Consider the following 461,373-nt stretch of genomic DNA (forward strand, 5'->3'; position numbering starts at 1 on the left):
AAGGAAACGCTGGACCTGACCACCAACACCCAGCCTGTGATGCTGACGGCGGGCATCGCCTGCTGGCGTGCCTGGCAGGCCGAAACGGGCCTGAGCCCTGTGGCGGTGGCGGGTCACTCCCTGGGTGAGTACTCGGCCCTGGTGGCTGCGGGTGTCCTGACCCTGAAAGATGCTTTGCCCCTGGTGCGCTTCCGTGCCCAGGCCATGCAGGATGCCGTGCCCGTGGGCACCGGTGGCATGGCCGCCATCCTGGGCATGGACGCCGAAGGCGTGAAGGCCGGTTGCGCCCAGGCCGCTGCGGCATGTGGCGAAGCCGTGGAGGCCGTGAACTTCAATGACCCCAAGCAGACCGTGATCGCCGGCACCAAGGCCGCCGTGGAAAAGGCCTGCGAGGTGTTGAAGGCCGCTGGCGCCAAGCGTGCGCTGCCGCTGCCTGTGTCGGCCCCGTTCCACTCCAGCTTGATGAAGCCGGCTGCCGAGCGCCTGAAGGAAAAACTGGCCGCCACGGCCTTTGCCTCGCCGCTGATCCCCGTCATCAACAACATCGACGTGGCCGTGGTGTCTGACGCCGATGCCATCCGCGATGCGCTGTATCGTCAGGCTTTTGGCCCAGTGCGTTGGGTGGAAACCATTGCCGCCCTCAAAGCGCGGGGTGTGACACACGTGATCGAGTGCGGGCCGGGTAAAGTGCTGGCCGGCATGGTCAAGCGCATCGACGCCGACCTGATTGCAACCACGATTTTTGATCCGGCTTCACTTGCTGAAGCCAAGGGGCTGCTGGCATGAGCACGGAATTCAAAGGGCAGATTGCGCTGGTCACCGGCGCCAGCCGCGGCATCGGTCGCGCCATTGCGCTGGGCCTGGCGCAGCGGGGCCTGAAGGTCATCGGCACCGCCACGACCGAATCCGGTGCCCAGGGCATCAGCGAGGCGCTGGCAGGCTTTGAGGGCAGCAAGGGCATCGTGCTGAACGTGACCGACGCCGCTGCCGTGGACGCGGCACTGGATGCCATCCTCAAGGAGCACGGTGCGCTGCATGTGCTGGTCAACAACGCGGGCATCACCCGCGACACCCTGGCCATGCGCATGAAAGACGACGACTGGGATGCCGTGATCGATACCAACCTCAAGGCGGTGTTCCGCCTGAGCCGCGCCGTCATGCGCCCCATGATGAAGCAGCGCCACGGCCGCATCATCAACATCACCTCGGTCGTGGGTGCCAGTGGCAACCCCGGTCAGGCCAACTACGCCGCGGCCAAAGCCGGCGTGGCCGGCATGACCCGTGCACTGGCCCGCGAGCTGGGTAGCCGTAACATCACCGTCAATTGCGTGGCGCCGGGTTTCATTGACACCGACATGACCCGCGCCCTGACAGAAGAGCAACATACCGCCCTGAAGGCGCAAATCCCGCTGGGCCGTCTGGGCCAGCCCGAAGACATAGCCGATGCGGTGGCCTTTCTGGCCTCGCCGCAAGCGGCCTACATCACGGGTGTGGAATTGCACGTCAACGGCGGCATGTACATGAATTGATTTTGAGATGGTTCAGGGAATCTCAATTTCCTTTTTCGAGCCGCCGGCGTTATAGACACGCCGTACCGGTAAAATCCCTGGTTTGTTTGCACCACCTCCTGGAGGAGTCATGAGCGATATCGAAGCACGCGTCAAGAAGATCATTGCAGAGCAACTTGGTGTTGCCGAGTCTGAAGTCAGCCCTGAGAAGGCTTTCGTTGCCGACCTGGGTGCCGATTCTCTGGACACCGTTGAACTGGTGATGGCCCTCGAAGACGAGTTCGGCATCGAGATCCCGGACGAAGAGGCTGAAAAGATCACGACAGTGCAACTGGCGATCGATTACGCCAAGTCGCACGTCAAGGCCTGAGCCGATTGAGTCAGACCAAGGCCCCTGGTCCGCATCAGGGGCCTTGTTCACATCGAATCAACTTATCAGCAGATCAAGCATGACCCGTCGTCGCGTCGTCGTCACAGGCCTGGGCCTGGTTACCCCCGTGGGCAACAACGTTCAGGAATCCTGGTCGAATCTGGTTGCAGGGCAATCCGGCATCCAAACCATCACCAAATTCGACGCCTCGGCGTTCGCCTGCCAGTTCGCGGGCGAGGTCAAGGGCTTCAACATCGAGGATTACATCCCCGCCAAAGAAGCCCGTCACATGGACACCTTCATCCATTACGGCCTGGCTGCTTCCATGCAGGCAGTACGTGATGCGGGCCTGCCCACGGGCGAGGCCCTCACGCCCGAGCTGGCAGAACGCATTGGCGTGATGGTCGGTTCCGGCATTGGTGGTCTGCCCATGATCGAGCAGACCCACAAGGAATACAGCGAACGCGGCCCCCGCCGCATTTCGCCTTTCTTCGTGCCCGCCTCCATCATCAACATGATCTCGGGCCACGTCTCCATTCAGTACGGCTTCAAGGGCCCCAACATTGGCGTGGTCACGGCCTGTACAACGGGCTTGCACGCCATCGGCCTGGCGGCCCGCATGATCGAGTACGGTGACGCGGATGTCATGGTCGCCGGCGGTGCCGAAGCCACCGTGTCGCCCTTGGGCATTGGTGGCTTTGCCGCCGCCCGCGCCCTGTCGACCCGCAACGATGACCCCAAGACGGCCTCGCGCCCCTGGGACAAGGACCGCGACGGCTTCGTGCTGGGCGAGGGCGCCGGCGTGATGGTGCTCGAAGAGTACGAAAGCGCCAAGGCGCGCGGCGCCAAGATCTACGCTGAACTGATCGGCTTCGGCATGACCGGTGACGCCTATCACATGACCGCTCCGGATGTGGACGGCCCCAAGCGCTCGATGCTGTCGGCGCTGCGCAACGCGGGCGTCAACCCCGATCAGGTTCACTATCTGAATGCGCACGGCACCTCCACCCCGCTGGGTGACGCCAACGAAACCAACGCCATCAAGGCGGCCTTCGGCGACCACGCGAAGAATCTGGTCGTGAACTCGACCAAGTCCATGACCGGCCACCTGCTGGGTGGTGCTGGTGGCATCGAATCCGTGTTCACGGCGCTGGCGCTGCACCATCAGGTGTCGCCCCCCACCATCAACATCTTCAACCAGGACCCCGAGTGCGACCTGGACTACTGCGCCAACACCGCGCGCGAGATGAGGATCGACGTGGCCGTCAAGAACAACTTCGGCTTCGGCGGCACCAACGGCTCGCTGGTGTTCAAGCGCGTCTGACCAGCGGCTGAGCCAGGCTCTCTTGTATTGATCAAGTCAGCATGGCCATGCATCCTTTGATGAAACCCGCCTCGTGGGCGATCTGGTCCGGCTCCGGTGGCATCCCCACCGTGCACCGGGCTGCCGCGGCATTCTGGCTGGCCGGTGCGGCCATGCTCGCTGCCTGGGTCGCCGGTTTGTTGCGTGAGGCGGCGATCTGGGGCTCGTCACCGCTCTTGCTGATCTCCGGGCTGTCGGTGGCCGTGGTGTGGTGCTGGCTGGCCTGGTCCACGTGGTCGGCCTGGCGTGCGGACCGCGCGCTGCTGACCCTGATCTGGACGGGGCCCATTCGCGAGAACCCCGATGATCCTGATGATGCCTCCGCCCGGCTTGGCGGCTTTCGCCTGGCGCAATGGGATGCGCCGGTGAAAGTCGAGGCCGTGCTGGACCTGCAGCGCTGGATGTTGTTGCGCGTGACGGCAACAGGCGGGGTGCCAAGGCAGTCCTGGTTGTGGCTGGAAACCACGCCCCGCAGCCCCCTGCATCAGCTGCGCACCTTGGTTTATCTGCCGGCTCGCCTGACGGTGGCAGCTGGCAGGATGGCCCCCCATGATGGAGGGGCAGGCTGGCGGCTGTTCCATGCAATGGCATCATGGGCGCACTCATTCAAATCAGGATCCAAGTTGCGTTCATCTGTCATCCCGTCGCGCACTGTGCAAGGCGCCAGTTCGCTGTCCTTGCCCTCGGAGTCCGCCTTCCCTTCCACGCTGGTCATGCGTGAAGAGGACGCGCTTGATCCTTGCGTCGCCGCCCGTGCCGGAGAACGCGCGTGACGCCTCGTGAGCCTCATGATCCAGGCGCCGACGACTCTCGCAAACTGCCTGATCAGATCCTGTCGGAGCCCGGCATCCGCGTAGCTGCCGTCACGGACGCGGCCGAGCACAAGGAACTGGTCGAGCCCATTGTGGATGTCGATGCCGCCTTGGTCGAACGCGTTCAGCGTGGCGATCAGAAGGCCTTCGAAATGCTGGTGGTGAAATACCAGCGCCGCATTGAGCGCCTGATTGCACGCATGGTGCGTGACGTCGATCTGGTCGAAGACATCGCCCAGGAAACCTTCATCCGGGCCTATCGGGCCTTGCCCAATTTCCGTGGTGAAAGCGCCTTCTACACCTGGCTCTACCGCATCGCCGTCAACACCGCCAAGAAGGCCATGATCGGCCTCAAGCGTGATCCTGTTCTCACCGAATCGGCCATGGCGTCAGCGGATGATGAGGAAGAAGGTGGCTCCCGCGTTGAAAACGAGTTGAGCGATGGCGAAACCCCGGAGTCCGTCCTGGCCAGCCGCCAGATTGCGGAGACCGTGAATGCCGCGATCGAATCCCTCTCCGAGGATCTGCGCCAGGCAATCACCTTGCGCGAAATCGAAGGCATGAGCTATGAGGAAATCTCCGAACTCATGAACTGCCCCATCGGGACGGTCCGCTCCCGGATCTTTCGGGCACGCGAGGCGATTGCGACCCGCCTGAGGCCTTTGCTCGACACCCGGCAGGGCGAGCGCTGGTAATTGTAAAACTCAGTGAACTTTTTTCCCTGCCCCTGGTCTGTTCAACATGTGGATGACGTTTGACGCGTCATCTGTGGTGCGAATCTGGAGCAAACCCTCATGTCTGACCGTTTCAGTGACCGTGATGCAGAACGTGAAGCGCTGTCGGCCCTGGCCGATGGCGAGGCGCAGTCCCAGGAAGTGGCCCGAGCTTGCGCCGCTTGGCGCGATCACGCTGATGCGCGGGCCAACTGGCATGCCTACCAGTTGATTGGTGACGTGATGCGATCCGAGGATCTGGCTCAGGCCAGTTCCGGCGAGGCGTTCCTGAAGAACTTCCGTGAGCGCCTGGCCCAGGAGCCCGTGGTGCTGGCGCCCAGTGCCGCGCAGGCTCAACGCGCTGTGCAAGAGCAGGCCGCACGCCAACAACTCAAGCCACTGAAGCGTCGTACCTGGGCTGGCCCTGTGGGCGTGGCAGCCGGCTTTGTGCTGGTGGTGGGGGCGATGTTGTCCTCGCAGATTTTGCCAACGGGCCCGCAAGGCGGTGACGCCACCCTGGCGCAGTCCGGTGCTGTGCGTGGCGGTGCGCTGTCACTGGCCAATACCGGGCAATGGTCTGCGAGTGGCTTTGTGCCTGATGGGGCGCATGCCGCGACCCTCACGCTGGGTGGTGCGTCATTCCAGCAACCGGGTGAGGTGGTGCTGATCCGCAATCCTCAACTGGATCAGGCGCTGGCCTTGCAGCGCGCCAATCAGTCGGGTGATGTGTCGTTCGAGGGGCAGGGTGCCCTGACACGCCAGGTGGTGTTTGACGGCCGCTGAAGCAGCTGTTTTCTCCATCATTCAGGCCGCGTTCAGCTTTCGAGCTGATTGCGGCCTTTGACGTTTAGCATCGGCTTTACGAGACTTCACGTGCCCACGGTGAACTGTCAGCCATAAGTCGGTCTCCTACGTTGTAGTTTCTGTCCTTCCGTTTTTTTGTCAAACGAGGTTTTGCAAATGACGTCTTCTCTGCAGTCTGGTTCTTCGACCCACTCTGTTGTTCGCCGTACCCTGGTTGTCGGCGCGGTGGTCTCGGCCGTCGGCCTGGTGCTGAGCTCCAGCTTGTTCCCGCATGAGTCCCAGGCGCAACAACCTGCGCCGACCTTCAGTGTGCCGGCCCCTCAGGCCGCGCAGCCACCGGTGATCGTCAAGGGCTTGCCTGATTTCACCGAACTGGTTGAGCGTGTGGGCCCCTCGGTGGTCAGCATCCGCACGACACAGCGTGTGGTGGAAGACGCCGATGAGGGTGACGAAGAAACCGATGCCCAGATGCGCGAGTTCTTCAAGCGCTTTTTTGGTACGCCCATGCCCGGCCAGACACCCCGCAAGAGCACACCCAAGAAGGGCGGTGACCAGGGTGAAGAGCGCCCTCGCGGCGTGGGCTCGGGCTTCATCCTGAGTACTGATGGTTATGTGATGACCAACGCCCACGTGGTGGACGGTGCCGACGAGGTGTACGTCAACCTGACCGACAAGCGTGAGTTCAAGGCCAAGGTCGTTGGTGTGGACAAGCGCACTGACGTGGCCGTGCTCAAGATCCAGGCCAGCAAGCTGCCTGCCGTGTCCATTGGCGACGTCAGCAAGCTGAAGGTCGGCGAGTGGGTGATGGCCATTGGCACGCCCTTTGGCCTGGACAACACAGTGACCGCCGGCATCGTCAGTGCCAAGGCGCGCGACACGGGTGAAGAGATTCGCTTCATCCAGACCGACGTGGCCGTGAACCCCGGCAACTCTGGTGGGCCCTTGATCAATATGCGCGGCGAGGTGGTTGGCATCAACTCCCAGATCCTCAGCCGCTCCGGTGGTTTCATGGGGATCTCGCTGTCGATCCCGATTGATGACGCCATGAAGGTGGCCGAGCAACTGCGCGCGGGCGGCAAGGTGATCCGTGGCCGCATTGGCGTGGCCATCGCGCCGGTGACCAAGGATGTGGCCGAGTCCATTGGCCTGGGCAAGCCGGTTGGCGCCTTGGTGCAAAGTGTCGAAGCCGGCACGCCCTCCGAGAAGGCTGGCCTGGAAGCGGGTGACATCATCACCAAGTTCGCAGGCCAGACCATCGACAAGGCGCAGGATCTGCCTCGCCTGGTGGGCGCGACCAAGCCGGGCACCAAGACCTCCATCCAGGTCTTCCGTCGCGGCAGCTACAAGGACCTGAGCATCACTGTGGCCGAGCTTGAGGCGACCAAGGCCAAGGATGACAAGGCCGATGCCCCCAAGGCCGATGCCAAGCTCGCGGCCTCTGCGCTGGGCTTGAAGATCGTTGACCTCAACGCCGAGCAAAAGCGCGAGCTCAAGCAAAGCGGTGGTGTGTTGGTCGAAGGTGTGGATGGGCCCGCAGCGCGTGCAGGACTGCGCCCGGGTGATCTCGTGCTGGCCGTGGCCAATGTGCAAATCAGTGGCGTCAAGGAGTTCGAGGCCGTGCTGGCCAAACTCGACAGGTCCCGCCCGGTGAGCGTGCTGGTGCGTCGCGGTGAATGGGCTCAGTACGCGGTGATTCGTCCCAACGCGAAGTGAGGCCTGTCTCGCCTGAAAGGCAGCCCTGATCGGTACCCGAGGCCCGATCAGGGTTTTTTATGGCGAAAAAGTCGTTGAAAACTTGACCAGTTTCATGGGTTGTTGGCTGGCCTCTACACCCCGTTTTGCTGTTGATAACTGAGCGGTAGCAGTTGGGAATGCCCGTACAATCCCCGGGCTGACGAGGCTCCCTTCAAGAAGCAAGAAAAATCGCCAAAGTTACCCACATTCGCCTGTTGATAACTTGTGGATAACGTTTTTTGGGGGGCTTGCGCCATCCCTGTCTACGGCTGTGACGCGGCCTTTTCAGCGGGGCTTTTCGATACAATGAAAGCCCAACAAGCAGTTGCCATACGTTTTTGTTGGAAGGCGCGTCACACCTTTGGACGTGCCTTTTTTTTATGAATCACATCCGTAATTTTTCGATCATTGCCCACATCGACCACGGCAAGTCCACGCTGGCCGATCGCATCATCCAGCGCTGCGGGGGCTTGAGCGACCGTGAGATGGAAGCACAGGTTCTCGACTCGATGGACATCGAGCGCGAGCGTGGCATCACCATCAAGGCGCAGACCGCTGCGCTGCAATACAAGGCCAAGGACGGCCAGGTCTACAACCTCAACCTGATCGATACCCCGGGCCATGTGGACTTCTCTTATGAAGTAAGCCGCTCGCTGTCCGCGTGTGAAGGCGCCTTGCTGGTGGTGGATGCCAGCCAGGGTGTGGAAGCCCAGACCGTGGCCAACTGCTACACCGCACTCGATCTGGGTGTGGAGGTCGTGCCTGTCCTCAACAAGATGGACTTGCCTCAGGCTGACCCTGAGCGCGCCAAGGCAGAGATCGAAGACGTCATCGGCATCGATGCCACCGACGGCATCCCTTGCTCGGCCAAGACCGGCATGGGTGTGGACGAAATCCTGGAGGCCGTGGTCGCGCGCATCCCGCCGCCCCAGGGCAATCCTGATGGCCCGCTGCGCGCCATGATCATCGACTCCTGGTTCGACAACTACGTGGGCGTGGTGATGCTCGTGCGCGTGGTGGATGGCCAGTTGCGCAAGGGTGAGCGCATCCGCATGATGGCGTCCAATGCCGTCTACCCGGCCGAGCACCTGGGCGTGTTCTCGCCCAAGTCGGAAAACCGCGATGCGCTCAAGGCAGGCGAGGTGGGTTTCATCATCGCCGGCATCAAGGAGTTGCAGGCGGCCAAGGTGGGTGACACCGTCACCGTTGAAAAGAAGCTGCCCAATAACGCAGGCCCCGCAACCGAGGCGCTGCCTGGCTTCAAGGAGATCCAGCCTCAGGTGTTCGCCGGCTTGTATCCCACCGAGGCCAGCGAGTACGACCAACTGCGTGACGCACTGGAGAAGCTCAAGCTCAACGATTCGTCGCTGCGCTATGAACCTGAAGTCTCTCAGGCCTTGGGCTTTGGTTTCCGCTGTGGTTTCCTGGGCCTGCTGCACATGGAGATCGTGCAGGAGCGTCTGGAGCGCGAGTTCGATCAGGACCTGATCACGACGGCGCCCAGCGTGGTCTACCAGGTCGAGTTGAACGATGGCGAGGTCATCGAGGTGGAGAACCCCTCGAAGATGCCCGAGGTGGCCCGGATCAAGGAAATCCGCGAGCCCATCGTCACCGTGCACCTGTACATGCCGCAAGATTATGTCGGCCCGGTGATGACGCTGGCCAACCTCAAGCGCGGTGTGCAGCTCAATATGGCCTACCACGGCCGCCAGGTCATGTTGACTTATGAGATGCCGCTGGCCGAGATCGTGCTGGACTTCTTTGACAAGCTCAAGAGCGTGTCGCGTGGTTATGCCTCCATGGACTACGAGTTCAAGGAGTACCGTGCCTCCGACGTGGTCAAGGTGGACCTGCTGATCAACGGTGACCGTGTGGACGCCTTGTCGCTGATCGTGCACCGCGCGCAGAGTGCCTACCGTGGTCGCGCCGTGGCGGCCAAAATGCGCGAGCAGATTCCCCGTCAGATGTATGACGTGGCCATCCAGGCGGCCATTGGCGGCAACATCATTGCGCGTGAAAACATCAAGGCCTTGCGCAAGAACGTGCTGGCAAAATGTTATGGCGGTGACATCACCCGCAAGAAGAAACTGCTCGAAAAACAAAAGGCCGGTAAAAAGCGCATGAAGCAGGTGGGCTCCGTCGAGGTGCCGCAAGAAGCTTTCCTGGCCATCCTTCAAGTGGACGATTGATGAGTTTGATCACAGGTGTGTTGTACGCTGCCCTGGTGGCGTACTTGGGGGGCTGGTACGTCGGCCAATGGCAGGGCAATTTTTCCCTGCTGTTGTTCGTGCTGACACTGGTCACGCTGGTCTATTGGCTGGCCGAGCGCTACAAGTTCCAGCCGGAGCGTGAAGCCGCGGCGGCCAGGCTGCTGGTTGAAGACGAGGCCCGTCGCAAGCAGCTCGCCAGCCAGGGCATCGCGCAGGTGGACGGCAATGTCGGCCAGGCGCGTGACAAGCTGCTGATGCAGCCCTGGTGGCTGGACTGGACTGCAGGGCTGTTCCCGGTCATCTGTGCCGTGTTCCTGATGCGCTCCTTCCTGTTCGAGCCATTCAAGATCCCTTCCGGGTCGATGATCCCCACCCTGCTGGTGGGCGACCTCATCCTGGTCAACAAATTCCACTACGGTATTCGCCTGCCGGTGATCAACAAGAAGATCATCGCCAACCACGAACCGCAACGTGGCGACGTGATGGTGTTCCGCTACCCCGTGAACCCCAGCCTGGATTACATCAAGCGCGTGGTGGGCCTGCCGGGTGACGAGATCGCCTACATCAACAAGCGCCTGACCATCAACGGCACGCCGATCGAGCAGACACCGCTGGCCGAGTTCTACGACGAGGACAGCCTGAAGTATTCGCTGCAGTACTCGGAGAACCTGATGGGTGCAAGCCACCGCATCCTGGTGGACAAGGACCGTCCGCCGTTCGTGCCACCTCAGGCGATCGAAGACTTCCCCAACAAGGAAAACTGCCGCTACAGTGGTGAGGGTGTGGTCTGCAAGGTGCCGCCGGGTCACTATTTCATGATGGGTGACAACCGCGACAACTCGCAGGACTCTCGTTTCTGGGGCTTTGTGCCCGATGAAAACATCGTGGGCAAGGCATTCGTGATCTGGATGAACTTCAGCGATTTCAAGCGCATCGGTTCTTTCCACTAAGCCAAGACAGACATGATGAACCTGACGTCTCGTCCTTTTCTCGCCCGCCATTCCCAATCGGGCATCACGCTGGTCGGCCTGCTGTTTTGGGCCGTCATGGTTTCCGCCTTTGCCTTGGTCTTGATGAAGGTCTTCCCTGCGGTGACCGAGTATCGGACCATCCAGTCCATGGTCAACAAGGCCGCTCATGACGGTGGGGGCACGGTATCGGACATCCGCACCGCATTTGATCGTGCCGCCTCTGTCGAGTACGGCGTGACCTCGATTGCCGGGCGTGATCTGGAAATCACCAAGGAAGAAGACAAGGTGGTAATCAAGTTTGCCTATGACAGGGAGATTGAATTGATTCCGCCCGTCTACTTGCTGATCAAGTTCCAGGGGCAGTCCAAGTGAGGCTGGCCAGGTGATGCCGGCTTTGTGGCAAATGACACTCGACGGGCCTGAGTTCAGGCCCGCTTTGTTTTGATGGCGACCTCCTCTACAAGCAAAAAGGGTGGCTCGGCAGGTGCCGTGCCGCTTGCGCCTCATTTGCAAGCGTTGCAGCAGCGGCTGGGGCATGTGTTTGCCGATGGCGGCTTGCTGGCCCGAGCGGTCACGCACAAGAGCTTTGGGGCAGATCACTACGAGCGCCTGGAGTTCCTGGGGGACGCGGTGTTGAGTCTGGGTGTGTCGGCCTTGCTGTACCGCCGGTATGACCGCAGCGATGAAGGTGACCTGACACGCGTGCGTGCCCATCTGGTGCGCCAGGACATGCTGTTCAAGCTGGCTCAGCAACTGGGCCTGCCGGACGTGATGCGCCTGAGCGAGGGCGAGGCCAAGGGGGGCGGTGCACAGCGGCCTTCCATCCTGGCCGACGCCCTGGAGGCCATCATCGGCGCGGTCTACCTGGATGCCGGTTTTGATGCTGCCCGTGATCTGGTGCTGCGCCTGTTCGAGCCCCTGGTGGCCGAGTCCACGATGGAGGGCTGGAGCAAGGACGCCAAGACAGCCTTGCAGGAATGGCTGCAAGGGCGCAAGCTGGCCGTGCCGGTCTATCGCATTGAAGAAACGCGTGGCAAGGCGCATGAGCAGACTTTCGTCGTCGCCTGTGAATTGCCCGTGCAGGGCCTTGTTGTGACCGGCGAAGGCCTGTCGCGTCGCGCGGCCGAGCAGGCTGCGGCGCAGGCTGCGCTCACGCGTGTGCAAGCCCTGTCATCCAAAGAGTTGCCCAAAGCCGCGGCCAAGCCGGCCGTGGTGGTCAAGAAAAAGCGCGTCTGACGCATCGCCCGAACCCAACTGATTGATTGCCATGCCGAAGAAGCCCAGCACACCGACCGCCTCCGCCAAGCCTGCCACGCCCGGAAAGACTGCCAAGCCGGTCAATGCGAGCAAATCAGGGCCTGCTGCCAAGTCAGGCAAGCCTGCGCCTGCAGCCAAGTCCGCCAAGTCCGCCAAGCCAGCCAAGACGCCCAAGCCTGCCTCGGACAAGGTCAACCCCGATCTGGACGCCATGCTGGCCAATCTGTCGATGGCCAAGAAGAACGGTGGCGATTCGGCTGCGCCAGCTCAGCAGCAGCGCTGTGGCCTGATCGCCATCATCGGTCGGCCCAATGTGGGCAAGTCCACCTTGCTCAATGCGCTGGTGGGGCAGAAGGTGTCCATCACCTCGCGCAAGGCGCAGACCACGCGCCACCGCATCACCGGCATCCGCACGGACGGCGACACGCAGTTCGTGTTCGTGGACACGCCCGGCTTCCAGACCCGCCACACAGTGCGTGGCACGGCCGCGCTCAACCGCAACCTGAACAAGACCGTGCAGGCGACGCTGTCGGACGTGGACGTGGTGCTGTTCCTGGTCGAGGCCGGCAAGTTCGGTCCGGATGATGCCAAGGTGGTGGCCTTGCTGCCCAAGGACAAGCCCGTGATCCTGGTGGCCAACAAGCTGGATCTGGTGCACCGCCGCGAAGACCTCTTCCCCTGGTTGCAGGGCATGCAGGAACACCATTCCTTTACCCAGTTCATTCCCCTTTCTGCCCAGAAAGAGGACGACACCAAGCGGCTCATGGCCGTGGTCAAGCCCTATCTGCCCGAGCAGGCCTGGTGGTACGACGCCGAGGCCCTGACTGACCGCACGGACCGCTTCCTGGCCAGCGAGATCATCCGGGAAAAGCTGTTCCGCCTGACGGGGGACGAGCTGCCCTACACCTCGACCGTGGTGATCGACCTGTACAACGAAGAGCCGCCCCCTCCGGGCAAGCCCAAGGCCACGGGCCTGGTGCGGATTGCGGCGACCATCATTGTCGAGCGCGAACAGCACAAGGGCATGGTCATTGGTGACAAGGGCGATCGCCTCAAGCGCATTGGCACCGAGGCGCGCACCGAACTTGAGCGCCTCATGGGCGTCAAGGTCTTCCTGGAAATCTGGGTGAAGGTGCGCTCGGGTTGGGCCGATGACGAAGCCCGTCTGCGTACTTACGGCTACGAGTGATCGCGGCCGCAAAAGGGCAGGTGGCACGTGGCGCGCGCGTCTCAACGTCCTGGGGTGACAGCGTATGTGCTGCACAGCCACGACTGGAGTGAGTCCAGTCTGATCCTGGACCTGTTCACGCGTGAGCATGGGCGCGTGGTGGCTGTGGCCAAAGGGGCCAAGCGGCCTTACTCGCAGTTGCGCCCGGTGTTGATGCCGTTTCAGCGTCTGTCGCTGGTTTTCGGCGTCAAGCGCTCTGAAGACGCCGAAGTCTGGCTGTTGCGTCAGGCCGAATGGGCCGGTGGCCCGGCGTGGCCGGGTGGTGCCGCCTTGCTGCCAGGCTTTTACCTCAATGAGCTGCTGATGCGCCTGATGGTGCGTCACGACCCGCATCCCGCTCTGTTTGACGCCTATGCGCAGACCTTGCACGCCATGGGTGACCCGGCACTGCTGCAGGCCGCGTTGCGGGCCTTCGAGCTGACCTTGCTGCGGCACCTGGGCCATCTGCCGCAGCTTTCGGTGCAGACCGTCGACAACCGGGCTGTGGTGGAGGGCAAGCCTTATGAACTGCACCCTGACCTGGGGGTGCGCGAGGCCTTGTGGCTGGGCGAGCCGGGAGCCGGCCCGGTGGTGCTGGATGGGCAGGTGCTGATGTCGATCGAACACGCCTTGTCGCTTTCGGATGGCATTCCCACGCTGATGGCGGCCTGCATGCCTGCATTGAGTGAGCTCAAAGCCCTGTTGCGCACCTTGATTCACTATCATCTCGGTTCCCAGACGCTGCGCACGCGCCAGCTCATGATGGAGCTTCAACAACCATGACCTACTCTGGCTCTCAACTGACCGCCGTGGATGCACCTTTGCTGGGTGTCAACATCGACCACATCGCCACGGTGCGCAACGCGCGTGGCGGGCGCTTTCCCGACCCCGTTGCCGCCGCCTTGCTGGCGGTCGAGGCTGGTGCCGACATCATCACCTTTCACCTGCGCGAAGACCGTCGCCACATCCGTGATGAAGACGTGCAGCGCCTGAAGGCCCACGTGCCCGTGCCCCTGAACTTCGAGGCGGCCGTGACTGACGAGATGCTGGACATCATCGAGCGCACGGCGCCCGAGCATGTCTGCCTGGTGCCCGAGCGCCGTCAGGAGATCACCACGGAAGGCGGGCTGGACGTGCTGGGGCAGCGCAGCCGCATGCAGGACGCCTGCCAGCGTCTGGCCAGGGCGGGTTGCCGCGTCTCGCTGTTCATCGGTGCTGACCCCGCTCAGATCCAGGCCGCAGCCGAAGTGGGGGCACCCTGCGTCGAGTTGCACACGGGGGCCTTGGCCAATGCCTGGTGGGACGGTGATGCCGCCTTGCTGGCCCACGAGCTGGGCCGCCTCAAAGCCGGCCTGAAGCTGGGCCGCAGCCTGGGCTTGCGCACACACGCAGGCCACGGTCTGGCCTTGACGCAGAACCTGCCTGTGGGTGACGAGCTGGTCAAGCCTGGTCAGGCCAGCAGCACGGCCCTGGTGGCCGCCTTGCCGGACGTCAGCGAGTTGCACATTGGCCATGCGCTGATGGGGCATGCGCTCTTCGTGGGCCTGCGTGAGGCCATCGCCGACTTCAAGGCCGAGGCCGTGATTGCCCGCCGCCAGGCATCTTCCAACTGATTCAAACTTAGCTATCTCATGAGCAACAAAAGCAAAAACAGCCAGGCCAAGTCAAGCGCGCCAGCGCCGGAAGCCATCGCCCACGCGCCGGTGGTGCTGGACATCGCGGGCCTGAGCCTCAATGACGACGACCGCAGGCGCCTGACCCACCCGCTCACAGGCGGCCTGATCCTGTTTGCGCGCAACTGGGCCAACCGTGCGCAACTGACGGCACTGTGTACCGAGATCAAGTCCATTCGCCCGGACGTGCTGATCTGCGTGGACCACGAAGGTGGCCGCGTGCAGCGCTTTCGCACCGATGGCTTCACCCATGTGCCCACCATGCGCAGCCTGGGCGAGATGTGGATGAGCGATGGCAAGGGCGGTGAGGGCGCTGGTGCCATGGTGGCGACCGATGCGGCCACGGCCTGCGGCTACGTGCTGGCCAGTGAGTTGCGCGCCTGTGGCGTCGACCTGACGTTCACCCCGGTGCTGGACCTGGATTGGGGCGAAAGCGGTGTCATCGGTGACCGGGCCTTCCACCGTGATCCGCGCGTGGTGTCGGTGCTGGCCAAGAGCGTCATGCATGGCCTGCTGCTGGCCGGCATGGCCAACTGTGGCAAGCACTTCCCGGGGCATGGTTTCGTGAAGGCCGACTCGCATGTGGATGTGCCTGTTGACAAGCGCAGCCTCAAAGCCATCCTGGCGGACGATGCCAAGCCCTATGAGTGGCTGAGCACCTCGCTGACCAGCGTGATGCCGGCCCACGTGATCTACCCGAAGGTGGACACGGCGCCGGCCGGCTTTTCGCGCAAGTGGCTGCAGGACATCCTGCGCGCGCAGATGGGCTTCACCGGCGCGATCTTCAGCGATGACCTCAGCATGGAAGGCGCCAGCGTGGCCGGCAACCATACCCAGGGGGCGATCGCGGCGCTCAATGCGGGTTGCGACATGGTGCTGCTGTGCAACCAGTCGCTCAACGGTGGTGAACCTGTCGACGAGCTGCTGGATGGCCTGAGCGGTTCGCTGGCCCGTGGTGAATGGTTGGCCAGCCCCGACAGCGAGGCACGCCGCCTGGATCTGCTGCCCCAGACCGCGCCGTTGACCTGGGACGAGTTGATGCACGCGCCGATGTACCACCATGCCTTGTCCAGGCTGCCTCGCTAAGGCTTTATGAGGGCCTCACCAAGGCCTCACCAAGCAGCCTGCGTCAGCCAGTTTGATCGGGTGTGCTCGATTCAGTTCGCGTAAAGCGACTGGATCAAGGCGTGCTGGCGCTCCAGCACCACTTTGCGTTTGACCTTGAGCGTGGGCGTGAGCTCGCCGCCCTCGATGCTGAAGGGCTGGGTCAAGACCGCGAACTTGCGGATCTGCGCCACGCGCGCCTGCTGTTCGTTGACGTGGTCCACTGCGTGTTGCAGCGCCTCTTGTACCTTGGGGTGCTGGTGCAGGTCGGGCCCCTGGGTGAGGCCGTGGGCCTTGGCAAAGTCGGCCAGGCCTTGCGCTTCCAGCGTCAGCAGGGCCGTCAGGTAGTTGCGGCCGTCCCCGCACACTACGGCGTATTCGATCAGGTGGCTGTCCATCAAGGCGGCCTCAATGTTGGCGGGCGAAATGTTCTTGCCCCCTGAGGTGATGATCAGGTCCTTCTTGCGCCCGGTGATGTAGACGTAACCATCGGCGTCCAACCGCCCCAGGTCACCTGTCAGCAGCCAGCCATCCACGATGGTTTCGGCGGTGGCCGTGGGTTGCCCCATATAGCCCTTGAAAATGTGCGGGCCCCGGATCAGCAGTTCACCGTCTTCGGCCACGCGCACATCGGTGCCGGGCAAGGGCTTGCCCACCGTGCCAACGCGCGTGGAGCCCGGCAGGCTCAGGGTGGATGGGCCGCAGGCTTCGGACTGCCCATACAGCTCCCGCACCAGGATGTTGAGCCCATGGAAGAACTTCAGGCTCTCTGGCGCGATAGGGGCCGCACCCGTGCTGAGCATGCGGGCCTGATCAAAGCCCAGCGCCTCCTGGACCTTCCGGTAGATCAGCTTGTGGGCCAGCGACTTCTGCAGATCCAGCCAGAGCCCGGGGCGTTGGCCGGCCATGTCCAGCTCGTTCCAGCGTTGCCCCACCGCCATGGCCCAGGTGGCCAGTTTGGCCTTCACGCCCGTGGCCTGCTGCAGCTTGGCCTCGATGGCGGCCTGCATCTTTTCCCACACACGGGGCACACCGAAGAACACGGTGGGCTTGACCTCCTTGAGGTGCTCGCCCAGTTGCTCGATGCTCTTGGCAAAGTACACGGCAAAGCCCGCGTACACCTGGTTGTGCATGGTGCCCATTTGCTCGGCGATGTGGGCCAGCGGCAGGTAGGACAGCATGCGGTCGTCCTCATCTGCATGGAAGAGCTTGCCCAGCGAATCGGCCACCCACCAGAGGTTGCCATGGCTGAGCACGACCGCCTTGGACGGGCCCGTGGTCCCGGACGTGTAGATGAGCGTGGCGGTGTCCTCGGCCTGGATGGCCGACAACCGCTTGTTGATGACCAGATCCTGCTCTGACGCCTGCGCAGACAGGCCCTGCAGCATGAAGTCCTGCCAGGGCAGGGTCTGGCAGGTGGACATGGCTTGCGGCGTGCCATCGAGCTGCACGACCGTGCGCAGGTGCGTCAGGTTCAGCGCGCAGGCCTGAAGCCGCGCGAAGCGGTCGGCGTCTTCGATCACCAGCACAGGGGCCTTGCAGTGATTGAGGATGTATTCGATGTCGGCGGTGGAGCTGGTCCAGTAGATGCCCACCGGAATGGCCCCGATGCTCATGGCGGCATACGCCGTGATCGCCCATTGCGGCCGATTGAAGCTGAGGATGGCGACGGCATCGCCGCGCTCGACACCCAGCGACAGCAAGGCACGGGCAGCTTGCTTGACCTGCTGTGCGTAGTCCTGCCAACTGGTGGCCTGCCAGCTGTGCTCGCCCCTGACCCAGTAGGCCGGCCTGCCAGCCAGATTGGCGGCTGTTTCAAACAGCTTGACGGGTGGGGCAATGAAGTCTGCGAATGTCGTGTCCACGTCGGTCTGCTCGCTGGTGGATGGGGTCTGTGAGGGCCAGGAGCGTGCGTGCGTCGCTGAGGAAAGGGTAGGCATGCCGATCTCCAAGATAGTCCGAAGATTAGATGGCATGCTTGACGTATGCGTCAACACATTGGCGTTAAGGTGAAACCCTCATGGATTTCCTGCGGGCATGAAAAAACCCGGCGCGAGGCCGGGTTTTTTGGGGGGTAGCCTGATCAGGCTGCGTTTTCAAAGGGCAACGTGATCTGGTTGAGGTCCTTGCGGGTCTCGACCAGGATCAGCGGGCCTTCGTCCAGCACCACGGCGGGCTTGCGCTCGCGGGGCACATGCACGGGCTTGGGTTCGCTGGCGATGGCTTCCTGCACGATGCGGATCTTCTCCGCGTCGGAGTTCACCCATTCCAGGCCAGCCGATTGGGCAATGGACTGCAACTCGCCCATGGGCAGCACGAAGGGAGCGGGCGCAGGCTTGGCTTCCTGTGCGGCCACCACCGGGGCTGCAGCCGCCTGGGCAACAACCACAGGCGCGGCTGCCGGTGTCTCGACAGGGGCTTCAGACGCTGGTGCGAGGCTGAATGTGCCAGTATCTGCCACGACCGGGGTCGGCAAGGGCATCGACAGCGCAGAAGCGGCTTCGGCGTTGGGCAGCGTGTCTGCAAATGCCGTTTCGCTTGGCTGGCCGGCGTTGTCTGCGTTCTCGCCACCTTCGCTGCGGTCACGGCGGACGCGGTCACGGCCGCGACGACGACGGGCACCTTCCTGGCCTTCACCTTCGACGCCAGTTTCGTCGCCTTGGGCCGCGGCGTTGTCGGCGGGCTTGGCATTGGCGGCTTCGGCATCAGCCTGGGCTGTGCTTTCCGCACCGTCCGTGCCTTCCACCAGGTTCTGGCCTTCTTCGCGTTCACCGCGACCACGGCCACCACGACGACGACGACGGCCGCCCTCGCGCTGTTCGCCTTCGGCTGCGGGTGTGTTGCCAGCAACTTCCACGTCCTGGGCGCCGGCAGCGGTGGCCTGGCCAATGGCTGCGGCTTCAGCGGCAATCGCTTCCCGGTTGATCACCGGACGTTCACCGTTGCGCTCGCCACCTCGACCACCACGACCACGGCGGCCTTCGCCACGGTTGCCGCCTTCTTCGGTGCGGGCTTCCGCACCTTCAGCCAGTTGGGGGCGCTCTTCACGTTCCTTGCGACGGCCACGGCCGCCTTCGCGGTTCTCGCTGCGCTCGCCCTTGTCGGCGCGGTCACCTCGCTCGCGGCGCTCACCATTGCGCTCGCCACCACGTTCTCCACGTTCACTGCGTTCGCCACGGCGTTGTCCGTCACGACGGCCACGGCCTTGGCCCTTGCCGCCTTCCTTGGACTCTTCCTGTGCGGGGGCCACGGGTGCGGCCACAGGCGCGGGGGCAAGCACCGGTGCAGGTGCCTCGCCGCCGAACAGGCGCTTGATCCAGCCAAAGAAACCGCCAGACGATGCGGGGGCAATCGGGGCAGGGGCAGGCGGTGCAGCCATCGGTGCGGCCGCCACGGCGGGCACATCGTGCTCGGGCTTGGGCGGTGCCACGGGCGCGGGCTGATCGGGCAGCACGCCCTTGATCACCGGCTCCTGCTTGGGCTTGGCCTTTTCGCGGCGGGTGATGCCCACTTCGTCGTCCGGCTCCTCGATCATCGAGTAGCTGGCCTGGATGTTTTCCAGGCGCGGATCGTCGTGGCGCAGGCGTTCCAGCTTGTAGTTCGGCGTGTCGAGGTGCTTGTTGGGCACCAGCAGCACGGTCACGCGCTGCTTGAGTTCGATCTTGGTGATCTCGGTGCGCTTCTCGTTGAGCAGGAAGGAGGTCACTTCCACCGGCACTTGAACGTGCACGGCAGCCGTGTTGTCCTTCATGGACTCTTCCTGGATGATGCGCAGGATCTGCAGCGCCGAGGATTCGGTGTCGCGGATGTGGCCGGTGCCGTTGCAGCGCGGGCAGGTGATGTGGCTGCCTTCGCTCAGTGCGGGGCGCAGGCGTTGACGCGACATCTCCAGCAGGCCGAACTTGCTGATCGAGCTGAACTGCACACGGGCGCGGTCAAAGCGCAGGGCGTCACGCAGACGTTGCTCGACCTCGCGGCGGTTCTTGGACTCCTCCATGTCGATGAAGTCCATGACGATCAGGCCACCCAGGTCGCGCAGGCGCATCTGGCGGGCGATTTCGTCGGCCGCTTCCAGGTTGGTGCGGAAGGCGGTTTCCTCGATGTCGCTGCCACGGGTGGCGCGCGCCGAGTTCACGTCCACCGCCACCAGTGCCTCGGTGTGGTCGATCACGATGGCGCCGCCGGAAGGCAGGTTCACTGTGCGGCTGAAGGCCGTTTCGATCTGGTGCTCGATCTGGAAGCGCGAGAACAGGGCTGCATCGTCGCGATAGCGTTTGACGCGATTGGCCTGGTCCGGCATCACGTGCAGCATGAACTGGTTCGCCTGCTCGTAGATGTCGTCCGTGTCGATCAGGATCTCGCCGATGTCGGAGGTGAAGTAATCGCGGATGGCGCGGATCACCAGCGACGATTCCTGATAGATCAGGTAGGCGCCCTTGCCGGCGGTGGATGCCTCGTCAATGGCCGTCCACAGCTTGAGCATGTAGTTCAGGTCCCACTGCAGCTCGGCAGCGGTGCGGCCGATACCAGCCGTGCGGGCGATCAGGCTCATACCCTTGGGGTACTCGAGCTGATCCATGGCCTCTTTCAGCTCCTCACGCTCATCACCCTCGATGCGACGGCTCACGCCACCGCCACGGGGGTTGTTGGGCATCAGGACCAGATAACGGCCAGCCAGAGAGACGAAGGTGGTCAGGGCGGCGCCCTTGTTGCCGCGCTCTTCCTTTTCGACCTGGACGAGCAGTTCCTGCCCTTCCTTGATCACGTCCTGGATGCGGGCGGAACGGACTTCAACGCCTTCCTTGAAATACTGGCGCGAGATTTCCTTGAACGGCAAAAAGCCGTGACGCTCTTCGCCGTAATCGACGAAGCAGGCTTCCAGGGAGGGCTCGACTCGGGTAACGACGGCCTTGTAGATATTGCCCTTGCGCTGTTCGCGCCCTTCGATTTCGGTTTCGAAGTCGAGCAGTTTCTGTCCGTCAACAATGGCCAGGCGCCGTTCTTCCGGCTGCGTGGCGTTGATCAGCATGCGCTTCATGTGGTCTCCACAGATCGTATCGAGGCCCCGCCGGGATGGCGCCGGAAAAGCCTCCACTCACCACCTCCCTTGCGGGCGGTGGCAGCATTCATGCACGAGCAACGATGTGGAACCTTAAAGGAATTGCCGTGGCTGTCAGTGACGCGAGAGGCGTTCTTTCAGCAGGGGCGCGCGCGCCGAGACTTGGACACGGGCCTGCCGCCACCCCACACCGGCACAACGATGCGCATCTGGCGCAATCAGCCGGGTCAATGAGGCGGGGGAAGGGGCGCCATCAAATCGCAGCCCCGACACGGCACAGCGCAGACTGCCGGCTTCCCATGCACGTTGTGGCATGCGGGAGGCGGCCTGCTGACGGGCGGCTCGGGTGGAGGATCTGATGAGGCGGGACACGTGGGCAGTCACTCGACACAGATACCAGCGGAATGCAGATCGGTTTGCAACCATGCGCTGCGCTGGAATCCAATAAACCTTGAATCGTGGTTCTTTCAACGTTGGCTCTGACACATGCAGACCACTGGCAAAACCACACCTTGGGTGGTTTTCTCCGGTGGGCAGCACGTGCTGCATCACCATCAAAGTGGCGGGACACCCCGCCGGGCCTTGTCATGCAGCGCCGCCAAACCCGCTCAAAAGGTAAAATGGAATCTGGCTTTGCCTATTTGTTGCTGTTGACACAAGCACAAGCCATATCAACAAACAAACATTTCACAACGTGGCTCAGCCCATTATAGGTGCGAAATCCGCACCCCGCCGCTCCAAAATAGCCGCGAAAACACAGCTGACCAGCAAGGTCAAGCCCCCAACAGGGGTGTCTGTCGCCCGAACATCCCCTGCGCAGCCGGTCGCGCCAGCGGCGAGCCCGCTTGCCCCTGTAGCGCAAGTGCAGCACATCGTGGTGGACGAAGGCGGAGCAGGGCAGCGCCTGGACAACTTCCTCATCAAGGTGCTCAAAGGCGCGCCCAAGACCCTGGTCTACCGCATCATCCGCAGTGGCGAGGTGCGGGTGAACAAGGGCAGGGCGGGGGCCGACACCAAGCTGGCGATGGGTGACAACGTGCGCGTGCCACCGCTGCGCCTGGCTGAAAAAGACGAGGCCAAGGCCGCAGCCGTGCCGGCGCGCGAATTCCCGGTGCTGTTCGAGGACGACTACCTGCTGGCCATCAACAAACCGGCCGGCGTGGCCGTGCACGGTGGCAGCGGGGTAAGCTTTGGCGTGATCGAACAATTGCGCCGCGCCAGGCCGCAGGCCAAGTTCCTGGAGTTGGTGCACCGGCTGGACAAGGAAACCTCGGGCATCTTGCTGATCGCCAAGAAGCGCAGCGCCCTGGTCACCCTGCAGGATTTCTTCCGCCACCGTCAGGCCCACAAAACCTATGCCGCCCTGGTGATCGGTGACTGGCCGGATCGCAAGAAGGTCATTGACGTGGCCTTGCACAAATTCCTGACCGCCGAGGGCGAGCGCCGGGTCAAGGCCGTCAAGGGTGACGACGATGAAGGTCGCCGCTCGATCACGCTGGTCAAGGTGATGCAGCGTTTCGAGGGCTTCAGCCTGCTGGACGTGACCATCAAGACGGGCCGCACCCACCAGATCCGCGTGCACCTGTCGCACGAAGGGCATGCCATCGTCGGCGATGACAAATACGGTGACTTCACGCTCAACAAGGCGCTGGCCCGAGGGGCAGGGGACCAGTCCATTCCGGGCGTGGACCGGCGCAAGCTGGATGACGGCCGTTTCGAGCGCATGTTCCTGCACGCACGCTACCTGCGCCTGCCGCATCCGCACACCGGCGAAGACATCGTGCTGGAGGCGCCTTTGCCGCCTGAATGCGACACGCTGCTGTCCGCACTGAGTGCGGTGTCATCGCGCGCCCAGTAAAGTGGATGCTTGGCTACACAGGAGCTTGCTTGAACCCCACCGACAACGGACTGCGTCCACGTGCCTATGACCTCGTCGTGTTCGACTGGGACGGCACCTTGTATGACTCGACCGCGCTGATCGTGCGCTGCATCCAGTCCGCCTGCGAGGACCTGGGCTTGCCCGTGCCGGCGCGCTCCGAGGCGGCCTACGTGATCGGCCTGGGCTTGCACGACGCCCTGGCCCATGTGGCGCCCACCTTGCCGCCAGAGCGCGTGCCTGAACTGGGCCTGCGTTACCGCCACCATTACTTCCAGCGTCAACATGAGTTGAGCCTCTTTGAAGGCGTGTTGCCTTTGCTGGCCACGCTGAAGGCGCGCAACCACTGGCTGGCCGTGGCCACCGGCAAGACACGTCAGGGGCTGGACGAGGCCCTGGCCCACGTCGAGCTCAGCGGCCTGTTCGACAGCTCCCGCACGGCAGACGAGACGTTTTCCAAGCCGCACCCGCGCATGCTGCAGGAACTCATCGCCGAATTTGGTGTCGACCCAGCCCGCACACTGATGATTGGCGACACCACGCATGACTTGCAACTGGCCGTCAATGCCGGCACACACAGCGTGGCCGTCAGCTTCGGGGCGCACGAACCTGCCGCTTTTGCCGATTACCCCACCCGCTTTGTGGCTCACTCGATGACCGAACTGCACGACTGGTTAAGCCAACATGCCTGAGTTGAATCTGGAGCCGCAGTATTTGTGCGACTCCGCCGCGCTGCAGGAATGCGGTGATGCCGTGACTTTTGAGGTGTCCGAGTGGGGCGAGACCGCCCCGGCCTTTGCGGTTCGCTTCGACAATGTGGCCGTGGCCTACCTGAACCGCTGCGCGCACATTCCCGCCGAGATGGACTGGCAGCCTGGCAAGTTCTGGGACATTGACAAGCGCTTCATCATCTGTTCCGTGCACGGCGCCCTGTATGACCCACCCAATGGCTTGTGCGTCAGCGGGCCTTGCCATGGCGCCCATCTGGCGGCCATCGAAGTGCGCGAAGAGAACGGCCAGGTCTATTGGTATCCTTCCGAACGCTTTCAGCCCTTGTTCTGATCGCATCAGCCTGATTCAGCCCCGCCCCATTCAATCAACCGAGCCCTTTCATGAGCGCTGTCGACCCCTCCTCGTCGGACAACCTGTCCGCGACCAGCAATGCCCTGCTGAACCAGTTTGCGCAGGCCTATCTGGACCAGCAGCGGCGTGAGAAGCGTTGGCGCTGGTTCTGGCGCATCGTCTGGATCGGCGTGGCGTTCAGCATGATCTGGGCCACGCTGCAGAACGTGCCCTCGGCCAAGTCCCAGTCTTCGCCCCACACGGCACTGGTTGAAATCCGGGGCGAGATCGCCGCGGATACCGAAGCCAATGCCGACAACCTGCTGGCCGCGCTGCGCAGTGCCTTCGAGGATGCGGGTGCGCAAGCAGTCGTGTTGCGGATCAACTCGCCGGGGGGGAGCCCTGTGCAGGCAGGTCTCGTCAACGACGAGGTGCGGCGCCTGAAGGCCCTGCACAAGAAGAAGGTCTACGCCGTGTGCGAGGAAATGTGCGCTTCTGCGGCCTACTACATTGCCGTGTCGGCCGACCAGATCTTCGTGGACAAGGCCTCGATGGTGGGGTCGATTGGCGTGCTGATGGATGGTTTTGGCTTCACCGGCATCATGGACAAGGTGGGGGTGGAGCGCCGCCTGATGACCGCTGGCACGAACAAGGGCATGCTGGACCCCTTCTCTCCGCGCAACCCACGCCATGAGGAGTTCGCCCAAGCCATGCTGGACCAGATCCATCAGCAATTTATCGGTGTGGTGCGCGAAGGGCGCGGCAAGCGCCTGAAGGAGTCGCCAGAGACATTCTCAGGCCTGTTCTGGAATGGTCAGAAGGCGGTGGAGCTGGGCCTGGCCGACAAACTGGGCAGCCTGGACGAAATCGCGCGTGACGTGGTCAAGGCCGAAGACATCATCGACTACACCCAGAAGGAAAACCTGGCCGAACGTCTGGCCAAGCGTTTCGGTGCGGCTTTTGGTGCCGGTGCCGTTCAGTCCATGCGCTCATCGGTCAGCATCCACTGACCCTGGTGTCAACTGTCCATGCCGACCAGCAGACGGTAGGCTGATTCATTGGACAGGTTGAGCAGCTTGGCCACGTCGGCCACGTCGTCGGGCATGGCGGCCTGCGCATGCGGGTCGTCCCAGCCATACTGCGTGTGGCGGGCAATGCGCACACCCAGCATCACGCTGCGGATCTTGGGGTCGGTGGCATTGCGGTCATCCGTACAGCGGATCAGCAGATAAGGCAGTTGCCAAAGCCGCATCAGATCCTGGGACAAGTCCGCCAGGTGAATGCCCAGCACCTCTTGCTGAACATCGGCCGAGCGCATGGTGTAGTCAGCCTTGAGACGGTTGGCAATCTCCAGCGCCAGCTTCGGTGCGTGACACCAGAGCATCATTTCGGCAAAGTCGTGCAGCAGCGCCGCCTCCTGGATCACCGCGGCGTCCTCGTCCTGGCGGCGCAAGGCAAAGCCCATGGCAAAGTGCGCGGCCCGTCGCGAGCGGGTGATGACCTTGATCAGGCCACTCAAGGCCTCGGGCTGTTCGCGCAGCCATTCCAGGATGGTGGGCACCTGCTCGAAGGCTTTGAAGAAGGGCGTGATCCCCTGCATCACGATGGCGCCCACCATGGTCTCTGGGGGCTCGACGCTCAGGCGGGTGCAGTAGCGGGAGACATGAACCAGCACCTTGAGCGTCATCAGCGGATCGCTGGACAGGCTTTCGGCCAGGGTGTGCGCATCCACCGTGCCCTTGGTCTCCTCGATGACGCGCAGTTGGCTCAACTCGGCAACGGAGCCAGGCAACACCGGGATCTCGATGCTGCTCATGGCATCGACCCACGCGCGCAAAGAAGGCAGGGCAGATTCGATCATGGTCGGGTTAACCCAGTACTCATGATCCCCTTATCGACACATTGTCTGGATTTGGCAAGCCGGGCTTGCCCGCGAACATGCCGATTACGTCACATCGGTCGCGTAACAATTACTTACTTTGAGCCGATCAGGGCTTCCTTGAGGTCGGAGTCCACCGGGGAGTTACCCAGCCAGATGCGCAGCAGGGCGGCATAAAAATCGTCACCGGCCATGTCGGGGCCCTTCTGGACACCGTCGACCAGCACACGCGTGCCCGCCCCGGGGGTGTTGTCGATGTGGATCGACGTGCCTTTCTTGACCTGGCCAAAACCCATCATCAGCGTGCGGATTTCATCCAGCTTGGCCTGGTACTTCGCGACGTCTGCATCGCTGTTGTTCTTCTTGAAGCCCTTGACCATGGCGTCGGCGAAATCCTCGCCCGTCAGGTCACGCAGCAGCACGATCTGCATGCTTTTGGGGCCTGGCTGGCTGATGAGCGCGGCGGCGTTGTGCTCCTTGTGGGGGACGTACAGCCCCGCCGCGTAGACGTCGACCACGATCTTCACGCGCACGCCCGCACCATTGAGTTGCAAGGCCTGGTTGGCGAGCTGGTAGGTGTCGCTGAACTTGGCGCCCTTGATCTCGATGGCAGCCCACGCGGGCAAGGTCGCGGCCAGGGCGACGGACAAAACCAGTTTGCGTGTGATGGACTTCATGGCGTTCTCCAATGCTTCGAACAGGGCAATCTTGTGACGCGCAAGCCATCCAGGTTCGGTGGCTGCCGCGTTTTGGATCGCACAATATCTGAACTGACCGCTGACTTGTCCCCCCTCAATAGGTAATTGTTTCGCCGTCGTGGCTTTATTGCTGCACTGCGGCAACGGCGGTGGCCGCGTATTGCAGCGACAATGCCTACCCATCAAAGGCCGGGGTGTTCCTCGCGAACGAGATTGCGCATGTCTTTTTTGGTCATCGATATTGGTAACACCCGCCTGAAATGGGGCCTGTATGCTCATCCGGCCCCTGGCGCCGAGTTGCTGGCGCACGGTGCGGTGGTCCTGGAAGACATCGACTACCTCTGGGAGCTGCACTGGAAGAACCTGATGCACAAGCCCCAAGGCATGCTCGGTTGTGTGGTGGCCGGTGAGGCCATCAAGAAGCGTGTCGAAGAGCAGCTGATCGAAGGCTGGGGCCTGGCGCCCCACTGGCTGTCCTCCAGTGCCCGTGCGGCTGGCGTGGTGAACGGTTACGAGCATCCCCAGCGTCTGGGCTCCGACCGTTGGGCGGCCATCATTGGTGCCCGCCAGCGTGCCTTGCAGCAAGACCCTGCCGATCCGCCCCCGGTGCTGGCCGTCATGGTGGGCACGGCTGTGACGGTTGATGCCGTCGATCAGGCCGGCCGTTTCCTGGGTGGCTTGATCCTGCCCGGCTTTGGCCTGATGTACCGCGCGCTGGAAAGCGGCACCGCGGGCCTGAAAGTGCCCACGGGTGAGGTGAGAGACTTCCCCACCAATACCAGCGATGCGCTGATGAGCGGTGGCACCGATGCCATTGCCGGCGCCATTGAGCGCAGCCTGCGTCGTTTGCGTGTCCAGTGCGGCCGTGAGCCGCTGCTGATCATGTCCGGCGGGGCGGTGACCCGCCTGTCCCATGTGGATGAGTTGCCGATCCGCGTGGTCGAGAACCTCATCTTCGAGGGGCTGTTGACGCTGGCGGCGAACGCGTCGACACCGCCAGCGCAACCCTGAGGCCGTCAGCGCGGCTTCACAGGATGAAGCGCGACAGATCCTCGTTGCGAGCGAGTTCGCCCAGGCGGCGGTCCACCTCGTCCGCGTCCACCGTGTGCGCCTGCCCCTGCATGTCGGGCGCGTTGAAGGACAACTCGTCCAGCAGGCGCTCCATCACGGTCGACAGGCGGCGTGCACCAATGTTCTCGGTGCGCTCATTGACCTCGAAGGCGATCTGCGCGAGCCGGCGGATGGCGTCGGGCGTGAAGTCCAGCGCCACGCCTTCTGCAGACAGCAGAGCTTGATACTGCTTGATCAGGCTGGCTGTGGGCTGCGTGAGGATGGCCTCGAAGTCGTCCACCGACAGCGACGACAGCTCCACGCGGATGGGAAAGCGTCCTTGGAGTTCGGGGATGAGGTCGCTTGGGCGGCTCAGGTGAAACGCGCCGGACGCGATGAACAGGATGTGGTCGGTCTTGACCATGCCATATTTGGTGTTGACGGTGGTGCCCTCCACCAGTGGCAGCAGATCGCGCTGCACCCCCTGGCGGGAGACCTCCGCGCCTTGTCCCTCGGCGCGGCTGGCGACCTTGTCGATCTCGTCGATGAACACGATGCCGTTCTGCTCTGCGCGCTCCAATGCGCGGGACTTGATGTCCTCGTCGTTGAGCAGCTTGACGGCTTCTTCCTCGATCAGCTGTGCGCGTGCTTCAGCTACCGTCACCTTGCAGGCTTTGCGCTTGTTCTGCCCCAGTTGGGAGAACATGCCGCGCAATTGCTCGGCCATGTCTTCCATGCCGGCAGGGCTCATGATCTCGACCGTCGGTGTTTTGGTTTCTGACAGCTCGATCTCGATGTCCCGGTCGTCCAGCGTGCCTTCGCGCAGGCGTTTGCGCATGACCTGGCGCGCGGTGTTGTCGGCCGGGGGCGTCTGGGTGATGCCGAACTCCGAGCGAGGCGGGGGCACCAGCACATCCAGCAGGCGCTCTTCTGCAGCCTCTTCAGCCTTGACGCGCTGAGTCTGCATCTGGTGCGCGCGCTCCTGCTTGACGGCGGTCTCGACCAGGTCCCGGATGATGGTGTCGACATCCTTGCCCACATAGCCCACTTCGGTGAACTTGGTGGCTTCGACCTTGATGAAGGGGGCATCGGCCAGTTTGGCCAGGCGGCGCGCGATCTCGGTTTTGCCCACGCCTGTGGGGCCGATCATCAGGATGTTCTTGGGTGTGATCTCGCTGCGCAGTTTCTCGTCGACCTGCTGGCGACGCCAGCGGTTGCGCAAGGCAATGGCCACGGCACGTTTGGCGTCGCGCTGGCCGACGATGTGGCGGTCCAGTTCGGTGACGATGTCTTGTGGGGTCATGCTCATGGTGGTTCAGTCCAGCGATACGATGGTGTGGTTCTGGTTCGTGTAGATGCACAGGTCGCCCGCGATCTCCAGCGACTTCTTGACCATGTCTGTGGCGGGCAGATCGGTGTTGGCGGCCAGGGCGCGCGCGGCGGCCTGGGCATAGGCGCCACCCGACCCGATGGCGATGATGCCGTGTTCGGGCTCCAGCACGTCGCCATTGCCGGTGATGATCAGGGAGGTTTCGCGATCGGCCACGGCCAGCATGGCTTCCAGTTTGCGCAGCACGCGGTCGGTGCGCCAGTCGCGCGTCAACTCGACGGCGGCGCGTGTCAGGTTGCCCTGGTGCTTTTCCAGCTTGGCCTCGAAGCGCTCGAACAGGGTGAAGGCGTCGGCTGTGGCGCCCGCAAAGCCTGCCAGCACCTGATCCCGGTAGAGTTTGCGTACCTTGCGGGCCGAGGCTTTGACGACGATGTGGCCCAGGGTAACCTGGCCGTCGCCGCCCATGGCAACCTGCCAGCCATTCGGTGTCTGGCGGCGGACGCTGACGATGGTGGTGCCGTGATAGGAGTCCATGACGCTACGTGAGAAGTGCATAGGCACGAAGTAGCGGCAGTTTGGGGCAAGGCCACCGGTTTCAAGGGGTCGAATGTGCCAGCGCAGACGGCGCCAGCGTCAGACTGTCTGCAGTTTGACTTTGGCGTGCTCGTTGATGCCCATGGCACCAAAGAACAAGGCGATGAGCCGGTGAGGGTTGAGGAACACCACCTGGCGGTCTTCCGCACGGCGGGCCAGCACCCAGTTCAACAGGTCGCCTGCAGCGATGAAGTCCACGCGCAACAGGTGTTCGCAGTCGATTTCCAGGGTCACGCTGGCGCTGAGTTGGTCGTCCAGTTGGCTCAAGGTCTGGCCGATGTCGCCCACGAGCTGGCCGGACAGGTTCAGCGCGGCAACCTGAATGAACTCGATCTCATCGTCCTGCAGTTGGGATTCGACGAAACTGGTTGTGATCTCACTAACATGTGAGAGCGGGCGGGTGTGTGCCTGGACGGCATCGGTCTGCTCGCGCACGCGACAGACGGCGTGTTCCCATGAGGGCGGAGACAGTTCGTAGGTGACGCAGTAATCAATGGCCACTTCGTCGAACTGAACGGGCAGGTTGCACAGGCGGAGGATCTCCAGCCTCAGCATCCAGTAAGCAGGGTCGGCGTCCTTGACGCCCGAGGGCGAGGCCTCACCCAGCACATCCAGCAGGTGGGAGGCGCCAATCCAGATCAGCTCCTGGCTCTCGCGAGCCCACAGGCGCATCAGTTGCACCAATTGCCCGGCGCCCTCCGGGGTCACGGTTTCCACCTGCGTCCAGTCCATGATCCAGGGGCGCGGCATCTGCAGCACCTCGATGCGCAAACGGGCCGTGGCTTCGGAGTCGATCAGGTCGGGCGCAACCCAGCCCTCAAGGCGGGCGGAGGGGAGGGCGTCCAGCGGCAGGGGTTCGGTGTTGACGTGGGCTTCAGCAGCGGCAAGCTGCAGGTCTTCTGCCGGCGTCGGCTTGGCTTTTTCCCGGCGAGCCAGGAAGGCCGCCACTTTTTGCGGCAGCGAATACCACTGAGGGGCCGATACACCGAACTTCTGCGCAAAGGACACGGCCAGGTTGTCGAATTTCTGCTGCAGATCCAGCGTGCGGTAGAGATCGAACAGGACCAGCCATGTTTCGGGTTGGTCATGCCGCTGCGCGCCGGGCTGAACCAGGTCAAGCAGGCAGCGCTCGCACTGGTCGAAATCGGCGTTGGCAAAAGCGATGACGGCCTCATCAAGCTCCGGATCGTGCGCGACTTCAACAACGTGCACATCCAGGTTGCCGTGCAGGCCACCGTTGACCGAGGCGGGGGCGGCCGCCGACATGCGCGGCGCAGAAGACCGCGCCATGTCCAGCACCTCTTGGGAAATTTGCGGGGGCTCTTCGTCGTCGTCGTAGCGCAAAGCGGCAGGCACCGTCAGGGTGTTGGGTGCCGTGGTGGCCGGGTCGATCAAGCGTCCGGGCATGGACGGTTGCGCAGCTGGCTGCAGCACGGGCGGCCGGCCTGAGCCGCCCACCATCTGCAATTCGATTTCGTCGATCTTGGCCTTGACGGCCGCATCAGAGCGGGTGCTGCTGCTCTGGGGGCGCGAGTCCGGGTCCATGTTGGACGGGCTGCTCAAGGCCAGCGCGTTATCCGGGCTGAGACCCTCGCGGCGGATCTTGCGCAGCATGTCAAGTTCGCGCTTGCGCACGAAGTCGTTGCGCCGCTTGCGCTCGATCATCGCCTTGATTTCGGTCTTGGCGTATTCGCTTTCGCCGCTTCCGGCGCTGGGCGCGTCAAGCTCCGTCCAATCCGTGGTCGGATTGGCAACGAAGCGCGCAACCTTGCGCAGGAAACCGCCCGATTCCTTGCTCATGAATCAGTCGCCAAACATTTTTTGCTTGAGTTCACGACGCTGCTGCGCTTCGAGCGACAGCGTGGCAGTGGGGCGGGCCAGCAGGCGGCCCAGACCGATGGGCTCGCCCGTTTCGTCGCAGAAACCGTATTCGCCGGAATCGATGCGGACCAGGGCCTGAGAGATCTTCTTGAGCAGCTTGCGTTCGCGGTCGCGGGTGCGCAATTCCAGTGCGTGCTCTTCCTCGATGGTGGCGCGGTCGGCCGGATCGGGCACGATGGAGGTGTCTTCGCGCAGGTGCTCGGTCGTCTCGCCAGCGTTGGACAGCAGGTCTTCCTTCTGGGCTTCCAGGCAGGCGCGGAAGAAGTCCAGTTGCTTGTCGCTCATGTACTCCGCTTCGGGCATGGCGAGCAGTTCTGCTTCGGTCAGATCTTTGCCGGCTTTGGTTTTCCAGGCGTTGGCGAGTTTGGTGTCAACCTTGGTGGCAGGGGTGGGCATGTTGTCTGGGGTACTGATTTTTGACGACGATCGTCCGGTAGCCACGGATTTGGCTGATACGACAGCTTCGGCAGGCTTTGCCTCGGCTTGAGTAGGGGTTTTGACGGGTTTGCTCTCGGCTGGCGCCTTGGTGGCGGCGCTGGTCTTCTTGGCGGCGGGCTTGGCTGGTGTTTTGGCGGAAGGGGGGCTCGCCTTGGCCGTTTTCGCCGAGGTGGTTGCTGCCGATTTGCTCGCAGAGGCGGATGTTTTCGTCACAGGATCCTCCTTCCCAAAATGCGTGATCCACAGACTGATGTCTTGATTCGGTAACGCGTGGCCAGGTACTGCTCCATCGCCAGAATGCTCAAACGAGGGCCCCGTTCTGGCTGTCGCCAGCACGGGAAGCGCGCGGATTGTAGCCACGCTTGTCATCAGTTTTCACCAGACTATCCCTCAAGGTGTTCATTTCGGTTACTTCGGCCTCAGGACAGGCACTGGTCCAGGCCGGCCTTGAACAGATCCTGGGGCAGGTCGATGCCAATGAACACCATCTTGCTGATTTTGGTCTCGCCGGGCGCCCATTTGGGCCCCACGTCGCTGCCCATCAGCTGGTGCACGCCCTGGAAAACCACCTTCTTGTCCATGCCGGTGACGTGCAGCACCCCTTTGTAGCGCAGCATGCGCGGGCCGTAGATCTGGACCATGGAGCCCAGGAAATCTTCCAGCTTGGTGGGGTTGAATGGGCGCGTGGCCTTGTAGACGAAGGACTTGACGTCGTCGTCGTGCGCGTGGTGGTGCGGGTGGTTGCAGTGCTCGCCATGCTCATGATCGTGGTCATGATGATGGTGGTGATCGTGCCCGTGGCCGTCTTCCTTCAGGAAGTCGGGGTCGATGTCGAGCTTGGCATTGAGGTTGAAGCCCTTGATGTCGAAGACTTCCTTGAGCGGCACGTCCCCGAAATGCACACGCTTTTGCGGCGCACGCGGGTTCATGTGCTTGATTCGGTGGGACAGGGCGTCGGCCTCTTCCTGGCTGACCAGATCGGTCTTGCTCATGAAGATCTGGTCGGCGAACCCGACCTGGCGGCGCGCTTCCTGGCGCTCATCCAGCTGCTTGTCGCCGTGCTTGGCATCCACCAGGGTGACGATGGCGTCGAGCAGGTACAACTCGGCGATCTCGTCGTCCATGAAGAAGGTCTGGGCGACCGGGCCCGGGTCGGCCACACCGGTGGTCTCGATCACCACGCGGTCGAAAGTCAGGGTGCCGGCGCGCTTTTGCTTGGCCAGGTCGGCCAGGGTTTCGCGCAGGTCTTCGCGGATCGTGCAGCAGATGCAACCGTTGTTCATCTGGATGATCTGCTCTTCGGTATCGGCAACCAGGATCTCGTTGTCGATGTTTTCTTCGCCGAACTCGTTTTCGATGACAGCAATGCGCTGCCCGTGGGCTTCGGTGAGGACGCGCTTGAGCAGGGTGGTTTTACCGCTGCCCAGGAAACCGGTGAGGATGGTGACAGGAATCAGGCTCATAGCACAAGTGTAGCCCTGTGTTGCGCGCCCTGAGCGGAGGCTGTGACTGAATTGACGCGACCATAGGGTATTCTTGCGGCATCCCAACCACGACACCCCCGCCGTGTCCGAACCTTCCCATAGTCGGCCCTCCAAGGGCGACAAAAATCATGCGCATCCCCACAAGCGGGAGCGTGATCAACGCAGCCTGTTTGTTCGCCTGGTGGAATTCCTCTCACCAGGGCCGGACTCCACGGCAGAACTGATCGCAACGCTGGCTGATGCCGAGCACCGTGAGCTGATCGAGCCCGAATCCCGTGTGATGCTGGAGGGCGTGATCCGCATGGCCAGCATGACGGCGGGTGACGTGATGGTCGCCGTCAAGCGCATGGACCTGCTGGACATCGACTCGCCCTACGACGAATTGCTGGGCCAGGTGATTTCAACTGGTCATTCCCGTTTCCCCGTGTTCGATGGCTCGCGCGACAACATCATCGGCATGCTGATGGCCAAGGACCTGCTCAAGCTGCAGCGGGCGCCCGAGCTGAACCTGCGTACCTTGCTGCGCGCGCCGGTGTTTGTGCCGGAGTCCAAGGGGCTCAACGAGTTGTTGCGCGAGTTCCGCTCCAACCGCAGCCACATGGCCATCGTGATCGACGAGTTCGGCAAGGCAGCCGGCCTCATCACCATCGAAGATGTGCTGGAGGAGATCGTCGGGGAAATCGAAGACGAGTTCGATGAGGAGGACATCCAGTCGAGCATCTTCACCCTGGCAGATGGCAGCCAGCGTGTGGCAGGGGACACGGCGATCGTGTCCGTGAATGAAATGTTCGAGACGAACCTGCCCGAAGAGGACTTCGACACCATTGGTGGCCTGGTCGCCCACGAACTGGGGCGCGTGCCTCGTCGGGGTGAGCATGTGGACATCGGTGGCTTGCGGTTTGCCGTCATGCTGGCGCGAGGCGGGGCCGTGCGCTGGTTCAAGGTGACACGCGCGCCCGACGTGACCGAAACCGCTGAACAGTGAGGCGCCTTACATGACGCAGTCTGCGCCGTGGTGGCGCCATCGTGCGCTGGCCTGGGCCATTGGGGCTGGGGCGTTCCATGCGTTTTCGTTGTCGCCCTGGTGTCAGGGCTGGCATGAGGCTGCGCCCGCGTTGCTTCAGACGCTGGCGCTGGGCCTGCTGCTGTGGGTGCTCTGGCGTGAGGACCTGAAGCCGGGCAAGGCTGCGGCCACCGTCTGGGCGTACGGCACGGTCTGGCTCGTCGGTGCCACAGGCTGGATGTATGTGAGCCTGCACCGTTATGGCGAGTTGCCTGGCTGGCTGGCGGCCACGGCTGTGGTGGGCTTGTGTGCGGCCTTGTCCTTGTACATGGCGCTGGTTGGCTGGGGCTGGGCACGTTGGCGCTGCCACGTCTGGTGGGCCGACGCCTTGCTGTTCGCGGGCTTGTGGCTGCTGGCCGAGATGGCGCGCGCCGTGATCTTCACGGGCTTCCCGTGGGGCGCAAGCGGTTACGGCATGTTGGCCGTGCCCCTGGTCAAGCTGGCGCCCTGGCTGGGGGTGTATGGCCTTGGCTGCGTCTGGGCTTTGGCTGTGGCCCTGCTGGTGTGGTCCGTGCTGGGTGGCGCGGTCGCCCTGGTGCGGGTGGGGGTGCCCATGTTGCTCGGGTTGGGTGTGGCGGTGTTGGCGTTCATGCCCACGCAGGTGTTCACGCAAGCCCATGGCCGGCCCTTGAGCGTTTCGCTGCTGCAAGGCAATGTGCCGCAGGACGAGAAGTTCGTGTCCGAACGGCAGGTGCCCATGTTGATCTGGCATGGCCGGCAGATCCTGACTGCCCAGGGGCAGTTGGTGGTTGCGCCAGAGACGGCCATTCCGCTGCTGCCCATGCAGCTGCCCGAGGGCTATTGGGATCAGATCAAAAGCGCCTTTGGCCCGGCAAGCCATCGGTTTGCCCTCATTGGTGTGCCGCTGGGCGACTTCGAGCAGGGCTACACCAACTCGGTGGCGGGCCTGTCTGCCGATTCGATGGCAACACCGCAGGGCATGTACCGCTACAACAAGCACCATCTGGTGCCCTTTGGCGAGTTCATCCCCTTGGGCTTTCACTGGTTCGTGCAGATGATGAACATGCCGCTGGGGGACTTCAGCCGCGGGCCGCTGAATGCGCCGCCTTTTGCCGTGCTGGACCAGCGCGTGGCGCCCAATATCTGCTACGAAGACTTGTATGGCGAGGAGATCGCCGCGCGCTTCAAGGATGAGGCCGTGGCGCCCACGATCCTGGTCAACGTGAGCAACCTGGCCTGGTTTGGCGAGCGCGTGGCCATTGCGCAGCACTTGCAGATCGCCCGCATGCGTTCGCTGGAGTTCCAGTTGCCCACGCTGCGCGCCACCAACACAGGGGCGACGGTGGTGATTGACCATACCGGGCACGTGACGCATGCCTTGCCTACCAATACACGCGGCGTGCTGGAGGCCTCTGTGCAGGGGCGATCGGGCGTGACGCCCTTTGCCTGGTGGGCCTCGCGATGGGCCTTGTGGCCCCTGTTCGGGCTGGCCATGGTGCTGATTGCCGCCGGGTGCGCGGGCGTGCGAAACCGCACGCCTGAGCCTCCTGGCGGGAACAGCCCCGTCATTCACTAGAATCGAGCTTTTGCACTCGGGTCTGGCGCGCTTGTTTTGCGCCCCCGCTGTGTGAGACAGAACAACACACATCCACCGATCAAGGGCGCGCCTTGCAGCGTCCTGTATCACACAAGGCAACACCATGCTGACCTTCCAGCAACTGATCCTGCGTTTGCAAAGCTACTGGGACGCCCAGGGCTGCACGCTGCTGCAACCCTACGACATGGAAGTGGGCGCAGGCACCAGCCATACCGCCACCTTCTTGCGCGCCCTGGGCCCGGAGCCCTGGAAGGCTGCTTATGTGCAACCGAGCCGCCGCCCCAAGGATGGCCGTTATGGCGAGAACCCCAACCGCCTGCAGCACTACTACCAGTACCAGGTCGTGCTCAAGCCTGCACCCAGCAACATCCTGGAGCTGTACCTGGGCTCGCTGGAGGCGCTGGGCTTTGACCTGAAGAAGAACGACATCCGCTTCGTGGAAGACGACTGGGAGAACCCCACGCTGGGTGCCTGGGGTCTGGGGTGGGAAGTCTGGCTCAACGGCATGGAGGTGACACAGTTCACTTACTTCCAGCAAGTGGGCGGCATTGACTGCAAGCCCATCACCGGTGAGATCACGTATGGTCTGGAACGCCTGGCCATGTACCTGCAAGGCGTGGAGAGCGTGTACGACCTGGTCTATTCGCCCGGTGTCAAGTATGGCGATGTGTTCCACCAGAACGAGGTCGAGCAATCCACCTACAACTTCGAGCACAGCAACGTCGACTTCTTGCTGGACGCGTTCACCAATTACGAGACCCAGGCCAAGTACCTGATGGATCAGCAACTGGCCCTGCCGGCTTACGAGCAAGTGCTCAAGGCTGCGCACACCTTCAACTTGCTGGATGCCCGTGGTGCCATCTCGGTGACCGAGCGTGCTGCCTACATCGGCCGCATCCGCAATCTGGCGCGCGCCGTGGCGGCCAGCTACCTGGACAGCCGCGCGCGTCTGGGCTTCCCGATGGCCCCCAAGGCCTGGGCAGATGAAGTGATCGAACAACTCCAAAACAAGAAGGCTGCCTGAGCATGACGTCCTCCAACCACAAGGCCAACCTCCTCGTCGAACTGTTTGTCGAAGAGCTGCCGCCCAAGGCGCTCAAGAAGCTGGGTGAGTCTTTTGCCCAGGTGCTGGCCGACAGCCTCAAGGCCCAAGGCCTGGCCACGGCCGATGCCGTGGTGACGGCTTTCGCTTCGCCGCGCCGTTTGGCCGTGCATGTCAGCCATGTGGCTGCCAAGGCGGCCGATCAGGCCGTGCAGCAAAAGCTGATGCCCGTGGCCGTAGGCCTGGACGCGGCTGGCCAGGCCACGCCTGCCTTGCTCAAGAAACTCGCCGCCCTGGGCGCAGGCCCTGAAGTCGTGCCTGGCCTCAAGCGTGCCCTTGATGGCAAGGCCGAGGCCCTGTTCTTTGACAGCATCAAACCTGGCGCATCCTTGGCCGAGGGGCTGCAAAAGGCGCTGGACGAGAGCATCGCCAAGCTGCCCATCCCCAAGGTCATGACCTACCAGCTGGAGCAAGGCGAGGGCGCCCACTTCCAGCCAGGCTGGACCAGCGTGAACTTCGTGCGTCCGGCGCATGGTCTGGTCGCCTTGCATGGTGACCAGGAAGTGGCCGTGGCCGCGCTTGGCCTGAAGGCCGGCCGTAGCACGCGTGGCCACCGCTTTGAAGCCCGTGTCGACAAGATCATTTTGCTGACGGCCGACACCTATGCCGAGCAGTTGCTGCACGAGGGTGCCGTGATCGCCAGCTTTGCCGAGCGCCGCGCCGAGATCGAGCGCCAGTTGGCTGCAGCTGCGGCCAAGGCGGGTACCAACCTCAAGCCTATCGAAGACGATGCCTTGCTGGACGAGGTGACGGCCCTGGTCGAGCGCCCCAATGTGTTGACTGGTCGCTTTGAAGAGGCCTTCCTGGCCGTACCCCAGGAGTGCCTGATCCTCACGATGAAGGCCAACCAGAAGTATTTCCCGCTGCTGGACACCTCGGGCAAGCTGACCAACCAGTTCCTGATCGTCAGCAACATCAAGCCTGACGATGCCAGCGCCGTGGTGGGTGGCAACGAGCGCGTTGTGCGCCCCCGTCTGGCCGACGCCAAGTTCTTCTTCGATCAGGATCGCAAGAAGACCCTGGAGTCCCGTGTGGATGGGCTGGCCAAGGTGGTGTACCACGGCAAGCTGGGCACCCAGGGTGACCGCGCCGAGCGCGTGCGCGCCATCGGCCACGAGATCGTCAAGCAGATGAGCCTGGCCACGCTGCCGTTCACCGTGGATGCGCAAGATCACTTCGCCGTGCTCGACAGCAAGGTGCAACAGGCCGCGCGCCTGGCCAAGACCGACCTGTTGACCGACATGGTTGGCGAGTTCCCCGAGCTGCAAGGCATCATGGGTGGCTATTACGCCCGCCATGAGGGGCTGCGTGACGGCGTGGCCATCGCCATTGAAGACCACTACAAGCCCCGCTTTGCCGGTGACGCGCTGCCGCGCAACCACACGGGCACCGTCGTGGCCCTGGCCGACAAGCTGGAAACCCTGGTCGGCCTGTTCGGCATCGGCCAGTTGCCCACCGGTGACAAGGACCCGTTCGCGCTGCGTCGCCATGCGTTGGGCGTGATCCGCATCCTGGTCGAAAACAACCTGCCGCTGGCCTTGCCTGAACTGGTGGCTGCTGCGATTCCCGTGTTTGGCGAGCTGATCAGCAACCCGGCCGAGCACCTGCTGGTGTTCTTCTCGGATCGCCTGGCGGTGTCCTTGCGTGAACAAGGCTACAGCGCCCAGGAAGTGGACGCCGTGCTGGCCTTGCAGCCTGAGCGCCTGGGTGATGTGCCTCGTCGCCTGGCGGCGGTGCGTGCTTTTGCTGCGCTGCCCGAGGCCGCCTCGCTGGCTGCGGCCAACAAGCGCGTGGGCAACATCCTCAAGAAGACTGAAACCCATGTCGAAGCCAAGGTTGACGAGGCCCTGCTGAAGGAATCCGCCGAGCGCGCCCTGTATGACGCATTGCAGGCGGCTGCGCCAAAAGCACGCGCATCCTTCGAAGAAGGTGACTACACTGCAAGTTTGCAGGCGTTGGCGGTGCTCAAGGCGCCGGTTGATGCCTTCTTTGACGGCGTCATGGTCAATGCCGATGACGCCGCCCTGAAGGCGAACCGTCTGGGCTTGCTGGCCACCTTGCACAAGGCCATGAACCAGGTGGCGGACATCTCCAGACTGGCGGCCTGAGCAGGTGTCTGGACGCATCCACCCCGGAGAGGGCATGAAACTGGTCATCCTCGATCGCGACGGCACGATCAACCACGAACGCGAGGACTACATCAAGTCCAGCGACGAGTGGGTGCCGCTGCCTGGCGCACTGGAGGCCATTGCCCGCCTGAACCACGCCGGCTGGCATGTGGTGGTGGCGACCAACCAGTCGGGCATAGGCCGAGGCCTGTTCGACATGGTGGCGCTCAATGCCATGCATGCCAAGATGAACCAGATGCTGGCGCGCGTGGGTGGTCGTGTCGAGGCCGTGTTTTTCTGCCCGCACACCCCCGAAGACCAGTGCACCTGCCGCAAGCCCTTGCCGGGGCTGTTCCAGATGATCGGGCAGCGCTTCGGGCGCAGCCTGGATGGTGTGCCCATGGTGGGCGACTTGCCGCGTGACGTGCTGGCCGCGCAATCCGTGGGGTGCGAGCCTCACCTGGTGCGCACAGGCCAGGCGGCCACGATGAGCGAGTCCGATCTTTATGATCTGCGCCAGCGTGTGCCTGACCTCACCATTCACCCTGATCTGTCTGCGTTTGCAGACTTTCTCATCCTGCGGGATCGCAAGGCCCATGGCGAAGACAGCCCGGTCGCGACCCATATGGGAGAGTTGACTTGAGACTCTCCGAGCCGATGCAACTGGGTCTGTGGGGAGACGGTGATCTCTGCGCTGATCCGGCGTCGGCTGTATCTGCCGTTTCACATTCCTTGCCTCCTTTGACTGCTGCTGTATCGCCGCTCGCGGCTCCCCCTTTGTCCTCTTCTTCTCTGGCCGCTGACCCCGCTGTTCGGGGCGATGGTGTGCCCAGCCCTGACGACGCCCCGGCGTCGAAGACATCTGCCCTGCGCGTGCCCCATCATGCGCACGACGAATGTCATCCCGTGAGTGGTCTGCCCTGGTTCCGCCACCCTCAAGGTGAGCATGAAATCCGCCTGGGCAAGGCCATGGTGTCCTACGAAATCAAGCGTGCACGCCGCCGCAGCATCGGCATGGTGGTCGGTGTGGAAGGCCTGAGTGTGCGTGCGCCGCGCTGGGTGTCGTCCGTCGACATCGAGACCGCTTTGCGCGCCAAGGAGCGCTGGATCTGCAACAAGCTGGTCGAGCAGCGTGAGCGTGCCCAAAAGCAGCTGTCTGCGCGCATCGACTGGCGTGAAGGCGCGACCGTGCCCTATATGGGCGAGTCGGTGGTGCTGGTGCTCGATCCGCGTGTGGACGGGGCGGCGCTGCAAGCGCCTTTCCAGCAAGCCGAGCAAGGCCTGCCCGGGGTGGCGCAACGGGCGCTGCATCTGGGCTTGCCGCAGAACGCTTCTGCCGAGCAGATTCGCGACGCCGTACAGGCCTGGCTGCAGCGGGAGGCCATGCAGGTCTTCCTGGCGCGTGTGCCGGTCTATGCGGATCAGTTGGGTGTATCGGTGCGCAAGGTCAGCCTGTCATCGGCCAAGACCCGTTGGGGCAGTGCCAGCGCCGATGGGTCGATCCGGCTGCACTGGCGTCTGGTCCACTTCAGCATCAGCGTGATCGATTACGTGGTGGCGCATGAGTTGGCGCACCTGCGTGAGATGAACCACAGCCCGCGTTTCTGGGATGTGGTGCGCTCCATCATGCCGGAATTCGACGGCCCGCGTGACCAGTTGCGCCACGCGATCATCCCGGACTGATCAGGCCTTCTCGAACAACAGGGTGCCTTGCGCATCCTGGTGGCGATGAAGCTGGCCCCGGTGCCACAGGTAGTTCAGGTGGGCGATGGCTTCGCCCATGGCGAAGGTCGTCTGGTGCAGATCCAGCTGGCGCTTGAACAGCACGGGGAGCATGTCTGCAGCGGTGGACGGCTTGAGCGCGCACGCATCAAGCACATCGCGCAGGCGATCGTCGTGGTGGGCCTTCAGTTGCTGGATGCGGGCATGGATGCCGGTGAAAGGCAGGCCATGCGAGGGCAGGGCCAGGGTGTCGCCAGGCAGCGATGCCATCTTGTCCAGTGAGCTCAGAAACAGGCCGAGCGCGTCCCCTTCGGGCTCCATGTCCACCACGCTGACATTGGTGGAGATGCTGGGCAACAGCATGTCCCCGGAGATGAGCAGGCCGTCGCGTTCGTTGAACAGCGCGATGTGCTCGGGGCTGTGGCCGTAACCAGCTATGCAGCGCCAGTCGCGCTCGCCGATGCGCAGCACCATGCCGTCCATGAGGCGGCGGTAGTTGTAGGGCACGGCAGGCACCAGCGATTTGAAATAGTTGCTGCGCCCCCGAATCTTCTCGACGTCTTCGGGCTTGTTCAGACCGTGTTGCAGGAAGAAGTCCGCCGCACGGGCGCCGCCAAAACCGGTGGTCGACTCGCATGCAAGCTGGGCTGCGAAGTGGTCGGTGGCGCTCATCCACAGGCGTGCCGGCTGGCCTGGTGCGCTGAAGTGCTCGATCAGCCATTGCGCATTGCCGACATGGTCGGGGTGCATGTGGGTCACCAGCATGCGCGTCAAGGGCTTGTCGGCCAGTTCGCCTGCCCACAGGGCCTGCCAGGCTTCGCGGATGGGTTCGGTGGCCACGCCGGCATCCACGATGGTCCAGCCAGCCTGACCGTTCTGTTCATCGTCCAGCGCCCACAGATTGATGTGGTTGAGCGCGAAGGGCATGGGCATGCGCAGCCAATGCAGGCCGGGCCTGATGTTCATCAGTTGGCCCGGTTGCGGTTGGGCCTTGTCCAGCGGGTAGTGCAAGGCTGGGTGGGGCGGCTGCGTGGGCAAATCGGGCTTGGCGGCGTCAGAGGAGGCGGGCATGGGGCACAGCGAGATGGAGGCAAGTCATTGTGCCTTGCTGCATGCCGATCCGCTGGAGGGGGAAAAAGAACCCGGGCCAACCCGACCCGGGCGAGAAGCATCAGCCGAACCGGCGACGCTCATCTGAAAGAGGAGACGGTGGGATTGTTATGTGCAACAACAATTTCGTCATCATGGCAAATACCGAGATGGAGTCGGTTCTTTTGTCCTGCCTTTCCCGGATCGGGGGCATCCCTTACTACACTGTCTGTCATGAAACTTGATCACCTGTTTGACAACAACCGTGCTTGGGCACGAGACATTGAACAACGCACCCCTGGTTTCTTTTCCAGGCTCCAGAAGCAGCAGTCTCCGGAGTACCTGTGGATCGGATGTTCGGACAGCCGCGTGCCCGCCAACGAAATCTGCGGGCTTTTGCCTGGCGAAATGTTCGTGCATCGCAATGTGGCCAACGTCGTGGTGCACTCGGATCTGAACTGCCTGTCCGTGGTGGAGTTCGCCATCGACATGCTCAAGGTCAAGCACATCATGGTGGTGGGGCACTACGGGTGCGGCGGCGTGCGTGCGGCCATGGATGACATGCGCATCGGGATCGTCGACAACTGGATCCGCCACGTCAAGGACGTGCGCAACCAGCATCTGGATTGGCTGATGACCGTGCCAGAGGGCGATCATCGATACAACGCGCTGTGTGAGCTCAATGTCTTGCAGCAGGCGTACAACATCTGCCAGACGACGATGGTCCATGAGGCCTGGGCGAGAGGTCAGGAGGTTGTGGTGCACGGCTGGGTCTACGGCATCCATAATGGCCTGATCAATGACTTGCGCATGTCGGTTGCAGCACCAGAAGGCCTGGCTCAGGCTTACGCCGACGCCATCGACAAGCTCAAGCAGCGTTACGCCGACGAGGCTTGATTTATTCCAGGGCACACGATGTTTCCACAGCAGCTGACCGACTCCCGGGTCTTTGAGATCGCCAAGGCTTTGCTGGACGGTTTTGACCGCCACTACAAGATCTTCAGCGAAACCAGTGCGCAGTCCAAGAAGCGCTTTGAACAGGCAGACTGGCACGGTCAGCAGACGGCACAGCGTGTGCGTATCGAGTTCTACGACCTGCGCGTGGAAGAGGCGGTCGAGCGTCTGGAAACCGACTATCAGGCCAGCACCTTGCCCATGGAGGTCTGGCATCAGATCAAGTTGTTCTACATCGGCTTGTTGACCGGGCACAAGCAGCCGGAATGTGCCGAGACCTTCTTCAACTCGGTCACCATCAAGATCCTTCATCGCAAGTACTACCGCAACGATTTCATCTTCGTGCGCCCCGCGGTGTCGACCGAGTACATCGACGACGAAGAAGGCGAGGGCAACGCCACCTTCCGGGCCTACTACCCGACGCGCGACAACCTGCGCGAGATGCTCAAGACCCTGGTCTTGAACTACGAGCTGGCCATCCCTTTTGATGATCTGGATCGCGACATCGGCTTTGTTTACGACGCGCTGCTGGAGCAGATCGGCAACGTCCGCCTGCGCACCAACTTCCAGATCCAGGTCCTGTCGTCCCTGTTCTTCCGCAACAAGGGGGCCTACATCGTCGGCAAGGTGGTCAACGGCTTCCGAAGCTTGCCGTTTGCCATCCCCATCCTGCACAACTCGAAGAACCGGCTCTACATCGACGCGGCCTTGTTTGGCGAGGACGACCTGCTGGCCTTGTTCAGTTTTGCGCGCGCCTACTTCATGGTGAACATGCCGGTGCCATCAGCCTATGTGCAGTTCCTGCGCACACTGATGCCCCGCAAGCCACGGGGTGAGCTCTACAGCGCGATCGGTCTGCAAAAGCACGGCAAGAACCTGTTCTACCGGGACTTCCTCTTTCACCTGAAGCATTCCAGCGACAAGTTCCGCATCGCGCCCGGTATCAAGGGCATGGTCATGCTGGTGTTCGACCTGCCGTCCTACCCGTTCGTGTTCAAGGTCATCAAGGACTACTTCCCGCCGCAGAAGGAAACCACGCGTGACATGATCATGGGCAAGTACCAGCTCGTGAAGCAGCACGACCGCGTGGGCCGCATGGCCGACTCGCTGGAGTTCACCAACGTGGCCTTTCCTCGCCACCGCTTCGATGAAGAGCTGATCGCGGAGCTCAAGAAGTTCGCGCCCAGCGTGATGGAAGAAGACGAGGATGGCCAGGTGCTGATCCTCAAGCACCTCTACATCGAGCGCCGCATGGTGCCGCTCAACATCTACATCCAGGAGGCGACGGGCGAGTCGCTGGAGCATGCCGTGATCGAGTACGGCAACGCGCTCAAGGATCTGGTGGCGGCCAACATCTTCCCGGGCGACATGCTGTGGAAGAACTTTGGCGTGACGCGCAACGGCAAAGTCGTGTTCTACGACTATGACGAGATCGAGTACGTCACCGACTGCAACTTCCGCAAGGTGCCCGAGCCTCGCACCGAGGAAGACGAGATGTCAGGCGAGATCTGGTACAACGTCGGCCCGCACGATGTGTTCCCCGAAACCTTCGGGCCTTTCCTGCTGGGCGACCCGCGCGTGCGCAAGATCTTCATGGAACATCACGCCGATCTGCTGGAAGCCGACTTCTGGCAGCAGCACAAGGAGCGCATCAAGGCGGGCTATGTGCATGATGTGTTCCCGTATGACCGGGCGCGCCGCTTCATCCACAAAATCCACCTGGAGCAGGTTCAGGCCGAACCTTCGGATGAGGTCGCACCGACTGAAGAGCCGGTGGATGTGCGGCCTCTCGGCCGCGAAGTGCATGATCAGGGGACGCTCTCCGGCTTCACAACCGGTGGCGCGGCCAGCGGGGACTAAAGCCCTATGCCGGTGGCCGCTGGGGCCCCTGCATCACCAGAGTTGCCACCAGGGCTTCTTGACCGGGGTGGGGCGCTCGGTGACAGCCTGGTCACCCAGGTAGCCGCTGTTGGGGAAGCTCTGCTTGAGCACGCGTTGCGCGTCATCACGCAATTGCGTCAGGCCCAGCTTGTCGTAGCTCTGGACCATGATGTAGAGCGCCTCTTCGATGGCGGGCGACTGGCGGTAGTCCTTGACAGCTTGCTGGGCGCGGTTGGCCGCAGCCAGGTAGGCCCCGCGACGCAGGTAGTAGCGCGCCACATGCACTTCGCCGGCAGCCAGCGAGTTGACGATGTGGTTCATGCGCAGGCGCGCGTCGGGCGTGTACTTCGAGGCGGGGAAGCGCTCGCTCAGCAGCCGGAAGGATTCGTAGGCGTCGCGCGAGGCCTGTTGGTCTCGCTCTGACAGGTCCTGGCTGGCCAGGCGGCCGAACAAGCCCAGGTCATCGTTGAAGTTGATCAGGCCTTGCAGGTAGTAGGCGTAGTCCAGCGCAGGGCTGGTCGGGTGCAGGCGGATGAAGCGTTCCAGCTTGGCCAGGGCCTGCGCTTTTTCGCCTGTCTTGTAGTACGAGTAAGCCAGGTCGATCTGCGCCTGTTGTGCCAGGATCGTGCCGGAGGCGCGTGCCTCGACCTTTTCCAGGCGCTTGATGGCGTTCTCGTAATTGCCGTCAGCCGCTTCTTCCTTGGCGTCTGCGTACAATTTGTCCGGGCTGATGTTGGCAAACTCGTCTTGAGGAGCCGATCCGCATGCCGCCATCAGGGCGCTCACAGCCAGTGCCAGCAGGCCGGCACGTTGACCGGTCCAGGTGCTCCAAGAGGTGTTCTTCAGCAGTTTCACGTGTGTATGTTGCGGATCGCTCCGCTTGCAGTTCCGCCTTGCAGCGCCAGAACCCGCAGTATAGAAGCCCTCTGCCTTTTCTTTTTTCCGCTTACCAGGTTTGTTTGCCACATGGCCCGTCGCACCCCCGTTGAATCTCCGTCGCCCACCACAGGCGTTTCCCCCGAAGTGGTCGATCTCGATCTCGCGGACGACGAATGGCTGGAGCCATCCGATGTCATGCCGGTGGCCCCGCCCAAGGAGCCCGAGCGCCGGGTGTGGGACGTGAGCGAAGCCGCGCATGGCCAGCGTCTGGATGTGTTTCTGGTTTCCGGCGCCTCCGAGTTTTCTCGCAATCACCTCAAGCACCTGGTCGAGGAGGGTTGCGTCGAGGTCGATGGCAAGGTGGCGAACTCGGCCTCGCGCAAGGTACTGGCCGGGCAGCGCGTGGCGGTGTTGCTCAAGCCCACGGCGCAAAGCCAGGCCTTTGTGCCCGAGCCCATGGACCTGCCCATCGTTTTTGAAGACGAGCACCTGCTGGTGGTCAACAAGCCCGCGGGATGGGTTGTGCACCCAGCGGCAGGCAACTGGACGGGGACGCTCATGAACGGCCTGCTGGCGCACCATGCGGGCGCCGTGAACCTGCCTCGCGCCGGGATCGTGCACCGGCTGGACAAGGACACCAGCGGCCTGATGGTGGTGGGCAAGACCCTGGCAGCGGTCACGGCCTTGACGCGTGCCATTGCCGCACGCGAGGTCAGCCGGCAGTACCTCGCGCTGGTGCATGGCATGCCCCCCGAGTCGTTCACGGTCGAGTCCTCCATCGGCCGCGACCCCGTCACCCGGATCAAGATGGCCGTGGTGCCTTCGGGCAAACCTGCGCGCACGGATGTGCAGCGTCTGCTGGTGGGTGAGTGGGCTCCGGCGTCGCCAGCGGGCAAGGGTGAGCGCGCGGCGCCGCGCAGCTTCAGCGGGGTGTTGTGCACCTTGCACACCGGGCGGACGCACCAGATCCGTGTGCATCTCAGCAGCCGGCGTTACCCGCTGGTGGCCGATGCGCTCTATGGCGGCGCGCAGGCACTGGGCATGACCCGCCAGGCGCTGCATGCCGCCCGCCTGTCCTTCCTGCATCCGATCAAGGGCGAATTGCTGAAATTCGAGGCGCCGCTGCCAGAGGACATGGCCCAGGCCTGGGCACTTTTGTCTGACGCTGGCGGGGCGGTTTGATGATCTGTGCCATGGCAAGGCGCAACTGGTGCATAATGCATCGACAAACAACGGGCGCAGAGCCCGGATACAGGCGGCTTTTCAAAAAGCCGAGCAAGGGTTGAAGCGCCTCCTGGCGCTCCCCGGCCTGATCACCTCACAGAGGTTCCTTTTTACAAGCCGGGCGGAAAACGCCTCGTGTAACCCGACTCGCGGACTCGCCACGTGACAACAAGCGTGTCCGCCTGCTTTGAATGTCGTCCGCAAGCCCTGCAAGGCAGCCCGACCCTATTCGATTGAAGAGATGGAAGTCCTCAATCCTCAGGATGCCCAGTGCATTCTTGAAGCGGCGCTGATGTGCGCCGATCGGCCCATGACGGTGCGCGAGATGCGCCAGTTGTTCGACGACACGATGTCGGCGGATTCCGTGCTCGCCTTGCTGGCGGAATTGAGCGCGCGCTGGGATGGGCGAGGGGTCGAGTTGCGTCAGGTGGCCCACGGGTGGCGCTTCCAGACGCGTGCCGGGGTGCAGGCCCATCTGGATCGCCTCAATCCAGAGAAGCCGCCCAAGTACTCGCGGGCGACGCTGGAGACGCTGGCCATCATTGCCTACAAGCAGCCCGTGACCCGCGGCGACATTGAAGACATCCGTGGTGTGACAGTCAGCGCCAACATCGTCAAGCAACTGGAAGACCGGGGCTGGATCGAGGTGATTGGCCACCGCGATGGGCCTGGCAGGCCAAGCCTGTTCGCCACCACCAGGCAGTTCCTGGATGACCTGGGGCTGGCCTCGCTCAACCAGTTGCCGACACTGGATGGCTTGCCGGTCAGCCAGGCCTTGCTGCCAGGTCTTGAAGAGGCTGATACCGATGAGGCGCCGGCCGATGAGGCAGGCCCGACGCAAGACCAGGCCTCCTTGCTGGAGGCGCCTGCTGGCGAGACCCTGATTCAGGCTGAGCCCGCGCTCCAAGAGGAAGCCGCGCTGCAGTCACCCGATACCGAACCGAACACAGAATTTCCTGCTCCATGACCACAGACAACGTGCCCATGCAAGATCCCAATGAACAGCCTTTGGTCACCGAAGAGGTGGTCAAGCCCAAGCGAGCCCGCCGCCCGAAGGTGACTGAGGACGCAGCGCCGCAAGCCGAGGCCGTGGCCTCTACCGAGGAGGCCGCGGTGCCCGCCAAGAAAGTCGCGCCGCGCCGCAAGAAGGTCGTTGAGGCTGAGGTGCCTGCGGCGGCAGAAGTCGCTGCAGCGGCCGAGTCCGGTGGCGACGACCTTGCGCCGGCCAAGCCCAAGCGCGCGCCTCGCAAGAAGGCTGCGGAAGTGGTCGAGGCCGCATCTGCCGATGAGGTGCAGGATGCCCCCCGCGAAGCGGCACCCCAGGCACCTGCCGCACCGGTGCAGGCTGAATTGGCGCTGCAAGGCGACGTGACCGAGCAGGTGTCTGATGCACCTGCCCAGGCCGGTGAGCAGCGCCCCGAAGGGCGTGGCAACCGCCGTGAGCGTGATCGGGATCGCCAGCGCGGCCCGCGTGGCGATCGCCCACCTCGTCAGGATCAGGTCATGGCTGCGGCTGATGGTGAAGAGCGCGCCGTGCAAGACGGCGAAGGCCTTGAAGGTGCCGGTGAGCCGGGCGAGCAGCGTCCCTCGCGCCGTGCCGCCATCGCCGCTGAGCAGGCCACCGAGGTGTATGCCGAGTTGCTGTCGGGTGATTTCGACAAGCAGCGCGAAGAAGAGGCCGCCGAGGCGGCTGCGGCAGAAGAAAGCGGCCCTTACAAGCGCGTTCTGCGCCCCGAACCTGACGCACCCAAGCTGCAGAAGGTGCTGGCGCAAGCCGGCGTCGGGTCGCGTCGCGACATCGAGCAGATGATCGAAGACGGCCGCATCGAGGTCAACGACCAGGTTGCCCACATCGGTCAGCGCATTTCCTTTGGTGACCGCATCAAGGTGGCCGGCCGCCCGATCCGGGTCCGCATTGCGCCGCCGCCCGCGCGCATCCTGGCCTATCACAAGCCGACCGGCGAAGTGGTCACGCACGACGATCCCCAAGGTCGTCCGACGGTGTTCCAGCGCCTGCCACGCCTGCAAAACGGCAAGTGGATGTCGGTTGGCCGTCTGGACCTCAATACCGAAGGCCTGCTGCTGTTCACGAACTCGGGCGAGCTGGCCAATCAGCTGATGCATCCCCGCTTCGGCGTGGAGCGTGAGTACGCTGTTCGCGTGCTGGGTACCCTGGATGAGGTCGCCCGCAACAAGCTCCTGTCTGGTGTCGAAATCGAAGGTCAATCGGCCTCTTTCGTGTCCATCAGCAAGGGCGAAGGTGAGGGCGTGAACCAGTGGTATCGCGTGGTCATCACCGAAGGCCGCAACCGCGAAGTTCGCAAGCTGTTTGACGCTGTGGGCCTGACGGTCAATCGCCTGATCCGCGTGCGTTACGGCGCCATCGTGCTGCCGCGTGGTCTCAAGCGTGGCATCTGGGTCGAGCTGGGCGAGTCGGACGTGCGTGCCGTGAAGTCGCTGGCAGGCATGGACCGGCAGGAGTTTGGGCAGGGCCAAGGTCAAGGCCAGGGGCAAGGTCGTGGCGGCAAGGGCCAAGGTCAAGGCCAAGGCCAGCAAAAGAGCCAGCAGGGCTTCAAGGGCAAGCCGCAGCAAGGTCGTGGTGGCCAGCAGGGTCAGCAGGACCAGCGCGGTGGCCGTCCGCAAAATGGCGGTCAAGGCGGCGGCCAAGGTGGTGGTCAGGGCGGCTTTGGCAACAAGCAGCAACGTGGCCCCATGCAGGATCGCCCCCAGGCGCCTCGCCACGACATGGACGACGATCTGGACCACATCGGGCCGATCCCCAACCCCCTGGAGCAGACCTTCGACAAGCGTTTTGTGAAGGGTTCCAAGCGCATTACTGCCGGATTTGGTCGTCCTGACCAGAACCACGGGCAAGACCAGGGCGGTCAGAAGAAGGGCCAGGGCCCTCGTCAACCCGATCCGCTGCAGACCTCTGTGGGCTACATCGGCGCCGATGCCTACTTCGGCAAGACCGGTGGTGGTGGCCGTCGCGGCGGTGGCGGCGGCGGTGGTGGCCGCGGTCGCCGTTGATTTCATCAAGTGACATGACAGCGCTCAGGGAAACCCGCGTTGACAAGTCACCGTTTCAATCTTGTATTGCATTGCACTGACACCTTCGCACAGTACAATGCTGGGTTTTGTCAAATCTGCCGACTCAGGAGAACTAAATGGCTATCGAACGCACCCTCTCGATCATCAAACCCGACGCCGTTGCCAAGAACGTCATCGGTCAAATCATCAGCCGCTTTGAAGGCGCTGGCCTGAAGGTCGCCGCTGCCAAGCTGGTGCAACTGTCGCAAGCCGAAGCCGAAGCCTTCTACGCTGTGCACGCTGCCCGTCCTTTCTTCAAGGACCTGGTGAGTTTCATGATCTCCGGCCCCGTGTTCGTGCAAGTGCTCGAAGGCGAAGGCGCCATCCTGAAGAACCGCGACCTGATGGGCGCCACCGACCCCAAGAAGGCCGAAAAGGGCACCATCCGCGCTGACTTCGCTGACAGCATCGACGCCAACGCCGTGCACGGCTCTGACGCCGCTGAAACCGCTGCCGTTGAAATCGCTTTCTTCTTCCCCGCTCTGAACGTCTACGCCCGCTGATTGGCGACAAGCGTTGTTGTTGAAGAAGTATGGACGCCGTCAACCTGCTGGACTATGACCTCGACGGGTTGACCGCGTTTTGCGAGCAACTGGGTGAAAAGCGTTTCCGCGCCACCCAGTTGTTCCGCTGGATCCATCAAAAAGGTGCGACCGATTTCGACCAGATGTCGGATCTCGCCAAGTCGCTGCGCGGCAAGCTCCAGGGTGTGGCCACCCTCAAACGTTTGCCCGTGATCAGTGAGCACGTTTCGTCCGACGGCACCATCAAGTGGCTGTTTGACGTGGGCGGCGGCAACGCCGTTGAAAGTGTCTACATCCCCGAAGACGATCGCGCCACGCTGTGCATTTCATCGCAGGCAGGTTGCGCCGTGGGCTGCCGTTTCTGCTCCACCGGCCATCAGGGTTTCAGTCGCAATCTCACCACGGGTGAGATCCTGGCCCAGTTGTGGCATGCCGAACACACGCTGCGTCAGCGTCTGGGCACTTCCGAGCGCATCGTCAGCAATGTCGTGATGATGGGGATGGGTGAGCCGCTGCAAAACTACAACGCGCTGGTGCCGGCCCTGAAGGTCATGCTCGATGACCACGGCTACGGCCTGTCGCGTCGGCGCGTCACCGTGTCGACCTCGGGCGTGGTGCCCATGATCGAGCGCCTGAAGCACGACTGCCCGGTCGCGCTGGCCGTGTCGCTGCATGCACCCAACGATGCCTTGCGTGACGAGCTGGTGCCGATCAACAAGAAGTACCCGATCCACGAATTGCTCGATGCCTGTCGCGATTACCTGACAGCCGCGCCGCGTGATTTCATCACTTTCGAATACTGCATGCTCGATGGCGTCAATGACACCGACGAGCATGCCCGCGAGTTGATTGCCCTGGTCAAGGGACGCATCAACTGCAAATTCAACCTGATTCCTTTCAATCCCTTCCCGCAATCGGGACTGCACCGTTCGCAAGCCGAACGCGTTCAGGCCTTTGCACGGATGCTGGCTGACGCGGGCATCATCACCACGGTGCGCAAGACGCGGGGTGATGACATCGACGCGGCCTGTGGCCAGTTGGCCGGCGAAGTGCAGGATCGCACCAATGCGCGCGACCGCATGTTGCGCCAACCTGTCGAGGCCAAAGTGGCCGCCCCCAAGCCCGGGGAACGCAATCGCCACGCCCATTGAGGCGCAGTGAGGGGCGCTGGAGCCTCTACACTGGATCCCTTTCTTAGGAGACTGCTGCATGAGGATGCTTCGCTCGGTGGTGTTGACAGCTTGCTGGCTGGGTGCCTGCCTCATGGCGCTGGGGCAACTGGGTGGCTGCGCCGGTGGTCCGATGACCAGGGCGTCGTCGTCATCCGGCGACATCACCACCGCTTCGGATGAAGGTGATGTCCGCCGTCGTGCCCGGCTGCGCATGGAGCTGGCCTCCACGTATTACGCGCAAGGGCAATACAACACCGCACTGGACGAACTCAAGCAGGCTGTGGCCATTGATCCCTCCTTGCCCGATGCATATGAAATGCGTGCGCTGATCTATGACGCCATGGGCGAGACCGAGCGAGCCGAGTCGAACTACAAGCAGGCGCTGTCGCTGGATGAGCGCAACGGCAGCGTGTTGCACAACTATGGCTGGTACCTGTGTCGCAAGCGCCAGTATGCCGAGGCCGATGCCTTGTTCGAGCGCGCCGCTGCCTTGCCGCAGACCGTGGCCACCAGCAAGACCTTGCTGGTTCGTGGCGTCTGCCAGATCAATGCCGGCCTGTTCCCCGAGGCTGAAAAAACGCTGGCGCACTCCTATGAAATGGACCCGTCCAACCCCGCCACGGCTTACAACCTCGCATCGGTGCTTTACCGTCGCGGTGAGCTGGAGCGCGCGCGCTTTTACATCCGCCGTGTGAACAATGTGCCCAACCAGGTGACGGCCGAGTCCCTGTGGCTGGCGATCCGCATCGAGCACCGCCTGGGCAACATCAATGGCCGCGACGAACTCGGCGCCCAACTGCGCAGCAAGTACCCGACAGCCCGCGAGGCCAACGCACTGGAGATGGGGAAGTTCGATGACTGAGCCGACGCCCATCATCCTGTCCTCGCCGGACGCGGGCAACCGTGGTGCGGGCGAGATCCTGCGCCGTGCACGCGAAGCCCAGAACATGACGCTGGAAGGTCTGGCAGCGACCATCAAGGTCACACCAGCCAAGCTGGAGGCGCTGGAGCTGGGTCAATTCGATCGTCTTCCGGATGCCAATTTCACGCGAGCCCTGGCGATGACGGTCTGCCGCGCACTCAAGGTGGACCCGTCTGAGGTGCTGGCAACCTTGCCAGCCGCCAAGCCCACGGCACTGGCCGAAGGCAAGCCCCCCTTGAACCAACCCTTCAAGGACGTGCGCGGCGGGTCGCCCTTGTTCGATCATCACTGGGACTGGTCGAATTTGCTCAGCTTCAAATGGCTTGCGCCCATGTTGCTGTTGCTGGGGGCCCTGGGGATTTACGTTTTGCCTGATTCGGTGGATGTGCCTGCCTGGTTCCACCAGGTCCTGCAGATGGCGCCGCGTCCTGCCGAGGTGGCCAAGGCCGAGCAAGCAGCCTCTGCGACCCAGTTGGAGCCGCCTGTGGCCGCTTCAGCACCAGATCTGGCGGCGCTCCCAGCCGTGTCCGCGGAGTCCGCGGCCTCTGTGCCAGGCGTGGCCCTGCCGGTGTCGCCTGCTGCGTCTGGGGGCGTGTCCTCCTTGGTGCTGGACAGAACAGATGCAACCGCAGCCGCGCCAGCACCGGTTGCGGGGCAGGACCCCCGTCTGGTTCAGGCAGCGTCCGTGGCAGCGCCGGCCAGCGCGTCGTCTGGTGGCTCGTTGGTGTTGTCGGTGCGCGATCCCTCCTGGATCGAAGTGCGTGACGCCAAGGGTGGCAAGTTGCTGTCGCGCAATGTGCTGGCTGGTGAAACCGTGGCCCTGGATGGCCTGGCGCCACTGAGCCTTCGCATCGGCAATGCGCCTGGTGTGCAGTTGAGCTACAAGGGCCAGCCTGTTGATCTGACCGCTGCGACACGCAACAACGTGGCGCGCCTGGAATTGAAATGACCCTGGAAAACCTCAGCCTCATTGACGTCGCCCGACCTGCTGCGCGGCGTTCGCGCCAGGCCCGCGTCGTGTGGGGCGCGCGGGTGGTCACCATCGGTGGCGATGCGCCGGTGCGTGTGCAGTCCATGACCAACACCGATACCGTGGATGTCATCGGCACGGCCATCCAGGTCAAGGAGCTGGCCTTGGCTGGCTCGGAGCTGGTGCGCATCACCGTCAATACGCCTGAGGCCGCGCAAGCCGTGCCTCATGTGCGCGATCAACTCGATCGCATGGGCATCGACGTGCCGCTGGTGGGTGATTTTCACTACAACGGCCACCGCCTGTTGACCGAGTACCCGGCGTGTGCTGAGGCCCTGTCCAAGTACCGCATCAACCCCGGCAACGTCGGCAAGGGTGACAAGCGCGATCGCCAGTTCGGGCAGATGATCGAAGTCGCCATGCGCTACAACAAGGTCGTGCGCATCGGCGTGAACTGGGGCAGCCTGGATCAGGAGTTGCTCGCGTCCATGATGGACGAGAACGCCCGCAGCGCCGACCCATGGGATGCCCAGCAGGTGATGTACCAGGCGCTCGTCAGCTCGGCCCTGCAGTCGGCCCAGGCCGCACAGGATCTGGGCATGTCACCCGAGCAGATCATCCTGTCCTGCAAGGTCAGCGGCGTGCAGGATCTGATCAGCGTCTACCGCGGTCTGGCTGCACGTTGTGATTACCCCTTGCACTTGGGCTTGACCGAGGCCGGCATGGGCACCAAGGGCACGGTGGCCTCCGCCACGGCCTTGTCCATCCTGCTGCAGGAAGGCATTGGTGACACCATCCGTGTTTCGCTGACGCCGCAGCCCGGCGAGGCCCGCACGCAAGAAGTCGTGGTGGCGCTTGAGATCCTGCAGGCGCTGGGCTTGCGCACCTTCGTGCCCAGCGTCACGGCATGCCCGGGATGTGGCCGTACCACCAGCACGACCTTCCAGGAGCTGGCCAAGCAGATCGACGATTTCCTGCGCGCCCAGATGCCCATCTGGCGCAACCAATATCCCGGCGTCGAAACGATGAAAGTGGCCGTCATGGGCTGCATCGTCAATGGCCCGGGTGAGAGCAAGCACGCCGACATCGGCATCAGTCTGCCGGGTACCGGTGAGGCTCCCGCAGCGCCGGTGTTCATCGACGGCGAGAAGGCCTTGACCCTGCGTGGCGAGCGCATCGCCGAAGAGTTCCAGCAGCTGGTGCAGACCTACATCGAACGCCGCTTTGGCGGGGCCTCCGAGACCGGACAGGCCTGAGAACCCATACCAACAAGAAGACAGACATGGCCGAGATCCTGAAAGCCATCAAAGGCATGAACGACATCCTGCCGCCGGAATCGGCGCGCTGGGAGTGGCTGGAAGACGTGGTGCGCAAGGTGATGCGCCGCTATGGCTACCAGAACATGCGCACCCCCATCGTCGAACCCACGGCCCTGTTCGTGCGCGGCCTGGGCGAGGTGACCGACATCGTCGAAAAGGAGATGTACTCCTTTGAAGACAGCCTCAACGGCGACAAGCTCACGCTGCGCCCTGAAGGCACGGCCGGGTCCGTTCGCGCCATCATCGAGCACAATTTTCTGTACGAGGGCGGCAAGCGCCTGTACTACATCGGCCCGATGTTCCGTCATGAGCGCCCACAGAAGGGACGCTATCGCCAGTTCCATCAGGTGGGTGCCGAGGTGCTGGGCTTCGCCGGCCCCGATGTCGATGCCGAGTTGATCCTGATGACGGCTGCCCTGTGGCGCGATCTGGGCTTGAAGGTCGGGCACGACGTCGTGCTGCAGATCAACAGCCTGGGGCAGCCGGATGAGCGCAAGGCGCACCGTGCCGCCCTGATCACCTACCTTGAATCCCACGCCGAACTGCTGGACGAGGACGCCCGTCGTCGCCTGCACACCAACCCGCTGCGGATTCTGGACACCAAGAACCCCGCCATGCAGGCGATGGTTGAAGGTGCCCCCAAGCTGATCGATTTCCTGGGCGAAGCCTCGCTGTCGCATTTCGCGGCCGTCAAGCAGGTGCTGGACGCAGCCGGCGTGCCCTATCAGGTCAACACGCGCCTGGTGCGTGGCATGGACTACTACAACCTGACCGTGTTCGAGTGGGTGACCGACAAGCTTGGCGCCCAGGGGACGGTTTGCGGTGGTGGCCGCTACGACGGCCTGATCGAGCAACTGGGCGGCAAGCCCGCGCCTGCCGTGGGCTGGGGCCTGGGCATGGAGCGCCTGTTGCTGCTCTTGCAGGAAGTGGGTGTCGAGGCCCCCACCAATGCGCCGGATGCCTTTGCGGTCGTGTTCAATGGCGCGCCGCTGAGCACCGTCCTGACCACCATCGAGGCCCTGCGTGCCAAGGGCGTGCAGGTGGTGCTCAACCCGGCAGGCAAGGATGGCCCGGCCAGCCCCAAGTCGCAGTTCAAGAAGGCGGACGCCAGCGGCGCCCGATATGCCTTGATCTTCGGGCCCGACGAGGTCGCGCAAGGGCAGGTGTCCATCAAGCCACTGCGGGATGGCGGTGAGCAGGTTTCGCGTCCCCTGGCTGGTACTGGGGATTGGGCGGAGACCTTGCTGCCTGCAGCCCAGTCATAATCCACGGCTTTTACATACATACAAAACGGGAACCGTCATGGCGACCTACGATCTTGAACAACAGGAACAACTTGACCAGGTCAAGCACTTCTGGAAGCAGTACGGCAACCTGATCACCTGGGTGCTGGTGTTGGTGCTGGGCGCTTACGCGGCCTGGACGGGTTATCTGTACTGGCAACAGCAGCGCGCCGTGGGCGCCGGTGGTCTGTACGAGGAGCTGGACCGCGCAGCCGGCGCCGGCAATACCGACAAGGCCATCCAGGCTTTTGCCGACCTCAAGAGCAAGTACGCTGGCACCACCTTCGCCGAGCAAGGCGCCTTGATGGTGGCCAAGGTGGCCGTCGAGCACCAGAAGGCGGACCAGGGCAAGGCTGCCCTGCAGTGGCTGGTTGACAGTGGCAAGAACGCGAACCTGGTGGCCATTGCCCGTCTGCGTCTGGCCGGGATCCAGATGGATGCCAAGCAGTACGACGAGGCCCTGAAGACTTTGTCGGCGGACACGCCTGCGGAGTTTGCGGCCCTGGTTCAGGACCGCCGCGGTGACGTCCTCCTGGCCCAAGGCAAGAAGGATGAGGCTGCCAAGGCCTATGGCGAAGCCTGGAAGGGCATGGACCCCACCGTGGAATACCGCCGCTTCGTTGAAGGCAAGTTGACGGCGCTGGGCCAGCCGCCTGCAGCGGCTCCGAACAAGGTGGCGCCGACAAACTGAAGCGGGCCTGCGGGCTTGCTATCGTTTCGGTCTGATCGAATACTCTGGACGCTTTCTTAGGCAGCACACATGACCCTGACCCGCGCCAAACTGGTGAACCTGACTCCCTCGGCCTCGCGTCTCGTGAAGCTGGCTGCCGCCTGCGCTGTCCTTGCTGTGCTGGCAGCTTGCGGGTCCAGCAAGCCTTCGCCGGCATCGCTGGAGTCGCTTGGCGCGCCGGGCGTGCGCCTGACCACCGCCTGGTCGCAGCGCATTGGCTCGGTTGAGGGCCAGTTGAACCTGGCCGTTGGCAATGGTGTGGTCACCACGGCCAGCACCGACGGCGACATCGTCTCGTTTGACATCGCCTCCGGCAAGGAGCGCTGGCGCGCCCAGGCGCATGCTGATCTGTCTGCCATCGTTGGCAGTGATGGGCGTTATGCGGCGGTGGTCACGCAGGCCAATGAACTGCTGGCCTTTGACCAAGGCAAGCTCCTGTGGCGTGAGCGCCTGCCGGGGCGTGTCATCACGGCGCCGCTGGTGGCTGGCGAGCGCGTGTTTGTGCAGGCTGTGGACCGCAGCGTGCGCGCCTATGACGTGCTGGATGGCCGCTGGCTGTGGCAGTACCAGCGCCCCGGTGGCGAGCCCCTGGCGCTGGCCACCTCCGGCGTGATCACGGCTTTCCGCGACACCTTGCTCGTGGGGCAGGGCGCCCGCCTGGTGGGGCTGGACCCGCTCAAGGGCACGGTGCGCTTTGACGTGAACGTGGGCACCCCCCGCGGCACCAATGAGGTCGAGCGTCTTGGCGACCTCGTGGGGCCCCTGGCCCGTGCTGATGACGAGGCCTGCGTGCGTGCCTTCCAGCTGTCGGTCGCCTGCATGGAACTGAACCGCGGTTCGCTGCGCTGGACGCGCCCGCAGGCGGGTCGTCAGGCCGTGGCGGCGACCGAGCGCATGGTGGTCGGCAGCGACGGTGCTGACCGACTGAGTGCCTGGAAAGCCGAAAACGGCGACCTGCTGTGGCGTGTGGACCGATTCACTTACCGCAGCCTCAGCGCCCCGGCGATCTGGGGCAATCGTGTTGTCGTAGGTGACTACGATGGCTACCTCCATGTGCTGGCGTCCGACGACGGCCGTACCCTGGCTCGCACCGAGCTGGACAGCGCACTGGTGGCCGCTCCCGTCGTGGTGGACCAGACCCTGCTGGTCGTCACGCGCAAAGGCACGCTGTATGCGTTGCGTGCCAACTGATCTGTTAGCTGAAATTTCATGAAACCAGTTATTGCCTTGGTCGGACGACCCAACGTCGGCAAATCGACGTTGTTCAACCGGATGACCAAGAGCCGCGATGCCATCGTGGCCGACTTTGCCGGCCTGACCCGCGACCGTCACTACGGCGAGGGCAAGTTGGGCCCGCACGAGTTCATCGTCATTGACACCGGCGGCTTCGAGCCCGAGTGCACCTCCGGCATCTTCAAGGAGATGGCCAAGCAGACCCGTCAGGCCGTGGCCGAAGCCGATGCGGTGATCTTTGTCGTGGATGCCCGCAACGGCTTGTCCGCACAAGACCACGACATCGCCAAGTACCTGCGTACCGCCAACAAGAAGGTGCTGCTGGCCGCCAACAAGGCCGAGGGCATGCAGACCGGGCCGCAACTGGCCGAGTTCTATGAGCTGGGCATAGGCGAGCCGATTCCCGTCTCTGCCGCGCACGGGCAGGGTATTCGCAGCCTCGTGGACATGTCGCTGGAAGGCTTCTTCCCTGAAGAGGACGAAGAAGACGAATTGCCCGAAGGCCGCGACTGGCGCGAGATGGACCTGGACAAGCCCATCCGCCTGGCGGTGGCAGGGCGCCCCAATGTGGGCAAGTCCACGCTGATCAACACCTGGCTGGGTGAAGAGCGCCTGGTGGCATTCGACATGCCCGGCACCACGCGTGACGCCATCAGCGTGCCCTTTGAACGCGAAGGCAAGCGCTTTGAGTTGATCGACACGGCTGGTCTGCGCCGCAAAGGCAAGGTCTTCGAGGCCATCGAGAAGTTCTCGGTCGTCAAGACCCTGCAAGCGATCTCTGATGCCAACGTCGTGCTGCTGCTGGTGGACGCCACACAGGGCGTGACCGAGCAGGATGCGCACATCGCCGGTTTCGTGCTGGAGTCCGGCCGCGCGGTGGTGATCGCCGTCAACAAATGGGATGCCATCGACAGCTACCAGCGCGAGATGCTGCAGCGCTCGATCGAGCAGCGCCTGGCCTTCCTGAAGTTCGCGCCCGTGCTGCACATCTCGGCCATCAAGCGCCAGGGCCTGGGGCCCTTGTGGAAGGCGATCACGGCTGCCTGGGTGTCTGCCACCAAGAAGCTGCCCACGCCTGTGCTCACGCGCCTGCTGCAGGAAGCCGTGCAGTTCCAGCAACCCAAGCTGGCAGGGGCCTATCGCCCCAAACTGCGTTATGCCCACCAGGGTGGCCAGAACCCGCCCATCATCGTCATCCATGGCAACTCGCTGGAGCACATCAGCGCGGCCTACCAACGTTACCTGGAAGGGCGTTTCCGCGAGCATTTCAAGCTCACTGGCACGCCCTTGCGCATCGAGTTCAAGTCGTCGCAGAATCCGTTTGCCGACAAGGACCAGTAACCCTTGCTGCTCTGGATGACGCCGAAAGGGGCAATTAACCCCAGTCAGCGTCAACCATCACATAACCTGAGCCGGATAGGCGACGGGGACTGTGTTAAGGTGGCAAATCCGAAACTTTTCAACACGGAGCATATCGTGAGCAACAAAGGGCAACTTTTACAAGACCCGTTCCTGAACCTTTTGCGCAGAGAACATGTGCCGGTGTCCATTTACCTGGTCAACGGCATCAAACTTCAGGGCCACATCGAATCGTTTGACCAGTACGTCGTGTTGCTCCGCAATACGGTGACACAGATGGTCTACAAGCACGCCATCTCCACGGTTGTGCCTGGGCGTGCAGTCAATTTCCACGCCAGCGAAACGACCGAGGACTGATCAGCATTGCTGAGCAGTCCTACCCAACCAGCCGACCCCAGACCTGACTGACGCCTTGACGACTTCTTCAACGTCTGTGCTGAACGCATCTCAGGATCCCAGGGTCGTGCTGGTAGGGGTTGATTTGGGCCCCGGCTCATCTTTCGATCCCACGCTTGACGAATTGGCGCTGCTGGCCGAGTCGGCAGGCGACATGCCGGTTGCCAAAGTGACAGCCAAACGCAAGGCACCCGATGCCCGTTTGTTTGTCGGCTCAGGCAAGGCCGATGAGATCAAATCGATCGTGGACCTTTACCAGGCTCACGGCGTGATCTTCGATCAGGCACTCTCTCCCGCCCAGCAACGCAACCTGGAGCGCCATCTTGGCGTCGAGGTGCTGGACCGCACGGGCCTGATTCTCGAAATTTTTGGCGCACGCGCCCGCAGCCACGAAGGCAAGCTGCAGGTCGAGTTGGCGCGCCTGCAATACCTGTCCACCCGGCTCGTGCGCCGCTGGTCCCACCTGGAACGCCAGCGCGGCGGCGTGGGGCACCGCGGTGGCCCCGGCGAAACCCAGCTTGAGCTGGACCGCCGGATGATCGAGTCCAAGATCAAGTCGCTCAAAGAGAGCCTGGTCAAGGTCAAACGGCAGCGCAACACCCAGCGCCGGTCCCGTGAGCGCACGGGCACCTTCCGTGTCTCGCTGGTGGGTTACACCAACGCGGGCAAGTCCACCTTGTTCAATGCCTTGACCAAGGCCGGCACCTATGCCGCCAACCAACTTTTTGCCACGCTGGACACCACCACACGGCAGTTGTTCCTGGCCGAGGCGCAACGCAGCGTGACGCTGTCCGACACGGTTGGTTTCATCCGCGACCTGCCTCACTCGCTGGTGGAGTCCTTCGAGGCCACCTTGCAAGAGGCGGCCGAGGCGGATTTGCTGCTGCACGTGGTCGACGCGGCCAGCCCGGTGCTGCACGAGCAGGTCGACGAGGTGCTGCGTGTGCTCGACAGCATCGGAGCCGGGCAACTGCCCCAGGTGTTGGTGTTCAACAAGAGCGATTGTCTGCCCGAGCATCAGCAACCCCGTCACGAGCGCGACCTTTACGAGTTGCCGTCCGGCCGCCGCTGCGTGCGCGTCTTCGTCAGCGCCCTCAAGGGTGAGGGCCTGGATGTGTTGCGCGCGGTACTCGCCGAGGCGGCCTTGCACGGTCTTGGTGATGCTCCCAATGAGAATCTGCCGTCGGATCCCCGTTTCGGCATGCACAATCCCATCGATGCAGAGGCGCCCAGCCCGGAGCGCCCTGACTTTCCGACAGTCCGAACATGAACATGCAATCCCTGGAAACAGGCGTTCAGCCTGAACAAGGTCGTACCTGGGTGATGAGTGCCGTGCCTCAGGCAGCCTGGCTCGTGGCTGGTTGTGCCCTGGGCATGGCCCGTCGGGCTGGCTGGTTGGCGGCGCAGGCTGTGCGTCAGGCCATGCCCGGGCTTGCCAAACCGCAAGGCATGATGAGCGAGCGCAATGACGGCCCGCCCGATCTGGACGAGCTGTGGCGCGACCTCAACCGCAAGCTCAGCAACATTTTTGCTGGCCGCAACGGCGGTGGCGACAATGGCCCGGGCGGCAGCATGACACCCGACCCGACCGGCGCGGGCATCGGCATCGGCCTGGTGCTGGGGCTGGTGGCCGTGATCTGGCTGGGCAGTGGCTTCTTCATCGTCCAGGAAGGCCAGCAGGCCGTGATCATGACCTTTGGTAGCTACAGCCATAAGGTCGATGCCGGTTTCCAGTGGCGTGCCCCTTTCCCCATCCAGAGCCATGAAGTGGTCAACCTGACCCAGTTGCGCTCCATCGATGTGGGCAGCAATTCGGTGATGCAGGCAACGGGGCTGCGTGACTCGTCCATGCTGACGCGCGACGAGAACATCGTCGACATCCGCTTCACGGTGCAATACCGTCTGTCCGACGCCCGTCAGTACCTGTTCGAGAACCGCAATTCCGACGAAGCCGTGCTGCAGGCCGCCGAGTCGGCCGTGCGCGAAATCGTTGGTAACAGCACCATGGATTCCGTGCTCTACGAGCAGCGCGACGCCATCGCCGCCGAGCTGGTCAAATCGATCCAGAACCAGGTCAACAAGCTCAAGGCCGGTGTCACCGTCGTCACCGTCAACGTGCAAAGCGTGCAGGCGCCCGAGCAGGTGCAGACCGCGTTTGACGATGCCTTCAAGGCCGGTGCGGATCGCGAGCGCCTCAAGAACGAAGGCCAGGCCTACGCCAACGACGTGATCCCCAAGGCGCAGGGCACGGCGGCACGTCTGCGTGAGGAAGCCGCTGGTTATGCGGCCCGCGTGGTGGCTCAGGCAGAGGGTGATGCCCAACGCTTCAAGTCCGTGCTGGCCGAGTACCAGAAGGCCCCCGGCGTGACCCGCGATCGCCTCTACATCGACACCATGCAGCAGGTCTACAGCAACGTCACCAAGGTGATGGTGGACTCCCGTCAGGGCTCCAACCTGCTGTATCTGCCGCTGGACAAGATCATGCAATTGTCTTCCCCGGGTGGGGCTGTGCCTGTGACCCCGGTGCCTGCAGCCACGCAAGGCAATAGCAGCGCCGGTGCCGACGCACCTGCATCGTCTAGCGCCGCTGCGGTCAATCAGGACGTCCGCTCGCGGGACGGCCTGCGCAGCCGTGACCGTGACGCTCGTTGAGCCGCGCAGCAAGGACAGGCAAGGAATCTGACAATGAACCGATTTGGCATCATCCTTGGCGGCTTCGTGCTGGCCATCATCATCGCGGCATCGACCCTGTTCGTGGTCGATCAGCGGCAGTTTGCGGTTGTTTACGCGCTGGGCGAAATCAAGGCAGTGATCAGTGAGCCTGGGCTCAAGATGAAGCTGCCGGCGCCTTTGCAAAACGTGGTTTTCCTGGATCGCCGGATCCAGACCCTGGACAGCACCGAGTCGCGCCCCATTTTCACGGCCGAGAAAAAGAGCCTGGTCATTGACTGGCTGGTCAAGTGGCGCATCGTCGAGCCCAAGCAGTTCATCCGCAACAACGGCGTGGACCTGCGTAACGCCGAGAACCGCCTGTCGCCCATCGTGCAGGCCGCCCTCAACGAAGAGGTGACCAAGCGCACCGTGGCCAACATGCTCTCGTCCGAGCGCGAGAAGGTCATGCAGGCCGTGGTCAAGCGCCTGGCCGATGATGCCAAGTCTTTCGGCATTGAGGTGGTGGACGTGCGCATCAAGCGCGTGGACTTCGCCGCCAACATCACCGATTCGGTTTACCGCCGGATGGAGTCCGAGCGCAAGCGTGTTGCCAACGAGTTGCGCTCGACCGGTGGTGCCGAGGGTGAAAAGATCCGTGCTGACGCCGATCGCCAGCGCGAAATCATCGTGGCCGAGGCTTACCGCGATGCGCAAAAGATCAAGGGTGATGGTGACGCCAAGGCTTCTGCCATCTATGCCGATGCTTTCGGCAAGGACCCGCAATTTGCGCAGTTCTACCGCAGCCTGGAGGCTTATCGCTCGACTTTCCGCAGCAAGACGGATGTGATGGTGTTGGACCCCAGCAGCGATTTCTTCAAGGCCATGCGCGGCAGCGGCACCGCAGGCGCAGCGCCTGCCCGCAAGTAAGCAGCCCGATCGCCGAGCGCGCTCATGTCCGATGCGATCTGGATCGCGCTGGCCTTGCTGCTGGTGCTGGAGGGCCTGATGCCGGCGATCAACCCAGATGGTTGGCGGCGCATGTTCGAGCAATTGCTGCGTCTGAGTGACCAGCAGGTGCGGACCATCGGGCTGATCAGCATGGTGGCCGGGCTGATCATGCTCTGGCTCATCCAGATGGGTGATTGAGCCCTTTTGCCGGGCTCTGCGAGCCTTGGTTCACGGGGAAGATCCCTCCGGTTTGTGAAACCGACGTCTTCCCCCTGTAGAATCTCGTTTTTAACCCCCACACGTTTTCTTATGTCGTCTGCTTGGCTGTTGCCAGAGCACATTGCTGACGTTTTGCCTGCGCAGGCGCGTCGCGTGGAAGAGTTGCGCCGCGTCTGGCTGGATGCGGCTCGCAGCTACGGCTATGAGCTGGTCATGCCGCCGTTGCTCGAGCACATCGAGTCACTGCTGTCTGGCACCGGCCATGCCCTGGACCTCAAAACCTTCAAGCTGGTTGACCAACTCAGTGGCCGGACCCTGGGTGTGCGCGCCGATGCCACGCCCCAGGTCGCCCGCATTGACGCGCATCTGCTCAACCGCGACGGCGTGACCCGGCTGTGCTATTGCGGCCCCGTGCTGCACACGCGCCCGGCCAGCCCTCATGCCAGCCGCGAGCCCCTGCAACTGGGCGCCGAGATCTATGGCCATGCCGGCCTGGAAGCCGACCTGGAAGCCACCGAACTGGCGCTGGAAGGCTTGCAGGCGACGGGCCTGGCTGGCCTGGTGATCGACCTGGCTGATGTGCGTCTGGTCAATGGCGTGCTGGCAGGGCTGGGTGTGCCCGCGCTGGATGCCGCCACGCACAACGTGCTGATCGCCGCCCTGACGACCAAGGACGTCGGCACGCTGCGTGAACTGGCTGCCCAGGGGGCGCTGGCGACCGTGCCATCGGCCGGCGACGTGCTGGTGCGTCTGACCAGCCTGTTTGGCAGCGAAGATGTGCTCACCGAGGCGCGCAAGGTGCTGCCCAGTCATGCGCTCGTTGATGCGGCGCTGAACGATCTGGCCTGGCTGGCCACGCAATTGCGTCAAGCCCAGCCGAATGTGACCGTGGGCTTTGACCTGTCTGATCTGAGCGGGTACGCCTATTACAGCGGCACCCGTTTTGCCATCTACGCCAAGGGGCATGCCGATGCCTTGGTGCGTGGTGGTCGCTACGACGAGGTGGGGGCGGTCTTCGGCCGTCGCCGTCCCGCCGTGGGCTTCAGTCTTGACCTGAAGATCCTGGCTGATCTGCTGGCTGGCCTCAAGGGGCTGGCTGTGCGTTCGGCCGTGCGTGCACCATGGGGTGAAGACCCAGCCTTGCGCGAGGCCGTGCGCGCACTGAGAGGGCAGGGCCACACTGTGGTGTGCGTGCTGCCCGGACATGAACACGACGTCCAGGAATTCGACTGCGATCGCGAACTCGCGCTGGTCGATGGACGCTGGTCGGTGCGCGCGCTTTAAGCGCGCCCCGACCTTTTTCTGCGAAACAGGAATCCGCCATGCAAAGCACTTCCGCGTCGGCTCGTCCCGGCACCGCTTCCGCTCGTAACGTCGTGGTCGTCGGCACCCAATGGGGTGACGAGGGCAAAGGCAAAGTCGTCGACTGGCTGACTGACCACGCTGCGGCGGTGGTTCGCTTCCAGGGTGGGCACAACGCCGGCCACACGCTGGTCATCAACGGCAAGAAAACCGCCTTGCAACTGATCCCCTCGGGCATCATGCGCGACGGTGTGGCCTGCTACATCGGCAACGGTGTGGTGGTGGACCCCACCCACCTGCTGTCCGAGATTGAGCGCCTGGAGGCCGCTGGCCTGAACGTGCGTTCGCGCCTGTTCATCAGCGAATCCTGCCCCTTGATCCTGCCTTTCCACGTGCAGGTCGACAAGGCCCGCGAAGCGCTGCGTGAAACCAGCGGCAGCGGCAAGATCGGCACCACGGGCAAGGGCATTGGCCCGGCTTATGAAGACAAGGTGGCGCGCCGTGCACTGCGCGTGCAGGACCTCAAGCACCCCGAGCGCTTTGCAGCCAAGCTCAAGGAGTTGCTGGAGTTGCACAACTTCGCGCTCCAGGGCTACCTCAAGTCCGAAGCGCTGGCGTTCCAGCCCATCTACGACGAGGCCATGAAGGCTGCCAAGCAGATCCTGCCCATGCTGGCTGATGTCGGTGTGCGCATCCATGCCCACAACGTAGCTGGCGGCAGCGTGCTATTTGAGGGCGCACAAGGCACGCTGCTGGACATCGACCACGGCACATATCCTTACGTGACCTCCAGCAACTGTGTGGCCGGCAACGCCGCCGCCGGTTCGGGCGTCGGCCCTGACAAGCTGCACTACATCCTGGGCATCACCAAGGCCTACACCACACGTGTTGGCAGCGGCCCCTTCCCGACCGAGCTGGATTGGGAGACGCCCGACACGGTGGGCTACCACCTGTCCACCGTTGGGCAAGAACGTGGCACTGTGACTGGCCGCGCCCGTCGCTGCGGCTGGCTGGACGCTGCAGCGCTCAAGCGCTCGGTGCTGATCAACGGCATCTCGGGCCTGTGCATCACCAAGCTGGACGTGCTGGACGGCCTCAAGGAAATCAACGTCTGCACGGGCTACATGCTCAATGGCCAGCGCGTGGACATCCTGCCGCTGGACGCGGACGAGATCGTGGCCTGTGAACCGATCTATGAAACCTTCCCGGGCTGGGAAGGCACCACCTTCGGCATCACCGAGTGGGACAAGCTGCCAGCCAATGCGCGCGCCTATCTGGAGCGCGTGCAGGCCTTCATCGGCGCGCCCATCGACATGGTGTCCACCGGCCCTGATCGTGATCACACGATCTTGCTGCGTCACCCTTACAAAGGTTGATTCAGTTGACGCCGGCAGGTCTTACGCTCAAACCATCGCAATCCAGCAAGAAGGAAGTTCTCATGCTCACTGACGACGGCAAGCATCTGTATGTCTCCTGGGAGGAGTACCACCAGTTGACGGAGCGTCTGGCCTTGAAGGTGCACACCTCGGGTTGGCAGTTCGATCAGATCCTGTGTCTGGCTCGCGGCGGGATGCGCCCTGGTGATGTGCTGTCGCGCATCTTTGATCGCCCGCTGGGCATCATGTCGACCAGTTCCTACCGTGACGATGGCGGCACACTGCAAGGCCGCCTGGACATGGCCAAGTACATCACCATGCCCAAGGGCGAGTTGGCTGGCCGTGTGCTGCTGGTGGATGACCTGGCTGACTCGGGTGTGACCTTGCGCGCCGTGGTGGATCGCCTGCGCAGCATGCCAGCCATCACCGAGTTGCGTTCGGCGGTGATCTGGGTGAAGGGGGTGTCCAGCTACACGCCTGATTACTACGTCGAGACCTTGCCGACCAGCCCCTGGATTCATCAGCCCTTTGAAGACTACGATACCCTGCGGCCTGAAGCGCTGATGAAGCGCTACAAGGTCTGAGTTGGCCGCATTGCCAGCCAAGCATTGAAGCAGCCTGCGGGCTGCTTTTTTCATGCCTGTTTCTCAGGCTTGATATGGCGGGTGAGCTTGGGGCAGTTTGGTTTGTGCAAATGAAAAAGCCGCTTCGATACAGAATCGAAGCGGCTTTTCAATTGGTGCCCAGGAGAGGACTCGAACCTCCACGGAGTTACCCGCTAGTACCTGAAACTAGTGCGTCTACCAATTCCGCCACCTGGGCAGGTACTTTTTTGAATCAGCGTTGTTGCCAGCGCGTCATCGAGACCACGACTATAGCATGACTTTTTCTGTTTTCAGGATTTGTGGCTCGATCGCATCAAAAAGCCGGGCTCAGATGCTTTGCCGACTTCATTGGCGCGTTGAGCCCGTGTGCTTATCTTCGTTGTGGTGTGCGACAAGTGCCACACGCCGTGTTGCAGCCGGAGAAACGGTGTACGCTGGCTTGGCATTTGCAGATTTGATGATTACCAGCTTTTTAATTTCATGGCATGCGCCAGATACGTGGCGCAATCGCGGCGGCCCAACGCTTTGGAAGCGAGGTGCTGTATGGGCGACATGCGAGATTGAAGTCATGGCTGGAACCTCGCGTCGCACCCCGCTCTGCATCAGGCAAAGAAAAAGCCGCTTCGATGCAGAGATCGAAGCGGCTTTTCAATTGGTGCCCAGGAGAGGACTCGAACCTCCACGGAGTTACCCGCTAGTACCTGAAACTAGTGCGTCTACCAATTCCGCCACCTGGGCAGGTACTTTTTTAGCTTCTGACTGTTTGCACACTTTGAAATATGTGCCTCAGTCATCAGCGAAGAATTCAATTCTAGCATCAAAATGATGACTATGACAACACCCTCTCAAAATTTTGTGAACCTCATGAGCGAAGTCATTGGCACCGTACAGGGCCACCGTGATGGACACGGCTTCGTTCAACCTGATGAAGGTGATGCGAGCATCTACCTTTCGCCTCAGGAAATGCGCTCGGTCATGCACCGCGATCGGGTCAAGGTTCGCGTCGTGCGCTTTGACCGCAAAGGGCGCCCCGAGGGCTTGGTCCTTGAAATCGTCGAGCGCCGCAAGACGCCGATCATTGGCCGCTTGCTGAACGAAGGCGGGGCCTGGCTGGTGGCGCCTGAAGACAGGCGTTTTGGCCGCGACATCCTGATCCCTGCCAAGGCCACGGCCAATGCCGAGCCGGGGCAGGTGGTGGCCGTCGAGCTAACAGAGGCGCCATCGCTCAATGCGCAGCCTGTGGGCCGTGTCACCGAGGTGCTGGGCGGCATTGACGATCCCGGCATGGAAATCGAGATCGCGGTGCGCAAATACGAAGTGCCGCATCGCTTCAACGACGACACGCTGGCACAGGCTGCCAAGCTACCCGAGAAGCTGCGTGCGGCCGACAAGAAAGGGCGCATTGACCTGAGTGATGTGCCGCTGGTCACCATTGACGGTGAAGATGCGCGCGACTTTGACGACGCGGTGTACTGTCAGCCCGCCACGATCGGGCGGTCCAAGTCGCCCAATGGGTGGCGCTTGCTGGTGGCCATTGCCGATGTGAGCCACTACGTGAAGCCGGGTGATCCGCTGGACCGCGATGCCTACGAGCGCGCGACCTCGGTGTACTTTCCTCGTCGCGTCATCCCGATGCTGCCGGAGAAGCTCTCCAATGGCTTGTGCTCGCTGAACCCTGAGGTTGAGCGCCTGTCGATGGTGTGCGACATGCTGGTCACGCAGGAAGGCGAGGTACATGCCTACCAGTTCTATCCCGCGGTGATCAATTCGCATGCGCGCTTCACCTATACCGAAGTGGCGGCGATCCTGGGCAACACGCGTGGCCCCGAGGCGCAAAAGCGTGGCGAGCTGGTGCCGCATCTGTTGCACTTGTACGAGGTATACCGTGCGCTGCTGAAGTCGCGCTCCAGCCGTGGTGCGGTGGATTTCGACACCACTGAAACGCAGATCGTGTGCGACGACAATGGCCGCATTGCCAAGATCGTGCCGCGTGTGCGCACCGAGGCCCACCGCCTGATCGAAGAGGCCATGCTCGCGGCCAATGTGTGCTCGGCGGATTTCATTTCGCGCGCCAAGCATCCGTCCTTGTTCCGTGTACACGAAGGGCCAACACCCGAAAAGCGCGCCTTGCTCAAGAACTACCTGAAGGCGCTGGGCCTGGGCTTGAGCCTGGGTGAGGAGCCCACGCCGGGTGATTTCCAGGCGATTGCGCAAGCCACCAAGGACCGCCCGGACGCCACGCAAATCCACACCATGCTGTTGCGCTCTATGCAGCAGGCCATGTACACGCCGGTCAACAGCGGCCACTTCGGTCTGGCTTATGAGGCCTACACGCACTTCACCAGCCCGATCCGTCGTTATCCGGACTTGCTGGTGCACCGCGTGATCAAGGCCTTGCTGGGCAGTGGTCGTTATGGCTTGAAGGTGCCGCCCGGCGTGGTGTCGTCGGTTGGCAACGTGAAGCGCAAGCCTGGTGGCAAGCCAGGGGCGCCCGCCAAGGGCTTGCCCGCCGCGCCCACCAAGGCAGCGGCTCGCATCAAGCTGCCGCCCGAGGAGTTGGTGGCCTGGGAGACCGTGGGCATCCATTGCAGTGCCAACGAGCGCCGCGCGGACGAGGCTTCACGCGACGTGGAAGCGTGGCTCAAGTGCATGTTCATGCGCGAGCGCCTGGGCGAGGAGTACGGTGGCACGGTGACAGCTGCCACCAGTTTCGGCCTGTTTGTGCAGCTCGACGGCCTTTATGTCGAGGGGCTGATCCACATCACCGAGCTGGGTGGCGAGTATTACCGGTTTGACGAAGCGCGCCAGGAGCTGCGCGGCGAGCGCACAGGTGTGCGCTACAGCATCGGGGCCCGTGTGCGTGTGCAGGTGAGTCGTGTCGACCTGGATACCCGCAAGATCGATTTCCGCATGGTGAGGGAGGGGGCCGAGTTGCGCCCTGTCAGTGCGCCGGCCAACGCGCGCCGCAGGGGGCGTGGCGGGGATGCGCCCTGGGCTGGTGATGTGTCCGCGCAGGATGAGCTGGCTGACATTCAGGAGGCCGACCGCGAAACCAAGCGGGCCGGTAAATCGGCAGGCAAGGGCGGCAAGGCGGCGGTCAAGGGCAGGGCGCACGGCCCTCAGCCCGAGGCGCCGGCGCCTCGCTCTGGTGGTTCGGGGCGTGCGGCCAAGACGGCGGGCAAGAAAGCGGTCAGCCGAAAGAGCGGCAAGGGCAAGCGCTGAGTTTCATGCTAGAATGCCAGAGTTTGCCCGAAATGGTTTGGGCAAATTACTCGCGAAGCCGTCAATTCCCAAGGTGTCGCAGCGGGGTTCAAGGTCAGTTTCTGGCCTGTACCACCCCCTGAGATCGCTGGCGGCTTCTAGAACCAACCTCTGGAGCATTCCATGTCCGTATCCATGCGCGAAATGCTGGAAGCCGGTGTCCACTTCGGTCACCAAACCCGCTTCTGGAACCCCAAGATGGCCCCGTATATCTTCGGCCATCGCAACAAAATCCACATCATCAACCTCGAGAAGACGCAGCCTGCGTTCGAGGATGCACTGAAGTTCATCAAGCAGCTGTCGGCTCGCCGCGGCACCGTGATGATGATCGGCACGAAGCGTCAAGCCCGTGACACCATCGCTCTGGAAGCTGAGCGCGCTGGCGTGCCTTTCGTGAACCAGCGCTGGCTGGGCGGCATGCTGACCAACTTCAAGACCGTCAAGGGTTCGCTGAAGAAGCTCAAGGACATGCAGGTTCAAGTCGAAGCCGGCCTGGACAACCTGAAGAAGAAGGAAGGCTTGCTGTTCCAACGCGAACTGGCCAAGCTGGAAAAGGACATCGGCGGCATTCAGGACATGAACGCGTTGCCTGACGCCCTGTTCGTGATCGACGTCGGTTACCACAAGATCGCCATCGCCGAAGCCAAGAAGCTGGGCATCCCCGTGATCGGCGTGGTTGACACCAACCACTCGCCCGAAGGCATCGACTACGTCATCCCCGGTAACGACGACTCCTCCAAGGCTGTGGCGCTGTACGCCAAGGCCGTGGCTGACGCCGTGCTGGAAGGCAAGGCCAACGCCGTGAACGAAGTGGTTGCCGCTGCCGCTGGTGGCGACGACGAGTTCGTGGAAGTCAACGAAGCTGCTTAAGCTGCCTTGACTCAACAAGAAGGGGCTGACGATCAGCCCCTTTTTTTCAAACAGATTTCCTTGTGATGCGGTGATGACACCGCACCTGAATCAAACGGAGAAAGCAAATGGCTGCTATTACCGCCAGCATGGTCGCCGAACTGCGCGCCAAGACCGACGCTCCCATGATGGAGTGCAAGAAGGCTCTGACCGAGGCCGATGGCGACTTCGCCAAGGCTGAAGAGATCCTGCGCGTCAAGCTGGGCAGCAAGGCCTCCAAGGCCGCCGCTCGCGTGACCGCTGAAGGCATTGTGTCGTCCTACATCGATGGCTCGACCGGCGCCCTGGTCGAAATCAACTGCGAAACCGACTTCGTCTCGAAGAACGACGACTTCCTGGGCTTCGGCAAGGCTGTGGCCGAGCTGATCGCCAAGAAGAACCCCGCCGACGTGGCTGCCCTGTCGGCACTGGATCTGAACGGCTCGACCGTGGAAGCCACCCGTTCCGCGCTGATCGGCAAGATCGGCGAGAACATGACCATCCGTCGCTTCAAGCGTTTCAGCGGTGACAACCAGCTGGCCGCTTACCTGCACGGTTCGCGCATCGGCGTGGTCGTCGAGTTCACTGGTAGCGACGTGGCTGCCAAGGACGTGGCCATGCACATCGCTGCCATGAAGCCTGTGTCGCTGTCGTCGTCGGACGTGCCTGCCGCGCTGATCGACATCGAACGCAGCGTGGCCACGGCCAAGGCTGCCGAGTCCGGCAAGCCCGCTGACATCGCTGCCAAGATGATCGAAGGCGCTGTTCAGAAGTACCTCAAGGAAGTCTCCCTGTTCAACCAGGTCTTCGTGAAGGCTGCTGACGGCAAGCAAACCGTCGAGGCTTACCTGAAGTCGGCCAACACCGTCGTCAAGGGCTTCACGATGTTCACCGTGGGTGAAGGCATCGAGAAGAAGCAGGAAGATTTTGCTGCTGAAGTGGCGGCCACGCTGGCCGCTGCCAAGGGTCAGTAACCCGACGCAAAACAAGGGGGCTTCTGGCCCCCTTGTGCTATGCGGCTTTGCCTGCCCCATGCGGCAGAGGCTTTACAAAACAAAGGTCGCCGGTTGGTGGAACCATCGCGCGATCAGTCTTTCAAAGACCTCAGGTCTGGGTGAGTTCAAAGTTGCGATAACCTTTGAACTTGCCGCAAGTCATCAAACAAGGACGTCCGAATGCCCGCCTACAAGCGCATCCTCTTGAAACTTTCTGGTGAAGCCCTCATGGGTGATGATGCCTATGGCATCAACCGCGCGACCATCGTCCGCATGGTCAAGGAAATCCAAGAGGTCACCGCCCTGGGCACCCAGGTGGCGGTGGTGATCGGCGGCGGCAACATCTTCCGCGGCGTGGCGGGTGGTTCTGTCGGCATGGACCGCGCCACGGCTGACTACATGGGCATGCTGGCCACCGTGATGAACTCGCTGGCGCTGGCGGACACCATGCGCCAGGAAGGCATGACGGCGCGCGTCATGTCGGCCATCAGCATCGACCAGGTCGTCGAGCCTTATGTGCGCCCCAAGGCCTTGCAGTACCTCGAAGAGGGCAAGGTCGTGGTGTTTGCGGCCGGTACCGGCAACCCCTTCTTCACCACCGACACGGCCGCCGCCCTGCGTGGTGCCGAGATCGGCGCGGAGATCATGCTCAAGGCCACCAAGGTCGATGGCGTGTACTCTGCTGACCCCAAGAAGGATCCCCTGGCCACGCGTTATGGCAGCATCACGTTTGATGAGGCCTTGATCAAGAATTTGCAGGTGCTGGATGCGACCGCCTTTGCGCTGTGCCGCGATCAGAATCTGCCCCTGAAGGTGTTCTCGATCTTCAAGCCCGGTGCGCTCAAGCGCGTGGTGCTGGGTGAAGACGAAGGCACTTTGGTTCACGTTTGACAGGGTCGTCGCCCGTCGTTTTATTGTTCAGTTATCCCTCTCACGCGTTTGTCGGGTTGTAAAACATTCGCACGGAGTTTCTTTATGAGCATCGCAGATATCAAGAAAAGCGCTGAGCAGAAAATGCTCAAGTCCATCGAGTCGTTCAAGAGCGAGCTGGCCAAGATCCGTACCGGTCGTGCTCACCCAGGCATTCTGGATCAGGTGCAGGTCGATTACTACGGCTCGCCCGTGCCCATCAGCCAGGTGGCCAACGTGTCCTTGCTGGACGCCCGCACCATCAGCGTTCAGCCTTGGGAAAAGGGCATGGGCGCCAAGATTGAAAAGGCGATCCGCGAATCGGATCTGGGTCTGAACCCCTCCACGCAAGGTGACCTGATCCGCGTGCCGATGCCGCCGCTGACCGAAGAGCGACGCAAGGAGTTGACCAAAGTGGTCAAGAACGCCGGCGAAGATGCCAAGGTCTCGGTTCGCAATGTGCGTCGCGATGCCAATGAGCAAGCCAAGCGGATGCTCAAGGACAAGGAAATCACCGAAGACGAAGACCGCCGTTCGCAAGACGACGTTCAGAAGCTCACCGACAAGACGATCTCCGAGATCGACAAGCTGGTGGCAGGCAAAGAAGCCGAAGTGCTGGCCGTTTAAGCCTTTCGCTTTGTCATAATCGCGACGCAGTCTGAGGCGGCTTTGCCGCCTCGCTGTGTTTCTGGCGCGCCTTGTTGTGGGCGCGGTGCACCCTCTCACCTTTGTTGCGCTGATGGCCAAGTCTCCCGCTGTTGATCCGGTTCCTCGTCACGTTGCCATCGTCATGGACGGCAATGGGCGTTGGGCGCGCAAACGCTTCATGCCGCGTGGTGTGGGCCACAAGGCCGGGGTGGACGCGCTGCTCAAGGTGGTGCAGGCGGCGGCTGACCGTCACATCGGGTTCCTGACGGTGTTTGCTTTCTCTTCAGAGAACTGGAAGCGCCCGGAAGAAGAGGTCTCGGGTTTGATGAGTCTGTTGCTGGTCGCGCTGTCCAAGCACCTGCTCAAGCTTAAGGCAGACGGCGTGCGCCTTCGCGTCGTGGGCGACCTGGCCAATGTTTCCGAGAAAGTGCGCAATGCCTTGCTGGAAGCCCAGGCCTCGACGGTGGACAACAGCCGCCTGATCCTGACGGTGGCCTTCAACTACGGTGGCCGTTGGGACATCGTCCAGGCTACCCGCCAGGCGATGCGTGCAGGCGTGTCGGCCGATCAGATGGATGAAGCCACGTTGTCGCGCTACATGGCCATGAATTACGCGCCGGACCCGGATCTGTTCGTCCGCACCGGCGGTGAGGTGCGCCTGTCCAACTTCCTGCTGTGGCAGAGTGCGTACGCCGAGCTGTATTTCACCGACTGCCTGTGGCCCGACTTCGACGCGAAGGAGCTGGACAAGGCCATCGCCAGCTATGTCCAGCGCGAACGTCGTTTCGGTGACGTGGGTGCGTCTGGCGAAGGCGAGGGGGCGATCGGTAGTGGCGGCTCTGGTGACGGCGAAGCCGACGCCTTCGCTTGAAGGAGCCTGGCGGATGCTCAAGCAACGTGTCATCACGGCCCTGATTCTGGTGGCCATCCTGTTGCCGACATTGGCAGCGCAGGCGGCCTGGCCATTCGCCATCCTGACCTTGGTGTTCATCTCCGCCGCGGGCTGGGAGTGGTCGCGTCTGAACGAGGCGCCTGGCGCGCGCGCGGTGATCATGGGCGCGGCTGTGGCGGGCTCTTGTCTTTTCGTAGCCCGGTATCTGGGCTTGTCCGTGTGGGGCGCGTCGCAGGCCCCCGTGTCTGACTCCCTGGGGCATGTGCACGGCTGGGGGCACCCGCTGGTGGGTTTTGCCACGCCGGCCATCATCTGGCTGGCGGCTTTGCTGATCTGGGTGCTGGGCGGTGCCGCCGTGTTGCGCTTTGGTACGGCGCACTGGAAGCAATCCCCCCAACTCCTGCGCAGATTGCTTGGCCTGGCCCTGCTGGTCCTGGCCTGGTTGGCCCTGGTTGAAAGCAAGGCTCAGGGCCTGAACTACCTGCTGTCGGTGTTCTGCCTGGTCTGGGCTGCAGACATCGGCGCCTACTTTGGTGGCCGTACTTTCGGCAAAAACAAGCTGGCGCCGTCCATCAGCCCTGGCAAGAGCTGGGAGGGCGTCTGGTCAGGCATGCTGGCCGTTGCGCTCCTGTCGGCCATCTGGATCTGGATTGACCGCAATGTCGGGGTGGATTCCCCCAGTCTTTACAGCCGCTTGTTGATGGGGCTGGGCCCCGTCGGTATGCTGGCGGCGCTGGCCTTCCTGGCTGCCATGAGCGTGGTGGGGGATTTGTTCGAGTCCCTGATCAAGCGCCAGGCCGGTGCCAAGGACAGCAGCCAGTTGCTGCCTGGCCATGGCGGGGTGCTCGATCGCATCGACGCCTTGCTGCCGGTGCTGCCTTTGTCGCTGGCTTTGATGACCTTGTGCCATGGTTGACCACACTTCTACCCGCCCTCAACGCCTGTGCATCCTCGGTGCCACAGGCTCCATCGGGACCAACACGCTCGATGTGGCCGCGCGCCACCCTGAGCGTTTCGAGGTCTGGGCGCTGAGCGGCGCGTCTCGCGTGGACGAGTTGCTGGCACAGTGTGCCCAGCATCAGCCGAAGTTTGCGGTGATGCCGTCCGAGGCCGTGGCGGCGCAGTTGCGGGACAAGGTGCGTGCTGCCGGTCTGCGCACCGAGGTGCTCAGTGGCGAGCAGGCGCTGTGCGACATCGCCTCGCATCCCGATGTGGATGTGGTGATGGGCGCGATCGTGGGGGCGGCCGGGCTGGCGCCCTGTCTGGCTGCGGCCCGCGCGGGCAAGCGCCTCTTGCTGGCCAACAAGGAAGCCCTGGTGGTGGGCGGTGGCCTGTTCATGCAGGCCGTCAAGGATGGTGGCGCCACGCTGCTGCCGATCGACAGCGAGCATTCGGCCATTTTCCAGTGCCTGCCTGAAGACCCGGCTAGCTGGGCTTCACGCATTGACCACATCGTGCTGACCGCATCGGGCGGGCCCTTCCGTCAGCGTGATCCAGCCACGTTTGCAGACATCACGCCGGATCAAGCCTGTGCGCACCCGAACTGGGTCATGGGCCGCAAGATTTCGGTGGATTCGGCGACCATGATGAACAAGGCGCTGGAAGTGATTGAAGCGCGCTGGCTGTTCAACCTGACGCCTGATCAGATCCGCGTGGTGCTGCACCCGCAGAGCATCATCCACTCCATGGTGGTGTGCCGCGATCGCTCGGTGCTGGCCCAACTGGGCACGCCTGACATGCGTGTGCCCATCGCCTATGGCCTGTCGTGGCCGCAGCGCATCGAGTCTGGTGCCGAGATGCTGGATTTCAGCCAGCTTGGTGCCCTGACTTTCGAGCAGCCGGACGCCGCCCGCTACCCCGGGCTGCAACTGGCCTGGCAGACCTTGCGTGCGGCGCCTGGCAGCACCTGCGTGCTCAATGCGGCCAACGAGGTGGCGGTGGATGCCTTCCTGAATCGCCGCATCCGTTTCGATCAGATTCACCACGTGAATGTGCAGGCCTTGTCTGATTGTGTCGTGCCATCTGGCGCGGTCGAGTCGGTTGAAGGCTTGTTGTCACTGGATGGGCAGGCTCGCCGTGTGGCAGAGTCGGTGGTGACGGGCCTGGCACGCTGATCGTGCAGCGGCCCACCACATCGGGTGCCTCAAAGGCCGTGTTCCAAGGAGTAGGGCGATGCTGATCACCGTGCTGGCGTTCATCTTGACCATCGGGGTACTGGTGGTCATCCATGAGTATGGGCATTACCGGGCCGCCGTGGCGTGCGATGTCAAGGTGTTGCGTTTCTCGGTGGGCTTTGGCCGCGTGCTGTGGTCGCGCGTGCGTGGTGAAACCGAGTTCGTGGTGTCGGCCTTGCCGCTGGGTGGCTACGTCAAGATGCTCGACGAGCGCGAAGGTGCCGTTGATCCCGCCGAGCTGCATCGCGCGTTCAATCGCAAGCCTTTGCCGCAGCGTGCGTTCGTGGTGGCCGCGGGCCCGCTGGCCAACCTCGCGCTGGCGGTGCTGCTGTATGCCTGCGTGAACTGGGCGGGTGTGTCCGAGTTGCGCCCCTGGTTTGCGCAGCCCAAGGCTGACAGCCTGGCCGCGCAAGCCGGCCTGCAGTCGCGCGACGAAATCATCGCCTTGAAACCCGACGGCGCCGATGGGGGCGATGCCACCGAGTGGTACGCCGTGCGCTCCATGAATGATCTGCAATGGCGCCTGACCCAGCATGCGCTCAAGGGGCAGGATCTGGTCTTGCGCGTGCAGTCGAAGGTGAAGGCTGATGAGCCTGCCGGTGGCGAACGCCTCTTGCATCTCAAGCTGAGCCAGATCAGCGCCTCGGAGGTCGACGGCGAACTGATGAGCCGCATCGGCCTGACAGGCCCTTATGGCGAGCCCATCATCCGCACCGTGCTCGATGGCGGTGCCGCCCAGAAGGCGGGGCTGCGCAATGGTGACCGCGTGCTGGACGTCAACGGCCAGGCACCCACCGACGTCTCGCATCTGCTGCGCATCATCCGTCAGAGCCAGGACAAGGGGCAGGCCTTGCCCATGGACATGCGCATCGAGCGTAGCGGTCAGGTGTTGCAGCTGCACGTGCTGCCGGTGATGAAGCAGGTAGAGGGGCAGATGCTGCCCCGCATCGACGCTGCGCTGGGTGGGCCGGCCGCCACGGTGACAGTGCGCTATGGCCTGCTCGATGGCATGCAGCGCGCCCTGGTCAAGACCTGGGATGTGTCGGTGCTGAGCCTGAACATGCTGGGCAAGATGCTGGTGGGGCAGGCTTCCCTGAAGAATCTGAGCGGGCCGCTGACCATTGCCGACTACGCAGGGCAGTCCGTGCGCCTGGGGTGGGCTTACTACGTGGGCTTCCTTGCGCTGGTCAGCGTCAGCCTGGGGGTGCTCAATTTGCTGCCGCTGCCGGTCCTCGATGGCGGACACCTCATGTATTATCTTTTCGAAGGTGTCACGGGCCGGCCCGTCTCTGAACGTTGGCTGGAGCGCCTACAACGTGGTGGCGTCGCCATCATGCTGGTGATGATGTCACTGGCCCTTTACAACGACCTGGCGCGCCTGATGGGCGCGCACTGAGTTATTTCCGCATGCAAATTCCTTCCATGACTGCTGTCCGGTTCAAGCCGACCCTGCTCGCTGCCTTGCTGGCATCTTCCTTGTTCCAGGCTGCATGGGCTGTCGAGCCCTTCGTGCTCAAGGACATCCGTGTTGAAGGCCTTCAGCGTGCCGATGCCGGTACCGTGTTTGCCTCCCTGCCTTTCCGGGTGGGTGACACCTATACAGACGACAAGGGCGCTGCCGGTTTGCGCTCCCTGTTTGCCACCGGCCTGTTCAAGGACGTGCGCATCCAGATCGATGGCAACATCGTGGTGGTGGTCGTGGAAGAGCGCCCCGTGATCTCCCGCGTGGAGTTCGTGGGCACCAAGGAGTTCGACAAGGACAACCTGGTCAAGGCGCTGAAGGACGTCGGCATTGGCGAAGGTCAGCCTTTCGACCGTGCGCTGGCCGACCGCGCCGAGCAGGAGCTCAAGCGCCAGTACCTCACGCGCAGCCTGTACGGCGTCGAAGTGGTCACCACGATCACGCCCGCCGAGCGCAACCGCGTGAACGTGACCTTCACCGTGACCGAAGGCGAAGTCACCAAGATCAAGAGCATCCGCATCACGGGCAACCAGGCTTTCTCGGAAGGCACCTTGCTGTCGCAGATGGACCTGACCACGGGCGGCTACCTGACCTGGTACACCAAGTCCGACCAATACGCCCGCTCCAAGCTCAATGCCGACCTGGAGTCCATCAAGGCCTACTACCTCAACCGTGGTTACCTTGAATTCAAGATCGAGTCCACCCAGGTGGCGATCTCGCCTGACAAGCAGGACATCTCGATTGCGATCAACGTGACCGAAGGGCCGCGCTACGTGATCACGGGCGTCAAGCTCGATGGCGATTACCTGGGCAAGGAAGAGACCTTCCGCAAGCTGATCACGATCAAGCCGGGCGAGGCCTACCGCGCCGAGGACGTGGCCTCGACCATCAAGGCCTTCACAGACCGCTTTGCCGCATTCGGCTATGCCTTTGCCAAGGTGGACTTCCGCCCCGAGCTGGACCGCGAAAAGGGCCAGGCCGTGGCCGTGCTGGTGGCGCAGCCGCAGCGTCGTGTCTACGTGCGCCGCGTCAATGTGGCCGGCAACTCCCGCACACGTGACGAAGTGATCCGCCGCGAGTTCCGCCAGTTCGAAGCGGCCTGGTACGACGGCCAGAAAATCAAGCTGTCGCGCGACCGCGTGGACCGTCTGGGCTACTTCAAGCAGGTCAACATCGAAACCACCGAGGTGCCCGGTACGGCCGACCAGGTTGACCTGACCCTCACGGTGGAAGAAAAGCCCACCGGCAACCTGATGCTGGGCGCGGGCTTCTCCAGCGCCGAGAAGTTCACGCTGACCGCATCGGTCAAGCAGGACAATGTGTTTGGTACCGGCAACTACCTGGGGGTGGAGCTCAACACCAGCAAGTACAACCGCACCATCGTGGTCAGCACGGTGGACCCGTACTTCACGGACAACGGCATCTCGCGTTCCTACGACGTGTTCTACCGCACCTCGCGCCCCTTGAGCACGCAAGGTGGTGACTACGAGATCGTGACCCCGGGTGCCGCGGTGCGTTTTGGTGTGCCTTACACCGAGTTCGACACGGTGTTCTTCGGCGCCGGTGCCGAGCAGACCGCGATCCATGGCACCACGGGCTTGCCCGTGAGCTACCAGCTGCACCGCGAGATCTTTGGCGAGCGCAGCCTGTCCGTGCCCCTGACCGTGGGCTGGGCGCGTGACGCCCGTGACAGCACCATTGCCCCCACCAGCGGCCGCTACCAGCGCGTCAACCTGGAGTGGGGCGTGGCGGGTGATACGCGCTACCTGCGCAGTGACTACCAGTTCCAGCAATACCTGCCGCTGACCAACCGCTACACGCTGGGTTTCAACAGCGAGTTCGGCTACGGCACGGGCCTTTCTGGTAAACCCTATCCCGTGTTCAAGAACTTCACCGGTGGCGGTCTGGGTACGGTGCGTGGCTTCGAGCAAGGCTCGCTGGGCCCCGTGGACATCGAAGGCGCCTACGTGGGCGGCAACAAGCGCATCAACCTCAATACCGAACTTTACGTGCCCTTCCCCGGCGCGGGCAATGACCGCACGCTGCGCTTGTTCGGTTATGTGGATGCAGGTAACGTCTGGGGTGAAAACGAAGCGGTGCGCTGGAAGGACTTCCGGGCATCGGCTGGTGTTGGTATCAGCTGGGTGTCGCCGGTCGGCCCGCTCAAGCTGAGCTACGGCAAGCCCTTCCGCTACCTCGATCAAGATAAAATCCAGAAACTCCAGTTCCAGATCGGCACGGCATTCTGATCATGAAATCGATTCTCAAGACACTGCTCGCCAGCGCCATGCTCATGGGCGCGGTGGCTGTTCACAGTCAGGAACTCAAGATCGGTTTTGTGAACCTGGATCGCGTCTTGCGTGACGCGGTGCCGGCCAAAGCCGCGCAGACCAAGCTCGAGGCGGAGTTCAACCGCCGCGAGAAGGAGTTGGGTGAGACCGAGTCCCGTCTCAAGAGCGCGTCCGATCGCTTCGAAAAGGATGCCCCGACGCTGGGTGAAGGCGAGCGCGTTCGCCGCCAGCGTGACCTGGTGGACCAGGACCGCGAACTGCAGCGCAAGCGCCGCGAGTTCCAGGAAGACCTCAACCAGCGCAAGAACGAAGAGCTGTCCAGCGTGCTGGACCGCGCCAACCGCGTGGTCAAGCAGATTTTCGACCAGGAAAAGTTCGACCTGATCCTTCAGGAAGCCGTGTTTGCCGGCCCGCGCGTGGACATCACTGACAAGGTCATCAAGGCCTTGAATGGCGGATCGAGCAAGTGAGCGGCTCCTCGTCAGCGCCTGACACGATTTCTTCTGCTGACCGTGCCGCGCCCCGCCTGACCACCACGCTGGGGCAGCTCGTGGATGCGCTGGGCGGCGAGTTGCACGGTGACCGCGAGACGGTCATCCAGAACATCGGCCCGCTTGACACGGACCGTGGCGCTGCGATTTCCTTCCTCTCCAACCCGAAGTACCGCAGCCAGTTGCTGACGACGAAGGCGGCGTGCGTCATCGTGAGCGCCGCAGCGCAGGACGAGGCCGTGGCCCGTGGCGCGGCGATCGTCACGGACGACCCCTATCTGTACTTTGCGCGCCTGACGCAGTGGTGGGCGCAACGTGTGCGGCCTCGCCCGGCGGCCGGCGTGCACCCCTCGGCGGTGGTGGACCCCAGCGCCGTACTGGGGCAGGGCGTGAGCATTGGCCCTCTGGCAATCATCGAGGCCGGTGCCGTGATCGGTGATGAGGTGATCATCGGCCCGCATTGCGTGGTCGGCGAGCGCGCCCGCGTGGGTGCACAGACGCGCCTGGCGGCCCATGTCACGCTGGGTTTTGACTGCGTGGTCGGCCAGCGCTGCATCTTCCACAGCGGCGTGGTCATTGGCGCAGATGGTTTTGGTTTCGCCCCCAACAAGGGCACCTGGGAAAAGATCGAGCAGCTCGGTGCCGTGCGCATTGGCGACGACGTCGAACTGGGCGCCAATACCTGCGTGGACCGTGGCGCCATCGAGGACACTGTCATCGAAAAGGGCGTCAAGCTCGACAACCTGGTCCAGATCGCGCACAACGTCCACATCGGCGAGCATTCGGCCATGGCCGGCTGCGTGGGTGTGGCCGGCAGCGCGCACATCGGTGCACATTGCACGGTGGGTGGCGCTGGCATGATCCTGGGGCACCTGACCCTGGCGGACAATGTGCACGTGTCCTCCGGCACGCTGATTTCGCGCTCCATCAACAAGCCCGGCGTCTACAGCGGGGTCTTCCCATTCGACGAGAACGCATCCTGGGAGAAGAACGCGGCCACGCTGCGCCAGCTCCATGCCCTGCGTGATCGCATCCGTACCCTAGAGAAACAGATCAAATCGTGATGGACATCCACAAGATCCTCGACAAGCTCCCGCACCGTTATCCCTTCCTGATGGTGGACCGTGTGCTGGAAATCGAAAAGAACGTGCGGATCCGCGCCTTGAAGAACGTGACCATCAACGAGCCGTTCTTCCAGGGCCATTTCCCCACGCGCCCGGTGATGCCGGGTGTGCTGATGCTCGAAGCCCTGGCGCAGGCCGCTGCCTTGCTGGCTTTTGATGCGATGGGCGAGGGCGCCGATGAAAACTCGGTGTACTACTTCGTCGGCATCGATGGTGCGCGTTTCAAGCGCCCCGTGGAGCCCGGTGACCAGCTGATCCTGGACGTGCAGATGGACCGCAACAAGGCCGGCATCTACAAGTTCAACGCCCAGGCCTTCGTGGGTGAGGAGCTCGCCGTGTCTGCGCAGATCATGTGCACTGTGCGCAAGGTGGCCTGATTCCGTCATGGCAAGCATCCATCCAACGGCCCTTGTTGACCCGCAGGCCAAGCTGGCCGATTCCGTGTCGGTGGGCCCTTACGCCCTCATTGGGCCCCATGTCAGCATCGGTGAAGGCAGCACGGTTGGCGCGCATTGCGTGATCGAGGGCCACACCACGATCGGGCGCGACAACCGCATCTTCCAGTTCGCCTCACTGGGGGCCGCCCCGCAGGACAAGAAGTACGCGGGCGAACCCACCCAACTGATCATCGGCGACCGCAACACCATCCGCGAGTTCACGACCTTCAACACCGGCACAGTGCAGGACAAGGGCGTCACGCAGATTGGCGACGACAACTGGATCATGGCTTATGTGCATGTGGCGCATGACTGCGTCATCGGCAACGACAACGTGATCGCCAACTCCGTGCAGTTTGCCGGCCACGTGACCGTGGGCAACCACACCCTGATCGGTGGCATCAGCGGCGTGCACCAGTTCGTGCGCATCGGTGATTTCGCCATGGTGGGCTTCCAGACCCGCCTGTCGCAAGACCTGCCGCCCTTCGTGCAAGCAGCCGGCAACCCGGCTCAGGCTCAGAACGTGCACCAGGAAGGCCCTCGCCGCCGCGGTTATTCGGCTGAGCGTCTGAGCACGCTCAAGCAGATGTACAAGCTGCTGTACCGCAAGGGCCTGACCCTGGAGGCCTCCAAGGCCGAGATTGCAGCCTTGCGTGGCCAAGTGCCTGAGGCGGACGCCGACATCGACATGATGTTGGGCTTCCTGGCTGACGCTTCGCGCGGCATCGTGCGTTGAGCGGCATGACGACCGGTCCGCGTGTGGCCATGGTGGCCGGCGAAACCTCCGGCGACCTGCTGGCGGGCTTGCTGCTGGGTGGCATGCGCGCACGCTGGCCTGATCTGACGGCCTCCGGCATCGGCGGCCCGAAGATGGCGGCACACGGCTTCCAGGCCCATTGGCCCTACGAGAAGCTGGCCGTGCACGGCTTCAACCTGGAAGTGCTGAGGCGCTTTCGCGAGATCTGGGGCATCCGTGAGCAACTGGCGGCGCGCCTGTTGCAGGAGCGTCCAGACGTGTTCATTGGTGTGGACGCGCCTGACTTCAACCTCGGGCTGGAAGCGCGGCTGAAAGCCCAGGGCGTCAAGACCGTGCACTTCGTCAGCCCCTCCATCTGGGCATGGCGAGGCGGGCGCATCAACAAGATCCACCGTTCGGTGGACCACATGCTGTGCCTGTTCCCCTTCGAGCCCAAGCTCTATCAGGACAAGGGCATTGCGGCCACTTATGTGGGGCACCCGCTGGCCGATACCATCCCGCTGGAGGTGCCGCGTGAAGCGGCCCGTGCCAAGCTGGCGCTGGGGGCCGATGTCCAGGTGGTGGCTGTGCTGCCCGGCAGCCGTGGTGGCGAGATCCGCCACATCGCGCCGACCTTCCTGCAAACGGTGGCCCGCCTGAGCCAGCAGCGGCCTGATCTGCGCTTCCTGCTGCCCATCGTGCCCGGCATGCGCGCCCTGGTCGAGCCCATGGTGGCCGAACATGCGCCCAAGGCCGCCTTGACCTTGCTGGACGGGCAGTCACACGAGGCGTTGGCCGCTTGCGACGTCACCCTCATTGCCAGTGGCACGGCCACGCTCGAGGCGGCCCTGTTCAAGCGGCCCATGGTGATCGCATACAAGATCAGTGCGCTAAGCTGGCCCATCATGAAGCGCATGGCCTACCTGCCCTGGGTGGGGCTGCCCAATATCCTGTTGTCTGACTTCGTCGTCCCCGAGCGCCTGCAACATGAGGCCAACCCCGAGCAACTGGCTTCGGATGTCCTGGCCTGGCTGGACCAGCCCGCTCGTGCCCAGTCGGTGCAGCAACGTTTCCTCGAACTCCATCACACCCTGAGGCGAGACACCGCCCGGGCCGCCAGCGATGCCATCGCCCAAGTCCTCGAAAGCCGTTAAGGCGACCAAGGCCGCGTCCTCGCGCGGTGAACCCCTGCTGCCACAACAGCTTGACCTGTTGTGGCCAGCCGACTCGGCGGGTTTGCTCGCCGGTGTGGACGAAGCCGGTCGCGGCCCTCTGGCAGGCCCCGTGGTGGCCGCCGCCGTGATCCTGGACGACGAGCAGCCCATCACCGGCCTGGCGGACTCCAAGAAGCTCACCGCACGCCAGCGCGAGCGCCTGTACGACGAAATCCGGGCCAAGGCACTGTGCTGCTGCATCGCCGAGGCCACGGTCGAGGAAATCGATGCCATCAACATCCTGCAGGCCACGATGCTGGCCATGCGCAGGGCCGTGGAGGGTTTGCGCCTCAAGCCCGCGATGGTGCAGGTAGACGGCAACCGGGTGCCGGTGCTCAATGTGCCGGCACAGGCCATTGTCAAGGGCGACTCGAAAGTGCAGGCGATTTCTGCGGCATCCATCCTGGCCAAGGTGCACCGTGACCGCTTGTGCGTACAGTTGCACGAGGCCTACCCGCACTACGGTTTTGACGCCCACAAGGGCTACCCGACGGCAGACCACGTGGCCGCGCTGCGCCTGCATGGCGCGACCCCGGCGCACCGCCGCAGCTTCGGGCCCGTGAAGGTGGCCCTGGGGCTGGCACCTGACCCTTCCCTGATTCAGCCTCGCTGACCCCTGCGCCACTTCGATGGCCTGATTTTGATGAGCACCACCCAACTGATCACCTCGCGCGACAACCCGCTGGTGCAGCGTCTGCGCAAGCACGCGCAAGATCCGTCTGCCTACCGCAAGCTGGGCGAAGTCTGGCTGGAAGGCGATCACCTGTGCTCGGCCTGTCTGGCCCGTGGCGTGCCCGTGGCGCTGGCGGTGATCGCCGACACGGCCTGGCTGGGCGAGCACGGCATGGCCGCTGGTCACGACGAACTGGCACGCAAGCTGAGCGAGCTGGCCCGCCGGGCCGACAAGGTCGTGGTGGTGCCGCAAGCACTGTGGAAGGTCTTCAGCGGCCTGGAGTCGCATGCGCACCTGGGTTTCCTGCTGTCCCGCCCCGAGGGGGATGCGGCGGGCTCGGGCATCCGTTCCGGTTTGCGTTCGGTGGTGCTGGACCGTGTTCAGGACGCAGGCAATGTCGGCAGCATCCTGCGCAGCGCGTCGGCCATGGGGTTCGAGCAAGTGGTGGCGCTCAAGGGCACGGCCGCCCTGTGGTCGCCCAAGGTCTTGCGCGCCGGCATGGGGGCGCACTTTGCGCTGCATCTGGTGGAGCAGGTGGTGGCGGACGATCTGGCCGCGCTGGCTGTGCCGATGGTGGCCACCAGCTCGCATACCGATCAACTGCTGCCCACGGCGCCGCTGCCCGATCCTTGTGCCTGGGTGCTGGGGCACGAAGGGCAGGGCGTGGCCGAAGCCGTCATGGCCCGCTGTGCGCTGAAGGTGGCCATTCCGCAGCCGGGTGGGGAAGAGTCGCTCAACGTGGCAGCCGCCGCAGCGGTGTGCCTGTATGAGTCCCTGCGCCGTCGTCAGCCGGCCTGAGCCTGGCGGAACTTTGCTCGTTTTCACAGGCTGAAATTGCAGTTGAAAAGACCCTGGCTCGCCCGCAGATAAGGGGCAAGGCGCTTGGGGTTGACATAAGCCGCCTACAATCACCGCGGAACCTCAGCCCCATTGGCTGGCCCCAAGGAGGGGCAGTCTGGCCTGACTCCTTTTGCGTTTTCCGGAGGAAACATGGAACGTTCGTTGAAGCCCCTTGATGTTGTGTATGGCTCTTCGCTGGGCGTGGACCGTCAGCGGGTGCTGCGCAATACCTATGCCTTGCTGGCTTTGTCGATGCTGCCCACGGTGCTGGGCGCCTGGCTGGGTGTGGCAACTGGTTTCAGCTTTTTCGCTGGCAGCCCCCTTATCAGCTTCGTCGTGTTCATGGCTGTGGCCTTTGGCTTCTTCTTCGCCATTGAGAAGTTCAAGAACTCTGGCCTGGGCGTGCTGCTCCTGCTGGGTTTCACCTTCTTCATGGGCCTGATGTTGTCCCGTCTGGTTGGTTTTGCTTTGGGCATGTCCAATGGCGCCAGCCTGGTGGCCACCGCGTTTGGTGGTACGGCCGTGGTCTTCACGGGCATGGCCGCCATGGCCAGCACCATGAAGCGCGACGTGTCCAGCCTGGGCAAGTGGCTGTTCATGGGCATGATCGTGATCCTGGTGGCGGGCGTGGCCAATATCTGGCTGCAACTGCCGGCGCTGCATCTGGCCATCTCGGCCATGGCCGTGGCGGTCTTCTCTGCTTTCATCCTTTATGACATCAAGCGCGTGCTGGATGGCGGCGAGACCAACTACGTGACGGCAACCCTGGCCATCTACCTGGACGTCTACAACGTGTTCTCGTCTCTGCTGCAATTGCTGATGGCACTGGGCGGCAGCGACGACTGATCTCGCGCCTCTTGAATTGGCGTGAGTTGATACGACATGGGGTATAGCTCTCTCGGAGAACCCCATGTCTGCTTCTTTTGAACTGGTTTGCCCACACTGTCAGGCGATCAACCGCGTGCCGGCTGATCGCGTCCAAGACAAGCCCCAGTGCGGCAAATGCGCACAGGCTGTGCTGCCTGGCCAGCCTGTCAACCTGAACACCCAGCATTTCGAGCGCTTCATCACGCGCAACCAGTTGCCTGTGCTGGTCGATTTCTGGGCGCCTTGGTGTGGCCCCTGCAAGATGTTTGCGCCCGTGTTTGCGCAGATGGCCGGTAGCTACAACGGCCGTGTGCTGTTTGCCAAGGTTGACACCGAGGCCGAGCAGCAACTCGCCGGCCGCTACAACATCCGCAGCATCCCGACGCTGGCCCTGTTTGCCAATGGCCGCGAGATCGATCGCGTGTCGGGTGCCTTGCAGCCAGCGCAGTTGAAGGCCTGGCTGGCTCGCCACGGCCTTTGATCGGCCGCCCTTCGGCCTGCTCAGAACTCAGTACTGATCGCCTTCGCCGATGTAGCTGCCAGGCGCCAGGTTTTCGAAGCGCGTGTTCGACTTCAGGAAGGCCAGGTGCAAGCTGCCCACCGGGCCGTTACGCTGCTTGCCGATGATGATTTCGGCCACACCCGGAATCTTCGATTCCTTGTTGTAGTACTCGTCGCGGTAGATGAACATGATCACGTCGGCATCCTGCTCGATGGCACCCGATTCGCGAAGGTCGGACATCATGGGGCGCTTGTCAGGGCGGGTTTCGACAGAACGGTTCAGCTGCGACAGGGCGATCACCGGGCACTGCAGTTCTTTGGCCAGCGCCTTGAGGCCCCGCGAGATCTCACCGATCACGGTGGCGCGGTTTTCCTCGTTGCCACCGGAGCCGCTCATCAGCTGCAGGTAGTCGATGATGATCAGGCCCAGGGTGCCGCCGAACTGGCGGGCCAGGCGGCGTGCGCGGGCGCGCAATTCATTGGGTGACAGGCCGGGCGTTTCGTCAATGAAGACGTTGGCCGTGCGCAGCTTCTCGACGGTTTCGCTCAGGCGGCCCCATTCGTCATCGCTCAGACGGCCGGTACGCAGGTTCTGCTGGTTGATGCGGCCAATGGAGCCGACCATGCGCAGCGCCAGTTGGGACGCGCCCATTTCCATGGAGAACACGGCCACAGGCAGGCCTTCGTTGACCGCCACGTTTTCGCCAATGTTCAGCGCGAAAGCGGTCTTACCCATGGAGGGGCGGGCGGCCAGGATGATCAGGTCGCCCTTTTGCAGGCCGGCTGTCATCTTGTCCATCTCGGTGAAGCCGGTGCGCACACCGGTCACGTCTTCGGAGCCGTTGTCGGCCAGTTCCTGCACGCGGTCCAGCAGGTCCACCACCAGGCCGTCCATGGAGTGGAAGCCTTGTTTGCCCTTGTTGCCTTCCTCGCCGATCTTCATGATCTTGGCTTCGGCCTCGTCGAGTTGGTCGGCCACGGACTTGCCGTTGGGGCTGAAGGCGTTGGTGGCGATTTCATCGCTGACCGACACCAGCTTGCGCAGCACCGCGCGCTCACGCACGATTTCGGCGTAGCGGCGCATGTTGGCGGCGCTGGGCACCGACTGGGCCAGGGCATTCAGGTACATCAAGCCGCCAGGAACATCCGCGGTCTTGCCCTGCATCTGCAATTGCTCGAAGACCGTGATCACGTCAGCGGGCTTGGAGCCATTGATCAGTTGCTGGATGGCCGTGAAGATGAGCTGGTGTTCGTGGCGGTAGAAGTCGCTGTCGGTCAGGAGGTCCGAGGCGCGGTCCCAGGCGCTGTTGTCCAGCAGCAAGCCGCCCAGCACGCTCTGCTCGGCTTCGATGGAGTGCGGCGGCACCCGCAGCTTGGCGATTTCATCGGCGCCAATCGAGGCACTCAGGCCTGATGGGGAGAAGGGTGTCGGGAGAACTGCGGCCATGGTCGTCAATCATAAGGTTGTCAGCGTCTTGCGCATGTGGATAATGCTGTGGACATGTGTGCAAGTCTGTGGGCAACCTTGGGATAGCTTGGGGATTGGCGTGGATAAGTGGCGTGCCCAATGAGAAAGCCGGCTCAAGGCCGGCTTCCTGGGGGCTGGATCCGGTGCGAACACCGGACTCTGCTTGGTCTGGTATGACCCGGTACTTAGGCGGCTTCGCCAACCACAGCGACGGTGATCTCGGCGACCACGTCGGTGTGCAGCGACAGCGACACAGGGTGCTCGCCCACGGTCTTCAGCGGACCGTTAGGCAGGCGGATCTGGTGCTTGGCCACTTCGAAGCCGGCAGCCTTGAGGCCTTCAGCGATGTCGAAGTTGGTGACCGAACCGAACAGGCGGCCGTCCACGCCAGCCTTCTGGCTGACGGTGATGGTCTTGCTGGCGAGCTTGTCGCCCAGGGCTTGAGCGGCGGCCAGCTTTTCGGCTTGAACCTTTTCCAGTTCAGCGCGACGGGCTTCGAATTCGGCGACAGCCTTTTCGGTGGCGCGACGAGCTTGGCCAGTGGGGATCAGGAAGTTACGAGCGTAACCGTCCTTCACGCGGACCACATCACCCAGGTTGCCCAGGTTGGCGACTTTTTCGAGGAGGATGATTTGCATGACAGAGAACTCCTTAGACGCGGTGCTGGTCGCTGTAAGGCAGCAGGGCCAGGAAGCGAGCGCGCTTGATGGCGGTGGTCAGCTGACGCTGGTAGATCGCGCGGGTGCCGGTCAGGCGTGCGGGGATGATCTTGCCGTTTTCAGCGATGAAGTCGCGCAGGGTGTCAACGTCCTTGTAGTCGATCTGTTCGACGTTGGCGACGGTGAAGCGGTAGAAGCGCTTGCGACGGAACAGCAGGGATTGCGTGTTGCGCTTGCCCTTGCGGTCTTTGGAGAACTTGCCGTTCTTGGAGCGGGGAGCAGCCATGATGACCTCTCAGTATCCGAATGGATGTGTTAAACGATGTCGTTGAGTTCGGTGATGTGGAGCAGCACGCCACGTCCGTTGCGCGGAGCACCCAGGAAGCCGGCAATGCTCAATGGCACGCCAACCGGCTTTCGGTTCAATTGCTCTGCAATCGGACCAATTGCCACGGCCTTGATGTCCAGCTTGACCTTGCGGGGAAGCAGGGCCTCGGTCACTTCGGATTCGTGCTGAAGCACGACGTCGAGTGCGGGCAGGCCGGCGGGGGTGTATCTCAATACGCTGCGTTCAATGATCTGGGCTGAAATCAGCACACGGTTCATGAACGTGGACGCAACGCCTGTCGATGCCTTGCGGCATCAATCAGGCAGCGGCTTGCTCCTGCTGGGCCTTGCGGGCCTCTTCACGCTCAACTTGCTTCATCATCACGGAAGGAGCGGTTTCAGCCTTGTCCTTCAGCACGGTGAGGTGACGCAGCACGGCGTCGTTGAACTTGAAGCCGGTTTCGAGTTCAGCCAGGGTTTCCTTGCTGGTCTCGATGTTCAGGCACAGGTAGTGAGCCTTGGCCAGCTTGTTGATCTGGTATGCCAGCTGACGACGGCCCCAGTCTTCAAGACGGTGAACCTGGCCGCCGGTGGAGGCGATCAGGGCCTTGTAGCGTTCCAGCATGGCGGGAACTTGCTCGCTTTGATCCGGGTGGATCAGCACGACGATTTCATAGTGACGCATGGATACTCCTTGTGGATTCCAGTTGATGGAAGCCGCCACGAAGCGTCAAACCCGTAGACGGCAAGGGCTGCTCAAGAAATGAGCAACTGGCGGAAAAGCCTGCGATTGTAGCAGTGAAAACGCCACCCGAAGGTGGCGTGTGAGGTTCGCTCAGCTGGATTTGACAACGAAATCCGGCTGTTTTGTCCGAAAACCTTATTTGGCAGCCAGGCGCTGCCAGGTTTCGACCACGGTGTCGGGGTTCAGCGAGATCGACACAATACCCTCGGCGGCCAGCCACTCGGCGAAATCCGGGTGGTCGGATGGGCCCTGGCCGCAAATGCCGATGTACTTGCCGTGGGCACGGCAGGCGGCAATCGCGCGCGAGATCATGGCCTTGACGGCTGGATCGCGTTCATCGAAATCGTGGGCCAGCAGCTCCAGGCCGGAGTCGCGGTCCAGGCCCAGGGTGAGCTGGGTCAGGTCGTTCGAGCCGATGGACATGCCGTCGAAGAACTCCAGGAACTGCTCGGCCAGGATGGCGTTGGACGGCACCTCGCACATCATGATGATACGCAGGCCGTCGTGGCCACCCTTGGAGGCGCGCACCAGGCCGTGATCGGCCAGCATGTTGGTCACGCGCTCGGCCTGCTTCAAGGTGCGCACAAAGGGCACCATGATCTCGATGTTGCTCAGGCCCATGTCGTTGCGCACGCGCTTGAGGGCTTCGCATTCCATGGCAAAGGCCTCGCCGAACTCGGCGCTGATGTAGCGCGAGGCGCCGCGGAAACCCAGCATGGGGTTCTCTTCCTCGGGCTCGTAGCGCGAACCGCCGATCAGCTTCTTGTACTCGTTGGACTTGAAGTCCGACAGGCGCACGATGACGGGCTTGGGCCAGAAGGCAGCAGCGATGGTCGCGATACCTTCAGCGAGCTTGTCCACGTAGAAAGCGCGGGGCGAAGCGTGACCACGGGCTACCGACTCGACGGCCTTTTTCAGGTCGCTGTCGATGTTGGGGTAGTCCAGGATCGCCTTGGGGTGGACGCCGATGTTGTTGTTGATGATGAACTCGAGGCGGGCCAGGCCCACGCCGTTGTTGGGCATCTGGGCGAAGTCGAACGCCAGTTGGGGGTTGCCCACGTTCATCATGATCTTCAGGCCGATGTGGGGCATCTCACCGCGCTTGACCTCGGTGACCTCGGTTTCCAGCAGGCCTTCGTAGATGTAGCCGGTGTCGCCTTCGGAGCAGGCCACGGTCACCAGGGTGCCGTCGGTCAGGCGCTCGGTGGCGTTGCCACAACCCACCACGGCAGGGATGCCCAGTTCACGCGCGATGATGGCGGCGTGGCAGGTACGGCCGCCACGGTTCGTGACGATGGCGCTGGCGCGCTTCATCACGGGCTCCCAGTTGGGGTCGGTCATGTCGGTGACGAGCACGTCGCCGGGCTTGACGGTGTCCATCTCGGAGATGTTGTGCACGATGCGCACGGGGCCGGTGCCGATCTTCTGGCCAATGGCACGGCCTTCAGCCAGGATGGTGCCGGTGCTCTTGAGTTTGTAGCGTTGCTCGACCTTGCCTTGCATCTGGCTCTTGACCGTCTCAGGACGCGCCTGGAGGATGTAGAGCTTGCCGTCGGTGCCGTCCTTGCCCCATTCGATGTCCATCGGGCGGCCATAGTGCTGCTCGATGACCAGCGCGTAGCGGGCCAGCTCGGTCACGTCCTCGTTGCTCAGGCTGTAGCGGTTACGGGCCTCGACGGTGGTGTCCACGGTCTTGACCAGCTTGCCGGTGGCGGCCTTTTCTTCCGGCGTGGCGAACTCCATCTTGAGCAGCTTGGAGCCCAGGTTGCGGCGGATCACGGCCTGCTTGCCAGCCTTCAGGGCGGGCTTGTGCACGTAGAACTCGTCGGGGTTGACGGCGCCTTGCACCACGGTCTCACCCAGGCCATAGCTGGAGGTGATGAAGACCACGTCCTGGAAGCCCGATTCGGTGTCAATGGTGAACATCACACCGGCGGCGCCCAGGTCGGAGCGCACCATGCGTTGAACGCCGGCCGACAGGGCGACGACGTCATGGGCGAAGCCCTTGTGCACGCGGTAGGAGATGGCGCGGTCGTTGTAGAGAGAGGCGAACACCTCCTTCATCTTGTGCAGCACGTCTTCGATGCCGACCACGTTCAGGAAGGTCTCTTGCTGACCGGCAAACGAGGCGTCAGGCAGGTCTTCTGCGGTGGCGGACGAACGCACGGCGAACGAGGCCTGCAGGTTGTCGCCAGCCAGCTTGGCGAAGGCGCCGCGGATAGCCTTTTCCAGGTCGGCAGGGAAGGGCTGGGCTTCAACCCAGCCACGGATTTCGGCGCCGGCCTCGGCCAGGGCGCGCACGTCCTCGGTGTTCAGCGCTGCCAGGCGCTTGCTGATGCGGTCGGCCAGGCCGTCGTGCTTGAGGAATTCGCGGAAGGCGTGGGCCGTGGTGGCAAAGCCCGTTGGCACGCGCACGCCATCGGGCAGTTGCGAGATCATCTCGCCGAGGCTGGCGTTCTTGCCGCCGACGACCTCGACGTCGGACATGCGCAGTTGCTCGAAGGGCACGACCAGATCGGTCGGCTCAAAGCGGTTGGTCATAAAAGCTCCAGGATGGTGAAAAAAATGGGTTGGCATCCACGGGTGGGCGCAGGTCTGTTGGTGTTGTTCGGGACCTTTGCCGCACATCTGACAACAGCTGTGGACACGAGATGGACTGATTGTAGGGTCAGGCCTATGATCGTGGGCTCAACAAGATCAATTCCTCTGGTCCACGAACGGGTGTTTGCGTGCAAAGCTGGCACGTCCGATTGAGGGGCCTTCTTCCTTTTTGTCTGCTTATGTCTGATCGCAGCGTGTTTTTCGTGTCCGATGGCACAGGTATCACGGCCGAGACCATGGGTAACTCCATCCTGGCCCAGTTCGCCATCAAGCCCCGGCACGTGCGTCGGCCCTTCATCGACACCGTGGACAAGGCGCATCAGGTGGTGCGCGAGATCAACGCGGCGGGGCAGCGCGAAGGCAAGCGGCCCATCGTGTTCACGACGCTGGCCAACGACGATGTGCTGGCCATCTTGCGGGGGTGCGAGGCCAAGGTCTTCGATGTGATCAAGACCTTCGTCGAACCGCTCGAAGAAGAGTTCAGCATGAAGTCCAACCATCGGGTGGGCCGCTTCAGCGACGCCAGCGTGGACCAGGAATACAACGACCGCATCGAGGCCATCAACTTCGCGCTGGAGCACGACGATGGGCAGTCTTCGCGCAGCCTGGAGCTGGCGGATGTGGTGCTGGTGGGTGTGAGCCGTTGCGGCAAGACGCCCACATCGCTGTACCTGGCGATGCAGCATGGCATCAAGGCCGCCAATGTGCCATTGATCCCCGAGGATTTCGATCGTGGTTTCCTGCCCTCGATGCTCAAGCCCTACAAGAAGAAGTGCTTTGGCCTGACGATCGAGCCCAATCGCTTGAGCCAGATCCGCAACGAGCGCCGCCCGGGCAGCAAGTACGCCAGCCTGGACAACTGCCGCCTGGAGGTGGCGCAGGCCGAATCCATGATGCGCCGCGAGGGCATCGACTGGCTGTCGTCCACGCACAAGTCGATTGAAGAGATCGCCACCACCATCTTGCGTGACATCAGGCCCGATCGCCTGATCTACTGATCTGCCGATTATTGAGGTTGCGCACTTTGGCGCTTGTTGGCCTGATGGTGCGTGGCCATTTCGATGAAGTGGCTCAGGCGTTTTGACAAGGCCTCGGCCGTGTGCAGGGTGTCGCTGTCAGCATGCCGCGCCTGTTCCTGAGTCTGCACTGCAAGCCGGGCCAGTTCAGGTGTATGCAGGTTGAGGGCGGTGCCCTTGATGTTGTGGGCGATCTTGGCCAGTTGTTCCAGGTTCTGGGTCTGGATGGCGCGCTCAAGTTCCTGCTGGATCTCGCTGAGGGTGTCACCCAGCATGGCGATCAGGCGGTCAAGGAGTTGAGGCTGCGCCTGGTAGTACTGCTGCATGGCCTGCCAGTCGGTGATGTCCTGCTGCATGTTGGGCTCGGTGCTTGTCGTTGCTTGGGCTGCCATGTCGTTTGCCTGCGGTACATCCCCGGGGCGCCAACGTGCAAAGCGGCGTATTTCGTCAACCAGAGTATCCAGCATATAGGGTTTGGTGACGTAGCCCACCATGCCGGCCCTTCTGGCCTGTTGCTTGGCGGTGTCGAACGCGTGCGCGGTCAGCCCGATGACAGGGAGCGAGGGCGCGATGTGGCCGAGCGCCTGGGCGGCCTGGTAGCCGTCCATGACCGGCATCTGGATGTCGCACAACACCACGTCGAAGCTCGATGGCCCATGCACGCGAACCTGCTCCAGCGCATGGGCGCCATCGAACGCGAAAGTGACGATGGCGCCTTCTTGTTCCAGCATCTGTTGCAGCACCAGGCGATTGACGGGGTTGTCTTCGGCGGCGAGCACACGGATGTGCGCCAGCCGCTGTGTGCTGCTCACGGCCGTTCGGTTCAGCTTGGTCTTGATGGCGTTGAGCAGGCGCAGGGGGCTCAAGGGGCCGGCAACCACAGGCAGGTCGTTGTGCAGGGCTGGCGGCAATTCCACCACCATGCTGGCGGGCGCATTGACCAGCACCGTGTGGCCGAGGGCGACGTTGCGGCGAATCTCGTCGGCGGCGCATTGGGCCAAGGCGTCGGATGACAGGATGATCACGTCAGGTTGGCAATCTGGTGGCAGAGGAAGGGCGGGGGTGTTGGTCACCTTCAGTGCTCGATCGCAAAGCGATTCGGTCAAGGCGATGGACGCCGGCGTGGGTGCGCCCACCATGGCCACGTGGCGGATGTTGCGCACGTCGCCGGCTTCAGGGTGCAGCACCGGGAGCTTGACCGTGAAGGTGGTGCCCTGGCCCGGCTGGCTGTGGACCTGGATATGGCCTCGCATCATCTCCACCAGCCGCTTGCAGATGGCCAGGCCCAGGCCCGTGCCACCAGCCTGTGCGGGGTGGTGGCCATGCACTTGCACAAAGGGCTTGAACAGTTGCTGGAGCTTGTCCTCGGACATGCCGATCCCCGTGTCGGTGACCTCCATGATGAGATCGGGGGCGATGTAGTCCAGGCGGATGGCAACCTGCCCGGCGTCGGTGAACTTGATCGCGTTGGAGAGCAGGTTCAGCAGGATCTGGGACAGACGGGTGGCGTCACCATGGAAGTACTGCGGCACATCGGCCGACTCATGGATGATCAGCGGCAGGCCTTTGGCCTGAGCCAGGATCGCCTTGAGCGTGAGCACGTGTTCCAGCACCTGGCCGAGGTTGATGCGTTCATAGTGCAGATTGAGCTTGCCCGACTCTATCCGGGAGAAGTCCAGCACGTCATTGACCAGCGTGAGCAAATGTTGGGCGGAGTCGAGCATCTGCTCGAAGGTTCTGGCCTGAGGTGTGCCGACCGCCTGGCGCGCGCCCACCTGGGCCAGGCCGAACATCGCGTTCAAGGGTGTGCGCACCTCATGGCTGATGTTGGCCAGGAACTCGCTCTTGGCCTGGTTGGCAGCTTCGGCGGCCAGTTCGGCCTGCTTGATCTGGCTGATGTCGAACACGATGACCAGAAAGCCTTGCACGACGCCGTTGACGATGTCGGGCAGGTAGTGGGCTTCGCTGTGGCGGTGTCGTCCGGGCTGCCGCGGGATGGGGATCAGTGTTTCAAAGCGCTGGGGCAGCCCATTGAGCACGGCTTCGATGTAAGGCCAGTTCTGGGCGAAGAGTTCCGGCCCCAACACCTCCTTGATGTGCAGGTTGCGCAATTGGTCGGCGGACATGCCGAACCACTCGACGTAGGCCTTGTTGGCAAAGCGGTTGCGCAGGTCTTTGGTCCAGTAGCCGATCAGGCCGGGCACGCCGTCCAGGATGTTTTGCAGCAGGCGTTCGTGCTCGCTGAGTGCGGCTGTGCGCTCCTTGACGCGCTCTTCGAGGGATTCGGTGAGCTTGAGCACGGCATGCTCGGCCTTCTTGCGGGCCGTGATGTCCATGACGATGCCGGTGTAGGTGGGCTGGCCGTCCTGCCTGGGTTGGCCGGGCTGGCCGCGTGACAGGATCCACCTGACAGGGCCGCTGCTCGGGTTGGTGCGCCACTCGATTTCGAATGGGACGCGGCATTGGCTGGCGGCAAAGACCGTCTGCCTGGCATACGTGCGATCTTCCGGGTGGATGCTGGCGAGCCAGGCGTCCTGACTGGCTTGCACGTCAGGCGAGAGGCCAAACAGGGCCCAGACCTCTTGAGACCAGGTGTTGAGGTTGGTGTCAAGCTGCCATTCCCACAGGCCTGCCTGGGCGGCGGACAGCGCCATCCTCAGCCCGTCATCCGTCGGCATGAACCGAAGGGGGGGCGTGTCGATCTCCGTCAGGACCTGCATATGCCTCCTTGTGCGGGAGCTTGAGGTGCGCTGCGTCGGGCTTGCGGCCGCTGCGCTTGACTGATGGGGCTCAGGAAATCGGGTACAGCAACCTGTCCGATGAACCCGGATCGGATGGGCAACATTAACGTTTATGCGCCTGCTTGGCAATGTGCCAACCTGAAATCTGCACGGTGTTGGCGGCTGGAAACAGTCTGGCCCGCCTGGGACGGGTGTCCTGGGCGGGCCAGTTGTGCAGGGGACGGGCGGATCAGTCGCCGTCTGGCCGGATCAGCTCTGGTAGTCGCTCACCGGCACGCAGGAGCAGAACAGGTTGCGGTCGCCATGGACGTTGTCCACGCGGCCCACCGGCGACCAGTACTTCTGCTTGCGCAGGCTGGCCACGGGGTAGGCGGCCAGCTCGCGACTGTAGGCGTGCGGCCACTCGGCCTTGAGCAGGCTGGCGGCGGTGTGCGGCGCGTTTTTCAGCGGGTTGTCGTCTTGCGGCAGCTTGCCTTGTTCCACCAGGCGAATTTCCTCGCGGATGGCGATCATGGCGTCACAGAAGCGGTCCAGTTCGGCCTTGGATTCGCTCTCGGTGGGCTCGACCATGAGCGTGCCGGCCACGGGGAAGCTCAAGGTGGGGGCGTGGAAGCCGTAGTCGATCAGGCGCTTGGCCACGTCTTCGGCGCCGACGCCGCTGGTTTCCTTCAGGGGGCGCAGGTCCAGGATGCACTCGTGGGCCACACCGCCACCCTTGATGGTCTGGCTACCACCGCTGAAGTGGATGTCGTAGTGGTCGGCCAGGCGGGCGGCCACGTAGTTGGCGTTGAGGATGGCCACTTCGGTGGCCGCCTTCAGGCCGTCGGCACCCATCATGCGGATGTACATCCAGCTGATGGGCAGCACGGCGGCATTGCCCAGCGGGGCGGCCGACACGGCGCCGACCTGCACCTCCGAGCCGATGCCGGCCGAGCGGTGGGCAGGCAGATAGGGGGCCAGGTCTTCGACCACACAGACGGGGCCGACACCGGGGCCGCCACCGCCGTGGGGGATGCAGAAGGTCTTGTGCAGGTTCAGGTGGCTGACGTCGCCGCCGAACTGGCCAGGGGCGGCCAGGCCGACCAGGGCGTTCATGTTGGCGCCGTCCACGTAGACGCGACCGCCATGCTGGTGGACCAACTTGCACAACTCGGTCACGCGGGTTTCGAACACGCCGTAGGTCGAGGGGTAGGTGATCATCACGGCGGCCAGGTTGGCGCTGTGCTGCTCGCACTTGGCCTTGAGGTCGTCCAGATCGACGTTGCCGTCGGCATCGCACTTGGTGACCACGACCTTCATGCCGACCATGTGGGCGCTGGCGGGGTTGGTGCCGTGTGCCGATTCGGGGATCAGGCAGATGTCACGGTGGCCCTGGCCCTTGGCCTCGTGGTAGGCCTTGATGATCAGCAGGCCGGCGTATTCGCCTTGCGAGCCGGCATTGGGTTGCAGGCTGATGCCGGCGTAACCCGTGGCCTGACTCAGCCAGGCGCACAGCTCTTCATTGAGCAACTCGTAGCCCTTGAGCTGGTCGCGGGGAGCGAAGGGGTGGATGTGCGCGAACTCGGGCCAGGTGATGGGGATCATCTCGCTGGTGGCGTTGAGCTTCATGGTGCACGAGCCCAGCGGGATCATGGTGCGGTCCAGCGCCAGGTCCTTGTCGGCCAGGCCGCGCAGGTAGCGCAGCATTTCCGTTTCGCTGTGGTGGGTATTGAACACCGGGTGCGTCAGGAAGGCGCTTTCGCGGCGCAGGTTGGCCGGCAGGCCCAGGGCCACGCCGTTCTCAAACGCGGCGAAGGAGGGCAGTGGCTTGCCGCCAGAGAACACCGTCCACAGGTCGATGATGTCGTTGCGGATGGAGGTTTCGTCCAGCGAGATGGTCACGCTGTCGTTGCTGGCATCGCGCAGGTTGATGCCCAGTTTGACGGCGGCGGCCAGCACGGCTTCACGGTCTTCGGTCAACACCTGGATGGTGTCGAACCAGGTGGTGTGCACGACCTTGCGGCCCATGGCCTTGAGGCCTTCGGCCAGGATGGAGGCGTAGCTGGCCACGCGCAGGGCGATGCGCTTGAGGCCTTCGGGGCCGTGGTAGACCGCGTACATGCTGGCCACGACGGCAGGCAGCACCTGGGCCGTGCAGATGTTGGATGTGGCCTTTTCGCGGCGGATGTGTTGCTCGCGGGTTTGAAGGGCCAGGCGGTAGGCGGGGTCACCATGGCTGTCGACGCTCACGCCGACCAGGCGGCCCGGCATGGAGCGCTTGAACTCGTCCTTGGTGGCCAGGTAGGCGGCGTGCGGGCCACCATTGCCCATGGGCATGCCAAAGCGCTGGGTGTTGCCCAGGGCGATGTCGGCGCCCAGCTCGCCCGGCGGCGTCAGCAGGGTGAGGGCCAGCAGGTCGGCGGCGACGATGGCCAGTGCACCCTTGGCGTGCAGGGCATCGACCAGGGGGCGAAGGTCACGCACCTGGCCGTTGACGCCGGGGTACTGCATCAAGGCCGCGAAGCAGTCGTTGTTTTGCAGGTGCTCGGCCAGTTGCGCGGCGTGCACCAGGTCGACGGTGATGCCCAGCGGCTTGGCGCGGGTCTGGATCACTTCCAGGGTTTGCGGGAAGACGTCATGGCAGACCACAAAGCGGGTGGACTTGCTCTTGCCACCCCGTGCAGCCAGGGTCATGGCTTCGGCGGCTGCGGTGGCCTCGTCCAGCATGGAGGCGTTGGCGATCGCCATGCCGGTCAGGTCGGTGACCATGGTCTGGAAGTTGATCAGCGCTTCCATGCGGCCTTGCGAGATCTCGGCCTGGTAGGGCGTGTAGGCGGTGTACCAGGCGGGGTTCTCGAGGATGTTGCGCAGGATGACGCCGGGCGTCAGGGTGCCGTAGTAGCCCTGGCCGATGAAGTTGCGCATCAGCTTGTTCTGCTGGGCGATGGCCTTGAGTTCGGCCAGTGCCTGGGCCTCGGTCAGCGGCGCGGGCAACTCCATGGGGTTCTCGCGCTTGATGGTGGCCGGCACGATGCCGTCGATCAGGGCCTGACGCGTGGCCACGCCAATGGCGCTGAGCATGTGTTGCTGCTCTTCGTCCCAGGGGCCGAGGTGGCGGGCCTGGAATTCGGTCGCGTTTTCGAGTTCAGCGAGGGTGGGCAGGTGGGTGTTCAGCATGGCGTTCGGCGTCGGGCGGGATCAGGCAGGCGGGCAGACAGGCTCAGGGGGCAAGGCACAAGGCGCCACCACGTGGCGGCGCCTCGGGGATCACTTCAAGGGTGATCAGGCGTTCTTGAGCAGGTCGTCGTAGGCGGTCTTGTCCAGCAAGGCATCGAGCTCGGCCGGGTTGGCCAGCTTGACCTTGAAGAACCAGCCGGCACCTGTGGGGTCGCTGTTGGCCAGCGAGGGGTCGTCGCGCAGGGCTTCGTTGACTTCGGTGATCTCGCCGGTCACGGGCATGTAGACGTCGGCAGCAGCCTTGACGGACTCGACCACGCCGGCCACGTCCTTGGGGTTGAAGGTGGTGCCCACGGCGGGCAGGTCGACGAAAACCACGTCGCCCAGCGCATCTTGCGCGTGGTGGGTGATGCCGACGATGGCGGTGCCGTCAGCTTCGATTTGCAGCCATTCGTGGTCGGGCGTGTACTTGATGGTCATGGTGGACGTCCTGGAAAAAATGGATAGATGGAGGTGCTTGTTTGCCGAACGGGCGAGAGTATCGCCCAGGGTTCAGCCGCGGTAGTAGCGGTTGGGCACGAAGGGCAGGGTGGTCACGGTCATGGCGACGCGCTTGTCGCGCACGATGGCGAACACCGGGGTGCCCACAGCAGCTTGAGGCGTGGCCACGTAGGCCAGTGCGATGGGCTGGCCGAGGCTGGGGCTGGGGGAGCCGCTGGTGACCACGCCGATCTCTTGTCCGTCTGCGTTGACAACCTTGGCGCCTTCACGCACGGGCATGCGCTCCGTGCTGATCAGGCCCACGCGCTTGCGGGCCGCACCGTTGGCCAGTTGGCCGTCGATCACGCTGGCGCCGGGGTAGCCGCCGGCACGAGCACCACCGGCGCGGCGCACCTTCTGGATGGCCCAGGTGATGCTGCCTTCAACGGGCGTGGTGGTGGTGTCGATGTCGTGGCCGTACAGGCACAGGCCGGCTTCCAGGCGCAGGGTGTCGCGGGCGCCCAGGCCGATGGGTTTGACTTCGGGTTGGGCCAGCAGGGCGCGGGCCAGTTGCTCGGCCTTGTTGGCAGGCACGGAGATCTCAAAGCCGTCTTCGCCGGTGTAGCCAGAGCGGGTCAGGAAGCAGTCGATCCCGTCCAGCACGAAGTGGCCGCCAGTCATGAAAGTGAGTTTTTGCACATCGGCGTTCAGGCGGGCCAGTGCGGTCACGGCTTGCGGGCCTTGCAGGGCCAGCAGGGCCTGGTCGGGCAGGGGCTGCACGGTGCAACGGCTGCCGATGTGCTGCTGCATGTGGGCGATGTCCTGCGTCTTGCAGGCGGCGTTCACGACCACGAACAGGTCGTTTTCGCGGCGGGTGACCATCAGGTCGTCCAGGATGCCGCCTTGCTCGTTCGTGAACAGGGCATAGCGCTGCTTGAACTGAGGCAGGTCGACGATGTCCACGGGCACCAGGGATTCGAGTGCGGCGTCGGCGCCTTCGCCCTTGAGCAGGACCTGGCCCATGTGCGAGACGTCAAACAGGCCGGCAGCGGCGCGGGTGTGTTTGTGCTCGGTGAGGATGCCGGTGGCGTACTGCACGGGCATGTCGTAGCCACCAAAGGGGACCATCTTGGCGCCCAGTTCGATGTGCAGGGCGTGCAGAGGCGTCTTCAACAAGGTGTCGGGTGTGTCAGCGGACATGGCAGTAGCTGGCTGCGAGGCCAGCGGGAGGGCAATCTGAGTGGATCCAGACCCGTTTCGCGACCCGGTCAGTGACCTTGTCGAAACCCGAATCCAGTGCTGCCCTCTCTGTCCGCTTTACCTGAGAGATTGACCCCTCGCTGCAACCTGGTCGCGGCGTTATGGGCTTGCCCCTTCGGTGGCCGGGCTCACCTTGCTTGAAACAAGGTCACCAGGCTCTCTCCAGTGAGGATCATGGTGGCTGTAACCCCGCCATGTTTGCCAGTCCTTTTGCCTGAGCGTTCGGGCGGCCAACTCACGTTGGGTGGCCCTGCGCCTTCGGCGGCCTCGGCACAGTGGCGTCGGCTCTCTCCTGACAAGCCGCGAGTGTATCAGCCAGTGCCGGCTTCGCGTGTGAAAAAAGCCGCGCCAGCGGGGTGCGGGCACGGCTTTGAGGGGGGAGGGGCTGGGTTGCCTATTGCATCAGCAGGTGGGGAAGCCACAGCGAGAGGCCCGGCCAGTAGGTCACCAGGCCCAGGAAGGCCAGCATGGTCAGCAGCCAGGGCCAGACGGCCACGGTCAGCTCGGTGATGCCCATCTTGGTGATGCCCGAGGCCACATACAGGTTCAGGCCCACCGGCGGGTGGCACATGCCCACTTCCATGTTGACCACGATCAGGATGCCGAAGTGGATGGGGTCGATACCCAGCTTGACGGCCACAGGGAACAGGATGGGCGCCATGATCAGCACGATCGAGGAGGGCTCCATGAAGTTGCCCGCCACCAGCAGCAGGATGTTGACGACCAGCAGGAAGGCGATCTGGCCCAGCCCCATGCCAACCAGCCAGTCGGCCAGCTGTTGCGGGATGTTCTCGTTGGCCAGCACGAAACTGAACAGCACCGCGTTGGTGATGATGTAGAGCAGCATCGCGCTCATGTTGGCCGAGTTCAGCAGCACGCGGGGCACGTCTTTCAGACCCATGTCCTTGTAGACGAACACGGCGATGATGAAGGCGTAGACGGCGGCCATGGCGGCCGCTTCAGTGGGAGTGAAGATGCCGGTGTAGATCCCGCCCATCACGACCACGATCAGCAGCAGGCCCCAGAAGGAGTCCTTCAAAGCCTTGACGCGCTGTGCGAAAGAGGCCTTGGGCTGACGCGGGTAACCAAACTTGCGCGCCCGCCACCAGGTGGTGAAGCCCAGCATCGAGGCCAGCACGATGCCGGGGATGACGCCCGCCAGAAACAGCGCCCCCACCGAGGTGTTGGTGGACACCGAGTACATCACCATCACGATGGAGGGCGGGATCAGGATGCCTAAAGCGCCCGAAGTGGTGATGACGCCCGCGCCGAACTTGTTGGGAAAGCCTGCCTTGGTCATGGCCGGCAGCAGGATCGAGCCAATGGCCACCACCGTGGCCGGTGAGGAACCAGAGACCGCCGCAAACAGGGCACAGGCCAGCACCCCCGCCAGCGCCAGGCCGCCATGCCAGTGCCCCACCATGCTGGTGGCAAAGTTGATCATGCGCCTGGCCACGCCGCCGTGCGTCAGGAAGTTGCCGGCCAGGATGAAGAAGGGGATCGCCATGATCTCGAACTTCTCGATGCCGGTGAACAGCTTGAGTGCGACGGATTCCAGCGGCACTTGCGTGAAGCCGAAGATGAACGTGAGAACCGTGAGGCCCAGCGAGATGCTCACGGGCATGCCCGTGAGCATCAGTGCCAGCAGCACAGCGAAAATGATGATGCCGTTCATGTGCTGCTCCTTCAGGCCTTGGCGACTTCTTCATCAAGGCCATCCACATGGCCATGATCGTGGTGAGGCAATTCGCCCGTGCGGGTGAAGTTCCACGCGACCTGCAGGAAGCGGAAACACATCAGGGAAGAGCCCAGCGGGATCGCCATGTAGATGATCCAGGTCGGCCACTCCAGGTCAGGCGTGGTCGGGCCTTCGATCAAGTCAGTCATGTCCAGGTGGAAGGCGTTGTAGAACGCGTAGTGCGCGCCGTTGTGCCACACGAAGCTGGCGCCCATGGTGGCGATGGTGCCGGTGAACAGTGCGCCCGCCAGCAAGCCAAACAGCACGAAGAACTTGCGCTTGGGCGGAGACAGCTGGTTGATGAGCACGTCCACCCCGACGTGGATGCCGGTGCGCACGCCGTAGGCCGCGCCGAACTTGGCCATCCAGACGAACAGGTAGATGGTGGCCTCTTGTGCCCAGGCGAAGTTCAGCGTGAGCAGCCAGTCCTGCATGGGGCTGTTGAAGCCGACCATGTAGCGGTGCAGCACGGACACAAAAATGATCAGCGTGGCGGCGCCCATGAAGGACGCGATCAGCCACTCTTCCAGATGGTCAAGCCATTTCATGATGGGCTCTCCTCGGTATGAAAAAGCCCACGGCTTGGCGTGGGCTGGGTCGCAGTGTCATCCCACGTCGATCACATCTTGCTGGGATCGAAGCTGGTTTCCTTGTAGATGGACTGGATGACGTCTTCCCCGATGCGAGAAGCCATTTGCTTGTGGACCGGCATCAGCGCCTTCTTGAGCAAGAAGCGCTCGCCGATCGTGGGCTTGTAGACCACGGTCTTGCCAGAGGCTTGCACCTTGGCCAGGGCCTCCTGGTTGTCCTGGAAGGCCACGTCGTTGGCGACCTGGGTGGATTCAGCCATGGCCTTGGACAGCGCCAGGCGGACGTCAGCGGGCAGGCCGTCCCAGAACTTCTTGTTCACCACCACTGCGTAACCGAGGTAGCCATGGTTGGTGACGCTGACGTGCTTTTGCACTTCATGCATCTTCTGGGTGTAGAGGTTGGAGGGAGGGTTCTCGGTGCCATCGACCACGCCAGTCTGCAGGGCCTGGTAGGTCTCGGAGAAGGCCAGCACCTGGGGCAGGGCGCCCAGCGCGCGCATTTCGGCGTCCAGCACCTTGGAGGACTGGATGCGCATCTTCAGGCCCTTGTAGTCTTCAACGGCCTTGAGCGGCTTGTTGGCTGACATGACCTTGAACCCGTTGTCCCAGTAGGCCAGGCCGTGGATGCCGCGTGACTCCAGCTTGCGCAGCAGGCCTTGCCCGATCGGGCCATTCGTGACCTTGTGCAGGGAGGGGTAGTCGTCAAAGATGAAGGGCAGGTCGAAGACCTCGAATTCCTTCACGCCCAAGGGCGCAAACTTGGACAGCGAGGGCGCCAGCATCTGGACGGAGCCCAGCTGCAAGGCTTCCATCTCTTCCTTGTCCTTGTAGAGCTGGCTGTTGGGGTAGACCTCGACCTTGACGCGGCCTTTGGTCAACTCGGCTGCACGCTTGGCAAAGAACTCGGCGGCCTTGCCCTTGGGTGTGTCCACGGCCACCACATGGCTGAACTTGATGATGATGGGTGACTGGGCGAATGCCGTGGGCAAGAGCGCCATCGATGCGGCCAGGGTGAGCATGCTGCGGCGCAGCGTGTAGGCGGATTTCAGCTTGAACATGGCGGCGTCTCCGGATCGTTTTGGATGGCCCATTGTTCCGTTTCGGCTGCCTGCGGCAAATTGTGGAGATCCACATTCGTGCATCACCCTAGGGTTGCACCGGGTGCAGGCCATCTAGACTGCTTGCATGACCAATACGGACAAGGCCCGCAACAGCGCACCAGGCATCCGCGTGCCTGAGCGGCCCGCTCTGGCTGTGCCGCCACGCCCCAGATTGCACCTGCTGGGCTCGCGTTTTGCCCTGATGCCCTCGCTCTGGGCCTGGCCGCTGGTGTTGTCCGTGCTGCTGGTGGCGGGGGTCATGGTCTGGCTGCAGGCCAAGGAGGGGGCTGACCGCGAAGCCCAGCGTGCCGACATGATCTCTGACGCCCTGTCGCTGGAGGCGCAGATCACCAACCGGCTGGACGAAGAAACGAACAAGCTGCGGGCGCTGGCCGATGTCATCCAGTCCAGGCCCCTGAGCCAGGATGCCTTTGCGCGGCATGCGCTGGTGCTTGACGGTCTGCGGCGCTTCTGGGTCAGCGTGACCTGGCTTGGGGATGATGGGCGCATCATGGCCCATGTGCCTGACGACGCGATGCCGGCACACGATGCGGCACGCAACATCGGGGACGAAGTGGGCATGGCAGGGCACCTGTCGGTGTCGCTGGCCGGGCACGAGGAGCATCTGGGCGGCATGTTGGTGGCGCGCTACTCGGCCGGCGCGCTGTTGCGGCAAAAAGTGCCCTGGTGGCTGGCCAGCAAGTACGACATCCGGCTGGTGGACGAGTCTGACGAGGTGATTGCCGCCACGGTGGATGGGCCCCGGCACCCCGCGCAGGCCTGGTACCGGGTGTCGATGACGCCCTCCTTGCCCAATGCCTGGCTGGAGCTGGCCTCGCGCGAGCGCATCACGCCCTGGTGGCGCACCATGCCCATGGCCCTGATGGGTGGCTTCGTGGTGCTGCTGGGCATTGCCAGCGTCATGCTCAGAAAACAGATGCACAGCGTGTCCAGGGCCGAAGAGGCCTGGCGCACGGAGGCCGCCTGGCGGTCGGCCATGGAGGACTCGCTGGCCGTGGGCATCCGCGCCCGGGACATGCAGGGGCGCCTTGTTTACGTGAACAAGACCATGGCCGACATGGTGGGCTACCAGCCTGACGAGCTGATCGGTTTGATGCCACCCATGCCTTACTGGGTGCCACACGAGCTGGAGCAAAGCATGAGCCGGCACTTGCGCAACATGGCCGGCAAGGCGCCGCGGGAAGGCTATGAGTCGCGCTGGCAGCACCGGGATGGGACGGAGGTGGATGTCATGGTGTTTGAAGCCCCGCTGGTGGACGCCAAGGGCATGCAGATCGGCTGGATGGCCTCCGTGCTCAACATCACCGAGCGCAAACACATGGAAGAGCGCGAGCGCAAACAGATGGAGACCATGGCGCACAACGCGCGCCTGACCATGCTGGGCGAGGTGGCCTCCACGCTGGCGCACGAGCTCAATCAGCCGCTCTCGGCCATCGCCAGCTACAACGCAGGGCTGCTCAATGCGCTGGGTGCGCGAGACGACATGGACCCGCCCATCATGAAAGCCTTGCAGCGCATGGGCGAGCAGGCCGCTCATGCCGGGCGCATCGTCAAGCGCATCCGCGAGTTCCTCACGCGGCGCGAGCCCCGGCGCGAGCCCTGCAGCATCATGGGTGTGATCGAGTCCGGGGTGTCACTCCTCAAGCGGGACCTGTCACGCCATGATGTGCGCGTGCACATTCAAGGCGACGCGCATTTGCCCGATGTGGTGGCCGACCCTGTGTTGATCGAGCAGGTCGTGGTCAACCTGGTGCGCAATGCCAGCGATGCCTTGTCCACGCAGGCGGGCGAGCGCCACATCCATGTGTCGGCGGCCCAAGCAGGCCGCTTCGTGCGCGTGTCCGTGGCCGACAATGGCCCCGGCCTTCAAGGGGTGCGTGGTGACCGCCTGTTCGCCCCGTTCTATTCAACCAAGGCCGATGGCATGGGCATGGGGCTGGCCATTTGCCGCTCCATCATCGAGTTGCACTATGGGGTGCTGGACGCAGAAGAGGCGCCAGAGAGGGGGGCGGTGTTTTCCTTCAGCCTGCCCATCGACGTGGCAGACCCTGGTGCCGATCCTGCCGATCCCGCTGATTCAACCGAGGAGGATGCATGATCTCTGCGCCAATGAAAGACAAGGGTGTGGTCTACCTCGTCGACGACGAGGCCGTGGTGCGTGACGCGCTGGTGTTTCTGCTGGGCTCGCGCGGCCTGGTGGTGCATGCCTTCGACGGCGGGCCGGCCTTGCTGGATTTCCTGGGCAAGTCCAGCCTGCCCATGCCCGGTGTGTTCGTGCTGGATGTGCGCATGGAACCCATGTCCGGCCTGATGCTGCACGAGTCCTTGCTGTCCATGGGGCTGCGCAACCCCGTGCTCTTCCTGAGCGGGCATGGCGACATCCCCATGGTGGTGGAAGCCTTGAAGAAGGGCGCTTTCGACTTCCTTGAAAAGCCCTACAGCGACAACACCCTGGTGGACCGCATCGAGCAGGCATTGGCCGTGGAGGCCGCCTCACGGGCGCACAACGCGCAGGCGCAGGAGCGCCAGGCCCGCCTGGCCAGCCTCAGCGAGCGCGAGCAGGAGGTGATGCACCGCGTGGCAGCCGGCAAGCTCAACAAGGTGATTGCCGATGAATTGCACATCGCGGTCAGAACGGTGGAGGTGCACCGGGCACGGGTGTTTTCCAAGCTGGGTGTGCGCTCTGCCGCCGAGTTGGCCGGCTGGTTGGCCAGCGGATGAATTGACGACGCCTTGGGGGCTGTGGACGTCAACTTGCGGGGGCGACAGGTGAAACCCCTTGCTGGTGTGCATGGGGCGTTTGGTAGATTGACTTACCCAATATTCACATGTGGACGAGTCGATGCTGCCTGCAACCCTTTCGCGTTTCCGCCCTGCAACATGGCTGGCCCTGGGCCTGATCGGTCTGGCCAGTGCGCCGGCCTGGTCCGCCCAGACGGCTTGTGTCTTCGACATCATCGGGACCACGGGGCCGGCCTATTCCGCCGCAAAGGATTTCGTGCTGGCCATGCAGAAGCTCAACATGGGCGTTGACATCGAGCTCAAGGCCTACACCGATGAGCGCGTGGCCGCAGAAGACTTCCGCAGTGGCCAGTGCGATGCCATGGCCGTGACCTCGTTCCGCAGCAAGCCCTACAACCTGGTGGCCGCCACGGTGGATGCCATTGGCGCCACCACCATGGAGCGTAATGGCAAGATCGACATGGAGGCCAGCTACGAGATCCTGCGCAAGGCCATCGAGGTGTTTGCCTCGCCGGGCGCCAGCAAGCTGATGGTGCAGGACAAGTACGAAGTGGCCGGCATCGTGCCCATGGGTGCGGCCTATCCCATCGTCAATGACCGCAAGATCAACAGCGTGGAAGCCGCCGCCGGCAAGCGCATTGCGGCCTTCGACGTGGACAAGGTGCAGAACATGGCCATCACGCGCATCGGCGCGCAGCCCATCCCTGCCGACATCACCAACTTCGCCAGCAAGTTCAACAATGGCCTGGTGGATGTGATCTTCGCGCCGGCCCTGGCCTACAAGCCGCTGGAGCTCTACAAGGGCATTGGCACCAAGGGCGCGATCTCGCGCATGCCCATCACCTTCCTGACCTACCAGATCATCATCAACAAGAACAAGTTCCCGGCGGGCACGGGCTTGAAGGCGCGCCAGTACTGGCTGGGCCAGTTCGAGACGACCATGGGCATGATCCGCAAGGCCGAGGCCGAGTTGCCTGCCAAGGTGTGGATGGAGATCCCTTCGGCCGACCTGGTTCGCTACATCCAGATGCTGCGCGATGGCCGCGTGGAGATCGCCGAAGTGGGCCTGTACGACAAGCGCGCCCTGAAGGTGCTCAAGCGCATCCGTTGCGACATGAAGCCCAACGATTCGGAGTGCACCAGCTCGGCTGAAATTGAATGGCCGGACAAGCCCAAGGCTGCTCCGGCCATCAACTGAGCTGAGGTGATTGCCGTCGCCTTTACTTGAGCGACTGGATGTAGGCGATGACGTCGGCACGCGCTGCGGCGTCATCCAGCCCGTCGTACTTCATCTTGCCACCGGGGACCAGTTTCTTGGGGTGAGTGATGTACAGGTCGATCTTGTCGGGTGACCAGGTGATGCCACTTTGTTTCATGGCCTCCGAGTAGTTGAAGTCGGCCACCGTGCCGGCTTTGCGTCCGATGACGCCAAACAGCGGGGGGCCCTTTTTGGCCTTGCCTTCCTTGGGGCTGTGGCAGTCACCGCATTCGCCCGCAAAGACATCTGCGCCTTTCTTGGCATCGCCTGCCGCCGCGGCATGGCCAGCCATGGTCAGCGTGCACAGTGCCATCAACAGGGCGTGCATGGGCTTCATGTTCTTCATCGTTTGATCTTTCGAAATCGGTTGCTCAACCGGGTTGTTTGTGCGTGGCTTCGTCCAGCACGTCCTGAGGCTCCACGCCGCCTTCAGGCTCCTTGTGCGCGATGCCGTAATGGCAATCGATGCAGGTCTTGCTGCCATTGAGCAGTTTCTTGTGCTGTGTCTGGGCGGTCTTGCCCTGCATGTCGGGGTCCATGGCCTTGACGTCATGGCAGTTGCGGCACTCCTTGGAGTCCGTCTGCTTCATGCGCAGCCAGACCTTCTTGGCCATGTCCAGGCGGTGAGCCTCGAACTTTTCCTTGGTGTCGATGGTGCCCAGCATGTGCTGCAGCACGTCGTTGGAGGCCCGCGCCTTGCGGATCACCGTGTCGACGAACTCATGCGGCACATGGCAGTCCGAGCAGATGGCTTTCACACCCGTGCGGTTTTTCGCATGGATGGTGTGGCTGTACTCGGTGTAGTTGTTGTCCTTCATCTCGTGACACGAGACGCAGAATTCGAGCGTGTTGGTGTGGTCAACCGAGGCCTTGCCGCCAACCGCCAGGGCGGCGCCCATCATCATCAGGAAGATGGCCTGAATTTCGAGGACCTTGGCCCAGGGCTTTTGTTGCTTGATGCGCTGCCAGAGGGACGTCATTGCGTGCTCCACAAGCGCCTTGCTGCACGAGCTTGTGCAGGCAAGGCGCCATTTGTCTTCAGGCTCAGAACGAGGTCCAGGCGAACAGGCGCAGGCTGTTCATGTCGCCAGGCTTGCCCAGCACCGTGCTGGTGTCGGTGTCCTCGTCATACGTCACGAAGCGCTTGAACGCGATGTATTGCAGGCCCACGCGCAAATTGGCCCAAGGTGCGGCCCACGAGGACTCCTTGCCCCATGGGGTCCAGTCCACCTGGTAGAGGAAGCCACGGTTGCCTGCGTGCTGGTCTTCGCTGGTGGCCTTGAAATAGCCCAGCGTGGCGCCGTAGGTGTTCTGGAAGTGGTAGGACGCGGCCAGCTTGGTGTTCTTGACCGTGTTGCTGGCTTCACCGGTGTCCGTGGCGGCCGTGGTGCGCTCACGGATATAGCTGCCATTGACCGTCACCACGTGCTCGCGTGTGCCCAGGAACTGGTAGCTGCCGTCGATGCCGAAGTCCTTGAACTTGACCAAGTCGGTTGATGCGCGGTCTTCCAGCTTGCCGTTGAAGGCCAGCAGCCCCACGTTCCAGGCCTGTGTGCGCAGGTCCTTCATGTAGGCCAGGCGCACATAGGGCGCATTGCTCATGCTGGCAAACTCTGCGCCATCGGGGTAGCGGCCGACGCCCAGGCGAGACTGCAGCGCGGGTGAAATGCTGTTGTACAGCCCCAGCTCCGCGTAGATGTTGTCGTCGATGAGGCTGTAGGCGTTGACACCGATAACGCGCTGTTCAACCGAGGCGGAGGCCATGTCCACCCCGGGGTTGGTGACGCGGTCAGACGCGGTGTACGGGAAGCTCCACACGGACAGGGTGTTGAACGGGTCCTGCACGGTAGGGTTGTTGTTGACGGACAGGCCCACCAGAGCTTCCTTGCCGCCGCCGATGTTCATCGTGGTGGCGTAGCGCAGGTCGGCCTGGTCAATGCCGGTGGTGTGGTCCACGCCGCTGTTGGTGACCTGCACGAAGCTGCCGATGTTGTCGCTCAGCTTGCCGGCCAGGAACACGGAGGACTCGGCCAGGCCCAGCTTGGAGGATGTGACGTTGTTGCCGTTGGCATCCGGCTCCTTGAAGCGGGCGTATTCGGCGATCACCATGGCCGACAGCGGGATCTTGCCGGCTTTGCCGTCAGAGTCCACATAGCCACCCAGCTTGAACTTGATGCCAAAGGGCGTCAGTTGGGGGCCATAGGCGCCGATGTGGCAGGCCGCGCAATCCTGGCCAGTCTGGCGCGCGAAACTGGGAACGGCTTGTGCCTGGCCGGCCAGGAAGGCCAAGGCAAGGGGCAGGCTAGCCCACAGCGCTTTGCGCGCCAATGAAAAACGGTTACTCATGCTTGATCCTCTATCTCCGTGTTGTGGTGCGCGGCGTGCATTCAGGCGCAGCCGCACTGGAATCCCTGGGGCTTGTCGTTTTCGTTGTCGTGAACGCGACACCAGAGATCGGAGGGGATCTTATAAATGTGCATTCATCCCATTAGTCTAGGTTTGGCTTTGGCGCAACCTGGGCGAAATGGCTGGGATGAACGTAAAGTTCTGTGAATCAAGGGGGTTTAACGGACTCCGGTCGAGAATGATTCTCGATAGGGCTTGGGGTATTTACCCGGCAGCCTGGCCAGCCCTTTTGGCCTGGCGCTCCAGCACGCGTTCGATCACATCCACCAGCACCTGCGTCTGCTGCTCGACCTCGATGTTGAGCCGGTCACCCACTTTGTACTGGAACAGCCCCGTCACGCGGATGGTCTCGGGGATCAGGTTGACGCGGCAATAGCCACGCTCCGAATCGGCCTCAGCCAGGGTCAGGCTGCAACCGTTGATCGACAGGAAGCCGCGAGGGAACAGGTAGTTGCGCCACGGTGCGCGTACATGCAACTCCACATGCGCGCGGGGGCCATCCAGCACGATGGAGCTGATGCGGGCCGTGTCCGACACGTGGCCATACATGGCATGGCCACCGTTTTCATCACCCTGACGGGCCGAGCGCTCGATGTTGACCACGTCGCCCACCAGCCGGTCGCCCAGGTTCGTGCGCTCCAGTGTGGCGTTGATGGCGTCGAACGACACCAGCTCGCCATCGATCGTGACCACGCTCAGGCACACGCCGTCTACCGACACGCTTGCACCGATCTGCAGATCGTGGAGCAGCACCTGGGGGATGCGCAGGGTGAGGTGCAAGCCGCTGATGGTCGGGGTGAGGGTCACGACGCGACCGAGGCCCTGGACGATGCCGGTGTACATGATCGAAAAATCCTGTGGTTCAAGCCAAGCCGCCATTATCGTTGCGCTGCAACAAGCCTGGCTTGAGAGGGGCGTCGGGGCGATAGCGTGAAATAGGGCCGATGCGGGGTTTTACAAGGCCTGAACAAGCGCCGTTTCCCTCCGTGAAAGCGATAGACCATGCGGGGGTATGCAGGCCTACACTGAGTCTGTATCCAGGTTTCCTGCTGCGCGGCGAGCCTGTCGATCGTGATCAGGCATGACGCGGTGCAGCAGACCTCAGGAGGTCGTGATGAACGCACCGCTGCCGGCAGATGTGCTCAAGGCCCTGGCGACCCTGTCGCTGGACGACAAGTACGCGCTTGATCGAGGCCAGGCCTTCATGAGCGGGATCCAGGCGCTGGTTCGCCTGCCCATCCTGCAACACACCCGAGACGCCATGGTGGGCCTGAACACCGCTGGTTTCATCAGCGGCTATCGAGGCTCGCCACTGGGTGGGTATGACCAGGCCTTGTGGCAGGCCAAGCCCCACCTGCAGAAGCACCACATCGTCTTCCAGCCTGGCGTCAACGAAGAGCTGGGCGCCACAGCGGTATGGGGCACGCAGCAGCTGGCGCTGACACCGGGGCCGCAACGGTTCGATGGTGTCTTTGGCATGTGGTACGGCAAGGGGCCCGGCGTGGACCGTTGCTCGGACGTGTTCAAGCACGCCAACATGGCTGGCACATCACAGTACGGTGGCGTGGTGGCCGTGGCGGGTGATGACCACACCGCCAAGAGTTCTTCCGTGGCACACCAGAGCGACCACATCTTCAAGGCCTGTGGCCTGCCGGTCTTCTTCCCCAGCACGGTGCAGGAGATCCTGGACCTGGGCCTGCACGCCTTTGCCATGAGCCGCTTTTCGGGGCTGTGGTCCAGCCTGAAGGCCATTCAGGAGGTGGTGGAGTCATCCAGCACGGTGTCGGTGGACCCGGACCGTGTGCGCATCGTCCTGCCCGATGATTTCGTGATGCCCGAAGGCGGCCTGCACATCCGCTGGCCTGACGCCCCCTTGGCGCAGGAAGCGCGCCTGATGGACTACAAGTGGTACGCAGCCCTGGCTTACATCCGCGCCAACCGCCTCAACCACACGGTACTTGACAGCGATAACCCCAAGCTGGGCCTGATTGCCAGCGGCAAGGCCTACAACGACCTGCGCCAGGCCCTGCATGATCTGGGGCTGGACGATGACACCTGCCGGCGCATCGGCTTGCGCATCCACAAGGTGTCGGTGGTGTGGCCGCTGGAGGCCAGCAGCACGCGCGAGTTCGCCACCGGGCTGCGCGAGATCCTGGTCATCGAAGAAAAGCGCCAGATGATCGAGTACCAGCTCAAGGAAGAGCTGTACAACTGGCGCGAAGACGTGCGCCCCAATGTGCTGGGCAAGTTCAGCGAGCCCGATGGCGATTTCACCGGTGGCGAGTGGTCCATGCCCAACCCGGCTTCGCGCTGGTTGTTGCGTGCCAAGGCCGACCTGAACCCGGCCATCATCGCCAAGGCCGTGGCGCAACGCATCGAGAAGCTCGGCCTCCTGCGCGACATGGAGCCTGCCTTGCGCGAGCGGATCGCCGAGCGCCTGCGCGTGATCGAGGCCAAGGAGCAGGCCCTGGCGCACCAGGGCGCCAGCGTCGAGCGCGCACCCTGGTTCTGCAGCGGCTGCCCGCACAACACTTCCACGCGTGTGCCTGAAGGCTCTCGGGCCATGGCGGGCATCGGTTGCCACTACATGGCCATGTGGATGGACCGCAGCACGGGCACCTTCACGCAAATGGGCGGCGAGGGCGTGAGCTGGGTCGGCCAGGCGCCGTTCACCGATGAAAAGCACGTGTTCGTCAACCTGGGTGACGGCACCTACTTCCACTCGGGCTTGCTGGCGGTGCGCCAGGCCATTGCGGCCAAGGTCAACATCACCTACAAGATCCTGTTCAACGACGCCGTGGCCATGACCGGCGGCCAGCCCATAGACGGCACCTTGTCCGTGCCGGCGATGACGCGTGAGCTGCATGCCGAAGGCGCACGCCGCGTCGTGGTGGTCAGCGATGACCCGGACAAGTACCTGTCCATCGATGACCTGGCGCCTGGCGTGCAGGTGTTCCACCGTGACGACCTGGATCAGGTTCAAAAGGAGTTGCGCGAGGTCGAGGGCTGCACGGCCATCATCTACGAGCAGACTTGCGCCACCGAGAAGCGCCGCCGTCGCAAGCGCGGCACCATGCCCAAGTTGGCCAAGCGGGTGGTCATCAACGAGTTGGTGTGCGAAGGTTGTGGCGACTGCGCTGTGCAGTCCAACTGCCTGAGCGTCGAACCGGTTGAAACCGAGTTCGGGCGCAAGCGCAAGATCAACCAGAGCTCGTGCAACCAGGACTTCTCGTGCGTGAAGGGCTTCTGCCCCAGCCTGGTCACCGTTGAAGGAGGTCAACTGAAAGCGCCCAAGGCCAAGGAAGGTGCGCCTGACCTGAGCAAGCTGCCCCCGATCCCCGAGCCTGATCTGCCCGCGGCCACATCGGCCTACGGCATCGTGGTGGCCGGCATTGGCGGCACAGGCGTCATCACCATTGGCCAGTTGCTGGGCATGGCGGCGCACCTGGAAGGCAAGGGCGCGGTGACGCAGGAGTCAGCCGGCCTGGCCCAGAAGGGCGGGGCCACATGGAGCCACATCCAGATTGCCGATACGCAGGACGCCATCTTCACCACCAAGGTGGGCATGGCCGAGGCTGATTTGGTCATCGGTTGCGACCCCATCGTGGCGGCCCATGCGACCACGGTGTCGGTGATGCGCAAAGGCCGCACGCGTGTGGCGCTCAATACGCATCACACGCCAACGGCCGCGCTGATGCAGGATGCCAGTTGGCAGTTCCCGGCCGGCCACTGCGACCAGGTTCTGGCCGACGAAGTGAGCGTGCAGGCAATCAAACGGCTGGATGCCGTGGCCCTGTCTACCCGCCTGCTGGGCGATGCCATCTACGCCAACCCCCTGATGCTGGGCTACGCCTGGCAGATGGGCTGGGTGCCCTTGAACCTGGCCTCCTTGACCCGGGCCATCGAGCTCAACGCCGTGCAGGTGGAGCGCAATCTGGCGGCCTTCGAGTGGGGGCGCCGTGCCGCGCATGACCCGGTCTTTGTGGCCCGCATGAGCATGCCCGCGCAACCGGTGCAATGGGCTGCGCGCCCGCTGCGTTATGGCAAGGAGGACCTTGACACGCTGGTGCAGCGCCGCATGGGTTACCTGGCCGAGTACCAGGACGAGGCCTATGCAGAACGCTACCGCGCGCTGGTCGGGCGCGTGCGCCAGGCCGAGTCCACCTTGAGCAGCACACGGCTGACCGAGGCTGTGGCGCGCCAGCTGTTCCGCCTGATGGCCTACAAGGATGAATACGAGGTGGCTCGCTTGCTGACGTCCAAGGCCTTCAAGGCCCAGCTGGACGAGCAGTTCGAGGGTGACTGGCGCATGGTGTTGCACCTGGCGCCGCCATGGTTGGGTGGGGCCAAGAGCCCGGCTGATCGCCCACGCAAACACGATTTCGGGCCCCTGTGGCAGTTGGGCATGCGTGGCCTGGCGACGTTACGCAGGCTGCGCGGCACCTGGCTGGATCCGATGGGCTACAGCCATGATCGCCGTGAAGACCGGGCCGTGCTGGCGCAGTACGTGGGCATGCTGGAAACCATCTTGCGCACGCTGAATGCTGAGAACCTGGATACCGCTTGCAAAGTGGCCGAACTCGCCGACAAGATCAAAGGCTATGGCCCTGTGCGTCACGCGAACCTGGTCCCGGTACAGGGTGAGTGGGCCAGGTTGATGACGGCTTTCGGCAAGGCGTGATCAAGGCCTCGCAGGTGCGCGATCGGCGCGATCAGCGTGAGCAGTCCAGCCCGTAGCGCTTCTTCAACTCCTTGATGTCCGACTCGGGCGCGTGCGAGAGTTGGGCGCAGGTGGTGAAGTTGCCGCGCATGATGCGGGTGTCGGCCTCGGTGTACATCCAGTCCACCACATCAGCGCGCTTGAAGGGCACCTGCTGTGAGAACTGGTACTTCTTGACGATGGTCGGGATGGCGCTGATCGTGCCCTTGTAGCCGCCCTTGTCCAGGATGGTGAAGGGTGCCAGCCAGACGTATTCGAGCTTCTTGCCATCTCGCAGCGCCACGCGCACGGAGATGTTGCCGATATTGGGGTTGCGCACCGACACCGTCTTGATGAAGTCGTCGAAGGTGGCTTGCGCCTTCTTCACGGCGGCTTTCATGGCCGGGTCTTCGGTGTCGATCTCGACCACTTCATCGGGTTTGGCGGCCGCTTTTTGCGCGGCCTTCTGGTCCGACTTCTGGTCGGCTTTCGGGGGCACCTTGTCAGCCAGCGCCTGTTGCGCAGTCAGCAAGAGCAGGGACGCCAGGGCGAAACTGTGGAATCGGTTCATGTTGTGAGAGCGGCAGGGTAATGCGTTGCCCCGCAGTCTACCCATCTCGGGTGATGCCGACCTAGCTGAAACCCCTGAGCTTGCGCCGGGAGAATCGCGTGCTACCCGGTGCCGTGCATCAAAGTGGGCTAAGGTGCCGGGCATGACGAACAGGGCCAGCACTGAAGATTTTCATCGCCATCAACGCATGCAGGGCCTGATTTTCGCGGTGGTCGGTGCGGTCGCGTTCTCTGGCAAGGCCGTGGTGGCCAAGCTGATGTACCGCATGGGGGCGGACCCGTTTTCGGTGGTTGGCCTGCGCATGGCCATGGCCTTCCCGATGTTTCTGGCCATGGCCTGGTGGGCAGGGCGCCAGCAGCAGGCTTCGGGTGAGGGCGCCCGTCTCACGCGGGGGCAGTGGTGGCAAATCGTGGGTTTGGGCTTTTGCGGCTACTACCTGGCCAGCACCCTGGATTTCATGGGCTTGCAGTACATCAGCGCCAGCCTGGAGCGCGCCATCCTGTACCTGAACCCGACCATCGTGCTGCTCCTGTCGGCGATCTGGCTGGGGCAGGTCGTGCGCTGGCCGCAGGTGTTCGCCATGTTGTTGTCGTATGTCGGCGTGGTCATCGTGTGGTTGCACGATTGGGATGCGGCGGCGCTGGTGGCCGCGGGTGCCCATGGGCTGCAGGCTCACCATGCAATCACCCTGGGCTCGGTGCTGGTGTTCCTCAGTGCCGTGTCTTATGCCATTTACCTGATGGGCAGCGGCCAGTTGGTGCAGAAGCTGGGCTCCCTGCGCCTGGTTGGGCTGGCGTCGTGTGCGGCTTGCGGCATGGCGCTTTTGCAATGGTGGGTGGTCACTTGCTTGAGCGATGGGCAACAGGGGCAGGTGGCCCACTTGCCTTGGCAGGCGTGGGCTTTGTCGGCCGTGAACGCCACTTGCTGCACGGTGCTGCCTGTCTGGCTGGTGATGCGTGGGGTGCAGCTGGTGGGGGCGTCCATGGCGTCCCAGGCTGGCATGGTGGGGCCTTTGTCGACCATCTGGATGGCGGCCTGGTGGCTGGGTGAGCCAGTGACCTGGCGCCTGATGGTTGGCACCGCCATGGTGTTGGCGGGGATCGTGATCCTGGCCAGGGCCAGCCGGCCTGGCAACGCTCAGACCGTAGCAGCTTCTGTCACGCGGGCCAAGGCCTGAACCAGCGCCTGGGCCTGCGATTGAATGGCGGGGGGCAGGGGCTGTGCGCCTTCCCGCACCTGGGCGATGTACTGCGCCGTATCGGCTGCAGCGTGGCTGACGGGTAGATCGGGCAAGGTCGTCAGCACGCCCTCTACGGGTGACAGGCTGCGCGCCTCGTCGTGCTCGCCACCAATGAAAACGTCGCACTTGGGCTGGCGGCGGGCATCGGCCACGGGCTCGCCTTCCGTGCCGCGCATCAGCATGGCGTTGGCGCGGGCATGCTGCAGATAGGCGCGCAAGGAGTGGGCGTATTCCGGGTGCGTGTGGTTGACCACGCGCACGCTGGGCACGTGGCCGTGCGAGAGCGTGAACGGGTCCAGCAACTTGGCAACCGAGTGGCCGGGGTTGCGCAGGCCGATGGTCCAGCGCACGGCCAGCAGCTTGTCCATGGCGGGGCACAGGTCGGCGATGTCCATGAAGGCCGGCAGGCCAGCCTGCCAGGCCGCGGCCAGCTCGGTGGCGCTTTGCACGACGGGCAGGCCCGCTGCCGTAAAGACCTGGGCGGTGGTCACGCGGGTGGGGTCGATGGACGGGCCGTGAACCAGCACGCCCACGCCTTGCCGCGCCAGTTCCAGCGCCAGCAGGGCTGTCAGATTGGGCAGCTTGCGCGCTCCGTTGTAAGAGGGCAGCACGACGATGCCTTTGGGCGCCACCCCGATCGCCTCGGACAGGTCAATGCAGCGCGCATGGGTGGCCTGCACAAAACCATCAAGCTCCTCGACGGATTCACCCTTGATGCGCATGGCCAGGCAGAAGGCGCCGATCTCCAGGTCGGTGACCTTGGCGTCCAGCACCTGCTCGAACAGGTCGCGTGCCTCGTCCACGCCCAGCGAGCGGGCGCCGTCTTTACCGCGGCCGATGATCTTGATGTAGGCAGCAATGCTCATATGGTGTGTCCCCGTCTTGGCGGGCCATTATCCCGCCGGACGTGGACAAACGCTGGCTTTGATCAAGTGGCCGACGCCACAGCCGGGTGGAGCTTGACGAGTTGCCGCAAGGCAGGGATGCAGGAGCCGCAGTTGGTGCCGCACTTCAAGGCGCCTTGCAACTGAGCCAGCCGCGCATCGGTGTCACCCTGGCAGGTGGCCAGCGTGTCGATGATGGCCGGCTCCGTCACATTGAAGCAGGTGCAGATCTGCTTGCCCTTGGAGACGACCGCCACCGGCGGCGTGGCACCGGGCGAGAGCAGGGCGCGGCCATAGGCATCGGCCAGCAACTCGTCTTGCAGCAGCGGCTTGATCCAGGCTTCTGCGCTGATGTCGCCGGCCAGCACGAAGGCGTCCAGCGTCAGGCCCTCGGCGGTGCGTTCCATGCGCATGGCACGGCGCTGGCCCCGGAACTTGTCTTCGTAGCGCAACACATCCACGCCCTCGATGCCCAGGATGGCTTCGATGCGGCTGATGAGTTCGCTGCTGGCGGCCTCCATGGCGGCGGCACGGAACAACACGCCCACCTTGCCCTTTTCATGCGGCTCACGGCCAAAGGGCACGCAACTGGTGAAGGCAAAGGCTGCCATCAAGGGCTTGAGCGCCTCACGCGCGGCCAGGGCTTCGGTTTCAGGCATCCAGGCCACGGCCAGCAAGCGCCAGGGCAGGCGGGTGGCCGTGATCTTGATGGCAGCGTGTTTGAGCTCTGGCTGCTTGGATTTGGGGCAGAAGGTGGGCACGGTCAGCGCGTTGACGCCGCTCATGGCCTGGCCCTGGTTGTCCAGGCCGCTGATGTACTCCTCGCCCCAGTGCATGGCCATGAAGGACTGCATGGGCGAGATGGCGTCGCTCGGCTGAGCCGGCACGATGATCTGGCCGCGCCGTGAGGCCACCTGCACCAGGTCGCCGGCCTGCAGGCCCATGCGGGCCATGTCGCCGGGGTTGAGGTCGATGCTGGGCTCGCTGACGTGGCCAAAGAGCCTGCCCAGCGTACCGGTGCGGCTCATGCCGTGCCACTGGTCGCGCAGGCGGCCGGTGTTGAGGCTGAAGGGGTAGCGCTGGTCACGCGGCTCGCTCACCGGCTCGTAGCGCATGGCCGAGAACCTGGCCTTGCCGTCTTCGGTCGGGAAACGGCCGTCGGCATACAGGCGGGCCAGACCAGCCGTGGCGCCCTCGGGCATGGGCCATTGCTGCGGGCCGATGTTGTCGAGGATGGCGTAGCTCAAGCCCGTGATGTCCAGGTCACGGCCGCGCGTGGATTCGCGGTGCTCGTTCCAGACGGACTCCGGCGAGTCGTAGGGGAAGAGCGTCTGGGTGCCGGCGCGGTAGTGCGCCGTGCGCTGCGTGAGGCGCTGTTCCAGACGGCGGCCGAAGTCGCTGAGGATGGCCCAGTCGTGGCGGGCTTCGCCGGATGGGGGCACAGCGGCGTTCACACGGCTGATGCGGCGTTCGCTGTTGGTGACCGTGCCATCTTTTTCACCCCATGTGGTGGCGGGCAGCAGCAAGTCGGCAAACGCGCAGGTGGCCGTGGTGGCAAAGGCTTCTTGCACGACCACGAACTCGGCCTTCTCCAGCGCCTTGCGCACGGTGGCCTGATCGGGCAGGGACTGGGCAGGGTTGGTGCACGCAATCCACAGTGCCTTGATCTCGCCTCGGGCCGCGGCCTCGAACATCTCGACAGCGGTCTTGCCCGGCTGCGCGGGGACCTCGTCCACGCCCCACAGGGCGGCCACCTCAGCACGGTGCGCCGGGTTGGCCAGGTCTCGGTGGGCGCTCAGCAGGTTGGCCATGCCACCCACCTCGCGGCCGCCCATGGCGTTGGGCTGGCCGGTCAGCGAGAAGGGGCCGGCCCCGGGGATGCCGATCTGGCCTGTGGCCAGGTGCAGGTTGATCAGTGCGGCGTTCTTGTCCGTGCCGCTGCTGCTCTGGTTCAAGCCCTGGCAGTAAAGCGACAAGGTGGGCGTCTGCGCGCCAAACCAGCGTGCAGCCTGGACCAGATCGGCCACGGGGATGCCGCAGGTGCTGGCCACGACTTCGGGGGTGAAGTCGTGCACGATGGCCTGCAAGGCCTCGAAGCCTTGTGTGTGGCGGTTCACATAGGCCATGTCGATCAGGCCATCGGCGATCAGCACGTGCAGCATGCCGTGGAACAAGGCCACGTCCGTGCCCGGCAGGATGGGCAGGAAGAGGTCGGCCATGTCCGCCGTTTCGGTGCGGCGCGGGTCGGCCACGATCAGCTTCATGGCCGGGTTGGCGCGCCGCGCGTCTTCAATGCGGCGGAACAGGATGGGGTGCGCATAAGCCGTGTTGGCACCCACGATGAACAGGGTCTGCGCGTGCTTGAAGTCGTCGTAGCAGGCGGGTGGGGCGTCGCTGCCCAACGTGGCCTTGTAGCCAGCCACGGCGCTGCTCATGCACAGGCGCGAATTGGTGTCGACGTTGTTGGTGCCGATCAGGCCCTTCACCAGCTTGTTGAGGACGTAGTAGTCCTCGGTCAGCAACTGGCCGGAGCCATAAAAGCCCACGGCGTCCGGGCCGTGCTGGCGGATGATGGCCGCGAACTTGTCGGCGGCTTCTTCAAGGGCGGTGTCCCAGGCGATGGGCGCTGGCGCTTCACCACGTTGGTCGCGCCGCATGGGGGCCAGCAGCCGCGTCTGCTGGGTGACCGCTGGCGATGCGGTGAGGTGCAGGGTGCTGCCCTTGGTGCACAGGCGGCCGAAGTTGGCCGGGTGCTGCGGGTCACCCTGGACCTGGATGATGCGGCCCTGGCGTGATTCGATCAATACACCGCAACCGGTGCCGCAATAGGGGCAGGTGGCGCGGGTGGTCTGGGTGCCGGCGGCAGGGGCGAGTTCGGGCGCGCCCAGTGTGGCGCTGATGTTGTTGCTCACGGTGCTTACTCCGCCGCCTTGACGGTTTCGAGTGCGAGGCTGTTCAACTCATCCAGGTCCAGATAGACCTGGCCAGCCTCGACCTTGACGGAGAACTTCGGCGTGCAGCCTTCATCGGGGGCTTTCGCGCAGCCGTTGTCCAGCCCGATGGTCCAGTTGTGCAGCGGGCAGGCCACGCTGTGGCCGAAGACGATGCCCTGGGAAAGCGGGCCGCCCTTGTGGGGGCAGCGGTCCAGCAGGGCGAAAACCTGGTCATCTGCCGCGCGGAAAACGGCCACTTCGCCACCCTGCTTGCGCTGCACGCGGCGTGCACCCAGTTTGGGGATGTCTTCAACGTTGCAGATGGGCTTCCATTGGCTCATGGCAATTCTCGGTTTCGTTGTGCTTCTCAGCGGGTGGTGGCGACGGGTGTTCGCCAACCTTCAATTGTTGGTCCAAAGAACGATGCGGTCAGGCCGCGGGTTCAGCAGGGCGCGCGACCGCCCCACCTCACCTGATTCACGCCAGCTTGCTGTACAGGCCGGTCACCTTGTCCATCACCTGCAGGATGTTTTCACTGCTGGTGAAGACCTCGGTGGCATGGTGCAAGCTGCCAGTGTTGTCCCCGATGCGGGCAAGGGCGTTGTCAAAAAAGATCCATTGCTGCCTGGCCAGCTCCAGCTCCTGCTTGATCGCGGGCGTGGCCTGTGGCGCACTGCTCAGCATGGTCAGGGCTTGCGCAAATTCCTGGCGCGCCACGTTGAGCTCCTTCACCTGCTCCGGCACCGCTGCGCCCCAGCTTTGGCTGAGGTAGAACTTGGCCGTGCGTTGCGACAACATGCGCTGGCGGCCCGCCACGTTCACGAGCTTGCCGGTTGCCTTGCCCGAGTATTGCTCCAATTGCGCCGTGCACTGGTGGGTCAGCTTCAAGACCTTGGCGTCCAGGCCCAACAGAATGGGTGCTGCGCTGCGATCAGGTGCCGAGCCCACCAGGGCCGATTTGTAGTCGCTCCACACAGGCTCCAGCGCCTTGTAGCTGGCCTCGATTTCAGGTGTCGGCGCATAGGCTTTCAACTCCACGAACTGGCGGTCGAACCAGGCCATGGAGTCAAACAGGATCTTTTCGGCCCGCTTCACATCCACACCCTGGCCCAATGCCAACCAGGCCTTGGCCATGCGCTGAGACAGCATGCGCTGGCGACCAGCCTTGTTGATGGCCTCGTTCAGACTCGAAATCTGCGCCGAGGCGGGGGCGATCCATGAAGCGCCTGCGGCCAGGGCCAGGCTCTGCTTCAACCATATACGACGACTTTCGCGGCGACTTTCAATCAACTGCATGCTGCCCCCCGACAGGGGTCTCCAGATAAAACAATCTCGGCGCTGGCTCAGACAGACAGGGGCTCGAACTGACGGACATCGACATTGGCCTTGTCGAACTCGAACCAGGGGTCGGGCTCGCCGTCCAGCGAGAACTGCAACTTGGCCCACAGCGCCTTGCGGTGGGCGTGGTCTTCCAGGATCTTGCCCTTGACGTAGTCCAGGCCCACGCGGCTCACGTAGTGGCAGGTGCGCTCCAGGTACCAGCCTTCTTCGCGGTAGAGCTGCAGGAAGGCGCCCGAGTACTCCAGCACTTCTTCGGCTGTCTTGACCTTCGCGAAGAAGTGGGCGACCTCGGTCTTGATGCCACCGTTGCCGGCCACATACAGCTCCCAACCCGAGTCCACACCGATCACGCCGACGTCCTTGATGCCGGCTTCGGCGCAATTGCGCGGGCAGCCCGACACAGCGATCTTCACCTTGTGCGGGGCGTACATGCGCCACAGGGCCTTCTCCAGGTCCTTGCCCATCTGTGTGCTGTCCTGTGTGCCGAAGCGACACCATTCGCTGCCCACGCAGGTCTTCACGGTGCGCAGCGCCTTGGCATAAGCGTGACCACAAGGCATGCCAATGTCCTTCCAGACATTGACCAGGTCTTCCTTCTTCACGCCCAACAAGTCGATGCGCTGGCCACCCGTGACCTTGACCGTGGGGATCTTGTACTTGTCTACCGCGTCGGCAATGCGGCGCAGCTCGTCTGCCGTGGTCTCGCCACCCCACATGCGTGGCACGACGGAGTAGGTGCCGTCCTTCTGGATGTTGGCGTGGCTGCGCTCGTTGATCAGGCGGCTTTGCGGGTCATCCACGGCCTCCTTGGGCCAGGAGCTGATCAGGTAATAGTTGATGGCCGGGCGGCAGGTCGCGCAACCATTGGGTGTGCGCCAGCCCTTGACCTTGTAGACGCCGTCGATGGACAGCAGCTTCTCGTCGCGGATGGCATCGCGCAGATCCTGATGGCTCAGGTCCGTGCAGCCACAGATGGCCTTCTTCTTGGGTGTGGCCGAGTAGTCGCCGCCCGCCGTGAACATGATCAGCTGCTCGACCAGCCCGGTGCACGAACCACAGGAAGCACTGGCCTTGGTGTGCTTGCGCACTTCGTCCAGCGTGAACAAGCCCTTGTCCTTGATGGCCTTGCACACGGCACCCTTGGTCACACCGTTGCAGCCGCAGACCTCGTCGGTATCGGCCATGGCCGCGGCCTTGCTGTGGCCCTCGTGGCCGGTGTCGCCAATGTTGGACTCGCCGAACATCAGCTTGTCACGTTTGTCGTTGACGCACGTGCCTTCTCGGATCAGCTTGAAGTAATAGCTGCCATCGACCGTGTCACCGTACAGGCACGCGCCGACCAGCTTGTTGCCCCTGAGCACCAGCTTCTTGTAGACACCACCAAAAGGGTCGGACAGCACGATCTCTTCCGTGCCTTCGCCGCCCATGAAATCACCTGCCGAGAACAGGTCGATGCCCGTCACCTTCAGCTTGGTCGACACCTGTGAGCCTGTGTAGCGGCCGATGCCATACAGCGCCAGGTGGTTCGCACAGACCTTGCCCTGCTCAAACAGCGGGGCCACCAGGCCGTAAGCAATGCCGCGGTGCGCAGCGCACTCACCCACCGAGTACACGCGCGGGTCGGTGACCGTCTGCATGGTGTCGGTGACGACGATGCCTCGGTTGCAATGGATGCCGATCTTCTCGGCCAGCTCGGTGTTGGGGCGGATGCCCGCGGCCATCACGACCAGATCGGCCGCCACCTCGGTGCCATCCTTGAACTTGACCGCCTTGACCCGGCCATCTTCGCCACCCACGAGTTCCTGCGTCTGGGCACCAATGCGGAACTTCAGCCCGCGCTCTTCCAGCGAACGCTGCAGCAGCTTGGCGGACACATCATCCAGCTGGCGCTCCATCAGCCACGGGGCGATGTGCACCACGGTCACTTCCATGCCGCGCAGCATCAGGCCATTGGCCGCTTCCAGGCCCAGCAAGCCGCCACCGATCACGACCGCATGCTTGTGCGTCTTGGCCGTTTCGATCATGTAGTTGGTGTCGGCGATGTCGCGGTAGGCGATCACACCTTTCAGATCCTTGCCCGGCACAGGCAGGATGAAGGGGTTGGAGCCCGTGGCCAGCAGCAGGCGGTCGTACTCGGCCTCGGTGCCATCCTCAGCCACCACCACACGGCGGGTGCGGTCGATGCTGACCACCTTCTTGTTGAGGTGCAGCTTGATGCCGTTTTCCTCATACCAGGCCAAAGGATTGAGGATGATTTCGTCCACCGTCTGCTCGCCGGCCAGCACGGGCGACAGCAAAATCCGGTTGTAGTTGGGATGAGGCTCGGCGCCAAAGACGGTGATCTCGTACAGATCAGGCGCGACCTTCAACAGCTCTTCAAGTGTGCGGACCCCGGCCATGCCGTTGCCCACCATCACCAGCTTCATCTTCTTCATGCGAATGCTCCGTCAGCGGGAATCGAAATAGTTGTGCCTTTCACTCAGCAATAAGCGGGCCAGCACGGTTTCGGGGCGCACCAAATTGAGCATGTCCATCCAGCTGGGAGGAGGTCACGATTCACGCCCTCGGCTTGCACCGATAGCGGGCGCAGAACTTGCGTCGCCCTGGGTTGAGAAAATGACGCACACAAACAGTGCAGTCACCCAGACAACACGCTGAAGGACACGAATGAGTTTCGACCTGGATGTGGGCTACGCCAGCCAGCGCGGCCCCCGATCGGTGCTGGAAGATCACGCTGGCGTGGGGCAGCCCGCGCCCCATGAAGAGGCCTGGGGGGTGATCGCCGCGCTGGCCGATGGCGTCTCCACGGGGGGCTTGGGGGGCGAGGCCGCGCAGACCACCGTCGAGACCCTGCTGCGCGATTACTACGCCACGCCCGCTACCTGGGACACCACCGTGGCACTGGACCGCCTGATCGGCGCGCAGAACGCCTGGCTGGCCGATCACAACCGGCGGCGCCAGGGTGTGCGCAACCTGGAGGGCCTGGGCGTGGCCGGCATGACCACGCTGACGGCCATGGTGCTGCGTGGCCACGGCTACACGCTGGCCCACGTCGGTGACACGCGCGCCTATCTGCTTCGGGCTGGCGAGTGCACGCAGCTCACGCAAGACCACACCCTCGGGCCGCTTGAATTTCAGGGCGGTTTGACGCGGGCCGTCGGGCTGGACGACGGCCTGCGCGTGGACTACCTGGAGGGGGATCTGCAGATCGGCGACACCTTTGTGCTGACCAGCGATGGGGTGCATGGGGTGCTCAAGCCCAAGCTCCTCAAGGAGCTGGCAGAGCAGGGTGGTGCACAAGAGGCCAGCGAGGCGCTGGTGGCCAAGGCCCTGGCCTCCAACGGCCGCGACAACGCGACCGCACTGGTCATCCGCGTGAAGGGCCTGGCAGCGGCCCGGCTTGAGGATGCGGAACGGCGAGGCCGCCAGTTGCCCATTCCATCGCGCTTGCAGCCCGGCGACGTGATCGACGGCATGCTGGTCGAGGCCAGTGTGTTTGCCAACGGCGTGCACCGGCTCTATCAGGTCAGGCATCAGCAGACCGGTGAGTTGCTGGCGCTCAAGACCTTGCACGAGGCGCGCGCCAACGACCCTGAAGAGCGGGCCATGCTGGCTCATGAAGCCTGGTTGGGTGCCCGCGTGACCGAGCGCAACGCCAAGGGCCTCGTGCGTGTCCACGAACCCAGGGAGGCCTCCAGCTTCTACGCCTTGTTCGATTGGCACAGTGGCCAGACGCTGGGCGAGTTGCTCGACGCCAAGAAGCGCTTCACCGTCACCGAGATCGTGGAGGCCGCTGCCAATGTGGTGCGCGCCTTGGGGCGGCTGCACCAGTTTGGCGTCATCCATCGGGACATCAAGCCCGATAACGTGCACCTGGGTGACGATGGCCAGTGGCGCTTGCTGGACCTGGGCGTGGCCTTGTCGGGCAAGGAGCCCGAGAGCTTGCGTGTGCTCCATGCCGGCACGCCCAGCTACATGAACCCCGAGCAATGGAGCGACGACCCCGAAGCGGCACGCGTCAGCGCGCAAAGCGACCTGTTTGCCTTTGGGGTGACGCTGTACCAGTGGCTGACGGGGCGCCTGCCCTATGGCGAGATCGAGCCCTATCAGGTCGGACGCTATCGCCGGGACCCGACGCCCCCATCCAGGCTGCGCCCCGACGTGCCCATCTGGCTGGATCACCTGGTCTTGAAGGCCGTGGCACGTGACCCCCGCCAGCGCTTCGAGACCGCCGAGGAGTTGCTGCTGGCGCTGGAGCGCGGCGCCTCCAGGCCGCTGTCTGCGCCCTTGTCAACGCCTTTGCTGGCGCGTGACCCGATGGCCATCTGGAAGATCGCGCTGTTCGTGTCGGTGCTGCTCAATGTGCTGATGGCCTATTGGCTGCTGTTCCTGCCTCATTGAGACGCAAAAAAGCCCTGGAAGGACGAGAGACCTCCAGGGCGACTGACCAGGGGTGTCGGTCAGGTCAATACCGCCCTTATGGGGCGGCTTTTGATTGAAACGGGTGTGTTGGGCGTGTCAGCGGCTGACGGCTTGCTTGCCGTAGGCGCCGGCTGGTGCAGCCGGGGTGGTGCGGGCGCGGCCACCCTTCTCGGCCCAGGTGCGGGTCCAGCGCACTTGCATGACGCGCATCATGCCCAGCGAGATGACCGCCAGCACGGCAATGGTCACGAAGCCCCAGAGGTAGGTGCCAGCGTACTGCTTGGACATGCCCATGGCGTTGGGCACCAGGCCGCCGCCGAGTGCGCCGATCTCGCCGATCATCGAGCCCGCCACAGCGGTGCTCAAAGGCCAGCGCAGCGGCACCAGTTGGAACACCGCACCATTGCCGGCGCCCAAGGCAGCGAAGCACAGCATCAGCAAGAGCGTGGTGGCAGTCAGTGACTCGCTGCTCAGGCCGCACAGCACCAGCGAGATCGCCACGGTCACGATCACGACCGTCAAGGTGTTGACGCCGCCCCAGCGGTCAGAAATCCAGCCCCCGAAGATGCGCAGCGCCGCGCCCATGAAGGCTGCCAGCATGGTCAGCTGACCGGCTTGCACCTTGCTCACGTGGAACTGGTCGTAGTAGTAGCTGGGCAGAAAGGAAGTCAGACCGATGAAGCCACCGAAGGTGACGCCATAGATGATGCTGAAAGCCCAGCCATCCTTCTCGAACAGGCAGGCGATGTGCTCGCGGAAGCTGGCGTGCGCATCGCGGTCTGGCGGCTCTTTGGCGAACACGATCATCACGATCATGGGGATGCAGATGGCGATGGCGGCAAAGCCGTACACCGTCTGCCAGCCGTAGGCCTGGGCCAGCGGCGGTGCCACCAGCACGGACACGGCCGTGCCGACGTTGCCGGCGCCCACCAGTCCCATGGCCAGGCCCTTGTAGCGCGGCGGGAACCAGCCCGAGCCGAGCGACAGCGCCACGCCGAAGCTGGCGCCGGCGATCCCCAGCAGGGTGCCCATGGCCAGCAGGTCATTGAAGGTGTGGACGAAGAAGTAGCCGAACAGCATCGCGACGGCAATCAGCCCCATCTCCACCAAGGTGGCGGGCTTGCGGCCGATGTATTGCGCCAGCAGCCCCAAGGGGAAGCGCATGAAGGCGCCTGCAAAAATCGGGATGGACAGCATCAAGCCCTTCTGGGCGGCCGTCAGCTGCAGGTCATCGGTGATGAACGGGGCCATGGCGCCGTTCAATACCCAGATGCAGCAGGAAAACGCGAAATACAAAAAAGATGCGAACAAGGTCGGGCTATGGCCTGCCTTGAGGAAGGTCTTGAAGGAATCCATGTTTAAGCCTCAGCGATTGATCGACGTCTTGATTCGCGTCGATTCTGCAAACGGTCAAGCCAGAATCGTGCCAACTCTGCCGACGCACGAAGCCGGTGCAAATGGCTTGACGTGGTGCAAGCTGGTGCACGATTTGGCGCTGCCGTGCCCTGTGAGTAGGGGGCGTGACAAGGGGGGCGCTGCGGCGATGGTTCTGGCTTGAAGCACAATCACGCCTGTCAAAAGGAGCATTCATGAGCATCAAGTCAGACCGCTGGATCCGCCGGATGGCCCAAGAGCACGGCATGATCGAACCCTTCGAGCCTGGTCAGGTTCGGGCGGCGGCCGATGGCCAGAAGATCGTGAGTTACGGCACGAGCAGTTACGGCTACGACATCCGTTGTGCGCCGGAGTTCAAGGTCTTCACCAACATCCACTCCACCGTGGTGGACCCCAAGAACTTCGACGAAAAGAGCTTTGTGGACATCAACGCCGATGTCTGCATCATCCCGCCCAACAGCTTCGCGCTGGCACGCACCGTCGAGTACTTCCGCATCCCCCGCAATGTGCTGACCATCTGCCTGGGCAAGAGCACCTATGCACGCTGCGGCATCATCGTCAACGTGACACCGTTCGAGCCCGAGTGGGAAGGCTATGTCACGCTGGAGTTCAGCAACACCACGCCATTGCCCGCCAAGATCTACGCAGGCGAGGGCTGTGCCCAGGTACTGTTCTTCGAAAGTGACGAAGTCTGCGAAACGAGTTACCGTGATCGAGGTGGCAAATACCAGGGGCAAACTGGTGTGACGCTGCCTAAGACCTGAGCCGTATTGGCCGATAAACCGCTGTATCCACCCTTATGAGGGTACGGCGGTTCATTACGGTCTGTTACAATCGGTTCAGAGCATCGAGCGCAATCCAAACGCCAGTCACGGCGGTGCGCCTGGTACGTGATCCCACTGAAACGGGCATGTCGAAGGACAGTCGTCTCTTGCAAGAAGTAAAAAAGCAGAAGGTGGTCATGAAAAAGGGCTGTGCATTCACACAGAGGTCTTGAGAAGGCTTCAGGGAGGGGGTGTCGAGTGCGCATTGATGTCGTTTTGAATCTTTTTTGGGCCTACCCCCATGCGCCGACCGCTACAGTCCCCTGCGTTGATCAACGCGTTTTATGACAGCCTTCGCCCTGAGCAGCGTGATACCGCTCAGGCCATGCACAAAGCCATCCTGGCCGCCGCGCCCCACCTTCGTCCTGAAGTGAAATGGGGCAATCTGTGTTTCATGAACGATGGCGACAACGTCATGGCCATCGTGCTGCACAAGATGCATGCCCACCTCCAGGTGTTCAACGGCGTGTTGCTGGTGGGCGAGTTTCCTGAACTGGACGGCGCCGGCAAAGGCATGCGCCACATCAAGGTGCGTTACCGCCAGCCCGTCAATGAACAACTGGTGCGCGAACTCACGCTGGCTTGCCTGCAAGCCTGGGGCGCGTCGCAATCGCGTTCAACTCCCCGGTGGGGTTAATCCCCGCAAGCCAGCCAGTCCGCTGGCGGCTTGATAGCATTCGATCATGCATTTGATGAACGCCGTGATGAACGCTGATTTGCACTGCCACTCCAACGTGTCGGACGGCACCTTGTCGCCAGAAGATGTCGCCGAGCGTGCCAGCCGGAACGGTGTCGAGTTGTGGTCGCTCACCGATCACGACGAGGTGGGTGGTCAGCATCGGGCGCACGCCGCGGCGGCGGCCTTGGGCATGGCCTATCTACCTGGGGTCGAGGTCTCGGTCAGCTTTGCCAACAAGACGGTGCACATCGTCGGCCTGGGCTTTGACCCTGATGACCCTGCCATCCTGCAAGGCCTGGCCGACACGCGTGGCGGCAGAGAGCGTCGTGCGCGCGACATGGCGGCAGACCTGGCGCGCGTGGGCATCCCCAATGCGTTCGAAGGCGCACTGAAATACGTGGGCAACCCCGATCTGATCTCCCGGACGCACTTTGCGCGTTACCTGGTCGAGATCGGCGTGTGTGGCGATCCCCACGAGGTGTTCAAACGCTACCTCACCGAGGGCAAGCCAGGTTTTGTCGAGCACCGCTGGGCCAACCTGTCTGATGCCGTGAAGTGGATCGTGGGGGCGGGTGGCGTGGCCGTGGTTGCGCACCCGGGCCGGTATGACTTCACCCCCAACGAGGAATACGCCTTGTTCTCCGAGTTCAAGGGGCATGGCGGGCAGGGTGTGGAGGTGGTCACGGGCAGCCACACGGTGGCCGAGTACAGCAAGTACGCGGACCTGGCCTGCGAGTTCGATTTGCTGGCCTCGCGTGGCTCCGATTTCCATGACCCGTCCGAGAGCCACACGGACCTGGGCACCTTGCCCAATCTGCCGGGCAGGGTCACCCCCGTCTGGGAAGCGCTGGCGCCCCGGGTGTTGCATCCTTGAAGAAAACGCCGGCAAGGTTCATTCAGGCAGGCCCTTGCAGGCCTTAGGCTAGAGGGCTATGGCCCAATACTTCGAAGTCCATCCTGAGCACCCCCAGCCCCGCTTGCTCAAGCAGGCGGTGGACATCCTGCAGCGTGGCGGCTTGGTGGCCTTGCCCACCGACTCCAGCTACGCGCTGGTCTGCCATCTGGACGACAAGTCGGCGGTAGACCAGTTGCGCCGTGTTCGCGGGATTGACGAGCGGCAGCATCTGAGCCTGCTGTGCCGGGACCTGTCCGAGCTGGCCAATTACGCCCGTGTGGACAACAGCCAGTATCGGCTTTTGAAGCTGGGCACGCCGGGCCCCTACACCTTCATCCTCGAAGCCACCAAAGAGGTGCCCCGTCGCGTGTCGCACCCATCGCGCCGCACCATTGGCTTGCGTGTGCCTGATCACAAGGTCACACAGGCGGTGCTGGAGTTGATGGGCCAGCCTTTGATTGCGACCACATTGATCCTGCCTGGCCAGACCGAAGCACTCAACGACGCAGGTGAAATCCGCGATGCGCTGCAAAAGCTCATTCAGGGTGTGGTGGATGCCGGGGCCTGCCATCAGGAGCCCACCACCGTGATCGACCTCAGCCAGGGTGGCGCCGAGGTGATCCGTCAGGGGCGCGGCGATGTGGCTGCGTTGGGATTGGGCTGAGCCTGTGCGGCAGCTTGATCCGATGTCTTGAGGGCTTGCGCAAGCCAGACCGGGTCAAAGCCCAGGTGCCAGCGCGTGCCAACGCGTACCAATGGTGTGCCCGGCGCGCCATGCGCATCGAAGGTGGCGCGGCAACTGCCATCCTGCTCGACATCGCACTCGTCCCAGGGGATGTCATGCTGTTTGAGCCAGGCCCGGGCTTTGGCGCAGTAAAAACAACTCACTGTGCTGTACATCGTGATGCGCTGCCCGGGGAGGTGCGCCTTGATCTGATCGACCGCCTGCTTGTCACGCCACCACGACAAGCCTTGCGTGACGCCCACAACCAGCAGCACGACCAGCGCCAGGCTGGCGAGTGAGCCGCGTCTGTTGCGGGGGTGGGTTCTCATATGGGATCAGGAGCGCGTGTGAACGGGCTCACTGCCCGGTGGGCGGTGCGGCTTTTTGCCCCAGCTTGCTTTCCTGCCCGGCCAGCAGCTTGCGGATATTGGCTTCGTGGCGCCAGATCAGCAGGGCGCTCATCACGGCCACGCCGATCGTCATGGCGCTGAAACCCCAACCCTGGAACTGGATGAGGGGGGCGGCGATCGAGGCCGTCAGCGCGGCCAGCGAGGAGTAGCGGAACACGACGGCCATGGCCAGCCACACCAGCAGCACCAGGCCACCCAGGGCAGGGGCAAAGCCCAGCAGCACGCCGGCCGCCGTGGCCACACCCTTGCCGCCTTCAAACTTGAAGAACACCGGCCACAGGTGGCCAAGGAAAGCACCCAGGCCCACGGCCGTGACGGCGACGGTGTCCAGCCCCAGGTGCTGCGCCATCGCTACCGGGATGTAGCCCTTGAGCGCGTCGAACAACAGGGTCAGGATGGCCGCGGCCTTGTTGCCCGAGCGCAGCACATTGGTCGCGCCCGGGTTGCCCGAGCCATAGCTGCGCGGATCGGCCAGGCCGAACACGCGGCTGACGATCACGGCAAACGACAGGGAGCCGATCAGGTAAGCGACAGCAGCGCCGATGACGGCAAGCAGTTTGGGGTCCAGGCTGGAGAGGTTCATGCGAGAAAAGCGTGTACTTTGTAAACGGGCGTGTCCGTGACAGGGCGCAAGTGTAGTGGCTTCGGTACGGTGTCCGGCTCGCCGGGGTTTGTCCCATGCTGAGGCGCGCTATCCTGTGCGGACAATCCCGGGATCTTGTTTGCGTCCCGTTAATTGCTGGCAGGTAATGTGTCCATGATCTCATACGAAAACCCCAAGCTCTGGCAGCGCACATGGGTTCTGGCCATGGCGCTGGGCGGTGGCGTGGGTGTGGCCGCATGGTGGTGGCAGACGCATGCGCCGGCGCAACTCGATGAGCCTGTCGTCACCAGCAAGGGGGCATCCGCAGCCACGACGGATGCGGCTAAAACGGCCCCGAAGATCGATTCTGCATTGCTGGTCACGCCCAAGGTGATGGAAGACGGCCGCCCCTCTGATTTCACCCCCGAAGACTGGGCCGCGCTGAAAGAAGCCATGTCCAAGACGGCCAACCCGCGCAGCGAGCTGGAGCGTGTCGTCAAGTACCTGCGCTTTCAAAAGGGCTTCGAGCAATGGCAGAGCCTGCAGGACAGCCCGGACGTGACCACCCGGCATCAGCTCGCGCGGCGCTTGCTGGAGCAGATCCCGGATCGCCTCAAGCAGGCCGAGTTGACCATGGGCGAGGCCCTGATGCTGGAGTCTGCCCTGTGGGCAGACCTGGAGCCCAACGAGGACATACGCAAGCAGAAGCTGGAGCAGGCTCAGGCGGCGCTGAATGGCGCGGCACCTCAGCCGGAGGCCGAGCAACAGGCTCGGGAGGCCTCGCTTCAAAAGGAATACAAGCGCCGCGAGGCCGCCATCCTGGCCGATTTCCAGGCCAAGCCCGAAAACCAGCGCGATCAGGTCAAACTCGAGCAAGCGCTGGAGTCAGCGCGCGTGTCGGTATACGGCCGCAAGAATTGATCGGCTTTGTGACGTCCAGGAGACGGGGAGGTCGATAAAATCCCCCCGTTCATGACCCAAGCGATCGATCACCCCCTCAAACCCATCTGGAGCCTGCTGGCCGCCGTCGCCCTTGTTGGCGTGCTGTGGTGGCATGCTGCCGTGCTGGCTCCTTTCGTGATCAGCCTGGTGCTGGCGTACGCGCTGCATCCTGCTGTTGACAAGCTGGTGGCCTGGCGCTGGCCCAGGTCACTGGCCGTATCGGCCTGTTTGCTGTTGCTGGCATTGATTGTGGCGACCTTGCTGGTGCTGCTGGTGCCCATCGTGTCGCAACTGGTGCCGGCCTTGCGTGATCAGCTGCCCGATCTGCTGTCCGCCATCTGGGGCAAGTTGACGCCCTGGTTGTCGCAGTGGGGTGTCAAGCTGCCCACCACGGTGGACGCGCTCAAGGGCGAGTTGGTCAAGCTGCTTCAAAGTCACGCGGCCCAATGGGGCGGCACGGTGTGGACTTCACTGCTGATTGGTGGCAGCAGCATCATGACCCTGGTCGGGTTGGTTGTGCTGTTGCCCATGCTGGCCTTTTACTGGTTGCTGGACTGGCAGCCCCTGACGGGCCACTTCCGATCCCTGCTGCCCGCCAGATGGCGCCCTCTGGCACATGACGTCATGGCCGAGTGTGATGACCTCCTGGGCCAGTACCTGCGTGGCCAGGCGCTGGTCATGCTGATCCTGGCTGTTTACTACAGCGTGGGCTTGAGCCTGTTTGGCTTCAATCTGGCCTTGCCCATCGGCGTGTTCACCGGGCTGGCCATCTGCATACCGTATCTGGGGTATGGCGTGGGGCTGGTGCTGGCCATCCTGGCTGGCTTGCTGCAATTCGGCGTGGCCACGCCGCAGGCCACCTCGCCTTTGCTGGCGGTGGCCGTTGTGTACGGTTTTGGCCAGGTCATCGAAAGCTTCTTCCTCACGCCCCGCCTGGTCGGTGAGCGCATCGGGCTGCACCCCTTGGGCGTGATCCTCGCGCTGATGCTCTTTGGCAAGTGGATGGGCTTTTGGGGGGTGGTCATCGCCTTGCCCATGGCGGCTTTCCTGACCTTGCTGGGACGGCGGCTGTTGCAGGCCTACCAGGCCAGCCGGTTTTTCCAGGCGCAGTAGGTGGTGATGTGACGACTCTGGAAGCCGTGGTCGAACGCCCGGAACAACGTGCCGCTCCCATGCGCCAGATCCCGCTGGATCTGGGCCCCGCCGTGATGCAGGGGCTGGATGATTTCATCGTCGGCGGGAACGAGCCGCTGCTGAACTGGCTGCGTACCTGGCCGCATGTCGAGGGCACGCTGTCGCCGGCCTACATCTGGGGTGCGGCGGGCGCGGGCAAGACGCATCTCTTGCGCGCCATGGTCGAGCGCGCCTTGTCCATGGGCTTTGGCGCGATCTGGCTCAACGCCCAGACCTGCCAGATGTGGGATGCAGAAGACCCGATGATGCCCACCCTGGCCGTGATCGACGAGTGCGACAGCCTGGGGGAAGACCACCAGCATCTGGCCTTCACGCTGTTCATCGAATCGGCCAGTTCGCTGGCGGCGCAAGCCAGCGGGCAACTCGACGAGCGGGGCGCCGGCCCCCTGTTCATCCTGGCTGCCGGCGCCATGCCGGCGGTGGACTTGCCCGTGCGCGATGACCTGCGTACCCGCCTGGGCTGGGGGCTGACCTTCGCGCTGACCCCGCTGGACGAAGCCGGTTTGCGCGCCGCCCTGCAGCACGAGGCCGCCCGCCGGGGCATTGCGCTGGGCGAGGGTGTGGTGAGCTACCTGCTGACCCGCTACAGCCGTGACCTGGGCTTCCTGATGGGCTTGCTTGACCGGCTGGACCGCTTTGCCCTGGCCGAACACCGCGAGGTCACCGTGCCCTTGTTGAAACAAATGCTGGCCCTGGAGACCGCATGAACCTTTGTCTGTTTGATCTGGACCACACCTTGCTGCCGCTGGACTCCGATCACGAGTTCGGTGAATTCCTGATCCGCCAGGGCCTGGCCGACGCGGTCGAGTACCGCCAGCGCAACGACGGCTTCTACCAGCAGTACTGCAACGGCACCCTGGTGCTGGGCGAGTACATCCAGTTCACCACCAGCATCTGGCGCCAGCTCGATCCTGCGGGCCAGCAGGCGCTGCAACAGGCCTTCATGGACGACGTGATCTTCCCGGCCATGCAACCCCAGGCCATCGAGCTGGTGGAGCAGCACCGCGCCCAGGGCGACCTGATGGCCATCGTCACGGCCACCAACGAGTTCGTCACCCGGCCCATCGCCGATGCGTTCAATGTGCCCGACTTGCTCGCCGTCAGACTGGCCAGGGATGGGCAGGGTCGTGTCACGGGCGACATCGATGGCGTGCCGTCCTTCCGAGAGGGCAAAATCACACGTGTGGAACAATGGCTGGCCGATCAAGGTCGGCAGTTGAGCGATTTCGATCGCATCAGCTTCTACAGCGACTCTCCCAACGACCTGCCCCTGCTGGAACGCGCCAACGACCCGGTGGCCACCAACCCCAGCCCTGCGCTGGAAGCCGTAGCCCAAGAGCGTGGCTGGCGCATTCTTCGACTGTTTGCATGATCAAAAGCCTGATAGACAAGATCCTGGGCAAGACCCCGGCCAAAAAGCGCACGAGCACCGCAGGCGGGCGTTCGGCCAAGACGCCGCGCATCCCGACCGGCAAGCGGGTGGACGTGCCCGCCAGCGAACACGGCATCGACGTGTCACTGGTGGACGACCGCGCCCGCAAGGTGGTTGAAACCCTGCAGGAGGCCGGCTACGAGGCCTACATCGTGGGTGGTGCGGTTCGCGACCTGATCCTGGGACACCGCCCCAAGGACTTCGACGTGGCCACCAACGCCACGCCAGAGCAGGTCAAAGGCCTGTTCCGCCGCGCCTTCATCATCGGCCGGCGCTTTCGCATCGTCCATGTGGTGTACGGCCGTGGTCGTGAACACGAGGTGATCGAGGTCTCGACCTTCCGCGCCTACCTGGATGCCAATGCCGCCGAGCAGGTGGCCGGCAACGAAAAGACCTCCCGCAAGGACCTGGCCGACAAGACCCACGTCGTGGACGCCAGCGGCCGTGTGCTGCGCGACAACGTCTGGGGCCCTCAGGACCAGGACGCCGCCCGCCGCGACTTCACCGTCAACGCCATGTACTACGACCCGCACACCGGCGTGGTCGTGGACTACCACGGCGGCATCAAGGACGCCAAAAAGCGTGTCCTGCGCATGATCGGCGACCCGGAAACCCGCTACCGCGAAGACCCGGTGCGCATCATCCGCGTGGTGCGTTTCGCGGCCAAGCTGGGCTTTGACATCGAGCCCAAGACGCGCGAACCCCTGCAAAACATGGCCGAACTGCTGGCCAATGTGCCGCAGTCGCGTTTGTTCGATGAAATGATCAAGCTGCTGCAGACCGGCCACGCGCAAGCCTCGCTGGACCAGTTGCGCAAGCAGGGCCTGGACCGCGGCGTGTTCCCGATCCTGGATGCGGTGTTTGACGAAGCCCGTCGCCACCCCGGGCGTGACCAGTTCGTGCAACTGGCCCTGGCCGACACCGATCGCCGTGTGTCTGAAGGCAAGCCCGTGGCGCCCAGCTTCCTGCTGGCCTGCCTGCTGTGGCATGACGTGCTGGAGCACTGGAAGCGCAACCAGGCCCAGGGCGAGCCGCCGTTCCCGGCGCTGCAATCTGCTACGGATGCCGTGTTCGATGCCCGCATTGGCGACATCTCCGGCCGAGGCAAGCTGGCCGCCGACATGCGCGAGATCTGGACCATGCAGCCGCGTTTCGACCGCCGCTCCGGCAATGGCCCGTTGACGCTGGTTGAGCAACCGCGCTTCCGTGCCGGCTTTGACTTCCTGCGCTTGCGCGCTGCAGCCAACGAGGCCGACCCCGAGTTGGCCAAGTGGTGGGAAGACTTCTCGCTGGCTGACCACAACGAGCGCCGCGACCTCATGGACGTGGCCCGCCAGCAGGATCTGGCCAAGCGCCAGGCCCGCGTGGCCTCGGGTGACACCGAATCTGCAGGTGCCGGTGCCGGTGATGCGCCTGCCAAAAAGCGCCGTCGTCGCCGCCGCAAGCCAGCGGGTGAGGGCGGTGGTGCACCTGTCTCTGCCGGTGGCGATGCCGGCGGGGATGCGGATTGACCATGAGCCCCAGCCTGCCCGAGGCCTTGTCGGCGGTGCCCAGGCACCGAGCCTTCATCGGCCTGGGCGGCAATCTGGGCGATGTGCAGGCGCGTTTTCGCGCTGCGCTGGCGGGGCTGCATGGCCTCCCTGGCACCCGTGTCGAGGCGGTGTCTTCGCTGTACAGCACACGCCCGGTCGAATCATCGGGGCCGGATTACCTCAATGCCGTGGCCGCGCTGCAGTCCGCCTTGGGCCCGCGCGAATTGCTGCATGCCTTGCAGGCGCTCGAGCTGGCCCACGATCGCGAGCGCCCTTACCAGAATGCACCCCGCACGCTGGATCTGGACCTGCTCAGCTACGGCGGCTACCGCTGCCACAGCGCCGAGCTGACCCTGCCGCATCCGCGCATGATGGCGCGCGCCTTCGTGCTGGCGCCTTTGGCAGAGGTCATGAGTAGTCTGGGTGCCCCGAGTGACGTGGATGCCGCGGTGGGCCAGGCTTTGCCCGACGCCGCCTCACGCCTGGCCCTGGCCCAAAGCCAGGGCATTGAGCGCCTGGGCCCGCTGGATTGGGCTGCCTGACGGCGTCAATTCCCGCTCTGACGGGCGCCATTGAAACCAATCCGGGTGGATTTCCAGCGCGAAATAGCCAGCGCACTGGAATATTGATCAAAATCGGGGTAGAATCTCAGGCTTTGTTGGTGGGGCTTCGTTGCGTGTTTGCAAAGAAGTCCACCGGTGGTGAAACTTTTGGGTTTCAGCCAGCGAGCGTTTTGAGCAGCGCCGTGCACACCGAGACCGGTCAACCCGTTTTCGTCCGCGAATTCCGGACGTGGAACACGGGAGCGGGCCCAGACCCTGGTGGCTACGAGCAAACCCATTGGGTTTTGTGCAGCAAACTTGAAGCAATCAACCGGTGGCCATGTGGCAGCCCTGTGAATGCATTCAATCTGAAAGCGAATCTGTAATGACGACCATCCGTGTCAAGGAAAACGAGCCGTTCGACGTGGCCCTGCGCCGCTTCAAGCGCACCATTGAAAAGCTGGGCTTGCTGACCGAACTGCGCGCCCGCGAGTTCTACGAAAAGCCCACCGCTGAGCGCAAGCGCAAGAAGGCTGCGGCCGTCAAGCGCCACTACAAGCGCGTGCGCAGCATGCAGCTGCCCAAGAAGCTGTACTGATTCGCTTCTTGCTGTCTCACCCGCACCATGCGCTGATCGCGCTGTAGCCGGGTCGGCACCAAAGCCCGCGCGGGGACGCCCATGCGGGCTTTTGCTTTTTTCTTCCTGACACTTTTTGACCGAGCTGATCACCATGAGCCTCAAAGAACGCATCACCGAAGACATGAAGAACGCCATGCGCGCCAAGGATGCCGAGCGCCTGGGCACCATCCGCATGCTGCTGGCTGCCATGAAGCAAAAGGAAGTCGATGAGCGTGTGGAGCTGGACGACACCATGGTCGTGGCCATCGTCGACAAGCTGATCAAGCAGCGCAAGGACGCGGCCCAGCAGTACGAAGCCGGGGGCCGTCAGGATCTGGCCGACAAGGAAAAGTCCGAGATCGTGGTGCTGGAAGCCTACCTGCCCAAGCGCCTGAGCGCCGATGAGGTCACGGCGGCCGTCAAGGCCATCGTGGTCGAGATGGGCGCCTCCGGCCCTGGCGACATGGGCAAGGTCATGGGCGCGGTCAAGCAGCGTCTGGCAGGACAGGCTGACATGGGCCTGGTGTCGGCTGCCGTGAAGGCGGCGCTGGCCGGCTGATTCCAGCCCATCACGACGTTTGCGTGATACTTCCTCATCCATCAAACAGGGTCCACCATGAGCAATTCCGTGTCGCTGCAGCCCATTGCTGAAGATGTTTACGCCGCACCCCAACTGACGCCCGAAGCCATGGCTTCGGCAGCTGAAGCCGGGTTCAAGGCCGTGATGAACAACCGCCCCGACATGGAAGGTGGCCCTGATCAACCTACCAGCGCTGCCATTGAGGCTGCCGCCAAGGCCGCAGGCCTGGCCTATGCCCACTTGCCGGTGCAGGGGGGTTACCAGTCTCCCGAAGAAATCGCCCAGTGCGCGGCCTTGCTCAAGAGCCTGCCCCGCCCGCTGCTGATGTTCTGCCGCAGCGGCGCGCGCTCGACCAGGCTGTACATGCAGGCTGTGGCCCTCGACGAATAAGGGCGCGCCTCGATGCAAAGCTACATCCGCTTGATGGATGCGGTGTCGCGCTGGTGTGGCGTGCTCGCATCCTGGGCCTTGCTGGCCGCCTGCCTGATCAGCGCTGGCAACGCGTCGCTGCGTTATGCCTTCAACATCGGCTCCAACGCCTGGCTGGAGGTGCAGTGGTACCTCTTTGGCATGGCGGTGTTTGCCGGCGCGCCCATGCTGCTTCGGCTCAACGAGCACGTGCGCGTGGACGTGATCTACGGTGGGCTCAAGCCCCGCACCAAGGCCTGGGTTGACCTGCTGGGCATCGCGCTGGTCCTGCTGCCCATGTGCGCCATCGTCGTGCACCTGGCCTGGCCTTTTGTGGTGGAAGCGTATGCCGAGCACGAGACCTCGCCCAGTGCCGGTGGCCTGATCCGCTGGCCCATCAAGCTGGCGATCCCGTTGGGCTTTGCGCTGGTCGGCCTTCAAGGGCTGGCAGAACTGTTCAAACGCATCGGATTCCTGCGCGGCACGTCCAACCTCGATCTGCATTACGAGAGGCCGCTGCAATGATCGAGATGCAACATCTGGCGCCGATCATGTTCGGCTCCTTGATCGTGGTCATGCTGATCGGCTTCCCTGTGGCGTTCACGCTGGGTGGCCTGGGTCTGGCTTTTGGCTACTTCGCGGTATCGCAAGGCTTCTTCCCCGAAGCCTTCATGGCCAATCTGCCCTTGCGCTTGTTTGGCATCGTGTCCAACGAGTTGCTGCTGTCGATCCCCTTCTTCACCTTCATGGGCGCCATCCTGGAGCGCTGTGGCCTGGCGGAAGACCTGCTGGAGGGCACAGGGCAGCTGTTTGGCAGCAAGCCTGGTGGGCTGGGCTTTGCCGTGATCATCGTGGGCGCCATCCTGGGTGCCATCACCGGTACGGTGGCGGCCAGCGTGATCGCCATGGGCGTCATCTCGCTGCCGGTGATGATGCGCAACGGCTACAACATGCGCTATGCCACCGGCGTGATCGCCGCGTCCGGCACGATCACGCAACTCATCCCGCCGTCACTGGTGCTGGTGGTGCTGGCAGACCAGCTGGGCCGCTCCGTGGGCGACATGTACCGCGGTGCCATCGGCCCGTCCATCATGCAAACGGGCATCTTCCTGCTCTATACCCTGGGCGTGGCGATCCTCAAGCCGCAATGGGTGCCGCCTCTGCCTGAAGAAGCGCGCACGGCGCGCGGCTGGGCCCTGATCCGGCGCGTGATGTGGGGCATGCTGCCCTCGATCGTGCTGATCTTCCTGGTGCTGGGCACCCTGTTCATGGGGCTGGCCACGCCAACCGAGGCGGGCGCGCTGGGGGCGATCGGTGCGATGGTGTTGGCCGCGCTGCACAAGCGCCTGACCCCGTCGCTGATCTGGCAGGCCATGGATTCGACCATGCGTGTCACGTCCATGGTGATCTTCATCCTCCTGGGCTCCAGCGTCTTCTCGCTGGTGTTCCAGGGCGTGGACGGCAGCAAGTGGATCGAGCACATGCTCACCAGCCTGCCAGGCGGCCCGGTGGGCTTCCTCATCGTGGTCAACATCTTTGTCTTCTTCCTGGCCTTCTTCCTGGACTTCTTCGAGATCGCCTTCATCATCGTGCCGCTGCTGGCACCGGTGGCCGACAAGCTGGGCATCAACCTGGTGTGGTTCGGCGTGCTGTTGTGCGTGAACATGCAGACCAGCTTCATGCACCCGCCGTTCGGCTTTGCGTTGTTCTACCTGCGCGGCATTGCAGACCAGATCTTCAAGAACGGCGCGATCCCCCGGCCCATCCTGTCCAAGGACATCTACCTGGGTGCCATTCCCTGGGTGTTGATGCAATTGGCCCTGGTTGCCGTGGTGATTTTCTGGCCCGAGTCGGTCACCTACTGGCTCGACAAGGAGCAGAAGGTCAATGTGGATGACGTCAAGATCGAGATGAAGATCGAAGACACGGCCGCGCCTGATGACGCTGCGTCTGCCGCCAGCGCGGTGGATGGCGCTGCCGCCTCCGATGCGACGCAGGCGGTGCCCATGCCGGAAGTCCCTGCTGACGAGGACCCGACCAAGGCCGTCAAGGACGCCGTGGGTGCGGTCAGCACGCATTGATCATGCTGCCGCTGTCGGTCGGTTAGCCATCCAGTGGCCCATCGCAGCCTGCAATGAAAAGGCCTCCCGGTGCGGAGGCCTTTTTCACATCTGGGGCGTGGTGTCGGGTGCCTGCGCGGGCAGGTGGTGGCGGCCTCGGTGCATCCACCAGCGCCAGGGCGCACCGATGAGCGGATGAGCCGCCAGCCGGGCGCCCAGCGTCGGGTTGCTCTTGAAATGCGCCCAGATGCTGGCCAGCATGAACAGCACGGCGGGCAGGCGCGCCACGAAGGCATTGCCAAAACTCAACACCAGGCAGATCACGCTGACGGTGCGCCAGGTGCGTTGCAGGGCGTGCTCACCCCAGTCGTGATGTGCATGCAGTGCCCGCAGGGGCAGGATGCCGTGGTGCCGCCGGTGATCCGGGCTGTGGCGAGTGGAGAGAGGGGCAAAACTCATGGAGGCTGTCCTGACGCGGGGATAGGCTACCCCGGGTAAATCGACCGGTTCAATGCCCTACTTGAGCATGCGCCGTGCCTGCAACCATTGTCTAAGGACAAGCCCCATATAAAAAGGGCCCGCAGGCCCTTTTTTGGTGATGGATTACCCGCGGATCACAGCTTGGCAGCTTGCATGTAGCGGTCAAACGTGGCCTCGGTGAAGCGGAACCACAGGTTCTGGTCGCCGCGGAACTTGGCGTAATCGGCGTAAACCTTGCGCCAGTTGGGGTTCTTCTCGCTCAGCTCGCTGTAGATGTCCATCGAGGCCTTGAACGAGGCGTCCATGACGGCCTTGGGGAATTGCACCAGCTGGGTCTTGGCGGCCACCAGTTGCTTGAGCGCCAGCGGGTTGCGGGCATCATAGCGCGCCTGCATCTCGATGTGCGCCTGGGAGGCGGCCGTTTCAACCATGGCTTTGTACTCGGCGCTCAGGCCGTCGTAGGCCTTCTGGTTGATGAAGAAGTCCAGCTGCGGGCCGCCTTCCCACCAGCCGGGGAAGTGGTAGTAGGGCGCGACTTTATGGAAGCCCAGCTTCTGGTCGTCGTAGGGGCCAACCCATTCGGCGGCATCGATGGTGCCTTTTTCCAGTGCCTGGTAGATCTCGCCGCCAGGGATGTTCTGGGGCACGGCACCCAGGCGCTCGATGACCTTGCCGGCAAAGCCGCCAATGCGCATCTTCAGGCCCTTCATGTCGTCAATCGACTTGATGGGCTTGCGGAACCAGCCGCCCATCTGGGCGCCGGTGTTGCCACCGGGGAAGCTGATGATGTTGTACTTGGCGTAGAACTCGCGCATCAGCTTGAGGCCGTTGCCTTCGTACATCCAGGCCGTCATCTGACGAGAATTCAGGCCGAAGGGGATGGCGCAGCCAATGGCGAAGGTTTCGTCCTTGCCCACGAAGTAGTAGGGCGCTGTGTGGGCCATTTCGACCGTGCCGTTCTGCACGCCGTCGACCACGCCAAAGGCCGGCATCAACTCGCCACCCGCGTGCACGGAGATCTGGAACTTGCCGCCCGACATCTCGCCGATCTTCTTGGCGAAGACGTCTGCCGCGCCAAAGATGGTGTCCAGGGACTTGGGGAAGCTGGAGGCCAGGCGCCAGCGGATGGTGGTTTGCGCGTGGACGATGGCCGGGGCTGCACCGGCAGCCAGTACACCGGCCAGGCCTGCGTGGTTGATGAAGGAACGACGTTGCATGTAAGGCTCCTGAGCGTCTGCTGGGGTGGACGGCAGGATTCTAGGAGTGCAGGACCACGTGAAAACGGCCGCCAACGCAGGGCTTACCCGGTTGCGGCCGTCTTAGGGGGGGAGAAGCGGGGCGAACGTGGTGTCCCCCCAACGTGCGAGGCTGGGTGAAAGGCTCAGTGCCCGGCGATTTTCATCTTCTCGATCAGCACCGAGCCGATGGTTTTGCTGCCATAGGTGTAGGCATCGGCGCCCACGGCCACGATCTGCTTGAACATCTCGCCCAGGTGGCCGGCGATGGTGATCTCGTGCACGGGGTACTGGATGACGCCTTTTTCAACCCAGTAGCCGGCCGCGCCGCGTGAGTAGTCGCCCGTCACGTAGTTCACGCCCTGGCCCATCAGCTCGGTCACGAACAGGCCGGTGCCCAGCTTCTTGAGCATGGCCTTGAGGTTGTCCTTCGGGTCGGTCAGGCGGCTGTGCAGCACGAGGTTTTGCGAGCCACCGGCGTGGCCGGTCGTGCGCATGCCCAGCTTGCGTGCCGAGTAGCTGGAGAGGAAGTAGCCCTGCACCACACCGTTCTTGACCACATTGCGCTTGCGCGTGAGCACGCCTTCGTCGTCAAACGGGGCGCTGCCCTTGGCCTTGAGGATGTGCGGGTCTTCGGTGATGCTGATGTGCTTGGGGAAGACGGGCTTGCCCAGGCTGTCGACCAGGAAGGTGGCCTTGCGGTACAGGCTGCCACCACTGGTGGCTTGCACGTAGGCCCCCAGCAAGCCTGCAGCCAGGGTGTTCTCGAACAGCACAGGCACTTCGCAGGTGGCGATCTTGCGTGACTTCAGGCGCGCCAGCGCGCGCTCGGCGGCATAGCGGCCCACGGCTTCGGGGCGCGCCATGTCGCGGGCATCGCGCTCGGACGTGTACCAGAAGTCGCGCTGCATGTCGTTGCCGCGGCCGGCGATGGGCGAGACCGACAGCGAGTGGCGCGAGCTGGCATAACCGCCACGAAAGCCTCGGCTGTTGCCGGCCCAGAAATGGGATTGCTGCGCCGACACGCCGCCACCTTCAGAGTTGGTGATGCGCGGGTCGACGACCAGGGCGGCGTCTTCGCAGCGGCGCGCCAACTCGGCGGCGGCTTCGGCGTCGATGGCCCAGGGGTGGAAGAGGTCCAGATCGCGTTTGGCGGCGCGGCCCAGGGCCAGGTCTTCCGCATCGGGCAGGCCGGCAGCGGGGTCTTCCGCCGTGTAGCGGGCGATGTCGTAAGCGGCGCGCACAGTCTGCTCCAGCGCCTGGGGCGAGAAGTCGGACGTGCTGGCGTTGCCACGGCGCTGGCCCACGTAGACGGACACGCCGATGCTCTTGTCGCGGTTGCGCTCGACGTTTTCGAGCTTGCCTTTGCGCACGGAGACCGACAGGCCGGCGCCTTCGGACACTTCGGCTGCTGAATCGGTGGCGCCCAGTTTTTTGGCGATGGCCAGGGTGTCTTCGATCAGCTGCTGGAATTGCTCGCGGGTGTAGGCAAAGCCGGTGTCTTTTTCAGATGACGATTTGCCTGCGGTGGATTTGGGAGCGAGCTTGGGTGTTTTGGCGGCCATTTTGTGGATGCAGTGAGAGTGCCCCCGTATCATAGCGAGGACATGAATCCGAACCATATTGATCAAGACTCGGGGTTTGACCCTGAAGGCGACGCGCCACACGGTGCCGAGTACGGCTACACCAAGCCCAGCAAGAGCATGCTCAAGCGCGAAAGCGCTGATCTGCAGGCGCTGGGCAAACAGTTGCTGGAACTGCCCGACAGCCGTCTGAAAGACCTCGACATGCCCGAGCGGCTGCGCGATGCGCTGGACGCCTGGAAGAAAACCAAATCTTTCGAAGGCAAGCGCCGTCAACTGCAGTTCATCGGCAAAGTCATGCGCGGCGTGGATGCAGAACCCCTGCGTGAGGCCGTTGCCGCCTTCCAGTTGGGCCATGCCCGCAACGCCCTGGCTTTGCACCAGGCCGAGCGTTGGCGTGCCGAACTGTTGGCTGAGAACGACAAGGACGCCTTGAATCGCTGGGTCGACACCTATCCAGGTACCGATCTGCAGCAGTTGCGCACCCTGATCCGCAATGCCCGCAAGGACGCCGCCCTGGAGCCGGAAAAGCGCAGCGGCCGTGCCTACCGCGAGATATTCCAGTACATCAAGCAGGTGATGGAGACCCAGGCGGCCGTACCGGTCACGCGCACCCACACCGACGATGACGACGACATGGAAGACTGACATGGGCCAGCCGAACAACGCGTTCGAAGCCGTCCGCATCGGCGTGGTGTCCATCAGCGACCGCGCCAGCACCGGTGTCTACGAAGACAAGGGTCTGCCTGCCTTGCAGGACTGGCTGGGCAGGGCGGTGCGCAACCCGGTGACCTGGGTGCCGCGCCTGATCGCCGATGAGCGCGAGCTGATCGCCCGGACCTTGCGCGAGCTGGTGGACGAGGAAGGCTGCCACCTGGTGCTGACCACGGGCGGCACGGGCCCTGCGCTGCGCGACGTGACCCCCGAAGCCACGCTGGACGTGGCCGACAAGGAAATGCCGGGCTTTGGCGAGCAGATGCGCCAGATCAGCTTGCGCTTTGTGCCCACGGCCATCCTGTCGCGCCAGACGGCGGTGATCCGCAAGCAGGCCCTGATCCTGAACTTGCCGGGGCAGCCCAAGTCCATTGCAGAAACACTCGAAGGCCTGCGTGACGAAGAAGGCAAGTCCATCGTACCGGGCATTTTTGCGGCGGTGCCGTATTGCATCGACCTGATCGGCGGGCCTTACATCGAGACCAACGCCGCAGTGTGTGAAGCTTTCAGGCCGAAGTCCGCACGGCGGCCAATTCCAGCTTGACTGCCTCGATGACCCGCTGACGGAACCACAGGTTGGTCGGGTCGTCGTCCAGCGAGGCGTTCCAGTACAGGTGGGCGTCCAGTTGCGCCGCTGACAGCGGGAAGCTGTGCAGGGCGTTGTCGAAATGCTGGTTGGCCACCCGGGCGTACTGCTCGGGCATGGTCAGCAGCATGTCCGTCTGGCTGACCACGCGGCAGCCGGCGAAGTAGTGGCGGCAACGCAGGCCGATCTGCCGCCTCAAGCCCTGACGGCTCAGTTCGTAATCCTCCAGCCCCAGGCCCTGGCGACGGGCAGACACGAGCACGTGCGAGGCGTCCAGGTAGGTGTCCAGGCGCAAAGGGCCTTTGCCGATGATGGGGTGATCGGCCCGCGCCACCACCACCAGCTTGTCCAGCACCAACCGGGTGTGGTTGACCTCGGCCGAAACGGGCAGGGCGATGTCGACCGCCGCATCCACACGCCCTTGTCGCAGCGCGTCGGCAATATCGTGCCGCTCTACCTGGATGCTGTTGACGCTGATGCCCGGTGCATGCAGCCGGATGTGCGCCATCAAGCCGGGCAGGGTGAGTGACTCCAGGATGTCGCGCATGCCGATGGTGAAGACGCGGTCCGATCGGTTTGGTTCAAAGCCTTGTTGCGCGCCCTTGATGCCGGTTTGCAAGGTGCTCAAAGCCTGCCTCACCGACATCGTCAGGCCTTGCGCATAGGGTGTGGGCAGCATGCGCCGGCCTTGCCGGATGAACAAGGGGTCACCCAGGGCCTCACGCAGGCGGGCCAGGGCGTGGCTCACCGCTGGTTGGCTCAGGTGCAGTTCACGCGCGGCGGCGGTGAGCGAGCCGGTCTGCACGATGGCGTCGAACACCAGGAACAGGTTCAGGTCGATCTTGCTCAAATTCATTTCATGAATGTATCTGAATTCACATAATTCATTTGATTCATCCTTGGTGGGTTTCTACACTGGCGCGCACCAGCGAAACAGTCAGAAAGAGAGCAGCCCATGGACTTCGGATACTCACCCCGTGCGAAGGAATACATCGAGCGCGTCAAGAGCTTCATGCGTGATCACGTGATCCCGGCTGAAGAGGCGTACCACGCGCAGATGAGCGGCTCGGCCGACTGGCGGCAATGGCGTCAACCGGCCCTGATGGAAGACCTCAAGGCCAAGGCCAAGGCCGCCGGCCTGTGGAACCTGTTTCTGCCGGACCCGCACCACGGCGCGGGCTTGAAGGTGGCTGAATACGCGGCCCTGGCCGAGTTGATGGGCTACAACACCATGGCCGCCGAGGTGTTCAACTGCAATGCGCCGGACACCGGCAACATGGAAGTGCTGCACATGTACGGCTCGCCCGCGCAGCAGGACCGCTGGTTGACGCCGCTGCTGGCCGGCCAGATTCGCTCGGCCTTTTGCATGACCGAGCCCGATGTGGCTTCGTCGGACGCGACCAATATGGAAGCCACGGCCGTGCCCGAGGGCGATGAGGTGGTGGTCAATGGCCGCAAGTGGTTCAGCTCCGGCATCGGCCACCCCAACTGCAAGATCCTGATTTTCATGGGCCTGACAGACCCGACGGCCGAGCGCCACAAGCGCCACTCCATGATCCTGGTGCCGCTGGACACCCCGGGTGTGAAAATCGAGCGCATGCTGCCGGCCTTTGGCGTGTACGACGAGCCCTTCGGCCACGGTGAGGTCACCTTCGACAACGTGCGCGTGCCCAAGGAAAACATCATTGCCGGCCTGGGCCGCGGTTTCGAGATCGCGCAAGGCCGCCTGGGCCCAGGGCGCATCCACCACTGCATGCGCGCCATCGGTGGCGCCGAGCGCGCATTGGCCCTGATGTGTGAACGTGGTGACAAGCGCGTCGCGTTTGGCAAGACGCTCAACCAGCTGGGCGGCAATGTGGACGTGATCGCCAACGCGCGCATGGCCATCGAACAGGCCCGCCTGCTGACGCTCAAGGCCGCGTGGATGATGGACACGGTGGGCGTGAAGGCGGCCATGAGCGAGATTTCGCAGATCAAGGTGGTTGCACCTAATATGGCGCAGGTGGTGCTGGACGCGGCCATCCAGATGCACGGTGCACTGGGTGTCACGCTGGACACGCCTTTGAGCACGCTGGCGGCCTATGTGCGCACCGTGCGCCTGGCCGATGGCCCCGACGAGGTGCACCGCAAGGTGGTGGCCAAGTTCGAGCTGGCCCGGCAACGCGCGGCGCGTGGCGAGGCCTGAGCCCCTGAAGAGACCAACAAGGAGACAAGCAAGATGAGCGAGAAGTTGATCGACGCCGCAGGCAAGGTGCGCGCCGGTGAAGAAGTGGACCTGGCCCGTGTGAGTGCCTACCTGCGCGCAGCCGGCCTGGAGCTGCAAGGCGAGCCGCAGCTCAAGCAGTTCCCGGGCGGGGCGTCGAACCTGACTTATCTGCTGAGCTATGACAACCGCGACCTGATCCTGCGTCGCCCGCCGTTTGGCCACATCGCCAAGTCGGCCCACGACGTGGTGCGCGAGGCCCGCATCATGCAGATGCTCAAGCCCGTGTACCCGGCCGTGCCCCATGTGTACGCCATCTGCGAGGACGCGGAGGTGATCGGCGCGCCGTTCTATGTGATGGAGCGCCTGGTGGGTGTGATCCCGCGCCAGAACTTGCCTGAAGAGCTGGGCCTGGATGCGCCCAAGACGCGCCAGCTGTGCCTGAACGTGCTGGACAAGTTGATCGATCTGCACATGCTCGATACCAAGGCCACCGGCCTGGACACCCTGGGCAAGGGCGAGGGCTATGTGGCACGCCAGATCGAAGGCTGGAGCAAGCGATTCCGCGCCGCGCGCACGGATGACGTGTCCGACTTTGAATCGGTGATGCAATGGCTGGCCGAGAAGCAGCCCAAGCAGGAGGTGGCGATCTGCCTGATCCACAACGACTTCCGCTTCGACAACGTGGTGCTGGACATCGCCGACCCGATGAAGGTGATTGGCGTGCTGGACTGGGAAATGGCCACCATGGGCGACCCGTTGATGGACCTGGGCAGCTCGCTGGCTTACTGGGTGCAGGCCGACGACGATCCCTTCATGCTGGGCTCGCGCCGTCAGCCCACCAATGCGCCGGGCATGCTGACGCGCAAGGAAGTCATTGACTATTACGCGCAGCGCACGGGCTGGAGCGTGGCCAACTTCGATTTCTACGAGGTGTATGGCCTGTTCCGCCTGGCCGGCATCGTCCAGCAGATCTACAAGCGCTTCAAGGAAGGCAACGCCCGCAACCCGGTGTTCGCCACCTTCGGGCCGTTTGCGAACTACCTGGGCCAGCGTTGCGAACGCATCATTGCCCAATCGTCTTTGTGAAGTGCAGGAACCCCTCTCAACATGAGCATCCCCAACACCTTTGATCTGAGCGGCAAGGTTGCCCTCGTCACCGGCGCCAGCCGCGGCATCGGCGAAGCCATCGCGCGCTTGCTGGCTGCCCACGGTGCACACGTCATCGTCTCCAGCCGCAAGGCCGAGCCTTGTGAGACTGTGGCGCAATCCATCCGCGACGCGGGCGGCAAGGCTTCCGTCATCGCCTGTCATGTGGGCGAAATGGTCCAGATCGACAGCACCTTTGCGGCCATCGAGCAGCAGTTTGGCCGCCTCGACATCCTGGTCAACAACGCCGCGACCAATCCCTATTTCGGGCACATCAGCGACACCGATCTGGGCGCTTTCCAGAAGACCGTGGACGTGAACATCCGCGGCTATTTCTTCATGTGCGCCAAGGGCTCGAAGTTGATGGCCAAAAACGGTGGTGGGTCCATCATCAACATCGCGTCGGTCAATGGCGTGATCCCGGGCATGGCGCAAGGCATCTATTCGATCACCAAGGCCGCCGTGATCTCGATGACGCATGCCTTCGCCAAGGAGTGCGCGCCGATGAAGGTGCGTGTCAACGCCATCCTGCCGGGGGCGACAGATACCAAGTTCGCCTCGGCGCTGACCACGAATGACGCCATCCTCAAGGTGGTGATGGCGCACACGCCGCTCAACCGTGTGTCCGACCCCAAGGAGATGGCCGGTGCCGCCTTGTACCTGGCCAGCGATGCCGCCAGCTACACCACAGGCGCCTGCCTCAATGTGGACGGCGGCTACCTGACGGCTTGATTCAGGGCGACAGGCCTGGAGGGCTTACCGCATGGCCTGCACATTGGCCTCTGGCAAGGTGTCGGCAAAATCGGCTTGCATCGCCGGCTGAGTGGGCGGTGGTGCTGCCGGGCGTCGCGTTGCGGCCTGCCGTGTCTGGCTGTGGATCTTGCGTGCAGCTTGCATGGGCAACCACAAGGCCGCTGTCCAGTAGCTAGAGCGGATCAACTCTGCCAGCAAGAGGCTCAGGCTCACGCTGGTCAACCAGCTCAGCGTCGCGATCAGCCAGGGATCTGCATCTTGCAGCACCCATGTCCAGGCATGGCGCCCCAAGGTCTGCAAAGGCCAGTGGAACAGCAGGATGAAAAGGCTCTCGCGGCCGCACCGGCTCAGGGTGGTGCTGGCAAGGGGAACGCGCGACAAGCCATTGGCCACGGCCATCACCAGGGTGATGCCTGCCAGTGAGCTGACCATGTACGAGATGACGTACTCGGCCGATGATGGGTCAACCGAGCCCGATTGCAGCAGATACTGCGCTGTCAACAGAGCCCCCAGCGTCGCGACGACGAGTGGCCACGACATCCGCCAGGATGTCCATATGGACCGTGTCATGCGACCCAGCATGAAGAACGCCAGGTTTTTGGGGATCGCTTCCAGCTTGAAGGGCGCGCCAGGTACCAGGCCGGTCATCCATATCCCCACATAGAGCGCCAGGGTGATGGCCACGATCTTCGTGCCGGGATGCCAGTTATCGAATCGGCCCTTGCTCAGCAGCACGTGGCCGCTCATGAAGACCAACCAGAGGTGCGGCAGGTACCAGAGGTAATAGATCCAAGGCAGATAGTGGCCGCCACCAGCAAGGATGCCCATCACCAGCGAGGCCGGGTCGGTTTCGCCGATCGCCATTCTGGCTGGGGCCTGCAATAGGGCCATCACCACAAAGGGTTTGAGCAGGGCGTCGGCTTTTTGATGCGCCAGTTGCCAGAAGCCTTGTTTGAGGCTGATGAAGGACCCAGCCACAAAGAACATCATGGGCATGCGGATGGACCACAGCGCATGGTTGATCACGGTGTCGGTGAATTGGGCGTTATGTCCCCATACAACCAGGATGATGCACAACCCACGAGCGATGTCCACGGATTGAATCCGCATGTGTCCACTCCTGCTTTGTCTTGTTTGGCAGGAGTGTGCGGCTAGGGGCAGTGTTACCCCTTTGCCTTGTTGTAAGCATTGCTACGGCAGGCTACGCCTGGCCCTGCAATGGTGTCAGGGCTTACAACTGTGTCGCGCAGAACGTGAACTCAAACCAGGCGGTTGAGTCCTTCGGCGTCGAAATGCTCGGTGGTCTGCGCGTCTGTGGGCAGGCAGGTGCGTGCGTCTTCGGTCTGGGCTTCCTTGGCCAGTTTGCCGATGGCTTCCCACAGCAAGGTGATCTGGTGCTCGTGGCCTGAGGCGTGGTCGATCAGGCCGCGCAGTGCTTGCGACAGCGGGTCATCGCCCTCGGTCACACCATAAGCAGAAAAGCCCATTCGGGCCGCCAGGGCCTCGCGTTCGGCCTGCTTTTCATCCAGCACAGTGGCCTTGGCGACGATGATGCGAGCGGGGTTGCCCACCGCTGTGGCGCCGGGCGGCACAGGCTTGGTCACCACGGCATTGGAGCCCACGCGGGCGCCGTCACCGACCGTGAAGCCGCCCAGCACCTGCGCGTTCGCGCCGATGATGACGCCCTGGCCCAGCGTGGGGTGTCGCTTGGCGCCCTTGCTCAATGAGGTGCCGCCCAGGGTCACGCCCTGGTAGATGGTGCAGCCGTCACCGATCTCGGCGGTTTCGCCCACGACCACGCCCATGCCGTGGTCGATGAAGACGCGCCGGCCCACCTTGGCGCCAGGGTGGATCTCGATGCCGGTGAAGAAGCGGCCCCAATGCGAGATCCAGCGGCCCAGCCACTTGAGGTCGTGCGTCCAGCACCAATGCGCGAGGCGGTGCATGGCCAGGGCGTGCAGACCGGGGTAACAGGTCAGCACTTCCCAGGCGGTGCGGGCCGCGGGGTCGCGTTCAAGGATGCAGGCGATGTCTTCTCGCAGTCGGGCGAAGAGCATGAATGTGCTTATGCGGTTTTCAGATGCAGGAGGTCGAGTTTACCGGGGCGTTCAATAACCGGACAGACATGAGGTGTCGGGCTCAACGTGGTAAGGGCAAGGTGCCAGGCGCATGCGCCGCGAATCAGGACTTGTCGATGATGGCCTTGGCAATGCCCCGCAGGATGTGGATCTCTTCCTGGCGCAACTCGGCCCGGTTGACCAGTTGGTTGAGGCGGGGCATGAGCTTTTTGGGCGCGGCCGGGTCCAGGAAGCCCAGCTTGATCAAGGCCTTCTCCCAGTGTGCCAGCGCGCCTTGCACCGCGCTGCCGCTGGCCAGGTCGATATCCGGCGTGCGGGCTTGCACGGCAAAGGCACCCAGCGCCTGGCGCCATTCGTAGGCCAGCACCTGCACGGCCTGCGACAGGTTGAGCGAGCCGTAATCCGGGTTGGTGGGGATGCTGATGACCGCGTTGCAGCGGTACACGTCTTCATTGGCCATGCCGTAGCGCTCGCTGCCGAACACGAAACCAACGCGGTGCATGGGCGTGCTCGTTGCCAGTTTGGCCAGGCCTTCACGCGGGGTGATGGTGGGCGGGCCGAAGTCGCGTGGCGTCATGGCCGTGCCGATGGCATAGGTGATGCCATCCAGCGCTTCGGCCAGGGTGTCCACGACGCGTGCACGCACCAGGATGTCGGCGGCGCCGCTGGCCAGGGCCACGGTTTCCTCCTGGATCAGCACATCGTCAAAGCGGGGGCGCACCAGCACCAGGTCGGAAAAGCCCATCACCTTCATGGCACGGGCGGTGGCGCCCACATTGCCAGGGTGGCTGGTGCCGATCAGGATGAAACGTGTGGGATCGCGCTGGCCCGAATGCCCGGGTGGCGCGTGAGGAGATGAGGCTTGCATGGCGTGGGAAATCTTCATGAGATATCGCACAAACATGCGATAAGCCCTTGATTCTCATCGAAATCGCTGAAAAAGGGGGTGCAAAAACAAATGGGCTTCTATACAATGCTCGATTCTCGCTCGTTCTTTGATCACCGCTGCGCCCCCATCTCCCTGCCTCGACGCTGTCTGGCTGGTGCTGTTCACCGTTCCGCGCTGTTGCCGCCCTTCGCTGTTGAAGGCGGCCCGTGCGTTCTGACCGTGTAGCCCATGCCTTGTCGTGGTGGTTTTTCTGGTTTCCAAGGTCCACCCATGTCTCAAGCCCTGCATCCCATGCTCAACATCGCCATCAAAGCTGCTCGCGCAGCCGGGGCGATCATCAACCGGGCCTCGCTCGACATCGAGCGGCTGACAGTGATCGCCAAGTCGCACAACGACTTCGTGACCGAAGTGGACAAGGCAGCAGAAGACGTGATCATCGCCACAATCCTGGAGGCCTACCCTGGCCACGGCATCCTGGCTGAAGAATCGGGGCGTGAACACGGCGCCAAGCACAGCGACTACGTCTGGATCATCGATCCGCTCGACGGCACCACCAACTTCATCCACGGCTTCCCCGTGTACGCGGTCTCCATTGCGCTGGCCTTCCGTGGCCAGGTGCAGCAGGCCGTGGTGTATGACCCCTGCCGCAACGACCTGTTCTACGCGTCCAAGGGCAAGGGCGCCTACATGAATGACCGCCGCATCCGCGTGTCCAAGCGCACGCGCATGCTCGAATCCCTGATCGGCACGGGCTTCCCCTTCCGCAAGGGCGACAACTTCCAGCGCTACATGAAGATGTTCGAAGAGGTGATGGTGCAGTGCGCTGGCGTGCGCCGCCCGGGCGCCGCTGCGCTGGACCTGTGCTACGTGGCTGCCGGTTTTTATGATGCCTTCTTTGAAACCGGCCTGAGCCCCTGGGACGTGGCCGCAGGCTCGCTGATGATCACCGAGGCTGGTGGCCTGGTGGGCAACTTCACGGGCGAGCCCGACTTCCTGTACCAGCGCGAGATCCTGGCCGGCACGCCCCGCATCTATGGCCAGATGGTCAAGATCCTGGCGCCGTACACCCGCGTGATCGCCGATGCTGGTGCGCAAGCTGAAGGCGCCGAGGGCGGTGAAGACGAGGGCGAATCCGATCCCGAAGACGATGCGCTGATCCAGTCGCTGCAGGCGGCCGAAGACGCGGCCCAAGCGGCCAAGGCAGCAGAGCCCGCAGCCCCCAAGCGCACGCGCATCACGGCTGCAGCCAAGGCTGCCGAGGTTCGCCAGGACAAGGGCGACGCGCCGTTCTGATCTTGCAACTCGCGGGCGGCGTCGGGATGGCGTCACCCGTGAGTGACTCACGCGCAACTCACGCGTTATGCTGGCGCCTCTTCACTGACGCCTGCCTCATCAATCACCTCTGTCCCAGTCATGGACTTCAGCGCGCACACGCCCATGATGCAGTAGGGTCTGCTGAGGCAAATTTGCGAGGTCACCTTAAAACCTATACTAAAACCTATACCTAGGAGGGGCTGCTTGTGCAGCTTGGTGGTGAACCGGCCTAGAGTCGGTTTTTTCATTTTGCGCCCTGCGTGAACTCTCTGCCGCTGGTGCAAGACCCGCCGTAACCTGGTCCCAGCGAACGACGCGAAGCGCATCGATGTTAGCGAGCGATTTTGGGGCCGCCAGCACAGTAGCTTGATCTCATGAAGTTCATCTACGGCTGATGCCCGCTATTCGGTTGGCTGCGAATTCCAGTTGAAAGCGCAATCCATTCCGATTCAAAGCTACCAGTTAGACCAGTACTCGCAAGGCCAGCAGTTTGACAACGACTGGTCATCCGCGGTCATCGACATCTCTGCTGTGAAGGTCCAGTCTAGGCTGTGAGCGGTCAGCCACGAACGACTGCTTTGAGTCAGCTCTTCAGTACCTCGAACGATAGCCATGCTGGCCGAGTAGCCGAAGTGCCCAAGGGGCTGAGTGCAGCCCGGCGCCGAGCCGAGCAAATGCGTGAAGATCATGGTGGTGGCCACATCGGCGTGCCCCAACAGATCCTGCACCGCACGAATGTCACAGCCATCCTGCGGCCGTTGCTTGGCGAACGAATGTCCCAGCCCATGCAGCGTTGTCGGTTTGCCGCTATCTGCGGAAAAGAGTCAGACTAATTGCCAACTTGGCACGCAGGAGCCTCACGCCCCATTTTTTGCCGATACGCTGGCCGAGGTGGCTCCCGATGTAGCAGCAAGAACGAACAGAGATCATGGCCTTCGAATTCCAGACCCATGCCAAGCGGCACTTTGAACACTACGCCCCGACGTCGCGGGATGCCGCATCGGGAGTCCCTCTCATAGCGCAGAGCATGCGAACCGGCCGGTTGGAGTGGCGGCAAATTCAGAATTCCCCCTGCGTCGCACTGCTCGGCGAACCCAACATTGGCAAGAGCCGCGAGTTCGAGCATCAGCACAAGCTCCTGAAGGACCAAGGAACCCGCTCGATCATTACCAGGCTGAAGGACTGGCTCCCTGCCGAGAACATCCTGGAGACCGAAGCGGAGCTCAGGGCGGCGCTGGACAGCGGCGAAGAGTTCCACTGGTTCGTCGATGCCCTCGATGAGGGTCGGCTGCAGTGGCCAGAGCTTTTCGCGGGCCTGTTCCGGCTGCTGCGAGACCTGCAGAAGGAGGGCAGGCTGGGCCGCATGAGGCTACGCCTGTCGTGCCGCGCGAGAGAGTGGAAGCAGCATGAGCAGGAACGCCTAGCAACGCTGTTCGAGGACAACATGCACGAGCATCCAGGCATGGTCGTGGTGCGCATGTTGCCGATCGACGAGGCCTCGGCCCGCGAGCTGATCGCGGAAAAGCTCGGGGCCGACATTCAGGTTCAGCACTTTCTGGATACTTGCCAGTCCAACAACGTGCTGGGCCTGGTGGGCTTCCCACTTTTGCTGGCGTCCAACCTCCTGTGCTCGGTGGCTGCCGGCGACTACGCGGATCGACTGAAGTCAGGCGTCGCGCTATCGCCGAAGAATGATCCCGAAGACGAGATCGCGGGTGCGCTGCTCACCGGGCTGTATCCCGAGCACATGTCCGTCGACGAGGCGCTGGCGCTGTTCCATGTGCCGCGATCGGCCATGCAAGGGAAGCGTTTCAAGGACTTCTGGAGCAAGGCGTTCTGGGCGGACCACCTCGACGCGGACCAGCGGCAGCACGCCCTCCAGGCCTTCGCCGATGCGTTCCAGCAGTTCGACAATCTGGCCGCCGGCGCGCCGGAAGCGGACCATCAGCGGATCTTGGGCGGGATGACGCGCGGCGTACGGAGTGTGTTCGAAGCGTTCTGCGAGCAACTCAAGGCAGAGGCCGAGGCGCCAGGGAGGGACCTCAACATCCTGGGGCCCTGGTTGCTGACCGCGTCAAACTGGAGTCGGCGTTACATGTTGCTGGCACCGCAGCCACTGAGCGCAGCGTCGGATGCCGGCCAACTGCGCGCTGAAGTGCTGCGCTGGGCCGCGGCGGCTGCACCGAAGGACCGAGACCTTCGGCCAGCATCGGACATTCCGTACTTCCGGGACGCGTTCGGCATCGCCGACCTTGATCTCCTCATAGATCTCATCCGCGACCACGTCAAACAGCCGAGGATCAGCGTGCCAATGTTTTCCGCGGTGCTGGGGCTGTGGATGTCGTCGGCCAGCAAGGAAAACAGGCAAGACTTGGGTCTCGTGGCTGGACTGTCGCCTGAACTCTTGGCGGCTGCCGAGCAGTTCAAACGGGCCAGGCTCCAGAGCGAGGAAGAAAAGCTGGCCTACGCCGAAATGCTTGAGGCGGAGGCGACCGACCAAGGCGAATCGCCGCATCGTCCTCTGGACAGCGCCGAGATCGAGGCTATCAAAGCCGGCAGCGTAGACAGCCTGTTGGAGCAGCTCATACATTCCAACACCGATATCGCATCGCAAGAGTTCTCGCAACGCCTGGAGAACCTGCCCGTTGCCACGAAGGATGCAGCCAAAAAGGGTGCGCTGGCCGCATGGACCGCCTTCTCTGATTCATCGGTGCTGTGGTCGCGAAATCACGTTCAGAACACGTTTAGCGTCTCGCCGGGTGTGCTGTCGGCCGTCGTGGGGTTCTGGCTTTACTGCAAGACCCTGGACAGCGATGACGATCTGCAGCTGACGCCATCTCAGGCAGAACTGGTGATCTGGATGGCTCGAGAATCCTACACCGAGTTTGAGCGCTTACTCGGCGCGGTGTGGGCACGCTCGAACGCCGTGGCACGGTCGCGGCTTCAGGCGTTGCTTGAGGTCGAAGACCAGCAGAGTCCAGCCGTCGGCCAGACCCTCTGGGACCGGCTCAGGGACCGCGTCAATCTACCGCCCGACCTCGTTGATTTTGTGAAGGCCTTCGCGTTCGGACACCTCGAGGCGAAGAGTACCAAGGTGCGGGGACTGGTTTTCGCGTTTCTCCGCCGACACGCCAATGCGGCGCAACTACTAGGCCTGGTCCCTTCACTGGAAGCGGCCGGCCTGGCCTGGGTGGCGGACCGCTTCGACGGGCCGGCAGAAGAGCCGGCCCTTCGATCGCTCGCTATGGCGTGGCTGATCGATGGCGAGGCCATCGGCAGGTTCGGGTCCCGCGTATTCTCGGGGCCCAACCACCTGAGGCGCGCGCATGCGTTCACCAGCGCGATCAGCGATATCACCCAGCCCGGTCGCATCCCGTTGGGCTGGGCGGAGCCGATCGACGTGGAATCTCTGGGCGGCCTGGTACCGCACTTGTACTTCAAGGACGAGAAGGCCCAGGCAGCGACCATGTCTGGCATGAGCATGTTGGGGCGGGACCATGTCTTCCGCCGGATGCTCGAAGCCAAGGACGATGGACCGCAGGTTCTCCGACTCTTAGCGAAGTGGAAGAACGATGAGCGTTTTGGGGATTGGCGCTCGTACCTCACCGACGAACACGCCAAGTTGCAGCGACGCCTGTCAGAGGAGGCATGGAGCCCGATGGACCGGGACGCTGCGGCCGCCCTGCTGCGCTGGCAGGGCAACGTGGTCAGGGGCGCGCGCGACGTCGTGTACTTCATGGATGAGCTGATCGAGACGAAGTTGGCGCCCTCGTTCCGCACGGACCACTCCCTGACGCCGCTGCTCTGGGGCAAGAAGGACGAGAACGACCCCCGCGACGAGAAGGATGTGCCTGCGGACTATGGTGAAGGCCTGTATGGCGAGAACGGCTTGATGCGGGGTGTGGTGGTCTTCGTCCCCTTTGACGAGCGCGGCGTCAGCAAAGGCAAGCCACTCGAGAAATTGGGGCAACGCCCACTTCCTCAAGGGGAAATCTTCTTTGATGAGGTGCACGTTCCGCGTCGCTATGTGTTGGGAGATGAGGGGGCCTTCCAGGGGCAGTTTTTCGGGGCGTTCACCTTGGCCAACATGGAAATGGCGTGCGTGTTTTCAGGTCTCGCAAGAGCTGCATTTGAGCAGGCATTGGCCTATGTCCATGAGCGTAGGCAAGGTGGGGCCTTGCTCATTGAGCATCAGCCTTGAGCAACAATCTCGGCAAGCCGCTTCGCAGCGCAAGGAGTCTGTCGTCACCAGCAGGTGTATGGGGGGTATCGGCCGTCAAGCAGCCGCTCCGCTGAACAGTTCGACACGAGCTGACGCCCCACTGGCGCGACCTTCCCAGGCTTCCGAGGTTGCGAGGGACTGTGCTTGCGGCAGACTATGTCGTCACCAAGCAGGAGAAGCGTCTTCGTGGCATCGGCGCCAGGAGGTGCGCTCTGAGAGTGCCAAGCCGCCCGTAGTCGAACTTCACACAAGCTGCGTGCCAAATGCGACCGAGATTCGTCCAGGCAATGAGGCTTGCTGGCAACTCGTCCCCCGACCGTGAACTCACTTGCTTGCCCTTGCCGTTATCGCGGCGGAAGTCCGCAATGGTCTTGAAGTCGGGGGCCAGCCTACCGATCAGCCACATCAACTCTACGTTGCGCTGGCACTCACGCTCCAGCCGGCGACTGGACTGGATGCGGTTCAGATAGCCATACAGCTTCAGCATCACCGACGGGTGATAAGAGGGCCGCCCGGTTGCCGCCGGGCTTGCGCCGTCGAAGCCCAAGGCCACCAAGTCCAACTCACCGATAAAGACATCTACGATTCGTACCGTGTTGTCTTCTGCAATGAAGTCGTCCAGGCACTCAGGCATCAAGGTAACTTGGTGCCTGTCTTGTCCCTCGATGAATCTGGGCATACGTGACCTCCATGTAGTCACGTGCATGCAAACCCGGGGCCAAGTTCCAGCGAATCAGCGAGTTTTCACACAGCCTCAGCCTATTGCTGACATCAAAGAGCTAGACGTCCAGTTTGCAGCGGTTGCGGCTCGTCACCTCAAGCGGTTCGACTCACGCCTCCTGATCTGTCACATTGTGAATTGTTGCGAAAACAGCGGTTGCACGATACGTTTTCTGCAAGGCCGGTGCTGTTGTTGGCCAGCGATGCGGAGCGATCGATGGTAGTCCAGATAAAAATCGAACCAGCGTGCTTGGAGCTGAACGATGCGGCCGCATACGTAGGCTTGGGGAGTTCTACCTGGCAGGAGTTGGTCAAGAGGTCCCTCGCTCCGCCACCCCGCGAACTCTCCGCAAAGAGGGTAGGGTGGTTGCGAAAAGAACTCGATCAATGGCTTGATTCCAGGCCCAAATCGACGCAGCTCCCGCCACCCAACACAGGCGCCAAAAAGCCTAAGAAGCAGCAACAAGCTCTTCCCATCGCTGAGCAATCCGCGTGAGCCAAATGCGACGCTCTTGATCGTAGGAGTGCAGGTCATAAACACCAACAACCCCTGGGGCCATGTGCCCAAGCACAGCTTCAGCAACGGGCGCAGGACAGTTCATCGCAGACAGTGCGGTGCGCACGGTTCGCCTCAAATCGTGTGGTGCCCAGTGGGTGACCGTGAGGCGAGGGCGCACGTCGGTTGGGCGCGTTTTTGAGTACGGCTGATGGTAGAAGACTGCCGTTTGGATGGTTTTCTGCTGCGTGTAGCCCTCTTTGGTTGTGGATGGGAATAGATACCCAGACGGGAACAACTCCCGGCGCCTATTGACGATGCTCGCAGCACGACCGATCAGCGGGACGCGCAGATCCCCAGCTTTTTCATGCCTTGCATTCTTGGTCTTATGCTTTGGTATGGTCCACCACAGGCCATCAGCTTCCTCGCTGATCTCGCTGGCGTGCATCGAGACGATCTCGCCACCGCGGCAGCCGGTCCACAGGTAAATGGTGAGCACGTCCTCGACGACACGCGAGAAATTGGGTAGCCATTTCACGAGCGCGCCAACCTCGGCGTTTTTCAGAACTCGCTTGCTCTGGCCAACGTTTTCTCCAAGGATCTTCTTGCCCTTGGATTTCAAGTCCCCCTTGAGGATACGTTTCCACCAGTTCGGTGCATCCTCCGGGATGAGGGCGGAGTCAGCAGCCTTTTCCCAGGCTGCAGCGAGTTCCGCTTTGAGCTTCATCGCCTGGACCGGCGCATGGCTCCACCTTGAGATGAGGGCGTGCGCCTGCTTTCGTGTGTACGTCTCCACCTCGGCTGAGGCGTCGTCCCCCAACATTTTCTGAAACATGCGCGTGAGCTCTTTGCGCCCCTTTTCGGCGCGATTCACGGCGACGTGTTTTGTCAAATAGTCAGCTGCCACGTCACCAACGGTCACGCGTCCACCAGCCTTCTTCTTTTGAGCTTCCTGGGTGGCGACCTTCCTGGCGGCCTTCTTTTCCAGCGCAGGATCCAGGCCAGCATCACGCTTGTCGCGAGCAAGCTCCCACGCTGCCTCAGCCTTGCGGATAGTCATCGCCGGGAAGTTCCCTAGCTTGATTTGCCTCAGCTTTCCATCTGCCGGGCTGCGGTAGCGGTAGATCCATGTGCGCCCACTCGCTGTCGCTTGGACACGAAGGCCGGGGCATTCTTCGGTGGTAATGTGCTCGCCTGGCGCAAGCTTCTGGATGTCTCTGGCGTCAAACATGTTGGTGTAGGTTTTCTCGGCTGCTCACTGGTGTGGTGTAGGTTTTTGTGAGAGGGCTCTAAAACCCATACTGTATCGCCAAGTGAGGCCGGGTGCAGATGGGCGTGGCTGGTATTAAGCGAAAGAGCGGCTGATGCTGCAAGTTGTTGATTTAAATAGAGAAAATGGATAAAAAGCAGCAAAATCAATCACTTGCAAGCGGCGAGTTTTCCTCTCACACGCCCATGATGCAGCAGTATCTGCGCATCAAGGCCGAACATCCCGACACCCTCGTGTTCTACCGCATGGGGGATTTCTACGAGCTCTTCTTTGACGATGCGCGCAAGGCCAACCGCCTGATCGACATCACCTTGACGGTGCGAGGCCAGTCTGCTGGCGAGCCCGTGGTGATGGCGGGGGTGCCCGTTCATGCGGTGGAAACCTATCTTGCCAAGCTGATCAGGCTGGGCGAGTCGGTGGCCATTGCCGAGCAGGTGGGCGAGGTGGGCCTCAACAAAGGGCCGGTGGAGCGCAAGGTGGTGCGCGTGGTCACGCCCGGCACGCTGACCGACACCGAGTTGCTCAACGAGCGCGCCGATGCGCTCTTGCTGGCCGTGGTCATGGACAAGCGCGGGCGCCATGCCGAGCACGCCGTGCCTTGTGCGCTGGCCTGGCTGGGCTTGTCCAGCGGCAAGCTGGGCCTGACCGAATGCACCGAGCGCGATCTGGCCGGCTGGCTGGCGCGCCTGCAGCCTGCTGAAATCCTGTTTGACCGCGAACGCATCCCGCCCACGTTGCAGCCTTTGTTGACGCAAGGCGGCAAGAGCGTGGCCATGACCAGCCGCCCGACCTGGCAGTTCGATTCGGGCCTGGGCCTGCGCAAGCTGTGCGAGCAGCTGCAGGTGAGTTCCTTGCAGGGCTACGGCGCGCAGGACCTGAGCCTGGCGCACTCGGCGGCGGCCGCGCTGCTGAGCTTTGCCGAGCACACGCAGGGCAGGGCCTTGTCGCACGTGGCTTCGCTTGATGTGCCGCGCACCAGTGAACTGCTGGACCTGCCGCCCGCCACGCTGCGCAATCTGGAGTTGACCCAGACGCTGCGCGGCGAGGACGCCCCCACGCTCCTGTCCCTGCTGGACACCTGCCGCACCGGCATGGGCAGCCGCGCTTTGCGCCAATGGTTGACCCAGCCTTTGCGTGACCGCGCTACGGCCCGCGCCCGGCATGACGCCATCGCCTGCCTGTTGGCGCCACCGGCCATGGACCAGGGCCACGAATCACTGCGTGAGGCCTTGCGCCAGATGAGTGACGTGGAGCGCATCACGGCGCGCGTGGCCCTGCGCCAGGTGCGCCCGCGCGAGCTGGCCGGCCTGCGCGACACCTTGCTGACCCTGCCCGCGTTGCGCCAGCGCGTGCCCGATGCGGCTCCCTTGCTGGCCCAGCTGCACACTGCCTTGCAGCCTGATGCGGCCATTGCCCAGCAACTGCAGGCCATGCTGATGGAGACGCCCGCGGTGCTGCTGCGCGATGGCGGCGTCATCGCCACGGGTTTCGATGCCGATCTGGACGAGTTGCGCGCCATCTCGCAAAACTGCGACGCCTTCCTGCTGGAGCTGGAGGCCCGCGAGCGTGCGCGCACCGGCATCAGCAACCTGCGCGTGCAGTACAACAAGGTGCATGGCTTTTACATCGAGGTCACGCAGAGCCAGGCCGACAAGGTGCCGCTGGACTACCAGCGCCGCCAGACACTCAAGAACGCCGAGCGCTTCATCACGCCCGAGCTCAAGGCTTTTGAAGACAAGGCCTTGTCTGCGCAGGACCGCGCCCTGGCCCGCGAGAAGTTGCTGTTCGATCAGCTGATCGACTTCCTGCAATCGCATATTGCGGTGCTGGGTGCCCTGGCGCGTGCCTTGTCCTCGCTGGACGCGCTGGCCGCTCTGGCCGAGCGTGCCGCCACATTGGGCTGGACGCGCCCTGATTTCAGCCCGCATCCCTGCATCGAGATCGAGAAGGGGCGCCACCCCGTGGTCGAGGCACGCCTGATGGAAACCAGCGGCGCGGCCTTCATCCCCAATGATTGCCGCTTCGACGCCAACCGCCGCATGATGATCGTCACCGGCCCGAACATGGGCGGTAAGTCGACCTTCATGCGCCAGGTCGCGCTGATCGTGCTGCTGGCCGCCATGGGTTCCTACGTGCCGGCTGCATCCTGCCGCCTGGGGCCCATCGACGCCATCCACACCCGCATCGGTGCCGCGGATGACCTGGCCAACGCCCAGTCCACCTTCATGCTGGAGATGACCGAGGCCGCGGCCATTGTGCACAGCGCCACCGAGCATTCTCTGGTGCTGATGGACGAAATCGGGCGGGGCACCTCCACCTTTGATGGCCTGGCCCTGGCCGGCGCCATCGCCAGCCATTTGCACGACAAGAACAAGTCCTTCACGCTGTTTGCCACCCACTACTTCGAGCTGACCGCGTTGCCCGAGAAGCACCCCCGTGCGCTGAACGTGCACGTGGGCGTGGCCGAGTCGGGCGACGACATCATCTTCCTGCACGAGTTGCAGCACGGCCCCGCCAGCCGCAGCTACGGCGTGCAGGTGGCTCGCCTGGCCGGCATGCCGCACTCGCTGATCCGGCAGGCACGTGCCACGCTGGAATCGCTAGAGGCGCAGCAGCGCCATGCCGATGACCAGATCGACTTGTTCGCTCAGGTAGGCGCGCCAGGTGGCATCGACCTGGACGAGCTGGCCGCCAATGCCATGGCCAAGGGTGGCGCAGTCCTTGCTGATGCTCAGGGCGAGACCCTGACGCCAGCCGAAGCACAGACATTGAGCTTGCTGGCCAGCATCGACCCGGATACCCTGACACCTCGTGAGGCGCTGGATGCGCTGTACAAACTCAAATCGGTGATCTCATCATGACCTACTGCGTGGCCATGCGCCTCAATGCCGGGCTTGTCTTCCTGTCGGATTCGCGCACCAACGCGGGCATGGACCAGATCAGCACCTTCCGCAAGATGACGGTGTACGAGAAGACGGGTGAGCGCGTGCTGGTGTTGCTGTCGGCGGGCAACCTGGCCATCACCCAGGCTGTCAAGCAGCTGCTGGGCAGCGAAACGATAGAGGGCTCTGACGGCGAGCCTTGCACGATCTGGACGGCCAAAAGCCTGTTCGACGTGGCACGCATTGTGGGCAGTGCGGTGCGCAAGGTGCATGCACGCGACGCCGAGGCGCTCAAGAAGCACGGCATCGATTTCAACTGCAGCCTGATCATCGGCGGGCAGATCAAGGGCGAGACCATGCGCTTGTTCAATGTCTACGCCGCTGGCAACTTCGTCGAGGCGGGCATTGATGGTGTGTGCTACTTCCAGATCGGCGAGTCCAAATACGGCAAGCCCGTGATCGACCGCGTGGTCACACCGCTGACGCCCCTGCAGGAGGCCGCCAAATGCGCCTTGATCTCGATGGACTCGACGCTCAAGTCCAACCTGTCGGTGGGCTTGCCGCTGGACCTGATGGTCTATGAAGGTGATTCGCTGGAAGTGGACAAGCTCATCAACATCGATGACACCAATACCTACTTCCGCATGATCCGCACCAGTTGGGGGCAGCGCCTGCGCCAGGTGTTCGACTCCATCCCCGACCCGACCTGGCATGGCGAGCAGCCTGATCTGGCCAGCAACGGCGTGCCGTCTCAGGCGCAGGCCATGAACCCGCTGAGCAAGATCACGGCGCCCAACGGCTGAGGCGCCTGACCTGCTTGCTGGCCAGCCTGCTCGGCCTCAACCCCAGGCTTGCGCAATGCGTTCGTTGGTCGGGTGGCGATCCAGCCACCAGACCACGAAGAGGCAGCCCGCCACAGCCAGCCCGGTGGCCAGCAGGAAGGTGGGGCCGTAGCCCAGCCTGTCACCCAGCACGCCGCCCGTCAGGCTGCCCAGGCTGCTGACGGCCACGACCACGCTGGCCAGCAGGGTGTAGTCGGTGCCCGCATGATCCGGGTCGCAGGCGTCCATCATCAAGGTGAACAACACGACCGTGGCCATGGTGCCCACGATGCCTTCCAGCACCGTGGCCGCCCATAGCAGCTCGACACCGCCAAGCCCGAACGCCACGGCCACGTACAGGCCGAAGCCCGCTGCCTGCGACAGGCCTGCGAACAGCGTGGCTTTGCGGCGCCCCATCTTGTAGGTCAGCCAGCCGCCGATGCTGGCGCCCAGCAGGCTGGTGCCGGAGCCGACAGCACCCTTCATCACCGCGATCGTGCTTTTGCTCACCCCGTGGTCCAGCAGGAAGGGGGGCAGCAGCGAGTTCAGGATCTGGTCGCCAAAGCGGAAGCAGAAGATCAGGCCGAAGAAGGTGAGCATGCCGGGCGCCAAAGCCCGATGCAGCCAGCCGAGCACCAGCGCCATGCCTGCAGGGCGCTGAGGCGCATCCACCCGCCGTGCTGGCTCCTTGAGCGGCAGCACAGGCAGGATGGTGAGGCCCAGCAAGGCGGCCATGCACAAGAACATCACCTGCCAGCCCGTCTGCGCAAAGAGCCACAGCAGCAGGCCGCCACCCAGGATCATGCCCAGGCGGTAGGCGCCGACCTGAATCGCGTTGGCCAGGCCGCGTTCCTTGGTGCCCAGCAGCCGCACGGCCAGGCCGTCGGTGACGATGTCCTGCGAGGCGGCAATCAGGTTGATCAGGAAGACGGCGGCAAACAGCACGATGCTGCCGGTCTGCATTGGCAGCTGGGACAAGGCCAGCGCCATCAGGCAGGCGCTGCACTGAAAGAACATCAGCCAGCCCCGGCGCGAGCCGTGGTGATCCAGCGCGGGTGCCCACAGGAACTTGATGCCCCAAGGCAGCGCAAGGAACTGCAGGAAGCCAATGGCTGTCAGCGACCAGCCGGCATCACGCATCAGCACCGGCAGCGCCAGTGTGAAGAAGCCGAAGGGGATGCCTTGTGCCGTGTACAGGCCACTCAGCAGGGCAATGCGTTGCGCCTGGCTGTTCTGGGCTGGCCCACTCATGCCTTGTGGGACGTGGTGCCTGCTTCGCGATCCAGCTCGTCGATGCAGGCCTTCATCTGCGCATGGCACTTGGCCATCAAGGCGGGCATGTCATCCAGCGTCAGGCCGGCTGTGGGGATGGGGGCCAGGGCGCGCATCGCGACCGTGCTGCTGCGCCAACGATTGAGGCTCATGCCGCGCACATAGTTGTTGGCGCACAGCGGGATGATGGGCACCCCGGCATTGATGGCCATCTGGAAGGCACCCTTCTTGAATGGCGCCAGCCCCTTGCCGTGACCACGGGTGCCTTCGGCAAACACCCAGATGGTCATGTCCTTGTGCTGCAGGGTGTCCGTGGTGGTCAACATGGCCTTCTTGGCCTGGATGGCATTGCCGCGGTCGATCAGCACGTTGCCAGCCAGCCAGTAGAGCTGCCCGAAGAACGGGATCCATTTCAGGCTGGTCTTGCCCAGTGTGACCGTGCGGTGCGGCACGGCGTGCCCGAACACGAACAGGTCGTAGTTGGACAGGTGGTTGGCCACGATCACCGCGGGGCGCTGGTGTTTGAGCACGCCGTCGAGCTCAAGGCGCATGCGCAGGCCCAGGATGTACTGGGCCGGTACCGCATAGAAGCGGGCCGCGATGCGGCTGTTGTCGGGGTTGAAAGGGCGGCAGATGCTGACCAGCAGACCCAGCAGGCTGGCCAGTACGAAGTGCACGCATAACAACAGCATGCGCAAGGGCAGAAGCATGACTAAACCTTGAAGTGCGTCAATCGGCGCCCGCAAGCGCCATCAGGCGTCGAGCACCAATTTGTTCGACGCGGGGAAAGCGGTGCAAAGATACACCGCATTGCCCAACATATTGCCGACGACGTCACCTTCTCGAAGAATCAACTTGCAAGTGCCACACATGCCTTGTCTGCAACCGGTCTCGACGGGCACGCCGTGCCGCTCTGCGATCTGCATCAGGCTCAAGCCCTGATCGGCCTCCGTCAGCTGCACGCGGCGGTCCAGGTGGCGGAAGTAGATCTCGGCTTGCGCGGCCTTGAAGTCCGCCGGCGTCAGCGGTTTGATTTCATGGGCCACGAAGCGCTCGCTGTCGAGCTTGCCCAGGTCGTAGCCCATTTCCTTGAGGATGTTGACGACCTTGTCCATGAAGCCTTGCGGGCCGCACAGGTAGATATCGCGCTCGCGGAAGTCCGGGAACAGGGCTTCGATGTTGCTGACGTCCAGCGTGGGCGCGAACTGCCCCGAGGCCTTGTCTTGCGCGCTGGGGCGGCTGAGTGCCTCGACCAGCGACAGGCCTTCGCTGCGCCAGCGTTGCAAGGTGTCCTTGAAGATCACGTCTTGCGCGGCACCGAACTGGGCGTACATGGCCATGTCCGGGCGGATGTGGTAGCCCAGCAAGGACTTGAGCATCGAGTAGCATGGCGTGATGCCTGCGCCGGCACAGATGAACAGGATCTTCGACTGCTGGCGATAGCAGAAGTGGCCTTGTGGCTGGCCGATGCTGAGCACCATGCCGGGCTTGAGCTCGGTGTGCACCCAGTTCGAGAGCTTGCCGCCCTTCACGCGTTTGACGGTGATGGTGAAGCAGTCGTCCTCCATCGGCGACAGACTGTAGTAGCGGCTCACCGCCTCGCCATTGACCTTGGCGTTCAGTGCGATGTACTGGCCGGGCTCCATGCCTTTCCACAACTGGTTGGGCATCAGGGTGATGGTCTTGACGTCCGGGGCCTCGTCCTTGATGCCCACCACAATGGCCTGCAGATCGTAGGTCCAGATGAAGTCGTTCCAGCGACGGTTGAAGTCCGTCATGGTGTTGCTGGCGACATAGTCCAGCCAGTCGCGGCCAATGTGCTTGAGGGCCCAGCGGTTCAGGCGGGACAGCATCGCCTCAAGCATGGCCGGTTCCTGCGGGGTGCTGCTGCGTCTGCGCGGCGGGTGGGAAGGAGTGCTTCCACATCACCGACACGTAGTTTCGGATGGCACGGCCCCAGGTCGGGTTGCACTTGTAGTCGACACCGTACTTGGCGCACACGGCTTTGACTTCCTTGGCCATGTCCGGGTAGTGGTGCGAGGGGATGTCCGGGAACAGGTGGTGCTCGATCTGGTAGTTCAGGTGGCCCCACAGGATGCTCATGCGGCGGCTGCCCTTGAAGTTCACCGACGACTCCAGTTGCGACAGGTACCAGTGGCCCTTGTGCTTGAGCGCGTCGGCAGATTGAAGCGGCTCGGTGAAGTGCGTGGCCTGGATCGTCATGCTGATCCAGTAGTTGTTGATGGCATCGGCCAGCATGTTGCCCAGCAGCACCTTCAGCCCCGAAAAGCCGGTCGCGGCAGCCAGCAGGGGGAACACGATGTATTCCTTGGTCAGCACGCGCCAGATCGAGCGGCTGTTGCGCTTGTTGAGTTGCTCGTCGCTTTGGCCGGCGGTGTCCACGGGGGCGTAACCCTTGTTGCCCTCCGGGAAGGCGCGCTCGCGGAACTTCTGGCCAAAGCCCAGGTTCTGCGAGTTGAACTGGTAGAGCATGGTCGGGTAGGCCGCCAGCAGGTACATGGGCACCTGAAAGAGGTGCCGCTTGTTCCAGGGCGTCAGGTCATTGGTGCGCAAGATGCCGTGGTTGAGGTCCGGGTCCATCTCGAACACATTGGTGTGCACGTGGTGCAGGCCGTTGTGCTCGCGGCGCCAGCCTTCTTCGTCCACGGGCGCCTTCCACTTGAAGTTGTGCGCGTGGAACTGCGGGATCTCGGGAAAGTAGTCATACTGCCCGTGCAGCACGTTGTGCCCGATCTCGATTGACTCGATGTTGCGGTGCAGCCAGGTGAAGAACACCCCCAGCGAGAAGGTGATCGGCTCTGGGCTGACCCACAACAAACCGCGGCCAATGGCTTCGAAAATGCGAGAATTGCGCCGAAGTCCCTTGATATAGGCAACATCCTTGGGGCCAAGCTTCGCGCGATAGCGTTGCTTGATGTCGTCGATTTCCTTCTCGATCTGGTCAAACAGGGCGGGATCGACGTTGAGGAGCGCCGAGGGGCGTCCCGTGAAGATGTTGTGGGTCATGAAGGCCGGGTCCGGTGTGATGGCGGCGCGGTGCGCAAACTGCCTGGGCGCAAAAGCCGCGCAGTATAGAAGACTGCTATGGGTTAACCGGGCCCCAGTATCGAGGGGCTTGATGTGGCGCAATCCGCGGTTCAAGGCCCCGACAAACCCCTATAATGCCGCTTTACCACCGCAGCGCCCGCCTCATTCGCGGGCGCTTTTGCGCAATGACCAAGTTTGTCTTCGTCACGGGCGGTGTGGTGTCCTCGCTAGGCAAGGGCATCGCCGCCGCGTCACTGGCCGCCATTCTCGAATCTCGTGGCCTCAAAGTTACCCTGATCAAGCTCGATCCGTACATCAACGTCGATCCGGGCACGATGTCGCCTTTCCAGCACGGCGAGGTCTTCGTGACCGACGACGGCGCTGAAACCGACCTCGACCTGGGCCACTACGAGCGCTTCATCACCACGCGGATGAAGAAGGCCAATAACTTCACCACCGGCCAGATCTACAAGAGCGTTCTGGAAAAGGAACGCCGTGGTGATTACCTGGGCAAGACCGTGCAGGTCATCCCCCACATCACCAACGAAATCCAGGACTACGTGCGCCGTGGCGCGGGTGTGGGGACGGCCGATGCCGTGGACGTGGCCATCGTTGAAATCGGTGGCACCGTGGGCGATATCGAGTCCTTGCCCTTCATGGAGGCTGCCCGTCAGCTGTGCCTGAAGGCCGGCCCGACCAATGCCGCTTTCGTGCACCTGACCTACGTGCCCTTCATCGCGGCTGCCGGCGAGCTCAAGACCAAGCCGACCCAGCACACCGTGCAGAAGCTGCGCGAAATCGGTATCCAGCCCGATGCGCTGCTGTGCCGTGCCGACCGTGCCATCCCCGCTGATGAGCGCGAAAAGATCTCGCTGTTCACCAACGTGCCCGAGTCCGGCGTGATCTCGGTGTGGGATGCCGACACCATCTATAAGGTGCCCCGCATGCTGCACGAGCAGCATCTGGACGACCTGATCTGCAACAAGCTGCAGCTGCAGACCAAGCCCGCCGACCTGTCGCGCTGGGACAACCTGGTCTACGAGGTCGAGAACCCCAAGAAGGCCGTCACCATCGCCATGTGCGGCAAGTACACCGACCTGTCGGATTCGTACAAGTCGCTCAACGAAGCGCTGCGCCACGCCGGCATCCACAACCACGCTCGCGTCAACATCGAGTACGTGGATTCTGAAACGCTGACGCCTGAAACCGTCTCGCAACTCAAGCAGTTCGACGCCATCCTGGTGCCCGGCGGCTTCGGCAAGCGCGGTGTGGAAGGCAAGATCTGCGCGGCCCAGTTCGCCCGTGAAAACGGCATTCCCTACCTGGGCATCTGTCTGGGCATGCAGGTCGCCACGATCGAATACGCACGCCACAAGGCTGGCCTGACCGACGCCAACTCCACCGAGTTCGAGCCCAACACGCCGCACCCCGTGATCGCCTTGATCGACGAGTGGCTGGACGCCGACGGCACCGTGCAAAAGCGCGATGCCTCGTCTGACCTGGGTGGCACCATGCGCCTGGGCGCGCAGTCTTCCGACGTGAAGCCCGGCACCATTGCGCACGAGATCTACGGCCCGGTCGTGACCGAGCGCCATCGCCACCGCTACGAAGCCAACGAGCGTTACCTCGATCGCCTGCAACAGGCTGGTCTGGTGATCTCGGCCATCACGCAGCGCGAAAAGCTCACCGAAATGGTCGAGCTGCCCAAGGCGGTTCACCCCTGGTACGTGGGCGTGCAATTCCACCCCGAGTTCAAGTCGACACCGTGGGGCGGCCACCCGCTGTTCACCGGCTACATCAAGGCCGCCCTGGAGCACCAGGCCGCCACCCAGAAAGCCTGAAGGACCTCACCATGAAGCTCTGCGGATTTGACGTCGGCCTGAACCATCCCTTCTTCCTGATCGCCGGCCCCTGTGTCGTCGAATCCGAGCAGTTGCAGATGGACACGGCAGGTACGCTCAAGGAGATCACCTCTGCCTTGGGCATCCCCTTCATCTTCAAGTCCAGCTACGACAAGGCCAACCGCTCCAGCGGCACCTCCTTCCGTGGCCCGGGCATGGAAAAGGGCCTGGAGATCCTGGCCAAGGTCAAGCGTGAGCTGAACGTGCCCATCCTCACCGATGTGCACACCGAAGCCGAGATCCCCGTGGTGGCCTCGGTGGTGGACGTGCTGCAGACGCCGGCCTTCCTGTGCCGCCAGACCGACTTCATCCATGCTGTTGCCCAGTGCGGCAAGCCGGTGAACATCAAGAAGGGCCAGTTTCTGGCGCCTGGTGACATGAAGAACGTGATCGACAAGGCCCGTGCCGCTGCGCGCGAAAAGGGCCTGAACGACGACAACTTCATGGCCTGCGAGCGTGGCGTGAGCTTCGGCTACAACAACCTCGTGTCCGACATGCGCTCGCTGGCCATCATGCGTGAGACCAATGCACCTGTCGTGTTCGACGCCACCCACTCGGTGCAACTGCCGGGCGGGCAGGGCACGTCTTCGGGCGGCCAGCGCGAGTTCGTGCCCGTGCTGTCGCGTGCGGCCGTGGCCGTGGGCATCTCGGGCCTGTTCATGGAGACCCACCCGGATCCCTCCAAGGCCATGTCCGACGGTCCCAACGCCGTGCCGCTCAAGCACATGAAGGCCTTGCTCGAAACCCTGGTCGAGCTCGATCGCATCACCAAGAAAAACGGCTTCCTGGAGTCGAACTTCTCCTGATGCCGCGGGTCCGACGCGGGCCGCACAATCTTTCGCTTCCGTTTTTGTTTTTGTTTTTTCTTATCTTCTAATTTTCTTCCTGAGGAAACCCAGATGAGTGCCATCGTTGACATCATCGGCCGCGAGATCATCGACAGCCGAGGCAACCCCACCGTTGAATGCGACGTTCTGCTGGAGATCGGCGTCATGGGCCGTGCTGCCGTGCCGTCTGGCGCGTCCACCGGTTCGCGCGAAGCCATCGAGCTGCGCGATGGCGACAAGTCGCGTTACCTGGGCAAGGGCGTTCTGAAGGCCGTTGAGCACATCAACACCGAAATCGCCGAAGCCGTTCTGGGCCTGGATGCCTCCGAGCAAGCTTTCCTGGACAAGACCCTGATCGACCTCGACGGTACCGACAACAAGGGCCGCCTGGGTGCCAACGCCATGCTGGCCGTGTCGATGGCCGTGGCCCGCGCCGCTGCTGAAGAAGCCGGCCTGCCCCTGTACCGCTACTTCGGTGGCATGGGTGCCGTGCAGTTGCCCGTCCCGATGATGAACGTCATCAACGGCGGCGCACACGCCAACAACAACCTGGACATCCAGGAGTTCATGATCCTGCCCGTGGGCGCGCCCACCTTCCGTGAAGCCCTGCGTTACGGCGCCGAAGTCTTCCACGCGCTCAAGAAGATCCTGCACGACAAGCACATCAGCACCGCTGTGGGCGACGAAGGCGGTTTCGCGCCTTCCGTGGCCAGCCACGAAGAAGCCATCCAGCTGATCCTGCAGGCCATCGAAGCCGCCGGCTACACCGCTGGCGAGCAGATCATGCTGGGCCTGGACTGCGCCGCTTCCGAGTTCTTCAAGGACGGCAAGTACCACCTCGAAGGCGAAGGCCTGAGCCTGACCGCCGAGCAGTGGACCGACATGCTGGCCACCTGGTGCGACAAGTACCCCATCATCTCGATCGAAGATGCCATGGCCGAAGGCGACTGGGCTGGCTGGAAGCACCTGACCGAGCGTCTGGGCAAGAAGGTCCAACTGGTGGGTGACGACCTGTTCGTGACCAACACCAAGATCCTGAAGGAAGGCATCGAGAAGGACATCGCCAACTCGATCCTCATCAAGATCAACCAGATCGGCACCCTGACCGAAACGTTTGCCGCCATCGAGATGGCCAAGCGCGCCGGCTACACCGCCGTGATCTCGCACCGCTCTGGCGAAACCGAAGACAACACGATCTCCGACATCGCCGTGGGCCTGAACGCTGGCCAGATCAAGACCGGTTCGATGAGCCGCTCCGACCGCATGAGCAAGTACAACCAGCTTCTGCGCATCGAAGAAGACCTGGGCAACGTGGCCGTGTACCCCGGCCGCAGCGCCTTCTACAACCTGCGCTGATCCCCATTCAGGGTTAGCAAGCCGCAAGACGGGGCCTGAGCCAGACTCAAGGCCCCGTTTTTCATTCGGCCTCTCGTGGATAATGTGAGCATGCGTTTCGCCGCCATCATCCTCCTGGCACTACTTGCAGTGGTTCAGGCCGAACTCTGGTTCGGCAAAGGTGGTGTGCCGCGCGTGATGGCCTTGCGTGCGCAGGTGCAAACCCAGCAGCGCGCCAATGCAGAGGCCCAGGCCCGCAACGAGCAGTTGTCTGCCGAAGTGCGCGACCTGCAGGAAGGCCTGGAGATGGTCGAGGAAAAAGCCCGCACCGAGCTGGGCATGGTCAAGCCCGACGAAATCTACGTCCAGCTGACCACCAAGCTGCCTCAGGTCACGCCCGCCCCCTCGGCGCCATCGGCGCCTTGAACATGGCCTTCGGTCCGGATGGCCTGGCAGCCTCCCTGGTGTGGCTGGACCCTTGGTTGGCCCCCAGTTTCACCGCATGGGGTGTCCCGGTCAGCCAGCTGGAGTGCTGGGCATTCGTGCTGTCCTTGTTGATGGTGGGCTTGAACCTCAAGGTCAACGACCTGGCCTGGCCACTGGCCATCATCAGCTCGGTGCTCTACGGCCTGCTGTTCGCGCGCAGCAAACTGTATGGCGAAGCCAGCCTGCAGCTGCTGTTCGTGATCATTTCTTGCTGGGGGTGGTGGCAATGGGTGCGTGGCGTGGGCCGTGATCAACGCCCTTTGAGTGTCCGCACCTTGAGCCCATCCGGCCGCTGGCTGGCGCTGTGCGTGAGCCTGCTGCTGTGGCCAGCGCTGGGCTACCTGCTGCACCACATCACCGATTCAGACGTGCCCTATATGGATGCCTTGCCCACGGCCGGCAGCGTGGTGGGCCAATGGTTGCTGGCGCGCAAATGGGTGGACAACTGGCCTTGCTGGTTGCTGGTCAACCTGATCAGCATGGGCTTGTTTGCTTACAAGCAACTGTGGCTGACCGTGCTGCTTTACGGGCTGTTTGCGATCTTGTCCGTGGTGGGCTGGCGCGCATGGCTTCGCATGAGCCAGCAAGCCCCAAGCTCGGCGGCGGGGGGCTGAGATGCCAGGGCAGGTCATCGCCTTGTTGGGCGCCGAGAGCACCGGCAAGACCACGCTCGCGCGGGAGTTGACGCGTGTTTTGACCGCGCGTAGCCTGGACGCCGTGATGGTGCCCGAGCTACTGCGGCTGTTTTGCGACCAGCAGGGGCGCACGCCCTTGCAGCATGAGCAAGCCATGATCGCCGCAGAGCAGACGCGTCAGATCGAGCTGGCCCGGCAAGCGCACCGCATCGTGCTGGCCGACACCACGGCGCTGATGACGGCCGTGTACAGCGAGCACATCTTCCATGACCCCAGCTTGTATGCCCAGGCCTTGGTGGACCACGCACAGGTCCAGTCCACGCTGCTGATGTCGCTGGACCTGGCCTGGACGGCGGACGGCTTGCAGCGCGATGGCGCCCATGTGCGCGAACCGGTTGATGGTCTGATCCGCTCGGCCTTGCAGGGTGCGGGGCAAGGCTACGCGGTGGTGGCGGGGCATGGCACGGCGCGCGTGGACCATGCCTTGTCCGTGATCGAGCACCTGCTTGACGAGCCCGCCAGGCAACAGCGCAGCGTGGGCGCGCCCCGCTGGCGCTGGTTCTGCGACAACTGCGACGATGGCGAGTGCGAGCAGCACTGGCTCGCGCCCAAACGCTGAGTCAGCGCTGAGCCAACCATGAGTAACGACACCGCGCCCCTGACCATCTTGTGGCAGGACGAGGACATGGTGGCCGTGCACAAGCCCGCCGGCTGGCTGGTGCACCGCACCGGTCTGGATGCGCACGAAACCCGCTTTGTCATGCAGACCTTGCGGGATCAATTGGGGCGCCATGTGTTTCCCGTGCACAGGCTGGACAAGGGCACGTCCGGCGTGCTGCTGATGGCCTTGCACGCGGATGCGGCACGGGCCCTGTGTGCGGTGTTCGAGCAGCACCAGATTCACAAGCGCTACATCGCGATGGTGCGGGGCTGGCCGCTTGCTGCGCAGACCGTGGACCATGCGCTGCGCCCCGAAGATGCCCCGCCCGAGGCACCGGCGCAGCCCGCTTGCACCACCTTCCGGCGCCTGGCCACCTTGCAACTGGAGGTGCCGGTTGACCGCTACCCCAGCACGCGCGTGGCCCTGGTGGAGGCGCAACCCCTGACAGGCCGGCGCCATCAGATCCGGCGCCACCTCAAGCACATCGCACATCCCATCATCGGCGATGCCACGCATGGCAAGGGGGCGCACAACCGCTGGTGGGCGCAAGAGCTGGGGCAGCAGAGACTGTGGTTGCATGCGCTGTCGCTGCAACTGGTTCAGCCCCTGTCCGGGCAGCGCCTGAGCCTCGTGTCTCCGATACCCTCGGGTGCAGATGATGCGCTGGCGCTCAATCAGGACTGGGCGCATCTGCTGCGCCACCATTCCTGGCAGGTCGAGTACCCCATAGACCCGGGCGCCTGAGCCCAGCCCTTCTTCACGCGTTCATCACGCCTTATTGCAGCCGGGACGAGCTGGGCGGTGTGTCTGCGCCATCGCTGAACAACTCGGTGGCATCCACCGGGTCGAATACATAGTGCTGCCCACAGAAGTCGCAGCCGATCTCGACCTGGCCTTGCTCGGCCACGATGGAGTCGATTTCTGCCTGACCCAGGCTGCGCAGCATGTTGCCCACGCGCTCACGCGAGCAGGTGCAGGCAAAACGCGGGCCATCGGCGCCTTGCTGTGGCTCGAAGTAACGCACGTCCTCTTCCCAGAACAGGCGCCGCAGGATGGTGGGCGCATCCAGTGTCAGCAACTCTTCTTGCGTCAGCGTGGACGCCAGGTGCGCGATGCGGTTGTAGTGCTCGGCCATCTCGATCGGGTCGGCTTCATGTGCTGCAGCGCCCTCCAGGTTGCCTTTGCCCTCTACCGGCAGGCGCTGGATCAGCAGGCCGGCGGCAACCTCGTCGTTGGCAGCCAGGATCAGCTTGGTTTCCAGCTGCTCCGACTTGCGCATGTACTGCTCCAGCACCGCGCTGATGTCATGCAAGGGGGCGCCGTCCTCGCCATTGAGGGGCACCACGCCTTGATACGGCTGTTGGCCGGGCAGGCGGTCCTTCGGGTCCAGCGTGATCGCGCAACGCCCTTGTCCATTCACATTGACCATGGCTTCAAGAGGCAGGCGGCCGTTGTCGGTGGCGGGCAACTCACCCACCACCTTGGCCGTGGAGCGAAAGCTCAGATCCGGCTGGACTTCGGTCACGGCCAGCTTGACCGGGCCATCGCCAAATATCTGCATCACCACCGCGCCATTGAACTTGATGTTGGACTGCATCAGCACGCCCGCGGCGCTCATCTCGCCCAGCAGGCGGCGCAGCGGCGCATCGAAGGCGCCAGCCGACTCCCGGCGGCGCAGGGCCTCCTGCCAGCCATCGGTCAGGCGGACCAGCATGCCCCGCACGGGCAGGCCTTCAAACAGAAACTTGTGCAATTCACTCATGGGGTTCTTTACTTCGCGGGCACGTCAATGCGCACCATGTCTGTCTTGTATTGGGCCGATTTGGCCACATACAAGGCCGTGCCGATGTGCATGCGGGCCAGATCGCCTTCGCTGAGCGGGCGCACGGCCTTGGCTGGCGAGCCCATGATCAGCATGCCGTCTTCGAACACCTTGCCCTCGGTGACCAGCGCGCCGGCCGCCACGAGGCAGTTCTTGCCGATCACCGCGCCATTGAGCACCACGGCCTGGATGCCGATCAGCGAACCATCGCCAATGGTGCAGCCGTGCAGCATGGCCTGATGGCCCACCGTCACGTCCTGACCAATTGTGAGCGCATAGCCGATGTCGGTGTGCAGCACGGACGATTCCTGCACATTGGAGCGCTCGCCGATCACGATGGGTTCGTTGTCGCCCCGCAGGGTCACGTGCGACCACACGCTGGCGCCTTCCGACAAGGTCACGTCGCCGATCACATCGGCCGACTCGGCCACGTAAGCGCTGGGGTGAACCTGGGGGGCCTTGTCGTTGATGCGGTAGAGCGCCATATGAAATGGCCGGGCAAAAGCCTCGGCGCGGCAGTAGAGGGGATCTGCGATTTTAAGAGTGTTGCGCAAGTCCTGCTTGATGCCCTCTGACACCCCTGGCTGGAATCTATGATGAGAAAATAAGCCATCTCAACCCGACACAGCATGGGTACAAGCATGAAAACCGTTGGCGACAAACTGGAACATTTCAAGGTCGTGGGCGTCAAGCCTGGCTTCAATCAGCCCGAAGAGCATGGGCAGTCGGCTTTTGAAGACATCACGGAGCAGAGCTTTCCGGGCAAGTGGAAGGTGATTTACTTCTACCCGAAGGACTTCACGGCTGTGTGCGGCAGCGAGGTGGCGGCGTTCGACAAGCTGGCCAAGGCGTTTTCAGACCTCAACGCCGTGCTGCTGGGCGGCTCGACCGACAACGAGTTCTCCAAGCTGGGCTGGCGCCGTGAGGCCGCCGAGTTGGACAAGCTGGGCCACTACAACTTTGCCGATGAAACCGGCTCCCTGGTTGACCAACTGGGTGTACGTGACAAGCAAGCCGGCGTGGCCTTGCGCGCCACCTTCATCGTGGACGCCGACAACGTCATCCAGCACGTGTCGGTCAACACCCTCAAGGTCGGCCGCAATCCCGAGGAAATCCTGCGTGTTCTGGATGCCCTGCAAACTGACGCCTTCTGCCCTTGCAACCGTGAGCCAGGTGGCGCCACGCTCTGATCGTCATGCTGATTTTGCTGTCCCCCGCCAAGAGTCTGGACTATGACTCCGCTCCCACAACCGACAAGCACACCTTGCCGCAATTTGCCAAGGACGCCGCGGCCCTGATCGAGGTGCTGCGGCCCTATACGCCTGCGCAGATCGCGTCGCTGATGGACCTCAGCGATGCCTTGTCCACGCTCAATGTGGCGCGCTACGCAGCCTGGAGCCCGAAGTTCACGGCGAAGAACAGCAAGCAGGCCATCCTGGCCTTCAATGGCGACGTGTACGAAGGCCTGGACGCCGCCAGCCTGAAACAGGCGGATCTGGACTGGGCGCAGGAGCACGTGGGGCTGCTCAGCGGCCTGTATGGCATCTTGCGCCCGCTGGACTGGATGCAGCCTTACCGCCTGGAAATGGGCACCCGGCTGCCCAACCCCAGGGGCAAGGACCTGTATGCCTGGTGGGGCGACACCCTGGCCAAGCACCTCGATGCCAAGCTGGCAGAGCAAGGTGATGACGTCATCATCAACCTGGCCTCCCAGGAGTATTTCAAGTCGGTCAAGCGCAAGGCGCTCCAGGCGCGCGTGGTCGAGTGTGTGTTCGAGGACTGGAAGGGTACAGGCTGGAAGGTCATCAGCTTCCACGCCAAGCGTGCACGCGGCATGATGGCGCGTCACGCCATCGTTCGCCGTGCCCGCAAGCCGGCGGACCTGCTGGATTTCAGCGCCGAAGGCTACGCCTACGACAAAACGGCTTCAGAGCCTGATCGCCTGGTCTTCAGGCGGCGGTTGAACAATTGAATTGAACAGGAGCGCGCATGACGGGGCAACTGATCACGCCGGAGCTTCGCCGCTGGATCATTGAGCAGGCTGAAGCCGGGCACGCCGCCGACACCGTGCTGGCCGCCATGATGGCCAGTGGCTGGGAGGAGGGTGTGGCGCTGTCTGCCCTGGAAGAGGTCATGGTTGAACGCGCCACCCAGGCTCAGGCCGGCATGGGGCGGGTGCCCGATGTCTCAGCCGAGGGGGTGTCGGAAGTGTGGGCCCATGACAAGTCGGTGAAGATCCTGGTGCAGATGAAAAATCCGCGCGTGGTGGTCTTTGGCGATTTTCTCTCGCTGCAGGAGTGCCAGGACCTGATTGACCTGGCCACGCCTCGCATGATGCGCTCACAGACCGTGGTCAATGCAACCGGGGGCAGCGAGGTCAACGAGGCGCGGACCAGCCAGGGTATGTTCTTTACGCGCGGTGAAAATGAACTCTGCGCCCGTATCGAAGCGCGCATCGCGGCCTTGGTGAACTGGCCGGTTGAGAATGGGGAAGGCATCCAGATACTCCGGTATGCACCGGGCGCCGAATACAAACCCCATTTTGATTATTTCGACCCGACCCAACCTGGATCCGCCGCCATCTTGAAGCGCGGGGGGCAACGGGTCGGCACGGTGGTGATGTACCTCAATACCCCTGAGGCGGGTGGCGCCACCATATTTCCGGACGCGGGGGTTGATGTCCATGCCGTGGCCGGGCAGGCGGTGTTTTTTGCATATGGCATGCCGCATCCCTCCACCAAGACCCTGCACGGCGGCGCGCCGGTCAAAGAGGGGGAGAAATGGGTGGCCACCAAATGGCTGCGTGAGCGCGCTTTTGAATGAGTGAAAATTTTTTGTGCAGTGTGTCAACCGAATCGAAAGCCCCCTCGTTTTGTGTCTACAGGTTCGGCTGTGACCGGGTCTGACAAGCAACCACATACCTCTTTGGAGTTTTCTCATGAAAAAGCTGATCGCCGCTCTGATCGCCTCGATGTTCGCTATTGGCGCTTTCGCCGCTGAAGCCGCCTCTGCTCCTGCTGCTGACGCTGCTGCCTCTGCTCCTGCCAAGAAGGCCAAGAAGGCTCACAAGGCCAAGGCTGCCAAGAAGGCTGCTGCCGCTTCCGAAGCTGCTTCGAAGTAATTCAGGCGGTCCGGTCAATCTGACCGGGCAGGCAAGAAAAAACCCGGCCTGGCCGGGTTTTTTCATTTCAGGCCAGGAAGACTGGCTTCGGTGTCAGGCCTGTCAGCCCCGTACGCGCCGTGGGGCGGGTGTGGATGCGACGGGCTCGTTGTTGGCAGCATCCGAGCGGCGGCGCATGTCCTGGGCTTGCGCTGGCTTGTAAGCCCCTGCAGCCTGGCGTTGGCCACCCTGGTTGTTGCCAGAGAAATTGCTGGATTTGCCTTTGGGGGCCTGTTGCCCGCCACGGTTGTTGCCTGAGCCAGCACGCCCGTTTCCGCCGCCGCCACCACCACCGCCAGAGCGTGAGCCCGGCGCACCATGCAGCACGCGTCGGCCCAGTTGGATGGGCTCGGCGCGGGCGTGGGGGTCAGGCTCGAAGCCGGGCACGACCTCACGCGGAATGCTGCGTTTGATGAGCTTTTCGATGTCGGCCAGAAAGCCTTCTTCGTCGATGCAGACCAGCGAAACAGCTTCGCCCTCGGCGCCAGCGCGACCGGTGCGCCCGATGCGGTGCACATAGTCCTCGGGCACGTTGGGCAACTCGAAGTTGACCACGTGGGGCAGTTGATCAATGTCGATGCCCCGTGCGGCGATGTCCGTGGCCACCAGCACCTGCAATTCACCGGACTTGAAATCGGCCAGTGCACGCGTGCGTGCGCTTTGGCTCTTGTTGCCGTGAATGGCCATGGCGGTCACATCTTGCTTGAGCAGATATTCGACCAGGCGATTGGCGCCATGTTTCATTCGTGTGAAAACAAGTACCTGATGCCAATTATTGGTTTTGATCAAGTGCGTGAGTAATTCGCGCTTGTGATCGCGGTCAACAGGATGAACCTTTTGGGCGATGGTTTCGGCGGTGGCATTTCTGCGTGCAACCTCAATCACCTTGGGTGCATTCAGCAAACGCTCGGCCAGTGCCTTGATCTCGTCGGAGAAAGTCGCGGAGAAAAGCAGGCTCTGCTTTTTGGGTGGGAGGACGGCCAGCACGCGGCGGATATCGTGGATAAACCCCATATCCAGCATGCGGTCAGCTTCATCCAGCACGAAATATTCGACGTGACTGAGATCCAGCGTGCCTTGCTGAAGGTGATCCAGCAGGCGCCCAGGTGTGGCCACCAGCACGTCAAGGCCCCGTCGCAGCGCTTCGATCTGGGGGTTCATGCCCACGCCGCCGAACATCACGGCCGAGCGTATCGGCAGGTATTTGCTGTAAATGCGCACCGATTCTTCGACCTGCGCCGCCAATTCGCGCGTCGGGGTCAGGATCAAGGCGCGAATATGTCGTCGCCCGCCCGCCTGAGGCGCACTGGGTGACGTCATCAGTTTGTGCAGCAATGGCAAAGTGAAACCGGCAGTTTTACCTGTACCGGTTTGCGCGCCTGCCAATAAATCACCGCCTGCCAGCACGGCGGGAATCGCCTGAGCCTGGATCGGGGTGGGGGTTGAATAGCCCGCTTCGAGAACGGCTTTCAACAGGGGTTCAATTAACCCCAAATTTTCAAACGACATACAACGGCCCACTTCTGGTGAAACGGCGACTGCACTCACCTGGTCCGGGCCTGGAAAAGATGAGTCAACCGATTAGTGGCAGGAGTGCAGGAAAACCCGCAAACTACGACGCGACGTATTTAATCGCGATTGATCAAATTGTAGGGCGGCGCGTGCATCTTTCATAGCTTCAAACGAGTGTTTGGTGCCGACTTTGTGAGTAAACCTGTTTCCAGATGTATCCGTTGCGCAGCGCGAAAGTCTGCCGGGGGGCGTTGGCGTCTCGCGGGCGCCCTAGAATCGCTGGATGAGTTCAATGGTCCTCGCACGCAAATACCGCCCCAAAGGCTTCGACAGCATGGTCGGGCAGGGGCATGTTGTTCAGGCGCTGAGCAATGCCTTGTCGCAGCAGCGACTGCATCACGCCTATCTGTTCACCGGCACACGGGGGGTTGGCAAGACCACGGTGTCGCGCATCCTGGCCAAGTCGCTCAACTGCGTCGGCCCGGACGGCCAAGGCACCATCACCGCCTCACCCTGCGGGCAGTGCCAGCCCTGTCGCGACATCGACGCGGGGCGCTTTGTGGACTACGTCGAGCTGGACGCAGCCTCCAACCGTGGCGTGGAAGAGATATCGCAGCTGCTGGAGCAGGCGGTGTACAAGCCGGTGGTCGGGCGCTTCAAGGTCTACATGATCGACGAAGTGCACATGCTGTCGAACACGGCCTTCAACGCCATGCTCAAGACGCTGGAGGAGCCGCCGGATTACCTGAAGTTCGTGCTGGCGACGACCGACCCCCAAAAGGTGCCGGTCACGGTGCTCTCGCGTTGCCTGCAGTTCAATCTGCGCCCGATGGCCGCGCAGACGGTGCACGAGCACCTGGCCAGTGTGCTGGCGGTAGAGGGCATTGCCTTTGAGCCGGAAGCGCTGCGCTTGCTGGCACGGGCAGCACGTGGCTCGATGCGCGACGCGATGTCCTTGAGTGACCAGGCCATTGCGTTCGGTGGTGGGCAGCTGCAGGAATCGACCGTGCGGCAGATGCTGGGCGCGGTGGATCGCCAGCACGTGCAGCGCCTGATCGAAGCCGTGGCCGCCTGTGATGGCAAGGCCATCGTGGCGGCTGTGGACACCTTGCGTCAACTGGGCTTGTCTGCTTCGGGCACGCTGGAAGAGTTGGCCACCGCCTTGCAGCGCATGGCGGTGATCCAGGCCGTGCCTGGCCTGGAAGATTCAGATGATCCGGATGAGTTGGTCTGGCGTGGCCTTGCGCCCTTGCTGGCACCGGATGAAACGCAGCTTTTCTACAGCCTGTGTCTGCAAGGCCGGGCTGAATTGGCGCTGGCGCCTGATGAGTACAGCGGTCTGCTGATGCTGATGCTGCGCTTGCTGGCGTTCAAGCCTGGCAGTGGCTTGGGGCAGGGGGGATCTTCTCGCCCAAAAGCTGAAGGCTCGGTCAGGCAGCAGCCCAGGACCGAGCCGGTTGGCAGCACGGTTGCAGCAGCCCCCGCCCCGACATCGGCACAGGCCTCGGCATCTACCGCTGCAATTTCGCCGCGTCCAGGCCCAGCCCCGGCGCTCGCGCCTGCGCCTGCGCCCACCCTGGTGCCCGCGGTGCGCCCAGAGCAGACGGTGCCAAACGCGGTCGCTTCGGGTGGCGGTGCGAGCTCGCCTACGCGGCCTGCGCCCACCAAACCTGTCGAGTCTCAAAGTGGTGGTCAATCGGTGCCGCCTTGGGAGGCGCTGCCGCCCGAGGCCGATGCCGCCTTGATGGAGGGCGAGCCCTCGTCCATCGGCATGCCACCCGATGAGCCTTTTGCGCAGGAGCCCGCGTCGGCGTCGGTGCGCAGGCCTCAGCCAGAGGTGGCGCGGGTTGCCGAGCGGGTGGCCGAGCGCGAGCTTGGGCGTGAAGGCGGGCGTACGGTCGAGCGCATCGCCGAGCCTGTGTCACCCAGCGAGCGGACGGTGTCCATCGAGCTGCCGCCTGTTGGGGCCGAGCCCTTGTCGGATCGGTGGGCAGATGTTGTCGCCCAGTTGAATGCCAAGGGCGCCATCACGGCGCTGGTGCGCGAGCTGGCCATGCAGGCCCAGTGCGTGGCACAGCACGATGAAGGCGGGCAGAGCATGTGGCGTTTGCGGGTGGACCGCGAAAGCCTGTGCAGCGAGACCAACCGCGAGCGCCTGGCCCAGGCCTTGAGCCAGGTCGTGAGCGGGCAGGTCATGCTGGAGCTTGAAAAGGGCTCGGCTCACAATACGCCTGCCCAGCGCGATCAGGTGGCGCGCGAGCGTCGTCAGCATCAGGCTGAACATTTGATAGAGAGCGATCCTCTGGTGCGCAGCCTCCTGGCGCAGTACCCAGGGGCACGCATCGTGCCGGGATCGATCCGGCCATTGTGAGCTGCAGGCATTGACTGCGGCGACAATCACGTTTTGCGCAAGAAAGGATGATGAGCCATGCTCAAAGGACAACTCGCCGGCTTGATGAAACAAGCCCAGCAAATGCAGGACAACCTCAAGAAGGCCCAGGATGAACTGGCGCTGGTCGAGGTGGAAGGCCAGTCGGGCGCAGGCCTGGTCAAGGTCTTGATGACCTGCAAGAACGATGTCAAGCGCGTCACGATCGACCCCAGCCTGCTGGCCGATGACAAGGACATGCTGGAAGACCTGGTGGCCGCCGCGTTCAACGATGCGGTGCGCCGCGCAGAGGCCACCAGCGCCGAGAAGATGGGCAAACTGACCGCTGGCATGCCCATGCCGCCTGGCATGAAGTTCCCGTTCTGATGCGCAGCGTGCGCTGACTGCATCAGATGGCCGACCCCGCACTGGAAGGGTTGATCGAGGCTTTGCGCTGCCTGCCTGGCGTGGGCCAGAAGTCGGCGCAGCGCATGGCGTATCACCTGTTGCAGCATGATCGCCCTGGCGCGGTCAAGCTGGCGCGTTCGCTGGATCTGGCTGTCTCGGAAATCGGGCACTGCCAGCGTTGCCACACCTTCAGCAGGGCGCCTGTGTGTGACGTCTGTCTGGACGAGGCGCGAGACCGGCAGCTGCTATGTGTGGTCGAGACACCGGCCGATCAGGCCGCGCTGGAGCGCACGGGCAGCTACAAGGGGCAGTACTTTGTCTTGCTCGGGCGACTGAGCCCGCTGGATGGCTTGGGCGCGCGCGACATCGGGCTGGCAGCCTTGCTGGAGCGCGCATCCGATGGGGTGGTCAGCGAGGTGATCCTGGCCACGAGCTTCACGGCGGAAGGTGAGGCGACCGCCCATGTGCTGAGCGAGCAGCTGCGCGCGCGCGGGCTGAAGGTCACGCGCCTGGCCCGCGGTGTGCCCGTGGGCAGTGAGCTTGAATATGTGGACCTGGGCACGATAGCCCACGCCTTCATGGACCGGCGCTGAGGCACCCGCCCGCGCTGGATGAGCGCGGGGTCAGGGGCAGAGGTCAGGCGCTGTGGTTCATCAACGTGCGCTGGCCACGCGAACGCGCGCATTGCGGTTTACGGTGGGCTTGGCTTTCACATTGTTGCGCGCAGGCGTGCGGGCCGCACTGGCCAGCACACGAGCTGGGGCGCGGTTCTTGGCTGTGACCACTGTGCTGGTCGAGCGCCGGGCGCTGGCCACATTGCGCACGGCAGCCTTGTTGGGCACGAACACCACGATGGTCTGGCCACGCGAGAACGTGGCAGAGGCCGAGGTGCGGTTCCATTGCGCGACCTGCTGCGGTGAGGTGCGATAACGCTTGGCGATGCCGGCCACCGTGTCACGCTTGCCTGCCTTGAAGCTCATGCGGCGCATGGGGGGCAGGTCTGGTGCCAGTGCCATCATGGCGTTGTCGGCCACGGACTCGGACACATCCTGTTCACGCTGGACAGAGCGCGGCACCAGCAGCGCCGAGCCGGCCTTGACCAGCATCTTGGGTGGGATGTGGTTGATGTCACGCAGGTTGGCTTCGCTCATGCCGACCTGGCGAGCTGCATCGGCGGGGCGCATGGTGCGCGGCACGACCCAGGCGGTCCAGCTGGCCAGCGGGCCCTTGTGGTTGCTCAGGTTGTGCACGAACAGGCTCGCGTTGTCATAAGGCAGCAGCACCTGCGGGGTGCCTGCGGCCAGGATGACGGGCTTGTTCAGTGAGGGGTTCAGGGCCTTGAACTCGTCCAGCGGCAGGCCGGCCAGGCGGGCTGCCAGCGGGGCGTCCATGTCACGCTGGATGGGCACACTGACGAAGTAGGGGTGGTTCTCGATCGGTGTGAGCGTCAGGCCGAAGGTTTCAGGGTGCCAGATGATGTTCTTGACCGCATGCAGCTTGGGCACATAGTTGCGTGTCTCGGGCGGCATGTTGAGGCTGGCGTAATCCGTGGGCAGGCCCATGCGCGCATTGCGGTTGATGGCCTTTTGCACATTGCCTTCGCCCCAGTTGTAGGCGGCCAGGGCCAGGTGCCAGTCACCGAACTGCTTGTTCAGGCGCTGCAGGTAATCCAGCGCGGCGCGGGTGGAGGCCAGTACGTCGCGGCGGTCATCGCGGAACAGGTTCTGCTTGAGCTCGAAATCCTTGCCTGTGGCGGGCATGAACTGCCAGATGCCCGAGGCGCGGGCCGAGGACAAGGCCTGCGGGTTGAACGCGCTTTCGATGAAAGGCAGCAGGGCCAGCTCGGTCGGCATCTGGCGACGCTCGATTTCGTCGACCACATGGAACAGGTAGCGGCTGGCCCGCTCGGTCATGCGCTGTACGTATTCGGGGCGGCTGGTGTACCAGCGCTCGTGCTCCAGCACCAGTTGGCTCTCGAGCGGTGGCAGGCCGAAGCCTTTGCGCACACGGCCCCACAGGTCCTGGTTGGCCGTGGTGTCGGTCAGGTCGAGCGCGGCTTCCGGGCGCAGCGGGTCGGTTGGCGCGCCGATGGCTTCCTTGCCTTCCTGCTCGTCTGCGGCGGCGGCTGCCGAGTCGCTTGATGGGGCAGCCAGCGCGGTGGTGCTGGCTGTTGCAGTGCTTGTTGCCGTTGCCGCTGTTGCAACAGCAGGCGTTGCCTCTGCGCCGTTGATCGTGGCCGCGCCAATGTCAACGCGCAGGCCTGATGTCGGGTCTTGCTTGACGGCGCCGCGCAGGAACTTGCCTTCATTGCCGGCCAGTGCATTGCCTGCACCCGGCGGGGCGCTTTGCAACAGCTTGTCCATGTCGAACTGCTGGCGGCTTTGTGGGCCGTAGACCGAGCCGCATGCCGTCATCAACAGGCATCCCAGCATCGTGGCACTCAAGGTGAAGGAGCGATGGAGCAAGCGTGTTGTCTTCATCTTCAGAATGTGTTTTTCCATAGACGCAGGGCGGCAAAGACAGCCTCGGGGCTGGCATCCTTTGCGCCGTGCTGCAGGGCGCTGGAGACCACTTCGGGTTCAGTGCAACGCAAGAAGGGGTTGACCGCCTTCTCGGTGCGCATGGTGCTGGGCAGTGTCGGCAGCGCGTTGGCCCTCAAGGCCTCGCAATGCAACTGGTAAGCGCCAAGGTCAAGGTTATTTGGCTCAACAGCCTTCGCAAAGCGCAGGTTGCTGAGGGTGTATTCGTGTGCTGCACAGACGCGGGTGGCATCTGGCAACTGCTTCAGGCGGGTGAGGCTCGCGAACAACTGGTTCATGCTGCCATCAAAAAGACGACCGCAACCCGCAGAGAAGAGTGTATCTCCAACAAAGGCGATCGGATCGAACCCCGCTTGACTTGGCGCATGCTCGATCAGGTAAGCAATGTGTCCGGCCGTGTGACCTGGGACATCCATCACACGGATGGTGATGCCCGCCCATTGGAGTGCGTCGCCTTCGCCCAGGACCTGGGTGATGCCGTCGATGGCCTCGTGTCGTGGCCCGTAGACAGGAATGTGGCCAGATTGCAGAGACCGCAGGCCACCCGTGTGATCCGGGTGGTGATGGGTCACTAGAATGGCGGTCAGCGTCAATCCGCGTTGCTGCAGTGCTTCAAGCACGGGCGAGGCCTCACCTGGATCGACCACGAGGGCTTGTTGCCCGTTGTGCAGCATCCAGATGTAGTTGTCGGTGAAGGCGGGTAGAGCTAGTAATTCCATGACCAGAGTCGATCCAATTATAGAGTTGCACCCCTGGTTGGCTTTGCCGCCGGGTCAGGCCCTGCTCGAATGGGAGCAGGCCCAGATGGACCGACTGGTGGCCGATATCTTTGGCTTTCATGCGCTGCAGCTGGGCTTGCCCGAGCTGGATGGCTTGCGCACGAACCGCATGCCGCACCGCTGGCTGGCGCTGGACGCAGCATACGCGCATTGGGCGCCGCCTTCGGGCATGTCGCCGCTGGTGCATGAGCCATTGGTGGATGGTGGCGAGCTGCTCAATGGCGCACCGTTCAGCTTGCGTTGCGATTTCGAGGCCCTGCCTTTCCCGAGCAACAGCCTGGACTTGGTGGTGTTGCCGCATGCCTTGGAATTGGCGCGTGATCCGCACGACACCTTGCGTGAGGTCGAGCGTGTGCTGGTGCCTGAGGGGCGTGTGGTGATTGCGGGCTTCAACCCGGCCAGCCTGTGGGGCATGTGGCAGCGCATGGGGCGCTGGGGTGTGCAGTCGGCACTGGTGCTGCCGCAAGGCGAGTTCATCGCCTACTGGCGCTTGCGCGACTGGCTGCGCTTGCTGGACCTGGAGGTCGAGGCGGGCTGCTTTGGTTGTTATCGGCCGATGGTGCGCAGTGAGCAGTCGTGGTCGAGGCTGCGCTGGATGGAGCATGCCGGCGACCGCTGGTGGCCCGTGCTCGGTGCTGTGTATTTTGTGGTGGCCGTCAAGCGGGCGCGTGGCATGCGCCTGGTCGGCAAGATCAGGAAGGCCCGTGTCGCACCGTCTGCGGCACCGGCCGTTGTGGCCCAACGCCATCAGCGTGATGGCCACCTTTAACAGGATGTGAATGGATGACTGAATCAGCAACGCCTGCCGTCGTGATGTACACCGATGGCGCGTGCAAGGGCAACCCTGGCCGTGGTGGCTGGGGCGTATGGATGGTCAGCGGCCCGCATGAAAAGGAAATGTGGGGCGGTGAGTTGATGACCACCAACAACCGCATGGAGCTCACCGCCGTGATCGAGGCGCTGAAGGTGCTCAAGCGGCCGTGCCAGGTTGTGATCTACACGGACAGTGAATACGTGCGCAAGGGCATCACCGAGTGGATCACGGGCTGGAAGCGTCGCGGCTGGAAGACGGCCGACAACAAGCCCGTCAAGAACGATGACCTGTGGCGCAAGCTGGAGGACATGGCCGCGCAGCACCAGGTGGACTGGCGCTGGGTGAAGGGGCACGCGGGTGACCCGGGCAACGAGCGGGCCGACGGCCTGGCCAACCGAGGTGCGGCCGAAGCGCGTTGAGGTGTGCTTCGGTGTCTGAGGCAGGCCTCAGAGGATGAGGACCATGGTCAGCTTGTCGAAATAGCGGACCTGCCCGGGGGCATCGACCAGCTTGATGGCATGCGGCAGCACGCCGCAGGCCTGGAAGCCGGCGCGCTCATACAGACGGATGGCAGACTCGCTGGAGGTGCTCACGCGCAGCATGATCTGCTCCAGGCCGATCGAGCGGCGAGCCTCGGTGATGGCGGTGTTGACCAACATGAGGCCGATGCCTTTGCCTGTGTGCCTGGGGCTCACCATCATGCTGTTGAGTTCGGCGCTGTGGCGCAGCTTCTGCAGTGACTGGCGCTCCAGGCCGATCATGCCCACGAGTTCTTTCTCGACCCAGGCGCCCAGCAGAAAGCTGCCACCCAGGGTTTCGCTCAAGCCCAGTCGGCCCAGGTAGCTCTCGGGAGGGCGCGCGCGCTCGCTTTCGATGTCGGCATCAAAAGCGTCAGGGTGCAATTGCAGGCCTTCATCACGAAGCTTTTTGTATGCGCTCAACTCGGCAGGCGCAATGCGTGCAATGCGTACGGAAGAATCAATCCCGACCACGCAGTGTCTCCAGGCTATTCATGTTGGCAAAAGCGCTCGTGTCGTTAAAGGATACGCTGGACCAGGATTGGCTACGGACCCAATGGCCAACTTTACGTTCACCATTCACGAACTGATGGAGAGTGTCAGGGCAAACCCGCTTGCGAATCAATCCACAGACCCAATGGTGATGGGGCTCCGGGGTGCCCGATTCCGTGCAAGGAATCACGATGTCCGCGTTTGTTTGCACGGCTTGCTGCATCAGGCGCGCCACGAGGTCGTGCGGCAGATGGGGCATGTCGCACGGTGCCACCATCAGCCATTCGGTGTCGGTGTGGCGCATGGCGGTGATGAGGCCGGCCAGTGGGCCACTTCGGGGCTCGAGGTCGGGGTCATCGGGGACGACGGCATTTTGCGGCGCATCAAGGTGCCCGCCGCTCGCTTGAAGCAGCAGCTGTGCGTAGCGATCCAGATTGCGGTTGGCGCTGATGCGCAGCGTCTGGCATTGCGGCGCCAGGCTGCTCAGCACCCATGCAGCCAGCGGCCGGCCCTGATAGTCGACCAGACCTTTGTCCTGGCCTTGCATGCGCCGGCCTTCGCCGCCTGCCAGCAACCAGCCCGTGACGTCCGCTGATGCCGCTTCAGCCACCGATGTAGCTCATTTCAACGCGTGGTGCAGGCGTGTCGCCCGATGACTGCTGAGGCAGCCCCCGCAGTTGCGAGTAGCGGTCCTGGCGTTGCGACCACAGGCCAGCCAGGCGTGCCGCGATCTGTTCGTCGGGCAGAGGCTGGTCGCTGCGCAGCAGGCTGCGCAGGTCATGGCCCTGACTGGCAAACAGGCAGGTGTAGAGCCGGCCATCGGTGGACAGCCGCAGGCGGGTGCAATCGCCGCAGAAAGCTTGCGTCACGCTGGAGATGAAACCGACGTGGCCGCCGCCATCTGCGTAGGCCCAGCGTTGGGCGGTGGCGCCATGCAGTGCTTGTTCTGCGGGGCGCAGCACGAAGGCCTCGTGGATACGCGCGCGGACCTCGTTGGATGGCAGCACATGCGCCATCTGCCACTGGTTGGTCTGGCCCACATCCATGAACTCGATGAAGCGCAATTCGATGCCGCTGTGCCTGAAGTGGCGCGCCAGCGGCAGGATCTCCTGATCGTTGACGCCCTTTTGCACCACCATATTGACCTTGATGGGCTGCAAGCCCACAGCCTGTGCGGCCTCGATGCCGGCCAGCACGTCAGAGACCGACAGGTTCGAGTCGCTCATGCGCTGGAAGGTGGCCTCATCCAACGCGTCCAGGCTGACCGTGACGCGCTGCAAGCCGGCGTCCTTCAAGGCCTGGGCCTTGCGCTTGAGCAGGCTGCCATTGGTCGTCAGCGTGAGTTCGGGTGGCTGGCCATCCAGGGTGCGCAAGCTCGCCAATTGGCCGATCAGCTTGTCGATGTCCTTGCGCAGCAGGGGCTCGCCACCGGTCAGGCGCAGCTTGGTTACGCCCAGAGACAGGGCGATGCGGGCTGCACGGGTGATTTCCTCAAAGCTGAGCAGCTCCGCTTGCGGCAGGAAGGGGTGGTCTGAGCCAAAGACGGTGCGCGGCATGCAATAGCCGCAGCGGAAGTTGCAGCGGTCGGTGACCGAGATGCGCATGTCGCGCAAGGGGCGCCCGAGCGTGTCAGTCGGCTGGCCGCCCGCAGCGACTTGGCCGGCGGTGGGCAAGGGCAGGGCGTCGGGTGAAGACGTCCGGATCGGGATGATGCGTCCGGTTTGCTGCGCGGGTAACTGACTCATGGCCCCGCATTGTGCGGCAAGTTCGGCTGGCTTGCCGTGGCCCTGCTGGCGACTCAGTTGTTGGGCGGGGGCGTTTGCTGATGCGCGCTCATGGCGGGTGCCCGTCGAGCACCGTCAAAACGCTGCTGCCAGTAGGCCTGGCGCATGTCCTCGACGCGAACCTGTCCACCCGCACGGGGCGAGTGGATGAACTTGTCGTCACCGATGTAGATGCCGACGTGGGAGAAAGTATGGCGAAGCGTGTTGAAGAACACCAGGTCGCCCGGCTTCAACTCGGCTTTCTGGATCGGGATCAGGTCGGGCGAGTTGGCCTGCTCGATGGCGCGGCGGGGCAGGATCAGGCCCACGCTGTTTTCAAATACATGGCGGGTGAAGCCGCTGCAGTCAAAGCCGCTTTGGGCAGACGAGCCGCCCCGGCGGTAGGGCACGCCCAGAAAGTTCATGGCCGACAGGACCAGCTCGGAGGCCATGTCCGTGGCTTTGTCGCGAACCTGCTGGGCCAACTCGACCACGGGTTTGGTATTGGGCAGCAGGCCTTTGTCGGCCAGGAAGCGGGAAACGGGGTCGGTATTGTCTGTGGCCGCAACTGGTGTGGCGTTGGCGGCAGGCGCGGGGGCGGCGCTGCCTTGTGTCGTGGTGATGTTTGCTGTGCCGGGTTGCGTGGCCGTGCTCACGGCTTGAGCCGAGGCGGAAGAGGCCGCGCCCAGCATCAGGCCGCAAGCCAGCAGGCCGGCAGCAAACGATGTGTGGACACCAGAAGGGATCCCGGGGGCAGGGTCGCCCAAAACTTGGGCTGGGCCTTGACGGCGGATCGTGAAAACCATGGGTTGCAAGCGTAGGCGCTCAATAGCAGCGCGTCAACCTCGGTAGGCTGGGGAAAACCTGAGATTAGCACCGAATTTCCGGGTTTTATCCCGAACTTCGCGCCCTGAACGCTTGCAGACCGCGTCAATCAGACCAGATTGAGGGTGACCTGGATGTTGCCTCGGGTGGCGTTGGAGTAGGGGCACACCTGGTGGGCGGCATCGATCAGTGCCTGCGCTTCACCCCGGTCCATACCAGGAAGGCTGACGTTGAGGGTCACTTCGATGCCGAAGCCTGCAGGAATGGGGCCGATGCCGACTTCTGACGCGATCTGGGTGCCGGCAGGCAGGAACTTCTTGGATTGCGCTGCGACGTGACCCATGGCGCCGATGAAACAGGCGGCGTAGCCCGCGGCAAAGAGTTGCTCGGGGTTGGTGCCTTCGCCATTGCCGCCCAGTTCCTTGGGGCGAGCGAGGGCAACGGAGAGCTTGTTGTCCGAACTCACGGCACGGCCGTCGCGGCCCCCGGTGGCGGTTGCGTGAGCGGTGTAGAGAACTTTGTCGAGCGCCATGATCTTGCCTTTCCAGATTCATTGAATGAACAATTGAATTGTGTGCAATTTAAAAAGCGCCTGCCAGCGCTGTAGAAAAAGTCCTGGCGACGCCGGGGTTAATGGGGCGGCGCGTCCGGCATCAGGCGCGCACGCAGAGCGTGCAGTTGCACGCGCAGTGCGGCAATCTCCTGGCCGTCCAGTTGCAACTGGCAGGCCATGTTCACGGGCACGGCAGACGCGCGCTGCTTGAGTTCGCTGCCAGCCAGGCTCAATGTCACACGCACGCGCCGTTCATCGAGCGTGTCCCGATGTCGTGTCAGCAGGCCCTGGGTTTCCAGCCGCTTGAGCAGGGGTGTCAAGGTGCCCGAATCCAGATGCAGCGCATGCCCGAGTTCATTGACGGTGCGGTCGTCTTGCTCCCATAGCAGCAGCATCACCAGGTATTGCGGGTAGGTCAGGCCCAGCGGTGCCAGCATGGGCTTGTAGACCTTGGTCATGGCCAGCGATGCCGAGTACAGCGCAAAACACAACTGCTGGTCCAGCCTGAGCAGGTCGTCAGGGCTGGTGGCGGGCTTGGTCGGGCAGCCGTCAGTGGCGAGTGAGGACGGGGATGACATGGCGCAATGTTAGCCCGGTGCGCGCCAATTGGCTGGCGTGGCTTGACATGCCGCAAGGCGGGCGCCGGGTTTGCTGACTATTCTCAAAAAAAGAACCGACCCGGAGAATCAGATGCCAAGCAATCAAGCGCCCGTGTTGGCGTTGGCGCCCGAACTGACTGATGAGCAAGTGGCGCGCTTCAAGTCCAGACTGCAGGAGCAGGCGCTCGCCTTGAGCGAGCAGGATGGTGAATTGCGTGCACGCCTGGCGGCAGAGGAGTCCGTGACGGCCAATACCTTTGTCGCGGGCATCGAAGGTGCCATGGCTGCGGAAGCCGACGACGAGGTCATCGCCTTGTTGCACCACGAGCAGACCGAACTGGCCGCCACCAGGCAAGCGCTTGAGCGCATTGAAAACGGCGAATACGGCTTCTGCACCGAGTGCGGGGACCCCATCGGGGCGGCCCGTCTGGAGGTGCTGCCGCAAGCCCACTTGTGCGTGGGTTGCCAGGACATGCTGGAGCACCGCCAGGGGCGTTGATCAGGCTTCGAGTTGCTCGATCTGATCGGTCAAGGCCAGCCAGCGGGCCTCGAGGGCTTCGACCTCGTCGCCCAATGCCTTGAGGCGTTTGCCTTGCTCTGCGCGTTCTGTGCCTGACAAGCTGGGGTTGGCCAGGCTGCCGGTCAAGGTGGCCTGTTCCTCATGGGCCTTGGCCAGGCGTTGGTCCAGTTGCTTGAGCTCGGCCTTCAGTGGCTTGGTTAGATCGGCCACGCGCTGGCGTGCCTGGGCTTGGGCCTTGCGGTCTTCCTTGCCCTTTGCTGGCACTTCTGCGGGTGCGCTGGGTGTGGCGACTGGTTCTACAGCCGCAGGCTTGGCTTGGGTTTTGCCGTTGCGGTCTGCGTCACGCGCGGCGCGGGCGGCTTGGGCCACTTCTCGGGCTTGCTCCTGCAGCCACTTCTGGTAGTCGTCCAGGTCGCCATCAAAGGTGCTGACGCTGCCTTTGGCCACCAGCCAGAACTCGTCGCACACCTCGCGCAAGAGCGCGCGGTCGTGGCTGACCAGCATGACGGTGCCCTCGAACTCGTTGAGCGCCATGCTCAAGGCTTCGCGGGTGGTGAGGTCCAGGTGGTTGGTGGGTTCGTCCAGCAGCAGCAGGTTGGGGCGTTGCCACACGACCAGGGCCAGCACCAGGCGGGCTTTTTCGCCACCGCTGAACTGGCTGACAGGCTGGTTGACCATGTCGCCAGAGAACTGGAAACGGCCCAGGAAGTCGCGCAGCTCTTGCTCGCGTGCATTGGGGCCCACATCGCGCGCCAGCCGGATCATGTGCTGCATGGGGCCTTCGTCCATGCGCAGCACGTCCAGCTCCTGCTGGGCGAAGTAGCCGATGCTCAGGCCTTTGCCTTCGGTGATCTCGCCGCTGATCAGCTTGTTCATGTGGGCCAGGGTCTTGACCACGGTGGACTTGCCCTGCCCGTTGGCGCCCAGGATGCCGATGCGTTGGCCTGGCAGCACCGAGCGGTTGATGCCCGAGACGATGGTCAGGGGCGCCTGGCCTTCGCGGTGGTAGCCGCAGGCCAGGTCTTTGAGGGCCAGCATGGGGTTGGGCAGGCTGGCAGGCTCAGGGAAGGTGAACTGGAAGTCGCTGGCCGTAAGCACGGGCGCGAGCTTTTCCATGCGCTCCAGCGCCTTGACGCGGCTTTGCGCCTGTTTGGCCTTGCTGGCCTGGGCCTTGAAGCGCGCGATGAACTTGGACAGGTGGGCGATCTTGTCCTGCTGCTTGCTGAACGCGGCTTGCTGCTGGCTCATGCGTTCGGCGCGCATGGATTCAAACGCGGTGTAGCCACCCGTGTAGCGGGTGAGCTTGCCGTCATCCAGATGCAGGGTGACCTTGGTGATGGCGTCGAGAAATTCGCGGTCGTGGCTGATGATCAGCAGCGTGCCTTCATAGCGTTGCAGCCAGGCTTCCAGCCAGACGAGGGCGTCCAGGTCCAAGTGGTTGGTGGGTTCGTCAAGCAGCAGCAGTTTGGCCGGGCACATCAGGGCGCGGGCCAGTTGCAGGCGCATGCGCCAGCCGCCCGAGAAGCTGTTGACGGGGGCCTGGGTCTGGTCGAGCGTGAAGCCCAGGCCGAGCAGCAGGGCTTGCGCGCGAGCCGGTGCGTCGAAGTAGCCGACCTCGGCCAGGGTAGCGTGGGCCTCGCCGATGGCGTTGCCGTCGTCGGCTTCTTCTGCGGCAGCCAGGTCAGCCAGTGCCTTCATCAAGCGGGTGTCGCCTTGCAGCACGTACTCGGTGGCGGGGTCGTCCGTCTCTGGCATGTTCTGCGCGACTTCGGCCATGCCGCCGGGCAGCAACCAGCTAGGCGGGATCTCGACATCGCCGGCGTCGGGCTGCAGCCGCCCGGCCAGCAGCGAGAACAGCGAGGACTTGCCCGCACCGTTGCGCCCGATCAGGCCAACTTTCTCGCCGGGGTGCAAGGTGGCGCTGGCCTGGTTCAGGACGGGCTTGGTGCCGCGCAGCAGCGAGACATTCTTGAGAACGATCATGGGGGCAATCAGTAAAGCGGATGGGCCCGGCTGTGGGCGCCGAGCGTGCGCAGTCTAAGGCAAGGCCTCAGGCCAGCAGCGCTTCTCGGGTGATGAGCAGCACCTGGTCGTCACCCGATGAGGTGGGCAACCAGAACACAGGCAGCTCAGGGAAGGCGCGTTCGAAGTGTTCGCGTTCGTTGCCGATTTCCAGCACGAGCACGGCATCGGGTGTCATGTAGCGGTCAGGCTGGGCGCGCAGGTCGGCGATCAGCTGGCGCGTGAAGTCCATGCCGTCTTCGCCGGACGCCAGGGCCAGCTCTGGCTCGGCCCGGTATTCGGCCGGCAGGGCTTTCATGGACTGCGCATTGACGTAGGGCGGGTTGCACAGGATCAGGTCATAAGGGCCCTGGACCGATTGCAGGCCATTGCTTTGCAGCAGCGTGATGCGATCGGCCAGCTCATGCTGGTCCACATTGATGCGGGCCACGGCCAGGGCGTCGGGGCTGATGTCGGCGCCATCAACCGTGACTTCGGGGTAGGCCATGGCGGCCAGCACGGCCAGGCTGCCGTTGCCGGTGCACAGGTCCAGCACGCGCTGGGTCTTGTCGCTCAACCAGTCGTCGATGGTGCCTTCGGCCAGCAGCTCGGCAATGAAGGAGCGCGGCACGATGGCGCGTTCGTCCACATAGAAGGGCACGCCTTGCAGCCAGGCTTGCCTGGTCAGGTAGGCGGCCGGCTTGCGGGTGGTGATGCGCTCTTCGATGAGTTGCCTGACCTGCTCGGCTTGCTGGGGCGACACGGCTTGATCGGCCGCAGCGTCCAGGTCGTCAATGGGCAGGCCCAGGCGCCACATCACCAGCCAGGCCGCTTCATCGAAGGCGTTGGTGGTGCCATGGCCATAGCCCACATGGGCTTGCTCCAGTCGGTCTGCGCTGTGCTCGATCAACTGGATGACGGTCATCGCGGTGCTCGTCGTGGTGCCCGTCACGCCAGCAACCTTTCCAGGGTCTGCTTGTAGATGTCCTTGAGGGGCTCGATGTCGGCCAGGGCCACGTGTTCGTCGATCTTGTGGATGCTGGCGTTGACCGGGCCGAACTCGACGACCTGCGGGCAGATCTGGGCGATGAAGCGCCCGTCGGATGTGCCGCCGGTGGTGGACAGTTCGGTGTCGATGCCGGTCACGCTCTTGATGGCATGGGCCATGGCGTCTACCAGCGGGCCGCGGCGCGTCAGGAAGGGGCGGCCGCCGAGCGTCCAGTCGATGTGGAAGTCCAGGCCATGGCGCTGGAGCAAGGCTTGCACGCGGGCCTGCAGGTCTTCTGGCGTGGACTCGGTCGAGAAGCGGAAGTTGAAGTCGATGACCAGCTCGCCAGGGATGACGTTGTTGGCGCCGGTGCCCGCATGGATGTTGGACATCTGCCAGCTGGTGGGCGGGAAGTGGTCGTTGCCCTGATCCCAGACGATGGTGGTGAGCTCGGCCAGGGCCGGCGCCGCCAGGTGGATGGGGTTTTTGGCCAGATGCGGGTAGGCGATGTGGCCTTGCACCCCCTTGATGCGCAACTTGCCCGAGAGCGAGCCGCGGCGGCCGTTCTTGATCATGTCACCCACCTGCTTGACCGAGGTGGGTTCGCCCACGATGCAGGCGTCCAGGCGCTCGCCGCGTTCTTGCAGCCATTCGCAGACCTTGACGGTGCCGTCCACCGAGGGGCCTTCTTCGTCGCTGGTGATCAGGAAGGCGATGCTGCCTTGATGCTGCGGGTGCTCAGCCACGAACTCTTCACTGGCCACGACCATGGCTGCCAACGAGGTCTTCATGTCGGCGGCGCCGCGGCCATACAGCAGGCCATCGCGGTAGCTGGGCACGAAGGGCGGGCTGGTCCATTGGTCCAGCGGGCCGGTGGGGACCACGTCGGTGTGGCCGGCAAACACCAGGGTGGGGGCGCCTGCGGCATGGCCACTGCCGCGCTTGATGGCCCACAGGTTGGTGACCGGGGCGGCCTGCGGCCCGTAGACCAGGGTCTGGCATTCAAAGCCGATGGCGCGCAGACGCTCGGCCATCAAGTCCTGGCAACCGTGGTCTTCAGGGGTGACGGATTGGCGTGCAATCAGCGCCTCGGTGAGGCGCACGGTAGCGGTCATGAGGTGGTATCAGAAACGGGTGGACGAGAAGCTCTGGCCATCGTCGTTGTTGTTGACGTCCAGCGTGATCTCGGTGAACGATGGGCCGTCGTCCTGCTCTTCGGCCTTGGGCGCGAGCTTGGTCTTGTTGCCCATGTCGTTTTGCAGGCGCCACATGAGGTTGGTGGGCGAGTCGGCATGGATCAGGCCTTCGTCGCGGGTGACCATGCCTTCGTTGATCAGGCGGGCAATGTCCTGCTCGTAGCTCTGCGAGCCTTCTGCCATGGACTTCTCCAGCGCTTCTTTCACGCCGGTGAAGTCGCCCTTGACGATCATCTCGGACACCAGTTGCGTGTTGAGCAGCACTTCCACGGCCGGCACGCGCCCGCCTGTGGTGGATTTGAGCAGACGCTGCGACACGATGGCCTTGAGGCCCGAGGCCAGGTCACTCAGCAACGCGGGGCGGGCTTCTGGCGTGTAGAAGGACAGGATACGGCCCAGGGCGTGGTAGCTGTTGTTGGCGTGCAGGGTGGACAGCACCAGGTGGCCTGACAACGCGTACGAGATCGCGGCCGTCATGGTTTCGCGGTCGCGGATTTCGCCGATCAGGATGCAGTCAGGCGCTTGGCGCAGGGCGTTCTTCAGGCCGACCTGCAGTGATTGCGTGTCGCGCCCGACCTCACGCTGGTTCACGATGGACTTCTTGTTGGTGAACAGGAATTCCAGCGGGTCTTCAATGGTCAGGATGTGGCCCGTCATGCGCTGGTTGCGGTGCTCCAGCATGGCGGCCAGCGTGGTGCTTTTACCGGCGCCGGTGGCACCAGCCAGCAGGATCAGTCCACGCTTTTCCAGGATCAGGTTGCCCAGCACATCGGGCACGTTGAGCGAGTCCAGCGCGGGGATGTCGGAGGGGATGTAGCGAAACACCGCTGCCACCGAACCCCGTTGCTTGAAGGCGCTCAAGCGGAAGATGGCCACACCGGGGATGGTGATGCCCAGGTTCAATTCGCCGGTCTCGTCCAGCTCTTCCATCTGCGTCGAAGAGATCATCTCCGACAGCAACTGGCGAGGCTGGGACGGGCTCAGCACCTGATCTGTCAACTGCATGATCTGGCCATGGAGCTTGATGAGGATGGGCGTGCGGGCGGACAGGAAGACGTCGGACGCCTTCTTCTCTGCCATCAGACGCAAGACCCTTTCGAGATTGCCACCACTCATCGATGTGCTCCTGGTTGAATCGGATGCTGTCAGGGGATCAGGTTGGCGCGCGCTCAGGCGCCGCGCAGCAGGTCGTTGATGCTGGTCTTGGAGCGCGTCTGGGCGTCCACGCGCTTGACGATCACGGCGCAGTACAGCGAGTACTTGCCATCGGCCGAGGGCAGGTTGCCCGACACGACCACGGAGCCGGCGGGGATGCGGCCGTAGCTGACTTCGCCGGTGGCGCGGTCATAGATCTTGGTCGATTGGCCGATGTACACGCCCATCGAGATCACCGAGTTCTCTTCCACGATCACGCCTTCGACCACTTCGGAGCGGGCGCCGATGAAGCAGTTGTCTTCGATGATGGTGGGGTTGGCCTGCAGGGGTTCCAGCACGCCGCCGATGCCCACGCCGCCCGACAGGTGGACGTTCTTGCCGATCTGGGCGCACGAACCAACGGTGGCCCAGGTGTCGACCATGGTGCCTTCGTCAACGTAGGCGCCGATGTTCACGTAGGAGGGCATCAGGATCACGTTCTTGGCCTGGAAGCTGCCACGGCGGGCCACGGCGGGCGGCACCACGCGCACGCCAGAGGCGCGCAGCTGTTCTTCGCTCCAGCCCGCGTACTTCGTTGGGACCTTGTCGTAGAACTGCAGGGGGCCGTCGCCCATGGGCACGTTGTCGTTAAGGCGGAAGCTCAGCAGCACGGCCTTCTTGATCCACTGGTGGGTCAGCCATTCACCATCGATCTTCTCGGCCACGCGCAGCTTGCCGCCGTCCAGCGCGTCAATGATGTGGTTGACGGCGTCGCGGATTTCAGCGGGGGCGCTGGCAGCGGACAGCGAGGTGCGCTGTTCCCAGGCGTTGTCGATGACGGTTTGCAGAGCTTGGGTCATGTTGTTCTCTCAGATTCAGACGGATTGGGATGGGATGAAGGCCTGGATGAAGGCTTTGATGCGTTCGGCAGCTTCGACGCATTCGTCGACACCGGCGACCAGCGCCATGCGGATTCGGCCTTGGCCCGGGTTCATGCCATTGGCCTCGCGGGCCAGATAGCTGCCGGGCAAAACGGCCACATTGTATTGAGCCAGCAGCTCGCGGGTGAATGTTTCGTCACTGCCGTTGCAGATGTGGCTGGGCACTTTGGCCCACAGGTAGAAGCTGGCGTCCGGCAGGGCCACGTCCATGACCGAGGCCAGGATGGGCGTGACACGCTCGAACTTCTGGCGGTAGAGCGCGCGGTTTTCCACCACATGGGTTTCGTCGTTCCAGGCGGCCACGCTGGCGCGCTGTACGGCCGGGCTCATGGCGCTGCCATGGTAGGTGCGGTAGAGCAGGAAGGCCTTCAGGATGGCCGCATCACCCATGACGAAGCCAGAGCGCAGGCCGGGCACGTTGGAGCGTTTGGACAGGCTGGTCAGCGCGATCAGGTTCTTGAAGTCGTGGCGGCCCAGCTTGGCGGCCGCTTCCAGGCCACCCAGGGGGGCTGCATCCGCGCCCTCACGGAAGTAGATCTCGGAGTAGCACTCGTCCGACGCGATCACGAAGCCGAAGCGGTCGCTCAATTCAAACAGGCGCTGCCATTCGGCCAGCGGCATCACGGCGCCGGTGGGGTTGCCAGGCGAGCACACATACAACAGCTGCGTCGTGGCCCAGACCGATTCAGGGATGCTGGACCAGTCGGCTGCGAAGTTGCGCGACGGGTCGGAGTTGGCAAACACGACGCGGGCACCAGCCAGCAGGGCCGCGCCTTCGTAGATCTGATAGAAGGGATTGGGGCAGACCACGGTGGGGCCGCCGGCGCCCAGGTGCTGGCTGGGGTCGATCACAGTCTGGGCCAGGGCGAACAAGGCCTCGCGCGAGCCGTTGACGGGCAGGATCTGGGTGGCGACATCCAGCTTGAGGCCGTAGCGGCGCTCAACCCAGGCGGCACAAGCTTCACGCAGGGCAGGTTCGCCGGCCGTGGCCGGGTAGCTGGCCAGGCCATCCAGGGCGGCGGTCAAGGCCTCTTTGATGAAGGCCGGGGTAGGGTGCTTGGGCTCACCAATCCCCAGGCTGATGGGGCGGTAGGCGGGGTTGGGTGTGACACCAGCCGTGAGGCCGCGCAGGCGCTCGAACGGATAGGGCTGGAGTTTCTTCAGCAATGGGTTCATCCCGCGATTATCCCAGTCCTGTGCGGGGCGCCATGGCGGCAGGGGCAAGTCACGCGTCAGGGCTTATCCGGGGGCGCGGTCACGTTGCGGTCACGGCCTTCGCTTTTGGCCTGGTACAGGGCCTTGTCTGCGCGCTCCAGCGTGTGGTTCAGGCCTGTCACGGTTTCATGTACTGCCAGGCCGGCCGAGAACTTCACGCGCAGATTGGGCACGGTGTCGGTCACGGTGCAGTTGGCCAGGGTCTGGCGCAGCCGCTCCAGCGCGATCAGGGCTTTTTCCGCGTTGGTGTTGGGCAGCAGGAAGATGAACTCTTCGCCACCCCAACGGGCGATGATGTCGGTTTCACGCAGCACGATGCCGGCGGCGTTGGCAAAGGCCATCAGGGCCTGGTCACCCACCTTGTGGCCGTACTGGTCGTTGACGCGCTTGAAGTGGTCCAGGTCCACCAGCACCACCGTGAAACGCTCGCCATAGCGGTCAAAGCGCTTGACGGCGTCTTCCAGTTTGTCCTGCATGAAGCGGCGGTTGTACAGGCCCGTGAGCACATCATGCGTGGCCATTTGCTGGACTTGCTCCAGCGCGACACGCAGGTCCCGGCGCTGAGCGGCCAGGCGGTTGCGCCATGAAGAGATCTGGTAGGCCGAGAAGATCAGGGTGGGTACGGTCCCCAGCAGCAACTCGAAGCGCAACAACTCCAGGTCTGGCGGGTAGTAAGCAGGGTCGATGTGGGCCAGGATGCCCATGCTCAGTCCCAGCAGCAACATGGCCAGTACCCCGATCTGGACGGACTGCTTGGGGGTGTGCGTGTACATGCCGAACACCATGACCAGCGCGATCAGCACCAGCACCACGCCCCGGTCGTGCGGGGCAATGGCCGTGTAGGCAAACGCGATGGCCAGCAGCGCGAACACGTTCTGCGGCAGCATCAGCGTCGGGTCCTTGAGGTGCTTGGTCTTGCCAAAGCGCACCAGGGAATAGAACAGCACGTAGGCGGGCATGCTCGTGGCCCACAGCAGCTTGGGGGCAAACGGCCGCATGAGGTTGATTTCGGCGGCGTAGTACGCGGCGCTGCAGCAGATGGCGTACATGATGGCGCACAGCAGGATGGCCGCAGTGCGTGCGCGGGTGGCGCGGTCAGGGCCAAAGACCAGGTTGACCATCCGGCCAACGGCTTCGACGATCGGGTCGTGGGCCGGTGCAGGCGGCGAGAACTGTGTCATGACAGGACCTCCCCCGATACGGCCTGGGGTGCAGCCAGGGGCTTGAGTTCGGCGCCAGCGAGCAGGCAGCGGTTGCGGCCCTGGTGCTTGGCGTCATACAGCGCCTGGTCGGCCCGCTCGATGAGGTGTTCCAGCGTTTCGCCTGGCAGGGCTTGCGCCAGGCCGGCCGAGAAGGTGATCCGAAGCTGCGGGTAGCCGGGGAAGTTCAGCGTCTCGACCGATTGGCGCAGCCGCTCGATGGCGATCATGGCTTCGGCCGATGCGATGGTGGGCAGCATGATCAGGAACTCTTCGCCGCCCCAGCGCGAGAACTTGTCGACCTGCCTGATCTGGCCCTGGGTGTGCTGTGCCACACCCCGCAGGACGGCGTCGCCAGCATGGTGGCCAAAGTGGTCGTTGACGTGCTTGAAATGGTCGATATCGATCAGTGCCACGCACAGCGGTGCCCCGGTGCGCTCGATCAAGCGCAGCTCGGTCTCGGCCAGGTCGGTCATCATGCGGCGGTTCAGGGCGCCGGTGAGCATGTCGGTGGTGGCCATCTGCTTGACGGTGTCCACGGCCTCTTGCAGCTCACGGGCCTGGCGGCCGATGCGCACGCGGATGTCGCTCACCCATTTGCCGATCAGCGACAGCGTCAGCAAGGTGGAGCCGCCGACCACGAAATGCGTCCAGGCTGACGAGCCATTGCCGCCCAAGGTGTTGGTCATCGTCATGGCGACGATGCTGATCCCCAGCGACACGATCGTGAACACGCCCAGCATCAGCACCTGCATGGGCCGCAACCGGAACATGGCCAGCACGATGGTCTGGGCGATGAGGATCATCACATTGCCGCGGTTTTCGCCGAGCTGAACGTAGGCCGCGATGCACAAGGCGATGGACACCAGCGCGTGCGGGAAGGTCAGGACCGGGTCGCCAAAGCGCTGTGACCAGCCGGAGCGCACCAGCGCAAACACGACCAGGAAGGTGATCACGCTGGCTGCCGTCAGCTCCTGCGCCGTGCGCATGTCCAGCAGGCCCAGGTGAACCGAGTGCATGATCACCCCGAGGTTCACGATGTAGGGCTGCAGGGTCAATACGACGAGCAGGACGTGGCGACGCCGGTGCGGTTCAACGCCCAGCAAAAGGTTCGACAACACTTGCAGCCAGAGAGGTTTGTTCATCAAAGCTCGACAGGTTTGACGGTCTATCGGCATTGTGTGGAAAAGCTTGACCCTTGGGTCGGCTCAGTGTCAGGGGGCGGGCGCCAGAAAGTGCGTGGGGATTTCCCGCTATCCAAAATCTTCAAGGGCGCCCAGCCGATGGGGGCAGGTAGCGCTGGTCTGAATAGGTCAGCATCCATTCAGGCTTGAAAGCCACGAAGATGGCGGTGAGCATGCCCGTGCTGATGGCCTCGCCCCAGCCCAGCAGCCAGTGCGCGAGCATCCATTCTTCGAAGTCGATGGTGTCGGGCTTGTGCTGGGCGAAGGTGGCCAGGTAGCCCGTGGCCGTGACGGCCAGCGCCGTGGCCATGAAGCCCCGGCCAAGGATGTAGACAAACAGGTGTTTGGGGAGCCAGCGGCGCACGGCCAGGCCCAGCAACAAGGCCAGGGTGGCGGGGATCACGCCCAGCCAGACAATGTGGGTGACCAGGGCGTCCGGATCCGGCCAGGCACGGGTTTGAATGAGCTTGGCTGCCAGCCCGATCGGCAGGAGGCTCCACATGGCCAGTGGCCAGCCGAACATCAGGACCAGCAGGCAGGCGCCGCTGACATGCAAGGCCAGGCCGTTGGGCAGGAGGTGCTCGGTCCACCAGACCCAGGGCAGCAGCACCATGGCGCCGATCCAGGGGTTTTGCAGCGGCGCATGCCGCAATGGCAGCCAGGGCTTGAAGAGCAGGGCCAGGCCAAGGGCCGTCAACAGCACGGCCCAGTCCAGCCATGCCGGCAGGTTAGCCATGGGCCTGTTCCGCTCGCAGGCGATCAGCCCAGCAGGCCCGTTTCGGCGTTGTGCTGAGGCAGGTCTACCTTCGGGGCGGGCTTCCAGCCCTTTTTGCGGTGCTCGACCACGACGTTCGTGTAGATGCCGCCGCGCACATACCACTTGGCCGTGATGCGTACATAACGTGGGTTGATGGCTTTGACGATGTCCGTGAGGATGTCGTTGGTGACCTTTTCGTGGAAGGCGCCGTCATTGCGGTAGCTCCACATGTACATCTTCAGGCTCTTGAGCTCGATGCACAGCTTGTCGGCGATGCAGTCGATGGTGAAGTGCGCGAAGTCGGGTTGGCCGGTCAGGGGGCAGAAGCAGGTGAACTCGGGCACCTGGAACTGGATGACATAGTCGCGCTGGGGCGCTGGGTTGGGGAAGACGTCCAGCGTGCGCGAGGGGGCCGAAGGGGGTGTCGCGGGCTTGGCGCGTTCGCCGATGGCCAGGGCGCCAGCCTTGGCTGCAGTCTTGTTTTTTGCGCTGACGTTGGCGCTGACCAGGGTGTCGGCAGCGGAGGCAGCAGGGGCTTTCTTGGCCATGGCGGACTACTTATCGGTAAGGGGGAAATCGGCAAAAGTGCAATGTTATCATCTTTGGTTGATCCTGGCCTGTTTTGGTGCGGGTTTTGTCAAACAAATCAATGACTTAGCGGATTTTTGGGGGCGCGAGTCCCGGGCCGACATCAAGCATGCGACTGAATTCGATCAAGCTGTCTGGCTTCAAGTCATTCGCCGAACCGACCCATTTCCAGCTGCCTGGGCAGCTGGTGGGCGTGGTGGGGCCCAATGGTTGCGGCAAATCCAACATCATGGACGCGGTGCGCTGGGTGCTGGGCGAGTCCAAGGCCTCCGAATTGCGTGGCGAGTCCATGCAGGACGTGATCTTCAACGGCTCGGGCAACCGCAAGCCGGCCAGTCGCTCCAGCGTGGAACTGGTGTTCAGCAATGAAGACGCCCGTGCGGGCGGCCAATGGAACCAGTTTGCCGAGATCGCCGTCAAGCGCGTGCTGACCCGCGACGGCAACTCCAGCTACTTCATCAACAACCAGCCAGTGCGCCGCCGCGACGTGCAGGACGTGTTCCTGTGCACCGGCCTGGGCCCGCGTGCCTACGCGATCATCGGCCAGGGCACCATCAGCCGGATCATCGAATCCAAGCCTGAAGAGCTGCGCCTGTTCCTGGAAGAAGCCGCTGGCGTCTCCAAGTACAAGGAGCGCCGCCGCGAGACCGAGAACCGCCTCAAGGACACTCGCGAAAACCTCACGCGTGTCGAAGACATCCTGCGCGAGCTCAACAACAACCTAGACAAGCTCGAAAAGCAGGCCGAGGTGGCCACGCGCTATCACGGCCTGCAAGAGCAGGGCACCCTGAAGCTGCACCAGTTGTGGTTCCTCAAGCACCGCGATGCCGCGACGGAAGAAACGCGCATCAAGCAGGCCGTGCTGGAGGCCACCAATGCGCTGGAAGGGCGCATGGCCGAGTTGCGCGCGGTGGAGGCCGAGCTGGAGCATGTGCGCCAGGACCACTACGCCGTCAGCGATGAATTGCACACCGCGCAAGGCGTGCTGGCCGAAGCCAATCTGGAGGTCAGCCGCCTGGAAGAGCGCATCCGCTATGTGGTGGAAGGCCGCCAGCGTGTCGAGCAGCGCCTGGCCGAGCTGAAAGGCCAGAACGACCAGTGGGCCGAGCGCAAGGCGGCAGCCGAGTTCGAGCTGGAAGAGCTGGCCGAGAAAATGATGGCCACCGAAGAGCAGGCCGAGATCCTGGCCGCTCAGGCCGAGGAGCTGGCGGGCAACATCCCGACCTTCGAGGACGCCGTTCGCGCTGCCACCACCCGCGCCAACGAGCAGCGTGGCGTGGCCGGGCAGGTGCAGCAGCAGATCCAGTTGCTGGCCGCCGAGTCACGCAACATCGATGACCAGTCCCGCCAGTTGAACCTGCGCCGCGAGCGCCTGGCCACCGAGCGCCAGGGCCTGGCTGCCAGCGACGATGCCCGCCTGATCGACCTGCGTCGCCAACTGGCTTCGGGCCAGGAAGAGCTGGCGGTGTTCGAGGCCCAGCTTGGCGAGTTGACCGAGACCGTGCCCGAGCTGGATGAGGCCCGCAAAGCCGCGCACAACGACAGCAGCGCCCAATCTGCCAAGCAGTCCGAACTGGCCGCCAAGCTGGAGGCCCTGCGTGCCTTGCAGGAAAAGGTGCAAACCGAAGGCAAGCTCAAGCCCTGGCTGGCCAAGCATGGCCTGGACAGCCTGCAGGGCCTGTGGACGCGGGTGCACATCGAGACGGGTTGGGAAAACGCGCTGGAGTCGGCCCTGCGCGAGCGCCTGTCTGCCCTGGAAGTCGGCCGTGTCGAGACGGTGCGCGCCTTCGAGAACGACGCGCCACCTGCCAAGCTGGCCTTCTACAGCCTGCCGCAGGCCGGCATCCAGAACACGCACCACACGCTGCCCCGCCTGTCGGATCTGCTGCGCCTGAATGACCAGGGCCTCAAGGCCTTGATGAACGACTGGCTGGAGGGCGTCTACACGGCGGCCAATCTGGAAGAGGCGCTGGCCAACCGTGGCAAGCTCACCCATGGCGAGGTCATCATGACCAAGGGCGGCCACGCGGTCAGCCAGTTCGCCGTGAGCTTTTATGCACCTGATTCCGAGCAAGCCGGCATGCTGGCGCGCGCCCAGGAAATCGAGAACCTCGAAAAGCAGTTGCGCGCGCAGTCACTGATTGCCGAGGATGCACGCGCGGCCATGATTCGCGCCGAAGCCGCTTACACCGATGGTGCCCAGCGCCTGGCCACCTCCCGCCGGGACACCAGCGAGATCCAGCAGCGCACACACCAGTTGCAGGTCGAGGTGCTTCGCCTCACGCAACAAGCCGAGCAGACCAATGCCCGGCGCGGCCAGATCGAAGAAGAACTGGCCGAGATCGACGCCCAACTGGGTGACTTGCAAGAGCGCCGCGCCACCGGTGAGGCTCGCTTTGAAGAGCTGGACATCAGCCTGGGTGAAGCCCAGGAAAAGCACGCCCTGCTCGAAGAAGGCGTGATCGAGGCCGAGCGCAAGCTCAACCAGGCTCGCGAGCAATCACGCGCCCTGGAGCGCCAGGCCCAGGAGGCCCAGTTCAGCGCACGCACCATGGCCGCACGCCGGGGCGAGTTGCAGCGCGGCATCGAAACCGCCGCCCAGCAGATCCAGGCCAACGAGGCGTCTGCCGCGCAATTGCAGGAAGAGCACGCCCGCCTGAGCGACACCACCTCGCAGACCGGCCTGGACGACGCCCTGGCCGTCAAGCTGGAAAAGGAAGGCTTGCTGCTGCAGACACGCAACCGTTACGAGGACCTGTCGGCCCAGTTGCGCCGTGCGGACGAGCAACGCATGGCCTTCGAGCGCAGCCTGCAGCCCCTGCGTGACGAGATCACCAAGCTGCAACTGGAGCAACAGGCCGCCACGCTGGGTGGTGCCCAGTTCATGGAGCAACTGACCGCTGCCGAGGTCGACCTGGAGGCCCTGGCCGCCGGCATCGAACGCGATGGCGTCAAGCTCTACGGCCTGCAAACCGAGATCGACCGCATCCAGCGCGAGATCAATGCCTTGGGCGCCGTCAACCTGGCCGCCCTGGACGAACTCACCGCTGCCCGCGAGCGCAAGACCTTCCTGGACTCTCAAATGGCCGATCTGATGGACGCCATCAACACCCTGGAAGACGCCATCCACAAGATCGACCTGGAAACACGCGATCTGCTGGGTGCCACCTTCAACACCGTCAACGAGCACTTTGGCCGCATGTTCCCCAGCCTGTTTGGTGGGGGCGCGGCCAAGCTGGTCATGACGGGCGACGAAATCCTGGACGCTGGCGTGCAGGTCATGGCCCATCCACCCGGCAAGAAGAACAGCACGATCCATTTGCTGTCCGGCGGTGAAAAAGCCCTGACTGCGATCGCGCTGGTGTTCGCCATCTTCCAACTCAACCCCGCCCCGTTCTGCCTGCTCGACGAAGTGGATGCACCGCTGGACGACGCCAACACCGAGCGCTACGCCCGACTGGTCAAGAGCATGTCCAGCGGCACCCAGTTCCTGTTCATCTCCCACAACAAGATTGCCATGGAGATGGCCGAGCAACTGATCGGTGTGACCATGCAGGAACAAGGCGTGTCCCGCATCGTGGCGGTGGACATGGAAGCCGCGTTGGGCATGGCCCACGCTGCTTGAGGATCAAATCAACATGAACAATTCATTGACCCTGTACCTGGCCATCCTGGGGGGTGGCGTGCTGGCCGCCGTGGTGGCACACGGTGCCTGGACGGCCCGCAAGGCCGCCGCCCGGCAACCCAAGCGTGCGACGCTGGAGCCGATGGATGGCAGCGCCCGCCCTGGTGATGCCTCGTCCCGCAGCGCGATGGACGACATCCCCACCCAGCCCATGGACGAGGTGCCTGGCGCGGCAAGCAAGCCCAGCATGCCACCTGTGAGGCGCACGGGCCCCAGGCTGGATGCCCTGGTCGACGCCATCGTCACGATCAGCATCGACGCCCCCATGAGTGGCGACCACATTTTGTTGCATGTGCCCACCACGCGCCGCGCCGGCAGCAAGCCCATGCTGATCGAAGCCCTGCGCACCGATTGCGGTGAGTGGGAGCAGCCTCAAGCCGGTGTGACCTACAGCGAGTTGCAGGCCGGCGTGCTGCTGGCCAACCGCACCGGTGGCCTCAACGAAATCGAGTATTCCGAGTTCGTGCAGAAGATCCAGACGATGGCCGATGCCCTGGGTGCGTCGCTGGAGGCCCCTGACATGCTGGACGTCGTGGCCCGTGCCAAGGAACTGGATGCCTTCGCGGGTGCCCATGATGCGCAACTGGCCCTGCGCCTGCATGCACGTGGCAGCGCCTGGTCCTTGGGCTATGTGACCCAGCAGGCCTCGCGCCATGGCTTCCTGCCTGGTGCCTTGCCTGGCCGCCTGGTGCTGCCTTCGCCCGAGGAAGGCGCTCCGCCCATCCTGACCTTGGTCTTTGACGCCCAAGCCGCGTTTGCCGAAGACCAGGAGCAGGCCACCTTGCGCGAGCTGGTGCTGTCTTTCGACGTGCCCCAAACGGCCGTAGAACAGCAACCCTTCAAGGCCTGGTGTGCCGCCGGCGAGGCGCTGGCCATGGCCATGGACGCCACCATGGCGGATGATCAGGGCCACCCGTTCACCACGGCGGCCTTCGCCTCGATCGAGGGCGAGCTGGGCAAGCTCTACGAAGCCTTGGCCGCACGTGATCTGGCTGCTGGCGCACCATCCACGCGCCGCCTGTTCAGCTGAAGCGGAGCCCGGCATGAGCCAGTCTGATCTGTTTGGTGCGCCGCCCAGCGGCACACCAGCCGAGCTGTCGCCCGCGCAACAGGCGGCCAGCCTGCGCGAGCAGCTGCATGTCCATGCGCACCGCTATTACGTGCTGGATGATCCGCAGATCCCGGATGCCGAGTACGACCGCCTGTTCCAGGCCTTGCAGGCACTGGAAGAAGCGCATCCCGAACTGCGTACCCCGGACTCGCCCACCCAGCGTGTGCTGGGCAAGGTGCTCGATGGCTTCACGCCCGTCAGGCACGCGGTGCCCATGCTGTCGATCCGGACCGAGACGGACACGCAAGCCAGCGGCGCAGAGGCCTTTGATGCCCGCGTGCGGCGCGAACTGGGCCTGACCGAAGAAGCTCCACCGGTGGAATACGCCGCCGAGCTGAAGTTTGATGGCCTGGCCATCAACCTGCGCTATGAACACGGTGTGCTGGTGCAAGCCGCCACGCGCGGTGATGGCGAGCAAGGCGAAGACGTCACGCAGAACATCCGCACCATTGGCCAGATCCCTCTCAAGCTCAAAGGCGTGGTCAACGGCGCTGCACCCGAGGTGCTGGAAGTGCGTGGCGAGGTCTACATGCGCCGCGACGATTTCGAAGCGCTCAACGAGCGTCAGCGCCAGCAAGGTGACAAGACCTTCGTGAACCCGCGCAACGCCGCGGCCGGTGCCGTGCGCCAGCTTGATCCGGCCATTGCCGCCAAGCGCCCTTTGAGCTTCTTTGCCTATGGCCTGGGCGAGGTCAAAGGCTGGGATGTGCCACCCACGCACAGCGGCCTGCTGGATGCCTTGGCCGAGATGGGCATGCCCGTCTGCGCCGAGCGCACCGTGGCACAAGGTGCATCCGGGCCGCATGGCCTGGTGGCCTTCCATCAAGCCATTGGCCAGCGCCGCGACCAGCTGCCCTTTGACATCGACGGCGTGGTCTACAAGGTCAACAGCCGCGAGCTGCAGGAGCGCCTGGGCTTCGTGACCCGCGAGCCCCGTTGGGCCGTGGCGCACAAGTACCCCGCTCAAGAGCAGCTCACCCAGGTCGAGGGCATCGACATCCAGGTTGGCCGCACCGGCAAGCTCACACCCGTGGCCCGCCTCAAGCCCGTGTTCGTGGGCGGGGTCACCGTCACCAACGCGACCTTGCACAACCTGTTCGAGTTGCGCCGCAAGCGCGTCAGGGTAGGGGACACGGTCATCGTGCGCCGCGCCGGTGATGTGATCCCCGAAGTGGTCGGTGTGGTGGGCGAGGCCCGCGCCAGTTACGTGCCCAACTTCCGCATGCCCGGCAACTGCCCGGTCTGTGGCAGCACCGTGGTGCGCGAGCCCGGCGAGGTGGACCACCGTTGCACCGGCGGCCTGTTCTGCGCCGCGCAACGCAAGCAGGCGCTGCTGCACTTCGCACAGCGCCGTGCCGTGGAGATCGAAGGCCTGGGCGACAAGCTGGTTGACCAACTCGTGGACAGTGGCCTGGTGCGCACCTTGCCTGAACTCTACAAGCTGGGCTTGCTCAAGCTGGCCGCGCTGGACCGCATGGCCGACAAGAGCGCGCAAAACATCGTCAATGCGCTGGAGAAGAGCAAGACCACGACCTTGCCGCGCTTCCTGTTTGGCCTGGGCATCCGGCACGTGGGTGAGGCCACTGCCAAGGACCTGGCACGCCACTTCGGTGGCATCGACCGCGTCATGGACGCCAGCGTCGAGCAACTGCTGGCCGTGCGCGATGTGGGCCCGGTGGTGGCCAAGAGCATCCGCACTTTTTTTGACCAGCCTCACAACCGCGAGGTGGTGGAGCAGTTGCGCGCAGCCGGTGTCACCTGGCCCGAGCACGAGCCCTCGGCCGAGGCCGATGCGGCGTCCTTGCCGCTGTCCGGCAAGACGCTGGTGTTGACGGGCACCTTGCCTACCTTGTCTCGCGATGAGGCCAAGGCCATGATCGAGGCGGCGGGCGGCAAGGTGGCGGGGTCCGTGTCCAAGAAGACGCACTACGTCATCGCGGGTGAAGAAGCCGGCAGCAAGCTGGAAAAAGCCCAAAGCCTGGGCGTGCCCGTGCTGGATGAGGCTGGCCTGTTGGCTTTGCTGGCGCAGATGGCAGGTGATGCACCTCAGGCAGATCACGGTACAACAAGCTGAAGGGCGGAGGAGCCATGGCCATTTGCGAGATCCTGAAGATGGGCGACCCCAGGCTGCTCAAGGTGGCCAGCCAGGTTGAGGCCTTCGACACCTCCGATTTGCACGACCTGATTGCCGACCTCAAGGACACGATGGCTGCCGCGCAAGGGGCAGGCCTGGCCGCACCGCAGATCGGTGTGGACCTGGCCGTGGTGGTTTTTGGTTTTGGCCGCAGCCAGCGCTACCCGGACGCGCCGCCCGTGCCCGAGACGGTGCTGATCAACCCGGTCATCACACCCTTGTCCGACGAGGAAGAAAACGGCTGGGAGGGCTGCCTCTCCGTGCCGGGTTTGCGCGGTGTGGTGCCGCGTTTTGCGCGCATCCGCTACACGGGCTTCGATCAGTACGGCCAGCGCATCGACCGGGAGGCGGAGGGCTTTCATGCCCGTGTGGTGCAACACGAATGCGATCACCTGATCGGCAAGCTCTACCCCATGCGCGTGCGCGACTTCAGGCTGTTCGGCTACACGTCCGTGTTGTTTCCTGAACTGGACGCCCAGGCCGACGACTGATGCCCGGTGGCGCTATCGTCGATATCATGCATTGTTGGGCCTGACGGGCTGGTAGGCGCAAGCCTGCAGCACCTCCAGCGGCACCACTTCCAGCGCCTTTTCGTGCGTGCAGTCCAGCACCACGGGCGGCGCGACGCCAGCGTTCCAGGCCTGCAGCCATCGCGTCGCACAGACACACCAGCGGTCGCCAGGCTTCAGCCCAGGGAAGCGCCATTCGGGGCGGGGGGTGACAAGGTCGTTGCCCTGGCTCAGCGCGTAGCTCAAAAACTCCTGGGTAACACGGGCGCAGATCACGTGCAGGCCTTCGTCCTCACCCCGGGTGCGGCAGCAGCCGTCACGGAAGAAACCGGTCAGCGGGGCGAACGAGCAGGCCCGTAAAGGCCCCCCCAGTACATTGCGTCCGGAGGTCAGTTCGATGCTCATGGTACGGCCAGGGTCTTTGATGGGCTCAGATGGGCTCAAGCACGAGATAGCAACTCTCGATGGCGCGAATGCGGTGCACGCCCGTCTGCGGTACATGGGGGCCATGATGACGCGCCAGCCAGGCGCTGCCCCGGTAAAGCACTTCGGCTGTGCCATCAGGCGCCCAGCCGACCACGCTGACTTCCTCACCGACATCCAGGTGGCCCAGCCCCGTCGTGGTGTAGCCCTCGGTGTCAATGGGCCCCCGCTTGAGCAGGTGCCGGTGCCAGGCCATCACACCGCCACCACCAATGGCCGCTGCAACCAGCAATTGCACATCCTGAGGCAGGTGTGCCCAGGCGCACAAGGCCGCGGCGGCGGCGCCAAAAGCCAGAATCAGAAGGTAAAGCGAACTCGTCAGCATTTCCAAGCTGACAAAGAACCCTGCAACGATCCACCAAAGAGTCGACTCGCTCATTCCGCGTTCACTCCTTTCGGGAGGTGAGTTTAAGTCCTGAAACTGCCCCTTGAACATCCCTGCCGGGTTTCCCCCGAAAACTTGTTCGCCAGATCAAACAAACGGGCCTCCGAAACCCCTAAACTTCGCGGACTTTTTTGATTTCCGCCATTTCCGAGTCCGCCTCGCACCTCAAGGGTTTCTGGCCATGCTGCGTTTCCGTTTTCCCATCGTCATCATTGATGAAGATTTCCGCTCCGAAAACACCTCCGGACTTGGCATCCGGGCGCTGGCCGAGGCCATCGAAAAAGAGGGTTTTGAAGTCCTTGGCGTGACCAGTTACGGGGACCTGGCCCAGTTCGCCCAGCAGCAAAGCCGTGCCTCCGCCTTCATCCTGTCGATCGACGACGAGGAGTTCACCCCCGGGCCCGAGCTGGATCCGGCCGTGCTGAACCTGCGCAAGTTCATCGAGCAGATCCGCTTCAAGAACGCCGACATCCCGATTTACCTGTACGGCGAGACGCGCACCTCCGAGCACATCCCCAACGACATCCTGCGCGAACTGCATGGCTTCATCCACATGTTCGAGGACACGCCCGAGTTCGTGGCGCGTCACATCATCCGCGAAGCCAAGAGCTACCTCGATGGCCTGGCCCCGCCTTTCTTCAAGGCGCTGATGGACTATGCGCAGGATGGCTCCTACTCCTGGCACTGCCCGGGGCACTCTGGCGGTGTCGCGTTCCTCAAGAGCCCCGTGGGGCAGATGTTCCACCAGTTCTATGGCGAGAACATGCTGCGCGCCGACGTGTGCAACGCCGTGGAAGAACTCGGCCAGTTGCTGGACCACACCGGCCCGGTCTACGAGTCCGAGAAGAACGCCGCGCGCATCTTCAATGCCGACCACTGCTTCTTTGTCACCAACGGCACATCCACGTCCAACAAGATGGTGTGGCACCACACTGTGGCACCCGGCGACATCGTCGTGGTGGACCGCAACTGCCACAAGTCCATCCTGCACAGCATCATCATGACCGGGGCCATCCCCGTGTTCATGACGCCCACGCGCAACCACTACGGCATCATCGGTCCGATCCCCAAGAGCGAGTTCGAGCCGGCCACCATCCGCAAGAAGATCGCTGCCAACCCTTTGCTCAAGGGCGTGGACCCCAAGAAGGCCAAGCCGCGCATCATGACGCTCACGCAGAGCACCTATGACGGCGTGCTCTACAACACCGAGGCCATCAAGGCCACGCTGGACGGCTGGATCGACAACCTGCACTTCGATGAAGCCTGGCTGCCGCACGCCGCCTTCCACAAGTTCTATGGCATGTACCACGCCATGGGCAAGGGCCGTGCGCGCCCCAAGGAGGCGGTGGTGTACTCCACCCAATCCATCCACAAGCTGTTGGCCGGCATCTCGCAGGCCTCGCATGTGCTGGTGCAGGATTCGCAGAACGTCAAGCTGGACCGCAACCTCTTCAACGAGGCCTACCTGATGCACACCTCCACCTCGCCACAGTACGCGATCATCGCGTCGTGCGATGTGGCGGCGGCCATGATGGAAGAGCCTGGCGGTACCGCCCTGGTCGAAGAGAGCATCAAGGAGGCGCTGGACTTCCGCCGCGCCATGCGCAAGGTCGACAAGGAGTACGGCAAGGACTGGTGGTTCAAGGTCTGGGGCCCGGACAAGATCGCCGCCGACGACATCGGCAAACCCGAGGACTGGGTGCTCAAGGCCAATGAGAAGTGGCACGGCTTCGGTAACCTGGCTGAAGGCTTCAACATGCTGGACCCGATCAAGTCCACCATCATCACGCCGGGCCTGGATGTGTCGGGCAAGTTTGCCAAGACCGGTATCCCTGCGTCCATCGTCACCAAGTACCTGGCCGAGCACGGCGTGGTGGTCGAGAAGACGGGCCTGTACTCCTTCTTCATCATGTTCACCATCGGCATCACCAAGGGCCGCTGGAACACGATGTTGACGGCGCTGCAGCAGTTCAAGGATGACTACGACCGCAACCAGCCGCTGTGGCGCGTGGTGCCCGAGTTCTGCAAGAAGTACCCGCGCTACGAGCGCATGGGCCTCAAGGACCTGTGCCAGAGCGTGCATGAGGCCTATGCCAAGGGTGACATCGCCCGACTGACGACCGAGGTCTACCTGTCGGGCCTGGAGCCTGCGATGAAGCCTTCGGATGCCTACGCATGCATCGCCCGCCGCCAGACCGAGCGTGTGGACATCGAGAAGCTGGAAGGCCGCATCACCACGGCCTTGCTGACGCCTTACCCGCCTGGCATCCCGCTGCTGATCCCTGGTGAGCGCTTCAACAAGAAGATCGTGGACTTCCTGAAGTTCGCGCGTGACTTCAACGCAGCCTTCCCGGGCTTCGCCACGGACGTTCATGGCCTGGTGGCCGAAGAGCTGCCAGGTGGCGGCGTGCGCTACTACGTGGATTGCGTGGCCGCAGACTGATCGGGCCCGTGCCGCTCAACTTCGCAGGTTGAGCGCACCAGCCTGGCGGCCGGTGTTCGCGCCCAGTTGGACCTGGGCACTGCCACGGCAGAACTTGCTGCGCATGTCCTGCACCATTTCAGTCAGGATGGGTGCGTCCTTGGTCTGGTCGCGGTAGCGTGTGAGCATCATGTCGGCCAGGTCCAGCAGCTTGGCGTTCAGCGTCTTGGTGCCATGCACCAGCAGGGTCTTGACGCCATCACCGGGTGCGTTGTTTCTGGCTTGCTCCATGGCTCTTTCCGCATGGTCCACGATGGCCTTGTAGGCCACGTGCACGATGTCGTCGTACGGCTTGTAGCGGGCCACGGACATGGCCAGCAGGTCCGTCGAGGGCTTGGAGATGCAAAAGCGTGATGCGAGCCGTTGAACCCAGAGCTCGGCATCCGGCAGCTCCAGCTCGTTGTTGCGCAAGCGGGTGAGCAGGCCCAGCATGTTGCCCGCGGCCTCGAAATCGAAGTCGGGCATCTCGAAGTCGGCCACCATCTCCTTGACCAGGCGCACCACCTCGGCCACCTGGCGCTGCAGCATCAAGGCCAGCACGGTGACCAGGCTGGTCATGCGGCGCAGGCGCCCGCTGTTGGCCTGCTTTTCATAGGCGTGCTGCAAGTTGACCAGGCAGCGCTGCACGCCTTTGTAATCCTTCTGCTCGAAACGGATCTGAGCCAGCATGACCAGGCTCTGGAAGTCGAACATCTTGGATGACACGCCCAGGCTGGTGGCGCGCTCCAGGCTGCGGGCCGCCTCGTCGTTGCGGCCCAGGTAGTAGGCGAGCATGCCGACCTTCTGCAAGCGGCTGATCGACGAGGGGGTGATCTCGGCCGCGTGCTGGTAGGTCTCATAGGCATCGTCAAACGAGCCTGCCTGCAACTGGGCGCGGCCCATCACGTCATAGGCATCGGCAAAGGTGGGGTTCTCTGACAGCAGGCTCTCCAGCGTGCGGCGGGCAGGCTGGGCGTGGCCGCCGTCGAGCTGGGCGCGGGCAATGCCCAGCCGAGCCCAGGGCAAGGCCTTGGTCTGGTCGATTGCCTGAAACAGCTTGCGGGCTTCTTCGTGCCGACCCAGGCGCAGCAGCAGCTCGCCCCCGATGCGCGCGGCGTAGACCCAGTACTCGTCGCGATGGGCAAAGCGCTGCAGACACAGCTCTGCGGCAATGCCGAACTCTTCCCGCTCGATGGCCTCGAAGATGCTGCCCAGCACCACCTTGCGGTGACGTGCCATGTGCAGGCGCTGGGCCAGCGTGTTGGAGTTGTGCGGCTTGAGCAGGTAGCTGTCCAGTGCGGACTCGGCCGCTTCTGCCACCTTCACGTAAGAGGCCTCGCCCGTGATCATCACGAACACGGTGGAGTAGGGCAGGAGCTGGGCCCGGCGCAGGTCGTCCAGCAGGTCGGAGCCGGTCATCTTGCTGTCGTCGAAGTGGTAGTCGCACAGCACGACGTCGTAGGCCTGTGTCTCCAGTGCCCGCCTGGCATCGCTGATCTTGGCAGCCTGGGTGATGGTATGTAGCCCCAGATCGGCCAGCATCGCGCGCAGGATGCTGCGCGAGGTCTGGTTCGTGTCGATGATCAAGGCGCGGCACGTGCTCAGGTCGCCCACCGGCATACCAGCGGGCTGCTTGATTTGCGAGACGAAGGCAGGGAGGCTCATGATGTGCCCGACTTTCCCACTTTATCGTCGGGGGTATCCGCGAAAAAGTGAGACCATGACATCATAAATGTCAGGGTAGCCAGAGTTCAAAGCGCGCGCCACCCTCAGGGCGGTTGCGCAACGCGATGCGCCCCTGGCGGTCGCCAGAGCGGTGCGCCTGGGCCACGGCCTTGCACAGATCCGTGCCCAATCCTGTTGACGCGGACGAAGGGTCGGTGGCGCCCAGGCCTGGGCCGTCATCGTCAATGGTGAAGACGAGGAAGCCGTCCTCCTGGCGCAAGCTGAGGGTGACTTCCTCGCGCGCGAAGCGGCTGGCATTGTGCAGCGCCGCGTCCAGCGCCATGTGTACCAGGCGTTGGTCAAAGTACCAGTAAGGCGGGGCGTTCTCGGCCACCTGCATGGCCACGCGCGGCGCCTTGGGCAGACTCAGTCTGCGGATCTGCCCTGCGCGATACAGCTGCTCCAGCAAGTCCTTGGGGGACTCGTCCTCGCAGTGCGTGTGCATGCCGTCCGCTGCACCATAGACCGTCAGGAACTGCACGAACTGGCGGCGCAACTCGGTGCAGCGCATGTAGGCGCTGTGTGCCATGGCGGGGGAGGGGTCATCGATCAGCGCCTCCAGCTCACCCTCCAGCGACCCCAAGGCGTTCTTGAGGTCGTGGGCGATCAGGGCAAAGGAGGCGGCTTCCATGGTGGCTTCAGATCTGGGCGGGCTGGGTTTGCAGCGCACCCATGGTTTCGCGGAAGTAGCGGCGCATCATGACCACCCGGTCGTTGGCTGGCATCAGCTTTTCCAGGCGGGTGAGGTAGAGCTGCACACGGTCGATCATCTCGTCGTTGTGCTCCTTCTTGAGGCGCAGGGCCATGCAGTTGAGCTGGGCTGCCTGCAGCAAGACACCGGTGTTTTCAGGGTAGGCCTGCACGGCATTCTCGATGGCACGCACCGCATCGTCAATCTTGCTGTCTCTGAACAGCTTGCGCGCATCCTGGACCTTGCTCTCCAGCAGGGCAGAGCCGCCTTCCACGATGTCGCCGACTTTGTCTTCGTGGCCGGTCTCGCGCAAGGTGTTGGCCACCATCTGCTTGATGCGTGGGTTTTCGTGGTCGGCGCTGACGGTGCTGCTCAGCAAGGCAAGCCCAGCCTCCACATTGCCGCTCATCAGCTCGGCCTTGGCCAGGGCGACGGAGGCGAAGTCTGCTCGGCCTTTCTGCATGGTTGCGCGGGCTTTTTCCAGCAGTTTCTGGGCTTCATCGGGCCGGCCGGCTTTGGACTCGGCCTGGGCCTGGATGGCCAAAGCCACGTTGCCGAAAGCCGGGTTGGTCTGGTTGGCCGGTGCGGCGTCTTTCAGCACCTTGATGGCATCGGCCGATTCGCCAAGGTCCACCATGGCCTGGGCCAGCATGAGCGTGTCCTGCACCTGGGCCACGACCGAGCCTCGGGTGGCCTTGGTGGCTTTCTGGAGCATGGTTTTGGCGGTGTCCAGGTCACCGTTGCGGTAGGCGCTCTCGCCCGCGACGCGCTGCCTGCGCGCCGATGGGACGATGCTGGCCGCATCACGCAGGACCCACATGGCGGCCTGCGGGTCGCCTTGCGCCTCCAGGGCTTCGGCCACCACGTCATAGGCGGCCACGTTCTTTTCGCCCTCGCGAGACTGGATGATCTGTTGCGCGAGTTTCTTGGCCTCCTCGAACTGGCCGGCAGCTTTATGGGCGCGGGCCAGGCCGAGTTGAGCCCACACCAGCTCAGGGCGCTTTTCCAGCGCCGACAGGTAGATGTTCTTGGCCTCGTCGTTCTTGCCCAGCTTGAGCAAGGTCTGGCCTTTGATCTGCAGGGCCTGCATGAACCAGCGGTTTTGCTGGGCCAGCAACTTGTCGCATTCAAGCAGGACACCAGGTAGATCGTCCTTGCTTTGCTTTTGCGAGATCGGTAGCAGTGCCGCGCGCTTTTCAAGCTGGACCTGAAGGCGGTTGCCAATGTCCGATGCGGTGGTGGGCTTGAGCAGGTAGGCGTCGGGGTGATGCTCTGTTGCGGAGGCCACGGAGGCGTAGCTGCTCTCGGCCGTGATCATGAAGAACAGGCAGTCGGCTGGCAGCAAGCTGTTGTCGCGCAGGAATTCAAGCAGTTGCTGGCCGTCGGTCTTCTGGTTGAGGTTGAAGTCGCACAGGATCAGGTTGTAGCGGCGCTGCTTGATGAGCCTGGTTGCGTCCTCGGCGTTGCTGGCAATGTCCACCTTGGAGATGCCCAGCATGGTCAGGTGGCCACGCAGCGTGGACTGCTGAACCGGCATGTCGTCCACGATCAGGGCCTGGATATTGGAAAAGTCGGTGGTCTGAATGGCCATGGCGTTCTACTCGGCATGCGTCAACCCTGATCCTTTGTGGACCAGCACATTTCGCATTTCGGCACGACTTTGCACAAACTTGAGGCAGATGACCGAAAACCCATGGCCGGAAATGGAAAAGGCACCCGAAGGTGCCTTTGAATGCTGCCCATACCGGTGCGGCTGGAGCGGGCTTATTTGAAGATGTTCTTCACGCGGTCCGTCCAGCTTTTGGAGTTGGGCGAGTGTTTCTCGCCCCCTTTGCGGAAGGATTCATCCAGCTCCTTGAGCAGCTTGCGCTGGTGCTCGGTGAGCTTGACCGGCGTCTCCACCGAGATGTGGCAGTACAGGTCGCCCGGGTAGCTGGAGCGGATGCCCTTGATGCCCTTGCCACGCAGGCGGAAGGTCTTGCCGTGCTGCGTGCCTTCGGGAATCTCGATTTCCGCCTTGCCGCCCAGGGTGGGCACCTCAATGTTGCCACCCAGCGCGGCCGAGGTCAGCGGGACCGGCACCGAGCAGTGCAGGTCGTCGCCGTCACGCTCGAAGATGTCGTGCTGCTTGATGCGGATCTCGATGTACAGGTCGCCAGGAGGGCCGCCATTGGTGCCCGGCTCGCCGTTGCCAGCCGAGCGGATGCGCATGCCCTCGTTGATGCCTGCCGGGATCTTGACCTCCAGCGTCTTGGTCTTCTTGACCCGGCCCTGGCCATTGCAGGCCGTGCAGGGATCGGGGATGACCTTGCCGGTGCCCTGGCAGTGCGGGCAGGATTGCTGCACGCTGAAGAAGCCCTGGCGCATGTGGACGGTGCCCGAGCCATTGCAGGTCGGGCAGGTCTTGGCGCTGGTGCCGGGTTTGGCGCCAGAACCGTGGCAGATGCCGCATTCGTCCCAGGCGGGGATGCGGATCTGGGTGTCCTTGCCGGCGGCGGCTTCTTCCAGCGTGATTTCCATCGCGTAGGAGAGGTCGCTGCCGCGGTAGACCTGAGGGCCACCACCGCCACCACCACGGCGGCCACCGCCGCCCTGGCCGAAGATGTCGCCAAAGATGTCACCGAAGGCATCGGCGAAACCGCCAAAGCCTTCAGGGCCACCACGGCCGCCGCCCATGTTCGGGTCGACGCCGGCGTGGCCGTACTGGTCGTAGGCCGCCTTCTTCTTGGGGTCCGAGAGCATCTCGTAGGCCTCTTTGACCTCCTTGAACTTCTCTTCGGCTTCCTTGGCCTTGTCCCCCTGATTGCGGTCAGGGTGGAACTTCATGGCCAGCTTGCGGTAGGCCTTCTTGATGTCTTCGTCGGACGCACCCTTGGTGAGCCCGAGGACTTCGTAAAAATCGCGTTTTGCCATGATCTTGATGTCCAGATCCGACAAAGGCACAGGGCGTGAGCGCGCGGCTCACACGACCTGTGCCCTGTCGGCTTACGGGTGAACCCGATTAGTCCTTCTTGACTTCCTTGAACTCGGCGTCGACCACATTGTCGTCGGCGGGCTTGGCCTGTTCGGCGCCAGCGGCACCTTCGGCACCGGGTGCACCGGCAGCGCCTTGGGCAGCCTGCATGTCGGCGTACATCTTCTCGCCCAGCTTCTGGCTGGCGGTCATCAGGGCATTGGTCTTGGCCTCGATGTCGTCCTTGTCCTCACCCTTGAGGGCTTCTTCGACTTCCTTGATCGCGGCTTCGATCTTTTCCTTCTCGGCCGCATCCAGCTTGTCGCCGTACTCGGTCAGGGACTTGCGCACGCTGTGGACCAGGCCGTCGCCCTGGTTCTTGGCCTGAACCAGCTCGAGCTTCTTCTTGTCTTCGGCGGCGTTGAGCTCGGCATCCTTGACCATCTTCTGGATCTCGTCTTCCGACAGACCCGAGTTGGCCTTGATGGTGATCTTGTTTTCCTTGCCGGTGCCCTTGTCCTTGGCGCTCACGTGCAGGATGCCGTTGGCGTCGATGTCGAAGGCCACTTCGATCTGGGGCACGCCACGCGGTGCGGGCGGGATGCCTTCGAGGTTGAACTCGCCCAGCATCTTGTTGCCCGAGGCCATTTCACGCTCGCCCTGGAAGACCTTGATGGTCACGGCAGGCTGGCTGTCGTCGGCGGTCGAGAAGGTCTGTGCGAACTTCGTCGGGATCGTCGTGTTCTTGGTGATCATCTTGGTCATGACACCGCCCAGGGTTTCGATACCCAGGGACAGCGGGGTCACGTCCAGCAGCAGCACGTCGGTACGGTCACCGGCCAGCACCTGGCCTTGCACGGCAGCGCCCACGGCCACGGCTTCGTCAGGGTTCACGTCCTTACGGGGCTCCTTGCCGAAGAATTCCTTGACCTTCTCCTGCACCTTGGGCATGCGGGTCATGCCGCCGACCAGGATGATGTCCTGGATGTCGCCCACGGACACGCCAGCGTCCTTGATGGCCATGCGGCAAGGCGCGATGGTGCGCTCGATCAGCTCTTCAACCAGGCTTTCCAGCTTGGCGCGGGTCAGCTTGACGTTCAGGTGCTTGGGGCCGGTGGCGTCTGCCGTGATGTAGGGCAGGTTGATATCGGTCTGGGCGCTGCTGGAAAGCTCGATCTTGGCCTTTTCAGCGGCTTCCTTCAGGCGTTGCAGGGCCAGCACGTCCTTGGACAGGTCAACGCCTTGTTCCTTCTTGAACTCGGAGATGATGAAGTCGATGATGCGCTGGTCGAAGTCTTCGCCGCCCAGGAAGGTGTCGCCGTTGGTCGACAGCACTTCGAACTGCTTTTCGCCGTCCACGTCGGCGATTTCGATGATGGACACGTCGAACGTGCCGCCACCCAGGTCATACACGGCGATCTTGCGGTCACCGGCGCCATGCTTGTCCAGGCCGAAGGCCAGTGCGGCAGCGGTGGGTTCGTTGATGATGCGCTTGACTTCCAGGCCGGCGATGCGACCAGCGTCCTTGGTAGCTTGACGTTGTGCGTCGTTGAAGTAAGCCGGCACGGTGATGACGGCCTCGGTGACTTCTTCACCCAGGTAGTCTTCGGCGGTCTTCTTCATCTTGCGCAGCACTTCGGCCGACACTTGGGGTGGCGCCAGCTTCTTGCCGCGCACTTCAACCCAGGCGTCGCCGTTGTCGGCAGCCGCGATGGTGTAGGGCATCAGGTCGATGTCCTTTTGCACTTCTTTTTCGGTGAACTTGCGACCGATCAGGCGCTTGACCGCGTACAGCGTGTTCTTGGGGTTGGTCACAGCCTGGCGTTTGGCCGAGGCGCCAACCAGCACTTCACCATCTTCCTGATAGGCGATGATCGACGGCGTGGTGCGTGCACCTTCGCTGTTCTCGATCACCTTGGTGGTGTTGCCTTCCATGATGGCCACGCACGAGTTGGTGGTGCCCAGGTCGATACCAATGATCTTGCCCATTTAGATAGCTCCTATCGAATTTGCTTTGGAAGCCCGCTTGATTGAAGTCGGCTCCCGCTTGTTGTCTGATATGTGAACGACCGTACGCTTTTCAAGTCCCTGTTCGGACAAAACAGGGCGGTATGGGTCGATTTCCAGTTTATTTATTTGGGTGCAGCCACGGTGACCAGGGCAGGGCGCAGCACGCGATCGGCAATGGAGTAACCCTTTTGCAGCACGCCCACCACGGTATTGGCCTCCTGGTCGGCAGGCACCATGCTGATGGCCTGGTGGATATTGGGGTCGAACTTCGTGCCGGCGGGCGGGTTGATCTCCAGCACCTTGTTGCGCTCCAGGGCCGAAGCCAGTTGGCGCAACGTGGCCTGCACGCCTTCCATCACGGTTTCGACGGGGGTATCAGGCTTGGCGGCGTGGGTGGCCAGGGCAGCTTCCAGGCTGTCGCGCACGGGCAGCAGGCTGTCGGCGAAGGACTCGACCGCGAACTTGCGGGCCTTGCTGATCTCTTCTTCCGAACGGCGGCGGATGTTTTCACCTTCGGCCTTGGCGCGCAGGTAGGCGTCGGACACCTCGGCATGCTTGGCGATCAGTTCGGCCAGTTGCTGCTCGACGGGAACGTAGCCGACTTCTTCAGGCGCGCCGGGGGTGCCGGGTTCTGCTTGGTGCTCAGGGGTGGCAGACGTGTCGCTCATCTCGCTTCTTCTCGAAATTAAGGTTTGTTGATTGCGAAAACCATGCGCATGTCAGGGCAGGGGCGCCCATTTCAAGCCTGGGATTCCAATAAATTTGTAACAAGGCCAAGCGTGGGATTGTCGCAGGCCTTTGGTCCGCCGAGCTTGATCTGGCTGCGGATTTTTCGGACGGGCCAGTTTGCGCCTGTTCGTCGCTGTTTGTCGCTACTCGTCGATGCTGGCGGACCAGCGTTGCCAGTCGGCGAGTTGGCGGCGGTCGCGCTTGGTGGGGCGGCCTTGCTCGATGCTCTCTGCCGGCTCGCCGGCCAGTTTGCGCTGCTCGGTGAACAGCGCCTTGCGGGCGATGCTTTCTGCGGTTTCTTCGTAGAGTTGCTGGGCTTGCGGGGCGGGGCCACGCACGGTGCTCAAGGCCCGGATGACGACGGTGCGGGTCAGGGCACCCTGGCGGATGTCAACGCGGTCGCCTGTTTTCAACTCGCGCGAGGGCTTGGCCACCTGGCCATTGACCTGGATGCGGCCCTTGTCGATGTCTTCGGCGGCCAGGCTGCGGGTCTTGTAAAACCGAGCGGCCCACAACCATTTGTCCAGTCGCAGGCGTTCGGCCAATCCAGGCAGGGAGCGGGTGTCTTCTTTCATCGTCAGGTGTGACTTTACTGCGCGTTGCCGCCTCGTGTCATCCGGCGCACCAGGAAGCGGGCTGGGTCGAGCGCATCACGCAGGTCCACCTCCACGGGGCAGGGGGAGCCGGTCACCCAATGGGCGAGCAGTTCGGCGGCCAGGCAACTCCAGGTGATGCCGCGTGAGCCCAGGCCGGTCAAGGCATACAGCCCACCACGTTCCCCGCGCTGGCGTGGGATCAGGCGGACCTGGTCCAGCCGGCGGTGCTTTTGGGCCGATGTGGTTGGTGATGCCAGGCGGGCCTGGCTCCAGGGCAGGGCGCCAACCAGGGGCAGGCGATCAGGTGTGGTGGCACGCCAGGCCGTCCGGCCTTGCAGGTGCCCGGGCAAGGCGGCAGATTCGGGCCACTCGGGTGCGGCACCCAGTCGTGCGGCCTGACGCAGGTTGTGACGGTGGTCGGCTTCGCGCACGGCAGGGTCGTCATCGTGGTGCTGGGTGGTGGCGCCGCACAACAAGGTGTCATCGGGCAGGGCCAGCACGTAGCCACTGCCAGCCACCGGCAGCAAGGGGCGCTTGAAGCCGGCCGGTGAGTTCAGCGGCATGTTGGAGATCTGGCCTCGTACCGCACTCAAAGGCAAAGGGTGCACGGCATGCTCGGCAGGCAGGCTGCCCAGCAAGGCGGAGGACTGCGTGGCGCTGCAGATCACCAGCGTGGGGGCTGACGCCAGCGCTGCGCCTCGATGCAGTGCCTGCCAGTCACCCTGCTCAGTCTGCCGGATGGCGCTGACCTGCTGGCCCCACAGGCACTGCAACAAGGGTTGACCGGCGCGTTGGAGCGCCTGAGCGGACTTCAACATCAAGCGGGCCATGCCTGCGGGATGCAGCCAGCCGCCTTGATGAAACAGCCAGCCGCCGCTGTCCACGGGCAGGCCCGAAAGGGCTTGCGCCTGGGCCTGATCCAGCCATTGAACGTGATCGGGCGGCAGGGTTTGCCGCGTGAGCCAGTCGCGTGCCTGCTCGGGTGTGGTCTTGGCGTCCAGCCTGAGCAGGCCGTCAGCCTGTCCTGCCAGGAGGCCTTCGTCGATCCACGCTGCTGCCTGGCGCCAGGTGGCCATGGCTGCGGCACGGTGAGCTCGTGCGTGGATGCCATCTTCTGCATGCAGCACGCTGTGGAACATGCCGCCCGGGTTGCCTGAGCCTTCTTCTGCAGGGCCCTCGTGCTGGTCAATCAGGGTCACACGCCAGCCCTCCAGGCACAGGGCGCGAGCTGCCGCGCACCCCGCCAGGCCCGCACCGATGACGATGGCGTGGCGGTCTTCATCTCGATCGGGCGGTGGGTGCCAGCCTCCTGCTTGCAAGGGCGGCGTGAAGCGAGGCTTGTAGACCGCGTGCAGCATGTGGGGCTTGTAGGCAAAGCCCTGGATGCGCTCGACCTCGAAGCCCGCTCTGGTCAATGCGTCGCGAACTGGCCGCGCGCAGGACCAGGTGGCGGCTGTGCTCCCGGGAGCTGCCAGGCGGTTCAGGCGAGACAGCAGGCCCTCGTCCCACATCTGTGGGTTCTTGGCCGGCGCGAAACCGTCCAGGTAGAAGGCATCCACACTGGCGACAAGGCGGGGCAGCAGGTCGGCCACATCGCCCAATCCCAGGATCAGGCTCACGCGCTGCCCGGATGATTGCTCAAGCGGGTTGGCGCCCTGATCGGCCCGATCAAAGTGCAAACAGTGCATGCCCGGTGTGAGTGCGGGCCAGGCGTTGACCAGTTGCTGCGCCAGTTCGAGGCGTGCCGCGCGGTCGGCCGCGCTCATCTTGTTCAGGTCGACCACGGAATCGTGAGCCGCCTCATGCGTGCCTTCACCCGTGTCGGGGCTCGGCAGGCCGTGCACCTGAGCCAGGTCTTCTCGGCGCAGGGGGTGCTTCTCGATCGACATGAACACCAGGTGATCGCAGCGCTGCGGGTCGGCGCGCCATGCGGCCCAGGTCGCCAGGAAGTTGTTGCCCAGGCCAAAGCCGGTTTCCAGGATCACGAAGCGGGTACGCCCTTGCCATCGTCCAGGCAGACCATTGCCGGCCATGAAGACGTGCTGGGCCTGTGCCCATGCACCCACAGCGGGGTGATACAGATCGTCATACAGCGGCGAGTAGGGCACACCCGCCGCATAGCCCTCGGAGACTTCCCCGAGGGCTGCAGGCAACACGGTCATCGCTTACTGGGCCACCCAGCCACCATCTACGTTCCACGCCACGCCACGCACGTTGTCCGCACCTGGCGAGCACATGAACACGGCCAGATCCCCGAGTTGCTCGGGCGTGACGAACTGCAGCGAGGGTTGCTTCTCGCCCAGCAGGTCCTTCTTTGCTTCGTCGATGGTGATGCCGCCCTTGGCTGCACGGTCGTCGATCTGCTTTTGCACCAGCGGGGTGAGCACCCAACCGGGGCAGATGGCATTGACCGTGACGCCGGTGGTGGCGGTCTCCAGTGCCACCGACTTGGTCAGGCCGATCAAGCCATGTTTGGCCGCCACGTAGGCTGACTTGCCAGCAGAGGCCACCAGGCCGTGGGCCGAGGCCAGGTTGATGATCCGGCCCCAGTTCTTGGCGCGCATGCCAGGCACGGCCAGGCGCATGGTGTGAAAGGCCGAACTCAGGTTGATGGCGATGATGGCATCCCATTTCTCGATGGGGAAGTTCTCGACATTGGCCACGAACTGGATGCCGGCGTTGTTGACCAGGATGTCCACGCCGCCAAACTCGGCCTGGGCATAGGTGAACAGCGCTTCGATCTCGGCGGGCTTGGACATGTCTGCCCCGTTGTAGCCCACCTTGATGCCATGGGCCTGGCCCGCGGCCATGACAGAAGCCTTGGGCGCCTCGACGTCGCCAAATCCGTTCAGAATGATGTTGGCGCCCTGCGCAGCCAGCTTTTCAGCGATCCCCAGACCGATCCCACTGGTGGAACCTGTCACGAGGGCGGTTTTTCCTTTCAACATCTCGGGCCTCCTGTCGGCAAGAAGAAACACAATGTGGACTGGCCCATTATCTGACGACACACCCAAGCGTATTGCCATGACCAGCACTCAAATCGACACATCACCTGCACCCACCATCGAGCCGGTCCTCAAATATGTGACCTGCCCTGGTGCGAGCAAGACCGATGCCCAGACGCACCGCATGGCTTACTGGCAGTGGGGTGACGAGTCCAATCCGCGCATCCTCATCTGTGTGCATGGCCTGAGTCGTCAGGGCAGGGACTTTGACAGCGTGGCGCGCAGCCTGTGCGACCAGTATCAGGTGATCTGCCCGGATGTGGTGGGGCGTGGTCATTCGGACTGGCTGGCCGACCCCAAGGGCTACCAGGTGTTCTCGTATGTGTCCGACATGGTTGCCTTGATGCAACAGTTGCGCGCGCAGGTCAAGGCCACGGAGCCCCTGGACATCGACTGGCTCGGCACCTCCATGGGTGGCCTGATCGGGCTGGGCTTCTCGACCCTGCCGCCTGAAGTCAGCGGCGTGAAGTTGCGTAAATTCGTGCTCAACGACGTGGGCCCCAAACTGCGCTACGAAGCCATGTTGCGCATTGGCGAGTACCTGGGCCAGCCCATGCGCTTTGACAGCGAGCAGCAAGCAGCCGACTACCTGTGGAGCATCTCCACGGGCTTTGGCCCCCACACCCCCGAGCAATGGCTGGCCTTGTCTCGCCCCTTGCTGCGCCCGGCGCCCGATGGCCAGGGCCTGGTGCTGCACTACGACCCGGCGTTGGCCGAGCCCTTCAAGACCATCACCGAGGAGAGTGCGGTCAGTGGTGAAGCCATGCTGTGGCAGGTGTACGACGCCCTGACTTGCCCGGTCATGCTGCTGCGTGGCAAGAACTCCGACTTGCTCGACCACGACACCGCCACGTCCATGACCCAGCGCGGCCCCAAGGCCCAACTCATCGAGTTTGACGGGGTTGGTCATGCCCCGATGTTGAACAACCCGACTCAACTTGATCCCCTGAAGAAGTTTTTGCTTGCATGAAAACTGGTCTCCTGAACCCGGTCACGTCGAACACCGATGCCCATGCTCACGCGCCCATCGTGGAGTTGGCAGAGATGGCGCCTGGCGTCGAGTCGGGTGCGCAGCAGCCGGGCGGCTCGCTGCCAGATCAGCTGCTGGGCAGGGCGCGTGCGTTTGCCGAGCCCCTGCTGACTGGTCAGCGCTTTGACACCGGTGAAGATGCCCTGGCCCATGCCGATGGGGTGAGCTTCATCCTGCAAGGCATTGGTGCGCCGCCGTCCTTGAGGGCGGCCGCTTACCTGGTGTATGCCAGCGTCTATCTCAATCAGCCCGAGGATGTGATCGCGCGTGCGTTCGGGCCGGATGCCGCAGGCCTGGTGGCCCACACGCGCAAGCTGGTGCAGATCCAGCGCAATGCCCGCGACGCCATGGGCGATGAGTCCGAGGGTCCTTTGCCTGCCGAGCAGGTGGAGCGCATCCGCAAGATGCTGCTGGCTTTCTCGCGGGACCTGCGCGTGGTGCTGCTGCGCCTGGCCTCGCGCCTGCAAACGCTGCGCCACTATGCGCAAAGCAAGCTGCCTTGCCCGCGTGCCTTGGCGCGCGAGTCCATGCAGGTGTTCGCGCCGCTGGCCAACCGTCTGGGCATCTGGCAGATCAAGTGGGAGCTGGAGGACCTGTCCTTCCGCTTCCTGATGCCCGATGCTTACAAGGACATCGCCAAGTCATTGCACGAAAAGCGGCTTGAGCGCGAGCACCACATCGAGCAGGTGCGCGATCAGCTGGCGCAGGCCATGCACGATGCGGGCATCCATGCGCAGGTGCAGGGGCGCCCCAAGCACCTCTACAGCATCTGGAAGAAGATGCAGGGCAAGGGCTTGTCCATCGACAAGGTGTTCGACATCCGGGCCCTGCGCGTGATCGTGGATGATGTGCCCGCGTGTTACGCCGCGCTCAGCCGTGTCCACGAGGTCTGGCACCCTGTGGCCGACGAGTTCTCGGACTACATCGCCCGGCCCAAGCCCAATGGCTACCAGTCCTTGCACACCATCGTGAAGGACGAGCAGGGCCGCTTCATCGAGGTGCAGATCCGCACCCAGGCCATGCACGACCACGCTGAAAGCGGCGTGGCGGCGCACTGGGCCTACAAGGAGGCGGGCACCAAGGGCTATGCAGGCGTGCAGGCCGCGGGCGATTTTGAGAGCCGTGTGGCCGAGGCGCGCAAGACGGTGCTGCGCCAGCTGCTGGCCTGGGAGCGAGACCTGGCTGCGGCAGATGGCGAGCAACAAGGCTCGGCGGGCAGCGGCCTGTTCGAGGACCGCATCTACGTGTTCACGCCAGGCGGGGAGATCATCGACCTGCCGGCCGGCGCCACCCCGATCGACTTTGCCTACACCCTGCACACCAATCTGGGCCATCGTTGCCGTGGCGCCAAGATCGACGGTGCCATGGTGCCCTTGAACACCGCCTTGCAAAGCGGGCAGACCATCGAGATCGTCTCCGTCAAGGATGGCGGCCCTTCCATGGACTGGCTCAACGCCGACCTGGGCTACCTGCGCAGCCACCGTGCGCGCTCCAAGGTGCGGGCCTGGTTCAATGCGCTGGCGCAGCAAGCTTGCATCGCGCGTGGCCGGGAAGCCGTTGAAAAGCTGCTGCAACGCGAGGGCAAGACCGCGACCAAACTTGAAGATCTGGCCGCGAGCCTGGGCTTTCGCAATGCCGATGCCTTGTTCGATGTGGTGGGCAAGGACGAATACTCGCTGCGCAACATCGAGCAGCATCTGCGCCCGGCCGAGCCCGAGCCTGATCCCGATGAGTTCCTGGCCCATCGCCTCTCAAAGGGTGATGCAAAGCTGGGTGGTGGGGAAGGCCGTGGTGTGCTGGTGGTCGGTATGGACTCGCTGCTCACGCAGCTGGCGCGTTGCTGCAAACCCGCACCGCCTGACGCCATTGGCGGCTTCGTCACCCGCGGCAAGGGCGTGGCTGTGCACCGGCTCGATTGCAGCAACTTCAGGCAGATGGCGGGGCGCCACGCCGAGCGCATCATCCCGGTGACCTGGGGGCGCCAGGCCACAGCGGCTTCCGCGCAGTACGCGGTGGACCTGATGGTGGAAGGGCATGACCGTACCGGCCTCTTGCGTGACGTGTGCGACGTGCTCGCACAGGGCAAGATCCACGTGCTGTCCCTGCACAGCCAGGTGGTGCGCGAACGCATCACCATCACCTTGACCGTGCAGACGGCCGACACCGCCAGACTGGGTGCGATGTTGGCAAAAGTGTCACAAATCAACGGCGTCTTGCGCGCACGCAGAAAATGATGCTATAGTCATGGTCTTGCAGGCGCTTAGCTCAGTTGGTTAGAGCACCACCTTGACATGGTGGGGGTCGTTGGTTCGAATCCAATAGCGCCTACCATCACCTTCAGTGATGGGACCAAATTGTCGTTGCCAGATACCCCTCTACCGGCCTCCCTACCAAGGGCTTAGCTGGCAAAACCGAAAACCGCTCACAAGGCGGTTTTTTTATTTCCGGCGTTTGTCTCCAGTGTTGTGCCAGATGTCGTGCACATGGTCGTGTCACGTGCTCGGGCGAGAATGCGCTTTTCTCAAGACGAACACGGAGGGGCCATGCGGAAGTGGCTGGTGCGTGGCCTCATGCTGGGGCTGACGCTGTTGATGGCGCTCGGAGGCGCCTGGTTCATCATGGCGCACGCCGCCAATGCCGATGCAGAGCCTGTTCCGCCGGAGCTCGCCCGCGAAGCATTCAAGCGCAGCGTGGTCTGGATGAGCGCGCATGAGCAAAAGGTGCTGGGCGATGGCAATGCGGCCTTGTGGTGGATGGTCAGCACGGCGGCAGAGCGCTCGGGTGACCCCAGATTGCAGTCGCTGGTCAAGCGCTCTATTGAGCTGTCTTACGGTGGGGCGAACGCCACATCACCGTGGCGCAGGCTGGTCGAGCCGGGTGCCAGCATCGAGTTGCGCGACCGCATGATCGAGGGGTTGCAACCCTATCAGCGCTTTTATTACTACTCGGCCACCTGTCGGCCAGTCGAGGCGGACCAGAGCGGCTTGGGCTCCGAGCAGTTCATCGAAGGCAATGTGTGCCAGCCGATGTGGCGCAAGGTGCTGCTGAGCGACAACGTGTGTACAACGCACCAGTTGCTGGGCATTCGCATGGCCAGGCGTTCGGGTTGCCCGTTGAGCCCCCAAGTCGCTGCACTGGAGTCGGAACTGATTGACGACATTGCCCTGCAGTTGCGGCTTGATCCGGTCTTTCGGGACGCCTACATCCAGCGCGTGCTGACCATGCAATGGGTGGCGGGCCCGCAACATGTGAAACCCATCTGGCTCAGGCGCGTGCTTCAGGCCCAGCGTGCCGACGGCGGCTGGAGTGGTGACCGCTTTCTGCTCGGCCTGCCTGGCTGGTTGCAGCCGGCTGCATTCAGACAATGGATGAGCGCGATCATGCCCAGCCGCTTCCCAGCCGGGGAGCCCGAGTCCGAGTTCCATGCAACGGCACAGGGGCTGCTGCTCATGGCGCTGGCCATGAGCCCGCCATCTGCAAGCGTGTCGGATCGGTAACGGCTGCGAGGCAAGATGGCGCCGATCACGGCCGCAGGCGCCATTACGCTCCTACAATGCACTCAACCTAAAGGAGACGGTCATGAGCGCAGCCCCGAAAAGTCGCCGCACGAACGCCGAAGACGGCGACGCGTTGCCGCCGGAAGGTGAGGCAGCGGCCGAGGCGCCTGTCGGAGTGCGTGCGATCAAGAAGTACCCGAACCGTCGCCTCTACGACACCCAGACCAGCAGCTACATCACCTTGTCTGACGTCAAGGACATGGTCATGGCCTGCGAGCACTTTGTGGTGGTCGATGCCAAAAGCGGTGAAGACATCACCCGCAGCATCTTGCTGCAGATCATCCTGGAGGAGGAAACGGCCGGCGTGCCGATGTTCTCGACCCAGGCGCTGGCCCAGATCATCCGCTTCTATGGCCACACCATGCAGGGGCTGATGGGCAACTATCTGGAACAGAACATCCAGTCCTTCATCGACCTGCAATCGCGCCTGACTGAAAACTCGGTGATCAACCTGCAGAACCCGCTGATGCAGAACTTCATGGGCGGCTACATCGAGCAGTCCCGCCAGATGTTCACGCAGATGCAGGAGCAGATGAGCAAGCAGGCTGAAACCTTGATGGGCAATCTGGGCGCTGGCCTGACGCCCAAGAAATAAGCCCCAGGCCTCTCCTGGCTGTGCGTCAGAGCAGAGGCGCAAGGACGGCCCACACCTGATCCAGCATGATCGGGTGTCCCTTGGGCAGCGGATGAATGCCGTCAGCCTGGAACCAGTCACGCGCATCGGGCCTGTCGGCAATGCCTTTGAGCAGGAAGGGCACCAGGGCGGTGTGCCTGTCCTTCGCCAACTGCGTGAACATGGCTGAAAAGTCTTCCGTGTAGCGCTTGCCGTAATTGGGCGGCACCATCATGCCCACCAGCACGACCTGCGCGCCAGCTTGCTGGCTGGACTGGATCATGGCCAGCAGGTTCTCCCGGCTGCTCTTGAGCGACAGGCCTCGCAGTGCATCGTTCGCGCCCAACTCAATCACCACATGCGTGGGCTTGTGTTGCTGCAACAGCGGCCCCAGGCGTGTTCGCCCACCCGATGTGGTCTCGCCGCTGATGCTGACGTTGACGACCTCGCTGGCCATACCTTTGTCTTTCAAGCGGGCCTGCAGCAGGTTGACCCAGCCTTTGCCGCGGGGCAGGCCATACTCGGCAGACAGGCTGTCGCCCATGACCAGAATCGTGTTGGTGCGCGCCTTGGCTTGCGCCATGCCCATTGCGGTCAACAACCCCGTGGCAGCCAGGATCAGCGCGCGTCGCTTAAAGTCGGTCTTGATCTGATTCATCTTTCGAGCCGAAGGCTTTCCAACGTTCGAGCACATGACGTCCATTGCATCCAGCCAGACCCCATCGCCCGCGCCAGCCATCGTTGTGCACGACCTCAACAAGGTGGTCGAGGACTCCAGTGGCCCCTTGACCATTTTGCACAATATCTCGCTGACGGTGCCGGCTGGCGAGTCGCTGGCCATTGTGGGGGCATCAGGTTCGGGCAAAAGCACGTTGTTGTCACTGCTGGCCGGGCTGGACACCCCCACCAGTGGCCAGGTGATGATGTGCGGGCACAGCTTGTTCGACATGAGCGAAGACGAGCGTGCCGCGCACCGCGCCAGTCATGTGGGTTTCGTTTTCCAGAGCTTTCAACTCATCGCCCACCTCAGCGCGCTTGAAAACGTCATGCTGCCGCTGGAGCTGCGCGGCGACCGCGAGGCCCGGCGCAAGGCGACCGCCATGCTGGAGCGCGTGGGGTTGGGCGCCCGGCTGCGCCACAGGCCTGCGCTGCTGTCAGGCGGTGAGCAGCAACGCGTGGCCCTGGCTCGGGCCTTTGTCATGCACCCAGCCATCCTGATGGCCGACGAGCCCACCGGCAGCCTGGACCACGCCACGGGGCAGTCGATCATGGACCTGATGTTCGAGCTCAACCGCGAAAACGGCACCACCCTGATCCTGGTGACGCACGACGTCCACATCGCCCAGCGCTGCCACAGCCAGATCCGGATCAGCGCGGGGCAGATCATCCACGACATCAGCGGTTAGGATGCCGGCATGAGTCTCAAACTGCTATTTGGCTTCCATGCCGTGTCGGTGCGCCTGAAGGTTGCACCCAAGTCCATCCGCGAGTTGCACGTTGACGCCACCCGGCGCGATCAACGCATGAAACAGTTTCTGGCCAAGGCCGAAGAGGCGGGCCTGCGTGTCATCGACAGCGATGACGACAAGCTGCAGAAGCTGGCGGGCACGCACCGCCACCAGGGCGTGGTGGCGCGGGTCGAGGCCATCCAGCAGAGCAATTCACTGGACGACCTGCTGGACTCGCTGACCGAGCCCGCACTCTTGCTGGTGCTCGACGGCGTGACCGACCCGCACAACCTGGGCGCCTGCCTGCGCGTGGCCGATGGCGCCGGCGCGCACGCCGTGATCGCTCCCAAGGACCATGCGGTGGGCATTAATGCCACGGTGGCCAAGGTGGCCAGCGGTGCGGCCGAAACCGTGCCGTACTTCATGGTGACCAATCTGGCGCGCACGCTGACCGAGCTCAAGGAGCGTGACATCTGGATCATCGGCACCTCTGACGATGCGCCCCACAGTCTGTACGAAGGCCGTGACTTCAAGGGGCCTGTGGCCTTGGTGCTGGGCGCCGAAGGCGCGGGCATGCGCCAACTGACGCGCAAGCACTGTGATGAGCTGGTCAGCATCCCGATGTTGGGCGGCGTCTCCAGCCTGAACGTGTCCGTCGCCAGTGGCGTGTGCCTGTACGAGGCGCGCCGCCAGCGCTTGGCTTGATCTCATCCAGCAGACGCCGCGGATCCGGCTACGCCGGTCCGCTGGCGTGCCTTGCAGGCCGCGCCAAGACTGAAGCCTTGGCCCTTCGCCAAGCAGGGAACGTCCGCAGGACCTTCCCTGTCTAGGCTCAGCCCCCTTGAGGGGGAGGGACGAAGGCGCTTCGGGGGTGGGTCATCTTCTGAGCCCACCAGCTCAAAGCCCAGGCCACGATCATCAAGGCCAGGCCCAGCCAGTGCAGCTTGCCATAGCCATGCTGGGTCAACACCCAGCCACCGCCCGAAGCTCCCACCGCATGGCCCAGGTAAATGGCCGATGTGTTCAAGGCCATCAGGGCAGGCGCCAGCCGCGGTGACAAACCGCCCAACCGCGCCTGTTGGCCCGAGTTGGTGGCAAAGCCGCTCAGGGCCCATGGCACCAATACCAGGGCGAGCAAGGGCAGGGTATGGCCAAGCGGCCAAGCCAGCAGGCTGAGCACCATCATGCTCAAGGTGATGGTCACGGCGGGTGCCGCCCCCATGCTGTCCACCACGCGGTTGAGCACCAGGTTGCCTGCCAGGGCCAGGCAGCCGAACCAGGCAAACATCAGGCTGATCTGCTCCGGGCCGGCGCCAAACTCATATTTGTAAAGCGGGGCTGCGTAGGCCAGCACCGTGAACTGCCCGGCACTCTGGCATGCGGTCACCAGCACCACGGCCATGAGCAAGGGTGAGCGAAACACCTTGCGCCAGGCGCGCATCGACAAGGCTGGGGGCCGAATGCCGGCAGGCAGGCTTTTGTGCACCATCCAGGCCGCCAGCAGGCCACCGGCTGCCACCAGCATCATGGCCAGTCGCCAGCCCATGCGCTCGCCGATCCATGCAGCCATCGGCATGCCCGCCACCGACGCAATGGACCAGCCCATGAACACAAAAGTGATGTGGCGCCCACGGTGGGCCGGCGTGCTCATGAAGCCCATGGTCGCAGCTGCCTGTGGCGTGAAGATGGCGGCCGACAGCACGGTCAAGGCGCGCAGGGGCCAGAGCCACTCGTAGTCGGGGGCCAGTGCGCACAAGGCATGGCCCAGCGCGTACCAGACCATGGTCCAGGTCAGCAGCTTGCGGCGGTCCATGTGGGCCACGGCCGCGGCCAGCAAGGGTGCGCCCACACCCATCATCACCGCGGCAATGGCAATCAGGTGGCCGCCTTGGGTCACGCTGATGCCCAGTGAGCGTGTCAGGTCATTGAGCGTGCCGCCCACGACCATCACGCCGCAGCCGATCACGAAATTGCCTGCCAGCAGCGCCCAGCGCGCTGCGTTCATGCTCTGACGGGAGAGGGCGCGTTCGAGCTCCAAGTCAGGCGGGCCTCAGTGGTGAACCTTCAGGGCCTCAGGATTGACGATGTTCGTCGGGGTGCCGGCGATGAAATTCAGCAGGTTGTCGAACGCCGTGCTGAACAGCTGCTCGTAGTTGTCTTGTTCAACGAAGCCGATGTGCGGCGTGCACACGGCGTTTTCCAGGCGCAGCAAGGGGTGGCCTTGCAGGATGGGCTCGCTTTCAAACACATCCACCGCGGCCAGGCCGGGGCGGCCGCGATTGAGCGCAGCCACCAGGGCGCCGTCCTGCAGCAGTTCGGCGCGCGAAGTGTTCACCAGCAGGGCAGTGGGCTTCATGCGGCTGAGGTCATCCAGCGTGACCAGGCCCCGCGTGCTGTCAGACAGGCGCAGGTGCAGGCTCAACACATCGCTGGCTTCGAAGAAGGCTTCGCGCGTCGGTGCCGGGATGTAGCCGTCGGCCTTGGCCTTGGCCCGCGAGGCCTCGCTGCCCCACACGGTGACGTGCATGCCAAAGGCCTTGCCATAACCGGCGACGAGCTGGCCAACACGCCCATAGCCCCACACGCCCAGTGTCCTGCCCTTGAGCGACAGGCCCAGCCCGAAGTTCACCGGCATGGACGCCGATTTGAGGCCGGATTGCTGCCAGGCACCATGCTTGAGGTTGCCGATGTACTGCGGCAGGCGGCGCATGGCCGCCATCACCAGCGCCCAGGTCAGCTCAGCTGGCGCATACGGCGAGCCCAGCCCTTCAGCTACGGCAATGCCGCGCTGCGTGCAGGCTTGCAGGTCGATGTGGCTGCCCACGGGGCCTGTCTGGCAGATCAGCCGCAACTTGGGCAGCTTTTCCAGCAGGGATTGGGGGAAGTGCGTGCGTTCACGGATCAACACCAGCGCTTCGGCATCACGCAGGCGCACGGCCAGTTGCCCGGTGCCTTTGACCGTGTTGGTGAAGACCTTGGCAGCCAGTCCGTCAAGCTTGTTGGCGCACTGCAGCTTGCGGACGGCGTCCTGGTAGTCGTCGAGGATGATGATGTTCATGGGGCTGTCGGCAGTCCAGCCCGTCATTTTGCTACGGCTGACAACAAACCTGCCCGATAGGGGCAAGATTTGTCTTCACCAGGACGTGACTTTGCCGTGGCGCTGCTCTTCACGGCTCGAAGAGCGGACCGGGAAATGGCTGTCCAGCGCATCCAGGCGCAATTGGGCCTCGATCTGGCCACGGTGGACCGAGATCACGCGGAACACATCGGCACGCAGGTGCCACAGTTCGCGCAAGGAGCGGGCTTGTTCAACCAGGCTGCGGACCTGATTGGCGCGCAGGGATTGCAGATCCCACATCGCGGAGTTGAACTCTGATTTCACTTTGCGCAAGCCCGTGGCGGGTGCGGGTGTGCGAGGCAGCTCATCCATGTCCCACAGCCAGCACCAGAAGCCGGAGGCCCAGGCCTTCCAGAGCGGCCGGCTGCGTGAGAAGAGGGAAGGGGGCACCACTTGCGCCCGACGATGACCCAGGCCAGAAGGCGTGCCCTCGCTGTGAACAAAGGCGTCGTCCGCAGAGGCCGGGCCGCATTTGACCGAAGTCAGCGCGGGGCGGGCTGCAGCCGCTTGTTGTTCAACGGGTGCTGCTGCGTCGTCGTTCGAGAAGAAGAATGAAGCCATGTCGCCCTCAAGGATTGCGCTTTACCCAGCGGTTCGTCCTTGGTATCGGCTGCTTGGGGCGCGGGCTTGAGGGTGCTTGAGGCCCGGAACACGTCTCAAAATGGCGTGGTTCTCACACCTTGAAACGTTTGACGATGAACTTGCTCAAGGCGTGAATTTGTCTCAGGCGAGCACAAGCGGGATGGTGCGTGCGGCCTGGCGGGTGGCTTCCTCGGCGCAGGCGGCGGCCAAGGTCTCGCGTGCGCAGCTTTCGCAACGGCCGCAGCAGGTGGCGGCGCCCGTCTCCATCTGCAATTCCTCGAAGGAGTCGCAGCCAGCCACGGCCAGGCGCTTGATGTCGCGGTCAGACACGCGGTTGCAGACACACACAATCATGATCACCACCTGGCAAGAGATGCAATGCGTTCATTCTAAATGAGAATGATTCGTATGCAATCACTTGATCAGGCGGTTTGTAGGGGCATTGTTCAGCTGCTCACGTCGCCCATCATGGACTGCAGGTAGTTGGGCAAGCCCACCTTGTCGACCAGATCGATCTGGGTCTCCAGGAAATCGATGTGCTCTTCGGTGTCGTCCAGGATCGCTTGCAGCAGATCGCGGGACACGTAATCGCGCACCGACTCGCAGTACGCGATGCCATCCTTGATCGTGTCTTGCGCGCCGCTCTCCAGCTTGAGGTCGCACGCCAGGAGCTCGGGCACGTCCTCGCCGATCATGATCTTGCCCAGGTCCTGCAGATTGGGCAGGCCATCGAGCGTGAAGATGCGCTCCATCAGCTTGTCAGCGTGCTTCATCTCGCCGATGGATTCTTCGTATTCCTTCTTGGCCAGCTTGTCGAAGCCCCAGTGTTTCAGCATCCGGTAGTGCAGGAAGTACTGGTTGGTGGCCGTCAGCTCATTCTTCAGTTGAGCATTGAGGTGCTCGATGACTTTGGGGTCGCCTTTCATGGAATCCTCACTGATGCAGACGCGTGGCTGCGGGGGTTGATGACTTGTCGGTGACAGGATCGGTTATACTCCTAAGGTTTACCCGCAACCACCCCCCGCCTAGCGAAACCCCCTCGTTTCCTTTACTGGACTCGAACTTGTCACGTCCGTACGACGCGCGTACAGATGTCAAGGGCAGAGCTGGGCGCGCACAACAAACGGAGAATGAACCCGTGCTGCCCGTACTGCCCCAAGCTCTTCTGGCCCTCGCAGACGGCACGGTCTTTCTAGGCACTTCGATCGGCGCTGCCGGTCAGACAGTCGGCGAAGTGGTGTTCAACACCTCGCTCACCGGCTACCAGGAAATCCTCACCGACCCGAGCTATTGCCGCCAGATCGTCACCTTGACGTATCCGCACATCGGCAACTACGGTGTCAACGGTGAAGACGTCGAAGCCTCGAAAGTCCATGCCGCTGGTCTGATCATCAAGGATCTGCCCATCCGCACTTCCAATTTCCGTCAGACCCAGACCCTGTCGCAGTACCTGCAAGCTCAAGGCACGGTCGGCATCGCCAACATCGACACCCGCAAGCTGACCCGCCTGCTGCGCACCAAGGGTGCCCAAAATGGCGCCATCATCGCCTTGCCGGTCGGCCAGGCCGTGACCGATGCGCTGATCGCCGAGGCCATCGCCAAGGCCAAGGCCGCCCCCAGCATGGCTGGTCTGGACCTGGCTCAAGTCGTGTCGCGCACGGAAGTCGAAAGCTGGACCGAAACCGAGTGGAAGCTGGCCAACCCCGAGCTGGATGGCAAGCCAGGCTTTGGCAAGCAGACGGCGCCCAGGTTCCACGTGGTGGCCTATGACTTCGGTGTCAAGCGCAACATCCTGCGCATGCTGGCCGAGCGCGGCTGCAAGGTCACTGTGGTGCCCGCCAAGACGCCTGCTGCCGATGTGCTGAAGTACAAGCCCGATGGCATCTTCCTGTCCAATGGCCCTGGGGACCCCGAGCCTTGCGACTACGCCATCGCCGCCACCAAGGAACTGATCGAAACCGGCATCCCGACTTTTGGCATCTGCCTGGGTCACCAGATCATGGCCCTGGCCTCTGGCGCCAAGACCTTCAAGATGAAGTTCGGCCACCACGGCGGCAACCACCCCGTGAAGGACCTGGACACCGGCCGCGTCAGCATCACCAGCCAGAACCACGGTTTCGCTGTTGACGAGAAGACGCTGCCGGCCAACCTGCGCGCCACGCACGTCTCTTTGTTCGACGGCACGCTGCAAGGCCTGGCCCGCACCGACAAACCCGCTTTCTGCTTCCAGGGTCACCCGGAAGCCTCGCCCGGACCGCATGACATCAGCTATCTGTTTGATCGTTTTGTTGCGCTGATGGAGAAGAACTGACATGGCAAAGCGCACCGATCTCAAGAGCATCCTCATCATTGGCGCCGGCCCGATCATCATTGGTCAGGCCTGTGAATTCGACTACTCCGGCGCACAGGCTTGCAAGGCCCTGCGTGAAGAGGGTTACAAGGTCATCCTGGTCAACAGCAACCCTGCGACCATCATGACGGACCCGAACACGGCCGACGTCACCTACATCGAGCCCATCACCTGGCAGGTGGTCGAGCGCATCATCGCCAAGGAGCGCCCTGACGCGATCCTGCCGACCATGGGTGGCCAGACCGCGCTGAACTGCGCGCTCGATCTGCACAAGCACGGCGTGCTGGACAAGTACAAGGTCGAGATGATCGGTGCCAACGAGCACGCGATCGAAAAGGCCGAAGACCGCCAGAAGTTCAAGGAAGCCATGACCAGCATTGGTCTGGACTCCGCCAAGTCGGGCATCGCCCACTCGCTGGAAGAAGCCTGGGCTGTGCAAAAGCGCATCCAGGCCGACATCGGTGGCGCTGGCTTCCCGATGGTGATCCGCCCCAGCTTCACGCTGGGTGGCACGGGTGGTGGCATTGCCTACAACCCTGAAGAATTCGAGGAGATCTGCAAGCGTGGTCTGGACCTGTCCCCGACCAAGGAGCTGCTGATCGAAGAGTCCCTCATCGGCTGGAAAGAGTACGAGATGGAAGTGGTTCGCGACAAGGCGGACAACTGCATCATCGTGTGCTCGATCGAGAACCTGGACCCGATGGGCATCCACACCGGTGACTCCATCACCGTGGCCCCGGCTCAGACCCTGACCGACCGCGAATACCAGTTGCTGCGCAACGCCTCGCTGGCCATCCTGCGCGAAATCGGCGTGGAAACCGGCGGCTCGAACGTGCAGTTCTCGATCAACCCGGACAACGGCCGGATGATCGTGATCGAAATGAACCCCCGCGTGTCGCGCTCGTCTGCGCTGGCATCCAAGGCCACCGGCTTCCCGATCGCCAAGATCGCCGCCAAGCTGGCCATCGGCTACACGCTCGATGAGCTCAAGAACGACATCACCGGTGGCGCGACACCGGCTTCGTTCGAGCCTTCGATCGACTATGTGGTCACCAAGATCCCGCGTTTCGCTTTCGAGAAGTTCCCGCAGGCCGACAGCCGCCTGACCACGCAGATGAAGTCTGTGGGCGAAGTGATGGCCATGGGCCGCACCTTCCAGGAATCCTTCCAGAAGGCCCTGCGCGGCCTGGAAACCGGCATCGATGGCCTGACCGAGATCAGCAACGACCGCGAAGAGATCCTGCAGGAAATCGGCGAAGCCGGTCCCGAGCGCATCCGCTTCCTGGGTGACGCCTTCCGCATTGGCCTGAGCCTGGATGAAATCTTCGAAGAAACCAAGGTCGACCCCTGGTTCCTGGCTCAGATCGAAGACATCATCAAGACCGAGGCCGAGGTCAAGGCGCGCAAGCTGGAAACGCTGAGCGCCGCCGAGATGCGTTACCTGAAGCAAAAGGGCTTCTCGGATCGCCGCCTGGCCAAGCTGATGGGCACCAACCAGCATGACGTGCGTCGCGCTCGCCACGCCCTGAACGTGCGCCCGGTCTACAAGCGCGTGGACACCTGCGCTGCCGAGTTCGCCACGCAAACCGCCTACATGTACTCGTGCTACGAGACCGAAGGCGGCGAGTGCGAAGCCGAACCCACCGACAAGAAGAAGATCATGGTGCTGGGCGGTGGCCCGAACCGCATTGGTCAAGGTATCGAGTTCGACTACTGCTGCGTGCACGCCGCGCTGGCCATGCGCGAAGACGGCTATGAGACCATCATGGTCAACTGCAACCCCGAGACCGTCTCGACCGACTACGACACCTCCGATCGCCTGTACTTCGAGCCCGTGACGCTGGAAGACGTGCTGGAAATCGTCGAAAAGGAAAAGCCGGTTGGCGTGATCGTGCAGTACGGTGGCCAGACGCCTTTGAAGCTGGCGCTGGACCTCGAAGCCAACGGCGTGCCCATCATCGGCACCTCGCCTGACAGCATCGACATCGCCGAAGACCGCGAGCGTTTCCAGGCCTTGCTGCACAAGCTGGGCTTGAAGCAGCCGCCCAACCGCACTGCCCGTACCGAAGAAGCCGCCCTGGCCCTGGCGCAAGAGATCGGCTACCCGCTGGTCGTGCGCCCGAGCTATGTGCTGGGTGGCCGCGCGATGGAAATCGTGCACGGCGACAAGGACCTGGAGCGCTACATGCGCGAAGCCGTCCGCGTCTCTGACAAGTCGCCCGTGCTGCTGGACCGCTTCCTGAACGACGCTGTCGAGGTCGACGTGGACTGCATCAGCGATGGTGCCGACGTCATGATCGGCGGCATCATGGAGCACATCGAGCAAGCTGGCGTGCACTCCGGTGACTCGGCCTGTTCGCTGCCTCCCTACACGCTGTCGCAAGCGCTGCAGGAAGAGCTGCGTCGCCAGACGGCCTTGATGGCCAAGGCCCTGAATGTGGTCGGCCTGATGAACGTGCAGTTCGCCATCCAGGGTGACGTGACCAAGGGCCTGAATGACGCCACGGTCTATGTGCTGGAAGTGAATCCCCGCGCTTCACGTACCGTGCCTTACGTGTCCAAGGCGACCGGCCAGCCGCTGGCCAAGATCGCCGCGCGCTGCATGGCTGGCCAGAAGCTGAGCACACAGAAGTCGCCGGACGGCAAGGCCCCGCGCGAAGTCGTGCCGCCTTACTTCACCGTCAAGGAAGCCGTCTTTCCGTTCAACAAGTTCCCGGGTGTGGACCCCGTCCTCGGCCCTGAAATGCGTTCGACCGGTGAAGTCATGGGCGTGGGTGTCACCTTCGGCGAAGCCATGCTCAAGAGCCAGCTGGGTGCCGGTTCGCGCCTGCCTGAAAAGGGCACGGTCTGCATCTCGGTGAAGGATGGTGACAAGGCTCGCGCCGTGGTCGTCGCCAAGGATCTGGTGGCGCTGGGCTTCAGCGTGGTGGCCACCAAGGGCACGGCTGCAGCGATTGCCGCTGCAGGTGTGCCGGTCAAGCCGGTGAACAAGGTCAAGGATGGCCGCCCGCACATCAGCGATGCCATCAAGGCAGGCGAAATCCAGCTGGTCTTCACGACCGTGGATGAAACCCGCACCGCCATCGCCGACTCGCGCAGCATCCGGCAGGCCGCTCTGGCCAACCGGATCACCTACTACACCACCATGGCTGGCTGCGAAGCCGCTGTGGAGGCCATGAAGCACCAGGACGATCTGGTGGTGTATTCGCTGCAAGAGTTGCACGCCAAACTGCACTAAACTGCGAGTTCTGCCTGGGGCATCCGTGCTCCGGGCAGGGATCCAGACAAGCATCCAGTCAAACAGAAGGGCCGCGCCCGGCACCGTCAAAAGATGGTCAAGGTCGCGGCTCCGTTCTTTTGTGTAGCCCTGATCGCGTGTGTGAAGCGCAGGGCACCGATTCGATTCAAGAGAGACGCGCACTATGTCGACCATTCCCCTTACCAAGCTCGGCGCTGAAAAGCTCAAGGAAGAGCTGCATCGCCTCAAGCACGTCGAACGTCCTGCCGTGGTGCTGGCCATCGCCGAAGCGCGCGCCCAGGGTGACCTCTCTGAAAACGCCGAGTACGACGCCGCCAAGGACAAGCAAGGCTTCATCGAGGGCCGCATTCAGGAAATCGAAGGCAAGCTGTCTGCTGCGCAGATCATCGACCCGTCGTCGCTGGACGCCGGTGGGCGCGTGGTGTTTGGCGCCACCGTTGAAATGGAAATCGAAGCCACAGGTGATGTGGTGACCTACCAGATCGTCGGCGACGATGAGGCCGACCTCAAGGAAGGCAAGATATCCATCGGTTCGCCCATCGCGCGCGCCCTGATCGGCAAGGAAGCCGGCGACGTCGCCACGGTGCAGGCCCCCGGTGGTGCCCGTGACTACGAGATCATCGAAGTCCGCTACGAGTGATCAGCCAGCGCTGTAAGCCATGAAGCTCTTGCGTTTCCAGGCCTGGCTGGCCGCTCTATGGGTTGGCGTGATGGTAGGCGTGGGCGGCGTGGCTGCCCCGAGTGTGTTCATGGTGCTGGAGCGCGAGCTGGCCGGCAAGGCCGCTGGCCGCATGTTCACGCTGGAAGCCAAGCTCGCGCTGGGGCTGGCCATCGTGTCTTTCATGATTGAGCGCCGCCGCGTGCGTGATCTGGCTGAATCCGGCCAGACCACCACGGTGATGACTGGCAATCTGCTGCTCATCCTGGGCGCGCTGTTCCTGGCGATCTTTGGTGAGTTTGTGCTGCACCCCATGATCGAGGCGGCCAAGGCCGGGCAGCCGGTGGCTTTGTCCTTTGGGGCCTTGCACGGGGTGTCGTCGGCGCTGTACTGGGTGCGCGCCGTCATGGTTGGCTGCCTGGCCTGGCGGCTGACAGCCAACCGCGCCTGACTCAGGCGGGCTTTTTGCTCGTCACGCGCTTCTTGGCGCGCTTGATGAGGCCGCCAGCGGTCACGCGCTGGTTGCCCATGACTTGAACCTTCTTGACCTCAGGGCGGCGCAGGCCACTCTTGGAGAACTTCAGAATCTTGACTTCGCGTGGGCCAGCCCCGCGGTCTTCCCTGGCCTCGGCCTGGGCTTTTTCTGGGATCGGGCGCCACAGCACCAGCAATTTGCCGATATGCTGGATCGGTGCGGCGTCCAGTTGGTCGCACATCTGGGCGTAGATTTCTTCGCGGGCGGCGCGGTCGTCACCCAGCACGCGCACCTTGATCAGGCCGTGAGCCTTCAAAGCGGCATCGGCTTCCTTCAGCACGGCGGGGGTAAGCCCATCTCCGCCGATCATCACGACGGGGTCCAGGTGGTGCGCATCAGCCCGATAGGCTTTGCGCTCGGCAGTTGTCAATTGAATAGCAGGCATCCCTCTATTATCGAGCCATGAAAGTCCAAACGAAAAGCAAAAAAGTGAACAAAGCATGGTTACATGACCATGTCCATGACACTTACGTCAAATTGGCAGGAAAAGAGGGCTATCGTTCGCGCGCTGCCTACAAGCTCAAGGAAATCGACGAGGCCCTTCACCTGATCAAGCCCGGTCAGCTGGTGGTGGACCTGGGGGCATCGCCTGGTGCGTGGAGCCAGTACGTGCGCCGCAAGTTCGCGCCCAAGGATGCCGGTACGGGGGGCGCGGCCACCGGTCAGCTCAACGGCACCATCATCGCGCTGGACCTGCTGGATTTCGAGCCGGTTGACGGCGTGCAGTTCATCCAGGGCGATTTCCGCGAAGACGAGGTGCTGGCGCAACTGCGCGAGGCCGTCGGCGAGCGCCCGGTTGACGTTGTCGTTTCTGATATGGCGCCCAATTTGAGCGGCATTGAAGTCTCAGATAGCGCGCGTATTGCGCATTTGGTCGAACTTGCCGTCGATTTCGCGCAAAACAACCTCAAAAAGGATGGTGCGCTCGTCTGCAAGGTTTTCCATGGCAGCGGCTACAGCCAGTTGGTCGAGCTGTTTCGTGAGCATTTCCGCGTGGTCAAGCCCATCAAGCCCAAAGCGTCCCGAGACAAGTCGGCCGAGACCTTTCTCGTGGGCATCGGGCTCAAATCCCGGTGAATTTTGTTGAAGGCCGTCTTTTAAGTGCCGAAAACAGGTGTTTCACAGGGGCTTGATTTCTGCAGGGTCTCTCTTGACTGTTCTAGAATCGTCCCCATGTACCGCGAAGATTGCGTTTGGCTTATTCAGTCTGATGGGTTTGAGCGTGATTTTTGAAACCTGCCGCGGTGGGTTGATGCATACAGCGTCAGCCGGGGCAGGTGTGAATGGGATGAAGGAGCCGCGGTGAACAATCAATGGTTCTCGAAGATTGCAGTCTGGCTGGTAGTGGCGCTGGTGTTGTTCACCGTGTTCAAGCAGTTCGACCGCGCCAGCACGGGTGGTAGCCAGATCGGCTACTCTGACTTCCTCGAAGAAGTCCGTGCCAAACGCATCAAGAGCGTCACGCTGCAGGAAGGCGGCGGCGGCACCGAGATCATCGCCACCACCACGGACGACAAACGCATCCGCAGCACGGCCACTTACCTGGACCGCGGTCTGGTGGGCGACCTGATCAACAACGGCGTCAAGTTCGACGTCAAGCCTCGCGAAGAGCCCTCGCTCCTCATGAGCTTGCTGGTGTCCTGGGGCCCCATGCTGCTACTGGTCGGCGTGTGGATCTACTTCATGCGACAGATGCAGGGCGGCGGCAAAGGCGGGGCGTTCAGCTTCGGCAAGAGCAAGGCGCGCATGCTGGACGAGAGCAACAACAACGTCACCTTTGCTGATGTGGCTGGTTGCGATGAGGCCAAGGAAGAGGTCAAGGAGTTGGTTGACTTCTTGCGTGACCCTCAGAAGTTCCAGAAGCTGGGTGGCCGCATTCCGCGCGGCGTGCTGATGGTCGGCCCTCCTGGTACCGGCAAGACACTGCTGGCCAAGTCCATTGCGGGCGAAGCCAAGGTGCCGTTCTTCACCATTTCCGGCTCCGACTTCGTTGAAATGTTCGTGGGTGTGGGCGCGGCCCGCGTCCGTGACATGTTCGAGCAAGCCAAGAAGAATGCACCGTGCATCATCTTCGTGGACGAAATCGACGCCGTGGGCCGCCATCGTGGCGCTGGCCTGGGTGGTGGCAACGACGAACGCGAGCAGACCCTCAACCAGATGCTGGTCGAGATGGACGGCTTCGACACCAATGCAGGCGTGATCGTGATCGCCGCAACCAACCGCCCGGACATCCTGGACCCGGCCCTGCTGCGCCCCGGTCGTTTCGACCGTCAGGTGTACGTGACCCTGCCTGATGTGCGTGGTCGCGAGCAGATCCTCAACGTGCACGTTCGCAAGGTGCCCGTGGGGCAAGATGTGCGTGCCGACATCCTGGCGCGTGGTACGCCTGGCTTCTCTGGTGCCGATCTGGCCAACCTGGTCAATGAGGCTGCCTTGTTCGCTGCGCGCCGCAATGGCCGCGTGGTCGAAATGCAGGACTTCGAGAAGGCCAAGGACAAGATCATGATGGGCCCCGAGCGCAAGTCCATGATCATGCCTGAGGAAGAGCGCAAGAACACGGCTTACCACGAGGCAGGCCACGCGCTGGTGGCCCGTCTGCTGCCCAAAACCGATCCGGTCCACAAGGTCACCATCATCCCGCGCGGTCGTGCGCTGGGTGTGACCATGCAGTTGCCCGAAGGCGACCGTTACAGCATGGACAAGACCCGCATGCTGGACACGATTTCGGTGCTGTTTGGTGGCCGTATCGCCGAAGAAGTCTTCATGGATCAGATGACCACCGGTGCGAGCAACGATTTCGAGCGCGCCACGGCCATTGCCCGTGACATGGTGACCCGTTACGGCATGACCAATGAGCTGGGCCCCATGGTCTACGCGGACAACGAAGGCGAAGTGTTCCTGGGGCGTTCGATCACCAAGACCAACAACATGTCTGAAGAGACCATGCAGAAGGTCGACAAGCAGATCCGCAAGATCATCGACGAGCAGTACGCCACCGCGCGCAAGCTCATCGAAGACAACAAGGACAAGATGCATGCCATGGCCAAGGCCTTGCTGGAATGGGAAACCATCGACGCAGACCAGATCAATGACATCATGGAAGGCCGTGAGCCGCGTCCTCCCAAGGACTGGACGCCTCCCAGCAACCGTCCCAGCGGTGGCAACAAGCCCCCGATGAGCACGGATGGTGCGCCGGCTGCTGTCTGACCACTGGTCCGGCATCCAACCACACGGGGCTTCGGCCCCGTTTTTCATGGGGCCACGCGCTGGGCCCGACATCGAACATGACCATCTGGCAAACCACCCGATTTGACATCGACCTGAGTCGCCCCAGGATCATGGGCATCGTCAATGTCACCCCTGACTCCTTCTCCGACGGTGGGCAGTACCTCGGTGCCAAAGACGCCTTGCAGCAGTGCGAGCGTCTGGTGCAGGAGGGGGTGGACATCCTGGACATCGGTGGCGAGTCCAGTCGCCCCGGGGCGCCCACGCTCAGCCCTGATGAAGAATGGGCGCGCCTGGCAGAAGTGCTGAAGGCGGCGGTGTCACTGGGGGTGCCGGTGTCCGTGGACACCTGCAAGCGCGAGGTCATGCATCGGGCACTTGATGCGGGCGTGGACATCATCAATGACATCCGCGCGCTGGAGGCCCCAGGTGCCGAGGCGGTGGTGGCTTCGCATGCGCGCTGTGGCATCTGCCTGATGCACATGCAGGGCGACCCGGCCAGCATGCAGAACCGGCCGACCTATCCCGATGTGGTGGCCGAGGTGAAAGGCTATTTGAAGCAGCGGCTGGACGCGATGCTCGCCCTGGGCGTTCATCCTTCTCGCATCACCCTTGATCCGGGTATCGGTTTCGGCAAGACGCCAGCGCACAATATCGAGTTGTTACAACGTCAGGAAACGCTGCTGGATCTGGGGCGCCCGTTGTTGCTTGGGTGGTCGCGCAAATCGACGCTGGGGCACATCACGGGGCGGCCCGTCGAGCAGCGTCTGGTGGCCAGCGTGGCCGCCGCACTGGCGTCGATCAGCAGGGGGGCTCGCATAGTGCGGGTGCACGACGTCGCGGCCACAGCCGATGCCTTGAAGGTCTGGGCTGCCGCGAATTTGTCAGACTGAAACAGGGCTGCCGGGCGCACAATGCGCCTTCGGGTACAGCGCTATCAAATTTTTAGAACAACATGGCTCGTCAATATTTTGGAACCGATGGCATCCGTGGCACGGTGGGGCAAGCCCCGATCACGCCAGATTTTGTCCTGCGTCTGGGGCATGCCGTGGGCCAGGTGCTGCGTCGCACCGAGAAGCGTCCTACCGTTCTGATCGGCAAGGACACGCGCATTTCCGGCTACATGCTGGAGTCAGCCCTGGAGGCGGGTTTCGCCTCGGCTGGTGTGGATGTGCTGTTGACCGGGCCGCTGCCCACGCCCGGTGTGGCCTACCTGACCCGGGCCTTGCGCCTGAATCTGGGTGTGGTCATCAGTGCATCGCACAACCCTTTTGCGGACAACGGCATCAAGTTCTTCTCGGCCAAAGGCGAAAAGCTGCCCGATGAGTGGGAGCTGGCCGTGGAGGCGGCGCTCAACGATGCCCCCAACTGGGTCGATTCGCCCAACCTCGGCAAGGCCCGGCGCCTGAACGATGCGCGCGGCCGCTACATCGAGTTCTGCAAGAGCACGTTTTCGTCCAACCTGTCACTCAAGGGCCTGAAGCTGGTGATTGACGCCGCCCATGGTGCGGGCTACCAGGTGGCGCCGGAGGTGTTCCACGAACTGGGCGCCGAGGTGATTCCCATCGGCTGCTCGCCCACTGGGGTGAACATCAATGAGGGGGTTGGCGCCACGCACCCCGAGGCCTTGATCAAGGCAGTGGCCGAGCACGGCGCGCATTACGGCATCGCACTGGATGGTGACGCTGACCGCCTGCAACTGGTGGATGCGCAGGGGCGCCTCTACAACGGCGATGAGTTGCTGTATGTCATGGTGGCTGATCGCATCGACCAGGGCGAAGCCGTTCCCGGTGCCGTTGGCACGCTCATGACCAATATGGCGGTCGAGCTGGCGCTGCAAAACCGTGGTGTTGATTTCGTGCGCGCCAAGGTCGGTGACCGTTACGTGCTGGAAGAGTTGGTTTGCCGCGGCTGGCAACTCGGTGGCGAAGGGTCCGGGCACCTGATCGCACTGGACCGGCACACTACCGGTGACGGCATCGTGAGTGCCCTGCAGGTGCTGCAGGCGGTGGCGCGCAGTGGCAAGCGCCTGGATCAGTGGTTGGCGGGCGTGAACCTGTTCCCGCAGCGGCTGATCAATGTGCGGCTGGCACCTGGCCAGGACTGGCGCTCCAGCGGCGCCCTGGCTGATGCGCAGAAAACGGTGCTGGCGCAACTCAATGGTCGGGGGCGCGTGTTGATCCGCCCATCGGGCACCGAGCCACTGCTGCGCGTGATGGTCGAGGCCGAAGACCAGAATCTGGCCGATCAGTGCGCGCAAGCGCTGGCGGACGCGGTCAAGGCCTGAGCACCTCGGCGCATGCTCGCCAAAGAAAAAGCCGGCACGTGTGGCCGGCTTTTTTCATGCCCCGAGCAGGTTCGGTTTATTTCTTGGGCGGTGTCAGCACGCGGTCGATCACGTGGATGACGCCGTTGCTGGCAGGCAGGTCGGCCTTGGTGACCAGGCCATCGTCCACGGTCACGAAATCACCGGCCTTGGCCACGTTCATCTTGGCGCCGGTGGAGGTGGTCAGCGGCTGGCTGCTGTCGATGTCGCCCGATTTCACCAGGCCAGGCACCACGTGGTAGCCCAGAACGGCCTTGAGCTGGGCAGGATCCTTGGCCAGTTTGTCCAGGGTGGCGGCGGGCAGGGCCTTGAACGCTTCATCAGACGGGGCGAACACGGTGACAGGGCCGTTGCCTTGCAATGTGTCCTGCAGGCCAGCTTGCTGGATCAGTTTGCTGAATGTGCTCAGTTCAGGGTTGGCGTTGGCAGCCACGACGACGTTGGCCGGCGTTGCAGCCACGTTGGTGCTGGCGCAACCTGCAAAAGACAGGGTGAGGGCGAGCAGGCTGCTCAGCAGCAGAAGGTGAGGGCGGCGAGTGGTCATAGATAAGGGTCTCCGTACGAGGTGATGGCTCCACCAGAATCCGAGGAGCATGCCGGCACGATAGATTTGTCACATGACGATTGCGTGACGAAAACATGACGCGACTGTCATGAAAATGGTGCGCCGTACGGCCTGTCTTTTTGTGACAAGGCTGAAAATTGCTGTCACATACGCGTCACAATCGCGCTCTAAAGTCCGCCCCATAGAAATCTGTCTGTCACATGACAAGAAAGGCGTAGACATGAGCTTCAAGATGATTCGCACCGCCGCGGCTGTTGCCCTGGCTCTGGTTTCCGGCGCTGCTTTTGCCGAAGACGTCACGGGTGCTGGTGCGACTTTCCCTGCGCCGCTGTACGCCAAGTGGGCCTCGGCGTTCAACACCGCCACCAATGTGCGCATCAACTACCAGTCCGTCGGTTCCGGCGCTGGTATCAAGCAGATCAAAGCCAAGACCGTTGACTTTGGCGCTTCCGACATGCCCCTGAAGGACGATGAGCTGGCCAAGGAAGGCCTGGTTCAGTTCCCCACCGTCATCGGCGGCGTGGTTCCCGTTGTGAACATCAAGGGCATCACGCCCGGCCAGTTGAAGATGACCGGCGAAGTGCTGGGCAACATCTACCTGGGCAAGATCACCAAGTGGAACGACCCCGCTCTGGTGGCACTCAACCCTGGCGTGCCGCTGCCTGACGCCGCCATCGCCCCGGTTCGCCGTGCGGACGGCTCTGGCACCAGCTTCATCTTCACGAACTACCTGTCCAAGGTGAACGCCGAGTGGAAGGCCAAGGTTGGTGAAGGCACCGCCGTGAACTGGCCGACCGGCGCAGGTGGCAAGGGCAATGAAGGCGTGTCGGCTTTCGTGCAGCGCCTGCCCAACTCGATCGGCTATGTGGAATACGCCTACGCCAAGCAGAACAAGATGTCGCACGTGGCCTTGAAGAATGCTGCTGGCAACTTCGTGGAACCTGATGACGCCACGTTCAAGGCCGCAGCCGCTTCCGCCGAGTGGAACAAGTCCTTCTACCAGGTGCTGACCAACCAGGCTGACAAGAACGCCTGGCCCCTGAGCGGTGCCACCTTCATCCTGATGCACAAGTCGCAAGACAAGCCTGCTCAGGCTGGCAGCACCCTGAAGTTCTTTGAATGGGCTTATGTCAACGGCGACAAGACGGCTTCCGAGCTGGAATACGTGCCGCTGCCCGCATCGGTCAAGGATCTGGTCCGCAAGCAGTGGGCTGGCATTGCCGACACGGCTGGCAAGGCCGTTTCGTACAAGTGATTGCCTTGAGTTGATGTTCTCTTGACGCCGGGCACTTGTTCAATAGGTGTCCGGCCTTGTTGTTTCAGCTGATCCCGTAGTACATGACCCGGATGATCCTCGCCGACGGAGGCTTTCGATGACTGCCATTCTTCCTGCTGACATTGATGACGCCGATGTTCCGCCTTCCCGTGGTGTCAAGGGCCGACCTATGACCAATCCTCCCTCTCGACGCGTGATGGCCCCCTGGGCCGATGCGGTGTTCGCGACCCTGGCACGCGCTGCAGCCATCCTGACGCTGGCTTTGCTGGTGGGCATCATCGGCTCGCTGGTCGTGGGTGCATGGCCCGCCATCAAGGCCTATGGCATCAGCTTCTTGTGGCGCACGGAATGGGATCCTGTTCAGGAGCAGTTCGGCGGCCTGGTGATGATCTATGGCACCTTGATGACCTCGTTCATCGCGCTGTTGATTGCCGTGCCGGTGAGCTTTGGCATTGCCATGTTTCTGACCGAGTTGTCGCCTTCGTGGTTGAAGCGCCCGCTTGGCATCGCCGTCGAGTTGCTGGCCGCCGTGCCCTCCATCGTGTATGGCATGTGGGGCCTGCTGGTGTTTGGCCCGCTGCTGGCGACCTATGTGCAGCAGCCTTTGCAAAGCGTCACGCAAGGCGTGCCTTACATCGGCGCGCTGTTCAGCGGCCCTCCTGTGGGCATCGGCATCCTGTCGGCAGGCATCATCCTGGCGATCATGATCATTCCCTTCATCGCCTCGGTGATGCGCGATGTGTTCGAGGTGACGCCTCCGCTGCTCAAGGAGTCTGCTTACGGCCTGGGCTCGACCACCTGGGAGGTGGTCTGGAAGGTGGTGCTGCCTTACACCAAGACCGGTGTGGTGGGCGGCATCATGCTGGGCTTGGGGCGCGCGCTGGGCGAGACCATGGCCGTGACCTTCGTGATCGGCAACATGAACCAGCTCAACTCGCTGTCGGTCTTCGAGGCCGCCAACAGCATCACCTCGGCGCTGGCCAATGAGTTTGCCGAAGCGGGTGAGGGCCTGCACCAGGCCTCGCTGGTCTACCTGGGCCTGATCCTGTTCTTCATCACCTTCGTGGTGCTGGCCTTCTCGAAGGTCTTGCTGGCTCGTTTGAAGAAGTCTGAAGGAGCGCGAGCATGAGCGCCGAACTGCAAGCACTGCGCGCCCGCCGTCATGCGGGGCGCAAACGCACCAATTTCATTGCGCTGGCGCTGTCCTTGATGGCCATGGCGTTTGGCCTGGTCTGGCTGGTCTGGATCCTGGTCGAGACGGTGCGCCTGGGTATCGATGGCCTGACGCTGGCCACCTTCACCCAGATGACGCCGCCGCCTCAAGAGGCAGGCGGTCTGGCCAACGCGATCATGGGTTCGCTGATGATGGTGGGCCTGGCCACGGCCATTGGTACGCCGGTGGGCATCATGGCTGGCATCTACCTGGCCGAGTATGGCCAGAAGGGCTGGCTGGGCAGTGTCACGCGTTTCATCAACGACATCCTGCTGTCTGCGCCGTCTATCGTGGTGGGCCTGTTCATCTACTCGATGGTGGTGGCGCGCATGCATTCGTTCTCGGGCTGGGCGGGTGTGCTGGCGCTGGCCTTGATCGTGGTGCCGGTGGTGATCCGCACCACCGAGAACATGCTGTCGCTGGTGCCCAATGCCCTGCGCGAAGCGGCTTATGCCCTGGGTACACCCAAGTGGCGCGTGATCCTGACGATCACCTTGAAGTCAGCCCGTGCGGGTGTGATCACCGGCATCTTGCTGGCCGTGGCCCGCATCTCCGGCGAGACGGCGCCTTTGCTGTTCACGGCCTTGTCGAACCAGTTCTGGTCGGCTGACCTGAGCAGCCCGATGGCCAGCCTGCCCGTGACGATTTTCAAGTTCGCGATGAGCCCGTATGAAAACTGGCAGAAGCTGGCCTGGGCAGGTGTGTTCCTGATCACCGCCGGTGTGCTGGTGCTCAACATCATCGCCCGCACGATGTTCCGTCAGCGCTGATCGGCGCGGCCTCACAAGATTCACGAAAGACCCTGCACCATGGATGCCAAGGTTCAAACCCAGACCCCCAACAAGGCCAAGCTGGCCGTGCGCAACCTGAACTTCTACTACGGGAAGTTCCATGCGCTCAAGAACGTGAACATGGAGTTGCCCGAGCACAAGGTGACGGCCTTCATCGGCCCGTCCGGTTGTGGCAAGTCCACGTTGCTGCGCACCTTCAACCGCATGTTCGAGCTCTACCCCGAGCAGCGTGCCGAAGGCCAGATCCTGCTGGATGGCCAGGACATCCTGACCACCAAGGAAGACGTGTCCCTGATCCGTGCCCGCGTCGGCATGGTGTTCCAGAAGCCCACGCCTTTCCCGATGTCGATCTACGAGAACATCGCCTTTGGTGTGCGCCTGTTCGAGAACCTGTCGCGCGTCGAGATGGACGAGCGCGTGGAGTGGGCCTTGAAGAAGGCCGCGCTGTGGAACGAAGTCAAGGACAAACTCAACCAGAGTGGCTCCGGCTTGTCAGGTGGTCAGCAGCAGCGTCTGTGCATTGCGCGCGGCATTGCCATCAAGCCAGAAGTGCTGTTGCTGGACGAGCCTTGCTCAGCGCTGGACCCGATCTCGACCGGCAAGATCGAAGAGCTGATCCATGAGCTCAAGAACGACTACACCGTGCTGATCGTGACCCACAACATGCAGCAGGCTGCGCGTTGCTCGGACTTCACGGCCTATATGTACCTGGGTGAGCTGATCGAGTTCGGTGCCACCACCGACATCTTCATGAAGCCCAAGCGTACGGAAACCGAGGATTACATCACCGGCCGTTTCGGTTGATGCAGCCCACTCCAATCAATAGCAAAAACAGGTTTTCGAAGGAGTTTTTCCATGTCCGAGAAGCATTTGTCCAGCCAGTTTGATGTCGAGCTCAGCGGCATTTCCACGCGCGTGCTGGAGATGGGTGGCCTTGTTGAATCCCAGGTGGCGCAGGCCATCTACGCCTTGACGCACTTCAGCGGCGAAACCGCCAGCCAGGTGCTGGAAGGCGAAGAGCGGGTCAACCAGATGGAGATGGACATCGACGCGGACTTGTCGACCATCATCGCGCGCCGCCAGCCTACTGCGCGTGACCTGCGTTTGCTGATCGCCATCTCCAAGACCATCGGCAACCTGGAGCGCGTGGGCGACGAGGCTGCGCGCATTGCCCGCACGGTGCAGCGCCTGATCAACACGGGTGTGTCGAGCCGCCTGCGCCTGCCGGTGAGCGACGTGTCGTTCGAGGCTTCGCTGGCCACGGCTTCGCTGCGCCGCGCGCTGGATGCCTTTGCGCGCCTGGACACGCAGACCGCACTGGAAGTGATCAAGAGTGACAACGAGATTGATGCCGAATTCGACGGCCTGATGCGCAAGCTCATCACCTACATGATGGAAGACCCGCGCACCATTTCAGCTTCGATCGACCTGGTGTTCGTTGCCAAGGCCATCGAGCGCGTGGGCGACCATGCCAAGAACCTGGCCGAGCAGGTCATCTACATCGTCAAGGGTACCGATGTTCGCCACAACACGCCCGAGGCGGTTGAGTCGATCATCAAGTAAGACACCAAACTAACGTACAAGCACGGAGAACACCTCATGAGTCGTGTGCTGGTTGTTGAAGATGAAATGGCGATTGCCGAGTTGATCGCCTTGAACCTGCGTCACTCGGGTTTTGATGTGGTGGTTGCCCACAATGCGGACGATGCGCAAAGCGAGATCGACAAGGTCTTGCCGGATCTGGTCCTGCTGGACTGGATGCTGCCAGGCCAGTCAGGGCTGGCTTTGGCCAAGCGCTGGCGCAGCGCGTCTCGCACGCGTGATCTGCCCATCATCATGCTCACGGCGCGTGCCGAAGAGGTGGACAAGGTCGCTGGCCTGGATGCCGGCGCCGACGATTACCTGACCAAGCCTTTCTCGACACACGAGTTGATGGCGCGTGTGCGTGCGGTGCTGCGTCGCAAGGCGCCTCAGGCACTGGATGCAGCGGTGGAGGTGGCGGGCTTGCGTCTGGACCCGGCCACGCGCCGTGTGTGCCGTGGCGACCAGGAAATCAAGATCGGCCCGACCGAGTTCAAGCTGCTGCATTTTTTCATGACCCACCCGGAGCGCGTGCACAGCCGTGCGCAGCTGCTGGATCGGGTCTGGGGTGATCATGTCTTCATCGAAGAGCGCACGGTGGACGTGCATGTGAAGCGTCTGCGCGAAGCCTTGTCGCCTGTGCAGCGCTCGCAATTGATCGAGACGGTGCGTGGGGCTGGTTACCGCCTGACGCAGCAGGTGGCTGACGTCGCCGCCTGAAGATCCCTCTTTTTGAAGAGTCATCGTGGATTCAAGCAATTCGTGGCTGTTGTCACGTGTCGGCGCACGCCTGTTGACGGCGTCGACCGGCGGGCTCGCGGGGTGGTGGGTTGGCAGCCAGATTGGTTATCCCGTCACACTGTGCATGGGGGCTGCCGCATCGGCGGTGCTCCTCCTGTCCGTGACCGACACGCTCAAGGGGCACCGTCTGCTGGACTGGTTGCGAACGCCAGAGGCCGTGCCGCCTGATCTGCCTGGCTTGTGGGGCGAGGTTGCGCATCGTGTGCAGCGCGTCATCCATGTCAAGGATGAGCACATTGCGCAGGAGCAGGCTCGCCTGCAGGAGTTCCTGTCGGCCATCGAGGCTTCGCCCAATGGCGTGTTGCTGCTCGATGCACGTGAGCACATCACCTGGATCAGCGCGGCCGCTGCCGATCATTTCGGCTTGAACCCGCAGCGCGACCTGCAGCAGCGCGTGACCAACCTGGTTCGCCAGCCCGCTTTTGTTCAATACCTGGCGGCAGGTGACTACCGCGACGTGGTCAAGTGCCAGATGAGCCATGGCACGCAAACGGTGTTGCAGATCCAGGTGCGCGTTTACGGTGAGGGGCTCAAGCTGGTGCTGTCTCAAGACATCACCGAGCGTGAGCGAGCCGACACCATGCGCCGTGATTTCGTGGCCAACGTGTCCCATGAGATTCGCACGCCGCTGACGGTGCTCAATGGCTTCATCGAAACCATGGGGGCCTTGCCGCTGACCGAGGTGGAGCGCAAGCGCGTCATCGCACTGATGACCCAGCAATCCGAGCGCATGCAAAGCCTGGTGAGCGACCTGCTGACGCTGGCGCAGATCGAGGGCAGCCCCAGGCCAGCGTCGGACCGCTGGATCAAGGTGGACAGCCTCTTGCAGCGTATTGAGACTGACGGCCTGGCCTTGTCTCGTGAGCGGCATCCGATGTCGTTTGTGCAGGAGCCTGCAGACAAGCCCTGTGAGATCGCCGGCATTGAAAGCGAGTGGCTCAGCGCCATGGGCAACCTGGTGTCGAATGCCGTGCGCTACACGCCTGAAGGCAAGGGTATCGATGTGCGTTGGACTTTGCTGGCCGGTGGTGGCGCGGAGTTCAGCGTGAAGGACGGCGGCATTGGCATCGCGCCTGAACACATCCCGCGCCTGACCGAGCGCTTTTATCGGGTTGATGGCAGCCGATCACGCGAGACGGGTGGCACAGGCCTGGGCTTGTCCATCGTCAAGCATGTGGTGCAGCGCCATGGCGGCGAGTTGCGCATCACCAGCGAGCCTGGCAAGGGCTCCACGTTCACTTTGACGGTGCCCGCGGCGCGTGTGCGCCGGATCTGACGGCGCGCTCAGTCAGGCTGCGTCTGCGTGGGGGCAAGGCGCCGGTAGATGACGACCTGCTCGGAGTTGTGGGTCCGTTGGTTGTACTGCGCAACCCTGGCCCACCCAGGTGCATGTGGCGCCTTGGTATGAGCGGGTGTGCGCAGCACCAGCCACTTGCAAGTGCTGGAGGCAGGGTTGGTGGAGGTGCTCAAGCCATTGACACGATAGTGCCCGAAGTACTCCATGGCTGTCAGCAGGCCCACGGGGGCATCGGGCGCGCAGATCTGTTCGCCGTCAGGTATGTGAGGGGCCATGCGGGCCATCACGAGGCGGTAGCTTTTGGCCTGATCCAGCAAGGGCAGCCACAAGGTCATGAACAGCAGCCAGCACAGGGCCACACCACCGGCCGGGAGCACCAGGCTCTTCCAGAGCGCGTGGGCCTGACGCGCGGTGCGCCAGCGCACCAGGCCTAACCAGAGCACGGTGCCGATGATGGCTGGGATCAAAGCCAGCCAGGAATAGTGCGCCACGTAGCCCGGCACGAGCTTGGCCACATTGGCGGCCACCTTGGCGGGGGCGCCCGTGTGCATGGCCACGTAAATCACCCAGATGGCGCCGGCGCAGGCCGTGAAGAAACACACCGAGAACCAGTCGATGGCGGAGCCGAGGCTGCGCTGGAGGATGGGCAGGGCGAAGGCCGCCAGCACGGCCAGCGGCGGCAGTGCGGCGAGCAAGGCGCGTTCGTTGGCACCCATGGCGATGCAAGCCACGAAGCCCACCGCTGCGGCAAGCAGGGGAACGGCGATGTGGCGGCGCCAGATTTGCCTGCGCCAGTGCCAGATGGTCAGTGCGGCCAGCGGCAGCGTGGGCCAGGTGAACCAGCTGATCAGCTGGATCGCTTCCTTGGGGTTGAGGTCCTGGTCAATGCGCCAGGCCCAGCCAGAAAGCCCTGAGGTGGTCAGGGCCGTGGCCAGGCCCAATGCCAGGGCCAGGGCGGCCAGGATCCAGCCCAGGTGGGCTTTCATCTCTGCCTGGCGAGAGCGCAGGCAGACGATGACGCCAACAAGCCCCAGCATGGCGGCCACCGCCGGGCTGCCGCTGGCGGCCATCACCGGCAAGGCGAGCAGGGCGGCAACGCGCGCCTGAACAGGCTGTCGCTGGACCGCGGCGAGGCTGAACAAGAACAAGGTGCTACCTGCCAGTTGGAGCAGCTCGGGCGTGGTTTCATGCCCCAGCTGGAGCAGGCCCAGGCTGGCGATCAGGGCCAGCAGGCCACCGTCGGCCACGGCCCGGGCGTAATCCCGTGGCTTGGCTTCGCCGCCAAACGCCAGCGGCAAAGGCTGGGCGGCATCTGTCAGGGCGAGCTGGTAGGTGCTGTACCAGGTCAGCGTCAGGATGGCTGACAGCAACAGGGCAAAGGGGACGCGTGCGGCGAGCGCCGGGTCTACCCAGGGGCTCAAGGCGGAAATGAAGGCCCCGCCCAGCCAGTAAGGCAACACGCCACCGGAGGTGGGCAACACGCCGCCCACATTGGGGTGCAGCCAAGAGGCCTGGCCCAGTGCCAGGCTCCACATGTGACCGAAAGACGCGATGTCTTCGTTCTTCCAGGGGTCTCGTCCGAGCAGCCCGGGGATCACGTAAGCGGCGCAAAACAGCAGCAGCGCCCAGCGCGGCAGGCGTTGCACGGCCTTCTGGGTGACCAGGGCAGGGGAGATGACCGGGGCCTGTGAACGGGCGTTCATGTCTGTGGGATCAGCCTGGGCAGTTCAGTGTGAGGCAGAAATGCAAAAGGGCAGCCAGAGCTACCCTTTCGATGTGAATCAGGAAATCGGGCGTTGCGAAACAGCGCCCGATCGGCCCGATTACTTGCGGAACTGAGCGAACTTGGTGCGGAACTTTTCCACGCGACCACCCAGAGAGTCAACAGACTTCTGAGTGCCAGTGTAGAAAGCGTGCGACTCGGACGAGGTTTCCAGCTTGAACAGGGGCAGTTCACGGCCGTCTTCCAGCTTGATCGTTTCCTTGGTAGGAGCGCAGGAACGGGTCACGAACTTGAAACCGTTGGATTGGTCCACGAAAACGACTTCGCGGTAGTTGGGGTGGATACCTTGTTTGGGCATGTCAAAAACCTCTTGCTGTTTGCATCATCGGGAGCCACCAGGCACCACGCCTGGCACTTTCCGACAGCCGGAAAACCCGAAATTCTAGCATGAGAACCCGGGGTTGGCGAAAAACTGGTGAAGAAACTTGGCCTCCTCCAGCGACCACCGCGGAGCCGGCTTCGCCGGTCCGCCAGTGGTGCCCCCTTTCAAAGGGGGCGCGCGCAGCGCGTAGGGGGTTAGCCCCCTCTACGCATCATGTCGAAGAAATCGTGGTTGTTCTTCGTCGAGCGCATTTTGTCCAGAACGAACTCCATCGCCTCGATTTCGTCCATCGGGTAGAGCAATTTGCGCAAGATCCAGCTCTTTTGCAGGATTTCGGCCTTCAGGAGCAACTCTTCGCGGCGGGTGCCGGACTTGTTGATCAGGATGGACGGGTACACGCGCTTTTCGGCCATGCGGCGATCCAGGTGGATTTCGCAGTTGCCGGTGCCCTTGAATTCTTCGTAGATCACTTCGTCCATGCGGCTGCCGGTGTCGATCAGGGCGGTGCCGATGATGGTCAGCGAGCCGCCTTCTTCGATGTTGCGGGCCGCGCCGAAGAAGCGCTTGGGGCGTTGCAGGGCGTTGGAGTCCACACCACCAGACAGCACCTTGCCCGATGAAGGCAGGACGTTGTTGTAGGCGCGGGCCAGACGGGTGATCGAGTCCAGCAGGATCACGACATCCATCTTGAGTTCAACCAGGCGCTTGGCGCGCTCGATCACCATTTCGGCAACCTGCACGTGGCGCTGGGCCGGCTCGTCGAAGGTGGAGCTGATGACTTCGCCGCGCACGGTGCGCTGCATTTCGGTTACTTCCTCGGGGCGCTCGTCCACCAGCAGCATGATCAGATGCACTTCGGGGTGGTTGGCGACCAGGGCGTGGGCCAGGTTCTTCATCATCACCGTCTTGCCGCTCTTGGGAGGGGCGACCAGCAAGGCGCGCTGGCCTTTGCCGATGGGGGCGATCAGGTCGATGATGCGGCTGGTGACGTTGTCATCGGCCTTGGAGCCGGTGGCAGCCGTCTCGCGCTCAAGCTTGAACTGCTCGTCGGGGAACAGCGGCGTGAGGTTTTCGAACATCAACTTGTTCTTGTTCACCTCGGGTGACAAGCCGTTGACCGTGTCCACCTTCACGAGGGCGAAGTAACGTTCACCATCCTTGGGGACGCGCACTTCGCCTTCGATCATGTCGCCGGTGTGCAGGTTGAAGCGGCGGACCTGGCTGGGCGACAGGTAGATGTCGTCGGTGCTGGCCAGGAAGCTGGTGTCCAGCGAGCGCAGGAAGCCGAAGCCGTCAGGCAGCACTTCGAGCACGCCATCGCCGAAGACCTGTTCGCCGGCCTTGGCACGCTTCTTCATGATGGCGAACATCAACTCCTGCTTGCGCATGCGAGAGACGTTCTCGATTTCGAGACCCTCTGCCATCTCCACCAATTTGGAGATGTGCAGTGCCTTCAGTTCTGAAAGATGCATGGATTGAGACCCTGAACGAAACCGGCTGTCAGTGAGTCGTCAACGGTGACGCTACGCCAAGCAGGTGGACAAATCGTGGGTGGATGGGGTGGGCAGACAAATGGCCGGGAAACAACTGAAACCAGGCCGAAGGTTTGTCGTGGTGCGTTTTAGAGAATATCGCCAGACTGCGATCAGGCTGTTGCTTCTCTGCACCGGCCGTCTGAGTATCAGACTGGCCCGACGAACACCGGCTGAAGTCTATCAGCCGGTGGACGCATTATAGGGACGAAATAAAGAGAAAAATCACAGGTTGCCGTCGATGAAGGCCGTCAATTGAGCCTTCGAGAGCGCGCCGACCTTGGTGGCAGCCAGTTGGCCGCCCTTGAAGATCATCAGCGTGGGGATGCCACGGATGCCGAACTTGGCAGGCACTTCACGGTTCTGGTCGACGTTCATCTTGGCCACATTCAGGCGACCCGAGTAGCTCGTGGCGACTTCGTCCAGAATCGGGGCGATCATCTTGCAGGGGCCGCACCATTCGGCCCAATAATCCACCAGCACGGGCTGGGCAGATTGCAGGACGTCGGCATCGAAAGAGGCGTCGGAAATGTGTTTGATCAGGTCGCTGCTCATTTAACTATCCTTCAGTTTGCTGGCGCGATGGCGGCACCCATAGGTGTTTTCCCAGCAGGAGTGCGAAGATTCTGACACAGAAGATGTGATCGATCGGTCGCATTCCAAGAGACCTTCTTCAATGACCGCGATAGCCAGATTCTTTGACACCCGCAGCATGACGATCCAGCCCAGCCCCTGGTTTTGGGCGCCGCAGTCGAGCGCCCAGACGTGCTGGCAGGACTGGGCCGCCGAGACGTCCGCGTGGCTCAAAGCGCAGCAGGCCGACGTGCGCGACGCGCTGATCGTGCTGCCCGTGGGGGCGGTGTTGTCGCAGGCCCGCCAGGCGTGGGCAGCGGCCGTGGGTGGATGGGTGCCGAGGATCGACACCATTGCCGCCGTGTCCGAGAGCCTGGCCTGGTCCTGGGCGCCTGAGCCGATGCAAAGCGAGGCGGGTTTGCCGCCGGTCACCCTGGATGCGGTGCTCGATCGCTTGCAGGCGGCGCGCAGCCTGGGCAGCGAGGCCTGGGGCAAGCAGTGGGCGCAGCGGGATCGGCGTGGCTTCGAGTTTGCGTTGGACCAGGTGGTGGAGGCTGCGCAGACCTGGGTCAGACGCATGCAGTCCATGGCGCCGGCGCAGCGCCCGGCCTACCTGGACCATGCCCGGGAAGTGCTGGGTGTCGGGGTGCCGCAGGGCCCGGGTGGGCGGGAGCGTTTGCTGCTGGCCTGGGCGCTGGAGTGGGCGGGCGCAACCGCCGTGGCCGGCCTGCCCGGTGACCCCCTGTTCGGCTTGCGGCCTTCTGCCCTGGTGGTGGTGACGGCGGGTGAGGCGGTGTCTCCGGGCACGGAGATCCACCTCACGCTGGGTGTGATGAGCCATCTGGCCGAGCAGGGCGTGCCCGTGTTGTGGCGTTCGGCCTCGGGGGGCGCTTTGACGCCGGGCCTGCCGCGTGAGCGTGCCCCACTTGCCCGGCCATGTGGCAATCCAGAAGACGAGGCCCAGGAGGCTGCGGCTCAGGTGCTGGCTGCGGTCAACGACGGGCGCACACAGGGGGCCGAGGCACCTGTGGCCTTGATCGCGCTGGACCGCAGCCTGATCCGGCGCGTGCGGGCCATGCTGGAAGGCGCTGGCGCCCTGATCGCCGATGAAACGGGTTGGCTCTTGTCCACCACGCGGGCGGCTGCCGTGCTGACGCGCCTGCTGCAGGCCTCGCACCCACGTGCGTCGACCGATGACTTGCTGGACTGGCTGAAGTCGGGCTGGCTGGATTGGCCACAGGACGGTGGTGCGCATGCGCGCCCCGACGGCGTGAACCTGGACCAGGCGACCGGCGACCTGGAGGGCTGGTGCCGCCGTCATGGCATGTTGGGTGCCTGGGGGCTGCAGGTGGCGGCCAAGGTGCCCAGCGAGCAGGTGGACGACGCGCTGCCCGCCCAACTGGTGCCAAGTGGGCGCCAGGCCATGCCCGGCCCAGCCGCGTGCTTGTGGCATTGGGCGGTGCAGGTGGTCGAGCCTTTGCAGGTGCTGTGGTCGGGCAAGCGGCCCTCCTTGCGCGACTGGTTGCAAGGCTTGCAGACGGCGCTGGCGCGAGCGGGTGCCTTGCAGGCCTTGATGGCTGATGCAGCGGGCGAGCTGGCTTTGCAGTCCTTGCGCTTCGAGACCCTGGATGCCGCCGAGCCAGGCGGGGGCATGTGGGCGGGCTTGTCCAGCCAGACGCGGCTGGACGGCCCGGCGTTTCTGCGTTGGGTGGGGACCGTGCTGGAGGCCACCACGTTTCGCCCGGCTGCGCCGGAGCAAGCGGCCGATGTGGTGATCACACCGATGGCGCGTGCGGCCCTGCGCCCCTTTCACGCCATCGTGCTGCCGGGTGCCGATGAGCGCCAGTTGGGCGCGATGGGCAGCCAGTCGGGCTGGATGAGCACCAAGTTGCGTGAAGCACTGGACCTGGCCACGCCGGCAAGCCAGCGCGCCGCGCAGTGGGATGCCTTCAGCCTGCTGATGAGCCGCCCGGGTGTGATCTGCCTGCACCGTCATGCGCAAGGCAGCGAGCCTTTGGAGCCCAGCGCCTGGCTGGAGCGTTGGTCGGCCCAGGCTGGTGTGGCCATAGGGCAGGCGCTGGACGTGCGCTTGCCGGTATCGGTCAAGCCCAGCCCGGTTCCGCCGCCTTTGCCCAGCCTGCGCGAGGCCCTCTGGGCCTTGCCTGCGCAAGTCACGGCCACGTCTTACGAGGCTTTGCGGCAGTGCCCTTATCGCTTCTTTGCCACCAGCGTGCTGGGCCTGCGTGAGCAAGATGAGCTGGAAGAAGGCCTGGACCGTTCCGACTTCGGCATCTGGCTGCATGAGGTGCTGCGCAGCTTCCACGATCAACGGCAAGGCCAGTTGGCCATCAGCACCGAGGCCGAAGACGTGCAGGCCTGGCTGGATGCCGCGCAGCGCGTGATCAAGGAAACGGGGCTGGACCGGGACAGCCAGCGCCCGTATTTCCTGCCTTTCCAGGCTGATCTGGATCGGTTGGCTCGCGCCTACGTGAAGTGGCTGCGGGGCCACGAGGAAGGCGGCTGGGCCCTGCAGGATGCCGAGCGCATCGAGCAGCGTGAACTGCAGGTCAGCGATGAGCTGTCGGTCAGGCTCTATGGGCAGATCGACCGCATTGATGCACGGCATCACGATGGCGGCAAGCAGCATCTGGTGCTCGATTACAAGACGGGCAGCCTGGAAGGGCTCAAACGCAAGGTGGCCGCGCCGCTGGAGGATACGCAACTGGCTTTCTATGCGGCTTTGTCGGACCCGCAATGGGCGGTCTCTGCAGCCTATCTGCACCTGGATGTGCAGGATGTGAAGCAGCTGCATCACCCCGATGTCGAGCGCAGTGCACAGGTGCTGCTGGAAGGGCTGGCCCGGGACTGGACGCGCCTGCATGCTGGCGCCGCGATGCCAGCGCTGGGTGAAGGCAGTGCGTGCACGTATTGCCAGGCTCGCGGCTTGTGCCGCAAGGACCATTGGACCCTGCAGGAGGTGTCGGCATGAGCCAGGCCGCATACGAAGTCAACGGCGAGATCGTGCCCAGCGACCTGTTCTACCAGGTGGCTTGTGATCCTCACCGCAGCGTGGTGGTGGAGGCCTGCGCGGGCGCGGGCAAGACCTGGATGCTGGTGTCGCGTATCTTGCGGGCCCTGCTCGATGGCGTGCCGCCCAATCAGATCCTGGCCATCACCTTCACGAAGAAGGCAGCCGGCGAGATGCGCGAGCGTTTGCACGGTTGGTTGCGTGACTTTGCGCAAGCCAGTGATGCGCAGCGCGAGTTGGAGCTGCGCATCCGTGGCGTGGCGCCTGACAAGATCGCCGAGATGGCGCCCCGGTTGCAGCAACTGTATGCGCGCTGGCTGGACGAAGGGCGGGGCGTTGACATTCATACCATCCACGGGTGGTTCTCGCGGCTGGTGAAGGCGGCACCGCTGGACATCCTCAACGAGCTGAACCTGCCGCCTGAGCTCAACCTGGTCGAAGACACAAGCGAGCATTGGCCCGAGGTGTGGGGGCGCATGCTGCGCCGCCTTGATGCACAGGCGCCATCCCGCAAGAACGGTGATGAGGCGGGGCCTGACTACCTGGCCTTCATGGCCATCGTGCGTGAGGTCGGCCGCTTCAATGCCGAGGCCTGGCTGCACACGGCGCTGAACAACCGACTGGAGCTGACACTGGCCGATCAGGCCGGGCGCCTGGCCGGTGGTGTGGCCTGCGCGGCAGACTGGTCGGCGCAGTGGTCCGGGCTGGCCCACCCGTGCGAGGCACTGGCACGCCAGAGTGTGCAGGATCAACTCTGGTCCCTGGCGCGGCAATTGGCCACCGCCAAGGGCGCCAAGGCGCAGAAGGCCGGTGTGGCCATTGAACAGGCCCTGGGCCTGGCTGATGTGCAGTCTCGGGCGCAGGCCTTGTTCAAGGCGCTGTTGACCGACAAGGGTGAGCCGCGCAAGCAACTGGGGGACATGGCCGATCTGGCGTGGGCCCAGTCCTGGCTGATGGATTTGCAGCAGGCCATGGTGCAGCAAGAGGCGCATGTGTTGCACGAACACATGGTGGGCTTGTCGCGCTTGCTGTTTGACGAGTACGCGCGTTTCAAATCCGAGCGTGGCCTGGCCGACATGGTGGACCTGGAGTTGGCAGCCGCCAGGCTCCTGGGTGATCCCATCTTGTCGGGCTGGATCCAGGAGCGGCTGGACAGCCAGGTCAGGCAGTTGCTGATGGACGAGTTCCAGGACACCAGCCCGCTGCAATGGCAGACCCTGAAGTCCTGGCTGTCGGCCTATGCCGGTGCGGGCGGTGGGCAAAGCGGGCGGCAGCCCATCAGCGTCTTCCTGGTGGGCGACCCCAAGCAAAGCATCTACCGCTTCCGCCGTGCCGACCCTCGCGTCTTCAGTGCCGCCAAGACCTTTGTGCTGGAGGCGCTGGACGGTGATCTGCTGGCCTGCGACCACACGCGGCGCAATGCGCCAGGCATCATCGATGCGCTCAACCTGGTCATGGGGCAGGCTTGTGCGCAAGGCCGCTTTCCGGGCTTTCGGGCGCACACCACGGCGTCGGAAGACGGTGCCAGCATCCGGGTCCTGCCCTCGGTCATGCGCACAACGGCTGAGAAGGCCGAGCCCGATGAGGCCTGGCGCGACAGCCTGCTGACGCCGCGCGAGCAGGCTCACACGACGATCAAGGAGATCGAAGCCGAGCAGGTGGCGCAGGCGATCACGGCGATGGTGCGGCAAGAGGGCCTGGCGCCATCGGACATCTACGTGCTGGGCCGCAAGCGGGCCACGCTGGCCATGGTGGCGCAGGCGCTGGACGAGCATGGCGTGCCGCACATCGCGCCCGAGGACACGCGGTTGATCGACACGCCCGAGGTGCGGGACCTGGTGGCCGTGCTGGATGTGCTGGTGTCGCCGCACCATGACCTGGCACTGGCCCATGCCTTGAAGTGCCCGCTGTTTGGCGTCACTGACGGGGAGTTGCTGCAACTGGCCTCTGTCGTGAAGCAGGCACGCGTGAAAACCTCGTGGTGGGACAGCTTGCTGCGGATGGCCGCGCAGGCTGACAGCCCACCCACCCTGGTGCGGGCGGCGGCCTTGCTGCAGGCCTGGGCCGCGCTGGCGCGTGTGGCCCCCCCGCATGACCTGCTGGAGCGCATCGTGACGGATGGCGACTACCGCGCGCGCTTGCTGGCCTGTGTGCCCGCCAGCCGCCGTGTGCAGGCGCTGTTCCATGTGGACGCGTTGTTGTCGCAAAGCCTGGAGATGGACGCGGGCCGCGATGCCACGCCTTACCGCTGGGTGCGTGCGCTCAAGCGCCTGCCCTTGAACCTGCCGCCACGCTCGCAGGCCGATGCCGTGCAGTTGCTGACCATCCACGGTGCCAAGGGCCTGGAGGCCAAGGTGGTCTTCATGGTGGACACCGACCCGGAGCCCGCCCGCAAGGACAGCTATGCCTTGATGGTGGATTGGCCCGAGAGTGACGAGCGGCCCCGGTTTTGCGCCTTCATCCGCTCGCAGAGCAGCCCGCCGCCCAGCCTGGCCGCCAGCCTGGATGAAGACCGCGAGGCCGACCAGCGTGAGGAGTTGAATGCCTTGTATGTGGCGCTCACGCGGGCCCGGGAGCAACTGGTGTTCAGCCGCACGCAGCCCAGAGGTCAGGCTTCGGACAGCTGGTGGCAGCGGCTGGCCAGCAGTGGGGCCATCGATCCGGAACAGGTCTGGCACGTGACCCTGCCTGAAGCAGCGCCCGAGGATGGTGGCGCGGCGGCCGACGAACCCGTGTCCTGGTCAACCTTGCCTGTGGTGCCTGCGCGGGCGGGGGCAGGCCAGGCCCAGCCGGCGCTGGCAGAAAAGAGCAGCACCCAGCAGTTGCTGGGGCAGGTGGTGCACCGGGTGCTGGAGTGGCTCACGCCCTTGCCGGTGGGCCAGCGCACCCCGGAGCGCATCGAACGTGCCGTGGTGGCCGCGGGCAAGGCCTTGCTGCTGGAAGCCGAACACCATGGCGCCGCCCGGCACCTGGTCAACACGATCTTGACGGCACCGGCGCTGCAACCCTGGCTGGACCCGGCCAAGCTGGCCTGGGCAGGCAACGAGGTGGCCTTGCATGACCAGGGTCAGGTGCTGCGCATAGACAGGCTGGTGGCCGTTGACACGGACGGTGGCAGGCAATGGTGGGTGCTGGACTACAAGCTGCAGCACCGGCCGCAGGCCCTGGAGGCCTACCGGGCCCAGATGGCGCGCTACGTGGCGGCCGTCGCCGCCCTGCAGGCCCCGGAGCCTGTGCGGGCCGCGTTCATCACAGGAGCGGGCGAGTGGGTGCCCCTGGCCTGAGGGGCCAACACGCTGGCGGGCGCGGTCTTTGTGAAAAAGCACCGCGATTACCTCCCTAGACGGGGTTTTGCAGATGCCCGGCCTGTAGTGCAATCAAAGTGTTTACATGGGGATACATTCATCCCCGGAGATCCACAGTCCTGCACACCACGATGCCCGCTGTCTTGCCTCCTACGACCACGGCGCCCCGGTACTTCGGGCGATTCGAGCTGCGGCAGTTGCTCGGGCGCAGCCATGCCTCGGGCACCTGGCTGGCGGTCGACCCGCGTCTGCAGCAAGAGGTCTTGCTGTGTGTGCCGCGCGCACAACCGCAGAACGATGCCGAGCGGGATGCCTGGATGCAGGAAGTGCTGTCAGGCGCCCGGCTCAAGCACCCGCAGCTGGTGGATGTGCTGGAAGTCTCTTCCCACGACGGCTGGCCCTTTGTGAGCTATGCACGCGGGCAGAGCGTGACGCTGGTCGAGCGCCTGTCTTCGGGGGCACCTCCCGTGCCACTTGAGGTGGTGACCATGGTGTGCGACATCCTCGAGGGGCTGGCCTATGCCCACGAAGCTGGTGTGGCGCACCAGGATCTGGCTTTGCACAACCTGCTGGTCGACAAGGCCGGGCATGCCCGTGTGGCGGGCTTGAGTTGCGGCCTGGCGCCGCTGGCGCAAGGTGAGCTGGTCAGGCCACCTTATGGACGTCAGCAGATGCGTCTAGCAGCCGAGCGCGATGTCCTCATGGTTGGTTTGCTCATGTACCGCTTGCTGGTCAACAGCCCAGCGCTGGATGACCCCGATCTGGGCCACGCGGCCAGCCGGATCGGCACCGAGATCGTGCGTTTGCCCTGGACGACGCCGCACCCGGTGCCCGAGACCTTGCGGGCGATCGTCAACCGGGCCACCGACCGGCAACATCGCCAGCGTTACCTGAACGCCCGCACGCTGCTCAGTGCCTTGCAGGGCTGGGTCAAGACCAACGCCGAGGACACTGGCGGCCCGCTGGCCTTGCTGCTGGATCGACTCAATGCGGTGGGCACCTTGCCTGGCCGCCCCCATACCGAGCGTGCCTTGATCGCGACCTTGTCGCAAGAGACGCTGCGTGTGGATGACTTCGTCGACATCATCGTCAAGAACCCCGCCTTGTGCTGGGAGATGCTGCGGTCGGTCAACGTGGCCTCTTACCGCTCCCAGACGGTGGACGACGGCGTGACGACCCTGTCGCGCGCCGTCATGTTGCTGGGGCAGCAAGGCTTGCGCAAAGTCGCCGGTGGCGTGCGCGCCTGGCCAGGGGCAATGGGTGCGCAAACGAGCCTGTCCGGCGAGGATGGGCAGCAGGCCATTGCCGACCTGGACAAGGAGTTGCGCCTGACCTGCCTGGCCGGGCACATCGCCCGCTTGATGGCACCTTTTTCCATCAGCGACGAAGAGGCGTCCATCACGGCCATGTCCCAGCGTCTGGGGTGGCTGCTGGTCCTTTATCACTTCCCAGACGAGGCGGCGCAGATCAAGCGGCTGATGCAGCCTGGCCCACCTGCGGAAGAAGATAGCACCACGCCCACACCGGGCATGAGCATGGATGCCGCTGCAGGCGCCGTGCTGGGTGTGAACCTGGATGACCTGTCCATTTCGGTGCTGAAGCACTGGGGCATGCACGAGCGTTTGCTGCATGCCTGCAGGCCGCTGAGCCGCAGCACGCCGGTGCGCACGCCCACAACGCCGGAAGACACCTTGCGCGTGGTGGCCAGCCTGGCCAATGAAATGATCCAGACCTTGTCACTGGAGCCGCAGAAATCGGCCCAGTCCCTGCACCAGGTCTATCTTCGGTATGCCCGCGCACTGGGCCTGACGGCCAAGGAGTGCAACCTCACGCTGGAACACGCCATGCGTCTGGTGGACGGGCCGGCCTCCAAGGCCGCGAAGGTGGTCAGCCCCGCTTGAGCGCCTGGGCGCATTCCTTGACGAGTGCGGGGCCCTTGTAGATCAGGCCGGTGTAGATCTGGACCAGATCGGCGCCTGCATCGCGTTTGGAGCGGGCATCGGCCGCGCTCATCACGCCGCCCACACCGATGATGGGGTAGCGCGGGCCCAGGGCCGCACGCAACTGACGGATCACCTGGTTGCTGGCTTCCAGCACCGGTGCACCACTCAAACCACCGGTTTCTTCGGCGTGCTTCAAGCCCTTGACGGCCTCGCGCGAGATCGTGGTGTTGGTGGCGATCACGCCGTCGATGCCGTTCTTCTGCAGCGTGGCGGCAATCACGCCCACTTGCGTTTCGTCCAGATCGGGGGCGATCTTCACGAACATGGGCACGGTGCGGCCGTGGCGCTTGACCAGGTCCTGGCGGCGCGCTTGCAACTGGCCCAGCAGCGCGTCCAGCGCTTCGTCGCTTTGCAGGGCGCGCAGGTTCTTGGTGTTGGGCGACGAGATGTTGACCGTGACGTAGTCGGCGTGCGGGTAGACGCCCTCCAGGCAGATCAGGTAGTCGTCCACCGCGTTCTCAATCGGCGTGAGGGCGTTCTTGCCGATGTTCAGGCCCAGGATGCCGCCTTTGCTGCGGAACTGCGCGCGCTTGACATTGGCCAGGAAGCTGTCGAGGCCTTCGTTGTTGAAGCCCAGGCGGTTGATCAGGGCATTGGCCTCAGGCAGGCGGAACATGCGGGGCTTGGGGTTGCCAGGCTGCGCCTTCGGCGTCACGGTGCCCACTTCCACAAAGCCGAAGCCCATGGCGCCCAGGCCATCGATCACGCGGCCATTCTTGTCCAGGCCGGCGGCCATGCCGATGCGGTTGGGGAAGGTGATGCCTGCCACTTCAACCGGGTCCTGTACGCGGTCGGCTCCCCACAGGCAGGCCAGTGGCGTGTTCTGCAAGCGCGCCAGGCCGGCCATGGTCAGGTCGTGCGCGGCCTCCGGGTCCAGGTTGAACAACACGGATTTCGGCAGGGAGTAGGGAAGCAGGGCCATGGGTGGCAGAGGTGATCGGGTGAACGGTTGAGGCGCATATTGTCCCCGATCTGCCTGCGGTTTTTCCGGTGGCGGGCGGCAGCGTCCGCGGTGTCATCCGGACAGGGGGCTGTTTCCGGGGCTATTTCACTGCTTGGCCTCAAAGCGATTGGCTAACCTGCCTGTTACCGCAAAAGCCCCGTGTCTGTCAGCGAAGTTTGCTTGTGCAGGGTTGATTTTGATCACGCTACCCCTTGGAGTCCGTTCATGACTGCCCTTCAAACTGCTCGCCCTCGCTGGTTGCAAACCTTCTTCAGGCCCGGTGCCGATCTGGATGCGCTGCAAGCGCAACGTGAGGTCGCCAATGACCACGCCGCCCAGATTGCCGCGATCAGCCGCGCTCAGGCCGTGATCGAGTTCAACCTCGACGGCACGGTGCTGACGGCCAACGACAATTTCTGCAAAGTAATGGGCTACCGCCTGGACGAAATCCAGGGACGCCATCACAGCATGTTTGCTGCGCCGGGGTACGCGGATACCTCGGCATACCGCCAGTTCTGGGCCAAGCTCAACAACGGCGAGTACGACGCAGGCGAATACAAACGCGTTGGCAAGGGCGGGAAGGAAGTCTGGATCCAGGCCTCCTACAGCCCCATCATCGGCCCCAACGGGCGGCCCGTCAAAGTGGTGAAGTACGCCACCGACATCACCGCACAGAAGCTGCGTAATGCCGATTTCGAAGGCCAGCTTGCCGCCATCAGCAAGGCGCAGGCCATCATCGAGTTTGGCCTGGATGGCCGCGTGCAGTGGGCCAACGACAACTTTCTTTCGGTGATGGGCTACACGCTGGCCGAGATCAAAGCTCAGCATCACGCGATGTTCGTGGACCCCGCTTACCGGGACAGCCCGGATTACAAGCGCTTCTGGGAAAAGCTGGGCCAGGGCGAGTACGACGCCGGGCAATACAAGCGGTATGGCAAGAACCGCAAGGAAATCTGGATACAGGCGTCCTACAACCCGATCATGGACATGAACGGCAAGCCCTTCAAGATCGTCAAGTACGCCACCGACGTGACGGCAGAGGTCAAGGCCAGCAACATGCTGCGCGAGGCCGTGGAACAAGCCCAGCAGGTGACAGCCGCCGCCCAGAACGGCGACCTGTCCAAGCGCATCTCGCTGGACGGCAAGACCGGGCCGATTGCGGCCCTGTGCGCAGGCGTCAACGCCTTGATGGAAACGAATGCCGAAATCTTCTTCGACATTGGCCGCATCTTCAGCGGCTTGGCTGCCGGTGACCTGCGCCAGCGCATCACGCGCGAAGCCCAGGGTGTCTTCAACCAGGTCAAGCAGGACGCCAATGCCAGTTGCGACAAGCTCTCAGGTGTCCTCAGCCAGGTCCACGCGGCCTCGCTGGCCTTGACGAGCGCCGCCAACCAGGTTAGCAGCACCGCGCAGTCCTTGTCGATCTCGGCCAGCGAGCAGGCGACGTCGGTGGATGCGGTGTCGTCCTCCATCGGCTCCATGGCGAGCTCGATTGCCCAGAACCGGGACAACGCCACGATCACCGACGGCATTGCCGCCAAGGCCAGCAAGGAAGCCGTTGACGGCGGCCAGGCCGTGGGCAAGACCGTTCAGGCCATGAAGCAGATTGCGCAGAAGATCGGCATCATCGATGACATTGCCTACCAGACCAATCTGCTGGCGCTGAACGCCGCGATTGAAGCCGCCCGTGCCGGCGAGCACGGCAAGGGCTTTGCGGTGGTGGCGGCCGAGGTGCGCAAGCTGGCCGAGCGCAGCCAGGAGGCTGCCAGGGAAATTGGCGACCTGGCCTCCACCAGTGTGTCGACGGCGGAGCGCGCGGGCAAGTTGCTCGATGAAATCGTGCCGTCCATCCAGAAAACCAGCGGGCTGGTGCAGGAAATCTCGGTGGCCTCGCAGGACCAGAACCAGTCTGTCGGCCAGATTGACCGGGTGATGGCCCAACTGAGCCAGGCCACGCAGCAGAACGCCGCGGCCTCGGAAGAGCTGGCCGCCACGTCGGAAGAGCTCTCCGGGCAGGCCATCGAGTTGCAGCAGGCGGTGTCCTTCTTCTCACTGTGAGTTGCCTGCCCCGGCGTGGGCATATGGCAAACTGCGCCCCCTCAACCACTGAGTCTCGTTTGAGAGGGCCTTCTTTTGGACAAGATCCTGATGCAATTGGCGGCCGAGCTGAAAGTTCGCCCCGCCCAAGTCAATGCCGCTGTTCAACTGCTGGACGGTGGTGCCACGGTGCCTTTCATCGCCCGTTACCGCAAAGAAGCCACGGACGGCCTGGACGACACGCAACTGCGTGACCTGGAAGCGCGCCTTGGCTACCTGCGTGAGCTGGAAGACCGCCGCGCAGCCGTGCTCAAGAGCATCGACGAGCAAGGCAAGCTGACACCTGAGTTGCGTGCGGCCATCGAGACCGTGCCCACCAAGCAGGAGCTGGAAGACCTGTACCTGCCTTACAAGCAAAAGCGGCGCACCAAGGGCATGATCGCCCGCGAGGCCGGCCTGGAGCCCTTGGCCGACAAGCTGTTTGCCGACCCGACGCTGGACCCGCAGGCCGAAGCTGCAGCCTTCATCAATGCCGATGGGGGTTTTGCCGATGCTTTGGCCGTGCTGGACGGTGTGCGCGACATCCTCTCCGAGCGCTGGGCTGAAGACGCCACCCTGATCGGCAAGATGCGCGACTGGCTGTGGTCCGAAGGCCTGTTCAAATCCAAGCTGATGGCCGGCAAGGACGAGAACAACCCCGATGTGGCCAAGTTCCGCGACTACTTCGATTACGACGAGCCCATCCGCACGGTACCCTCGCACCGCGCCTTGGCCGTGTTCCGCGGCCGCACGCAAGAGATCCTGGACGCCAAGCTGGGGCTGGACGAGGAAGTGGTGCCCGGCAAGCCGACCATGGCCGAGGGCCGCATCGCCATCCACCTGGGCTGGAGCCATGCCAAGCGCCCATCCGATGACCTGATCCGCAAATGCATTGCCTGGACGTGGAAGGTCAAGCTCTCGCTGAGCCTGGAGCGCGACCTGTTCACCCGCTTGCGCGAATCGGCTGAAGCCACCGCCATCAAGGTCTTTGCGGAAAACCTGCGCGACCTGTTGCTGGCCGCACCGGCCGGCAAGCGCGTGGTGATGGGCCTGGACCCCGGCATCCGCACAGGCGTGAAGGTGGCCGTGGTCAGTGACACCGGCAAGGTGCTGGACACGAGCACGGTGTACCCGCATGAACCGCGCAAGGACTGGGAAGGCTCCATCCACACGCTGGGCCGTTTGTGTGCGGCGCATGGCGTCAACCTGATCGCCATTGGCAACGGCACGGCCAGCCGGGAGACCGACAAGCTGGCGGCCGATCTGATCAAGCGCATTCAGCAGATGGCGCCCGGCACGCCCATTGAAAAGGTGGTCGTGTCCGAAGCGGGCGCATCGGTGTATTCGGCCTCCGAGTTCGCCAGCAAGGAACTGCCTGAGCTGGATGTGAGCCTGCGTGGTGCCGTGTCCATTGCCCGCCGCCTGCAGGACCCGCTGGCCGAGCTGGTCAAGATCGACCCCAAGAGCATCGGCGTGGGCCAGTACCAGCACGATGTCAACCAGAGCGAGCTGGCGCGCACCCTGGACACCGTGGTCGAAGACTGCGTGAACTCGGTGGGTGTGGACTTGAACACGGCATCGGCGCCGCTGCTGTCGCGCGTGTCGGGGTTGAGCTCGGCCGTGGCCAACAGCATTGTGCGCTGGCGTGATGCCAACGGCGCCTTCAAGAACCGCAAGCAGCTGATGGACGTGGCCGGCCTGGGTGCCAAGACCTTCGAGCAGTCGGCCGGCTTTCTGCGCATCCGTGGTGGCGACAACCCGCTGGACATCTCGGGCGTGCACCCTGAGACCTATCCCGTGGTCGAGAAGATGCTGGCCTCCACGGGCAAGAGCGCGGGCGAGTTGATCGGCAAAAGCGATGTGCTGCGCACGCTCAAGCCCGAGCTGTTTGCCGATGACAAGTTCGGCGTCATCACGGTCAAGGACATCATCAGCGAGCTGGAAAAGCCCGGCCGTGACCCCCGCCCCGATTTCAAGGTGGCCCGCTTCAACGACGGCGTGGAAGACATCAAGGACCTCCAGGAGGGCATGGTCCTGGAGGGCACGGTCAGCAACGTGGCGCAGTTCGGCGCCTTTGTGGACCTGGGCGTGCACCAGGACGGCCTTGTGCACGTGAGCCAGCTGGCCAACAAGTTCGTGAGCGATGCCCGCGAAGTGGTCAAGACAGGCGACATCGTCAAGGTCAAGGTGATCGAGGTGGACCTGGCTCGCCAGCGCATCTCGCTGACCATGAAGCTTGATGCCCCCACGGGCCAGAAGGCGGCAGGTGGCTCGCGTGACAACAGCTTCAAGCCGGCTGCGCGCAACGAGCGCAGCAGTGGCGGTGGGGCAGGGCGCGGCGCACCTCAACCTCAAGGGCAATCTGCCATGGCGGCGGCCTTTGCCAAATTGCAGCCCAAACGATGAGCTGAGCCGGCAGGCTTGAAGCGATCGCCATAACGAACCTGAAAAAGCGCCCGGTTATCGCCGGGCGTTTTGCCGTTCAGACCCTGGCGCGCAACAGCCTCAGCCCATTGAACACCACCAGCAGGCTGGCCCCCATGTCGGCAAACACTGCCATCCACAAGGTGGCCTGACCGGCTAGTGCCAAGGCCAGGAACACGGCCTTGATGCCCAGTGCCAGCGCGATGTTCTGCTTGAGCACGCGGCTGGTGGCCTGGCTCAGGCGGATGAACTGGGCCACCTTGATCGGGTCGTCGTCCATGATGGCGACGTCGGCTGTTTCAAGCGCGGTGGCCGTGCCTGCGGCCCCCATGGCGATGCCCACTGTGGCGCGTGCGAGGGCAGGGGCATCGTTGACACCGTCACCGACCATGCCCACGGCGCCGTGTTCTGCCACCAGCTTCTCGATGGCGGTGAGCTTGTCGCCAGGCAAGAGGTTGCCGCGGACATCTTCAATGCCGAGCTGTTGCGCGATGTGCTGGGCCGTGGCCTGGTTGTCACCCGTGAGCATCACGGCGCGCACGCCCAGTTGCTTGAGTGCGTCTATGGCCTGGCGGCTTTCAGGGCGGGCAGTGTCAGCCATGGCCAGCACGGCCACCGGGCCTTGGCTGTCCATCAGCACGAACGCAGTCTTGCCTTGCAACTCCAGCGTCTCCAGCCTGGCCTCCAGTTCGGGCGAGCACAGGCCCAGGCCTTCCACCAGGCGGTGGTTGCCCAGTTGCCATTCCTGATCCTGAAGCCGCCCTTTGATGCCCAGCCCGGGCAGCACATCAAACTGTTCGACGGGCCACAAGGCGCCATGCGGGTCACTCTCGCGCCAGGCCTCGACCAGCGCCTGTGCGATGGGGTGGCTGCTGCGCTGCTCCAGGCTGGCGGCCAGGCGCAGTGCATGCTGCGCATTGACGCGCTGAAGCGGCACCACATCGGTCAGGACGGGGCGGCCTTTGGTCAAGGTGCCGGTCTTGTCCAGCGCCACGGCCTTGATCAAGCGGCCTTGCTCCAGGTGCACACCCCCTTTAATGAGGATGCCTTGGCGGGCCGCATGGGCCAGGCCGCTGACCACGGTGACCGGCGTGGACACCACCAGCGCGCAGGGGCAGGCAATGACCAGCAGCACCAGGGCCTGGTAGACCCAGTGCGAGGTGCTGCCCCCGATCAGCCAGGGCCCCAGCAGCGCGACCAGCAGGGCCAGCACGACCACGGCAGGCGTGTAATAGCGGGCGAACTGGTCCACGAAACGCTGCGTGGGCGCGCGCTGAGCCTGTGCTTCTTGAATGGCCGCCGCGATGCGGGCCAGCGTGCTGTGGCCGGCGGTGGCCGTGACCTGAGCCTCGATGACACCGTCTGACACGATGGTGCCGGCGTACACCGAGTCACCGGGTTGTTTGTCCACCGGCATGCTTTCGCCGGTGATGGGTGCCTGGTTGACTGCTGCCTGGCCTTTGAGCACGCGTGCATCCAGCGCGATGCGCTCGCCAGCGCGGACCATGATGGTGTCGCCTTCGGCGATGTGCGCTACCTCGCTGCTTTGCCATTGCGCCTGGCGCCACACCATGGCCGTGTCTGGTGCCAATGCGCTCAAAGACTGCACGGCCTTGCGTGCCCGCTCCAGCGACACCGCCTCGATGGCTTCGGCGATGGCGAACAGCACGATCACCATGGCCGCCTCGGACCAGTTGCCGATCAGCACCGCGCCGGTCACGGCCAGGGTCATCAGGAAGTAGATGTTGAGCGTGAAGTGCCGCAGCGCGATCCAGCCCTTCTTGAGGGTGGGGCCACCAGCCATGGCCACGGCCAGGCCGGCCATCAAGGCCACGCCCCAGGTTTGCTCCTCACCCATCTGCCAGTGCAGGGCTTCTGCGCCCAGTGCCGCCAGGCCCGCGGCAGCCAGCTGCAGCTTGTCGTGCAAGGGCAGGGCCTCAGGCAATGGGGCGGCGCGCTGGCCGGCTTCCAGCAGGCGCGGCGCCATGTCCAGTTCGGTCAGGGCGGCTTCCAGCACCAGCGTGCTTTCCAGTTGGTGAAAGACGGTCAGCTCGCGCGCCAGCAGGTTGAAGTCCAGCCGCACCACGCCGGTCATGGGCTCCAGCCGGTTGCGGATGAGCCGCTCTTCGGTCGGGCAGTCCATCTTGTCGATGCGAAACCGGACCTTGCTGGTGCCGTCCGGCGCTGGCTGGGGCGCAGCTTGAGGCGCGGTCAACAAGCCGCCAGGGGCACAGCAATCGTCATCATGGGCGCAGCACGCATCGTCACTGTGCTGGTGGCCCTCGTGATCAGGCTCGTGCTGGACCACCGGTACAACGCGGATGGGGATGTTGATCGGGCGACGGGTCGAATTGCTCATGTGACGGGCGCTCAGGGCCTGGATGGCCTGCTTGACACCCGATTCTGGCATGTGCCCCTCGCAGCCGCGAGCCTCTTCTCTAAAGCCCGCTTTCAGCGCCCCAGCATCGTGCCGCACTCGTTGAAGCGTGCGTGCCAGGCCAGCGCTTCCCTCAGGATGTGGGGCGTGTGCCCCCCCAGGCGGCAGGCGGTCTCGAAGTAGTCTTGCAGCGCGCCGCGGTAGGCTGGGTCCGCGCAGTGGCGGATGATCTCCACCGCCCGTTCGCGAGGGGCCAGGCCACGCAGGTCAGCCAGGCCGTGCTCGGTCACGAGGATGTCCACATCGTGCTCGGTGTGGTCCACGTGGGACACCATGGGCACCACGCTGGAGATGGCGCCGCCCTTGGCAATCGACTTGGTCACGAACACCGAAAGATGGGCATTGCGTGCGAAGTCCCCGGAGCCGCCGATGCCGTTCATCATGTGCGTGCCCCCCACGTGCGTGGAGTTCACATTGCCGTAGATGTCGAACTCCAGCGCCGTGTTGATGGTGATCAGGCCCAGGCGGCGGATCACCTCGGGGTGGTTGCTGATTTCCTGCGGGCGCAGCACCAGCCGCGGCTTGTAGTCATTGATGTGGTTGAGCACGCGCTCGTAAGTCGCCTTGGACAAGGTGATGGACGAGGCCGAGGCAAAGGTCATGCGCCCGCTGTCGAGCAGCTCGATGGCGCTGTCTTGCAGCACCTCGGAGTACATGCGGATGTCCTTGAAAGGCGAGTCGATCAAGCCGTGCAGCACCGCGTTGGAGATGGTGCCGATGCCCGACTGCAAGGGCTGCAGCGAGGCAGACAGGCGCCCGACACGCACCTCGTTGCGCAAGAATTCGTCGAGGTGCCCGGCAATGGCCTGCGTCTCGGCATCAGGTGGCAGCACATTGGAGGGGCTGTCCGCCTTTTCGGTGATCACAATGGCGGCGATCTTGGCCGGGTCGATCGCGATATAGGGCACACCGATGCGCTGCTCCGGCGAGATCAGCGGGATGGGCTGGCGATGGGGGCGGTAGGTCGGGATGAAGATGTCATGCAGGCCTTCCAGCTGCGTCGGCATCTTCAGGTTGATCTCGACGATCACCTTCCTGGCCAGGATGGCAAAGCTGGCCGAGTTGCCCACCGAGGTGGTCGGCACAATGGCCCCGCTTTCCGTGATGGCGGTGGCTTCGATCACCGCGATGTCCACGCCGGGCAACTGCTTGCTGCGCAACTGCTCCACCGTCTCGGACAAATGCTGGTCAATGAACATCACCTCGCCCGCGTTGATCTTCTGGCGCAGCGTGGCGTCTACCTGGAAGGGTAGGCGGCGCGAGATGGCATTGGCCTCGGTCAGGATCTTGTCGGTGTCATTGCCCAGCGAGGCGCCTGTCATCAAGGTGATCTGCAGGTGCTCCTGGCGGGCACGGTCAGCCAGGGCGAGCGGCACGGCCTTGCAGTCGCCAGCACGGGTGAAGCCGCTCATGCCCACCGTCATGCCGTTCTCGAACAGCTCGGCCGCATCGTGGGCGGACATCACCTTGTTGCGCAAACTGGCCAGGCGGATTCGGTCTTCGTACATGCGGTCTCCACGAGCTGCGGTAGCGGTCGATGTGCGCGGCTACCTGTTTGAGGGGCGTTATTCGCGGACAAGTATAGAAATCGGCATGCATTCCTGCTGCGACTTATATTCATGCCTGGCATTCGCAAAATTCATGCATGAAAGAGCCCAACCATGGACCTCAGAGCCTTGCGCTACTTCGTGGAAACCGCCCGCCAGCGCAGTTTCACCACGGCCGCGGCACACCTGTACGTCACGCAATCCACGGTAAGCAAGATGGTTCGTCAGCTGGAGGATGAAGTCGGGCAGGCGCTGCTGATACGCGAGGGGCGATCGGTACGCCTGACCGACGCCGGGCAGATCGTGTTCGACCGCGCGCAAGAGGCGCTGGCCGTGGTGCAGCGCCTGAACCGGGACGTGGCCGATCTGTCGGATCTCGCACGCGGCGAGCTGACGATTGGCATCCCGCCCATGGTGAACCTCTTCTTCCCGCCGCTCATCCAGCGCTACAAGGCGCGCTACCCGCAGGTGAAGCTCACCATCGTCGAGGCAGGTGGCCAGGTGATCGAGCAAAGGGTGCGCCAGGGCGAGCTGGAGCTGGGCGTCACCGTGTTGCCCACCGAGCCCGGTGCCGAGCTGGCCGCGCATGAAATGGGGCGCTACCCCATCTGCCTGGTGGGCACGCCGGACGCCCCCTGGGCCCGGCTCAAGCGCCCCGGCCTGGCTGCACTGCACCAGCAGCCCGTGGTCATGCTGGGCGAAGACTATGCCTTGACCCGCCGCCTGCACGAGGCCTTTGACGCCGCTGGCGTGCAGCCCGAGGTCATCGCCCAAAGCGGCCAGTGGGACTTCCTGCTGTCCATGGCCATGGCAGGCATGGGCACGGCCTTGTTGCCCGAGCCCTTGCTGGCGCGACTGCAATTGCCTGCATCGGTGGTGGTTCGGCCTTTGCACGTGCGTGACCTGGCCTGGCGTGTGGGGCACATCTGGGTGCCCGATCGCTATATGTCGCATGCAGCGCGTGCCTGGCTGGATGTGTGTGCCAAGTGAGGCCCCGCGTGCATTCAGGCGCATGCAGGCTGGGCTATTCTCTGTGTCCATGAAGGCACTGCACATCCATGTCGGCGAACGCGCGCGCCGGCACATCGAGGCCCACGGCCTGAGCCCGCAAGACGTGCGTCTGGTCCCCGCGGCGGCCGGTGGCCCCAAGGGGCTGATCCTCAACCACCTTGATCAGCATCTTTTCGGTCAATGGCTGCCGCAAGGTGGGCACACCGTGCACCTGGTGGGGGCCTCCATTGGCGCCTGGCGCATGGCCACCGCTGCGATGGCCGACCCCGTGCAGGCCTTCAAGGATCTGGCCTACGGCTACATCCAGCAGAACATCGAGCCCGAGGTCGGCCGCAAGATGCCGTCTGCGCAGCGCATCACCGCAGGCTTCACCGACACGCTCAAGTCCTTCTTTGGTGACAGCGTGGAGGGCATGCTGCAGCACCCGCGCTACCAGTTGCACATCCTGACCTCTCGGGGCAGGCAGGTCTTGCGCCGTGGGTCCCCCGCGCGGACGGCGCTCGGTTTCACCGGCCTGGCGCTGGGCAACGCTCTGACTAGAAAGGCCGTGGGCCTGTTTCTGGAGCGCACCGTTTTTTCAACCCGTGGCGAAGCCTTGCCGGTGCCCTTGAGTGACTTACCCACCGGCCGGGTCGAGCTGGATCGGGCCAACTTCATGCCCGCCATGCTGGCCTCGTGCAGCATCCCCTTCATGCTCGAAGCGGTCAATGACATCCCGGGCGCGCTGCATGGCTCCCACTGGGACGGCGGCATCGTGGATTACCACTTCCATTGGCACTACTCGGCCATGGACAAGGGCCTGGTGCTGTACCCGCACTTCCAGCGCCAGGTGGTGCCGGGCTGGCTGGACAAGGCGCTCAAATGGCGTCACCGCGCCAGCCCCTGGCTGGACAACATGGTGCTGCTGGCGCCCAACCCACAATGGGTCGCCACGCTGCCCGGTGGCAAGCTGCCTGATCGCAATGACTTCAAGCGCCTGAACTACGCGCAGCGCGTCCAGGTCTGGACCGATGCCGTGGCCCGTTCCGCCGTGCTCGCCGACGAGTGGCAAGCCTGGCTGCAACAAGGCTGCCCCGCCGACCAACTCAAGCCCCTGTGAGCCACCTCGCTACACTGTGCTCATGGACCCGATCGCCAGCCTCCTGCTGATTGCCGGCTTGATAGCCGCCAGCGCTTTCTTCTCGATCTCCGAGCTTGCTGTGGCAGCCGCGCGCCGCCTGCGCCTGCGCCAGATGGCCGACCTGGGTGATGCACGCGCCCAACGTGTGCTGAACGTGCAGGAAGAGCCGGGCGATTTCTTCACTGCCATCCAGATCGGCATGAACACCGTGGCCATCCTCGGTGGTGTGGTGGGCGAGGGCGCTTTTGCCCCTTTGATCCTGCCTTGGTTGTTGCGCCTGCAGTTGCCCGTCTCCCACGCCGAGACTTTGAGCGCGGTCGCTTCGTTTGTGCTGGTTACCAGCCTGTTCATCTTGCTGGCCGACCTCTTCCCCAAGCGCCTGGGCATGAGCGCCCCCGAGCAGGTGGCCGTGCGCGTGGTGGGCCCCATGCACGCCGTGCTGACCTTGCTCAGGCCGGTGGTGTGGCTGTTCAAGCGCCTGACCGATGGCCTGTTCAAGCTGCTGGGCCTGCCGGACCGGCGCGACGACGCCGTCACCCCGGATGACATCCTGGCCATGGCCCAAGCCGGCGCCGATGCAGGCGTGCTGGCCGGCGCCGAGCACCGCGTGATCGAGAACGTGATCGAGCTGGACACCCGCCTGGTCACCAGCTCCATGACCGCCCGCGACAGCATCATCCACTTCCTGCTGGACGACAGCGAGGCCCTGATCCGTGCCCGCATTGACCAGTACCCGCACTCCACCTACCTGGTCTGCGATGGCGACATCGACCACGTGGTCGGTTATGTGGACTCCAAGGACTTGCTCAACCGTGTGCTGAACAACCAGTCCATTGCGCTCAATGCCGAAGGTCTGATCAAGAAGGTACTGATGGTGCCTGACCGGCTCACGCTGTCGGAGATGCTGGCCCAGTTCCGCCAGGCCTTCGAGGACTTCGCCGTCATCGTCAACGAGTACAGCCTCGTGGTGGGCATCATCACCATCAACGACGTGATGAGCACGGTGATGGGCAGCCTGATGGCCCCGCCGGACGAAGAGCAGATCGTGCAGCGCGATGCCAACTCATGGCTGATCGATGGCGTGACCCCCATCGAGGATGTGCTGCAAGCCCTGAGCCTGGACAGCCTGCCGCATCAGGAGGACTACGAGACCCTGGCCGGCTTCCTGATGGTGATGCTGCGGCGCATCCCCAGGCGCACGGACACGGTGTCCTGGGGTGGTTTCCGCTTCGAGGTGCTGGACGTGGACAGCTACAAGATTGACCAGGTCATGGTGACCCGTTTGCAGCCGGTTGAATCAACGCCCGGCGGTGCCGATCCCGCCCATCAAAGCCATCACATCGAGGCCGACAACAAGTCCATGTAATCGTCCGCCGTGGCGATGCGCGGGTTGGTCTTGTGGCAGTGGTCGGCCAGTGCGCCGGTCACGATCTTCTCGAACCATTCACGTTGCACGCCCAACTCGGCCAGGCCCTTGGGCAGGCCCAGGCGCGCATTCATGTCACGGATGGCTTCGGGGATGTCGGCCGCCCCCTTCAGGCCCATGGCGTGCGCCATGCGTTCCAAGCGGCGCTCTTTCTGGATGGACTCCGCGGCGGCGTTGAACTTGATGACCTCGGGCAGGAACATGGCATTGAGCGTGCCGTGGTGCAGTTTGGGGTTCACGCCGCCCAGGCTGTGGCTCAGGCTGTGCACGGCGCCCAGGCCTTTCTGGAAAGCCATGGCGCCTTGCATGGAGGCGCTCATCATGTTCAGGCGCGCCTCGCGGTCGCTGCCGTCTTTCGTGGCGCGCTCGATGTGGTGCCAGGCGCGCTCCAGGCCATCCAGGGCAATGCCATCAGCGGGCGGGTTGAAAGCCGGCGCCATGAAGGTTTCCATGCAGTGCGCGATGGCGTCCATGCCGGTGGCGGCGGTCAGCGAGGGCGGCAGGCCCAGTGTCAACTCGGGGTCGCAAATGGCGGCTTTGGGCATCAGGTTCCAGGAGTGAAAGCCCAGCTTGCGGCCGTCGTCCACGATCACGATGGCGCCACGCGCCACTTCGCTGCCGGTGCCCGCCGTGGTTGGCACGGCGATCAGCGGGGCGGCCTGCGCTGTGATCTTGGGCGAGCCGCCTTCGATGGTGGCGTAGGTCTTCAAGGGGCCCGGGTGCGTCGCCATGATGGCCAGGCCCTTGGCCAGGTCGATGCTGGAGCCACCGCCCACGGCGATCAGGCCGTCGCACTGGTTGGCCTGCCAGACTTCATGCGCCGCGCGCACGGCCGCTTCGGTGGGGTTGGGCGGCGTCTGGTCGAACACGGTCACCGGCAAGTCCTTGACCGCGTCCAGCGCCTTTTGCAGGACGCCCGCGGCGCGCACGCCTGCGTCGGTCACGATCATGGGGCGGCGCATGCCAACGCGCTCGCATTCGGATGCCAGCAGCTTGATGGCGCCGAATTCAAACTGGATCTGGGTGAGGTACAGGATGGTGGCCATGGGGAGGTGTCTCTCTCGCTGTTCGTTTAACTCAGACGGGTGAGACTTTAGCGCGTTTAGACTCCCGGCCATGCCAAGTACATGCCATTCCCCTGACGCGCAAAGCTCCCCTGTATCGGAGGCGGGCTGGGACCGCCCGCGGCTGGTGTCCGTGGGGGTCTTTTTGCTCGTTGCGGCCTGGGTGGCGCTGTCAGCGCACCTGCACACCGCCTTGCACCATGACATGGCCGAGCAATTCGTCTGGGCCCATTCCTGGCAACTGGGCTACCCCAAGCACCCGCCGCTGCCTACCTGGCTGTTCATGCTGGCGCAAACCGTGTTGCCGGCCAAACCTGCCACGCTCTACGGTTTGTCTGCCGTGTGCATCGGGCTGACCGGCGTCTTCACCTACCTGGCTGCCCGCGAGCTGATGCCCCCGACCCTGGCCCTGTGCGTTGCTGGTCTTTGGGGCTTGCAGCAACCCTTTGGCTGGCGCGCGTGGATCTACAACCACAACACCGTGCTCGTGATGACGGTGGCGATGGCGGTGTACTTTGCCGCGCGTGCGGCACGGCGCAACGAGCAGGGGAGTTGGGCAGCGGCCGGCCTGGCAGCGGGCTTGGCCATGTCCACCAAATTGCAGGCCGTGGTGCCGCTGGTGGGGGTGTTGTGGGCCTTGTGGCGCAGTGGCGGCCTGGAGTCGCTCGCGTCGCGCAAAGGGGTGGCCATGGCCATCGTGCTGGGCGCCTTGGTGTGCACGCCGCCGCTGTGGTGGATGGCAACGGGCCACACCAATGCGCTGGCGTACGCCACGCACCAGTTGGGCAGCGGCGCAGGCGAGGGTGATTCCGTGCGCATGGGGCAGTTCGTGGTGTCCGAGCTGCGCATGCTGGCGCCGGCGCTGGTGGTCTTGCTGATCTGGGTGGTGCGCGCTTACGGGCAACGGGGCACCGAGGGTGTGGCCAATGCACCTGTTGCCAGCCGCGCGCCACTGCGCGCCTGGGTCGAGGGCTTGCTGTTCGTGCCTCTGGCCTTTGTGCTGGCCATGGGCATCTTTGGGGGCTCCAAATTGCATGCGCAGTGGGGTGTGCAGACTTTCCAGTTCGCGTCCCTGGCGCTGGTGGCCTGGTTTGGCACCTATTTCGACAGGGCGCCTGTGCGCGGCCTGGTGCTGACGGTGGCACTCGTTCAGGGCATCTCCTTCCTGGTGGCCGCATCGCCCGCCGGTGCGCGGCTGCATGCGCCCGGTGCGGTGCAAGGCTACCCCTCGCGTGAACTCGCTGACCGTGTTGAGGCAGATTGGCAACATGCTGCGCCTGGTTGCGCCTTGCGTTACCTGGATGCCCCGTTTTTCGAGGGCGGGCAGGTGTCGGCGTTCGGACACGGCTTCCCGGCTGTCCTGCAAGACGGCCGTCGCCGCGACAGCCCCTGGATCAATGAGGCGGACATGCAAGCCAAGGGCAGCGTGATCATGCGCTACCTGGCCCAGGACCTGCCGCCGGATGTCATTCACACACCCGACATGGTCCTGATCCCGCCAAGCCGGGTCAAAGGCGTGGTGCCCGTGGTCTGGGGCATCCGCTTACCCAAGGGTGAATGCCTGTCCGCGAGGGGCGGCAGGTGACAGACTGAGGAATTGTTCACGACATGGCTGTGGTCGCTCCCCCGGATATTGGGGGAATCGGCAATTTTCTGAGGGCCTTTGTGTTGCAAAGGCGTCGGTCTGGCATACCATACGCACCCAACGATAAAACGGACGTTTGAAACGTTCGTACTGTGTGTACCTTGGAGACCCGTTGACCATGCCTCAGGCCTCGACACGTCTGTCGCCTGCCGATACAAAGACGCGCATTCTGGACGCGGCCGAAACCCTGTTCGTGAACGGCGGGTTCGAGTCCATGTCCATGCGGCAGATCACCAGTGCGGCCAATGTGAACCTGGCCGCGGTGAACTACCACTTCGGCAGCAAGGACGCCCTGATCCAGGCCGTGCTCTCGCGCCGGCTTGATCCGCTCAACGAGCAGCGGGTTGCCATGCTGGACGCATTCGAGTCCAACCTGGGTGACAAGCTCACCTGTGAGCACATCCTGGTCGCGCTGTTCCTGCCTGCGGTTCGGATCTTCCGCAGCGACGCCCCCCTGGCTGATCGCTATCTGCACTTCCTGGGCCGTTCGTACACTGACCCCTCGCCCGTTGTGCGCGACTTCATCAACACCCACTACATCCAGACACTGGGCCGCTTTTTCTTCGCCTTCCAGCGCGCCTTGCCTGACCTGAGCCGCGAAGACCTGGGCTTTCGCCTGAACTTCGCCATGGGCGCCTTGTCCGGCATCCTGGCCGGTGGCAACACGCAGCGCCTGATCCGTGAATTCACGCAGCAGCAGGGTGACCACGAAGCCGTGATCCTGTCCCGCCTGGCCTCCCTGATGGTGGCTGCGCTCAAGGCCCCGCTGCCCGGCCCCAATGAAGCACTGCAGTTTGGCGCCATGGCCAATCTGCCCGGTGTGGCACTGATCGGCCAGGGCGCCGCGGCAGATGCCGACGCCGTGGCTGCGCCTGCCCATTCCTGACGCCTCGCGCCCAAGGCCATGAACCTCATTCCTTGTCTGTCCTCCCCCGGTCTGACAGGACTGCTTGCCCCTCAACAGGGCGGGCTCTTCCCGCTGGCTTGCCGTTTGGGCAAGCCGCTCTCTCAACCAGCCTTGACAGGACTGTTCACGTCCGCTGGCTTCACCACCGAAGAGTGTCTCGCATGAAAGACGGTTACCTCGACTTTGCCAACTCGCCCATGGGCGCCAAGCTCATCAATGCCCTGGGTCTGCCCAAGCCGCTGCAACTGGAGCGTTACAAGGCCGGCCAACCCGTCGTTCAAGGCACGGTTCTGATCGGTGGTGGTGGTGAGCCTCAACTGCTGGAAGCCCTGGCTGCGGCGTTCAAGAACATGGGCGCGCAAAGCATGGCCCACGAAAAGCTGCCCCAATGGGTGGCCGTGGCCAACAAGGCCGGCCTGACCACCGGCCGCTGGGGCAGCAATGGCCAGCCTGGTGAAAAAGTCAAATGCCTGGTGTTCGACGCAACCGGCCTGGAAGACAGCACGCAGTCCGACGCGCTGTACTGGTTCTTCCACGACGTGGCTCGCTCGGTGCTGCCTTGTGGTCGCGTGGTGATCCTGGGCCGCCCGCCTGCAGAGTGCAAGTCGCCTCGCAAGGCCACCATCCAGCGTTCGCTGGAAGGCCTGAGCCGCTCGCTGGGCAAGGAATTGAAGAAGGGCATCAACGCCAACCTGGTGTACGTGTCCGAAGGCGCTGAAGGCAACATCGAGTCCACGCTGCGTTTCCTGCTGTCGCCCAAGTCGGCCTATGTGTCGGCCCAGGTCATGCACGTTGGCAAGCCCGTTGGTGATCTGGTGGTGCCCACGGACTGGAACCTGCCGCTGGCCGGCAAGAAGGTGCTGGTCACCGGTGCCTCGCGCGGCATCGGCGCAGCCATCGCCGAAGTGATGGCCCGTGACGGCGCCCAGGTGATCTGCCTGGACGTGCCGCAAGCCCAGGAAGGCCTCAATGAAGTGGCCAAGAAGCTGGGCGGCACCGCCCTGGCCATGGACATTGGCGCCGCTGATGCGCCGCAGAAGCTGGCTGAAGCAGCCAAAGCCCAAGGTGGTTGGGATGTGGTCGTGCACAACGCCGGCATCACGCGTGACAAGACCATTGCCAACATGAAGGAACACCTGTGGCAGCTGGTGGTCAACGTGAACCTGTCGACCCAGGAGCGCATCAATGACGAGCTGGTCAGCTCGGGCGCCTTGAAGTCCGGCGGTCGCATCGTCTGCGTGTCGTCGATCTCGGGTATCGCCGGCAACATGGGCCAGACCAACTACGCCGTCTCCAAGGCGGGTGTGATCGGCATGGTCAACAGCACCGCCCCGATCTTTGCGGAGCGCGGCATCACCATCAACGCCGTGGCACCTGGTTTCATCGAAACCCAGATGACCGCCGCGATCCCGTTCGCCATCCGCGAAGCCGGTCGCCGCATGAACTCCATGAGCCAGGGCGGTCAGCCCGTGGACGTGGCCGAAGCCATTGCCTGGTACGCCAGCCCGGCCTCCGCAGGTGTCACGAACAACGTGATCCGTGTGTGCGGTCAGAGCTTGATTGGCGCTTGATCAACGATCACCACGAGATCCCATGAAGATCATCGAAGTCAACAAGCTGCCCAGCGCCATTTCGCTGAACCTGGGTGCCTTGCGCTCCAGCAGCAAGCGCCCTGGCGTGGTCGAGGCCTTGCCCGAGATCACCTATGTGCGTCCGCGCGTGGTGGTTGATGGCAAGCAGGTGGCGGCCTATGCCAAGGTGTGCGGCTTCAGCAAGGCGCACGGCGTGCCCATGCTGTACCCGCACATGGAGGCCTTCCCGCTGGCCATGATGCTGTTTGGCACCAAGGCCTTCCCGTGGCCGGCCATGGGCCTGGTTCACCTGGGCAACAGCGCCAGGCTGCTCAAGCGCATCAATGTGGGCGACGAACTGCGCATCGAGATGCGCACGGGTGAGCTCTACGCCCACGACAAGGGGCAGGTGTTCACGCTGCATGCCCGCGCCTTGCGCGCAGGCGATGTGGTGTGGGAGAGCACCTGGACCTTGCTGCGCATGGGCGTGCGCAACCCCAAGGGTGCGCCTTACACCAGTGCGCTGGTCGATGATTCGCCACTGTCTCACCAGGCTGATTTTTACGCTGGTGCGGGCATTGGCCGGGCTTACGGCCGTGTGTCGGGTGACATCAACCCGATCCACCTGTCTGCCATCACCGCCAAGTTCCTGGGCTTTCGCAAGGCCATTGCCCACGGCATGTGGACCAAGGCTCGCGCCCTGGCCACGCTGATGCCCCGTGAGGACGTGGACCACGCCGAAGTGATCGTTGAATTCAAGACACCGCTGTTCCTGCCGGCACGCGCCTCACTGTGGGTTGCGCGCCAGGAGAGCGGCGCCTTGTTCGAAGTGCGCAATGCCAAGGGCGACAAGCCTCACCTGCGTGGCCGAGTCACTTACTGACCGCCCCGCACCCTGATTCATTCCATTCAAAATCGAGAAGGACAACCTCTCATGAGCACCATCCGTCGCGTCGCCATCATCGGTGGCAACCGTATCCCCTTTGCCCGCTCCAACACGGTGTACTCGCATGCCTCCAACCAGGAGATGCTGACCGCCACCATCCAGGGCCTGGTCGACCGTTTCAATCTGCATGGCAAGCGCCTGGGCGACGTCGCCGCCGGCGCCGTGATGAAGCACTCGCGTGACTTCAACCTGGTGCGCGAGACCGTGCTGTCCACGACCCTGTCGCCCGAGACGCCTGCCTACGATCTGCAGCAAGCTTGCGGCACCGGCCTGGAAGCCATCATGCTGGTGGCCAACAAGATCGCCCTGGGCCACATCGAGTGCGGTATCGGTGGCGGTGTGGACACCACGTCTGATGCCCCCATCGGTGTCAACGAAAAGATGCGCAAGATCCTGATGGAAGCCAACCGCGCCAAGGGCACCGTGGCCCAGCTCAAGGTGATCTCCAAGATCCGCCCCAGCATGCTGGTCAAGCCCGCCATTCCCAAGAACGGCGAGCCCCGCACCGGCTTCTCGATGGGTGAGCACGCCGAGCTGATGGCCCGTGAATGGTCCATTCCCCGTGAAGAGCAGGACCAGCTGGCCGTGACCAGCCATGCCAACCTGGCTCGTGCTTACAAGGAAGGCTTCTTCGCCGACCTGATGACCCCGTTCAAGGGCGTGAGCAAGGACAACAACCTGCGCGAAGGCATCACCATCGAGAAGCTGCGCACGCTCAAGCCTTGCTTTGACAAGAAAATCGCCCCGGGCCAGGGCACCTTGACACCTGCCAACTCCACGCCGCTGACCGATGGCGCTTCTGCCGTGCTGCTGGGCAGCGAAGAATGGGCCAAGGCCAACAACCTGCCCGTGCTGGCCTACATCACCTTCAGCGAAGTGGCCGCCGTGGACTTCTTCGGCCCCAAGAAGGAAGGCCTGCTGATGGCCCCGGCCTACGCCGTGCCCCGCATGCTGGCCCGCGCTGGCATCTCCCTGCAGGACTTCGATTTCTATGAAATCCACGAAGCCTTTGCCGCGCAGGTGCTGTGCACGCTGAAGGCCTGGGAAGATCCCAAGTACTGCAAGGAAAAGCTGGGCCTGGACAAGGCGCTGGGCTCGATCGACCGCAGCAAGCTCAACATCAATGGCAGCTCGCTGGCAGCCGGTCACCCCTTCGCGGCAACCGGTGGTCGCATCGTCGCCACGCTGGCCAAGATGCTGGCCCAGAAGGGTTCCGGCCGTGGCCTGATCTCCATCTGCGCTGCTGGCGGTCAAGGCGTGGTCGCCATCCTCGAGCGTTGATTTTTCCTTGTAACCCGAGCTTGGAAAACCCTTGAAGAGGGGGCTCGGGTTGATACACTCCGTAACTTGACCAGGCGACCTGCCTCGGGCCTTTGCGCCCGTCGCAGGCACAAAGCCATCCTGCCGCAGTCCAGTAAGCAATTCAGGCAGGCACATGAGGAGATCCGGATGACCCAATCAGCAGCCGCAGCGTCGGCTTCGCCCGCGCAGTCCATTGTCAACCCCGATGGTTCGACCAACCGCATCTGGTTGTCGTCCTATGTGGCGGGCGTACCGCACGACATCGACCCGAACAAGTACAGCTCCCTGGGCCAGTACTTTGACGAGTGCATCAACAAGTACCGCAACCGTCCGGGCTTCGTCAGCATCGGCACGGAAATGTCGTATGACCGTCTGGACCGCCTGGTCAATGCCTTTGCGGGCTGGCTGCAGAGCCAGGGTGTGAAGAAGGGCGATCGCGTGTCGATCATGCTGCCCAACACCTTTCAGTATCCGGTGTGCCTTTTCGCGGTGCTGAAGATCGGGGCCGTGGTGGTCAACGTGAACCCGCTGTACACGGCGCGTGAACTCAATCACCAGCTCAAGGACAGCGGCGCCGAAACCATCATCGTGATGGAGACCTTCGCCAAGACGCTGCAAGACGCGCTGCCCGGCACCAAGGTCAAGCGCATCGTGCTGACCCAGATCGGTGACCTGCTGTCTGACGGCTTCATCAACGCCAAGGGCCGCCTGCTGAACTTCGTGCTGCGCAAGGTCCAGAAGATGGTGCCTGACTACAGCCTGCCTGGTGCGCTGTGGATGCGTGACGTGATCAAGGCCGGTGCCAAGGTCAAGGTCAAACTCGCTGATATCAAGCCTGAAGACCTGGCCTTCCTGCAGTACACCGGTGGCACCACCGGCGTGGCCAAGGGTGCCATGCTGACGCACCGCAACGTGCTGGCCAACTGCCAGCAGGCCCTGGCTTTCGCCGAGGGCCAGCTGACGGGTGACACCGAGACCGTGGTCACGCCGCTGCCGCTGTATCACATCTTCTCGCTGACCGTGAACTGCCTGATCTTCATGGCACTCGGCGGACGCAACATCCTGATTGCCAACCCGCGTGACACCAAGCGCGTGATGATGATCCTCAAGAACGAGAACTTCAGCGGCATCACCTGCGTGAACACGCTGTACTCGTCCTTCCTGGATGACCCTGATTTCCGCAAGCGCGACTTCTCCAACCTCAAGCTGGCCGTCGCCGGTGGCATGGCGCTGCAACGCTCCATCGCCGAGCGCTGGAAGGAAGTCACCGGCAACTCCATCGTTGAAGGTTACGGCCTGACCGAGTGCTCGCCCATCGTGACGCAAGCCCCGGTGGACATCAGCAAGCCTGGCCCCGCCTTCACCGGCTCGATCGGCGTGCCTGTGCCTTCCACGGAAGTGCGTTGCCGCCGTGATGACAACACCTGGGCCAACATCGGTGAGCCTGGCGAGCTGTGCGTGCGCGGCCCTCAGGTCATGAAGGGCTACTGGCAGCGTCCTGAAGAAACCGACAAGGTCATCGACAGCGAAGGCTGGCTGGCCACGGGCGACATCGCCGTGATGGACGAGCAGGGCTTCCTCAAGATCGTGGACCGCAAGAAGGACATGATCCTGGTCTCCGGCTTCAATGTGTACCCGAACGAAATCGAAGACGTTGTGGCCATGCACCCTGATGTCAAGGAATGCGCCGCCGTGGGCGTGCCTGACGAAGTCGCCGGTGAACGCGTGAAGATCATCATCGTGCCGCGCAACCCTGGCCTGACCAAGGAAGCCATCATCGAGCACTGCCGCAAGAACCTGACGGGCTACAAGATTCCCCGCATCGTCGAGTTCCGCAACGAAGAGTTGCCCAAGACACCCGTGGGCAAGATCTTGCGCCGCGAGTTGCGTTGAACGGCCGCTGATTCAGTTTCGGCTGAGCCACAAAGAAACCCGCCCGGTTCGCCGCGCGGGTTTTTTCATGCACGATGTGGTCTGTCACTTCAGCCCGATAGATGGCACCAGAACCATGACGCGTCCCGCCGATTTCAGCTTCACCCACCGCCTGCGCGTGCGCTGGATGGAGGTCGATGCCCAGCAGGTGGTCTTCAATGGCCACTATCTGACCTACCTTGATGTGGCCATCTCGGAGTACTGGCGCGCAGTGGGGCTGCCATACCCGGAAGGTGTCAAACACGAGCAGGGCGACATCTTCGTGCGCCGCAACACGCTGGAGTACCACGCACCGGCCCGGCTCGATGACTGGCTGGACATCGGTGTGCGCTGCGAGCGCATCGGCAACTCGTCCATCACCATCGCCTGGGCCGTGTGGGCACAAGGGCGCTTGCTGGCCACTGGCGAGACGGTGTATGTGCACACCAGCCTGGTCACGGGCAAATCTGCCCCCGTGCCCGAGACCGTGCGGGCCCAGATCGAGGCCCATGCCCAAGGGCAACCCGTTCACCAGGTGCTGTGCGGTGCCTGGCCCGACATGAAAGCCAGCGCCCGCGCGGTCAGAACCGCCGTGTTCGTGCAGGAGCAGGCCATCGACGAGGTCGACGAGTGGGATGAGGACGACGCCGATGCCGTCCATGCGGTCGCCAGCAACCTGGCAGGGCTGCCGCTGGCAACGGGCCGTCTGATCCATGTGGGACTGGAGCCCGGCCACGCCAAGATCGGCCGCATGGCGGTGCTGCGCAGCACGCGCGGCATGGGCCTGGGTGATCTGGTGTTGCTGGCCTTGATGGACCAGGCCCGCCAGCTTGGTATCACGCATTTAAGCCTGAACGCCCAGGTCAGTGCCCAGGCCTTCTATGCGCGCCATGGTTTCATGCCGCAGGGGGATGAATTCGACGAAGTCGGCATCCCCCACCAGCGCATGACACTCACACTTTGAGGGGGCGCGTGCGGCTGTTCTTGATCAGGCTGCGCGCGCGCGTCTTGCGCACCGGCTCCATCTCGGCCAGTGCGTGGTTGTCCTGCTCGGACACCTCACTGCTCTCGAACACTTCTTCGTGACGCATCTCGGCCGGGGGCAGGGTGGCGTCGAGCTTGGCCACTTCGGTTGCGGCCATGGTGTGCCGTGGGGGCCAGTTTCGCAGCGTGACCCGGCGCAGCAAGGCCATGTTCGAGGTGGCCGTGAACGTGCGCTCCAGCACGTGCGTGACCAGGCGCTTGTGAATGCGCTCGGTGATGACCAGCGTCGAGCAACGCGTGCCGTACAGGCCGTTGGGCGACTTGATGAAAGCCGAGGACAACAGGCGCTCCCATTCTGTTGACACGCCGGTGTGAGGCAGTTGCTCATCGGGCGCGACGCTGGGGTCGGCCAGCGCTTCAAACAGCCGGTTGGCCAGCACGTCAACATCTTCCGACTGGGCGATGGCCTGCCGCGTGCGTGCCTTGAGTTGCTGCACCTTGGGCCAGGGCGTGTTCAGGATGGCGTTGGACAAGCCAAACACCCCTTTTTGCAGACGCTCGGGGAACAGCTTGCGGTTGTTCAGCCAAAAGCATTCGCCATCGGCGAAATCCAGCGCCAGCATGTTGAAGCCGTTGTAGCCCGAGATGGCCAGACGCGGCCACAGCATGGGCATGGACAAATCACCCTTGAGCCATTGCGGCACGATCTGGCCACGCGAGGGGGCCTGCGGGTCCATATTGGACGGGTCGCGCACATTGGTCACCAGGCCCAGGCGCCCGTGTGCCGTCAGGCCCAGCCAGGTGCCGCCGGCCTGTAGATCACGGCCACCGAGGATGGGCGGGCCACCGTCGGCAGGTTCCCACCAGCCCAGGCGAGCTGCGGGGCGGTCATAGAACTCATCACGATTGGCAGCCAGCACAAACGGAAAGCGGCTGCTTTGATCGAGAGCCAGAGCGACCAGGCACATGGCAAAACCTCTTCAAAACGCTGGCAGGGCTTCAGGAGCGGCCTGCCATGGGGCAAAACGTCTCGACGTGCCGCGCACCGATCAGCCCATGAGGCAGGGCATCGGCCAGATCACGCAAACGCGCTTCACACGCGGCGCTGACACCATCGGGGTGCTCGTAGACCTCCATCCAGGTGGCCTCCGGGCTGCCTTCGGGTGTGTCGGCGCGTTGCATCAGGCGCGTCGTCAGACCGGGGTGCTCCTCGTGCAGACGCTGCTGGATCACGTTGATGGCCTGGCGTGCGGCGGCCTGATTGGCCAGGGGCACGCGGTAGTACACGAACAGTGATCGGGGCGGTGTCGCAGTCAAAGCGGCGAGGTCGTCAGACATTCCAAACTCATCTGCGGGCAGCGTAACCCATGATGCAGTGCCGCAAAGTCACCAGGGGCAACAAGACTAGTCAAACGAGGCCTTGTTGCGTTAAGGAATTGACGATATGGGCGCTGCATGCGTCGCGGCCATATCGCGTGTCTTCCTCAGTGGTGCCTCATGGGCGTATCAAGCAGCCTCTTCGGCAGAGGGCAAGGCATACGGCAGGTTGCCCACCATCAGCTTGACGCCGTCTGCGGCGCCTGCGCGCAGTTCCGCGTCCAGCGCGCTGAGCTTGAGCTCGATCAGGGCGCTGTGCACACCGCCAGCCGAGGCGCTGTTGATGACCAGGCCTGCAGGCTGACCGGGGTCGGTGACGCTGAAGACCTCCTGGCCGGGCGGCAATGCCTGTTCGGCATGCACGACAAAGGCACGGCGCTTGGTGGTGCCCCGGTACTGGCTGCGCGCCACCACTTCCTGGCCGGGGTAGCAGCCTTTCTTGAAGTTCACGCCGCCAATCAGCTCGTAGTTCACCATCTGGGGCACGAACTGGTCGACCGTGCTGGCCTCGATGCGGGGGATGCCGCTCATCACGTCCAGCCAGGCCCAGGCGCCAGGCTCGACCGCAGGCAGGGCGGACGCCAGCGCTTGCGCTTCGGCCTTGGGCCCGACCCAATACCAGCGCTTGGCCCCCAGGACTTCCGGCAAACCCACCAGCAGCCCCTGGCCATGCGGCTGCACACACCAGGCACCGAGCTGGGCGGCTTCACCCAGGCTGGCTGCAGCCGGTGAGCCCAACAGCCCCACCACGCCCAGCGACGCACTCGCATCCGTCAACTTGGCCTTGGCGCGCAACACGAACATGGACAGGCGCTTGAGCAGGCCCGGCAGCACCTGGCTGTCGGTCAGCAGCCAGAACTGCTCTGGCTGAGGCCGCAGGGTCAGCAGGCTGGCCAGCATGCGCCCCTTGGCTGAGCAGTAAGCCGCCAGCCGGGCTTCGTCAGCGGGCTGGCCGTTGACGTCCTGGCTGAACTGGCCGTGCAGGAAGTTCGCTGCATCGGCGCCTTCGGCCTGGATGATGCCCAGATCGGACAAAAGCAGGGCACCGCCCCAGGAAGTTGGATCAGGAAGTTGGATCGAGCTCATGGGGCTCATTATCATCACGCCCGTCATGCATCAGAAATCCAACCGGGTGTATCCCACTTCCTCCGTGCGGCAAAGCGTCTGCCTGCCCGTCCTGCCTGTCCGGCAACAAGGCGGCATCTTGCGCAGCCTGATCCTCCTCGTCCTGGCGCTGTCCCTGGCCTTGGCTGCCGGGGCGGCCTGGTGGCTGGGGCAACCCCTGCGCCTGGCCGCGCCCACCGTCGAGTTGTCTGTTGAAGCAGGCAGCACACCCCGCGAGATCGCCAAGGACTGGGTGGACGCGGGTGTGGATGCCTCACCCTGGTTGCTCTACCAGTGGTTCCGGTTTTCGGGGCAGTCGCGCCAGATCCGGGCGGGCAGCTACGAGCTGGCCCAGGGCGCCACGCCCCGCGACCTCTTGCGCATGATGGTGCGTGGGGACGAGCGCCTGTCTGTCGTCAAACTGATCGAGGGCTGGACCTTCAAGCGCTTTCGGGCCGAACTGGCCCTGGCGGACGGGCTCAAGCAAAGCACCGCTGGCCTGCCTGACAGCGAGATCATGGCCCAGTTGGGGATGCCCGGCGAAGCGGCCGAAGGCCATTTTTTCCCGGACACTTATTCCTACGCCAAAGGCAGCACCGATCTGGCCGTGATGAAGCGGGCCCTGAACGCCATGCAAAAGCAGCTGGATGCGGCCTGGGCGCAGCGCCAGAGCAATGTGGCGGTCAAGACACCCCGGGATGCCTTGATCCTGGCCTCCATTGTCGAGAAGGAGACGGGCAGGGAGGCTGACCGGCCCATGATCTCGGGCGTTTTCAACAACCGCCTGCGCGTGGGCATGCCTTTGCAGACCGACCCTTCCGTGATCTACGGCCTGGGTGAGCAGTTCGACGGCAACCTGCGCAAGGTGCACCTGCAGACCGACACGCCCTTCAACACCTACACCCGGGCCGGCCTGCCGCCCACGCCCATTGCCATGCCCGGCAAGGCCGCCTTGCTGGCCGCCGTGAAGCCCGCCGAGACCAAGGCGCTGTATTTCGTGGCGCGGGGCGATGGCAGCAGTGCGTTCAGCGCCACATTGGCTGAGCATAATCGGGCGGTCAACCAATACCAGCGTTCAACACGCAACCCCGGAAAGACGCCATGAGCAACAAGGGCCGATTCATCACCTTCGAGGGCATCGACGGCGCGGGCAAGACCACGCACCTGGATGCCCTGGAGCAAGCCTGGAAGCAGGCTGGTCGCGAGGTGGTCCGCACCCGTGAGCCCGGCGGCACGCCCCTGGCTGAAAAGCTGCGTGGCCTGTTTCTGCACGACGCCATGGACCCGCTGACCGAAGCCCTGCTGGTGTTCGGCGCGCGCCGCGACCATATCCAGACCGTGATCAGGCCGGCGCTGGCGCGTGGCGCCTGGGTGCTGTGTGACCGTTTCACCGACGCCACCTTCGCCTACCAAGGTGGTGGTCGCGGCTTTGATCTGCAGGTGCTGGGCACCCTGGAGGGCTGGGTGCAGGAAGGCTTGCAGCCCGACCTGACCTTGCTGTTTGACCTGCCTCCCGTGGTGGCCGCCGAACGCCTGAGCACCGCCCGTCAGCCCGACCGTTTCGAAGCGCAGGACCAGGCCTTTTTCGAGCGCGTGCGCGGCGCTTATCTGGCTCGCCAGCAAGCCCAGCCAGCGCGTTTTGCCCTGATCCAGGCTGACCAGACGCAAGCCGACGTGGCCGCGCAGATCCAGTCCGAGTTGCGCAGCCGAGGGTTGCTGTGAGCGAGCCGCGCCCCGCACTCTGGCCCTGGTTGCCCAAGCCGCTTGAAGCTGCCCTGGCCCAACTCAACAGCCACGCCGTGTTGCTGCACGGCCCCGAGGGCGTGGGGCAGTTCGAGTTCGCACTGGCCCTGGCACGTTCATGGTTGTGCGAGGCCCGGCCAATGGGGCAAGGCTTTGCGCCCGCCTGCGGCCGTTGCGCCAGCTGCCACCTGATTGATGCAGGCTCCCATCCGGACCTCATGGTCGTGCTGCCGGAGGCCTTGCAGGCCAGCCTGGGCTGGCAGTCTTCCGCAGAGGACGGCGAAGCCAGCGAGAAATCCGGCGGCAAGACCAAGAAGCTGAGTCAGGAAATCAAGGTTGATGCCATCCGTGCCGTGGTGCAGTTCTCGCAGCACACGGCCTCGCGTGGCAGGGCCAAGGTGGTGCTGGTGCACCCGGCCGAGCGCATGAACCTGATCGCGTCCAACACCTTGCTCAAGACCCTGGAGGAGCCACCAGGCCAGGTGCGCTTCGTGTTGAGCGGTGCCGCGCTGGACCAGCTGCTGCCCACCGTGCGCAGCCGCTGCCAGGCCTGGCGCCTGCCCATGCCCACGCCTGATGTGGCGGCTGAATGGCTGCAGACCCAGCTGGACGGTCTTTCCCTGGCCGATGCCCGTGTGTTGCTGGACGCGGCCGGCGGGCAACCCTTGACCGCACGTGATCGCCATCAATTGGGCCTGGATGCGCGTTATTGGCCCCAAATCCCGAAAGATCTGCTCAATGGTGCGGCCACCGCCTTGACGCAGTGGCCTTTGACCCTGGTGGTCGAGACCCTGCAGAAGGTCTGCCACGACCTGGCTTGCGTGGCTGCCGGTGCCGCGCCACGCTATTTCCCGGCAGCCAGCCTGCCGGCCGCGCCGGACCTGAATCTGCTGACCACCTGGGCTCAGGAGTTGCGCAAGACCAGCCGCCATGCCGAGCACCCGTGGAACCAGAACCTCAAGGTGGAAGCCCTGCTGGTGCAGGCCCGGGCGGTCATGCGGCCCAGGCCCTCAAGGGGCAACCCGACCGCTTGATCAAGGGGGAAGGGCGCCCAAATCAGGATCAGGGTGTTTCCAGAAGTAAAGCAGCGCCAAGGTGAGCGCAATTTCACAGTCTTTGCCAAGCCTCAGGCATTACACTTTGCCCACGATGAGCGAGTTCCAGACCACAGCCCTGCCTTCCGCCTTTGCCCCGTCCGGGCCTGGCCGGATGGCGTCCGCCCTGGGTACACCAGGCGCTGCAGCGGCTGCTGCTCGCCCCAGCGTGATCCAGCTGGTGTTCCGCGAAAAGGGTGCGCTGTATGCCGCCTACATCCCCGCATTCACCGAAGGTGGGTTGTTCGTGCCCACCACGCGCGAGTACACGCTGGGCGACGACATCTACCTCCTGCTGTCCCTGCCCGAAGACAACCAGCGTTACCCCGTGGCCGGCAAGATCGCCTGGATCACACCGGCCAATGCCTCCGGTGGCCGCACCCAGGGCGTGGGTGTGCGTTTCCCTGGTGACGACAAGACCCGCCTGCTGCGCGTGAAGATCGAGCAGATTCTGGGCACCAACATTTCCTCCAGCAAGCCGACACAGACCCTGTAAAGCAGAGTCGGGCCCTTTGCGGCAACAATAGCGGGTTGACATCAGTCAAACCCGCTTTTTTGTTTGTTCGCCGCTGCCGCCATGTTTGTCGATTCGCACTGCCACCTCAATTTCCCGCAATACGCCGAGACGCTCGATCAGGTTCGCGCCGACATGAGCGCCGCCGGCGTGGACCGCGCCCTGTGCATCAGCACGACCCTGGAAGAGTTCCCGCAAGTGCATGCCCTGGCCATGCGCTACGAGAACATGTGGGCCACTGTGGGTGTGCACCCTGACAACGAAGGCGTCCAGGAGCCCACGCTGGGTGATCTGCTCGAACGTGCCGCCTTGCCCCGCGTGGTCGGCATTGGCGAAACCGGCCTGGACTACTACCGCCTGGGCGAGCGCAGCGTGGCCGACATGGCCTGGCAGCGCGAGCGCTTTCGCGTGCACATCCGTGCTGCACTGCAAACAGGCCTGCCGTTGGTGATCCACACCCGCGAAGCCAGTGAAGACACCCTGGCCATCCTCAAGGAAGAAGGCCAAGGCAAGGTGCGCGGTGTCTTCCACTGCTTCACCGAAACCGATGCCGTGGCGCGTGCCGCGCTCGACCTGGGCTTTCACATCTCCTTCTCGGGCATCCTTACCTTCAAGAACGCGGGTGACATCCGCGATGTGGCCCGCATGGTGCCCATCGAGCGCTGCCTGATCGAGACCGATAGCCCCTACCTGGCCCCTGCGCCGCACCGCGGCAAACTCAACTCGCCGGCCTATGTGTCGCTGGTGGCCAGGCAACTGGCCGAGCTCAAAGGCATGGATGTGGATGAGCTTGGCCGCATCACATCGAACAACTTCGAGGAATTGTTCTCGCTCGTGCGTACCTCACCGAGGGTTAGCCCAACACACCAGTAAAACCCTTGTCAGACAATTTCTGACAGGAGGTTTGGTTGTTCGGCGACTACCGCCTCCAGACCCGGATGCCTACAGTGAACACATCACGACGACATCTCTCACCCCGGAGGCCTTTATGCAAAAGCAAAGTCTGTACGCCAACCCGTTTGCCCTGATGATGGACCCGCAGGCTGTGCTGGAAGCGATGGAGCGCTCCGAGCGTCTCAACCGCCTGCAAAGCCGCGTGTGCCGCCCGCTGGACAAGCCGCTGATCCCTCTGGTGAACAGCGAGGGCCAGGACTTTGACCGCGAGGTGGACGCCGCCCCCGATGTTGTGGAAGAGATTCAGGAAGAAGCCTGAATCTTGCCGGCCTGAAGAGGCCAACCCGCCGAATACTTGCGGCGCGATTTCAGCGCGCGTGTAGCGCTCTGACAGCGTGAAGTGGCCCGTCCTGGTGACGGGCCATTTTCATGGGGGCCGCGATTCAGCCCGGGCTCAATGCGTGCCCTTGGCCCAGCGCCGCTCCAGCATGCGCCCCGTGCGCGACAAGCCCAGGCACATCAGCGCGTAGACCATGCCCACGGCCAGATAGGCTTCAAAGTAGTAAGGGCGCCACACCGGGTCGCCGCCCAGGCTCAAAGACAAGCCGCCGGTGAACTCGTGCAAGCCCACCACCAGCACAAGCGAGCTGTCTTTCAGCAAGCCAATGCCGTGTCCGACCAAGGCTGGCAGCACCGCGCGCAGCGCTTGCGGCAAGACCACCATGCGCTGTGTTTGCCACCAACTCAGCCCCAGGATGGCGGCCGCCTCACTTTGCTCCTGCGGCACCGTCTGCAAACCACCTCGGACGACCTCGGCCATATAGACCGCTGAAAACAGCGTCAACGCCAGCGTCGCCCGCCAGACCAGTGGCACAGGGTGGTCCTGCGGGATCAAGACAGGCAGCATGAAGGCAGCCATGAACAAGAGCGTGACCAGTGGCACGCCACGTATCAGTTCGATGACGGCCGTGGCTGGCACATGGAGCCAGATGCGCGCTGAGCGGCGCGCAAGGGCCAGCCCGATGGCCATGGGTGTCGACGCCAGCAGGCTCACGAGAAACAGCCAAAGCGTGAGGGGCAAGCCACCCCAGGCATCGAACGGTACGGTCTCCAACCCGGCAAAGCCCCCGCGCATCAGGGCTGAGGCCATGAGCACATACGCGGCCAGGGCGAACAAACCGTTGCCCGACACCGCACGCCGCCAGCCCGCCAGCCAGGCGCCCAGGCCGAGCAGGGCGCTGCCCAGCAAGACCAGCATGGGCCGCCATTGCTGCTCGTAGGGGTAGTGGCCCAGCAGGATGGGGCGTATCTTTTCAGCGACGACACCCCAGCAGGCGCCATGGTGCTGCAAAGCCTGGCAGGCCAGGGCGTCCGGCCTGAACACGGCCCGCCACACAGCCCAGTCCAGCAGGCGCCAGGCCAGCCAGGCGCACAGGATCAGGCCCAGGCCGGATGCCATCAAGCTGAACCAGCTCTTGCCGCCTGCAGGCCGCATGACGTGGCTCATGCCGGCCCCTTGAGCGCATGCCGCGCATTGAACCAGTTCATGAGCGCCGTCGTGCTCAATGACAAGGCCAGGTACACCGACATCATCACCAGCACGCACTCGACCACGCGGCCCGTCTGGTTCAGCGCGGTGTTGCCCACGGAGACCAGGTCCGGATAGCCCACGGCCACGGCCAGCGAGGAGTTCTTGATCAGATTGAGGAACTGGTTGGTGGCGGCGGGCACGATGGTGCGCAAAGCCTGGGGCAGCAGCACCCGCGTGATCTGTTGAAAGCGCGTGGCGCCCAGTGTTTCGGCCGCCTCCATCAAGCTGGCAGGCACGGATTCGATGCCGCCGCGGATGACCTCGGCCAGAAAGGCGCCGGTGTAGATGCTCAAGGCCAGCGCCAGCGAGAGGTATTCGGGGCTGACCGCTGCGCCGCCCACGATGTTGAAGGTGTCCTGCTGCGGCCAGCTCCATGCCCAGGCCGCGCCTGCTTCGCCTGGGCCAAACCAGGGAAAGGCCAGGCCGCCTTTGCTCAACCAGACGCCAGGTAACACCGGGATCGCCTGGGTTGAATCAGGCAGCCATTCGATCAGCAGGAAGTACCACATCAGCAACTGCAGCAGCAGAGGCGTGTTGCGAACGGTGTCGACGTAAATACCCGCCACGCTGCGCCACACACGTGAGCCCGACGTGCGCCCCAAAGCCACGGCCAAGCCAATCAGGCAGGCCAGCAGCAGGGCGGGCAAGGACACGCGCAGCGTGTTGCCCAGGCCAACGAGGAGGGCACGCCACAAAGGCTGCGCGGCATCGAACACCAGCAGGCCGGTTTCGCCGATGTCGAAGCCCGCAGGCTGATCCAGAAAACCCAGCATCTTGGGCGGGGGTCAGCGAATCGGGGGCGGGTAGACCAGGCCGCCCTGGTTCCACAGCTTGTTGACGCCGCGGGGCAGCTTCAGGGGCGACTGCGCGCCGACGTTGCGCTCGAAGATCTCACCGTAATTGCCCACAGCTTTCAAGGAGCGGTAGAGCCAGGCCTTGTCCAGCCCCAGCAGCTTGCCGGTATCCTCGCCGGAGCCGATCAGGCGCTGAATGGCCGGGTCGGTCGAGGCCTTCAACAGCTGGTCGACATTGGCCCGGGTGAGCCCCAGCTCTTCCGCTTCCTGCAGGCCAAAGACGGTCCATTTGACGATGGCAAACCACTCGTCGTCACCACGGCGCACGGCCGGGCCCAGCGGCTCTTTCGAGATCAGCTCGGGCAGCACCAGATAGTCGTCGGGGTTGGGCGCTTCCTTGTTGCGGATGCTGGCCAGCGCCGAGGCATCGGCCGTGTAGGCCTGGCAGCGGCCGGCAAACAGGGCCTTGAAACCGGCTTCGTAGGTGTCGAACACCACAGGCTTGATGGCCAGCTTGTTCGCACGCGAGAAGTCCGCCAGGTTCTTCTCGGTGGTGGTGCCCGATTGCACACACACCTGTGCGTTTTTCAGCTTCTTGGCGCTGTCCACCTTGAGTTTCTTGGGCACCAGAAAGCCCTGGCCATCAAAGTAGGTGATGGCGGCAAAACTCAGGCCCAGCGAGGCATCGCGTGTCAGCGTCCACGAGGTATTGCGCGAGAGCATGTCCACTTGGCCGGATTGCAGTGCCGTGAAGCGCTGTTGGGCATTGAGCGGCGTGAAGGCCACCTTTTCGGGATCACCCAGCACAGCCGCCGCAACGGCGCGACAGAAGTCCACATCGAAGCCAGACCAGCGCCCCTTGGCATCGGGTGCGGAGAAGCCGGCGACACCGGTGCTGACCCCACACTGCAACTGCCCGCGTTGTTTGACGGCGTCGAGTGTTTTGCCAGCCCAGGCATGGGGCACCACGGCAGCGCAGGCCAGGGCCAGCGCCAGGCCCAGATGAGAGCGAACTTGCATGAGACCTCGGGATCAGGCAACGAAGACAGCAGCAAGCATACGTGAGGAAGCGCGCTCAGGCACGGTGCCCGAAGGTTCGGTGCAAAAACCCACCAAGCAGCATGGCCGGCACGAACAGCAGCACCTCGCCATTGCCAGACAACAGGGTTGCCAGCGCGGGGCCCGGGCAATAGCCCGTCATGCCCCAGCCCACACCAAACAGCGCCGAGCCCATGATCAACGGGCGATCGACCTTGAGCGAGTTTGGCAAGTGGAAGCGTTCACCCAGCAGCGGGCTGGCGCGCTTGAGCACCACACGGAACATCACCAGGGTGATCAGCACGGCCGCGCCCATGACGAAGGCCAGGCTAGGGTCCCAGTCGCCGGCCACATCCAGAAAGTTCTGAACCTTCAGCGGGTTGGTCATCTGCGCCACGGCAAGGCCCAGCCCGAACAAGGCGCCTGCGATCAGGCACGTCAACAAACGGATCATGTCGGCTGCCCCTCAGATGTGCGCCACATGGCGCAACACGAAGACGGTGAGCGCGCCCGTGGCCATGAAGGTGAGGGTGGCCGCCAACGAGCGCACGGACAGCCGGCCCAGCCCGCACACGCCGTGGCCACTGGTACAGCCATTGCCCATGGACGTGCCGTATCCGACCAACAGGCCACCTAGCACCAGCAAGCCCGATGGGTAGTGCTGGCGAGGGTTGACGGTGGCCGCTGTGGCATGGAAGTAAGCCCATGTGGCTCCAACCATGCCCAGCAGGAACACAAAACGCCAGGCCGCGTCCATCGGCTTGCCCTGGCGCAGGCTGGCGACCAGCCCGTGCGCGATGTTGCTGATGCCTGCCAGCCGGCCTGTGAAAGCCAGCAAGACCACGGCGGATGTGCCGATCAATGCCCCGCCCATCAAGCCGGCGACGGGGGTGAATTCACTCATCAAGGTACTCCAGATCGATCAAGGGCTGAAGCTTACCAAGGGATCTGGGTACCTGGGGGTGTATTTAGGTGCAGGAGCGGGCGGCCTCTGCGCCTTCGATCAAGAGTTGACCTGCGTGTGGCAACAACTGGCCGCTACTGATCAACTGCCGTACGTGTTTGATGAAGACCGTCAGGCCGGCTTGCGCAGCCGGAGAGTGCGGCATGCCCATTATGTGGCGTTCTGCTTGCAGCATGGCGCGCAGGCTCTGGGCAGGGCCGTGGTCCAGCATGTCGGCCCTCTCCAGCGCATCAATTTGCTCGATCAAGGCATTGACCCGGTCCAGGGCGGTGAAGGTGGGGGCGCTGCCCGAGTGGGTCACAGGGCCGCCCCAGGCCCATGCGGGTGCGCCAAAGCCGAGGCAGGCCGTGGGTGCATCGGCAAGGGCCAAGGTGCCGGAGTAATAGTCGTGTATGAAGCCCGAGCCGTTGTTGTAGATCGAGTTCGGGATCGGGTTGCCGTTGGTTTCTTCTTGCCAGACATAGAACTGCCCGGTCTGGCAGTTGACGTACTGGGTTGGGGCAGGGTTGAAGTTGATGGGCGGTGGGGAGGCCAGCTGCATGCTCAGGAAGTAGGAGGACAGTGCCACGCCCCACTGTTGCTTGTAGACGTTGCGGTTGCCATTGAGGCCTGCATAGGGCACGCGCAAGGTCGTATAGGTCTGCTGCAACCCACGATCTGGCGTTACGGCGCCATCACCTGCGATCACCAGTGGCTGGCCCGTTGCCACGTCGCGCACCCGAGGCTCCCAGATCACGATGACCGAGTCAAAGGCCGGGTCAAGCTCCTTGATCACATCACCCTGGGCTGGCCACCAGCCCTCAAAGAAGGGCGAGAGTGACTTCAGTGGTTCGTGCGCCACCCTCGCGGTGAACTCAGGCAGCATGTTGCTGCTGCTCAGGGCAGGAATGTCGTGCTGCACGAAGCGCCGCGCCTGATCCAGCGTCCTGTCGACATCCCATCGCGACATGGCGCCCGTGACGTGCCGGCTGACGCCCAGCGCATCGGTGTAGGTGACATCGGTTTGCGGGTAGATCAGCACCAGGACCTTCCAGCGCGGGTGCGGCGTGTTGGCCACCCGAGGGACCAGTGTGAGGTCGTCATACCAGGCGGTCCCTGAGGCCAGGCCGCCCCAGAAGCCCAGCCTGGGGGTGATCAGCAGGGGGCTTGTATCCGTGAAGAAGCTCATGCCCACGGCGTGCCACGGCGTGGTGCCCAGCGTTGGCGCCGGTTGATCCCAGCGGCCCAGAACGGATACCGTGGCACCGGGGCTGTCCGGTTGACCTACGCGCTGGATGTTGTTGGACTTGATCCAGCCACCCAGGTACAAGAGCGTGTTGGTGGGCACGTTGGCGGACTGCTGCCAGGTCGCGTCATCCGGCGCGCTGGCATCAATGCGCACGCTGAACTGCCCGCTGTGAGCGGTCGCGTTGTCCCAGGTGCCGAGCGACGAGCCATAGCCCGTATCGAAAAGCCAGTTTGCGGGGGGGCTGCCAGGGGCGTAACTGCCTTGCTCGAACCCAGGGTTGGACACCAGATTGGGCGGCGCCGTGCACATGGTGGCGGCCAGTGCAACGCTGCTCAGGCTGGCCGTGCACAACGCAACCAGAGCCTGATGAGCAATACGGGAAGGATTGAAGCGTACCGAGTCCATAAAACCTCCAGAAGATGGAAGCCGCAGACTTCGCAGCGAAGGGCCGAGTCTAGGAGTTGCAAAGGCCGTGCGCAATGCGCCAGATCAACCGACTGAAACAGTCAAAATACAGCGCATGAATTGCCCCCGTCGTACCCTGATCGCTGCCACATCTCTCGCCGCGCTGTTGACCGCCCTGCCGGCCCGTAGCGCAGAAACACAGGCAGAGCGGGGCGGGGCTTGCCCAGCCAGCTTCAATGCCTTTCTGGACCGGTTTGCCATGGATGCCGGCTTTCGGACGCAACACACCGAATACCCCTTGATCTATCTGCGGCCACGTGGTGCCCGTATGGAGACGATGCGGGTGACACCGGCCATCAAGGCCCACTACCCAGGGGCCAGCTTTCCGTCAGACAAGGAGCAAGCCGCGATGCCGCTCGACAGGCACATCACGGCCACCGCCAGCGGGACCTACACCGTGGCGCTGCGCAAAGATGCCGCTTACGACCGCACGTTTGTGTTCCGCCAGACCCCGGGTTGCTGGCGCCTGATCCAGGTACGCAACGCGGTGTCGCTGTAGCCCGCGATCAGGCAGGCTTGGCTGACGCCGGGAAGAACTGCCGGATGTCGGCCCAGACGGTGCCTGAACGATCCGTCAGTGCTGCATAACTGGGGTCAAAGGCCTGCATCTTGGTCATGGGGACAGGCACGGCACGAGGGTCCTGGGCGCGGGCCAGCGCGGTGTTTTCCTCGCTGCAAGTCAGTGCGTCGCGATCCACAACAGCCAGGGAGCGGCAGTTGTAAGGGCGATGCTCATAGATCGAGCAAAGGTTGTCGACCAGGAACGGACACGGCGTGTTCACGTGTTTGGGTGAATGGCCGGGGACGGTGTGCCGCCCGGGCGGCAGCGTGGCCATGACCCTGCCGGTTGCGTGCGCGATATGGCGGGCTTCCAGATCGGATATCTCGACCGGGATGGTCCGGCAGCACGCGGTGCATCCTGCGGCGCAGGCCAGATGAGGCGCCCTGACAGCGGCGACTTCCTCCATCATGGCGTAGAGCCTGGGCAACTTGCTGCGAGGCGACGAGGCCTCGTGGTTCAGCTTGGTGATTCGGGCCTGCATGGACGCCTTCCATTGGGGCGTCATGTCCTTGTCGATGGCGGCCAGTCGCAATGTGGATTCTGTGCGGCCCTCGGCTTTGCGCTCGACCAGGCGTTGGATGACCGAGTCGGTGTCGTCTGGATGGTTGAAGTCCATGTTGAAGCTCTTGTCGTCGTACCTGACTTTCTGTTGTGTGCGCTCGACGCTGCTCGGACACTGGATGACCAGTCGGTGTCGAGAACGGGGTGGCGCGTGCCGTATCAAGTGGATGCGTTTCGCGCAGCGGCTGGGATTTTAGTGGTTTGTAAAGTTGTGTTGAGTGGGGTTGAGCCGGGGGAAGTTGCCTGTGGCGTACTTTCATATACTTTCTACGATGTATATTATGTAAACCAAAGAAGGTGGCGATGGTCAATTGCCTTTCAGGCCCTTTGCCATAACGATGCCCCCATCTCATGCTCAAAAAGGGAACGTCGTCATGTCAAAGCAAGAAGCTGAGGCCCTCATCACCTGGGGCCGGTTCTGGAACGGCTATGTCTGGATTCAAAACGACACGGCCAAGCGCGAGGAACTGATCGCGCATGTGAACAAGAACCTCAACGCCATCGGGTTCAAGCTCGGCAAAGGCTGGCAGAACTACGACCCTGTGATCCGTCGCAAAGGCAAGCCCAGCTCCTACCTGCAGATCGCAACCTGGGCGAACTCGAAAGACGACAAAGGCAAGGCCCTGGCGCAGTCTTTTCTGGATTGGGCCACTGGCGACAAGGTCGGGTTGAAAGATCTGCCGGTTCAATTGCAGGATCTGGCCATCATCACGCACCTGGCCGAAGTGGGCAGAGGCTACGCGTCCAGCCTGGACCTGGAGTTGTACCCCTGGCTCAAAGCCATCGTCGCTGGCAGCAAGACCTGGGGCAACTACAACGACTTTTCTCCGTCGCTGAAGTATGCCGAGGACAACTTGCAGGATTGGGACGAATGACTACGGCTGCCGTGCAGATGGGGCGGCGTTTTCTTGCGCCATGTCAACGCTGCACATGACAAGCACATGATGAAATGAGCCAGAACTTGGGCAAGCCATCAGAAGCAGGAGGTTGACATGGCTGCAGTTGATCACGTTGAGGACGCACTTGCCGGCCTGACACGGGCATCGCATATCCAGGATCTCAGGGCTGCCAGCCGGTGCGCCGAAAGCGGTAATCCGGCAGTCTTGTCAACGCCCAAGGGCGTGCCCATCATTCGCGAATGGGAGTATGCAGAAGGCCCCGTACTGGTGTTTACCAAACTGCTTTCATGCCTGGGTGCCATCCAGTTGACTGGCCGCAACTCCCTGCGGGGCATCCATTGCTCCGAGTTTGCAAGCGGCCTGATGGTTGACCGGGTGAGCTTTGATCGCGCGATGAAGTTTGCCGGCTTCGACGTGGATCGGCCCATTTACTACTTCGGCGGCAGCCTCAGCGAGTGGAAGAACGGCGTCAAGGGCCTGGCCGAAGGGCTGGGCAATTCCCGCTGGATGCCCATGGACGTGGACGCATTCCCCAAGCTGCCCAACTTCAAGGATCAAAACAGCAGGGGCTGGGTTTTCGAAACCACCGGCAATGACATCGGCCAGATCACGAGCGAGCCGTTGAACTACGGTTGACGCTCACCAGCAACAAGGCCACACACCACATCAAGGGTTGGTAGATCCGGTATTCGTCGATCACGCCAAACACCCACAGCGCCAGCGCATAGCCAGCCAGTGCGGCACTCAGGCCCATCAGGCTCGTGTTGCGTGCCTTGATGGCCTGTGCAGCCAGGCTGATCAGCGCGGTCACATAGAACACGATGATCAGGAAGAAGGCCGAGGGGCGCTGCACAAAGCGCATCAGCGTCTCCCAGTTCTTGGCGTGGTTGAAGTGGTTGCCGAAGGCCGCATGCTCGACGTCATGCCCCACCCCGTCCAGCGATGAAAACTTGAACAGGTAGTGACGCAAGGCTTCCGTCACGATCAAGGAGGCAATGGACAGCGCAGCGCCCTGCCCGATCATCCGGTAGTTGATGGGGCACCCTGCCCACTTTTCAGCCGCGCCGCGCACCATGAAGTACACGCCGATCAGCACGGCGGTTTCCTTGTTCAGCATCGAGACCAGAACAAGCGCTGCGAGCACCACACGGTTCATCTTTTCCGTGAGCGCAGCATAGGTGAACAGCAGCAGGCACAGGGCTTCGGTCAGGTCCCAGGAATAGAACCAGAAGTGATGCTGGAAGATCCACATCAGCACCGCACCCTGCACGGCCAGCACGGCACGCGCGACGCTGCCTGTCAGGCGCAGCACCAGGCCGTAGAGCACGCAGTTGAGTGCGAAGATGCCGGCGGCCATGAAGAGGATGAAGGGCTTGTCCGAGATGAAGCCCAGTGCATAGACCAGCCCGGGCGAAAAGATCCGGTTCTGAAAGGCGCGCCAGTGGGGTGTGCCATCAAAGACGCCGTAGGCCGCACCGATGACGGCTTGCATGTTCTCTTCGTGGATCAGCACCCAGTTCTTGAACTGGAAATACGAGATGACGAGGACCAGCAGCAGCCCCAGTAGTTTCAAGGGGGCTTGGTCTTTGATGTGCACGGAGGTGTTCTCGTCAAACGGTTGTCAGGGGCGGACGTCCGGGGCGGCTAGCGCCGGCAGGCCTTGTTCTTGGCCAGCGCGCCACTGCGCGTCCTGTGCTCGTTGGTAGCCAGCTCGCTGTTGCAGCCTGGCCCAATACGCAGCCACGTGTGGCGTGAACTGCTCGGCCAGGCCCAGATGCTGTGCCAGCAGCAAGGCATAGCCCACGGACACGTCTGCCGCGGTAAAGCGCCCTGCGCACAGGAAAGCCGAGTCGGTCAGGCGAGGCTCCAGGGTGCGCAGCCTGGCCAGGAACCACTTGGCATAGTCTTGCGCCACCTGGGGCTGCTTTTTGCCTTCGGGCTCGAAGTGCGTATAGCGCAGCACCAGGGTCTGGGGAAAGGTCAGTGTGGCTTCGCCAAAGTGCAGAAAGTTCAGGTAGTCGCCATACGCGGCTTCGTGAACGGCCACGTCCAGCTGTCCGGGGCTGTGCCGGGCGGCGAGGTACTGGCACATCGCTGCAGACTCGGTCATGCGGGTGTCGCCGTCGAGCAGCAAGGGCACGGTGCCCAGCGGGTTGAGCGCCAGGAACGCGCGTTGATGCACACGTGGCGGGAACGGGAGCATGTGCAACTCATAGGCCAGGCCGAGCTCCTCCAGGAGCCACAGGGGGCGGAATGAGCGCGCGCTGATGCAGTGAAATAGTTGGATCACCGTCTCATCTTATCTGGTGCCAGGTGCTTGCCTGACACGCTCCCCCCTCACTTCAAGGTATCGCCATCCGAAAAACCGGGGCGTTGCACCGTATGATGGCGCCCTGTCGTCGGATGGGTTATCGACGACCATGCCCCAGCAGTACGCGGCATATCAATCGCCACCCAGCCAATACCGCCACCGCCTGTATCCCGGACAGAAATAGATTTGTCCGGGTGGGCTACTGCATGTCAATACAATGAAAAAGTTTTGCGCATTGATTGTCTTTTGCCTGGCCTCGTTTTCCGTGATGGCAGCCGACGAGATTCTGATTGGGCAGACGGCCGATTTCAGCAGCGTCGCAGGCACGCAGATGAAGGAGTTCAACGCGGGCGCCCTCGCCTATATCAACCGGGTTAATGGCACGGGGGGCGTCAAGGGCAAGCAGATCAAATTGATCAGCCTGGACGATGGTTATGCCGCCGACAAGGCCGCGCAAAATGCCAAGGAATTGATCCAGAATAAAAAGGTGTCGGCGTTGTTCGGCATCCGGGGGACGGACCCAACCGAGGCGGTCATGAAGGTGGCCGAGGCGGCCGGCGTGCCAGTGATTGCCCCAGTGACGGGGGCGGATTCGGTGCGCAAGAGCCCGGTGACCTTCCCTGTTCGCGCCAGCTACCGCAGCGAGATCGAGGCCATGTTGCGTCACATCGCCTTCATGCCAACGAAGGTGGCCCTGCTGGTGCAGAACGACAAGTTCGGCCTGCCACTGGCCACCTTCATCGAAGAGCGGGTGGCCAAGGAGTACCGCAGCATCACCATCGTCAGGAAGGTCACGTTTGACCGCAAGGCCACGGATCTCAAACCCCAGGTCACCACCATCCTCAATGACAGCCCCAGCGCGGTGATTGCCTTGTGCAACCCCACTTCTTGCGAGGCATTTTCGAGGGAGGTGTTGGGCCAGGCGCGTCAGTCGCAACGCCCTCGCCCCACCATTTACCAGACTTCGATCTCCGATATTTACGCCCAATTCAAGAAACTGGGGCCTGAGGTGGTGCAAGGCAATCCTTATTCGCAGATATTGCCCGACCCGCATCGCACGCTCAGCCCTTTGACCAAGGAATACCTGGCGGCCATGAGCAAGGCCAATCTGCCTGTGACTTATCGCAATTTCGAAGGTTATGTGTCGGCCAAGGTATTGGTGGCGGCGCTTTCAAAATCGTCTTCCAATAGCCCGAAAGTATTGCTCGATACCCTGGAGGGCATGGGTTCTTATGATCTGGGTGGGCTGACCGTCCGCTATAGCAGCGATGAGCACCAGGGCAGCAAATACGTTGATCTGGTGACGCTGGATGGTTCTGGCCGCCTGGTTCATTGATGGTTTGACGCCATGTTTGCAGCACGTCGTGATGGGTGGCCTCGCGCCCGGGTGTCAGGGAAAGCCGACTGGTTCCTGATCGGCATGGTGTCTGCCGTCATCGTGGCCACCCTGGCCCCCAACGTGGGGCGCACCGGCGGCCTGATGCATGTGGACGCCGTGACCGACCTGGGCGTGCTGGCACTGTTCTTCCTGCACGGCATGGGCCTGTCCACCGACAGCCTCAAGGACGGTGCCAGCAAGTGGAAGTTGCACCTGCTGGTTCAGGTTTGCACCTTCGTTGCCTTTCCCTTGTGGTGGGCACTGTGGGCCAAGTTGCTGGGGCCTTATATGTCCCACGACCTGATGATGGGCTTTTTCTACCTGGCCGTGCTGCCGTCCACCGTGTCGTCGTCCGTGGCGATGACGGCCATGGCGCGCGGGCACGTGGCCGCGGCCGTGCTCAATGCGACCTTGTCGACGCTGTTGGGTGTGTTCATCACACCGCTGCTGGTCAGCCTGGTGATGAACGGCGCGGGGCACCATTTCGATGTGGCCGGCACCATGCTGAAGATCGCCAGGATGCTGCTTTTGCCCTTCATCGTCGGGCATTTGATGCGGCCGGTGCTGGGTGCGATGTTCGCCCGCATCAAGCCCTACACGATGGCGTTTGACCGGGCGGTGATCGTCTTGCTGGTGTGGTCGGCCTTCAGTGATTCGGTGGCAGATGGGCTGTGGCGCAACCATGGCCCGGGCTTGCTGGCTCAAGCCGTGGCGGGCACGATGCTCTTCTTGCTGCCCATGCTGTGGTTCTCGCGCATGCTGGCGCGTCGTCTGAACTTCGATGTCGAGGGCGAGATCGTGGCGGTGTTCTGCGGCTCCAAGAAGTCCATGGCATCGGGCATGCCCATGGCCAAGCTGCTGTTTGGCGGCAGCGCGTCCATGGGCGTGCTGGTGCTGCCGATCATGCTGTACCACCAGATCCAGATGTTCGTGTGCACGCTGATGGCGCGGCGTTATGCCGCGCGTTCGACGCCGCCCTGAGGATCAGGCCGCCAGCTTGGTCAGGTGAGACAGGTGCACATGGGCCCCTGTCTTCAAGCGGATCTCTTCAGGCGTCACGCCGGGCGCCATGTCCACGCAGACAAAGCCTTGCGGTGTCACGTCCAGCACGCACAGGTCGGTGATGATGCGGCTGACCACGCCCACACCGGTCAGCGGCAAGGTGCAGCGTTGCAGCAGCTTGTGTTCACCGTTTCTGGCACAGTGCTCCATCACGATGACCACGCGCTGAACGCCGGCGACCAGGTCCATCGCGCCGCCCATGCCCTTGACCATCTTGCCGGGGATCATCCAGTTGGCCAGGTCGCCCGAATCGGACACCTGCATGGCACCCAGGATGGACAGGTGCACCTTGCCGCCGCGGATCATGGCAAAGCTCTCGTGCGAGGCAAAGATGGACGAACCCTTCATGCAGGTCACCGTCTCTTTGCCGGCGTTGATGATGTCGGCGTCCACCTCGTCTTCGGTTGGATACGGGCCGATGCCCAGCATGCCGTTTTCCGATTGCAGCCAGACCTCGATGCCGGGCGGCACGTGGTTGGCCACCCTGGTCGGCAGGCCAATGCCCAGGTTCACGTAAAAGCCGTCTTGCAACTCTTGCGCGGCGCGCGCCGCCATCTCGTCATGCGTCCATGCCATGTTCATGCTCCTGCGGGTTCGAGGGAAGTGGTTTGCGTGGAAACGGTGCGTTTGTGGATGCGCTTTTCCGGCACGGGGTTGTGCACGATGCGGTGCACGTAGATGCCGGCCAGATGGATCTCGTCGGGGTCCAGGGCCCCCGTCTCAACGATGTGCTCGACCTCCACCACGGTGATGCGCCCTGCCATGGCCGCCGACGGGTTGAAGTTGCGCGCCGTGCGCCGAAAGACCAGGTTGCCTGCCTTGTCGGCCTTCCAGGCTTTGACGATGGCCAGGTCGGGCCGCAAGGCCTGCTCCAGCGCATAGTGCTTGCCGTCGAACTCGCGCACCTCCTTGCCCTCGGCAATCAGGGTGCCCAGCCCGGTAGGTGTGAAGAAGGCGGGGATGCCCGCGCCCCCTGCCCTGAGCTTTTCAGCGATCGTGCCTTGCGGCGTGAACTCCAGCTCCAGTTCGCCCGCCAGGTACTGGCGCTCGACCTCCTTGTTCTCGCCCACAAAGCTGGAGATCAGCTTGCGGACCTGCCGGGCCTTGATCAGGCGCCCCAGCCCGAAGTCCTCGACCCCGGCGTTGTTGGAAATCAGCGTGAGCTTGCGCACGCCTGATTGGCGAACGGACTCGATCAAGGCCTCTGGGATGCCGCACAACCCGAAGCCGCCAACCGCAATCATCTGGCCGTCCCGAACGATGTCGGAGATGGCCTGGTCGGCGTTTGCATACACCTTGTTCAATTCATGACTCCTTGCTTGATTCAATGCACGATCTGACCCGTGCTGTTGAGCGTGACCAGGTCGACAAACGTGCTGCCAAGATGATTGCCTTTGGCGTAATGCACGGTGAAGCCGCCCAGATCGCGGGTGCCCATTTGCTCCATGGACTGGATGAGGCCTTCGCGCGTGAGCGTGGCCGCCTTGGCCAGCGCCATCACCAGCACTTTGGCCGCCACGTAGCCTTCGAAGCTGCGGTAGTTGATGGGGATGCCCTGCCCTTTGAGTGCGGCGCGGTACTCCTTGGCCAGGGGGGCGCTGGTGTGCACCGGATCTGGCAGGACCTGCGTGAAGGGGTTGCCGCCAGGGAAGTCGGCTTTCATCGCGCTGAACTGGCTGTAGGCATCCGAGATGGAGGTCTGGTAGATGGTCGGGCGCGTGGCACCGGTATGGCGCGTCTGCTTCTGGATCTCGCGCAAGAAGGCCTCGCAGGAGGTCGGGTTGCACAAGGCGATCACCGCATTGGGCTGGCTGGCCAGGATGGTGTTGACCTGGGCCCTCATGTCGGTGCACTTGCGGTCAAAGAAGGCTTGCTTCACCAACGAGATCGTGGGGTACTGCTGCAATCGCGTTTGCGTGAAACGGGCCAGTGGGTGGCCGAACTTGTCGTTCTGTACCAGCATGGCCAGGCGCACCGGCGCAAAGGCCATTTGCTTGAACATGGTGTCGAGCTCCAGCCTGTAGCTGGCCCTGACCGGGAAGGCGACCGGGCTCTTGCGCACGGTGTCGGCCCCACTGATGGGGGCGATGACGGGCACACGAGCGGCATCGGCCACGGCCAACACCGCCTCGGTCGGGTCTGTGCCACGCGTGCCGAAAATCGCGAGCACCTTCTGCTCTTCGATGAGTTCGCGGGCGTTCACGCTGGCCAGATGGGCCGACATGGCATCGTCAAGATGAATCAGCTGGATGGGGCGACCCTTGATGCCACCGGCCTTGTTCACCGTGTGGAGGTAGACCTTGGCGGCTGCATTGAAGTCTTTCATCTGGGCGCTGGACACGCTGGACAGGTCAGCCGTCTGCCCGATCAGGATGGGCTCGGTGGCCCCTGCCGAGAAGGGAAAGGCCAGCAGCGCGAGCCAGGTCAAGACACGCTTCATGAACATCAAGGGATCTGCAGTTCGCGCTTGGCTTGGGTGAGCAGGTCCAGCCGGGTCCATTCCCAGGCCTTGGGCGGGCTGGACAGCCTGCCGACACCGAACTGCTTCATCAGCTCGGTGGTGGTGTCGATGTGCGCCAGGCTCACGTCATAGCTGTAGGGCGCGTTGCCAATGGCGTCCTGGAATTCGTCATGCGTCAGCTCGTTGCGGAACATGCGCTCGCGCACATATTGCTCGGCCATTGCCGGGCTCTTCACGAATTGCGCGGTGGCATCTACAAAGCACTTCACCACGCGCAGCGCCAGCTCGCGGTTGCGATACAGGCGCTCGCTCATGACCAGCAGGCGTTTGGGCTGGCCCAGTGCCGTGTCGTAAGGCTTGAGCAATTCGCGGCCGATCTGGCGCCGAATCGCCTGCGACGATTGGGGTTCGGACTGCATCATGGCGTCGATCTGCTTGGCTGCCAGCGCCTGGTTCAGGTCCGCAAAAGGCAGGAACACGACTTCGATGTCCTTGGTCTTGTCGGCGGTGGTTGACCAGCTGAGGCCAGCCTTGTCCAGCACGGCGTACAACAGCAATTCCTGCGCCCCGCCCCGGGTCACGCCCACGCGTTTGCCTTTGAGCTCGCGCAGCGAACGAATCGGGGTGTCCTTGCCCACCACCATGCGCGCCCCACCCTGCGCAAAGCCGGCCACCGCATAGATGGGGACGCCATTGGCACGCCCGGCAATGGCGCCATCAGAGGCCAGCGCGGCCAGGTCGATGTCGCCAGCCACGATGGCCGGCATGATGTCCGGTCCCTTGGCAAAAACGTGTTCGGCCACGTTGATGCCGTATTTCGGGCAGACCTCTTTCATGTAGGACACAGCCCCGTAGTGGGCAAAGCGCAGGTTGCCAAGGTGGATGTTGTCGGCCGCTTGGGCGGCCATGGCCGTGAGGCTGGCCGCGATGGCCATGCAGGCGTGCTGAATGAGCTTGTTCAAGACCAACTCCGCTGAGTGATGTGTTGGATGGGCATGGCGTCAGTGCGCTGTCTCCGACTGGATGAAGCGTTGCTGCTCCGCCATGACCAGGGATTCGATCTGGGCCTTCAGTTCGAGATAGGGTGCCGAGCCCGTGTTTCTGGGGTATGAAAAATCAAGCGGGATATCGGCCTTGATCGTGCCGGGGCGGTGCGTGAGCACCACCACCCTGCTACCCAGGTGCAGCGCTTCCTCGATCGAATGGGTGACGAAGAGCACCGTCGTGCCGGCGCCTTTCCAGAGCTTGAGCACCTCGTCCTGCAGGGTGCGACGCGTCAGCGCGTCAAGCGCGGCAAACGGTTCGTCCATCAGCAAGATGGGTGGCTTGAGCACCATGGCCCGGGCAATGGCCACCCGCTGCTTCATGCCGCCAGACAGCTCTTTGGGGTAACGTCCGGCGAATTCGCTCAAGCGAAGGAAGGCCAGCATGTCACGAACCCGCTGGCGTGCTTCCTGGTTGGGGACACGGGTTTGCTTCAGCCCGAACATGACGTTGTCTTCAACGGTCATCCAGGGAAAGAGTGCGTACTCCTGAAACACCATCAGGCGCTGCGGTGAAATGCCCTGCACGGCCTGCCCGTTCACTGACACGGTGCCTTGGGTGGGGCTGTGAAAGCCCGCGGCAATGTGCAGCAAGGTGGACTTGCCGCAGCCCGAGGGGCCCAGCAGGCAGACGAATTCGCCAGCCTGAACGTCCAGCGTCACACCGTCCAGTGCCAGGACGCCACCTGCAAAGACCTGTTTCACGCCGGAAAACGAGATGTGGCTCATGCGCGGGCTCCCATCAGTGCAGGCCACGATGCCAGCGCAGCAGCACCCTGGCCGCCAGAGCCAACGCACCGTCTATCCCCAGCCCCAGCAAACCGATGACCAGCATGCCCGCCAGGATTTTGTCTGACCACATGTATTCTCTTGCCTCGAGAATGCGAAAACCCAGACCGTTCTGCACGGCAATCATTTCCGCCACGATGACCACGATGAATGCGGTACCGATGCCCACGCGCATGCCATTGAGAATGGCGGGGGACGCCGCAGGCAATATCACGCGTAAAAACAGCGCCCCATTTTGAGCGCCCAGGTTACGGGCAGCCAGCACATGGATTTTGTCAACCTGCTGCACGCCGGAGGTGGTTGACAGCAATATGGGAAAAAATGCCCCGATGGCGATCAGGAAAATGGCGGGCGCGTTGCCGATACCGAACCAGACAATGGCCATGGGGATATAGGCAATGGGCGGAATGGGGCGCAGTATTTGCAATACCGGGTTGAGCAACCTGTGCAACATGGGAAACATGCCCATGCCCAAACCCAGCGGCAAGGCGATGAGGGCGCCAAGCGAGAAGCCACCCAGCACGCGCGCCAGGCTGGCCGTGGCGTCTTGAAGCAGCTCGCCACTGCGCAGCCCTTCGAAGATGGCTCGGAAGATGGCCGTTGGTGCGGGCAACACGATGGCAGACACCCACCCCGCCTGCGCCGACAACTGCCAGGCAAGCAGGACCAACAATGGAACGGCCAATGAATAGCCCAAATGCATGAGGCGGCCCGTCATAACCCGTTCGTATTAGTTCCCGCGGCATCTTGCGTGCCGCCTTAACCGTTCATCCCTGAACCACCCCCCGAAAAAGGTGGGACCGTTCTGGCACAGTCCCCCTCAAGCAGGCGGGTAGGTATTGCTTTGGTCTGGATCATACTGGGCTTGTATCCTTGCCCAAACGTACGCAAGGTATGTCCATATACCGAAATGGACGATGAGCGAGGGCGTTGCAGTGTGTAAAAGCGGCGTTTCCCTAGGGAAACCCACAGGAAGATGCACACCCCTCCTCGTGGTGAATCATTTACGATTTATCACAAGAAAGAACGGGCCTTGCATTAAAAGCAACGCTCGCACTTCAAGTACTTCGCCAGTCAACCGAAAGACACCGGTAGTCATGCTGAACGGTCTCAAGCACCTCACGGTTGGATTGATCGAAGTGCCCTCCATCCCGAATCCTCTCCAGGACCTGAGGCGGCCAGGTTTCGACCTGACCGAGCCGACGGAGCTGGATCAGACGCCGGTTCAGGCTGAAGAGTCACGTCAGATCGATCGTCTGCTGGAGCAAGGCTTTCCATGGCTGCGCTTCCCGGCAGCGCTGGAGGCGCGCTTCTTCCTGGATCAGGCCGAGCAACGGCTCAAGCTGCTGCTGGTCAGCGGCATGCTGGTCACGGTGTTTTTCAACTGGCTGCTGCTGTCCGACTGGCTGATGATCCCGGACATGTTCGAGCAGGCCCTCAAATTGCGCCTGTTCGTGTTCACGCCCAGCATGATCATTGGCCTTTTCCTGATCGCGAAATTGCCGCCCCCGCTGGCCAGAGAGTGGCTGGCCATGGGCATGGGCCTGGCGGCGTCCGCACTCAATCTGTACATCTGTGTGAACAGCGCGGACACCATGGCCGGGCCTTACCTGGTCAGCCTGGTGCCCGTCGTGATGTTCAGCAACTCGGTGGCGCAGATGCGCTTCTTCCCCGCGCTGGTCATGGACACGATCATCCTGGGCATGTTCGGCTATGGCGTCTACAGCCTGTCCGGGCAGTCTTCCATGGCCATCATGATCCCGGCTGGCCTGACGCTGACCTCGGCCATCGTGTTCACGCTGTATGGCTGCTACATGCTGGAGCGCGATGAACGCCAGAACTGGCTGCTTCACCTGCGTGAGCGCGTCCTGCTGCGTGAACTGGAGCGGGCCAACAAGCACCTGGACGAAGTTTCACGCTGTGACATCCTGACCGAAGTGGCCAACCGCCGCCATTTCGATGAATACCTTCAGCATGTCTGGGACCGCGCTTGCCGCGATGGCAGCGAGATCTCGTTGATGATGATCGACGTGGATCACTTCAAGTCCTACAACGACCGCTACGGGCACCCCGAGGGTGATGCCTGCTTGAAGGATGTCGCGTCGATGCTCAAGCGCCGCCTGCGCCGCCCGGGTGACCTCATAGCCCGTTTTGGGGGTGAAGAGTTCATTGCCGTGCTGGCCGGTACGCCTTTGAGTACGGCAGCCAGCGCCGCAGAGCGCGTGCGCAAAGGCGTTGAAAGCCTCAACAGGCAACATGCGGCCTCACCCACGCAAGCCGTGGTCACGGTGAGCATCGGGGTGGCCTGCCTGCGCCCCAATTCACCGCACGCCAGCCCTGCCCAGTTGATCTCGGCGGCCGATGAGGCGCTCTACCAGGCCAAATCACGCGGTCGCAACCGTGTGTTTGCCTTCGGCACCAACGACTGAAGCCGGCCCGAGAGATGACGCCGTCCCCCAGTTTGAGTCCGCCCACCGCCCCGGCGCACCAACCCGCTGGTTTGGATGACCCTATGATGGTGCGGATCAACCGCCTGCTGGACAAAGGCTTCCCCTGGATGAAGTTCCCGGGTGCGCTGGAGCAGCAGTTTCTGCTGGACCTGGCCGAGCCGCGCAGGCGGCACTTCCTGATCAGCAGCCTGATCTCCCTGATGATCTACAACGGCTTCCTGGTTGTGGATTACCTGATGACCCGGGACGTATTCTGGTTGGCCGTGCAGTTGCGGATTCTGTTTTTCACGCCGCTGTCGATTGCCTTCATTTACCTGATCTGGCGAAAGAAAGGCGTTTTCATCCACAGCATGCCGCCGGCCTCGCTGGAGGTCATCGTGGTGAGCAGTGGCTTGATCGCGGCGGCGAGCCTGGCCTTCATCCTGTCCGAGACCAAAAGCCCGTTCGCGCCTTATTACCACGTCGGTTTCACCATCATCGTGCTGTACGGCAATATCGTGCAGCGCCTGCGCTTCTGGTATGCCGTGGTGTTTTCAACGGCGCTGCTGGGTATTCACCTCTCGGGCATATTGCTGCTGGGCAGCTTCCCGCATCGATTGCTGTGGCCGATTTTGTCGCTGGTGCTGTCGGCGGTGGCGTTTTCCTTGACGGCCAATTACGTGATGGAGCGCGACGAGCGCAAGCGCTATCTCCTGACCATGCGCGAGCGCGGGGTGGTGCGTGAGTTGACACGCGCCCATGAGCGGCTGCAGGAGTTGTCTCGTGTGGATGGCTTGACCGGTTTGTACAACCGTCGGCACTTTCAGGAATACGTCGAGCGTGTCTGGGAGCGCAGCCAGTTTGATGGCGACGATGTCAGCATCATGATGGTCGACGTCGACCACTTCAAGAAGTACAACGACCGTTATGGTCACCCCGCCGGGGACGAGTGCCTGAGCCAGATTGCCAGGGTGCTGCAACACACCTTGCGCCGCCCGGAGGACCTGATTGCGCGCTATGGCGGCGAGGAGTTCATTGCCGTGCTGCCGCAAACTGCGTCGGCTTATGCCGTGGCGGTGGCCGAGCGGGTGCGCGAGGCGGTCGAGGCCCTGCAGATGCGCCACGAAAGCTCGACTTCATCGCACTTCGTGACGGTCAGCATTGGTGTGGCATCGTGCAAGGCGGACTTTTTACTGAAGGCCTCACAGCTGATCTCGGCGGCCGATCTGGCGCTCTACCAGGCCAAGCACGAAGGCCGCAACCGGGTGTGCGTGCAGGGCGTGACCAAGGCGTTATAAGGCGAGAGCGTCAGCGCCCTGAGACCGGGTCCAGGTGGGTCATCACATCCAGCACGGGTAGCTTGCGCATCACGCGTTCGCGCGCCGTGGCCGCGATGTCGTGCCCCTGCCTGACCGACAACTCGCCGTCGACCTCCAGGTGGGCGTCCACCATGATCATGTCGCCCATCTTGCGCGTGCGCAGGTCGTGCACACCTTGCACGCCGGGCGTGTCGGTGAGGAGCTCGCGGATCTGCTCGATCTGCTCGTCCGAGACGGAGCGGTCCATCAAATCATTGAGCGCATCCCAGCCGAACTCCCAGCCCATCTTGGTCACCATGAAGCCCACGATCAGGGCTGCGACCGGGTCCAGCAAGGGGTAGCCCACCAGGTTGCCGATGATGCCCAGCGCCACGACCAGGGACGAGGCCGCGTCGGAGCGGGCGTGCCAGGCATTGGCCACCAGCATGCTGGAGCGCACGCGCTCGGCCGCAGCCAGCATGTAGCGGAACAGCAGCTCCTTGGACACCAGCGCCGCCAGCGCCACATACAGGGCCACCGGCCTGACCTTGGGGATCAGCTCCGGGTCACCCAGCTTGTGCACGGCGCTCCAGAGCATGCCGATGCCCACGCTCAACAGCAGGACGCCCAACACGAGCGAGGCCGCGGTTTCATAGCGGTGGTGGCCGTAGTGGTGGTCTTCGTCGGCCTCTTTGCGGCTGTGCTGGTTGGCCAGCAGCACGACAAAGTCGGCGATCAGGTCAGACAGCGAATGGATGCCGTCGGCGATCAGGGCTTGCGAATGGGCGAACACACCCACGATCACCTGCACGGTGGTGAGCACCAGGTTGACCGCCACGCTGACCAGCGTGCTGCGCTTGGCCACCACGTGCCGCTCGGGGGTGTCCTGTTCCGGGTCGTCCTGGGGTGTCAGATCCAAAGCCATGTTCATGCGCGAGCCCGATCAGCCCAGCCAGTCGATGTGGTGCCCGAGCTTGCGGGCCTTGGTGCCCAGATAGCGCTCGTTTTCGGCCTGGACATCAATGCGCACCGGCACGCGCTCTTCGATCTTGACGCCGTGCTGGGTCAGGGTGTCGACCTTGCGCGGGTTGTTGGTCATCAGCCTGACGGCATTGACGCCCAGGTAAGCCAGGATCTCGGCAGCGGCATCAAAGGTGCGCAGATCAGGGGCAAAACCCAGATGCTGGTTGGCCTCCACGGTGTCCATGCCCTGGTCTTGCAACTGGTAGGCCCGCAGCTTGTTGGCCAGGCCAATGCCACGGCCTTCCTGGCGCAGGTAGACCACCACACCGCTGCCCTTCTTGCCGATTTCGCTCATGGCGAAGTGCAGTTGGGGGCCGCAGTCGCAGCGCAGGGAGCCGAAAACATCACCGGTCATGCACTCGGAGTGCACACGCACCAAAGCGCTGCCGGCGACATCGCCCATGACCATGGCCACGTGCTCCAGACCGGTGGCTTTCTCGCGGAACAGCTTCATGGTGAAGCTGCCGTGTTCGGTGGGAACGCGCGCCTCGGCCAGGAACTCGACCAGGGCGGTGGTCACAGGTGTCAACGTATCGACAGGGGGCTTGCTGGCGGAATCAGGGGTGGACATTCAATTTCCTCAGGGGCCCGTATTTTGCCAAAAGCCGCTGCACTCGGCATTTTGGCTGCCAAAAAGACCTGCGTGCGGAAAAAGTGGTGAAGTTCTTGACCAGGGTCGTCTTTTGCGTGGACACTGGCAGACATGAACTGCTCCTTCGTATCCCGAACCCGCCGAATTTGGCTAGCGCTAGCTGACAACAGCTGGTGTGTTCGGGTTTCGTGTATCTGATCGAGTTCATTCTCCTTCCCTACCCCGACAACGCCAGCCCAGCCGCTGGCGTTTTGCATTACGGGGTCGTTGACAAGCAGTAGGTCAACCGGATTTGGGCCCCACGCCAGTCGGCTTTCTTTCAATCTTGAGGAAAGTCACTGTCATGAGCATGCTCACCACCCCCGCTACCAAGTACCCTGCTTCCCCCGTTCTGGCCTTGCCTGACCGCACCTGGCCCAATCAGCAGATCACCCGAGCACCCATCTGGATGAGCACCGATCTGCGCGACGGCAACCAGGCCTTGTTCGAGCCCATGAATGGCGCCACCAAGTTGCGCATGTTCCAGTTGCTGGTGGAGATCGGTTTCAAGGAAATCGAAGTGGCCTTCCCGGCGGCCTCTCGCACGGATTTCGATTTCGTGCGGACCTTGATTGAGGGCGGCCACATTCCGGACGACGTCACCATCGAGGTGATCACCCAGGCGCGCGAGGACCTGATCCGCGAGACCTTCGAGGCCTTGCGGGGGGCACCCAAGGCCATCGTGCACCTCTACAACGCCACGGCACCGGCCTGGCGTCGCACCGTGTTCGGCATGAGCCGCGATGAGGTCAAGCACCTGGCCGTGCGCAGCACGACCTTGATCCGCCAGTTGGCACAAGCCCAGACGGACACGCGCTGGACCTTCCAGTACAGCCCCGAGACCTTCAGCACGACCGAGCCTGAATTCGCATTGGATGTGTGCAATGCGGTGATCGAGGCGTGGCAACCCACCGTGGCCCAGCCCATGATCATCAACTTGCCCGCGACCGTGGAGGCCAGCACGCCCAATGTGTACGCGGACCAGATCGAGTGGATGCACCGACGGCTCGCCCAGCGCGGGGCCGTGATCCTCAGCGTGCACCCGCACAACGACCGAGGCACCGCGGTGGCCGCCGCCGAACTGGCCGTGATGGCGGGCGCCCAGCGCGTCGAGGGTTGCTTGTTTGGCAATGGCGAGCGCACCGGCAATGTGGACCTGGTGACCTTGGCCTTGAACCTCTATAGCCAGGGTGTCAGCCCCGAGTTGGACTTCTCCAACCTGCCCGCGATCGCGCGCACCGTGGAGCACTGCATCGCCTTGCCCGTGCACCCGCGCCATCCGTATGCGGGCGACCTGGTCTTCACCGCGTTCTCGGGCTCGCATCAGGATGCCATCCGCAAGGGCCTGGCCGCGCAGCAGGCCGATGCACCCTGGACCGTGCCTTACCTCCCCATTGACCCGCGCGATGTGGGGGCCAGCTACGAGGCGGTGATCCGGGTGAACAGCCAGTCCGGCAAAGGCGGCATCACGTATTTGCTGGAGTCGGCCTATGGCCTGGTGATCCCGCGCCGGGCGCAGGTGGAGTTCAGCGCCAGCGTGCAGGCCGTGGCCGATGACACCGGGCGTGAATTGACGGCCGGGGCCTTGTGGGCCTTGTTCCAGGCCGAGTACCTGGCTGCGCCTGGCCCCTGGGCCTTGTTGCACCACCATGTGAGCGACGACCTGGGGCAAAGCCGCGTGGAGTTGCTGGTGCAGACCCCGCATGGCACACGCCGTTTGCAAGGGCATGGCAATGGCCCGCTCGATGCCGCCTGGCAGGCTGTGCAGGAGTTGGGCTTGCCCGACGGGGCACAGTGGCATGGCTTTGAAGAGCACGCCACCCGCGAAGGTTCGGACGCCACGGCGCTGGCCTGGGTCGAGGTGGGCGCGCCGGGCGTGGCGGCCAGCGTGTATGGCGCCGGGCGGCATCCGCACATGGTGAGCGCATCCGTGCAGGCCATGATGCAGGCGCTCAACCGCCTGGCCATCAAGGCGGGTTGGTCGGCTCAGGCCGAGATGGACCCGGACAAGGAGCGTGCCGCATGAGACGCGCATCCAATATGTTCGGTGTCTGCCCGAGTTGTTGCCATTCGGGGCCCTTGCTGCGCCATGCCGTGCGCCCGAGCTGGTGGCGCGATGTGCCTCAGGACGGGCGGCCACAGGTTCGCCGTGGGCACATCGTGCGCTGGCGTTGCCCGGCCTGCAGCCAGACCCACTCCTGCCAGCCGGATTGGGCCTTGCCAGGCAAACGCCTGACCCGGGCACTGGATGCCTGGGTGCGGCAGGCCTTGCAGGCAGGCCAGAGCGCACGCGCCGTGGCCCGCTGGTGCGGGGTCGACGAAAAAACCGTGCGCACCTGGGGCAATACGAGCTAGCGCCCGTACTGGACGGCAGCGTTCATTCCCGCTAACATACTGTATGCGCATACAGTATTGCGTTGCTTGACATGAACCTGCCTTCTGTTTCTCTTTCCCTGCCCCGCGGCGCCGCAGCCTTGCCCGAGCATGTGGCTCAGGCCGTGTGGCGTGGGGATGCCATGGGGCGGGCGGCCAGCACGGTCATCGCCAGTGGGCACCCGGCGCTGGATGCCGAGTTGCCTGGCGGTGGCTGGCCTTGTCAGGCCATGACCGAGGTGCTGCTGGCCCAGTCTGCCCAGGCCGAATGGCGCTTGCTGGGCCCGGCGCTGGCGCAGGTCGTGCGGCAAGGTGGCAGCGTGCTGTTGATTGGGCCGCCTCATCCCCCTCACCTGCCCGGTTTGTCCCGCGAAGGCTTGCGTGACGACCGCCTGATCCGCGTGGACGCCCGCACACCCGCCGAGCGCCTGTGGGCCACCGAGCAGGCCTTGAAGGCGGGTTGTGTCAGCGCGGTCCTGAGTTGGCTGCCGCAGGTGCGCCCGGAGCAGATCCGGCGCCTGCACGCCTGTGCGGCGCAGCACCCCGGGCCGCTGTTCGTGTTCCGTCCCGTCAAGGCTCAGGCCGATTCATCTGCCGCCCCTTTGCGTGTGCTGCTGGGGCTCGGGGCATGTCCACATCCCTTGCAAGTGCAGATCATCAAACGACGAGGGCCCATGCTGGATCAGGTCTTGAGCCTGCCGCATTGGCCGGCTGGTTTGACGTCACTTCTGCCGCCTCTGCCCCCTCGCTCACTTGCACCTTTGCCTGCTGTTTCTCTACCTGTTCCGGCTTCTTCATCCACCACAACACCATCCAGCCCAGAGTCCGATGCTCACCGCAGGCCACACCATGCTGCACTGGATCGCGCTGCTGCCCGGGCATCTCGAGCCATGTCCTGAGGCTCATGCCAGCCAGGCGGCCCATCACGACGAGCCCCAGGCTGAGCCTCAGGTGCCAGCCTGTGTCATGCCAACGGTGCTGAGCCCCTTGCATCTGGGCTGGTGGGCACTGCAGTTCACGCCTCGTGTGGCCTTGCTGGAAGACGCCGTGGTGCTGGAGGTGCAGGCCAGCGAGCGCCTGTTCGGTGGCGCCAGGGTATTGCGCGAGCGCATTGTGGATGAGGCCAGGGCCCACGGTGCAGAGGCCTTCGGTCATGCCGCCACGGCCTTGGCGGCGGTGGCGCTGGCTCGCGATGGGCGAGCCAAGATGCCTGACGACGGCCATGATGATGAGGCCGAGGTGGATGGGCTGGGCAAGCTGGCAGTATGTCTGGACACGCTGCCGCTTGACGTCTTGCCGGGTGTGGCCACGCACGGCCCCACGCTGGCCAGGCTGGGTTGCCGCACCCTGGCGGATGTACGCGCCCTGCCCCGTGGCGGCCTGAGCCGGCGCTTTGGCGCAGGCTTGCTGCAAACGCTGGACCGCGCTTATGGCCGCAGCCCGGAGGCATTCGACTGGCTGGTGCTGCCACCGGTGTTCGATGCCCGGCTGGAGTTGCCCGGCCGGGTCGAGTCGGCTCCTGCCCTGTTGTTTGCGGCCAGCCGCTTGCTGCAGCAACTGTGTGCCTGGCTGGCAGGCCGGCAAGCGGGTGTCACGGCTTTCACCTTGCGCTGGCTGCATGACTGGCACCGGCGAGACAGCAGCCGCGAAGGCGAATGGACGGTGCGCCTGGCCAGCCCCACGCGCGACTACCCCCGCCTGAGCCGCCTGCTGGCCGAGCACCTGCAACGCATCCAGTTGCATGCGCCCGTGGGTGACATCAGCCTGCATGCCGATGCCATCGAAGCACTGCCTGTGAGCAGCCAGCAACTCTTCCAGGAGTACCGTGAAGACCAGTTGAACGCTGGCCCCGATGCCTTGCTGACACCTTCGGCGCAGCGTGCCCAACGTGATGCCTTGCTGGCTTTGCTGGAAAAGCTCAGTGTGCGGCTGGGGCCCGAGCGCGTGCTGCAAGCCCGGATACAGGCCGATCACCGTCTGGAGTGCGCGCAGCAATGGCTGCCTGCCGTGCAAGCCTTGTCAGACAAGAACCGGCAGCCGACACCAGCCAAGCTGCTTGCCGACACACCGCAGCCTTGCTGGGTGCTGCCCGAGCCCTTGCCCCTGGCGCTGGAGAGGGGCATGGGCCAGCACCCGGTCTACCAAGGGCGCCTGACGCTGCTGGCGGGCCCGCATCGCGTCGAGGCAGGCTGGTGGGATGCGCACACCGGCCATGCCCGTTTCACGCGCGACTATTACCTGGCCAGCAGTGCCCATGCAGGGCTGCTGTGGGTGTTCAAAAGCCAGCAGGCCACAGACGAAGCGGGCAGCCCCTGGTACCTGCACGGCTTCTTTGCCTGAGCGGAGCCCTGCATGCTGCCTCCTTCCCCGCTCCCCTCCTTGCCATTCGCCCTGCCTGACTACGTCGAGCTGCATGCGGTGTCGAACTTTTCTTTTTTGCGCGGCGCCTCGCATGGGGAGGAACTGGTGCAGCGCGCCCTGGCGCTGGGCTATGGCGGCCTGGCCATCACGGATGATTGCAGCCTGGCCGGCGTGGTGCGGGCGCATCTGGCCTTGCGTGAGGCACGTCAGGCAAAGCAAGCTGGCGCTGAAGACTTCAAGTTGCTGATCGGCAGCGAGTTCCAGGTGTTCGAGGATGCACAAGACGAAACCCCCTTTCGCCTGATTGTGCTGGCCTGCCACCGCCTGGGTTACGGCCTGCTGAGCGAGTTCATCACACGCCTGCGCCGTGCCACCGAGGGCAAGGGCCAGGCCCGGCTGGCGCGCGCCCAGATCCGCCAGGAGGCCTTGGGGGATTGCGTGGTGCTCATGGTGCCCAACCGCTGCTGCTCTGCCGCAGCCATCGAGGCGCAGGCACGGTGGCTCAAACAGCACTTTGCCGGTCGCTGCTGGCTGGCCCTCGAGTTGCACAACCAGCTGGATGATGCGGTGTGGCTGCGCACCTTGCGCCATGTCAGCGAGGCCAGCCGTGTGCCATTGGTGGCGTCTGGTGATGTCCACATGCATGCCCGCTCCCGCAAGCCCTTGCATGATGTGCTCACCGCCATCCGCATCGGCAAGCCCTTGCCTGAATGCGGGCTGGAGCTGGAGCGCCATGCCGAGCGCCATTTGCGCAGCCGCCTGCAACTGGCGCAGCGCTACCCGGCTGACACCCTGGCTGCCACGCTGGATGTGGCTGCGTGTTGCACGTTCAGCCTGGATGAGTTGTGCTATGAATACCCTGAAGAAGTGGTGCCTGCTGGCGAGACCCCAAGCAGCTACCTGCGGCGCCTGACTGATGCGGGGGGCAACTGGCGCTACCCGCAGGGCGTGCCTGCTCGTGTTCGGCAGCAGGTGGACAAGGAGCTGGCGCTCATTGCCGAGCTGGACTATGAAAAGTACTTCCTCACGGTGTATGACATCGTGCGCTTTGCCCGCTCCAAGCACATCCTGTGTCAGGGCCGAGGCAGCGCGGCCAACTCAGCCGTGTGCTACTGCCTGGGCGTGACCGAGGTCGATCCGGATCAGGCCACCCTGCTGTTCGAGCGCTTCATCTCCAAAGAGCGCAACGAGCCGCCCGATATCGATGTGGACTTCGAGCATGAGCGCCGCGAAGAGGTCATCCAGTACCTGTACCAGCGTTATGGCCGCGACCGTGCCGCCCTGACCGCTACCGTCATCAGCTACCGCACGCGCAGTGCCTTGCGCGACGTGGGCAAGGCACTGGGCTTTGACGCCAGGATGATCGAGCGGGTCGGTGACAACCACCAGTGGTGGGACGGCCAGGGCATCCAGACAGAGCGCTTGGTCGAGCTGGGGCTGGACCCGCAAGACATCCGGCTGCGTCAATGGCAGGACTTGTCGCGCACCTTGATGGGTTTTCCGCGCCACCTCAGCCAGCACACCGGCGGCTTCGTGATCGCCAAAGGCGCCTTGTGCCGCATGGTGCCCATCGAGAACGCCAGCATGCCCGATCGCAGCGTCATCCAGTGGGACAAGGATGACCTGGACGCATTGGGCCTGCTCAAGGTCGATGTGCTGGCGCTGGGCATGCTCACCGCCTTGCGCAAGGCCCTGGATTTCATCGGCCAGCAGCGTGGCCACGCGTTCGAGCTGCAAGACATCCCCAAGGAAGACAAGGCCACCTACGACATGATCTGTGAGGCCGACACCATTGGCGTCTTCCAGATCGAAAGCCGGGCGCAGATGAGCATGCTGCCGCGTCTGCGCCCTGACAAGTTCTATGACCTGGTGGTCGAGGTGGCCCTGGTGCGCCCGGGGCCGATCCAGGGCGGCATGGTCCACCCCTATCTGGAGCGCCGCGAGATCTACCGGCGCGACCCATCAGCCATCACCTACCCGCCCCGTCTGGAGGCGGCGCTCCAACGTACCCTGGGCATCCCTATCTTCCAGGAGCAGGTGATGCAGATCGTGGTGCTGGCAGCCGGCTTCACGCCGGGCGAGGCCGATGAGTTGCGCCGCTCCATGGCCGCCTGGCGGCGCAAAGGTGGCGTGCACAAATTCAAGGACAAGGTCATCAATGGCATGGCCGCCAACGGCTATGACCCGGGCTTTGCCGACCAGATCTTCAAGCAGATCCAGGGCTTTGGCGAATATGGCTTCCCGGAGTCCCATGCGGCCAGCTTTGCGCTGCTCGTCTACGCGAGTGCCTGGGTCAAGTGTCATGAGCCAGCCGCCTTTCTGGCCGGCTTGCTCAACGCGCAACCATTGGGTTTTTATTCACCCAGCCAGCTCGTGCAGGATGCGCGCCGGCATGGTGTGGAGGTGCGCCCACCCGACGTGATGGACAGCCTGTGGGATTGCACGCTGGAGGCGCCACTTGCTGCGCCGCATCGATCCAGTGCCAACCGGACTGAAGCCCGCGCAGACCAGCCCGCTGTGCGCCTGGGCTTGCGGCTGGTGGCCGGGCTGTCTCGCCAATCGGCCGAACGCATCGTGAAGGCACGCGAGCAGGCGTCCTTTACCGATGTGGACGACCTGGCCCGCCGCGCTGACCTCGATCAGGCTGATATGCGGGCCCTGGCTTCAGGTGATGCGTTGATGAGCTTGTCCGGGCACCGCCGCCAGCAGGTCTGGGAGGCTTCGGCCCTGCACCGCGCCCCGCTGTTGCTGCGCGAAGCCCCGGTGGCAGAAGACAGGCTGACCTTGCCTCAGGCCCACGAGGGCGAAGAGATCGTGTTTGACTATGCCTCGCTGGGCCTGACCCTCAGGCGCCACCCCCTGGCCTTGCTGCGCCCCAAGCTGGCCGCGCAAAGGCTCTGGACGGCGCAGGAGATGCGAGACTTCCCTAACGGGCGGCTGGCACGCGCCTGCGGCATCGTCACCGTGCGGCAGCAACCCGCCACGGCCTCGGGCGTGATCTTCGTGACCCTGGAAGACGAGACCGGCACGGTCAACGTGGTGGTGTGGAAGCATGTGCGCGACCGCTATCGCCAGGCCTTGCTGCAGGCCCGTTTGCTGGCGATCTATGGCGTGTGGCAGCGCGAAGGCGAGGTGCGCCACCTGATTGCCCAGCATCTGCGTGACCTCACGCCCTTGCTGGGCAGCCTGGCCACGACCAGCCGCGATTTCCATTGAGCGCTGTCGGTACTTGCGAGCGTGCGTGCAACTGCTACATTGCCGGCTCGGACCTGCATCAGCAATGGCCCCCTTCCAATTTCTCCACGTATGGCTCCTTGCCTTTGTTGTCAGCCTCGTCGGCTTGAATGCCGGCGCGGTGGTGCTGGGCGATGGCGCCGCCTTGTCGGAGCCTTGGCCACCTGCTGTGCAGCCCTCACCACCAGACAACTGCGCTGCGAGGCTGACAGGTCGCCACACCACTTATGACGTGGGCCCCGGGCAGCCTCTGACCGAGCTCACGGACGTACCCTGGCTGGCTTTGCAGGCCGGCGATGTGGTCAACATCCATTACCGCCCCGAGCCCTATCGAACGAAGTTCGGTTTGCGTGCGCAAGGTACAGCCGATGCCCCCGTCGTCATCAATGGCGTGACCAGTGGCACCTGCGCCCGCCCTGTGATCTCTGGCGAGCAGGCCGTCACGGCACGCGATGCCCGCATGGCGGACTTCAACCGCAGCCCGGAAGGGGCAGGCCTCATCCTGATTCATCGGCCACCCAGTGGCCCTGGTGAAGCGTTCACGCCGAGCCACATCGTCATCCAGAACCTCAAGCTCACGGGTGTGAGGGCGGGCAAAAGCTTCCTCAACGCTGAAGGCATGGCGCAAAAATATGGGGACTTTTCTGCGGCCATCTACGCCTTGCGCGTCCACAACCTGACGGTGGAGAACTGCGAGATCACCGGCAACAGCATGGGCATCTTCACCGATACCAAGGGCGACGCAGCTGACGAATACAGCGCCAACATCATCATTCGCCGCAACCTGATCTACTACAACGGCAACCCAGGCCGCTACTACGAGCACAACCTGTATATCCAGGCTCGTCGTGCCCTTTACGAGGGCAACTTCATCGGACAGGCCTACGGGGGATCATCCTTGAAGGACCGCAGCAGCGGTACCGTGATCCGCTACAACAAGATCCTGGCCAGCGGGCATGCCATGGACCTGGTCGAAACCGAAGAAGAACAGTTCAAGATCCTCCGGATGGACCCGCTCTACCCGTACGCCTGGGTCTACGGCAACATCATCATCAATGACAGCCGGGCCCCAGCGGGCATGGCCGTCAACATGGTGCATTGGGGCTTTGACAACGCGGTCGAGCGCGGCCGAAACGGGGTGCTTTTTTTCTATCACAACACCGTGGTCAGCCGCATCGAGCCGCAGGCGTTTCCTTACGTGGTGGCATTCCAGATCGGGCGCGAGGGCCTGGCACCTGTGGGGGCCTCGGTGGAGGCCGCATCCAATGTGTTCTGCCAGCAATCTGACAACGAATGGCGCTTCCTCAGCCAGGCTGGCAGCTTGAAGCTTGTGGGGACCAACTATGTGCCCGAAGGCTGGGTGCCTGGCAAGCCGAATGTGCAGGCCGATGTGGCACTGACCGGTGCCAGGTTGATGGCCGGTCTCAACCCCAAGCTGGATGCCGCGGGCGTGCCGCTGGTTGACTCACCGGTCTGGGATCAACTCGACATGGGGCCAAGCTTCACCCCGCCAGGCGCCACGGCGCAGAACCTGACGGTGCAGCATCAGTACAAGATCGGCGTGGGCGTTGCGCCCAGGCCTGCTTCGGGCAAACCTGGGCGCGCGGCCCTGGGGGCCATGGCTGCGCCCTGATCAGCGCTTGCGCACCGGCATCAGGTCGGTGCAACTGCCATGCGCGGCCTCGGCGGCCAGGCCCACGCTTTCACCCAGGGTCGGGTGCGGGTGGATGGTCTTGCCGATGTCGACCTCGTCGGCCCCCATCTCGATGGCCAGGGCCACTTCACTGATGAGATCGCCCGCATGCGTGCCCACGATGCCACCGCCCACGATGCGCCCGGTCTCGGCATCAAACAGCAGCTTGGTGAAGCCCTCTGCGCGGCCATTGGCCAGCGCGCGCCCGGAAGCCCCCCAGGGGAAGAGCCCCTTCTTGAGCGCCGTGCCTTGCGTCTTGGCCTGCTCTTCCGTGAGTCCCACCCAGGCGATCTCGGGGTCGGTATAGGCCACGCTGGGGATCACCAGCGGGTCAAACGCCGCACTGGCGAGTTCATGGTCACCCAGCAATTCACCGGCGATCACTTCCGCGGCCACATGACCTTCATGCACGGCCTTGTGCGCCAGCATGGGCTGCCCGACGATGTCGCCGATGGCAAACAGGCTGGGCACGTTGCTGCGCATTTGCGCGTCCACCGGGATGAAGCCGTGCTCGTTGACCGCCAGCCCCGCTTTGTCGGCACCGATCTTGCGGCCATTGGGGCTGCGGCCCACCGACTGCAAGACCAGGTCATAGGTTTCGGGTGCCGGCGCATCCATACCGGGCTTGGCCGACTCGAAGCTCACGCGGATGCCTTGCGGGGTGGCCTCGGCTGCCACCGTCTTGGTGCCCAGCATGACGCGGTCAAAGCGCCCGGCATTGAACTTCTGCCAGACGTTGACGAGATCGCGGTCCGCGCCGGGCATGAGCGTGTCGCTCATCTCGACCACATCGATCTTGGTGCCGCCTTGTGCGCCCAGCGTGGAGTAGACCGTGCCCATTTCCAGGCCGATGATGCCGCCACCGATGACCAGCATCTTCCTGGGGAGGGATGGCAGGTTCAGGGCGCCGGTTGAATCAACCACACGTGGGTCATCAGGCAGGAAAGGCAGGCGCACAGCCTGCGAGCCCGCCGCGATGATCGCGCGCTTGAAGCTGATGGTGCGAGCCTCGCCTGTCTTGTCCTGGCTGCTGCCGCTGGTGAGCTCCACCTGGATGTGGTGGGCATCCACGAGTGAGCCATAGCCACGCACGATCTCGACCTTGCGGGCCTTGGCCATGCCGGCCAGCCCGGTGGTGAGCTTGCGTGTCACGCCACTCTTGTGTGCGCGCAGCTTGTCCAGATCCAGCGTGGGCGCGGCAAAGCTCACACCCAGTGCGTCGAAGTGCCTGACCTCGTCCATCACGGCGGCCACGTGCAGCAAGGCCTTGGAGGGGATGCAGCCCACGTTCAGGCACACGCCACCCAGCTCGGCATAACGCTCGACCAGGATGACCTTGAGGCCCAGGTCGGCCGCGCGGAAGGCGGCGCTGTAACCGCCCGGGCCACCGCCGAGCACGAGCACGTCGCAGTCGGTGTCAGATGGGGCGTTAACGGCAGGGGCTGCCGCAGATGATGAGGCGGTTGACAAAGCCGCAGCCGCTGCGCCCGAAGAGGCCGCCCCTGCTTGGGCACCAGCCACTACAGCATTGGCCGCAGGTGCTGCCGTTGCCGCGGCGGTGGCGCCGGCCGTTGCAGAAGCCGTGATGCTCGGTGTGGATGCCGCCTTAGCCGCACCAGCCTCTGCCACATCCAGTGTCAGGACAATCTGCCCCTGGCCCACGCGGTCACCCAGCTTCACCTTGATCTCGCCCACCACCCCGGCCTGGGGTGAGGGGACCTCCATAGAAGCCTTGTCCGACTCCAGCGTGATGATGCTTTGCTCTGCTGCAATCGTCTGCCCTGGCTTGACCAGGATCTCGATGACGGCCGCGTCGGCGATGTCCCCGATATCGGGGACGGGAATGTTGATCAATGCCATGTGCTTGTTCCCTTGCTCACACCAGCGCGCGGCGGAAGTCGGCCAGCAGGCTGGCCAGGTAGGTGTTGAACTTCGCTGCCGACGCGCCATCGATGACGCGATGGTCGTAGCTCAGGCTCAAAGGCAGGATCAGGCGCGGCACAAACTCCTTGCCGTTCCACACCGGCTTCATCGCCGAGCGGCACACACCGAGGATGGCCACTTCAGGCGCGTTGATGATGGGCGTGAAGGTCGTGCCCCCAAAGCCACCCAGGGAGGAGATGGAGAAACAACCACCCTGCATCTCGGCAGGCGAGAGCTTGCCCTCGCGCGCCTTGGCCGCCAGTGCAGCCGTCTCCAGCGCGAGCTGGCTCAGGCTCTTTTGATCGACATCGCGGATCACGGGTACCACCAGGCCGTTGGGCGTATCGGCCGCAAAGCCGATGTGCACATACTGCTTGAGCACCAGGTCATCGCCATCGAGCGAGGCATTGAACTGCGGGAACTTCCTGAGCGCCACAGCGCAGGCCTTGAGCAGGAAGGCCAGCAAGGTGAACTTGGTGCCGGCCTTGGCGTGCTCGTCGTTGAGCTTGAGGCGCAGGGCTTCGAGCTCGGTGATGTCAGCCTCGTCGTTGTTGGTGACGTGGGGGATGCGCACCCAGTTGCGGTGCAGGTTGGCCCCCGATATCTTCTTGATGCGCGACAGCGGCTGGCGCTCGATGGCGCCGAACTTGGTGAAGTCCACCGTGGGCCAGGGCAGCAAGGTCATGCCGCCCAAATCGGACGAACCGGCCGAGCCTGCGCCACCACCCGTGGCACCAGCCTGCGGCTGATCCGCGCGGACCATCACCCCCTTGACGAAGTTCTGCACATCGACGTGGGTGATGCGGCCCTTGGGCCCGGTGCCAGGCACTTTGCTCAAGGCCACACCCAGTTCACGCGCAAAGCGGCGCACCGAGGGCGAGGCGTGAGACACCGCGCCCAGCGCAGGCACTTCCAGCGTGGCCAGGGCCGCCGTGGGGGGCGTGCGCTCGGCGGCGGGCGCCACAGCAGGGGACGCCGCGGCAACAGGTGCAGCAGCCACCGCAGCCGCAGCAGCAGGAGTTGCTGAAGCCGGCGCAGATGGGTTTGTTGCAGCGGGTGCAGCAACTGGCGCCGCCGCCCCTGCCCCATCCACCGTCTCCAGCAGGCCCACCAGCGAGCCCTGGCTCACCTTGTCGCCCAGCTTGACGCGCAACTCCTTGAGCACCCCACCCACAGCGCTGGGTACTTCCATGGAAGCCTTGTCCGATTCGATCGTGATCAGGCTTTGTTCAGGTTTGATGGTGTCGCCCGGTTTGACGAGCAACTCGATCACCGCGGCATCGCTCACATCGCCGATGTCGGGCACGGTCAGTTCAATCACAGCCATGAGATGTCTACCTTCCTGCCTCACGCGTACAGCGGGTTGATCTTGTTGATGTCGATGCCGTACTTGGCAATGGCCTCGGCCACCTTGGCCAGCGGCACCTGCCCGTCATCGGCCAGCCCCTTGAGTGCGGCCACCACGATGTAGTGGCGGTTGATCTCGAAGTGCTCGCGCAGGCGGTAACGGAAGTCACTGCGCCCGAAACCGTCGGTGCCCAGCACCTTGTACGAACGGCTTTTCCCATCCTTGTACTTCGGGATGAAGGCACGGATCTGCTCAGGCAAGGCCTTCACGTAGTCGGTCGATGCCACCACGGGGCCGGCGGTACGGTTCAATTGCGCCGTCACGAAAGGCACGCGGGGTGTTTGCGTGGGGTGCAGCAGGTTGTGGCGCTCGGCATCCAGCCCTTCGCGGGCCAGCAGGTTGAAGCTCGGGCAACTCCAGACGTTGGCACCCACACCCCATTCGGCCTCCAGCAGGTCCTTGGCTGCCATGGACTCACGCAGGATGGAGCCCGCACCCAGCAGGTTGACGCTGAGCTTGTGCTTGGCATCCGCTTCCTGCAGCAGGTACATGCCCTTGATGATCTCGGCCTCGGTACCGGCCTTCAGGCCCGGCTGGGCGTAGTTCTCATTGAGCAGCGTCAGGTAGTAGAAGACGTTCTCCTGCTTCTCGACCATGCGTTTGAGGCCATCCTGGATGATCACGGCCACTTCGTGCGCGAAGCTGGGGTCGTAGCTCATGCAGTTGGGAATGGTGCCTGCCACCAGCTGGCTGTGGCCGTCTTCGTGCTGCAAGCCCTCGCCATTGAGCGTCGTGCGCCCCGAGGTGCCGCCCAGCAGGAAGCCGCGCGCCTGCATGTCGCCGGCCGCCCAGGCCAGGTCGCCCACGCGCTGCAAGCCGAACATCGAGTAGTACACGTAGAACGGGATCATCACGCGGTTGTTCGTCGAGTACGACGTGGCCGCCGCAATCCACGAGCTCATGCCGCCCGCTTCGTTGATGCCTTCCTGCAGGATCTGGCCGGCCTTGTCTTCGCGGTAGTACATGACCTGGTCGCGGTCGACCGGGGTGTACTTCTGGCCTTCCGGGGCGTAGATGCCGATCTGGCGGAACAGGCCCTCCATGCCGAAGGTGCGGGCCTCGTCCACGAGGATGGGCACCACGCGCGGGCCCAGGCCCGGATCGCGCAGCAAGGGTGTCAGGCAGCGCACAAAGGCCTGCGTGGTCGAGATCTCGCGGCCTTCTGCGGTCGGCTCCAGGATGCTCTGGAAGGCGCCGAGATCCGGCACGACCAGGGTCTCTTCCGCCTTGGGCCGGCGCTTGGGCAGGTAGCCGCCCAGGGCCTGGCGGCGCCCGCGCAGGTACTGCATCTCGGGGGTGTTTTCTGCCGGCCGGATGAAGGGCAGCTTGGGCAGGTCCTCGTCGGTCACAGGGATGTTGAAGCGGTCGCGGAAGACCTTGATGTCCTCGTCCGTGAGCTTCTTGGTCTGGTGCGCGGTGTTCTTGCCTTCACCGCTCTTGCCCATGCCAAAACCCTTGACGGTCTTGATCAGCAGCACGGTAGGCTGGCCCGTGTGGTTGACCGCCGAGTGGTAGGCCGCGTAGACCTTTTGCGGATCATGACCGCCGCGGTTGAGGCGCCAGATGTCGTCATCCGACAGGCGCGCCACCATCTCCAGCGTCTTGGGGTCGCGACCGAAGAAATGCTGGCGCACAAAGGCACCGTCATTGGCCTTGCAGGCCTGGTAGTCGCCGTCGACCATCTCCATCATGATGCGGCGCAGCGTGCCGTCCTTGTCGCGCGCCAGCAGCGGGTCCCAGTACGAGCCCCACAGCAGCTTGATGACGTTCCAGCCCGAGCCGCGGAACTCGCCTTCGAGCTCCTGCACGATCTTGCCGTTGCCACGCACCGGGCCGTCCAGGCGCTGCAGGTTGCAATTGACCACGAAGATCAGGTTGTCAAGCTTTTCGCGCGCGGCCAGGCCGATGGCGCCCAGCGATTCGGGCTCGTCCATCTCGCCGTCACCGCAGAACACCCAGACCTTGCGCTTGGACGTGTCTGCGATACCGCGGGCATGCAGGTACTTGAGAAAGCGCGCCTGGTAGATCGCCATGATGGGCCCCAGGCCCATTGACACGGTGGGGAACTGCCAGAACTCGGGCATGAGCTTGGGGTGCGGGTAGCTCGACAGGCCCTTGCCGCCCACTTCCTGGCGGAAGTTGACCAGTTGCTCTTCGGTGATGCGGCCTTCCATGAAGGCGCGTGCGTAGATGCCTGGTGCGGAGTGGCCCTGCACGTACAGCAAATCGCCGCCGTGATCGGGGGTGTCGGCATGCCAGAAGTGATTGAAGCCGCAACCCAGCATGGTCGCCAGCGAGGCAAACGAGGAGATGTGGCCGCCCAGGTCACCGCCATCAGCGGGGTTGTGGCGGTTGGCACGCACCACCATGGCCATGGCGTTCCAGCGCATGTAGGCGCGCAGGCGCTCTTCCATCTCCAGGTTGCCCGGGCAGTGGGCTTCGTCTTCCACGGCAATGGTGTTCACATACGCCGTGGTGGCCGAAAACGGCATGTCGATGCCCGCCTGGCGGGCATGGTCCAGCAGTGTCTCCAGCAGGTCGTGGGCACGGGCCCGGCCTTCGGTTTCGATCACACCGCTCAGGGCGTCCAGCCACTCGCGGGTCTCTTGGGGATCCATGTCCATGGATGCGGACGGAATTGGATCAATTGCAGACATGGGTTCAGTCTCCTGTTGATGAGGCTTATTTCACAGTATGGACATAAGCCAAGAGCCTGCGAACGTGGATAAACGCCGCAAACCTGGACACACTGCCAAACGTGCGATCAAAGCAACGCCTGGCGCGGTGCACAAAATATACGATTTGCGGGCCTCTCTCAAATTGTGGAAGCCCACACCGATAATTCCGACATGGCATTTTCTGCATCCACCAACTCTCCGGCGACCTTGCCCATGGCAAACCCCGGCCAGACCAACCGCTTGTTCTGGCGCTGGTGGCGCAAGCAGTCTCCCTCCCAGCAGGACCGGTATGCCACCCTGGGGCCGCTGGTTTCCGTGCTGCTGTTTCTGGCGGCGATCATTGCCGCGTTCTGGTATTTGCGTAATGAAGAACTGGAGCGCGAGCAGGAGTCAGTTAAACGCGACACCGAGGTGGTTCAGCAACAGGTTCGCCTGCGCCTGATTGAAAACCAGGAGCAATTGCTGCGTCTGGGCCGCGAAATCAGCATCAAGGCCGTCACGCCAGAGCAGTTCATGCGCCAGGCGGGCGACTTCGTCCGGGCGCGCCCGGAAGTGATCAGCGTCTCTTGGGTGCAGGCCGACGAAAGCGTCAAGGCCGCGCGCACCACCTTGAGCCTGCCGCTGGACCCCGGCCAGGCCATGGACCTGGATCCCCTGGGTACGCGCCCCGAGCAATATGATCCGTTGCATGTCAGCAAGGAGCAGCAAAGCGCCTTTCGTCTGGCCCGAGAGCGCAACCAGCCCATCTACTCCAAGCCCTACGCCAACCAGATGGGCGGCAAGGTCATCCAGGTCCACATTCCCCTGATCGATCGAAGCGGCTTCATCGGCACCGTGGTGACCGAGTATTCGCTTGAGTCGCTGATGCGCTACCTGGTGCCGCGTGAGGTGGCCGCCCGCCACGCCATGGGGCTGATCCAGGCTGACGGCGACATGCTGACCAGCACGGTGGGTGGCGACAGCGGCACCTCGGCCAAGCCCACCTTCATGTATGACGTCATCGTCACGCCGGTGGGCAACGGGCTGATGTTGCGCGGCATGGGCTTCAGAACCTCGTCCAACCTGATCGGCAACACCCTGTTCTGGATGGTGGTGGCGCTGTCGGCCCTGACGGTCTGGACGCTGATGGGCACCTTGCGCCACATGCGCCGGCGCTCCCAGATCCAGAAAACGCTGGTGCAGGAAACCAACTTCCGCCGGGCCATGGAGAACTCCATGCTCACCGGCATGCGCACCATCGATCTGGAAGGCCGCATCACCTACGTGAACCCGGCCTTTTGCGCCATGACCGGTTTTTCGGAAGAAGAGCTGATCGGTTGCGTGCCACCCTACCCTTACTGGCCCAAGGACAGGCTCGACGAATTCAACCGCATGTTCCAGCAAGAACTGCTCGGCCGCAGCCCGATGGGCGGCATCGAGGTGGTGATGCAGCGGCGCGACGGCAGCCAGTTCGACGCCCGAATGTACGTGTCGCCGCTGATCGACGCCCAGGGCGACCAGACCGGCTGGATGACCTCGGTGACCAACATCACCGAAGCCAAGCGCGTGCGTGACCAGCTCACCGCCGCCCACGAGCGCTTCACCACCGTGCTGGAGGGCCTGGACGCGGCCGTGTCCGTGGTGTCCGTGCAGCGTGGCGAATTGCTGTTTGCCAACCGCTCCTACCGCCTGTGGTTCGGCGCCAACCCGGATGCCCATGCCCAGCTGACCGGCGGCGAGATCATGCCCGACGAGGTGCTGGATGGCGATGAATCCGTGGACCACTTCGGCGGCCTGCCTACCCAGGCCTTGACCAATGCAGGCAGCGACACCCGTGAAGTCTTCATGGACGGCGTCCAGAAGTGGTTCGACGTGCGCGCCCGGTATGTGCAATGGACGGACGGCCATCTGGCCCAGATGCTCATTGCCACCGACATCACCGCGCGCAAACAGGCTGAAGAGGCCGCCGCCCGCCAGGCCGAAAAGTCCCAGTTCACCAGCCGCCTGATCACCATGGGCGAAATGGCCTCGACCGTGGCGCACGAGCTCAACCAGCCTCTGGCGGCCATCTCCAACTACTGCAGCGGCATGATCAGCCGGGTGCAGTCCGGCAGCATCGACACCGAGCAACTGGTCGGCGCCCTGGAGAAAACCTCCCGCCAGGCGCAACGGGCCGGCCAGATCATCCACCGCATCCGCCAGTTCGTGAAGCGCAGCGAGCCGCAGCGCCAGCCTGCCAAGGTGCGCGACATCACCGACGCCGTGCTGGAGCTGGCCGTGTTCGAGATGAAACGCCGCCGCGTGACGCTCAACACCACGGTCGCCAACCGCCTGCCCGTCATCATGGCGGACCCGATCCTGATCGAGCAGGTGCTGCTCAACCTGCTGAAAAACGCCGCCGAGGCCATCGATTCGGCACAGATGCCACAGTCGCGCCGCATCATCGACCTGCGCGTGCAGCAGCGCAAAACCGAAGAACAAGGCCCGGTCGTCGAGTTCTCGGTCAGCGACGGCGGCCCGGGCATGAAGGAAGAGATCCTGGCCCGGCTTTTCGAGGCCTTCCATTCCACCAAGGCGGAGGGCCTGGGGATAGGCCTTAGTCTGTGCAGATCCATCATTGAGTCACATCATGGTCGCATCAAGGCCGAGAACATCTACAATGAGGACATGGTGGTAGGGTGTCGTTTCACGTTCACCCTGCCGATCGACAGTGGGAGTGCCACGGATTTCGCAGATACCGTCACCCCCCCTTCCAACGACTTACTTGCCGATAACCCATGAGCTTGATCCCAAAAAAAGGCACTGTGTATGTGGTTGATGACGACGAGGCCGTTCGCGACTCGTTGCAGTGGCTGCTGGAAGGCAAGGACTACCGCGTCCGTTGCTTCGATTCCGCTGAATCGTTCCTGGCCCGTTTCGACCCCCGTGAAGTCGCTTGCCTGATCGCCGACATCCGCATGGATGGCATGAGCGGTCTGGAGTTGCAGGACAAGCTGCTGGAGCGCAAGTCGCCCCTGCCCATCGTGTTCATCACCGGCCACGGCGACGTGCCCATGGCCGTGAACACCATGAAAAAGGGCGCGATGGACTTCATCGAGAAGCCCTTCAAGGAAGACGCCCTGGTGGCACTGGTCGAGCGCATGCTGGACCAGGCCCGCGCCGCCTTCTCGCAGTCCCAGGAAGCCGCCAGCCGCGAGGCCCTGCTGTCGCGCCTGACCACGCGTGAGGCCCAGGTGCTGGAGCGCATCGTCGCCGGCCGCCTGAACAAGCAGATTGCCGACGACCTGGGCATCAGCATCAAGACGGTGGAAGCTCACCGCGCCAACGTGATGGAAAAGCTCAACGCCAACACCGTGGCCGACCTGCTCAAGATCGCCCTGGGTGCCAACGCGCCCGGTGCTGCTCAGACCAAGTGATGTCCCCTTGTGGGCGGCCTGGCCGCTCACTCAGGTGCATCCACCGGACCTTATTAAGGCCGCCTCACCCCACCGTGGCGGCCTTTTTCTATTGAATTTTCCGTATTCACTCGCTACCAACGCTTTCCCCCCGGAGCAGCCCATGACAGCCCAACTCATCGACGGCAACGCCCTGTCCAAACAACTGCGCGGCGAAGTTGCCACCCGCGCCGCCAAGCTGACCGCCCAAGGCATCAAGCCCGGTCTGGCCGTGATCCTGGTAGGCGACAACCCTGCCAGCCAGGTCTATGTGCGCAACAAGGTCAAGGCCTGTGAAGACGCCGGCCTGAACTCCGTGCTGGAAAAGTACCCTGCCGACATGAGCGAGGCTGACTTGCTGGCGCGCGTCGACGCGCTCAACAACGACCCCGCCATCCACGGCATCCTGGTGCAACTGCCCCTGCCCAAGCACATCGACGACCACAAGGTCATCGAGTCCATCTCCCCCGTCAAGGATGTGGACGGCTTCCACGTGGCCAGCGCCGGTGCCCTGATGGTGGGCGAACCTGGCTTCAAGGCCTGCACGCCCTACGGTTGCATGAAGATGCTCGAATCCATCGGCATGGCCAACCTCAAGGGCAAGCATGCCGTGGTGATCGGCCGCTCCAATATCGTCGGCAAGCCCATGGCCATGATGCTGTTGCAGGCCAATGCCACCGTCACCGTCTGCCACAGCGGCACGGCCGATCTGGCCTTCCATACTCGCCAGGCCGACGTGATCGTGGCCGCCGTGGGCAAGCGCAATGTGCTGACGGCGGACATGGTCAAGCCTGGCGCCGTGGTGATCGACGTGGGCATGAACCGCGACGACGAAGGCAAGCTCTGCGGTGACGTGGATTTCGCTGGCGTCAAGGAAGTGGCCGGCTGGATTACCCCTGTACCCGGCGGTGTGGGCCCGATGACGATTACCATGTTGCTGGTCAACACCATGGAAGCAGCCGAGCGCGTTGCGGCCGCCCGCGGTTGAGGCCCACTCTGAGCTGAGTATCTGAGGTTCACACGCACCGTCATTGCCAACAGGACACCATGAGCACCAACCCATTGCTAGACACCACCGGCCTGCCCCAGTTTGACCAGATCAAGCCCGAGCATGTCACCCCTGCACTGGACACCCTGTTGGCGGACGCCGAAGCCGCGCTGGCCAAGGTGGTGGGCCCCGATGTCCCGGCTGACTACGATGCCTTGTCCCTGCTGCTGGACGTAAGCACCGAGCGCCTGGGCCGTGCCTGGGGCGCCGTGGGCCACCTCAACGCCGTGGCTGACACGGCCGAGTTGCGCGCCGCCTTCAACGACAACCTGCCGCGCATCACCGAGTTCTACACGCGCCTGGGCGCCGACGAGCGCCTGTATGCCAAGTACAAGGCCCTCAACGCCGCGCAAAAGACGATTGACCCCGAGTTGCGTTTGAGCCCCGCCCGCCAGCGCGCGCTCGACAACGCCTTGCGCGCCTTTGTGCTGGGTGGTGCTGAACTGCAAGGCCAGGCCAAGGTGCGCTTTGCCGAGATCCAGGAGTTGCAGGCGGCACGCTCGCAAGCCTTCTCCGAGCACGTGATGGACGCCACCGACGCCTACGCCCACTATGTGCGCGAAGACGAGCTGGCCGGCGTACCCGAAGACATCATCCAGGCCACCAAGGCGATGGCCGAAGGCGAGTCCAAAGAGGGTCACAAGCTGACCCTGCACATGCCGGTCTACCTGCCCATCATGCAGTACGCGAACAATCGCCAGCTGCGTGAAACCATGTACCGTGCCTACAGCACACGCGCCAGCGAGTTCGGCCCGTCCGAGCGCGACAACACACCCCTGATGACCGAGATCGTGGCCCTGCGCCAGGAAGAGGCGCAACTGCTGGGCTACAAGACCTTTGCCGAGGTCTCGCTGGTGCCCAAGATGGCCAACAGCCCGCAGCAGGTCATGGACTTCCTGCGTGACCTGGCCAAGCGCGCCCGCCCCTTCGCCGAGAAGGACATGGCCGAGCTGCGCGAGTTCGCCAAAACCGAATGCGGCCTCGACGACCTGCAAGCTTGGGATGTGGCCTATGTGAGCGAAAAACTCAAGGAAGCCCGCTACGCCTTCAGCGACCAGGAGGTCAAGCAATACTTCACCGAGCCCACCGTGCTCAAGGGCCTGTTCGGGCTGATCGAATCGCTGTTCGATGTGAAGATCCAGCCTGACACGGCACCCGTGTGGCACGAGTCGGTGCGTTTCTTCCGCATCGAGCGCGTCGGCCAGCTGGTTGGGCAGTTCTACCTCGACCCCTACGCCCGCACCGGCAAGCGCCCAGGCGCCTGGATGGACGACGTCCGTGGTCGCTGGAAGCGCCCCGACAACGGTGCCACCCAGACCCCGGTGGCCCACCTGGTGTGCAACTTTGCCAAGGGCGTGGGTGACAAGCCTGCCCTGCTGACGCACGACGATGTCACCACCCTCTTCCACGAGTTTGGCCACGGTCTGCACCACATGCTGACCAAGGTCGAGGACCTGGGCGTGTCCGGCATCAGCGGTGTCGAGTGGGATGCGGTTGAGTTGCCCAGCCAGTTCATGGAGAACTTCTGCTGGGAATGGGACGTGGTTCAGAAGCTCACCAGCCATGTGGACACCGGCGCCCATCTGCCGCGCGCCCTGTTCGACAAGATGACCGCCGCCAAGAACTTCCAGAGCGGCATGCAGACCCTGCGCCAGATCGAGTTCTCGCTGTTCGACATGCGCCTGCACGCCGAGCCGGGCCGCGAAGCCAATGTGCAGTCGGTCATTGACGAAGTGCGCCAGGAAGTGGCGGTCAACATCCCGCCGGCATTCAACCGTTTCCAGCACAGCTTCTCACACATCTTTTCAGGTGGATACGCTGCGGGGTACTACAGCTACAAGTGGGCTGAGGTACTCTCCGCCGATGCTTATGCCGCTTTTGAAGAGGCTGCCACGCCTGCGACCGGTGTGCTCAACCCCGAGGTTGGCCGCCGTTACCGAGGCCATCCTGGAGGCTGGTGGCAGCCGGACGGCCATGGAGAACTTCAAGGCCTTCCGTGGCCGCGAGCCTCGGATCGACGCCTTGTTGCGCCACCAGGGCATGAGCTGATCAACAGGATTTGAAGAATATGCATCGCGCTGTACTGTCGTCGTTGTTGGCTGTTCTGGCCTTGCTGTCTGGCTCGTCCGCATGGGCGCTGTACAAGGTGGTGGGTCCTGATGGCCGCATCACCTACACCGATCGCCCGCCCAGCGACCGCCCGGCACAAGCCATTCGCGCCAACGGCGCCACGGCGTCCACGGAAGGCTTGCCTTACGAGTTGCAGCGGGTAGTGGGTCGCTATCCAGTCAGCCTGTTCACGGGCCCCAAGTGCCCGTCATGCGACGCAGGCCGCCAATTGCTGAAAGAGCGTGGTGTGCCTTTTGTCGAGAAGACCATCAGCACCGCAGACGATGTCAAGGCCTATACCAAGCAGGAGGCCACGGATCAACTGCCTTCGGTTCGCATCGGCCAGAAGCAGTTGCTGGGCTACAGCCAGGGTGACTGGACGAGCTACCTCGATGCCGCAGGCTATCCCGCCAAATCGGCGCTGCCACTGAACTACCGCTGGCCCGAGCCTGCCCCACTGGCCCCGCCAGCTGAGAGCAAGCCCTCGGCGCCTGCACCCGGCCGCAATGCCACCCCGGCTCCGGCCGACTCTTCCGCACCACCCGCAGGTTCTTCGCCCGCCGGTATCCGCTTCTGACTTTGACTGATTCCCTGCAAAACAAGACGCCCGCGTGCGCGTCAACCAAGCCCTGCGTGGCCATCGTGGGTGGTGGGCCGGCTGGCCTGATGGCCGCCGAGGTGCTGTCTCAGCAAGGTGTGAGCGTCGACCTGTTTGACGCCATGCCCTCCGTGGGACGCAAGTTCCTGCTGGCCGGGCGTGGTGGGCTGAACCTCACGCACTCCGAGCCCCTGGCCACCTTCATGACCCGCTTCGGCAGCCGACAGGCTGAGCTGGCGCCGCTGATCGAACAGTTCACCCCTGACGATTTGCGCGCCTGGGCGCAAGGCCTGGGAATCGAGACCTTTGTGGGCACATCGGGCCGCGTCTTTCCGACCGACATGAAGGCCGCCCCGCTGCTGCGCGCGTGGTTGCACCGTTTGCGTCAGGCAGGCGTGCGCTTTCACATGCGTCACCGCTGGCTGGGCTGGACCGATGCAGGCCAATTGCGCTTCAGTGCGCCCCATGGCGAGGTGTGCCACCAGGCCCACGCCACCGTGTTGGCGCTCGGCGGTGCCAGCTGGGCCCGATTGGGCTCTGATGGGGCCTGGGTGCCCTGGCTCCTTGACGCCGGCGCGTCGGTGGCCCCGCTTCGCCCAGCCAACTGCGGTTTTGACGTGCTGCCCACAGGCCCGGATAGGGCCGGCTGGAGCGATCACCTGCGCCAGCGTTTTGCCGGGCAACCCATCAAGCCGGTGGCCCTGGCGTTGCCAGGCGAAGACGGCCAACTCATCCGCCAGCAAGGCGAGTTCGTGTTGACCGACACGGGCTTGGAGGGCAGCCTGATCTACGCATTCTCGGCCCGCATCCGCGACGAGATCGACCGCAGCGGCCAGGCCATCGTTTACCTGGATCTCCTGCCCTCGCACACCCTGGCGCAGGTGCAGGCCGAAACCGCCAGGCCACGTGGCCCGCGCAGCCTGTCCACCCACCTCAAGAGCCGGCTTGGCATCCAGGGCATCAAGATGGCCTTGCTGCATGAGTGCCTGACGCCTGCCGAATTGAACGATGCCCAGGCGCTGGCGGGCAAGCTCAAGGCCTTGCCGATCACGCTGGCGCGCCCTCGCCCTGTGGACGAGGCCATCAGCACGGCGGGTGGCGTCACCTTTGAATCGCTGGATGCCAAGGGCATGCTCAAGGCCCGGCCTGGCTTGTTCTGCTGCGGTGAAATGCTGGACTGGGAAGCGCCCACCGGCGGCTATCTGCTGACTGCCAGCATGGCTTCGGGCAAGGCCGCGGCGCTGGGCGTGCGGGCTTATCTGGCCAACTCAGTCGCCACCTGAGCACGGCCAGCCTGGCTGGCGCTGATTCAGAAGCTCAGCGTCTTGACACCTTGCGAGGTGCCCAGCAGGCAGACCGATGCCTTGTTGCGGGCGAACACACCCACGGTGACCACACCGGGCCACTGGTTGATGTCCGACTCGAATGCCGCAGGCTGGGTGATGCGCAGGCCGGTCACGTCGACGATGACATTGCCGTTGTCGGTGGTCACGCCTTCGCGCACCTTGCCCGTGCCGCCCAGTTTGGCAAACGCACGGATCACCTGGGCTGCGGCCATGGGGATCACCTCGACGGGCAGCGGGAACTTGCCCAGCACGTCCACCAGCTTGGATTCGTCGGCGATGCAGACGAACTTCTCGGCCAGATCGGCCACGATCTTTTCACGGGTCAGGGCCGCACCGCCGCCCTTGATCATGTTGCCCTGGTGGTCGATCTCGTCGGCGCCGTCGATGTACACGCCCAGTGCCGTCACCGATTCAGAGGGCAGCACCTTGATGCCCAGCGCTTGCAGGCGCTCCGTGCTGCGAACGGAGCTGGACACGGCGCCGGCCACGCGGGCCGGATCGGCTTTCAAGGCCTCGCCCAGGGCATCAATGAACTTGTCGACCGTTGAGCCGGTGCCCACACCGACGATGCTGCCAGCTTGCACATAGTCGAGGGCGGCGCGGCCCACCAGGGTCTTGAGTTCGTCTTGGGTCATGGCGGTCGGTTTCAATCAGGTCGAAGATCGGGTCAAAGGGGCGGCAAAGGGATGAGTTCAGGCGGCGTCATGGTGTGGCGCGGCCGGTCAGCATCATCCACGCCTGCAGCCCGCCGATCAGCACGGGCTGATGCACCATGTAAAAAGTCAGGCTCCAGCAGCCCAGCGTGGACAGGCTTTGCCTGATCGCCAGGGGCACGCGCGCCAGGCCGGCATTGTCGCCTGAAACAGCGGCCTTCCCTGCCACCGGGGCGCCGGCCCAGGCCAGCCAATGTGCACGATGGCGCAGCAGCCATTGCGTGCCGGCCAAGCCCCACCACATCACGCCGATCCAGGGCAGCAAGGGCACGTAGTCTTCGGTGATGGGCTTGTGCGTGACCAGACCCACCCAGTTGGTCAGGCGGCTGTCAAAGAAGGGGTGGGATACCAGTTGAGGCAGGGCCACGGCAAGCAGGCCCAATGGCCACAGCCAGCTACCCAGCGGCGCCATGAGCCGCGCGATGATCAGCATCACCGCCATGCCGTGCAGCACGCCAAAGTAGATGAAGCTGTTGGGGAACATGAACCTGCTGCCCAGGCTGACCAGGGCGGCGCAAGCCACGATCTGGGCCCAGCGGCGCCAGAACCGCGCCCAGCTCTGGCCCTGGTTGGTGGCCACGGCCTGGCCAGCCCCGGCGCACAGCAGGAAAAGAGACAGGATGCAGGTGCGCTGGTTGGTCCACAGCGCATCGGTGTAGAAGTTGGCGTCCAGCAGGCGGAAATTGCTGAGGTCGAAGCTGAAGTGGAAAAGCGCCATCCAGATCAGCGCGAAGCCGCGCAAGGCGTCGAGGCGGTCATAGCGCGGGCGAAGCCCCTTGCCTGGGGCCTCACCCTGGCGGCCACCCCGGTCATTTTGGGCGTCTACTTGGGGTGTTATCCGTGGGGTTTTGCCTTTTCCGGAGCGCATGGCGATAGTATCGGCGGTTTGCGCTTTCGACCGTCGCCCCATGTCCCTCGCCCGCCACGAAATTGAACTGCTTGCCCCTGCCCGTACCGTCGAGATCGGTATCGAGGCCGTCAACCATGGGGCGGACGCGGTCTACATCGGCGGCCCCTCGTTCGGTGCGCGCAGCAACGCCAGCAACGAGGTGTCCGACATCGCCCGGCTGGTGCAGCACGCACACCGCTACAACAGCAAGATTTTCACCACGCTCAACACCATCTTGCGCGACGACGAGCTGGAGCCCGCACGCAAGCTGATCTGGCAGCTGTATGACGCTGGTGTGGATGCCCTCATCGTGCAGGACATGGGCCTCCTGGAGCTGGACCTGCCGCCCATCCAGTTGCACGCCAGCACCCAGACCGACATCCGCACGGTTGAAAAAGCCAGGTTCCTGCAGGACGCCGGCTTCAGCCAGATCGTGCTGGCGCGCGAGCTCACGCTCAAGCAGATCCAGGACATCTCGGCCAACACGCATTGCGCCATCGAGTTCTTCATCCACGGCGCGCTGTGCGTGGCCTACAGCGGTCAGTGCTTCATCAGCCATGCGCACACGGGCCGCAGTGCCAACCGCGGTGACTGCTCGCAAGCCTGCCGCCTGCCCTACAACGTGATGGACGGCGCCGGCCAGGTCGTGGCCTTCGAGCAGCACGTGCTGTCGATGAAGGACAACGACCAGAGCGCCAACCTCAATGCCCTGATCGACGCGGGTGTGAGCTCCTTCAAGATCGAGGGCCGCTACAAGGACATGGGCTATGTCAAGAACATCACGGCCCATTACCGCATGCTGCTCGACGAGATCCTGGAGGCCCGCTCCGAGTTGCAGCCGGCCGCCTCGGGCGAGTGCACCTTCTATTTCCAGCCTGATCCCGATCGCAACTTCAACCGTGGCAGCACGGACTACTTCGTCAATGGGCGCAAGGAAGACATCGGCGCCTTCGAGTCGCCCAAGTTCTTGGGCCTGCCGCTGGGCGAGGTGGCCAAGGTAGGCGACAAGTGGTTCGATATCGCGCTGAATGCCGAGCAGCAGGCCGTGGGCATGAGCAATGGCGATGGCATCAACTACCAGACGCTGACGCGCGACATCATCGGCATGAAGATCAATGTGGCCGAGCCGGTGGGCAAGTCGCAGCGGCTGTGGCGTGTGTACCCGAATGAGGACATGGCTGCGCTCAAGGACCTCAAGCCCGGCGTGGCCGTGAACCGCAATGGCGACCGCTCCTGGGAAAACGCACTGGCCAAAAAGTCTGCCGAGCGCCGCATTGGCGTGTGGATGAGCCTGAGCGACACACCCGATGGCCTGCACCTGACCGTGACCGATGAAAACGGCAACGTGGGTGAGGCCAGCGTGGCCTGCGACAAACAGGCGCCGCAAGATGCAGACAAGGCGCAAGCCAGCCTGCGCGACAACCTGGGCAAACTGGGCACCACCATTTTCTCGGCCCATGACGTGACTTTGGCCACGGCGCAGCCCTGGTTCGTGCCGGCCTCAGCCGTCAATGCACTGCGCCGGGATGCCATCGCTGCGCTCGAAGCCGCGCGTGCACAGGCTTACATCCGCCCGCAACGCACGCCGGCCGTGGATCCCCCCGTGCCTTATCCCGAAGACACGCTCAGCTACCTGGCCAATGTGTTCAACCACAAGGCGCGGGACTTTTACGCCAAGCACGGCGTCAAGGTGATCGAGGCTGCGTACGAGAGCCACGAGGAACACGGTGAAGTCAGCCTGATGATCACCAAGCACTGCGTGCGCTTCTCGCTGAGCCTGTGCCCCAAGCAGGCCAAGGGCGTGACGGGCGTGCAAGGCCAGGTCAAGGCCGAGCCACTGCAGCTGGTCAATGGCAAGGAAAAGCTCACGCTGCGCTTTGACTGCAAACCCTGCGAGATGCATGTGGTGGGCAAGATCAAGAAGTCGGTGCTCAACCAGGTACCGGCGGCGCCGATTCAGTTCTACAAGGCCAGGCCGAGCGCCTGACGGGCATCGGCCCCGACGCCTCGGCGCATCCAGCCTCAGAGCATCCGGTCCTTGGCCACAAAGTACTTGCGGGTGTAGGCCACCAATTGGCCGTCGGTCGGGTGGTCCACGGTTTCGATGCCCACGATCTTCTCGGCCACCTTGGGGTCGTGTGCGTGGGCATGCTTGAGCAGCGCCAGTTTGGCTTGCCCGGGGCCCACGATCAGGATCTCCTGCGCACCGGCCAGGGCCTCAATGATCGCGTGGTAATAGTGCTGGTCTTCCGGCGAACGCCCGGTGCCGACATCCCCGTTTTCGATCGTGCCCCGCTTGTGGTGCAGGTGCTTGTGGGGGTGATCAGGCTTGACGACGGCCTTCTCGACATCGTCCGGGCTGACGTGCATGACGCGGGCTTGGGCGTGGTCCACCCAGACAACAGCGTGGTAGTGGGACATGTCGGTTCCTCCATTGGCAATTGAGGCTGTCAGCGTACTCCGATTGCACCTGGAATCCAAGGCAGGGCCTGCGCAGGCTTGTGGTGAATCAAATCGTCACCGTGTCGTCGCGAGGTTGTCACACGCCTTGCCCACCATGGGCACATGCGGCCCTGGATCAACGCCCCCTTGCTGAGAGCCTTGACATCGCCTGCTGGCCAACTGGCCGGCCTGGGGCGGGGCGCGGCGCCCTCTCAGGATGAGGAGAAGGCGCCCAGCCACCAGGTGCGGGCCGTGTGGATTTCGGATGTGCACCTGGGCACGCCCGGTTGCCAGGCCCACGCCTTGCTGGACTTCCTCAAACACGTCGAGTGCGACACGCTCTATCTCGTGGGCGACATCATCGACGGCTGGCAGTTGCGCCGCAACTGGTACTGGCCTCAAGCGCACAACGACGTCGTTCAAAAGCTCTTGCGCAAGGCCCGCAAAGGCACGCGGGTGATCTTCATCCCCGGTAACCACGACGAGTTCGCGCGCAAGTTCCTGGAGCATTCCTTCGGCGGTGTCGAAGTGGCCGAAGAATGGATCCACACCACGGCAGACGGCCGCAAACTGTGGGTCACGCACGGCGACCTGTACGACGGCGTGATCCAGTGCGCCCGCTGGCTGGCCTTGCTGGGCGACTCGCTGTACGAGTTCACTCTCAAGCTCAATCGCCACCTCAATTCATGGCGAGCCCGCGTGGGGTTGCCCTACTGGTCGCTGTCCAAATACCTCAAGCTCAAGGTCAAACGGGCCGTGAGCTATGTGGGTGACTTCGAGCAGGCATTGGCTCGTGAAGCGCGCAAGCGCGGTGTGGAGGGGCTGGTGTGCGGCCACATCCACCACGCCGAGATGCGGGACATCGACGGCATCCTGTACTGCAATGACGGTGACTGGGTAGAAAGCCTCACGGCCTTGGTCGAGCACCCCGATGGCCAGCTGGCAATCCTGGATTGGGCTGAGGTCATGGCGCAGCGGAACCGATCCTTGCCCTTGACGCAGCCAGCCTGAGTTTGCGCCCGCCAGTGGCTTGGCCTGCGGCAAAATAGCGCCCCTGCCCCAAGGAGCTCTCATGGCCTTCGCCGACAACCTCAAACAACTCCCGCCCGTGGCCCATCTGGCCGCCCTGCAACTGATGGACGCCGCCGGCCAGGTGGCCGCCACCATCGAGAACAAGCCCGGCCAGGCCGGTTCGCTCGCCGTGTACGCGGCCCTGGCCGCCAAGCACGGTGGCATCAACGGCCTCGCCGCGCAGGAAGGCCTGGAGATCTACGCCGAGCACACGGTCGACTCACGCGCCAACCCCGGCAAGCACCCCAATATCGACCGCCTGCTCAAGGTCCTGGAGACCGGTGAGGGTTTCACGGTCAAGCTGATCCCGGCCTGATCTTTCGCCGGTGGCGGGAGTACGATTGAGACAAACAACCGTACGCTCCATGGCCACAGAAAACGCCTCACCGTCGGACGCCGTCGCGCCGCAGCTCAAGCTCAAGCGGGTCGCCATCGACACCTACCGCGAAAACGTCGCCTACCTGCATCGCGACTGCGCCATCTACCGCGCCGAGGGCTTTCAGGCCCTGTCCAAGCTGGAGATCCGCGCCAATGGCAGGCGCATTCTGGCCAGCCTCAATGTGGTGGACGACACCTGCATCGTGGGGGTGGACGAACTGGGTGTCTCGGAGGACGCCTTCACGCAACTGGGCGTCGAAAACGGCCACCCGGCTTTCATCAACCAGGCTGAGCCTCCCTCCTCCATCCCCGCCCTGCACCGCAAGATCGCGGGCGAGCGCCTCAGTGGCGATGACTTCCGCGCCATCGTGCGGGACATCGCAGAGCACCGCTACTCCAAGATCGAGCTGACGGCTTTCGTGGTCGCGTCCAACCAGGGCGAGCTGGACCGCGAAGAGGTCTACTACCTGACGGACGCGATGGCCTCGGTCGGCCGCAAGCTGGACTGGCGCGAGCACCCGGTGGTGGACAAGCACTGCATTGGCGGCATCCCCGGCAACCGCACCTCCATGCTGGTGGTGCCCATCGTGGCCGCCCACGGCATGCTGTGCCCCAAGACCTCCTCGCGTGCCATCACCTCGCCAGCAGGCACGGCGGACACCATGGAGGTGCTGGCCAATGTCGAGCCACCGTTCGACAAGTTGTGGGACATCGTGCGCGAGCACCGCGCCTGCCTGGCCTGGGGCGGCACGAGCGACCTGTCGCCCGCCGATGACGTGCTGATCGCCGTGGAGCGCCCCTTGTCCATTGACTCACCGGGGCAGATGGTGGCGTCCATCCTGTCCAAGAAAATCGCGGCGGGCTCGACCCACCTGCTGCTGGACATCCCTGTGGGGCCGACCGCCAAGGTGCGTGCCATGCCCGAGGCGCAGCGCCTGCGCAAGCTGTTCGAGTTCGTGGCCAACCGCCTGGGCCTGACGCTGGATGTGGTCATCACCGATGGCCGGCAACCGGTGGGCAACGGCATCGGCCCTGTGCTGGAGGCCCGCGACGTGATGCGCGTGCTGCGCAATGACCCGCGCGCACCAGCCGACCTGCGTCAGAAGTCCTTGCGTCTGGCCGGCCGCATGCTGGAGTTCGACCCCGATGTGCGCGGTGGTGACGGCTTTGCCATTGCCCGCGACATCCTCGATTCGGGCCGCGCCTTGAAGAAGATGATGGCCATCATCGAGGCACAAGGGGCCAAGCCTTTCGACCCCGATCACCCCGAGCTGGCCTCCTTGAGCTTCGATGTGCTGGCCGACCGTGATGCCGTGGTCACCAGCATCGACAACCTGCAGCTGGCCCGCATCGCGCGCCTGGCTGGCGCCCCCAAGGTGCAAGGCTCCGGCGTGGACTTGCTGCACAAGATGGGCGAGGCCGTCAAGGCCGGTGAGCCGCTCTACCGCGTGTACGCGGCCTTCCCGGCTGATCTGGCGTTTGCCCGCCAGGCCAGTGAGCGCAGCACGGGCTTCACCCTGGGCCGCGCAGAAGACATGCCCCCGCTGTACGTGGAGTTCTGAACCATGTCCGCCTTGTTGCTCCATTTTGAAGACGAGCGCGCCGCGGCGCAGCGTCTGGCTCAGGCCAGCGGCATCCCTGCGGCCTGCATCGAGGCGCACCGCTTCCCTGACGAGGAGTTGCGCCTGCGCCTTCCGGTGGACGCGAACGGCCAACTGCCTGCGCAGCTGGTGATCTACCGCAGCCTGGACCGGCCCAATGACAAGCTGATCGAGCTGATGCTGGTGGCGCGGCAGGCCCGTGAGCTGGGCGCCCGCCACATCACCCTGGTGGCGCCTTACCTGGCCTATATGCGCCAGGACATGGCGTTTCACCCGGGTGAGATCGTCAGCCAGAAGGTGGTGGGCCGCTTCCTGGCCGACCTGTTTGATGCCGTGATCACGGTGGACCCGCACCTGCACCGCATCCGCACGCTGGACGAAGCCATTGCCCTGCCCCATGCCATCAGCCTGTCAGGCGCACCCATGCTGGCGCAGCTGATTGCGCGGCATCACGACAAGCCCCTGCTCATCGGCCCCGATGCCGAGTCTGCGCAATGGATCGAGGCGGCCGCGCGGGTGCATGCCTTTGACTACGGCGTTTGCACCAAGCAGCGCCATGGCGACAAGGACGTCGAGATCACCCTGCCCGCGGTGAGCGTCAAGGAGCGCGCCGTGGTGCTGCTCGACGACGTCGCCAGCTCCGGGCGCACGCTCGCCGTGGCCGCACGTCTGCTGCACGATGCGGGTGCGGCGTCGGTGGACGTGGCGGTCACCCACGCCTTGTTTGCGGGCGATGCGCTGGCCGTGATCCAATCCGCTGGCGTGGCGCATGTCTGGAGCACGGACTGTATCGCCCACGAGAGCAATGCCATCGACATGGCACCCGTCCTGGCGCAAGCCTTGCTGCCCCTTTTGAAGTCAACCCCAGTCATCACACCATGAGCGACGAAAGTTGGTACGACCGGCATGTGCTGCCCTATCTGATCGACATGGCTTGCGGCATCCGGCCCGTGGCCAGGCAGCGCGAGAAGGTTGTCCCGTTGGCGCAAGGCCAGGTGCTGGAAGTCGGCATCGGCACCGGCCTGAACATCCCCTTCTACGACAAGACGCGCGTCACCCGCGTGACGGGCGTCGACCCGGCCTTGCGCATGCACAGCCTGGCGCAAAAACGCATTGCACAAGCAGGCCTGGACGTCGATCTGATCGGCTTGTCAGCCGAGCGCTTGCCTGTCGATGACGCCAGCTTCGACACTGTGGTCTGCACCTACACCTTGTGCACCATCCCTGATCCGGCCGCGGCGTTGGCCGAGATGCGGCGCGTGCTCAAGCCCGGCGGCAAATTGCTGTTCTCTGAGCACGGCCGGGCCCCGGACGCCAATGTCAGCAAGTGGCAGACGCGCCTGCAGCCTTACTGGCGCAAGCTGGCGGGTGGCTGCATGCTCGACCGCGACGTGCCCTTGCTCTTGCGCGACGCAGGCTTCCAGTCCGAGGTGCAATCGCGCTATCTGCCTGGCCCCAGGTTCGTGTCGTACCACTACTGGGGTGTCGCCCAGGTGCGTTAATCTAGGGATGGCCGAGCCAACGGTGGCGCGTATCCTGTGACTGTTCATGAAACCAGTTTGGAGAAGGATGATGGCCGAAGTCACCAAATACCACGTGCTCGTCTACGGTGGGCCGGAGGGCTACCAGACCAACCGCTCGCAGATCGCCTTATACGGCACCGCGGGCAACGCCATTGCCTACGTCCGCTTCAACGACCCCGGCATGGTGTTTGAAAACGATGCCTACAACAACGGCGTCATCACCATGCACCTGCCCAGCACGATGTTTCAGAGCGTGCTCGACATCCTTCGCAACGAAAAACCCATCCAGATCTACTTTGCGCAAGGCCGGGGCTTCTTCGGTACCGGCGCCACCGAGCCTGTCGGCGAAAACGAATAAACCGCCTTTTCTAATGAAGGCGATTTGGTGGCTTCATCAGGAGATCACCTCTGGGGCGTGGGCTCCGTCGGGCCTGGCATCACGAGCCCCACATGGCGGGCCTGCAGCTGGGTGCCTTGCTGATCAGGTGAGGCGCCGCCGGGTGCTGGTTGAGGCTCGCTTGGGTTCTCGATCAGCACCTCCGGCTTGATCCAGACCGAGACCGACTGCATGCGCAACCTGGCCTCGGTGATGGCCGCCTTGGGGTAATACCAGCCCAGGGTGCAGGCGATCAGACTCCAGTTGCGTGCGGTCAACTTGAGCAAGGCGGCCACGGGCACTGCGCTCTCAAAGCGGATGTGCTCGTGTGCCGTGCCCGACCACAAACGGTTCTGCAACTGCACGCTGAGATAGGGGTAAGGCAGCGCCATCATCGCGACGATGAGCAGCAACACGCCTGGCACCCACACCAGCGCCAGCCGGATGCTTTCCGCATTGTGCTCGGCCTGCTTCATGCGTGCCACGGCCGACCAGTCCAGCCCGACCAGCTCGGACAGGCCCCAGGTCAAGGGCAGGACGATGGCCAGCAGGGCCAGGAAGGCCAGCAAGGCGGTGACCAGGGTGACGCCCCAGGCCTCACCCCGGGGCAAATCCGTCGCCTGCGCATTGGGCCAGTTGCCCAGCACGGCATGCCGATGCTGGTAGCGCTTGAACTGCACATACACCCAGGGCAGCGCGATGCACAGGGCCAAGGCAGCGAAGCCACCCAGCACATAGGACAAGGCACGCTGCCCGCCCATGCCCGCGATCACAGCCCAGACGGCCGTCACACCACCGACGATGTAGAGCAGCGTAGGCAAGCCCATGGCCTTGATGGCATCAACCGGGGTGGCCGCCAGCTTCAGGCGCTGCCCGCGCCAGCTCGTGTGCTGAAGCTGGAACTCCAGATAACCGTGCAAGCCGATGGGCAGCATGGCGGCGGTGAGCAACTGCATGGCCGCCACGCCCATCAGGCGATAAGGCCCGGTCAGGGAGATGCCGTAGTAGATGGCGTTCAGGATCACCGTGGCCACCAGGTTGCCGGCGAACATCTTCCAGGGGTTGACGTGGTAGTCCAGGTTGGCGCCGGCCACGTAAGTGTGCTGGTAGAAATAGCGCAGCCGGCCCACCAGGGCCCAGGGCAAGGCGATCCCGGCCGTCAGCAGCATCAGCAGCATGTTCTTGCGCCAGATGGGGCGGTAGGTCTCGGCATCGCCGGTGAAGGTCACCTCGTAACGGATATGGGACATCTTGTTGACTGACGCAAAACGGGTAGCACGGCGGGCGGCGCGCTTGGCCTGGATATTGTCCGTTGCCCGTAACGCGGTCAGCCGTGGTGTATTCCCCCGCTGAAGGCCTCTGAACCCCGTCAAACGCCACTTTTCACCCACTCATTTGCGGGCGTCTGCCGGTGTCTGCGCTTGTTTTCCTCGCTTGACTGCCTCTGTGCGCTTTCCTGGGGAGCCTGAAGGCGGGCGCCGGTTGTCTTTTTCGCCCGGATGGCGCTATCGTGCGGTTCGATGGCTGACACCCGTGAGGCAGTGATGACGCGGATGCTGATGGGCTTGATTCTGTGTGTGCTGCTTGCTGGCAGCCCGCTGGCATGGGCGGCAGACGTGGTGGTCTACCCCCGCCATCAGGCCCAGAACGACCCGCAGTTGAACTACATGCTGGACGCCTTGCGGCTGGCCTTGTCCAAGTCGGGCAAGGCTTACGAGCTTCGGCAATCCACCAGCGTGATGGTGCAAAGCCGGGCGATTGCCGAACTGGCGACCAATTCCGGGGCGGTGGACGTCATCTGGGTGATGACCACACCGGAGCGTGAGGCGCAGCTCATCCCCATCCGCTTCCCCATTGACCGTGGCCTGATCGGGTGGCGGCTGGCCCTGGTCCATGCCCAGCGCCCCGGTGTCTTGAGTGAGGTCAAGGACCCGGCTGCACTGGCCAGGTTCTCCTCGGGCCAGATGCATGACTGGCCGGACACCGACATCTTGCGTGCCAATGGCTTGACGGTGCTGGTGTCCCCGACGTATGAGGGCCTGTTCAAGCAACTGGCATCCAGGCGGATCGACTACTTCCCGCGCTCGGTCATGGAGATCCGCAACGAGCTCAAGGCACACGACAGCATGCCCGTCGTGATGGACGAGTCGGTCATGATCCGCTACCCGGCGGCCTTCTACTTCTTTGTCAGCAAGAAGCGCCCCGATCTTGGCGCGGACATCAACAAGGGGCTGGAGGCCGCTTTGGCCGATGGCAGCTTCTCTCGCCTGTTCAAGAGGCACATCGTGCCCTTGCTGGATGGGCTCAAGTTGCAGGGGCGCACGGTCATTGCGCTGAAAAACCCGTCGCTGCCAGTGGCGACGCCGCTGGCGCGCCGCGAGCTCTGGTTCGAGCTCGACGAGTTGCGCGACAAGCCCAGGTAAGCTGTCAACCAATGACCTCGCCTGTGAACAGGGTTGCCAATGAAGAACGCCGACTACTACATCGCAAAGCTGGGCATGACGCAGCACATCGAAGGCGGGGCCTTCAAAGAGCACTACCGAGCGCCTTTGCTGCTGCCGCAGTCAGCCTTGAGCCCGACGCACAAGGGCGACCGCAACGCCAGCACGGCCATTTACTTCCTGCTGCGCCACGGTGAGTTCAGCGCCTTCCACCTGCTGGCTTCCGACGAGGTGCTGCACTTCTACGATGGCTCGCCCTTGCATGTCTATGAGATCGATGCGGCGGGCGCCATGCATGTCCACAAGCTGGGGCGCGATCTGGACAGAGGTGAGCGGTTCTCCCTGGTGATCCCGGGCGGCAGTTGGTTTGCCTTGCGCTGCGAGCTGGCTGGGAGCTTCAGCCTGATCGGCTGCACGGTGGCGCCCGGGTTCGACTTTGATGACTTCACGCTGGATGACCGCGCCGTGCTGCTGGACAAGTTTCCACAGCACGCACAACTCATCCAGGAGATGACGTTTGCGCGCGGGGCTGTTCCTGGCGTCTGAGGCTGCCGACGGCCTTTTGGCTGAGTGGGAAGGCATGAAAAAGGGGCTCCGAAGAGCCCCTTGATCGTTGGCGCAATGCCTGGCTGGCAGGCGATCAGCCCACCCACTTGCGCGCGTTGCGGAACATGCGCAGCCAGGGGCTGGCATCGCTCCTGTCGCCGCTGGTCCAGCTCATCTGGATGTTGCGGAACACGCGCTCGGGGTGCGGCATCATGGCCGTGAAGCGGCCGTCAGCCGTGGTGACACTGGTCAGGCCGCCAGGCGAGCCGTTCGGGTTGAAGGGGTAGACCTCGGTGGCTGCACCGGTGTTGTCCACAAAGCGCATGGCCTTGTGCACCTTGGCCGCGTTGCCACGCTGCGCGAAGTTGGCAAAGCCTTCACCGTGCGACACGGCGATCGGCATGCGGCTGCCAGCCATGCCTTCGAAGAAGATCGAGGGGCTTTCCAGCACTTCGACCAGGCTCAGGCGGGCTTCAAAGCGGGTGCTCTGGTTGTGCGTGAACTTGGGCCAGTCCTGTGCGCCCGGGATGATGGGGCTGAGTGCGGCCAGCATCTGGCAGCCGTTGCACACGCCCAGCGCGAAGGTGTCCTGGCGACCAAAGAAGGCGGCGAACTGCTCGGCCAGCTTCGGGTTGAACATGATCGAGCGGGCCCAGCCTTCGCCAGCGCCCAGGGTGTCGCCATAGCTGAAGCCACCGCAGGCGATGAAGCCCTGGAACTGGTCCAGGCGGGCGCGGCCGCTTTGCAGGTCGCTCATGTGCACGTCAAAGGTGTCAAAGCCACCTTGCGCCACGGCGTACGACATCTCCACATGCGAGTTCACGCCCTGCTCGCGCAGGATCGCCACCTTGGGGCGCGATTTGTTGATGAAGGGCGCGGCGACGTTGTCCAGCGGGTCGAACGTCAATTGCACATGCATGCCGGGGTCGCTCGGCAGGCCGATGGCGGCGTGTTCGCTGTCTGCACAGCTCGGGTTGTCGCGCAGCTGGGCAATGCGCCAGCTCACGTCGTCCCAGGTCTTGTGCAGCTGCGCCAAAGGTGCGCTGAACACAGGCTTGGCATCACGCCAGACCTGCACTTCGTCCTTCGCTGCGCCAGTCAGGATGGGCTTGCCGATCACGTGGCTGTGCTTGCTCAGGCCATGCTCGCGCAGGGTCTGGATCACGGCGTCGCGGTCGGTCGTGCGCACCTGCAGCACCACGCCCAGCTCTTCATTGAACAAGGCCTTGAGCGTCAGCTCGTTGCGGCGCTCACCCACCTGGCCGGCCCAGTTCTTGGAGTCACCGGTGTCGGCGCGGCTGTCGGTGATGCCGTCGCCTTCGGTGACCAGCATGTCCACATTGATGCTCACGCCGGTGTGGCCCGCAAAGGCCATCTCGCACACGGTGGCCCACAAGCCGCCGTCGCCACGGTCGTGATAAGCCAGCAGCTTGCCTTGCGTGCGCAGCGCGTTCACGGCGGCCACGGTGGCTTTGAGCATCTCGGGGTTGTCGCAGTCGGGCACCTCGTTGCCGAACTGGCCCAGCACCTGGGCCAGCATGGAGCCGGCCATGCGCTTCTTGCCTTCACCCAGGTCGATCAGGATCAGGCTGGTGTCCAGCGTCTGGCCGTTCTCGGAGGTGATCAGTTGCGGCGTCAGCGTGGGGCGCACGTCGTCGATCGAGGCAAAGGCCGTGACGATCAGGGACACGGGCGCGGTCACCGACTTGCCTTCACCCTTGTCGGTCCATTTTGTGCGCATGGACAGCGAGTCCTTGCCCACGGGGATGGACACGCCCAGTGCCGGGCACAGCTCCATGCCCACGGTCTTGACCGTGTCGTACAGGGCGGCGTCTTCACCGGCCTCGCCGCAAGCGGCCATCCAGTTGGCCGACAGCTTGACCTTGCTCAGCTCGATGGGGGCCGCCAGCAGGTTGGTGATGGATTCGGCCACGGCCATGCGGCCAGAAGCCGGCGCGTTCACTGAGGCCAGCGGCGTGCGCTCGCCCATGGCCATGGCTTCACCGGCGAAGCCCTTGAAGTCGGCCAGGGTCACGGCCACGTCGGCCACCGGCACCTGCCAGGGGCCAACCATCTGGTCACGTGCGTTCAGGCCGCCCACGGTGCGGTCACCGATGGTGATCAGGAAGCGCTTGCTGGCCACGGTGGGGTGACGCAGCACATCAAAGGCGACCTTGTCCAGCGCCACGCCGGTCAGGTTCAGCTCGCCACCGTCCCATGCCACACGCTTGACGTCGCGGTGCATCTTGGGCGGCTTGCCCAGCAGCACGTCCATGGGCATGTCGACTGGCTTGTCAGCGTCAGGCTGGGTGGTGTCTTCAAGGATCAGCTCACAGGCCTCGGTGGCCACGCCGATCACACCAAAGGGGCAACGCTCGCGGTTGGCCATCTCGGTGAAGATGGGCAGTGATTCAGGCGCGATGGCCATCACATAGCGTTCCTGGCTTTCGTTGCACCAGATCTCTTTGGGGGCCATGCCGGTTTCTTCCAGCGGCACCTTGCTCAGATCGAAACGCGCGCCCTTGCCTGCGCCGTCCACCAGTTCAGGGAAGGCGTTGGAGATGCCGCCCGCGCCCACGTCGTGGATGGCCAGGATGGGGTTGTTGGCGCCCAGGCCCCAGCAGTGGTTGATGACCTCTTGTGCGCGGCGCTCGATTTCGGGGTTGCCGCGCTGCACGGAATCGAAGTCCAGCGCGGCGGAGTTGGTGCCTGCCGCCATCGACGAGGCCGCCGCGCCGGCCATGCCGATGCGCATGCCGGGGCCACCCAGCTGGATCAACAAGGTGCCTGCCGCGAACTGGATCTTCTTGGTCTGCTCGCTGCTGATGGTGCCAATGCCACCGGCGATCATGATGGGCTTGTGGTAACCGCGGCGCATCGCACCAGCGCCCTCACCCACCGTCTGCTCGAACACGCGGAAGTAGCCGCCCAGGTTGGCGCGGCCGAATTCATTGTTGAACGCGGCGCCACCCAACGGGCCTTCGATCATGATCTGCAGTGCGCTGGCAATGTGCTCGGGCTTGCCGAACTTCACGGCCTCCCAAGGCTCATTCGTGCCGGGCAGGTTCAGGTTGGACACCGAGAAGCCCGTCAGGCCCGACTTGGGGCGCGAGCCACGGCCCGTGGCGCCTTCGTCACGGATCTCGCCGCCAGCACCGGTCGACGCGCCAGGGAACGGCGAAATCGCGGTCGGGTGGTTGTGGGTTTCGACCTTCATCAGCACATGGGCCAGCTCTTCGCGGGCCTGGTACTGCGGGGCGTTGGTGTAACCGGCGGGCATCCAGCGCTCGATCTGGTGGCCCTCCATCACCGAGGCGTTGTCGCTGTAGGCCACCACGGTGTGCTGCGGGTTCAGCTTTTCCGTGTTGCGGATCATGCCGAACATCGACAAATCCTGAGGCTGACCGTCGATCGTGAACTGCGCGTTGAAGATCTTGTGGCGGCAGTGCTCGCTGTTGGCCTGCGCGAACATCATCAGTTCGACGTCCGTCGGGTTGCGCTTCAAGCCGGTGAAGGCGCTCACCAGGTAATCGATTTCATCATCCGACAAGGCCAGGCCGAAGGTCACGTTGGCTTCTTCCAGCGCCTTGCGGCCCTGCCCCAGCACGTCCACGTGCGCCATGGGGGCGCCTTGCTGCTCGTCGAACAGGTGGCGGGCTTCATCGCGGCCCAGCAGCACGCTTTCCGTCATGCGGTCGTGCAGCAGCGCGGCGCAGGCGTTCAAATCCTGAATGGCCAGCCCTTTGGCACCGCCCATCAGGGCGCCGATCACGCCAGCCTTGACCGTGATCCGGTACTCGGTCACGCGCTCGACGCGGCGGATGCCCAGGCCGCAGTTGTGGGCGATGTCGGTGGCCTTGGAGGCCCAGGGCGACACGGTGCCCACGCGGGGGGCCACCACGATCAGCTCACCTTCTTTGGGGCCGTCGTAGGCGTCGCCATAAGTCAGCAGGGCGGCCAGCTTGTCCATCTCACCTTGGGGCAAGGCCTTGTCCATGGCCACCCAGTGCACAAAGCGGGCATGCACGCCACTGATGCGGGGGTTGATGGCTTGCAGCTTGGGCAGCAGAGCCTGGACTTGGTGGGGAGCCAGGGCGTTGCCGCCCTCGAAGTGCATCAGGTTGGACATCGCTTGGGGGGTGCGTTCGGTCACGGCGGGATGGGCCTTTTTGCTACACCTGCGAAACACGCGGGTGGGGCTGTCGTGAGGAAAAACGCGCATTTTACCGGCCCCAGGCCCCTCATGCCTGAAATTCAGTGCCTTTCTCATTCCCCTGCCTGCGTCATAGCCCTCGCGAAATACGGATAATTCGCGTCCATGAGCATCACCATCAAAACAGGCGCCGACATCGACGCCATGCGTCTGGCCGGTCGATTGGCGTCCGAGGTGCTGGACTACATCACCCCCTTCGTCAAACCCGGTGTCACCACCGAAGAGCTGGACAAGCTCTGTCACGACTACATGGTCAACGAGCAGGGCTGCGTGCCCGCCCCGTTGAACTACGCCCCGGGTGGCCACAAGCCCTACCCCAAGTCCATCTGCACCTCGATCAACCAGCAGGTTTGCCACGGCATCCCCAGTGACAAGCAGCTGAAAGACGGCGACATCGTCAACCTGGACATCACCGTTATCAAGAACGGCTGGCACGGTGACACCAGCCGCATGTTCATCGTGGGCAACGGCTCCATTGCCGCCAAGCGGCTGTGCGCCGTCACCTACGAAGCCATGTGGCGCGGTATTGCCAAAGTCAAGCCCGGCATCCGCCTGGGCGACATTGGCCACGCCATCCAGACCTTCACCGAAAACCAGGGTTTCTCGGTCGTGCGCGAGTTCTGCGGCCACGGAATCGGGCAGAAGTTCCACGAAGAACCCCAGGTGCTGCACTATGGCCGCCCCGGCACGCTGGAAGAGCTCAAGCCCGGCATGATCTTCACCATCGAGCCCATGATCAACGCCGGCAAGAAGGACATCAAGTCCTTGGGTGACGGCTGGACCATCGTGACCAAGGACCGCTCCCTGTCAGCCCAGTGGGAGCACACCATCCTGGTGACCGAAACCGGCTTCGAGGTCCTGACCCTGTCGGCGGGCAGCCCGCCCCCGCCCGACTTCATCACGTCGACCAAGACCTGATCCGTGCAGGCCCTGTCCCACCCCGGCAGGGCCTTTGTCTTTGCAGTACCGCCTTGAAGAACATGCCCCTGGACGTCGCCGCGCTGCGCTCGCAGTTCAAAACCGCCAAGACCGAACTGCTGACCCAGTTCCAGCAAAGCCGAGCATCCACCGTGACGGCAGGGCGCCTGCTCACGCAGCTGGCCCGGCTGGTTGACCGCACCCTGATCCAGATCTGGGACGCGCATGCCCTGCCCAAAGGCGCTGCCCTTGTGGCCGTGGGCGGTTACGGGCGCGGCGAGCTGTTCCCTCACTCCGATGTGGACGTGCTCCTGCTGCTGCCGGTGTCACCCTCGATTGGTGGCGATGAAAGCCTGGCACCCAGCGTTGAGAGCTTCATCAGCGCCTGCTGGGACATCGGCCTGGAGATTGGCTCCAGCGTACGCAGCGTCGAGGAATGCGGCGAGGAAGCCCAACGCGACGTGACCGTGCAGACGGCGCTGCTGGAGGCCCGCTTCATCTGTGGCTCCAAGGCGCGCTTTGACGAGCTGCAGCACTCCACCTTCGATCACATGGATGTGGCCGCCTTCGTGACAGCCAAGATGCTGGAGATGCGCCAGCGGCACACCAAGTACGAGGACACGCCCTACTCGCTGGAGCCCAACTGCAAGGAAAGCCCCGGTGGCCTGCGCGACCTGCAGGTCGTGCTGTGGCTGGCCCGCGCCGCACGCCTGGGCAAGAACTGGCATGAGCTGGCCAAGAACGGCCTGCTGACGGCTTTCGAGGCCCGCCAGTTGCAACGCAACGAAGGCACGCTCAAGCTGATCCGCACACGCTTGCACCAGATCGCCGGGCGCCGTGAAGACCGCCTGGTGTTCGACCTGCAAACCGCCGTGGCCGAGTCCTTTGGTTACAGCAACACCCCTGCCCTGCGCGCCAGCGAAGCCTTGATGCGGCGCTATTACTGGGCGGCCAAGGCCGTTACCCAGCTCAATCAGATCCTGATCCTCAACATCGAGGAGCGCGTGCATGGTTCGCAAAATGCGCCCATGCGCCCGATCAACGAGCGCTTCATGGACCGCGGCGGTTTCCTGGAGGTGGTCAGCGACGACCTCTACCAGCGCGACCCGCATGCCATCCTGGCGACCTTCCTGACCCTGCAGCAGGACAACACGCTCAAGGGCCTGTCTGCCCGCACCTTGCGCGCGCTGTACAACGCCCGCAACGTGATGGACGGTGCCTTCCGCAAGGACGCGGTCAACCGCGAAGCCTTCATGGCCATCCTGCGCCAGCCGCAAGGCCAGACCCGCGTCATGCGCCTGCTCAACCAGACCTCCGTGCTCGGGCGCTACCTGTGGGTGTTCCGCCGCATCGTGGGGCAGATGCAGCACGACCTGTTCCACGTCTACACCGTCGACCAGCACATCCTGATGGTGGTGCGCAATGTGCGCCGCTACTTCATCCCGGAGCACGCGCACGAGTACCCCTTCTGCACGCAACTGGCCGCCGAGTGGGACAAGCCCTGGCTGCTGTACGTCGCAGCCCTCTTCCATGATGTGGCCAAGGGCCGTGGCGGTGATCACTCCGTGCTGGGGGGCACCGAGGTCCGGCGCTTCTGCCGCGACCACAACATCACCGGCGACGATGCCAAACTGATCGAGTTCCTGGTGGCCGAGCACCTGACCATGTCCCGCGTGGCCCAGAAGGAAGACCTGTCCGACCCTGACGTGATCCAGGCCTTCGCCAAACGCGTGGGCAATGAGCGCACCCTCACCGGCCTGTACCTGCTGACCGTGGCCGACATCCGGGGCACCAGTCCCAAGGTCTGGAATGCCTGGAAGGGCAAGTTGCTGGAGGATCTCTACAAGCTCACGCTGCGTGCGCTGGGCGGCGCGCGCCCGCACATGGACGCCGAGATCGAGGCCAGCAAGCAGCAGACCCGCCACACCCTGGCGCTCTACTACATGCCCAATGGCGTCGAAGAGCCGCTGTGGAAGACGCTGGACATGAGCTACTTTGCGCGCCACGACTCGGCCGACATCGCCTGGCACACCCGCATGTTGTGGCGCCATGTCCAGACTGAAAAGCCTGTTGTGGCGGCACGGCTCTCATCCGTGGGCGAAGGCCTGCAGGTGCTGGTCTACGCGCCAGACCGGCCGGACCTGTTCGCACGCATCTGCGGCTACTTCGACAAGGCCGGGTTCAGCATCCAGGACGCGCGCATCCACACCTCCAGGTCGGGCTATGCGCTGGATACCTTCCAGATCCTGGCTTCCGACAACATGGCCTTTGATGGCGTGCATTACCGCGACCTCATCGCCCTGGTCGAAAACCAGTTGGCCGAAGCGGTGGCCTCAGACAAGCCTTTGCACGAGCCCAGCCGAGGCCGCCTGTCGCGGCGTGTGAAGTCCTTCCCGGTCAAGCCCCGGGTCAGCCTGCGCCCGGACGAGCGTGCCCAGCGTTGGCTGCTGAGCGTGTCGGCCAGCGACCGCTCGGGCCTGTTGTATGTCATTGCACGCACGCTGGCACGCCACCACGTCAATGTGCAACTGGCGAAAGTCAGCACCTTGGGCGAGCGAGTGGAAGACACCTTCCTGGTCACGGGTGACGCCCTGCGCCAGGACAAGCTGCAGCTGACGCTGGAAACCGAACTGCTGGAAGCCCTGGCCGCCTGAAATCCGCTCAGGCGGGCTCTTTGGGGTCCAGCATCAATTCCAGGCGCGCGATCAGGTCCCGCAGCAACAGGCGGCGCTTCTTGAGGCGGCGCAGGGACAGCTCGTCCACCGGCGTCTGCTCGGCTGCGCGGTCAATCAAATTGTCCAGATCAGCATGCTCCATCCTCAACTCGATGAGCTGGCGATGGGGAGAGTGCAGGTTTTCTTGCATCTTGGATGCCACAGGGCTCCATGATTAGGCGCTTGAACAAGGGATGCCCCGGGGCATCGCCACCCCCCGGATCCTACTAATTAGCGATTATAGTTTTCCCATGATGAATGCACCGTCCAGTTTTCGACTGGTGGCCGCTACAGGTATCCATCGGGGAGACCGGCCGTATCAGCAAGACCAAGTGGAAATCATCCCTCACCCCCGGGTGCAGGGGTGTCTGCTTGCCGTTGTCGCGGATGGCATGGGGGGCAAAAGCGGCGGGCGCAAGGCGGCCGACCAGGTCATCATGACGGCCCGCCAGGTGTTTGACCGCTACGTCCCCAGCAAGGACGAATCGGCCCAGACACTGGAGCAACTGGTCAACGAGGCCCACCTCATGATCAAGCTGACGGCGCTGGCCTTCGAGGAGGAGCCCCACTCCACCATCGGCGCCTTCATCGTCAACCCCGACCTGTCGGCCGACATCGTGCATGCCGGCGACACCCGGGTCTACCATTTCCGGGGCCCGGAGCTGGCTCACCGCACGCTGGACCATTCCTTCGTGCAGCGCCTGGTCGACGAGGGCCAGATCACCGAAGACGAAGCCAATGTGCACCCCCAGGCCAATTTGCTGACGGGGTGCCTGGGTACGCAGCAGGATCCGCCCGTGGCCACCCACCGCATCCATCAACTGGAGATTGGCGACAGCCTGCTGGTGTGCTCGGATGGCCTGTGGCACTACTTCACCCCCAAGGAACTGGGCGCCATCGTGCACACCCTGCCGCCGCGTGAGGCAGCCGAGATGCTGATCGGCAAGGCGCGCCACCGTGCGCGCGCTGGTGGCGACAACCTTTCGCTGGCCCTGGTGCGCGTCGAAGCTTCAAACTGATCGTTGGAGCGCCCGTTGACGCGACCCTCCCACCTGCCGTCGCTCGATGGCATTCGAGGCCTGGCCATCTTGATGGTCATTGCGCACAACGCGCAACTGCTGGACCTGCCCGTGATGCATGGCGCCGTAGCGGTGGCGCAGTTCGTGCTCAACATTGGCTGGGTCGGGGTCCAGCTGTTTTTTGTACTGAGTGGCTTCCTGATCACCGGTATCCTGCTCGATTCAGTGGGGCAGGCGCACGGCTTGAGAAGCTTCATCACCCGGCGTGCATTGCGGATCTTTCCGCTGTACTACGGGACGCTGGTGCTGATCTTCGTGCTGCTCCCCTTGCTGGATGCGCAACCAGAGATGTACAAGGCGCAGGCGCCTTATCAGATATGGCTGTGGGTTTACCTCTCCAATTGGACAGATGCGATGGGCATCGGCCCAAAGAGCTTGCCGCATTTCTGGTCCCTGGCGGTCGAGGAGCAGTTCTATCTGCTGTGGCCCTTGCTGGTCTTTTCGCTGCGCTCGCCGGTGCGGGTGGCGGTCATGTGCATGGTGGTGGCCCTCGTTGCGTTGCTGTGCCGCATTGCCTTGTTCAATGCTGACGCCCACCATTACGTCGTGTACGAGTGGACGATCTGCCGGATGGACGCACTGGCATTGGGTGGCCTGGCCGCAACGTGCTGGCGCGTGGATACATGGCGAAGCTGGATCGCAGGGCACCGTCGTCAACTGACGCTGGCGCTGCTGATGCTGCTGACGGGGTCCTTCTTGTGGACGCACGCTTTCCCGCGTGCCTCGCTCAGGGGGGCCACAGAGGGCTACACCATCCTGGCCATCATGTTTGCGTCCTGGCTTTACGCCAGTGCCAATCGCGATGCACAGGTGACCCACGGTGGTGTACGCACACCTGCCTGGCACCGTGCCCTGTGCCATCCGGTGCTGCAAAGCGTGGGCAAGTACAGCTACGGGATGTACGTCATCCACAAGCCCTTGCATGACCTGTTCAGTGCCAAGTTGCTGGCCAAGATGGGCGTGCAGACGGCGGGGCATATCGTCAACGCCAGCCTCCATGTGCTGGCGGTCATGCTGATCAGCTACGCGGCCGCCTGGTTGTCCTACCACCTGTACGAAGTGCACTTCCTGCGTCTGAAGCGCTACTTCGTTTGAGCAGCGGCCGGTGCCGGCATCAAGTCAGTGACGTGTCCACCACCCGGCGCTCTTCGCTGAGATACTCCTTGGACTGCATCTCGGTCAGGCGAGACACCGTGCGCGGGAACTCGTGCGACATCGGGCCTTCGGTATAGAGCTGCTCGGGCGGCACTTCGGCAGAGACCACCAGCTTGCACTTGCGGTCGTACAGCACGTCGATCAGCCAGGTGAAACGGCGCGCCTCCGAGGCCATGCGCACCGGCATGTGGGGCACGTCAGACAGCATCACCGTGTGAAAGCGCGAGGCCAGCTCCAGATAGTCGTTCTGAGAGCGAGGCCCCCCGCACAGCGTCTGGAAGTCAAACCACACCACCCCGCCGGCACGGCGCTTGGCTTTCAGCACACGGTGCTCGATGTGCAACTCGGGGTCTTCATCGGCCGTTTCTGCCAGCTTGCCGAAGATGTCGCTCATCTCCTGGGCCGTGTCGTCATTGAGCGGCGTCAGGTAGAGGTTGGCCAGCTCCAGTGTGCGGCGACGGTAGTCGTTGCCACTGTCCACGTTCACCACCTCCAGCTGGCTCTTGAGCAGCTCGATGGCCGGCAGGATGCGGTCGCGGTGCAGGCCGTTCGGGTACAGGCCGTCGGGATGGAAGTTCGACGTGGTGATGATGCTCATGCGGTTGCGGAACATGGCGTCCAGCAGGCGGTAGAGGATCATCGCGTCGGTCACGTCCGCCACATGGAACTCGTCAAAGCAGATCAGGCGGTGCTTGCGCGACATGCGCTTGGCCAGCACCTCCAGCGGGTCCTGCACACCTTTGAGCTCGTGCAACTGGCGGTGCACTTCGCGCATGAACTCGTGAAAGTGCAGGCGCGTCTTGCGCTGCAGCGGGACCGCGTTGTAGAAGCAATCCATGATGAAGCTCTTGCCCCGCCCCACCCCGCCGTACATGTAGACGCCCTTGGGCAGATCGGGGTAGCGCAGCATCTTGGTCAGGGCGTTGGAGCGCTGGCGCTTGTAGCCAGCCCATTCATCCTGGCAACGCTGCAGCGCCGCGATGCCCTTGAGTTGCGCCGCGTCAGCCGTGTAGCCTCGCTCGGCAAGGCTCTTGTGGTAAAGCTCGGTAACGGAGATCGCGGACGCTGGCATGACACAATGCGAAAAAGACAAATGAAAAGGGGCAGCTCAGCCGCCCCTCAGGTGCAAAGCGTGGCCCGGATCAGAAGTTTAAGGTGCGCTTGTCCACCGCGAGTGCGGCTTCCTTGGTCGCCTCACTCAAACTGGGGTGGGCGTGGCAGATGCGCGCGATGTCTTCCGCGCTGGCCTTGAAGGCCATGGCCACCACGGCCTCCGAGATCAACTCGCTGGCAAACGGCCCGATGATGTGCACACCCAGGATTTCGTCGGTTGTGGCATCGGCCAGGAACTTGACGAAGCCGGTCGTGTCGCCCAAGGCTCGGGCGCGACCATTGGCAATAAAGGGGAAGGAACCGGCCTTGTAGGGCCGGCCCTCCGCTTTCAACGCCTGCTCGGTTTTGCCGACCCAGGCGATCTCCGGGCTGGTGTAGATCACCCAGGGAATGATGTTGAAATCGACGTGCCCGTGCTGGCCGGCAATGCGCTCGGCCACGGCCACACCTTCTTCTTCAGCCTTGTGTGCCAGCATGGGGCCGCGCACCACGTCACCCACCGCCCACACATTGGGCAGGTTGGTCTTGCAGTCGTCGTCCACGATGATGGCGCCGCGCTCGTCAAGCTTGAGGCCCACGGCTTCGGTGTTCAGGCCATTGGTATTGGGCACGCGGCCGATCGACACGATCAGCTTGTCCACGTCCAGCTTCTGCGCTTCGCCCTTGGCATTGGCGTAGCTCACACTGACACCCTTCTTGCCCGCCTTGACTTCGCTGATCTTCACGCCCAGCTCCAGCTTGAGGCCTTGCTTGACGAAGATCTTCTGGGCTTCCTTGGCGACCTGCTCGTCCACGGCGGCCAGGAAGGTCGGCAGGGCTTCCAGCACGGTCACCTCGGCACCCAGGCGGCGCCATACCGAGCCCATTTCCAGGCCGATCACGCCGGAGCCGATCACGCCCAGCTTCTTGGGCACTTCGCCAATGGCCAGGGCGCCGTCGTTGGACAGGATCAGCTTTTCATCGAATTCGGCGCCAGGCAACTGGCGGGCGTTCGAGCCCGTGGCCACGATGATGTGCTTGCCAACGAGGGTTTCAGGCTTGTCACCCGCCACCGCGATCTCGTAGCCACCTTCGGCGGCCTTCACGAAGGAGCCGCGGCCATGGAAGAACGAGACCTTGTTCTTCTTGAACAGGTAGAGGATCCCGTCGTTGTTCTGTTTGACGACCGTGTCCTTGCGGCCGACCATCTTGGCCACGTCCATCTTCAGGCCTTCCACGGTGATGCCGTGGTCCACGAAGTGGTGCGCAGCCTGTTCGTAGTGCTCGGACGATTGCAGCAAAGCCTTCGAGGGGATGCAGCCGACGTTGGTGCAGGTGCCGCCAGGCGCGGGGCCACCCTTGCTGTTCTTCCACTCGTCGATACAGGCTGCCTTGAAGCCCAGTTGCGCAGCCCGGATGGCCGCGATGTAGCCGCCGGGGCCACCACCGATGACGATGACGTCAAATTGATTGGACATGATGTGATCCGCTTGTTGTGCCGTGATGATCAGTCGTGGTTTCAGTCGTCAGGAACGAAGATCCACAGCAGGATGTAGAGCAGGAGACCTGAACCCCAGAGCAGGAACATGGCCGCGAAAATCAGCCGCCAGATCCAAGACTCCATGTTCGTCAGACGCGCGATCCCACCACATACGCCACCCAGCCAACGGTCGTCTCGTGAACGACGCAGTTGGCTGACCTCCAGGCTGCCGGGAACGTCGGCTGGTAAGCCGCCGCCCGACTGGGGCAATTCTTGGATAAGCCGGGTCTTGATCTGCTGGAACTCTTCATCGCTGAGCACGCCGCGTTCGTGCAGCGTTGCGATGCGTTCAAGTTCATCAGCCAGAGACATGTGTGTGGATCCTGTCAGGGGTCTTGCAAGTCCGGAGCGGGCCCTTTTGAGGCCCGCCCGGCCGCAAAATCAAAGGTCGTTCAGATGTCGAACAGCAGGCGCGCGGGTTCTTCCAGCGCTTCCTTCATGGCCACCAGACCGAGCACGGCTTCGCGGCCGTCGATGATGCGGTGGTCGTACGACATGGCCAGGTAGTTGATCGGGCGGATCACGATCTGACCGTTCTCCACAACCGGGCGGTCCTTGGTGGCGTGCACGCCCAGGATGGCCGACTGTGGCGGGTTGATGATGGGCGTCGACAGCATGGAGCCGAAGGTGCCACCGTTGGAGATCGAGAAAGTGCCGCCGGTCAGGTCGTCCAGGCCCAGCTTGCCGTCACGGGCCTTGGCACCGAACTCGGCGATCTTCTTTTCGATCTCGGCGAAGGTCATCTGGTCGGCATTGCGCAGCACCGGCACCACCAGGCCACGGGGCGAACCCACGGCCACGCCGATGTCGAAATAGCCGTGGTAGACGATGTCATTGCCGTCCACCGAGGCGTTGATCACGGGGTACTTCTTCAAGGCATGCACGGCAGCCTTGACGAAGAAGCTCATGAAGCCCAGCTTGACGCCGTGTTCCTTCTCGAACTTCTCCTGGAACTTCTTGCGGATCTCCATCACCGGGGCCATGTTCACTTCGTTGAACGTGGTCAGGATGGCGTTGGTGGCTTGCGACTGCAGCAGGCGCTCGGCCACACGGGCACGCAGGCGGCTCATGGGCACGCGCTGCTCGGGGCGCTCGCCCAGCGGGTTAGGCACATTGGGTGCCTGGACGGCAGGCAGCGCGCTGGTCGGTACACCGGTGGGGATGGCGGGCGCTGCAGGTGCGGCGGCTGCCGGCCTGGTGGCGCCGCTGGCCACGGCCTGCAGCACATCACCCTTGGTCACGCGGCCATCTTTGCCGGAGCCGGCCACTTGAGCTGTGCTCAGGCCGTTGTCGGCCAGCAGCTTGGCGGCAGCAGGCATGGCCACATCGGCCTTGCTGCCACCTGTGGCGGCTGCAGACGCGGCCGCAACCGGCGCGGGCGCCGCAGCGGCGGGGGCTGCAGCAGGCGCTGCCACGGCGCCGGCAGAGGCTTCGGTATCGATCTGGGCGATGACCTGGTCGGACACCACGGTGCCACCGTCGGCCACCACCAGGGCAGACAACACGCCGGCAGCGGGCGCCGGCACTTCGAGCACGACCTTGTCGGTCTCGATTTCGATGAGGATTTCGTCGGCCGCGACGGCGTCGCCGGGCTTCTTCTTCCACTGCAGCAGGGTGGCTTCTGCCACCGACTCGGACAACTGGGGAACCTTGACTTCAATGATTGCCATGATGTGTATCTCCTGAGGGCCTTGCGCTCACGCTCACCGGCTTGGCTTGACCCCGCATGGGGTCAGGCAGCACGACTCGAGCGCCACGCAGCGGCGCCTGAACCTTTACTTTGTGAGAACGAAGCCCTTGAGCTTGGCGAAGGCCTGGTCCAGCAATGCTTTTTGCTGTTCCTGGTGCAGGTGGGCATAACCCACTGCGGGCGAAGCCGATGCAGGGCGACCTGCATATCCCAGCTTCTGACCGTCAGCCATGTTCTCGTGGATGTAGTGCTGAACGAAGAACCAGGCACCCTGGTTCTGCGGCTCGTCCTGGCACCACACCAGATCCGTGAGGCCCGGATACTTCTTGACCTCGGCGGCGAAGGCTTTGTGCGGGAAGGGATACAGCTGCTCGACACGGATGATGGCCGTGTCCGTGGCCTTCTTCTCTGCGCGCTTCTTGACCAGGTCGTAATAGACCTTGCCCGAGCAGCAGATCAGACGCTTGACCTTGCTGTTGTCGATGGTCTCATCCACCTCACCGATCACGGTGCGGAACTCGCCGCGTGTGAACTCGGTCAGGGGCGAGGTGGCGTCCTTGTTACGCAGCAGCGACTTCGGGGTCATGATGACCAGCGGCTTGCGGAACATGCGCACCATCTGGCGACGCAGCACATGGAAGATCTGGCTGGCCGAGGTCGGCTGCACGATCTGCATGTTGTTGTCGGCGGCCAGCTGCATGAAACGCTCCAGGCGGGCCGAGCTGTGCTCGGGGCCCTGACCCTCGTAGCCGTGCGGCAGCATCAGCGTCAGGCCATTGGCGCGGCCCCACTTCACTTCGCCGGAGGCGATGAACTGGTCGATCACCACCTGGGCGCCGTTGGCGAAGTCACCGAACTGGGCTTCCCAGATGACCAGGCTGTTGGGGTCGGAGCCGGCATAACCGTACTCGAAGCCCAGCACCGCCTCTTCCGACAGGATGGAGTCGATGACGACGAACGGCGCCTGATTGTCGGCCACGTGCTGCAGGGGCACGTAGGTACCGATGTCCCACTTTTCGCGGTTCTGATCGTGCAGCACCGAGTGGCGGTGGGTGAAGGTGCCGCGGCCGCAGTCTTCACCAGAAAGGCGCACCGGGTAGCCAGAGGCCACCAGCGAGGCAAAAGCCATGTGCTCGCCCATGCCCCAGTCTACGTTGACATCACCGCGGCCCATGGCGGCGCGGTCATCAAGGACCTTCTGCACCAGCGGGTGAGGCTTGAAGTCCTTGGGGACGTTCGTGATGCGTTCGGCCAGACGGCGGAACTCGGCCAGCGGCAAGGCTGTATCGGCGCTGTCGGTCCACTTCTTGCCCAGGTAGGGCGTCCAGTCAACGGCGTACTTGCTCTTGAAATTGGTCAGCACCGGGTCAACCGTGTGCTTGCCCGCTTCCATGGCGCCACGGTATTCCTTGACCATGTCGTCGGGGCCGGTGGCAGGCAAGGTGCCGCCTCCCACCAGCTTGTCGCCGTACACCTTGCGGGTGCCAGGATGCTGGCCGATCTTCTTGTACATCAGCGGCTGGGTCATGGCAGGCGTGTCCTGCTCGTTGTGACCCAGCTTGCGGAAGCAGACGATGTCCACGACCACGTCCTTGCAGAACTCCTGACGGTAGTCCAGTGCCAGTTGCGTGGCCAGTACGACGGCTTCGGGATCGTCGCCATTCACGTGCAGCACGGGGGCTTCGATCATCTTGACCACGTCCGAGCAGTACAGCGTCGAGCGGCTGTCGCGCGGATCGGAGGTGGTGAAGCCGATCTGGTTGTTGATCACGATGTGCACCGTGCCGCCCGTGTAGTAACCGCGGGTCTGGGCCAGTGCCAGCGTTTCCATCACGACGCCCTGGCCGGCAAAGGCCGCGTCACCGTGCACCTGCACCGGCAGCACTTGCGAGCCCTTGACATCGCCGCGGCGGTCCATACGAGCCTTGACCGAACCTTCGATCACCGGGTTGACGATTTCAAGGTGGGATGGGTTGAAGGACAAGGACAGGTGGACGGGGCCGCCAGGCGTGGTCACGTCGCTGGAGAAGCCCTGGTGGTACTTCACGTCGCCGGATGGCAGGTTCTCGGGGGCGGTGTGTTCGAACTCGGAGAACAGCTCGGCAGGTTGTTTGCCCAGGGTGTTGACCAGCACGTTCAGGCGGCCACGGTGGGCCATGCCGATGACGATTTCCTGCACGCCCTTTTCACCGGCGCGCTGGATCAGCTCGTCCATGGAGGCGATGAAGCTTTCGCCGCCTTCCAGCGAGAAACGCTTCTGGCCGACGTACTTGGTGTGGAGGAAGCGCTCCAGGCCTTCAGCAGCCGTCAGGCGCTCCAGGATGTGCTTCTTCTTTTCGGCGGTGAAGGTGGGCTTGGAGCGGATGGACTCCAGCTTTTCCTGCCACCAGCGCTTTTCACCGGGGTCGGTGATGTGCATGTACTCGGCGCCGATGCTGCCGCAGTAGGTCTCACGCAGGGCCTGCACGATCTCGCGCAAGGTCATGTGCTCGGCCTTGGTGAAATACGTGTTGGTGGCGCTGAACGTGATGTCCATGTCCGACTCGGTGAAGTCGTAGAAGGACGGTTCAAGTTCGGGGATCTTGAGGCGTTCCTGGCGCTTGAGGGGATCGAGATCCGCCCAGCGGGAACCGAGGAAACGATAAGCAGCAATCAATGACTGAACGTGAACCTGCTTGCGTGCCACAGCCAGATCAGCCGAGCTGGTCTTGACCATGAAGGCATTGGCCTTGGCACGCTGGGCAAACGATTCAACCACGGGCGCATGGGCCACATCACGGTGATCGGTGCCATCTGCGGCTGGGACGTTCTGGAGGGCGTCGAAGTAGGAGCGCCAGTTGTCTGGCACGGATCCGGGGTTGTTGAGGTAGGCCTCATACAACTCTTCGACATACGGGGCATTGCCCCCGAACAGGTACGAGTTCGACCTGAACTGCTGCATCATTTCGCTCACCTCGCTCCAGGGTCTGCCTGGACATTGGCTGGTTGAGAAACCTTCCGCGACACGGCTTGACCGGTTGGCGGATTGCGACCCGCCTTGCTGACTGCTTGGAAAACAAAATCCAGCAAGGGCGACGGGAAGGGCTATAAAAAACCGAGATCAAATGTACCACCGAAGTCGCACGCCACCACGGTGTATCGCGGAAAACACAAAAAGGACCTCGGGTATTGGATGCGGCGCAGCAAAGCCGTGATCCAACAAAAAACCGGGCACATGGCCCGGCTTTTGGTGTTGCCTGTTCAGGCAAAGGCTGGGTGATCAGCCGAAGTATCAGCCAAAGTTCTTGGCAGCGAAGTCCCAGTTCACCAGGCTGTTCAGGAAGGTCTCCACGAACTTGGGGCGGGCGTTGCGGTAGTCGATGTAGTAGGCGTGCTCCCACACGTCGATGGTCAGCAGCGCGGTGTCGCCTGTGGTCAGCGGGGTGCCGGCGGGGCCCATGTTGACGATGTCGACCGAGCCGTCGGCCTTCTTGACGAGGAAGGTCCAGCCCGAACCGAAGTTGCCCACGGCCGACTTGGTGAAGGCTTCCTTGAAGGCGTCGTAGCTGCCGAACTTGGCGTTGATGGCATCAGCCAGCTTGCCGGTCGGCGCGCCGCCACCCTGGGGCTTCATGCAGCTCCAGAAGAAGGTGTGGTTCCAGATCTGGGCGGCGTTGTTGTAGATGCCACCGCTGGACTTCTTCACGATGTCTTCCAGCGACAGGTTCTCGAACTCGGTGCCGGGGATCAGGTTGTTCAGGTTGGTGACGTAAGCCTGATGGTGCTTGCCGTAGTGGTATTCGAAGGTTTCCTTCGACAGGTGGGGGGCCAGTGCGTCTTGCGCGTAAGGCAGAGGAGGAAGCGTGTGTGCCATGGTGCTTGTTCCTGATGGATGTGAAGAAAATCGACGCGCGATTGTAGGCACGCCAGGCCTGCGCTTGCGAGCCTGGGGGCTTTAGCGATCGTCTGTGTCGGGCATAGGGGGGCGATCAGGCCGAGATGCCGCATCCAGCGTGACCTCGGTGATGTTCATGCGCAACAGGCCGTCGGCCAGAACCCCTGTCACCTTGCCACCCGCATGGGCCTGGCTTGCGCGGGTCATGGGCTGCCCGGTGTCGTCGGTCAGCCAGGCAAAACCACGCTCGAGCACCTTGTGGGGGTTGAGCGCGGACAAGCGCGCCTCCCAGGACTGAAGGCTGTGCGCCTGCCGGCCTTGTTGAACAGACACAGCCCGCGTCATGCGGTCCTGCAGATGCGGCAGTTGCTGGCGTGCGCGCCGAACACGCGCCTGGCAGGCCGACAGCATGCGGTGCTCCAGCAGGCTCAAGTCTTGCCGCTGCCGGTTCAGCACCTGTGCGGGACGCGCCATGCGCACGGCGGCCTGATCCAGCCCTTGTGCCAGGCCGTCGAGCCGCTGGTGGACGCGGTGCGCCAGGTGGCGTGACAGGGCATCGAGTTGGGCCAGCGACGCCCCCTGATCTTGCGCCACCAACTCGGCTGCCGCGGTGGGTGTGGGCGCGCGCAGGTCGGCGGCGAATTCCGCCAGCGTGAAGTCGGTTTCGTGCCCCACGCCGCAAATCACCGGAATGGGGCAGCCTGCGATGGCGCGCACCACCCTTTCGTCGTTGAAAGACCACAGGTCCTCCAAAGAGCCGCCGCCACGGCAGACGATCACGGCGTCGATCTGCATGCCAGCGCGATGGCTCAGGGTCACGTTGGTGATGGCCTGCACGATTTGCGCAGGCGCTTCTGCGCCCTGCACCGCGCACGGTGCGATCACGACCTCTACATGCGGGCTGCGCCTGCGCATGGCGGTCAGGACATCTCGAAGTGCCGCCGCCGCTGTCGAGGTGACCACGGCCACGCGAGATGGGAAGCGAGGGATGGCGCGCTTGCGCCCCGCATCAAACAGCCCCTCGGCTTCCAACCGGGCTTTCAGGCGCAGGAACTGCTCGTACAGGGCGCCCGCTCCGGCGCGCTGCAAGCCTTCCACCACCAGTTGCAACTCGCCGCGCGCTTCGTAGACCGACAGGTTGCCGCGCGCCTCCACCAGCATGCCCTCGCCGGGCGTGAAGTCCACCTGCGACAGGGCGCGGCGAAACATGGCGCAGCGCAGCGAGGCATTGCCGTGCTCGTCCTTGAGCGTGAAGTAGCCGTGCCCACTGGCGGCGCGGGTGAAGCCGCTGATTTCGCCTTTGACCACGCAGGAGGAAAACCGTGCGGCCAAGGTGTCGCCCACCGCCTGCACCAGCGCCGCCACGCCCCAGACCCTGGCCTGCGCCGATGGGCGCTCCGGCATCCAGCTGCTCATCGGCTCGCCCCCCAAGGGTGCGCTGCCAACGGGTGGGCTGCAGGCCATGAACAAGTGCGCGCACAACTGTCTTGACAAGTGCCGCCACGCAGGTGGCACGAGAGGACAAGTCCACACCCCGCAGCGGGCTGCGCCGCAAGGGCTGAGCGCCTGTCACGGCGCCTTAATATTGTCCTAAGCATATGATTTATATGACTTTTTATCTGCTTAAAAATGAGGCAATCTGTTGATTGCCGTTGATTTTCGCGGGTTTGGGCGCGATCGAGCCTATTTACCCACAAAGTTATCCACAGCTTCGGTGGATGATTTTGCCGCACCGCAACACGCGTGCCTGAAACGGTCGTTTCAGACCCATTGGGGGTAAGTCCTGAGCCAGCCTGACAACGCTCCACGATGCGGGAACCCTTGATTTCAGCCCCATAATCAAGGGCTTGTCTCGCACCTTGTCAGGTCGCGCCACATCACGGGCGCCCATGGTGCCCTGCCCTTCGGGAGTCCTCTGTTGCTGTCGATCCTTCAAGCCGCCGGTTGGCCCATCATTCCCCTCGTGCTGTGCTCCATTGTGGCGCTGGCCCTGGTCATTGAGCGCTTTCTCAGTCTGCGTGAGGCGCGTGTCGCCCCCAATCGTCTGGTCGATGAGGTGATTTCGGTCACCCGCTCCGGCCTGCCCTCGGCCGACACCGTCAACAAGCTGGCCGAGAACTCCATCCTCGGCTTGTTGCTCGCTCAAGGCTTGCGCGCCGCGCTGGCCGAGCCTCGCATCAGTGATGCCAACCTGCGTGGTGCGTTCGAGTCTGCGGGCCGCGATGCGGTCCACCAGATGGAACGCAACCTCAATGCCCTGGGCACCATTGCCAGTGCAGCCCCGCTGATGGGCCTGCTGGGCACCGTGATCGGCATGATCGAGATTTTTGGCGCCTCGGGCGCGGCCACGGGCACGTCTGGCGCCAACCCCATGGAGCTGGCGCACGGCATTTCCGTGGCGCTGTACAACACGGCCTTTGGCCTGATCGTGGCCATTCCCTCGCTGATGTTCTACCGCCATTTCCGTGCGCGCATCGACGCCTACACCGTGGCCATGGAACAGGCCGCCGAGCGCATGGTGCCGCACCTGCTGCGCCTGACTTCCAGCCGCCGCTGAGCGACAAGGGCCCCACCCATGTCGATGAACTTTCGCAAGCACCACCTGCGCGAAGAAGAGCCTGAGATCAACCTCATCCCCTTCATCGACGTGCTGCTGGTCATCCTGATCTTCCTGATGCTGACGACCACCTACGCCAAGCTCACGGAACTCAAGATCAACCTGCCCACGGCGAATGCGCAGGCCTCCAAGCCTCGTCCGCATGAGCTGGTGGTGGTCGTGACGGCAGACGGGCGTTACACCGTCAACCAGCGCCTCATCGAAGGCCGCAGCGTGGACGTGCTGGCCGCCGGGCTGGCTGCGGCAACCGGGGGCATCAAGGACACCGTGGTGGTGGTCACCGCCGATGCCTCGGCAACGCACCAGAGCGTGATCAATGTGATGGATGCGGCCAGGCGTGCCGGCCTCAGCCAGCTCACCTTTGCCACCCAAGGGCAGACCGAGCCTGGTGCCGCTGGTGCCGCTCAACCTTGAGGCCACAGCGGTGGCCGTCGATCTGATGGCCTGTGCTCGCCAGGCCCACATGCTGCATGAGCCGTCTTGAAGCCCGCCTCAATCAGGCCTGGTTGCACAAAGGGCCCCTGGCCATGTCGCTGCTGCCGCTGGCCTGGCTGATGGGCGCGCTCGTGGCGCTTCGGCGCCAGGCCTACCGGATGGGCTGGCTGGCGGGCGGCAAGATGCCGGTCCCGGTCGTCGTGGTGGGCAACCGGATCGTCGGCGGCGCCGGCAAGACGCCAACCACGATGGCCCTGCTCGCCCATTTGAAGGCCCAGGGCTGGCGCCCGGGTGTCCTGACGCGCGGCTACAAGGCCGCGTTGCCTGAGGGGCAGCAGGGGTTGCTGATCGATGCCGATTCGGCCTCTCGGCTGAGCGCCAGGCAGACCGGGGACGAGCCCCTGCTCATCTGGCGGCGCACGGGCGCGCCGATCATGGTCAACCGTGACCGTGCGGTGGGCGGGCTTGCGCTCCTGCGGGCGCACCCCGAGGTCGACATCCTGGTCTGTGACGACGGCCTGCAACACCTGCGCCTTCAGCGCGACATCGAAATCATCGTGTTCGATGGGCGAGGTGCAGGCAATGGCTGGCTGTTGCCGGCAGGCCCCTTGCGCGAGCCCGTCGACACACCGCCGACGCCTGGCCTGTGCGCGCCGCCGCTGGTGCTTTACAACGCGCAGCGTGCCAGCACTGCCCTGCCCGGCCACCTGGCCACCAGCACCATGGCGCCTTTGTGTGCACTGAGGGATTGGTGGCATGGCCAGCAGTCAAGCAGCAAGCTGAACCCGTCTGAGGCCTCGCAGGCTGGCGTATGGGCGGTGGCCGGTATCGCCCATCCTCAGCGCTTTTTTGACGCACTGCGTGGTCAGGGCTTTCAGATCACGCCCCTGGCTTTGCCTGATCATGCCGAGCTTGTCGACATCCCCTGGCCGCAAGAGGCCCGCGAGGTCATCGTGACCGAAAAAGATGCCGTCAAACTTGACCCGGATCGACTGGCTCGCGAACGCCCAGGCTGCCGCGTGTGGGTTGCGGCACTAGACTTCCACCCTCAGACTTCTTTCTGGCGCGAGCTTGACGCGGCGCTGGCAAAGCTTCCGAATCGCCACCAACCTGGCTGAAGAACCGCTATGGACACTCGACTCATTGAACTGCTGGTCTGCCCTGTCTGCAAAGGGCCCTTGCAGCGCCTGCCTCAGGGCCAGCACCTGATTTGCCACGCCGATCGCCTGGGTTTCCCCATTCGCGACGGCATCCCCGTGATGCTGGAAAACGAGGCCGTTGCGCTGGATGACAACGATGTTCCCGTGACCCCGGCGCCAGCCGCCCCGATGGGGTCTTGAGCATGGGCTTCACCGTCCTGATTCCTGCGCGGCTGGCGTCCACGCGTCTGCCGGACAAACCTTTGGCCGACATCGCTGGCCTGCCCATGGTGGTGCGCGTGGCGCAGCGCGCGGCGCAGAGTGCCGCCAGCCAGGTCGTCGTGGCCACGGATGACCCACGGATCCAGCAGGCCTGTGAACGGCACGGCGTGCGCTGCGTCATGACCCGCGCGGATCACCCGACCGGCAGCGACAGGCTGGCAGAGGCCTGCACCATCCTGAGCCTGGATGGCCTGGATGCGGTGGTCAACGTGCAAGGTGATGAGCCCTTGATCGACCCTGCCTTGATCAACGCCTGCGCTGCGCAACTGGATCAACGCCCCGACTGCGTGGTCAGCACGGCGGCGCACCCGATCGAGGACGATGCCCATTTTGGCAACCCCAATGTGGTCAAAGTGGTGCTGGATGCCCAAGGGCGTGCCTTGTATTTTTCGCGCGCACCCATCCCGTGGTGGCGTGATGCGCCGCGAGCTGGTCAGCCCGGCAGCGGGGACGCCAGGCCGCTGCGCCACATTGGCATCTATGGCTACCGCGCGGGTTTCCTGCGGCGCTTTCCGCAACTGCCGCCCAGCCCCCTGGAGGCAGCCGAGTCGCTGGAGCAACTGCGGGTGTTGTGGCACGGCGAGCGCATTGCTGTGCACGTGACACAACAGGCACCTGGCGCTGGTGTGGACACGCCTGAAGATCTGGAGCGGGTTCGCGCCCTCTTTACCTGACGCAATCAGGTATGCGAATTGCTGGCGGCTGCTGGTCGCATGCGGTGAATCCCCCGCCCTATGTGGGGGTACCCATGCTATCCTCCCGCCCTTGAAGGACTGATCGGCTCATGGCCATCAGTGAGACTGGATACCGAGGAGATACATGAGACTCATCCTGTTGGGCGCACCCGGCGCCGGTAAAGGTACGCAAGCGGCGTTCCTGTGCCAGAAGTTTGGCATCCCCCAGATCTCGACCGGCGACATGCTGCGTGCGGCCGTCAAGGCGGGCACCGAGCTGGGCCTGGCTGCCAAGAAGATCATGGACGCGGGCGGGTTGGTCAGCGATGACATCATCATCGGCCTGGTCAAGGACCGCATCACCCAGGCCGATTGCGCCAATGGTTTCCTGTTCGACGGCTTCCCCCGCACCATTCCTCAGGCCGAGGCCATGAAGCAGGCCGGCGTGAAGATCGACTTCGTGCTGGAAATCGACGTGCCTGACTCGTCGATCATCGAGCGCATGAGCGGCCGCCGTGTGCACGTTGCATCGGGCCGCACCTACCACGTCGTGTTCAACCCGCCCAAAGTGGCCGGCAAGGACGACGCCACAGGTGAAGACCTGATCCAGCGCGAAGACGACAAGGAAGAAACCGTTCGCAAGCGCCTGGACGTCTATCACCAGCAGACGCGCCCTCTGGTGGATTACTATGGCCAGTGGGCTGCCACTGGCGACACCGTGGCGCCCAAGTACCGCAAGATCAGCGGCGTGGGCTCGGTGGACGACATCACCGGCCGCGCGCTGGAAGCCCTGTCCAAGTAAGCTGCTTGTCAGCCCCCAGGCTGACGACAACGGCCCCGTCGCCAAGCCGCGTCGGGGCCGTTGCGCTTGAAGCGCCTCATCTGTTCTTGTTGCTGCCGTGATCCCACCGTCATTCATTCAGGACCTGCTGGCCCGCACCGACATTGCCGACCTGGTTGGTCGCTATGTCACCCTGAAGAAGGCCGGGATCAACTTCAAGGGCCTGTGTCCTTTCCACGGCGAAAAATCCCCCAGCTTCATCGTCAGCCCCTCGCGCCAGACCTACCACTGCTTCGGTTGCGGCGTGCATGGCAACGCCGTCGGCTTCCTCATGGAGTACGGCGGCCTGGGCTTTGTCGATGCCGTCAAGGACATGGCCCAGATGCAGGGCATGCAGGTGCCCGACGACAACATCCGGCCGGAAGAGCGCGAGCGCCAGAAGCAGATCAAGGAAAAGCAGGTCTCGCTGACCGATGTGATGGCCAAGGCCGCGCAGCACTGGAAGCAGCAACTCAAGAAGACGCCGCGTGCCGTCAACTACCTCAAGGGCCGTGGGCTCACGGGCGAAGTGGCGGCCCGCTTTGCGCTGGGTTATGCGCCTGACAGCTGGCGTGGGCTGGCCAGCGCCTTCCCCAAGTACGACGACCCGCTGCTGGTGGAGTCCGGGCTGGTCATTGCGCATGATCCCGATCCCGGTGAAACGGAGGGCAAGCGCTACGATCGCTTTCGTGACCGGATCATGTTCCCGATCCGCAACCCGCAGGGAGAGGTCATCGGTTTTGGTGGGCGCGTGCTCGACAAGGGTGAGCCCAAATACCTGAACTCGCCCGAAACGCCGGTCTTCATCAAGGGCCGAGAGCTTTACGGCCTTTACGAGGGGCGCGCGGCCTTGCGCAACAAGGGTTACGCCATCGTCACCGAAGGCTATATGGACGTGGTGGCCCTGGCCCAATGGGGATTTGGCAACGCCGTGGCCACCCTGGGCACCGCCTGCACGGCCGACCATGCTCAAAAGCTGTTCCGTTTCACGGACCAGGTTGTGTTCAGCTTCGACGGTGATGCCGCAGGGCGCCGCGCCGCGGGCCGCGCGCTGGAGGCCGCCCTGCCCTATGCCACGGACACCCGGCGCATCAGCTTCCTGTTCCTGCCCAAGGAGCACGATCCGGACAGCTACATCCGGGAGTTCGGCGCGGAGGCCTTCGAGCAATGCGTCAAGCAGGCCGTGCCGCTGTCGCGCCAGGTGCTGGAGCATGCCGCGGCCGACTGCGACATGGACAGCGCCGAAGGCCGCGCACGCCTGCTGGTGCAGGCCATCCCGCTGATTGCGCAGTTCCCTGAAGGGGCTTTGCAAGGCCTGGTGGCCGACGACCTGGCCCAGATGGCGCGCACCTCGCCCGATGAAGTGCGCCGCCGGCTGGCCGAGCATCAGCAAAAAGCCCGCCAGCAAAGCGCGGGGCGTGACCGCCGTGCGCCTGGCGGTGGTGCTTCGGGTGCGCAGCATCCGCGCTCAAGTGACGCGTCTTCGGATTGGGATGGCAACTTTGGCGACATCCCGGCGTTCGAGCCCGATGGCGGCGGCAGCGAAGACTGGAGCCAGGCTGGAGGCGGTGGCGCAGCTTATGGCGAGTACGAGCCTTCGGCGCCATCCAGCCAAGGCTGGCAAGGGCAAGGCGGCTACAAACAAGGCGGTGGCCAGCGCCGCGATGGCAAACCCTGGAAGCCCTGGAAAGGCGGCAGCGGTTCACGCTGGCAGAGCCGAGGCAGCCCGGTCGAGCAAAGGCCCCTGCCCCAGGCTGCCACGCCCCTGGATCGCATCGTCTGGGTGTTGGTGTGCCACAGCGAGTTCTGGGAGCAGTTGCCCAGCGCCACGCACGATCTGCTGTGCGACCAGCCCGCCCCGTATGGTGAATTTTTCCGCTGGCTGGACCGCATGCTGCTGGCCCAGGGGCTGCTGCCTGCCGAGGCACTGCTCCAGCTCATGCGCGGGGACGCACAAGACCCTGAGCACCCCGAGGAAACCGGGCACTTCCAGCCCCTGGCCAAGCGCATCGCCCAGTTCGTGGACGTACCGGATAACAAGGACACCGTGGAGCAATTGATGAACCTGATCCGCCCCATCGAGCTGGTGGCCCTGCGGGAGGAGCTGGACCTGCTCACGCAATCTGGCGAACTGTCCGAGGCGGCCGAGGCCCGGAAAATGGAACTGGTCAGGTTGACCCTGGCCATGAAACTTGAAATCAGCCAGAGCCGCCCCATCTCAGGATGAGGTTTTGAGCGGCGGGCTGAGGATTTAAACAGCCCATTTGGACAAGATTTTTGACGACCCCCTTCCATTGCGCGATAATGGAAGGTTCGATAAGCACCCAGAATTCTCTTTCGAGGAAGCGCATGACCGCGAAAAAAACCGCGAAAAAAGCTGATACAGCGGCGACGCAAGCCGACGAGACCGACAAGAAGGTCAAGACCCGCGCCGCCAAGGCCAAGGGCGCTGATACGGCTGAAGTCGCTGCACCTGCCGAGCCCAAGAAGCGCGGTCGCAAGCCCAAGGCCGCGGTGGCAGAAGCTGCACCCGCTGCCAAGAAGGAAGCCGCCAAGAAGGCCAGCTTCGACGAAGACGATGTGGGTGACATCGAGGCTGAAGTCGAAGCCGATCTGGAACTTGGCGAAGCCGAAGTCACCGAAGAGGCCGGCGAAGACAAGCCCAAGGCCAAGCCCCTGCGCATGAAGGTCTCGCGCGCCAAGGAGCGCGCCCTGATGCGTGAGTTCGGCATCGACGACACCACGCTGACCGAAGACGAAGTCAACAAGCGCCGTCAGGATCTGAAGACCCTGATCAAGCTGGGCAAGACCCGTGGCTTCCTGACGCACCAGGAAATCAACGACCACTTGCCCGAAAAATTGGTCGAAAACGAAATCCTCGAAGCCATCATCTCCATGTTGAACGACATGGGTGTGGCGGTCTACGAACAGGCGCCTGACGCTGCCACGCTGCTGATCTCCAACAGCGCGCAGTCCACCGCCACCGAAGAAGAAGCCGAAGAAGCCGCTGAAGCCGCCCTGTCCACCGTGGACTCGGAATTCGGCCGCACGACCGACCCCGTTCGCATGTACATGCGCGAAATGGGCACGGTCGAGCTGCTGACGCGTGAAGGCGAAATCGAAATCGCCAAGCGCATCGAAGGCGGCTTGCAGGCCATGATGCTGGCCATCTCGGCCTCGCCCACCACCATCGCCGAAATCCTGTCGCTGTCCGACAAGATCCGCGCTGGCGAAATGACCATCTCCGAAGTCGTGGACGGCTTCGTGGCCGCCGACGAGGCCGATGACTACGTGGCCGAAGAGGACTTCGACGAATTCGATGAAGACGAAGACGATGACGGCAATGGCGGCTCCAAGGCACTGACCAAGAAGCTCGAAGAGATGAAGAACCAGGCCATGACGAAGTTCGACGCCCTGCGCGTCAACTTCGACAAGATGGCCAAGTCCTTCGAGAAGGATGGCTACAAGTCCAATCCTTACAACAAGGCCCAGGAAGCCATCAGCCAGGAGCTGATGACCATCCGCTTCACCGTCAAGACCATCGAGCGCCTGTGCGACGTGCTGCGCTCGCAGGTGGACGACGTGCGCCGCTATGAGCGTGAACTGCGCAAGATCGTGGTCGACAAGTGCGGCATGGGTCAGGAGCAGTTCATCAAGTCCTTCCCTCCCAACATCCTGAACCTGGACTGGGCCGTCAAGGAATCGAACGCCGGCAAGAACTACAGCGCCGTCATGGGCCGCAGCCTGCCCGCCATCCAGGAATTGCAGCAAAAGCTGATTGACCTGCAGGCCAAGGCCGTGGTGCCCATCGAAGACCTGAAGTCGATCAACAAGCGCATGAATGAGGGCGAAAAAGCCTCTCGTGACGCCAAGAAGGAAATGATCGAGGCCAACCTGCGTCTGGTGATCTCGATTGCGAAGAAGTACACCAACCGTGGTTTGCAGTTCCTGGATCTGATCCAGGAAGGCAACATCGGCCTGATGAAGGCGGTGGACAAGTTCGAATACCGCCGCGGCTACAAGTTCTCGACCTACGCCACCTGGTGGATCCGTCAGGCCATCACGCGTTCGATCGCCGACCAGGCCCGCACCATCCGCATCCCGGTTCACATGATCGAAACGATCAACAAGATGAACCGCATCTCGCGTCAACACCTGCAGGAATTCGGCTTCGAGCCCGATGCCCCCACGCTGGCCGCCAAGATGGAAATGCCGGAGGACAAGGTCCGCAAGATCATGAAGATCGCCAAAGAGCCGATCTCCATGGAAACGCCGATCGGGGACGACGACGACAGCCACCTGGGCGACTTCATCGAGGACACCAACAACACCGCTCCGATCGAGGCTGCCATGCAGGCCGGTCTGCGCGATGTTGTCAAGGACATCCTCGATTCGCTGACCCCGCGTGAAGCCAAGGTGCTGCGCATGCGCTTCGGTATCGAGATGTCGACCGACCACACCCTGGAAGAAGTCGGCAAGCAGTTCGACGTGACCCGCGAGCGCATCCGCCAGATCGAAGCCAAGGCCATCCGCAAGCTCAAGCACCCCAGCCGCTCGGACAAACTGCGTACCTACCTCGATAACCTCTGATGGGTTCGGCCTCCCAGGTCGAGCTTCATGAAGGTTACTGAACCCGGCCATGCGCCGGGTTTTTTCTTGGCGGCCCCGTGCCTGCCCCTGCCTCACCCGAAAAATCGCGCCCAAAAACCGTGCATTTCGTCACGCTGGCATTTTGCAAAGCGCGCGAACATACTGAGCTATGGGCACGACCAAAGAACGCGCCATCCTGTTTGCGGACCTCCGCGGCAGCACGGCGCTCTACCTCAAGCTGGGCAACACTCAGGCGGCTACCGTCGTCACGCACAGCCTCGCCATGCTCGGGCAGATCATTGCCCGGTCGGGCGGGCGTGTCATCAAGACGCTGGGCGATGGCCTCATGGCGGTGTTTGACGACGCCGAGCGCGCCGTCGAGTCCGCCGTGAGCCTGCATGACTCTCTGGAGCGCATTGCACCCGTTGGCGAAGGCATGCCGGTCAAGGCCGCGGCCATCAAGCTGAAAGTGGCCATCGCCTGGGGCGAAATGGTCGAGGTCGATGGCGACTGCTTTGGTGATGCCGTCAACGTTGCTGCGCGCCTGCTGGACCTGGCCGGCGACAACGAGACGCTGACCACGGCCCAGCTGTTGCGCGAATTGCCCACCGACCAGCACGAGCGCTTTCGCAGCATCGACAAGCTGCACCTGCGTGGTCGCAAGGAGCCTGTGCCCGTGTTGCGAATGGACTGCCGCCGCTTCGGCGACACCATGTCCACCATGATCATGGACGCGGCCCCCAGCGACATGCCCGATGGCGTGCGCCTGACCTGGCTGGGCACCGAGCGGGTGTTCTCGCCGGCCAGCATGCCGTTGATCCTGGGTCGCAGCCCCCAGGCCTCGTTTTGCGTGAGCGACTCCCGCGCCTCACGCTCGCACGCACGCATCGAATCCCACAGCGGTCACTTCTACCTGACCGACCTCAGCTACAACGGCACCCACGTCAAGTTTGATCACGACGATCAGGTGCTGACGCTGCGCCGTGGCACCTGCACCTTGCACGGTAGCGGCATCATCAGCCTGGGCGCCCCGCCCACGGACCCCTCCAGCACCCAGATTCACTTCGAGGTGTTGAGCTTTTCAGACACCCTGCCTCAGTATTGACGTGTAGGCGTGATGACGCCCACATAGGCTAGAGTCTGGTCATGACCGTCTTCAGATGACGCAGGCATGACCCTGAACGCTGTTCCCCAAGATGACAACGAGCGCGTCACCCTGTTGCACGCGACCAAACTTCTTGATGCAGAGGTCGCGCCAGCCTTTGAAGCCATTCAACGCCTGATCAGCAGCAGCCTGCATTGCCCTGTTGCCGCCATCAACCTGGTGGACACGCACCGCGTCTGGAGCATGGTCAGGCAAGGCCTGGATGTACGCCAGACCTCGCCCTCGGACTCCTTCTGCCATACCGTGGTCCAGCGCAAAGCGGGGCTGCAAGTGGCTGACGCCAGCACCGACCCGCGCTTCCAGGATCTGTCCATGGTGACGGGCCCTGCGCGGGTTCGTGCCTACCTGGGCATGCCTGTGCTGGTGGAGGGGCAAGCCCTGGGCACGGTCTGCGCGATGGACCATCAAGCCCGCGTCTGGTCGCGGCAAGAGGCCGCCGCACTCCAGGACATGGCCACGGCCGTGGCGGCCTTGGTGCAGTCTCGGCTCGATACCCAGCGCCTGCGCAAGATGGAAGCCCGCGTGCGCACCGCCAGCCTGGCCGGCAGCGACTGGCTCTGGGAGACCGACAAGAACGGCATCCTGCAATGGGTGTCGGCGGGGCTCAAGCAGCACACCGGCCTGGACCCATCGACCGAGATCGGCGTCAAGGGGGCCGACCTGTATGTGCCGCGCGAAGGCGAAACCCGTGAAAGCTGGGATCGCTTCGTGCAGGCGCGCGCCCGCCGCGAACCCTTCAGCGACGCCATTGGTGTGCGGATGACGCCGCGTGGTCCCATCACCGTCAGTATCAGTGGCACGCCCGTGTTTGACAGCCGCGGCCAGTTCATGGGCTACCGTGGGGCGAGCCGCAATGTCACCCGGCAAATCGACGCCGAGCACGAGGCCCGCCGTGCGGACCAGTTGCTGCGCCAGGCCATCGAGTCCTTTCAGATCAGCGTGATGATCACGGACCCGGACGGCCGTGTGGTGCTGTCCAACCAGCATTGGCGCGACCACGCAGGCCAGGCGCACGACGACGCCAACCCTTACTGGGTCGATACCTTGCGGCGCATGATCAGCCAAGGCGCCTACCCGCAAGCTGAGGGGCGCGAGGACGAGTACGTGACCTGGCGGTTGAACCTGCACACGCAGGCCGAGCCGACCGAGGTGCAGTTCCACAACCGCTGGATCCTGGTCAAGGACCATGAGTTGCCCGATCACAGCGTGGTGCATTTCGCCATGGACATCACGCAGAGCAAGCGGGATGCCGAGAAGCTGCGCGAGAAGCAGAAAGCGCTGGCCGAGACCAAGGCCCGCTTGCGCGCCGTGCTGCGCGCCCTGCCCGACCTGTGGTTCGTGATCGACAACAAGGGGCGCTACATCGATGGCCATGCCGATCACCCCTTGCTGCTGCGGCCCATGGCCGAACTCAAGAAGACCCCATTGGGCAGCCACTTGCCCCCGGAGACGGCGCAGCTGCAACGGCAGGCCTTGCACCGCCTGCAAGAGACCGGGCAGCCTCAGCGCTTTGAATACGAGTTGACCATGGCCGGCAACGGCACGCGGCACTTCGAGGCCCGCATGACACCCATGCCTGAGGGACATACCCTGTTCCTGACGCGTGACATCACCGAGCGGCAACTGGCCGCCGAAAAACTGCGTGTCAGCGAGGAGCTCTACAGATCGGTGGCGGCCACCATCAGCGATGGCCTGGTCATCGTCGAACTCAGTGGTCGCATCGTGGCGCTCAACCCGGCCGCCAGCCGCATCCTGGGTGTCACGCCGGAGCAGTTGATCAACCTGACTTCACCGGCCGTGCCTGGGTTGACGCTGCTGGAGGACGACCTCGTCACGCCACTGCCATTCGACCAGTGGCCCATCAACCAGGTCCTGGCCACCAGCCAGCGCGTGGACAACCGTGTGCACCCCTTGCGGCGGGCCGATGGTGAGCTGCTGTGGGTCCAGGTGTCCTGCCATTTGCTGCGGGTTGCCGCCGACGCCCCACCTTTTGCCGTGATGGCCACCTTGCGCGACATCACTCAGGAGCGCCACGCCCAACAAGAGTTGCAACTGAGCGAAGAGCGCTGGAAGTTCGCCCTGGAGGGCGCTGGTGATGGCGTGTGGGACTGGGACCTCGACACCGGCCGTGTCTTCTATTCGCAGCGCTGGAAGACCATGTTGGGCTACGAGGCCGATGAGGTGCTCAACAGCGCGGAGGAATTCCTCAACCGCGTTCATCCCGCCGATCGGGACTTGATGGTGCGCAGCCTGAACCGCTATTTTCAGGAAGGCGAAGGCCTCAACCAGACCGAGTTCAGGCTTCAGCACAAGGACGGGCACTACCTGTCCATCCTCTCGCGCGGCAAAGTGGTCAGCCGCACGCGCGACGGCAAGCCCTTGCGCGTGGTGGGCACGCACTCGGACATCACGCCGGTCAAGCAGGCCGAGCGCGCCCTGCGTGAGAAGCAGACGGCCGAGGCGGCCAGCGCGGCCAAGTCCGAATTCCTCTCGCGCATGAGCCACGAAATCCGCACGCCGCTCAATGCGGTCAACGGCTTTGCCCAGTTGCTGCAATTGCAGCTCTCCCAGTTGGGTGCCGAGAGCGGCCCCCTGAACTATGTCGAGCAGATTCTCCATGCCAGCCGACACCTGATGGGGCTGGTCAATGACGTGCTGGATCTTCAACAGGTGGAGGCAGGTGTACTGAGCTTCAAACCCGAACGCCTGGCGTTGGCCGATGAGGTCAGGCAGTGCCTGTCCATGCTCGCCCCCCTGGCGGACAAACGCGGCATCACCTTGCTCAACATGCTCGATCAGCCCTGGCCCATCGTGGCCGATCGCCAGCGCTTGAGGCAGGTGATCATGAACATTGGCTCCAACGCCATCAAGTACAACCAAACCGGTGGCACCGTGCGTTTATACGCAGAAGTCTTGCCTGAAACCGAACTTATGCTCACAATCGAGGACGCCGGTCCTGGCATGAGCCCCCAACAGTTGTCGAAGCTGTTTCAACCATTCGAGCGTCTTGGGCGTGAGACATCCAGTATCGAAGGGACCGGTCTAGGCCTTATCATCACGCGCTCATTGCTCGAAGCCATGGGAGGTCGCATGGATATTCGCAGCCAGCCCGGTGCTGGAACCCGGGTCAACATCATCCTCCCGCTGGCGGCGCGCACGCCTTCTCTCATTGACCCCGCACCAGATTCTGCCTATCCGCCTTTGTCGGACTCGGGCAGCCCGCTCGAACCGACCATGTCCCCGACTGACTTGAACTCAGACGGTGCGAAGGGCTTGCGCCCACTGCACGTGCTGTACGTAGAAGACAACCGCATCAACGCGATGCTGTTTGAAGAGGCCCTGCGCCCCTATCCGCAAATTGACCTGGCCATTGCCGAGGATGGGCAAATGGCCCTGTCCATGGCCCGTGACCGCGCCCCCGATGTATTGGTCCTGGATGCCCATCTACCGGGCATGTCCGGTTTCGAGGTGCTGGAGGCGCTGCGCGCCCTGCCCGATCTGGTCGATGCGCCAGCCTTCATGTGCTCGGCCGATGCCATGCCCGATGACGTGGCCCGCGCCCAGGCTGCAGGCTTCACAGGCTACTGGACCAAACCCATCGACATCGTGGCAGTGACCACAGAGCTGTGCAGGTTGGCCGCCAGAGGCGACAATGCTGCGCCATGAGCGTAGCCAAAGAACCCGAATACCAACACGGCCAAGCCCCTCGTACCGGCGTTTTGCTGGTCAACCTGGGCACCCCCGAGTCCCCCACCGCTGGCGCGCTGCGCCAATACCTGGCGCAGTTCCTCGCTGACCCCCGCGTGGTCGAGATCCCGCGCCTGGTGTGGATGCCCATCCTGCACGGCATCATCCTGCGCGTGCGCCCGGCCAAATCCGCGGCCAAGTACGCCAGCATCTGGATGAAGGAAGGCTCGCCGCTGCGCGTGTGGACGCAAAAGCAGACCGCGCTGCTGCAGGGCTTTCTGGGTGAGCAAGGCCACCAGGTGGTGGTCGAGCACGCCATGCGTTACGGGCAGCCCAGCATCGCCAGCCAGTTGAGCGCACTCAAGGCCCAAGGCGTGCAGCGTGTGCTCGTGCTGCCGCTCTACCCTCAGTACTCGGCCGCGACCACGGCCAGCGTGATGGACGAGGTCTTCACATGGGGCCGCCAGACCCGCTGCTTGCCCGAGCTGCGCCACATCAACCATTTCCACGATGACGCCGGCTACCTGGACGCCTTGGCCGAATCCGTGAAGACCCATTGGCAGCGCCACGGCCGTGCCGGCAAGCTGGTCATGAGCTTTCATGGCATGCCCCACCGGACCTTGCTGCTGGGTGACCCCTATCACTGCGAATGCCTGAAGACCGGCCGCCTGCTGGCCGAACGGCTGGGCCTGGGTGCAGACGAGTACCTCGTCACCTTCCAGAGCCGCTTCGGCAAGGCCAAGTGGCTGGAGCCTTATACCGAGCCCACCTTGCGGGCACTGGCTCAAAAGGGCGAGCAACGCGTGGATGTGATCTGCCCTGGTTTTGTCGCCGACTGCATCGAGACCCTGGAAGAAATCGCCATGGAGGGCAAGCAGGCGTTTCTGGACGCGGGTGGCAAGCAATTCAACTACATCCCCTGCCTCAACGACGACAAACGCTGGATCCGTGCCTTGAGTGAGCTGACCTTGCAGCATCTGCAGGGCTGGCCCACCAGGCCGTCAGAGCAAGTTCGGCCCGAAGCCTTGGCGCAGCAGCGTGCCCGTGCGTCAGCCGCAGGCTGCCGCCACTGACTCCGACTCGACAGGGCGTGCCAGCCAGCTGCGGGCGGCATCGGCTTCGAGCGGGCGACTGAAGAAGTAGCCCTGCACCACGTCGCAGCCGTGATCGGCCAGCCAGTCCACGCTGGTGCCGTGCTCGACACCTTCGATGGTGACGGTCAGGCCCAGGCGGTGGCCCACCTCGATCATGGCCTGTAGCACCGCCTGCTTGCGCCCGAAATCCTCGATGTCGGTCACGAAGCTGCGGTCCACCTTCATCTCGTCCAGCGGCATTTCCTGCAGGATGCCCAGTGAGGAGTAGCCGGTGCCGAAGTCATCCAGCGCGATCTTGACGCCCTCACTGCGCAACCTCGACAGGATCTGCGTGGCGCGCTCGCGGTCGCTCAGGGCCGCAGACTCGGTCACCTCCAGGATCAGGCGGCATGGCGGGCAGCCGACATGGCGCAAGGTCTCCAGCACCTTGTCCACAAAACGGGGTGTGGCCAGGTCAAAGGCGGTGATGTTGACCGAGACGCGCACCTGCGGATCAGGCAGCGTCAGGAGGAAGCGCGCGGCCTCGCCGATGGCCCACATGGTCAATCGGTTGATGGCACCGGTGGCCTCGGCTTCGGCAATGAAGGCGCCCGGCGGGATCATGCCGCGCTCGGGATGGCGCCATCGCACCAGCGCCTCCAGCGAGTCCGTGCGGCGGGTTTCCAGCGTGACCTTGGGTTGATAGTGCAGCAGCAACTCGCCCCGGTCGATGGCGCCTTCCAGGTCCAGCGTCAGGCCATAGGCCAGTTGCTCGCGCTTCATGCGCTCTGCATCAAAGGGCACCACGCGCCGGTGGGCGCTGCACCACTGCAAGGCAATGCGGGCCTCGTCGCTCACGCCCACAGACTGAGCCAGGTGCGCCTTGCTCACCGACGCGACGCCCACGTGCGGGTCCCAAGCGACAAACAGCCCTTGCCACTCGAAGCGGCGCACCAGGAAGCTCTCCAGATCGCTCATCAGCGTCTCGGGGGGATCGCAGATGGTCACGAAGGCCAGGGTACTGTCGTCCAGCGCAGCCAGGAGATGTTCGCCTTCGATGCTCATCAAAGGCGTCTGCACCCTGGCCGTGAACCAGTGGCGCAGCTCTTCTGCATAGATCTTGACGACCTGAGTCAAGGTGTCGGGCGGCAGAATGGATTCCAGAAAGCCAAAGCGGTTGAGCTTGACGATCCAGATCGACAGGCCTTCGTCAGCCTGCTCCAGCCGGCTGCGCACCGACTCTTCCAGCATGGCCTGATTGGGCATGCCGTAGCGTGGGTGATGCGACACGACGTCACGCAACTGGGCCTCGTAGGCCAGGCGGCGCTCCAGCTCCATCGTGTGTTCCGCCTGGGCCCGGGCCCGCTCGCGGCGGTCTTCCTTCATGCGATAGAACAGGGCGGCGGCCAGCGTCAAGGCCTTGATGACGCAGGCGTACATGCTGGCCACGCCAAACTGCCCGTGGTAGATGCCCAGCACCCCGACGGCGTTGATCAACAGCGCCACCATCTGCACGCCCATGCCCAGGCACAGCAGGCGCGCGACGGCGCCCTCATGCCAATGCCGCGCGCTGATCCAGATCAGTGCGATCGGGTAGATCACGGAGACGCCTTGGACCAGTGCGCTGATCTTGGGGGCGTGAAGCGGGAACAGCCACGCAAAGGCGAGGATCAGGACGGACGACAGGGCCAGCGCCTTGATGACCTGATCTTCCCTGCGGGTGGGTTGAATGATCAGCCGGAACACCATCGTTGCGGCGGCGATGCCGATCAGAATCCACATGTAGGGCGGTATGTTGAATTCGGGGTGCGTGGGCCAGAGCAACTGGTAGGCATCACCTTCACGGCTGGCCGTGGCCGCCAGCACGGGCAGGATCTCTGCCAGCATCAGGAAGGACAGCGGGTTGCCGTTGATGAGCGCCAGCACGATGGACACCAGCAACGTGAAAATCAAAGCGCCATAACAAAGCGCGCGGGAGAAGGCGGTTTCGCGCTCCTGTATGGCGTAGCTCTCGGGTGTCCAGTACTGGAAGGTGGCCGCGGTTGACCCGTTGTTGCGCAGCAGGCACTGGAGCGTCACGGTGCTGCCTGGGTACAGGTTCACCGGCACGGCCATGGCTGGGTATTTGATCGGGCGGACATCGAAGAGGCGTCTGTCGCCCATGCGGTAGACGTCGATCGCGCTGCCATCGGAGTCGACAAAGCAGTCGACGTAGTCGGTGTAGGGCTCGGTCACCAGGATCCAGCCCAGCACGGGTGTGTCGGAGCTGTTTTTCAGGGCGGTGCGTGCCCACACGCCCTTGTATTCAAAGCCGATGGTGCGCACGCCATGGCGCTGGGTTTGCCAGGCAGCCTTGTCGTCCGGTGGATGGGGTGGGCCTGCTTCAAGTGGCGGCTGGCTGGAAGCCAGGGTCTCCATGTCCAGCCATTCGCCCTGCCCCTTGGCGTGGGCGACGTCGAAGGGCGTGCCTGCCCAGGCCGGCGCCACGAGCAGCAATTGGATCAGCAGCAGAAAGAGGTTCAGCAGTGATTTCACTCAGCAACCGGGAGCACTCATGGCCCCAAATCGGTAAACAGGACACTCGGTCTCTGTCTATCGGTTATTTATGCTGAGGACTTGAGTCAGGCCTCGTCTTCCAAGGGCAAACCCGGCTCCAAACCTGGCTCGCTGGGCAGCAAGGTCTGCGTTTGCGCATCAGGCATGGCTTCAACCTGTTTGAGTGCGCGTCCCATCACGCGGGTGCGGGTTTCAACAGACGAAATCGTGTTGCTGGCTTCTTCCAACTTCTTGCGGGTCCTGGCCAGCACGTCGCCGAACTTGCCGAACTCGGTCTTGACCGCCCCCAGCACCTGCCAGACTTCGCTGGAGCGCTTTTCCAGCGCCAGGGTGCGGAAACCCATCTGCAGGCTGTTGAGCGTGGCCAGCAAGGTCGTGGGGCCGGCCAGCATCACGCGGCATTCGCGCTGCAGGGATTCGACCAGGCCGGGGCGGCGCAGGGCCTCGGCATACAGGCCTTCGGTCGGCACGAACAGAATGGCGAAATCCGAGGTGTGGGGCGGTGCGAGGTATTTGTCCCGGATCGTGCGGGCTTCCAGGCGCAGGCGCTGCTCCACGGCTTTGGCCGCGGCTTCCACGGCGGGGGCATCGGCCCGGTCTTGTGCGTCCAGCAGGCGCTCATAGTCTTCGCGGGGGAATTTGGCGTCGATGGGCAGCCACAGGGGCGCCCCATCGGTGCCGCCCTGCCCTGGCAGCTTGATGGCGAACTCCACGCGGGCACCGCTGCCCGGTACGGTCTCGACGTTGACGGCGTACTGCTCGGGCGTGAACACCTGCTCCAGCAAGCCCGCCAGTTGGACCTCACCAAAAATACCGCGCGTCTTGACGTTGTTGAGCACCCGGTTGAGCGAGCCCACGTCGCTGGCCAGGCGCTGCATTTCGCCCAGCCCGCGGTGGACCAGTTCCAGCCGCTCGGCCACTTGTTTGAAGCTCTCGCCCAGGCGGGCTTCCAATGTGGCGTGGAGCTTTTCATCCACGGTCTGGCGCATCTGCTCCAGCTTTTTCTCGTTGTCGGCCTGCAAAGCCTGCAAGCGGGTCTCGACGGTGGTGCGCACGTCGTTCAGGCGGCGCTCATTGGCCTCGGACAGCACGCGCAGTTGCTCGGCCACGCCCTCGCCCAGTCGGCGCAGCGCGGCCTCCTGAGCCTCGTTGAACCGCGCCAGGGCCTGAGCCTGGGCCTCGCGCAGGCCGGCCGCTTGAAGGCCTTGTTGGTGGGTGGTGTCGCGCAGGCTGTCCACCAGGCCTTGCTGCATGCTGGCGAGCTGGGTGCGAAAGCTGTCCAGCTGTTCGTTCTGGGTGCGGGTGGCGTCGCCCTGAAGCGAAGTCAGGGTTTGCTGGAAGGTGCCCAGTGTGGCGCCCAGTTCTTGTCGCGTCCCGGTTGCGCTGCGGGCCACTTCGTCGCGCAGATTGCGCTCAAGCTGGTCACTGCGCTCGCGCAAGGCCTGGCTCAACTCGGCCCCGACCTTGTTGACGGCCTCATCGTTCTGCCGGGCTGGGCGCACCAGCAGCCAGACGAGGAGCAAGAGGTTGACAACAAGCAGCAGCGAGGTGATCCAGTTCATGGGCCGCATTGTCTCAGAGCAAACCGGGTGGCCTGTCGAGCGACTGATCGGGGCGCCAGAAACAGACAAGGCCGCCTGATCGGCGGCCTTGCTGCAAAAGCAGGTGAGCGTGCTCAGGCTTCCAGGTGAGACAGGTGCACGTGCGCGCCGGTCTTCAGCCGGACCTCTTCGAGCGTCACGCCGGGCGCCAGCTCCACGCACTTGAAGCCCTCAGGCGTCACATCAATCACACACAGCTCGGTGATGATGCGGTCCACCACGCCCAGGCCGGTCAGGGGCAGCGTGCACTTCTGCAACAGCTTGTGCTCGCCGTTCTTGGCGGCATGCTCCATCAGCACGACCACGCGGCCCACACCGGCCACCAGGTCCATGGCGCCGCCCATGCCCTTGACCATCTTGCCGGGGATCATCCAGTTGGCCAGGTCGCCCTTCTCGGACACCTGCATGGCGCCCAGGATGGACAGGTTGATCTTGCCGCCGCGGATCATGGCAAAGCTCTCGTGCGAGCCAAAGATCGAGGAGCCGGGCAGCACGGTCACGGTCTGCTTGCCAGCGTTGATCAGGTCAGCGTCCACCTGGTCGTCTGTCGGGAAGGGGCCGATGCCCAGCATGCCGTTCTCGGACTGCAGCCAGACGTCGATGTCCGGGCTCACAAAGTTGGCCACGAGGGTGGGCAAGCCAATGCCCAGGTTCACGTAGAAGCCGTCTTGCAACTCGCGGGCAGCGCGTGCCGCCATTTCGTCATGTGTCCAGGGCATGTTCAAGCCTTCCGCAGAGCCGCCTCAAGGGAGGCTTGCGCCCCCTTGGGGGGCAGAAACGAAGTGATAGTGGGGGTCATATCAAGCTCCTGCCTTTTCAGTGATGGTGCGCTTCTCGATGCGCTTTTCCGGCGTCGCGTTGAGCACGATGCGGTGCACATAGATGCCCGGCAGGTGAACCGAGTCAGGGTCGAAGGTCCCGGTCTCGACGATTTCTTCCACTTCCACCACCGTGATCTTGCCGGCCATGGCCGCGGCCGGGTTGAAGTTGCGTGCCGTGCGGCGGAAGATCAGGTTGCCGGACTTGTCTGCCTTGTAGGCCTTGACCAGCGCGACCTCGGGCAACAAGGCCCGCTCCATCACATAGACCTCGCCGTCGAACTCGCGGGTTTCCTTGCCTTCGGCCACGATGGTGCCGACACCGGTCTTGGTGAAGAAGGCGGGGATGCCTGCGCCACCGGCGCGCAGCTTCTCGGCCAGCGTGCCCTGGGGTGTGAACTCCAGCTCCAGCTCGCCGGCCAGGTACTGGCGCTCGAACTCCTTGTTCTCGCCCACATAGCTGGAGATCATCTTCTTGATCTGACGCGTGTTGAGCAGCTTGCCCAGGCCGAAGCCATCCACACCGGCGTTGTTCGAGATCACCGTGAGGTTCTTCACGCCCGTTGCCTGCAAGGCATCGATCAGCGCTTCAGGGATGCCACAGAGGCCAAAGCCCCCGACCGCGAGCAACTGCCCGTCTTTCACAATCCCAGCCAGCGCGCTGGCGGCGTCGGGATAGACCTTGTTCATCCAATCACTCCTTGGCTACAGGGGTTCATCAATGCGGCTTTCGCTGCACTGCAACATGGAAAGCGTACACCGGGTCGCCGTCAAAAATCCAGCGTTTTGAATGAAAAAGACACGCCAGCATGTGCATGACGTGTCCTGGTGACGCCTTGAAGGCGTGGGCTGTGGTTTCAGTGCTGACCTGGCCTGCCGACATGGGCAGGCCGATGCACCAATCCAGTGATCGCGAAGCCGCTTCTTCCCTGCTCACTTGCCCGGCAAGGCGCGCGGGGCGTCCGTGCCCGGCAGGGCCGGTGTGCCCTTCAATGCGCGAATGGGTTCGGGCAGCGGCACAGGGCGCCCATCCACATTGCTCACCCAGACCAGGGTGGCGCCACCGGCGGCGTAGGGTGAGCCGGGCTCGTCCGCACGTTCGATGGTCACGTAGGTGTCGATGCTGGTGCGCCCCGGGTCGGCCACATACAGCTTGGCAACGAGGTTGCCCGGGAAGACGAGGGGGCGATAGAAGTTGAAGAAGGCATTGGCGATCACCGGGCCTTCCTTGTCGCCCCCGACGGCGCCATTGATGGCTTCGATCCAGGACACGCGAGCCTGCTCCATGTACTTGAAGTAGACGGTGTTGTTGACGTGGCCGAGCGCGTCCATGTCGCCCCACATGATGGGCAAGGACAACTCGTGGACGAGGATCTTGTGTTCCGGGATGTCTAAACGCATGGTGTCAACGGCATGAAAAAGCCCGCAAGGGCGTCACAAAGGGTCTGTGATGCCAGATGCGGGCTGCGCGCTTGAATTCAAGTCGGGTATGGGCCCGACCCTGCTTGATCATGGTGCGTCAGGCGGCCACCATGCCATCGTCGGCAGAGATGATGGCACCATTGATGAAGTCGCTCTGGGCCGCACACAGGCTCACCAGCATGGCATCCAGGTCCTTGGGTTGGCCCACGCGCTTGCGCGGCAGCATGCTGACCAGCTTCTTGCCTGCTTCGGTGTTCCAGTGGTGGTGGTTGATCTCGGTGTCGATGTAGCCAGGGCAGATGGCATTGGTCGTGATGCCAAAGCGCCCCCACTCGGCGGCCATCACCTTGGTCATGTGGACCACGGCAGCCTTGCTCATGCAGTACACCCCGATCTGCGGCATGGTGCGCAAGCCCGCAGCCGAGGCGATGTTCACGATGCGGCCACCGGTGAAGGTACCGGGCGCCGAACCCTGGGCGCGAGCCAGCATGCGCTTGGCCACTTCCTGGGCCACGAAGAAGGCGCCGCGGGTGTTGGTGTCAAAGATGAAGTCATAGCTGTCTTCACTGACATCGATCAGGCGCTCGGTGGTGCTGACGCCCGAGTTGTTGATCAGGATGTCGATGGCGCCGACTTCGGTCTCGGCGTGGGCCACGGCAGACTTGATGGACGCCACATCGGTCACGTCCAGCCCGACCACATGGGCATCACCGCCATAGGCCTCGATCTCGGAGCGCAGGGTCTTGAGCCGCTCGACACGGCGACCTGCCAGGACCACGGCGGCACCGGCCTTGGCCAGCGTGTGAGCAAACTGGGTGCCCAGGCCACTGGAGGCGCCGGTGATCAGGGCCACGCGGCCCGACAGGTCGATGGTGTAACTCATGCAATGTGCTCCTATGCGAGATGCGACAGCTTTTCGCTGTCAGAAACGGCTGTGACCTTAGCACGACGTCCCCCGTCGAATCCCTTTTGTTGCGGGAGAGACCACAGTCAATCTTGATCCCCCGTATTAGCGGGGGAATTATCGAACGGTCGTGCTATTTTTTGTCAGAATATGGGCTCGGCCTCGACTTAGAATCGCGGACTTCATTAAAAACAACTGAACCCTGTTTTGTCCGAACAGAAGGAATCACGATGACGCCCCAGGAAATCCTTGAGCAGTTTGGCCCCCGCGAGTCGATGGAATACGACGTTGTGATCGTCGGCGCCGGCCCTGCAGGTCTGTCCACTGCCATCCGCCTGAAGCAACTGGCCGAGAAGGCCGGCAAGGAAATCAACGTCGTCGTGCTCGAAAAGGGCTCAGAACCTGGCGCGCACATCCTGTCCGGCGCCGTGATGGACCCACGCTCGATCACCGAGCTCTTCCCCAACTGGAAGGAACTGGGCGCACCGCTGAACCAGCCTGTGACCGGCGACGAAGTCTTCGTGCTGACCGAAGGCGGCCAGATCAAGACGCCTGACGCGCTGGTGCCCAACTGCATGCACAACGATGGCAACTACGTTGTGAGCCTGAGCGACGTGACCCGTTGGCTGGCGCAGCAGGCTGAAGGCCTGGGTGTGGAAATCTTCCCAGGTTTTGCTGCGGCCGAAGTGCTGTACGACGACAACGGTGCCGTCAAAGGTGTGGCCACCGGCAACATGGGCATCGACAAGACGGGCGAGCCCACAGCTGACTTCCAGCTGGGTATGGAACTGCTCGGCAAGTACACCATCTTTGCAGAAGGTGCACGCGGCCATCTGGGCAAGCAGTTGATCGCCAAGTTCAAGCTGGATGACGGCAAGGCCCCGCAAAGCTACGGCATCGGCATCAAGGAACTGTGGGAAATCGATCCCGCCAAGGCCAAGCCAGGCCTGGTCGTTCACACCGGTGGCTGGCCCATGGACACCGAGACCTTCGGTGGTGGTTTCCTATACCACCTGGCTGACAACAAGGTCACGCTGGGCTTCGTGGTTGGTCTGGACTACAAGAACCCCTGGTTGAGCCCCTTCGAAGAAATGCAGCGCTGGAAGACCCACCCGGTCATCAAGCAGTACCTGGAAGGCGCCAAGCGCATCAGCTACGGCGCGCGCGCCATCAACAACGGCGGCCTGCCCAGCCTGCCCAAGACGGTCTTCAAGGGCGGCGCCCTGGTTGGCTGCGACGCTGGCTACATGAACGCAGCCCGCATCAAGGGTTCGCACGCTGCCATGAAGTCCGGCATGCTGTGCGCTGAGGCCGTGTTCGAAGCCGTGATGGCAGGCCGTCAGCAAGATGAACTGACCGCCTACCCCGCCTTGTTCGAAAAGAGCTGGCTGCATGACGAGCTCAAGACCTCGAAGAACTTCAAGACCTGGTTCAAGAAGGGCTTCTACGTCGGCACGATCATGACGGCCGTCGAGCACTGGCTGCTGCCCCGCCTGGGCATCAAGGAGGCCCCGTGGACCTTGCGTAACCCCGCACCGGACCACACCTTCCTCAAGCCTGCGGCCACGATGCCCAAGATCGACTACCCCAAGCCCGATGGCAAGATCACGTTTGATCGCCTGAGCTCGGTGTTCGTCTCCAACACGAACCACACGGAACACCAGCCCGCTCACCTGACGCTCAAGAACGCGTCGGTGCCCGTACAGACCAACCTGGCTCAGTTCGCCGGCCCCGAGTCGCGTTACTGCCCGGCCGGTGTGTACGAGTTCGTGAAGAACGACGACAACAGCGACCGCCTGGTGATCAACGCGCAGAACTGCGTGCACTGCAAGACCTGCGACATCAAGGACCCGACCCAGAACATCGTCTGGATCACGCCTGAAGGCGGCGGTGGCCCGAACTACTCGGGGATGTAAGCCCAAGCGACAAGGGAGCCTGCGGGCTCCCTTTTTTGTGTCTGTGGTGATCACCTATGCAAGACGCGCTGTTCCCTGACCCGCCTTCAACGGCCAGCGAAGTTTCGCTGGCCAAGCCACAAGTGGCACCGAAGGCGAGCGCCAAGGTCAAGGGCGATCTGAAACACGTGCAGGCGGCCCAAGTTCAGGCTGAGCACATGGCCCTGGCCGCCCGATTGCCGCCCCTTGCAAGGCTGGGTACCTCGTCCTGGAGCTACCCGGGTTGGACTGGCCTGGTGTGGGCTCAGGATGTGGGCGAGTCATTGCTGTCCCGGCATGGTTTGCCCGCCTACAGCCAGCACCCCTTGATGCGCACGGTCAGTGTCGACCGAGCGTTCTACCGGGCACTGAGTGTCAGCCAGTACGCCGCCTATGCCGAACAGGTGCCCGATGACTTCCGCTTCATCGTCAAGGCGCCATCGTCCGTTTGTGACGCCTTGGTACGGGATGACAAAGGGCGGGGGCTTCAACATAACCCGGTGTTTCTGGACGCGGGCCTGGCCGAGCAGGAGTTCATCCGGCCTGCGCTGCATGGCCTGAGGCACAAGGTGGGTGCCCTGGTGTTCCAGATCAGTCCCCTGCCTCCAGAGTGGCTTCGGCAACGCGACAGGCTGTTGGCGCAACTGCATGCCCTGCTCCGCCCCCTGCCTGCACTGCGCCCCACAGCACCCGATGGCGTGATCGCCGTGGAATTTCGTGATGCGGCCATGGTCGCGCCCGAGATCATCCCGGATCTGGTGGCCATGCTGCGCGACGTTGGTGCCACCTACTGCCTCGGACTGCATGCCAAGATGCCACCCGTCGAGGCGCAACTGCCCATCCTGCGCAGGCTCTGGCCGGGGCCCTTGGTCTGCCGCTGGAACTTGCATCGGCGCCATGGAGCCTACGGGTATGAAGACGCGCAGGCCATGTACGCCCCCTTCGATCACATCCAGGATGCTGACGAAGAAACCCGCCAGACGCTGGCTCGCGTGATCCTGGGCACAACTGGCGCAGGGCTGCCGGCTTATGTCTCGATTAGCAACAAGGCAGAAGGGTGTGCGCCGCTGTCGGTTGTGGCGCTGGCGCAGGCCATCAGGGATGGACTGCCATCGCCTGCCCGGCCATCGCCTTGACGGTCAACCCTGATCGCCGGGCAGTTCGATGACGTGGCCAACTGGAATTGACTCAAGCTCATCCGGTGATTCGCCCGACTCGATCACGTCCATGCCATGCAGCGCTTGCTTGGCGGACAAGGCTCGACGCTCGTCCCTCAACGCCTTGATGTGTGCCCGACGTTCGGCAAAGAACTGCTTGAGCAACTGGCTGCTGGCATCGGCCAGCACCCCACCGACGATGCTCGTGTGGTGATTGAGCTGTTTGTTGGCAAACAGATCCAGCACGGAGCCGGCCACACCGGTTTTGGGATCGGTTGCGGCGAACACTACACGCTTGAAGCGCGCATGCATCAAGGCCATGGCGCACATGGCGCAAGGCTCCAACGTGACGAACACCTCGCACTCGGGCAGGCGGTAGTTCTCCAGCAACTGCGAGGCATGTCGCAAGGCCACGATCTCGGCGTGTGCGGTCGGGTCGTGCGTGGTGATGGGGCGGTTGTAGCCCGTGGCGATCACCTGGCCCTGGCGCATGATCACAGCGCCCACCGGTACCTCGCCAGCCAGCCAGGCATTCTGGGCCTGGTCCAGCGCGATGCGCATGGCGAATTCGTCGGACGATGTGTTCTGAGTGTCGATCACAGGCATTCAAGGCTTGGGCAATGGCGATGCAGGACGCAAAGGCCAGCGTCCCTCTTCAATATAGACGCCTTCGCCCACCACGGAACGGATCAACACGAAATCCTGCGCCCGCCAGGTAATGGGATCGATGGGCCGCTCCAGCGCCGGCGAGCGACCATAGAACAAGGTCAGATGAGGCGTGAACTGGCGGTGATGCTCTCCGTGCGTCAAACCAGCCCGCTTCATCATCTGATCCAGATCGGACTGGAATGACATCAACCCTGGTGACGCGGCCCCCAGCAGCACGATCGGCAAGCGCCCTGGTTTGCCCTTGAAGCTTCCCACCTTGTCGAACGCCACATCAAACGGCGCGGCGGCCATGCGCTGTGCCGCCTGCCTGACAGCACTCAGCGTGCTCGCCGGGATCTCGTCCAGAAAGTTGCCAACGTGGAACAGCGTTACGTGAAAGCGAGCTGTTCGCGTGGCTTTCACCGCAACGCCTTGCGCTTGCCCCAGGCTCATGGCCAGGGCTTGCGCGCGCGCTGCGGCGCCTGCATCGGGCATCAAAGCCAGAAACAGGTTGTAGAGCCGCGTTGTCTTGGGCTCGAAACCATCCAGAGACATTTGACCGGACATGAGTCAGAAATCCGGGTTGGGACGCTTGCTCAGGGCTTGTCGGCGCCTTCGACGCCGCGATCCACCTCGGAGGCCCTGCCCTGCGTCAAGCGGTTCATGTCGTCCTGAACGCGCTGCTGAACTCGGCGGGCATCGTCAGCGTTATCCACCTTGGGCAGGTCAATGCCGGCGCTGGAGGCGGCAGAGGCCGCAACGCCCGACGCTCCCTGATGTGTGGCACTCAACTGCTTTCTGGTCAGGACGGCCACGATCAACAAGGCCAACAACAAGGACAACAGGCCCAGCGCTTTCATATGGCACTCCTATGCAGGTTCACCAGCCCACCCAAAGCAATCGTCCGCTTATTCCCACTCGATCATTTCCGGCACCTTGAGAGCCGCATGAACACTAGGTTTTTGAAGTTCCAAGATTTCTTTCTACCGTCATTTTTACCGACGCTGGAAGGTGGTGATTGCAACGATGGTTGCCGGTCAAACGACAGCCATAACGCGGTTTCTAGTGTACACGGCGAGCCTGAAAACTGTGGGGGACAGGAACACCCCTCGGGTTGCAGCTTCCAGCACGTCGGGCATGAGAACCTAGCGGTTGGGGTGCCGCCTTGAGCCGCGCCAGTCTACAGAAAGAGTCAACATGCCCAGATGATCCTCGGCCACCCACTGCTCGGCGTGCGCATCTGGCAAAGTAGACGCAGTTCATTGGGCGGTGGTCACACGGACTCGCTTTGCAAGCCGCCTCAGGCTTGGGCATAAGGGGACGTTTGCAGGACCTATTTGCGCGACGACCCAATCAAAGTGTGGTTCCCATACCTGCAACCCAGACACCTTGCCGTCAAGCTTGCGCGTGTACACCCTGATGCCTAATTGCAACTCCAAGATGACGTATAGGTCACGGATAGGTCCATCCCCCAACCCGAGCCAGTTACGCAGGTTGAGTGCATCCTGTTCGGCCTGTTGGCGCACATCTCCGGCCAGGATGCTCTTTTCGGCGGGATAGTTGTAGGTCTTTTGAACACCAAGAATGTTCTCAAGCTCGACCTCCGCCTTGACCAAGTCGTTGAGCAACCTTGCTGCCGTATCTATACATGGTTCGCCAGTTTCAGCGAGTGTGCGAAACCGAGGTACGAGGTCCACATGGACAGACTCACGACGCAGGATTGAATTGACGGACACGCCGTAGGACCTGCACAGGTCCTGCAGCTCCATGAGCTTGGCAGCGCGGTGCCCCTTCTCGATGGCCACCAACGTGGTTCTTGAAAGTCCGGCAGCCTTCGCAGCCACGTCTTGCGTCAGGTTAGCGGTCTCCCGCGCGCTTCTAAGTCGCTCGCCGAGCTCAAATTGGCTCAGTTCATAGTTCTCTTTAGTCATGATGCACTACTACGTATCCACTGCCTCACGAAAGACCTCGGTCCAAGGTCCTTCGTGAAGGCTGACCATTCCTTGGCGTGCTGCCGCAGGAGCCGGTCAAGCTTTTGCGACACGCTGACGGGGCTCTCCCCGAGGGACTCAGCCAGTTCAAAATTGCTTAGTCGTCTGGTCAGTTGGTAGTCAGACCTACTTTGAAGCCCTGCTAAGTGCTCGAAGTGGAAAACCGGCATCACCAACCCCATGGCTGCAGAAATGCACAACTGGGACGGATCACCCGTTTCGTTTTTAAGAAAGACCGAGTTGACCGGTGTCGATGCATCCAAGCAAGCACACCGACCGACAAACCTTTGGGTAGGCGCCGCACCTGTCGTGGTCGCGTGCGGCGCTGAATTCTTGACCACGAACCGATGGGGCGACGGAATCCGTGCCATTGGCGATCTCCATGAGATTCCACCTTCACTCACGACCAACCCGCTGTTCGGGCGGCGGGCCCTTGACCATGGGCACACATCATGTCTGACTCATCCACCTCTCGATCCTCAAAGCGCCGGGTTCAGGAGACATCCAGCCCTGGGCGCTCAAGCCAGCACCAACCCGCACGCCGTCAAAGTTGGGCAGGCAAGTCGCCCCAGGACATCCTGGCCCACTACCCCACAGGCAAGACGCCTCCGCTCAAGGTGCTGGAGGTGTTGATCGAACTGTTCAACACCCTGCATACCTCGATGGCCAAAACCGTCTCACACAAGACAAGGCAGGAGCGCGCCCAGTTCCTTCGCCGATTCTTTCGAGACTTGAAGACGAAGGCCGGGTTCAAGACGGTGCCTGACCCACGCAACCTGGGGCAAAAGCACCTCCGGGCCATGGTGCAGGTCTGGCAGCGAGAGCACCTAGCCCCGGCGACGATCCAGACCTACCTGAGCTTTCTGCGTGGGTTGGCCATGTGGATGGGCAAGCATGGCTTCGTGCGATCACCAGACCACTATGGTTTGAGCATTGACGAATACCAGCGCCATGAGTACGCCAGCCGAGACAAGGGTTGGTCGACACAAGGGGTGGACATCGACACCGTGATCACCCAGGTCTGTGACCACGACCGCTTTGTGGGAGCCTCGTTGCGGCTGATCCGCGCCATGGGGCTGCGGCGCAAGGAATCGGTGCTCTTTCGGCCATTTGAGAGCATCGTGCCCTTCGAGTCCACGGGCCTGCCGCCCGAGGACAAGTTGGCGGATCGGTACGCCAAGATCAAGGGCAAGGGAGGCCGGGTGCGCCACATCCCGCTGGACAGCTCTGCGCGACTCGCCGCCGTGACATTCGCGCAGGGCGTGGTCAGCAGCCAGGATGCCCACATGGGCAACCCAGCCCATGACCTGCGCAAGAACCTCAGGCATTTTGACTACGTGTTGACCAAGTTCGGCATCACCGTGCGCGAACGGGGAGTGACCGCACATGGCCTGCGCCATGAGGCGCTGATCTCGCACTATGAGGCCCTGGCCGGGACCGCGCCCCCAGTGCGGGGCGGGCAGGTGGTGCCGCCGGAGCTGGACCGTCGGGCCCGGCAATCCGTGTCGAGGTTAGCCGGGCACGCGCGCATACGGGCTTCGGGGGCCTACCTTGGTGCGGTGCAGGTGCAGCGCCATCCAGGATCACGTGATGTGGATGGCATGAGCGACGCACCGCCAGAGCGGTCGTCGTGACAAACGCCAACGGCGCAGAGCCCTTGTCTGCGCCGGGTTGGTGGGAAAAGCTCTGTGAGCCTCAGGCCGCTGACTCCGCGAGTTCATCGACCTCAGAATGGGAATCGTCCAGGCTGGCCGTCTCGACTTCGCCTGTCGCCGCAACCGAGGCAGCTTGCCCCCTCAGGCATGACGGCAACCAACCCGACCCAACCAAGGCCAACTCGGCGGCCACCACGGCGGCATCCTTCTTCATACCTGCCAGCGGCGCTGCCGCGTTGATGTCCACCGCCTCTGTGACCACGTCCACCACGCGGCTCTTGGACACATGGTTCAGGTAGGAAGGGCCGTTGGCGGTCCACCAGCGGCGCATGTCCAGGCCCAAGGCCTGTGCCAGCACATCGGTGCGTTGGGTCGGTGACTCCACGCCCTGAATGCCTGTGACTGAGCACGCCACCGCCACGGTCAGCAGTTGGAGCACTGTGGCTTGGTCTTGCGCCAGCAACCACGGGAACACGGCATCCAGATCTTGGGGCAGCTTCTGCGCCCAGGCGCTGCGCTCGGCCTCCATGCGCAGCCATGCCGGGCTGGCCTCGATGTCATCGGCAGCAGATTGCAGCGCAGACTGGCTGTCCGTGACCGAGACATCCAGCACCTGTGGCTGCTGGTGGTAGCGATAGTCGCGGCTCAAGAACAGCTTCTGCGCCAACTGGGCCGTGAGCGCCACCAAGGCCACGTCCGGGCGGGCAATCAACTCAGCCTGTACGGCGGCGACCCGGTGTGCCGTCAGGCGGCGCATCAGCTTGTCAGAGTGAACCGGTCGAGCCTTGGCCGGTGGGCCGGACAGCATGTCACCTTGCCCACCGCACTCGCCTGTCTGCCCTGTGCCCTGGGTCAGGACATGGGCCATGGCGCTGCGGTCCTCCGGGCGGATCAGGCCACATTTCACCGTGGCCGCGCCGTTGTGCCCCACGTGGACCACGCACCCGGCCTGCGCCATCAGGTCGGCGGGCCACACGCTCAGTTCATCGTCGATGGCCTTGAGCCGCAATTGCAAGGCTGCTTGCTCGCTTTCAAGCTCCTGGTACACCGCGCCATCACCCTGATCGGCGTCATCGTCGTCCATGTCATCCAGCGCATCCAGACGCTGTTGAACGGCCTGCATCGCGGCCTCCAGTTCCGCCAGCGCAGTGGCCTCGTGCTCGGTGGGTTCGCGTCGCACTTTGCGCAACTCGACGTGGCCGTTGTACTCGTCACGGTCATAGCGCACTCGAACGTCCACCCACTTCCAGCCCTCGGCACGCACCTGCTTGGCCTTCTTGTTGAGCTTCTCCATGGCCAGACGTTCCAGCAATGGCGCGTCCAGCAAGTAAGCCTTCTTGTCGTCGTCGCTGAACAGGTCACGGCGCGTGGCCCCACCGGCCTTCTCGTATGCCTTGAGCGTCACGTACTTCGCCACCGGGTCACGGTCGGACTCGATGTCGCCCTGCGTCAGCAACTGACGCAAGTAGTCGGGGCGGCGGTTCCATTGGGGCAAGCCAGCCCAGGCCTGTTCCTGCTTTTCGTGGTCATCGACCGACGCCAGCACCATCAGGCATTCCAGGCTGATGTCATCCGCCCGGAACTCGTCCATCAGCTTGGGCGACACGCTTGCCAGCTTCATGCGGCGCTTGACCACCAAGGGTGTGACGCCAAAGGCCGCTGCCACCGTCTCGACGGACTTGCCCTCGCCCAACAGGCGAGAGAAAGCAAGGTACTCGTCGGCGGCATGCATGGGCACGTGAAAGATGTTCTCGGACAGGCTGGCCATCAGCGCCTTGTCAGCAGGCACGATGAGGATGGGCACAGGGTAGTTGTCGGGGATATCGCCGTTGCTCATCAGCAAGTTCAGCGACTCCAGGCGACGGCCACCGGCGCACACTTCAAACAGGCCACGCGGGCCCTTGATGACGATCAGGTTCTGCAACACGCCGCAGTCCAGGATGGACGCGGCCAACTCGGCGATGCTCATCTTGCTGGTGCTGCCGCCTGGGCGCACCTGATGGTCTGCCGACAGCACCAGCTTGTTCAAGGGGGCTGTGGTGCGGGGGGATGCCGCGATCACGGCATCGATCTCTGCCTTGGTGAATTTCATGAGGGGCTCCTGCACGGTTGAGGGACATGCCTTGTGCGCGTCCATGCATTCAGAATCTCATCCGCCCCTCTGAAATCAAGGTCGTGGACATGGCCGTCCACAGGCCCTCAATCCACTCCACCCATCGATCCACAAGGAACTTTGTGGCCGCAACCCTTCCTTGAAGCGCTGTACCATTTCCACTGTTTCGGTCTGGTTGCCACGCGCGCAGATCACCCACCCTTGATCGGTCAGGACACGCTGTAAGTACGCGCCGATATTCACCGACGAGGTCTTTCGTTGAACGCATCGGCTACCGCTCCGCTTTCTGTCCTGCGCTTCTGGCGTGACCTGGAAGTCTTCAACATCCCCACCGCACCATCGGCCAAGGACAGCAGCGACCAGGTCAAGATCGTCACGCTCAGGCGCGGCGATGTCCTGCCTTGGCAACACCCTCACTTTCAGCCAACACAAGAGCATGGCTACGTCCATGTCGTCTATGTGGGCGTGGCCGACACGGAGGACCTCTCCCGGTTGATGCTGCAATCGGTGTTCCCCGAGGAAGACCTCAGCGAGCGCGAACGCCAGCGCGCAACCGGAAACGGCTGGCTTGCTGCCTTCGTCGCCAACGAAGATGGCCACCCCAAGCTCGACAGCTACCTGCCTGCCAGCTTTGCACACGGGGTCGATGCGCTGTGGCATTCCGAGCCGCTGGAGAACGTCAACGCCCGACTGGCACGTGCCACCGATGAGTTCGGTCAACGACGCCACCACCTTCGGCCCGTCGCCACCGACGCGCAGCAAACACCGACCACTGGCCAGCCGGACACCCCACCAGCGCCAAACCCCTTGACCTGGGGCGATCTGGACGAAGAGTTGCGCGCCGTGTGCAAGCTGCTGGGCCCAGGGGCCGATGCGGCTGGTCTGGACTGGCGTGTGGTGGTTCGGGTGTCACGGGTCAAGCGCCGTTTCCTCGACGACAGCCTCAACGCCGCCATCGACTACCTGAACTCCTTCTACCTGGATGACCTCAACCGCCTGATCACTCAGGGGGGCAAGAACAAGCCTTTTGGCAAAGCCCTGAGCACTTTTCTGGGCGCGCCCATAGCACCCGAACAACGCATCGACATCCTGAACGACCACGCGGCCATGGGTGAACTGGTGAGCGTGGCCCGCTTGCCCAGCGCTCGTTGGCCAGCCTCACCAGAGGCCCCGCTGGTGCTGGCTCAGCAGGCCGCGGTGGCCCAGGTGCTCAGCACCTTGGGACGCGATGGCGGCACGCTGGGCATCAACGGCCCACCGGGCACGGGCAAGACCACCTTGCTGTGCGACGTGATCGCCGAGGTGGTCACAGAGCGCGCACGCAAGATCGCCGCGCTCAGCCGCCCCATCGAGCTGTTCGAAGACAGCGTGAGCGTGGCGGGCAGGAATTTCTTCCCCCTCAAGGCCAAGGTGGTGGGCGGCTCGTCCATCGTTGTGACCAGCACCAACAACAACGCGGTCAAGAACATCACGCAAGAGCTGCCTGCACGCGAGAAGGTGCACAGCGACTTTGCCTCGGCCACCTACTTTGACGAGGTGATCCGAGAGGTGTTCGCGGCCCAGAAGGTGGTGGACGACGACAAGCAACCCATCGACTGCTGGGGCCTGGTGGCTGCCGCATTGGGCAACGCCGGGAACCGCCGATCTTTCGCCCGGGGATTTTTTCGGGACGAAGCGCGTCAGGCACCCAACACCGAGACGTCATCGCCCGGCAATGCACAAGTAGACGATGCCCCAGGTGCGGCCGCTCAAGCTAGCACGCCTGCGCCCGCCGATCCGTTGCCACCGTCGATCAAACAACTGCTGGAAGCGGCCAGCAACGACTACACGCGCTATCAGGGCGAATGGCATGCGGCCAAGAAGTCCTTCCTGGCGCTGCTGGATGACTTCGATGCCCGCCGTGGCGTCTTGCTTCAAGCTGAAAAAGCGGCTCAGCGGATCGATGCCTGCCAACTGCGGGTCAATGCCCAGCGTGATGCCGTGCAGGCCCTGGCCGAAGCCATCGACCAAGCCAGCCGCCACCTCAAACAGCTTCAGGACAACAAGGCCATCCAGCATGCCTTGGTCGATTCCCGCCGGGCCACGCTCGACCAGGCGCGTTCACAATGCCTGCCCAAGCTTTGGGACAAGCTGTGCGCTTTGTTTGGGCAGGACACCGAACGCATGAAGACGCTGCGCGCCACGCTGGTCGAGCCCACGCTGGCCTTCGCACAATCCACCGAAGCGCTGGCCCAACTGGCGCAGGATGGCGCCATGGCCGAGGCACGGCTTGAGCAACAGCGCGAGGCGCACCGCACCCAGGTCTTGACACTACAGGGTTCCGAGCGCGAACTGCAAGGCCACCAACGTGCGCTGAAAGCCGGACACGACGCCGGGGCGCGGCACTTCCCCAACGCCAGTTTCTGGCAACTGCCCGCCGATCAGCGCCATCGCGCGTCGGTGGCGGTCAGCCCCGCGCTGGACGCACTGCGGGCTCGCATCTTCCTGCAAGCCATGGAGCTGCACCGACTGACAGTGCTGGCCAACGCAGGCAAGTTCATCGGCAACCTGCGCGCCGTCAACGGCATGCTCACCGGTTCGCTGAAAGACAAGCTGTCCTTGGAGCAGCGCCCCCTGTTGTGGGACGCCTTCTTCTTCATCGTGCCGGTGGTCTCGACCACCCTCGCCTCATTCGACCGCCTGTTCGCTGGCATGGGTCAGGACAGCCTGGGCTGGCTGCTGATCGATGAGGCAGGACAAGCCACCCCGCAATCTGCAGCAGGTGCCATCTGGCGCAGTCAGCGGGCAGTGCTCGTGGGCGATCCCTTGCAGATCGAACCCGTGTTCACCGTGCCCCTGATGCTGGTCGAAGAGTTCCGCCGCCGCCACGCCGTGGACCCCTTGTGGTCACCCAATGACGAATCGGTTCAGACCCTGGCCGACCGTGTCACCCGGCATGGCTCCTGGGTCGCATCCCAAGTCACGGGCACCGTCGTAGATTCGGAGAAGGCTCAGCCCATTTGGACAGGCATGCCCTTGCGCACGCACCGTCGCTGCGACGATCCCATGTTCAACGTGGCCAACCGCATCGCCTACGCCGAACAGATGGTGCATGGCCGTGTGGACGATCAAGGCCAGCCTGAGAAAACGAAGTTCACCTGCGTGCTTGGTGACAGCGCCTGGCTGGACGTTCGCGCCACCCGCGCCAGCCATCCGGTCGTCGAAGACGAACTCCATGTCCTGGTGAACTGCCTGCGCCAACTTCAACAGCAACCGGCGTTCACACCTGCCAGGAAGGCCGGAGGCAAGGACAAGGCCGCCAAGGTGTTCGTGATCTCGCCGTTTCGCAAGGTCAAGAACGCCTGCATCAAGCGGATCAAGGATGCAGGGTTGGGCCAGATCGAATGCGGAACCGTGCACACCTTCCAGGGCAAGGAAGCAGAAATCGTGTTCCTGGTGCTGGGCACGGCCCCTGGTCAGGCCGGGTCAGGAGCGCGTGCCTGGGCCTCGGGCAAGCCCAACCTGCTGAACGTGGCCATCACGCGGGCCAAGCATCGCCTGTATGTGATCGGGGATGCCTCGCAATGGGGTGGACTCAACCACTTTGACCAATTGGCCGAAGACATGCCTGCCCGACAAACCCCATCAACGCCCCGGTCGTTTGACGCCATTGCTCATGAAGCCCGCCTCTAGATGTTCAAAGCGTGTCCATGTGTCTTTCTTGAGGAAGGACACCGTCGCATCGTCATCCAGCCCTTGGCGAAAATTCATTTCCTCCTGAATGATCGCATCGGCAATGGCGATGCACCACTCAGGCGCGTACTGGGTTTCGTCTAGAAGAACGTTGTCTTGGCGCCCGGAATTCACCGCCAAGCAGGCTTTGTCCCACCAACGAATCACCCTGAGCAGCTCGTCCTTCAGACCAGGCTTCTCTGGGAGTTTCCCAGCTATGCACGATGTGCTGAGGGCATCAATGGCTGAGCGACGAGCGAGTTGCTTCAGCCGGTCCTCCTCATGATGCGCTTCACACAAGCCTCCCAGGAACGGAGCCTCCTCACAGCCCCATCGTCTGCAGGTCAGCGTTTTCTTTCTTCCCACGTTGTACCTTTCGTGTTGACACCAGTTGCGTCAGCTGCGCAATCCAAACACATCATTCGCAGCAAACAACAATGTCGGTCCCGGGCACCATGCCGCCTGGTCATCCGACGGCAGTTCATGGGGAAACGGCACCATGTTGAGTTCGTAGAGGTGCAGCATGCCTTCTATGGGCATGTAACTGCCATCCAGCTTTGAACACGTTGGGCAAGCATGGCGTGAGCCGACGGCATGCACGTCATGGTTCTTCAACATCCTGGATCGCCGCAACACCTCATAGTTGCGACTGAGGGCCCGAACGAAGCCGCCGACAGCTAAGTTGTCGCAAACCCCCATGAGCGCGTCCAATCCTTCGTTGGCGACCCGATAGTCAGGTGATGACGCCATGAACAGTGCGTCCACAATAGGCATACAGCCCAAGGTAAGACCTGCCAAATCCGGCATGAAGCTCACTTCACTGAGGGTTGGCAAAAAGCGGTTGAAATCGGGGGCACTCATGTGATACCCATTGAGCTCGATATCCCGTTCCTGCGCGATCAAGCGGTTGGCAGCATCGACCCGGTCTTGCTCCATCTGGAAAGGGGACCGTCCTGCCTGACGCGCCTGGACGATCTGAGCCAGCGTCTCCGCCTCCACCTTGTCCATCAGACGTTTGTAATCAGGCTCGGTCAGGGTCAGATACGCGCCGACAAGTCCATTGATCTCAGTCCTGATCTTTTGCTTGTACCGCTCTTCCTCAGGTGTCAGATGCATATGCCTTGTCCACAGTCCGCGTCAATCGCTGACGCTGAAGTTGATGGCGCTGATCGGGATCCGAGCGTGCAGGCATTCTGGATCTGTCAGCCACTGTGGCAACAAGGACAGCTCAAGATGGATGGGGATGGAGGCATCTTCCATGGTCCCCTTTGTCAGGGCATGGACCAGCGCCTGGCGATCACGGGAAGACAGGTGAAAGTTGAGCATCGCGCCATCGGATCGATGGCGAACGTAGATTTCAATACCGCTCATGTTCGGCGCCTACACACACGTAGGTGTTGATTGTGCCCACGGTGCAGGACAGGTGTCATTCACCCTGGCGGGCAAATTTATCCACAGAAACTGGGGATAACTTACCGCATTGGAGGGCAATTGTCCGCCTGCCCATAGCAGAAACCTCGGGCTGCTCCTTTTTGGGGCAACCCTTGCCAAGGGCTCAACGCGCCCAACCCAGATCACGAAGCACAAACCCAAGGGCCTCGATAGCGAAGGCACCATCGGCGTCCGTGACGTCGCGGGTGCCCAGACGCTGCTGCTCATTGGACTTGCCCCTGGGGTGGAGCTTGCAGACGACATCTGCTGCTGCACGAAACAGCTTTGATTCCGGTGGCAGCTTCGCAATCAACGCGCCAAGGTCCTTTTCAATGACCTTCGCATCCTCCCCGGCATCCAGATGAAGGTGCGCGGACAAGATCACGCCCATCGCATCTCGGCAGAGGTCCACCACAGTGATGCCACTAGATCGATGCGCGCCGTCTACCACCTTGATGACGGCGGCGCTCACACGCTCTCTCGCTGCTGACGGAATGGCATCCAAGACCAGATCGGGCAGAAAACCGAGGTTCGAGCGGGCACGCATTGTCACCACATCCTCGTCGTTGCCCGACCGCTCGACTGAGACGATGTTCCAGACTGTGACTGCCGCCCCCGCACCTAGAACGACCAGCGTGCGTGGCGTGGTCACCAATCGCTGACTCACATTGCCCATTGGGCTGAACGAAATGAGCGACTTGGTGAATCGCCCTTCATGGGCTTGGTGACCGACATCCTCGGGCAAGACCGGGTGCTTGTGGACCCACCACTGATCAGGCTGTTGCCGCCCCGCCACCTCGTAGAACCGGCCCCGCCTGATGCGACTGACAGGGTCGAAGTAATCTTCCCTGAAGACGCACATGGCGCTGCGAAGAGCACCGCTGCAGGGCACTTTGCGCCAGTCGGCCTCAGCCTGAACGAAGGTGGCAACAGAAACCATCGGGGCTGGTGAGACGCCATGTCCGTGGTTGGACAAGCCTTCGTACATCAGCCAGGTGTTGGGGTCGAACGCAATCATGTGTTGGCGATTGAAGAAAGTTGCTCAGCAGGCCATTGAGCCCAGGAAAGACGAGACAAATGCATGAACCTACCGCCCTTCAGGCGCGCTCCCTGACCGACATGAGCGTGCGCACCAACAGAAAGTCCTCAGGGGCATCAATGAGCAGCTCGCCGTCGGTCGCCACATGTACCTCTGCAACCCGCGCGTGAGAAAGCATGCCCTTGGCAATCGGGCGACGTGCAAATGGGTTGTGCAGCACGTAGGCGCCGTCGAGCAAGTGCTCCTCGTAAGCAGCCTTCAACGTGGCCTTGATCCTGGGCTTGATGTCATCGCCATTGGGGTGATAGGTGGTGTAGACCGTCTTTGCCAACGGGTTGTCCGCCAACGCACGCACTTTCCCCCAGGTAGCCAGGGAGCTGTACACGACAGCGGAGACTTCAGCATATTGGTCGTCGCAGAACAAGCCGAGCGGGATGTCAACGGTTTCCGACTTCGCAGCAGAACTGACGTTGTAGCTGACAACACGACGCGCTCCTCTCGGCGTTGCACTTTCATCGTGGTACAGACCATAGAGTGCAGCAAAGATTGGACGACTGGCCGCGAAGTGCGCAAGCGGGCGATCAAAAGCGCCAATGCCGATGACAAAAGGCTTGTCAGCGACATGGGGCAAGGTCGAGTAGTAATTGCGATAGCGCCTGACTTTGGCATTGAAGCTATTACAAATCCGCAAAGCCGCCTCTCTGTTGAACTCAGTGAAATCGTCTGGAATGTCTGCGATCGAATATCCGATGGGGGCCTTCCCGCCTTTAGCTGGCGCGGCAATGGCCGCCTCGACGCACAACGGCATCGGTTCACCAACCACAAAATCGGGAGAGGCAAAGGACATATCGGGGGACAGCCCCCAGCCCCTCAAAGCGGCATTGAGATACAACTCCCAAAGACCTGACTCAAAAGTCATCTGAAATTCCTGTACGAACTTCCCGTCGCGGTCTTCAAATCCTCTAGCCCAAGCATTGAGCACGGCACGCTCAGGCGCGTACTGTTCGTCCAGCAGCATCCTGAAAACCTGATGCTGCCGGGCCGTTTCCACTTGCGGGGTGAACAGATCGAATGTCATTGTTCCCTTTGGCCTACTGCAATTGCTTGATCAACAGCTCCCAGAAGAACTCAGCGAGTCCCTCGTGAGAAAGCTTGTCATCCCTTCCCCTGTGCATCGCCATGCCCAAAGGTTTGAAGTACATGGCCTGATCGTCCTTGTCCACAGACACCATCTCGTTGTAACTGCCTGCCGGTGCAGAAGGATCTGACGAATAGGTGATCCCACCGCTGCGGAACCCCAAAGCACCAAGACGGATACCGCACTGGCTAACTTTCTTGCCGTCACGGTAGATCACGCCACTGAACGCATTGGCGTCTATCCGACGAAAGACGCCTTCGACGCCCGTCGTTCTGGCTTGCAATTCAGCCAGAGATCCTTCAAAAAAACGCGCCAGGTAATCAAATGCGGCATGCAGGAATTCATCCTGGTCACGCTCGGTGAACTCCTTGCGCATGCGCAGGTTGCTGGATCGAGGCAGCGACACCTGTTCTGCTCGAACAGGGCTGGCCACTGCAGGCGGCTGAGCCCTGCTGACGGTACCCGCGTCATGAGCACGCCCGCCCAGTTGCGTCACAACAGCCCGGATACTGCGCGCCACGTCGGTGTAAGCCTCGTCGTGGTTGGCCCACATGGTGATGGCCTTGCCATCCTTGGGTACCGCCATCAAGCCACTGAGGGGCGGTTGCTGCCAATCGCAAGGCCGAACGATCACCGGAATGACTTGCGCTTCCCCCCTGCTCTGGCGCTCCAGCGCACGCGCCATTTCAATGGAATAGCAGTAGCGCGAGGACAAAAAACTCGCACTCACCAGCAGCAAGATCACATCCGCCTGGTTCAACTGATCGTCAATGACCTGGTTGAGGTCGGCGCCCGCCAGGATACGACGGTCATGCCAGGATTCGATCAGCCCCTCATGTCGGAGCAACGCCAGGTGCTTCTCCAGTTGGTCCCGGTATGCCTCATCGTCATGCGAATAGGAAAAGAAAACCTTGGCCATGCGTGTCTGTGGATTCGTTGAAGTTTGGGGCAGGGTTTGCCCCTTGCTGGCACTCGCGCACAACGAGTGCCAAACACTATATCTAGTTATTCTCGCGCACTCAAGCACTACGGGTAGTGCCCACCACAGAGGCCACTCGCTGACTCGTGCGGACGCCGAGCAGTTTCATCGGTGAAAATACGTGACCATGAACGAATCAAAAACCTTGGCAGACATCGGCAAAATTGGTGGGATAGATTGGCGACGCCAATTACCTGACACCTTGGTGCAGTCCATGATGAAGGCCTCCGACGTCACTGCGGGCTGGCGCAAGCATCTGGACGCGCTAGGGTCGGCGGCGGACCTCCAACGCATCTTGCGTCAGCACGAAGGGCTCAGCGCGCATGCTGCGGCGATCCGCGCAGCGCAACTGAGTCAGCAGCAGATGCTGGGCAAACAATACGCGGACATCCTTGCCAAGGCCGCTCCTTTCACAGGAAACGCGGCGTTGTTTGGCGATCTTCAACGGCAAGTTGACGCCGCTTCCAGCAGCGTTTCAGTTGAGTTAATGCGCATGGTTGACGACATGTCCAGGGGCACCGCATTGAAGGCGGCAATGGACATGGCCAAGGCTTGGCAAGATCCATTCGAAGACATCCGAAAGAGCCTGCTGGGATATCAAGCGCCGTTTCAAAGACTGACTGAAAAGGCGCTCATCGATTCCATCGCCAAGTCGGGCTTTCACGCCAGCCTCAAGAGCACCGATTTCAGCGCCGTTTGGCAAGAGTTAGACGCCAAGCTCAAGGCGCAAGCATCCTTGACAATGCGGACCATCGCTCACGAGGCTGCCGAACAACCGACCCCAGAAGCTGCTCTTCAACAAATCCTGGCAGCCATTGCCCAGACAAGCGAGCCCAAGCTGCAGAAGGTGCTGTGGCTCATCGTTGTTCCCATGGTGTTTCTGCTGCTCAATGCGTTCTTGGCGCCTATCGGCGACTTCTACGTCAAGAGGTTGCTGGAAGAAAAGCCTCGCCAAGAGGCGCACAAAGCGGTCAAGCAAGCTGCGTCGGATACCGTGGGAGACCTGAGGCTCTTGAGCGACCACCGCTACGTTGCCACGCAATCCCTGATGGTTCGCTCAAGTGCGTCGGCCCGATCACCAGTCATAGGTCAGCTCCACTTTGGCCAGGCCGTGCATGTTCTACAGAAAAACAAGGACTTCACGCTCGTTTCGTGGACCAGCCCTGACCACACATCCGTCATTCGAGGTTGGGTTTTTTCTCGGTATTTGAAGCGCTTTGACTGAGCTGCGCCTCAGCAAAAAACTGTCGCCCATGCTCAATCAATCCACCTAGGTCGCAGTTGCTTGCTCATACCAATCTTGAGCACCAATCGGCCACGGCAAAGCGATGCCATTTGCCAAGCCTTGTTGATGGCGCTTCCTGTCACCTTGGCTGCATAGATTGAGAAAAATACAGGGGGAATCCATACTGCAGCGGCTACCTGTGGACATCGCGTTCACGCAGCCTTCAATGGAGATTTAGGTCTCCCTGAAGTCCAGCCATGCTGGCGTCGCAGTCGTGACCTGCCTTGTAGAAGCTGAACCTCGGTTCAGCTTGGCCATGTCAATGGCCTTGTGCCTCGTTCAGCACTCATGCTGAACACCGTGTCATCGGCGCACCTCACCGTGCCGCCGCCGAGCCGCTTCAACCGCCAAGGTTGAAGCATCCCAAGTTGGGGAACCACCATGTTCCCCATCGGGACGAGGCGTTCCCCTTCACACCCTGAAGGAGAACGTCATGAACGCATGCCCTCATGCGACAAGGGAAACGCGCGCCATTTGCGTGCTGTTGGGTGGCTCCGGGCTTGCCCGCGAGCCTGTGATCCGTCCTGCAGTGCTACCCGCATTGCTGAAGCCTGCGCCGCCTGTCTCGCGACAGGTCGAACAGGTCATGGCTTACCGTGCTGCCGCCTGAACCACTTGACTGTGGTACAGCGTCAGCACATTGACACCGTGGCGATTGACCTCGCCTGCAGTTCGGGTCGAACACGAAATGACGCGCAGACCTCCCCGGTCTCGCCCAACTTGTGTTCACCCGCGTTCGCATCCCATTGAAGTCAAACCCGATTGATCGGGAGCCCTCGACTTCATGGGATGTGAACCGTCTTTCATGTGCCTCAGCCATTCGGCTGTGCTGCACTTCCACGCAACCCTTTGGGGAGTCCACCGTCTCCCCGCCGGGATAGGTGTGCCCTCATCCTTTCTGGAGTTCACACCATGAATCATGAAGCGTCTCGCGCTCGCTCCAAACGCACCTGTGTCGAGATTGAAGAGTCCCGTGCCTGGATGGGCTTTTACCGCCGTGTGGGTCAGGACCCCGTCATGGCCGCCGAAGTCATGGCCCAGTTGGAGGCTGATCCGCTGATGAAGCGCAACCACCTGGCCCTGTACCTGTGCTGCAAGCAATCCTTGCGGACACACAAAGCCACAGCCGCACGCAACAGGCGCATCGGTCAGTTCGTGCGTTGGCTGTTCCATGGCGTTTTTGTTGCGCCAGCTTTGGCACTTCGACAAGTGCTGCGCCAAGGCGGCGACATCGCCGTTGAATGCCTGCCACCTACTGCCAACGAACCAGCTGCAACCCAGGTCAAGCGCCTGAAGAAAGCGCCGGAGTTTGCGCAGGCTCAATCGTCTTTTGAGGTCCAAGGTCCTGTGCCCAAGGACGTGCCATCCGCCACGTCGGGCGAGCTGTCAAAGCCCAATGCTGTGCCTCAAACAGCCTGATTCCCCGCACGTCAAGACCACCGCGTCTTGACCGTGCCGGGGCCAGCGCCCTGGCCCTGCCCAGATCGACCCACGCGCCTGCCCACCTGCTGGTGGTGCATGCCGCGTCCTCCCCCATTTCGCCCGAATCTGCCCGAGTGGCAGTGCGGCACACCCACGGAAGGAATTTCCCATGACCACTGCAACCGACGCCTTGTGCGCCATCGAGAAGCGTGCCCACCGGGCCATCGTGCAGGAACTGCGCTTGCTGATCAAGGAAGTGCAGGCCCTTCAGCCTGGCCTGGCAGGTGATGACCGCGCACATGCCCATGCACTGCTGCTGAAGCTGGAGCACCTCCGACAAAGCCAAGTGGTGGACAGCGTCTGCGATCAGCCCCCCATCCGGTTGGCCGCGCAAGGCTGATCCCGACCTGATAGCGACACAACACGCCTGCGGGGCCACGGCCCGAGCGGCGGTGCGCCCCAAGGCTTCCACACAAGGAATCCTCATGACCACGGTCACACTCAACTTGGAGCAAAAGCTCTATGTCATCACGGAGCGATCAGGCCACAGTTGCTTTGGCTTTGACAATGCTCGCGATCATGCCAACCAGATCGCACAGCAACTCGACCAAAGCCACCTGGCCTTTGCGCCAGGCGACTATGCCACGCTGGCGGGCTATCAGAAATACCTGATGGCCACAGCCGCATGGGGCCGCTCCCCACAGAGCCAACGCACCTACTTTGCGCCCGGGACCGATCCTAGAGCGGCCAAGGTGCTGGAGTCCTATCGCCGAACTGGCGAGAAGATCCGCCTGATACTTGGCGACCTCGCCACGGGTGAACCGTGGCTTGATGAGCATGGCGTGGTCGGCCGCATTGGCCGATCTGGCGGCATGCTCAAAATCCCCCTGCTGGTCGAGCCCGGCCAGTCAGGTGGCGGCGCCATCTTGACCGACTGCATCCTGTGCCTGGTGGACTGGCAGACCGGCAACACGCCGTATCGGCATCCAGCCTATCGCGAGGCCAACTTGAGCCTGTCGCCCAATGAAAGCCCGAACCTGCCATGGGCCGTGAGGCGAGGCAGCGATGCCATCGCTTGTTTCGCGGACATCGGCAAGGCCGCTTCCTACCTGGCCTTCATGCGCGGCGCCACCATCGAGCCACGTGTCTTTGCTTGATGAACCGCCAGGCTGCGTGCGCATTGCTACGCCACTGAGCGGCATTGCTGGTACTCGCGGTCGATCAGCCAATGCAGAAACTGGGTGTCCCTGGAGACGCCCCAGTAGTGCGCCTTGCATTGCGCGATGTAGGCATCCAGGTCAGCCAGCGTGCGGATGCCGACTGGCTCCAGATCGGTGATCAGCTTGAAGCGCTCAGTCTCTCGCCGAGTGAGCCGGATGTGGGGGCCAAAACGGATCATGGTCGTGCTCGTTGCATGGATTCGAGTCGCCATCTTGGCGAAATTTCAGGCCCGTGTCACGGCTTTGGCCACCCACTGAAACAAGATTTCTGTACTGAACTTCAGGTGATATTCAGCTATCACCCAGGCGTGCACTCAACAATGACCCGGTTCCATGGGGCCTTGTCCATGGCATGCAGCGATCAAGGCTTGAACGCTTCTGACCATCACGACACACTGCCCACCGCTACATGCATTCCATCGCGGAATGCGCTCCGACCTTGAGTCGGCGTCGCAGTCGTCACCTGCCTCATTGACCGTGCTGACCTCGCGTCAGCACATCCCGAGCGGGAACATCCATCCCCTCGGGACAGGACGTTCCCGCTTTTCCTTTTTGTGAAGGAGAAATCCGTGAATGTCACCCACTTGTCCAGTGCCGAACTGGTCAGCGAGTTACTCGCCGCACCTGTTCGCCAAGCCCCACTCCCTTTGCCATGCGCCTGCGATGCTGCAGCGACGTACCAGGCCTTTGAGCACGCTCCCCCAGAGCTGGCCTACAAACTCAGCGTCGCACGCGAACTGCTGCTGCGCGACATGCGCGCCAAGATGCTGGACGGCCCAGTCATGGCCTCGCCCAAGGTTGTGAAAGACTGGCTGAGCATGTACTGCGCCGGGTTGGAGCACGAGGTGTTCCTGGTGCTTTACCTTGACGCGCAGCAAGTCCTGATAGAGGCCGAAGAGCTGTTCCGGGGCACGCTGACCCAGACTTCGGTTTACCCACGCGAGGTTGTCAAAAGATCCCTGGCCCACAACGCGGCATCCGTTTTGTTGGCCCATAACCACCCGAGCGGTCAATTGTCGCCAAGCAGTGCAGACGAGCTCTTGACCCAGACGCTGAAATCCTCTTTGATGATGGTGGACGTGCGCGTGCTCGACCACTTCATCGTGGGAGGTGACCGCGTCCTGTCTTTTGCGGAACAGGGTTTGCTGTGAAGAGGCCAGCCTACCTGCCTCGCGTGGCACAGCCAAATTCTTGCCAAGAAGGAGTACGCCTTGGATAAGACCATCGTGACCAGGTTGTTGGAACTGGTCGAGCCTCTGGCCGCCTTGTCGATCAGCCACCTGACGGCCACCACACGCCAGAAGCTGGCCAATGACGATTTGTCGGTCAATGTATACCCGAACGACTATGGCGGCTTCGTCTACGTAGGCGCCCCGCCCTACACGGTCCCCGCAGAGAGCGACATGGCCATGATCTTCGAAGCGGCCAGGTTGGCTGGCATCGTCTGGCTCAAGTTCGACAGCGATGCGGCCATCGTGGACGGCCTGCCCATCTTCGAAGACACCGATCCCCTTTGATCCCCCACCGGGCGTCGCGCCATCAGGCCGACGCCCATTTTTTTGCTCCATCCTCGGTCACCCCGTGATCGCGCATCGCATCCAGGTCGATCACGGCGTCGGCCATGGCGGTCAACTCCGGCGTTTGAGACACAAAGAACTCCCGCTGGTAGCCGCCCACGCGCAGCACCTCGCGCTTCATGGCCATGAACATGCGTTTGCGCTCCGGGTCCAGCGCCCCATCGGCTTCGTCCGAAAACAAGGCGTCGTAGCGCCGACCGGCATGCTGTGCCAGGTACAGCGCCACCGCCCGCGTCAGGCACTCGTTGACCCACACGCGCTCCCCTCCGCTCATCAGGCCCAGGCTCTTGCTGTCCCCCGACTCGCCGTCATGCACGACGATGTCAAAGCCCTCGCGTTGCTCGCCCTTGCCTGTCTCCACCAGCGTGAGGATGGACACGGAAAAGCGTGGCCCATAACAGGCCAGCAGCAAGTCATTGGCCAAGCCAGACAAAGCTGGTCCTGCATCGTCAATGGCCAGGGCGATCAGGCCATCGTTGCTCATGCATCGGGCAAACAGGTTCCAACTTCCCAAGCTGTCCTCCGCTCGGGCCATGCGAGATTGCACCTGCACACGCCGGTCAGCCAGGGCCCGCGCCTGAGCCATCAATTCAATCCTGGACTGGGCATCGCGCTCGGCGGCCAGGTGGGCTTGCTCTGCGGTGGACAAGGCCAGGCGCTCTTGGGCCTCAGCCTGGGCGGCAGCGGCCAGCATCTGATGGTCAAAGGGCGTTGGCAACCCCTGAAGCACCGCATCCAGGCGATTGAGCGCCTCCCGAAAATGCTGCGCCTGTTGCACCAGCGCCTGCGCGATCCGCTGTCGTGTTGCCTCGATCTGTAGGCGCTCGGCCTGCTCTTCGGTCGTCTCGTTGCCTTGGGTCCGGCCAAGCTCTGCCATCAATGAGGACAGTTCAAGCTCAAGGGTCTGCAAAGCGGTGCGGGCTTGGCTGATCTGGCCTGCCCTGGTCGCCAGCAGCGACAAGCGAGACACCCGTGTTCGAGCCATATCGACCAAGCGTTCGACCCGGGCCAGCGCTTGCGGCGCCTGGGCCAGCTCTTCGTACCGATGGCGGATCAGGGAGAGTTCCTGTTCTGCCAGGGACTTGTCCTGCGCCAGGCGACTGATCTGGCCTTGTGCGCTGGGCATCAGAGACTGGGCTTCATGCGCATCCCCCAGCAGCTTGCATTGCCCTTGCAGATCAGTGCCCGCACAAGGCACCTCACCGACCAGGCCAAAGCGGTGCGCCAACTCCTGGGCCTTCAAAGCCGCCCTGCCTGCCTCCAGTTCGATGCTGGCTAGCTTCTGCACTAGCAGTCGTTCCGTGGCCTGTGCATCCCTCATCGCCTGCACCTGCTGTCGGCACACAACGATCTCCTGTTGCCTGGCACTCAGCACCAGTTCAGCCAGAGGCAGGCGATGTGCCGCACGCTGGACCGTGTCAGCTTCTTCCAGCACGTTCAGGCACTGGCGACGTGATTGCATGAGCGCGCTTTGCCGAGACTGCGCTTGCGTGCGCCTACTGTTGATGCGTTGCGCCAAGCGCTCCAAGCCTTGCAAGGCATCCTGCTCTTGAGCCTTGAGCCCCTCGATGGCTCGCGTGCCGGCAACGATCAACGCCTTGCGCTCCTCAAGCAACTGCGCACGACGCGCCTCGGTGCTCTGTGACTGATCCCGTTGTGCCTGCAAGCGGGCATGGCCAACCCGATGCCCATCCAATGCCTGCTGCGCTTGTTCTCGCTCAATCAAGGTCTGCGCAACTCGGTCGGATGCACCTTGCAAGCGATGCAGTCCCGCATCCAGGCGAGCATGCTCCGCATCTAGGCCGGCCAACTCCTGCCTGATGGACGACAGCCCGGCCTTGATCAGTTTGGCGGTGTCATTGGCCTTTTGCCCCAACGCTCGGATTTCTTCCTGGCCGAGCAAGTCGGACAGCAGGCTCTTGATCTCGGCATTGCGGTAGGTGCTGAGTTGGCGCTTGCCCTGCGCTGAGAACGCGGAGGTGAAGAAGGTATCAGCGCTGCCACAAATGGATTCCACACAGCGGCTGTAGGTCTCGACCTTGCCATCGGACACCAGACCATCGTCGAGACAGACGGGGCGCCATTGGCCCTCATCACTGAGTGCATGCAAATAGGCCTCGGTCTTGCGGCGCCCGTTGAGCCGGATCACCACTTGGGATCGATAGCACCTGCCTTCATGTGACCAGGTCAGATCCTTTTCGTTTTCCGGTAGACAGACATGGTCGTAGTAGGAAAAGCCGCCGGGGCCGCTCAAGGCCGCCCGTGACGGCATCGTCAGATAGGGGTGCATGTTGTCCATCAGCGTGGTCTTGCCCCGCCCATTGGCCCCTGCAATGGCGACGAGTTCAGCGCCATCGGCCAGGCGCTCGAAGTCCAGGGTCAACACGTCTTGCCCCAGGCCATAACGGATGCCCCGAAAGCCTTTGAGGGTGAGTTTCAGTGGTTGCATGGTTGGCTCCAGCGGTTTGCTGAAACCAGTTTCCGACGTGATGTCACGTTGTCAACGTCTGCCTGTCAGTACGGTGAATGCCAGCACTGCAGCGGTTGCTGCCTCTCAATAGGGCGACCGTGCATGACCGCTCTCGATGCCATTGAGGTCATTGAGCAACAGCGCTCAGTGCTGCAGCAATGACTTCAATACAGGTGACAGCGGCCTGCATGGTTGCCATCCCTCTGACCCTCATTCACGGCTAAGTATGGTTCCATATTCTCTTAGAAACGCAAATGTCGCATTCTTTCGGAGAGACACCATGTACCGTTACACCAGAGTGGGCCTGTTGGCCACAGTCATCATCGCCACTGGCGTTACCGCACTCGCGGCCAAGGCCAGTAACGACAACGATGCTAAACACATCCCGCAAGCAGCAGTAACGCTTGGGCAGGCTGTCGCTGCTGCGGAGCAGCATGTACATGGCCGAGCCGTTCGCGCCGAATTCGAGCGGGCTCGTCAGGGCTGGGTATACGACATTGAGGTGATCCAAGGATCCAAAGTCTTTGACATCAAGGTCGATGCAGAGAAGGCAAGCGTCCTCTCTGCAGTAGAGGACCGCGTGGATCGTGACGACGATCACGACAAGCAAGACTGACTAGACCAAGCGGGAGCTCGCTATCGAGCTCCTGGCTTTATGGCACCCCGAATGGAATACTTCAATCACGTGCTGTTCATATGGCTCAACGCTCCGGCACAGCCGGCTGCTTCCGTTCTATTTGGTGCAGTCTTCTTGGCGGAGTGGCTCATTTGGTCGATTCCTATCTACCTCGGGGCGGGCTGGCTCTTAGGCGGCCGGCAGCTGCGCAAATCCGTATTGATTGCAGGCGTGGCGGCGCTGATTAGCCTTGCTATCGCGCAAGCACTTGGGTCATGGTGGCCTCATCCACGTCCATTCATGATTGGACTGGGGCATCAGCTCGTCGCACATGTACCGGATGCCTCATTCCCAAGTGACCATCTGACATTGTGGTGGGCTGTGACTTTGGGATCCATGACGCAGCGATGTACGCGTACCACCGGCTCAGTGATGGCCCTCACAGGGATTGCCATGGCGTGGGCACGTATCTACGTGGGGGTGCACTTTCCATTGGACATGCTCGGGGCGTTTGTCGTCGCGATGGCTGGAGCCTGGCTGAGTTGGTACCTGGCACCCTTTTACATGCCTGCCGCCTATAGCTTGGCGCAACGCGTCCACCTGTATCTGTTCGGAGCGCTGATTCGGCGTGGTTGGGTTCGCGAATAAGTCTGCGACCTATGCCTGTGCTAAGTCGTCTTCATCAGACTGAAAGCATCGCGAATTTATCTGTGGAGAAATTCATGAGCTGCATACCTGCCCAGCCAACCAAGAGCTGGCTGAACAAAGTGCCGGAGGTCACGCTGGCCTTCTGGATCATCAAGATCATGTCCACTACGGTTGGCGAAACCGTGGCTGATTTCCTCGCTGTCAATGCGGGGTGGGGGCAAGGCGCTACCCGTTCAGTCATGGGCGCATTTTTGATTGCCGCATTGGTCATGCAAGTCCGCACGAGGCGATACACCCCGTGGATTTACTGGCTGACGGTCGTGCTGATCAGCGTGGTCGGCACTCAAATCACAGACTTGCTGACGGACGGTTTGGGCATCAGCCTTTATCTCAGCACGGCTGCATTTTCCGCCCTGTTGGCGGCCCTGTTCTACGTCTGGTATCGAGTGGAACGCACACTGTCCATCCATGACATTGTGACAAGGCGTCGGGAGCTGTTTTACTGGGCCACGATCTTGTGCACCTTTGCATTGGGTACCGCTGCAGGTGACTTGGCCACGGAAGCCCTTGGACTTGGGTTCACGCTTGGCGTGATGGCCTTCGGCTCGTTAATCGGACTCACGTTTGCTATTTGGCGGATGGGTGGCCATGCTGTCTTGACATTCTGGATCGCCTACATCCTGACGCGTCCATTTGGTGCCGCCTTGGGTGACCTGCTGACCCAGGCCAAGGCATACGGTGGGCTCGGCCTGGGTGCGATGTGGACCAGCGCCTTGTTCCTATCGGTCATTGTCATTTTGGTTTCCATCGCACAGCGCCACACCAGATCGCCTGAACTTGTACCCACTTCGCGTTAAGCCCCTTCCTTACGCGCCAAACAACGAGAGTCCAACATGCTGATTCCAAAGACATGCTTCCGCCCTGCAGTCGCTGCATCCTTGACCTTGCTCCTGACGTTCGCCTCAGGGTGTACGAAGCACACCGACACGCCCACGGCGACAACGAACGCTCAAGCGCCTCAAAGTGGCGTCGCGTCAAAACTTGGTGACTTGTCCACTTTCCAAAGCATCGCCACCGATGTTTCTTCGTTGGTGGACAAGGGGGATCTATCCCAGGCAAAAGCGCGCATCAAGGACCTGGAAGTCGCGTGGGATGCGGCAGAAGCCGGCTTGAAGCCTCGCGCAGCCGAAGACTGGCACAAGCTCGACAAAGCGATCGATCAAGCCCTTGAGGCACTGCGAGCCGATACGCCCAATCAGACTGCTTGTAAGACCGCCATGACACAGTTGATGCAGACATTTGCCGCGCTGGCAGGCAAGCGCTGAATCGAAAGAACCTCACCATGACGTCCACCACCGAACGAACGCTGGCCAAAGTGCCTGAGGTCACGCTGGGCTTCTGGCTCATCAAGGTTGCCGCTACCACCCTTGGAGAAACCGGTGGCGATGCAGCATCGATGTCCTTGAATCTGGGCTATCTGCTCAGCACGGGCATCTTTGCTGCGGTGTTCCTGGTCGCCGTCATCGCTCAGATCAAGGCCCGAAAATTCCACCCTGGCCTGTACTGGACCACTATCGTTGCGACGACGACCGTTGGCACAACTCTGGCAGATTTCGCCGATCGATCACTCGGGATTGGCTACGCCGGCGGCAGCAGTCTGCTGATGGGCCTGCTGCTCGCCTCGCTGCTCATCTGGTACCGCACGATGGGTTCTGTGTCGATTGATGCGGTGAACTCGCCCAAGGCCGAGGCGTTCTACTGGATCACGATCATGTTTTCCCAGACACTGGGCACTGCCCTCGGAGACTGGACCGCCGATACAGCAGGGATGGGCTACACAGGTGCGGCACTGCTGTTCGGTGGCATGCTGACTCTGATCGCGGCGGCCTATAGTTGGACCAACATCTCCCGAACGACTTTGTTTTGGAGCGCTTTCATCTTGACTCGCCCGCTGGGCGCAGTGGTCGGTGACTTCCTGGACAAACCACTGAGCAGCGGCGGCCTGGCGTTGAGCCGCTATGGCGCGTCCTTGGCTTTGTTGGGCTTCATGGCTGGTTGCATGTTGGTGTTCAGGCAGCGCGCAGCATCGGCAGCGCACTGAGTACACTCTGAATCCAGTCGAATGAATGACAGGAGAGCGCATGCGGGTCCTGCTTGTAGAAGATGATCCCATGATTGGTGATGCCATCCAAGCAGCCTTGAAGGACGCCTCCTATGCTGCGGACTGGGTCCGCAATGGCTTGACCGCCATGGGGGCGCTGAAGAGTCAGCATTACGACCTTGTGTTGCTCGACTTGGGTTTGCCGGGCAAGGATGGTTTGGAGGTGTTGCGCAGCGTACGTGCGGCCAACAACCCCGTACCTGTGCTCGTCATCACGGCCCGAGACGGCCTGGATGACCGCCTGCAAGGCTTGGATGGGGGCGCCGATGACTATGTGCTCAAGCCTTTTCAGATGGCCGAGTTGCTGGCCCGCATGCGCGCTGTCCTGCGGCGCAAAAGTGGTCAGGCGACGCCAGTATTAGGCAACGGGATCGTTTCGCTCGATCCTGCCACCAGGCAAGCTCAGGTGCGCGATGCCAAAGCCATTCAATTGTCCGGTCGGGAGTTCGCCTTGTTGCAGGCGCTTCTGATTCGTCCTGGAGCCATCTTGTCGCGCGGTGAATTGGAAGACCGCATCTACGGCTGGGGCGAAGAGGTCGAGAGCAATGCTGTGGAATACCTGATTCACGCCATCCGGCGCAAGTTGGGTGCTGACGTCATCAAGAATGTGAGGGGGGTGGGATGGATGGTTTCCAAACCCGCTTGAGGGCACATCTGACGCACTCCCTGCAATTCAGGCTGTCTTTCTACCTGGCCGTCACCAGCCTCATTGCCGCATTGGCTGCCGGCGTGGTGTCATTCAGTGCGGCTTTGGCAGAGGCGCATGAGTTGCAAGACAGCATGCTCAAACAAATCGCCGTTTTGGCAGCCATGACCCCGGACCAGCACAAGGGTCGCGTGAGTGCAGATTTGGCGACGCCCGATGCGGATGAGGAGACGCTCGTTTCAGTGCAATGGTTGCCCCGCAGAGGCCAGCCCACGACGAGTCCAGCTTCAGCATCCAACTTGCCTATCCCCGCGGACATGCGCGATGGTCTTCACACCTTGACCGTGGATGGAGAGGACTATCGCATCGTGATTCGGTCCACAACAGACGGCTCTCGCGTGGTCGTTGCTCAGGAAGCCGGCATGCGCGATGAAATCGCCAGAGGCAGTGCCTTGCGGACGATTGCGCCCATGCTGCTGCTTGCGCCCCTGTTGGTCCTGGTGGTCACCTTCATGGTGAGACGATTGTTGACCCCGGTCACACTGCTTTCGCAGGAGGTCAACGCGCGCTCCGAACAAGCTTTGCATCCAGTTCAAGCTGAGAACGTGCCTATCGAATTGCGTCCATTCATGGCCGCCGTCAACGGGCTGCTTGCCAGAGTGAAGCAATCCATGGACATGCAACGGCGCTTCCTGGCTGATGCAGCGCATGAGCTGCGATCGCCGCTGGCAGCCCTGTCTTTGCAGACAGAGCGTCTGGCACAAGCCGAGATGTCAATCACAGCCCGAGACCGGTTGATCACCGTACGGGAGGGAATTGAGCGAGGGCGTCACCTGTTAGAACAGCTTCTGTCGCTCGCTCGAGCTCAGGCGGACGCGCCGAGACGGGCGACAACATCGGTGTCTGTGGGTGGCTTGGTACGCAAAGTGATTGAAGACTTCATCTGTCAGGCGGAGGCCAAAGGCATCGATCTGGGGATGACCAACAGCGATGACGCGGAGGTCGATGCCGATGAAATGGCGCTCATGACTGCTGTGAAGAACTTGGTGGACAACGCCATCCGCTACAGCCCGCAGGGAAGCCAGGTCGACGTTGGCGTACACCTGATCGACGAGCATGTCAGCATCACTGTCAGCGACCATGGCTCCGGCATTCCTGCGCCAGAGCGGGAGCGCGTTTTCGAGCCCTTTTATCGGATCTTGGGCACTGAGGAAAGCGGCTCTGGCTTGGGGCTGTCCATCGTCAAGGAAATCACTACTCGCCTCGGAGCCGAAGTCATCCTGACTTGCACAGAGCCAGAGCATGATCGTGGCTTGACGGTGGCGTTGCGTCTCCCTTGTCGCCCCCCATCGACCTAGGCCCATGTCTTCTTCGATTGATCGGTTCTTCGAGCGGAAGGTCGTTCTGGCTTTCAGCCTCTTGTGCGCGCTGACATGGTTGCTGGTCAAGGTCACCAGTGAAGTCGTTGAAGGAGATGCCCTGCGCGTAGATCAAGTGATTGTGCAAGCGCTGAGGCACGAGGACAACACACCCATTGGTACAGCGGCTCTCGTCGATGTCGCGCGAGACATCACAGCCTTAGGCAGCCCGATCGTCTTGTCATTACTGGTGATCGTGACGACAGTGGGGCTGCGATTGGCGCGACAGCGCCTCATGGCTGGCGCAGTGCTGGTATCAAGCGTTTCGGGCTTCGGTGCCACCTTGCTGATGAAGACGGCGATCGCCAGAGGGCGGCCTGATGCCGCATACAGACTCATCGAGGTCAGTGGCATGAGTTTCCCAAGCGGACACGCCATGATGTCCTCTGTCATCTATCTCACGCTGGCCATTTTGATAGCCAAGGCCAGCCGGGATATCCGCATGAAGTTGTTTGTTTTGGTTGTAGCCTTGACGCTGGCGGGGCTGGTTGGGCTGAGCCGCGTTTACCTTGGCGTGCATTGGTTTTCCGACGTGGTCGGTGGCTGGGTCGCAGGAGGTGTATGGGCTATGGCTTGCTGGATCACGGTGGACAGACTTAGCCAGAGCGAGCAATCCTGACGCCCCGCCTGTGTATTCAGATCCTATGGATGGCCTGGATGAGGTACACAGCGAGCTCAGTGTCGCTATCGTCATTGTCAGTTGGCTCTGAAAGCCATCCCTGCACGGCATGGAGGATAGCCAAACCTGAGAGGGCCAGCATCATCAGCGTCATCAGTCTGCTTGACATGTCGGAGCGATGTTCGAAAGACATGCCACAGGCTATCCGGGAATACTTAGCGGTGAGTTAGGGCGTACCACGCCAAACGAACGAAGTAGCGACAAAATGACTCATGTGCGCAGGGCGCCTGCACGAGCCGCGCATCGCCCCTGAACTTTGATTCAAACGGCTTGGCAAGAGCTAAGCAGGCAACAGCCTGGCATTGGCGCCTGCAGGCCATTCACAGGTGCCCGTCCCTGGTCAGATGCCTGCGCCACGTTTCTTTACATGCCGTGAAATCTGGCTGTCATCTGCCTTATCGAGCATGCTGACTTCACTTTGCATGAGGTAGGCATGAAGAAATCCGCTCTCTCCCTGGCCGTGATGGCCACTGTGGCCTTGTCCGGCGTGGCGCACAGTGCAGACACCCTTAAGCCGGTCGCCAGCAGCGTACTGCTGATCTCGGTTGACGGCTTGCACCAGAATGATCTGGACTGGTTCGTCAAAAACCATCCGAACTCAGCCTTGGCACGCATGGTCCATGACGGAGTGAACTTCAAGAGTGCGCGCACGCCATTCCCATCTGACTCCTTTCCGGGCATGGTGGGTTTGGTCACCGGCGGCAACCCACGTACCACGGGTGTCTACTACGATGATGCCTACAGTCGCAAGCTCCTACCTGCCGGCACCACAGATTGTGCTCATGCGGCGCTTGGCGCTGAGGTCCAGTATGCGGAGAACGTAGACAAGAACCCAGACCGCTTGGATGCTGGACAGAACATCCCAGGCCTGTACAACAACTTCGATTTGATCTCGCGGTTGAGCGCGCATCCAGCCAAGGACCTGATCGACCTGGCTCAACTGCCTGTTGATCCCAAGACCTGCTCGCCTGTCTTCCCGCACCAGTACATCAAGGTCAATACGGTGTTTGAAGTGCTGCATGCCAACGGTTTGCACACCGCCTGGTCTGACAAACACGCTGCTTATGACATCCTCAACGGTCCATCGGGGGTTGGCATTGACGACCTCTTCACTCCCGAGATCAACGGCTCGGTCACCGACCCCAGCTTGCCTGGCGGCGCAGGCGCCGACTTCACCAAGGACAACCTCAATACTCAGCGCTACGATAGCCTCAAGGTCAAAGCTGTTCTGAACTGGATCCAAGGGCATGACCATGCCGGTAATGGCAAACCAGGCACGCCTGCTTTGTTCGGCTTGAACTTCCAGTCGGTATCAACTGCACAAAAACTCAATGTGTCGAGCTATCTGGACAACAAAACGTCCACTGTGATTGCCGGTGGTTTGGCAGGGTATGTGATCGACGCCAACGGCAAGACGGTACCTGGCCCTGTTCTGGAAGGCGCCCTCACGTTTGTTGACCAGCAAATCGGCCAGTTGCTCAATGCTGCGGACTTGAACAAGACCGTATTTATCGTCACAGCCAAGCACGGCCAATCACCTCAGGCCCGCGAAGAGCTGACCATCATCAACGATGGCGCGATGATTGATGCTCTCAACGCGGCATGGGCCAGCAAGTCAGGCGCCGCTGCGACCCCGCTGGTCGCTCACGCGATGGACGATGACGGTGTGCTGTTGTGGCTCAATGATCGATCGGAAGCGGCAGCTCAATTCGCGGGAGACTTCCTGGCCCGTTACGCCGGCACCGGCATCGGCTCGGATGCCCAGGGTAATAAGCTCGCCAAGAGCTTCACCAACGCAGGCTTGAAGAAGATTTTGATCGGCCATGAAGCTGCGGAGTTCATTGGCGTGAATACTCATGACGACCGCGTGCCAGATCTCATTGGCATTGCCAAACAAGGCAGTGTCTACGGTGGGGCCAAGTTGTCCAAGATTGCCGAGCATGGTGGCGACGCCGCTGAAGACCGCCATGTGGGGCTGGTCGTATATGGCAAGGGTATCCATGCCGCAGAAGTCAATGCACCGGTGGAAACCACACGCGTCGCGCCAACCATCCTCAAGCTCCTTGGATTGCCTGTTGACAAACTTCAGGCCGTGCGAATTGAAGGCACTCGGGCTCTGCCAGGCGTTGCCGACTAAGGAAGACGAAGGTCAGCACAGCGCAAGTTCGTGCTGACCGCTCATCGGCAGAGCCAGGTACTCACGTTGAAGTGCCGGATGGCGTCTGTTTGCTTCAACGTAGTCCCTGCGCTTGGGAACGATCTGCCTCCGACCGGTTACAGCGCGGACCTGACTTACGCCAGTGGAAACCATCAACGTCAGCTTTAAGTTGGCGCCGACGTTCAGTGTCGAAACTCATGCGACTGCAAGCAGCCTTGGCCTGCCGCTCAGGTGCGTGGGCACAACGACTGCTCATGGCAGATCCGCGTTGGTCGATGGCACCCCTCATCCACCCTGCACGTGTATGACTGCGGAACGGTAGATCGACACAGCAGAACGTCATCGCTAGACACCATTCGCGGCTCATACGCCCTTGATGCCACCATCACCGCAACTTAGGCATTTCGCTTCCAAAATTCTGCCAGCGATTTCATCGGGCTGTGAACACACCAATTCACCAAGGCATCTCAGCAGCCCCGCATGCTGAACACCCGTTGCCTGCGCCCAAGCCGTGACTTTCTGTTCCAAACTGTCCAACTGCGAAATGCCCGCCGCTCTGGTCCGCACAACCGGCACGATGCGCCCTTCTAACTTGACTTCAGCTGCCGCACCCAACGCCTCCTGAATGGCCTGGCGATTGACCTCATGGCGATCTTCGTCCGCCACCGTCCACCGGACACGCACGAACGCCCCGGCAACGTCCTGTTGCGCCACCGCATCCCGCAAGGTGTCGAGGTCTGGCTTGCCGTCAAACACAATGTCAACCGTTCGCCGAGCAGGTGTCGGCTGCAGCGTGCAGACCGCTGACGAGGTATCCACCTCCCACAGCAGCCAGCCCTTGTCGCCATCCTCCCCATAGTGGAAGCGCCCGATGGAGCCCGCATAGGCGATGCGCTGCTGCCCATGCCGCGCCTCACAGTCCCATGCCTGATGTCGGTGGATGTGCCCCAGCATGAAAGCCTGGGCCTCGGCAGCAAACAATGCGCCCGTGGTGAACTCGTGGTCGAATCCGGCCATGGGAACGCCGTGCTCGCTCATGCAGCCAAAGACGGTGCCATGCGATACGCCGATGGACGGCACCGCCAAGGTCTGTGCGCGTCGGTGGCTCTCGGCAAACCCGGCCAGCAAGACGGCCAGGTGCTCGCCCACTGCCTCGGCAGCAGCCCCCGCCCCCACCGTCGCCGCCACAGCAGCCTTGTTGACCGTGGGCACGCAACTGAACAGGGCCATGAGCCCATCTGGCAGCACATCGAAACGCCAGCTTGAAGAAACCTGCCAGCAGCCGTTCGGCATGAGCGCCACTTGTCCAATCTGGTCGACCACATGGACAGGGTAACGCCCGCCCAAGGATTTGAAGATGGACAGGGTGCCCGGTGGCTCATGAGAGAACGTGCCTTGCAGCATCAGCACCGGACAATGGTCAGCCAGGCGACGCACCTGCGCCACCAGGCGTTCGGCAGCGGGCGAATGCAGGTCCAGGGCGTGATCGGTTGAATCCCCAGACAGCACTGCAGCCTGCACACCTGAGGCCATGGCCATGTCGATGGCTGCCCCGAAACAGCGGTCGGCCTCGATCAGGTTCTTGGGGCCGTAGTGAAGGTCAGAAAAATGAGCAATGCGAACCATGCCGTATCTCCTTCATGTCACCCGGTGCAGTTCGCTCTCGATCTTGTCGAGGTAGCCCTGCGGGTCGTTGCGATAGCGATCCAGTTCATCCCAAGCACGGCGACGACCATGCGGGTTAAGCCGCCACCCTCGGCCCCACCGTCGGTCGGCGTAGGCCTGGTATTGGTCCGCAGCAATGCCATAGGCTTGGGCACGCGCCAGGAGGTGTTCCAAGGTGAGATCCCCGTCGTGCACCGGGGCGTCCTTGGGTGCCTCAGCGATCACCGACGCCACAACGGCATCCACATCGGCATCCACATCGGCACCAGCACCCTCCCACGTTGGGGCCCCATCCAGGACCTGAGTGGCCAGTTGCGCTTGAACAATGGCCGTGTCTTCGTCCTCCCTGTCACGCAACAAGGCGGTCACATCCACAGGCGCTTCCAATTCGATGATCCATTGCGGCACACGGGTGGGCAGGCCCGTCTCGTCGATGTGGGCAACCTCCATCAAGCGCTTGGTCAGGTAAAACGGGGTGCGTTGCCGATCCAGAAAGCCAGAGATACGACCGCCACGCAGAAAGCCGATGGTTTCGAACTTCTGGATGGCCGCGTTCATCGCGTAGAAGCTGTTTGTAGGCAACTCGAACGCACTGATGGAGCGGATACCCGGGATGAAGAACAGGAACCGCCCGGTCAGGTTGCAGCGCCGCTGCTGGTAGTCAGCGCAGGACTCGGGCTCGCAAATGCCGCCGTTGTCTTCGCGCAGAACCGTCTTGCGCCCACCGAAGATGCGGATAGAGCGCCGGCCCGTGTTGTCCATGGGCACAGGTGCATGGCACATGCAGTGGCGCACACGGCCATCAGCCGAATACTGCGACCAGTAGCGCTTGTCCTGCGCCCCCCAGGCCGCGAGTTCATGCGGCATCACGGTCTGCCACTGGTCAGCCGGAAAGACGATGGGGAAGCGATAGAGGTGAAGGCCTTCACCACGGTCCTCGCCATAGGCTTGCAGGATCTGCTTCGGTGTCTCGGGATTGGGGAAGTCTTGTGCCCGCACGGTAAACCAGGGCACGTTGCGCGGGATCAGCGGTGACTTGAGATGCGGGAGCGCACCCACGATGGCGCGCTCGATCTGGTCGAAGGACTGGCCGGCTTCAACGCCCTCGTCGTAGAGGCTTTGAGCCTGGGGCTGCTCCGCCGCCTTGCGGGTGAGCACCTTGATGCCTGCGCGGATCTTTCCGCCTGTGGGGATGCGGGCGGGGCCTTGCCCGAGCAGGGTCGGCAGGGCCGCCGAACCGCCCTGGACGGTGACAGTGGTTTTGACCATGGTGGCGCTCCTTCATGAACATGCGATGGTTCATGCTCTCGCGACTTCATGCTGCGTCAACCCATTGAAAATGCCCGGCAAAGCAAAGCGCGATTAAGCGAAGAAGTCTCGGCAGTACAGATTCACGCCTCAGCCCTCACAGATCAGATCCGTGCGTTAACGCAACGGCTGACACATGGGCAATCCCCGAAGTACTTCCCGGATCTCACGCCTTCAAGGACCTGAGCAACCGATGGACATGCAATGCCTTAGGCTCTAAGGCAGCTTTGGTCAGAGCCACCGAAGCTTGGCAGCCAAGTTCAGGCACGCCCGCAACACCCGCGCTCCTGCTGAATGGGCGGGCATGGCACCGATCCGAACGAACAGAACACGCAGCAATCGCCCGGCTTGGGACGCAGAAGCGTATGGCAGGCCAAGCACTCGTAGTAGAACTGGCAGGCGTCCGTGGGCATGGCTTCCTTCTGAGTGTGGCCGCAGTGCGGGCAGGTCAGCACGGATTCGAGGATGACGGCGCTCATCTTGGCATCACTTCTGTACGGTGGACGGATAGCCTGCATCCGTTGTGGCCGCTGTCAGCGCCCCCAGCTGAGCTTTATCGGCGTCATAGGTAACAGTCGCCGTCTTCTTGCCGAAATCGACTTTGACCTCACTCACGCCAGGCACCTTTTCCAGCGACTTCTTGATCGTGATCGGACACATCTCGCAGGTCATGTTCTGCACGGCCAGCGTGACGGCTTTTGGGGCGGCAGCCAGCACCACGAGGGGCGCGGCGACTAGCAGGACAATCAGCAGCTTACGCATGGAAATCTCCTTTCAGTAGAACAACAGGACAAGCCACGGCGTGGCCAACAGACCAAGAAGCAGCATGGTGATGATCCAGAACGTCAGGCGCTGCCTTTGGCGTGCACGCGGATCAGCGCATAGCGCGCCGTGCGTGCAGACCTGTGGCACCAGATAGAGTTTTCGGAAAGACAGCCCAAGAAACAACAGTGTCAGGCCGATGAAAACGGGTCGGTACGGCTCCAACAAGGTCAGGCTGCCAACCCATGAACCACCGATGCCAAGTGCCAGCAGAACAAGCGGCCCGACACAGCACGCCGACGCACCAATGGCGGCCAGTACACCCGCGATCAACGAGCCTTTTTCAGTGAGTTGTGTCATGTCTCTGTCCATGAACTTGTTTGCCCAAGTGTTACTCTAAATGCCGTACCTAAGTACGGAGTCAAGGGGCTGATGTGGCAACAGAACTGACCATTGGCAAGCTTGCTGATGCTGCCGGGGTGAACATCGAGACGATTCGCTACTATCAGCGGCGTGGCCTGCTGGACGAGCCACCCAAGCCGGCAGGTGGGCATAGGCGCTATGCGCCCGAGCAGGCCAAGCGCCTGCGCTTCATCAAGCGGGCACAGGCGCTTGGTTTCACGCTGGACGAGGTAGGCGCACTGCTGACCCTGGATGCCGCGTGCGCCTGCGGTGAGACCCGGGCGCTGGCCGTTCGCAAACTGGGTCTGATCGATCAGAAGATGGCTGACTTGGCGGCCATGCGGCAGGCACTAGGGGGATTGGTACAGCAGTGTGATGAAGGCAAGAATGGGACCAACTGCCCCATCATCGATGTGCTGGCGTGTGACTGATGCCATCACCTCTCTGCCAAGGCAGCGCCGAAAGTTGACTTGACGAACGGAGACTGACTCACCTAAACTACGTTTAATAGTACAGACTTTAGGCAAATCCGCTTCACATGCCCACCCACGCCTTCACCGTTCGCAAGCTCGCCGACACAGCAGGTGTCGGCGTAGAAGCGGTGCGCTTTTACCAGCGGCGTGGGTTGTTGCGTGAGCCTGCCCGTGAAGGCAATGGCTTTCGGCAGTATGACGAGGGCGACGTGCGGCGCCTGCGCTTCATCAAGCGTGCGCAAGAGTTGGGCTTCTCCCTCGACGATGTGGCCTCGTTGGTGTCCTTGAGCGCCGAGACCGATCAGGTGCGCGTGCGCGAGATCACCCAGCAACGTGTGCTGGACATCCGCCAGCGAGCCACTCAACTGGAGGCCATGGCCGTTGCCCTTGAAGGCTTGGTCACTTGTTGCCAGAAGTCGGCCAAAGGCGATCACTGCCCCATCATCGCGGCCCTGGTCGATCACGGCACCCGACCTGCAGAGCAGGTGGCCGCATGACCATGCCCCGCGCGTTCAAGCATTGGATTTGTCGACTGATGGTCGGCGTGATCCTGCTCGCGCAGATGAGCGTGGCGGCCTATGCCTGCCCCGGCAACATGGCCTTCGGCAATGCTCCCGTCGAAGCCATGACCACGATGGACGCCATGGTCGATTGCGATCAGATGGGCGGGCAAATTGGCGAAGAAATGGGCGAGGGAATGGGTAGGTACCTGGACCAAGCCAACCCCAGCTTGTGCGCAGAGCATTGCCACCCCACCCAGCAAAGCGATCACACCCAGGTGCCCACGGTGCCTGCGGCGCTGTTGATCGCGCTGTACACCGTCGCCCTGACGGTGGATGCGTCCGGGCCTGATGGTCTGGCGCCGACTGCGGACAGCCGCCTTCATGCGGTGCCACCGCCGCTGTCCATATTGCACTGCTGCTTCCGAATTTGACACGCTGAGCGACGCGGTGCTGAAGGCCTGATGGCCGCTTCAGCGCCTGGTCGTGGAGGTTGCTGGCCAATGCAGACGCCTGGCGTTCTGCCGCGCTCGCCCTGCACGCGCCAACGCCATTGGCTTCATTCGGAGGTGTCATGTTTCCCCATTTTTCGCTGCTGCCCCGCAGGGGCATGCAATGGGTCGTCCTCGACCTGCCCACTCGCATGCGCTTGCAGCGTGTCGCCATTGTGGTGGCCCTCAGCCTTGCTACCTTCCAGGCCCATGCCCAGGGTGTCCTGGCGTTTGAACAGGCACTCAGCCTGTCTCAAGCACGCTCGCAGCAACTGGTGGCCCAAGATCACGCCACATCGGCTGCGCGCGACATGGCCGTCTCAGCCACTCAGCAGCCCGACCCCATCCTCAAACTGGGCATCAACAACCTGCCCATCAATGGGTCTGATCGCTTCAGTGTCACCCGCGATTTCATGACCATGCGCTCGGTGGGCCTCATGCAGGAGTTCACCCGGGAAGACAAACGCCTGGCACGGTCCAGGCGATTCGAGCGGGAGGCCCAGGCCAGCGAAGCCAGCCGCGCCTTGGCCCTGTCGCAACTGCAACGCGACACGGCCATCGCTTGGTTGGATCTCTACTACCAAGGGCGCATGCTGGCTTTGGTCAAGGCCCAGCGCGATGACATCCGCCTGCAAGTCGATGCAGCAGAGGCCGCCTATCGGGGTGGACGGGGATCGCGAACCGATGTGGTCTCCGCACGCGCGGCACTCGCCCAGATGGATGACCGCATCGACCTGGCTGCGCGTGAAGTCAACACAGCCCAAACCGCACTGAGTCGCTGGACAGGCCGTGCAGCCGACACGCCCCTGGGTGAAGCACCCGACACCAGCCATGTTCACCTGCATCAGGCCGATCTGGAAAGCGTTCTGGCCACACATCCCGACATCACCGTCATGGTCAGGCAGGAAGAGATGGCCCAGGCCGATGCAGACCTGGCCCGAGCCAACAAGCAATCCGACTGGGGTGTCGAGTTGATGCTCAGCCAACGTGGACCTGGGTATTCGAAGATGGCCTCAGTCAATGTCTCGGTCCCCTTGCAATGGGATCAGAAAAACCGCCAGGACCGGGATCTGGCTGCCAAGCTGGCCACCGTGGAACAGATGCGTGCCCAGCGAGAAGAGGCAACGCGGGAGCACCTCGCCGAAGTCACGACGATGCTGCAAACCTGGCAAAGCGGCCGTGATCGCATGCGCCGCTACGACAGCGCCTTGATTCCGCTGGCAGCCGATCGAACACATGCTGCCTTGACAGCCTACCGAGGCGGCAGCGGCACGCTGTCCTCCGTGCTGGACGCGCGGCGCATGGAACTGGACACCCAAATGGACCGGCTGCGGCTCGACATGGACACCGCCCGCATCTGGGCCCAACTCAATTACCTGATCCCGGTGGAGCACGACGTGGCCATGCCCCGTCCTTGACCACTGCAATGGAGACGCACATGAAACTCAAAAACCTGGTGATCGCACTGATCGCCGCCACCGCCCTGAGCGCCGCTGCGTATGGCTTGTACGCACTGGGCATGCAAAAAGGCATGGACATGAATGCAGCTTCTGAGCAGCACCCCGCCCAGCCAAGCACCGAAGCCAGCACCACTCAAGCCCTGCCGCAAAGCGTGGCCGAAGGCGAAGACGCAACCAGGCGCCACATCGCCAACGGCCTCAAGGCGGGCGACATGGACCCGGTCACCGGCAAGAAGGTCTTGTACTACCACGACCCCATGGTGCCGGGCAACAAGTTCGACAAGCCTGCCAAGTCACCCTTCATGGACATGATGCTGGTGCCCGTTTATGCCGACAGCGATGGCGATCAGGGCAAGGTCACCGTCAGCCCACGCATCCAGCAGAACCTGGGCGTGCGCACCGCAGAGGTCACCGAGGGGGTGCTCTCGCCCCAGGTCTCTGCCGTGGGCAGCATCGCCTACAACGAGCGCGACCAGGTTGTCATGCAAGCGCGGGCAACCGGGTTTGTGGAACGGCTGCATGTGCGCGCCACGCTGGATGCGGTCAAACAAGGTCAGCCCCTGGCCGATCTCTATGTGCCCGACTGGGTGGCCGCGCAAGAAGAGTTCTTGTCTGTTCGCCGTATGCAGGGTGCAGACATGGGCAGCCTGGTCGATGGTGCCCGCCAGCGCATGCGTTTGGCAGGCATGAGCGATGCACAGATCAAAAACGTGGAGCGAACCGGGCAGACCCAGGCACGCATCACCTTGGCGGCGCCCATCAGCGGCGTGCTCAGCGAGTTGATGGTGCGTGAAGGCATGTCCGTGATGCCCGGGGCCACCTTGTTGCGCATCAACGGCATGTCCACGGTCTGGGCCAACGCCGAAGTGCCAGAGAGCCAGGTTGCGCAACTCCGCCCAGGCACCAAGGTGCAGGCCCGCAGCCCGGCAGTGCCCGGCACCACCTTCGAGGGCACGGTGCAGGCCCTGGTGCCCGAGGTCAACCCCGGCACGCGCACCCTCAAGGCACGGGTGCAGTTGAACAACCCCGGCGCCCGCCTGGTGCCGGGCATGAGCGTGAGCATGCAGTTCATGGACATGCGTGCCGAGAAGGCCTTGTTGATCCCCACCGAGGCCGTCATCCAGACGGGCAAACGCACCGTGGTGATGCTGGCCGAAGACAAAGGGCGATTCCGTCCGGTCGAAATCGAGGCAGGCATCGAGAGCAATGGGCAAACCGAGGTCAAGCGCGGCCTGGATCTGGGGCAGCGCGTGGTGGTGTCCTCGCAGTTCCTGATTGACTCGGAAGCCAGCCTCAAGGGCGTAGAGGTACGCCTGAACAGCGCCTCGCCACCTGCCACAGCCAACACAGGGCCAAGGCATGAAGGACAAGGCAAGGTCGAAGCCATCGGCAGCGATGCCATCACGCTGTCGCATGGCCCCATTGCCTCGCTCAAGTGGGGTGCCATGACGATGGATTTCAAGGTGCCGCTCAAGGGCGGGTTGCCTCGCAACCTGAAGGCAGGCGACCCAGTGAGCTTTGAGTTCTACATGGATACCGATGGCATGCCGCAACTGACGGGTCTGTCACCCATGGCACCAGCCAGAGGCATGGAGATGGACATGAGCAAAACAGGGAGCAAGCCATGATCGCCCGCCTGATCCGTTGGTCCATCACCAACCGCTTTCTGGTGCTGCTGGCCACGTTGATGCTCAGTGCATGGGGGGTGTATTCGGTCGCGAGGACGCCGCTGGACGCCTTGCCCGACCTGTCTGATGTGCAAGTCATCATCCGCACGACCTACCCGGGCCAGGCACCGCGCATCGTCGAGAACCAGATCACCTACCCGCTGACCACGACGATGCTGTCCGTGCCGGGGGCAAAGACGGTGCGCGGCTATTCCTTCTTCGGCGACTCGTATGTCTACGTGCTGTTCGAGGACGGCACCGACCTGTACTGGGCCCGCTCGCGCGTGCTGGAATACCTGAACCAGGTGCAGTCCCGCTTGCCCGCCAGCGCCAAAGCCTCGCTGGGGCCCGATGCCACGGGCGTGGGTTGGATCTACCAGTACGCATTGGTGGACCATGGCGGCACGCAGGATGCAGGCCAGTTGCGTGCCTTGCAGGACTGGTTTCTTAAATACGAACTCAAGACCGTGCCCAATGTGGCGGAAGTGGCTTCGGTGGGCGGCATGGTGCGCCAATACCAGGTCGTGCTCGATCCGGACAAGCTCGCGACCTACAACATCCCGCACACCAAAGTGGTCGAGGCCATCCAGAAGGCCAATCAGGAAGCAGGCGGTTCGGTGCTGGAGTTGGGCGAGGCCGAGTACATGGTGCGCGCCTCGGGCTACCTCCAATCGCTGGAGGATTTCCGGCAAGTGCCCTTGATGACCACGGATGCGGGTGTGTCGGTGCGCCTGGGCGATGTGGCCCGCATCCAGATCGGGCCGGAGATGCGCCGGGGCATTGGCGAGTTGGATGGCGAAGGCGAGGCCACAGGCGGTGTGATCGTGATGCGCTCGGGCAAGAACGCGCTGGAGACCATCGCCGCCGTCAAGGCCAAGCTCAAGACGCTGCAAGCCAGCCTGCCCAAAGGCGTGGAAATCGTGCCGGTGTACGACCGCTCCAGCCTGATCGAACGCGCGGTGGACAACCTCTCGCACAAGCTGCTCGAAGAGTTCGCTGTCGTGGCCGTGGTGTGCTTTGTCTTCTTGTTCCACCTTCGCTCGGCTTTGGTGGCCATCATCTCGCTGCCTCTGGGCATTTTGGCCGCCTTCATCGTCATGCACTACCAGGGGGTGAACGCCAACATCATGTCCCTGGGCGGCATTGCCATTGCCATCGGCGCCATGGTGGACGCGGCCGTGGTGATGATCGAGAACGCGCACAAGCACCTGGAGCATTGGGCACATGCGCATCCTGATCAGACTTTGGAAGGACCAGAGCGCTGGAAGGTCATTGGTGACTCGGCTGCCGAGGTCGGACCGGCTTTGTTCTTCTCGCTGTTGATCATCACCTTGTCCTTTGTGCCAGTGTTCACGCTGGAGGCCCAAGAGGGGCGGCTGTTCTCGCCACTGGCTTTTACCAAGACCTACGCCATGGCCGCTGCCGCAGGCCTGTCGGTCACGCTGATCCCTGTGCTGATGGGGTATCTGATCCGTGGCCGGATTCCAGATGAGAAAAGCAACCCGCTCAACCGCTTTCTGATTGCCATCTACAGGCCATTGCTCAACGCCGTCTTGCGCAGCCCCAAGCTCACGCTGATCGTGGCCACCGTGCTGCTCGTGCTCAGCCTGTGGCCCTTGCAGCACATCGGCGGCGAGTTCATGCCTCGGTTGGATGAAGGCGATCTGCTCTACATGCCATCGGCCTTGCCCGGCTTGTCCGCTGGCAAGGCGGGCGAGTTGCTCCAGCAGACCGACCGCCTGATCAAGACGGTGCCCGAGGTGGCCAGCGTGTATGGCAAGGCGGGGCGCGCCGAAACCGCCACCGACCCGGCGCCCATGGAGATGTTCGAGACCACCATCCAGTTCAAGCCCAAGGACCAATGGCGGCCCGGCATGACGCAAGACAAGCTGGTCGATGAGCTGGACCGCATCGTCAAGGTGCCCGGCCTGGCCAACATCTGGGTGCCGCCGATCCGCAACCGCATCGACATGCTGGCCACCGGCATCAAGAGCCCCGTGGGCGTCAAGGTGGCAGGCACCGACCTGGCCACCATCGACCGGCTCACAGGCGAGATTGAGCGTGCACTCAAAGATGTGCCTGGCGTCAGCAGCGCCTTGGCCGAGCGCCTGACGGGTGGGCGCTATGTGGATGTCAACATCCGCCGCGATGCCGCCGCACGCTTTGGCATGAACATCGCCGATGTGCAGTCGGTCATCGCGTCGGCGGTGGGTGGCGAGAACATTGGCGAGACGGTGGAAGGCTTGCAGCGCTTCCCGATCAACCTGCGCTACCCACGCGAAACACGTGATTCGCTGGAAAAACTGCGCACCTTGCCCATCGTCAACGAACGTGGCCAGCGCCTGGTCTTGTCCGATGTGGCTGACATCCGCGTGACCGATGGCCCACCCATGCTGCGCAGCGAGAACGCCCGCCTGTCTGGCTGGGTGTATGTGGATATCCGAGGGCGGGATTTGCGCTCGGCGGTGCAGGACATGCAAAAGGCTGTTGCAGCCAAGGTCACCTTGCCGCCGGGCTACTCGGTATCCTGGTCAGGCCAGTTCGAGTTTCTGGAGCGGGCGACAGCCAAGCTCAAGGTCGTGGTGCCCTTCACGCTGCTGATCATCTTCGTGCTGCTGTACTTGACCTTCGGGGCCTTTGACGAGGCCTTGCTGATCATGGCGACCTTACCCTTTGCTTTGGTCGGCGGCATCTGGCTGCTCTACCTGCTGGGCTACAACCTGTCGGTAGCGGGGGCTGTGGGCTTCATCGCGTTGGCGGGGGTATCGGCGGAGTTCGGCGTGATCATGCTGCTGTACCTCAAGCAAGCCTGGGGCGAGCGCATCGACAAGGGCCAGGTCAGTGTCGATGACCTGCTCGATGCCATCCGCGACGGCGCTGTGCTGCGCGTGCGGCCCAAGGCGATGACCGTAGCTGTGATCCTGGCTGGCTTGCTGCCGATCATGTGGGGTGCGGGCACAGGCTCGGAGGTCATGCAGCGCATCGCGGCGCCCATGGTCGGGGGCATGGTCACCGCACCGCTGCTGTCGATGTTTGTGATCCCGGCTGCTTACCTTTTGATTCGCCGACGCAGCAAGCCAAGGCCCATCACGGCAGAGCCCAGAGAGGCGCAATCATGAACATCGCGCATCGCATCACCAAGGTCTTGGGTTCAGCGGCATGCGTCCTGTTCGTCGGCGGCATGTTGTGGTCGGGATTGAATGGCCTTCCCAGCCTGTCGCCATCCCCCAAGGCACAAGACCTGGCCAAAACCCAAGGCCTGTTCTTGTCAGAAGGGATGCGCGAGCCCATGCCCGGCATGGCCGATGGCAATGACTGCGTCATGTGCCGCTCAGCGCCTGGACCAACGACCCTGTCAGCGGCACAGAAAACCAAAGCTGTCTTGCCTTCGTCGGCCTGGTATGCCCATTGGCAGCGGCCCGTTGATGGCTTTGTTCAACCCAGAGTGAACTTTGCGCATGCAATCACGCCCATGCGAATCGCGTTTTGCAGGTGGCTCAATTGAAAGCAGGCTGGCGAGCCTCGCTTTCATCGAAAACACCATCCACATCCTCTGAGGAACACATCATGAAAACCACCCAATACCTGATTGCCGCGACCATCGCGATTGCCACCGTAGCGTTGGCCCCTGCACAAGCCGAAGTGCGTCGCCCGTCCTTCTCTCACGCGATGGACATGACGCACAAACCCACGTCGGCACAGGCGGACCGAACCATTGACATCACCCCGCAAACACAGTGGGTCAACGTCAAGCGATTGGAAGTCGTTCAGTTCGTCAGCCAGGTCAACGGCAATACCAGGACATTCACCTGGCAAGCCCCCGCGCACGCCCTCAAGCCCTTCAGCCTGAGTGACATCGCGCCCTCGGACTTTGCCGCACAACCCATCACGGTGTATGTCGCGCCTAGTCGCCTCTCTCGTTAAGCCACTCCGTCAGCGGCGCCAGCAGATCTCGCCAACCAGATCATGGTGCTGCTGACCAAACTCACCCATCGCATACCAACCATTGAAAGAACCTCATGATCAAGAACACACTGCAATCTCTGGTCGCCATCAGCCTGATTCCCGCCGCCACATTGGCCATGGCACAGGGCGATGACATGAAAGGGATGAAGGGCATGGACATGCCTGCCCAGACGTCCACTGCTCCCAAAGCCACGCACACGGCCCACGGCGTCGTCAAAGCGATCGATCTCAAAGGCGGCAAAGTGACCATCGCGCATGCCCCCGTCAATACGCTGAACTGGCCCGCCATGACCATGGCCTTTCTGGTCCACGACAAGGCTCTCTTCAGCAAGCTGTCTGTTGGCAAAGAGATCCAGTTCGAGATCACGCCCGTGGGGCAAGGCTACATGGTGAGCGCTGTAAAGTGACCTCGTGAGCGTGTGCCTGCCCTGCCGGTCGACTCAAAACCGCCGGGCAGGCAGATCGGCACATGCGGCGCACCTTAGCTGCCGCGGCACGCCACAAATGCCGGGAAACCCAATCACCCAAAACTACTCCGATGCCATGCTGCAAACCATCTTGCTGTTCGTCCTCACGGCTGTGGCTGAGATCCTGGGCTGTTATCTACCTTGGCTGGTCCTGAAGCAGGGCAAGCCCATGTGGTTGCTGGTCCCGGCGACGGCATCTCTGGCCTTGTTCGCGTGGCTGTTGACCCTGCATCCCAGCGCAGCTGGGCGAACCTATGCGGCTTACGGCGGGGTCTACATCGCAGTCGCCTTGGCTTGGCTGTGGCTGGTGGATGGCATCACCCCGTCAAGATGGGACCTCATCGGAGCAGGCGTGGCCCTGCTGGGCATGACCATCATCGCACTTCAGCCACAAAAATGACCTGGATCAGAGCATCCCGGGCGAGTCTTTGTCTGAGCCAGAAAATGCAGTAAGGTGTACGAAGCGTGTTGTTGGTGCAAATAGTTGGTTCCTCGTCCATAGCCCTCTGTCATTGGAGCGACAAATCATGAAACCTTCCATCCCGGCCATTTCGTTGATCTCTCTGGCCGCTTTGACATTGTCTTCACCCATTCTGGCGCAGCCCGCTAAAGCTACCGACAAAAGCGCGGACAAGGCCGCTGTGGCCCCAAAAGTCACACCACCAAACCCCGCTGAGTTTGACAAGCAAATGAGCCAAATCCAGACGCACATGCAGCAGATGCAAGCGCAGATGGACAAAATCCGGCAAACCCAAGATCCTCAAGAGCGCCAACGGCTGCTCCAGGACCACTGGAACTCGATGCAAGCGGCCATGAGCACCATGGATGGCATGTGGGGCCCCAATGGCTGTTTTGGTGGCGCCGGCATGATGGGTGGGGGCATGGGCATGATGGGTGGCGGCCACATGATGATGGGTGGCAACATGATGGGCTGGGACCACATGCGAGGCTATTACTCCGGGCTCACGCCTGAACAGATGAAGCAGCGCCAATACATGATGGACCGATACATGCCCATGCAACAAATGATGATGGATCACATGTTGTGGCATCAACGCTGGCAGAGCACCCCGCCAGCGGCTCCTGAAACCAAATGAAGCCTCAGTTAACAATTCTTGCTCCGGCCCACCTCTGAGCAGAGATCAGGCAGGCACTCAAGGTGCCTGCCCCTAGACCAAAGACGCGTCGGACTGCGCCAAACTGGCGGTTTTCAAGGCGTATTTGCGAGGACTTTGGGGGCAATGCGGCGTGGCGCTGCTGCCGTGAGCGCAGGACCAAAGCATTGAAAGGCAAACTCCTTAGGTAATCAATCGTCGCCGCCCGTCTTTGCCCCCCAACACCGCTTCTTGCGCTCCCCAAATGGTTATGAAAAAGGCCAGGGTCGTTATTGCGAGCCCTTGGGAGCGCCTAGATCAACGGTTCATGCATTCACTGACACGCTGAGAGGCCGAGTTGTTAAGCGTTGTCAGCTTCGATGACGACAAGACCCCACCCATCACCACCGTAGTAGCAAGAATTATTCGACCAAGAGAGCGTCGAGGCAGCCGCTGACATAGACCAAATTGCCGACTTTCAATGTCTGCCCCTGCTTAATGGGCACGATCCACTTGTTTCTTGTCTTTGGCACCCCCGTCAGTTCCTCCACAACAACAAGTGCGAATTGACCAGAATTCCGATCACCGTACTGGCGGCAGTCTTTTGCAACCGGACCTACGAAATCCTTGCTATCCACAATATCCAAGACCTGTGCGCGCAAACGGCCTTCAGCCTCAACAGGAATTGGTTTCCAGCCCGCGCAGCCCCCGAGTGCAAGCGCTGTAGCAATCATGCCAATAAGATATTTCATACCAAGGGTACCTTTCATAGAAAGTCAACGATTAACCACATTTGAGCGAATAGGGGTCGTGAATGTGAGAGCTTGGGAGGCACTTTGAATCAGTTTTGCCGCATGGTCGGCTGCCTTGCCGAACGAAAATTGATAGCGAACGCCACCACGACAACGAGCAAAACAGCAAGCTGGGCCAGCACCGTTTGCCACGATGGATAGATGCCAAGCAAGTCGATCCGAGGAATTGCCATCGAATTGACATGTACCAGCCCAGCCTCTTGCAGCCCTGCAATGCCCTTGCCGGCCAAAATCACCGAGAGCGCGGCTACCAGTGTGGAACTCACCGCAAAAAACTGACCAATCGGCAACCGAGCACTGGTGCGCAGCAGCACCCAAGCCAGCAATGCCAAAAGCGCCATGCCTGACCCCAAACCGGCAAGCAGCGGCCATCCATTTCCCTCTGACCAAAGGGCTGTGTAAAACAGCACCGTCTCGAACACCTCGCGGTACACCGCGACGAATGCCAACGAGAACAAGAACCACGCTGTACGCTTGTTGAGTGCCGACGACAGTTTTTCCTTGAGGTAAATCTGCCAGCGACCAGCGACGCTTTTGTTGTGCATCCACATCCCGACGCCGAGCAAAACAACAGCCGCAAACAATGAAGAAAGACCTTCGGTCAACTCCCGACTGGCGCCACTGACGCCGACCAGATAGGTCGCGACACCCCAAGTGATGCCACCCGCCGCTAGTGCGGCCACCCATCCTGCATGCACATAAACCACGACATCGCTGCGCTCAGCCTTTTTGAGAAAGGCCAGCATGGCAACCACCACAAGCAAAGCTTCCAAGCCCTCTCTGAGCAAAATAGTCAGAGCCCCAATAAAAGCCGCGACAGCATCGTTCTCCGAGGGAGCGAGTACCTTATCTGCTTCATCGAGCATGCCCTGCAACCGTTGATGCGCAGCCTGCACTTCGGTCGGAGTGCCGTTTGCCACCAACGCTCGATAAGACACCATCGCGGCTTCGATCTTTTCAAACAACTGGCGATTGCGGGTGGCAAGCGCAGGTTCGACAGGCTCGAAACCATCAAGGTAGGCGGATAAAGCCAACTTGGCCGCAGCCGCGCGATTCCCGCTTTGCAATGCAATCACGCTCTCTCCGAGCTTGGTCTTGGCTATTGCCGTACCTTTCTGGTTTGCTTCCAACGCAGTTGGGTTAGCGCGTAGATAGGCGGTTAGCGCTCTAGCTGTGGGTTCATCCAACCTATCTGCCAATACATGCTCAGATGTTTGCGTCAAAGAGTCCAGATTGGCAATCGCTTGACGGGTTTGGACATTGGCGTGCCAGAGCTTCGCCCCTTCGGTTTTGTCGCTCTGCTTATAGGGCAACGTACCAACAAAGAACGCCAGCGCCCAACGATCTTCGTCCGAGAGTGCAGCAAAGCTTTGCATCGCAGTACCCGGGACGCCGGTGGTAATGATTTGATGCAATGCGAACAAGCTGCGCTCCCGCGCCCGCAGGTGTTCGGCCAGCGCGGTCGGTTTGGGGCTCAGCGACGCAGCCAATGGGCCATCGCCATGTCCCTGCTGTCCATGACATGCCACGCACTGCCCCTGGAATATCTGCGCACCCCGAGCCAAGTCCGGCAAGGCGGTGGGAGCGACCGGAAATGGATATGCCGCCTGTACAGCACTGGACAGCGCATGCGCCAGTTGCGCCACGGAGGCTGAATCGACTTTGCTCGCTACCGCTCGACGTAGCTCTGCCGCCTGCTGTTGCAAACGGCCCTTGTTGGAATGGCTTGGCAACTCGTCCAACTGACGTTCGGCCAAAGCCGCGAACTCTTGCATCTCCGCATATTCCGAAGCCTTCAGCACTGCGCCGTTGTTCACCGCACCGCCGTAATCGACGGCCACGTAGTCCAGAAGCTGCCAGACTTGCTTGGCCTTGGTCTCAGTAGCGTCTGCAGCGTGTGCGGCCCCACCGACGACTGCAAACGCTACCAGCAGCAGCGCCTGCAGCCAAGAACAGGATGCACGACAAAGCATAGAAATCCCCCAACAACATAAATGCGAATGATTGTAATTCTCATCTAAATTCATGTCGAGCACTTTGCTTTGCCTCAAGGCGGCACACGTCCGCCAGACGACGCGAGCTTGAACTCCTCATACTCGTCCATGTGGCGCTGTGCGGTGTGGTTCAGGCTGTCTTGGTTCACTTGGAACTTCCAACTCGACGATCAAGGAAGGCTATAACCGAACACTCTTGAACAAGCCGCAAACCTTCATGGGAGTCAATCTGCTCCAGTGCAAAGCCCAAAAAGTCTTGCCTGCTGAACGAGCGCCGCAAGCGCACCACAGCCACCTCACCAGGCTTGCTGAACAGACGCAATGGCAGCCCTGCACTTGTCTTTGGGCCAGCTTGAAGCACATGCTCACCGGGATCAATATCAACCGCCATGGTCGAGAAAGGAATGGTGTCCACCAGTGGACTCCCGTCCAGGTCCACTGCGGCATGACCATGCACATCAAACCAGTCATTCCTGATGATGACGATGCGACTGTTTACCTTGGAAGTGCCCCGAAGCTGACGCACTTCAGCGATCTGGGCCGAAGAAAGTGGCGAAATGGGAACGCATGTTTTCACCACGCCTCGCCGATGGCAGCGCTCTTTGGCTTCACTGGCGCTATTGCCTGGCATGTTCGCGCACCCGGTAATCAGGACGACGCTTACCACGAACAATGTTGCAGCAGCCCTCAACGCGCAACTCCAGTTGAGTAAGGGGCGACGATTTGGTCGAGCACGGCCTGCCTGTTCGCGGTGAACGCATCCTCATCGCTCGACTGAGCAGCGTTGTGCAATCTAACAGGCTGGCTGCAATCGACAATGTTGATATCAACCTGATCTCCAACCGTCAGAACCAAGTCACTCGGCACGGCAACGATCTGCTTGGCGCGCAATGTTGAGCGACCTCCGAAGCTGTAGGAAACCACCGCATAGCGAGCGTGAAGTGGATCTGGCGCCAGTTCCTCGCGGCAGTCTTTTCTGACCACCCGTTCCGCAGTTCGTGTCACGCCGACCTCCAATACCTTGGCGTGACGCCCCCCATTGTTGAAACTGTATGGGTCGTTTTCGGTGGAGGCGCAGGCCGTCATCAGCAACGATGCACCGGCCAAAGCACAGGTCAATATCTTGGTCATGGCTCTCTCCTTGATCACAGAAGGTGAGTCGGTTAAATGCAAATGCGCATTTACGTCTTCAACTCGCCTGCCAGAGGTGCCCCAATTCCTGGGCGCACCTCTGGGCCGCCTTCGGGCTCGTCCTCATCGCCACCATGCGCCAAGCGGTAGAGCACTGGCAGCATGAGCAAAGTTAAGATGGTCGAAGACAAGATTCCTCCGATCACCACCGTGGCCAGCGGTCGCTGCACCTCAGCGCCTGTGCCAGTGGCAATGGCCATGGGGATGAAACCAAGGGATGCCACCAGCGCGGTCATCAGGACGGGCCTCAAGCGAGTCAATGCCCCTTCCTCAATGGCCGAATCAAGGCCGTATCCATTGTCTCGCAGGCTGCGGATGAACGAGATCATCACCAGCCCATTGAGCACAGCAACGCCAGACAAAGCGATGAAGCCCACCGCAGCAGAGATGGACAACGGGATGCCCCGCGCCCACAGTGCCAGCACGCCACCCGTCAGCGCAAAGGGAATGCCCGTGAACACCAGCAAGCCGTCCTTGATGTCGCGGAACATTGCGAACAGCAAGGTGAAGACCAGCAACAAGGACACTGGCACCACCACCATCAGGCGCTGGCGGGCAGACTGCAGGTTCTCGAACTGACCGCCCCAGACGGTCCAGTAACCCGGCGGGATCTTGACCTGCTGCAAGGCGCTTTGCGCGTCGCCGACAAACGAGCCGATGTCACGACCTCGCACATTGGCGCTGATGACAATGCGGCGCTTGCCGTTCTCGCGGCTGACCTGGTTGGGGCCTGGCGCGAAGTCGATGGCCGCCACCTCGGACAATGGGATGAAACGAGCCCCACCGGCCTGTATGTCTTTAGCTGGCAAGGGAATGGGCAGGCGCTTGATCGCATCCAGATCGGTGCGCACACCTTCAGGCAGGCGCACAACGATGCCAAAACGACGGTCGCCTTCAAACAAGGTGCCTGCTTCTTGCCCACCGAAGGCGATGGCCAAGGTCTCTTGCACGTCTCCCACGTTCAGGCCGTAACGAGACGCCTTCTCGCGGTCGATGTCCACGGTGAGCATGGGCAGCCCCGTGGTCTGCTCCACTTTGACCTCTGACGCACCGGGCACCTGTTGCAAGGCCTGAGCGAGCTGATTGGCCGTGGTGTTGAGCACCTCCATGTCATCGCCAAACAGCTTGACGGCCACGTCACTGCGCACCCCTGAGATCAATTCGTTGAAGCGCATCTGAATCGGCTGCGAGAACTCGTAGTTCTGCCCGGGCAGCTTGGCCACTTCCTCTTGAACAGCGGCAATCAGCTCATCGCGCGTCTTACGCGGTTGTGGCCATTGCTCCGTGGGCTTGAGCATGACGTAGCCATCCGAGATGTTTTGCGGCATCGGATCGGTAGCCACCTCTGCCGTGCCCGTGCGCGCAAACACACGCTCAATCTCGGGAAATTTGGCCTTCAGGTGGGTTTCGAGCTGGCGCTGCATGGCCACAGACTGCGTCAGGCTGGTGCCTGGAATACGCAAGGCCTGTACCGAGAAGTCACCCTCGTTCAGACTGGGTACGAACTCACTGCCCATGCGCGAGGCAACCACCCCCGACAAGGCAATCATGACCACCGCCAAGGTCAGCACCACCGGCTTGGCCGCCAGGGCCTTTGCGAGCAAAGGCGCATACAGGCGCTTGGCGCCTTGCATCAGGGCGTTCTCCTTCTCGGCCACCTTGTCGCCAATGAACAGTGCCACCGCCGCTGGGATGAACGTGACCGACAAGATCATCGCCCCCAACAGGGCCATCACCACCGTGAAAGCCATCGGGTGGAACATGCGCCCCTCCACACCCGACAGCGCAAAGATGGGCAGGTAGACGATCATGATGATCAACTGCCCAAACAGCAGTGGCCTGCGAGCTTCTTGCGCGGCCAGAAACACTTCATGAAAGCGCTCCTTGAGCGTGAGTGTCCTACCATGGTGGGCCTGCGCATGGGCCAGGCGGCGCACGCAGTTCTCCACGATCACGACGGCGCCGTCCACGATGATCCCGAAATCCAAGGCCCCCAGGCTCATCAGGTTGGCGCTGACTTTCTGACTGACCATGCCACTGAAGGTGAACAGCATCGACAGCGGGATCACCAAGGCCGTGATGAGCGCTGCGCGCAGGTTGCCAAGGAACAAGAACAAGATGGCAATCACCAGAACCGCCCCTTCAAAGAGGTTCTTCTTGACCGTCGCAATGGCCTTGTCCACCAGGTCGGTGCGGTTGTAGACCGTGACCGCGTGAACGCCGCTGGGCAAGGTCTTGTTGATCTCGGCCATCCGCTTGTCCACGGCCAGAGAGACCGTGCGACTGTTCTCACCAATCAGCATGAAGACGGTGCCCAGCACGACCTCGCGGCCGTTGTCCGTGGCCGCCCCCGTGCGCAACTCCTCACCCAACCCCACATCGGCCACATCGCGGATGCGGATGGGCACGCTGTCGGCTTGTTTCACGACGATGTTGCCGATGTCCGCCACGCCCCGGACCTGGCCAGGCGCCCGGATCAGGTACTGCTCACCCCGGCGCTCGATGTAGCCCGCGCCCACATTGGTGTTGTTGCGCTCCAGCGCCTGGACCACGTCGGCCATGGTCAGGCCGTGCGCGATCAACTTGTCGGGCCAGGGGGCCACCTGATATTGCTTCGCGTAGCCACCGATGGCGTTGATTTCGGTCACACCCGCCACGTTGCGCAATTGCGGTTTGATGATCCAGTCCTGGATCTCGCGCAAATCGGTTGGCGTGTACGGTGTGCCATCGGCCTTCTTGGCACCTTCCTTGGTCTCCACCGTCCACATGTAGATTTCGCCCAGGCCCGTCGAAATCGGCCCCATTTCTGGCGCGATGCCTTGTGGCAAGCGCTCCTTGGCACCCTGGATGCGCTCGTTGACCAGTTGGCGTGCAAAGTAGATGTCCGTGCCGTCCTTGAAGATCACGGTGATCTGCGACAGGCCATAGCGCGACAGCGAGCGGGTCTCCTCCAGACCCGGCAGGCCCGCCATCACGGTCTCAATCGGATAGGTCACGCGTTGCTCAGCCTCCAGAGGCGAATACCCCGGAGCCTGCGTGTTGATCTGGACCTGGACATTGGTGATGTCCGGCACGGCGTCAATGGGCAGCTTCTGGTAGCTGAAGCCCCCCAATGCGGCCATGCCCAACACAGCCAGGATGACCAGCCAACGCTGCTCGATGGCAAACCGGATGATGCGTTCAAACATATTGATTTCCTCGCATCAATCGTCGTGCTCGGCCGAAGCCTTGCCGACCTCGGCCTTGATCACAAAGCTGTTGGTCGAGGCATAGCGGTCCCCGGCTTTGAGCCCACTGGTGATTTCGGTACGTTGCGCATCCGCGTGCCCGACCTTGACCGTCCTGGCTTGAAAGCCCCCCGACACTTCGACAAACACCACATCGCGCCCTTCGAGGCTCTGCACGGCGCTGGAGGCCACCGTCACGGGTGCATCGACCTCACCTGCGACGACTTCGACGTTGACAAACAAGCCGGGACGCCAGGCCAGCTTGGGGTTGCTCAAAACCACCCGAGCTGTCGCGGCGCGGGTCTGCTCCCCAAGCAGGGCGCTGACATAAGCCACCGTGCCAGTGGCAACGCCCTCAAAGGCGCTGGAGCGCACCACGACTTTCTCGCCCACACGGATCAGGGCGAGATCCTTGGCGGCCACACTGACCTCGGCCCACACCGTGGACAGGTCCGACAGTGTGAAGACATGGGCGTCTTCCTTGACGGCCTCACCCAGGGCCAGGTGCTTTTCCACCACCATGCCATCGAAGGGTGCGCGCAACTCGTAGCGATTGAGCTCACCCGCCACAGGCGAGGCGCCCAAAGCCTTGAGCTTCTGACTTGCATTGGCCACAGCGATCTCGGCCTCTCGCCATGCCTGCTGCGCCTGCAGATAGTCCATCTGCGGCGATATCTTGTCCTCGAAGAGCTTCTTTTCTCGCTCGTACGTTGTCTTGGCCAAGACCAGGCGCTTCTGGGCTGATTGCAACTCGCTGCGCAAATCAGACAAGACCACGCTGGAGATCACCGCCAGCACCTGGCCCTTCTTGACCTGCTGCCCCAGGTTGGCCGATACGCTCTCGACCACCCCGGCCAGACGCGGCACGACGTGTGCGGTGCGGTCTTCGTTGAAGCGCACCTCGCCAGGCATCTGCACCGCGGTGCGAACTCGCCCCGCACCGGCTTGCTCGACCACAATGCCCGCCGACTTGATCTGGTCGGCGCTCAAGGCCACGGGTGGCTCTGCCCCCTCGTGACCGGCAGCCTTCTCATGGCGGTCCTCATAGCCATGCTCCTTGGCATCTTCATGGGCAGGCTTGCCTTCGCTGGGCTCCTTGGCATCTTGGCTTTTTGCCTCAGCTTGGCCATGCTCCTGGCGAGCCCCCTCCGGGGCCGAAGAACCATCGTTGCGGCCTTTGAGCACGAAGGCGCCAGCGACCAGGCCAAGCACAACGATGACGGCCATGGCAATGAGTTGGGGTTGGCTGATGCGCCCAGCCTGGCGCTTGAACAGGGGATTCATTGGTGTGCTTTCTCTGAACTGGCAGGAGGCGCTTCTGAAGCCTCTGTGCCCAGCAAACGGTCGATGTCGGCGGCGGTGCGATGCATCTCAGCCAGCGCACGCAGGTACTGGGCGCGAGCCTGGAACAAGGTTCGCTGTGCATCCAGGGTTTCCAGGAAGCTGAACTTGCCCAGCTCGAACCCCGTCACGGCGGCCTGCCACGCGCTCTGCGCGCCGGGCAGCACGTCTTGCTGAAGAGTCTGAACCTCGGCGTGAGCCGCCTGGTAGCGCTCGGTCAACTGCGTCCATTGGTTGTCCACCCGGATCTGCATGGCGGCAAGGTCCGCTTCGGCCTTGTCTTGAAGGCGCATGGCTTGCAAGACATTGCCCTGGTTGCGATCCCACAAGGGCAGCGGCAAGGCCAGACCGATGACGGCCTGGTTGCGCCCCAGCTCCTCCGAGCGCTTGGTACCCAGCGTCACCGTGATGTCGGGGATGCGGCGGGCCTCTTCCAAATCGGTCAGGGCTCGTCGACGGTCCACTTCCAGTCGGGCCTGACGCAACGCGGGAGCGTCGGCCAGTCTACCGGCTTGCTGGTTCATGAACGCTGGGTTGAGTGCGACGGTGCTTTCAACCAAGGGCGCCCAGTTGATGGGTGCCAGGTCTGAGGCAGACTGGCCCATCAAGCTGCCAAGGCGTTGCTGGGCCACACGCCACTCGCTTCGCGCCTGAAGCAGCTCGACATCCACGGACGCTTGAGCCACCTTGGCGCGTGTTTCCTCCACCGGAGAGACCTTGCCAGCCTGAACGCGCTTGGACACGGCCAGGGAGGCCCGAGCGGCCAGCTCAGACGATGCTTGAGCCAGCCGCACGCGCTCTTGAGCGATGGCTGAGGCAAAAAAAGCCTCGGTGACATCGGCGCGCACTTGGGCACGCCGCGCCTGCCATTCGATGCCGACCTGAGTCTGGGCCAGTTGTGCGGCCGACACGCGTGCGGCACGCTTGCCCCCCAGCTCAATTGGCTGGGCCAGCTGCACGGTGGTTGTGCGCGTCTGCGCCCTGGTGTCTTCCATCAGGGTCTGCAGTTCTGGATTGGGGCGTGCGCCAGCCTGGATCACCGCGCCTTCGCTGGCCTGAACGTCCTGCTGTGCAGCACGCAACTCCGGGCTGTGTTGCAACGCCAAGGCCATGGCCTGAGCCAGCGTCAGCGCAGGTACCGGGGTGTCCGCGCTGCGCTCAGGCAAATGCCCAGCCTGCGCGGCCTCTTTGGAGTCGGTAGAAACTTGAGAATGGACTTGCAGCGGAAAAACTGCAGTCGTCAGTGTTGTCAGTGCCGCCAGCGGCACCCATAGCCTGTGCATCGAATTCTCCGGGTTGTAGACACAACGAGGGTGAGTTCGACGAGCCGGTACACGCCAACAGGCGCGTCACCTCAACAAAAAACCATGAAGGGTGGATCGTCTCGCCGATTCAAAGCAAGACCGACCAGTTGGGGCGTTCAATCCTGGGGGGATCAAGGTACTGGTAGGCGCGAGGCACGACGGCATTGAGCTGCTGCCCGTGAGCGCCATCTGGCAACACGCTGATGCCGGAGGGCAGCAAGTGGGCGCCGCACAAGTGGCCAGCACAGCCACAATCGCGATCAGCCTGCTGTTTGCCTTTGGCCAGCTTCTTCGTTGCTTCCACACCCGTGTGATTCAGGTGCCCGTGGTGGCCAAAATGCGGCGCGTGCTGCCCTTGCTCGTCCTGGCAATAGTTCGCCGCTACCGCCCAACTGAGTTGAAGCGGCAGCACGAACATCAAGAGGATGGCAATCCAGCGGCGCATAGGTTTGAGTATATCGGTTGGGATGTGAGGGCCCTTGAACCCATCAGCGGGAAATGGGGGCACGCAGCAAGCGCAAACCATTGCCCACGACGAGCAAACTTGCCCCGACATCCGCGAACACGGCCATCCACATGGTCCCCAGGCCAACCAGCGTCAAGACCAGAAAGACAGCCTTGATGCCCAAAGCCAGCACGATGTTTTGAACCAGCAGGACATGGGTGCGGCGTGACAGCCGCACAAAGCGTGGCAGCTTGCGCAGGTCGTCATCCATCAAGGCCACGTCGGCAGTTTCGATGGCCGTGCCCGTGCCTGCTGCCCCCATGGCGAAGCCAATGTCGGCACGGGCTAGCGCGGGCGCATCGTTGATGCCATCGCCCACCATGCCCACCGAACCGCCCTGCCCGATCTTGCCCTCGATCGCCCTGAGCTTGTCCTCAGGCAGCATGTCACCCTGTGCTTCGTCGATGCCGACTTTCCCAGCAATGGCGCGGGCCGTGTGGGCGTTGTCACCCGTGAGCATCACCGTCTTGATGCCCAGCGCATGGAGTTCGGCGATGGCCTGGCGGCTGCTGTCCTTGACCGTGTCAGCCACCGCAAACAAACCTTGCACGCTTTGCTCATCGCTCAGCAAGATGACGGTTTTTCCTTGCTCCTCCAATGCCGACAGGCGCGCCTCAAGCTCAAGGGAGCAGCAGCCTTGCTCGTGGATCAAGCGGTGGTTTCCGAGGTAGCAAAGTTTGCCGACGATGAGGCCCTTGACGCCACGCCCGGGCAGCGCTTCGAAGCCCTCTACGTTTCGCAAGACAATGCCTTCTTGTTGGGCGGCTGCAGCCACAGCGCGTGACACGGGATGGTCGG

The 461,373-nt window shown here is 63.2% G+C and carries 402 protein-coding genes, 3 tRNA genes, 3 pseudogenes and 2 riboswitches (2 of these 410 cut by a window edge); of the genes and pseudogenes, 238 read left to right on the forward strand and 170 right to left on the reverse strand.

Going from position 1 to position 461,373, the window contains the following annotated elements:
• The 16 genes from fabD to nagZ all read left to right on the forward strand — a co-directional run.
• Positions 1-786, forward strand: the 3' portion of a protein-coding gene (fabD, locus tag HY019_RS13645; protein ID WP_290692985.1) for an ACP S-malonyltransferase. The gene continues 153 nt to the left of window position 1, outside the view; the window shows 786 of its 939 coding nt (coding positions 154-939); its start codon lies off the left edge, out of view; it ends in the stop codon at positions 784-786.
• Positions 783-1,529 carry a 3-oxoacyl-ACP reductase FabG gene (gene fabG / locus HY019_RS13650; protein WP_290692987.1) on the forward strand — a complete coding sequence of 249 codons (747 nt, stop codon included), beginning with the start codon at positions 783-785 and terminating at the stop codon, positions 1,527-1,529. The genes fabD and fabG overlap by 4 nt, the downstream gene beginning before the upstream one ends.
• 109 nt (positions 1,530-1,638) lie before the next feature.
• Positions 1,639-1,878: an acyl carrier protein gene (gene acpP, locus HY019_RS13655; RefSeq protein ID WP_035034663.1), complete on the forward strand. Its 240-nt coding sequence runs from the start codon at positions 1,639-1,641 to the stop codon at positions 1,876-1,878.
• Positions 1,879-1,957: 79 nt separating this feature from the next.
• On the forward strand, positions 1,958-3,202 hold the full coding sequence (fabF, locus tag HY019_RS13660) for a beta-ketoacyl-ACP synthase II (RefSeq protein WP_290692989.1): 1,245 nt from the start codon (positions 1,958-1,960) through the stop codon (positions 3,200-3,202).
• Between the two features lie 59 nt (positions 3,203-3,261).
• Positions 3,262-4,014 (forward strand): hypothetical protein, encoded by a 753-nt coding sequence (locus tag HY019_RS13665; RefSeq protein ID WP_290692991.1) that lies wholly within the window; start codon positions 3,262-3,264, stop codon positions 4,012-4,014.
• 128 nt (positions 4,015-4,142) lie between these two features.
• On the forward strand, positions 4,143-4,748 hold the full coding sequence (gene rpoE, locus HY019_RS13670; RefSeq protein WP_290694186.1) for an RNA polymerase sigma factor RpoE: 606 nt from the start codon (positions 4,143-4,145) through the stop codon (positions 4,746-4,748).
• A gap of 99 nt (positions 4,749-4,847) precedes the next feature.
• Positions 4,848-5,549 carry a sigma-E factor negative regulatory protein gene (locus HY019_RS13675; RefSeq protein WP_290692993.1) on the forward strand — a complete coding sequence of 234 codons (702 nt, stop codon included), beginning with the start codon at positions 4,848-4,850 and terminating at the stop codon, positions 5,547-5,549.
• Between the two features lie 177 nt (positions 5,550-5,726).
• The gene (locus HY019_RS13680) at positions 5,727-7,283 is read left to right on the forward strand and encodes a DegQ family serine endoprotease (RefSeq protein WP_290692995.1); all 1,557 of its coding nucleotides are present in this window, start codon (positions 5,727-5,729) and stop codon (positions 7,281-7,283) included.
• Positions 7,284-7,684: 401 nt separating this feature from the next.
• Complete coding sequence (lepA, locus tag HY019_RS13685) at positions 7,685-9,493, forward strand: translation elongation factor 4 (protein ID WP_290692997.1); 1,809 nt, start codon at positions 7,685-7,687, stop codon at positions 9,491-9,493.
• A complete protein-coding gene (lepB, locus tag HY019_RS13690) occupies positions 9,493-10,464 on the forward strand; it encodes a signal peptidase I (protein ID WP_290692999.1) in 972 nt (323 codons plus the stop codon). Before lepA ends, lepB begins: the two co-directional genes overlap by 1 nt.
• 15 nt (positions 10,465-10,479) lie before the next feature.
• Positions 10,480-10,857 carry a DUF4845 domain-containing protein gene (locus tag HY019_RS13695; RefSeq protein WP_290693001.1) on the forward strand — a complete coding sequence of 126 codons (378 nt, stop codon included), beginning with the start codon at positions 10,480-10,482 and terminating at the stop codon, positions 10,855-10,857.
• A 72-nt stretch (positions 10,858-10,929) separates the two neighbouring features.
• Complete coding sequence (rnc, locus tag HY019_RS13700) at positions 10,930-11,721, forward strand: ribonuclease III (RefSeq protein WP_290693004.1); 792 nt, start codon at positions 10,930-10,932, stop codon at positions 11,719-11,721.
• Positions 11,722-11,971: 250 nt separating this feature from the next.
• Positions 11,972-12,931 (forward strand): GTPase Era, encoded by a 960-nt coding sequence (gene era / locus HY019_RS13705; RefSeq protein WP_290694188.1) that lies wholly within the window; start codon positions 11,972-11,974, stop codon positions 12,929-12,931.
• Positions 12,932-12,958: 27 nt separating this feature from the next.
• Positions 12,959-13,732 carry a DNA repair protein RecO gene (recO, locus tag HY019_RS13710; RefSeq protein ID WP_290693005.1) on the forward strand — a complete coding sequence of 258 codons (774 nt, stop codon included), beginning with the start codon at positions 12,959-12,961 and terminating at the stop codon, positions 13,730-13,732.
• A complete protein-coding gene (locus HY019_RS13715) occupies positions 13,729-14,562 on the forward strand; it encodes a pyridoxine 5'-phosphate synthase (protein ID WP_290693007.1) in 834 nt (277 codons plus the stop codon). Before recO ends, HY019_RS13715 begins: the two co-directional genes overlap by 4 nt.
• A gap of 18 nt (positions 14,563-14,580) precedes the next feature.
• A complete protein-coding gene (gene nagZ / locus HY019_RS13720) occupies positions 14,581-15,708 on the forward strand; it encodes a beta-N-acetylhexosaminidase (RefSeq protein ID WP_290693009.1) in 1,128 nt (375 codons plus the stop codon).
• A 71-nt stretch (positions 15,709-15,779) separates the two neighbouring features.
• On the opposite strand, the gene HY019_RS13725 is transcribed toward nagZ, so the two are convergent.
• Together HY019_RS13725 and HY019_RS13730 are read right to left on the reverse strand one after the other, a co-directional pair.
• Positions 15,780-17,666, reverse strand: coding sequence for an AMP-dependent synthetase/ligase (locus HY019_RS13725; RefSeq protein WP_290693011.1), 1,887 nt, complete (start codon positions 17,664-17,666; stop codon positions 15,780-15,782).
• 143 nt (positions 17,667-17,809) lie between these two features.
• Positions 17,810-20,764, reverse strand: a complete 2,955-nt coding sequence (locus tag HY019_RS13730) for an Rne/Rng family ribonuclease (RefSeq protein WP_290693013.1) — start codon at positions 20,762-20,764, stop codon at positions 17,810-17,812.
• Between the two features lie 883 nt (positions 20,765-21,647).
• Here HY019_RS13730 and HY019_RS13735 point away from each other — a divergent pair.
• From HY019_RS13735 to HY019_RS13750, 4 genes are read left to right on the forward strand one after another with little or no spacing between them, the layout of a single operon-like run.
• A complete protein-coding gene (locus tag HY019_RS13735; RefSeq protein ID WP_290693014.1) occupies positions 21,648-22,643 on the forward strand; it encodes an RluA family pseudouridine synthase in 996 nt (331 codons plus the stop codon).
• Between the two features lie 29 nt (positions 22,644-22,672).
• Positions 22,673-23,353, forward strand: coding sequence for an HAD-IA family hydrolase (locus HY019_RS13740; RefSeq protein ID WP_290693016.1), 681 nt, complete (start codon positions 22,673-22,675; stop codon positions 23,351-23,353).
• Positions 23,346-23,723, forward strand: coding sequence for a Rieske 2Fe-2S domain-containing protein (locus tag HY019_RS13745; RefSeq protein ID WP_290693018.1), 378 nt, complete (start codon positions 23,346-23,348; stop codon positions 23,721-23,723). Before HY019_RS13740 ends, HY019_RS13745 begins: the two co-directional genes overlap by 8 nt.
• A 50-nt stretch (positions 23,724-23,773) precedes the next feature.
• Entirely contained in the window at positions 23,774-24,733 is a 960-nt protein-coding gene (locus tag HY019_RS13750; RefSeq protein ID WP_290693020.1) for a S49 family peptidase, read from the forward strand.
• 8 nt (positions 24,734-24,741) lie between these two features.
• On the opposite strand, the gene HY019_RS13755 is transcribed toward HY019_RS13750, so the two are convergent.
• Together HY019_RS13755 and HY019_RS13760 are read right to left on the reverse strand one after the other, a co-directional pair.
• A complete protein-coding gene (locus tag HY019_RS13755) occupies positions 24,742-25,584 on the reverse strand; it encodes an HDOD domain-containing protein (RefSeq protein WP_290693022.1) in 843 nt (280 codons plus the stop codon).
• A gap of 113 nt (positions 25,585-25,697) precedes the next feature.
• A complete protein-coding gene (locus tag HY019_RS13760) occupies positions 25,698-26,279 on the reverse strand; it encodes a chalcone isomerase family protein (protein ID WP_290693024.1) in 582 nt (193 codons plus the stop codon).
• A gap of 240 nt (positions 26,280-26,519) precedes the next feature.
• Between HY019_RS13760 and HY019_RS13765 the strand changes: the two genes are divergently transcribed.
• Positions 26,520-27,311, forward strand: a complete 792-nt coding sequence (locus HY019_RS13765) for a type III pantothenate kinase (RefSeq protein WP_290693026.1) — start codon at positions 26,520-26,522, stop codon at positions 27,309-27,311.
• A gap of 16 nt (positions 27,312-27,327) precedes the next feature.
• Here HY019_RS13765 and hslU read toward each other — a convergent pair whose 3' ends face one another.
• The 5 genes from hslU to HY019_RS13790 form a co-directional block, all read right to left on the reverse strand.
• Positions 27,328-28,659 carry an ATP-dependent protease ATPase subunit HslU gene (hslU, locus tag HY019_RS13770; RefSeq protein ID WP_290693028.1) on the reverse strand — a complete coding sequence of 444 codons (1,332 nt, stop codon included), beginning with the start codon at positions 28,657-28,659 and terminating at the stop codon, positions 27,328-27,330.
• Positions 28,660-28,665: 6 nt separating this feature from the next.
• Positions 28,666-29,214, reverse strand: coding sequence for an ATP-dependent protease subunit HslV (hslV, locus tag HY019_RS13775; protein ID WP_290693030.1), 549 nt, complete (start codon positions 29,212-29,214; stop codon positions 28,666-28,668).
• A gap of 99 nt (positions 29,215-29,313) precedes the next feature.
• Positions 29,314-31,074: an STAS domain-containing protein gene (locus HY019_RS13780; protein ID WP_290693032.1), complete on the reverse strand. Its 1,761-nt coding sequence runs from the start codon at positions 31,072-31,074 to the stop codon at positions 29,314-29,316.
• 3 nt (positions 31,075-31,077) lie between these two features.
• On the reverse strand, positions 31,078-31,806 hold the full coding sequence (gene dksA, locus HY019_RS13785) for an RNA polymerase-binding protein DksA (RefSeq protein WP_290694190.1): 729 nt from the start codon (positions 31,804-31,806) through the stop codon (positions 31,078-31,080).
• Between the two features lie 206 nt (positions 31,807-32,012).
• Positions 32,013-33,056: a GTP-binding protein gene (locus HY019_RS13790; RefSeq protein ID WP_290693034.1), complete on the reverse strand. Its 1,044-nt coding sequence runs from the start codon at positions 33,054-33,056 to the stop codon at positions 32,013-32,015.
• Between the two features lie 187 nt (positions 33,057-33,243).
• Between HY019_RS13790 and HY019_RS13795 the strand changes: the two genes are divergently transcribed.
• From HY019_RS13795 to HY019_RS13820, 6 genes are all read left to right on the forward strand, one after another.
• Positions 33,244-34,062 (forward strand): transporter associated domain-containing protein, encoded by an 819-nt coding sequence (locus tag HY019_RS13795; RefSeq protein WP_290694192.1) that lies wholly within the window; start codon positions 33,244-33,246, stop codon positions 34,060-34,062.
• A 10-nt stretch (positions 34,063-34,072) separates the two neighbouring features.
• Complete coding sequence (gene lnt / locus HY019_RS13800) at positions 34,073-35,677, forward strand: apolipoprotein N-acyltransferase (RefSeq protein WP_290693036.1); 1,605 nt, start codon at positions 34,073-34,075, stop codon at positions 35,675-35,677.
• 124 nt (positions 35,678-35,801) lie between these two features.
• Positions 35,802-36,722, forward strand: coding sequence for a glycine--tRNA ligase subunit alpha (gene glyQ, locus HY019_RS13805; RefSeq protein WP_290693038.1), 921 nt, complete (start codon positions 35,802-35,804; stop codon positions 36,720-36,722).
• A 2-nt stretch (positions 36,723-36,724) separates the two neighbouring features.
• Entirely contained in the window at positions 36,725-38,908 is a 2,184-nt protein-coding gene (gene glyS / locus HY019_RS13810) for a glycine--tRNA ligase subunit beta (RefSeq protein WP_290693040.1), read from the forward strand.
• Positions 38,909-38,942: 34 nt separating this feature from the next.
• Complete coding sequence (gene gmhB / locus HY019_RS13815) at positions 38,943-39,551, forward strand: D-glycero-beta-D-manno-heptose 1,7-bisphosphate 7-phosphatase (protein ID WP_290693042.1); 609 nt, start codon at positions 38,943-38,945, stop codon at positions 39,549-39,551.
• Between the two features lie 263 nt (positions 39,552-39,814).
• Entirely contained in the window at positions 39,815-40,591 is a 777-nt protein-coding gene (locus tag HY019_RS13820; protein WP_290693044.1) for a SprT family zinc-dependent metalloprotease, read from the forward strand.
• Here HY019_RS13820 and HY019_RS13825 read toward each other — a convergent pair whose 3' ends face one another.
• Positions 40,592-41,701, reverse strand: a complete 1,110-nt coding sequence (locus tag HY019_RS13825; protein ID WP_290693046.1) for an MBL fold metallo-hydrolase — start codon at positions 41,699-41,701, stop codon at positions 40,592-40,594. It lies immediately after the preceding gene.
• A 252-nt stretch (positions 41,702-41,953) separates the two neighbouring features.
• On the opposite strand from HY019_RS13825, the gene can reads away from it, so the two are divergent.
• Entirely contained in the window at positions 41,954-42,616 is a 663-nt protein-coding gene (gene can, locus HY019_RS13830; RefSeq protein WP_290693048.1) for a carbonate dehydratase, read from the forward strand.
• Positions 42,617-42,634: 18 nt separating this feature from the next.
• Positions 42,635-44,533 (forward strand): bifunctional isocitrate dehydrogenase kinase/phosphatase, encoded by a 1,899-nt coding sequence (aceK, locus tag HY019_RS13835; protein WP_290693050.1) that lies wholly within the window; start codon positions 42,635-42,637, stop codon positions 44,531-44,533.
• Positions 44,534-44,566: 33 nt separating this feature from the next.
• Here aceK and HY019_RS13840 read toward each other — a convergent pair whose 3' ends face one another.
• Positions 44,567-45,409 (reverse strand): outer membrane protein assembly factor BamD, encoded by an 843-nt coding sequence (locus tag HY019_RS13840; protein WP_290693052.1) that lies wholly within the window; start codon positions 45,407-45,409, stop codon positions 44,567-44,569.
• A gap of 111 nt (positions 45,410-45,520) precedes the next feature.
• Here HY019_RS13840 and HY019_RS13845 point away from each other — a divergent pair, with 111 nt between their 5' ends.
• The 20 genes from HY019_RS13845 (at position 45,521) to HY019_RS13940 (ending at position 66,736) form a co-directional block, all read left to right on the forward strand.
• The gene (locus HY019_RS13845; protein WP_290693054.1) at positions 45,521-46,615 is read left to right on the forward strand and encodes an RluA family pseudouridine synthase; all 1,095 of its coding nucleotides are present in this window, start codon (positions 45,521-45,523) and stop codon (positions 46,613-46,615) included.
• 283 nt (positions 46,616-46,898) lie between these two features.
• Positions 46,899-47,624: an SMC-Scp complex subunit ScpB gene (scpB, locus tag HY019_RS13850; protein WP_290693056.1), complete on the forward strand. Its 726-nt coding sequence runs from the start codon at positions 46,899-46,901 to the stop codon at positions 47,622-47,624.
• The gene (gene rluB, locus HY019_RS13855; protein WP_290693058.1) at positions 47,621-49,687 is read left to right on the forward strand and encodes a 23S rRNA pseudouridine(2605) synthase RluB; all 2,067 of its coding nucleotides are present in this window, start codon (positions 47,621-47,623) and stop codon (positions 49,685-49,687) included. Before scpB ends, rluB begins: the two co-directional genes overlap by 4 nt.
• Before the next feature lie 137 nt (positions 49,688-49,824).
• Positions 49,825-50,250 carry a nucleoside-diphosphate kinase gene (gene ndk, locus HY019_RS13860; protein WP_035034619.1) on the forward strand — a complete coding sequence of 142 codons (426 nt, stop codon included), beginning with the start codon at positions 49,825-49,827 and terminating at the stop codon, positions 50,248-50,250.
• Between the two features lie 29 nt (positions 50,251-50,279).
• Complete coding sequence (gene rlmN, locus HY019_RS13865) at positions 50,280-51,422, forward strand: 23S rRNA (adenine(2503)-C(2))-methyltransferase RlmN (protein ID WP_290693059.1); 1,143 nt, start codon at positions 50,280-50,282, stop codon at positions 51,420-51,422.
• 58 nt (positions 51,423-51,480) lie between these two features.
• Positions 51,481-52,305, forward strand: coding sequence for a type IV pilus biogenesis/stability protein PilW (pilW, locus tag HY019_RS13870; protein ID WP_290693060.1), 825 nt, complete (start codon positions 51,481-51,483; stop codon positions 52,303-52,305).
• Entirely contained in the window at positions 52,298-53,314 is a 1,017-nt protein-coding gene (locus HY019_RS13875) for a helix-turn-helix domain-containing protein (RefSeq protein ID WP_290693061.1), read from the forward strand. Before pilW ends, HY019_RS13875 begins: the two co-directional genes overlap by 8 nt.
• Entirely contained in the window at positions 53,311-54,591 is a 1,281-nt protein-coding gene (gene ispG, locus HY019_RS13880; RefSeq protein ID WP_290693062.1) for a flavodoxin-dependent (E)-4-hydroxy-3-methylbut-2-enyl-diphosphate synthase, read from the forward strand. The genes HY019_RS13875 and ispG overlap by 4 nt, the downstream gene beginning before the upstream one ends.
• A gap of 26 nt (positions 54,592-54,617) precedes the next feature.
• On the forward strand, positions 54,618-55,919 hold the full coding sequence (gene hisS, locus HY019_RS13885) for a histidine--tRNA ligase (protein ID WP_290693063.1): 1,302 nt from the start codon (positions 54,618-54,620) through the stop codon (positions 55,917-55,919).
• Between the two features lie 37 nt (positions 55,920-55,956).
• Positions 55,957-56,628, forward strand: a complete 672-nt coding sequence (locus HY019_RS13890) for a tetratricopeptide repeat protein (protein WP_290693064.1) — start codon at positions 55,957-55,959, stop codon at positions 56,626-56,628.
• 69 nt (positions 56,629-56,697) lie between these two features.
• Positions 56,698-57,858, forward strand: coding sequence for an outer membrane protein assembly factor BamB (bamB, locus tag HY019_RS13895; RefSeq protein ID WP_290693065.1), 1,161 nt, complete (start codon positions 56,698-56,700; stop codon positions 57,856-57,858).
• Positions 57,859-57,876: 18 nt separating this feature from the next.
• Positions 57,877-59,241, forward strand: a complete 1,365-nt coding sequence (der, locus tag HY019_RS13900; RefSeq protein WP_290693066.1) for a ribosome biogenesis GTPase Der — start codon at positions 57,877-57,879, stop codon at positions 59,239-59,241.
• A gap of 135 nt (positions 59,242-59,376) precedes the next feature.
• On the forward strand, positions 59,377-59,616 hold the full coding sequence (hfq, locus tag HY019_RS13905) for an RNA chaperone Hfq (protein ID WP_035034608.1): 240 nt from the start codon (positions 59,377-59,379) through the stop codon (positions 59,614-59,616).
• 55 nt (positions 59,617-59,671) lie between these two features.
• On the forward strand, positions 59,672-60,925 hold the full coding sequence (gene hflX, locus HY019_RS13910; RefSeq protein ID WP_290693067.1) for a GTPase HflX: 1,254 nt from the start codon (positions 59,672-59,674) through the stop codon (positions 60,923-60,925).
• Positions 60,926-61,104: 179 nt separating this feature from the next.
• The gene (gene hflK, locus HY019_RS13915; protein ID WP_290694195.1) at positions 61,105-62,307 is read left to right on the forward strand and encodes an FtsH protease activity modulator HflK; all 1,203 of its coding nucleotides are present in this window, start codon (positions 61,105-61,107) and stop codon (positions 62,305-62,307) included.
• A gap of 33 nt (positions 62,308-62,340) precedes the next feature.
• Positions 62,341-63,234, forward strand: a complete 894-nt coding sequence (gene hflC, locus HY019_RS13920; protein WP_290693069.1) for a protease modulator HflC — start codon at positions 62,341-62,343, stop codon at positions 63,232-63,234.
• A gap of 24 nt (positions 63,235-63,258) precedes the next feature.
• Positions 63,259-63,453, forward strand: coding sequence for a DUF2065 family protein (locus tag HY019_RS13925; protein WP_290693071.1), 195 nt, complete (start codon positions 63,259-63,261; stop codon positions 63,451-63,453).
• A 111-nt stretch (positions 63,454-63,564) separates the two neighbouring features.
• A complete protein-coding gene (locus tag HY019_RS13930) occupies positions 63,565-64,758 on the forward strand; it encodes an ATP phosphoribosyltransferase regulatory subunit (protein WP_290693073.1) in 1,194 nt (397 codons plus the stop codon).
• Positions 64,759-64,796: 38 nt separating this feature from the next.
• Positions 64,797-66,152: an adenylosuccinate synthase gene (locus tag HY019_RS13935; RefSeq protein WP_290693075.1), complete on the forward strand. Its 1,356-nt coding sequence runs from the start codon at positions 64,797-64,799 to the stop codon at positions 66,150-66,152.
• A gap of 62 nt (positions 66,153-66,214) precedes the next feature.
• Entirely contained in the window at positions 66,215-66,736 is a 522-nt protein-coding gene (locus HY019_RS13940; protein WP_290693077.1) for a phosphoribosyltransferase, read from the forward strand.
• Positions 66,737-66,889: 153 nt separating this feature from the next.
• Here HY019_RS13940 and HY019_RS13945 read toward each other — a convergent pair.
• Positions 66,890-66,974 (reverse strand) — tRNA-Leu (locus tag HY019_RS13945).
• Between the two features lie 436 nt (positions 66,975-67,410).
• A tRNA-Leu gene (locus tag HY019_RS13950) sits at positions 67,411-67,495 on the reverse strand.
• 126 nt (positions 67,496-67,621) lie between these two features.
• On the opposite strand from HY019_RS13950, the gene rnr reads away from it, so the two are divergent.
• From rnr to trxC, 19 genes are all read left to right on the forward strand, one after another.
• Positions 67,622-69,979, forward strand: coding sequence for a ribonuclease R (rnr, locus tag HY019_RS13955; RefSeq protein ID WP_290693079.1), 2,358 nt, complete (start codon positions 67,622-67,624; stop codon positions 69,977-69,979).
• Positions 69,980-70,141: 162 nt separating this feature from the next.
• Positions 70,142-70,888 carry a 30S ribosomal protein S2 gene (gene rpsB, locus HY019_RS13960; protein WP_290693081.1) on the forward strand — a complete coding sequence of 249 codons (747 nt, stop codon included), beginning with the start codon at positions 70,142-70,144 and terminating at the stop codon, positions 70,886-70,888.
• 107 nt (positions 70,889-70,995) lie between these two features.
• A complete protein-coding gene (gene tsf / locus HY019_RS13965; protein WP_290693083.1) occupies positions 70,996-71,880 on the forward strand; it encodes a translation elongation factor Ts in 885 nt (294 codons plus the stop codon).
• Between the two features lie 201 nt (positions 71,881-72,081).
• Entirely contained in the window at positions 72,082-72,792 is a 711-nt protein-coding gene (gene pyrH, locus HY019_RS13970; protein WP_290693085.1) for a UMP kinase, read from the forward strand.
• An 84-nt stretch (positions 72,793-72,876) separates the two neighbouring features.
• On the forward strand, positions 72,877-73,437 hold the full coding sequence (gene frr / locus HY019_RS13975; protein WP_290693087.1) for a ribosome recycling factor: 561 nt from the start codon (positions 72,877-72,879) through the stop codon (positions 73,435-73,437).
• A gap of 112 nt (positions 73,438-73,549) precedes the next feature.
• Complete coding sequence (gene uppS, locus HY019_RS13980) at positions 73,550-74,329, forward strand: polyprenyl diphosphate synthase (RefSeq protein ID WP_290693089.1); 780 nt, start codon at positions 73,550-73,552, stop codon at positions 74,327-74,329.
• A gap of 13 nt (positions 74,330-74,342) precedes the next feature.
• Positions 74,343-75,266: a phosphatidate cytidylyltransferase gene (locus HY019_RS13985; RefSeq protein ID WP_290693091.1), complete on the forward strand. Its 924-nt coding sequence runs from the start codon at positions 74,343-74,345 to the stop codon at positions 75,264-75,266.
• The gene (ispC, locus tag HY019_RS13990; RefSeq protein WP_290693093.1) at positions 75,259-76,464 is read left to right on the forward strand and encodes a 1-deoxy-D-xylulose-5-phosphate reductoisomerase; all 1,206 of its coding nucleotides are present in this window, start codon (positions 75,259-75,261) and stop codon (positions 76,462-76,464) included. Before HY019_RS13985 ends, ispC begins: the two co-directional genes overlap by 8 nt.
• Positions 76,465-76,522: 58 nt before the next feature.
• Positions 76,523-77,920: an RIP metalloprotease RseP gene (rseP, locus tag HY019_RS13995; protein WP_290693095.1), complete on the forward strand. Its 1,398-nt coding sequence runs from the start codon at positions 76,523-76,525 to the stop codon at positions 77,918-77,920.
• A 26-nt stretch (positions 77,921-77,946) separates the two neighbouring features.
• Positions 77,947-80,235 (forward strand): outer membrane protein assembly factor BamA, encoded by a 2,289-nt coding sequence (gene bamA / locus HY019_RS14000; protein ID WP_290693097.1) that lies wholly within the window; start codon positions 77,947-77,949, stop codon positions 80,233-80,235.
• A 2-nt stretch (positions 80,236-80,237) separates the two neighbouring features.
• Complete coding sequence (locus tag HY019_RS14005) at positions 80,238-80,747, forward strand: OmpH family outer membrane protein (RefSeq protein WP_290693099.1); 510 nt, start codon at positions 80,238-80,240, stop codon at positions 80,745-80,747.
• Positions 80,748-80,803: 56 nt separating this feature from the next.
• Entirely contained in the window at positions 80,804-81,832 is a 1,029-nt protein-coding gene (lpxD, locus tag HY019_RS14010) for a UDP-3-O-(3-hydroxymyristoyl)glucosamine N-acyltransferase (protein WP_290694197.1), read from the forward strand.
• A complete protein-coding gene (gene fabZ, locus HY019_RS14015; RefSeq protein ID WP_290693101.1) occupies positions 81,829-82,269 on the forward strand; it encodes a 3-hydroxyacyl-ACP dehydratase FabZ in 441 nt (146 codons plus the stop codon). The genes lpxD and fabZ overlap by 4 nt, the downstream gene beginning before the upstream one ends.
• A 7-nt stretch (positions 82,270-82,276) precedes the next feature.
• Entirely contained in the window at positions 82,277-83,065 is a 789-nt protein-coding gene (gene lpxA, locus HY019_RS14020) for an acyl-ACP--UDP-N-acetylglucosamine O-acyltransferase (protein ID WP_290693103.1), read from the forward strand.
• Between the two features lie 5 nt (positions 83,066-83,070).
• A complete protein-coding gene (gene lpxB / locus HY019_RS14025; RefSeq protein ID WP_290693105.1) occupies positions 83,071-84,219 on the forward strand; it encodes a lipid-A-disaccharide synthase in 1,149 nt (382 codons plus the stop codon).
• Positions 84,188-84,892, forward strand: coding sequence for a ribonuclease HII (gene rnhB / locus HY019_RS14030; RefSeq protein WP_290693107.1), 705 nt, complete (start codon positions 84,188-84,190; stop codon positions 84,890-84,892). The genes lpxB and rnhB overlap by 32 nt, the downstream gene beginning before the upstream one ends.
• A gap of 30 nt (positions 84,893-84,922) precedes the next feature.
• Positions 84,923-85,750, forward strand: coding sequence for an RNA methyltransferase (locus HY019_RS14035; protein ID WP_290693109.1), 828 nt, complete (start codon positions 84,923-84,925; stop codon positions 85,748-85,750).
• Positions 85,751-85,942: 192 nt separating this feature from the next.
• The gene (locus HY019_RS14040) at positions 85,943-86,638 is read left to right on the forward strand and encodes a Bax inhibitor-1/YccA family protein (protein WP_290693111.1); all 696 of its coding nucleotides are present in this window, start codon (positions 85,943-85,945) and stop codon (positions 86,636-86,638) included.
• A 64-nt stretch (positions 86,639-86,702) separates the two neighbouring features.
• Positions 86,703-87,140: a thioredoxin TrxC gene (gene trxC / locus HY019_RS14045; protein ID WP_290693113.1), complete on the forward strand. Its 438-nt coding sequence runs from the start codon at positions 86,703-86,705 to the stop codon at positions 87,138-87,140.
• Positions 87,141-87,167: 27 nt separating this feature from the next.
• On the opposite strand, the gene dnaB is transcribed toward trxC, so the two are convergent.
• The 6 genes from dnaB to ppsA form a co-directional block, all read right to left on the reverse strand.
• The gene (dnaB, locus tag HY019_RS14050) at positions 87,168-88,607 is read right to left on the reverse strand and encodes a replicative DNA helicase (protein ID WP_290693115.1); all 1,440 of its coding nucleotides are present in this window, start codon (positions 88,605-88,607) and stop codon (positions 87,168-87,170) included.
• A gap of 206 nt (positions 88,608-88,813) precedes the next feature.
• Complete coding sequence (gene rplI, locus HY019_RS14055) at positions 88,814-89,266, reverse strand: 50S ribosomal protein L9 (RefSeq protein WP_290693117.1); 453 nt, start codon at positions 89,264-89,266, stop codon at positions 88,814-88,816.
• Positions 89,267-89,279: 13 nt separating this feature from the next.
• Positions 89,280-89,573: a 30S ribosomal protein S18 gene (gene rpsR / locus HY019_RS14060; RefSeq protein ID WP_290693119.1), complete on the reverse strand. Its 294-nt coding sequence runs from the start codon at positions 89,571-89,573 to the stop codon at positions 89,280-89,282.
• Positions 89,574-89,602: 29 nt separating this feature from the next.
• Positions 89,603-89,893 (reverse strand): primosomal replication protein N, encoded by a 291-nt coding sequence (gene priB / locus HY019_RS14065; RefSeq protein ID WP_290693121.1) that lies wholly within the window; start codon positions 89,891-89,893, stop codon positions 89,603-89,605.
• A 40-nt stretch (positions 89,894-89,933) separates the two neighbouring features.
• Positions 89,934-90,299, reverse strand: a complete 366-nt coding sequence (gene rpsF, locus HY019_RS14070) for a 30S ribosomal protein S6 (RefSeq protein ID WP_035034554.1) — start codon at positions 90,297-90,299, stop codon at positions 89,934-89,936.
• Positions 90,300-90,494: 195 nt separating this feature from the next.
• The gene (gene ppsA / locus HY019_RS14075) at positions 90,495-92,900 is read right to left on the reverse strand and encodes a phosphoenolpyruvate synthase (protein ID WP_290693124.1); all 2,406 of its coding nucleotides are present in this window, start codon (positions 92,898-92,900) and stop codon (positions 90,495-90,497) included.
• 239 nt (positions 92,901-93,139) lie between these two features.
• Here ppsA and HY019_RS14080 point away from each other — a divergent pair, with 239 nt between their 5' ends.
• Complete coding sequence (locus HY019_RS14080; RefSeq protein ID WP_290693126.1) at positions 93,140-93,958, forward strand: pyruvate, water dikinase regulatory protein; 819 nt, start codon at positions 93,140-93,142, stop codon at positions 93,956-93,958.
• 8 nt (positions 93,959-93,966) lie between these two features.
• Here HY019_RS14080 and HY019_RS14085 read toward each other — a convergent pair whose 3' ends face one another.
• From HY019_RS14085 to HY019_RS14115, 7 genes are all read right to left on the reverse strand, one after another.
• Positions 93,967-96,696, reverse strand: coding sequence for an ATP-binding protein (locus HY019_RS14085; protein WP_290693128.1), 2,730 nt, complete (start codon positions 96,694-96,696; stop codon positions 93,967-93,969).
• A 270-nt stretch (positions 96,697-96,966) separates the two neighbouring features.
• Positions 96,967-99,873 carry an aminomethyl-transferring glycine dehydrogenase gene (gcvP, locus tag HY019_RS14090; RefSeq protein WP_290693131.1) on the reverse strand — a complete coding sequence of 969 codons (2,907 nt, stop codon included), beginning with the start codon at positions 99,871-99,873 and terminating at the stop codon, positions 96,967-96,969.
• Between the two features lie 105 nt (positions 99,874-99,978).
• Entirely contained in the window at positions 99,979-100,353 is a 375-nt protein-coding gene (gcvH, locus tag HY019_RS14095; protein WP_290693133.1) for a glycine cleavage system protein GcvH, read from the reverse strand.
• Positions 100,354-100,425: 72 nt separating this feature from the next.
• Complete coding sequence (gcvT, locus tag HY019_RS14100; protein WP_290693135.1) at positions 100,426-101,553, reverse strand: glycine cleavage system aminomethyltransferase GcvT; 1,128 nt, start codon at positions 101,551-101,553, stop codon at positions 100,426-100,428.
• Positions 101,554-101,651: 98 nt separating this feature from the next.
• A riboswitch (glycine riboswitch) is annotated at positions 101,652-101,789 on the reverse strand.
• Positions 101,790-101,805: 16 nt separating this feature from the next.
• Positions 101,806-101,918, reverse strand: a riboswitch (glycine riboswitch).
• An 89-nt stretch (positions 101,919-102,007) separates the two neighbouring features.
• Complete coding sequence (locus HY019_RS14105; protein ID WP_290693138.1) at positions 102,008-103,288, reverse strand: TRAP transporter large permease subunit; 1,281 nt, start codon at positions 103,286-103,288, stop codon at positions 102,008-102,010.
• A gap of 11 nt (positions 103,289-103,299) precedes the next feature.
• A complete protein-coding gene (locus tag HY019_RS14110; protein WP_290693141.1) occupies positions 103,300-103,899 on the reverse strand; it encodes a TRAP transporter small permease in 600 nt (199 codons plus the stop codon).
• 71 nt (positions 103,900-103,970) lie between these two features.
• Positions 103,971-104,960, reverse strand: a complete 990-nt coding sequence (locus HY019_RS14115; protein WP_290694199.1) for a TRAP transporter substrate-binding protein — start codon at positions 104,958-104,960, stop codon at positions 103,971-103,973.
• Between the two features lie 166 nt (positions 104,961-105,126).
• Here HY019_RS14115 and HY019_RS14120 point away from each other — a divergent pair, with 166 nt between their 5' ends.
• The 3 genes from HY019_RS14120 (at position 105,127) to HY019_RS14130 (ending at position 109,002) form a co-directional block, all read left to right on the forward strand.
• On the forward strand, positions 105,127-107,160 hold the full coding sequence (locus tag HY019_RS14120; RefSeq protein ID WP_290693144.1) for a PAS domain S-box protein: 2,034 nt from the start codon (positions 105,127-105,129) through the stop codon (positions 107,158-107,160).
• Positions 107,157-107,783: a response regulator gene (locus tag HY019_RS14125; RefSeq protein ID WP_290693147.1), complete on the forward strand. Its 627-nt coding sequence runs from the start codon at positions 107,157-107,159 to the stop codon at positions 107,781-107,783. The genes HY019_RS14120 and HY019_RS14125 overlap by 4 nt, the downstream gene beginning before the upstream one ends.
• Positions 107,784-107,904: 121 nt before the next feature.
• The gene (locus tag HY019_RS14130) at positions 107,905-109,002 is read left to right on the forward strand and encodes a putative solute-binding protein (RefSeq protein WP_290693152.1); all 1,098 of its coding nucleotides are present in this window, start codon (positions 107,905-107,907) and stop codon (positions 109,000-109,002) included.
• Positions 109,003-109,024: 22 nt separating this feature from the next.
• On the opposite strand, the gene HY019_RS14135 is transcribed toward HY019_RS14130, so the two are convergent.
• The 4 genes from HY019_RS14135 to HY019_RS14150 all read right to left on the reverse strand — a co-directional run bounded on the left by HY019_RS14135 (position 109,025) and on the right by HY019_RS14150 (position 112,311).
• A complete protein-coding gene (locus HY019_RS14135; RefSeq protein WP_290693153.1) occupies positions 109,025-109,399 on the reverse strand; it encodes a c-type cytochrome in 375 nt (124 codons plus the stop codon).
• 34 nt (positions 109,400-109,433) lie between these two features.
• Positions 109,434-110,042 carry a NapC/NirT family cytochrome c gene (locus HY019_RS14140; protein WP_290693155.1) on the reverse strand — a complete coding sequence of 203 codons (609 nt, stop codon included), beginning with the start codon at positions 110,040-110,042 and terminating at the stop codon, positions 109,434-109,436.
• A gap of 64 nt (positions 110,043-110,106) precedes the next feature.
• On the reverse strand, positions 110,107-111,408 hold the full coding sequence (locus HY019_RS14145) for a hypothetical protein (RefSeq protein ID WP_290693158.1): 1,302 nt from the start codon (positions 111,406-111,408) through the stop codon (positions 110,107-110,109).
• A 264-nt stretch (positions 111,409-111,672) separates the two neighbouring features.
• Positions 111,673-112,311: a riboflavin synthase subunit alpha gene (locus HY019_RS14150; RefSeq protein WP_290693161.1), complete on the reverse strand. Its 639-nt coding sequence runs from the start codon at positions 112,309-112,311 to the stop codon at positions 111,673-111,675.
• A 271-nt stretch (positions 112,312-112,582) separates the two neighbouring features.
• Between HY019_RS14150 and HY019_RS14155 the strand changes: the two genes are divergently transcribed.
• Complete coding sequence (locus HY019_RS14155) at positions 112,583-116,149, forward strand: indolepyruvate ferredoxin oxidoreductase family protein (protein WP_290693163.1); 3,567 nt, start codon at positions 112,583-112,585, stop codon at positions 116,147-116,149.
• Between the two features lie 31 nt (positions 116,150-116,180).
• Here HY019_RS14155 and HY019_RS14160 read toward each other — a convergent pair whose 3' ends face one another.
• The gene (locus tag HY019_RS14160; RefSeq protein ID WP_290693166.1) at positions 116,181-116,738 is read right to left on the reverse strand and encodes a DUF2314 domain-containing protein; all 558 of its coding nucleotides are present in this window, start codon (positions 116,736-116,738) and stop codon (positions 116,181-116,183) included.
• Positions 116,739-116,880: 142 nt separating this feature from the next.
• Here HY019_RS14160 and HY019_RS14165 point away from each other — a divergent pair, with 142 nt between their 5' ends.
• Positions 116,881-117,915 (forward strand): DMT family transporter, encoded by a 1,035-nt coding sequence (locus HY019_RS14165; protein ID WP_290693169.1) that lies wholly within the window; start codon positions 116,881-116,883, stop codon positions 117,913-117,915.
• Here the strand turns inward: HY019_RS14165 and ybiB are convergent.
• The 5 genes from ybiB to nirB all read right to left on the reverse strand — a co-directional run bounded on the left by ybiB (position 117,876) and on the right by nirB (position 125,571).
• A complete protein-coding gene (ybiB, locus tag HY019_RS14170; RefSeq protein ID WP_290693173.1) occupies positions 117,876-118,844 on the reverse strand; it encodes a DNA-binding protein YbiB in 969 nt (322 codons plus the stop codon). The genes HY019_RS14165 and ybiB overlap by 40 nt on opposite strands.
• 62 nt (positions 118,845-118,906) lie before the next feature.
• Positions 118,907-121,774, reverse strand: coding sequence for a nitrate reductase (locus HY019_RS14175; RefSeq protein WP_290693176.1), 2,868 nt, complete (start codon positions 121,772-121,774; stop codon positions 118,907-118,909).
• A 5-nt stretch (positions 121,775-121,779) separates the two neighbouring features.
• Positions 121,780-122,136, reverse strand: coding sequence for a nitrite reductase small subunit NirD (nirD, locus tag HY019_RS14180; RefSeq protein ID WP_290693178.1), 357 nt, complete (start codon positions 122,134-122,136; stop codon positions 121,780-121,782).
• Positions 122,137-122,272: 136 nt separating this feature from the next.
• Entirely contained in the window at positions 122,273-123,091 is an 819-nt protein-coding gene (locus HY019_RS14185) for a type IV pili methyl-accepting chemotaxis transducer N-terminal domain-containing protein (protein ID WP_290693181.1), read from the reverse strand.
• A 47-nt stretch (positions 123,092-123,138) separates the two neighbouring features.
• Positions 123,139-125,571, reverse strand: coding sequence for a nitrite reductase large subunit NirB (gene nirB / locus HY019_RS14190; protein ID WP_290693184.1), 2,433 nt, complete (start codon positions 125,569-125,571; stop codon positions 123,139-123,141).
• Positions 125,572-125,803: 232 nt separating this feature from the next.
• On the opposite strand from nirB, the gene HY019_RS14195 reads away from it, so the two are divergent.
• Positions 125,804-127,537, forward strand: a complete 1,734-nt coding sequence (locus HY019_RS14195; protein ID WP_290693186.1) for a bifunctional protein-serine/threonine kinase/phosphatase — start codon at positions 125,804-125,806, stop codon at positions 127,535-127,537.
• Positions 127,538-127,654: 117 nt separating this feature from the next.
• Here HY019_RS14195 and HY019_RS14200 read toward each other — a convergent pair whose 3' ends face one another.
• Complete coding sequence (locus HY019_RS14200; RefSeq protein WP_290693189.1) at positions 127,655-128,914, reverse strand: MFS transporter; 1,260 nt, start codon at positions 128,912-128,914, stop codon at positions 127,655-127,657.
• Here HY019_RS14200 and HY019_RS14205 point away from each other — a divergent pair.
• From HY019_RS14205 to HY019_RS14225, 5 genes are all read left to right on the forward strand, one after another.
• A complete protein-coding gene (locus HY019_RS14205) occupies positions 128,808-129,116 on the forward strand; it encodes a hypothetical protein (RefSeq protein WP_290694266.1) in 309 nt (102 codons plus the stop codon). The two genes, HY019_RS14200 and HY019_RS14205, sit on opposite strands and share 107 nt — an antisense overlap.
• A gap of 31 nt (positions 129,117-129,147) precedes the next feature.
• Positions 129,148-129,717, forward strand: a complete 570-nt coding sequence (gene dcd, locus HY019_RS14210; RefSeq protein ID WP_290693192.1) for a dCTP deaminase — start codon at positions 129,148-129,150, stop codon at positions 129,715-129,717.
• A gap of 301 nt (positions 129,718-130,018) precedes the next feature.
• On the forward strand, positions 130,019-130,414 hold the full coding sequence (locus HY019_RS14215) for a DUF1801 domain-containing protein (RefSeq protein WP_290693195.1): 396 nt from the start codon (positions 130,019-130,021) through the stop codon (positions 130,412-130,414).
• 55 nt (positions 130,415-130,469) lie between these two features.
• A complete protein-coding gene (locus HY019_RS14220; protein ID WP_290694201.1) occupies positions 130,470-131,330 on the forward strand; it encodes a 3',5'-nucleoside bisphosphate phosphatase in 861 nt (286 codons plus the stop codon).
• Between the two features lie 58 nt (positions 131,331-131,388).
• Positions 131,389-132,015: an L-threonylcarbamoyladenylate synthase gene (locus HY019_RS14225; protein ID WP_290693198.1), complete on the forward strand. Its 627-nt coding sequence runs from the start codon at positions 131,389-131,391 to the stop codon at positions 132,013-132,015.
• Here the strand turns inward: HY019_RS14225 and HY019_RS14230 are convergent.
• On the reverse strand, positions 131,976-132,404 hold the full coding sequence (locus HY019_RS14230) for a glutaredoxin family protein (protein WP_290693202.1): 429 nt from the start codon (positions 132,402-132,404) through the stop codon (positions 131,976-131,978). The two genes, HY019_RS14225 and HY019_RS14230, sit on opposite strands and share 40 nt — an antisense overlap.
• Before the next feature lie 28 nt (positions 132,405-132,432).
• A complete protein-coding gene (plsY, locus tag HY019_RS14235) occupies positions 132,433-133,041 on the reverse strand; it encodes a glycerol-3-phosphate 1-O-acyltransferase PlsY (RefSeq protein WP_290694203.1) in 609 nt (202 codons plus the stop codon).
• A 201-nt stretch (positions 133,042-133,242) separates the two neighbouring features.
• Here plsY and HY019_RS14240 point away from each other — a divergent pair, with 201 nt between their 5' ends.
• From HY019_RS14240 to HY019_RS14290, 11 genes are all read left to right on the forward strand, one after another.
• Complete coding sequence (locus HY019_RS14240) at positions 133,243-133,989, forward strand: hypothetical protein (RefSeq protein ID WP_290693205.1); 747 nt, start codon at positions 133,243-133,245, stop codon at positions 133,987-133,989.
• 51 nt (positions 133,990-134,040) lie between these two features.
• The gene (locus tag HY019_RS14245) at positions 134,041-135,123 is read left to right on the forward strand and encodes an AI-2E family transporter (protein ID WP_290693208.1); all 1,083 of its coding nucleotides are present in this window, start codon (positions 134,041-134,043) and stop codon (positions 135,121-135,123) included.
• Between the two features lie 8 nt (positions 135,124-135,131).
• A complete protein-coding gene (locus HY019_RS14250) occupies positions 135,132-135,911 on the forward strand; it encodes a DnaA regulatory inactivator Hda (protein ID WP_290693211.1) in 780 nt (259 codons plus the stop codon).
• On the forward strand, positions 135,908-136,576 hold the full coding sequence (locus tag HY019_RS14255) for an HAD family hydrolase (RefSeq protein ID WP_290693214.1): 669 nt from the start codon (positions 135,908-135,910) through the stop codon (positions 136,574-136,576). Before HY019_RS14250 ends, HY019_RS14255 begins: the two co-directional genes overlap by 4 nt.
• On the forward strand, positions 136,573-138,147 hold the full coding sequence (gene pcnB, locus HY019_RS14260; RefSeq protein WP_290693217.1) for a polynucleotide adenylyltransferase PcnB: 1,575 nt from the start codon (positions 136,573-136,575) through the stop codon (positions 138,145-138,147). The genes HY019_RS14255 and pcnB overlap by 4 nt, the downstream gene beginning before the upstream one ends.
• A gap of 2 nt (positions 138,148-138,149) precedes the next feature.
• Positions 138,150-138,710 (forward strand): 2-amino-4-hydroxy-6-hydroxymethyldihydropteridine diphosphokinase, encoded by a 561-nt coding sequence (folK, locus tag HY019_RS14265; protein WP_290693220.1) that lies wholly within the window; start codon positions 138,150-138,152, stop codon positions 138,708-138,710.
• Between the two features lie 385 nt (positions 138,711-139,095).
• Positions 139,096-139,308: a 30S ribosomal protein S21 gene (gene rpsU / locus HY019_RS14270; RefSeq protein WP_012346814.1), complete on the forward strand. Its 213-nt coding sequence runs from the start codon at positions 139,096-139,098 to the stop codon at positions 139,306-139,308.
• A gap of 133 nt (positions 139,309-139,441) precedes the next feature.
• Positions 139,442-139,888: a GatB/YqeY domain-containing protein gene (locus HY019_RS14275; protein ID WP_290693223.1), complete on the forward strand. Its 447-nt coding sequence runs from the start codon at positions 139,442-139,444 to the stop codon at positions 139,886-139,888.
• Between the two features lie 57 nt (positions 139,889-139,945).
• Entirely contained in the window at positions 139,946-140,299 is a 354-nt protein-coding gene (locus HY019_RS14280; protein ID WP_290693226.1) for a TIGR01244 family sulfur transferase, read from the forward strand.
• Positions 140,300-140,311: 12 nt separating this feature from the next.
• Positions 140,312-140,842: a TRAP transporter small permease subunit gene (locus HY019_RS14285; RefSeq protein ID WP_290693228.1), complete on the forward strand. Its 531-nt coding sequence runs from the start codon at positions 140,312-140,314 to the stop codon at positions 140,840-140,842.
• Positions 140,842-142,398 carry a TRAP transporter large permease subunit gene (locus HY019_RS14290; RefSeq protein ID WP_290694205.1) on the forward strand — a complete coding sequence of 519 codons (1,557 nt, stop codon included), beginning with the start codon at positions 140,842-140,844 and terminating at the stop codon, positions 142,396-142,398. Before HY019_RS14285 ends, HY019_RS14290 begins: the two co-directional genes overlap by 1 nt.
• A gap of 84 nt (positions 142,399-142,482) precedes the next feature.
• Here the strand turns inward: HY019_RS14290 and HY019_RS14295 are convergent, their stop codons facing one another.
• From HY019_RS14295 to pmbA, 3 genes are all read right to left on the reverse strand, one after another.
• Positions 142,483-142,836 carry a hypothetical protein gene (locus tag HY019_RS14295; RefSeq protein ID WP_290693231.1) on the reverse strand — a complete coding sequence of 118 codons (354 nt, stop codon included), beginning with the start codon at positions 142,834-142,836 and terminating at the stop codon, positions 142,483-142,485.
• Positions 142,837-142,991: 155 nt separating this feature from the next.
• Positions 142,992-144,074 (reverse strand): TRAP transporter substrate-binding protein, encoded by a 1,083-nt coding sequence (locus HY019_RS14300; protein WP_290693234.1) that lies wholly within the window; start codon positions 144,072-144,074, stop codon positions 142,992-142,994.
• A 164-nt stretch (positions 144,075-144,238) separates the two neighbouring features.
• Positions 144,239-145,657, reverse strand: a complete 1,419-nt coding sequence (gene pmbA / locus HY019_RS14305; RefSeq protein WP_290693237.1) for a metalloprotease PmbA — start codon at positions 145,655-145,657, stop codon at positions 144,239-144,241.
• A 42-nt stretch (positions 145,658-145,699) separates the two neighbouring features.
• Here pmbA and yjgA point away from each other — a divergent pair, with 42 nt between their 5' ends.
• Positions 145,700-146,323, forward strand: a complete 624-nt coding sequence (gene yjgA, locus HY019_RS14310) for a ribosome biogenesis factor YjgA (protein WP_290693240.1) — start codon at positions 145,700-145,702, stop codon at positions 146,321-146,323.
• Between the two features lies 1 nt (position 146,324).
• The gene (gene mog / locus HY019_RS14315) at positions 146,325-146,933 is read left to right on the forward strand and encodes a molybdopterin adenylyltransferase (protein WP_290693243.1); all 609 of its coding nucleotides are present in this window, start codon (positions 146,325-146,327) and stop codon (positions 146,931-146,933) included.
• Here the strand turns inward: mog and HY019_RS14320 are convergent.
• Entirely contained in the window at positions 146,896-147,831 is a 936-nt protein-coding gene (locus tag HY019_RS14320) for a LysR family transcriptional regulator (protein WP_290693246.1), read from the reverse strand. The two genes, mog and HY019_RS14320, sit on opposite strands and share 38 nt — an antisense overlap.
• Positions 147,832-147,930: 99 nt before the next feature.
• On the opposite strand from HY019_RS14320, the gene HY019_RS14325 reads away from it, so the two are divergent.
• The 3 genes from HY019_RS14325 to HY019_RS14335 are packed head-to-tail and all read left to right on the forward strand — an operon-like array spanning position 147,931 to position 151,059.
• The gene (locus HY019_RS14325) at positions 147,931-149,160 is read left to right on the forward strand and encodes an acyl-CoA dehydrogenase family protein (RefSeq protein WP_290693249.1); all 1,230 of its coding nucleotides are present in this window, start codon (positions 147,931-147,933) and stop codon (positions 149,158-149,160) included.
• Positions 149,161-149,193: 33 nt separating this feature from the next.
• Positions 149,194-150,267: a phosphotransferase family protein gene (locus HY019_RS14330; RefSeq protein WP_290693251.1), complete on the forward strand. Its 1,074-nt coding sequence runs from the start codon at positions 149,194-149,196 to the stop codon at positions 150,265-150,267.
• A gap of 21 nt (positions 150,268-150,288) precedes the next feature.
• Positions 150,289-151,059 (forward strand): SDR family oxidoreductase, encoded by a 771-nt coding sequence (locus tag HY019_RS14335; RefSeq protein ID WP_290693254.1) that lies wholly within the window; start codon positions 150,289-150,291, stop codon positions 151,057-151,059.
• A 24-nt stretch (positions 151,060-151,083) separates the two neighbouring features.
• Here HY019_RS14335 and HY019_RS14340 read toward each other — a convergent pair whose 3' ends face one another.
• From HY019_RS14340 to HY019_RS14350, 3 genes are all read right to left on the reverse strand, one after another.
• The gene (locus HY019_RS14340; protein ID WP_290693257.1) at positions 151,084-152,190 is read right to left on the reverse strand and encodes an acyltransferase family protein; all 1,107 of its coding nucleotides are present in this window, start codon (positions 152,188-152,190) and stop codon (positions 151,084-151,086) included.
• A gap of 149 nt (positions 152,191-152,339) precedes the next feature.
• Complete coding sequence (gene cysE / locus HY019_RS14345) at positions 152,340-153,137, reverse strand: serine O-acetyltransferase (protein WP_290693259.1); 798 nt, start codon at positions 153,135-153,137, stop codon at positions 152,340-152,342.
• A 124-nt stretch (positions 153,138-153,261) separates the two neighbouring features.
• Entirely contained in the window at positions 153,262-154,026 is a 765-nt protein-coding gene (locus HY019_RS14350) for an RNA methyltransferase (protein ID WP_290694207.1), read from the reverse strand.
• A gap of 291 nt (positions 154,027-154,317) precedes the next feature.
• Between HY019_RS14350 and HY019_RS14355 the strand changes: the two genes are divergently transcribed.
• Positions 154,318-155,340 (forward strand): inositol monophosphatase family protein, encoded by a 1,023-nt coding sequence (locus HY019_RS14355; protein ID WP_290693262.1) that lies wholly within the window; start codon positions 154,318-154,320, stop codon positions 155,338-155,340.
• 689 nt (positions 155,341-156,029) lie between these two features.
• Here the strand turns inward: HY019_RS14355 and HY019_RS14360 are convergent.
• A pseudogene (locus tag HY019_RS14360) lies at positions 156,030-156,164 on the reverse strand (tyrosine-type recombinase/integrase); the annotation flags it as partial.
• Between the two features lie 125 nt (positions 156,165-156,289).
• Between HY019_RS14360 and HY019_RS14365 the strand changes: the two are divergent.
• Positions 156,290-159,562, forward strand: a complete 3,273-nt coding sequence (locus HY019_RS14365) for a hypothetical protein (protein ID WP_290693265.1) — start codon at positions 156,290-156,292, stop codon at positions 159,560-159,562.
• 361 nt (positions 159,563-159,923) lie between these two features.
• Here the strand turns inward: HY019_RS14365 and HY019_RS14370 are convergent.
• Positions 159,924-160,262: pseudogene (locus tag HY019_RS14370) on the reverse strand (transposase); the annotation flags it as partial.
• A 258-nt stretch (positions 160,263-160,520) separates the two neighbouring features.
• Here HY019_RS14370 and HY019_RS14375 point away from each other — a divergent pair.
• Complete coding sequence (locus tag HY019_RS14375) at positions 160,521-160,799, forward strand: AlpA family phage regulatory protein (RefSeq protein ID WP_290694209.1); 279 nt, start codon at positions 160,521-160,523, stop codon at positions 160,797-160,799.
• Here HY019_RS14375 and HY019_RS14380 read toward each other — a convergent pair.
• The gene (locus HY019_RS14380; protein WP_290693268.1) at positions 160,753-162,030 is read right to left on the reverse strand and encodes an integrase family protein; all 1,278 of its coding nucleotides are present in this window, start codon (positions 162,028-162,030) and stop codon (positions 160,753-160,755) included. The genes HY019_RS14375 and HY019_RS14380 overlap by 47 nt on opposite strands.
• Positions 162,031-162,254: 224 nt before the next feature.
• Between HY019_RS14380 and mutS the strand changes: the two genes are divergently transcribed.
• Positions 162,255-164,930, forward strand: coding sequence for a DNA mismatch repair protein MutS (gene mutS / locus HY019_RS14385; protein WP_290693271.1), 2,676 nt, complete (start codon positions 162,255-162,257; stop codon positions 164,928-164,930).
• Positions 164,927-165,754 (forward strand): proteasome-type protease, encoded by an 828-nt coding sequence (locus HY019_RS14390; RefSeq protein ID WP_290693274.1) that lies wholly within the window; start codon positions 164,927-164,929, stop codon positions 165,752-165,754. The genes mutS and HY019_RS14390 overlap by 4 nt, the downstream gene beginning before the upstream one ends.
• 36 nt (positions 165,755-165,790) lie before the next feature.
• Here HY019_RS14390 and HY019_RS14395 read toward each other — a convergent pair whose 3' ends face one another.
• The 4 genes from HY019_RS14395 to HY019_RS14410 are packed head-to-tail and all read right to left on the reverse strand — an operon-like array spanning position 165,791 to position 170,071.
• Positions 165,791-167,023, reverse strand: a complete 1,233-nt coding sequence (locus tag HY019_RS14395; protein WP_290693277.1) for an MFS transporter — start codon at positions 167,021-167,023, stop codon at positions 165,791-165,793.
• On the reverse strand, positions 167,020-167,754 hold the full coding sequence (locus HY019_RS14400) for a 1-acylglycerol-3-phosphate O-acyltransferase (protein WP_290693280.1): 735 nt from the start codon (positions 167,752-167,754) through the stop codon (positions 167,020-167,022). Before HY019_RS14400 ends, HY019_RS14395 begins: the two co-directional genes overlap by 4 nt.
• A 42-nt stretch (positions 167,755-167,796) precedes the next feature.
• Positions 167,797-168,909 carry a flavin reductase family protein gene (locus HY019_RS14405; RefSeq protein WP_290693283.1) on the reverse strand — a complete coding sequence of 371 codons (1,113 nt, stop codon included), beginning with the start codon at positions 168,907-168,909 and terminating at the stop codon, positions 167,797-167,799.
• Positions 168,902-170,071 (reverse strand): acyl-CoA desaturase, encoded by a 1,170-nt coding sequence (locus HY019_RS14410; protein WP_290693286.1) that lies wholly within the window; start codon positions 170,069-170,071, stop codon positions 168,902-168,904. The genes HY019_RS14405 and HY019_RS14410 overlap by 8 nt, the downstream gene beginning before the upstream one ends.
• 206 nt (positions 170,072-170,277) lie before the next feature.
• On the opposite strand from HY019_RS14410, the gene HY019_RS14415 reads away from it, so the two are divergent.
• The 7 genes from HY019_RS14415 to HY019_RS14445 all read left to right on the forward strand — a co-directional run bounded on the left by HY019_RS14415 (position 170,278) and on the right by HY019_RS14445 (position 176,681).
• On the forward strand, positions 170,278-171,933 hold the full coding sequence (locus tag HY019_RS14415; protein WP_290693289.1) for a CTP synthase: 1,656 nt from the start codon (positions 170,278-170,280) through the stop codon (positions 171,931-171,933).
• Positions 171,934-171,944: 11 nt separating this feature from the next.
• Positions 171,945-172,799 carry a 3-deoxy-8-phosphooctulonate synthase gene (gene kdsA, locus HY019_RS14420; protein ID WP_290693292.1) on the forward strand — a complete coding sequence of 285 codons (855 nt, stop codon included), beginning with the start codon at positions 171,945-171,947 and terminating at the stop codon, positions 172,797-172,799.
• A 93-nt stretch (positions 172,800-172,892) separates the two neighbouring features.
• Positions 172,893-174,176 carry a phosphopyruvate hydratase gene (gene eno / locus HY019_RS14425; protein WP_290693294.1) on the forward strand — a complete coding sequence of 428 codons (1,284 nt, stop codon included), beginning with the start codon at positions 172,893-172,895 and terminating at the stop codon, positions 174,174-174,176.
• 90 nt (positions 174,177-174,266) lie between these two features.
• Entirely contained in the window at positions 174,267-174,581 is a 315-nt protein-coding gene (gene ftsB / locus HY019_RS14430) for a cell division protein FtsB (RefSeq protein ID WP_290693295.1), read from the forward strand.
• Between the two features lie 2 nt (positions 174,582-174,583).
• Entirely contained in the window at positions 174,584-175,255 is a 672-nt protein-coding gene (pnuC, locus tag HY019_RS14435; protein WP_290693298.1) for a nicotinamide riboside transporter PnuC, read from the forward strand.
• Position 175,256: 1 nt separating this feature from the next.
• Complete coding sequence (locus tag HY019_RS14440) at positions 175,257-175,895, forward strand: ATP-binding protein (protein WP_290693301.1); 639 nt, start codon at positions 175,257-175,259, stop codon at positions 175,893-175,895.
• Positions 175,896-175,913: 18 nt separating this feature from the next.
• A complete protein-coding gene (locus HY019_RS14445; protein ID WP_290693304.1) occupies positions 175,914-176,681 on the forward strand; it encodes a pseudouridine synthase in 768 nt (255 codons plus the stop codon).
• 31 nt (positions 176,682-176,712) lie between these two features.
• Here HY019_RS14445 and HY019_RS14450 read toward each other — a convergent pair whose 3' ends face one another.
• Positions 176,713-177,699 (reverse strand): Hsp33 family molecular chaperone HslO, encoded by a 987-nt coding sequence (locus HY019_RS14450; RefSeq protein ID WP_290693307.1) that lies wholly within the window; start codon positions 177,697-177,699, stop codon positions 176,713-176,715.
• Between the two features lie 8 nt (positions 177,700-177,707).
• The gene (locus HY019_RS14455; RefSeq protein ID WP_290693310.1) at positions 177,708-178,244 is read right to left on the reverse strand and encodes a gamma carbonic anhydrase family protein; all 537 of its coding nucleotides are present in this window, start codon (positions 178,242-178,244) and stop codon (positions 177,708-177,710) included.
• 156 nt (positions 178,245-178,400) lie between these two features.
• On the opposite strand from HY019_RS14455, the gene HY019_RS14460 reads away from it, so the two are divergent.
• The 4 genes from HY019_RS14460 (at position 178,401) to HY019_RS14475 (ending at position 180,880) form a co-directional block, all read left to right on the forward strand.
• A complete protein-coding gene (locus tag HY019_RS14460) occupies positions 178,401-178,949 on the forward strand; it encodes a peroxiredoxin (protein WP_290693313.1) in 549 nt (182 codons plus the stop codon).
• A 5-nt stretch (positions 178,950-178,954) separates the two neighbouring features.
• Entirely contained in the window at positions 178,955-179,731 is a 777-nt protein-coding gene (yaaA, locus tag HY019_RS14465) for a peroxide stress protein YaaA (RefSeq protein ID WP_290693316.1), read from the forward strand.
• A gap of 17 nt (positions 179,732-179,748) precedes the next feature.
• Positions 179,749-180,582 carry a 2OG-Fe(II) oxygenase gene (locus HY019_RS14470; protein ID WP_290693319.1) on the forward strand — a complete coding sequence of 278 codons (834 nt, stop codon included), beginning with the start codon at positions 179,749-179,751 and terminating at the stop codon, positions 180,580-180,582.
• A gap of 115 nt (positions 180,583-180,697) precedes the next feature.
• Positions 180,698-180,880 carry a hypothetical protein gene (locus HY019_RS14475; RefSeq protein WP_290693321.1) on the forward strand — a complete coding sequence of 61 codons (183 nt, stop codon included), beginning with the start codon at positions 180,698-180,700 and terminating at the stop codon, positions 180,878-180,880.
• Between the two features lie 102 nt (positions 180,881-180,982).
• Here the strand turns inward: HY019_RS14475 and HY019_RS14480 are convergent, their stop codons facing one another.
• A complete protein-coding gene (locus HY019_RS14480) occupies positions 180,983-182,428 on the reverse strand; it encodes a DEAD/DEAH box helicase (RefSeq protein WP_290694211.1) in 1,446 nt (481 codons plus the stop codon).
• 295 nt (positions 182,429-182,723) lie between these two features.
• Here HY019_RS14480 and dnaX point away from each other — a divergent pair, with 295 nt between their 5' ends.
• The 3 genes from dnaX to recR are packed head-to-tail and all read left to right on the forward strand — an operon-like array spanning position 182,724 to position 185,800.
• The gene (gene dnaX / locus HY019_RS14485) at positions 182,724-184,802 is read left to right on the forward strand and encodes a DNA polymerase III subunit gamma/tau (protein WP_363302770.1); all 2,079 of its coding nucleotides are present in this window, start codon (positions 182,724-182,726) and stop codon (positions 184,800-184,802) included.
• Positions 184,803-184,859: 57 nt separating this feature from the next.
• A complete protein-coding gene (locus HY019_RS14490; RefSeq protein ID WP_290693327.1) occupies positions 184,860-185,186 on the forward strand; it encodes a YbaB/EbfC family nucleoid-associated protein in 327 nt (108 codons plus the stop codon).
• Positions 185,187-185,212: 26 nt separating this feature from the next.
• Positions 185,213-185,800 carry a recombination mediator RecR gene (gene recR / locus HY019_RS14495; protein WP_290693330.1) on the forward strand — a complete coding sequence of 196 codons (588 nt, stop codon included), beginning with the start codon at positions 185,213-185,215 and terminating at the stop codon, positions 185,798-185,800.
• Between the two features lie 60 nt (positions 185,801-185,860).
• Here the strand turns inward: recR and HY019_RS14500 are convergent, their stop codons facing one another.
• Positions 185,861-187,687 carry a transglycosylase SLT domain-containing protein gene (locus HY019_RS14500; protein WP_290693333.1) on the reverse strand — a complete coding sequence of 609 codons (1,827 nt, stop codon included), beginning with the start codon at positions 187,685-187,687 and terminating at the stop codon, positions 185,861-185,863.
• A gap of 2 nt (positions 187,688-187,689) precedes the next feature.
• Positions 187,690-188,466 carry a hydroxyacylglutathione hydrolase gene (gene gloB, locus HY019_RS14505; protein ID WP_290693336.1) on the reverse strand — a complete coding sequence of 259 codons (777 nt, stop codon included), beginning with the start codon at positions 188,464-188,466 and terminating at the stop codon, positions 187,690-187,692.
• Here gloB and HY019_RS14510 point away from each other — a divergent pair.
• Positions 188,465-189,295, forward strand: a complete 831-nt coding sequence (locus HY019_RS14510; protein WP_290693339.1) for a class I SAM-dependent methyltransferase — start codon at positions 188,465-188,467, stop codon at positions 189,293-189,295. The two genes, gloB and HY019_RS14510, sit on opposite strands and share 2 nt — an antisense overlap.
• A gap of 14 nt (positions 189,296-189,309) precedes the next feature.
• The gene (rnhA, locus tag HY019_RS14515) at positions 189,310-189,759 is read left to right on the forward strand and encodes a ribonuclease HI (protein ID WP_290693342.1); all 450 of its coding nucleotides are present in this window, start codon (positions 189,310-189,312) and stop codon (positions 189,757-189,759) included.
• A gap of 27 nt (positions 189,760-189,786) precedes the next feature.
• Here rnhA and HY019_RS14520 read toward each other — a convergent pair whose 3' ends face one another.
• The 6 genes from HY019_RS14520 to HY019_RS14545 form a co-directional block, all read right to left on the reverse strand.
• Positions 189,787-190,332: a GNAT family N-acetyltransferase gene (locus HY019_RS14520; protein ID WP_290693345.1), complete on the reverse strand. Its 546-nt coding sequence runs from the start codon at positions 190,330-190,332 to the stop codon at positions 189,787-189,789.
• Positions 190,319-190,960 (reverse strand): molybdenum cofactor guanylyltransferase MobA, encoded by a 642-nt coding sequence (gene mobA / locus HY019_RS14525; RefSeq protein WP_290693348.1) that lies wholly within the window; start codon positions 190,958-190,960, stop codon positions 190,319-190,321. Before mobA ends, HY019_RS14520 begins: the two co-directional genes overlap by 14 nt.
• Complete coding sequence (gene moaA / locus HY019_RS14530) at positions 190,953-192,095, reverse strand: GTP 3',8-cyclase MoaA (protein WP_290693351.1); 1,143 nt, start codon at positions 192,093-192,095, stop codon at positions 190,953-190,955. Before moaA ends, mobA begins: the two co-directional genes overlap by 8 nt.
• A gap of 53 nt (positions 192,096-192,148) precedes the next feature.
• A complete protein-coding gene (locus HY019_RS14535; RefSeq protein ID WP_363302777.1) occupies positions 192,149-192,919 on the reverse strand; it encodes a C40 family peptidase in 771 nt (256 codons plus the stop codon).
• A gap of 128 nt (positions 192,920-193,047) precedes the next feature.
• Positions 193,048-193,470, reverse strand: coding sequence for an organic hydroperoxide resistance protein (locus HY019_RS14540; protein WP_290693354.1), 423 nt, complete (start codon positions 193,468-193,470; stop codon positions 193,048-193,050).
• 98 nt (positions 193,471-193,568) lie between these two features.
• Positions 193,569-194,069: a MarR family transcriptional regulator gene (locus tag HY019_RS14545; RefSeq protein WP_290693356.1), complete on the reverse strand. Its 501-nt coding sequence runs from the start codon at positions 194,067-194,069 to the stop codon at positions 193,569-193,571.
• A 112-nt stretch (positions 194,070-194,181) separates the two neighbouring features.
• Between HY019_RS14545 and HY019_RS14550 the strand changes: the two genes are divergently transcribed.
• Positions 194,182-194,589: a TraR/DksA family transcriptional regulator gene (locus tag HY019_RS14550; RefSeq protein ID WP_290693358.1), complete on the forward strand. Its 408-nt coding sequence runs from the start codon at positions 194,182-194,184 to the stop codon at positions 194,587-194,589.
• Here HY019_RS14550 and HY019_RS14555 read toward each other — a convergent pair whose 3' ends face one another.
• The 10 genes from HY019_RS14555 to queF all read right to left on the reverse strand — a co-directional run bounded on the left by HY019_RS14555 (position 194,590) and on the right by queF (position 205,680).
• Complete coding sequence (locus tag HY019_RS14555; protein ID WP_290693360.1) at positions 194,590-196,593, reverse strand: ATP-binding cassette domain-containing protein; 2,004 nt, start codon at positions 196,591-196,593, stop codon at positions 194,590-194,592.
• Positions 196,594-196,660: 67 nt separating this feature from the next.
• Positions 196,661-197,536 (reverse strand): 50S ribosomal protein L3 N(5)-glutamine methyltransferase, encoded by an 876-nt coding sequence (prmB, locus tag HY019_RS14560; RefSeq protein ID WP_290694215.1) that lies wholly within the window; start codon positions 197,534-197,536, stop codon positions 196,661-196,663.
• Between the two features lie 23 nt (positions 197,537-197,559).
• Positions 197,560-198,714 (reverse strand): succinyl-diaminopimelate desuccinylase, encoded by a 1,155-nt coding sequence (dapE, locus tag HY019_RS14565; RefSeq protein WP_290693362.1) that lies wholly within the window; start codon positions 198,712-198,714, stop codon positions 197,560-197,562.
• A gap of 9 nt (positions 198,715-198,723) precedes the next feature.
• Positions 198,724-199,911, reverse strand: a complete 1,188-nt coding sequence (locus HY019_RS14570; RefSeq protein ID WP_290693364.1) for a PilT/PilU family type 4a pilus ATPase — start codon at positions 199,909-199,911, stop codon at positions 198,724-198,726.
• A gap of 53 nt (positions 199,912-199,964) precedes the next feature.
• On the reverse strand, positions 199,965-200,789 hold the full coding sequence (gene dapD / locus HY019_RS14575; RefSeq protein ID WP_290693367.1) for a 2,3,4,5-tetrahydropyridine-2,6-dicarboxylate N-succinyltransferase: 825 nt from the start codon (positions 200,787-200,789) through the stop codon (positions 199,965-199,967).
• 15 nt (positions 200,790-200,804) lie between these two features.
• On the reverse strand, positions 200,805-202,046 hold the full coding sequence (gene dapC / locus HY019_RS14580; protein WP_290693370.1) for a succinyldiaminopimelate transaminase: 1,242 nt from the start codon (positions 202,044-202,046) through the stop codon (positions 200,805-200,807).
• Between the two features lie 56 nt (positions 202,047-202,102).
• Complete coding sequence (locus HY019_RS14585; protein ID WP_290693373.1) at positions 202,103-203,266, reverse strand: GGDEF domain-containing protein; 1,164 nt, start codon at positions 203,264-203,266, stop codon at positions 202,103-202,105.
• Positions 203,263-204,429, reverse strand: a complete 1,167-nt coding sequence (locus HY019_RS14590; RefSeq protein ID WP_290693376.1) for a GGDEF domain-containing protein — start codon at positions 204,427-204,429, stop codon at positions 203,263-203,265. The genes HY019_RS14585 and HY019_RS14590 overlap by 4 nt, the downstream gene beginning before the upstream one ends.
• 121 nt (positions 204,430-204,550) lie before the next feature.
• Positions 204,551-205,204, reverse strand: a complete 654-nt coding sequence (locus tag HY019_RS14595; RefSeq protein ID WP_290693379.1) for an energy-coupling factor ABC transporter permease — start codon at positions 205,202-205,204, stop codon at positions 204,551-204,553.
• 23 nt (positions 205,205-205,227) lie between these two features.
• Positions 205,228-205,680 (reverse strand): preQ(1) synthase, encoded by a 453-nt coding sequence (gene queF / locus HY019_RS14600; RefSeq protein WP_290694217.1) that lies wholly within the window; start codon positions 205,678-205,680, stop codon positions 205,228-205,230.
• 242 nt (positions 205,681-205,922) lie between these two features.
• Between queF and smc the strand changes: the two genes are divergently transcribed.
• Genes smc through def form a run of 4 tightly spaced genes read left to right on the forward strand, consistent with a single transcriptional unit; the run spans position 205,923 to position 213,234 of the window.
• A complete protein-coding gene (smc, locus tag HY019_RS14605) occupies positions 205,923-209,438 on the forward strand; it encodes a chromosome segregation protein SMC (protein ID WP_290693382.1) in 3,516 nt (1,171 codons plus the stop codon).
• A 13-nt stretch (positions 209,439-209,451) separates the two neighbouring features.
• Entirely contained in the window at positions 209,452-210,528 is a 1,077-nt protein-coding gene (locus HY019_RS14610; protein ID WP_290693385.1) for a cell division protein FtsZ, read from the forward strand.
• Between the two features lie 13 nt (positions 210,529-210,541).
• On the forward strand, positions 210,542-212,683 hold the full coding sequence (gene ligA / locus HY019_RS14615) for an NAD-dependent DNA ligase LigA (protein ID WP_290693388.1): 2,142 nt from the start codon (positions 210,542-210,544) through the stop codon (positions 212,681-212,683).
• Positions 212,684-212,697: 14 nt separating this feature from the next.
• The gene (gene def, locus HY019_RS14620; RefSeq protein WP_290693390.1) at positions 212,698-213,234 is read left to right on the forward strand and encodes a peptide deformylase; all 537 of its coding nucleotides are present in this window, start codon (positions 212,698-212,700) and stop codon (positions 213,232-213,234) included.
• Between the two features lie 24 nt (positions 213,235-213,258).
• Here the strand turns inward: def and HY019_RS14625 are convergent, their stop codons facing one another.
• Together HY019_RS14625 and HY019_RS14630 are read right to left on the reverse strand one after the other, a co-directional pair.
• A complete protein-coding gene (locus tag HY019_RS14625) occupies positions 213,259-213,657 on the reverse strand; it encodes a DUF2237 domain-containing protein (RefSeq protein WP_290693392.1) in 399 nt (132 codons plus the stop codon).
• Between the two features lie 25 nt (positions 213,658-213,682).
• Positions 213,683-214,114, reverse strand: a complete 432-nt coding sequence (locus tag HY019_RS14630) for an NfeD family protein (RefSeq protein WP_290693394.1) — start codon at positions 214,112-214,114, stop codon at positions 213,683-213,685.
• 187 nt (positions 214,115-214,301) lie between these two features.
• Between HY019_RS14630 and HY019_RS14635 the strand changes: the two genes are divergently transcribed.
• Positions 214,302-216,563, forward strand: a complete 2,262-nt coding sequence (locus tag HY019_RS14635; protein ID WP_290693397.1) for an arginine/lysine/ornithine decarboxylase — start codon at positions 214,302-214,304, stop codon at positions 216,561-216,563.
• A 15-nt stretch (positions 216,564-216,578) separates the two neighbouring features.
• Here the strand turns inward: HY019_RS14635 and HY019_RS14640 are convergent, their stop codons facing one another.
• From HY019_RS14640 to HY019_RS14680, 9 genes are all read right to left on the reverse strand, one after another.
• Entirely contained in the window at positions 216,579-218,246 is a 1,668-nt protein-coding gene (locus tag HY019_RS14640) for a response regulator (protein WP_290693400.1), read from the reverse strand.
• Between the two features lie 70 nt (positions 218,247-218,316).
• Positions 218,317-218,937 (reverse strand): HAMP domain-containing sensor histidine kinase, encoded by a 621-nt coding sequence (locus tag HY019_RS14645; RefSeq protein ID WP_290693402.1) that lies wholly within the window; start codon positions 218,935-218,937, stop codon positions 218,317-218,319.
• A 7-nt stretch (positions 218,938-218,944) separates the two neighbouring features.
• Entirely contained in the window at positions 218,945-220,588 is a 1,644-nt protein-coding gene (locus tag HY019_RS14650; protein WP_290693404.1) for a tetratricopeptide repeat-containing response regulator, read from the reverse strand.
• Positions 220,589-220,761: 173 nt separating this feature from the next.
• Complete coding sequence (dnaJ, locus tag HY019_RS14655) at positions 220,762-221,910, reverse strand: molecular chaperone DnaJ (protein WP_290693407.1); 1,149 nt, start codon at positions 221,908-221,910, stop codon at positions 220,762-220,764.
• A gap of 88 nt (positions 221,911-221,998) precedes the next feature.
• Positions 221,999-223,939, reverse strand: coding sequence for a molecular chaperone DnaK (gene dnaK / locus HY019_RS14660; RefSeq protein ID WP_290693410.1), 1,941 nt, complete (start codon positions 223,937-223,939; stop codon positions 221,999-222,001).
• A gap of 143 nt (positions 223,940-224,082) precedes the next feature.
• Positions 224,083-224,628 carry a nucleotide exchange factor GrpE gene (grpE, locus tag HY019_RS14665; RefSeq protein WP_290693413.1) on the reverse strand — a complete coding sequence of 182 codons (546 nt, stop codon included), beginning with the start codon at positions 224,626-224,628 and terminating at the stop codon, positions 224,083-224,085.
• Between the two features lie 204 nt (positions 224,629-224,832).
• Positions 224,833-225,264 carry an RNA-binding S4 domain-containing protein gene (locus tag HY019_RS14670; protein WP_290693416.1) on the reverse strand — a complete coding sequence of 144 codons (432 nt, stop codon included), beginning with the start codon at positions 225,262-225,264 and terminating at the stop codon, positions 224,833-224,835.
• A 14-nt stretch (positions 225,265-225,278) separates the two neighbouring features.
• Positions 225,279-227,441, reverse strand: a complete 2,163-nt coding sequence (gene mnmC / locus HY019_RS14675; protein ID WP_290693419.1) for an FAD-dependent 5-carboxymethylaminomethyl-2-thiouridine(34) oxidoreductase MnmC — start codon at positions 227,439-227,441, stop codon at positions 225,279-225,281.
• A 9-nt stretch (positions 227,442-227,450) separates the two neighbouring features.
• Positions 227,451-228,233: a 3-hydroxybutyrate dehydrogenase gene (locus tag HY019_RS14680; protein ID WP_290693422.1), complete on the reverse strand. Its 783-nt coding sequence runs from the start codon at positions 228,231-228,233 to the stop codon at positions 227,451-227,453.
• 76 nt (positions 228,234-228,309) lie between these two features.
• On the opposite strand from HY019_RS14680, the gene HY019_RS14685 reads away from it, so the two are divergent.
• From HY019_RS14685 to phaR, 5 genes are all read left to right on the forward strand, one after another.
• A complete protein-coding gene (locus tag HY019_RS14685) occupies positions 228,310-229,260 on the forward strand; it encodes an alpha/beta fold hydrolase (protein ID WP_290693425.1) in 951 nt (316 codons plus the stop codon).
• Between the two features lie 74 nt (positions 229,261-229,334).
• The gene (locus tag HY019_RS14690; protein WP_290694219.1) at positions 229,335-231,554 is read left to right on the forward strand and encodes a bifunctional (p)ppGpp synthetase/guanosine-3',5'-bis(diphosphate) 3'-pyrophosphohydrolase; all 2,220 of its coding nucleotides are present in this window, start codon (positions 229,335-229,337) and stop codon (positions 231,552-231,554) included.
• Positions 231,555-231,574: 20 nt separating this feature from the next.
• A tRNA-Val gene (locus HY019_RS14695) sits at positions 231,575-231,651 on the forward strand.
• 212 nt (positions 231,652-231,863) lie between these two features.
• On the forward strand, positions 231,864-232,817 hold the full coding sequence (locus HY019_RS14700) for a hypothetical protein (RefSeq protein ID WP_290693428.1): 954 nt from the start codon (positions 231,864-231,866) through the stop codon (positions 232,815-232,817).
• 82 nt (positions 232,818-232,899) lie between these two features.
• Positions 232,900-233,472, forward strand: a complete 573-nt coding sequence (gene phaR, locus HY019_RS14705) for a polyhydroxyalkanoate synthesis repressor PhaR (protein WP_290693431.1) — start codon at positions 232,900-232,902, stop codon at positions 233,470-233,472.
• A gap of 25 nt (positions 233,473-233,497) precedes the next feature.
• On the opposite strand, the gene HY019_RS14710 is transcribed toward phaR, so the two are convergent.
• Entirely contained in the window at positions 233,498-234,079 is a 582-nt protein-coding gene (locus tag HY019_RS14710; RefSeq protein ID WP_290694221.1) for an arylesterase, read from the reverse strand.
• 103 nt (positions 234,080-234,182) lie between these two features.
• Here HY019_RS14710 and HY019_RS14715 point away from each other — a divergent pair, with 103 nt between their 5' ends.
• Positions 234,183-234,896: an ABC transporter ATP-binding protein gene (locus HY019_RS14715; protein WP_290693436.1), complete on the forward strand. Its 714-nt coding sequence runs from the start codon at positions 234,183-234,185 to the stop codon at positions 234,894-234,896.
• A gap of 9 nt (positions 234,897-234,905) precedes the next feature.
• Positions 234,906-235,643: a 23S rRNA (guanosine(2251)-2'-O)-methyltransferase RlmB gene (gene rlmB, locus HY019_RS14720; RefSeq protein WP_290693438.1), complete on the forward strand. Its 738-nt coding sequence runs from the start codon at positions 234,906-234,908 to the stop codon at positions 235,641-235,643.
• 127 nt (positions 235,644-235,770) lie between these two features.
• Here the strand turns inward: rlmB and HY019_RS14725 are convergent, their stop codons facing one another.
• From HY019_RS14725 to bfr, 5 genes are all read right to left on the reverse strand, one after another.
• Positions 235,771-236,943, reverse strand: coding sequence for an MFS transporter (locus tag HY019_RS14725; protein ID WP_290693441.1), 1,173 nt, complete (start codon positions 236,941-236,943; stop codon positions 235,771-235,773).
• A 45-nt stretch (positions 236,944-236,988) separates the two neighbouring features.
• Complete coding sequence (locus tag HY019_RS14730; protein ID WP_290693444.1) at positions 236,989-237,996, reverse strand: D-2-hydroxyacid dehydrogenase family protein; 1,008 nt, start codon at positions 237,994-237,996, stop codon at positions 236,989-236,991.
• A gap of 75 nt (positions 237,997-238,071) precedes the next feature.
• Positions 238,072-238,617 (reverse strand): hypothetical protein, encoded by a 546-nt coding sequence (locus HY019_RS14735; RefSeq protein ID WP_290693447.1) that lies wholly within the window; start codon positions 238,615-238,617, stop codon positions 238,072-238,074.
• Between the two features lie 162 nt (positions 238,618-238,779).
• Positions 238,780-238,992, reverse strand: a complete 213-nt coding sequence (locus HY019_RS14740) for a (2Fe-2S)-binding protein (RefSeq protein WP_290693450.1) — start codon at positions 238,990-238,992, stop codon at positions 238,780-238,782.
• Positions 238,993-239,084: 92 nt separating this feature from the next.
• Positions 239,085-239,564 carry a bacterioferritin gene (gene bfr, locus HY019_RS14745; RefSeq protein WP_290693453.1) on the reverse strand — a complete coding sequence of 160 codons (480 nt, stop codon included), beginning with the start codon at positions 239,562-239,564 and terminating at the stop codon, positions 239,085-239,087.
• A gap of 212 nt (positions 239,565-239,776) precedes the next feature.
• Between bfr and carA the strand changes: the two genes are divergently transcribed.
• From carA to HY019_RS14765, 4 genes are all read left to right on the forward strand, one after another.
• Positions 239,777-240,949 (forward strand): glutamine-hydrolyzing carbamoyl-phosphate synthase small subunit, encoded by a 1,173-nt coding sequence (gene carA / locus HY019_RS14750; protein ID WP_290693457.1) that lies wholly within the window; start codon positions 239,777-239,779, stop codon positions 240,947-240,949.
• 1 nt (position 240,950) lies between these two features.
• Positions 240,951-244,226 (forward strand): carbamoyl-phosphate synthase large subunit, encoded by a 3,276-nt coding sequence (gene carB / locus HY019_RS14755; RefSeq protein ID WP_290693459.1) that lies wholly within the window; start codon positions 240,951-240,953, stop codon positions 244,224-244,226.
• 184 nt (positions 244,227-244,410) lie between these two features.
• Positions 244,411-244,887 carry a transcription elongation factor GreA gene (gene greA, locus HY019_RS14760; RefSeq protein ID WP_290693462.1) on the forward strand — a complete coding sequence of 159 codons (477 nt, stop codon included), beginning with the start codon at positions 244,411-244,413 and terminating at the stop codon, positions 244,885-244,887.
• Between the two features lie 19 nt (positions 244,888-244,906).
• Positions 244,907-245,356: a DUF4149 domain-containing protein gene (locus HY019_RS14765; RefSeq protein WP_290693465.1), complete on the forward strand. Its 450-nt coding sequence runs from the start codon at positions 244,907-244,909 to the stop codon at positions 245,354-245,356.
• Position 245,357: 1 nt separating this feature from the next.
• On the opposite strand, the gene HY019_RS14770 is transcribed toward HY019_RS14765, so the two are convergent.
• Positions 245,358-245,825, reverse strand: coding sequence for a YhbY family RNA-binding protein (locus HY019_RS14770; RefSeq protein ID WP_290693468.1), 468 nt, complete (start codon positions 245,823-245,825; stop codon positions 245,358-245,360).
• Between the two features lie 17 nt (positions 245,826-245,842).
• Here HY019_RS14770 and HY019_RS14775 point away from each other — a divergent pair, with 17 nt between their 5' ends.
• The 4 genes from HY019_RS14775 to glmM all read left to right on the forward strand — a co-directional run bounded on the left by HY019_RS14775 (position 245,843) and on the right by glmM (position 250,952).
• Complete coding sequence (locus tag HY019_RS14775; protein ID WP_290693471.1) at positions 245,843-246,517, forward strand: RlmE family RNA methyltransferase; 675 nt, start codon at positions 245,843-245,845, stop codon at positions 246,515-246,517.
• 225 nt (positions 246,518-246,742) lie between these two features.
• Complete coding sequence (ftsH, locus tag HY019_RS14780; protein WP_290693474.1) at positions 246,743-248,647, forward strand: ATP-dependent zinc metalloprotease FtsH; 1,905 nt, start codon at positions 246,743-246,745, stop codon at positions 248,645-248,647.
• 77 nt (positions 248,648-248,724) lie between these two features.
• Positions 248,725-249,558, forward strand: coding sequence for a dihydropteroate synthase (folP, locus tag HY019_RS14785; RefSeq protein WP_290693477.1), 834 nt, complete (start codon positions 248,725-248,727; stop codon positions 249,556-249,558).
• Between the two features lie 62 nt (positions 249,559-249,620).
• A complete protein-coding gene (glmM, locus tag HY019_RS14790) occupies positions 249,621-250,952 on the forward strand; it encodes a phosphoglucosamine mutase (RefSeq protein WP_290693480.1) in 1,332 nt (443 codons plus the stop codon).
• A gap of 76 nt (positions 250,953-251,028) precedes the next feature.
• On the opposite strand, the gene HY019_RS14795 is transcribed toward glmM, so the two are convergent.
• Positions 251,029-251,535, reverse strand: coding sequence for a fasciclin domain-containing protein (locus tag HY019_RS14795; protein ID WP_290693483.1), 507 nt, complete (start codon positions 251,533-251,535; stop codon positions 251,029-251,031).
• A 253-nt stretch (positions 251,536-251,788) separates the two neighbouring features.
• On the opposite strand from HY019_RS14795, the gene pstS reads away from it, so the two are divergent.
• The 7 genes from pstS to phoR all read left to right on the forward strand — a co-directional run bounded on the left by pstS (position 251,789) and on the right by phoR (position 258,494).
• Complete coding sequence (gene pstS / locus HY019_RS14800; protein WP_290694223.1) at positions 251,789-252,811, forward strand: phosphate ABC transporter substrate-binding protein PstS; 1,023 nt, start codon at positions 251,789-251,791, stop codon at positions 252,809-252,811.
• Between the two features lie 190 nt (positions 252,812-253,001).
• Positions 253,002-253,961, forward strand: coding sequence for a phosphate ABC transporter permease PstC (gene pstC, locus HY019_RS14805; RefSeq protein WP_290693485.1), 960 nt, complete (start codon positions 253,002-253,004; stop codon positions 253,959-253,961).
• Positions 253,958-254,815 carry a phosphate ABC transporter permease PstA gene (gene pstA / locus HY019_RS14810; RefSeq protein ID WP_290693488.1) on the forward strand — a complete coding sequence of 286 codons (858 nt, stop codon included), beginning with the start codon at positions 253,958-253,960 and terminating at the stop codon, positions 254,813-254,815. The genes pstC and pstA overlap by 4 nt, the downstream gene beginning before the upstream one ends.
• 39 nt (positions 254,816-254,854) lie before the next feature.
• Positions 254,855-255,640, forward strand: coding sequence for a phosphate ABC transporter ATP-binding protein PstB (gene pstB / locus HY019_RS14815; RefSeq protein WP_290693491.1), 786 nt, complete (start codon positions 254,855-254,857; stop codon positions 255,638-255,640).
• Between the two features lie 51 nt (positions 255,641-255,691).
• On the forward strand, positions 255,692-256,399 hold the full coding sequence (gene phoU / locus HY019_RS14820) for a phosphate signaling complex protein PhoU (RefSeq protein WP_035034290.1): 708 nt from the start codon (positions 255,692-255,694) through the stop codon (positions 256,397-256,399).
• Between the two features lie 36 nt (positions 256,400-256,435).
• Positions 256,436-257,137, forward strand: coding sequence for a phosphate regulon transcriptional regulator PhoB (phoB, locus tag HY019_RS14825; RefSeq protein ID WP_290693495.1), 702 nt, complete (start codon positions 256,436-256,438; stop codon positions 257,135-257,137).
• A gap of 25 nt (positions 257,138-257,162) precedes the next feature.
• The gene (gene phoR / locus HY019_RS14830; RefSeq protein ID WP_290693498.1) at positions 257,163-258,494 is read left to right on the forward strand and encodes a phosphate regulon sensor histidine kinase PhoR; all 1,332 of its coding nucleotides are present in this window, start codon (positions 257,163-257,165) and stop codon (positions 258,492-258,494) included.
• An 8-nt stretch (positions 258,495-258,502) separates the two neighbouring features.
• On the opposite strand, the gene HY019_RS14835 is transcribed toward phoR, so the two are convergent.
• The 4 genes from HY019_RS14835 to trxA form a co-directional block, all read right to left on the reverse strand.
• Positions 258,503-260,218, reverse strand: coding sequence for a hypothetical protein (locus HY019_RS14835; protein ID WP_290693501.1), 1,716 nt, complete (start codon positions 260,216-260,218; stop codon positions 258,503-258,505).
• A 120-nt stretch (positions 260,219-260,338) separates the two neighbouring features.
• A complete protein-coding gene (locus HY019_RS14840) occupies positions 260,339-260,596 on the reverse strand; it encodes a type B 50S ribosomal protein L31 (protein ID WP_290693504.1) in 258 nt (85 codons plus the stop codon).
• A gap of 218 nt (positions 260,597-260,814) precedes the next feature.
• Positions 260,815-262,092, reverse strand: coding sequence for a transcription termination factor Rho (gene rho / locus HY019_RS14845; protein ID WP_290693507.1), 1,278 nt, complete (start codon positions 262,090-262,092; stop codon positions 260,815-260,817).
• A gap of 285 nt (positions 262,093-262,377) precedes the next feature.
• On the reverse strand, positions 262,378-262,707 hold the full coding sequence (gene trxA / locus HY019_RS14850) for a thioredoxin TrxA (RefSeq protein WP_035034279.1): 330 nt from the start codon (positions 262,705-262,707) through the stop codon (positions 262,378-262,380).
• A 157-nt stretch (positions 262,708-262,864) separates the two neighbouring features.
• Between trxA and HY019_RS14855 the strand changes: the two genes are divergently transcribed.
• From HY019_RS14855 to HY019_RS14865, 3 genes are all read left to right on the forward strand, one after another.
• A complete protein-coding gene (locus tag HY019_RS14855) occupies positions 262,865-265,714 on the forward strand; it encodes a PD-(D/E)XK nuclease family protein (protein ID WP_290693510.1) in 2,850 nt (949 codons plus the stop codon).
• Positions 265,711-269,037: a UvrD-helicase domain-containing protein gene (locus HY019_RS14860; protein ID WP_290693513.1), complete on the forward strand. Its 3,327-nt coding sequence runs from the start codon at positions 265,711-265,713 to the stop codon at positions 269,035-269,037. The genes HY019_RS14855 and HY019_RS14860 overlap by 4 nt, the downstream gene beginning before the upstream one ends.
• Positions 269,038-269,189: 152 nt before the next feature.
• The gene (locus HY019_RS14865) at positions 269,190-270,959 is read left to right on the forward strand and encodes an HDOD domain-containing protein (RefSeq protein ID WP_290693516.1); all 1,770 of its coding nucleotides are present in this window, start codon (positions 269,190-269,192) and stop codon (positions 270,957-270,959) included.
• Here HY019_RS14865 and HY019_RS14870 read toward each other — a convergent pair.
• Positions 270,946-271,983: a quinone-dependent dihydroorotate dehydrogenase gene (locus HY019_RS14870; RefSeq protein WP_290693519.1), complete on the reverse strand. Its 1,038-nt coding sequence runs from the start codon at positions 271,981-271,983 to the stop codon at positions 270,946-270,948. The two genes, HY019_RS14865 and HY019_RS14870, sit on opposite strands and share 14 nt — an antisense overlap.
• Before the next feature lie 246 nt (positions 271,984-272,229).
• On the opposite strand from HY019_RS14870, the gene HY019_RS14875 reads away from it, so the two are divergent.
• Positions 272,230-274,062: a PAS domain-containing methyl-accepting chemotaxis protein gene (locus tag HY019_RS14875; RefSeq protein WP_290693522.1), complete on the forward strand. Its 1,833-nt coding sequence runs from the start codon at positions 272,230-272,232 to the stop codon at positions 274,060-274,062.
• Between the two features lie 90 nt (positions 274,063-274,152).
• Positions 274,153-276,486 (forward strand): Tex family protein, encoded by a 2,334-nt coding sequence (locus HY019_RS14880; protein ID WP_290693525.1) that lies wholly within the window; start codon positions 274,153-274,155, stop codon positions 276,484-276,486.
• Between the two features lie 76 nt (positions 276,487-276,562).
• On the opposite strand, the gene HY019_RS14885 is transcribed toward HY019_RS14880, so the two are convergent.
• Complete coding sequence (locus HY019_RS14885) at positions 276,563-278,914, reverse strand: heavy metal translocating P-type ATPase (protein ID WP_290693528.1); 2,352 nt, start codon at positions 278,912-278,914, stop codon at positions 276,563-276,565.
• Between the two features lie 41 nt (positions 278,915-278,955).
• A complete protein-coding gene (locus HY019_RS14890) occupies positions 278,956-280,449 on the reverse strand; it encodes an acetyl-CoA hydrolase/transferase family protein (protein WP_290693532.1) in 1,494 nt (497 codons plus the stop codon).
• 153 nt (positions 280,450-280,602) lie between these two features.
• On the opposite strand from HY019_RS14890, the gene HY019_RS14895 reads away from it, so the two are divergent.
• Genes HY019_RS14895 through HY019_RS14905 form a run of 3 tightly spaced genes read left to right on the forward strand, consistent with a single transcriptional unit; the run spans position 280,603 to position 283,985 of the window.
• Entirely contained in the window at positions 280,603-281,478 is an 876-nt protein-coding gene (locus HY019_RS14895) for a LysR substrate-binding domain-containing protein (RefSeq protein WP_290693535.1), read from the forward strand.
• Between the two features lie 49 nt (positions 281,479-281,527).
• Positions 281,528-282,598, forward strand: coding sequence for a phospholipase (locus tag HY019_RS14900; RefSeq protein ID WP_290693537.1), 1,071 nt, complete (start codon positions 281,528-281,530; stop codon positions 282,596-282,598).
• A 22-nt stretch (positions 282,599-282,620) separates the two neighbouring features.
• Positions 282,621-283,985: a hemolysin family protein gene (locus HY019_RS14905; protein ID WP_290693539.1), complete on the forward strand. Its 1,365-nt coding sequence runs from the start codon at positions 282,621-282,623 to the stop codon at positions 283,983-283,985.
• On the opposite strand, the gene HY019_RS14910 is transcribed toward HY019_RS14905, so the two are convergent.
• Positions 283,955-285,091 carry an iron-containing alcohol dehydrogenase gene (locus HY019_RS14910; protein WP_290693541.1) on the reverse strand — a complete coding sequence of 379 codons (1,137 nt, stop codon included), beginning with the start codon at positions 285,089-285,091 and terminating at the stop codon, positions 283,955-283,957. The two genes, HY019_RS14905 and HY019_RS14910, sit on opposite strands and share 31 nt — an antisense overlap.
• Before the next feature lie 151 nt (positions 285,092-285,242).
• On the opposite strand from HY019_RS14910, the gene HY019_RS14915 reads away from it, so the two are divergent.
• The 7 genes from HY019_RS14915 to HY019_RS14945 all read left to right on the forward strand — a co-directional run bounded on the left by HY019_RS14915 (position 285,243) and on the right by HY019_RS14945 (position 294,355).
• On the forward strand, positions 285,243-286,694 hold the full coding sequence (locus HY019_RS14915) for a glycosyltransferase family 39 protein (protein ID WP_290693543.1): 1,452 nt from the start codon (positions 285,243-285,245) through the stop codon (positions 286,692-286,694).
• Between the two features lie 178 nt (positions 286,695-286,872).
• Complete coding sequence (locus HY019_RS14920; protein WP_290693545.1) at positions 286,873-287,640, forward strand: TetR/AcrR family transcriptional regulator; 768 nt, start codon at positions 286,873-286,875, stop codon at positions 287,638-287,640.
• Positions 287,641-287,822: 182 nt separating this feature from the next.
• Complete coding sequence (locus HY019_RS14925) at positions 287,823-289,232, forward strand: 3-oxoacyl-ACP reductase (RefSeq protein WP_290693547.1); 1,410 nt, start codon at positions 287,823-287,825, stop codon at positions 289,230-289,232.
• A gap of 22 nt (positions 289,233-289,254) precedes the next feature.
• Positions 289,255-290,115, forward strand: a complete 861-nt coding sequence (locus HY019_RS14930; RefSeq protein ID WP_290693548.1) for a MaoC/PaaZ C-terminal domain-containing protein — start codon at positions 289,255-289,257, stop codon at positions 290,113-290,115.
• Positions 290,116-290,166: 51 nt separating this feature from the next.
• Positions 290,167-291,459 (forward strand): acetyl-CoA C-acetyltransferase, encoded by a 1,293-nt coding sequence (locus tag HY019_RS14935; RefSeq protein WP_290693550.1) that lies wholly within the window; start codon positions 290,167-290,169, stop codon positions 291,457-291,459.
• Positions 291,460-291,627: 168 nt separating this feature from the next.
• Complete coding sequence (locus HY019_RS14940) at positions 291,628-293,373, forward strand: AMP-binding protein (protein WP_290693552.1); 1,746 nt, start codon at positions 291,628-291,630, stop codon at positions 293,371-293,373.
• 115 nt (positions 293,374-293,488) lie between these two features.
• On the forward strand, positions 293,489-294,355 hold the full coding sequence (locus HY019_RS14945) for a YbgC/FadM family acyl-CoA thioesterase (RefSeq protein ID WP_290693554.1): 867 nt from the start codon (positions 293,489-293,491) through the stop codon (positions 294,353-294,355).
• Here the strand turns inward: HY019_RS14945 and HY019_RS14950 are convergent.
• From HY019_RS14950 to HY019_RS14960, 3 genes are all read right to left on the reverse strand, one after another.
• Positions 294,345-295,343, reverse strand: coding sequence for an NRDE family protein (locus tag HY019_RS14950; protein ID WP_290693556.1), 999 nt, complete (start codon positions 295,341-295,343; stop codon positions 294,345-294,347). The two genes, HY019_RS14945 and HY019_RS14950, sit on opposite strands and share 11 nt — an antisense overlap.
• A 31-nt stretch (positions 295,344-295,374) precedes the next feature.
• Positions 295,375-295,713, reverse strand: coding sequence for a DUF4936 family protein (locus HY019_RS14955; protein WP_290693558.1), 339 nt, complete (start codon positions 295,711-295,713; stop codon positions 295,375-295,377).
• Positions 295,714-295,881: 168 nt separating this feature from the next.
• Entirely contained in the window at positions 295,882-296,838 is a 957-nt protein-coding gene (locus HY019_RS14960) for a folate-binding protein (RefSeq protein ID WP_290693560.1), read from the reverse strand.
• A gap of 118 nt (positions 296,839-296,956) precedes the next feature.
• Here HY019_RS14960 and mltG point away from each other — a divergent pair, with 118 nt between their 5' ends.
• From mltG to HY019_RS14990, 6 genes are all read left to right on the forward strand, one after another.
• Entirely contained in the window at positions 296,957-297,961 is a 1,005-nt protein-coding gene (mltG, locus tag HY019_RS14965) for an endolytic transglycosylase MltG (protein WP_363302778.1), read from the forward strand.
• A complete protein-coding gene (gene tmk / locus HY019_RS14970) occupies positions 297,958-298,578 on the forward strand; it encodes a dTMP kinase (RefSeq protein WP_290693561.1) in 621 nt (206 codons plus the stop codon). Before mltG ends, tmk begins: the two co-directional genes overlap by 4 nt.
• Positions 298,575-299,633, forward strand: coding sequence for a DNA polymerase III subunit delta' (gene holB, locus HY019_RS14975; protein ID WP_290693563.1), 1,059 nt, complete (start codon positions 298,575-298,577; stop codon positions 299,631-299,633). Before tmk ends, holB begins: the two co-directional genes overlap by 4 nt.
• Positions 299,634-299,808: 175 nt before the next feature.
• On the forward strand, positions 299,809-300,189 hold the full coding sequence (locus HY019_RS14980; protein WP_290694227.1) for a PilZ domain-containing protein: 381 nt from the start codon (positions 299,809-299,811) through the stop codon (positions 300,187-300,189).
• A gap of 81 nt (positions 300,190-300,270) precedes the next feature.
• The gene (locus HY019_RS14985; RefSeq protein ID WP_290693565.1) at positions 300,271-301,080 is read left to right on the forward strand and encodes a TatD family hydrolase; all 810 of its coding nucleotides are present in this window, start codon (positions 300,271-300,273) and stop codon (positions 301,078-301,080) included.
• A 115-nt stretch (positions 301,081-301,195) separates the two neighbouring features.
• Positions 301,196-301,420, forward strand: a complete 225-nt coding sequence (locus HY019_RS14990; protein ID WP_290693567.1) for a hypothetical protein — start codon at positions 301,196-301,198, stop codon at positions 301,418-301,420.
• A gap of 135 nt (positions 301,421-301,555) precedes the next feature.
• On the opposite strand, the gene HY019_RS14995 is transcribed toward HY019_RS14990, so the two are convergent.
• The 6 genes from HY019_RS14995 to HY019_RS15020 form a co-directional block, all read right to left on the reverse strand.
• Positions 301,556-302,608, reverse strand: a complete 1,053-nt coding sequence (locus tag HY019_RS14995; protein WP_290693569.1) for an amino acid ABC transporter permease — start codon at positions 302,606-302,608, stop codon at positions 301,556-301,558.
• Positions 302,605-303,465, reverse strand: coding sequence for an ABC transporter permease subunit (locus HY019_RS15000; protein ID WP_290693572.1), 861 nt, complete (start codon positions 303,463-303,465; stop codon positions 302,605-302,607). Before HY019_RS15000 ends, HY019_RS14995 begins: the two co-directional genes overlap by 4 nt.
• A gap of 12 nt (positions 303,466-303,477) precedes the next feature.
• Entirely contained in the window at positions 303,478-304,506 is a 1,029-nt protein-coding gene (locus HY019_RS15005; RefSeq protein WP_290693575.1) for an amino acid ABC transporter substrate-binding protein, read from the reverse strand.
• A gap of 55 nt (positions 304,507-304,561) precedes the next feature.
• Positions 304,562-304,978, reverse strand: coding sequence for a DUF6691 family protein (locus HY019_RS15010; RefSeq protein ID WP_290693578.1), 417 nt, complete (start codon positions 304,976-304,978; stop codon positions 304,562-304,564).
• A 12-nt stretch (positions 304,979-304,990) separates the two neighbouring features.
• A complete protein-coding gene (locus HY019_RS15015) occupies positions 304,991-305,428 on the reverse strand; it encodes a YeeE/YedE thiosulfate transporter family protein (protein WP_290693581.1) in 438 nt (145 codons plus the stop codon).
• 64 nt (positions 305,429-305,492) lie between these two features.
• Complete coding sequence (locus tag HY019_RS15020; RefSeq protein WP_290693584.1) at positions 305,493-307,121, reverse strand: hypothetical protein; 1,629 nt, start codon at positions 307,119-307,121, stop codon at positions 305,493-305,495.
• A gap of 115 nt (positions 307,122-307,236) precedes the next feature.
• On the opposite strand from HY019_RS15020, the gene HY019_RS15025 reads away from it, so the two are divergent.
• A complete protein-coding gene (locus tag HY019_RS15025; protein ID WP_290693587.1) occupies positions 307,237-307,680 on the forward strand; it encodes a hypothetical protein in 444 nt (147 codons plus the stop codon).
• A gap of 7 nt (positions 307,681-307,687) precedes the next feature.
• Here the strand turns inward: HY019_RS15025 and HY019_RS15030 are convergent, their stop codons facing one another.
• Positions 307,688-308,359 carry a YkgJ family cysteine cluster protein gene (locus tag HY019_RS15030; protein WP_290693590.1) on the reverse strand — a complete coding sequence of 224 codons (672 nt, stop codon included), beginning with the start codon at positions 308,357-308,359 and terminating at the stop codon, positions 307,688-307,690.
• 319 nt (positions 308,360-308,678) lie between these two features.
• On the opposite strand from HY019_RS15030, the gene HY019_RS15035 reads away from it, so the two are divergent.
• Complete coding sequence (locus HY019_RS15035) at positions 308,679-309,179, forward strand: hypothetical protein (RefSeq protein ID WP_290693593.1); 501 nt, start codon at positions 308,679-308,681, stop codon at positions 309,177-309,179.
• Between the two features lie 117 nt (positions 309,180-309,296).
• Positions 309,297-309,839: a hypothetical protein gene (locus HY019_RS15040; protein WP_290693596.1), complete on the forward strand. Its 543-nt coding sequence runs from the start codon at positions 309,297-309,299 to the stop codon at positions 309,837-309,839.
• Here HY019_RS15040 and HY019_RS15045 read toward each other — a convergent pair.
• Complete coding sequence (locus HY019_RS15045; protein ID WP_290693599.1) at positions 309,811-310,800, reverse strand: hypothetical protein; 990 nt, start codon at positions 310,798-310,800, stop codon at positions 309,811-309,813. The two genes, HY019_RS15040 and HY019_RS15045, sit on opposite strands and share 29 nt — an antisense overlap.
• Before the next feature lie 24 nt (positions 310,801-310,824).
• Positions 310,825-311,493: a glutathione S-transferase family protein gene (locus HY019_RS15050; RefSeq protein WP_290693602.1), complete on the reverse strand. Its 669-nt coding sequence runs from the start codon at positions 311,491-311,493 to the stop codon at positions 310,825-310,827.
• A 289-nt stretch (positions 311,494-311,782) separates the two neighbouring features.
• On the opposite strand from HY019_RS15050, the gene HY019_RS15055 reads away from it, so the two are divergent.
• Positions 311,783-312,850 (forward strand): ABC transporter substrate-binding protein, encoded by a 1,068-nt coding sequence (locus HY019_RS15055; protein ID WP_290693605.1) that lies wholly within the window; start codon positions 311,783-311,785, stop codon positions 312,848-312,850.
• 12 nt (positions 312,851-312,862) lie between these two features.
• Positions 312,863-313,873, forward strand: a complete 1,011-nt coding sequence (locus HY019_RS15060) for a bile acid:sodium symporter family protein (RefSeq protein ID WP_290693607.1) — start codon at positions 312,863-312,865, stop codon at positions 313,871-313,873.
• Positions 313,874-313,876: 3 nt separating this feature from the next.
• Here HY019_RS15060 and HY019_RS15065 read toward each other — a convergent pair whose 3' ends face one another.
• The 6 genes from HY019_RS15065 to HY019_RS15090 are packed head-to-tail and all read right to left on the reverse strand — an operon-like array spanning position 313,877 to position 318,965.
• Complete coding sequence (locus HY019_RS15065) at positions 313,877-314,530, reverse strand: 3-oxoacid CoA-transferase subunit B (protein ID WP_290693610.1); 654 nt, start codon at positions 314,528-314,530, stop codon at positions 313,877-313,879.
• Between the two features lie 2 nt (positions 314,531-314,532).
• Positions 314,533-315,258, reverse strand: a complete 726-nt coding sequence (locus tag HY019_RS15070; RefSeq protein WP_290693613.1) for a CoA transferase subunit A — start codon at positions 315,256-315,258, stop codon at positions 314,533-314,535.
• A gap of 20 nt (positions 315,259-315,278) precedes the next feature.
• Positions 315,279-316,394: an ABC transporter substrate-binding protein gene (locus HY019_RS15075; protein ID WP_290693616.1), complete on the reverse strand. Its 1,116-nt coding sequence runs from the start codon at positions 316,392-316,394 to the stop codon at positions 315,279-315,281.
• Positions 316,395-316,399: 5 nt separating this feature from the next.
• Positions 316,400-317,377, reverse strand: a complete 978-nt coding sequence (locus HY019_RS15080; RefSeq protein ID WP_363302771.1) for an ABC transporter substrate-binding protein — start codon at positions 317,375-317,377, stop codon at positions 316,400-316,402.
• Between the two features lie 39 nt (positions 317,378-317,416).
• Positions 317,417-318,187 carry an ABC transporter ATP-binding protein gene (locus HY019_RS15085; protein WP_290693619.1) on the reverse strand — a complete coding sequence of 257 codons (771 nt, stop codon included), beginning with the start codon at positions 318,185-318,187 and terminating at the stop codon, positions 317,417-317,419.
• 13 nt (positions 318,188-318,200) lie between these two features.
• Entirely contained in the window at positions 318,201-318,965 is a 765-nt protein-coding gene (locus HY019_RS15090; protein ID WP_290693621.1) for an ABC transporter permease, read from the reverse strand.
• Positions 318,966-319,344: 379 nt separating this feature from the next.
• On the opposite strand from HY019_RS15090, the gene HY019_RS15095 reads away from it, so the two are divergent.
• Both HY019_RS15095 and HY019_RS15100 read left to right on the forward strand, forming a co-directional pair.
• Positions 319,345-320,676 carry a diguanylate cyclase gene (locus HY019_RS15095; protein ID WP_290693623.1) on the forward strand — a complete coding sequence of 444 codons (1,332 nt, stop codon included), beginning with the start codon at positions 319,345-319,347 and terminating at the stop codon, positions 320,674-320,676.
• 83 nt (positions 320,677-320,759) lie between these two features.
• The gene (locus tag HY019_RS15100; RefSeq protein ID WP_290693625.1) at positions 320,760-321,974 is read left to right on the forward strand and encodes a GGDEF domain-containing protein; all 1,215 of its coding nucleotides are present in this window, start codon (positions 320,760-320,762) and stop codon (positions 321,972-321,974) included.
• 10 nt (positions 321,975-321,984) lie between these two features.
• On the opposite strand, the gene HY019_RS15105 is transcribed toward HY019_RS15100, so the two are convergent.
• Together HY019_RS15105 and ribA are read right to left on the reverse strand one after the other, a co-directional pair.
• Positions 321,985-322,899, reverse strand: a complete 915-nt coding sequence (locus tag HY019_RS15105) for a cation diffusion facilitator family transporter (RefSeq protein WP_290694231.1) — start codon at positions 322,897-322,899, stop codon at positions 321,985-321,987.
• A gap of 18 nt (positions 322,900-322,917) precedes the next feature.
• The gene (ribA, locus tag HY019_RS15110) at positions 322,918-323,568 is read right to left on the reverse strand and encodes a GTP cyclohydrolase II (RefSeq protein ID WP_290693628.1); all 651 of its coding nucleotides are present in this window, start codon (positions 323,566-323,568) and stop codon (positions 322,918-322,920) included.
• Positions 323,569-323,938: 370 nt separating this feature from the next.
• On the opposite strand from ribA, the gene leuA reads away from it, so the two are divergent.
• The 6 genes from leuA to HY019_RS15140 all read left to right on the forward strand — a co-directional run bounded on the left by leuA (position 323,939) and on the right by HY019_RS15140 (position 333,229).
• Positions 323,939-325,654 carry a 2-isopropylmalate synthase gene (gene leuA, locus HY019_RS15115; RefSeq protein ID WP_290694233.1) on the forward strand — a complete coding sequence of 572 codons (1,716 nt, stop codon included), beginning with the start codon at positions 323,939-323,941 and terminating at the stop codon, positions 325,652-325,654.
• Positions 325,651-325,983, forward strand: coding sequence for a helix-turn-helix domain-containing protein (locus tag HY019_RS15120; RefSeq protein WP_290693631.1), 333 nt, complete (start codon positions 325,651-325,653; stop codon positions 325,981-325,983). The genes leuA and HY019_RS15120 overlap by 4 nt, the downstream gene beginning before the upstream one ends.
• A 71-nt stretch (positions 325,984-326,054) precedes the next feature.
• Positions 326,055-326,900, forward strand: a complete 846-nt coding sequence (imuA, locus tag HY019_RS15125; RefSeq protein ID WP_290693634.1) for a translesion DNA synthesis-associated protein ImuA — start codon at positions 326,055-326,057, stop codon at positions 326,898-326,900.
• A complete protein-coding gene (locus HY019_RS15130; protein ID WP_290693638.1) occupies positions 326,851-328,341 on the forward strand; it encodes a DNA polymerase Y family protein in 1,491 nt (496 codons plus the stop codon). Before imuA ends, HY019_RS15130 begins: the two co-directional genes overlap by 50 nt.
• 12 nt (positions 328,342-328,353) lie before the next feature.
• Positions 328,354-331,578 carry an error-prone DNA polymerase gene (locus tag HY019_RS15135; RefSeq protein ID WP_290693641.1) on the forward strand — a complete coding sequence of 1,075 codons (3,225 nt, stop codon included), beginning with the start codon at positions 328,354-328,356 and terminating at the stop codon, positions 331,576-331,578.
• A 124-nt stretch (positions 331,579-331,702) separates the two neighbouring features.
• A complete protein-coding gene (locus tag HY019_RS15140) occupies positions 331,703-333,229 on the forward strand; it encodes a right-handed parallel beta-helix repeat-containing protein (RefSeq protein WP_290693644.1) in 1,527 nt (508 codons plus the stop codon).
• Here HY019_RS15140 and lpdA (HY019_RS15145) read toward each other — a convergent pair whose 3' ends face one another.
• From lpdA (HY019_RS15145) to aceE, 3 genes are read right to left on the reverse strand one after another with little or no spacing between them, the layout of a single operon-like run.
• Positions 333,230-335,149: a dihydrolipoyl dehydrogenase gene (lpdA, locus tag HY019_RS15145; protein WP_290693649.1), complete on the reverse strand. Its 1,920-nt coding sequence runs from the start codon at positions 335,147-335,149 to the stop codon at positions 333,230-333,232.
• A gap of 16 nt (positions 335,150-335,165) precedes the next feature.
• Entirely contained in the window at positions 335,166-336,539 is a 1,374-nt protein-coding gene (gene aceF / locus HY019_RS15150) for a dihydrolipoyllysine-residue acetyltransferase (RefSeq protein WP_290693652.1), read from the reverse strand.
• Between the two features lie 20 nt (positions 336,540-336,559).
• Positions 336,560-339,277 carry a pyruvate dehydrogenase (acetyl-transferring), homodimeric type gene (aceE, locus tag HY019_RS15155; protein ID WP_290693655.1) on the reverse strand — a complete coding sequence of 906 codons (2,718 nt, stop codon included), beginning with the start codon at positions 339,275-339,277 and terminating at the stop codon, positions 336,560-336,562.
• A 234-nt stretch (positions 339,278-339,511) separates the two neighbouring features.
• On the opposite strand from aceE, the gene HY019_RS15160 reads away from it, so the two are divergent.
• The 6 genes and pseudogenes from HY019_RS15160 (at position 339,512) to HY019_RS15185 (ending at position 347,749) form a co-directional block, all read left to right on the forward strand.
• Positions 339,512-342,058: a PAS domain S-box protein gene (locus HY019_RS15160; protein ID WP_290694235.1), complete on the forward strand. Its 2,547-nt coding sequence runs from the start codon at positions 339,512-339,514 to the stop codon at positions 342,056-342,058.
• Complete coding sequence (locus HY019_RS15165) at positions 342,055-342,693, forward strand: response regulator transcription factor (protein ID WP_290693658.1); 639 nt, start codon at positions 342,055-342,057, stop codon at positions 342,691-342,693. The genes HY019_RS15160 and HY019_RS15165 overlap by 4 nt, the downstream gene beginning before the upstream one ends.
• A 142-nt stretch (positions 342,694-342,835) precedes the next feature.
• Positions 342,836-343,699, forward strand: coding sequence for a bifunctional methylenetetrahydrofolate dehydrogenase/methenyltetrahydrofolate cyclohydrolase FolD (gene folD / locus HY019_RS15170; protein ID WP_290693661.1), 864 nt, complete (start codon positions 342,836-342,838; stop codon positions 343,697-343,699).
• A 59-nt stretch (positions 343,700-343,758) separates the two neighbouring features.
• Positions 343,759-345,808: pseudogene (locus HY019_RS15175) on the forward strand (M3 family metallopeptidase).
• Between the two features lie 19 nt (positions 345,809-345,827).
• A complete protein-coding gene (locus HY019_RS15180; protein WP_290693666.1) occupies positions 345,828-346,445 on the forward strand; it encodes a glutaredoxin family protein in 618 nt (205 codons plus the stop codon).
• 2 nt (positions 346,446-346,447) lie between these two features.
• A complete protein-coding gene (locus tag HY019_RS15185; protein ID WP_290693668.1) occupies positions 346,448-347,749 on the forward strand; it encodes a TIGR03862 family flavoprotein in 1,302 nt (433 codons plus the stop codon).
• Between the two features lie 26 nt (positions 347,750-347,775).
• Here the strand turns inward: HY019_RS15185 and rpiA are convergent, their stop codons facing one another.
• Complete coding sequence (gene rpiA, locus HY019_RS15190) at positions 347,776-348,447, reverse strand: ribose-5-phosphate isomerase RpiA (RefSeq protein WP_290693671.1); 672 nt, start codon at positions 348,445-348,447, stop codon at positions 347,776-347,778.
• 67 nt (positions 348,448-348,514) lie between these two features.
• Entirely contained in the window at positions 348,515-349,363 is an 849-nt protein-coding gene (locus HY019_RS15195; RefSeq protein ID WP_290694237.1) for a heparan-alpha-glucosaminide N-acetyltransferase, read from the reverse strand.
• Positions 349,364-349,433: 70 nt separating this feature from the next.
• Here HY019_RS15195 and HY019_RS15200 point away from each other — a divergent pair, with 70 nt between their 5' ends.
• Complete coding sequence (locus tag HY019_RS15200) at positions 349,434-351,401, forward strand: U32 family peptidase (protein ID WP_290693673.1); 1,968 nt, start codon at positions 349,434-349,436, stop codon at positions 351,399-351,401.
• Positions 351,402-351,436: 35 nt separating this feature from the next.
• Here the strand turns inward: HY019_RS15200 and HY019_RS15205 are convergent, their stop codons facing one another.
• On the reverse strand, positions 351,437-351,835 hold the full coding sequence (locus HY019_RS15205; protein ID WP_290693676.1) for a translational machinery protein: 399 nt from the start codon (positions 351,833-351,835) through the stop codon (positions 351,437-351,439).
• Positions 351,836-351,979: 144 nt separating this feature from the next.
• Here HY019_RS15205 and HY019_RS15210 point away from each other — a divergent pair, with 144 nt between their 5' ends.
• The 6 genes from HY019_RS15210 (at position 351,980) to HY019_RS15235 (ending at position 356,787) form a co-directional block, all read left to right on the forward strand.
• The gene (locus tag HY019_RS15210; RefSeq protein WP_290693678.1) at positions 351,980-352,867 is read left to right on the forward strand and encodes a UDP-2,3-diacylglucosamine diphosphatase; all 888 of its coding nucleotides are present in this window, start codon (positions 351,980-351,982) and stop codon (positions 352,865-352,867) included.
• A gap of 61 nt (positions 352,868-352,928) precedes the next feature.
• Entirely contained in the window at positions 352,929-353,243 is a 315-nt protein-coding gene (locus HY019_RS15215; protein WP_290693713.1) for a DUF2322 family protein, read from the forward strand.
• Between the two features lie 49 nt (positions 353,244-353,292).
• Positions 353,293-354,867 (forward strand): thymidine phosphorylase family protein, encoded by a 1,575-nt coding sequence (locus HY019_RS15220; RefSeq protein ID WP_290693715.1) that lies wholly within the window; start codon positions 353,293-353,295, stop codon positions 354,865-354,867.
• A 3-nt stretch (positions 354,868-354,870) separates the two neighbouring features.
• Positions 354,871-355,788 carry a ribose-phosphate diphosphokinase gene (locus HY019_RS15225; RefSeq protein WP_290693718.1) on the forward strand — a complete coding sequence of 306 codons (918 nt, stop codon included), beginning with the start codon at positions 354,871-354,873 and terminating at the stop codon, positions 355,786-355,788.
• Entirely contained in the window at positions 355,785-356,408 is a 624-nt protein-coding gene (locus HY019_RS15230) for a class I SAM-dependent methyltransferase (RefSeq protein ID WP_290693720.1), read from the forward strand. The genes HY019_RS15225 and HY019_RS15230 overlap by 4 nt, the downstream gene beginning before the upstream one ends.
• A gap of 70 nt (positions 356,409-356,478) precedes the next feature.
• Complete coding sequence (locus HY019_RS15235) at positions 356,479-356,787, forward strand: hypothetical protein (protein WP_290693722.1); 309 nt, start codon at positions 356,479-356,481, stop codon at positions 356,785-356,787.
• Positions 356,788-356,831: 44 nt separating this feature from the next.
• Here HY019_RS15235 and HY019_RS15240 read toward each other — a convergent pair whose 3' ends face one another.
• The gene (locus tag HY019_RS15240; RefSeq protein ID WP_290693725.1) at positions 356,832-358,055 is read right to left on the reverse strand and encodes a DUF898 family protein; all 1,224 of its coding nucleotides are present in this window, start codon (positions 358,053-358,055) and stop codon (positions 356,832-356,834) included.
• 270 nt (positions 358,056-358,325) lie between these two features.
• Here HY019_RS15240 and HY019_RS15245 point away from each other — a divergent pair, with 270 nt between their 5' ends.
• Together HY019_RS15245 and HY019_RS15250 are read left to right on the forward strand one after the other, a co-directional pair.
• Entirely contained in the window at positions 358,326-359,228 is a 903-nt protein-coding gene (locus tag HY019_RS15245) for a transporter substrate-binding domain-containing protein (RefSeq protein WP_290693728.1), read from the forward strand.
• Between the two features lie 39 nt (positions 359,229-359,267).
• Positions 359,268-359,792: a cupin domain-containing protein gene (locus HY019_RS15250; RefSeq protein ID WP_290693731.1), complete on the forward strand. Its 525-nt coding sequence runs from the start codon at positions 359,268-359,270 to the stop codon at positions 359,790-359,792.
• 94 nt (positions 359,793-359,886) lie between these two features.
• On the opposite strand, the gene purL is transcribed toward HY019_RS15250, so the two are convergent.
• Positions 359,887-363,921 (reverse strand): phosphoribosylformylglycinamidine synthase, encoded by a 4,035-nt coding sequence (gene purL / locus HY019_RS15255; protein ID WP_290694240.1) that lies wholly within the window; start codon positions 363,919-363,921, stop codon positions 359,887-359,889.
• A 189-nt stretch (positions 363,922-364,110) separates the two neighbouring features.
• On the opposite strand from purL, the gene map reads away from it, so the two are divergent.
• Positions 364,111-364,923, forward strand: coding sequence for a type I methionyl aminopeptidase (gene map / locus HY019_RS15260; protein ID WP_290693734.1), 813 nt, complete (start codon positions 364,111-364,113; stop codon positions 364,921-364,923).
• A gap of 62 nt (positions 364,924-364,985) precedes the next feature.
• The gene (locus tag HY019_RS15265) at positions 364,986-367,577 is read left to right on the forward strand and encodes a [protein-PII] uridylyltransferase (RefSeq protein WP_290694243.1); all 2,592 of its coding nucleotides are present in this window, start codon (positions 364,986-364,988) and stop codon (positions 367,575-367,577) included.
• A 7-nt stretch (positions 367,578-367,584) separates the two neighbouring features.
• Here the strand turns inward: HY019_RS15265 and HY019_RS15270 are convergent, their stop codons facing one another.
• A complete protein-coding gene (locus tag HY019_RS15270) occupies positions 367,585-367,788 on the reverse strand; it encodes a DUF465 domain-containing protein (RefSeq protein WP_035034155.1) in 204 nt (67 codons plus the stop codon).
• 103 nt (positions 367,789-367,891) lie between these two features.
• Between HY019_RS15270 and HY019_RS15275 the strand changes: the two genes are divergently transcribed.
• Both HY019_RS15275 and HY019_RS15280 read left to right on the forward strand, forming a co-directional pair.
• Positions 367,892-368,656 (forward strand): protein phosphatase 2C domain-containing protein, encoded by a 765-nt coding sequence (locus tag HY019_RS15275; RefSeq protein WP_290693737.1) that lies wholly within the window; start codon positions 367,892-367,894, stop codon positions 368,654-368,656.
• A 15-nt stretch (positions 368,657-368,671) separates the two neighbouring features.
• Positions 368,672-369,811 (forward strand): acyltransferase, encoded by a 1,140-nt coding sequence (locus tag HY019_RS15280; RefSeq protein WP_290693740.1) that lies wholly within the window; start codon positions 368,672-368,674, stop codon positions 369,809-369,811.
• Between the two features lie 19 nt (positions 369,812-369,830).
• Here HY019_RS15280 and zapE read toward each other — a convergent pair whose 3' ends face one another.
• The 7 genes from zapE to xseA all read right to left on the reverse strand — a co-directional run bounded on the left by zapE (position 369,831) and on the right by xseA (position 379,483).
• Complete coding sequence (gene zapE / locus HY019_RS15285) at positions 369,831-370,943, reverse strand: cell division protein ZapE (RefSeq protein WP_290693743.1); 1,113 nt, start codon at positions 370,941-370,943, stop codon at positions 369,831-369,833.
• Between the two features lie 70 nt (positions 370,944-371,013).
• The gene (gene lpdA, locus HY019_RS15290) at positions 371,014-372,441 is read right to left on the reverse strand and encodes a dihydrolipoyl dehydrogenase (RefSeq protein ID WP_290693746.1); all 1,428 of its coding nucleotides are present in this window, start codon (positions 372,439-372,441) and stop codon (positions 371,014-371,016) included.
• A 41-nt stretch (positions 372,442-372,482) separates the two neighbouring features.
• A complete protein-coding gene (locus HY019_RS15295) occupies positions 372,483-372,815 on the reverse strand; it encodes a PspC domain-containing protein (RefSeq protein ID WP_290693749.1) in 333 nt (110 codons plus the stop codon).
• Between the two features lie 80 nt (positions 372,816-372,895).
• Positions 372,896-374,173 (reverse strand): 2-oxoglutarate dehydrogenase complex dihydrolipoyllysine-residue succinyltransferase, encoded by a 1,278-nt coding sequence (odhB, locus tag HY019_RS15300; protein ID WP_290693752.1) that lies wholly within the window; start codon positions 374,171-374,173, stop codon positions 372,896-372,898.
• 105 nt (positions 374,174-374,278) lie between these two features.
• Positions 374,279-377,137, reverse strand: coding sequence for a 2-oxoglutarate dehydrogenase E1 component (locus tag HY019_RS15305; protein WP_290694246.1), 2,859 nt, complete (start codon positions 377,135-377,137; stop codon positions 374,279-374,281).
• 327 nt (positions 377,138-377,464) lie between these two features.
• Positions 377,465-378,046 carry a Fe-Mn family superoxide dismutase gene (locus tag HY019_RS15310; protein ID WP_290693755.1) on the reverse strand — a complete coding sequence of 194 codons (582 nt, stop codon included), beginning with the start codon at positions 378,044-378,046 and terminating at the stop codon, positions 377,465-377,467.
• An 81-nt stretch (positions 378,047-378,127) separates the two neighbouring features.
• Entirely contained in the window at positions 378,128-379,483 is a 1,356-nt protein-coding gene (xseA, locus tag HY019_RS15315; RefSeq protein ID WP_290693758.1) for an exodeoxyribonuclease VII large subunit, read from the reverse strand.
• A gap of 502 nt (positions 379,484-379,985) precedes the next feature.
• Between xseA and HY019_RS15320 the strand changes: the two genes are divergently transcribed.
• The 11 genes from HY019_RS15320 to hemH all read left to right on the forward strand — a co-directional run bounded on the left by HY019_RS15320 (position 379,986) and on the right by hemH (position 394,549).
• On the forward strand, positions 379,986-380,624 hold the full coding sequence (locus HY019_RS15320; RefSeq protein WP_290693761.1) for a MotA/TolQ/ExbB proton channel family protein: 639 nt from the start codon (positions 379,986-379,988) through the stop codon (positions 380,622-380,624).
• A gap of 24 nt (positions 380,625-380,648) precedes the next feature.
• Complete coding sequence (locus HY019_RS15325) at positions 380,649-381,098, forward strand: biopolymer transporter ExbD (protein WP_290694248.1); 450 nt, start codon at positions 380,649-380,651, stop codon at positions 381,096-381,098.
• Positions 381,099-381,154: 56 nt separating this feature from the next.
• Positions 381,155-382,237: a tetraacyldisaccharide 4'-kinase gene (gene lpxK, locus HY019_RS15330; RefSeq protein ID WP_290693764.1), complete on the forward strand. Its 1,083-nt coding sequence runs from the start codon at positions 381,155-381,157 to the stop codon at positions 382,235-382,237.
• Positions 382,238-382,246: 9 nt separating this feature from the next.
• Complete coding sequence (locus HY019_RS15335; protein WP_290693767.1) at positions 382,247-382,459, forward strand: Trm112 family protein; 213 nt, start codon at positions 382,247-382,249, stop codon at positions 382,457-382,459.
• A 2-nt stretch (positions 382,460-382,461) separates the two neighbouring features.
• Positions 382,462-383,214: a 3-deoxy-manno-octulosonate cytidylyltransferase gene (kdsB, locus tag HY019_RS15340; protein ID WP_290693770.1), complete on the forward strand. Its 753-nt coding sequence runs from the start codon at positions 382,462-382,464 to the stop codon at positions 383,212-383,214.
• Between the two features lie 145 nt (positions 383,215-383,359).
• Positions 383,360-384,016 (forward strand): adenylate kinase, encoded by a 657-nt coding sequence (gene adk / locus HY019_RS15345; protein WP_290693772.1) that lies wholly within the window; start codon positions 383,360-383,362, stop codon positions 384,014-384,016.
• A 97-nt stretch (positions 384,017-384,113) separates the two neighbouring features.
• Positions 384,114-386,261, forward strand: a complete 2,148-nt coding sequence (gene dnaG, locus HY019_RS15350; RefSeq protein ID WP_290693775.1) for a DNA primase — start codon at positions 384,114-384,116, stop codon at positions 386,259-386,261.
• Positions 386,262-386,383: 122 nt separating this feature from the next.
• A complete protein-coding gene (rpoD, locus tag HY019_RS15355; RefSeq protein WP_290693778.1) occupies positions 386,384-388,624 on the forward strand; it encodes an RNA polymerase sigma factor RpoD in 2,241 nt (746 codons plus the stop codon).
• A 169-nt stretch (positions 388,625-388,793) separates the two neighbouring features.
• Positions 388,794-389,729 carry an adenylate/guanylate cyclase domain-containing protein gene (locus HY019_RS15360; protein ID WP_290693781.1) on the forward strand — a complete coding sequence of 312 codons (936 nt, stop codon included), beginning with the start codon at positions 388,794-388,796 and terminating at the stop codon, positions 389,727-389,729.
• 66 nt (positions 389,730-389,795) lie between these two features.
• Positions 389,796-393,455 (forward strand): PAS domain S-box protein, encoded by a 3,660-nt coding sequence (locus HY019_RS15365; protein WP_290693784.1) that lies wholly within the window; start codon positions 389,796-389,798, stop codon positions 393,453-393,455.
• Complete coding sequence (gene hemH / locus HY019_RS15370; protein WP_290693787.1) at positions 393,452-394,549, forward strand: ferrochelatase; 1,098 nt, start codon at positions 393,452-393,454, stop codon at positions 394,547-394,549. The genes HY019_RS15365 and hemH overlap by 4 nt, the downstream gene beginning before the upstream one ends.
• Here hemH and HY019_RS15375 read toward each other — a convergent pair.
• The 6 genes from HY019_RS15375 to HY019_RS15400 form a co-directional block, all read right to left on the reverse strand.
• Positions 394,526-397,084: an EAL domain-containing protein gene (locus HY019_RS15375; RefSeq protein WP_290693789.1), complete on the reverse strand. Its 2,559-nt coding sequence runs from the start codon at positions 397,082-397,084 to the stop codon at positions 394,526-394,528. The two genes, hemH and HY019_RS15375, sit on opposite strands and share 24 nt — an antisense overlap.
• 86 nt (positions 397,085-397,170) lie before the next feature.
• Positions 397,171-398,667, reverse strand: coding sequence for a DNA recombination protein RmuC (rmuC, locus tag HY019_RS15380; protein ID WP_290693791.1), 1,497 nt, complete (start codon positions 398,665-398,667; stop codon positions 397,171-397,173).
• Positions 398,668-398,780: 113 nt separating this feature from the next.
• The gene (locus HY019_RS15385) at positions 398,781-399,425 is read right to left on the reverse strand and encodes a CoA transferase subunit B (RefSeq protein WP_290693794.1); all 645 of its coding nucleotides are present in this window, start codon (positions 399,423-399,425) and stop codon (positions 398,781-398,783) included.
• Positions 399,426-399,506: 81 nt separating this feature from the next.
• Complete coding sequence (locus HY019_RS15390; protein ID WP_035034115.1) at positions 399,507-400,214, reverse strand: CoA transferase subunit A; 708 nt, start codon at positions 400,212-400,214, stop codon at positions 399,507-399,509.
• A gap of 243 nt (positions 400,215-400,457) precedes the next feature.
• Positions 400,458-400,925 carry a thioesterase family protein gene (locus tag HY019_RS15395; protein ID WP_290693798.1) on the reverse strand — a complete coding sequence of 156 codons (468 nt, stop codon included), beginning with the start codon at positions 400,923-400,925 and terminating at the stop codon, positions 400,458-400,460.
• Positions 400,926-401,043: 118 nt separating this feature from the next.
• Positions 401,044-401,829 (reverse strand): SDR family oxidoreductase, encoded by a 786-nt coding sequence (locus HY019_RS15400; RefSeq protein WP_290693801.1) that lies wholly within the window; start codon positions 401,827-401,829, stop codon positions 401,044-401,046.
• A 251-nt stretch (positions 401,830-402,080) separates the two neighbouring features.
• Between HY019_RS15400 and HY019_RS15405 the strand changes: the two genes are divergently transcribed.
• Both HY019_RS15405 and HY019_RS15410 read left to right on the forward strand, forming a co-directional pair.
• Positions 402,081-403,766, forward strand: a complete 1,686-nt coding sequence (locus HY019_RS15405) for an electron transfer flavoprotein-ubiquinone oxidoreductase (protein ID WP_290693804.1) — start codon at positions 402,081-402,083, stop codon at positions 403,764-403,766.
• A 56-nt stretch (positions 403,767-403,822) separates the two neighbouring features.
• Positions 403,823-404,920 carry a DUF72 domain-containing protein gene (locus HY019_RS15410; protein ID WP_290693807.1) on the forward strand — a complete coding sequence of 366 codons (1,098 nt, stop codon included), beginning with the start codon at positions 403,823-403,825 and terminating at the stop codon, positions 404,918-404,920.
• A gap of 3 nt (positions 404,921-404,923) precedes the next feature.
• On the opposite strand, the gene tadA is transcribed toward HY019_RS15410, so the two are convergent.
• The 4 genes from tadA to HY019_RS15430 all read right to left on the reverse strand — a co-directional run bounded on the left by tadA (position 404,924) and on the right by HY019_RS15430 (position 407,520).
• Complete coding sequence (tadA, locus tag HY019_RS15415; RefSeq protein ID WP_290693810.1) at positions 404,924-405,541, reverse strand: tRNA adenosine(34) deaminase TadA; 618 nt, start codon at positions 405,539-405,541, stop codon at positions 404,924-404,926.
• A gap of 6 nt (positions 405,542-405,547) precedes the next feature.
• On the reverse strand, positions 405,548-406,156 hold the full coding sequence (locus HY019_RS15420; RefSeq protein WP_290693813.1) for a 2'-5' RNA ligase family protein: 609 nt from the start codon (positions 406,154-406,156) through the stop codon (positions 405,548-405,550).
• 29 nt (positions 406,157-406,185) lie between these two features.
• Positions 406,186-406,449 carry a hypothetical protein gene (locus HY019_RS15425; protein ID WP_290693816.1) on the reverse strand — a complete coding sequence of 88 codons (264 nt, stop codon included), beginning with the start codon at positions 406,447-406,449 and terminating at the stop codon, positions 406,186-406,188.
• A gap of 399 nt (positions 406,450-406,848) precedes the next feature.
• Entirely contained in the window at positions 406,849-407,520 is a 672-nt protein-coding gene (locus tag HY019_RS15430; protein WP_290693819.1) for a helix-turn-helix transcriptional regulator, read from the reverse strand.
• A 512-nt stretch (positions 407,521-408,032) separates the two neighbouring features.
• Between HY019_RS15430 and HY019_RS15435 the strand changes: the two genes are divergently transcribed.
• Positions 408,033-409,214: a phage integrase N-terminal domain-containing protein gene (locus HY019_RS15435; RefSeq protein WP_290693822.1), complete on the forward strand. Its 1,182-nt coding sequence runs from the start codon at positions 408,033-408,035 to the stop codon at positions 409,212-409,214.
• Positions 409,215-409,275: 61 nt separating this feature from the next.
• Here HY019_RS15435 and HY019_RS15440 read toward each other — a convergent pair whose 3' ends face one another.
• Positions 409,276-411,327, reverse strand: coding sequence for a ParB/Srx family N-terminal domain-containing protein (locus HY019_RS15440; protein ID WP_290693825.1), 2,052 nt, complete (start codon positions 411,325-411,327; stop codon positions 409,276-409,278).
• A 279-nt stretch (positions 411,328-411,606) separates the two neighbouring features.
• Here HY019_RS15440 and HY019_RS15445 point away from each other — a divergent pair, with 279 nt between their 5' ends.
• Positions 411,607-415,020, forward strand: coding sequence for an AAA domain-containing protein (locus HY019_RS15445; protein WP_288486486.1), 3,414 nt, complete (start codon positions 411,607-411,609; stop codon positions 415,018-415,020).
• On the opposite strand, the gene HY019_RS15450 is transcribed toward HY019_RS15445, so the two are convergent.
• The 6 genes from HY019_RS15450 to HY019_RS15475 form a co-directional block, all read right to left on the reverse strand.
• Positions 414,973-415,425, reverse strand: coding sequence for a hypothetical protein (locus HY019_RS15450; RefSeq protein WP_159098917.1), 453 nt, complete (start codon positions 415,423-415,425; stop codon positions 414,973-414,975). The genes HY019_RS15445 and HY019_RS15450 overlap by 48 nt on opposite strands.
• 30 nt (positions 415,426-415,455) lie before the next feature.
• Positions 415,456-416,175: a hypothetical protein gene (locus HY019_RS15455; protein WP_109036501.1), complete on the reverse strand. Its 720-nt coding sequence runs from the start codon at positions 416,173-416,175 to the stop codon at positions 415,456-415,458.
• A gap of 21 nt (positions 416,176-416,196) precedes the next feature.
• A complete protein-coding gene (locus HY019_RS15460) occupies positions 416,197-416,430 on the reverse strand; it encodes a hypothetical protein (RefSeq protein ID WP_159098916.1) in 234 nt (77 codons plus the stop codon).
• A 184-nt stretch (positions 416,431-416,614) separates the two neighbouring features.
• The gene (locus HY019_RS15465; RefSeq protein WP_109036499.1) at positions 416,615-417,508 is read right to left on the reverse strand and encodes a hypothetical protein; all 894 of its coding nucleotides are present in this window, start codon (positions 417,506-417,508) and stop codon (positions 416,615-416,617) included.
• 79 nt (positions 417,509-417,587) lie between these two features.
• Entirely contained in the window at positions 417,588-418,607 is a 1,020-nt protein-coding gene (locus HY019_RS15470; RefSeq protein WP_109036498.1) for a glycosaminoglycan attachment site, read from the reverse strand.
• A gap of 13 nt (positions 418,608-418,620) precedes the next feature.
• Positions 418,621-419,586 carry a toll/interleukin-1 receptor domain-containing protein gene (locus HY019_RS15475; RefSeq protein ID WP_109036497.1) on the reverse strand — a complete coding sequence of 322 codons (966 nt, stop codon included), beginning with the start codon at positions 419,584-419,586 and terminating at the stop codon, positions 418,621-418,623.
• Between the two features lie 187 nt (positions 419,587-419,773).
• Between HY019_RS15475 and HY019_RS15480 the strand changes: the two genes are divergently transcribed.
• The 4 genes from HY019_RS15480 to HY019_RS15495 all read left to right on the forward strand — a co-directional run bounded on the left by HY019_RS15480 (position 419,774) and on the right by HY019_RS15495 (position 423,510).
• Positions 419,774-420,871 carry an SH3 domain-containing protein gene (locus HY019_RS15480; RefSeq protein WP_290693843.1) on the forward strand — a complete coding sequence of 366 codons (1,098 nt, stop codon included), beginning with the start codon at positions 419,774-419,776 and terminating at the stop codon, positions 420,869-420,871.
• A 972-nt stretch (positions 420,872-421,843) separates the two neighbouring features.
• Entirely contained in the window at positions 421,844-422,350 is a 507-nt protein-coding gene (locus HY019_RS15485; RefSeq protein WP_109036494.1) for a hypothetical protein, read from the forward strand.
• A 172-nt stretch (positions 422,351-422,522) separates the two neighbouring features.
• Positions 422,523-422,753, forward strand: coding sequence for a hypothetical protein (locus HY019_RS15490; protein WP_109036493.1), 231 nt, complete (start codon positions 422,523-422,525; stop codon positions 422,751-422,753).
• 85 nt (positions 422,754-422,838) lie between these two features.
• The gene (locus tag HY019_RS15495) at positions 422,839-423,510 is read left to right on the forward strand and encodes a hypothetical protein (protein WP_109036492.1); all 672 of its coding nucleotides are present in this window, start codon (positions 422,839-422,841) and stop codon (positions 423,508-423,510) included.
• Positions 423,511-423,536: 26 nt separating this feature from the next.
• Here HY019_RS15495 and HY019_RS15500 read toward each other — a convergent pair whose 3' ends face one another.
• On the reverse strand, positions 423,537-423,752 hold the full coding sequence (locus HY019_RS15500) for a hypothetical protein (RefSeq protein WP_109038292.1): 216 nt from the start codon (positions 423,750-423,752) through the stop codon (positions 423,537-423,539).
• 405 nt (positions 423,753-424,157) lie between these two features.
• Here HY019_RS15500 and radC point away from each other — a divergent pair, with 405 nt between their 5' ends.
• Both radC and HY019_RS15510 read left to right on the forward strand, forming a co-directional pair.
• Positions 424,158-424,724 carry a DNA repair protein RadC gene (gene radC / locus HY019_RS15505; RefSeq protein ID WP_290693857.1) on the forward strand — a complete coding sequence of 189 codons (567 nt, stop codon included), beginning with the start codon at positions 424,158-424,160 and terminating at the stop codon, positions 424,722-424,724.
• Positions 424,725-424,784: 60 nt separating this feature from the next.
• Positions 424,785-425,090 (forward strand): hypothetical protein, encoded by a 306-nt coding sequence (locus tag HY019_RS15510; RefSeq protein ID WP_290693864.1) that lies wholly within the window; start codon positions 424,785-424,787, stop codon positions 425,088-425,090.
• A 22-nt stretch (positions 425,091-425,112) separates the two neighbouring features.
• Here HY019_RS15510 and HY019_RS15515 read toward each other — a convergent pair whose 3' ends face one another.
• Positions 425,113-427,599 (reverse strand): AAA family ATPase, encoded by a 2,487-nt coding sequence (locus tag HY019_RS15515; protein ID WP_290693867.1) that lies wholly within the window; start codon positions 427,597-427,599, stop codon positions 425,113-425,115.
• Positions 427,600-427,900: 301 nt separating this feature from the next.
• Between HY019_RS15515 and HY019_RS15520 the strand changes: the two genes are divergently transcribed.
• The 9 genes from HY019_RS15520 to HY019_RS15560 all read left to right on the forward strand — a co-directional run bounded on the left by HY019_RS15520 (position 427,901) and on the right by HY019_RS15560 (position 435,925).
• Positions 427,901-428,236, forward strand: coding sequence for a PepSY domain-containing protein (locus tag HY019_RS15520; protein WP_290693871.1), 336 nt, complete (start codon positions 427,901-427,903; stop codon positions 428,234-428,236).
• Between the two features lie 51 nt (positions 428,237-428,287).
• Entirely contained in the window at positions 428,288-428,884 is a 597-nt protein-coding gene (locus HY019_RS15525; protein WP_290693874.1) for an undecaprenyl-diphosphatase, read from the forward strand.
• A gap of 74 nt (positions 428,885-428,958) precedes the next feature.
• The gene (locus HY019_RS15530) at positions 428,959-429,741 is read left to right on the forward strand and encodes a hypothetical protein (RefSeq protein WP_290693877.1); all 783 of its coding nucleotides are present in this window, start codon (positions 428,959-428,961) and stop codon (positions 429,739-429,741) included.
• 36 nt (positions 429,742-429,777) lie between these two features.
• Positions 429,778-430,209 (forward strand): hypothetical protein, encoded by a 432-nt coding sequence (locus HY019_RS15535; RefSeq protein ID WP_290693880.1) that lies wholly within the window; start codon positions 429,778-429,780, stop codon positions 430,207-430,209.
• 17 nt (positions 430,210-430,226) lie between these two features.
• Complete coding sequence (locus HY019_RS15540) at positions 430,227-430,985, forward strand: hypothetical protein (protein ID WP_290693882.1); 759 nt, start codon at positions 430,227-430,229, stop codon at positions 430,983-430,985.
• Between the two features lie 40 nt (positions 430,986-431,025).
• A complete protein-coding gene (locus HY019_RS15545; RefSeq protein ID WP_290693884.1) occupies positions 431,026-431,691 on the forward strand; it encodes a response regulator transcription factor in 666 nt (221 codons plus the stop codon).
• Positions 431,667-433,049, forward strand: a complete 1,383-nt coding sequence (locus HY019_RS15550; protein ID WP_290693887.1) for an ATP-binding protein — start codon at positions 431,667-431,669, stop codon at positions 433,047-433,049. Before HY019_RS15545 ends, HY019_RS15550 begins: the two co-directional genes overlap by 25 nt.
• Before the next feature lie 4 nt (positions 433,050-433,053).
• Positions 433,054-433,728, forward strand: coding sequence for a phosphatase PAP2 family protein (locus HY019_RS15555; RefSeq protein WP_290693890.1), 675 nt, complete (start codon positions 433,054-433,056; stop codon positions 433,726-433,728).
• A 493-nt stretch (positions 433,729-434,221) separates the two neighbouring features.
• Positions 434,222-435,925 carry an alkaline phosphatase family protein gene (locus HY019_RS15560; RefSeq protein ID WP_290693893.1) on the forward strand — a complete coding sequence of 568 codons (1,704 nt, stop codon included), beginning with the start codon at positions 434,222-434,224 and terminating at the stop codon, positions 435,923-435,925.
• A 384-nt stretch (positions 435,926-436,309) separates the two neighbouring features.
• Here the strand turns inward: HY019_RS15560 and HY019_RS15565 are convergent, their stop codons facing one another.
• The 5 genes from HY019_RS15565 to HY019_RS15585 all read right to left on the reverse strand — a co-directional run bounded on the left by HY019_RS15565 (position 436,310) and on the right by HY019_RS15585 (position 440,041).
• Positions 436,310-437,485 carry a metallophosphatase family protein gene (locus HY019_RS15565; protein WP_290693896.1) on the reverse strand — a complete coding sequence of 392 codons (1,176 nt, stop codon included), beginning with the start codon at positions 437,483-437,485 and terminating at the stop codon, positions 436,310-436,312.
• Between the two features lie 99 nt (positions 437,486-437,584).
• Positions 437,585-438,880, reverse strand: a complete 1,296-nt coding sequence (locus tag HY019_RS15570) for a hypothetical protein (RefSeq protein WP_290693899.1) — start codon at positions 438,878-438,880, stop codon at positions 437,585-437,587.
• A 299-nt stretch (positions 438,881-439,179) separates the two neighbouring features.
• Complete coding sequence (locus HY019_RS15575) at positions 439,180-439,398, reverse strand: GDCCVxC domain-containing (seleno)protein (RefSeq protein WP_290693902.1); 219 nt, start codon at positions 439,396-439,398, stop codon at positions 439,180-439,182.
• A gap of 7 nt (positions 439,399-439,405) precedes the next feature.
• The gene (gene merP, locus HY019_RS15580; protein ID WP_290693905.1) at positions 439,406-439,681 is read right to left on the reverse strand and encodes a mercury resistance system periplasmic binding protein MerP; all 276 of its coding nucleotides are present in this window, start codon (positions 439,679-439,681) and stop codon (positions 439,406-439,408) included.
• A 12-nt stretch (positions 439,682-439,693) separates the two neighbouring features.
• Positions 439,694-440,041, reverse strand: a complete 348-nt coding sequence (locus HY019_RS15585; RefSeq protein WP_290693908.1) for a mercuric transporter MerT family protein — start codon at positions 440,039-440,041, stop codon at positions 439,694-439,696.
• Between the two features lie 74 nt (positions 440,042-440,115).
• Between HY019_RS15585 and merR the strand changes: the two genes are divergently transcribed.
• The 10 genes from merR (at position 440,116) to HY019_RS15635 (ending at position 450,204) form a co-directional block, all read left to right on the forward strand.
• Entirely contained in the window at positions 440,116-440,514 is a 399-nt protein-coding gene (gene merR / locus HY019_RS15590) for an Hg(II)-responsive transcriptional regulator (RefSeq protein WP_290693911.1), read from the forward strand.
• A gap of 107 nt (positions 440,515-440,621) precedes the next feature.
• On the forward strand, positions 440,622-441,053 hold the full coding sequence (locus HY019_RS15595) for a MerR family transcriptional regulator (RefSeq protein ID WP_290693914.1): 432 nt from the start codon (positions 440,622-440,624) through the stop codon (positions 441,051-441,053).
• Complete coding sequence (locus tag HY019_RS15600) at positions 441,050-441,490, forward strand: hypothetical protein (protein WP_290693917.1); 441 nt, start codon at positions 441,050-441,052, stop codon at positions 441,488-441,490. The genes HY019_RS15595 and HY019_RS15600 overlap by 4 nt, the downstream gene beginning before the upstream one ends.
• A gap of 140 nt (positions 441,491-441,630) precedes the next feature.
• The gene (locus HY019_RS15605) at positions 441,631-442,965 is read left to right on the forward strand and encodes a TolC family protein (protein WP_290693920.1); all 1,335 of its coding nucleotides are present in this window, start codon (positions 441,631-441,633) and stop codon (positions 442,963-442,965) included.
• A gap of 20 nt (positions 442,966-442,985) precedes the next feature.
• Positions 442,986-444,635 carry an efflux RND transporter periplasmic adaptor subunit gene (locus HY019_RS15610; protein ID WP_290693923.1) on the forward strand — a complete coding sequence of 550 codons (1,650 nt, stop codon included), beginning with the start codon at positions 442,986-442,988 and terminating at the stop codon, positions 444,633-444,635.
• Positions 444,632-447,793 (forward strand): efflux RND transporter permease subunit, encoded by a 3,162-nt coding sequence (locus tag HY019_RS15615; RefSeq protein WP_290693926.1) that lies wholly within the window; start codon positions 444,632-444,634, stop codon positions 447,791-447,793. Before HY019_RS15610 ends, HY019_RS15615 begins: the two co-directional genes overlap by 4 nt.
• 448 nt (positions 447,794-448,241) lie before the next feature.
• Positions 448,242-448,598, forward strand: a complete 357-nt coding sequence (locus tag HY019_RS15620; protein WP_290693928.1) for a CzcE family metal-binding protein — start codon at positions 448,242-448,244, stop codon at positions 448,596-448,598.
• Between the two features lie 95 nt (positions 448,599-448,693).
• A complete protein-coding gene (locus HY019_RS15625) occupies positions 448,694-449,047 on the forward strand; it encodes a copper-binding protein (protein ID WP_290693931.1) in 354 nt (117 codons plus the stop codon).
• Positions 449,048-449,183: 136 nt separating this feature from the next.
• Positions 449,184-449,507 carry a YnfA family protein gene (locus HY019_RS15630; protein ID WP_035034044.1) on the forward strand — a complete coding sequence of 108 codons (324 nt, stop codon included), beginning with the start codon at positions 449,184-449,186 and terminating at the stop codon, positions 449,505-449,507.
• A 127-nt stretch (positions 449,508-449,634) separates the two neighbouring features.
• Entirely contained in the window at positions 449,635-450,204 is a 570-nt protein-coding gene (locus HY019_RS15635) for a hypothetical protein (protein WP_290694251.1), read from the forward strand.
• A 419-nt stretch (positions 450,205-450,623) separates the two neighbouring features.
• Here HY019_RS15635 and HY019_RS15640 read toward each other — a convergent pair whose 3' ends face one another.
• From HY019_RS15640 to HY019_RS15680, 9 genes are all read right to left on the reverse strand, one after another.
• Complete coding sequence (locus HY019_RS15640; RefSeq protein ID WP_290693934.1) at positions 450,624-450,971, reverse strand: hypothetical protein; 348 nt, start codon at positions 450,969-450,971, stop codon at positions 450,624-450,626.
• 71 nt (positions 450,972-451,042) lie between these two features.
• Positions 451,043-452,986, reverse strand: a complete 1,944-nt coding sequence (locus HY019_RS15645; RefSeq protein WP_035034038.1) for a cytochrome c/FTR1 family iron permease — start codon at positions 452,984-452,986, stop codon at positions 451,043-451,045.
• Positions 452,987-453,152: 166 nt separating this feature from the next.
• On the reverse strand, positions 453,153-453,638 hold the full coding sequence (locus tag HY019_RS15650) for a hypothetical protein (RefSeq protein ID WP_152606318.1): 486 nt from the start codon (positions 453,636-453,638) through the stop codon (positions 453,153-453,155).
• A 56-nt stretch (positions 453,639-453,694) separates the two neighbouring features.
• Positions 453,695-454,138, reverse strand: a complete 444-nt coding sequence (locus tag HY019_RS15655; RefSeq protein WP_152606317.1) for a hypothetical protein — start codon at positions 454,136-454,138, stop codon at positions 453,695-453,697.
• A 50-nt stretch (positions 454,139-454,188) separates the two neighbouring features.
• Positions 454,189-457,386: a CusA/CzcA family heavy metal efflux RND transporter gene (locus tag HY019_RS15660; RefSeq protein ID WP_035034030.1), complete on the reverse strand. Its 3,198-nt coding sequence runs from the start codon at positions 457,384-457,386 to the stop codon at positions 454,189-454,191.
• Positions 457,387-457,401: 15 nt separating this feature from the next.
• Positions 457,402-458,709, reverse strand: a complete 1,308-nt coding sequence (locus HY019_RS15665; protein WP_290693942.1) for an efflux RND transporter periplasmic adaptor subunit — start codon at positions 458,707-458,709, stop codon at positions 457,402-457,404.
• The gene (locus HY019_RS15670; RefSeq protein WP_052161996.1) at positions 458,706-460,049 is read right to left on the reverse strand and encodes a TolC family protein; all 1,344 of its coding nucleotides are present in this window, start codon (positions 460,047-460,049) and stop codon (positions 458,706-458,708) included. Before HY019_RS15670 ends, HY019_RS15665 begins: the two co-directional genes overlap by 4 nt.
• A gap of 109 nt (positions 460,050-460,158) precedes the next feature.
• On the reverse strand, positions 460,159-460,515 hold the full coding sequence (locus tag HY019_RS15675) for a hypothetical protein (RefSeq protein WP_035034023.1): 357 nt from the start codon (positions 460,513-460,515) through the stop codon (positions 460,159-460,161).
• A gap of 43 nt (positions 460,516-460,558) precedes the next feature.
• Positions 460,559-461,373, reverse strand: partial view of a heavy metal translocating P-type ATPase gene (locus HY019_RS15680; RefSeq protein ID WP_052162847.1) — the 3' end only. 1,270 nt of this gene lie beyond the right edge of the window; only the last 815 of its 2,085 coding nucleotides appear in the window; the start codon falls outside the window, past its right edge; its stop codon occupies positions 460,559-460,561.

The organism is Aquabacterium sp. (assembly GCF_016195855.1).
Classification (GTDB): Bacteria; Pseudomonadota; Gammaproteobacteria; order Burkholderiales; family Burkholderiaceae_C; genus Aquabacterium.

Excerpts from the sequence above, each read along its gene's own strand:
- fabG (WP_290692987.1), top strand. The coding sequence starts at position 783 with ATGAGCACGGAATTCAAAGGGCAGATTGCGCTGGTCACCGGCGCCAGC.
- acpP (WP_035034663.1), top strand. The coding sequence starts at position 1,639 with ATGAGCGATATCGAAGCACGCGTCAAGAAGATCATTGCAGAGCAACTT.
- fabF (WP_290692989.1), top strand. The coding sequence starts at position 1,958 with ATGACCCGTCGTCGCGTCGTCGTCACAGGCCTGGGCCTGGTTACCCCC.
- HY019_RS13665 (WP_290692991.1), top strand. The coding sequence starts at position 3,262 with ATGAAACCCGCCTCGTGGGCGATCTGGTCCGGCTCCGGTGGCATCCCC.
- HY019_RS13675 (WP_290692993.1), top strand. The coding sequence starts at position 4,848 with ATGTCTGACCGTTTCAGTGACCGTGATGCAGAACGTGAAGCGCTGTCG.
- HY019_RS13680 (WP_290692995.1), top strand. The coding sequence starts at position 5,727 with ATGACGTCTTCTCTGCAGTCTGGTTCTTCGACCCACTCTGTTGTTCGC.
- lepA (WP_290692997.1), top strand. The coding sequence starts at position 7,685 with ATGAATCACATCCGTAATTTTTCGATCATTGCCCACATCGACCACGGC.
- lepB (WP_290692999.1), top strand. The coding sequence starts at position 9,493 with ATGAGTTTGATCACAGGTGTGTTGTACGCTGCCCTGGTGGCGTACTTG.
- HY019_RS13695 (WP_290693001.1), top strand. The coding sequence starts at position 10,480 with ATGAACCTGACGTCTCGTCCTTTTCTCGCCCGCCATTCCCAATCGGGC.
- rnc (WP_290693004.1), top strand. The coding sequence starts at position 10,930 with ATGGCGACCTCCTCTACAAGCAAAAAGGGTGGCTCGGCAGGTGCCGTG.
- era (WP_290694188.1), top strand. The coding sequence starts at position 11,972 with ATGGCCAAGAAGAACGGTGGCGATTCGGCTGCGCCAGCTCAGCAGCAG.
- HY019_RS13715 (WP_290693007.1), top strand. The coding sequence starts at position 13,729 with ATGACCTACTCTGGCTCTCAACTGACCGCCGTGGATGCACCTTTGCTG.
- nagZ (WP_290693009.1), top strand. The coding sequence starts at position 14,581 with ATGAGCAACAAAAGCAAAAACAGCCAGGCCAAGTCAAGCGCGCCAGCG.
- HY019_RS13725 (WP_290693011.1), bottom strand. The coding sequence starts at position 17,666 with ATGCCTACCCTTTCCTCAGCGACGCACGCACGCTCCTGGCCCTCACAG.
- HY019_RS13730 (WP_290693013.1), bottom strand. The coding sequence starts at position 20,764 with ATGAAGCGCATGCTGATCAACGCCACGCAGCCGGAAGAACGGCGCCTG.
- HY019_RS13745 (WP_290693018.1), top strand. The coding sequence starts at position 23,346 with ATGCCTGAGTTGAATCTGGAGCCGCAGTATTTGTGCGACTCCGCCGCG.
- HY019_RS13750 (WP_290693020.1), top strand. The coding sequence starts at position 23,774 with ATGAGCGCTGTCGACCCCTCCTCGTCGGACAACCTGTCCGCGACCAGC.
- HY019_RS13755 (WP_290693022.1), bottom strand. The coding sequence starts at position 25,584 with ATGATCGAATCTGCCCTGCCTTCTTTGCGCGCGTGGGTCGATGCCATG.
- HY019_RS13760 (WP_290693024.1), bottom strand. The coding sequence starts at position 26,279 with ATGAAGTCCATCACACGCAAACTGGTTTTGTCCGTCGCCCTGGCCGCG.
- HY019_RS13765 (WP_290693026.1), top strand. The coding sequence starts at position 26,520 with ATGTCTTTTTTGGTCATCGATATTGGTAACACCCGCCTGAAATGGGGC.
- hslU (WP_290693028.1), bottom strand. The coding sequence starts at position 28,659 with ATGAGCATGACCCCACAAGACATCGTCACCGAACTGGACCGCCACATC.
- hslV (WP_290693030.1), bottom strand. The coding sequence starts at position 29,214 with ATGGACTCCTATCACGGCACCACCATCGTCAGCGTCCGCCGCCAGACA.
- HY019_RS13780 (WP_290693032.1), bottom strand. The coding sequence starts at position 31,074 with ATGAGCAAGGAATCGGGCGGTTTCCTGCGCAAGGTTGCGCGCTTCGTT.
- HY019_RS13790 (WP_290693034.1), bottom strand. The coding sequence starts at position 33,056 with ATGAGCCTGATTCCTGTCACCATCCTCACCGGTTTCCTGGGCAGCGGT.
- lnt (WP_290693036.1), top strand. The coding sequence starts at position 34,073 with ATGACGCAGTCTGCGCCGTGGTGGCGCCATCGTGCGCTGGCCTGGGCC.
- glyQ (WP_290693038.1), top strand. The coding sequence starts at position 35,802 with ATGCTGACCTTCCAGCAACTGATCCTGCGTTTGCAAAGCTACTGGGAC.
- glyS (WP_290693040.1), top strand. The coding sequence starts at position 36,725 with ATGACGTCCTCCAACCACAAGGCCAACCTCCTCGTCGAACTGTTTGTC.
- gmhB (WP_290693042.1), top strand. The coding sequence starts at position 38,943 with ATGAAACTGGTCATCCTCGATCGCGACGGCACGATCAACCACGAACGC.
- HY019_RS13825 (WP_290693046.1), bottom strand. The coding sequence starts at position 41,701 with ATGCCCGCCTCCTCTGACGCCGCCAAGCCCGATTTGCCCACGCAGCCG.
- can (WP_290693048.1), top strand. The coding sequence starts at position 41,954 with ATGAAACTTGATCACCTGTTTGACAACAACCGTGCTTGGGCACGAGAC.
- aceK (WP_290693050.1), top strand. The coding sequence starts at position 42,635 with ATGTTTCCACAGCAGCTGACCGACTCCCGGGTCTTTGAGATCGCCAAG.
- HY019_RS13845 (WP_290693054.1), top strand. The coding sequence starts at position 45,521 with ATGGCCCGTCGCACCCCCGTTGAATCTCCGTCGCCCACCACAGGCGTT.
- scpB (WP_290693056.1), top strand. The coding sequence starts at position 46,899 with ATGGAAGTCCTCAATCCTCAGGATGCCCAGTGCATTCTTGAAGCGGCG.
- rluB (WP_290693058.1), top strand. The coding sequence starts at position 47,621 with ATGACCACAGACAACGTGCCCATGCAAGATCCCAATGAACAGCCTTTG.
- ndk (WP_035034619.1), top strand. The coding sequence starts at position 49,825 with ATGGCTATCGAACGCACCCTCTCGATCATCAAACCCGACGCCGTTGCC.
- rlmN (WP_290693059.1), top strand. The coding sequence starts at position 50,280 with ATGGACGCCGTCAACCTGCTGGACTATGACCTCGACGGGTTGACCGCG.
- pilW (WP_290693060.1), top strand. The coding sequence starts at position 51,481 with ATGAGGATGCTTCGCTCGGTGGTGTTGACAGCTTGCTGGCTGGGTGCC.
- HY019_RS13875 (WP_290693061.1), top strand. The coding sequence starts at position 52,298 with ATGACTGAGCCGACGCCCATCATCCTGTCCTCGCCGGACGCGGGCAAC.
- ispG (WP_290693062.1), top strand. The coding sequence starts at position 53,311 with ATGACCCTGGAAAACCTCAGCCTCATTGACGTCGCCCGACCTGCTGCG.
- hisS (WP_290693063.1), top strand. The coding sequence starts at position 54,618 with ATGGCCGAGATCCTGAAAGCCATCAAAGGCATGAACGACATCCTGCCG.
- HY019_RS13890 (WP_290693064.1), top strand. The coding sequence starts at position 55,957 with ATGGCGACCTACGATCTTGAACAACAGGAACAACTTGACCAGGTCAAG.
- bamB (WP_290693065.1), top strand. The coding sequence starts at position 56,698 with ATGACCCTGACCCGCGCCAAACTGGTGAACCTGACTCCCTCGGCCTCG.
- der (WP_290693066.1), top strand. The coding sequence starts at position 57,877 with ATGAAACCAGTTATTGCCTTGGTCGGACGACCCAACGTCGGCAAATCG.
- hflK (WP_290694195.1), top strand. The coding sequence starts at position 61,105 with ATGATGAGCGAGCGCAATGACGGCCCGCCCGATCTGGACGAGCTGTGG.
- hflC (WP_290693069.1), top strand. The coding sequence starts at position 62,341 with ATGAACCGATTTGGCATCATCCTTGGCGGCTTCGTGCTGGCCATCATC.
- HY019_RS13925 (WP_290693071.1), top strand. The coding sequence starts at position 63,259 with ATGTCCGATGCGATCTGGATCGCGCTGGCCTTGCTGCTGGTGCTGGAG.
- HY019_RS13930 (WP_290693073.1), top strand. The coding sequence starts at position 63,565 with ATGTCGTCTGCTTGGCTGTTGCCAGAGCACATTGCTGACGTTTTGCCT.
- HY019_RS13935 (WP_290693075.1), top strand. The coding sequence starts at position 64,797 with ATGCAAAGCACTTCCGCGTCGGCTCGTCCCGGCACCGCTTCCGCTCGT.
- HY019_RS13940 (WP_290693077.1), top strand. The coding sequence starts at position 66,215 with ATGCTCACTGACGACGGCAAGCATCTGTATGTCTCCTGGGAGGAGTAC.
- rnr (WP_290693079.1), top strand. The coding sequence starts at position 67,622 with ATGAGCGAAGTCATTGGCACCGTACAGGGCCACCGTGATGGACACGGC.
- rpsB (WP_290693081.1), top strand. The coding sequence starts at position 70,142 with ATGTCCGTATCCATGCGCGAAATGCTGGAAGCCGGTGTCCACTTCGGT.
- tsf (WP_290693083.1), top strand. The coding sequence starts at position 70,996 with ATGGCTGCTATTACCGCCAGCATGGTCGCCGAACTGCGCGCCAAGACC.
- pyrH (WP_290693085.1), top strand. The coding sequence starts at position 72,082 with ATGCCCGCCTACAAGCGCATCCTCTTGAAACTTTCTGGTGAAGCCCTC.
- frr (WP_290693087.1), top strand. The coding sequence starts at position 72,877 with ATGAGCATCGCAGATATCAAGAAAAGCGCTGAGCAGAAAATGCTCAAG.
- uppS (WP_290693089.1), top strand. The coding sequence starts at position 73,550 with ATGGCCAAGTCTCCCGCTGTTGATCCGGTTCCTCGTCACGTTGCCATC.
- HY019_RS13985 (WP_290693091.1), top strand. The coding sequence starts at position 74,343 with ATGCTCAAGCAACGTGTCATCACGGCCCTGATTCTGGTGGCCATCCTG.
- ispC (WP_290693093.1), top strand. The coding sequence starts at position 75,259 with ATGGTTGACCACACTTCTACCCGCCCTCAACGCCTGTGCATCCTCGGT.
- rseP (WP_290693095.1), top strand. The coding sequence starts at position 76,523 with ATGCTGATCACCGTGCTGGCGTTCATCTTGACCATCGGGGTACTGGTG.
- bamA (WP_290693097.1), top strand. The coding sequence starts at position 77,947 with ATGACTGCTGTCCGGTTCAAGCCGACCCTGCTCGCTGCCTTGCTGGCA.
- HY019_RS14005 (WP_290693099.1), top strand. The coding sequence starts at position 80,238 with ATGAAATCGATTCTCAAGACACTGCTCGCCAGCGCCATGCTCATGGGC.
- lpxA (WP_290693103.1), top strand. The coding sequence starts at position 82,277 with ATGGCAAGCATCCATCCAACGGCCCTTGTTGACCCGCAGGCCAAGCTG.
- lpxB (WP_290693105.1), top strand. The coding sequence starts at position 83,071 with ATGACGACCGGTCCGCGTGTGGCCATGGTGGCCGGCGAAACCTCCGGC.
- rnhB (WP_290693107.1), top strand. The coding sequence starts at position 84,188 with ATGCCATCGCCCAAGTCCTCGAAAGCCGTTAAGGCGACCAAGGCCGCG.
- HY019_RS14035 (WP_290693109.1), top strand. The coding sequence starts at position 84,923 with ATGAGCACCACCCAACTGATCACCTCGCGCGACAACCCGCTGGTGCAG.
- HY019_RS14040 (WP_290693111.1), top strand. The coding sequence starts at position 85,943 with ATGGAACGTTCGTTGAAGCCCCTTGATGTTGTGTATGGCTCTTCGCTG.
- trxC (WP_290693113.1), top strand. The coding sequence starts at position 86,703 with ATGTCTGCTTCTTTTGAACTGGTTTGCCCACACTGTCAGGCGATCAAC.
- dnaB (WP_290693115.1), bottom strand. The coding sequence starts at position 88,607 with ATGGCCGCAGTTCTCCCGACACCCTTCTCCCCATCAGGCCTGAGTGCC.
- rplI (WP_290693117.1), bottom strand. The coding sequence starts at position 89,266 with ATGCAAATCATCCTCCTCGAAAAAGTCGCCAACCTGGGCAACCTGGGT.
- rpsR (WP_290693119.1), bottom strand. The coding sequence starts at position 89,573 with ATGGCTGCTCCCCGCTCCAAGAACGGCAAGTTCTCCAAAGACCGCAAG.
- priB (WP_290693121.1), bottom strand. The coding sequence starts at position 89,893 with ATGAACCGTGTGCTGATTTCAGCCCAGATCATTGAACGCAGCGTATTG.
- rpsF (WP_035034554.1), bottom strand. The coding sequence starts at position 90,299 with ATGCGTCACTATGAAATCGTCGTGCTGATCCACCCGGATCAAAGCGAG.
- ppsA (WP_290693124.1), bottom strand. The coding sequence starts at position 92,900 with ATGACCAACCGCTTTGAGCCGACCGATCTGGTCGTGCCCTTCGAGCAA.
- HY019_RS14080 (WP_290693126.1), top strand. The coding sequence starts at position 93,140 with ATGTCTGATCGCAGCGTGTTTTTCGTGTCCGATGGCACAGGTATCACG.
- HY019_RS14085 (WP_290693128.1), bottom strand. The coding sequence starts at position 96,696 with ATGCAGGTCCTGACGGAGATCGACACGCCCCCCCTTCGGTTCATGCCG.
- gcvP (WP_290693131.1), bottom strand. The coding sequence starts at position 99,873 with ATGCTGAACACCCACCTGCCCACCCTCGCTGAACTCGAAAACGCGACC.
- gcvH (WP_290693133.1), bottom strand. The coding sequence starts at position 100,353 with ATGACCATCAAGTACACGCCCGACCACGAATGGCTGCAAATCGAAGCT.
- gcvT (WP_290693135.1), bottom strand. The coding sequence starts at position 101,553 with ATGTCCGCTGACACACCCGACACCTTGTTGAAGACGCCTCTGCACGCC.
- HY019_RS14105 (WP_290693138.1), bottom strand. The coding sequence starts at position 103,288 with ATGAACGGCATCATCATTTTCGCTGTGCTGCTGGCACTGATGCTCACG.
- HY019_RS14110 (WP_290693141.1), bottom strand. The coding sequence starts at position 103,899 with ATGAAATGGCTTGACCATCTGGAAGAGTGGCTGATCGCGTCCTTCATG.
- HY019_RS14115 (WP_290694199.1), bottom strand. The coding sequence starts at position 104,960 with ATGCTCACCCTGGCCGCATCGATGGCGCTCTTGCCCACGGCATTCGCC.
- HY019_RS14120 (WP_290693144.1), top strand. The coding sequence starts at position 105,127 with ATGACCAATACGGACAAGGCCCGCAACAGCGCACCAGGCATCCGCGTG.
- HY019_RS14125 (WP_290693147.1), top strand. The coding sequence starts at position 107,157 with ATGATCTCTGCGCCAATGAAAGACAAGGGTGTGGTCTACCTCGTCGAC.
- HY019_RS14130 (WP_290693152.1), top strand. The coding sequence starts at position 107,905 with ATGCTGCCTGCAACCCTTTCGCGTTTCCGCCCTGCAACATGGCTGGCC.
- HY019_RS14135 (WP_290693153.1), bottom strand. The coding sequence starts at position 109,399 with ATGAAGCCCATGCACGCCCTGTTGATGGCACTGTGCACGCTGACCATG.
- HY019_RS14140 (WP_290693155.1), bottom strand. The coding sequence starts at position 110,042 with ATGACGTCCCTCTGGCAGCGCATCAAGCAACAAAAGCCCTGGGCCAAG.
- HY019_RS14145 (WP_290693158.1), bottom strand. The coding sequence starts at position 111,408 with ATGAGTAACCGTTTTTCATTGGCGCGCAAAGCGCTGTGGGCTAGCCTG.
- HY019_RS14150 (WP_290693161.1), bottom strand. The coding sequence starts at position 112,311 with ATGTACACCGGCATCGTCCAGGGCCTCGGTCGCGTCGTGACCCTCACC.
- HY019_RS14155 (WP_290693163.1), top strand. The coding sequence starts at position 112,583 with ATGAACGCACCGCTGCCGGCAGATGTGCTCAAGGCCCTGGCGACCCTG.
- HY019_RS14160 (WP_290693166.1), bottom strand. The coding sequence starts at position 116,738 with ATGAACCGATTCCACAGTTTCGCCCTGGCGTCCCTGCTCTTGCTGACT.
- HY019_RS14165 (WP_290693169.1), top strand. The coding sequence starts at position 116,881 with ATGACGAACAGGGCCAGCACTGAAGATTTTCATCGCCATCAACGCATG.
- ybiB (WP_290693173.1), bottom strand. The coding sequence starts at position 118,844 with ATGAGCATTGCTGCCTACATCAAGATCATCGGCCGCGGTAAAGACGGC.
- nirD (WP_290693178.1), bottom strand. The coding sequence starts at position 122,136 with ATGAGCCAATGGAAGCCCATCTGCAACGTTGAAGACATCCCCAAACTG.
- HY019_RS14185 (WP_290693181.1), bottom strand. The coding sequence starts at position 123,091 with ATGCAGTTGATTGAAAGTCGCCGCGAAAGTCGTCGTATATGGTTGAAG.
- nirB (WP_290693184.1), bottom strand. The coding sequence starts at position 125,571 with ATGAAGAAGATGAAGCTGGTGATGGTGGGCAACGGCATGGCCGGGGTC.
- HY019_RS14195 (WP_290693186.1), top strand. The coding sequence starts at position 125,804 with ATGAGTTTCGACCTGGATGTGGGCTACGCCAGCCAGCGCGGCCCCCGA.
- HY019_RS14205 (WP_290694266.1), top strand. The coding sequence starts at position 128,808 with ATGGCGCCGTTCAATACCCAGATGCAGCAGGAAAACGCGAAATACAAA.
- HY019_RS14200 (WP_290693189.1), bottom strand. The coding sequence starts at position 128,914 with ATGGATTCCTTCAAGACCTTCCTCAAGGCAGGCCATAGCCCGACCTTG.
- dcd (WP_290693192.1), top strand. The coding sequence starts at position 129,148 with ATGAGCATCAAGTCAGACCGCTGGATCCGCCGGATGGCCCAAGAGCAC.
- HY019_RS14215 (WP_290693195.1), top strand. The coding sequence starts at position 130,019 with ATGCGCCGACCGCTACAGTCCCCTGCGTTGATCAACGCGTTTTATGAC.
- HY019_RS14220 (WP_290694201.1), top strand. The coding sequence starts at position 130,470 with ATGAACGCCGTGATGAACGCTGATTTGCACTGCCACTCCAACGTGTCG.
- HY019_RS14225 (WP_290693198.1), top strand. The coding sequence starts at position 131,389 with ATGGCCCAATACTTCGAAGTCCATCCTGAGCACCCCCAGCCCCGCTTG.
- HY019_RS14230 (WP_290693202.1), bottom strand. The coding sequence starts at position 132,404 with ATGAGAACCCACCCCCGCAACAGACGCGGCTCACTCGCCAGCCTGGCG.
- HY019_RS14240 (WP_290693205.1), top strand. The coding sequence starts at position 133,243 with ATGATCTCATACGAAAACCCCAAGCTCTGGCAGCGCACATGGGTTCTG.
- HY019_RS14245 (WP_290693208.1), top strand. The coding sequence starts at position 134,041 with ATGACCCAAGCGATCGATCACCCCCTCAAACCCATCTGGAGCCTGCTG.
- HY019_RS14255 (WP_290693214.1), top strand. The coding sequence starts at position 135,908 with ATGAACCTTTGTCTGTTTGATCTGGACCACACCTTGCTGCCGCTGGAC.
- pcnB (WP_290693217.1), top strand. The coding sequence starts at position 136,573 with ATGATCAAAAGCCTGATAGACAAGATCCTGGGCAAGACCCCGGCCAAA.
- folK (WP_290693220.1), top strand. The coding sequence starts at position 138,150 with ATGAGCCCCAGCCTGCCCGAGGCCTTGTCGGCGGTGCCCAGGCACCGA.
- rpsU (WP_012346814.1), top strand. The coding sequence starts at position 139,096 with ATGACGACCATCCGTGTCAAGGAAAACGAGCCGTTCGACGTGGCCCTG.
- HY019_RS14275 (WP_290693223.1), top strand. The coding sequence starts at position 139,442 with ATGAGCCTCAAAGAACGCATCACCGAAGACATGAAGAACGCCATGCGC.
- HY019_RS14280 (WP_290693226.1), top strand. The coding sequence starts at position 139,946 with ATGAGCAATTCCGTGTCGCTGCAGCCCATTGCTGAAGATGTTTACGCC.
- HY019_RS14285 (WP_290693228.1), top strand. The coding sequence starts at position 140,312 with ATGCAAAGCTACATCCGCTTGATGGATGCGGTGTCGCGCTGGTGTGGC.
- HY019_RS14295 (WP_290693231.1), bottom strand. The coding sequence starts at position 142,836 with ATGAGTTTTGCCCCTCTCTCCACTCGCCACAGCCCGGATCACCGGCGG.
- HY019_RS14300 (WP_290693234.1), bottom strand. The coding sequence starts at position 144,074 with ATGCAACGTCGTTCCTTCATCAACCACGCAGGCCTGGCCGGTGTACTG.
- pmbA (WP_290693237.1), bottom strand. The coding sequence starts at position 145,657 with ATGGCCGCCAAAACACCCAAGCTCGCTCCCAAATCCACCGCAGGCAAA.
- yjgA (WP_290693240.1), top strand. The coding sequence starts at position 145,700 with ATGAATCCGAACCATATTGATCAAGACTCGGGGTTTGACCCTGAAGGC.
- mog (WP_290693243.1), top strand. The coding sequence starts at position 146,325 with ATGGGCCAGCCGAACAACGCGTTCGAAGCCGTCCGCATCGGCGTGGTG.
- HY019_RS14320 (WP_290693246.1), bottom strand. The coding sequence starts at position 147,831 with ATGAATTTGAGCAAGATCGACCTGAACCTGTTCCTGGTGTTCGACGCC.
- HY019_RS14325 (WP_290693249.1), top strand. The coding sequence starts at position 147,931 with ATGGACTTCGGATACTCACCCCGTGCGAAGGAATACATCGAGCGCGTC.
- HY019_RS14330 (WP_290693251.1), top strand. The coding sequence starts at position 149,194 with ATGAGCGAGAAGTTGATCGACGCCGCAGGCAAGGTGCGCGCCGGTGAA.
- HY019_RS14335 (WP_290693254.1), top strand. The coding sequence starts at position 150,289 with ATGAGCATCCCCAACACCTTTGATCTGAGCGGCAAGGTTGCCCTCGTC.
- HY019_RS14340 (WP_290693257.1), bottom strand. The coding sequence starts at position 152,190 with ATGCGGATTCAATCCGTGGACATCGCTCGTGGGTTGTGCATCATCCTG.
- cysE (WP_290693259.1), bottom strand. The coding sequence starts at position 153,137 with ATGCTCTTCGCCCGACTGCGAGAAGACATCGCCTGCATCCTTGAACGC.
- HY019_RS14350 (WP_290694207.1), bottom strand. The coding sequence starts at position 154,026 with ATGCAAGCCTCATCTCCTCACGCGCCACCCGGGCATTCGGGCCAGCGC.
- HY019_RS14355 (WP_290693262.1), top strand. The coding sequence starts at position 154,318 with ATGTCTCAAGCCCTGCATCCCATGCTCAACATCGCCATCAAAGCTGCT.
- HY019_RS14365 (WP_290693265.1), top strand. The coding sequence starts at position 156,290 with ATGGCCTTCGAATTCCAGACCCATGCCAAGCGGCACTTTGAACACTAC.
- HY019_RS14375 (WP_290694209.1), top strand. The coding sequence starts at position 160,521 with ATGGTAGTCCAGATAAAAATCGAACCAGCGTGCTTGGAGCTGAACGAT.
- HY019_RS14380 (WP_290693268.1), bottom strand. The coding sequence starts at position 162,030 with ATGTTTGACGCCAGAGACATCCAGAAGCTTGCGCCAGGCGAGCACATT.
- mutS (WP_290693271.1), top strand. The coding sequence starts at position 162,255 with ATGATGCAGCAGTATCTGCGCATCAAGGCCGAACATCCCGACACCCTC.
- HY019_RS14390 (WP_290693274.1), top strand. The coding sequence starts at position 164,927 with ATGACCTACTGCGTGGCCATGCGCCTCAATGCCGGGCTTGTCTTCCTG.
- HY019_RS14395 (WP_290693277.1), bottom strand. The coding sequence starts at position 167,023 with ATGAGTGGGCCAGCCCAGAACAGCCAGGCGCAACGCATTGCCCTGCTG.
- HY019_RS14400 (WP_290693280.1), bottom strand. The coding sequence starts at position 167,754 with ATGCTTCTGCCCTTGCGCATGCTGTTGTTATGCGTGCACTTCGTACTG.
- HY019_RS14405 (WP_290693283.1), bottom strand. The coding sequence starts at position 168,909 with ATGCTTGAGGCGATGCTGTCCCGCCTGAACCGCTGGGCCCTCAAGCAC.
- HY019_RS14410 (WP_290693286.1), bottom strand. The coding sequence starts at position 170,071 with ATGACCCACAACATCTTCACGGGACGCCCCTCGGCGCTCCTCAACGTC.
- HY019_RS14415 (WP_290693289.1), top strand. The coding sequence starts at position 170,278 with ATGACCAAGTTTGTCTTCGTCACGGGCGGTGTGGTGTCCTCGCTAGGC.
- kdsA (WP_290693292.1), top strand. The coding sequence starts at position 171,945 with ATGAAGCTCTGCGGATTTGACGTCGGCCTGAACCATCCCTTCTTCCTG.
- eno (WP_290693294.1), top strand. The coding sequence starts at position 172,893 with ATGAGTGCCATCGTTGACATCATCGGCCGCGAGATCATCGACAGCCGA.
- ftsB (WP_290693295.1), top strand. The coding sequence starts at position 174,267 with ATGCGTTTCGCCGCCATCATCCTCCTGGCACTACTTGCAGTGGTTCAG.
- pnuC (WP_290693298.1), top strand. The coding sequence starts at position 174,584 with ATGGCCTTCGGTCCGGATGGCCTGGCAGCCTCCCTGGTGTGGCTGGAC.
- HY019_RS14440 (WP_290693301.1), top strand. The coding sequence starts at position 175,257 with ATGCCAGGGCAGGTCATCGCCTTGTTGGGCGCCGAGAGCACCGGCAAG.
- HY019_RS14445 (WP_290693304.1), top strand. The coding sequence starts at position 175,914 with ATGAGTAACGACACCGCGCCCCTGACCATCTTGTGGCAGGACGAGGAC.
- HY019_RS14450 (WP_290693307.1), bottom strand. The coding sequence starts at position 177,699 with ATGAGTGAATTGCACAAGTTTCTGTTTGAAGGCCTGCCCGTGCGGGGC.
- HY019_RS14455 (WP_290693310.1), bottom strand. The coding sequence starts at position 178,244 with ATGGCGCTCTACCGCATCAACGACAAGGCCCCCCAGGTTCACCCCAGC.
- HY019_RS14460 (WP_290693313.1), top strand. The coding sequence starts at position 178,401 with ATGAAAACCGTTGGCGACAAACTGGAACATTTCAAGGTCGTGGGCGTC.
- yaaA (WP_290693316.1), top strand. The coding sequence starts at position 178,955 with ATGCTGATTTTGCTGTCCCCCGCCAAGAGTCTGGACTATGACTCCGCT.
- HY019_RS14470 (WP_290693319.1), top strand. The coding sequence starts at position 179,749 with ATGACGGGGCAACTGATCACGCCGGAGCTTCGCCGCTGGATCATTGAG.
- HY019_RS14475 (WP_290693321.1), top strand. The coding sequence starts at position 180,698 with ATGAAAAAGCTGATCGCCGCTCTGATCGCCTCGATGTTCGCTATTGGC.
- HY019_RS14480 (WP_290694211.1), bottom strand. The coding sequence starts at position 182,428 with ATGTCGTTTGAAAATTTGGGGTTAATTGAACCCCTGTTGAAAGCCGTT.
- dnaX (WP_363302770.1), top strand. The coding sequence starts at position 182,724 with ATGGTCCTCGCACGCAAATACCGCCCCAAAGGCTTCGACAGCATGGTC.
- HY019_RS14490 (WP_290693327.1), top strand. The coding sequence starts at position 184,860 with ATGCTCAAAGGACAACTCGCCGGCTTGATGAAACAAGCCCAGCAAATG.
- recR (WP_290693330.1), top strand. The coding sequence starts at position 185,213 with ATGGCCGACCCCGCACTGGAAGGGTTGATCGAGGCTTTGCGCTGCCTG.
- HY019_RS14500 (WP_290693333.1), bottom strand. The coding sequence starts at position 187,687 with ATGAAGACAACACGCTTGCTCCATCGCTCCTTCACCTTGAGTGCCACG.
- HY019_RS14510 (WP_290693339.1), top strand. The coding sequence starts at position 188,465 with ATGACCAGAGTCGATCCAATTATAGAGTTGCACCCCTGGTTGGCTTTG.
- gloB (WP_290693336.1), bottom strand. The coding sequence starts at position 188,466 with ATGGAATTACTAGCTCTACCCGCCTTCACCGACAACTACATCTGGATG.
- rnhA (WP_290693342.1), top strand. The coding sequence starts at position 189,310 with ATGACTGAATCAGCAACGCCTGCCGTCGTGATGTACACCGATGGCGCG.
- moaA (WP_290693351.1), bottom strand. The coding sequence starts at position 192,095 with ATGAGTCAGTTACCCGCGCAGCAAACCGGACGCATCATCCCGATCCGG.
- HY019_RS14535 (WP_363302777.1), bottom strand. The coding sequence starts at position 192,919 with ATGGTTTTCACGATCCGCCGTCAAGGCCCAGCCCAAGTTTTGGGCGAC.
- HY019_RS14540 (WP_290693354.1), bottom strand. The coding sequence starts at position 193,470 with ATGGCGCTCGACAAAGTTCTCTACACCGCTCACGCAACCGCCACCGGG.
- HY019_RS14545 (WP_290693356.1), bottom strand. The coding sequence starts at position 194,069 with ATGTCATCCCCGTCCTCACTCGCCACTGACGGCTGCCCGACCAAGCCC.
- HY019_RS14550 (WP_290693358.1), top strand. The coding sequence starts at position 194,182 with ATGCCAAGCAATCAAGCGCCCGTGTTGGCGTTGGCGCCCGAACTGACT.
- HY019_RS14555 (WP_290693360.1), bottom strand. The coding sequence starts at position 196,593 with ATGATCGTTCTCAAGAATGTCTCGCTGCTGCGCGGCACCAAGCCCGTC.
- prmB (WP_290694215.1), bottom strand. The coding sequence starts at position 197,536 with ATGACCGTCATCCAGTTGATCGAGCACAGCGCAGACCGACTGGAGCAA.
- dapE (WP_290693362.1), bottom strand. The coding sequence starts at position 198,714 with ATGACCGCTACCGTGCGCCTCACCGAGGCGCTGATTGCACGCCAATCC.
- HY019_RS14570 (WP_290693364.1), bottom strand. The coding sequence starts at position 199,911 with ATGAGTGGTGGCAATCTCGAAAGGGTCTTGCGTCTGATGGCAGAGAAG.
- dapD (WP_290693367.1), bottom strand. The coding sequence starts at position 200,789 with ATGACCCAAGCTCTGCAAACCGTCATCGACAACGCCTGGGAACAGCGC.
- dapC (WP_290693370.1), bottom strand. The coding sequence starts at position 202,046 with ATGAACCCATTGCTGAAGAAACTCCAGCCCTATCCGTTCGAGCGCCTG.
- HY019_RS14585 (WP_290693373.1), bottom strand. The coding sequence starts at position 203,266 with ATGACACAGTTCTCGCCGCCTGCACCGGCCCACGACCCGATCGTCGAA.
- HY019_RS14590 (WP_290693376.1), bottom strand. The coding sequence starts at position 204,429 with ATGAACAAACCTCTCTGGCTGCAAGTGTTGTCGAACCTTTTGCTGGGC.
- HY019_RS14595 (WP_290693379.1), bottom strand. The coding sequence starts at position 205,204 with ATGGCTAACCTGCCGGCATGGCTGGACTGGGCCGTGCTGTTGACGGCC.
- smc (WP_290693382.1), top strand. The coding sequence starts at position 205,923 with ATGCGACTGAATTCGATCAAGCTGTCTGGCTTCAAGTCATTCGCCGAA.
- HY019_RS14610 (WP_290693385.1), top strand. The coding sequence starts at position 209,452 with ATGAACAATTCATTGACCCTGTACCTGGCCATCCTGGGGGGTGGCGTG.
- ligA (WP_290693388.1), top strand. The coding sequence starts at position 210,542 with ATGAGCCAGTCTGATCTGTTTGGTGCGCCGCCCAGCGGCACACCAGCC.
- def (WP_290693390.1), top strand. The coding sequence starts at position 212,698 with ATGGCCATTTGCGAGATCCTGAAGATGGGCGACCCCAGGCTGCTCAAG.
- HY019_RS14625 (WP_290693392.1), bottom strand. The coding sequence starts at position 213,657 with ATGAGCATCGAACTGACCTCCGGACGCAATGTACTGGGGGGGCCTTTA.
- HY019_RS14630 (WP_290693394.1), bottom strand. The coding sequence starts at position 214,114 with ATGAGCGAGTCGACTCTTTGGTGGATCGTTGCAGGGTTCTTTGTCAGC.
- HY019_RS14635 (WP_290693397.1), top strand. The coding sequence starts at position 214,302 with ATGCTGCGTTTCCGTTTTCCCATCGTCATCATTGATGAAGATTTCCGC.
- HY019_RS14640 (WP_290693400.1), bottom strand. The coding sequence starts at position 218,246 with ATGAGCCTCCCTGCCTTCGTCTCGCAAATCAAGCAGCCCGCTGGTATG.
- HY019_RS14645 (WP_290693402.1), bottom strand. The coding sequence starts at position 218,937 with ATGGAAGCCGCCTCCTTTGCCCTGATCGCCCACGACCTCAAGAACGCC.
- HY019_RS14650 (WP_290693404.1), bottom strand. The coding sequence starts at position 220,588 with ATGGCCATTCAGACCACCGACTTTTCCAATATCCAGGCCCTGATCGTG.
- dnaJ (WP_290693407.1), bottom strand. The coding sequence starts at position 221,910 with ATGGCAAAACGCGATTTTTACGAAGTCCTCGGGCTCACCAAGGGTGCG.
- dnaK (WP_290693410.1), bottom strand. The coding sequence starts at position 223,939 with ATGGGCAAGATCATTGGTATCGACCTGGGCACCACCAACTCGTGCGTG.
- grpE (WP_290693413.1), bottom strand. The coding sequence starts at position 224,628 with ATGAGCGACACGTCTGCCACCCCTGAGCACCAAGCAGAACCCGGCACC.
- HY019_RS14670 (WP_290693416.1), bottom strand. The coding sequence starts at position 225,264 with ATGAAAGAAGACACCCGCTCCCTGCCTGGATTGGCCGAACGCCTGCGA.
- HY019_RS14680 (WP_290693422.1), bottom strand. The coding sequence starts at position 228,233 with ATGTTGAAAGGAAAAACCGCCCTCGTGACAGGTTCCACCAGTGGGATC.
- HY019_RS14685 (WP_290693425.1), top strand. The coding sequence starts at position 228,310 with ATGACCAGCACTCAAATCGACACATCACCTGCACCCACCATCGAGCCG.
- HY019_RS14690 (WP_290694219.1), top strand. The coding sequence starts at position 229,335 with ATGGCGCCTGGCGTCGAGTCGGGTGCGCAGCAGCCGGGCGGCTCGCTG.
- HY019_RS14700 (WP_290693428.1), top strand. The coding sequence starts at position 231,864 with ATGCGGAAGTGGCTGGTGCGTGGCCTCATGCTGGGGCTGACGCTGTTG.
- phaR (WP_290693431.1), top strand. The coding sequence starts at position 232,900 with ATGAGCGCAGCCCCGAAAAGTCGCCGCACGAACGCCGAAGACGGCGAC.
- HY019_RS14710 (WP_290694221.1), bottom strand. The coding sequence starts at position 234,079 with ATGGGCATGGCGCAAGCCAAGGCGCGCACCAACACGATTCTGGTCATG.
- HY019_RS14715 (WP_290693436.1), top strand. The coding sequence starts at position 234,183 with ATGACGTCCATTGCATCCAGCCAGACCCCATCGCCCGCGCCAGCCATC.
- rlmB (WP_290693438.1), top strand. The coding sequence starts at position 234,906 with ATGAGTCTCAAACTGCTATTTGGCTTCCATGCCGTGTCGGTGCGCCTG.
- HY019_RS14725 (WP_290693441.1), bottom strand. The coding sequence starts at position 236,943 with ATGAACGCAGCGCGCTGGGCGCTGCTGGCAGGCAATTTCGTGATCGGC.
- HY019_RS14730 (WP_290693444.1), bottom strand. The coding sequence starts at position 237,996 with ATGAACATCATCATCCTCGACGACTACCAGGACGCCGTCCGCAAGCTG.
- HY019_RS14735 (WP_290693447.1), bottom strand. The coding sequence starts at position 238,617 with ATGGCTTCATTCTTCTTCTCGAACGACGACGCAGCAGCACCCGTTGAA.
- HY019_RS14740 (WP_290693450.1), bottom strand. The coding sequence starts at position 238,992 with ATGATTGTGTGTGTCTGCAACCGCGTGTCTGACCGCGACATCAAGCGC.
- bfr (WP_290693453.1), bottom strand. The coding sequence starts at position 239,564 with ATGAAAGGCGACCCCAAAGTCATCGAGCACCTCAATGCTCAACTGAAG.
- carB (WP_290693459.1), top strand. The coding sequence starts at position 240,951 with ATGGCAAAGCGCACCGATCTCAAGAGCATCCTCATCATTGGCGCCGGC.
- greA (WP_290693462.1), top strand. The coding sequence starts at position 244,411 with ATGTCGACCATTCCCCTTACCAAGCTCGGCGCTGAAAAGCTCAAGGAA.
- HY019_RS14765 (WP_290693465.1), top strand. The coding sequence starts at position 244,907 with ATGAAGCTCTTGCGTTTCCAGGCCTGGCTGGCCGCTCTATGGGTTGGC.
- HY019_RS14770 (WP_290693468.1), bottom strand. The coding sequence starts at position 245,825 with ATGCCTGCTATTCAATTGACAACTGCCGAGCGCAAAGCCTATCGGGCT.
- HY019_RS14775 (WP_290693471.1), top strand. The coding sequence starts at position 245,843 with ATGAAAGTCCAAACGAAAAGCAAAAAAGTGAACAAAGCATGGTTACAT.
- folP (WP_290693477.1), top strand. The coding sequence starts at position 248,725 with ATGACCATCTGGCAAACCACCCGATTTGACATCGACCTGAGTCGCCCC.
- glmM (WP_290693480.1), top strand. The coding sequence starts at position 249,621 with ATGGCTCGTCAATATTTTGGAACCGATGGCATCCGTGGCACGGTGGGG.
- HY019_RS14795 (WP_290693483.1), bottom strand. The coding sequence starts at position 251,535 with ATGACCACTCGCCGCCCTCACCTTCTGCTGCTGAGCAGCCTGCTCGCC.
- pstS (WP_290694223.1), top strand. The coding sequence starts at position 251,789 with ATGATTCGCACCGCCGCGGCTGTTGCCCTGGCTCTGGTTTCCGGCGCT.
- pstC (WP_290693485.1), top strand. The coding sequence starts at position 253,002 with ATGACCAATCCTCCCTCTCGACGCGTGATGGCCCCCTGGGCCGATGCG.
- pstA (WP_290693488.1), top strand. The coding sequence starts at position 253,958 with ATGAGCGCCGAACTGCAAGCACTGCGCGCCCGCCGTCATGCGGGGCGC.
- pstB (WP_290693491.1), top strand. The coding sequence starts at position 254,855 with ATGGATGCCAAGGTTCAAACCCAGACCCCCAACAAGGCCAAGCTGGCC.
- phoU (WP_035034290.1), top strand. The coding sequence starts at position 255,692 with ATGTCCGAGAAGCATTTGTCCAGCCAGTTTGATGTCGAGCTCAGCGGC.
- phoB (WP_290693495.1), top strand. The coding sequence starts at position 256,436 with ATGAGTCGTGTGCTGGTTGTTGAAGATGAAATGGCGATTGCCGAGTTG.
- HY019_RS14835 (WP_290693501.1), bottom strand. The coding sequence starts at position 260,218 with ATGAACGCCCGTTCACAGGCCCCGGTCATCTCCCCTGCCCTGGTCACC.
- HY019_RS14840 (WP_290693504.1), bottom strand. The coding sequence starts at position 260,596 with ATGCCCAAACAAGGTATCCACCCCAACTACCGCGAAGTCGTTTTCGTG.
- rho (WP_290693507.1), bottom strand. The coding sequence starts at position 262,092 with ATGCATCTTTCAGAACTGAAGGCACTGCACATCTCCAAATTGGTGGAG.
- trxA (WP_035034279.1), bottom strand. The coding sequence starts at position 262,707 with ATGAGCAGCGACCTGATCAAACACATTTCCGACGCCTCTTTCGATGCC.
- HY019_RS14855 (WP_290693510.1), top strand. The coding sequence starts at position 262,865 with ATGACGATCCAGCCCAGCCCCTGGTTTTGGGCGCCGCAGTCGAGCGCC.
- HY019_RS14860 (WP_290693513.1), top strand. The coding sequence starts at position 265,711 with ATGAGCCAGGCCGCATACGAAGTCAACGGCGAGATCGTGCCCAGCGAC.
- HY019_RS14865 (WP_290693516.1), top strand. The coding sequence starts at position 269,190 with ATGCCCGCTGTCTTGCCTCCTACGACCACGGCGCCCCGGTACTTCGGG.
- HY019_RS14870 (WP_290693519.1), bottom strand. The coding sequence starts at position 271,983 with ATGGCCCTGCTTCCCTACTCCCTGCCGAAATCCGTGTTGTTCAACCTG.
- HY019_RS14875 (WP_290693522.1), top strand. The coding sequence starts at position 272,230 with ATGACTGCCCTTCAAACTGCTCGCCCTCGCTGGTTGCAAACCTTCTTC.
- HY019_RS14880 (WP_290693525.1), top strand. The coding sequence starts at position 274,153 with ATGCAATTGGCGGCCGAGCTGAAAGTTCGCCCCGCCCAAGTCAATGCC.
- HY019_RS14885 (WP_290693528.1), bottom strand. The coding sequence starts at position 278,914 with ATGCCAGAATCGGGTGTCAAGCAGGCCATCCAGGCCCTGAGCGCCCGT.
- HY019_RS14890 (WP_290693532.1), bottom strand. The coding sequence starts at position 280,449 with ATGTACGAAGACCGAATCCGCCTGGCCAGTTTGCGCAACAAGGTGATG.
- HY019_RS14895 (WP_290693535.1), top strand. The coding sequence starts at position 280,603 with ATGGACCTCAGAGCCTTGCGCTACTTCGTGGAAACCGCCCGCCAGCGC.
- HY019_RS14900 (WP_290693537.1), top strand. The coding sequence starts at position 281,528 with ATGAAGGCACTGCACATCCATGTCGGCGAACGCGCGCGCCGGCACATC.
- HY019_RS14905 (WP_290693539.1), top strand. The coding sequence starts at position 282,621 with ATGGACCCGATCGCCAGCCTCCTGCTGATTGCCGGCTTGATAGCCGCC.
- HY019_RS14910 (WP_290693541.1), bottom strand. The coding sequence starts at position 285,091 with ATGGCCACCATCCTGTACCTCACCCAGATCCAGTTTGAATTCGGCGCC.
- HY019_RS14920 (WP_290693545.1), top strand. The coding sequence starts at position 286,873 with ATGCCTCAGGCCTCGACACGTCTGTCGCCTGCCGATACAAAGACGCGC.
- HY019_RS14925 (WP_290693547.1), top strand. The coding sequence starts at position 287,823 with ATGAAAGACGGTTACCTCGACTTTGCCAACTCGCCCATGGGCGCCAAG.
- HY019_RS14930 (WP_290693548.1), top strand. The coding sequence starts at position 289,255 with ATGAAGATCATCGAAGTCAACAAGCTGCCCAGCGCCATTTCGCTGAAC.
- HY019_RS14935 (WP_290693550.1), top strand. The coding sequence starts at position 290,167 with ATGAGCACCATCCGTCGCGTCGCCATCATCGGTGGCAACCGTATCCCC.
- HY019_RS14940 (WP_290693552.1), top strand. The coding sequence starts at position 291,628 with ATGACCCAATCAGCAGCCGCAGCGTCGGCTTCGCCCGCGCAGTCCATT.
- HY019_RS14945 (WP_290693554.1), top strand. The coding sequence starts at position 293,489 with ATGACGCGTCCCGCCGATTTCAGCTTCACCCACCGCCTGCGCGTGCGC.
- HY019_RS14950 (WP_290693556.1), bottom strand. The coding sequence starts at position 295,343 with ATGTGCCTGGTCGCTCTGGCTCTCGATCAAAGCAGCCGCTTTCCGTTT.
- HY019_RS14955 (WP_290693558.1), bottom strand. The coding sequence starts at position 295,713 with ATGTCTGACGACCTCGCCGCTTTGACTGCGACACCGCCCCGATCACTG.
- HY019_RS14960 (WP_290693560.1), bottom strand. The coding sequence starts at position 296,838 with ATGAGCTCGATCCAACTTCCTGATCCAACTTCCTGGGGCGGTGCCCTG.
- tmk (WP_290693561.1), top strand. The coding sequence starts at position 297,958 with ATGAGCAACAAGGGCCGATTCATCACCTTCGAGGGCATCGACGGCGCG.
- HY019_RS14980 (WP_290694227.1), top strand. The coding sequence starts at position 299,809 with ATGGCGTCCGCCCTGGGTACACCAGGCGCTGCAGCGGCTGCTGCTCGC.
- HY019_RS14985 (WP_290693565.1), top strand. The coding sequence starts at position 300,271 with ATGTTTGTCGATTCGCACTGCCACCTCAATTTCCCGCAATACGCCGAG.
- HY019_RS14990 (WP_290693567.1), top strand. The coding sequence starts at position 301,196 with ATGCAAAAGCAAAGTCTGTACGCCAACCCGTTTGCCCTGATGATGGAC.
- HY019_RS14995 (WP_290693569.1), bottom strand. The coding sequence starts at position 302,608 with ATGAGCCACGTCATGCGGCCTGCAGGCGGCAAGAGCTGGTTCAGCTTG.
- HY019_RS15000 (WP_290693572.1), bottom strand. The coding sequence starts at position 303,465 with ATGCTGGGTTTTCTGGATCAGCCTGCGGGCTTCGACATCGGCGAAACC.
- HY019_RS15005 (WP_290693575.1), bottom strand. The coding sequence starts at position 304,506 with ATGCAAGTTCGCTCTCATCTGGGCCTGGCGCTGGCCCTGGCCTGCGCT.
- HY019_RS15010 (WP_290693578.1), bottom strand. The coding sequence starts at position 304,978 with ATGATCCGTTTGTTGACGTGCCTGATCGCAGGCGCCTTGTTCGGGCTG.
- HY019_RS15015 (WP_290693581.1), bottom strand. The coding sequence starts at position 305,428 with ATGAGTGAATTCACCCCCGTCGCCGGCTTGATGGGCGGGGCATTGATC.
- HY019_RS15020 (WP_290693584.1), bottom strand. The coding sequence starts at position 307,121 with ATGGACTCGGTACGCTTCAATCCTTCCCGTATTGCTCATCAGGCTCTG.
- HY019_RS15025 (WP_290693587.1), top strand. The coding sequence starts at position 307,237 with ATGAATTGCCCCCGTCGTACCCTGATCGCTGCCACATCTCTCGCCGCG.
- HY019_RS15030 (WP_290693590.1), bottom strand. The coding sequence starts at position 308,359 with ATGGACTTCAACCATCCAGACGACACCGACTCGGTCATCCAACGCCTG.
- HY019_RS15035 (WP_290693593.1), top strand. The coding sequence starts at position 308,679 with ATGTCAAAGCAAGAAGCTGAGGCCCTCATCACCTGGGGCCGGTTCTGG.
- HY019_RS15040 (WP_290693596.1), top strand. The coding sequence starts at position 309,297 with ATGGCTGCAGTTGATCACGTTGAGGACGCACTTGCCGGCCTGACACGG.
- HY019_RS15055 (WP_290693605.1), top strand. The coding sequence starts at position 311,783 with ATGGCAGCCGACGAGATTCTGATTGGGCAGACGGCCGATTTCAGCAGC.
- HY019_RS15060 (WP_290693607.1), top strand. The coding sequence starts at position 312,863 with ATGTTTGCAGCACGTCGTGATGGGTGGCCTCGCGCCCGGGTGTCAGGG.
- HY019_RS15065 (WP_290693610.1), bottom strand. The coding sequence starts at position 314,530 with ATGGCATGGACGCATGACGAGATGGCGGCGCGCGCCGCGCAAGAGTTG.
- HY019_RS15075 (WP_290693616.1), bottom strand. The coding sequence starts at position 316,394 with ATGAAGCGTGTCTTGACCTGGCTCGCGCTGCTGGCCTTTCCCTTCTCG.
- HY019_RS15085 (WP_290693619.1), bottom strand. The coding sequence starts at position 318,187 with ATGAGCCACATCTCGTTTTCCGGCGTGAAACAGGTCTTTGCAGGTGGC.
- HY019_RS15090 (WP_290693621.1), bottom strand. The coding sequence starts at position 318,965 with ATGACGGGCCGCCTCATGCATTTGGGCTATTCATTGGCCGTTCCATTG.
- HY019_RS15095 (WP_290693623.1), top strand. The coding sequence starts at position 319,345 with ATGCTGAACGGTCTCAAGCACCTCACGGTTGGATTGATCGAAGTGCCC.
- HY019_RS15100 (WP_290693625.1), top strand. The coding sequence starts at position 320,760 with ATGATGGTGCGGATCAACCGCCTGCTGGACAAAGGCTTCCCCTGGATG.
- HY019_RS15105 (WP_290694231.1), bottom strand. The coding sequence starts at position 322,899 with ATGGCTTTGGATCTGACACCCCAGGACGACCCGGAACAGGACACCCCC.
- ribA (WP_290693628.1), bottom strand. The coding sequence starts at position 323,568 with ATGTCCACCCCTGATTCCGCCAGCAAGCCCCCTGTCGATACGTTGACA.
- leuA (WP_290694233.1), top strand. The coding sequence starts at position 323,939 with ATGCTCACCACCCCCGCTACCAAGTACCCTGCTTCCCCCGTTCTGGCC.
- HY019_RS15120 (WP_290693631.1), top strand. The coding sequence starts at position 325,651 with ATGAGACGCGCATCCAATATGTTCGGTGTCTGCCCGAGTTGTTGCCAT.
- imuA (WP_290693634.1), top strand. The coding sequence starts at position 326,055 with ATGAACCTGCCTTCTGTTTCTCTTTCCCTGCCCCGCGGCGCCGCAGCC.
- HY019_RS15130 (WP_290693638.1), top strand. The coding sequence starts at position 326,851 with ATGCTGCACTGGATCGCGCTGCTGCCCGGGCATCTCGAGCCATGTCCT.
- HY019_RS15135 (WP_290693641.1), top strand. The coding sequence starts at position 328,354 with ATGCTGCCTCCTTCCCCGCTCCCCTCCTTGCCATTCGCCCTGCCTGAC.
- lpdA (WP_290693649.1), bottom strand. The coding sequence starts at position 335,149 with ATGGCATTGATCAACATTCCCGTCCCCGATATCGGGGACATCGCCGAC.
- aceF (WP_290693652.1), bottom strand. The coding sequence starts at position 336,539 with ATGGCTGTGATTGAACTGACCGTGCCCGACATCGGCGATGTGAGCGAT.
- aceE (WP_290693655.1), bottom strand. The coding sequence starts at position 339,277 with ATGTCTGCAATTGATCCAATTCCGTCCGCATCCATGGACATGGATCCC.
- HY019_RS15160 (WP_290694235.1), top strand. The coding sequence starts at position 339,512 with ATGGCAAACCCCGGCCAGACCAACCGCTTGTTCTGGCGCTGGTGGCGC.
- HY019_RS15165 (WP_290693658.1), top strand. The coding sequence starts at position 342,055 with ATGAGCTTGATCCCAAAAAAAGGCACTGTGTATGTGGTTGATGACGAC.
- folD (WP_290693661.1), top strand. The coding sequence starts at position 342,836 with ATGACAGCCCAACTCATCGACGGCAACGCCCTGTCCAAACAACTGCGC.
- HY019_RS15180 (WP_290693666.1), top strand. The coding sequence starts at position 345,828 with ATGCATCGCGCTGTACTGTCGTCGTTGTTGGCTGTTCTGGCCTTGCTG.
- rpiA (WP_290693671.1), bottom strand. The coding sequence starts at position 348,447 with ATGACCCAAGACGAACTCAAGACCCTGGTGGGCCGCGCCGCCCTCGAC.
- HY019_RS15200 (WP_290693673.1), top strand. The coding sequence starts at position 349,434 with ATGTCCCTCGCCCGCCACGAAATTGAACTGCTTGCCCCTGCCCGTACC.
- HY019_RS15205 (WP_290693676.1), bottom strand. The coding sequence starts at position 351,835 with ATGTCCCACTACCACGCTGTTGTCTGGGTGGACCACGCCCAAGCCCGC.
- HY019_RS15210 (WP_290693678.1), top strand. The coding sequence starts at position 351,980 with ATGCGGCCCTGGATCAACGCCCCCTTGCTGAGAGCCTTGACATCGCCT.
- HY019_RS15215 (WP_290693713.1), top strand. The coding sequence starts at position 352,929 with ATGGCCTTCGCCGACAACCTCAAACAACTCCCGCCCGTGGCCCATCTG.
- HY019_RS15220 (WP_290693715.1), top strand. The coding sequence starts at position 353,293 with ATGGCCACAGAAAACGCCTCACCGTCGGACGCCGTCGCGCCGCAGCTC.
- HY019_RS15225 (WP_290693718.1), top strand. The coding sequence starts at position 354,871 with ATGTCCGCCTTGTTGCTCCATTTTGAAGACGAGCGCGCCGCGGCGCAG.
- HY019_RS15230 (WP_290693720.1), top strand. The coding sequence starts at position 355,785 with ATGAGCGACGAAAGTTGGTACGACCGGCATGTGCTGCCCTATCTGATC.
- HY019_RS15235 (WP_290693722.1), top strand. The coding sequence starts at position 356,479 with ATGGCCGAAGTCACCAAATACCACGTGCTCGTCTACGGTGGGCCGGAG.
- HY019_RS15240 (WP_290693725.1), bottom strand. The coding sequence starts at position 358,055 with ATGTCCCATATCCGTTACGAGGTGACCTTCACCGGCGATGCCGAGACC.
- HY019_RS15245 (WP_290693728.1), top strand. The coding sequence starts at position 358,326 with ATGGCTGACACCCGTGAGGCAGTGATGACGCGGATGCTGATGGGCTTG.
- HY019_RS15250 (WP_290693731.1), top strand. The coding sequence starts at position 359,268 with ATGAAGAACGCCGACTACTACATCGCAAAGCTGGGCATGACGCAGCAC.
- purL (WP_290694240.1), bottom strand. The coding sequence starts at position 363,921 with ATGTCCAACCTGATGCACTTCGAGGGCGGCAACGCCCTGGCTCCCCAC.
- map (WP_290693734.1), top strand. The coding sequence starts at position 364,111 with ATGAGCATCACCATCAAAACAGGCGCCGACATCGACGCCATGCGTCTG.
- HY019_RS15265 (WP_290694243.1), top strand. The coding sequence starts at position 364,986 with ATGCCCCTGGACGTCGCCGCGCTGCGCTCGCAGTTCAAAACCGCCAAG.
- HY019_RS15270 (WP_035034155.1), bottom strand. The coding sequence starts at position 367,788 with ATGCAAGAAAACCTGCACTCTCCCCATCGCCAGCTCATCGAGTTGAGG.
- HY019_RS15275 (WP_290693737.1), top strand. The coding sequence starts at position 367,892 with ATGAATGCACCGTCCAGTTTTCGACTGGTGGCCGCTACAGGTATCCAT.
- zapE (WP_290693743.1), bottom strand. The coding sequence starts at position 370,943 with ATGCCAGCGTCCGCGATCTCCGTTACCGAGCTTTACCACAAGAGCCTT.
- lpdA (WP_290693746.1), bottom strand. The coding sequence starts at position 372,441 with ATGTCCAATCAATTTGACGTCATCGTCATCGGTGGTGGCCCCGGCGGC.
- HY019_RS15295 (WP_290693749.1), bottom strand. The coding sequence starts at position 372,815 with ATGTCTCTGGCTGATGAACTTGAACGCATCGCAACGCTGCACGAACGC.
- odhB (WP_290693752.1), bottom strand. The coding sequence starts at position 374,173 with ATGGCAATCATTGAAGTCAAGGTTCCCCAGTTGTCCGAGTCGGTGGCA.
- HY019_RS15305 (WP_290694246.1), bottom strand. The coding sequence starts at position 377,137 with ATGATGCAGCAGTTCAGGTCGAACTCGTACCTGTTCGGGGGCAATGCC.
- HY019_RS15310 (WP_290693755.1), bottom strand. The coding sequence starts at position 378,046 with ATGGCACACACGCTTCCTCCTCTGCCTTACGCGCAAGACGCACTGGCC.
- xseA (WP_290693758.1), bottom strand. The coding sequence starts at position 379,483 with ATGAGCAGCTGGATGCCGGAGCGCCCATCGGCGCAGGCCAGGGTCTGG.
- HY019_RS15325 (WP_290694248.1), top strand. The coding sequence starts at position 380,649 with ATGAACTTTCGCAAGCACCACCTGCGCGAAGAAGAGCCTGAGATCAAC.
- lpxK (WP_290693764.1), top strand. The coding sequence starts at position 381,155 with ATGAGCCGTCTTGAAGCCCGCCTCAATCAGGCCTGGTTGCACAAAGGG.
- HY019_RS15335 (WP_290693767.1), top strand. The coding sequence starts at position 382,247 with ATGGACACTCGACTCATTGAACTGCTGGTCTGCCCTGTCTGCAAAGGG.
- kdsB (WP_290693770.1), top strand. The coding sequence starts at position 382,462 with ATGGGCTTCACCGTCCTGATTCCTGCGCGGCTGGCGTCCACGCGTCTG.
- adk (WP_290693772.1), top strand. The coding sequence starts at position 383,360 with ATGAGACTCATCCTGTTGGGCGCACCCGGCGCCGGTAAAGGTACGCAA.
- rpoD (WP_290693778.1), top strand. The coding sequence starts at position 386,384 with ATGACCGCGAAAAAAACCGCGAAAAAAGCTGATACAGCGGCGACGCAA.
- HY019_RS15360 (WP_290693781.1), top strand. The coding sequence starts at position 388,794 with ATGGGCACGACCAAAGAACGCGCCATCCTGTTTGCGGACCTCCGCGGC.
- HY019_RS15365 (WP_290693784.1), top strand. The coding sequence starts at position 389,796 with ATGACCCTGAACGCTGTTCCCCAAGATGACAACGAGCGCGTCACCCTG.
- hemH (WP_290693787.1), top strand. The coding sequence starts at position 393,452 with ATGAGCGTAGCCAAAGAACCCGAATACCAACACGGCCAAGCCCCTCGT.
- rmuC (WP_290693791.1), bottom strand. The coding sequence starts at position 398,667 with ATGAACTGGATCACCTCGCTGCTGCTTGTTGTCAACCTCTTGCTCCTC.
- HY019_RS15385 (WP_290693794.1), bottom strand. The coding sequence starts at position 399,425 with ATGCCCTGGACACATGACGAAATGGCGGCACGCGCTGCCCGCGAGTTG.
- HY019_RS15390 (WP_035034115.1), bottom strand. The coding sequence starts at position 400,214 with ATGAACAAGGTCTATCCCGACGCCGCCAGCGCGCTGGCTGGGATTGTG.
- HY019_RS15395 (WP_290693798.1), bottom strand. The coding sequence starts at position 400,925 with ATGCGTTTAGACATCCCGGAACACAAGATCCTCGTCCACGAGTTGTCC.
- HY019_RS15400 (WP_290693801.1), bottom strand. The coding sequence starts at position 401,829 with ATGAGTTACACCATCGACCTGTCGGGCCGCGTGGCCCTGATCACCGGC.
- HY019_RS15405 (WP_290693804.1), top strand. The coding sequence starts at position 402,081 with ATGACGCCCCAGGAAATCCTTGAGCAGTTTGGCCCCCGCGAGTCGATG.
- HY019_RS15410 (WP_290693807.1), top strand. The coding sequence starts at position 403,823 with ATGCAAGACGCGCTGTTCCCTGACCCGCCTTCAACGGCCAGCGAAGTT.
- HY019_RS15420 (WP_290693813.1), bottom strand. The coding sequence starts at position 406,156 with ATGTCCGGTCAAATGTCTCTGGATGGTTTCGAGCCCAAGACAACGCGG.
- HY019_RS15425 (WP_290693816.1), bottom strand. The coding sequence starts at position 406,449 with ATGAAAGCGCTGGGCCTGTTGTCCTTGTTGTTGGCCTTGTTGATCGTG.
- HY019_RS15430 (WP_290693819.1), bottom strand. The coding sequence starts at position 407,520 with ATGACTAAAGAGAACTATGAACTGAGCCAATTTGAGCTCGGCGAGCGA.
- HY019_RS15435 (WP_290693822.1), top strand. The coding sequence starts at position 408,033 with ATGTCTGACTCATCCACCTCTCGATCCTCAAAGCGCCGGGTTCAGGAG.
- HY019_RS15440 (WP_290693825.1), bottom strand. The coding sequence starts at position 411,327 with ATGAAATTCACCAAGGCAGAGATCGATGCCGTGATCGCGGCATCCCCC.
- HY019_RS15455 (WP_109036501.1), bottom strand. The coding sequence starts at position 416,175 with ATGCATCTGACACCTGAGGAAGAGCGGTACAAGCAAAAGATCAGGACT.
- HY019_RS15460 (WP_159098916.1), bottom strand. The coding sequence starts at position 416,430 with ATGAGCGGTATTGAAATCTACGTTCGCCATCGATCCGATGGCGCGATG.
- HY019_RS15465 (WP_109036499.1), bottom strand. The coding sequence starts at position 417,508 with ATGATTGCGTTCGACCCCAACACCTGGCTGATGTACGAAGGCTTGTCC.
- HY019_RS15470 (WP_109036498.1), bottom strand. The coding sequence starts at position 418,607 with ATGACATTCGATCTGTTCACCCCGCAAGTGGAAACGGCCCGGCAGCAT.
- HY019_RS15475 (WP_109036497.1), bottom strand. The coding sequence starts at position 419,586 with ATGGCCAAGGTTTTCTTTTCCTATTCGCATGACGATGAGGCATACCGG.
- HY019_RS15480 (WP_290693843.1), top strand. The coding sequence starts at position 419,774 with ATGAACGAATCAAAAACCTTGGCAGACATCGGCAAAATTGGTGGGATA.
- HY019_RS15485 (WP_109036494.1), top strand. The coding sequence starts at position 421,844 with ATGAATCATGAAGCGTCTCGCGCTCGCTCCAAACGCACCTGTGTCGAG.
- HY019_RS15490 (WP_109036493.1), top strand. The coding sequence starts at position 422,523 with ATGACCACTGCAACCGACGCCTTGTGCGCCATCGAGAAGCGTGCCCAC.
- HY019_RS15495 (WP_109036492.1), top strand. The coding sequence starts at position 422,839 with ATGACCACGGTCACACTCAACTTGGAGCAAAAGCTCTATGTCATCACG.
- HY019_RS15500 (WP_109038292.1), bottom strand. The coding sequence starts at position 423,752 with ATGATCCGTTTTGGCCCCCACATCCGGCTCACTCGGCGAGAGACTGAG.
- HY019_RS15515 (WP_290693867.1), bottom strand. The coding sequence starts at position 427,599 with ATGCAACCACTGAAACTCACCCTCAAAGGCTTTCGGGGCATCCGTTAT.
- HY019_RS15520 (WP_290693871.1), top strand. The coding sequence starts at position 427,901 with ATGTACCGTTACACCAGAGTGGGCCTGTTGGCCACAGTCATCATCGCC.
- HY019_RS15525 (WP_290693874.1), top strand. The coding sequence starts at position 428,288 with ATGGAATACTTCAATCACGTGCTGTTCATATGGCTCAACGCTCCGGCA.
- HY019_RS15530 (WP_290693877.1), top strand. The coding sequence starts at position 428,959 with ATGAGCTGCATACCTGCCCAGCCAACCAAGAGCTGGCTGAACAAAGTG.
- HY019_RS15535 (WP_290693880.1), top strand. The coding sequence starts at position 429,778 with ATGCTGATTCCAAAGACATGCTTCCGCCCTGCAGTCGCTGCATCCTTG.
- HY019_RS15540 (WP_290693882.1), top strand. The coding sequence starts at position 430,227 with ATGACGTCCACCACCGAACGAACGCTGGCCAAAGTGCCTGAGGTCACG.
- HY019_RS15545 (WP_290693884.1), top strand. The coding sequence starts at position 431,026 with ATGCGGGTCCTGCTTGTAGAAGATGATCCCATGATTGGTGATGCCATC.
- HY019_RS15550 (WP_290693887.1), top strand. The coding sequence starts at position 431,667 with ATGGATGGTTTCCAAACCCGCTTGAGGGCACATCTGACGCACTCCCTG.
- HY019_RS15555 (WP_290693890.1), top strand. The coding sequence starts at position 433,054 with ATGTCTTCTTCGATTGATCGGTTCTTCGAGCGGAAGGTCGTTCTGGCT.
- HY019_RS15560 (WP_290693893.1), top strand. The coding sequence starts at position 434,222 with ATGAAGAAATCCGCTCTCTCCCTGGCCGTGATGGCCACTGTGGCCTTG.
- HY019_RS15565 (WP_290693896.1), bottom strand. The coding sequence starts at position 437,485 with ATGGCCATGGCCTCAGGTGTGCAGGCTGCAGTGCTGTCTGGGGATTCA.
- HY019_RS15570 (WP_290693899.1), bottom strand. The coding sequence starts at position 438,880 with ATGGTCAAAACCACTGTCACCGTCCAGGGCGGTTCGGCGGCCCTGCCG.
- HY019_RS15575 (WP_290693902.1), bottom strand. The coding sequence starts at position 439,398 with ATGAGCGCCGTCATCCTCGAATCCGTGCTGACCTGCCCGCACTGCGGC.
- merP (WP_290693905.1), bottom strand. The coding sequence starts at position 439,681 with ATGCGTAAGCTGCTGATTGTCCTGCTAGTCGCCGCGCCCCTCGTGGTG.
- HY019_RS15585 (WP_290693908.1), bottom strand. The coding sequence starts at position 440,041 with ATGACACAACTCACTGAAAAAGGCTCGTTGATCGCGGGTGTACTGGCC.
- HY019_RS15595 (WP_290693914.1), top strand. The coding sequence starts at position 440,622 with ATGCCCACCCACGCCTTCACCGTTCGCAAGCTCGCCGACACAGCAGGT.
- HY019_RS15600 (WP_290693917.1), top strand. The coding sequence starts at position 441,050 with ATGACCATGCCCCGCGCGTTCAAGCATTGGATTTGTCGACTGATGGTC.
- HY019_RS15605 (WP_290693920.1), top strand. The coding sequence starts at position 441,631 with ATGTTTCCCCATTTTTCGCTGCTGCCCCGCAGGGGCATGCAATGGGTC.
- HY019_RS15610 (WP_290693923.1), top strand. The coding sequence starts at position 442,986 with ATGAAACTCAAAAACCTGGTGATCGCACTGATCGCCGCCACCGCCCTG.
- HY019_RS15615 (WP_290693926.1), top strand. The coding sequence starts at position 444,632 with ATGATCGCCCGCCTGATCCGTTGGTCCATCACCAACCGCTTTCTGGTG.
- HY019_RS15620 (WP_290693928.1), top strand. The coding sequence starts at position 448,242 with ATGAAAACCACCCAATACCTGATTGCCGCGACCATCGCGATTGCCACC.
- HY019_RS15625 (WP_290693931.1), top strand. The coding sequence starts at position 448,694 with ATGATCAAGAACACACTGCAATCTCTGGTCGCCATCAGCCTGATTCCC.
- HY019_RS15630 (WP_035034044.1), top strand. The coding sequence starts at position 449,184 with ATGCTGCAAACCATCTTGCTGTTCGTCCTCACGGCTGTGGCTGAGATC.
- HY019_RS15635 (WP_290694251.1), top strand. The coding sequence starts at position 449,635 with ATGAAACCTTCCATCCCGGCCATTTCGTTGATCTCTCTGGCCGCTTTG.
- HY019_RS15640 (WP_290693934.1), bottom strand. The coding sequence starts at position 450,971 with ATGAAAGGTACCCTTGGTATGAAATATCTTATTGGCATGATTGCTACA.
- HY019_RS15645 (WP_035034038.1), bottom strand. The coding sequence starts at position 452,986 with ATGCTTTGTCGTGCATCCTGTTCTTGGCTGCAGGCGCTGCTGCTGGTA.
- HY019_RS15650 (WP_152606318.1), bottom strand. The coding sequence starts at position 453,638 with ATGCCAGGCAATAGCGCCAGTGAAGCCAAAGAGCGCTGCCATCGGCGA.
- HY019_RS15655 (WP_152606317.1), bottom strand. The coding sequence starts at position 454,138 with ATGACCAAGATATTGACCTGTGCTTTGGCCGGTGCATCGTTGCTGATG.
- HY019_RS15660 (WP_035034030.1), bottom strand. The coding sequence starts at position 457,386 with ATGTTTGAACGCATCATCCGGTTTGCCATCGAGCAGCGTTGGCTGGTC.
- HY019_RS15665 (WP_290693942.1), bottom strand. The coding sequence starts at position 458,709 with ATGAATCCCCTGTTCAAGCGCCAGGCTGGGCGCATCAGCCAACCCCAA.
- HY019_RS15670 (WP_052161996.1), bottom strand. The coding sequence starts at position 460,049 with ATGCACAGGCTATGGGTGCCGCTGGCGGCACTGACAACACTGACGACT.
- HY019_RS15675 (WP_035034023.1), bottom strand. The coding sequence starts at position 460,515 with ATGCGCCGCTGGATTGCCATCCTCTTGATGTTCGTGCTGCCGCTTCAA.